Here is a 457,393-nt window from a genome sequence, read left to right as displayed (position 1 = left end):
ATCGACGGTGACCTTGTTGGCGGCGCGGATCGAGGAACAGGCTGGGGCCGGCGGACGAACCGCACTGGTTCCTCGGCAGCGTACGAGCGTCACCTTGCCGACGGGCGAAGCTGTGGTCGCGGCGCCGTTGTCGTCGGCGCAGCAGCGGATGTGGTTCCTCAACCGCTTCGATCAGCAGTCGACGGCGTACAACCTACCGATGGCGATCCGGTTGTCCGGTGATCTGGATGTGAATGCCCTGCGGGCGGCGGTTGCCGATCTGGTGGCGCGGCACGAGGTGCTGCGCACGGTGTATCCGGAGACCGAATCCGGTCCGGTGCAGGTGGTGCTGCCGGCGGGCGACGCCGGTCCGGTTCTGCGGATGCGTTCGGTGCCGGCTGCCGAGGTGATCAGTGCGGTATCGGATCTGGCGTCGGCCGGTTTCGATGTGACGGCCGAGGTGCCGTTGCGGGTGTCGCTGTTCCAACTGGACGGACCGGTCGATGCGGCGCGTGTCGATGTGGATGCGGCCGAAAGTGGTGCGAACACCGCCGGCGTGCCCGGAGAATTCGTGCTGGCAATGGTGGTGCACCATATCGCCAGTGACGGTTCGTCGGTGGGGCCGTTGACGCGGGATCTGATGACTGCCTACGCGGCGCGCGCTGCTGGTGAGGCTCCTGGCTGGGCACCGTTGCCGGTGCAGTACGCCGACTACAGCATCTGGCAGCGTGCCCTGCTCGGCGACGAGACCGATCCGGAATCGCTCGCGGCCAAGCAACTCGGGTACTGGGAATCAGCGCTGGGCGGGATTCCGGACCAACTCGACCTGCCGATGGATCGGCCGCGTCCGGCGGTGCAGTCGTTCGCCGGAGGCCGGGTCGAGATCCGCTTCGCCCCCGAACTCCATGCCGGGCTGCTTCGGGTCGCCCAGCAGCAGGGGGCCACCTTGTTCATGGTGGTGCATTCGGCGCTGGCGGTGTTGCTGTCGCGGCTGTCGGGCACCGATGACATCGCGATCGGTACACCGATCGCGGGTCGGGGAGAGCAGGCACTTGATGATCTGATCGGTATGTTCGTGAACACTCTGGTGTTGCGGACTCAGGTCGATCGCGGCGAAACATTTACCGATCTGCTGGCGAGGCAGCGTGAGATCGATATCGCGGCCTACGCGCATGCGGATGTGCCATTCGAGCGTTTGGTGGAGGTGCTGAACCCGGTTCGTTCGACCGCGCGGCACCCGCTGTTCCAGGTGGGACTGACCTTCCAGAACATGGGGCCGGCCGGTCTGGTCCTGCCGGGCCTGACGGTATCGCCGGTGGACTTCGATTCCGAGATGTCGCAGTTCGACCTGAACCTCATCGTCGGCGATGCCTATGACGAAGCCGGCGAGCCCTTGGGGCTGGACGGATACCTGACCTATGCCAGCGCATTGTTCGATCACGCCACGGCGGAGGGATTCGCCGACCGGCTTACTCGATTGCTGCACGGCATCGCGGCGGATCCTGCCGTGCCGGTCGGTGACCTCGAGATCCTAGCCCCGGCCGAACGTACGCTGATGCTCGAGCAGTGGAACGCCACCGGGTACCCCTTCACGCCACGGCTGCTGCTGGAAGGATTCGAGCAGGCAGCGATCGCTTTCCCGGATCGAGTGGCGGTGTCGTTCGAGGGAACGAGTCTGTCCTACGGCGAGTTCTCGGCTCGGGTGAATCGTTTGGCGCGGTATCTGATCGCGCAAGGGGTCGGCCCGGAGTCGTTGGTCGGTTTGCTTGCGTCTCGATCGGTGGATCTGGTCGTGGGTATGTATGCGGTGGTGGCGGCCGGTGGTGCGTATGTGCCATTGGATCCGGCGCATCCGGGCGAGCGGATCGGCTACATTCTCGATACCGCGGCACCGGTGTGTCTGCTGTCCACTACAGCCGATGTCCAGGCTGTCGGGATCGAACCGGCAGCCGGTGATTCCGCACTGGGCGGTACTGTGGGTGTGCTCGCGGGTGTGCCGGTGCTTGCTCTGGACATACTCGATATCAGTGGTTTCGATGCTGCTCCGGTAACTGATGCAGATCGTCTCGCGCCGATGCGGCCATCGAATACGGCGTATGTGATCTTCACATCGGGTTCGACGGGTCGTCCGAAGGGTGTGGCGGTGCCGCATTCGGCGATCGCGAACCAGGTCGCGTGGATGCTGGCGCACTATCCGATGGGTTCTGCGGATGTCTATTTGCAGAAGACGGCGACTACGTTCGATGTGTCGCTGTGGGGTTACTTCCTGCCGTTGGCTGCCGGTGCGCATTTGGTGGTGGCGACCCCGGATGGTCATCGTGATCCCGAGTATCTGGCGCGGGTGATCGCTGAGCAGCAGGTGACGGTGACGGATTTCGTGCCGTCGATGTTGACGGTGTTCGCCGCGCATACCCCGTCGGGGGCCATCCCGAGTCTGCGGCACATCTTCGTGATCGGTGAGGCATTGCCGCCAGAGACGGTGACGGCCATGCGCGCGGTCTCGGATGCTGCGGTGCACAACCTTTATGGCCCGACCGAGGCCGCGGTCTCGATCACCTACTGGCCGACCACGGGCGATGAGGCCGGGAGTGTGCCGATCGGTGTGCCGCAGTGGAATTCGCAGGTGTATGCGCTCGACAGCCGGTTGCGTCCGGTGCCCGAGGGGGTGATCGGTGAACTATACCTGGCGGGCAACCAGCTGGCTCGCGGTTATGTGACGCGTCCGGATCTGAGCTCCGATCGGTTTGTGGCGAGCCCGTTCGACCCGGGCGGGCGGATGTATCGCACGGGTGACTTGGTGCGCTGGCGGCGTGTCGATGGCGGGCCGGTGTTGGAGTATCTGGGTCGTACCGACTTCCAGGTGAAGTTCCGTGGGCAGCGGATCGAGCTCGGTGAGATCGAGTCGGCGTTCCTGGCGCAGCCGCAGGTCAGCCAGGCTGTGGCGTTGGTGGCGAACTCGACTCTAGGTGAGCAACTGGTCGCCTATGTGGTGGCTGCCCCGGGCGAGCGGACCGTGCCGGTCACTCTGCTGGAAGCGGTCCGTGAGTTGCTGCCGACCTATATGATCCCGTCGGCGGTAGTCGAACTCGCCGAATTTCCACTCAACACCTCTGGGAAGCTGGATCGTAAGGCGTTGCCGGAGCCGGTGTTCGAGTCGCGGGAATTCCGGGCGCCGTCGACTCCGATCGAGGAGATCGTGGCCGGGGTCTTCGCCGACGTTCTCGGTATCGAGCGCATCGGCGCCGATGACGACTTCTTTGCCCTGGGCGGTAACTCGCTGATCGCGACCCAAGTCGCCGCGCGCGTGGGTCAGGCGCTGGGCGCGCAGGTCCCGGTGCGGATGCTGTTCGAGTCCTCGACCGTCACCTCGCTGGCCGCAGCCGCCGAAACCGCCACCGGGCGTGATGATCTGCCAGTGCTGGCGCCGCTGCCGCGGCCGGAGCGGGTGCCGTTGTCGCTGGCACAGCAACGCATGTGGTTCCTCAACCAGTTCGATACCGATTCGATCGCCTACAACATCCCCGTGGCGGTCCGCCTCGCCGGCGACCTCGATGTGGCCGCACTGCGTGCGGCCGTCACCGACGTGGTCTCCCGGCACGAAACCCTACGCACCATCTACCCGGCCCACGATGGACGCCCGTACCAGCTGCTACTACCGGTCGCGCAGGCCGTACCGGATCTCACTGTGGTGCCGGTACCGGTCGACGAAGTGCGGGACCGGATCACCGATGTGGTGGCTGCTGGTTTCGACGTGACGACCGAAGTGCCGTTGCGGGCCGCGCTGTTCCATCCTGCCGATAGCGAATACGTCCTGGTCTTCGTCGTGCATCACATCAGCGCCGACGGCTGGTCGATGGGCCCGCTGACCCGTGACCTGATGACCGCCTACGCCGCCCGCGCCGCGGGTTCGCCGCCCGGCTGGGCGCCGCTACCGGTACAGTACGCCGACTACAGCATCTGGCAGCGGGAAGTCCTCGGCTCCGAGGACGATCCGGACAGTCTGGTCAGCGCGCAGGTGCAGTACTGGCGCCGGACGCTGGCCCAATTGCCCGACGAGCTCAACCTGCCCGGTGATCGCCCGCGGCCCGGAATCCAGTCGTTCGCCGGCGGCACGGTGCCGTTCCAGATCGACGCCCCGCTGCACGAGGGCGTGAAACGGCTGGCCACCGAGCACAACGCCACTGTGTTCATGGTGATCCACGCGGCGCTGGCCCTGCTGCTGGCGCGGCTGTCGGGCACCGACGATGTGGCGGTCGGCACGCCGATCGCCGGTCGTGGCGAAGCCGAACTCGACGATGTGATCGGCATGTTCGTCAACACACTGGTGCTGCGTTCGCATGTGCGCGGTGAGTTCAGTTTCGCCGAATTCCTCGCGGCCACCAGGGAATCCGACCTCCAGGCGTTCGCGCACGCCGATGTGCCGTTCGAACGTTTGGTAGAACTCGTGGAGGTCGAACGTTCCACGGCCCGGCATCCGCTGTTCCAGGTGGCGCTGTCGTTCGAGAATCTGCCCGCCGCCGATTTCCAACTGCCTGGCCTGAGGATCTCCGGTGTCGACTTCGATGTCGACACCGCGAAGTTCGATCTCTCCCTGCGGGTCGTCGAAACCGAGGCCGGGATGGCCGCGGAATTCACTTATGCCCGCGATCTCTTCGACTCCGAAACCATCGCTGTTTTCTCCCGCCGTTTCTTGTACCTGCTGGAGGCGCTGATCCGGACCCCGAACGCGCCGATCGGTGACCTGCCGATCATGGATGATTCCGAATATCGCCTGCTCACCCATATCCACGGTGACGAAGTGATGGCTACCGGCCTGTTGCCGGAACTGCTCCACAACGGCGTTCGGATGAATCCGGACGGTGTGGCCGTCCGTTACCGAGGTCGCTCGGTGACCTATCAGGAGCTCGACGCTGAATCGTCCCGGCTCGCCCGCGCGCTCATCGATCGCGGTGTCGGGCCGGAAAGTGTTGTCGCACTGGCGTTCCCGAGATCCTATGAGATCGTGCTGGCGTTCTGGGCGGTCGCCAAGGCCGGTGGTGCGCACCTGCCGGTGGATACCGGCTATCCGGCCGACCGGATGCGGCATATGCTCTCCGACTCCGGCGCGGTGCTGGGTTTGACCAGTGGCGAGTTCGCCGACCGGTTGCCCGGTGAGACTCCGTGGCTGCGGCTCGACGATCCGGAGTTCCGAGCGGAGCTGGTCACGAAACCGGCGCACCGGGTCACCGATGCCGAGCGGACCACGCCGTTGATGATGTGGCATCCGGCCTATGTCATCTACACCTCTGGTTCGACCGGGCTGCCCAAGGGCGTTGTGGTCACGCACGCGGGTATCGGCGGGTTGGCCGATGTGGCCACTGATCTGTATCACCTCGAGTCGAAGCACCGGTTCCTGCACGTCTGTTCCCCGAGCTTCGACCCGTCGGTCCTGGAATGGGTGTGCACCGGCTATACCGGTGCGACCCTGGTCGTGGCCCCCGGCGAAATCATCGGTGGTCCCGATCTGGCCGAACTGGTGCGCACCGAAGAAGTGACCCATATGGTCATGACTCCTGCGGTGCTTGGCACCATGGATCCGGCTGACCTGGACGCGCTGGAAGTTGTGTCCGCCGGTGGCGATGTGACTACGCCGGAATTGCTCGCCAAATGGGAGCCGGGGCGCCGGTATTTCAACGGCTACGGTCCCACCGAGACCACGATCATCTCCTCGTATGCCCGGTTGTTCCCGGGCGAGCATGTCACCATCGGTGACCCGGTGCACGGAATGTCGGCGCTGGTCCTGGACGCGCGGCTGAATCCGGTGCCGCCGGGGGTGGCGGGTGAGCTGTATCTGTCCGGTGGAGCGCTGGCGCGCGGTTACCACAATCGGGCTGGTCTGACCGCGGATCGGTTCGTCGCCAACCCGTTCAGCTTCCAAGGTTCGCGTATGTATCGCACTGGCGATGTGGTGCGCTGGTATGCTGCCCCCGGTCGGCGGGCCGGCAACGAGGCGTTACCGACGGTGCATTGGGAACTCGACTATGTCGGCCGGACGGACTTCCAGGTCAAGATTCGTGGTTTCCGCGTGGAACTGGGTGAGGTCGATACCGCCCTGGCCAGTCATTCGGATATTGATTACGCGGTGACTCTCGGTAAGGAAACCGCGGCGGGCGCAACGATTCTGGTCTCCTACGTCCTGCCTGCCGCGGCTCGGAGCGTGGATACCGCCGCGGTGACCGAGTTCGTCTCCGACCGGTTGCCCGCGTATATGGTGCCATCGGCAATAGTGGTGCTCGACGAGATCCCGCTTACCCCGGTCGGCAAACTCGACCGCAAAGCACTACCTGAGCCGGTGCTCGAGGCACGCTCCTACCGAGCCCCACAAGGCGAGGTCGAGGTGGCGATCGCCCAGGTGTTCGCCGAAGTGCTCGGAGTCGAGCGGGTCGGCGTGGACGATTCGTTCTTCGCGCTCGGCGGTGACAGCATCCTGTCCATTCAGCTGGTTTCGCGAGCCAGGGTGCGTGGTGTGGTGTTCACCCCGCGCAATGTGTTCGAGCAACGCACCGTGGCAGGACTGGCTGCGGTAGCGGAATCCGTGGACAGCGGGGCAGCTGACGCCTTGGCGCTGGCGGAATTGCCAGGGGGCGGAGTCGGCCGAATGCCGCTCACACCCATCATGCGGTTCATGGTCGAACGGCCCGGCTCCTCAGGTCGGTTCCACCAATCGATTGCGCTGGAGTTGCCGGTCGGAATCAGCCGGGAGTCGATCGCGGCGGTCGCCGGTTCGGTGATAGATCGGCACGATATGTTGCGGGCGCGGTTGTTCCGTTCAGACGAGGACTGGGTGCTGGAAACCACCGCCCCGGGCTCCGTCGACGTGGACGCACTCATCGACCACACCGTGTTCGACAGTGCCGCCACCGATGCCGAGTTCCACGAGATTGCCGCGGCGGCAATTGATACCGCGTTGGATCGGCTCGACCCGGCGGCCGGTGTAGTACTTCGGTTCGTCTGGCTGGAACCCGATGCCGGCGAGCGTACGAGTCGTTTGGTGGTTCTTGCGCATCACCTGGTGGTCGACGGCGTGACCTGGCGGATTCTCATACCTGATTTCGTGCTGTCCGCGGTCGCCCACAAGGCCGGTCAGACCCCCCAGTTGCCCGCGCCGGTCACCTCCATGCGCACCTGGGCGCATGAGCTCGAACGTCAGGCGCACAGCGCCGAGCGCGTGGCCGAACTCGCGTATTGGCGCACCGTCGTCAGTACGCCGGACCCGCTGCTCAGCAGCCGCCCGATAGATCCCGCGGTGGATACCACCGGAGTCTCCGAAACCCATGTGGTCGAACTGCCGGCCGCGGTCACGCAGTCGCTGCTGACGACCGTTCCGGCGCTGTTCCACGGCGGTGTGAACGACGGCCTGCTCACCGCGCTCGCCCTGGCCACTGCCGCCTGGCGCGCCCGGCGAGTGCCGGGAACGGCCCTCGATGATCCGCTACTGCTGCGGCTCGAGGGACACGGGCGTGAAGAAACGGTCGTGCCCGGGGCTGATCTGTCCCGAACGGCCGGCTGGTTCACCACGCTGTTCCCGGTCCGATTCGATCTGTCCGGAATCGATATCCTCGAGGCATTGGACGGCGGACCGGCGCTGGGAACCGCGCTCAAGGCAGTGAAGGAACAGTTGCTGGCAGTGCCGGACAAGGGCATCGGTTACGGTCTGCTGCGGTATCTGAATTCCGCGACCGCGGTCGAGCTTCCGCGGACCGTTCCGGGCCAGGTGAGCTTCAACTATCTGGGCCGTGTCGGCGGCGGGGAGCTTTCCGAAGACGCAGGTGACCTCGGCTGGCTGCCGGCTGGTGACAGTGCCGGGCTGACCGGTGCTCAGGACGCCGATATGCCGGCGATGTCACTGGTCGATATCAACGCGGTCGTGGTCGGTGACACACTGTCCGCGCGGATCGGTTATCCGTCGACGCTGCTGTCTGCCGACGAGGCACGCGAGTTCGGCGACCTATGGGTGCGCGCATTGACGGCCATTGCCCAGCATGTCGCTTCCCCGGGAGCGGGTGGCCACACCCCCTCCGATTTCGCCATGGTCGCGTTGACCCAGGCGGATGTCGATAACTTCGAGCGGCTGTTCCCGACGCCGGTGGCCGATGTGTGGCCGCTCTCGGCTCTGCAGAACGGGATGCTGTTCCATGCCCAGCTGGCGGACGAGTCGGTGGATGTGTACACCGCGCAGTCGGTGCTGACGCTGACCGGCCGGCTGGACGCCGGACGGTTGCGGGCGGCGGCGCAGGCACTGGTGGACCGTTACGAGAACTTGCGCACCGTTTTTGTCACAGACCACGCGGGCAACCCGGTGCAGGTGGTGCTGAGCGAGGTCCGAGTGGACTGGACCGAGCACGATCGCAGCGACACCGGTAATGCCGAGGACCTGATCGAGGCGGACCGAACGAGGCGGTTCGATCTGGCCGAGCCAGGCCTTATTCGGTTCATGCTGATCAAGGTTGCGGCGCAGCGCTGGCGGTTCGTGGTCTCCAATCATCACATTGTGCTCGACGGCTGGTCCATGCCGTTGTTGATGCGCGATTTGCTGGCCCTGTACGCAGTCCGCGCAAATCCCGATGCCCTGCCGCCGGTGCGTTCCTACCGGCACTTCCTGGGCTGGGTGCGGCGGCAAGATCGCGGGGTCGCACTGGCTGCGTGGAGTTCGGCACTGTCCGGTGTGGACGAGCCGACGCTGCTCAGCGGTCCGCTCTCCGGCGGGGCCGACAGTACGCACGAGATCGAAACTCTGTCCGGTGAGTACACTTTCGAGCTGGATCCTGAGGCGACTTCGCGGGTCATTGCGCTGGCCGCCGAACTCGGGGTCACCGTTAACACCGTGCTGCAAGTAGCATGGGCGGTGCTGCTCGGCCGGTTGACCGGTCGTGCCGATGTGGTGTTCGGTACCACCGTGTCCGGTCGCCCGGCACAGCTGGCCGGTGTCGAATCGATGGTCGGTCTATTCATCAACACGGTCCCGGTGCGAGTGCGATTCGAGCATTCCGAATCGGTGCGTGAGCTTCTGACCCGGACCCAGGGCGAGCAGGCCGACCTGCTGGATCACCACCATGTGGGTCTGGCGGATATCCAGGCGCAGACCGGGTTGGCGACCTTGTTCGACACACTGCTGGTATTCGAGTCGTATCCGGTGGATGCCGACGGCATTCAGGCGCAGGCCGTCGATATCGATGGGGTCGCGCTGACCGAGCTGGACATGGAAGACGCGACGCACTATCCGCTGACCTTGGTCGCCACCCTGGGAAGCACCCTCGGTCTCCGCGCAGGCTATCTGCGTGACATTTTCGGCGAAGCCGAAGTACGGCGCATCGCGGATCGGCTCGTGCGAGTACTCACCGGTATCGCCGATGATCCCGACCGGCCGATCGGCACGTTCGATCTTCTCGACGACGTGGAGCGTGAGCTCGTGCTGCGCCGGTGGAACGATACCGCGCACATGGTGGATACCAGCGCCACTCTGGTATCGATGTTCGAGACGCAGGCGGCCCTGGTTCCCGACGCCGCAGCTGTGAGTTTCGACAGCGTAACCCTGACATATGCCGACTTCTCGGCTCGCGTGAATCGACTGGCGCGGCATTTGATTTCGCTCGGAGTGGGTCCGGAAACCTCTGTCGCGCTGCTGATGTCGCGTTCATTGGACCTCGTGGCCGGTATGTATGCGGTCGTCACTGCCGGGGGTGCGTACGTGCCGCTGGATCCCGACCATCCGGTCGAGCGCACCCGGTACGTGGTCGAGACCGCGGCTCCGGTGTGCGTGCTGTCCACCACCGCGGATATGCCAGCGGACGACGGCGCCGGAACACGCGAGATCGCTGGTGTGCCGGTGTTTGCCCTGGATACTGTCGATACCAGTGGTTTCGATGCCGCGCCGGTGACCGATGCGGATCGTCGTGCGCCGGTGCGGCCATCGAATACGGCGTATGTGATCTTCACGTCAGGTTCGACGGGTCGTCCGAAGGGTGTGGCGGTGCCGCATTCGGCGATCGTGAACCAGGTCGCGTGGATGCTGGCGCAGTACCCGATGGGTTCTGCGGATGTCTATTTGCAGAAGACGGCGACTACGTTCGATGTGTCGCTGTGGGGTTACTTCCTGCCGTTGGCTGCCGGTGCGCATTTGGTGGTGGCGACCCCGGATGGTCATCGTGATCCCGAGTATCTGGCGCGGGTGATCGCTGAGCAGCAGGTGACGGTGACGGATTTCGTGCCGTCGATGTTGACGGTGTTCGTCGCCCATACCCCGCTGGGGGCCCTCGCGAGTCTGCGGCATGTATTCGTGATCGGTGAGGCGTTGCCGCCGAAGACGGCACAGCGGTTGCGCGAGCTGACCGGTGCCGCGGTGCACAACCTGTACGGTCCGACCGAGGCTGCGGTTTCTGTGACGTATAAGGAGGTCACGGACGCGGATACGGTCACGGTGCCGATCGGTGCCCCGGAGTTCAACACTCAGGCGTACGTGCTGGACGGCCGGTTGCAGCCGGTGCCGGTGGGTGTCGCGGGTGAGCTCTATCTGGCCGGTACGCAGTTGGCGCGTGGTTACGTGGCGCGGCCCGATCTGAGTGCGGATCGTTTCGTGGCGAGCCCGTTCGGAGCCGGTGAGCGGATGTATCGCACTGGTGACCTGGTGCGGTGGACGGCTGATGGTGAGTTGGACTACCTGGGCCGCATCGATTTCCAGGTGAAGGTACGTGGTCTCCGGATCGAACTCGGCGAAATCGAAACCGCGCTGACCGAGATCAACGAGGTCAGTCAAGCCGTGGTAGTTGTGCGTGGGGATACTCCGGCCGGCGATCAGCTCGTCGGATACGTGGTGCCCGCAGCGGGGGCGACGCCCGATACCGAGGAAGTTCGGTCCGTCCTGAAGGGCCGGTTGCCTGCCTACATGGTGCCGGAGGCCCTGGTGGTACTGGCGGAAATTCCGTTGAATGCCACTGGCAAGCTGGATCGCCGGGCGCTGCCTGCCCCGTCTTTCGGCCCCCGCGAATTCCGTGCTCCCTCGACCGCGGCCGAGAAGGTCGTGGCCGAGGTGTTCGCAGAGGTACTCGGTGCGCCGAGGGTGGGTGTAGACGATTCGTTCTTCGCCCTGGGCGGCGACAGTATTCTGTCGATTCAGCTGGTGTCACGGGCCAAAACCCGCGGTGTCGTATTCACCCCCCGAGACGTGTTCACGCATCGCACAGTCGCCGCGCTCGCCGATATCGCGACCGTCGGGGAGGCTGCCGAACAGCGACTCGCGGAACTTCCCGGCAACGGCGTCGGCGAGATGCCGCCGTTGCCGTTCATGGCGCAGATCCTCGGTGAGAACCGGCCGTATGGGCGGTTCACCCAAAGCATGATGTTGCAGTTGCCTGCCGGGATCGACCACGTGGGCCTCGTCGCGACATTGTCGGCGCTCTTCGAGCACCATGACGCGCTGCGAGCCCTGGTCCGGGACCGGCCCGGGGATCCGGTGTTGGAGGTGCTTGCTCCGGACGCGATCGATATCGGTGCGCTGATCCACCGAGCAGAGCTCGACGATGCGATCGACGCTGCCGAACTTTCCCGAATCGCTTCGGCCGAATTGGATTCGGCACTGGGACGTTTGGACCCCACCGCCGTCATGGCGCAGTTCGTATGGTTCTCGTTTCCGGGCGAGCGACCCGATGTGCTCTTGTTCGTGGCGCATCACTTCGTCATCGACGGTGTTTCCTGGCGCATCATCATCGCGGATCTGGCCCTGGCATGGTCTCAGGTCGCCGGTGGGCAACCGGTGTCACTGCCGCCGGTCGGCACCTCGTTACGGCATTGGGCCCACGGGCTCGCCGAGGCGGCTGTCACGTCCGAACGAGTTGCGGAGCTGCCCTACTGGCAGAAGGTTTCGGCGGCACCAGAACCCGTACTGGGCAACCGCCCGTTCGATCCGGCCATCGATACCAATGCCACGGTCGAACGGTTCGAGGTGACCCTGCCTGCGGCGACCACCGAAGCGGTGCTGACAGATATCGGCACCCGATACCACGGAGGCCCGGACGACGCGTTGCTGTCCGCCCTCGTGCTGGCGCTTGCCCGCTGGCGAGGAGGCAGCCCGTTCGAACCTGCGGTGGTGAAGCTCGAGGGGCACGGTCGAGAGGAGACCGTGGTGCCCGGGGCCGACCTGTCGCGCACTGTCGGTTGGTTCACAGCTGTGTATCCTGTTCGGCTCGAGCTCCCGGAAATCGATATCGACGACGCCTTCGCCGGCGGTTCGGCACTCGGCGCGGTCGTGAAAGCGGTCAAGGAACAATTGCTCGCGGTGCCGGATAAAGGTCTCGGCTACGGGATGCTCCGGTATCTCAACCCCGAGACCGGAAACCGGCTACCCGAACAAATTCCGGGCCAGATCGGTTTCAACTATCTGGGCCGGGCAACCGCGGGAGAGATACCAGCAGAGCTCGCCGAATTCGGTTGGCTGCCCACGGGCGAATTGGGACCGCTGGCTGCGGACGGCGCTCGCGATATGCCCGCTCATGCCGCACTGGATATCAATGCCATCGTCACCTCCGGTGCGGACGGACCAGTGCTGAGCACCACCTTCGCCTATCCCACAGGGTTGTTGAGCGAGGCGAGAGTGCGTGAATTCGCGGACCTTTGGTGCGCGGCGCTCACCGCGCTCGCCGACCATGCGCGCACGACGGAGGCCGGCGGATTCACGCCGTCCGATATGTCGCTGGTGCGGGTCTCCCAAACCGATATCGAACGGTGGGAGCAGGTATACCCGGCGATGTCGGAGGTCTGGCCGCTATCGCCGCTGCAGTCCGGGCTGCTGTTCCACGCCCAGCTCATGCGCGACGGTCACGACGTCTACACCATGCAGACCTCCCTCGCCCTGTCCGGCCGGATCGACCCGGCCCGTTTGCGCCAGGCTGCGGAAACCCTGCTCCTCCGATATCCGAACCTGCGCACGGCGTTCGTCGCGGATGACACCGGCCAGTGGGTACAGGTGGTACTCGGCTCCGTCTCGGTGCCCTGGCGCGATATCGACTTACGCGACCTGCCAGAGCACGAGCGAGACAAGGAACTGGCTCGCCTCCTGACTGCGGACCGAACTCAGCAGTTCGATATGGCTGCCCCACCGCTGGTCCGTTTCCATCTTGCCCGGTTGACCGACGATGGCTGGCAGCTGACCTTCACCACGCATCACATCCTGGTGGATGGTTGGTCGATGCCGCTGCTCATGCGGGATCTGCTGATGCTGTACGCCGTGCGCGGCGACACTGCCGCGCTCGGACGGGCGGTTTCGTACCGAAACTACTTGTCCTGGCTCGGAAACCGCGACCACGCGGTCTCCGCACAGGCGTGGCGCGACGCGCTGGCCGGATTCGACGGACCCACACTGTTGGCACCGGAGCCGTTGGCTTCGGAGAGCTATGAGATGGGCACCTATATCGCGGAGATCGACTCCGACCGCACCCGGTGCTTGACCGAGCGCACCGCCGAACTCGGGGTAACAGTCAACACTCTGGTGCAGGCGGCATGGGGTGTGCTGCTCGGCTGGACCACCGGTCGTGACGATGTCGTATTCGGCGCCACGGTATCCGGCCGGCCGCCGGAACTGCCCGGTATCGAATCCATGGTCGGCTTGTTCATCAACACGTTGCCGGTGCGTGTGCGGATCGATCGGCGCGCCTCATCGAATGAGCTGCTCACCGAGCTGCAGCGGGAACAAGCGGCGCTGATGGAGCATCACCATCTCGGGCTCACCGATATCCAGCGAGCGGCCGGGGTCGCGGTGCAGTTCGACACGCTGCTGGTTTTCGAGTCGTATCCGACCGATGCCGCCGCGGTCGCCGCCACCGGCGATATCGACGGTATGTCGATCACCGGGGTGCAGGCTCGCGACAACAGCCATTACCCGCTGACGCTGGTGGTGACCGCCGACGGCACGGTCAGGATCATGCTGAAGTACCTGACCAGCAGGTTCGACGCCGCCGCTGTCGAAACGCTCGCCGCACGACTGCTGCGGGTGATCGACCACTTGGTCGACGCACCGGACCAGCCGGTGGGGGATGCGCAATTACTCAGCATCGCCGAGCGCGCGGAACTGGGATCGCGGTCAGGCGGTCCAGCCGTACCGGCACAGACCCTGCCGGACTTGCTGACCGCTGCCGTGGCTGTCGACCCGTCGGCGCCGGCGGTGGTGTTCGACGGCCGCCGGTACACCTATGAAGAGTTCGACGAGCGGTCGAACCGCTTGGCGCGGGCGCTGATCGTGCTCGGCCTCGGTGCCGAGGACGTGGTGGCCCTGGCGGTGCCGCGGTCGGCGGATTCGGTGCTGGCCGAATGGGCCGTGACCAAATCCGGTGCGGCGTTCCTGCCGGTCGACCCGACCTATCCGGAAGACCGGATCGCTCATATGCTCACCGATTCCGGTGCGTCCGTGGGTATCACGGTGTCTTCGGTCCGCGCCGATCTGCCGGATTCGGTGGATTGGCTGGTGCTCGACGAGTTCGAAATCTACGGGTACTCCGCAGCTGCGATCACCGATGCGGAACGAGTGCGGCCGTTGACTCCGGCGAACACTGCCTATGTCATCTACACCTCCGGTTCGACGGGTGTGCCCAAGGGTGTTGTGGTCAGTCATGCCGGTTTGGCGAATTTCAGTGCCGAGCAGGTGGAGCGGTACGGGTTGACTCCGGCGTCGCGGGCGTTGGCGTTCGCGTCGCCGTCGTTCGATGCGTCGATCCTGGAATTGTTGCTGGCTGTGGGTTCGGCGGGTGCGCTGGTTGTGGTTCCGACCGGTACCTACGGTGGCGCGGAATTGGGTGAGCTGATCTCCCGTGAGGGTGTGACGGTCGGTTTGATCACGCCGTCGGTGCTGGCGTCGCTGGACCCTGCGGATCTCGCGGGTATGGAAGTGATCATTGCCGGTGGTGAGGCTGTTTCGGCGGATCTTGTGGCCAAGTGGTCCACCGCGCCCGAGGGCGGGATACAGCGTCGGTTCCACAATGCTTACGGCCCGACCGAGGCGACCATTGCGACCAATATCAGTGGCCGGCTGCTGCCGGGTGATCCGGTCACCATCGGTGGTCCGGTGCGGGGTATGCGGGCGCTGGTTCTGGACGACCGGTTGAACCCGGTGCCCGAGGGGGTGGCCGGAGAGCTGTATGTCGGTGGTGTCCAGCTGGCGCGTGGTTATCACGCCCGGGCGGGTCTGACGTCGGAACGGTTTGTCGCCGACCCGCACGGTGAGCCCGGGGCTCGTCTGTACCGCACCGGTGACCTGGTGCGCTGGCGTCGCGATGCCGCGGGTGATCCGGCGGTGGAGTACGTGGGTCGTAACGATTTCCAGGTGAAGGTGCGTGGTTTCCGGATCGAGCTCGGCGAGATCGACGCTGTGCTCACCTCGTCCGGCCAGGTCGACTTCGCGGTCACCCTCGGCCACGAAGGTATGGCCGGCGCGGTGTCTCTCGTCTCGTATGTTGTTGCCGTACCGGGCTATTCGATCGACGTCACCGAATTGCGCGACTACGCCGGGCAGCGGTTGCCCACGCATATGGTGCCGTCGTCGATCATGGTGCTCGACGCGATCCCGCTGACCCCGGCCGGCAAGCTGGACCGCCGGGCCCTGCCCGAACCGGTGTTCGCCGGCGAAGCAGAGTTCCGTGCTCCCCGCAGCCCGCTGGAGCATACGGTTGCCGCGGTCTTCGCCGAGGTCCTGGGCGTGGAACGAGTCGGCGTGGACGATTCGTTCTTCGCGCTCGGCGGTAACTCGCTGCTCGCGACCAAGGTCGCGGCCCGGCTCGGCGCCGAGACCGGTACCGATATCAGCGTGCAGTGGTTGTTCACCGACGCGACCGTCGGCGGTCTCGCCGCCCGGCTCGCCGAACCCGCCGAAGCCGAGGAACTGTCCGAGGCGGCACTGCGGGTGGTCCTGCCCATCCGCGAAACTGGTTCCGCGACACCGATTTTCGCCATCCACGCCAGGGACGGACTGGCCTGGAGCTTCACCGGGCTCGCTCGGCTGTTGCCGGCGGATCAGCCGATCTACGGTCTGCAATCGCCGGCGTACTCCGATGCCGGCTACGACCCGGCCTCGCTGAGCGAGATCGCCGACCGCTACCTGGCCGAGATCCGGCGCATCCAGCCCAGCGGCCCGTACCGCCTCCTGGGCTGGTCGCTGGGCGGCGTCCTGGCCCACGCCGTCGCCACCGCATTGCAGGCGGCCGGGGAACACGTCGAAATGCTGGCGATGCTGGACAGCCACCCCGGCGTCGATCCGGGCGTTTTCGAGACGATCCTGCGCGCCGCGTTGCTGGAGCAGGGCATCCTCACCGAGGACACCGACCGCAATATCGGCGAACTCGGCGACGCGGAACTGGCTCGCCTGCACGAACTGATCCCCCCGGAGCTGCTGCGGCTCCCGGTGGACCGGCTCCGCGCGGTGTACCGGACCGCGGCCCGCTCCGCGGAATTGATCGCCGGCCACGAACCCGGTATCTACCGTGGCGTCGTCGACTTCTTCCGCGCCGATGTACCCACCCCCGGTGCGCAGCAGGCAGGCCCCCGGGCCGGTGACTGGTGGCCGTACGTCTCGGGCGAGGTCGCCGAATACGCGGTCCCGGCGACACACGAGGAGATGACGACCGCCGAAGCTCTCGGCGTCATCGCCCCACACCTGCTGGCCCGGCTCGGTATCACGTCCGGAGAGGACTGAACCATGCGTCCCCGCGCACACGCCCGGCGCGGGGTCGCATAACCGGGCAGGCAGCCGGCTGTGCCGCTTGCCCGGACCGGTCCGGCGGTAAATATCCAGGCATCCGGTCGCGCGATCTCGGCTGCCCCCGCGCCTTCATCCCGTGTCGTGGCGGTCAGCGGAGGCTAGAATTCTGGCAGCGACCGCGGATGTACGCGGTCGGCGAATCGAGCTGGAGGTGGTCCGATGGCTATGCCTGCCCCGAGACTGGACCGGTGGACCTCGGCCGATCTCGATCGGATGCCCGAAGACGGATTGCGATACGAGGTGTTGAATGGCCAGCTCGTCGTGAATGCAGCTCCCAAGCCCCGGCACCAGTGGCTCATCCAGCGGCTGAGCCGGATGCTCGACGATGTTGTACCGGCGGACTGTGTGGTCCTGGAAGGTGTCGGCGCCTTGATCGCGGACGATGAGCCCATCCCGGACCTGATAGTGGCCGAAGGGCCGATTTCCTGGGATGCGCGGGGGATACCTGCGGAACAAGTGCGGCTGGCCGTCGAGGTGGTCTCCGGCTCCACCACACTGGCGGATCGGATGACGAAACCGGTGGTTTATGCCGCCGCCGGAATCCCGCACTACTGGCGTTTCGAGATCAACCCGTTCAAGGGCCGGTTACCGGGGGAGGAGCTACCGGTCCTGTTCGCCCACACGCTCGGGTCCGAACAGGTCTACGAACAGACCCACCGGGTTTGCGCGGGCGATACCGCGACTCTGCACGGCCCGTTCGAGATCACCCTCGCCCCGTTGGACCTACTTCCCTGACTGCACCGGGCGGCGGGTCGTCCGCGACCGTTCAGCGCGGGGCGCGGTCCAGGCGGATCGATGCGGTCAGGGCGCGATGGTCCGCGCCGGGTATATCGAGGGTTTCGACTGCGACCGCATGCCCCCCGGCGATGAGTATGTGGTCGATCCCCACCAGCGGCGGCCACCACTTATCGGTGGGATAGGTGACCAGATGGCCGGCGCCCGCCTGAACGACGGCGTCGTCGAAACGCCCGGACAGCATGGCCCGGAATTGGGCGTGATCGTATGTCGCGTTGAAATCGCCGCCGACGATGGCCGGGCGATCCGCGGGAGCATTCTCCAGAACCGCATGCAAACGGGATAATTCGTCTGCCCAGACATCGATGTCGTAGACCGGGGGAACCGGGTGGAACGCGAATACCGAAACCGGCCCCGCGTCCGGGATCGCGGCGGTCGCCGAGAGCTGGTTCAGCACGTATCCGTCGTATTCGACGGTGTCCGACAGCGGGTAACGGCTCCAGATCCCGGTCCCGGCCGCGGTCCGGGCGGGCGAGAGGTACCGATAGGGCAGCAACCGGTCGAGACCCGCCCCGCCGAGCGCGCCGATCGCCGCCGGAGTGAGTTCGTTGACGGTGAGCAACTCGATATTGCGCTCCCGCACCTGGTCGACCAGGGCCCGCGGGTCCGCTCCGTCGAACAGTAGATTGGCCTGCATCACCCGCACCAGCCGGCCGTCCTCGTCGCCGGCGCGACCGTAATACAACGGAAGCTGGGTCCATAGGGCCACCACCACGACGACGAGCGCGACCCCTGCACCGCTCCAGCGCCGCAACCCCAGAAACACCACCACCCCGGCAATCGACAAGCACATGAGGTACGGCGCAACCGATGCCGCCAGAACCGGTAAACGAGCCGATAACCGGCTGAAATGCAGTATCACCCCGGCAGCCCCGGCAGCGGTCGCGAGCCACGGGATCGAGTCCACGCCCACCCGGACGAATTTCGACACCACGTTCGACAGATAACCACAGTCCTGTGCCCGATATCTTGTGCTGCTCGGTGGCGGACTCCGACTCCGGAGCCGGTCCGGCGGCCGCGCGGGCCATTCAGCGTGCGCCGGGCGTCGATGTTTGCGTGCCAGGTTTCGCCCGACTGTGTGGTGGATCAGGGCTGTGAGATCGAAGTCTTCGGCGAAGTAGCTCTCGGAATGGCGGCACCGGCCGACCCGATGACGCCGGCGATCCGTCGGCACCGGGCGGCGGCCCTCTGATTCGCCTCTCCGCACACAGTGATCGACTGACACGACCGATCTCGCCCGGCCGGGTGACGGGTTGTTTCGGCGTGCCGCCCGGTGAATACGCAGACCGGGCCGATCATGACCGCATGGCATCTCGACGGATCAGCGGCTCGGCGCATCTGTGGCGTAATGCGGGCACCGTGATTTGTGGTCTGCTGTTCTACTACTTCGTTCCGGTGGGGTTCGATTTCGCCGGTTACTGGCCCACACGGGTGCTGACCCTGGTCGCCTTCGTCCTCGGTGTGGCCGGGCTGGCGTGGCTCGCCTACCGGCGGATCGGGCAGTTCCTGGCGGCGAGCCGCGATACCGCCCATCGGGTCGACGGTCTGCTGTATCTGGTCTGTCTGGTGGTGTTGTTCTTCGCGCTCTTCTATTACGTGCTCGAAATGCGCGATCCCGGCCAGTTCACCGAACTCCGCACCCGCAGCGATGCGCTCTACTACACCGTCGCGACCCTGGGAACTGTCGGTTTCGGCGATATCCACGCGGCCGGCCAGGCGGCGCGGATCGCCACCACGGTGCAGATGGCGTTCGACCTGGTGGTGGTCGGCACTCTGATCACGGTGACGAGTACCGGCATCACCCGGCGTTTGGACGCCGCGAATGTCACCGGTGCCCGGTAGCCTGGTCGCGTGCCCGAACTACCGGAGGTGGAGGCGCTGGCGCAGTTCCTGCGGGAACACGCGGTCGGTGCGGTGGTGGGTCGGATCGATGTGGCGGCGTACAGCGCCATCAAAACCTTCGACCCGCCGGTGACGGCGCTGTCCGGGCGCGACGTCACGGGAGCCGCGCGGTGGGGGAAGTTCCTCGGCATGGAGTGCGGTGGATTGTGGCTGATCACCCATCTGTCCCGGGCAGGATGGTTGCGCTGGACCGACAACCCGAGCACGAGCCCGCCGAAGCCCGGCCGCGGGCCGCTGGCGTTGCGGGTGCATTTCTTCACCCCGGAGGGGGCCACACCCGCTTTCGACCTCACCGAGGCCGGTACCAGGAAACGGCTGGCGGTTTATATCGTGCACGATCCGGCGGACGTGCCCGGGATCGCCCGGCTCGGACCGGACGCGCTCGCCGTCACCGAGCCGGAGTTCGCGGCGATCCTCGGGGCGGTGTCGGGCCGGATCAAGAATGTGCTGGTCGATCAGACCGTGCTCGCCGGGATCGGCAACGCCTACTCCGACGAAATACTGCACACCGCCCGGATCTCCCCGTTCGCCACCGCGAAGACCATGCCGGCCGCCAAGCTGTCCGCGCTCTACGACGCCCTGCGCTCGGTGCTCACGGATGCGGTCGCCCGGTCGGTGGGGCAGGACGCGGCGCGGCTCAAGGGGGAGAAACGTTCGGGTATGCGAGTGCACGGCCGCACCGGTATGCCCTGCCCAGTGTGCGGGGATACCGTCCGCGAGGTCGCGTTCACGGACCGGTCGTTCCAGTACTGCCCGACCTGCCAGACCGGTGGGAAGATCCTCGCCGATCGCCGGATGTCGCGGCTGCTGAAGTAGGCCCGGAACCGAGACCGCTACGACTACCGCCGATTCAGGCTTCGACGAATGGTCCGCACCGTACGTCGAAACCTGCGACCGGTTGCAGGAGCAGAATCGGCGACAGTCTTGACCGGTCAGTCGGCGGAGTTCCGGTCCGAAGCGGCCGGCGGAGCTGCTCGCCCGGATTTCGAGACCGGATCCGCGTCACCGTAGGTTCCGCCCTCCGAGGAGGTCCTGCTGGTGGGTTCCCCGTCGCCGTCGGTTCCGGCGGTGCGTCGCCCGGTTTCGCCGGTGGGGTTGTCGGTGCTGTCGGTTCCGGTGCGTCGCTCGGTTTCCCCGGTGGAGTTGTCGCCGGTGTCGGTTCCGGCCCCGGCGTCGCTGGTAGGCGGCTCGACGCTGTCGACCAGCTTCTCCGCAACGGTGGCCGCAACTTCGGTCGGGGCTCCCGCCGCGTTCTCCGAGGTGATCTTCCCGAGCAGCGTGCCGTCGCCACCTGCCTCACTCACCGGCGCATTCTCGCCGGGCGTTGTGGCGCGGCCGCCGGCCGAAGTTGCCGGGGCGGTGCCGCCCGCCGGCACCAGTTGGGGCGCACGCACTCCCGCCCACAGCTTGCGCTGCAAGCTGTCGGGATCGTTCTCCACCCGGCCGGGATCGTCGATGATCAGTGTGCTGCGCTCCGCCTCGGTGTAGCGCGGCCACACCGGCAACGGCTCGCCCGTGCGGGCGAAGTTCAGCCAGTTGTCCTGGATCTGGCGGGTCACCGCCAGCAGGCCGCGCCGGCTGCCGCCGATGGTCAATGCCCGGCTCCACGGTTCGTAGACGGCACCGAAGGTGGGCAGCAGATCGGTCGCATGGGTCGCGCCCAGTTTGTACAGCTGCAGCAGCCTGGGCGCGAAATCGTAGCGGTAGGCGTAGGTGGGGCTGTGCCGGCTGTGTCCCTCCATCGCCTCCAGCGAGGGGCGCCAGAAGAAGTAATCGCCGCCCGCACGGATGGCCGCCGCCTCTCCGGGGAAACCGGGATAGGTATAGAACACCTGGGGATAGTGGTCCGGGCCGGCGACCGAGAGCGCACGCTTCAGCCGCTCGGGCCGGGTGGGCAGGGAATCGGTGAACCGGTTGAACAGGGCACCCTCGTTGCGGCAGGTGCCGATGATCAGCGGAACCCGATGGGAATATCCCTCGGCGAACGCATCGATCGGGGTGCGCGGCAGGAGATCCCCATCGGCCACCGGCGCCGCGGGGAAGAAACCTGGGCATTCGGTCATGGCCGCATTGGATGCCCGGTTGAAGGCGCGCCGGATATCGTGCGGATCCGCTTCGCGCAACAGCCGGTTCGCGTCCGCCGGGGCAATCCGGAGTTCGGCCAGGACCCGGTGGGCGAATTCACTCGCCTCGGCCTTCGTCAAACCCCAATCCGCGGGCGCGCTCTGGGCGATACCGCGGTGGAACAGCCCGGCGGCAGACGGGGTGGCCATCAGACTCAGCACGGCATGGGCGCCCGCCGATTCACCGAAGATCGTCACATTCCCGGGATCACCGCCGAATTCGGCGATATTGGTCTGTACCCAGCGCAGCGCGGCGATCTGGTCGCGCAGGCCGAGGTTCGACTCGTATGGGCTGCCGGACGTGGAGAATTCGGAGAAATCGGCGTACCCGAATGCCCCCAGGCGGTAGTTGATCGACACCACGACCACATCGCCGTCGGCTGCCAGCTGTACCCCGCCGTAGAGGCGCAGCGCGGAGGTGCCGAACAGGTTGCCGCCGCCGTGGATGAATACCATCACCGGCCGCGGCCGCACGGCGGCAGAAACGGGAGCCACGACATTGAGTGTCAGTGAATCCTCGCTCATTTCCTGTAACTTGCGCGGCCCGATCCGGACACCGAAGCTGGGCTGGATTCCCGCCGCCCGGAAGTAGGTGGCGTCGCGGATATCGGTCCACGGCTGTACCGGTTGCGGGGCGCGGAACCGCAGGTCGCCGACGGGTGGCGCGGCGTAGGGCAGCGATCGCCAGTACCGGACGCGGCGGCCCCGTCCACCTCGGACGATACCGTCGGCGGTGGTGACCTGTTCGGTGACGTGCCCGCCGGATATCGGCGAGTGCCCTCCGCCGATACGCTCCGCTGCCGGCTCCGGGAGTGACTCGCTCATGTGGCCGATGGTAACGACGACCGGTCGGTCTCCAACAGCCGTAACCAGAATTCGCTCACCGCGGGGAACGCCGGGACCGCGTGCCACAGCGCCTCCAGCGGAACCCGCCCGGCGACCGCGATCGTGGCGGCATGTAGCTGCTCCCCGATATCGGGACCCACGAAGGTGGCACCGAGCAGGGTATCGGTGGTGTTGTCGACAACGAGCGCGGCGTGGCCCCGGTAGTCGTCGCGGGTCAGCGCCGAACCCGCGACCTCGATATCCACTCCTACCGTGCGGATATCGTGCCCGGCACGGCGGGCGGCATCGGCTGTCAGGCCCACGGCGCCTACTTCGGGATCGGTGAAAACGACCTGGGGGACAGCATGCCTGTCCGCGCTGGCGCGGTATCGGGGATCCGTCAGCGGCCGGCCCTCCGCCCGGGCCGCGATCACATCGCCGCATACGCGTGCCTGGTACTTGCCCATATGGGTGAGTGCGGCCCGGTGGTTGATATCGCCGACGGCATACAGCCAGTCACCGGGTACCCCGGTGACGGTCAGTTGATCATCCACCTCGACATATCCGGGCTTCAGCCCGACGGTTTCGAGGCCGATATCGTCGCCGTTGGGGGTACGGCCGGTGGCCACTACGATTTCGTCGGCGAGCACCGTGGTCTCGCCGCCGGGGCCCTCGGCGTGCACCGTGACGGGTCCGCCGTGGATCCTGCCTTCCCCGTGGTCTGCCGCTGCCGGACGCCGGATCCGCTGCGGGCCGGTCCCGAATTCGATATCCACGCCGCGGGCCGTGAGTGCCTCGGCCACCCGCTCCCCGGCGAACTGTTCGACACCGGTGAGCAGCCGGTTTCCGCGCACCAGGACGGTGACTTCGGCGCCGAGCGCCGACAACCAGGTCGCGGCCTCACAGGCCACCACACCGCCACCGATCACCACGACACGTTTCGGGATCTCGCGCAGGTTGGTCACATCGCGCGAAGTCCAGGGCAGGGCCTCGCGCAGACCGGGGATATCGGGTACGGACGCCCGGCTGCCGGTGGCGAGCACCACGGCCAGGCGGGCGTGCAGTTCGTGTTCGCCGATCCGGATCCTGCGAACGCCGGCGAGCCGGCCGGCGCCGCGGATCACGTCGATACCCTGCTGCGCGGCCCAGTCGAGCTGGCCCGAATCGTCGTGGCCGCCGTCGCGGGCGTGGACGAATTCGTCGCGCCGGCGCAGTACCGCGCCCACATCGGGGCCGCGGGCCTCGATGCCGGGCAGGCCGCGCGCGGAACTCAGTACATGCCCCGGCCGCAACAGAGCCTTACTGGGAATACAGGCCCAGTACGAGCATTCGCCGCCGACCCGTTCGCGTTCCACAATGGCCGCGGTGCGGTCGCTGCCCGCGGTCGCATAGGCGGCGGCATTCTCACCGGCCGGTCCGCCACCCACGACGATGACATCGTATTCCTTTGCCGCGGAATCTATTCCGGTCATCGTGGCCGCCTACTGCAGGTATCCCTCGACCTGTCCCGGCGGTCGTGGCTGCGCCTCGTCGGGGGATTCGTCGCGATCGATACGGGCCCGTCGCTGCCGGAGCAGATCCCAGCACTGATCGAGCATGACTTCCACTTCGGCCAGGCGGCGCCGCTCCACATCGGGATCGAGCTCCCCGCGTGAGGCTCGCGACCGCAGGTCGTGCTCGTGGTCGACCAGTTCCTTGATCCGCCCGAGTATGTCCTGTTCGGTCATGGGAGACCATGCTACGACCCGCAGGCCGATTACCAGCTCATTCAGCGGGGCGCAGCAGGTAGATATCCATGATCCAGCCCTTGCGTGCCCGCAACTCCGCGCGCCGGCGCACGATTTCCGCGCCGATCTCGCCGGCCCTGCCGTGGAACAGCGTTTCGTCCGGCATTCCGAGGTAGGCGCCCCACCAGATGTAGGTATCGCCCGGGACGGAGGTGAACGCACAGTCGGCGTCGAGCATGACCACCGTCGATCCGCCGCCCAGCCCCTCGGCGCGCAACCGCCGCCCGGTGGTGATGTGCACCGGTTCGCCGATCCGGTGCAGGACGATCCGATGCCGGGCCGCGAGGGCGTGCACGCTGGTCACCCCGGGAATCACGGTGTAGTCGAAGGCCAGTGTGCCGCGGGCCAGTACCTGTTCGACCATGCGCAGGGTGCTGTCGTAGAGCGCCGGATCCCCCCACACCAGGATCGCCCCCACACCTTCGGTGCCGGCGAACGCCTCTTCCAGCAACATCGAACGGCGTTCGTGCCAATCGAGCACGGTCGCGTTGTAGTCGGCCGGTGTGCGGTCGCGCGGCGGGTCGGGGATCTCGACGATCCGGTAGGGACGGCCGGCGTGCTCGTCGAGGATCGCGGTGCGCACATCCACGAGCTGCTGTTTCTCGGTGCCCTTGCCCATAACGAAGAAGACGTCGACCTCCCGCAGCGCCTTGACGGCCTGCATCGTCACCTGATCGGGGTCACCGGCGCCGATACCGATCACATACAGCTTCCGCATGGAGGTCAGCTTGGCAGGCCGGAGGCGGCGGCGATTGTGGGGGCGGTATCCGGCCGGGACGGTCGTACTCGTGGCAGCCGGCCGGATCGCTACGGCCGCGCACCGGCCACACGGAACCGTAGGCCGCGGCACCTGTGCCCTTTGAGCGCGCCGGGCAGTTCCGAGTGGCCCGCTCGCGGCCGATGGACCCTGCCCCGCATGCCTCCCTGCACCTCGCAGCGAGGACAGACACTCGCCGTGGAGGCCGCTCAGCCGCCGGTTCGTTCGCCCTGTCGTAGACGTGTGCACTGCACCCGCCGTCCCGATACGTGCGCGCTGACCTGGCAACCGCGGCCGAGTGGGTGCTGCGGACCAATGCGCGGGCGCGCGTGGGCGGGGCTCGGCATGGAGTTAAGCTCGGCCCGTGGCGAGCGCAGCGAACGATCCCGTGGTGAACGCAGCGAGCAACGCCGGCGCGAGCGCAGCGAAGAGTACGGCGGGCGTGGACGGTGGCCCTGGTACGAGCGCGGCGAGCCCCCGGGAGGCGGACCGCGCTCCGGACACCCAATACGAGGACCTCTTACGGAGGGTGCTCGACACCGGTACCGCCAAGGCAGACCGCACCGGCACCGGGACCCGTAGCGTGTTCGGGCATCAGCTCCGATACGACCTCTCCGCCGGCTTCCCGCTGATCACCACCAAAAAGGTCCATCTCAAATCGATCGTGTACGAGCTGCTGTGGTTCCTGCGCGGGGATTCCAATGTGCAGTGGCTGCAGGAGCACGGGGTCAGCATCTGGGACGAATGGGCCGGCGCCGACGGTGAGCTGGGGCCCGTCTACGGCGTGCAGTGGCGCTCCTGGCCCGCGCCCGACGGCCGCCATATCGACCAGATCGCGCAGGTGCTGCACACCCTGCGGACCGACCCGGATTCCCGGCGCATGCTCGTCTCGGCCTGGAATGTGGCCGAGCTCGACCGGATGGCGCTGGCACCCTGCCATGCCCTGTTCCAGTTCTATGTCGCCGACGGCCGGTTGTCCTGCCAGCTGTACCAGCGCAGCGCCGACCTGTTCCTCGGGGTGCCGTTCAATATCGCCAGTTACGCCCTGCTCACGGTGATGGTGGCTCAGCAGAGCGGGCTCGAACCCGGTGATTTCATCTGGACCGGCGGTGACTGCCATATCTACGACAATCACCACGAACAGGTCGCCGAACAGCTGACCCGTAACCCCTACCCGTTCCCGGAACTCGATCTCGCCCGGGCCCCGTCGCTGTTCGACTACCGGTACGAGGACGTGCGGATACTGGACTACCGCCATCACCCGGCGATCAAGGCTCCGGTGGCCGTATGACCGCACCGGGACGCGTCATCGGCATGATCTGGGCGCAGACGCCCGACGGAGTGATCGGGGTGGACAACACCATCCCGTGGCGGGTGCCCGAAGATATGGCGCTCTTCCGGGAGACGACCACCGGTCATCCCGTGGTGATGGGCCGGCGGACCTGGGAATCGCTACCGGAGCGTTTCCGCCCGCTGCCCGGCCGCCGCAATATCGTGGTGACCCGGCAGGCGGATTGGTCGGCCGTGGGTGCCGAAGCCGCCGGTTCCGTCCCGGCCGCGCTCGATCTGGCCGCCCCCGCGAACACCTGGGTGATGGGCGGTGGCGAGGTCTACCGCGCGGCGCTGCCGTATGCCACCGAACTCCTGATCACCGAGGTGGATACCGAGGTGTACGGGGATGCTTACGCCCCCGAAATCGGGCCGGAATGGCATTCCGCCGATGCGCAGGATTGGCTGGAGTCGTCCGGCGGCCTGCGCTATCGCACCCGCCGCTTCACCCGCTGAGCGGCCGCACTGCTCCAGCCGCCGGGTAGCGCAGGCGGATGCCCGGAGCACGTTGCGGGCGGGCGCCGCAGATGTGTCGCCCGGTGGCAAAAGGAGCACAGCTCGGAGAAACGGGGGAATGCCGCGTCCGGGTCGGGCATACTCGGCGATACGACCCCGTGATCACCAGCCCGGTCGCGGGTACGCGGAGGCGAAAGGCGGTTCATGGACAAGAAATCGCTGACAGCGGTGGCCCGGCAGCAGCTCAAGATGGCGGCGACCACCACCAGTGGCCGTAGTTCTCAGACGATCTACGGGGGACATGCCAATTCGTTGCGGCAGACGGTCGTCGGATTGTGCGCCGGCCAGTCGCTGGCCGAACACGACAACCAGGGCGAGGCCACCGTGCTGGTGCTCTCCGGCACGCTCACCCTGAACAGCGGCGACAACGAGTGGAAAGGATCGACCGGCGACCTGCTGGTGGTGCCGAAGGCCCGGCACAGCGTGCTGGCGATCGACGATGTGGCCTTCCTGCTGACTGTGGCCAAGTAGCCACCGGGAATGTGCGGGGCCGGGGCGGCTCGCCGGTAGTGTGATCGCCTATGGGGCAGCCGCAGCCGATACTCGAACCACTCACCCCGGCCGCGCATTTCCTCGTCGCCACCATCGAACCAGGTGGTGAGGCGGTGGCGCGGGATCTGCTGGCCGAGCTACCGGGTTTGCGGCGGGCGATCGGTTTCCGGCTTCCGGGGGCGGGGCTGGGGTGCATCACCGGTATCGGGTCGGCGGCATGGGACCGGCTTTTCGGCGGCCCCCGTCCGGCCGAACTGCACGAATTCCCCGGATACGACGGCCCGTTGCACCATGCCCCCGCGACCCCGGGCGATCTGCTGTTCCATATCCGCGCCCAAGCGCACGACGCCTGTTTCGAGTTGGCGATGGCCATCGGCGACCGGTTGGCCGGGGTGGGCGCGATCGTCGACGAAACCGTCGGGTTCCGGTATTTCGAACAACGCGATCTGCTGGGGTTCGTCGACGGCACCGAGAACCCCGAGGGTGCGTTCCCCGATTCGGCCGCCGGTGTGGCCGCGCTGATCGGGGCCGGCGATCCGGACTTCACCGGCGGCAGCTATGTGATCGTGCAGAAGTATCTGCACGATCTGCCGGCCTGGCGGGCCCTGCCGGTACAGGAGCAGGAGCGGGTCATCGGCCGGACCAAACTCGAGGATTTCGAACTGGACGAGGCGGACAAGCCCGCGGATTCGCATATCGCGGTGAACCAGGTGATCGAGCCCGACGGTACCGAACGGGAGATCCTGCGCGCGAATATGCCTTTCGGCAGTATCCGTGAGGGCGAGTTCGGCACGTATTTCGTCGGCTATTCGGCAACACCCCGGACCACCGAGATCATGCTGGAGCGGATGTTCCTCGGTACCGACGAGGCAACCCATGACCGGATTCTGGATTTTTCCACGGCCGTCACCGGCACCCTGTTCTTTGTTCCGCCGCAGGATTTCTTCGACGATCTGCCCGCGCCGCCGGCGGCGGATACCGCGGTGGAACCGGCCGGGAAAGCGGCGGTACAGCCGGGTCCGGCGCCGAGCGCGGACGGTTCACTCGGTATCGGCACATTGAAAAGGAGCAGCACCGTATGAACAACCTGCATCGTGAGCTCGCGCCGATCACGGACGCGGCCTGGGCCGTTATCGAAGAGGAGTCCGCGCGGACGTTCAAACGGCATAACGCCGGCCGCCGGGTGGTGGATCTTTCCGGACCGCACGGTACCGACTACTCCGCGCGTGGCCTCGGCCACACGACCCCGATCGCCGCCCCGAACGACGGGGTCGTGGCCCGGCAGCGGGTGGTGGCGCCACTGGTGGAGTTGCGGGTGCCGTTCACGCTGTCGCGGGAGGAACTCGACAATGTCGAGCGTGGTGCCCAGGACACCGACCTGGATCCGGTCAAGGACGCCGCCCGCAAGATCGCCTTCGCCGAGGACCGGGCCGTTTTCGAGGGCTACGCCGCCGCCGGGATCACCGGTATCCGGGCGGCCTCGTCGAACCGGGCGATCGCGCTCCCCGACGATGTCTTCGGGGTGCCCGAGGTGATCGCCCTGGCGGTGAGCCAGTTGCGGCTGGCCGGGGTCGACGGGCCGTATTCGGTACTGCTCAGCGCCGACCTGTACACCAAGGTCAGCGAGACCTCCAACCACGGCCATCCGCTGCGCACCCACCTGGAGCGCCTCGTACCCGACGGGGAGATCATCTGGGCGCCCGCTATCGACGGCGCCTTCGTGCTCACCACCCGAGGCGGGGATTTCGACCTCACCCTCGGCCAGGACCTGTCCATCGGCTATCTCGGCCATGATGCCGAAACCGTCCAGCTGTATTTCCAGCAGAGCATGACCTTCCAGGTCTATTCCGCCGAGGCCGCCGTAGCCCTGCACTGAGTGGATGCCGTGACGCCCGCTCCGGGGCGGGCGATCCGGTACCGTGTGGCCGGCAACACGTGTTCGGGTGAGTGGAGTCGGTATGCACAGGGTGCACGCGGGTGTGGTGCCCACCGGGCGGGCGCTGGGTTACGGTATGGCCGGGACGGCGGTCGTGATGGCCGTGACGGTGCCTACGGTGCTGCTGTTCGGGGCCGGTCGCGTCTTCACCGGGCTGGTGCTCGGGGCGCTGCTCGCTGTGGTGGCCCTGTTCGCCCTGTTCAAGCGGGATGTCGTCGTATTGGCCGAAGACGCGATTCACCGGCGTACCCCGTGGTCGGTGACCAGTATCGAATGGGATCGGGTGATCGCCGGGCGGTTCGGACTGGACGAGCGGTCGCGGTGGGCCCTCGCGCTGGATCTGACCGAGGGTGAGGAATTGCACAGCGAACTGATTCTCCTATCCATTCCGCCGGTGTCCGGTCCGGTATCCGGCGCCTATGACCTGCGAAAACGCGAACAAATCACCGAAATTCGGAATATCTTGCGGCACAAGAGAATTCCCGTAACCGTGTTACCTGATATCGCCGGTGCCCTGGAAAAACACTGGCAGATCGCACCACCTGTCCGCTGAACCTGGGACACGCCCGGGTCACCGGCCCGGACACGGTACTGCGTGGGCGGACCGTCCGGATTGCTGCGATCATGTATCTCGACCGCAGTGAGGCAGAGGAGAGGGCTGGTGCACGTCGTCCGGACAATTGTGGGGGTTCTGACATTGGTCACGACGCTGTGCGCCGGACTGCCAGTGGTCGCGCATGCGGATACGTCTTGGTACCCGGGGCTCCTGTTATCCGCGGAACCGATCGGCCGCGAATGGGGCGGACTCGACGATGTCCAGCGCATCGGCTATGTCACCACGGGGCCCGGCGGGAAACTCATTGCCGCGGAAGCTCTGGTTCGGGTTCCGGATGGTCCCGCCCCGGACGGCGGCTACCGGATCGTCGCATGGGATCACGGCACTTCCGGTGTGGGGCAGCAGTGCGGACTGACCGGTTCTCCCCAGCTCGAAGAGGAGACGGGACCGATCGTGCGCCGGCTCAACGATGCCGGTTACGCGGTGGTCGCGCCCGACTACATCGGTTTGAGTCCGGGGTCCCCGGTGCCGCACCCATATCTGCAGACCAGCACAGCCGCCAGCGCTACCATCGACGCGGTACGTGCCACCCGCGCCGCCGTAGGCGGTCTCTCCACCAGTTGGGGTGTCACCGGATTCTCTCAGGGTGGTCACGCCGCGCTCGGCGCCGGCCGGTACGCCCCGGAGTACGCCCCCGAGCTCGATTTCCGCGGGACAGTCGCCCTGGCGCCGGTCAGCAATATGGAGCACATCTTCCTGCGCTCCAGGCCGGACCAGCTCGAGCTGCCGGGCTTCGCCGGTCGGGCCGTCACACTCGTACTGTCCGGTATGGTCGGCGCGGGGCTCGATATCGACGACTATCTCACCCCGGCCGGCCGGGATTTCGTTGGTGAGCTCAGAACCTCCTGTAACTCCGGCACCGGCCGGATGCTGGCCGAAGCGCAGATCGGCAATATGTTGACGCGGCCGCTGAACGATCCAGAGTTTGCGCCGATGATGCGCGACTACATGGGCGTGCCGGTCAGCGGTTACCAGGACCCGATTCTGGTCGTACACGGCGTCTACGACGCTGTCGTCCCCCTACCTCTCACCCTCGCCCTCACCGGCCAGTTCTTGCTGAACGGAACCCAACACCAACTCCGTATCCTCGAGGCCGGCCACAATGTACTCCAGCAGGGCGGGCTGGATCACGCACTCGACTTCTTCGCCCGCGAGCTTCCGCCGGGCTGAGCCCGCACCGTCGTCACGATGTGCCGGTAAGTCTGTGGCTCGACCGGCACCAGGGTCGCGCCGGTGTGCCGGAACATCACATCGTCCACGGGTGCGCCGACAGCTGTGAGCAGGGCGGGATTCCACAGGGCTCGCCGGAGGAGATGGCTAGCCTGAGCTGATGCGCCGACTGAGCGTTATCGACGGTATTTTCCTGCGTACCCATCAGGGGATGGGTACGCCCATCGCGCTTCAGGGGCTGTGGCGGACGGCGGACGCGGTGGATCGCGCCCGGCTCGACCGGTTGCACGACGCCCTGTGCGTGGGCCCGCTCGGCCGCCGGGTCGTTCGGTCCGGAGTTCCCGGCGCCCGGGACCGCTGGCAGACCAGTATTCGCGCCCACCCGCTCGATATGGCGTCGGCACCACTTCGGGTGGACGACATCTTGTCGTGGGCAGACGGACGGGGTGCAGGACTGGATCCACGGCACGGCCCCGGCTGGCGCCTGTCGGCGGCGCCGCTCACCGACGGTGGCACGGTCGTCGCCCTCACCTGTTCACATGTTCTCACCGACGCCCGGGGACTGGTTATCGCCGTCGAACAGGCGCTCGCAGCGTCGGCCGGAAACGGACCGGACCTCGAACCCGGGCCACGCTCCGAACTCGCACCGGGCCGTGGACTTGCGCCGGGTGGTGAACGTGTGCTTGGCCGTGGACCTGCGCCGGGTGGTGAACGTGTGCTTGGCCGTGGACCCGCGCCGGGTGGTGAACATGAGCCTGGTCACGAACCCGCGCCGGATCGCGAACCCGCACCGGGGCGCGACAGCAGCGCCGGCGGCAGTGTGCAGCCGGGCGGCGATCCGGAGTCGGACTGGGTCGATGCCGCCGAAACCTGCGCCACGGTCCTCGTCGGCACCGTCCGTGCCGCGCGAACCGCACTCCAGCGAGCACGGACCGCGGAGCGTTTTCGACTCTGGTGGCGGCATGAAATGCCGGCAGAGATGCGGTTGCGTGAGAGGCCGGCAGGGAGGCCCGGTGGCAGCCGGTCGCCCGAATCAGATTCCAGCCACCCCGTCGGTACCGCCGTCGCGCACGCCGATCTGCCGGTGCCGGCGCTCGTGCTGCGGTGTCCCGCCCAGGAATGGGACCGGGTAGCCGCGGCGAGCGGTGGTACGCCGAACGGTGTGTTCATCTGGTTCGTGGCGAACACACTGTGGGCCGCCGGTTTTCCCGGACGCGAGATCGTGGCGAGTCTGCCGGTGGACACCCGCGACGAACCCCGGATCGACAACGATCTCGCGATGACCGAGATCATCGTTGCACCCGGTGACGATCCCGGCGCGATCCGAGCGAAAAGCCGCGCCGCCTACGAACGCCGGATATCGAGCCCCGCCGGACTGCCGGAGGAAATCCTGCATCTCGTCCCGGATCGGGTGGCGTACCTGCTGTCCCGAGGGGCCGGGGAGCGCGACATCCTGTGTTCGAATATCGGCCCGATACCGGAGCCGCTGCACGCCCTCGGGCCGCACGGCTGCACCGGTGTCGCTGCCCGCGCCATCCACCCGGGTCTGACCCACGCGCGCCGCCCGCGGACCCGGTTGTCCGGTTACCTGTGCCGGTTCCGCGGTGACTATCTCCTGACGCTGGCGAGTCTCGATCCCGTGCGGGTACCGGACGTCGCCGGGTTGCACCGGCTCGCCGCGGATACCGCGGGGCGTATCGGCCTCCCGATGGTGCCGTGGTGAGGGACGATCATGGAATCGTCGGGGAGAGGACGGCGTAGGGGCGTCCACACCCAGCGCGGAGGTCAGCGATTGTCGCGGTACCAGCGAATCAGATGGTCGGTCGAGGAATCCCCCTGCGGCGCGGGATCTTCGGCCGAGGTGAGCAGCGGTGCCAGCTCGAGCGCCTGCTGTTTACCGAGTTCCACGCCCCACTGGTCGAAACTGTCGATACCCCAGACGACCCCTGCCACGAACACCTGGTGTTCGTAGAGTGCGATCAGTTGCCCGAGCACCGCGGGCGTCAACTGCGGCGCCAAGATCGTCGTACTCGGGCGGTTCCCTGGCATCACCTTGTGCGGCACCAATTCCGGGGGTGTGCCCTCCGCAGCGATCTCCTCGGCAGTTTTCCCGAACGCGAGAACCTTGGTCTGTGCAAACAGGTTGCTCATCAGGATGTCGTGCATACTGCCGGTGCCGTCGCGGGTGGGCAGATCGTCGGTGGGCCGGGCGAACCCGATGAAATCGGCGGGAATGAGCCGGGTTCCCTGGTGCAGCAGCTGATAGAACGCGTGCTGGCCGTTGGTGCCCGGTTCGCCCCAGAAGATCTCCCCGGTGGACGTCGTGACCGGGGTGCCGTCGGCGCGTACCGATTTACCGTTCGACTCCATGGTGAGCTGCTGTAGATAGGCCGGGAACCGGGCCAGGTCGTTCGAATACGGGAGTACCGCCCGGGATTGGGCGCCGAAGAAATTCGAGTACCACACGCCCAGCAACGCCAGCAGCATCGGCGCGTTGGTTTCCGGCGGCGCGGTGGCGAAATGGCGGTCCATGGTGTGCATACCGGCCAGGAACTCGGCGAACCGGTCCGGGCCGACCGTGACCATCACCGACAGCCCGATGGCCGAATCCACCGAGTACCGGCCGCCGACCCAATCCCAGAAGCCGAACATGGTGGCCGTGTCGATCCCGAATTCCGCCACCCGTTCGGCATTCGTGGAAACCGCCACGAAGTGTTTCGCCACCGCATCCGCACCCAGCGCGGCGGTCAGCCAGCGGCGGGCAGCCGTCGCGTTGGTCAGGGTCTCCAATGTGGAAAAGGTTTTCGAGGCGACGATGAACAGGGTGGTGGCCGGGTCCAGGCCGGCGAGTTTCGCCACCAGATCGGCCGGATCGACATTGGATACGAAACGGGCGTCGATCCCGGCGTCCACATAGTGCCGCAGCGCCTGATGCACCATGACCGGACCCAGATCCGAACCGCCGATACCGATATTGACCACCGTGTGGATCCGCTGCCCGGTGGCGCCGCGCCACTGCCCGGAACGGACGGCGTCGGCGAAATCGCGCATCCGGCCGAGTACCTCGTGCACCGCGGCACCGGCGTCTTCGCCATCGATCGTCACCGAACTCCCCGGCGGTAGCCGCAACGCCGTGTGCCCGACCGCGCGATCCTCGGAGGTGTTGATATGGCTGCCCTGCAGCATCCGGTCCCGCTGTGCCGCCACCCCGGCCTCGTCCGCCAATTCGACCAGCAGGCGCAATGTTTCCCGGGTGATCCGGTGTTTGCTGTAATCGATCAGCAGATCACCGGCGGTCACTCTCAGGTCACGGCCACGTGCCGGATCGTCGGCGAACAGATCCCTGAGCCGGAGGGCGGCGATCGCCTCGTGATGATCCTGCAATTTCCGCCATGCCGCCGATGCGGTGATGTCGACGCTCACACCAGCCGAGCGTACAAGCTCTGCCTATTTTGCGCCGCCTTCGGTGGCGCGGGTTTCGGCCCCCTTGGAGGGGCCGAAACCTTCGAGGGCCTCGCTGGACTCGGTGCCATGGCTGGGCGCGTCGGAGATGTGTGTCGGGCCCCGGATCCCGCGCAGCCCGAGGATGCGCCATGAATACTGTCCTCGCGAGCCAGGGATATCGCGGGGTTCGCGACCTAGGCTTAGGTGTATGGCCTCAGAAACCGATGTACTCGATTCTGTACCGAAGCAGCTGTGGATCGGGGGACCCGTCGGTGCCGCCGGTGGCGGCACGTTCGCGGTGCACAACCCCGCCAACGGTGATGTGATAGCCGAGGTCGCGGACGCCACCCCTGAGGACGCCGTGCGGGCGCTGGACGCCGCAGCGGCCGTTCAGGCGGACTGGGCGGCGACTCCGGCGCGGGAGCGGGGCGAGATCCTGCGGGCGGTGTTCGACCGGATCACCGCGCGGGCGGAGGACTTCGCATTGCTGATGACTCTGGAGATGGGCAAGGCCCTTCCGGAGAGCCGTAACGAGGTGCGCTACGGCGCCGAGTTCTTCCGCTGGTTCAGCGAGGAGGCGGCGCGGATCAGCGGCCGTTATCTGCATGCCCCGTCCGGTACCGGCCGGATCCTCGTGCACAAACAGCCGGTGGGGCCGTGCCTGGCCATCACGCCGTGGAATTTTCCGCTTGCGATGGGGACCCGCAAGATCGGACCGGCCCTCGCCGCGGGGTGCACCATGATCGTGAAACCGGCGTCGGCCACTCCGCTCACGATGCTGTTGCTGGCGAAACTCTGCGCCGATGCGGGACTGCCCGAGGGCGTGCTGTCGGTGATCACCTCCCGGCGCTCCGGTGCGGTGACCCAGCCGCTGCTGGAGGATCCCCGGCTGCGCAAACTCACCTTCACCGGCTCCACCGAGGTCGGCCGGTCGCTGGTCGAGAAATCCGCGCACGGTCTGCTGCGCACCTCGATGGAGCTCGGCGGTAACGCGCCGTTCGTGGTGTTCGACGATGCCGATATCGATGCCGCTGTCCAGGGAGCCATGCTGGCGAAACTGCGCAACGGCGGGGAGGCGTGTACGGCGGCGAACCGGTTCCACGTGCAGCGTGGGGTGCTGGCCGAGTTCACCGATAAGTTCGCCGCGGCGATGAACGAACAGGTCCGGATGGGGCCCGGTACCGACCCGGACACCACCCTGGGCCCGCTGATCAACTCCGAGCAGCTCTCCACGGTGTCCGAGCTGGTCGACGACGCGGTATCCGGTGGTGCGACCGTTCGGCTGGGCGGTAAGGCTCCGGTCGGGCCGGGCTGGTTCTACCCGGCGACCATCCTCACCGATATCCCCGACGGCGCCCGGATCCTGCGCGAGGAGGTATTCGGGCCGGTCGCCCCGATCATCGCCTTCGATACCGAGGACGAGGGGCTGGCCGCCGCCAACGACACCGAATACGGATTGGTCAGCTATGTCTACACGCGGGATCTCGACCGGGCACTGCGGGTCGCGGAAGGCCTGGAGAGCGGCATGGTGGGAGTGAACCGCGGCGTCATCTCGGATCCCGCCGCCCCCTTCGGTGGTGTCAAGGCCTCCGGATTCGGCCGGGAGGGCGGTACCGAGGGGATCGAGGAATATTTGTCCACGAAGTACATCGCGATGACCTGAGCCGCGACATACGACCGCCCCGGGGCGTCGACACCCGGGGCGGTTCGCGGCAGTGCGGCGGTCTGCGGGCCGCCGCGTGTGGTTTCGGTGGTCTACCGGCCGAGCCGGCCGCGACCGAGCCGCAGCAGCAGCATCGCCAGCGTATGCCCCTCCTGACCCAGCTCACTGAAGCGTTCCAGCACCTTCATCTCCCGGCTGTGCACCAGCCGGGTGCCACCGGAGGCCATCCGGGTGCGGCCGATAACACGGGAGATCTCGGTCCGGCGTTTGATCGCCGCCAGGATCTCCGCGTCGAGCTGGTCGATTTCCTTACGAAGCTTCTCGATCTCGGCTTCGGTCCGAGGGAGCTCCGATTCCGTGCCGGTTGTCGAATCCGACCCGGTCGCCGTGGCGGGTGTGCTCATCATTCATCTCCTCGTGTCAGAACCTGGATCGCCGTCGCACCGCTTCGCGTTACCGGTCCAGAGTTCCTTCACTGTGAAACAGACCCGATGGGTCTGGTAGTCCCGTAACCCCCCTACCTGCCCTCCCGGCCTCAGGTGCCCGGGCTGTGGTCCCGCTGTGCACACAGCCGGAGCGGTTGTTTCACAAAAGGGCAAACCATGCTGCCAGTTTGCCACGCCCCGGAGGGTCTGCAAAGTGAAGGCGGTCCGCTGCCCGCGCGCGCCCCTGGCGGCGCCGAGTTCAGCGAGGCCCTTGGTGGGTTTTGGCCCGTCCCTGCGTTCAGCCCGCGAGACAATGCGCCGCAGGCGCGAGTATCGCGGGCTGAACGCAGGGACCAAGGGGGCCAAAACCCAGCGCGCGCCAGCGCGCAAATAAACACAGCGGTAGCGTGAACAACCGATGGACACCACGGCTGCAACTCGTTCGGATTCGCATTCCCGCCCTCAGCGCCCGGCCGCCGGTCGCTCGGGTTCCGGCGCGGACGAGCACGGTCCGGACGCGCCGAGGCTACCCGGTTTGGAGACGGCGGGCATCGCGCCGCGTCCGCCGGTATCCGGCCCTACGTCGAGCGGCGGGACACAGAGCGGGCTGGCGGCGCTGCAGCGGCGGGTACAGGCCGAGCAGGCCCAGCAGCGTACCGAGGCGGCGCAGCGGCGCTCCGCGGAGCTGCTGGAAGGGCTCAATCCACAGCAGCGGGCGGCCGTACTGCACAGCGGAGGGCCGCTGTTGATCGTGGCCGGGGCGGGGTCGGGTAAGACCGCCGTGCTCACCCGCCGGATCGCGTACCTGCTGGCCGAACGGGGGGTCACCCCGGGGCAGATCCTGGCCATCACGTTCACCAACAAGGCCGCGGCGGAGATGCGGGAGCGCGTCATCGAGTTGGTCGGTCCGCGGGCCGCGAGCATGTGGGTGTCGACCTTCCACTCCAGCTGTGTGCGAATTCTGCGCACCCAGTCGGCGCTGCTGCCGGGGATGAACTCGAATTTCTCGATCTACGATGCCGACGATTCGCGCCGGCTGCTCACCATGATCGGCCGGGACCTGGAGCTGGACCCCAAGAAATTCTCGGCGCGCATGCTGGCCACCGCCATCTCGAACCTGAAGAACGAGCTGATCGGTCCGGAGCAGGCGAGCTCGGACGCCGAATTCGAGGATGCCGAACTGCCGCGCATCGTCGCCCGCGTCTACACCGAGTACCAGCGGCGGCTGCGGGCCGCGAACGCGCTCGATTTCGACGATCTCATCGGTGAGACTGTCGGCCTGCTGCAGAAACATCCGGAGGTCGCCGAGTATTACCGCCGGCGTTTCCGGCATGTGCTGGTCGACGAATACCAGGACACCAACCACGCACAGTATGTGCTGGTCCGGGAACTCGTCGGGCACGGCGCGGCGGACCCGGCGGCGGCGACCGAAGCCGCCGACGCCGAGGCCGGGGCGGCGGCCGCCGTCGACACCGAGGCCCCGTCTGCACCGTCGGTACCGCCCAGTGAACTCTGCGTGGTCGGTGACGCCGACCAGTCCATCTACGCGTTCCGCGGCGCCACCATCCGGAATATCGAGGAATTCGAACGCGATTTCCCCGACGCCGAGACCATCCTGCTGGAGCAGAACTACCGCTCCACCCAGAACATCCTGACCGCCGCCAATGCCGTGATCGCCCGCAACACCAACCGGCGCGACAAGCGGCTGTGGACCGATTCCGGTGAAGGTGAGCTGATCACCGGGTACGTCGCCGACAACGAACACGACGAGGCTGCGTTCGTCGCCCGGGAGATCGACCGGCTGGTGGACGCGGGCGAGGCCGGCTACTCCGATATCGCCGTGTTCTATCGGACCAACAACAACTCCCGCGCGCTGGAGGAGATCTTCATCCGGATGGGCCTGCCGTACAAAGTGGTCGGCGGGGTGCGGTTCTACGAGCGCAAGGAAGTGCGCGACATCGTCGCCTATCTGCGGGTACTCGAGAACCCCGACGATGCGGTGAGCTTGCGCCGGATTCTCAACACCCCACGCCGCGGTATCGGTGACCGCGCCGAAGCCTGTGTCGCCGTACACGCCGAAGCGCGCGGTATCGGTTTCGCGGAGGCACTGCGCGATGCCGCTGCCGGCGAGGTGGCGTTGCTGAATACGCGGGCGCGCAACGCCATCGCCGGTTTCGTCGCGCTGCTCGAACAGATCCGGGCCGCGGGGGAAATGGACGAACTCGATTTCCCGGATGTCGGGGCGGTCGTCGAGGCTGTTCTGGACCGCACCGGCTACCGGGCGGAACTGGAGTCCTCGGATGATCCGCAGGACGGCGCACGCCTGGACAACCTCAACGAACTGGTCAGCGTGGCCCGCGAGTTCAGTTCGGAGGCCCGCAACGCCGTGGAAGCGGCCCGCGCCGAGGGATTCGTACCGGAAGCCGGGGAGGGCGAGCCCGAACCGGGCTCGCTGGCCGCGTTCCTGGAACGGGTCTCACTGGTGGCCGACGCCGACCAGATTCCCGACGAAGGGTCGGGCATGGTGACCATGATGACTTTGCACACCGCCAAGGGCCTGGAGTTCCCGGTGGTTTTCGTCACCGGCTGGGAGGACGGGCAGTTCCCGCATCTGCGGGCCCTCGGCGATCCGGCCGAACTGGCCGAGGAACGGCGGCTGGCCTACGTCGGTATCACCCGCGCACGCCGCCGCCTGTACCTGACCCGCGCAGTGGTCCGTTCGGCCTGGGGGCAACCGGTGTTCAATCCGGAGTCCCGGTTCCTGCAGGAGGTTCCGGACCATCTCATCGACTGGCAGCGGCTCGAGCCGAAACGTTCGTCGGCGCCCACGCAGTACGGCCGCCGCCGAGATACGGAATCCACCGGCGACGACTGGACCGGCGGCTGGCCCCGCGGCCGCGAAACGCGCCCCGGCCCGCGCGAGGGCCGGTCTGCGCGGGTAGCCCGCAACAATGTCGGGCTGGTGCTGGCGGTCGGTGACCGGGTCAGCGACGACAAGTACGGGCTGGGCCGGGTGGTCGCGGCCGACGGAGTCGGGGATATGGCCAGTGTGACGATCGATTTCGGCAGTAGCGGCAAGATCCGGCTGATCCCGAAGTTCAGCCAAACCCTGACCAAGCTCTAGCGGAACCCCGGGTAATGCGCGGTAGGTTTCGGTTATGAAGTCTGTTGCGCAGCATCTGATGTGGTTCCTGCCGATGCTCTGGCTCGGCATGGTGCTCGCGATCTCGTTCCTGGAGACGCCGCTGAAGTTCCGTGCACCCGGGGTGACCACGGCGCTCGGTCTGGGCATCGGCCGTATCGTTTTCCGGGCACTGAACACGGTGGAATCGGTGCTGGCGGTACTGCTGTCGGCGGCCGCGGTGGTACTCGGACCGCCGGGCGCGGTCTGGGTGTGGCTCGGTCTCGCCGTGGGGACCCTGCTGGTTCAGGTAGCGGTGGTGCGCCCACCGCTGTCGCGACGGTCTGACCGGGTGCTCGCGGGTGAGGAGCTGTCGCGCTCCACAGCGCACTATTGGTACATCGGCACCGAAGTGGCCAAGGTGGTTGTCCTGATCGGGCTGGCGATCGTCGCGGCGCCCTGATCGTAGTGCGGGTGAGTACCCGGGGATGTTGCCCGGTACATCCCCGAGGTGGATCACCGCGAGGGAGGCCCGGTCAGTCGCTGTTGTCGGTGAGGCTGATCCCCCGGGTGGCGAGCCAGGGAATCGGGTCGATCTTATCGCTCCCGTTGAGCCACACCTCGAAATGGACGTGGGGACCGGTGGAGAAACCACGGTTGCCCATTGTGGCGATCTGGTCGCCCGCGAGAACGTATTCGCCCACGGACACCGTGGTGGTGTCGACATGGCCGTAGACGGTGATGGTTCCATCGGCGTGCAGCACCCGGACCCACATACCGAAGCCCGCGGCCGGCCCGGCGTCGATGATTTCGCCGTCGGCTACCGCATAGATAGGCGTCCCGATCGGTGCGGCGATATCCACGCCCAGGTGTTGCACACCCCAGCGGGCACCGAAACCGGAAGTGAACGATCCGGCGGCGGTGAAATGTGCGAACAGTGGCCGGTATTTGGCCTCCTCGGCCGCGGCCAGGTCTTTCGCGAATTCCGCACCGTTGGCCAGCATCTCGCCGAAGCGGCTGGTGTCCAGCGGTGCCCCTTCGGTGAGCATCTGCGGTGAATGCGGATCTACAGCCGCCGGTCCCTCGGTGGCCATCGATTGGGCGGCGATTTCGTGCACCGAACCCGCTGCCTCGTAATCGGTGGCCTGCTCCGCCTTCTGCTGCTCGCCGGGCGAGGCGGTGGCGCACTGCCCGGCCGCGACAACGGCGCCGGCCGCGACCGCGACCACCGCGGCCCGGCCCTTGAGCGCCGACGGCGGGGCAGCGACCCGGTGGGCGCCACGGGAGCGGGCCGCCGGTCGTGAGTCGTCGTCGGTATCGGGCTTCGCGGGCCCGTTCGCCAATGCCTCGGCGATCGTGCCTGGCCGGTCGTGCGGCGCGCCGGTGCTACCGGCGGCGGGCTCGTCGGCCCAGGTCTGCGCCTCGCCCCAGCTCTGATGGCTGTTCCAGTTCGGATCGCTGTGCCAGGCAGGTTTATCGCTACGGTTCCAGCCGTCTTCTTCCTGCCAGTCGCGACCCGACCAGGCAGTGGTCTGCGGCTCCGGCCACGGTCCGGTCTGCGGCTCCGACCAGGTGGCCCGGTGGTCCTGACGGGCAGGCTCCGGTTCGGACCAGGTGGTGTTCTGCGGTTCGGACCAGGTAGCGGCCTGCGGCTCGGACCACGCAGTGGGTGGGGGTTCGGACCACACAGTGGTCTGCGGCTCGGACGGGCCCCGGCCGGTGTGGGCGTCGCCGGATTCGGCCCAGCTCTGGTTGGTCGACCAGAAATCGTCGGCGGCGCTGCGCTGGAAATCACCGCGCTGGGAGTCGGCGGCAGCGGAGGCCGCGGCGGTGTTCAGCGGACGCCTGCGCGCCCGGCTGTCGCCGGGGGCGCCGAAAGCGTTGAACGGCTGCGGGGCTTCGGCGGGCGGTGCGCTGGTGCTCCGGGGCCGGTGCCGGTGGCCGTTGTGCTGGGCATCCAGGGTGCCGTGGTGGTTCATCAGCGGATCCGCATCCGATCGGCCATCCGAAGAGTTGTACAGGGGGTACGTCCGGCCGGAGCGGGACGTGATGGGAAGGCTGTCACCGAACGGCTCTGCGACTGCGGAGCGGTGTGCTGCGTCAAGCTGCCGTCCTCTCTTAACCTGCTCACGGGAGCAACATCACGGAGATCTCTACTCGCGCGACAACCGGATGCGCAAGCAACCACGCCTGGCCGACGCTCGTGATCGGGCTGTGACATCGATCGGTTCGACGGTAACGAAACGATTGCGACGCGGCAAGCGGTAGGACGAATCCAAACGTTACTGTGACATTTATCACGTTTCAAGGTGGTGATAGCTCACTGCCGGAGATGTCGTGTGGTGATCCCGGAATCCGGCTGCCGGGAAACCGCCTGCCGCATCCCTGTGCCGCCGGGGTATCCATCGAAAAGCTACTCGCCGGTAGCCATGGCCTGCGGATTTGACCTCCCCGCGGCGGCGCCCGTGACGTGTGCCACTTAGGATGAACGTGCCCGATCGGCCGTCCTTATGAGTGGTTAGAGTCCGAACGACCCGCTACCGACGTCGGGCCGCCAACAAAGACGTTGTCATAGCAACGCAGACGAGACGGTGAATACATGGATCTCTTCGAATATCAGGCGAAGGAGCTCTTCGTAAAGCACGGGGTGCCTTCGTCGGAAGGCCGCGTGACCGACACTGCCGAGGACGCCCGCGCGATCGCCGCGGAAATCGGCAAGCCGGTGATGATCAAATCCCAGGTGAAGGTCGGTGGCCGCGGTAAGGCCGGTGGCGTGAAGTACGCGGCCACCCCCGAGGACGCGCTGACCCACGCGAACAACATCCTCGGCCTGGACATCAAGGGGCATATCACCAAGAAGATCCTGGTGGCCGAGGCGAAGGATATCGCCGAGGAGTACTACATCTCCTTCCTGCTCGATCGCACCAACCGGACCTACCTGGCCATGTGCTCGGTCGAGGGCGGTATGGAGATCGAAGAGGTCGCCGCCACCAAGCCCGACCGGCTGGCCAAGGTGCCGGTCGACGCGGTCAAGGGTGTCGACCTCGCGTTCGCCCGCTCCATCGCCGAGCAGGGCCACTTGCCCGCCGAGGTGCTGGACGCCGCCGCGGTGACCATTCAGAAGCTGTGGGAGGTCTTCGTCGCCGAAGACGCGACCCTGGTGGAGGTCAACCCGCTGGTGCGCACCCCGCAGGACGAGATCCTGGCGCTCGACGGCAAGGTGACACTCGACGAGAACGCCGAATTCCGGCACGCCGACCACGCGGAGTTCGCGGACAAGGACGCCACCGATCCGCTGGAGCTCAAGGCCAAGGAGAACGACCTCAACTACGTCAAGCTCGACGGTGCGGTCGGCATCATCGGCAACGGTGCCGGTCTGGTCATGTCCACCCTGGACGTCGTCGCCTACGCCGGCGAGAAGCACAGCGGTGTGAAACCGGCCAACTTCCTCGATATCGGTGGTGGCGCCTCCGCCGAGGTGATGGCCAACGGCCTGGACGTGATCCTGAACGATTCCCAGGTGAAGAGCGTTTTCGTGAACGTCTTCGGTGGTATCACGGCGTGTGACGCGGTCGCCAACGGCATCGTGAAGGCGCTGGAGATCCTGGGCGACGAAGCGAACAAACCGCTGGTGGTCCGCCTGGACGGTAACCGGGTGGAAGAGGGTCGCAAGATCCTCGCCGAAGCCGCGCACCCGCTGGTGACGCTGGCGCAGACCATGGACGAAGGCGCCGACAAGGCCGCCGAACTCGCGGCCCGCTGAGTCGACCGCCCAGTCAAAGGACACACAGAACTATGTCTATTTTCCTCAACAAGGATTCGAAAGTCATCGTCCAGGGCATCACCGGCGGCGAGGGCACCAAGCACACCGCGCTGATGCTGAAGGCCGGGACCCAGGTCGTCGGCGGTGTGAACGCGCGCAAGGCGGGCACCACCGTTTCGCACACCGACAAGGACGGCAACGCGGTCGAGCTGCCCGTGTTCGCCACCGTGGCCGAGGCCATGGAGAAGACCGGCGCCGATGTGTCCATCGCGTTCGTGCCGCCGAAGTTCTCCAAGGACGCCATCATCGAGGCCATCGATGCGGAGATCCCGCTGCTCGTGGTCATCACCGAGGGCATCCCGGTGCAGGACACCGCCTACGCGTGGGCCTACAACGTCGAGAAGGGCGCCAAGACCCGGATCATCGGCCCGAACTGCCCCGGCATCATCACCCCCGGTGAAGCGCTGGTCGGCATCACCCCGGCCAACATCACCGGCAAGGGCCCGATCGGACTGGTTTCCAAATCCGGCACCCTGACCTACCAGATGATGTACGAGCTGCGCGATTTCGGCTTCTCCACCTCCATCGGTATCGGTGGCGACCCGGTGATCGGCACCACCCATATCGACGCCATCGAGGCGTTCGAGAAGGACCCCGAGACCGAGCTGATCGTGATGATCGGCGAGATCGGTGGCGACGCCGAAGAGCGGGCCGCGGCCTACATCCAGGCCAATGTCACCAAGCCGGTCGTCGGTTACGTCGCCGGGTTCACCGCGCCCGAGGGCAAGACCATGGGGCACGCGGGTGCCATCGTGTCCGGTTCGTCGGGTACCGCCCAGGCGAAGAAGGACGCGCTGGAGGCCGCGGGTGTGAAGGTCGGCAAGACGCCGTCCGAAACCGCCGCACTGGCCCGCGAGATCCTGGAGAAGGCTGCGGTCAGCGCCTGATCCGGTGAGCCGGTGGCACTCGGAAGGCCGTCCGCACACGCGGACGGCCTTCTGCTTTCCGAGCTGCGCTGCGGTAACGCCGCCCATGCGGTCCGGGCTATCCACAGCTGGATTGTTCGGTGATGACCTGTACGCGTGTGTGCAGTAGCGTCAAAGGGAATTCAGCTGTCAAGTACGTATGACTCGACCTAGGAGACGACGACATGTCATACCCGACCGGGGGCTCCGGGTACAACGCACCCGTTCCGCCCTCCGTACCGCCCAATCCCGGCCAGCCGCAGGCGGCCGGTGGTGCGAATGCCGCTGAGGCCGGCGGGAAAGGCCTGCCGTTCCTCCTGACCGTCGGTGCCGCCGCGGTGGGAGTTCTCGCCTTCCTGCTCGGCTTCCTCCCCTATGCGGGCGCCGATACCGGTGGTATGGATGTGCCTTCTGGCGTGGACACCTCCGCCAACCTGTTCGAAGTCGACGCCCCGATTGCCGGCCTGCTGTTGCTTGCGGGGCTGCTTGCGGGGTTGTCGTTGCTGCCGAAGCAGAACTGGGTCGGCGCATCGGCGGCGGTCGCCGCGGCGAGCTTCTTCACCATCTTGTTTCAGATGCTGAGTTTGCCGGACGGCCGCCAGGCCGAGGTCGGCCTGTATCTGGTCCTGTTCCTCGCGTTGGTTCTTACCGGGCTCACAGTCACTGTTGTCCTGTTCGACGCAGGAATTCTTTCCGCTCCGAGTTCCCAGCCGTCCGCGCCGAGCGGTTTTCCAGCCGGTCAGCAGCAGGGGTATGGCCAGCAGCAGTACCAGGGGCAGCAGAGCTACGGTCAGCAGCCGGGATATGGCCAGCAGCAGTACAGCAGCGGCCAGCAGCAGCAGCCGGGCTACGCCCAGCCGGGCCAGCAGCCGGGTTACGGTCAGCAACAGGCCTACGGTCAGCAGCCGCAGCAGAGTCAGCAGCAGTACAGTCAGCAGCAGTCGCCGTACGCCGGTGGCCAGCAGCAGTCGCCCTATGGGCAGCCACAGCAGCCGCAGGCCGGTTACGGTCAGCCCCAGCAGCAGCCGGGCCAGCCGGCCCAGCCGTTCGGTGGTGAACAGGGCTCCGACCCAACCAGTGACGCCACTCGCGCGTTCCGCCAGTCCGACGACCAGAAGTAATCCTCGGCGGCCCCCGGCGCGGCGCGCCTGAAGCGCCCGCGCCGGGGCAACTGCCACTCTGAAATCCATGAGTGCCCCGCGTACCTCGTCGAACCGGCCGTTCCGGGGTGGGCGCCGGGTCTCGGCGTCTTCGGCCGGTGAACCGGGCTCGCTCGCTCTACCACCCGACCGCGCCCGGGTGTTGCTCTACGTCGCCTTTCGGCCCGCTGCCTTCGCCCTGGCGGTCATCGTGGTTGCGATACTCGCGACACTGCTCACCGCCGGTAGCGATCTCACCGGTCTCAGCGGTGCCGTCGCCGCGGGCTGGCTCGCGGTGCATCAAGTACCACTGACCATCGGCGCCACCACATTGGGTCTGCTGCCCGTGCTGGCCACCGCGCTGGTGATGTGGGCCGCTGCCCGGGAAGCCATGGCGGCCACGGGCTCCGATCCCACGCGTGCCGAAATCGGCTGGCTGCTCGGGGCCGGGGCCGGTGGGCCGCTGCTCATCACCGCTGTCTGCCTGGCTGTCACCGAAGACGCGTCGGGATCCATCGCCCTGCAACGTCCCAACCCCCTGGCCGCATTCGCCTGGGTGCTGGTTCTGCATCTGCTCGCCGCGGGCGGCGGGATAGTGTTCCGGTGCCGGGGCCGGATTTTCGACCGCCTGCCATACGACGCGATCGCCGCCGCCTATGTGGCCGGGCGGGCGGTCCTGCGATTACTGGCCGCCTCGGCCGTCATGATCGTGGCCGGACTCCTGCTGAACTGGTCACAGGTCGGCGATACCTACGCCGGCGCCGAGAACTTCGTGGATGTACTCGGCTTGACGTTGCTCTCGCTGGTGTACCTCCCCAACGCGGTGATCGCCGGAGCGGGCGTACTCGTCGGCCCGGGGGTGCAGTTCGGTGCCGCCTCGGCCGGGGTGTTCACGGTGGTCGGCGGTCCGGTGCCGGCAGTCCCCGTGCTCGCGGCCGTGCCGACCGGTCCGGCGGCACTCTGGTGGGCCGTTCTGCTGATCGTGCCGGCGGCGATCGGCGTGTACGCCGGGGTGGAATCGGCCCGGGTGAGCTACGACCGGCCGGCCGCGCCGTGGGCGTTGCTCGCCGCGGCGGGACTGGGAAGCGCCGCACTCACCGCCCTGGGTGCTCTGGCCGGGGGGGAACTGGGGAATTTCGGCCGGCTGGGTGTCGAGTTGCCGATCTTCGCGCTGGCGGTCTTCGCCTGGCTCGCCATCCCCGGGTACGCCGGTTTGCTCTACGCGCGGACCTTTCTGGTCTCGTTCCCGACCCCCCTGCTGCGCCATCCCGACGCGTTGTTCGATCCCGCGGATGCCGACGACGACGATCGCGACGAGTATTTCCCCGGCTATCCGGAGCACGTCGCCGCCTTGCCGGCCGGAAAGCTCCCCGAACTGCCAGCAGATACCGCGGCCTCCACCGACCGCTACGCGGATCTGCTGGAGCAGCCCCGCGGCGAGCCGGTCGGTCCGCAACCACCGCTGGACGTCGAGGTCGTGGACGGGCAGCCGGCCGAGCCCGGATCGCGGCCACTGTCGGATTCCGTGGAGTCGGAGACCGAAATCGTGGACGCCGAAGTGGTCGAACCCGGCCCGGCCGATGACGAAACCATCGACCGGCGCTAGCCGGGGCGCCGCCGCGGACATCGGTCAGCCGACTGCCGCCGGATCGGTCGCGAACCACGTCTACTAGGCTCTATCCGTGCCCGCGGGTCCGGTCACGCCACCGGGTGGCGCCCGCCCACCGCCCCTTCGAACTCCAGGAGTAGAGCCCTGACCGCCCCGGAACCCTCCGATTCCACCCCGGCCGGCCTGGTCGTACTCGCCTCGGGAACCGGCTCGCTACTGCGCGCGCTGATCGAAGCGGCCGCAGACGACGCGTATCCCGCGCGGATCCGGGCCGTGGGCGTGGACCGGGAATGCGCCGCCGCCGAGCATGCCGCGGCCGCGGGTATCCCCGTGGTGCGCATCCCGGCCGGCGACTACCCCGACCGTGCGGCCTGGGACCGCGCACTCGCCGATTCGGTCGCCGGATACCTGCCCGACCTGGTGGTCTGCGCCGGTTTCATGAAGCTGCTCGGCCCCACATTCCTGGACCGGTTCGGTGGCCGCATCATCAACACCCACCCCGCGCTGTTGCCCTCGTTCCCGGGTGCGCACGGTGTGCGCGACGCACTCGCCTACGGGGTCCGGGTGACCGGTAGCACGGTGCATCTGGTGGATTCCGGGGTGGACACCGGACCGATCCTGGCGCAGGAAGCGGTGCCGGTGCATCCCGATGACGACGAGCCCACTCTGCACGAGCGCATCAAAATCGTGGAGCGACGGTTACTGGTGGACGTTGTCGCCGCCGTCGCCACCCGCGGAATTGTCTCCGATGGACGAAAGGCAGTGATCCCAGATGAGCGAGTTCTCCGGTGAGTGAACGCAAGACCATCCGCCGGGCGCTGGTGAGCGTCTACGACAAGACCGGGCTCGTGGAGCTGGCGACCGCGTTGCACGCGGCAGGAGTCGAACTGGTGTCCACCGGCTCGACGGCGGCCCGGATCGCCGATGCCGGTGTGCCGGTGACGAAGGTCGAGGAGCTGACCGGTTTCCCGGAAACCCTGGACGGCCGGGTCAAAACCCTGCACCCGCGCGTACACGCGGGCATCCTCGCCGATACCCGTAAACCCGAGCATCTCGCGCAGCTCGCCGAACTCGGGGTCGAGGCGTTCCAGCTGGTAGTCGTGAACCTCTACCCGTTCAGCGAGACGGTCGCGAGCGGCGCTGCCCCGGACGAATGCGTCGAGCAGATCGATATCGGTGGCCCGTCGATGGTGCGTGCCGCGGCGAAAAATCATCCGTCGGTCGCCGTGGTCGTCGACAGCGGCGACTACGACCAGGTGCGCAAGGCGGTGGCCGAGGGCGGATTCACCCTCGCCGAACGTACTGGGCTGGCAGCCAAGGCCTTCCAGCACACCGCGAGCTACGACGTGGCGGTGGCAACCTGGATGGCGGAGACGCTGACCGGAAGTCCCTCCGGCGAGACCGAGTTCCCGGCGTGGATCGGCGGTAGCTGGCAGCGTTCGGCAGTGCTGCGTTACGGCGAGAACCCGCATCAGGCGGCCGCCCTGTATACCGCAGGCTCCGGAGCGCACGGTCTGGCGCAGGCGCAGCAGTTGCACGGCAAAGAGATGTCGTACAACAACTATGTCGACGCCGACGCCGCCTGGCGCGCTGCGTACGACCACGCCGAGCCCGCGGTCGCGATCATCAAGCACGCCAATCCCTGCGGTATCGCGATGGGGGTCGATATCGCTGCGGCGCATCGTAAGGCGCATGCCTGTGATCCGGTGAGCGCCTACGGTGGTGTGATCGCGGCGAATCGCGAAGTCACCGTCGAGATGGCGCAGCAGGTCGCGGAGATCTTCACGGAGGTGATCGTGGCGCCTTCCTATGCCGACGGTGCGGTGGAGGTATTGCAGCGCAAGAAGAACGTACGCATCCTGATTTCCGAACCCCCGCGGCGTGCGGGTGCCGAACTGCGCCCGATCAGCGGTGGCGCCCTGCTCCAGCAGCGCGACGTCCTCGACGCCGCCGGTGACGACCCCGCCGGGTGGACGCTGGCAGCCGGCGATCCGGCGGACACGGAAACCCTCGCCGATCTGGCATTCGCCTGGCGCGCCTGCCGGGCGGTGAAATCGAATGCGATTCTGCTCGCCCACGACGGTGCCTCGGTCGGGGTGGGGATGGGGCAGGTCAACCGGGTCGACGCGGTCGGTCTCGCGGTGCAGCGGGCCGGTGATCGGGCCAAGGGTTCGGTGGCCGCCTCGGACGCGTACTTCCCGTTCCCGGACGGCCCGGAGACACTGATCCAGGCGGGCGTGCGGGCGATCGTGCAGCCCGGCGGGTCGGTCCGCGACCAGGAGACCGTGGACGTGGCCCGAGCGGCCGGGATCACGATGTATTTCACCGGCGCCCGCCACTTCGCCCACTGAGCTGTGTCTTTTGCGGCGCCTGCGGCGCCGCGGGTTTCGGCCCCCTTGGTCCCCGCTGTCCGCACTCGGCACTCGCGGCTGCGTCGCATCGCATCGAGCGCGGTCAGCAGGGACGGGCCGAAACCTTTCAGGGCCTCGTAAGACTCGGTTGCGTCGTTGATTGCGGTCTGTTCGGGCTGAAGTCCTTTCAGAGCCTCGCTGGACTCTGCCCCGGCGCTGCCTGCGGTGGAGTCGGTGGATCCGCTTCGTGCTGGGCCGAGGGGATTCTGCTCTGGTGGTGGCCTCGTTCGTCGCTGTGTCCGGTCGGGGTGCTGGTCAGACCGAGCACCTGCGCCGGGTCGGTTTCACAGTTCGCGGGCCGGTTGGGGGGCGACTCGGTTTTCCCCGCGTTACAGCGGGAAGCAACCCGGGGCGCAGGGGTCGGCGGATAAGGTGCCGACAAGCATGAAAATGTGGCTGAGAACTTCGGCGGATCCGGTGGAGATAGGGCCGGAGAAGCCGGATCCGCTGGGTTCGTGCATGAAGCCCGAGCCGCTGGGGGTGTCGTTCACCGGCTGGGGAGCGGTTACGGCCGGGGCGGCCGGTTCGAGGGGGAGACCGGGAGCCGCTGCCGCTACGCCGGTGACCGAGCCGAGGGCAGCGCGGCCGCGAATACGCCGGAGACCAGTACACGCTTCATTCTGTTGTTTCCTTGTCGTCGGCCGCTGGGCGGTTCGGATGTCCTATTCACAGCACACTAGGAAATCCGCTCCGGCGCGAAAAGCCGAGACTTGCTGTGCCCCCGGAATTCTGGTCATCGACCGGTGCGGTGGGCCCGCACGGGCATGGACAGCCGGCCGCGGGTTCAGGCCGCGCTGAGTACCCGGCGTTCGCCGAGAGGCGCGTCCAGCTGGATCTCCAGCGTGCCGAAGACCGCCATCATCACGCACATCTTGTCGGTGGCGTCGGCGCGGGTGCCGCTGCGGAGCTCCACGGTGACCGTGGTTTCGGTTTCGGTGACCGAGGCGTCCACGCCGTAGCATGCGGGCACTCCGGACTCGAAATGCACGGCGATCCGGTCCTCGGCGACGCGGGTCCAAGAAGTGAAGGGAATGGGATGGGCGCCGACGATGGACGGGTCGGCGGTGAACAGCTGCCCGGGATCGGCGGTGGGGTCCTCGGTCGGTGTGCTGGGAGGTTTTTCCGAAGTGGGGGTCGCCGACGGCACAGGGGACAGGCCCGGCTCCGCGCCGCTATCGCTGTTGCCGCCACAGGCCGTGACCGACAGCGCGGTGCAGATCGTGAGAATCGCCAGGAACCCGCGCGCTGAGATCATGCCGACGACTCTAGTGGCCGGGGCTCGGCAGCGCGGGCCGGTGGCGGTGGCCGGGCGCGGGCCGATGACCGGAGGGCTACGGTGCCTCGACGGTCGGATGCCCGGTACCGCTGTGCGGTACCGGGCATCCCGGCGTCAGGAATGCGATCAGCGGTTGGTGAAGGGAAGCAGTGCCATTTCGCGGGCGTTCTTCACCGCCACCGCGACCTGCCGCTGCTGCTGCGGGGTCAGGCCGGTGACCCGGCGGCTGCGGATCTTGCCGCGATCGGAGATGAACGTGCGTAGCAGGTTCACGTCCTTGTAGTCGACGGTTTCGATCCCCGCGGCGATGAGCGGATTCTTCTTCGGCCGGCGGGCCTGCTCGGCGCGTGCCTTCTTCGACGGGCCTCGTTTGATTGCCATATGACCGGCTCCTAACTCACGAGATCAGTGGGTTTACCAGCTCGATTTGTGCACACCGGGTAGTTCGCCCCGATGGGCCATCTCGCGTACGCGCACCCGCGAGAGGCCGAACTTCCGGAGATAACCGCGGGGTCGACCGTCGGCGGTGTCCCGATTGCGCAATCGTACCGGACTGGCGTTGCGCGGCAGGCGGCGCAGGGCGGCCTGTGCGGCCAGGCGTTCGTCGTCCGGGGTGGTGGGTTTGCGGATGAGTTCTTTGAGCTCGGCCCGGCGTTCGGCGTACCGCGCCACGACCTCGCGGCGCTGGGCGTTGCGGGCGATCTTGGATTTCTTGGCCATTACCGTTCCTCGCGGAAGTCGACGTGTTTGCGGATCACCGGGTCGTATTTCTTCAGGATCATCCGGTCGGGGTCGTTACGGCGGTTCTTGCGGGTGACGTAGGTGTAGCCGGTGCCGGCGGTCGAGCGCAGTTTGACCAGTGGCCGGAGCTCGTTGGATTTGGATGCCATCGGGGTCTCCTCAGATCCGTTCGCCGCGGGCGCGCAGGCGCGCCACCACGGCTTCGATGCCGTCGCGGTCGATCGTCTTGATGCCTTTGGTCGAGACGGTCAGGGTTATCCGGCGGTCTTCGCTGGGCAGGTAATAGGTCTTGCGCTGGATATTGGGATTCCAGCGGCGGTTGGTGCGTTTGTGTGAATGTGAGACGGATTTGCCGAACCCGGGTTTGCGGCCGGTGACCTGGCAGTGGGCCGACATAACGGCTCCCTTCGACGGAGAACGATGGCGACCGCCGTCGAGGCGATGATGACAATCGTTTTCGACAACGGCGATTCGACACTGTAGCGTGTGTCCGGTCCTAAATGAAAATCATTGCCGAAAGGGTCGTGGTGTCCATGTCCGCACAAGCATCCGCAGGCCACCGCGATCGCCGTACTCCGGTCGTGGTGGTCGCCGGTCTGCACGGCGATCCGGCCGCAACCGCCGGTCTGGTCGCCGATGCCCTCGGCGCGGCCGACGGCACCGTGATCGTCCGGCACGATCTCAGCGAACTCCGCCAGGGGATAGTCCGCCGAACCGTGCGCTCCGCCGGAAAAACCTCCGAATCCGTACACGAGCTCGCCCACGGCTGCGTGTCGTGCACGTTGAAGGCGGATCTGCTGCCGCTGCTGTGCACATTGGCAGTGCGCTCCTCGGTGCACCGCATCGTGCTCGCACTGGATCCCGCCTTCGAGGCCGAGGCGGTCTGCGAAGGGATCGCCGAGATACCGGTCACGGGAATCGTCGGCCGAGTGGACGGGCCCGCGGCACGCGATGTGCGTGTGGCCGCGGTGGTGACAGCGATCGATGTCCGTATGTGGACTGCCGCCGCCACAGGCGACGCGACGCTCGAAGAGCTCGGCTGGGCCTGGGCCGACGACGACCGGACGGTCGCGCAGCTCGCCGTCGGGCAGGTCGACTTCGCCGACGCGCTCGTGGTGGCGGGCGGTGCGGATGTGGACCCGGTGGAGCGCGCGCGGTCGGGCGCCGTACTTTCCCGGCTGGTCCCCTCGGCGCCGGTGCTCTGGCCCGAATCGCCCGCCGCGATCACACCCGCCGCGGTGGACGCACTGCTGAGCCTTGTGCCCCCGGACTCCCGCCGCGGCCGGATCTTCGACGCGCACGCGCCGCTGCTGCGCGGCCGGCCGCCACTCGGGCCGGACCACGGGGTGGAACTGGTGGAGTTCGCCGCGCGCCGGCCTTTCCATCCGGAACGGCTGCACGGTGCCCTGGACATGCTCTTCGACGGTGTGGTGACCGCCCGCGGCCGGATCTGGCTGGCCACCCAACCGGATGAGGTGGTGTGGCTGGAATCGGCCGGTGGTGGTCTCCGGATCGGTGGCGCAGGCCGGTGGCTGGCGGCCATGTCGGCCGATGAGCGTGCCGCCGCCGATCCGGAACGGCTGGCCATAGCCGGGATGCGCTGGGACGAGCGATTCGGCGACCGCGATATCTCGCTGGTCATCCTGGTGCACGACGCCGATCCGGACGAGATCCGGGAGGCGCTGCATTGGGCGCTCGTGGACGACACCGAACTGCTGCAGGTCGAACGGGCCCCGCAGTTGGTGGCGCGATGGCCGGATCCGTTCGGTGAATGGCATACCGACCCCTGTGCACCGGATGAACCCCGCCCCACCGCCGCCGGTGAGGGGCGGGGAACCGAAACGGGCGATCGCGCCCGGAAGGAGAAATGATGAAACCGGGAATCCACCCCGACTATCGGCCGGTCGTCTTCGAGGACGCGAGTACCGGCAAACAGTTCCTCACCCGGTCCACGGCCCGCGCGGAGCGGTCGATCACCTGGTCGGACGGCAACACCTACCCGCTGCTCGTCGTCGATGTCACCGCGGATTCGCATCCCTTCTGGACCGGGGCGAACCGCCTGCTGGATACCCAGGGCCGGGTGGAGAAATTCGAGCGCAAGTACGGCAAGCGCGGCGCACGCGCCCGGAAGGAGAGCTGATATGGCGGTCCCCAAGCGGCGGATGTCACGGTCGAATACGCGCAGCCGGCGGGCGAATTGGAAGGCCACGGCGCCGGATCTGGTTTCGGTGACGGTCGGTGGTGTCGTGTATCGGGTACCGCGCCGGTTGGTTGCGGCGGTACGGCGGGGTGTGGTCGGTCCGGACGAGTGGAAACGCCGCTGATCTGTCATGCCCCCTGGATATGAATCCAACTCCGCGGCAGGCCTATCCGGCGCATTTCGCGAGGGAAAAGTAGGGGTCGGGCAATCGTCCGGCTAGCGTCGAAATGTTCCCGACCTGGCATTTCCGCTTGCTGGGCGATAGCCGACCGAGGGACTGCTGGATACCGCGATTACGGACCCGGACACGGCACACAGCGGAAAAACTTGCCGGAGGTGCTGATTCCGGGACACGTTCCCGCTATCCTCGTGCGTGAGGGCGGGTCTCCCAGAAATGGGAGACCCGCTCATCGCCACTTCAGGGGGTCTTACGCACGGTTTCGGGCAGTTCTCTTCGTGCCGGATCACATTCCGTCGTCAGGGCACGTGCCAGTTCGTCCACCTGCCGGATCAGCGCCAGCGTCAGCGCGGCCGGCAGCAGGAGCAGCGAAACCGGCCACGGCAGTTGTATCCGATCGGGCTCGTCCTTCCCGTCCACGAGATCGGCCACAGTGGCTTCCATTTCGCTGATTTCGACCCGCAGGTCCGACACCTCCGCGCGGAGCGCGCGCACCTGCGCCCACAACTCCCGCAGCAGTGTGTCCTGCTCCCCGGTCACGAGTTCTGTCTCCACCGGGCGGTCAGCGAGCGGGCTCGGGCAGCGGCCGTGCGCGTTGCGCGAGCGCGGCTGCCGCGGACGGCCGGAGTTCGCGTCCGGGCGAGTCGGATCCGGTGCCATCGGCCGAACTACCGCCCGCCGGTCCGTCGCCCGGTGTGGTGTCCGGCGTCCCGGGGGTCTTCCGGGCCGGTGCGGGGTGTTCGTCGCGACGCTCGGGCGCCACCAGAACGGCGGTGATCGGCACAGCCAGCGACAGCAGCCCGATGACCAGCATCGGGAAGGCGTAACCGAACAACTCCATGCCCTGGGCCGGCTGCGCCTCGGGATCCGGCCGGAATTCCAGGCTTGCGATACCGGTGAAGTAGAACACCGCCACTCCGGCAGCGAACATCACGATCGATCCCACCCGGGCGGCCGGGAAACGGAAACGCTGGAACAGCCATACACACAGCGACGAGGCGAGTACCGCAATCACCACCGCGATCACGTACAGCCAGACGGTCACCGATACCGAGCCCTGGATAGCGGCCGAGGACAACTGCAACCACAGCATGATCCCGAAGCCGACGCCGATCGCCCCGGCCGCGCCGCCCATCCGCTTCACATCGAATTCTCGACCTGCGAGCAGCAAACCGGTGAAGACCGCGGCGACGGCGAAGACGAGGGAGAGTGTGAGGTCGGAGACGTCGTAGCGCAGGACCGTACCCGGCACGGATACACCCAGAAGGGATACGGTGCTGGCCAGCCATACCCCGACCCCGCCGATCGAGACGGCGGCGGCGGCGATCCAGATCGGCCGGAACCGCACCGAACGGCGGCCGTTGATCGCGCACGCCAATCCGACGAACATGCCGACGGCGGAGACCAGTGCGGTCAGCAGAGTGAGCCAGTAGCCCATGGTGAACAGCTCGACGGTCGCGACCGTCTCCGCGGCCAGCAGGTCAACCATGCCGGGCGACTCCCTCGTACTCCTGTGCCTTCAGCCGGTTTATCGCGTATTCGGTGACGGCCGCCAGTGCTTGGCGAACCTCCTTGGCGTCGCGGGCATCGATATCGACGATCGGCACCCCCTCGCGGACCGACAATGCCTCCCGCAGTTCGGCCATGGCGAACCGCGGTGCGTTCGGGAAGCGGTTCACCGCAATGAGAAATGGCAGGTTGCGCGCCTCGAAGAAATCGACCGCGGCGAAACTGTCTTCCAGCCGGCGGGTGTCGATCAGGACCACCGCACCGATCGCGCCGCGGATCAGGTCGTCCCACATGAACCAGAACCGGCGCTGGCCCGGCGTACCGAACAGGTACAGCGTCAGATTGCCGGGCAGGATGATCCGCCCGAAGTCCATGGCGACGGTGGTGGTCTGTTTGTCCGGGGTGTCGTCCAGATTGTCGACGCCGTCGGAAAAGCTGGTGACCATGGCCTCGGTGCGCAGCGGCACGATCTCCGACACCGCGCCGACGAAGGTGGTCTTTCCCGCGCCGAAGCCGCCCGCGACCACGATCTTGGTCGACGCGACGCGGGTATCGGATCCCGCCGCGGCACCCCCCTCGGCCTTGTTATAGGGCTCGGAGTCCACGCAATGTCCTCTCCATCAGCGACCGGCGCTCGTCGTAGCTCGCCTGCTCGGTCAAAGTCGAATGCACTCGCAGGTTGCCGTCCACGACGAGATCACCGATGACGACGCGGACCATACCGAGCGGGCGATCGAGATGGGCGGCGATTTCGGCGACCGACAGCTGGTGGGTCCCGAGCCGAAGGATTTCGGCCCGGATATCACCGGACGGCCAATCGAATTGTGCATGATAGGAGATGGTTTCGATAACTGCCTCCATCGGCAGATCGACCGCCGGTTGGGTGCGGCCCGAGGTCAGGGCATAGGGCCGGACCCGTCCGGCTCGGCGCGGGGGACTCGGCGCCGGTTCGGGGCGGAAACGGTAGGCACCGGTGTTGAACTGCGCGGATGCGGGATCGCTGTGCTGGGCTCCCGGCCCGAAATTATGTGCGCCGGGCCCGTAGTCGGGCCCGCCGGTATTGGAGTTGGGGCTTGCTTGGCCGAATTGGGACATGGTGCTCAGACGGTTGATCGGGCGGTCGCGCTGACCACCGATCCGACGCGGTCCACAAGGAGTGCCATTTCGTAGCCGATCCGGCCGATATCGTGCTGCTTGTTGGCCAGTACGGCGATATGGGACCCATTGCCGACACTCATCACCAGTAGGTATCCGCGCTGCATCTCCACAATCGACTGCATCACCTTGCCGCCGTCGAACAACTGGGCGGCACCGGTGGACAGGCTGGCCAGACCGGCGGTGACAGCGGCCAGTTGTTCGGCCCGGTCGGCGGGCAGATGCGGACTGACCGCTTGCAGCAACCCGTCCGCGGAGACCAGGACGGCGTGGGAGACACCCGGAACATCCCGGGTGAATCTGGCGACCAGCCAGTTCAGGTTCTCGTCCGTGTCGGTGCTGCCGTTCGAGGTGGTCATGCAAGCCCTCCGTCATTGTGCTGTGCGTCGGCCCGCCCACTGCGGACGCCGCTCAGATGTCTGGTCAGATTGCTCCGGATCTCCTCCGGATTCCGCGGGGCCTCGTCTTCGACGGGGGCGAGCCCGCCGGGCACGAGCTGCGCGCCCGGCCGGCGGATCGGGAGCCCGTTGGCGGTGGTGGAATCCGAACTGGGGCGCGCCGCATCTTCGGCGGCCAGCCAGCCTGCATCGGCCGGCGACGTCCAGTCCTGGCGCGGCTCGTCCTGTGTGGAGGCCGGCTCCACCAGCCACTCCGACACCATGCGCTGGTAGATCGGGGTGGGCGTGGCGGCGCCGACGGGCTGTAGCCGGCTCGATGTGGCCGGGCCGGTAGCCGCTTCGTCGAGGCGTTGTTCGGCGCGGCCGAATGGATCCTCGCGTTCCATACCCGGCCGGCGGATCGGCAAGCCCGAGCGAGAGGTGATCGATACCGGCGCGTCGTCCGCCGGTCCCGGCCCGGTGTACGCCGATTCCACCGGAGCCGGGAATATCTGGGCCTTATGGGTTTCCGACCACAAGCCGGTCGGTGTCTCGTCCGGTTCGGGCTCCTCGACGGGGTCGAACGCCGAGAACGTATCCCGCGTGCCGTTTGCGCCGGGCCGGCCGTTGCCTGCACCTGTCATCGGCGGGAAATCCGCGGCCGGCCGCCGTTGGGGCAGTCCGGATGCGGTGGTGCCGAGGCCCGAGACGGTGGTTCCGGGCGCGGCGGCGGTGGGCACCGGGTCCGGCTGCGGAGCCGGACCCGGACGGCTCGGCCAGGACTCGCTCTGCGGCAGGCTGGGGACCGGCATCAACTGTCGTGGCTGCGGCTGCGGCTGCGCCGGCAGGGCGGGGGAGGAGTGCAACTGCGGCGGCTGCGGTGGCAGCTGAGGTGGGGAGCCGAGGGAGAAATCCGTGGTGAGGGTGGTGGAGTTGTCCGGGCCGGTGTCGGGCGAGACCAGCAGGCCCGGTAGATGCAGGCTGGCAGTGATCCCCGGCTGCTGGGCCATGGTCGAGGTACGGCGCAGACCGACGGTGATCTGATGGCGTTTGGCCAGTCGGCCGACGACGAACAGGCCCATCCGGCGCGCGGTTTCGACATTGATCTCACCACCGGAGGCCAGCCGGGCGTTGGCCGCGTGCAGGTCTTCGGTGGCCATTCCCAGGCCGCGATCGGTGACCTCGATCAGGTATCCGCCGTCCACCGCGCGCGAAACCGTCACGGCCACAGGTGTATTGGGCGGCGAGTAACGCAGCGCGTTATCGATGACCTCCGCGAGCAGGTGTTCGATATCGACAGCCGGCTCACCGGCCACGACCCCGTCGGGGACATGACCGATCTCGACCCGTTGATAGTCCTCGACCTGAGATACCGCACTCCACAGCATATCCGAGAGCGGGACGGGGTCGAGCTGACCGCGGCGCAACGCGGTGCCGGCCAGCACCAACAGGTTGTCGCCGTTACGCCGCATCCGGGTGGCCAGGTGGTCCAGCCGGAACAGGCTCTGCAGCCGTGCGGGATTCTCTTCGTCGTGTTCCAGTTCCTCGATGATCCCGAGCTGCTGTTCGACCAGTGATTGGCTGCGCCGGGACAGGGTTTCGAACATATTGCCGATCTGCACCCGCAGGCGGGCCTGGTCGGCGGCGAGGTTGAGTGCCTGCTGATGCATTTCGTCGACCGCGCGGGCGAGCTGGCCGATTTCCTCGGTGCCCTGGACGCCGACCGGTTCGATCTCCGGGGTCTCGGCGCCGCCGCGCACTTGTTCGAGTTCCTCGGGCAGCCGGACATGGGCCACTTCCAGGGCGTCGCGGCGCAACCGGCGCACCGGTATGACCAGGGTGCGGGCCACGGCCAGCGCCAGGGTCAGCCCGGCCAGCAGAGCCCCGATCAACAAGGCGGTTTCGCGTAACGCGATGTTCTGTGCGGAGATGGTGGCGTGGTGCAGCGCGCCGGTGATGGTCGCGGACAGCTGTTCGGTCGTGGCGTCGTAGCCCTGCAGGCTGGCGTCCAGTGAGTCGCGCGCGGCCGGATCGTTCAATGCGCCCTGAGTGCCCTGACTGAAGATGGCCAGCCGGGTCTGGACCGCGTCCAGCAGTGGCCGGATGCCGCCGGACGCATCCGGCAGGAACTGGCCGTACTGCTGGATCATGGTCAGCTCCGCGCCACCGGAGGTGAGGACGCGGGCGCGGAGCGCCGGATTGTCCACGGCGCTGGGCGAACTGATCACGAGGCGCTGGGCGGTGAGCGAGCGCCGCGCCGCCTGGACGGCGCTCAACTGCAGGAAGTAGCGCTGGACGGAGAGATTGTCGACAGTGGGCGACTGTGCCAGCGCGTTACCGACCCGTACCGAGATCTCATCGGCCTGGTCGCCCAGCATGGCGGGCGAGCCGTTGCCGATACCGCTGCGCATCGTGGAGCCCAGAGTGAGCGCCGAGGAGAGTTCACGGGAGACCGCCGGTGTGATGGCGTTGCTGTCCATCGCGCGTTCGAGGACCTGGTGGGCCGAATCGAACCGGGAGAGTGCCGCCGTGGTCCGGGACTCGGTATCGGACCCTCGCGCGGTGGCCGTCACCGCCAGGTTTTCGGCCGCGGCGTTGTAATCGACGACCGGCTGGATGACACGGGACTGTTCGGTCGCGGCTTCGAGCTGTTCCAGAGTGCGCAGCTCGTTGTTGATCCGTAGTACGGCGAACAGGGTCGCCAGGACGACCGGCAACACCAGGACGATGCCGACCTTGCGGGTGACCGACCAGTTGGACAGGCTGAATTGCCACGGTCGCGGGGTTTCCATCCGCCTCTGTCGCCTCCGCATCACGATCGACCTCATTTGGTGCGTGGCCGTTTCAGTTTTGGTTGAATGTCACACCGAACCGACCAGAGGTCTAGTTTTTCCCGCTCGGAACATACCGTGCATGTTAGCCCTGGGCAATCGGGACGTTCAGCCGGTTATACCGCGAATAAAGCGGATGATGAACGGGTTTCGCCGCATATCACAGATCGGTAATGGCCGGTCCGCCGATCGATGAATCCCCAGGTCGGCACCGCGGCGCGCGCGCCGGCCGGGGCCTCTCAGTAGCCTCTCAGTCGCTGCGGTCAAACTGGTGCAATGCGCATTCTGGTGGTCGACGACGATCGTGCGGTGCGGGAATCGCTGCGCCGTTCACTGACCTTCAATGGCTACACCGTCGATCTGGCGGTGGACGGTATCGACGCCCTGGAGAAGGCGACCGCCGATCGGCCGGACGCCCTGGTACTCGACGTCATGATGCCCAGACTGGACGGCCTGGAAGTATGCCGCCGACTGCGCAGCACCGGTGACGACCTGCCGATACTGGTACTCACCGCCCGCGATTCGGTATCCGAACGGGTCGCCGGTCTGGACGCCGGCGCCGACGACTATCTGCCCAAACCGTTCGCGCTCGAAGAACTGCTCGCCCGCCTGCGGGCGCTGTTGCGCCGCCGCATGCCCGATCCCGGAGAGATCTCGGAAACCATGCGGTTCGCCGATCTGTCCCTGGACCCGGTCACCCGGGAGGTTGCGCGCGGTGACCGGTCCATTTCGCTGACCCGGACCGAGTTCTCACTGCTGGAAATGCTGATGGCCAATCCGCGCCGGGTACTGACCCGGGGCCGGATCCTCGAGGAGGTATGGGGTTACGACTTCCCGACCTCCGGTAACGCGCTGGAGGTCTATATCGGCTATCTGCGCCGCAAAACCGAGGCCGACGGGGAACCCCGGCTCATCCACACCGTGCGCGGCGTCGGCTACGTGCTGCGCGAAACGCCTCCGTAAGCCCGGGATATGGCACGTACCCCCCGCTCGGCGGCCAAGAAACATACGGTGGCGACGCTCGGCCGGCCCTGGCCCGACGAACCACCGCCCATGCGCCCGCCGACCCCGTTGACACGCACCGTTTCACTGCGCTGGCGGGTCACGTTGCTGGCGGCTTCGCTGGTGGCGATCTTCGTGGCGATCACCTCCATCGCGGCCTACGCGATGGTCGCCCGGGAGCTCTACGGTCAGGTTGACGCTCAGCTGCATGCCCGCGCGGCCACCATGATCAGTGGCGATATCGACGATATGGCGTTCCAGTCTCTCGGCCTGGCCACATTGTTCTCGAACGATATCGGCGTTGCGCTCATCTATCCGATTCCACCGTCGGGGGCGGAGAAACCGGGGACCTTCCCCGTCTACCTGCCGCCGCAGCCCACCACACCACCCATCGGCACCGAAGAGGTCGCGGTGGCACAGGGCACACGGGAATCGTCGCTGCGCACCTACAACAGTCAGCGGGTGCTCGCCGAGCGGATGGACTCCGGGGTCACCCTGGTCATCTCGCAACGGCTCGAACCCACTCGCGAGGTACTGGACCGATTGGCCTGGCTGCTGTTCGCCGTCGGGGCCTGCGGGGTCGTGCTCGCGGCGGGTGCCGGTACCACCGTCGGGCGCACCGGGTTGCGGCCGATCGCGCGTCTCACCGCCGCGACCGAGCGAATCGCCCGTACCGATGATCTGACCCCCATCCCGGTCACCGGTGACGACGAACTCGCGCGGTTGACCGAGAGTTTCAACACCATGTTGCGGGCGCTCGCCGAATCCCGGGACCGGCAGCGGCGGCTGGTCGCCGACGCCGGTCACGAACTGCGGACTCCGCTGACCTCGTTGCGCACCAATACGGAATTGCTGATCGCCTCCAGTCGCCCCGATGCTCCGGCGATACCCGAGGAGGATATGGCCGAACTGCGCTCGGATGTGGTGGCGCAGATCGAGGAACTGTCGAACCTGGTGGGCGATCTGGTGGACCTGGCTCGCGAGGACGCCCCGGAGACGGTGTACGAGCGGGTCGATCTCGGTGAGGTCACCGAACGTGCGCTGGAACGGGTCCGTCGCCGCGGTGCCGTGGCCTTCGACGCCGAACTACGGCCATGGTTCGTCTACGGCCACGAAGCCGCCCTGGAACGGGCGATTCTCAATGTGCTCGACAATGCGGCGAAATGGAGCCCACCCGGTGAACCGGTCCGGGTGCGGATGGCCGAAACGGGGCGCGGGCTGCTGGAACTGTCGGTCGCCGATGCCGGTCCCGGGATACCTCCGGCCGAACGCGAACTGGTCTTCGAGCGCTTCTACCGGACAACGGCGTCTCGTTCCATGCCCGGTTCGGGGCTGGGCCTGGCCATCGTGAAACAGGTGGTCACCAAACACGGCGGTACGATTGCCATCGACACCTCCGATCGCGGCGGTGCGATGATCCGGATCGTATTACCCGGCCAGAGCCAGTGATCTGCCTGCTCTTCGACCGAACCGGATCCCCGGCCCACCCGGGGCGCTCGCCGAACCCCCGACGCAACCACCGGTCGTGCCGAAGGCGCCGCCGAAAACACACACCAATCTCAGATGGTTCTCAGTCGTGTTCGGCACCCTGGACAGGGAATATGAGCAGAATAGAGAGACTATGACCGAGGATTTCACCAATCGGCCGGACCGGCCGGAAGAAGGACCGGTGCCGCCCTCGAACTCGCATCCCCAGCCGGGTGTGGTCCATGACCCCGGCGCCCCCGCGCCGCCGGGGCAGGCCGGCACAGCCCAGTATCCGGGTGAGCAACCGTTTCCGGGTCCGCGACCCGGCGATACGGCCGCGTACCCGGCGATGGGCCATCCGTACGGCGCACCGCCCCCTCCCGGCGGGCCGCCGCCCGGCGATACCGGGCAGTTCTACGCCGGCCCGCCCCCCGCGCCTCGGAAGAGTTCACTGCGTACCGGGCTGGTGGCCGGTGGGATCGCGCTGGCACTGGTCAGCGGTGGCGTAGGTGGTGTGGTCGGTGCCCTGGTCACCGATTCCGGTAGCCGGCCCGCGGCGACCAATGCGCTCGATGCGCCGGTGCCCGAAATCAAGGACGCCGCGAACGCGCCGAGGGGGTCGGTACAGGCTGTCGCGCAGGAAGTCACTCCTTCCGTCGTGATGATCGAGGTGGCCAGTAACCGCGGGCAGGGCGAGGGGTCCGGAGTGGTGCTGTCCTCGGACGGGCTGATCCTGACCAACAACCACGTCGCGGCGGGTGGCGGCGCCGGGGGCGATATGCGGGTGACCTTCGCCGACGGCAGTACCGCCGCGGCGACCCTGGTCGGTGCCGATCCGGTATCGGATCTGGCGGTGATAAAGGCGCGCGGGAAAACGGATCTGAAACCGGTCGAGCTGGGCAGTTCGGCCGGTCTGCAGGTCGGGCAGCCGGTGGTGGCCATCGGCTCGCCGCTCGGTCTGGCCGGCACCGTCACCACCGGGATCGTTTCGGCGCTCAACCGCCCGGTCTCGACCACCGGTGAAGGTGGTGGTGACCCTACTGTGCCGAATCCGGTGATCGACGCCGTCCAGACCGATGCCGCGATCAATCCTGGTAACTCGGGTGGCGCACTGGTCGACAGCGAGGGCCGGCTGATCGGTATCAACACCGCGATCGCCAGCCTGGGTTCCTCGGGTGCGGCCGGTCAGCAGAGCGGTTCGATCGGGCTCGGGTTCGCGATTCCGGTGGATCAGGCGCGGCGGGTCGCCGATGAACTGATCAAGACCGGTCACGCCACGTACGCTCAGATCGGGATGACCGTGCAGCGCGACGAATCCATACATGGAGCGCGGATACTCGAGGTCACCCCGAACGGCCCGGCGGCACAGGCTCGAATTCCGGCGGGCTCGATCGTGACCAGGCTCGACGATCGTACGATCGACTCCGGGGATGCCCTGGTGGCAGCGGTGCGTTCGAAACAGCCCGGGGACAAAGTGCAAGTGACGTACACGGATCGGCAGGGCGGTGGTTCGGAGACGGTCGAGGTGACCCTCGCCGCCGCCGCGGTGGAAGGAGCACGGTGATGCAATTGGTGACCGGGGGCGGCCACGCCGCGACCGATATCGGCGCTACGGTGAGCGGTATGGAAATCGATGCTCCTGTGGCGGGGCGCGCACTGGTGGTGGTCGTCGACGATCGAACGGCACACGGCGGCGAGGATTCGCTGGGGCCGTTGGTCACCGAACTGCTCACCGAGGCGGGGTTCCTGGTGGATGCGTCCGTTTCGGTGGAGGCGGACGAGGTGGCGATCCGGAACGCCTTGAACACCGCGGTGATCGGCGGTGTGGATATCGTGATCTCGGTCGGTGGTACCGGGATGTCGCCGCGTGATGTCACGCCCGAGGCGACGGCCGAGGTTCTCGACCGGGACCTGCCCGGGATCAGCGAGGCGCTGCGCGCATCCGGCCGGGTGGCGGGGTCGCTGGACGCCGGTCTTTCCCGCGGCCTGGCCGGTATCTCGGGTAGCACCCTGGTGGTGAACCTGCCGGGTACGCGGGCCGCTGTCCGCGACGGTATGGCCACCCTGGGGCCGTTGGCGAGTCGTGTCATCGGCGAGCTGTCCGGTCTGCTGGAGTGAGCCGGGGCATGCGGTATGAGTGAAGGGGAGACCCCCGAGGTCCCCCGCCGGGCACGACGCCGGGCGGGGGATATCGCACGTGCGGATCGCGTTTTCGGTCAGGTGCTGCCGAGTACTACGCGCGATGAATGGGACGACGGTTCGTCAATGGACCGCGACGGTGACGATTGGCTGCGCTCGCAGGTTCCGCCGCATCACGGGGATGCGGGCTGAAGCGTAAAAAGCTTGGCGCTCAACACATTCGGTTATATTGCGATACGGGTTCGCTATCTCCGGAGGGTAACGGGGTAGATTTTCGGGCCAATTGTCCAGAACTGGACTCGCAAGAATTTCGACAATGCGTATCCGGGGGGTGCGCGTCTTTTATTTCTTCCATGCGCCGATGGGGCGATCTGTTTACGGACTTTTACCGTTTCTGGGTGGGGGGACGGCATCTCTGCTATGGGAAGTGACCTGCACGTGCGTGCTTCGCTATACGTAGATGTGAAATAGATCACATCAACGTATAGCGAAAAGAAGCTTTGTCCAACCTGTTATCGACCGCTTGATCTCGGTGCGTCGACCGCCGCAAAGGCGGTTCGGCGAGCTTGCAATACGGGGTCAGCCGGTCGCTTTCGTGTGCATTGTCTGTTTTTGGGTGTTGCACCGAAATAACAACGGGTCACCTGTAGGTAACAAACGAGCGAAACACTGGTCTGAGCCGGAGAGCGGTGTGTCCGAGCTCGAAGGTCTGCTGTTTGTCCGAATGATGAGGGGAAATATGAGCGAGAACCGCACCGACGGTGTACGTACTGGCGCCAGGATCGCGGGTATCGGTGCCGCGGCCGCTGTCGCCGTTGGCCTTCTGTCGGTGGGCGCTGCCAGTGCCGATACCTTCGTGCCGCTACCGGACGGCCAGAAAGCCGGCCCGGGTGTCACCATCTCCCGCACCGGTGAGCATGCCGTTATTTCGCCCTCCATGGCCGCCAACGGCGCGGGCCGGGTCGTGTGGGTTTCCGGTAACGCGATCGCCGACGTCACGGCGACGCCCGAAGGTGAACCGGGTCCGAACAACGGACCGACCGGCGCGGACGGCACCAACAATTCATCCACCCACGGAGCCTCACAGCTCAACACCGGTTATATCGTCGGCTGCCAGGTCAGCGTCGGCGACGAGGCGATCGGTCTGGGCGGATCTCTCGGTTTGAGTCTCGACGGCGGAAACGTCGGCGGATCGGTCGGGGTGGAGGTGGGCCCGGGCGAGGTGAAATTCGTCCAGATCGACTACAAGGACATCACCAAACCCGGCAGGTACTCCGTCGAGTATCAGGACGCCGAAATCGAGATCCAGGGTTGTGCGGGTTACGCGCAGGCGCGGTCGTACACGGTGGTCGAGATCATCGGCGACCACTACTCGAAGACGACCCTGTACGGCCAGCCGTTCAGCATCGGCTGAACCGCCCGGTCCGTCCCGTCGTATCGAAACGAACCTCGTCTCGCGTCGATTCGCGAGCTTTCCCCTCGAAGGGTCCAACCATGATCAACCGAAACAAACTGGTGCGCTTGGCCGGTGTCGGCGCCGCTGCCACTCTCGCCCTGGGGCTGTTCTCGACCGGAGCCGCCCATGCCGATACGTTCGTGCCGCTGCCCGGCGGTGAACTGGTCAAAACGCTGTCCGACGGCACGGTGGTGACCGTGCGCATGGTCGGCGAATCGGCCACCATCAGTCCGTCGATGGGCGCTACGCCGGTGCATCGCAACGCGTGGGTCTCCGGTAGCGCGCAGGTCGAGATCGCCGGCGGCGAAGACGTAGGCGGCAAGATCTACCCCGGCTATGTCGTCGGCTGCCAGGTCAATATCGCCGGCGGCGGAGCCGAGGGCGGTGCCAGTGCCGATATGGATACCGAAGGAAATGTCAGCCCCAGCGCAGAAACCGGCGCCAACCTGACCATCGGCCCCGGCCAGGCGAAATCGTTCTACGTCCTCGATATCGAGAAGCCCGACGACTACGGCGACGAGGACCACGCCACCAACAACAGCTTCGGCGGCAACACCGGTTCGGTCACCTGGTCCGACCAGACCATCGGCCTCAACGGCTGCGGCGGCTACGCCCAGGCGCGGTCGTTCATCAGCGTCGAGGTGGAGACCGAAAATGTGATCAGTTACGTGACCCTCTGGGGTCAGCCGTTCAGCCTCGGCTGATAACCGATCGAACGCTCCCGGCACAGAAACAGGCCCGTCGCAGCAGCGGCGGGCCTGTCCCGTGTACGGCAGGCCGGTTATCTGTTGCCGGCAGTTTCCCCAGCGTCGGTCACCTTCTGGTTACCTGCGAATCATCCGTATGCCACACCGAATCGGTGGCGCGGTAGCCGAGTGTTCACCGGCTGTGTGGTTTCGGGTTCATCTAGTGGCTACAGCCGTAACTCAAGCTCTATGGAGCCTGTTCTCGGGCCGCCCCGGCATCGATCGCTGCGAAGTCGGGTGTCGCTGTAAAACCTTGATGAGGGGAAATATGAGCAAGAACCGCACCACCGGTCTGCGCCACGGCGCGCGCGCCCTGGGCGTGGGCGCTGTCGCCGCTGTGGCCATGGGTCTGTTCTCCACCGGTGCCGCCAACGCGGACACCTTCGTTCCGCTGCCGGACGGTGAGAAACTGGGCCCCGGTGTCAAGATCACCCGCACTCACGAGAGCGCGCTCGTCTCGCCGTCGATGGCCGCCAATGGTGCGGGCCGGACCGTGTGGGTCTCGGGCAACGCCACCGCCGACGTCTCGGTCACGCCCGAGGGCGAAGCCGGGCCGAACAACGGCCCGACCAATGCGGACGGCACCAACAACTCCTCCACCCACGGTGCCTCGCAGCTCAACACCGGTTATATCGTCGGTTGCCAGGTGAGCATCGGTGAAGACGCGATCGGCCTGGGCGGGTCCCTCGGCCTCACCCTGGACGGCGGCAGCCTCGGCGGCTCGACCAGCCTCGAACTCGGCCCCGGTGAGGTCAAATTCGTCCAGATCGATTACAAGGACATCGAGAAGCCCGGCGTCTACTCCGTCGAATACCAGGACGTAGAGATGGAGATCCAGGGCTGCGCCGGCTACGCGCAGGCTCGCGCCTACACCGTGGTCGAGATCATCGGCGACCACTACTCCAAGACCACCCTCTACGGGCAGCCGTTCAGCATCGGCTGACGCGCTGACACCGGTCGAATTCACCCCACCAACTCTCGCTGTAGCGAATTCAACCCCAGAGGGGCATATAACACATGTTCACCCGTAAGAATCTGGCGCGCCTCGCCGGTGTCGGCGCGGCCGCCTCGGTCGCGCTGGGCCTGTTCTCCACCGGCGCCGCCAACGCCGACACCTTCATTCCGCTGCCCGGCGGCGAAATCGTCAAAACCCTCTCCGACGGCACCGTGGTGACGGTCCGCATGGTCGGCGAATCCGCCAACATCAGCCCGTCCATGGGTTCCACCCCGGTGCACCGCAACGCTTGGGTGTCCGGTAGTGCCCAGGTCGAGATCTCCGGCGGCGGCGAGGATGTCGGTGGCAAGATCTACCCCGGCTACGTCGTGGGCTGCCAGGTCAACATCGATGGCGGTGGTGCCGAAGGCGGCGCCGACGCCGAGATCGATTCCGAAGGCAGTGTCACCCCCTCGGGCGAGGTCGGCGGCAACCTGACGCTGGGCCCCGGCCAGGCCGATTCCTTCTACGTGCTCGATATCGAGAAGCCGGACGACTACGGCAACGAAGACCACTCGACCAACAACAAGTTCAAGGGCAACAGCGGTTCGGTCACCTGGTCCGATACCACCATCGGCCTGAACGGCTGCGGCGGCTACGCGCAGGCGCGGTCCTTCGTCAAGGTCAAGGTCGAGACCGATAACGTCATGTCCGTCGTGACGCTGTGGGGTCAGCCGTTCAGCCTCGGCTGACAGGCCACGCCTCGTTTCCCGGCCGGGCAAGCCCGCATCGGCCGGATCGGCTACCCGGAGGGCCCCTCGCGCAAATGCGCGGCGGGCCCTTTTCGGGTTTGACTTCCTCCCGGCCGTGAACGGCCGGGATTCCTCCTGAACCACATGGTTCTCCGGTGGGTTCCTGCTTCACCGAGGCGAACCGTCCGCTACGCGGCCGGACTTACCGCCCCTCCACAAGCGTTTCGACTCTCCGCAAGCCCTGCGGCGAGAATATTACGAGCAGCATTCACATCACGATCATGCACAGCACCACACCCGCACGCCCACTCCCGCACATGCAACGGCTTCGCGTCTCCGACCACCCCGCACACCGAACACATCCGGGTCGAGGGAAACCAGCGATCCACCCTGGCAAAGGTACGGCCGTACCGGCGAGCTTTCTCCTCCAGCATCCGGGTGAACATGGCCCACCGGGCATCGTGCACCGATTTCGCCAGCTTCGTACGAGCGAGACCTTTCACGCACAGGCCCTCCACGAATATCGCTCGGTTCTCGCGAATAATCCGCGTGGAATGCTTATGCGCGAAATTCCTGCGCGTATCGGCCACCCGGGCATGCGCTTCGGCGACCTTGATCCGGGCCTTCACCCGATTTTGCGAGCCCTTCTCTTTACGAGACAGACACCGTTGCGCCTTCTTCAACCGGCGCTCGGCCTGCCGCAAAAACCTCGGACTGTTGATCTTGCGCCCGTCCGACATGACCGCGAACGTCGTCAGTCCCAGATCGATACCCACCTCGGTGTCGACCTCCGGCAACGTCTGATCCTCGACCGCGACCACGAACGACGCGAAATACCGGCCCGCCGAATCCTTGACGATCGTGACCGACGACGGCTCCGACGCCAACTCCCGCGACCACGCAACCTTCAGTTCACCGACCTTGGCCACGTACAGCTTCCGATTCGCCCGCACACCGAAACCGTTGCGGGTGAGCCGGATCGCTTGGCGATGGTCTTTCCGGGATCGGAACCGGGGTTTGCCGAGTTTCGGGCCTTTGCGTTTCCCGGACAGCGAGTCGAACCAGTTCCGATACGCGGCACGGGCGTCCTGGCAGGCCTGCACCAGCACCACCGACGACACACCTGCCAGCTACGACCGTTCGGGACTGCGTTTGGCTTCGGTGACCACCCGCCGCTGAACCTCGGTATCCGACAGTTTCACCTCGGCCGCATACGCGTGTTCGCGGGCGCGGAGGTTGTCGTTGTACACAACGCGCGCGCACCCGAACGTTTGAGCCAGCGCGACCTGCTGGTCCGGCGTCGGGTAGACGCGGAAGTTGTACCGAAGCTGCACCCGCACACGGTAACAACCGCCACCGACAGTAATGATGGGAAGCGGTTCTGATCGCCACAAACCTCGGGCCCTGATTGCGAAGCGGTTGATGCGGCATCCCGGCCCTGGAGGACCGGGCTTGCACGCTACGTTTCACGTCAATGGAAGATCACCGTGAGCGCGCTGTTCAGGGAGGCCGCGGCGACTGCGGCCGCGCGCCGCGCTTCGAGGGCCACCAGTACCACCGGCTCGGCCCGGCCCGCGCCCGGCTCGGCAGCGGGTTCGGGAACCAGCACCACCGCGGCGTCCTCGGCCAGTGTCGCGGCCAGCGCCGGGTCCGTGGTGTCGACGGCGACAACGTCCACCCGGTCGCCGGCGCGCAGGATTTCGGTGATGGCGGAATCGGCGAGCCGTATGGGCACGATGCGGGCATTCCGAGATCCGGTCGCCACCTCGGCCAGGCGTGGACCGACGATCCGGACATCGGTGAGTACCTCGCCGGGGCGGAGTGCCGCGGTGAGGACCGCACCGGTCAACGCGGCCGGATCGGTCTCCGCGCCGTCGGGCGCCGCGCCCGGTGGCAGCCGTGCGAGCCGGAGATCCGCGGGCGCCAGCAGATGGCCGGGAGCGAGGTCACGGGCGGCCACCACCACGGAGATACGGGCGCGTTCGGGATCCTCGCGGAGGAAAAGTATGGCAGCCGCGACGGCGCACAGACCGGCGAGGATTCGCCGCACCAGCACCGTATCCGCCCACGGCGGCCGGTTGGCGAACGCGTCACGCCAGGTTTCCCCGGATCCGAGCCGGGCGCGGGTTGAGGAGGGCTGGCGTAGACGACTCATAGGCCGAGCGTATGGGCGGAAATTCCGCCTCGGCTCGGCCGTGGGCTGATTCTGGACAACACGCGGGCTGTGGATGAATCAGCGCGCGGGGCACCGATCCCGGTGCCGGGTATTCGCTCAGCTGGCCGCGGCGGCCGGTGCCGACGAAGTACCGGACGAGCCGGAGGAACTGGAGGAGCTGGACGAACTCGCGGAGCCGGAATCCGAGGAACCGGACGAGCTCGAGCTGTCCGATTTTGCCGGTTCGCTGGCCGACGATGCCCCGCTGCGGCTATCGGTCCGGTAGAAGCCACTGCCCTTGAAGACGATGCCCACCGAGTTGAACAGCTTGCGCAGCGCTCCGGAGCACTCCGAGCACACCGTGAGTGCATCATCGGTGAACGACTGAACGATATCGAAGCGGTTGTCGCACTGGGTGCACGCGTATGAATAGGTTGGCACTGGGTCCTCCGCGGTATTCGAGAATTAGCACTCTACAGGCCACAGTGCCAACAGTGCCAATTGCGGATTGATTCCCGCAGGTACGAGGGTGTGCCGAGGGTCTCGGCAGCGAGGTGATCCGCCCTGGGCCGGGGTCGGGTGAACCTGATCTTCACCCGGTGCGTCATCGGCGCCGGCGCAAATAGTGCGGATGCCCGGATCGGGACGTGGTCAATCGTGGTCCCGGGGTAACTCCTGGTCACCGGGGAGGTCTGGGGGCAGACCATCCGTGACGGGCGTGGCTGTAATTTCGGAGACGCTCCGTGTCTCGAGGGTGGGGCCCTGTTGGGCCGGTTCTTCACTCCTCCGCTTCGCTCGACCGCTCCGTCGCTCCCGAACCGGGCGGGCCCACCCATTGTGGTGATCACAGGCGAGTGTTCAGGCGGGTCGGTCCGGCGGTCGGGGTGAGGGACCAGGGGATGCGGATGTCGTGGGGTTCTTCGGGTAGGTGCTCGACGACTTCGTCGTCGCGCACCACCACCATCAGGCGTGCGGCGGGGTCGGCCAGGCCGAGCGTCCGGTCGTAGTATCCGGCGCCCTGTCCCAGTCGTACACCGCGCCGGTCCACCGCCAGGGCGGGAACCAGGATCAGCCCGGCCGTGGCGACAGCTTCCGGTGGCAGCACTGGGCCTTGCGGTTCGAGGAGGCCGTAGCGTGCGGGGCGCAGAGCGTCCGCACCGGTGTATTCGCCCCAGTACAGCGGGCCGGCTTCACGGGTCACCGGCAGCAGTACCCGGCTCCCTGCCACCCGCAGCGCCTCGGCGATCGCCACCGACCCGGGTTCTCCGCGGACCGGAACGTAGGCGCATACCCAGCCGGTGTCGCCCAGCCGGCCCGCTGCCGCCGCGAGCGCGGCGGACTCTGTGGCGCGCACCGAGTCCAAGACCTGCAGACGCCGGGCACGGATCGTCGCCCGCCAGGCCTGCTTGTCGATCTCCTCGGGCATCCGCACGGCGACCACCCTATGCGCCGGGTTCCGCGCCGTCGGATTACATCCGGCATGGCGTCGGTTCGCCGGGATTCGGCACAGTCGGCCGCGACCGGTCGAGCGTAGATCTGTCCACGCGGGGCCGGACGTATCGGCCGAGCGGCCGAAACCCGGGTGCGGGAGGCGCGCCGATATAGACAGCCGTTTGAACGGGGAGCACCGTGGATAGGGTGTGTATATGACAGCAGAGGCCGCAGTGCAGGGGAACGGGGAAGCACACCCGTCGAAACCGGAATTCCGGACGGCCGTCGTACCTGCGGCCGGGCTGGGGACCCGATTCCTCCCCGCCACCAAAACCGTTCCCAAGGAATTGCTGCCGGTGGTCGACACCCCGGGCATCGAACTGGTGGCCAGTGAGGCGGCCGGATCCGGTGCCGAGCGGCTGGTTATCGTGACCTCGCCCGGCAAAGACGGGGTCACCGCGCATTTCGTGCAGGACCTGGTGCTGGAGAGTACTCTTGCCGAGCGCGGGAAATTCCAGCTGCTGGAGAAGGTGCGTAAGGCGCCGGGGCTACTCGATGTCACCTCCGTCGTGCAGGAGGAACCGCTGGGGCTCGGGCATGCGGTGGCCCAGGCCGAAGCGGTGCTCGACCCCGATGAAGAGACCATCGCGGTGCTGTTGCCCGACGATCTGGTGCTGCCGTGCGGGGTGCTGGATGTGATGAACCGGGTCCGGCGTAAACGCGGTGGATCCGTCCTGTGCGCCATCGATGTCCCGAAGGATCAGGTCAGCGCGTACGGCGTTTTCGATGTGGCGCCGGTGCCCGACGCCGTCAACCCGAACGTGATGCGCGTCAAGGGTATGGTCGAGAAGCCGAGCCTGGACGAGGCGCCGTCGACCTACACCGCTGCCGGTCGTTATCTGCTCGACCGCGCGATCTTCGACGCATTGCGCCGTATCGGCCCGGGTGCCGGTGGGGAACTGCAACTCACCGACGCGATTTCGCTGCTGATCGACGAAGGACATCCGGTACACGTGGTTGTCCACCGTGGGTCGCGCCACGACCTGGGTAACCCGGGCGGCTATCTTCGTGCTGCGGTGGATTTCGCGCTGGAGCGGGACGAATACGGTCCGGCGCTACGCGAGTGGCTCCAGCACCGGCTGAGTCCGGACTGGGATCCGCAACTCACCGTGGACGAATGAGATCGCCTGCGCCGGCGAGGACATCGGGAAGGGCTGGATGCGCTCTGTCGAGGATCAGCAGATCAAAGTGACGGCCGCGGCCGTCGCGCCGCGACCGGTCCGGGTCGCGATATCCGAGGCCCAGGGGCTGCTCTGCGCCGAGGATGTGGTGACCGAACGGCCGCTGCCGGGGTTCGACCAGGCCGCGATCGACGGGTACGCCGTGCGCAGTGTGGATGTGGCATCCGCGGGCGCCGATATTCGCGACGAGGACGGCGAACTGGTCGATCTGACTCTGCCGGTGGTCGGTGAGGTACTCGCCGGCTCGCGCCAGCCCATCCGGCTGCAGCCGCGGCAGACTGTCCGAGTGGCCACCGGGGCGCCGTTGCCCACCCTCGCGGACGCTGTACTGCCGCTGGATTTCACCGACGGTGGCCGGGGACGGCTCAAGGTGTACGAACCGGTCCGGTCCGGCGACTATGTGCGCCGCGCAGGTGACGATGTGCAACCCGGCGATGTGGCCGTGCGGGCGGGCACGATTATCGGGCCGGCCCAGGTCGGGCTACTGGCCGCGGTGGGGCAGGACAAGGTACTGGTGCATCCGCGCCCGCGGCTGTCGGTGATCTCCATCGGGGAAGAACTGGTCGATATCGACCGGATGCCCGCGCCCGGGCAGGTCTACGACGTGAACTCCTATGCCCTGGCCGCCGCCGCACGCGATGCGGGCGCGGATGTGAACCGGGTCGGGATCGTCGACGCCGACCCGCGCCGGCTGCGCGATGTGGTCGAGGGGCAGCTGGTGCGCGCCGAGGTGGTGGTGATCGCGGGTGCGGTCGGCGGCTGGGCCTCGGATCAGGTGTGTGAAGCACTGGAAGGTCTCGGCGAACTGGAGATCGCGCGGGTCGCTATGCACCCGGGATCCGTTCAGGGATTCGGCCGGCTCGGCCGCGACGAGGTGCCGACCTTCCTGCTGCCGTCGAATCCGGTGGGCGCCCTGGTGGTTTTCGAGGTCATGGTGCGGCCGCTGATCCGGATCGCGCTGGGCCGGCGGCAGCCGATGCGCCGGATCGTGCGTGCCCGCACGATCACTCCGATCCAGTCGATGGCCGGCCGCAAAGGCTATCTGCGGGCCCAGCTGATGCGCGACGAGGCCACCGGTGAGTACCTGGTGCAGCCACTGGGCAATATCGCGGGAGGCTCGTCGCATCTGCTGGCTGCGATGTCGGAGGCCAACAGTTTGATCGTGGTCGAGCCCGACGACACCGAGATTCGCACCGGTGACAAGGTTCGAGTCGCGTTCCTGGCACAGCGCGGCTAGAAGTGGAGTCCATGAACGTATTCCGGGCTACGCAGCATCCCGGGTGGCCCGCGCATCTGGGCCCGGTGCGGGTGGGGGCCGGCGCGGTCACCTTGCGGCCGGTGCGGTTGCGGGATGCCGCTGCGTGGAGCCGGATCCGGTTACGAGAGCACGACCATCTGGAACCGTGGGAGCCGACGGGGCGGGGCGCCTGGGAAGCGCGTAACCATCCGTCGAACTGGCCGCCGTTGTGGTCGAGCCTGAAGGCCGAGGCGCGGCGCGGGGCGATGATTCCGCTGGTGATCGAGGTGGACGGCGCGTTCGGCGGCCAGCTCACGGTCGGCAATATCGTGCGCGGCGCACTACGTTCGGCGTGGATCGGGTACTGGGTCACCCGGGACCTGGGTGGGCGGGGGGTGGCGACCGCGGCCCTGGCATTGGGGCTCGATCACTGTTTCGGCCCGGTCGGCTTGCATCGGGTCGAGGCCACTGTGCGCCCGGAGAATCTGGCCAGTCAGGCCGTGCTGCGCAATGTCGGCTTCCGCGAAGAAGGGTTGCTGCGTAGGTATCTCGATGTGGACGGGGCCTGGCGCGATCATCTGCTTGTTGCCATGACGGCGGAGGAACTGTCCGGCAGGGTGGTCGACCGGCTGGCCCGGGAAGGGCGGTTGACGCTGCGCTGAACCGGCTCCCGGAACCGGCCTGCTCGGTGTCGCGCTGGTGGAAATGTGACTCATGTGGCGTATGTGCACGGCGCGCCTGCCGTGCTGTACCCCTACTCGGAATTAACCTACGGACGTCGGTGGTGCGCCTCGCGCCATCGGCGGGAAGCTCGTACCACGATCTGCGAGACGTGCCCGCGGGGAAGAACTCCGGCGTCGGGACGCACCGGTCATGGCGTGGGCTGCGACGTTGACCATGCGGACGGAGGTGCTGACGACGATGGCGAACTCGATCCTGTGGATCGGCCTGGTCGTGGTGTGGGTCTTCGTCCTGTTCCCTATCCTGGCCGACCGGCATCCGCGGATCCGCCGGACAACGGACACCGCGCTGGCTACGCGGGTACTGCATCGTGGAGATTCCAAACGGCGCAAGAGAAGTGGGTATGTCCGCAAAAAGCGGTCCGGCCGGCCCTATCGAAAGCGTCACCACGGCAACGATGCGGAGGATCGCATGACCACAACAGCCGAGGAGACCGTCACCGAGGCCGACGAGAAACTACCGCATACCGACCCCGGCGACGAACCGGCCGATATCTTCGACGATATCGAAACCCCAGAGGTATCCGGGGGTCACCCGGATACCGGAGAAGATGAGGAAACGGAACCGGCCGGCGATACTGCCGCCGAAACCGAACCTCTCGGCGGAGACATGATGGACACCGCGCCGGCCAGGATACCGCCGGTCCGCGCCGGCACTCGGCGTGCGCCCGGGCCGGAAGAGCCCGGCGACGACGAGGGTGATTTCGTGCCCACCCGGCGCGGACGCGGCGGCTACGACCCCGAAGCCGACGCCATCGCCCGCGCCGCCCGTTACACCTTCCGGCAGCGCGCCGTGGTCGCCCTCATTCTCGGCACGGTGCTCTGCGGTGGTCTCGCCGTGGCCATCGGCCCACTCTTCTGGTGGGGATGCGGCGGCGCACTGCTGTCGTTGGTCACCTATCTCGGATACCTGCGCAAGCAGGTGCGGATAGAACAGGAGATCCGGCGCCGGCGCAGCGCTAGGCTGGCCGACCGCGCCCGGGACCTCGACGGTGAGCCCGAGGAGACCGCGGAGTCCGCCCCGGCGGCCGCCCGGCCCGGTATGGACCGCGATACCGCCCGCGCCTTGCGGCGTCGCTCGCAGCTGCTCGAACCGGACGACGAAGACCCCGTCTTCGAGCACCTGGACGCCTATGACGCCAGCATCGCCCGGACGGTGCGCCACCGCGCCAGCGGCGGCGATATCCGCCGCGCCGCGGGGGCGTGAACGGGATCGGATGGTGCTGTCCGGTCAGCCCACGTAGTCGAATAATCGCAGGTCAGAACCTCGATTCGGTGTAATGTCACCTGATTTGCTAGAGTGACACAGCGCGGTTCGCAGAGCCGTATGGGGCTATAGCGCAGTTGGTAGCGCGTCTCGTTCGCATCGAGAAGGTCAGGGGTTCGATTCCCCTTAGCTCCACAAATTGAGAGTTGTCCGAACCGGGCTTCCGGGGCGCCGACCGACGGTTTACCGCTGGTCAGCGCCCCGGAGGCATTTGTGGGGGCGTTGACGGGGTGTCGTGGTCCGTGCCGGGTGTCGCGCGGCCGGCCATGTGGCGAGGGTGTCGGATTTCAGCAGCCGGGCGCCGGTGAGTCCGGCCAGTTCCCGCACCACCGATTGTACTTGCCAGGTCAGGTGTGGCGTGCGGCGCTGGTAGCGTTCCAGGACACCGGCCATCTGTTCGCGAAAGGTGCTGCAGCAGTCAGCCGTCGGACACACCAGTCACCGGACCTGCACGTTCACGGTCACCGGACGCCCGTCGAGCGGCATATCGGTCACCGTTCGCCAGTGATAGCCGTGGACCCGTGTAGACCCGGCACCGCATCCCGGACATTCGCCAAGGCCGTCGGGCGTCCGCGCCCACACCACGACCCGACGACCCCTCGTCGACCACATCCTCCACCACCAGCGGCGACAGCCCTGGAAACGCCATGGTGGCGGGCGCATTCACCTCACACGCCGGAACATCGTGCCGTCGAGATCATCGACATACCACTCAAGTGCGACAGAGCCAATTCCGACACTCAATCCGGCGCCGCCATGTCGGTAGCAGGTCCAGCTACTGCTGCGCTATCCCGGCCCGTCTCGCCTCGCGCGAATGCAGATCTACGCAGTACGCGCACCTGTTGATCTGTGAAACCCGCAGTTGGATGAACTCGGACCGAGAGTCCGCTCAACGACGCCGATTCTCGAATCGCCGATGCGAACGCGTCCGCGGCCTCCCATGCTTCGGACACGACCTTGTCCGAGGATGGACGCGGGTGGCTAAATTTCCGCTCTCCAGTACATCTAACGTGGCGCGATGTGCGTCGGATCCGTGAACATGGGGGTTTCGGTGGTGTGCTCGGCGTTCTCGTCGAGCGGTGTCCACGACTCGTATGTGACCCGCTCGAAAGGCAACGGTTTCCCCATGGCGACGATCGTCCGCGCGGGCCGATCGCCGCCGAGCAGGAAGTCGATCACCGGACGGTCCACCTCCGCGGTGCCGTAGGGGAAGACACCGTGGACGCTCTCGTTGTCGACTGCGATCAGGCTCGTGTTCGGCAGCCCGGTGCCGGCCGCCCGCCCCTGTTCGAACGGCGTCATCGAGTCGAGCTCACTCTGCAGGATGATGGTTTGCGGGAAGCTGTCGTCCGGTGTCGGCATCGTCGAGTCGGTCGGCCAGAACGCGCACGTCGGCGTGACCAGTAGCCCGAGCTGCGCCGACAACGGCGCGAGGGGTGCCGTGCGCTCGTGGAACTTCTCCCAGTAGTCGAGACCTTGTGTCCACTGCCCATCGGTGCAGGCGGTGAACTCGATGACATAGTCGAACGTGCCCCGGATCGGTTTCCCGGGCTGTTCGTGACTTGTCGCCGCCAGCCCGGCGAGCCTATCATGCGCGGCGGCGATCAGGTGGTCGGGCAGGTCCACCTGATCGATGATGCGGGCGGCCGATTCCGCGGGGCCGATCGACTCCGCCGGAGCTTCGGCTTCGGCGATGATGCTTGTCACGAGGCTCCCCGCCGCCGGATACCCGAGGGGGTTCGAGAATGCCACGGGGCCGTTCACCGCGTTCCAGGCATAGCGCGCCGCGAGTGTTCGCTCGGGCGTGCTTGTCGCCGAGAAGTATCGCCGCCAGATCGCTTCCGGATCCGACCCGAGCCCGAAGGTCGCGTTGTTACGCGCGATCCAGTTCATCATGTGGAGGCGGAATTGGCGGTCGCGGCCCTCGTGGGCCGAGTTGTACAGGGCCTGAATGGATTCCTGGGTCGAGTCCGTCGCGGAGTCGAGGACCATCCGCTCGATGTTGTCGGAGAAGAGGCTGCCGTACCAGGTACCCAGCCAGGTGCCGTACGAGTAGCCTATATAGGTCACCGTCTCGAGTCCGAGAAGATGGCGGATGAAATCCATATCATAGGCGGCCTGTTCGGTTGTCATCGTCGCCACCTCGGGATCCTGCGAGCATGCCTCGCCGATCGCCCGCGCGGCAGCCGACGGCCCGTCGGCCGGATCGTATTCGTATTCGCATTCCGCGTGGCTCGACCGGCCGAGGCCACGCTGGTCGAAGCTGACGTAGTTCGTCCTCGGGCGCAGCTGCGGGGTGTACATCTGGACAGCGGTGCTGTAGGACAGCCCGGATGCGTACGGTCCACCCGGATGCGTGATGACCGTGGTGTGATAATCGGGGTCCGAAGAATCGATGTTGCGCGCCTGTGAGATGCGAACATCCCAGGTAACTTCCGGATCCGGATTCAGCCAGTCCCGCGGCACCTTCATCGTCGCGCACTCGACATTGGACACGTCCGCGTCCGGAAGGGGCGGGCCGTCGTCGTTGAAATCACAGCCCTCCCAAACCAGCTCCTGATCGGCGAGCGGGCCCGCCAGTGCTGCGACGTCGGGTGTCACCGTATCGCCGTTTTCCGTCGCCGCTGTGTCATCGCGACCGGTCCAAGCCACGATCGAAACTGTCGCCAAGGCAATGGCGGTCACTACCGCGACCGCGACACCCGCAACCAGTGGCCTCCTTCGACGGCCACGCTCAGCGCTGGACAAGCTTGATTCACCCTGAGACATGTTCTGATCTCCTGGTCGGCTCGAGATAGGTCACGGCAGATAATGGAGCAGAGAGCACGACATCGGTGTGACGGCGCGGATCGCACCGCTACGCGAGTCCATGTGAGGGCTCATAGTGAGCACGTCGGTTCACCTTCGATGCCGACCAGCCCAAGGCCGGCCACTTGCCGCAAATGGACACTGCGTGATCCGATTCCGCGTACACGCGGAATCGGATCACCGGCATGGTGAATCTCAGATGCCGCCTGTGGCGGTCATCGTGTCGTCCCCGCCGTGGCAGTGGGCTGTTCGGCCAGGATCTCGCGGACTCGGGGGATGACCGCCGGAACCGCCTCGGTCACCGCGGCGCGGATCGCCTGGGCGTGCGAAACGATCTCGCCCCTGTCGATGCGGGGCCGGTCGCCGAAGCTGTTGATGCCGAGCTCGATCTGCGAGCATCCATCATGCAACTCCCTCGGACGAACAACCGGGGGTGGGTCGCCGGCGTTACGCAACAGCACCATCAGAGGTGGGTGTCGCCAGTAGTTGCAGCTCCCAGGCGAGCGCTACCCCGCTACCGCCACCATGCTCGGCCATGACCTCCCCGGCCCCGCCGGTCGTCGACTCGCGAGCCCAGTCGCGCTGCCATTCGCCGGCCACCGCCATCCAGGTGATAGGCACCACGCCGGCCTGCACCATACGACGCACCGCCATATCGTGCGCCTCGGCAGTTACCCCGCCGCAGGCATCCGTGACGACGAAGACGTCGTACCCCTCGTCCAGTGCCTGGATGGCTGGCATGGCGACGCAGATCTCCGTCCACAGCCCGGCAATGATCAGCTTCTTGCGTCCCGTCTTCTCCACGACATCGACCACGCGACGGTCTTCCCAGGTGTTGATGAACGTGCGGTTGATCGGCTTCTGGTCCGGAAAGACGTCCTGGAGGCCCTTGATGAGGTAGCCGCCGCGTTCTTCGATCACCGTGGTCAGCACCGTCGGGACGTCGAACACCTTGGCCAGTTTGGCCAGGCCGACGACATTGTTGACGATCAGGGTCGGTTCATGGCTGTGCAGATTGGCGAACTGGTAAGGCTGGTGATCGATGAGCACCAGAACGCTCTCCTCGGGGGTGAGCAGTGCTTCGAGTCCGAACTTTGCGGTGCGCGTCACGCTGTTTCCTTTTGTGCGATGGAGGTCGGCCAGGCGAACGGACACCGGCTCCGACGAGGTTCGACGGGGCAGGCCGGAACGTCTCCGCAGCCCGAAAACGACCGTACGGTGGCCACCGAGTGGGCGTCCAAGACTTGTTCGGGCGCCCATCGGTAGGATTTGTCTATCGATATCAGCCCCCGTGTCCTCCGCTACTTCCTGGCCGTAGCCGAAGAACTCCACTTCGGCCGCGCAGCCATCCGTCTCTACATCGCCCAGCCGTCCCTGAGCCATCAGATCCGCAAACTCGAACAGACCCTCGGCACCCCGCTGTTCATGCGTTCCAGCCGCCAGGTGCAGCTCACCGCCGCAGGCCGGACACTGGTTCGCGAGGCACCGAAAGCACTGGCAGCGCTGGAGCAAGCCGTACAGCTCACCCGGCTGGCCGGGTCAGGGATCGCAACGACCATTCGGCTGGGCTACACCCCGGTTACCGGCTTCGACACGCTCACAACACTTCTGGATGCGCTCCGGGAGGCCCACCCCGATCTCGTCGTCGACCCTCGGGAGATCTTCAGCGCCGAGATGCCCGAACGACTCCGGGCCGGCGACCTGGACATCGGTCTCGCCCTCTCACCACAGCTCGTCGACGGGGTAGCCGGCGAGATCCTCCGCGAAGAGCCTGTTTCCGCACTCCTCAGCACTCGCCACCGCCTCGCCGACACACCGAGGATCCCGGTGACAGCCCTCCGCGACGAAACACTGCTGCTGTTCCCTCGCCACCTCGCGCCTGCCTACTACGACGGCATCGTCGACGCATTCCACGAGGCGGGCTCCGCACCCGAGATCTGCGCATTCGAGAAACCACCGGTGTATGCCATGCTCGCCCGGCTGGCCGGCGGCCGCGAGGTCGGCCTGGCCCCCGCATCATTCGCCGAGCATGCCGCGACAACCGCCGCCGGCATCGTTGTTCGCGACGTTGTCGATCCGCCGATCCTGGCAGAGCTCTCCATGCTGTGGCCCGCGAACGATCCCTCGCCCGCCATTGCAAACGTTCTCGTCACCGCCCGACGATGCGCTGAACACAACAAGTGGCTACGCAACCCCGTCACGTAGTGCGAATGGTGCGACCCGCACTCTCGACCACCGAGCCAAAAAGCTACCGGCTCACCCGAACCGCGCAAACCAGTGCGGCGGTGGTCCCGGGGATCGTTGAGGGCGTGCTGCTCATCGCCTCGTTCGCGCCGTTCGGCGCCGAGGGCCTGGACTACATCGACGGCATGGGCGCACAGAACATCGCACAGTTCGGGGCCCCGGCCACGAACGGGTCCTGGTGGCCCGCGAACAGCAGATCGTGATCGCCGCAAGCACCCATCCGCTCGCGGGCACCGCTCAGATCGACGCCGCCGGACTCGGAATAGCCTGCGTGACCCGCATTTCCGCACAATCCGCGCTGCAAGTCGGCCGGGTGGCCGAGTTGCCGCTGCAACCGACGCCGACAACACGACCGGTTCACCTCATCCACCGACGGGGCCGGGTGATGCGTGAACCTTCTCTCCGCCTTGTTGCCTGCCCGATTGCTGCCACGCCGACCGAGCTCGCCGACACGCCCGTTCCCTGGCCAAGCCCCGGCCCGCGCCACCGTCTTTCGAAACCTTTTCCGCCGTAGCGGCGGCGTGCGCCGCCGCTACGTCCGGGGAACCGGCGATGTCGCGCCCCGTCGACGACCTGAGATGGTCGGACGGCCACGGCGCGGGGTGGTGCGGACCAGACCTGCTCTATAGCTGGCAATCGGCTTCTGTAGCCAACTGCCCGAGCGAAGACCGCAGGTCGTCCCGTTCCCACGTTCGACATGCCCCGCCCAGGGCGCGAACCTGTGACGGCCGATTACACGGGGGGTCGTCCCTGGCTGTCCCTCGTCGGTATCCCGCGTTCGCGGAACTTGTTCAGAACGGTCGTGCCGTCGACGCCGAGATGCTGGCCGACTCGTGCGAGGGACCAGCCCGTGCCGTAGAGGTGGGTTGCCTCGTCCACTTGTTCCGGCGTCAGGCCACGGCGGCGCATCGGTACCTGATGGCAATGCAGGATCCTGCTGACCGCTTTGCGGTCGATCCCGAACCGATCTCCCAGCTCGTACACCGTGGTCCTGGCTTCGTAACCTGTGATCAGCTCCCGAATCTGATCGGCGTCGAGACGATGCTCCGAACCTATCGGTTTGATTCTCAGTTCGGGGCCGTCGGCCGTCGGATGTTTCGGACTAGTTAGCGTTATGAACCGTCCTGGACCTGGTGGAGACCCGGGTTCAGACCACCTCGGCCGAGATGGTCTGTTGATGGTAGATGTGTTCGTATTCGACCGGTGGCCGGTATCCGATCGCGGAATGCAGGCGCGCGGTGTTGTACCAGTGCACCCAGGATGCAGTTTCGCGCTCCAGCTCCGCGCGTCCGGAGAAGACCGGGTTCCGGTCGATCAACTCGGTTTTATAGAGCCCGACCGCCGATTCCATGAGCGCGTTATCGAGCGCATCCCCGACACTGCCTATGGATCCAGCGATACCAGAATCCCGTAATGCCTCGGTGAAGGCCAGTGACGTATATTGCGACCCCGCATCGGAATGATGTATCAATCCTGTTGCGGTGAAACGTAAATCGGTTCTCCGGCGGGTGAACAACGCCTGTTCGAGCACCGAGGTCACCAACGGCGTCGTCTTCGACGACATCACCCGCCAACCCAAGATCCGCCGCGAGTAAACGTCCACGCAGAACGCGGTGTAACAGAACCCGGCCAGAGTCCAGCAGTAGGTGAAATCGGCGACCCACCACCGATCCGGACGCATCGGCACCGACTACGCACGCCCGATCAGATCCGGATGCCGCGGCTCAGCGGCTGGGCCGGGTCCGGTGGTTCTGGTGGTGCGCCGCCCGCGCACGACCCCGTCGATCCCGGTCAGCCACATCAGCCGCGCTACCTGATTGCGGCCGATGTTGTGGCCCGCCCGGCGGGCGGTGTGCCAGAGTTTACGCACCCCATACGGGCCCCGATTCGTGCTCCACAGGTCGAACAACCTGTTTGCGGTAAGGGCATCGGCCCAGGTGGCATCGCTGATGCCGTGCTGTTTCGCGGCGTAGTAGGTAGACGGGGCGATCTTGAGCCCGTGCTCGGTCAGCACGCGGCAGATCGGGCCGACCCCGAACCTGTCCCGGTGCTCGTCGATGTAGTCGACGATCACCGCAGTCGGCGGTCGACCTCCGCCGCCGCGAAAAACGCGCTCGCTGTCCGCAAAATCTCGTTCGCTGCCCGGTGCCGCGGGGTCGGTGGTATTGACCGGTGAGTGGTCGCCCGGCGGCGTATGCGCCGGTGGTGATGTGCCGGGATCAGGGGCGGGCGGTGTGGAGGACCGGGCCGCTGTGGTTGTTCCCGGAGGGGAGAAAGGCTGTGCGAAAACCGAGGCCGCGCCGACGAATCCGCTGGCGAACCCGGTGACCATGGCGGCCTTGAATTCACTCGCCGTCGGCATCCGGCCGGTGGCGATGACCTGCGCGCCGGCGCCGGCCACGCCGCCGCCCAGGCCTCCTACGCCGCCGATCAGCAGAGCTCCCGAGATCCGGGCGCCGTAGCGCACGGCATTGGACGACGACCTCCCCGCAATACGCTGCATGGCTTTGTTGATGCCGGGCGCGAGGCGCAGTGCGGTCAGTACACCGGCGCCGCCGCCGACAGCGCCGATGAAGGTGGAGCGCCCGACATTTCCCCAGTCGATTTCGTCCCGCGTGTCGAGAACTTCTTTCTGCCACCATTGAGCGCCGAAATCGACGAAGGCTCCGGTTCCGGCTCCCAGTCCCACGCCGATCGCCGTTACCTTCGCCAGTGGTATACCGGAACGACGTGCCATTGCCGAGGCTTCCGCGGTTTTGACCCGCCCCGCGACGGCTCTGCTCGCGGCCCGCCACGCGGCTTCGGCCGCCGCTTTCATACTGCCGACGCCCACCAGTGCGATATCTATGGCCAGTTGCGCCAGCAGCGTGATTCCGGTGAAGATCACCAGTAGTTTCGTGTATTCGATATCGCGGGCTGCCGTGTTCAGCTGATCCGACATGAGCCGGCAGCATTGGGCAGAATTGCGCAGGTCTTCGGCGAGCTGTTTGTTGCGGGCTCCCTTCGCTTCGGTGGCCTGCCCGGATATCGCGAGTTTCTCCTGGCCGGCGGTATCGGCGTGCCGGACGGCAATGGCATCGCAGGTGTCGGCGGTATCCGTCCATGCGACCGCGACGCGGCGCATGGCGTCTTCGTCACCTTCCGGGAAATGGCCGGCGCACGCCGACACCAGCCAGTCCGGAAATTCAGGGGGTAGTCGAATGGTCACTGGATGTCACCGTTCGACGCCTCCGCACCGGGCGCTGCGCCGGCTGCCGAAGTCCCGTAGGCAGTGTGGATCCATTACGGTCTCGCCGTTTCCACGAGCAATCGCCGTAGCGCGCGAGCGGGCGCCCCGGCTTCTCCCCGGTTCAGCTGTACTTCCACGAAAGCGTCCGCCAGTGCCGGTCCCGGATCGAACCTGCCGCCCGCGGAGCCATTATCGCCAGGACCGTCCCGCCACTGTTGGTACCCGTGTACGACACTGCCCAGTGTCTCTGTGTACAGCTCGGCTCCGCGCAGCACGAAATATTCGGCGATGAGGGTACGCTGCGCGACCCGGCGTGCGTGCAGGCCACCGAGAGTATCGAGCGCGTGACCGAGTTCTCGGACGATTGCGCAGTACACGGGTCGTTCCTCGGAGCCGGGGCCCGGCCTGCCGGGGGCTGTCCCGGCGCGGACTTTCTCGAAGTAGAGCTCGGGCCTGCACGCGACCTCGTACTGTAGTGTCAGCCGCCGTATCTGGGTCTCCGGCCCGTGCTCGCCCGGCACCTGGGCCCATTCGAGCCTGGTGACGTCTTGCCCGCATTCGCCGATCACGAATTCGCCGAGTGCGAGGTGGGGGTGTTCGGTGAGTACATCATCGATCGCCACCGCTATTTCGTGGCATGTGCCCGGGGCGATTCCCGGAGCGTCGAAGCCGACAACCCGCAGATCGTGCCGGGCTGTCAGTGCCTGTACGAGGAACTGATTCGTTTGGGCAGCGGCGTTCCCGGTATCGCGCGCCGCGGCATCCACGGGGAGGGTTTCACGCTGGTCTCGCTTGTTTTTCCGTTGCGCGGCCGGAGGCGGAGATGCGGACGGTGGTCTTGTCCCGCCGGGCTCGGCGGCGGGCGCCGATACCCTGTTCGGTGGTCCGGCAGGCGATGAGCTGCGGGACCAGGGAGTGCTCGGTCGTTGTCGTTCGAAGGTCCCCGGGGTGTCGTTCCTTCCTGTTGCCTGCGCACGGGGCGATGGGGAGACAGTCGCGGCGTCGGAAGTTCGAGTCGGCGTCGGCGGTATGCCCGGACCGCTCGTTGCGGCGATCGTCGCCGGTGCTGCTCCGGCCGGTGTTGCTGGTTCGCCTCCGGTACTCGTGGCACCATTCCCGGTTTGTTCAGCTGTGGACGGGGGTGGATTACCCGGCGAACTCGGCTGGCTCGCGGTATTTCCGGCGTGGGCGAGACTCTCGGCGGAGGTGTTCGGTATGTTCTGCGCAGTGTCTGCGGGAGTGGTGGGGTGGGCAGTGTCGCGGGTTGGGAATCGGTGGCGACTGCCGTTGCCGTCAGCGGCATCCGATCCGCGGCGGCGGGTGAGGTGTCGATCCCGGTAGGACGGGATACCCTCGAATCCGGCTACGCCCCCGTGCTCCAGCAGGGGGCGGCCGCTTCATCCGGTGCACGAGTGCATCGGTTGTCGTGCAGGCGGCGTCGCGGAACCGAGTGGAGTGAAGGTGTATGGGCGATTCGGATCTGCCCTTGTCCCGGGATATCGTGCTACGGCTCCTGCGGGGCGAGATCGATCCGGTCGAAGATCACATGCTGGTCATGGAGGACATCGTGTTGTTCGCGGTGGCTCGTTTGGACGAGGCGGATACCGGATGGCTTCTGCATCATCTGGCCGATACCGCATGGCCCTACGAGCGCAGGGCGGATGTCGCGGCCATGATGGTCAGGCATCGGGCCGAAGCGTTCGCGGCGCTCGGGGATGATTCCCGATGACGCAGCCGTCGCCGGGCCGGAGCGGGGACGAGGTCGGTCAGCAGCTCCGTATGGAGGTTCATCGCGCGATGGATGCATACGAGGACCAGATCGCGCGATTGGCCGAGATCCGCGGACACTTGGATACGGTTCGTATCCAAGCCCGTTCCGTCGATGGTCAGGTCGAGGTGAGTGTCGACTCCGCGGGGGTGGTGGTGGAGATCGAACTGCAGCAACCCGCGATGCGGGAGAAACCGGATGCGCTCGCGCGGAAGATCGCTGAGGTGGCGCGTGAGGCCGCCCGATACGCGGAGAAGTACCGGGTCGAGGCGCTGGGGCCGATCACCGAGATCGTCGGCGCGATGCCCGACCTTCCGGAATTGGTTCCCGGCGCACCGAGTCTGCGGGATCCGTTTCCGCCGGAAGTGCCGGAAGAATCGAGTCCGTGATCGGATCGGACGATCGAAGGTCCTACCGGCCCGGAACCCGGGTGCCGGCACGCGACCCCCGGCCGATATAGGCCGGGGGTCGCTTCGTTCTGCGTGGCCGCCGACTGACCCTTCGAGTGCGATCTACTCCAAAGGGCGAATGCAATAGTGCGTTTCTCCGGCGCTCAGTGATGTGTATCAACTATTGTCACCGACTGAACAAAACCTATCCGATAGCGGTACGACCGAATCGAGAGCCGATCATGTTTGAACAGAGTGTGATGGTGCCGGGTGACGTTCGAACAGGGCGGCAGGTAGTGCCCCCGAGGGGCGGACTGCCTACGGCGACGCAGCTGTTGTGCAGTTTCCAGGGGACCGAATTCGCCGATCACGATCTACTGAGCTCGGCGCATGCGCTGGCGGCGTTGCATGCGCGCCGGGCCGCCATGCGGGACCTGCGGCTGGTGGCCGAGGTGGACAACCGCCGCCGGGAGCTGGTGGAGGATATCGACGAGTGGATTTGCGAACGCGGATCACTACCGCGCGACGGGATGATCCACACCGAGACACTGGGCGCGGTGATCGACCGCATGGCCTGGGGCTGGGTGTATGCCAACGAGGTGATCGAAACCGACGGGGCGCGCGATCAGCACGCGCGTAAACGCTGGCACCGCCTGGCCGAATTGATCGACGGCTACACCGAATTGATCGGCGATATCGTCGGCGGTCGCCGGCGGTTGCCTGCCCGAGTGTGATCATTCGCGGTGCCCGCCCGCGCGCGCCGGGCACCGCGATACGGAATAGGTGGCGCGCCGAGTCGCTCGACCCCCGGAGGAACCGGCCGGTCAGCGGTCCAGTACCGACAGCATTCCCGATACGGCTGCCGGCCAGGTGAACTGCTCGGCCCGCAGCCGCGCCGCGTCCCGCCGCCGGCCGGCCGGCCGGGCGAGCACATCGGTGACGGCCCGGGCGAAGGCGGCCGGCTCGTCAGCGGCCACGGCGCCGCAATCGGCGGTCACGATATCGGCGAGAGCGGAGGACCGGCTGGCCACCACCGGGGTGCCCGCGGCGAGCGCCTCCAGCGCGGCGAGCCCGAATGTTTCGTGCGGGCCGGGAGCCAGCGAGATATCCGCGGTGGCCAGCAATCTGGCGACCTCGGCGCGGTCGGTGATGAAACCGGTGAAATGGACCGCGGGTAGGCCTCCGGCCGGCACCGGCAGCGACCGGGCCCGTCGTTCCAGTGATTCCCGCCGCGGGCCGTCACCGGCGACCACCAGGCGCGCTTCGACTCCGTGGCGGTGTAATTCGGCCACTGCCTCGATACTGCGGTCCACCCGTTTCTCCACCGACAGCCGCCCGCAATGCACCAGCAGGGGATGACCGGGCACGCCGAGGTCGGCCCGCAGGCCGTGATCGTGGCGATGCGGATTGAACAGCTCCAGATCGACTCCCAGCGGAACCATTTCGACATTGGGTGCGTCGATCCGCCGGAATTCGGCACGGGCGAATTCGGTGGTGCACACCACCATGTCGTACTGGTCGGCCGTATGCCGGTTGGCGATATCGGCGAGGCGGCGGGCATACCGCTGCGGCATGATCTGGCCCAGCAGCCGGTCGAGCCGTTCATGCGAAATCATCACTCCCGCCACACCGTGGCGCCGGGCCCAGCGTCCGAAGCCGCGCAATGTCAGCCGGTCGGAAACTTCCAGCGCGTCAGGGCGCAGGCCGGTGAGGGTATCGGCTACCCGCCGCGGGTCGGCGGCGCGGTAGCCACCGGTCCACAGAATGGGTAGTGCGGGCAGCGTGACGCGCAGGACCCCGCCCGGCAGGATCTCCTCGGCGCGGCGTGGCCCGGGGACGATCAGTATTACCTCGTGTCCGGCGGCTACATACCCTTCGCCCAGGTGGTGCAGTGCGGTACGCAAACCTCCGGAACGTGGTCCGTAGAAGTTGGCCAGTTGCACGATGCGCACGCCGCCGATCGTGGCCGGGCCTGGGTGCCCGCCGGAACCGGGCCGTCGAACAGCCGGTTAACTTCCGGTGTTATTTGGTTCGGGGTTTATTCGGTTCGGGCCGGCTAACGGTCGGGCTGGTCGCGGCCCGCGCGCGGAAGATCGAGGTTGAGGGGGATTCGGCCCACGCTGAGATGTTCACCGACCTCGTCGGCGGGCAGCGGCCGGGCGATGAGGAAGCCCTGGGCCCGGTAGCAGCCCAGGCCGACCAGTGTGCGGGCGGCGACCGGCGTTTCCACACCCTCGCCCACCACGCCGAGCCCGAACGACCCGGCCAGGCCGATAATCGATTTCACGATGGCGAGGTCGTCGGTGCTCGCCCCGAGCCGCTGGACGAATCCGCGGTCGATTTTCACTGCGTCCACCGGCAGCGCTTTCAGATGGGAGAGCGAGGAGTAGCCGGTGCCGAAATCGTCGATGGCGATCTGTACGCCCATTCGTTTGAGCCCGCGCAGCGTCACCTGGGTGCGGGCCAGATCCTGCACCACCACATGCTCGGTGATCTCCAGGCAGATGGAGCTACCGTCGATCCCGAAATGACGCAGGATATCCTCGATACGCTCGACGAAATCCAAGCTCACCAGCTGCACCGGGGATACGTTGATCCGCATGACCATATTGGTCGCCAATCCCTGCCGGCGCCAGCGCGCGAACTGCGCGCAGGCCGTGCGGATAACCCAGCGGCCGAGCTCACCGGCCAGGTTGGTGGCCTCGGCCACGGTGACGAAGGCACCGGGCGGCAGCAGACCGCGGGTGGGATGAAGCCAGCGGACCAAGGCCTCCATCGCGACGATGCGACCGGTGCGCAGGTCTACTTCGGGCTGGTAGTGCAGGATCAGCGATCCGTCGGAGACGGCGCTGCGCAGATTGAGTTCCACATCGTCCTGGAGCTCGAACTGGGCGCGCATCGCGTCGGTGAACAGCGCGACCCCGTTACCGCCGCCGGATTTGGCGGACAGCAGGGCGTGATCGGCGCGCCGCAGGACATCGGCGACGGTGGTCTCGCCGGGGACACCGACGGCCACGCCGACGCTGGCGCCGCGGCTCACCGATTCACCGCCGACGGTCACCCGCCGGCTGATGAGTTCCCGGATCCGGGTCGCCTCGTGTTCGGCGGCGACGGTGTCCATGGGTTTGGCGGGCACGATGACGAACTCGTCGCCGCCGAGGCGGGCGATCATATCGTTGGGGTCGAGATTGTCCTGGAGCCGCTCCGACAGGGTGCGGATGAATTTGTCGCCTGCGGTGTGGCCGAGGAAATCGTTGAGAGCCTTGAGCCGGTCCAGGTCGAGGAAGAAGGCCGCGACGGGCCCGGGACTGCCGGCCCGCAACCGCTGTTCCATATGTTCGAGCAACGCACGCCGGTTCGACAGCCCGGTCAGATCGTCGTGCAGGGCGATGAACCGGAGCTGTTCCTCGGCTTCCACCCGTGCCTGCAACTGGGCGAACAGCGTGGCGATCGCCTTGAGCACATTGAGTTCGCGGTTGTTCCAGTCCCGGTCGCCGACCTTGACGAACCCGAGCAGTCCGGTGGATTTCCCCCGGGAAACCAGCGGGACGGCCGCGGAGCTGATATCGCCGAGCCCGGACGCGGAGTGGATGGTCTGCTGGTAGTCGGCGGCACTGGCCGGGACCAGAAATGGTTCGGTGGCGTGCTCGAGCGACCGGAATACCGAATCGGCCTGGTCGAAATAGACGACCTTGAGTGGATCGGGCTCGGGTACGTCCTGACGCGGCGGCCATTCGGCCACCAGCACCGTCGACCGGGTCTTGGGATCGTTGTGGCGCAGATAGCTGAAGTCCACATCGAAGTAGTCGATCAGCATGGCCAGCACCTGTTCGGTCGCCGACACCATGGTCGCCGAGTCGACGCCCATCAGCTCCGCGGCGACTTCGGTCACCAGCGAGTCGAGTGTCCGCCGAGGCACCTGATCTCCGATCACACTAACCGCGGAGCTCTCCGCCCGGTACCGGGCGACGCTTACTCCGCACGCTGGCAGCTGCCGCATAACTCAGGCGTAGTACCAGCGCCACGCTTTCTTGTTCCGGCACTTCCAGTATTTCCAGGAAACGACCCTGAAGTGTGGACAGTCTATCCGCGTACGCCGGAGAAAGTGCATCCAGTTCGGTACGGGTTTGCGAAAACAGGAACACCGGCGACATCGGCTGCACTGCCAGACCCGAGCGTTGCGCCTGGATCCAGACACGCTGGACTGCCGCTCCGGCGTTGGCGTAATCGGTCAAGCCGCCGCCCCGGACGCCCGGTTCGGGGCGGAAGGTGACCGCGACGACGGCAGAGCTGGAACGTACCCGGTCGCGGGCGTAATCGCCGAGAGCGGCGCCCGCCGACCAGCTGTGCAATTGAGCCATCACATCGGCGCGCCGCCCGATCTGCAGGGCTGCTCGTTCGTCGGCTGCCAGCTCCAGTGATCGGGTATCGATACCGTCGGTGAGGTCGTCCCCGGGCCGGCGCATCTCCGCGAACATTTCGCTGTGCAGCTGCGGGGTCAGGTAGCGGACCCGGTCCGATTCGGCCAGCACCTCGGCCATCGCACGCAGGGCCGCAGAATCGATGACGGCCCGCAGCTGTGCGCCCTCGGCGGCGGCCGCGGCGGCGAGCCCGGACAGGACGGAGTCCGGGATCCGGCCGCCGTGGCCGATCCGGCGGTTGGTCTCCCGGGACAGCGCAGCCGGATAATCCGCGGCCAGTACCGGGTCGGTGCCGGTTCCCGGACGGAGAATCGCGGTGAGTGGGGGATCGGTGGCTTCGATGAGCTCGTAGGGGCCGAGCCGGTCGCAGGCAGCCGCTGCGACGCGAGCGTTGTACAGCGCCGCGCCCACCGCGACGGCGCTGCCGCGATACCCGATGTCCAGGGCAGTGGTGTAGCGCGGGTCCAGCGTGATGTGGATTTCGTAGCCCGTGGTGTGCAGCGTCCACGGCTGGATATTGCCGCCGGACGGTGCCCGCTGCGCGCATTCGAGGATCCGCTCGAGCGGTGTCGCGGGTGCCGGATCCGCTTCGATATCGGCGCTGGGGCCGTCGGTATCGAGGTCCGGATCGGTGAGGGTGTCGAGGGCTTGGTCGATATCGAGCCGGACGCGGCCCGACCGTAGCGGCCTGCCCAGCCCGATCCGGCGCACCGCCGTCGCGACACTGGCCGCGCCGAGTACGACGTCGCCGCCCAGTTGCGGCCAGCTGTTCAAGGTCTCGCCCACCTCGACCAGGCTGCCCGCCATCCGGGCGGACAGGTCATGTGCGCCGAGCAATCCCACGACGTAGGGAGCTTTGTCCCGGGTGGACAGGTCGCGCAGCTGGTCGGCCGCGACATCGCCGAGCAGGCCGTGGAAGGGCGGCCGGTCCGGTTCGAGGTCGAAGCGTTCCACATCGAGCAGGCCGCGGTCGCTGGTCTCCATGATCAGCGGTAGCCGCCGGCGGCGGGCCGCTTCCCGCACGAGCAGTTTGATATCCAGGGAATCGCATTCCTCGACGACGATGTGCAGTTCCTCGAAGAATTCGTCGACGGAGTAGGCGTCCAATCCACCGCCGCGCACATCCACCGGTATGTAGGGATCCAGTTCGGCGATCCGGCGGGCCGTGACGATGGCCTTGTTCACGCCGATATCGAACAGGGTGGCGGGCACCCGGTTGAGGTTGGACAGTTCGAGTTCGTCGTAGTCGGCGAGGCGCAGCGCCCCGCACGCCCCCTCCTGGGCCAGCGTGTAGGCGATGCCATGCCCCACGCTCTGCCCGACGACCCCGACCGTGAGGGTGCGTAGCCGATCCTGTTCGGCCCGGGTGAGTTTGTAGCGATTGCGGTCGAGCCGGACAGCGCGGAATGTCTGCGGCCCCGGCAGGACCAGAACGCTGCGCCGCCACGGGTAGTACACCCAGCGGTCGTCCGCCGGACCCTCGGTGGTCTCCGGGGGGTCGTTGAGTCTGCCGAACTCGGCGGCGAGCAAGCCGCGCAGATCGTTGAATTCGATATGCGGTGTGCTGCGCAATCCGGCGAGTGCCCGTTCGTCGTCGGGGTCGGCCGGGTTCAGGATCAGCGGGCGGTACTCCACCCCGAGATCTGCTTCACCGAGCATGTGACCGGCATTCCTCCCCACCGCGGTGCAGCGCCCGGATGGATCGCGAAGACCTCGGTTCAGCTACTCCCATAGCGCGAAGTTCACCACGCATCATCAAATACTGCAACCTGTCAGCAAACAGGTGGTAGCTACTGGTATCCCACCAGATCGGCACCGTTCGGTAACGCTCGTCCGGGTACGGCACGGGTGGGATTGCCTGCGCGACGACAGCTCCGGTGGCGCGGTGTCGTTCGGTGGTGAAGTCGGCGACGGTCGCGAAGCTGTAGCGGACGCCCAGCAGTCGCGGTGCGTGCGCAATACAGCGGGAGATCGCGGCGGCCAGATCGCTGCGGCGGGCGGCATTGCGGTCGACCCAGGCCGCCCGCGATTCGACTACGCCCCGGGGAATGCGCCGGGCCATCATCAGGCTCAGATCCGCGGCGCCCGGCCGCCCGGCCCATGGGGTGAGCGAGGCGACCTCCGAAACCCAGGTGTAGGGGCCTTGGACCCGTACGCCGCCGACCACCGTGCCGGCGGCGTCGGTAGCGGCGAAGAACAAAGCCGTCGACGCGCCGTCGGCGACGGCGTCGTAATCCAGTACCTGCTCGTTGCCGAAGTGGCGGTAGGTGTTCTGCGCACCGGCCAGGTAGCGGTGCCAGAGTTCGGGGGAGTGCTCGGGGGTGGTGGCGCAGATTCGATAGCCGGAGACGTTGTCGCGAAATCCCGCTGCGCGGCCGTGGCGCGGGTGGTCTTCCTGGCCGACTGCGATCGTTTCGACAGTCATGGCAGTTCCTACTCTTTCGCCGTACACCCGGTGGGGGTACGGGATATGTTGTCCAGCAGCTCGGCCGACGCCCCGGCTCGCCGACGTGCCCAGTGCAGTATCCGTCATCGAAACACAATTGACCAGAAGTCTGGTTAATCTTCCGAAAACTATTGCGAGATTCGGCTGTTATCGCAGGTCAGGCCAGGTGGTTCGAGAATGTTCGGTTACCAGGAGACCGGTTGGTTCGATGTTGGTTAACGCCTGGCAACAAATCTTCCAGCCGCTGTCAGGTGGCGATCGAAATGAACAGCTCCACTGATTCCGAACCGTGCCAGAGTTCGATCTCCTCGCGGTAGGCGCGAGTTATCTCGGCCGAGGCCGTGGCATCGTCGACCTGCGCCCATACGTCCTCGACGGGGTCGTGGTAGTCGCCGTTGGGTACGAAACGCGCGTAGACGCCGCGTGGGACGCGGACGAGAACATCGCCGATGGCGGAATCGCCCGGGTCGGCGTATTCGAAGCACACCAGAGCGTTGTAGGTTCCCGTGGGCGTGCGCACGTACACGGTGTACATCGGGCGCTCCGCCTCGGCCGAGCCGGCGGATTCGGCCGCTCGTTCGCTGAGCCTGTCCTTGAGGAACTCGATGAGTTCGCTGTTGCTGACCTTGAAGCTGGGACGCACCTTCGGTACGACCAGGCCGGCGTACACCGACTCGTCGCGCACCACGATCGTGTAGGTCATCGGGGCTCGACCGCCAGGTACAGATCGATCTTGTATGCGTGCGGATAGAACTCGAAATCGCCGGTGAAGATGCGGTTTATCCGGTTGTGTTCCTCGGCGTAGGCGATCTGGGTCCACAGGCCGGTCATGATCTGCGGGAAGTTGCCCACCGAGGAGAACTTCGCATAGGTACCGCGCGGCAGGCGCGCCACCATATGGCCGCGGGTGACCTCGTCGAAGGAGTGGCACTCGTAGCCGACGATCTGGGTGTTGTAGGTCCCCAGTTCGGGTGAGTAGTCCGTGTACGCGGTGGCCAGTGGCCCGCCGAGTTCGTGATGCAGCACCGACGACCAGGCACCCTCGAGGTCGCGGTCGCGTAGTTCACCGAGCGCGCGCTTGGGGCTGCGTACCGGAAGTCCGGCCACCCACGTCTCGTCCCGCTCGACGATTTCAAACTGCATGGATGGACTCTTTCGAGATGTCTCCTGTGGGCAAGCCGACCGGGTGGTCGGCCGGATTCGCCATGCTATCAACCGGTGGCGGTCCGGGCGGCCCGCCCGGCTGCCGGGGTTCGGTGGATTGCCGGTGTTGTGCGCTGTAAATCCGTCATTGTTATATCGAACTATGCAAACTGGACGGTTGTCCGGAAGTTGGCGGGTAAATCCCCTGGATCTATTCGGTGATTCCCAGTGGTGGCCGGGTTTATTTGCGCATTCTAGTGGTATTCTCAGCGCTGGCTATATTATGCGATATTGTTTCGTAATTCACCGTGGGCGGCACTATCCGCCACTATCAGTTCAGCTGAACTTCATTCCACGTGATTACCAATGCCGACATGACCGGCAGCGCAGATCGGCGGGGGCTACCCGCGAAATTTGGACGCACGACAGCCACGGCGCCCTGACGGCCGGCCGCTGTGCGTATTCTCGGTGGCCGCGGACTCCCGGCATCATGGGCCGGACCGCGCCGGACCCGTCTCTTCCGCAGCCTCGTGCTGGTAGCGATACTCACCGTTTTTCCCGGCGGGCTCGGCGCGGTCGCCATGGCCCAGGACGAGGCGGGTGGGCCGGCGCCGAGCCGGATGGACGGTGTCGCCTGGATGAATATCCGGGATTCCGCCGGTGTGCAGTTGGCCGATTACACCTTCGTCAGCGAGCGAGCCGGTCTCGCCGATCCCGGTGCAACGGTGGTCTGGACTCTTATAGGCCTGGAATTCGTCGGATATATGGTTATCGTGACCACCGCGATCTGGTTCATCGGTTACGCACTCAGTTTCGCTTGGCTCGACTTGTTCGCCGACGCCCTGCAGGGGGCAGTGAACGCGTTCGCCGACCGGCTCACCACCCCCGCGGTTTTGATTACGGCCACGAGTATCGGGGCATTCTTCGTGGCCTGGTTCACGGTGCGCGGCTTCCACAGCAGGGCTGTTGCCCAGACGCTGACAATGCTGATCGTGGCCGTGCTCGGGCCGCTGTACCTGGTCTCCCCGCTTGCCGGCGCCCTGGGGTCGGACGGCCTGCTGACCCGGGGGCGCGACCTGGGAATAGCGGTCGCCGCCGGCCTCAACGGCGCAGACGCGCGGAATCCGGACCTGGTGCTGAGCACCCTGCAAGGGGAGATGGCCGATAATTTCGCGCGGCGTCCGGTTCAGGTATGGAACTTCGGGCATATCGTCGATGACCGGTCGGCCTGCGCCGCAGCGTGGTCGGCGGGGATGACGGCCGGTGATCCCGAGCGGACGCAGCGCGAACTCGGCTCCTGTGACGATACGGTGGCGGTCACCTCCGCCCAACCGCAGGTGGGCCAGATAGGTACCGGGCTGATACTTCTGGTCTCGGCAGCCGTACTGCTGTTGTTCGCGGTGGTGCTCTCCCTTCGGCTGATGCGTGCGGCGCTCGATGCCATCTATCAGGCGTTCATGGCGGTGTTCGGATTCGCCGCCGGAGGTTTCGTCTACGGTCCGACCCAGTCCTTCCTGGTGCGAAACCTGGTGAATTCGGGCATCGCGGCAGCCCGGATGTGCGCATATACCGTGTTCGTCGGTATCTACCTGTTGCTGCTGGGCAATATTTTCCAGCAGGCCCGCGGTCAGGTGGTCGCCGTGATCGTGATTGCCGCGGTCGTGGAAATCGTCGCCCTATTCCAGATGGGTCGTTTGTCGAAGAGCCTCACGCGTGGTTCGGGGTGGGTTGCCAACCGGTTTGCGCTAGCCGTCCAGGGGGCGCCCGCAGGCTCCGGTGGGACCGCGCTCGGGATGGGCGGCGCAGGTGGGGGGAAAGGTTCGAGTGGTGGCTCCGGGGCCGGGGTGATCGCGAACCTGGCGGCGCTGAACACTGTCAATGCCTCGCCGTTGACTGCCTGGCTGCTCGGTCGCACGTTGAATCCGCTGAGCCCGCTGGCCATCGGGACAATGCGCAACGATCGGGTGAATATCGCAACAGCGGCCAGCCGGTGGGAATCGCATCATTGGCGGGCGATGGGCCGGCAGAACTGGCGGCTGCTGGCGCGCCAGGAAGCCGGCGAATGGGGCGGTATCCACACCGAACTCGGCCTGAACCGGGCGCTGAAGTATCTCGAGAACAACCGGGTGCCGGCCGAGATGCTGCCGGCGGTACTACGCGATGCCGGGGCGAGTCACGAGCGGATCCACCACCATATGCGGGCGCGGCAGACCCGTGACGACACCCGCTCCCGCAACCCGTACGGGTTCCCGCCGTTGCAGAAGGCCGTTGCCTCGGGCCATGCGGTGCTCAACCACGTCGGGACGGACGCCGAAATGGCATTCGCCGCTCAGGCCGTCAGCGATGCCGACAGTCTTGCCCGCCATACCCTCGCCCCCGCCCCCGGAGCGCAGCTCGACAGTTCTTTCATCGCCCGTGTCCAGCAGCACTGGGATTCCGACCGGGCTCTGCGGGCGAATATCGATCCTGCCGAATGGAACATGGTCGGCCGGGACACGCGGACTGCCATCGCCCACCGGTTGGCCACCGAACATCTGGCCACGGCTCGCGCCTACTCCGCCGCGCCTACCGCCGCGCATCGTGCCGAACTCGCGGCCTCGCTGAGGCGACTGTCCAATCTGGACCACACGCTGCCCGAATTCGGACTGGACCCGTGGGATCTGTGACCGCGCGGACGGTTTCCGAAACCGGCGATCCGCTGCTCCGCCGTGCCACCCGCGCCCGGTCTCGGTACGCTGCTGCCGACAGCGCAGTCGTAGATCGGGAGTCGGCATGGGGCGGGTCAACCGCAGGAAAACGGTGCAGGGCGCCAAAACGCTGGTCACAGGTGCTGCCAGCGGTATCGGGAAGGCGACCGCGCTGGCGGCAGCGGCCCGTGGCGCGCGGCTGGTACTCACCGATATCGACACCGACGGGTTGGCCGCCACGGCCGGCGAGATCGAACGCGCCGGTGGGACCGTGCTCCTCTCGCGGGCGCTGGACATCTCCGACTACGACGCCGTCGCCGAGTTCGCCGCCGCTGTGCACGAGAGCTTCGGCAGCCTGGATGTGGTGATGAACGTGGCCGGAACCTCGGTCTGGGGAACTGTCGACAGTCTGGAGATCCGGCACTGGCGCCGGATGGTCGATATCAATCTGCTCGGGCCGATCAATGTCATCGAACGTTTCGTTCCACCGATGGTGCGGTCCGGGCAGCCGGGCGCGCTGGTGAATGTCTCCTCGGCGGCGGGGTTGCTGGCCCTGCCGTGGCATGCCGCCTACAGCGCGAGCAAATACGGCCTGCGGGGTTTGTCGGAGGTGCTGCGTTTCGAGCTCGCCGAACACGGGATCACGGTGCATCTGGTGACGCCGGGCGCGGTGGCGACACCACTGGTGCGGACCTTCGACCTGGTCGGTGTGGACAAGGAGAATCCGCGAGTGCAGCGGGTGACCTCGCTGTTCACCCGGCACGCCGTACCGCCGGAGAAGGTCGCCGCGGCGATTCTGAAGGGGATCGAGCGCAACCGCTTCCTGGTGTACAGCTCGTTCGATATCCGCTTCGGTTACTGGTGGAAGCGGAAGTTCGCCTTCCCGTACGAACTGCTGATGCGGCTGGCGAACCGGCAGTTCAGCACGCTGAAACAGTCGGTGAATCGGGATCGGGCGGTAGCGAGCACACCGGATCCGGATTCTCCGGCGACGCACTGAGGGGATCGCCGGGGTCGTCGCACAGGCCCGGCTCCGGGCAGTTGAGGTGAACGTCGAGGACGCGGGCGCCGGGACCTTCGGCGCCGAGCCGGTCGTGTTCGTTGACCAGTTTGCAGCTACCCAGCGACAGGCAGCCGCAACCGATGCATCCGGTGAGATTGTCCCGTAGCCGGACCAGCTGGGTTATCCGCTCGTCCAGATCCGCTTGCCAGGCGGTGGACAGGGTTTCCCAATCCCGCCGGGTGGGCGTGCGACCTTCCGGCAAACGATCCAGCGCGTCGCGGATATCGCTCAGTGGGATTCCGACCCGCTGGGAGATGCGGATGAAGGCGACCCGCCGCAGGGTCTCCCGAGTGTAGCGGCGCTGATTTCCGCTGGTCCTGCGGCTGGAGATAAGGCCCTCGCGTTCGTAGAAGTGCAACGCGGACACTGCGACTCCGCTACGCTCGGAGAGCTGACCCGGGGTCAGCTCTTTGGTTTTCCAATCCGCTGTCGGCATCCGCCCTCCTCTGTCATCCTCAACCATACTTCAGGGTTGCTGGCGTTGTGGGCCGAATTCGAGGCAAATATGCCGCGAACTCGACGGCCCGCACGGATGCCGCCGGCTATCGCGCGCATTACTGTCAGGACATGGGATCAGATGCCGCATCCGATACCCGGCAACGGGACACCGGCCACCCGGCCCCCACCTACGGGGTGACCAGTGAAGTCGGCAACCTGCGCGCGGTACTGCTGCACCGGCCCGGCGACGAGCTGCGCCGGCTCACCCCGCGCAATAACGATCAACTGCTCTTCGACGCCATTCCCTGGGTGGAACGCGCCCAGCAGGAACACGACAACTTCGCCGCGGTCCTGCGCGACCGCGGGATAGAGGTGCTGCTACTCGGCGATCTGCTCGCCGAAACCCTCGCGGTCAGCGGCGCCGCCCGTATCCAGGGCATCTCCGCGGCCGTGCACGCACGCCGCCTCGGCCATTCGCTCGCCGCCGAACTGGCAGCCCAGCTGCGTGGAGTTCCCGCACCCGAACTCGCCCGAATCCTCATGGCGGGGATGACCTTCGACGAACTGCCCTTCGCCGCCGACGACACCTCCCTCGTCCGCCGTATGCACCACGGGGGCGATTTCGTCATCGACCCACTGCCGAATCTCCTGTTCACCCGCGACTCTTCGTTCTGGGTCGGCCCCAAGGTTGCGATCACCGCACTTGCACTGCCCGCCCGTGCGCGCGAAACCTCGCTGACCGATCTGATCTACGCATTCCACCCGAGATTCCTCGGGGTCCGGCGCGCCTACGAATCGCATACCGCGCCCATCGAAGGCGGTGATGTGCTGCTGCTGGCCCCCGGGGTCGTGGCCGTGGGCGTCGGTGAACGCACCACTCCGGCCGGTGCGGAAGCCCTGGCCCGCAGCCTGTTCGACGACGGGCTCGCGCACACCGTGCTGGTGGCGCCGATCGCCCAGAACCGCGCCACCATGCACCTCGACACCGTATGCACCATGGTCGACACGGATGCGGTCGTGATGTATCCGGGTGTGCGCGAAACCCTCACCGCGTACACGATCCTCCGCACCGATACCGACAGCTGTGTGGTCACCGGGCCCGACCCGTTCCTACCCGCCGCCGCGGCCGCGATGGGAATCGGCAAACTCCGGGTGATCGATACCGGAACGGACGGGGTCACCGCCGAACGCGAACAGTGGGACGACGGGAACAACACGCTCGCCTTGGGCCCCGGCGTGGTCGTCGCCTACGAACGTAACGAGATGACCAATGCTCGTCTCGAAGCTTCCGGTATCGAGGTGCTGCGCATCCCCGGCTCGGAGTTGGGCTCGGGCCGCGGCGGCCCACGCTGCCTATCCTGCCCACTTGCCCGGGATAGCGTATGAGAAGTGCCCGGATGCGGTAAGAACGGACGCATGTTCGAGATCACGGTGTCGCACGATTCGGGCGTCCCACCCTACGAACAACTACGTCTTGCCGTTATCGCCCGCGTCCGGGCGGGTGAACTCCTCGCGGGAACCAAAATTCCGACGGTGCGCGCGCTCGCGGCGCAACTGGGCCTGGCCCCCAATACCGTGGCCCGGGCCTACCGGGAACTGGAACAGGACGGGGTCCTGGAAACTCGCGGCCGGCGGGGTACCTTCATCGCCTCCTCCGGCGACCCCACCGTCGATGCCGCCGGCCGAGCCGCCGCCGAATACGTTGCGACGATCCGCCGGCTGGGGCTCGACGCCGCAGCCGCGCTGCACTACGTCGAAACCGCCCTGATCGCTTGATCGGGCACGTTTCTCAGCGCCAGCTGGGTAGCCAGAGGTGATCCTGCCAGTTGCCGGTGGTGATGGGCAGGGCCGTCAGGATCGGCCACAACCAGATGAAATTCGCGATCACCACCGCGAGATACAGGCATACCGCGAGCAGTCCCAGACTGCGTCGTTCGCTGGGTTCGGGCGGCAGGAAGGGGCCGGTGTCGCTGCCCGGACTTCTGGCGGCCGCTCGGCGTGCGGTACCGAGGATATCGCCGAAGACCAAGGCCAGCGCCATCACCAGGAACGGGGCCAGTGCGACCGCATAGAAGTAGTACATCTGCCGGTCCAGTGTGAGGAACCAGGGCAGCAGCGCCGCGCCGTACCCGGTGAGCACGGCGGCGTAGCGCCAGTCGCGGCGCACCACCCAGCGCCACAGGCCCCAGGCCAGCACCGGCAGCGCGACCCACCACAGCGCCGGGGTGCCGATCAGCATGACGGCTTTCACGCATTCGCTCTGCCCGCAGCCGGTGACCCCGTCGTCGGCGTAGTAGTAGAGCATCGGGCGCAAGCCCATCGGCCACGTCCACGGTTTGGATTCCCACGGGTGATGGTTGCCCGCCGAGTTGGTGAGCTCGGAGTGGAAGCCGAGGGTGCGGGAGTGGAAGTACCACAGGGAACGCAGGGCGTCCGGGAACAGGTGCGACCAGAAACCGCCCGTGCCGATACCGTCCTCGGGAGCCGACGGGTTACCGGCCATATAGCGGTAGACCGCGGTTTCTTCGCGGAACCAGGCGGCATAAGAGGCCAGGTAGACGCCCAGCGGTATCACGACCAGCGCGTACAGCGCCGGGCCGATATCTCGGATCGCGGTGCCGAACAGCGGTTTGCGCACACCGTAGGCGCGGCGCGCGGACAGATCGAACAGCACACTCATCAGGCCGAATGCCGCGATGAAATACAGGCCCGACCATTTGGTCCCGCACGCGAGCCCGAGCAGGACCCCCGCACCGAACCGCCACCAGCGCACACCCAGCCGCGGACCCCACGGTGTCTCGGCGATCCGGCCCTCGGCGTCGGCGCGGGCCAGGCGCGCCCGGACCTGGTCGCGGTCGACGATCAGGCAGCCGAAGGCGGCGGTGACGAAGAAGGTGAGGAAGATGTCGAGCATGCCGATGCGCGACGATACGAAGCTCGCCCCGTCGGCGATCAACAGGATTCCGGCGAATGCGCCGAGCAGTGTGGATCGGGTCATCCGGCGGACGATCCGGATCACCAGCAGCACCAGCAGGGTGCCGGCCACCGCCGCGGTGAACCGCCACCCCCAGCCGTTGTAGCCGAACAACGCTTCACCGAGCGCGATCATCTGTTTACCCACCGGTGGATGCACCACCAGGCCGTAACCGGGGTTGTCCTCGATACCGCCGGTCAGGATCTGCCACCCCTGCGGGGCGTAGTGCTTCTCGTCGAAAACCGGCGTGCCCGCGTCGGTGGGGTAGCTGAGCATGGTGAAGCGCGTGACGGCCGCGATCGCCGTCAAGAACAGGCTGACCACCCAGCCGCGTACGGTATCGGTCGGACCGAAATCCGGTGCGGGCCGCAGCGGTGCCGGGCTCGACCGGGTACGCGGCGGCCGCCAGGACGCGCTCGGGCGCGAGTCGGTCAGCTGATTCACGGCCTCGAGTCTATGGGTGTGCCCACCACGCGACGCCACACGCCCGAACCGGTCGCAGCCGGGTACCCGGAGAGGCGGACATATCGGTCGACGGGAGCGAATCCGCCCACCTCGCGCCGCCGAAATGCGCTGGGGTGCCGCCGGTGTCTGCGGTGTGCTGATCCTGCTCGCCCCGCGCCGCGCCGACGGCTGCGCTGCGCTCTGCCGGCCTTCGCCCAGGTCATCGCCGCCCGGGACGTTCCGGGCGGTAGCAGGCGGAACGCGTACCACGTACCTGATACGTTCCAGGTAGTTGCGGACCACCGGAACCAGGGGCCCGCGGTGGCCCCGGAGAGGCACCGGGCTGCCGCACAACCACGGAACAGGGTGTCTGGAGCGGGCTGTGCACACGAGATCGCGGCCGCGGCCACAGCAAGACCGGTTTAACCAGCGGCGGAGCCGAGTTTTACGAGGCCCTGTGGGGACCGAGGGGGCCGAAATCCGTGGCGCCGAAGGCGCCGCCGAAAGATATAGCAATCTTGCGCCGACGGAGTCGGCGCAAGAAGACAAGGAGTGTGGTGACAACGGGCGGACTGGTTCTGGCGGCGACACCGCTGGGGCAGATCGGGGATGCCTCCGCGCGGTTGCGGGAAGCGCTGGGGACCGCCGATATCGTCGCGGCGGAGGACACCAGGCGGACCCGGTCGCTGGCGGACGCGCTGGGTGTCGAGATCCGGGGCCGGGTGGTCAGTTTCTACGACCATGTGGAGTCGGCGAAGGTTCCCGCACTGCTGGAGGAGATCGCCGGCGGCCGGACCGTGCTGCTGGTCACCGATGCAGGGATGCCTTCGGTGAGCGATCCGGGGTATCGGCTGGTGGCGGCTTGTGCCGAACGCGATCTGCCGGTGACCTGTCTTCCGGGCCCCTCGGCGGTGACGACGGCGCTGGCGTTGTCCGCGTTGCCGGTCGACCGGTTCTGTTTCGACGGGTTCGCGCCGCGCAAATCGGGGCGGCGTAAGGAGTGGCTGGGCACTCTGGTCTCCGAACGGCGGGCCTGCGTGTTCTTCGAGGCCCCGCACCGTTTGGCCGAATGCCTGGCCGACGCTGTCGAGATCCTGGACGGTGACCGGCGGGCCGCGGTGTGCCGGGAACTCACCAAGACCTACGAAGAGGTGGTGCGCGGAACGCTGGCCGAGCTCGCGGAGTGGGCCGCCGGTGGTGTGCGCGGGGAGATCACTGTGGTCCTCGAGGGCGCGAGCGCGACCGTCGCCGAACCGGAGGACCTCGTTGCGCAGGTCGAGGCACGCGCCGCCGCGGGGCTGCGACTCAAGGACGCCAGCGCGGAGATCGCCGAGATCGCCGGAGTATCGCGCCGCGAACTCTACGACGCCGTCCTGGCCGCCCGCCGCGCCGCTGTCGAGTGAAGCGGCGCGGTCTCACGCCGCCCGCCGGACGGTCGGATGAATGCAGCATTCGGCCCGTGTACTCGAAGTCCGGCCGCCCCGGCCACCGTAGGGCGGAGGCGGGCGACTGCCCGGCGCCTGACACCATGATCCGGCTCCGGCTCCCCGCTGCGGCTCCAGCTCAGGCGCTGGATCAGTCGGTCGATCTGCGCTGGGCGAGCGGCCGGAGACCTGCCGCGGATTGCGCTCGACCGGGTCGAGACAGCACACGCGGCGTGCAGAACGCGCGTCTCGGCGACCGGCCCCGGACGACCGAATCTCTCGAACGTTCGGCGACGCGCTGTATCGGCCGACTGCGCCGGAGGCACCGCGCCAGTACCCGGCGGGGCACGCCCGCGCGGTGGGACTATTCGCCCACCGCGGACGTGGCACGGGCGTCGCGGGTCGAAGGTGGTCGCGGCGCGGTACCGTCCAGCAGGGTGCTGGGGCGGCCTCGGAGATCACTCGTCGGTTTCGGGCTCCACGTAGCGCGGGAAAACCGGTGCCGGTGCCGGCAGCGGAACTCCCGGGACCAGCGGTGTCGCGATATCGGCGAAATCGCGGCCCGGCTGGGCCAGTAGGTCCAGGATCTTGGCCGATGATCCCGGTATGGCCGGCTGGGCCAGGATCGCCACGATCCGGATCACCTCGAGGGTGACGTAGAGGACCGTCGCCATCCGGGCGAGGTCTTCCTCGGTCCCGGATTTGCGCAGCGTCCAGGGCGCCTGAGCGGTGAAATAGCGGTTGGTTTCGCCGAGGGTGAGCCAGATCTGTTCCAGCGCCAGGTGCATCTGCTGTAGGTCGAACTCGGCCCGGCAGCGTTCCAGCAGGCCGTTCGCGCGGTCGAGCAGGGCGCGGTCGTCGGCGGTGAACTCACCCGGAGTGGGGATTGCCGCGCCGCAGTTCTTGGCGACCATGGTCAGGCTGCGCTGCACCAGGTTGCCGAACTCGTTGGCCAGATCGGCGTTGATCCGGGAGACGATGGCGTCGTGGCTGTAGCTGCCGTCCTGGCCGTAGGAGATTTCGCGCAGCAGGAAGAAACGCACCGCATCGAGGCCGTAGGTGTCGACGAGTTCCAGCGGGTCGACCACATTGCCGACCGATTTCGACATCTTCTCGCCCTTGTTGTACAGGAACCCGTGCACGAATACGCGCTTCGGCAGGTCGATACCGGCCGACATCAGGAACGCGGGCCAGTACACGGTGTGGAAGCGGGTGATGTCCTTGCCGATGATGTGCACATCGGCCGGCCAGAACCTGCCGAACGCGGCGGAATCGGTTTCCGGGAACCCGACACCGGTGAGGTAGTTGGTGAGCGCGTCCACCCATACGTACATGACATGGTCGGGGTGGCCGGGAACCGGAATACCCCAGTCGAAGGTGGTCCGGGAGATCGACAAATCCTTGAGACCGGACTTGACGTAGCTGACGATCTCGTTGCGCCGGGTCGCCGGGGCGATGAATTCCGGATGCTCGTCGTAGAGCGCGAGCAGTTTGTCCTGGTAGGCCGAGAGCCGGAAGAAGAAATTGGATTCCTCGGTCCAGGTCACCGGGGTGTTGGTTTCGGTGGAGATGCGGCTGCCGTCGTCGAGCAGCGTCGTCTCCTCCTCGGTGTAGAACGCCTCGTCGCGCACCGAGTACCAGCCGGAGTAGTTGTCGAGGTAGATATCGCCGTTGTCGAGCATCCGCTGCCAGATCGCGATACTGGCGCGCTGATGGTCGGCGTCGGTGGTGCGGATGAACCGGTCGAAGGAGATATCGAGCGATTTGTCCATCCGCTCGAACACATCGGAGTTACGCGCGGCCAGCTCTTCCACCGCGACGTTCTCCGCGGCGGCGGTCTGCTGCATCTTCTGGCCGTGCTCATCGGTGCCGGTCAGGAAAAACACGTCGTACCCGTCGAGCCGCTTGAACCGGGCGAGCGCATCGGTGGAGATGTACTCGTAGGCATGCCCGATATGCGGCGCACCGTTCGGGTACGCGATGGCCGTGGTGATATAGAAGGCGGGGCGGTCGGCTGCGCTCATGGTGCCTTGATTCCATCATGCGGACCGGTGTGAACCCGACTCGACTGCGTGTTCATGGCATCAGAGGTTACTGGCCCCTGTTCGTGGGCGGGAATCCCATTCGGGCCCCCGGCTCCGCTGCCGGGCGCCGGCGCAGTGGCAGCGCACCGGCGGGTGTCTCGCCCGGTGGTGGCGGACTCTACTGTGAGAACCGTGCCCCTTCGTGAATCCGTGCGAAAGTCTCACTCGGCTGTGAACTCGGTCGCCCGGCAATCGGTGGCCCTCCGGTGAACGCCCGGCGCCCTGCCCCGCCGCCGCCCGAACCGCTGGCGCCGCTGGTGGATGCCCATACCCATCTCGACGCCTGCGGGGCCACCGATGCGGGTTCGGTTGCCGAGATGGTCGATCGGGCGGCCGGAGTGGGGGTCGGCCGAGTGGTGACCGTCGCCGACGATCTGGCCGCCGCCCGCTGGGCCGTGGCGGCCGCGCATTGGGACGACCGCGTGTATGCGGCGGTCGCCCTGCATCCGACGCGGGCGAACGCGCTCGACGACGCGGCGCGGGCGGAGCTGGAGAAGCTGGCGGCCGATCCGCGGGTGGTGGCGGTCGGGGAGACCGGGCTCGATTACTACTGGCCGGGCAAACTCGACGGCTGCGCCGATATCGAAACGCAGATCGAGGGTTTCCGCTGGCATATCGACCTGGCCAAACGGATCGGTAAACCGCTGATGATCCACAATCGGGAAGCCGATCACGATCTGCTGACCGTGCTGCTCGACGAAGGCGCCCCGGAGACGGTGATCTTCCATTGTTTCTCCTCGGACGCGAATATGGCGCTGTCCTGTGTGGCCGAGGGTTACATCTTGAGTTTCTCCGGGACCGCGAGTTTCAAGAACGCGCACGAACTGCGCGAGGCGGTGAAGGTGGTGCCGGACGACCAGTTGCTGGTCGAAACCGATGCGCCGTATCTGACGCCGCATCCGTATCGGGGTGCGCCCAACGAGCCGTATTGCCTGCCGTACACCGTGCGGTCGGTGGCGGAATTGCGGGCGCAGGATCCGGTGGAGCTGGCGGAGATCAGCACGGCGAACGCGCGCCGCGTGTACGGACTCACGGCCTGAAACTGCCGCCGACGGGAAAGTGAGTTACATCACAGTTTTTCCGGCGTTATTTCGTCTAGCAGGGGTTCGGCAGGTGCATGCTGTTGCCGGACCGGCGGGCCGGTTCGTTGCGGTTGTCGGGACCGCTGACCTTCGTTATCGTCCCGTGACCGTGTCACCCTTTGCGAGGATCAACTCCTCACGCTCGCCCATGCTCTACGTGGCGATCGCCGCCGTGCTGCTGATCCTGATGGTCGGCGCCGGTGCGGCCATTGCCACCCACAATTCCCACGGCGACCGGGCGCATTCGGCGCCGGCCGGTCACTCCCACTCCCACCAGCTGCCGGTGCACCAGCCCGCACTCGTCTAGCCGTACGGGCGGCGAGCGCCGCCCGGCCCGCTCTCCGGGCCGCGGTGCACCTCCGAAATTGCAGTCCCCTCCATGGGTGTCCCTTCCGGGGCCGTTCCGATCAGGCTCCGGCCTGCACCGCCGGAGATGGCGCCGAGAACCCGATTGGTAAGTTCTCCCGGTGTCGGATGCCGAGATGATGGCGCGTGGTGAGGTGGCTCTGCTGGGGCCCGCGCAGGTGCGGGAGCTGGCCGAGCGGCTCGGTGTCTGCCCGACCAAACAGCTCGGGCAGAACTTCGTGCACGACGGTAATACGGTCCGCCGGATCGTGACCGCGGCCGGTGTCGGGCGTGCGGATACGGTGCTCGAAGTGGGGCCCGGTCTGGGATCGCTGACGCTGGCCCTGCTGGATGTGGTGGATTCCGTGCTCGCCGTCGAGATCGACCCGGTGCTTGCGGAACAGTTGCCCGATACGGTGCGGGAACGGGCCGCAACACTGGCCGACCGGCTGACCGTGGTGCCCGGTGACGCACTGCGGGTCCGTGCGGGGATGCTTCCGGTCGCGCCGACCGCCCTCGTGGCGAATCTTCCCTACAACGTGGCCGTTCCGGTCCTGCTGCATCTGCTGGCCGAATTCCCCGGTATCACTACGGCATTGGTGATGGTGCAGGCCGAGGTCGCGGATCGGCTGGCCGCGCCGCCGGGGAGCCGGGTATACGGCGTGCCGAGTGTGAAGGCCGGTTTCTACGGCACCGTGTCGAAGGCGGGCGCGGTGGGCCGGCAGGTGTTCTGGCCGGTGCCGCAGGTGGAATCGGGGCTGGTGCGGGTGGATCGCTTCACTGAACCGCCCTGGCCGGTGGACGAATCGCACCGGTTGCGGGTGTTCGAGGTGATCGATCTCGCATTCGCGCAGCGCCGGAAAACGTTGCGGGCCGCGCTCGCGGGCTGGGCGGGTAGCCCGGCGGAGGCGGAACGAAGGCTGCTCGCCGCGGGAATCGCGCCGACCGCGCGCGGGGAAACCCTCGACACCGCGGCCTTCGTTCGCCTCGCCGCGCAGGCCGGCGATCAGCTCGCCAGTTCGTAGCCTGCTTCGTCCACCGCGGCCGCGATATCGGTATCGGCGATTTCGGCGGCGGCATCGACCACGACACGGCCCGAGGCGAGATCGACGTCAACGCTGGTGACGCCGTCAATTTTGCCGATTTCCGTTTTCACCGCCTGGACGCAGTGGCCGCAGGTCATACCGCTGACGGTGTAAGTGCTGGTGGTGGACATGGTGTCTCCTTAGCGCTCGGTCCTCTGTCGGAACCTCACGAATATACCCCCGGGGGGTAATAGTCGCAAGGGTGGTGTGGCCCAGGTCCCTGCCCGGTCTTCGGATGGTCCCCGCCCAACAGCACCTATTAGGCTTGGGCACCGTGCTGTCCGTTGTGCCCAGTCCCGTCACCGTGCGGGCACCCTCGAAGGTCAACCTCCATCTGGGAGTAGGTGACCTGCGCGCCGACGGCTACCACGAGCTCACCACCGTTTTCCAGGCTCTGTCCCTCGCCGACGATCTGGAGATCGCTCCCGCCAATTCGCTCACCCTGCGGGTTACCGGGGAAGGCGCCGCGGAAGTCCCCACCGACCGCACCAACCTCGTCTGGAAGGCAGCGGTCCGGCTCGCCCAGCTGGCCGGCCGGGCACCGCTGGTGGAAATCACCATCGACAAAGGTATCCCGGTAGCCGGCGGAATGGCCGGCGGCAGCGCCGACGCGGCCGCCACACTGGTGGGCCTCAACGAGCTCTGGGAACTCGGTCTGCATCGCGACGAACTCGCCGCGGTGGCGGCCGAACTGGGCAGCGATGTGCCCTTCGCCCTGCACGGCGGGACCGCGCTCGGCACCGGACGCGGGGAACGGTTGCTTCCGGTGCTCGCGCGCAACTCATTCCACTGGGTGCTCGCCCTGGCGAAGGGCGGGTTGTCCACTCCGGAGGTCTTCACCGAGCTCGACCGGCTCCGCGTTCAGGGCAATCCCCCGCGCCTCGGCGAACCCCAGGCCCTCATGCAGGCCCTCGCCTCCGGAGATCCGCACCAGCTCGCCCCGCTGCTCGGCAACGATCTCCAAGCCGCGGCGGTCTCGCTGCGCCCCGATCTGCGCCGCACACTCCGGGCAGGAGTGGAGGCCGGAGCGCTGGCCGGGCTGGTATCGGGTTCGGGCCCGACCTGCGCCTTCCTTTGTGAAACCACCGAATCCGCCGTCGCGGTCGCGGCGGAACTCTCCGGCGCCGGGGTCGCCCGCAGCGTGCGGACGGCGACCGGCCCGGTACCGGGAGCGCGGATAACCAGTCAGGATGAATCGCCTCACCCGTCCCCGGAATCCCCCGCCCCTGGCCCGCGAAGATCATGATTCGTCCGGCTGTCCCGGCGTCGAGCGCACCGACCGCCGCCCGCTTCGAATCCGGGCAGATGCCCGGTCTGCTCGAGGGCGGCACCCCGAACAGACCGTGTAGTCACTCGCTCGGACGTGCCCACCCGGAGGCGACGCCGACCGGCCCGGTGCCGGGCGCCCGGACGATGAACCCGGAAGAAGGCATCACCTGGTGCCGGGCACCTGGAGCCCCACCCCTGGGCCCGTGCCGGGGGTGATCCCTGCGGGGCTCTGGCGTCGAGCAGACACCGCGGCGGCCCATGCCTTCCGGCCGAGGCTGCTGCGCCCGCCTACAGCGAGGTGGGTCTCGCGGCGGGCTCACCGGTGAGCATCGAAACTGTTCGTTCGGACGGTCGGTGCGGGCTGAGTCGCCGTCGTGTCCGGGCACGGTGCGCTTCGACCGGCGGTGGGTCGTTACTGGACCGACCGGTTCCGCCGGCCGGGCGGTGCTCGACCCCCGGCGACGGTCGGCCGGTGCGGGGACCTCGATAGGCTGGTCGGGGTCGCGTATGGGCGTGGCCGGCAGCGGAGGCGGAAGGATTCATGGCCAACCTGATCAATCTCGAACAGGTCAGCAAGAGTTTCGGGATCAAACCACTGCTCGACGGGGTCTCGCTGGGGGTGCATGCGGGCGAGCGGATCGGGGTGGTCGGTCTCAACGGCGGCGGTAAGACCACGCTGCTCGAGGTGCTGACCGGGATCGAGGAGCCCGACGGGGGCCGGGTCAGCCGGCTCGGTGGACTGCGCATGGCCGTGGTCACCCAGCGCGGAGTGCTCCCCGAGGGGGCGACCATCGGCGAGGTCGTGCTCGCCGGTCTGGCCGACGACGCGCCGACGGGGGATATCGCCGAACACGAATGGGCCGCGGATCCGCGGATCCGTTCGGTGCTCGACGGTATCGGGATCGCCGGGCTGGGCCTGGACACCACCGTCACGAATCTGTCCGGCGGGGAACGCCGCCGGGTCGCCCTGGCCGCCGCCCTGGTGCGCGATCTGGACCTGCTGGTGCTCGACGAACCGACCAACCATCTCGACGTCGAGGGCGTGCAGTGGCTGGCCGAACATCTGCTGGCCCGGCGTAGCGCGCTGGTCGTGGTCACTCACGATCGCTGGTTCCTCGACACCGTCGCGACCCGCACCTGGGAAGTGGTGGGGGGCCGGGTGGAAACCTACGAGGGCGGATACGGCGACTGGATCTTCGCGCGCGCCGAACGTGCCCGGCAGGCCGATGCCACCGAGGCCCGGCGGCGGAATCTGGCACGTAAGGAACTGGCCTGGTTGCGGCGGGGCCCGCAGGCCCGTACTTCCAAACCGCGCTACCGGGTGGAGGCCGCGGAGGCGCTGATCGCCGACGTCCCGCCACCACGCGACAGTGTGTCGCTGGCCTCGTTCGCCAAGAAGCGGCTGGGCCGGGTGGTGGTGGAACTCGAGGACACCACGCTCACCACACCCGACGGCCGCGAACTGGTCCGGGACCTGACCTGGCGGTTGGCTCCCGGCGAGCGCGTCGGCCTGGTGGGTGTGAACGGTTCGGGTAAGACCACCCTGCTGCGGGCACTGGCGGGCAATATCGAACCGGTCGCGGGGAAACGGGTGCAGGGACAGACCGTGCGGATCGGCTGGCTGCGGCAGGAACTCGACGACCTTCCCACGGATATGCGAGTGCTCGAGGCGGTCCAGGAGATCGCCATGCGGATCACTCTCGGCGAGGGCAGCAAGGCACTGGAGCTCTCCGCCGGTCAGCTCGCGGAACGACTCGGGTTCACCCCGGCCCGGCAGCGCACTCCGGTGCGGGATCTTTCGGGTGGTGAACGCCGCCGGCTGCAGCTCACCCGCATCCTGATGTCGGAGCCGAATGTGCTGCTGCTCGACGAACCCACGAACGACCTCGATATCGACACCTTGCAGCAGTTGGAGGATCTACTCGACAACTGGGCCGGAACGCTGGTGGTGATCAGTCACGACCGCTACCTGATCGAGCGGATCTGCGATACCACCTGGGCGCTGTTCGGCGACGGCAAGCTCACCAACCTGCCCGGCGGGATCACCCAGTACCTGGCCCGGCGGGCCGAGCTCGAGGCCGGGGATACGGCCCGGCAGGCGGCCTCCGCGTCCGCGCACCGGGCCGAGGCGCCGCAGACCGATTCGGCGGCCTACCGCGCGGCCCGTAAGGAACTCTCCCGCCTGGAACGCGCCATCGACAAACTCGGCGAACGCGAGGCGAAATTGCACACCGCCCTCGCCGCCGCGGCGACGGAGCCCGAGAAACTGGTGGCCCTCGGCGCCGAGCTGAAAGAGGTGCAGGCGGAGAAGGAAACCGCCGAGGAACGCTGGATGGAGCTCGCCGACGAGGTCTGAGCGGTCGCGGCTCACCGGCCGGTCGTGCTCGGTACACCATGCCGCATCGGCTCTGATCGCCCGCGTCCCCGCGTCCCCGCGTCCCTGCGATCCTGGCGTACTCGTGTTCGGTGTCTCGGCGACCTCGCGATCCTGGCGTACTCGTGTTCGGTGTCTCGGCGAACCCGCGACCCGCGCGGGGATCGCTGTCCAGGCTGCGCCGAGCCCCCCGGCGAACCGAGGCGAATGGTGCCGCTCGGCACAGCTCGCGCGGTATCGGTTCGGGCGCGGGGCGGGGACCACGGTGGTGATCGCGCTGTGCCGGTCGGCGGAGTCGCCGAGTGTCTGCGGGGCGGGTATGTTCCGGTTTCGCCCACCACGGCGTGCGAGCCCGGGGACCACGTCGAACCCGACGAGCAGCGCATACCGGGCGGCCGCTGTCGGCGGTCGGCTGATAATGCGCCTGCGCACGCCCGGCGCCGCCCTGACCTGGTGCTGCCGTATCAAGGGGCGTCGGTGACTGGATCTTCCTCGCCGGCGATGGGCAGGCTGGTCTGTACGAATTCGGCGCCGAAGCTGGTGAGTGCGATGCCCCGGTGCTGGAGTTTGCCCCGGCCGCCGGCCTGTTTCAGCAGGTCGGCGACTGCTGTCTGGGCTTCCAGGAGCTGGTAGCGCTCCGGTGTGCCCACCGGTTCGGGCAGTGTCTCGATCAGGCCTACGCGCCGCAGGTTGTTCAGATAGCGCTGGACTCGTTCCGGATGCCGGAGCCCGGCGTGTTCACCGATCATGCTCACCCCGAGATCGTTCGTCCCGGATCGTGCTTCCCCGGATCGGCGGGCGCGCCGCGATGAACGGCCGCCGCGGACGGTCAAGGTCGGCTGTGGTCCTTCGAGGCGCAGCAGTCGCAGGATGCGGGCTTCGTCGGAGGTGAGTTCGGCCAGGATCCGGGCGAACGCCGGATGTCCCTCGTCGGGTGGGCGCGTGCTGGCGGCCAGGCGCAGCAGCGCCGCGCCCTGTTCCCGCAGCGAGCGTTCGGTCGGGGAGGAGGTGGCCGACGATTCCGTGGCGGTGACCCCGAGCGCCAGGCGCAGCGCCTCCCGGATCCGGCGGGTGGCGTCGGTGCGGATCTCGGCGGGCGGCTGCCCGGCCATACTGCCGCGTACCACGGTCTCGGTGACATCCAGTGCGGTGTGCACCCCCCACCGCGCGGTACCGGACACTACCGACGCCGCGACCCGGGCGACCCCGCTCACGGCGCGCACCGCCGCGACAGGACCGATCGGCCCCGCCGGATCGCGGCGTTCGCCGGGGCCGGGTCCGCCCGGCTCACCGGTGTCGCGGGATTCATCGTTCACAGCCATGTGGTCGCCACCCCCGTTCCGAACACCAGGATATGCGCGTATCCCGCGAACAGCCCGAGGACACCGCCGTGTACGAACAGCAGCCATTCGTCCTGTTTGATGGCCGAACGCAACATATCGACGAAATCGTTCGGTGAGAGCTCCGACATCTGCTTGGCGATATAGGCGCCGATCTGTTTGCCCTGGCGTTCGTTGAAGTCGGCGTCGGCGAACGCGAGTGGCGCGATGGCCATCGCCTCGGAGGTCAGGGTCTGGGTCAGTGTCTCGTAGTCGCGGTTGCCGAGTACCAGTTTCACCGCGCCGCGCGCCGGGCCGAGGGCACGATCGGCGGCCGGTCGCAGGGTGTCCTCCAGCATCTGCAGCGTGCGATCCGATTTGGGTCCGTTGAGCAGTTCGTCACCGATATTGGCGACCGTCATCACCTGGGTGGAGACGAGTTCGGCGTAACCGTCGGTGATTTCGTTCTGCCGTTTGATCAACAGTCCCTGCCGCCACGGGCACCACCATTTCGGCTCGGCGGGCGCGAAGATCATATTCAGGCCCACCCAGTTGACCACCCAGCCGATGATCACCCCGCCGATCGGCAGGACCGCCAAGGTCGGCCATCCGGTCGTGTGCAGGATCGCCACCAGCACCACGCCCATGGGAGCGCCGAAATAGAGACCGAAATTCTGCATGAACCGTAATTCTTTGGCGCCCAGCACCTGGAACAGCTGGTTGAGCAGCTGCGGCCGCGCCTGGAAATACCGGATCACCATTTGTTTGACGTCGAGCAGCTGATCGATGTTCGCGCCGAGTTCGTCGGTGAGTTCGCGCAGAATATCCGGTAGTTGCTGGCGGACCCGGGCGTGCACCATCTCCCGGAGCTGGGACGGCAGGTTGTACCAGAGTTGCGGATGGTCGCGGCGCAGGATGTTCTCGACGATATCGCGGATCTGGGTTTCGGCGGTGAGCGCGAGATGCTCGGCGAGCGCGTCCGGTTCCAGCTCGCGATAGAAATCGGCGACGCTGCCGAGTTTCGAAAGTCCTTTGTCCACCGCGATACTGGCCATCTTGTCGGCCCGTGACGGCACGATGCCCTGCCAGCCGAAGCGGCCGTCGTGGCTGAGCAGCGGGAGTATCTGGATCCGCTTGGGCAGATACGGGTACAGATACCGCAGGCCCGGGATCCGGACACCGTGAAAGGCGATCGGCTGGAACAGCATCAGCACGCCGGTCCAGTTGGTGATGTAACCGATGACGCCGGTGAACAGTGGAATGGTCAGTAATTCCAGGAGGATCGTCGGGTGCACCCCGAACACACTCTCCAACACGACACCCTCCTGCTCCCGGTGATCGCCGCCTCACCGGGACTTCAAATTAGCACCACAACCGGACCGTAACCGCGCTGCGGCGGCCATCCCACCGGCAGCGCGACCGGCCGCGACACATTAGTGTCTCAGACGTGAGCCGGATCCATGGTCCGGCGCGGGGCTATCACCGTCGATGGGCAATAATCGGTGGGCGGGATTCGTTCATCTGGCGATATCGGAGTAGACGTGGCAGACGACAGGACCGGACAGGAGTTCACCCGGACCGGTTCCCGGCCCGTGCAATGGAGTCCACCGGCCGGAAACGGCCCGGGGCCGGCGCCGAAGACGAATTCCGACCCGGCCGATGTCGTCCGTCGGCCGCCGTCGAGTGTCGAACGCAGCGCCGATGTCGAGCAGCGGCAGATCAGCAACGAGGCCCGGCTCATCCGCGGCGTTTTCCGTGCGGCCGGGGTCGCGGCCGGCAGTGTGGTGCGCGGTGGGCAGTGGGCGGCGAACACGTCCTTCGAGGTCACCCGGGAGATCACCCAGGCGGCCTTGGACGGGGAGTCCTCGGCCGAGATCGCGGAGCGCACCGGTAACGCGCTGCGGTCCATCGCGCGCAGCGCGCTCGGTGTCACCGAGGGTTCTGTGCGCGAAATCGTCAGCTATGTGCCGACCGGGCAGGCCTCCGGCCCGCAGACGGTGGCGGTGGGTTCGTACATGCGTTCGGCCACCGTCGCCGAACTCCGTAAACGCGGGGATGCGCTGCTGGCCCGTTCGGCCGATGTCTACTTCACCGAAGAGGTGCATCCCGCCTACGACCGGATTCTCGACGAACTCGCCCCCGACGAGGCCCGCATCCTGCGCTATATGGCCCTCAACGGCCCGCAGCCGACGGTGGACGTCCGCACCAACCGCCCACTGGGTATCGGATCCGAGCTGATCTCCGGCGGGCTGACCTCGGTACCGGAACAGGCCGGTGTGCGCTACATCGACCGGGCCCGGTCGTATCTGATCAACCTGAGCCGGCTGGGCTTGACCCATAATTCCGACGATCCCGTGGTGTTGAGCCGCTATATGGTGCTCGAGGTCCAGCCGATAGTGGAGGACGCTTTGAAAAAGGCGGGCCGGGCCCCGAAAATCGTGCGCAAAAGTCTGCGCCTGACGGAGTTCGGCGAGGATTTCTGCCGTACCTGTTTCACCATAGGCAACGGTCAGCGGCCCTGATAACCGCCCGCCACGGGCACGGACCGCCGCGCGCACCCGGCCGGAAACCCTCGCTGACCGGCCCGGACCCGACTCCCGTAATAACGCCGACGCTGGATAGCAATCCGATACAGATCTGAATAGCCTCCCAATTTGTCCATTTCAGGTGGGATGGTGGAGTTATGGACCAGGGCGAGGAGCGCAACGATCCGGGGCCGCACCCGGGTGGTTTTTCCCGGCGGCCGGGTCAGAGCAGTGAAACGATGGCCTTCTCCGGTGCCGCGCTCGCGGCGGCGCTGGGCGCCGGACTCGATATATCGCTCCCGCCGCGGCTCGAACCCGAAACGGATGTGCCGCTGACCATGGGACCCGTACGACCGAACCCGTCACGCCCGACGGCATCCGCCGCATCGGCGGATGTCCTGGAGATCCATCGCCTCAAGTTCCGCTATGTCCGGACCCTGGACAGCAAACTCTGGGAAGATTTCGCCGAGACGATGATCCCGGAAGCGACGGCCACCTACAGCGAATACCTGCAGTTCGAGTCCCGGGAAGCGTATTTGACCTTCCTGCGCAACACCCTGGGCCCGCACGTCATCACCGAGCACCGCTGCGATCATCCCGAGATCGATGTGGACGGCGACCGGGCCACCGGAATCTGGTATCTCTCCGATACGGTGTTGATTCCCGAGAACAATATGCTGTTGCGCGGCGCCGCCTTCTACACCGACGAATACGTCCGCTGCGACGACGGCCGCTGGCGCATCGCGCATACGGGCTACGAACGCACCTACGAGGTGGTGCTCTCGCTCAGCGATCTGCCCAGTCTGCGGCTGACGGCCAACCGGTGGGGGCTGACCCAGCATTCGGATGGCATCGAATCCGTAGAACGCGATCCGCGGGAGACCGTGAGGCGCGACGAGACGCCCGAGGAGTCCATCGGCGGCAGCGACCAGGAGCATCCGGGTTCCGAGCACCGGGCCGCCGGCTGAGTGATCAAATGGCGGGCCGGCACCGATCCGGACGCGCAGGCACGGCGGCCACCAGGCCCGCGAGCTCGCGCCATTCGGGCATCGGCAGCTCGGCGGGGGGCAGTCAGCACCTATGGTCGGCGCCGGCCGCGAGGTTCTCGCGTATCCGCTGCGCGATAGCGTCGACATCACCATAGGCGACGCTATCGGAGCGGTCGGATCTGCTCCCCGGCCCCCGGAGGCCGGGTGGTGGGGCCGGGCGGTTTGTGCCGGGGGCCGCGCAAGTCTCAGTCGGCGGCGGCGACCAGCGGTTCCAGGGTGAGTTCCGGCATTTCCTTCTGGATGTATTGCAGCCGCCATTTATCGCTGAACACCGCGAGGATCGCGCCGTCGCTGCGCGTGAACACCTCCACCCCGCGCTGGCGGTCCAGTTCGGGTGCCGAAGCGGCATCGGTGCGGCGGGCTATGGTGTAGGCGAGATGGTCGAGCTGGGTTTCCACCCCGAATTCGCCCTGCATCCGGGCGGTGACCACCTCGAACTGCATCGGGCCCACCGCGGCGAGCACCGGGGAGGCGTCGCCGCGGGAATCGTTGCGCAACACCTGCACCACGCCCTCGGAGTCGAGCTGGTCGATCGCCTTACGGAACTGCTTGTACTTACCGGCGCTGCGCGCCCGCAGCGCGGCGAAATGTTCCGGGGCGAACGACGGAATCGGCGGGAACTCGACTTTCTTGTCGACGAACAGGGTGTGCCCGGGCGCAAGTGCGGTCGCATTGACCAGGCCCACCACATCGCCGGGGTAGGCGGTATCGACGGTTTCGCGTTCCCGGCCGAAGATCGTCAACGCGTATTTGGTCGCGAACGGCCGGCCGGTCTGCGCGTGGGTGACCACCATGCCGCGTTCGAACTCGCCCGATACGATGCGCATGAACGCGAGCCGGTCACGGTGGGCGGTGTCCATGCCCGCCTGTACCTTGAACACGACCGCGCTGAACGGGTCCTGCGGGTTACGCGGGCTACCGCCGATATCAGCGCGCGAACCCGGCGCGGGCGCCAGTTCGACCAGTGTTTCCAGCAACTGCCGGACGCCGAAGTTCAGCATGGCCGAGGCATAGATCACCGGTGAGGTCTGCCCGGCCAGGAACATCTCCTGGTCGTGATCCTGCCCGGTGGCCGACAGCAGTTCGCTCTCCTCCGCCGCGGTGGTCCACGCCGCGCCCTCCCGGGCCTCGGCGGATTCGGGTGTCAGTGATTCCTCGGGGGCGATGGTGGCGCCGCCGGCGGTCCGGGTGAAATGGATGTATTCGGCGGCCGCGCCCTCGGGGCCGCGGCGCAGCAGGCCACGGAAATCACCCGCGATACCGACCGGCAGGAACAGCGGGGTGGGGGTGAGGCCGATCCGTTCCTCGATTTCGTCGAGCAGTTCCAGCGGGGCCCGCCCGGGACGGTCCCATTTGTTGATGACGGTGATCACCGGGATCCCCCGGTGGCGGCATACCTGGAACAGTTTCAAGGTCTGCGGTTCGAGACCTTTGGCGGCATCGATCAGCATTACCGCGGCGTCCACCGCCGTGAGCACCCGGTAGGTGTCCTCGGAGAAATCGGAGTGGCCCGGAGTGTCGACGAGATTGATCACATTGTCGATATCGGAGCCCGCGGCCCGATAGTTGAACTGCAGCGCGGTGGAGCTCACCGAGATACCGCGCGCCTTCTCCATCTCCATCCAGTCCGAGACGGTCGATTTGCGGCCCGCCTTGCCGTGGATGGCACCGGCCTCGGAGATCTTGCGGGCATGCAGCGCGAGCGCTTCGGTGAGCGTCGATTTACCTGCGTCGGGATGCGAGATCACGGCGAAGGTGCGGCGCCGCGACACCTCGCCGGCCAATCCGCGCGCGGCGGGCGCGGTGCCCTCGGTGGAGGCGGTCAACGGAGGAAACCTTTCGGCGGTGAGATCGGGAACAACCGTTCAGGCTACGTGACTGCCGTACCGGGACCGGCGCCCGGCCGTGCTCCGGCGCCGCCCCGCCTGCTGCTGTACCGGACCGCGAGGGTTCGATACCGCCCCCAGCACAAGCCGGCGAACGTGCACCCGCCGCCGGCTCGCTATCACCCTCCGGGGTTCGATTCGAAGCGCACAGCCACCGAGATCGCCGCCGCAGACGCCGCCGGTTTCGACCTGTCCGCGCCGCCGCTGATCCGGTTCACCCCGCACGTAAGCACGGCGCTGCCGAGTCCAGCGAGGCCCTGAGAGGTTTCGGCCCGCGTGGTCGTTCAGCCCTCGATGCGATGCGGCGTAGCCGCGAGTGTCGAGGGCTGAACGACCACGCCAAGGAGGGTCGAAACCCGCGCGCCGAAGGCGCGCCAGAAGATACCGAAACCCGCGCGCCGAAGGCGCGCCAATAGATACAGCCCCTCCCGATTCCGGACTTTCAGGGCCGCTGGGTTACAGTATTCGGGTTGTCTCGGCGAGGGTTCGCAAATTTGCGGCACCGTGATCGACGCGGCGCGGCTTCCGGCCGCTGGCGTTCGGTCTTCGCCTGACGAGCAGACCACCTGACCAGGGGCGCGATTTCCCTGGCAACCGCCCATAAGCCCGGTAGAGCCGTAGGAGTTATCCAGTCATGTCCGACGTCAACCTTCTCGAAGCGAAGATCCGCACCGAGTTCGGAAAGGGTGCCGCGCGCCGCACCCGCCGCGCGGGCAACGTTCCGGCGGTCCTGTACGGGCACCAGTCCGATCCGCAGCATCTTTCGCTGGATGCGCTGTCGTTCGCCGCCATTCTGCGCCAGCACGGCACCAATGCGGTGCTCAACCTGGATATCGAGGGTAAGAAGCAGCTGGCGCTGACGAAGTCGGTCGTCGTGCACCCTATCCACCGTTACATCGAACACGCCGACCTGCTGATCGTGCAGCGCGGTGAAGCGGTCACCGCCGATGTGCCGATCAACCTGACGGGTGACGCCGCCGCGGGCACCCTGGTGACCCAGGAGGCCACCACGGTTTCCGTTTCCGCCGATGCCCTGAACATCCCCGAGTCGATCGACGTCTCGATCTTCAATGCCGAGGCGGGCACCCAGATCACTGCCGGTGCGATCGAGCTGCCGAAGGGGGTCAGCCTGGTCGGCGATCCCGAGACTCTGCTGGTCAACATTGTCGAGGCCCGCACCGCCGCCGAGCCGGCCGCCGAGGGCGAGGCCGCCGAGGGCGCAACCGCCGAATAGGACGGGTCACCTTCCGCGATGGCCGATACCGCACCGGCGCTCGTCGTCGGTCTGGGCAATCCGGGTCCCGAGTACGAACGCACCCGGCACAACGTGGGCTTTCTGGTCGCCGATTCGCTCGCCGAGCGGATCGGCGACCGTTTCACCGTCCACAAGAAGTCGGGTACCGATCTGTTGCAGGCCCGGCTGGACGGCCGGCAGGTGCTGATCGCGAAACCGCGGTCGTATATGAACCTGTCCGGGCGGCCGGTGGCGGCGCTGGCCCGCTTCTTCTCCGTGCCGCCCACCGAGGTGATCGTCGTTCACGACGAACTGGATCTGCCGTTCGGCGCGGTCCGGTTGAAGCGCGGTGGCGGTGAGGGCGGACACAACGGGTTGCGCTCGATTTCCGGCGCCTTGACCACCAAGGACTACCTGCGCACCCGGATCGGGATCGGCCGCCCGCCCGGCCGCCAGGATCCGGCCGATTTCGTTCTCAAACCATTCGCGTCGGCCGAGCGGAAAGAGCTGCCGGTGGTGGTCGAGCAGGCGGCCGACGCAGTGGAGTTGCTGCTGCGGGTGGGTTTGGAAACCGCGCAGAACCAGCTGCACTGACGCCGGCATTCCGTTGCGGTCAGATGCGGGCGGCGAGGGTCAGGGCGAAACGATTGTCGGGGTCGGTCCAGGTGTGCTCCGATACGAAGCCCGCGGCGCGGAGTTCGGCGTCCAGGCCCGTGGGGCGGAATTTCGCGGAGATCTCGGTGCGTAGCTGTTCGCCGCGGGCGAAGCGCACGGTGAGGCCCAGGTCGGCGACGGTGACTTCCATATCCGCGGTGGCGGCCAACCGCATTTCGATCCATTCGTTGTCCGTGTCCCAGTGCGCGATATGGTCGAATGCTTCCGGGGCGAAATCGGCTCCCAGCCGGGTGTTCAGGACGCGCAGGACATTCCGGTTGAATTCCGCGGTGATACCGGCGGCGTCGTCGTAGGCGGGGATCAAGATCGACGGGTCCACCACCGATCCCGTCCCGAGCAGCAGTTGTTCGCCGGGTTCGAGCACATCGTGGATACCGCCGAGGAATTCGGCGCGTTCCGTGGGCACCATATTGCCGAGCGTGCCGCCGAGGAATGCGATCATCCGCCGCCCGCCGCGCGGCAGGGTTGCCAGGGTATCGGTGAAATCGCTGACCACCCCGTGTACGGCGAGCCCGGGAAACTCGAGCGCTACCTCGGCCGCGGAGGCCCGCAGCGCCGACTCCGAAACATCCTGCGGTACATAGTTTTTCAATGGTCCCTCGATGGTGAGGGCAGTGAGCAGCAGGCGGGTCTTACTGGCCGAACCCGACCCCAGTTCGACCAGCACCTCTGCCTGCGCCGTCCGGGCGATCGCCCCCGCGACGGTCTCCAGCAGTGCCCTCTCGGTGCGGGTGGGGTAGTACTCGGGCAGGGCGGTGATCTGCTCGAACAGCTCACTTCCGCGGGCATCGTAGAACCATTTGGGCGGCAGCCATTTCGGGCTGTCCGTGAGACCGCGACGGGCATCGGCGCGTAGGGCCGCCGTCAGGTCGGCGTCGGTGAGGTGGACTTCGATCGTGGGCTCGTTCACCGGGTGACTCCTGCCGGGATGCCCCGTCGTTCACGGGGAACGGACACCGTGTGCGCCGTAGGCGCAGTGTTGTTACGCATCTCGACCTCCTGTGGTGGATTCGGCGGGTTCCAGTGGCTCGACGTGCAGCCGGCCGGGTTCGGCGTGGACGACCACGCGGTCGGGTAGTGATTGCCACCGCGGATCGTCGTCGTACGGTTCGGAGGACAGGATCGCGAGATCGTCGGTGACCAGCGCGGACAGGGAGTGGTAGCAGGTGCTCGCCCACAGTGCGCGACCGTCGCCGATCAGCAGGTTCAGCCGGGCGTCGGGAGTATGGTGCAGCACCGTGGTCACCAGCAGGCGCAGTGCGGTGCCGGGGTCTTCGGCAAGACCGGCAGGAGTATCGGGGTCGAGCAGTCGGCGCAGCAGTACCCACAGGGCGGCGGAATCGGTGAGCGCTTCGGCTTCGAGCAGGTGGCTGGTCTCGTAGCGGCGCGTCATGCCCGCGCGGGTGGCGGCGACATCGAGATCGGACAGGACGGCGGTGAGCGCCGTCCGCCACTGCGGAATCACCCCGTTGTGGCTGAACGCCCAGCGATCCCACAGGAACGGCGCGCACGACGAACGCTGCACCGGCATCCCGACGGTGGCCGAACGGACACTACCGAGGACCGCGCGGGAGGTGAGTCGCGGCAGCACTTCCTCCACCGCGGGGTCGGTCCAGATCGGGTCGGGGTTGCGGTAGCGGGTCACCGCCGCCGGTTCCGGGCCCCACCAGGCGACCCCGAACCCGTCGGCATTGACGGTGCCGCCGCCGCGCATATCCCGCGGCGCCCACGACTGGGTGCGCAGCGAATGCGGCCCGCGCAACAGGAGTTCGCCCACCGACGCCGGTGGGCCCACATAGCCCAGATGACGGCACATCATGCCTCCCGCGGGTCGAGGGTGCGGGCCAATCGGAATCCGGAGAAGATCTGGCGGCGGATCGGATGATCCCAGTTGCGGAAGGTGCCGCGGCAGGCGACGGGGTCGGTGCCGAACGAACCACCTCGCAGCACCCGGTAGTCGCCGCCGAAGAAGACCTCCGAGTACTCGCGGTAGGGGAATGCCCGGAATCCGGGATACGGGTGGAATCCCGAGGAGGTCCATTCCCACACATCGCCGATGAGCTGATGTACGCCCGCCGCCGACGCACCCGCCGGATAGGCGCCGATATCGGCCGGTTCCAGATGACGCTGCCCCAGGTTGGCGATGGCCGGCCCCGGCTCGGTATCACCCCACGGGTAGGCGCGGCTGCGGCCGGTGGAGGGGTCGTAGCGGGCGGCCTTCTCCCATTCCGCTTCGGTCGGCAGGCGTTTGCCCGCCCAGGTGGCGTAGGCCTGCGCTTCGAACCAGCACACGTGCACGACCGGCTGTTGCGGCCGCAGTGGGCGGCGTACCCCGAATACGCGCCGCCACCATTGCCCCGCCGAATCCCGTTCCCAGAATCGGGGCGCCGTGAGCCCGGCCTCCTGCCGGTGCTCCCAGCCGCGTTCGGACCACAGTTCCCGCCGGTCGTATCCACCGTCGGCAACGAATTCGAGGTACTGCCCGTTGCTGATCGGGGCGGCATCGATCGCGTACGCGGGGACGTGTACGGGATGGGCCGGGCGCTCGTTGTCCAGGGCCCACGGGTCGGTGGAGGTACCCATGGTGAATTCGCCCGCCGGTATCACGACCTCCCCGCGGACCGCGGTATCGCCGGCCGGTGGCGCGGGGGCCGACAGTACCGGGGGACCGGCGCGCAGCTGATGGGTGGCCAGCATGGTTTCGTCGTGCTGCTGTTCGTGCTGGGCGATCATGCCGAACGCGAACCCGCCGTCGACCAGCTCACCGCCCCGCAAGGGGCTGCGCTCGAGCACATCCCAGACCTTTTCCCGCACAGTGCCGACATACCCGCGGGCCTCGCCGGGATTCAGCAGCGGCAGTTGCGGACGGTCGGGCCGGGCATGTTCGAATGCGTCGTACAGCTCGTCGATATCGGCACGCACCGGTTCACGGCCGCCGACATCACGGACCAGCCACAGCTCCTCCTGATTGCCGATATGGGCCAGATCCCACACCAATGGGCTCATCAACCGGGAATGCTGGGCGACGAGTTCGGCCTCGTCCATACAGTCGGTGAGCGCGGCGGTCCGCTGCCGGGCTCGCTGCAATGTCGACGCGATATGTTCGCGTAACTGTTCGGTACCGGATCGGTCGGTGTAGTGCTGGAAACTCACTTGGTCACTCCGCTCGACGGCATGGATCGGCGCCCTGCAGGGATATCCGTAGGCGCTCTGCTCGACAGCCGCAGCTGCGGCAACGGTTGGGCGGTACCGCCCCAGGAGGCCGTGGTGTGGGTCAGGGGAATCGGATCGCTGACCCACACACCGCGGGCGTACCCGGCCGGGGTACCGGTGCGGTGATGAAAAGCCCTGGTCGCGGGCTGGAAAGTGCCTTTCGGATCGCTGGGCCGGATCACAGTGATCGCCAGGCGGGCGCCGGGGACGAGTAGCGGCGCTGTGAACGCTGGTGGCTCGGCGACGGGCGCCCGGCCGGTCGCTGGCGCAGCGGCCCGGCGCGCTGTTCTCGGTCGCAGACCGGCTGAACCGTCGCCGACCGTGACCGATATGCGGCCCGCTCCGGCGGCGGCCGGGGCGACGGTAACCGGGCGGCGGCAATCCGCGGAGTCGCTGTCGGAATTCGACGACCGCGGCAGTGAGACCGCCTGGATCGGTGCACCGCGGTTCACGAGATTCCCGCCGGCTGTGCACCGGCCGAACAGCGGCGTAGCGCCTCGTGCAGCTCCGGGGCCGGTGCCCGGCTGTGTGCTATCGCTGCTTCCAGTAGCGCGACCGCGGCCGCACGGAGTTGCGGATCGGCGAGACCGTGGCGCGCGGCATCCAGCCAGCGGTCCGCGGTATCCGCTGCGGCGGCGGTGGCATCGGCGACGGCGGCCGGGGTGGACAGCAGGGCGTGCAGCACGGCGATCGGTACCTTCCAGCTCTCGCCGGGTTGGGCGTCGAGGTAGCGGACCTCGAAGTACCCGGCCGGGCGGACCGGCGGGAACAGGGTGGTGAGGTGGTATCGCAGATCGTCGATATCGGGCCGGCGACCGATTTCACTGTCCAGATCGCCCGAGAGCCAATCATCGAACGTGGCCTGGTCGGGCGCGCGCCAAGCCACCCCGGGCCGGGCCGGTCCTTCCTCGGAGCGGCGCACGCACAGCAGCGGCGCGTCCAGTGCCCAGCCGGCGTAGCCGGTGACGGGATCGGCCCATTCGGCGACCGGGGGACAGGCGCGGGTGGGGTCCAGATGCAACCAGGTGCGCATACGTTGCGAAGCCCAGTCGCCGGATGGAGCACCGCGCAGCACGGGGGAGCACGCGAAAGCGGCCACCAGGGCCGGACCCACGGTGTGCAGTGCGGTCCAGCGGGCGGCGAGCTCGGCGCGGTCGGCCCCGATATCCACGCTGATCTGCGCGGCGGCGGTATTGCTCATCATCAGCCGGCCGAACGGGCCGATCCGGCCGAAATAGTCCTCCATGGCCTGATAGCGCGGTTGCCGTAGCTGGCAGCGGGGTGCGCGGGCGGGGTCGGCGGCGGCGGCGACCATCCCGATCGACCGGGCGGAGAGGAGTTCGCGCAGCCGCCGGTAGTCGGCGCTGAGGCGCGCGCACAGGTCGGCAGGGTCTGCGACGGCGATGCTGGAGAGTTCGATCTGCCCGCCGGGTTCGACGGTGACCCGGCTGCCACCGGGCAGCGGTTCGGCGGGGGAATCGGGGGCGATGGAGTGGGGGGCGTGCGGGCCGAGGGCCTGCGCGAGGAGAGCGGTGGTGGGGCGGCGGCCGGTGAACGAACCTCGCGCGGTGCCGTGGCCCGTCTCGGCGCCGGATCGGTGGACGGTGAACCATTCGAGTTCGGCGCCGATGAGCAGCGGCGGGCCCAGCTTGAAGCACACGCCGCCCAGATACGCTTCGGCTGCCGCGCGGCTGCTGAGGGCCGGGTGTGGGGATGAGTCGCTGGTCGATTCCGGATGTTCGAGGGTGACCGCCATACCAACCTCCATGCGGCTTCTCGGTGGTGCGTCTCTCGCGTATTCGGTCGCCGGTACTGTCCGTGCTCGTATTCGGTTGTCGAAGCCGGCCGTGGGTTACCCGGCCGGAGCCGCCGGCGCGGCTGGTGCGTGGAATCCAGCGTAGCGACGGGTACAGACACGTTTTCGGCGCGAAATTGTCACGGTGTCGGCACTAGTGTCGGAGATATGGTCGATGAGCAGCGCGTACGCGCGGATACGCCCGGCGTCGGAAGCGGCGCGGTTTTCCTGGACAGTGCGGGATCCTCGCTTCCGCCGCGGGTGGTCACCGAAACCGTCATCGGTCATCTGCGCCGGGAGGCGGAGATCGGAGGCTATCGGGCGGCCAACGAACGGCTCGACGACCTGGCGGGGGTCAAGGCGGCAATCGCCGAACTGATCAACGCGACTCCCGGCACCATCGCCCTGAGCGACAGCGCCACCCGGGCCTGGACCGATTTCTTCTACGCCGTGCCGTTGCGGCCCGGCGACCGGATCCTCATCTCGGGCGCCGACTACGCCAGTAACGCCATTGCCGCGTTGCAACGGGCCCGCGCGACCGGCGCCCGGGTGGAACAGATCCCCGACGACGCCGAAGGCCGCATCGATGTCGAGGCTCTCGACGCGATGATGGACGAACGGGTGCGGCTGGTCTCGCTGCTGCATGTCCCCACCAACGGTGGCCTGGTGAATCCGGTGGCCGCGGCCGCGCGGATCGCGCGAGCCGGTGGCGCACTGGTCGTCCTCGACGCCTGCCAGTCCGCTGGGCAGCTGCCGCTGGATGTCGCCGAACTGGGCGTCGACGCTCTTTCCGCTACCGGCCGGAAATGGTTACGTGGCCCGCGCGGCACCGGATTCCTCTATCTGCGACCGGAATTGGCGGCCTCGCTGGAACCCGGCCGCCTCGACCTGCACAGCGCCGCATGGATCGGCTCGGACGAATTCCGGATGGCGCCCGACGCTTCCCGGTTCGAGTTCTGGGAGCACGATGTGGCGGCCCGGCTCGGGCTGGGCGCGGCCGTGCGCTACCTTCTCGATCTCGGACCCGATCAGGTCTATGCCGCGATCGCCGAGCGCGCCGATTATCTGCGGGGCGCGCTCGGCGAATTGCCGGGGGTGACGGTGCGCGATCTGGGTGTCGAGCACAGTGGCATCGTGTCGTTCACGGTCGCCGGTGTGGAGCCGGTGCAGGTCCGGGACCTGCTGCTGGACTCCGATATCACTGTGACGGTCAGTCATGCGAGTTCGACACTGCTCGATATGTCGTCGCGCGGTCTGGGTTCGGTGGTTCGTGCCTCGCCGCACTGCTTCGTCGACCGTCCGGAACTGGACCGGTTCCTCGCCGCCGTCGCCGCGTTGTAACGGATGCCGGAGAGGGCAGCGCTCAGCTGAGTGAGGGCCGGGTAGCGGCGCCCCACGTCCGCCGGCTGCGCTGATCCCTGCCGGTGAGTAGCCGGGTGTTGGTGGCGCGAGTTACGTTGTCCGATTGGGTTTTTGCTGGTGGCGCGCGGTAACGTGCCAGTTATGAGCGAGCAGCGGGGTGGCCCGCATGACGCGTTCTTCCGGGGGATCATGGCAAACCGCGACAATGCCGCCAGTGAGATCCGCGCGAAGACAGATCTAGCGGCGGTCGTCGCGCGGATCGATCCCCGAGCCGAGGAGGCGTTTGTGACCACAGCGGAAGCCATCGAGGCCCGTGGTGAGGCTCGTGGTGAGGCTCGTGGTGAGGCGCGGGGGCGTACCGAGATGCTGATCGAGCAGATGACGATCAAGTTCGGTCCGCTGTCGCCGGCCGACATCCGGCGTATCCGGTCGGCCGACGCCGGCCGGGTCCATGTGTGGGCGACGCGGGTGTTGACGGCGGACTCCGTTGAGGAGACGCTCGCCTGAGCCTTTCCTCGGGACCGGTGTCTCAGCGTTGTCGCCGATCTCGGCGGAGAAGAGAACGCAGCCGAATAGATCGTCTCGGCGGCTCAGGCGGAGCAATGGTGTCTACGATCACCGACGTCATGGCCCGTAAGGCCGGTAGTTGCCCATTGGGTAGGTGTGTCGGTGCCGCGACGATCACTGCGTCGGCGCCGGTCCGCTCCAGCGTGGCGTGGAGTGTGGTGAGGTGGTCCGGGCTGGGGTCGGCCGGGAGTTCGACCAGCCAACGCAGCCGGTAGCCGTGGGCGATGGCGGTCAACCGCAGATGTGCAGTGACGAATCCGCGGTGCCCGCACAGATCAGTACGCAGGTAGCCGATTGCTGTCGGTTGTGCGCCCAGTATCTGCGGGGAAATCCTTGTGTCGCCGCCGGTTTCGTGAACGGTCACCGGTAGACCTCGGGGGTCGCCGGGATCCACGTGTCTACGTCACCGTGGCGGTACCACCCGCAAGGGTGGACGATCATCAGTCCACATCGCTCGAGCACCACCGGTGCGCGGAAGCCGATATGTTCCACGGTCGGTGTCACAATTGCGTCGCCGCCGAGTAATTCGGATTTTCGTAATGTCCACGGCAGTACATCTACACCGGATTCCAGTACCACTCGGGCGATGGCGAATCCGTGCGCGCGGGCGAAATCGCGGCATTCGGTTTCGAGATGCTGTTGTATTGCGCCACAAAGGCTTTTGTTCAGGTATACGATTGCGACGGGCATGGCTCCGCCTTTCCTGAAGAGGCGATGGGATGCAGCCCGGCGCAGGGTCCGATGGGGAGTAGCGGCCGCGATCGGACCACCGGTTTCACAACACTCCAGGTAGTGGAACCGGTGTCACCCAATGGATTTCGGGGGATTTCCTGCGCCGGGCGCGAAATCAGTAGACCGGAACAGTGCGCTATGTGGAACCGCCTCGGTGGAGATTCTTGCCCAGATGAGCCCGGCACCCGTGCCGGGCCGCCTCCGGCATTGTGTTCCGGGCCGGAGGGTTCCACAGGGGAATTCGATAATTAGGAAAGGTAATAAGATGGCGGGTGGATCCACACTCCCGAAACGAGCACTCGGCCGCGAACTGCGCCGGCTACGAGAACGCAGCGGAACCAACCAGGCGGCCGCGGCCCGCGCGATCGAGGTGAGTCCGCAGACGATCGGTCGCCTGGAGGACGGGCATGCCTCCCGGCCCACAACGTTGCAGATCAACGGACTGTGCGATCGGTACGGAGCCTCGGACGAAGAACGCCGATTCGTGCTGGACCTGTTACAGGACTCACGGACTGCGAAGCAGAGTGGGGGCGGGTGGTGGCGGGCTTACGCCGACCAGATCCCAGCGGATTTCAACCACTATCTCGGACTGGAGGAGGTCGCCACACGGGTGACCACCTGGCAGGAGACTCTGCTTCCCGGACTGATGCAGATCCCGGAGTACCGGCGAGAGATGATCTGGACAGAAAGCCCGCAACTTGCTCCCGACGATGTCGAACGTCGCATAGCTGTATCGGAACAGCGGCTGAAGAATCTGCGTGACAGCAAATTTCGGTTGAACGCACTTCTGTCCGAGGCGGTACTGAGGCATGGGGTCGGTGGCTCGGCTGTTATGCCGCGCCAGCTGAATCACCTACTGGCATTGGGTGAAGCGGCGAACGTCAGTATTCGGGTCGTACCGTTCCGGGCGCGCAGCCTAGTGGGCCTGCTTGTGCGTTCGTTCGTGCTCCTCGAATTCGAGGTACTTCCGAACGTTCGGTTGACGGAGCCACCGGTGGTTTATGTGGAGGGCTTCACCGGCAGTCTCTATCTCGAACGGCGGGAGGAGGTCACGCAGTACAGGGCGGCCGCCGACGAGATCGAGCGTGTAGCGTTGGATGAGCAGGAAACCAGAGCGTTGATCGCGAAGGTTGCGAAGGAGTTCAAGACGTGAAGACCGACCCGAGCGATGCGCGTTGGTTCAAGAGCCGTCACAGCGGCCCCTCTCGGGATTGCGTTGAAGTCGCGGGACTCGGCTCTGGGGAGATCGGAGTCCGGGACAGCAAGAACCCGACTGGTCCTGTGCTTGTATTCCCTCGATCCGCATGGCAGAAGTTCCTGAGTTCCGCGCGTAGAGGTGCGTTCGACCATTCATGACCTGGGTAGTCCCGGCTGCTGGGCAGCGGCCGGGGCTACGGTTGTCGAAATCTACGGGAACCACGAAGCCTGGGCGCGCGTCCTATAGTGATGGCGGGGTGTCCGCCGCACCGACACAGGGGAGATCTATGCGAACCGCTGACTTCGTCCACGCCACGCTTGTCGCGGCGGCCGCAGCGGCTTTGGCCACCGGGTGCACATCGAGTACTGGGGGGAACGCCACCGGATCTACCGCGCTGACGTCCACCGAGGTCGTTGAAGTTTTCAATCCGTGCACTGCCCTGCCGGATCAGCTGTTGACCGAAATCGGATTGGATGCATCGACGGAGCGGGTGGTCACCGATGCGCCGGAGGGGGCAACCAGCTGGCGCGTCTGTGCCTGGGAGCAACCCGACGCACTGGTCCGGGTCACCGTCATGTCCACATCGCACACCCTCGACGATGCGCGCGCCAACGACAACTTGATCGACAAGGTCGAAACCACGGTTGGTCCCCGGGCCGCCCTTCAGTCCAAGGACCGGACCGAAACCCCCGGCAAGGCCTGCTACACATCTTTCGAAGCCGAGCAGGGCATGTTCGAGATCAACGCGTCATGGTTCGACGCAGACGACTGGACTCGTGATATCTGCGAGATCTCCGCTGATTACGCCGCGGCCTTCGAACCGCATCTCCCGAAGTAACACCCGGCGGACCTGGAAGACTCAGTAGATGAGTGACCAACTGGCACAGTGGCAGAACCTGAAACAACAGGCGATCGAGGGTGCGGTGAGTATCGAATACGACCTCGGATCGGACTTGCGCGGCGAATGCGAAACTCTCCTGACGGACTTGCGGCGGTATCGCGATGACGCTATGCGCCTCGGGCACTTGTCCGGCTACGGAGGGCTGCCTTCCGCGTTGGATATACAGAAGAAATTCGAGCTCAAGGCAACCGGTGGTGAGAACAACGATTCAGCGGTCGCCCGGCTCGAGGGGCTCATCGCGATCGCCGAAACTATGCGTGACACCTACGCCGCCATGATCGGAGAACTCACGGAAACCGATCAGCAGAACTCCTCCCAGACCGCCGCCGCCGGGGAAGGGCTCCGCTGATGTCGCTAGGTTTTTTGACCGATGTCAACGATGCACTGAGCGCAATTGCCAACGGTATCCCCGAAATACTGAACAACTACAGCGAGTCCACCGATAACCGGAACCGTGCCACCGATGCTGCGGGCGCGGCCGAGCGGGAGTGGAGTGGTGACCGGGCCCATATCAACGGCGAACTGGCCCGGGTCGGCCAAGGTTTCGACGGCGAGTACGCCCCGGCCACGGCAACCAAGGAGGCCTTCAAAACCTGGACCCATCAGCAGATCTGGGAGGCGCTGAACGGTGCCGCCGAGCGCTCGGCTGTCGATTCCGCCGGTATCAATGCCGGTGCCGACGGCTGGCGGCGGCTCACCGAGGATCTGTTCAGCTCACTGGAGACCTTCGGTAAGAACGTCGACGCCTCCGTCACCGAGAAATGGGGCGGCCAGTCCGCTACCGCCGCAATAGACGGTACCCGGGCATATACGGCGGAAGCCCAAAAGCTCGTGAAGACCTTCGAAATGGTCGCCAACGGTATCGACCTCATGCAGGGCTACCTTGCCCAGACCAAGATGTCGATCGTCCCGCCGGTCGAGGTGTCCGGGTTCGATGAATTCGTGGGCCATATTCCGGGCAACGGTGTCGTCAAGGCCGCCAAGCATCGCGCGAACGAAGCACAGGCGCAGGCCCAGGATCTGATGATCGAGTTCTATCAGCCCGGCGTCACGGCCGTCGACACCAAAACCCCTGTGCTGCCTGTGACGAAAAGCCCGGTCGGTGGGGATCCTGGAACGCAGCAGCCGGTCGGGCCCGCGGGAACGCAGAACCCCGCCGGTACCAACCCGAATGGCACCAACCCGGCCGGGACGAATCCGCCCGGGACGAACCCGCAGGAATCGGCTGCTCCCGGCCAGGAGACACCGGAGGGGACCAACCCCGCCGGCACCGAAACTCCGGCGTCGACCACCCCGTCGACCACCACGACTCCGGCGAACACTGTGCCGCTCGAAGATCCGGTGGGCCGGCCGAGCACCACTACGCCCGGATCACCGAGTACCACCTCCGGCGCACCGATGGTCGCCACCCCGGGTGGGCAACAGCCCCCGGGGGCCCCGGGACGCACCGTCGGCGGAACACCCGGCAACCCGAATCAGGCCGGAGGGCCTGCGGCCCGTACCGGTGGCCCGGCCGCGGCTACACGTGGAATGTCCGGGATGCCCGGCATGATGGGTGCCGGTGGGCAACGTGGTCGCGGGGCAGACGACGACGATCACAAGATCCCCGACTATCTCGTCCAGGATCGCTCCACCGAACTGCTCGGCGATCAGCCCCGGGTGCTTCCGCCGGGCGGGGTCATCGGCGGATGAACGAGTCACGGCAGTGGGCCCGATCGCAGCGCGACCATTGGACGCCTTCATGCGCAATGGACGCGGCATGAGCGAATCAAGCTGGCAGCTGGGTGGTTACGAATTCACGATTGCCCTCGAGGCGATGGGTCGCGACCGGTTGCCGTATCCGCTGGAATACCAGCCGCCCAGGATGGAGCACGAGGACGATTTCCAGCGGTTCCGGCAGAGGTGTGCACAGCGATTGCAACCGGTATTCGGCGAACCGCTCTACCAGGCGCTCACCGTGCTCCTGGAACCGGAGATCCGGGTGGAAATCTACGGAGTGCACGGCCGGCAGAACACCGCGATACGGATGCACGCCGGTGTCGTCGGCCGAACCGCCGTGCTGGCCATGCAGTTACCCGGACCGGAACCGAAATCCGGCGGTGACATCGTCCTCACCCGGCTCCGCAGCAACGAGTTGGCCCCTCGCCTGGTGGCGGGCCTGCCGCGGGCCGCTACCGGCCGCCACCAACCCATCCGGGCCCGCCGAGCCGACCTGAACGCCCCCGTCTACTCCCGTCACCCGACGCAGCTCTCACCCGTCGAGGATCTGCAGCGCTTCTTCCGCCGCCCCCGCGCCGGCACCGGCGAGATCACGATCTACCCGGGCTACACCATCGACACCCGGCCCACCGGCGACGGCTACGCCTTCCTCTGGCTCGACTACCCGGACGACGGTCGCTACCTACTCCACAACCACAGCACCGACGATTTCACCGTCACTCCGGGCCCCGCGGACGAAATCCTGCGCCAACTCCGCAGCCGCATGGAAACCGCCCACCGAGTCCGTACCCGCACCTATCGGTGAAGCACCGGGATCACCCAGACGTCGAGGGTCGTTGCGCAAGCCCGGTCACCGCACAGCGAGCGGGGTACCCGGCGCGTGGGTGAGAGACTGCCCGGCGAACCCGACGAGATCGGTCTTTTGTCCGGCACCGACCAGGACGAGCGGCCACGGCCGAGAGAAAGAGGGGGCTCGACGACCGGCGAGTGCCCGCCGTATTCCGCGGCGTTGTCCACGACGGCCGGGCGGGGTTCCAGCGTGGATCGTGGTCCGGAGACCGGGCCACCCCGTCGCGCCCGGACACCTTGTGGGCGCGGGGGCGACGGGGAGCCGGGTGTCCGGACCATGTCAGCCGATGATGTCGGAGCAGGCGAAGGTGATATCGAATTTCGCGGTCGCGGGGCCGGCCATCGGGTTGCTCATATCGGGCGCGCCGATTCCCTCGCCGGTGACGGTGTAGGTGTCGCCGTCCTTGCTGACCTGCGCGGAACCGCCCGGCTGACCGTTGCCGTAGCCGACGGCGTACGGCATCCCGTCGGATCCGCCCTGGCTTCCGGCGATCGCCACCGCCTGCACCGTGTTGTCGTCGACGATGCTGGCGCTGACACTCAACTGGCCGTACTGCTCGTTGGCGGTATCGGTGAGCGCCAGCGCCAGCGTGTTGCCCTGCTTCGCGCAGGTGGTGTCGAAATCGGCGGTGAGTTCTTTCCCGTCGACCAGGGCCTTCGAATCCCCGCCGGCTTCGCCTGCCGGGGCAGCCGCCTCCGTGGCCGGGGCCTCGGCGGCCGGGGTGGCCGTGCTGCTCGCGGCATCGTCACCGCAGGCCGAGGTCAGCGCGATGGTGGAGGCGGCGAGGACGGCGGCGCCGATACGGAAGAGCGTGGTGTTCATGGTGGATCCTGTTCTCTCGGTGTCGCGGCTCGATCGGCCGTTGAGAGAAAAGTAGGAACTCGCGTTCGCCTACCGATCCCAACTTTCGCCGCCGCGAACCGTCCTGAACTCCGATAACCTGGGCTCATGCGACGACCGCGGGCCATGGTGCTCGATGAGGTGTGGCGCGGTCTCGAGGGTGTGCAGGCGTTGAGCGGGCCCCAGGGCGGGCCGCTGCGCCGGACCGTGAAACTGATCCTCGACCCGCTCGTCATCCGGCCGGTCCAGTATCCGAGCTGCGCGGGCGCGATCCTTTCCGCCGACGGGGCGGCCCTGCTGGCGGGCCGGATCAACGCCCACGCCGAGGCACTACGGGCGACTGCCGACTGGTTCACGCTTCTCAAACGGGTCCGGCGTGAGCTGCGGATCACCGAGGGCAACGCCCAGGACCTGTACTTCCAGCGCTGTTTCGAACTCGCCGCCACCAGCGGCCGTCCCGACGCGCAGCGCGACCGGTTACGCGCCGAGGCCGTGCTGCGTGAGGTCCACGGATTCGCCGCCGGCCGGACCACGCAGGCTTTGAAGGACCATCTCACCGATCCCGCACGGGCGGCCGAACTGGAACGGCTGCTGGAAGCGGCCTGGGCGGGCAGGCCGTCGCCGCCGGTCGCGCCCGAATGCACCGGCGAACTACGGCAACTTCTGGAGCTCGCGGTCGCGACCCGGTCGGAGGCGGATACCGCACCAGGCCGGCTGCTGCTACGGCGGTTGATCGACGCGGGAATCGGGTTCCATACGGGGATCGCGTTATGGGTGGGCCCCGGTGACCGTCCGGCCGCTGTTGCGGCCGCAACCTGCGAAAACATTCGGACCGGGCCTGTAGCCGAGCCGACCGCTGCACCCGTGCAGCGCGTCGGCGTGCGTGAGTCGGGCGTGCGTGAGTCGGGCGTGCGTGAGTCGGGCGTGCGTGAGTCGGGCGTGCGTGAGTCGGGCGTGCGTGAGTCGGGCGTGCGTGAGTCGGGCGTGCGTGAGTCGGGCGTGCGTGAGTCGGGCGTGCGTGAGTCGGGCGTGCGTGAGTCGGGCGTGCGTGAGTCGGGCGTGCGTGAGTCGGGCCGGGTGGTGCGGGGGCGCCGGGCTGCGCTCCGGTCCTGTGCGCGGTACGACGCGAATCTGCTCGGTCTCACCGAAGAACCGGTTCCGCGTCGCCCTGCGCTGGGCGCCTCGGCGTCGACCGCGGCTCTGGGCCTGCCGTTCGACCGCACCGTTTACGAACGGGTTTTCACCGTCCTCCAGGTGTCGACCGAACGTGCCGACCTGCCACCGATTCCGGAATTGGTGACCACCGAGATCACCCGTAGCTGCTCCCCCTGGGCATTACTCGACGAATCGCTGCGGGTCGCCGCCGCGGCGGGCGTGGAGCTGGCGCTGGGGTTGACCCCGATCACGCCATCGGCCGGCGCGGACACTTCGGTGGGCGGCATACCGGAAACGGCTGCCCACCGCCTGGTCAACAGCAGGTGGCAGCGGGAGGCCTATGTTCTGCAGGCGCGGCGGCTGGCGATCCATCCCGTCTCCGGCGACGGTAATCCGCTCGCCGCGATCGCGGCCGAACTGCGTACCCCGTGGCGGCCGTATCTGCGCAGGTTGTGGGTTCGGTTGCACGGTCGCGATGTGCGGGAACTGCCGGTCGCCGAACCGGACGAGCTCTGGGATCTGCTCGACGGAATCGCCCGGTCGGTGGTCCTCGATCACCGCACCCGCGTCCGCAAGGTTTTGAGCATTCAGGTCTGCGGGCCCGGCTCGGCGATGGCCGAATCGAGGGCGGTCTGATGGCTGATACGGTGCGTATCCGGCGATTACGACCGGATCTGTGGCTGATCGCCCCACCCGGCGCTCCGACCGCGGCCGATCCCGGACCGAGCGTGGATACGGCGGTGCTCGAAGTCGCGGGCGGCCATCTCACCTGGAGTCTGACGGCCGGGCAGCGAGTCGCGGCGGCAGCCCTGCACGATCTCGATACCGCGCAGGAATGGCTGTGGGCGCTCTACGGCGCCGAAATCGCCCTCGCCGCCGACGCGTACACCGGGCCGGTGGATCTCCCCGTCCGCCCCGGCAACCCCGAGCTCGCGGCGGCGGTCCGTCGTCTCGCCTACGCCCACTGGGCGGCGCGCTGGTGGCCGGCCTCGACCGTCGACGATATCGCCGCGCTGGATCCGGCACTGCTGGACAGCGAAATCGCCGAGCTGACGGAGTTCTGCGAAAGCGTGGTCGACGGAGCGGACTCTCCGACGGTTACCGGTGCCGAGGAGGTTGCGGATCTCGGCGATCGAGACACCGGCCGGGACACGAGAGCACCCGAGCGCACTGCACCGTCTGCCGGCGATTACGCACTCGCCGCCGGATCGAGCCCCTCCACGCGGGGCGCAGACCTCCTCCTCGCTCGCGGTACCGCCGGCTGGGATTGGCGGTACTGTCCCGCCGGCGTGGTCGATGCCTCCGAGCGCGCCGTGTCATGGGAGGTGTTGCGGGCAGCGGGCAGAACAGTCGCCCGGGTATCCGCGGTCGCCGCCCCCGGAGTCCCCACGGATCTGCCCGTCTACCTGCGACCCCACGCCCTGCTTCGCACTCGGGACGGATTTCTCGACGTCGCCTTGGAACTGAACGGTGACGCCTGGACGGGCGAAACTGCGGAGCCGGCGGGCGCGGTGCTGGGTGTGGAGATCTATGTGCCGGGTGTGGGACGCAGCGCACCGGCGGGGACAGGTACGCCGCCGGGCCACTCCCGGGCATCCGTTCACCCACACGGTTCGGTGCCCAGGGTGTCGGCGGTCGACGACCGTCATGGTCTCGCCGATCCGGGCGCGCATGCGGACTCGCAGGTCGCCCGGAATGCGGCTGATCCCGGCGCGCCGCCGGAGCCGGTGCAGCGCCCGCGCAGTGTTGATCCGGTCGAGACGTCGCACCCCTCGTCGGCTGTCGAGCGACGGACCTCTGATGCGAGCGAGCAGCCCGATAACGTTGTTGCACAGGGAAATAAAGGAACATCCGCCGATGCCGAACGGCGGCGGACGGTGCGAGAACTGGCGCGGACCAGGCTCCGGCGGGCCGCGGCATGGTCTGATGAGGTCATCCCCGAAACTTTCGGAACCGGCGAATTCGCGGACTCCGCCGGTGACTTGCTTGCCGATATCGCACCACTTCGGGCGGAGGTAACTGCGGCGATGGAGGACCCGGATTTCTGAGATGAACCGAACCGAGAATCCACCGCCCGGTCTGGAACTCCTGTACGAGGGTGCCGCCGCGCACAACCGTGGCGATCTCACCGAGGCGCTGCGCATTTTCGAGCACGCCGCGGACACCACCACCGACGGTGTCCGGACCAGTGCGCTCGTCAACGCCGCCAGTGTGTACGACGAGCTCGGCGATCACGAGGGCGCCGCGACCCGGTACCGGGCCGTACTCGGCGAGATCCCCGGCGATGCCGTCGAAAAACGGGCTTCGGCCCTGATCAACTATTCACAGGCCCTGCAGCACCTCGGTGCGCTGGACGAGGCGCAGGATGCGCTGGAACAGGCCCGCGCACTGCTCGCCGACGCCGACGAGCTCGGTGTTCTGCGCGTATCGTGCCTACTCTCGCTGACCGCCGTCGCGAGCTACCGCGCCCGGTGGAGCCGCGCGATCGATATCGCCACCGAATCCTTGAACACCGCACTGCGGTTAGCGCCGGAGCTGGCCGGCTATTCGTTGATGAACCTGGCCGTCGCCTACTTCGAAACCGGCCGCCATGAGCTCGGCGTGGATTTCGCGCGGCAGGCGCTGACAGCGTTCACCGAGGCCGGAAACCACAACGCCCTCGCCGACACCCAGCAGAACCTCGCCCAGATATTCATGCGTCTGGACCGGCTCGACGAGGCCGAGGAACTCGTCGAGGCTGCCCAGCTGTATTTCGAGCGGACCGGGCTCGGCCACCGAATCGGAATCGGCTGGAAGATCCGCGGTTTCCTCGCCGAACGCCGCGGTGACATCGACCGTGCGCAGGAATGGTATCGGCGCAGCCTCGACCATTTCCAGGCTTCCGGTGCGCTGCTCGACGTAGCGGCGCTGCAATGCCGGCTGGCGACCATCGAATTCGCGCACGGCAGAGTCGGGGCGGGGCAACAGCTCCTGGACGGCTCGTTCGTCATCTATGCGGAGCGCGGACTCGGTTCCGAGTGCGCCAAACTCGACTACTGGCATGCGGTGCTGCTGGAGATGGTCATCGATGATTTGGCAGAGCCCGCCCCGGAACTGGTGGTTCTCGGGCGGGCACTGTCGGTGACGGCCGCGATCGCCATCGACGCCGTCCGCTACACCCTGCCGAGCGGGAGCCGGCGCGAACAATGGCACCGGGAAATAGCCGAACCCGCGATGCGTCTGGCGTTCCGTTTCGCCCACCTCTGCCAGGACGGCGCGTTGCTCGCCGACCTGATCGAAACCCGGTGCGCGGGAACCACTCTGGATATCGACCGCGCGCAACCGGCCGAACGTCCGCAGTTCCCGCTGGACACCCCGGATCCACCCGCCCTCACCGAACTGCCCGGACCCCTGCAGCTGGGTGCCGCACTGGCCCAGGTCGCCGCATCGGCGGGGCTACCCGTCGCGCCGCCGCCGCGCCTCGCGGTCGAACCCGGCGGCCGGATCGCGCTCGCCGATTACATCGAGGCCGCCGAACACCGCTACGGCGGAAAATTCCGGGAGGATCGGGTGATCCCGGCATGAAACGAGGACACGGCGTCGATTGCCGAGCGCAGCACAGCGATCGCGGTGATGTACCGCGGCCGAGATTGCGGTGGAGGAGCTGATGGGTGACCGGCCGACCGTAGTGGTCCGGATGGCGGATGCGGGTGATCTCTACATGTCCTGGCAGTGGGCCGATGGGTCCGCGCTGCCGGGTGTGACCGTGCTGCCCGGTGACGATATCGACGAGGCCGTCGGCAACCTGTCCGCGGCGCTGCCTGCCCCCGAGGTGGCCGGTGGCCTCGAGAAAGCGCTCACGAACGGGGCATTCGCCGCCCCCGACGCCGAATACGAGCTCGCCCGCGATCTGTCCCGCGCGCTACTGCCCTACGATCTGGCCGGCCAGTTGTACGAGCTGTATCAGCGTGGTGTGCGCCCGCATATCCGTTTGCAGCCCTCGCCGCGCGTCGCGCAGGTGCCGTGGGAGATCATCGCCCCGGCCCCCGACGTCCGGCTGATCGATATCGCCGATATCAGCCTGCTGGTCCCGGCCGGGATCGTGCACGCCCCGGTGCGGGTTCCGCGGTCGTGGCCGGCCTCGCGTGACCTGCCGGTGGTCGCGGTCCTCGACCCCCGGGTGCCCGGATTCCGCGCCGATTCCGCGCTCGGTTCGGTCCTGGGCCGGATGGACCGGCCGACACCGCTCACCGCGCGCATCGCCGACCACCTCGCCGCCGGTCGGCTGCGCCCCGCCGTCGCCGAGCCGGCGGCCGTTTTCCGCCGCACCGATCTCGACCGCCACTGGCTGTCCGAAACCCTGCGCGCCGGCGCGTCCCGGTTGATCTATGTCGGGCATGTCACCGCGGCGTCCCCGGAATCGGGGCAGAGCGAGAACACCGAACTGCATCTGGCCTGCACCGCGGGCACCGTGGGTTTCGCCGAACCGCAACGCGACCATCGCCCGCTTTCCGCGAAAGACCTCCTGCTCGGCACCTACACGCTGGAGCCGGAACCGGTTGCCGGCAACGATCTCTGGCCGATTCCCGCCCGGGTCGCGCTGATCGCCTGCGAAAGTGGTGGCGATCTGCGATTCACCGAAGCGCTCGGTTTGATCGCCGCCATGGTCACCGGCGGTGCGGAACTGATCACCGCCACCCGCTGGCCCCTGCCGACCGACCTCGCCTTCCAGCGTTTCGGCGCCGCCCCCGATGCCGCCCCGCTCCAGGACACGGTCTGTGCCGTGGACTCCGCCCACGACACGGATGACCCTATCCCCACGCTCACCGCCTGGCAGCGCAAGCGGTTACATCTCTGGCGCTCGACCGCTGCTCTCGAATACTCGCCCCTGCTGTGGTCGTCCTTCGCAACCTTCACCACCTGAGGACGAGTCGAGCGAGCGGTCGATCCGGGGACCGGAGAGAGGGCCCCGCAGCCGCCCGGCGGGATCTCTGTTGCCCGCCGGGCGGCTCTACCTCCCAGGAACCGGTAGACATCTCGGCACCGACCTGCCGTTGCAGGTCGACACCGCTTGCGTCCTCAGGGCCGCACCGGGTCGCGGTGCAGTCATTCGAGGCAGTGCGAGGAATAGGCAGTCCGGTTGCGCCGGTTCAGGGCCGCAGGACATACCTTCCGCGGATACCGCCCTGCGCGACCGCCCGGTGGGCGTCGGCGACTCCGTCCAATGGAACGACGGTATGGACACGTGCCGGGAGCCGGCCGGTCACCGTATCCTTCAGCAACCCGGCCAGCCGGGTGCCGTCGGGGTGTACCGAGACCGCGCGCACGGTGATCCCGCGTTCGGCCGGTGGTTCACCGCCCGGCCGGACACCGACCAGCACACCGCCGTCGCGTACCAAAGGCAGGGCTTTCTCCTGGAAAACAGCGGTATCGGCCACCGCGTCCCAGCCCGGCACGGCCGTAGTCGTGAAATCCGCTCCGAGACCGCGGACGAACTCCTCATCCCGTGTCCGGGCCAATCCGGTGACCTGCCAGCCATGGTCCTGGGCCAGCGTGACCACATACCCGCCGACCGCACCCGCCGCCCCGGTCACCAGCAGGTTCCGCCCGCCGCCCTCGCCGAGCAGGTCCACCAGCTGAGCCGCGGTCAAGCCGTTGAGCGGAACCGTGGCCGCCGCGGTCAATTCGAGCTCGTCGGGGACCACCGCGATATCGGCCGCCGGCACGACCAGTTGTTCGGCGTAGGTGCCGAAATCGCGATCGAATCCGTCGACGGTACCCGCGACCCGGCTGCCGACCGCGATATCCACATCCGGGCCGACGGCCTCCACGATGCCCGCGAAATCGGTGCCCAGGCCCGTGTGGTCGGGCTGGGTGATGATCCCCATCTGATGGAAGACACCGGCGGTGAGGGCCAGGTCGACGGGGTTGACAGAGGTTCCGGCGATCGCCACCCGGACCTGGCCGGGGCCCGGGTCCGCGACCGGGACGTCGATGAACTCGATCGAATCGGGACCACCCGGGGTGCGGACGACTGCGGTACGGAACGTGGTGGACATTGCGCCTCCTCTGGAGTAATCGGTGTTGTTACTCCAGAATGGAGAGGTAACTCTCCAACGGGAAGTAGGCACTCAGAAGTGCGTAACTCACCCGCAAGTAGGAAGGTGAGGTCATGGCGACGATGACGGCGGCGCAGCAGCGGGCCCAGCAGAAGGCCGAGTACGACGCGTTCTTCGCGGACTGCCCCAGCCGGCAGCTGCTCGACCGGATCTCCGGCAAATGGGTGGCGCTGGTGCTCGCGGCGCTCGGTAGCGACGGCCCAAACCCGGCGGGACAGTGCGCCGGTGAACCCCGGGCCATGCGCTACTCCGAACTGTCCCGGCGGCTGGCCGGTGTCAGCCAGAAGATGCTCACCCAGACACTGCGTTCCCTGGAACGCGACGGCCTGGTCACCCGCACGGTGACCCCCACCGTTCCGGTCACGGTCACCTATGAGCTGACCGATCTGGGCCTGTCCCTGCACCAGGTGATCCGCGGTATCAAGGTCTGGGCCGAAGCCCATATGGACGCGGTCCAGGACCACCGCGCGCGGTTCGACCGCGAAACCCCCGAGCTCGCAGACGCAACTGCGTAGATACGGCGTGGACCGCACCCCACGGGCCAGGTTCGCCATACCCGATGCCGGGCATCGGGTATCGCCATTGCACCGACTCGACGATCACCTCTCATGCTGCCGGGACGCGTGCGGGTCACGACTGCACCGTGCGGCGATACGTTCGACCTCGCACAACATGTGGTCGACTCCGCGGTACCCGTTCACTGCGGCGGCTTCAACTCACGCAGGGCCTGACAGATGGTTGCGTGGACCGTCGACTCCTCGCCCGTCGATTCGGGATCCCATACCGGCTCGGGCGCACCTGCTATCGCGGGCCCGAACAGCCACCACACATTGCTCCACGGATCGATGAACCGCGCCAGCGACGATGCACCGTAAAACGGTGTCGTCTGGGTGATCACTTGTGCCCCGAGCGCCTTCGCGCGCCGCAATACCTCGTCGCAATCGGTGACATTCACCTGTAGTAGCGCCGGCGTGAACACCCAGTCCGGTTTGGAATCCGCAATCATCAGGCACGAATCCCCGATTCGCACCTCGGCGTGGATCACCAGCCCGTCGGTATCGTCGGCGTGCGCTTCCGGCGTCTCCCGCCCGCCGAAGACATCGCCGAGGAATTCGACGAACCCTCGCGCCCCGCCCGGCCCCTTGACGACCGCAAAGGCGTTGACGCTGCCGTACCCATTGCCGAGTTCGGAACCGGACATGATCAGAGGTGATGTGGTCATGCCGACAGCATCGCACCGCTTCCGGCCGATTCCTGTCCGCTATAGGTCCGAGTCCACGTCGAGTGGTGACCACTCGGCTCGGCCGGGTCGGTCAGCGGCGAGGTGGCAGTGGGATGCGGGCGAGGTCGGTGGCAATCACGATCTCCCCGGCGAATTCCCGCTGCGCTTCGGCGAGGTGGTCGTCCAGCGTGCGGTAACGCTGGGAGAAGTGGGTCAGCACCAGGGTTCGTACCCCGGCGTCGGCCGCGATGCGGGCCGCCTGGCCGGCGGTGAGATGGCCGTGTTCGGCGGCGAGGTGCGCGTCGGCGTCGCGAAAGGTCGCCTCGATGACCAGCATGTCGACATCGGCAGCGAGTTCGCGGGCGGCCGGGCAGAGACGGGTGTCCATAACGAAAGCGAAGCTCTGACCACGCCGGATCGTGCTGACATCCGCCAGCCGGACCGTGCGACCCTGCCAGCTGATCGCTCCCTCTCGCTGCAGTCGCCCGACGAGCGGACCGGACAGGCCGAGGCCGGCGAGCCGGTCGGGAAGGATGGCGTGGTAATCGGGTTCGGTGATCCGGTAGCCGAATGCCTCCACCGGATGGTCGAGCCGAGCGGCTGTGAGTCGGAAAGGCGCACCGGGAGCCGGTAGCGGGCCCGGTTCGGTGATCGGGTGCGACCGGAGTTCGACGGTGCGATGGTAGGCGGTGGCATCGCACAGGTTGTCGAAATACCGCTGACCCGAGGCCGGATAATAGGCGTCGATCGGGTGCGGGACACGGTCCAGATTGATTCGCTGCATCACCCCGGCCAGTCCGAGACTGTGGTCGCCGTGGAAGTGTGTGATCGCTATCCGGGTCAGGTCGGTCGCCGAAATCCCGGCGTGGATCATCTGCCGCTGCGTGCCCTCCCCGGGGTCGAACAGGACCGCTTCGCCACCCCACCGCAGCACATACCCGTTGTGGTTACGATGCGCTGTCGGCACCTGGCTGGCGGTGCCCAGAACCACCAGCTCCCGCTGCGACATCTACGCGCTCCGCTTCACGGTCGCCGGCCGGTTGTGGTCCTCGATTGGCATAGCTGGACCTTATCCGGCCCACAGCTCAGGCGCCGATACCTTTACGGCACACACGAGACCAGCGTGTGCCTACCGGCGGAGCTGCTGATCCGACGGGATCACTAGGCCGCCGCGGCCACAGGAGTGAGTAGGACCGAACTCGTTCGACGCGGCGTCCCGATAGTGCTCGGCAAACGCCCGGAGAGGCATCCACCTGCCCCGGGGAGCCCCGTCCAGCATGGGCTCTAACTCGCGGACTCGATGGGGACCATATCCATTCCGGAGAGCGCCAAGGCCAGGATCACTCCGATGATCAGGCATACGCCGGCCGCGATGGCTGCCCACTTTCCGAGGGATTCGCCGCGGATATGCCCGATGACACCGAGCGCGATACCGGCGATACCGAACAGCAGAGGACAGAACAGCAGTGAGACTGCGGCGCAGACGAAACCGATGATCGACAGGACCTGTGGTCCGGAGCGTTCCGGTTCCTGGGTGGCGCCATAGGGTTGGTACTGCTGCTGCGGGTAGGCGGGATAGCCGCCGGGTTGTCGACCGCCGCCCCAGCCTTGTTGCCCGGGCTGGGCGCCGCTCCACCCCTGTTGTCCGCCCCAACCGGGCTGTCCGGTTTGTTCGTGGCCCCAGCCTTGTTGACCGGTTTGCTCGTGGCCCCAGCCTTGTTGACCGGTTTGCTCGTGACCCCAACCCTCCTGCCCGTGGCGATCGGCTCCCCCTCCGGGGTGTCCGCTCCAGCTCTGCTGTCCGGTCTGGTGTCCGCTCCAGCCCTGCTGTCCGGTCTGGTCGGCGGCCCAGCCGGGTTGCTCTCCGGGCTGTTCCGGTCGACTGCCGTATGCGCCGGGCGGCGGAGTACCGCCGGGTCGGGAGTAGCCGGGCCGACCGGGTGATTGGGGCTGCCAGGCCTGCCCCGGTTCCTGCTCCTCCGGCCGCGCGGACCACGCTTGCGGCGGGACCTCGCCCATCGGCTGCCGGCCCGGCTGTTCTTCGGACGAACCCGGCTGCCACCCCTGCGTGTAGGCCGCGGTCCCCTTGTCCATTCGCGGTGCCCCGGCGCCCGGTCCACCCGGCTGCTCGGACTGTTTGGGCAACATTTGGGTCGGGTGGTCGTCCGCGGGGCTGCTCACTCCGGGCTCGGGGCTCTCCGGTCCGCTCCCGGCGCCGGCCCGGCTCGAACCGGACGGCTCGCGGTGCAGGATCTTCGGGAGGTATTCGGTGGGCGGGTCCTCGGAAGACCTCGGCATCTCCCCACCGGCCGGCCGATCCTCTCCGGCGCGGTCCGGATCGGTACCTGATCCAGGCTCGACGCCGGATTGCGACGGGGGCTGCGGGGCTCCAGCCGCGGCGGCAGGCTCGTCCGGCGGTTGCGGGGCGGCGGGCATGACGAACGGTTCGTCCGGAGTTCCGGAGGTCCGGCCGCCCGACGCTTGCTCGCCGGGACGGTGACCGCCGGTCGCGGAGTCCCTGTCCACCGGCGGCTCGCCGTGATGTTGTGCCGGCCCGCCCTCGGAATGCGGTGGCCGGTTGTGCTGTCGCGGCGTCTCGCCGGAGTCTCGCGGCGACTCGCCGTGGTTTCGCGGGTCCTGCGGTGTGCTCATCACGTCTCCTCGGTCGGATCGTCGAGGGCTCGTAGTCGGTACCGCGGCGGGGAGCGTCAGCTTTCGGGTTCGTCCTCGATATGGATGGCGGCGGCCTCGGCGGGGCGGTTGTCTTCGCCGGAACGGTCGCGGCGGTCCGATTCCTCGGCCAGCTCTTCGGTTGTGCCCAGCCGGTCGTCGTCGCTTTCCCGGTTGCGGATTCGCAGGTCGTCCGGCGGGTCTTCGATATTGCGTTCATAGGCGCGGACCTCGTCCAACTGGTCGTCGTCGCCCATATCGGGCTCTCGTGGTTCGCGATCCATACCACCCAGTATGCGCTGCTTCGGGGTTACGTCCAGAGACCGCGACCAGTCATGGCGAGCCATCCTGTAGTGCCCGGGGCGAGTCGATCCGTAGCCACGCGAGCGTGGCGCCGCCGCGAAGGACCGGGGCGGTGTGAAGGAGATATGAAGCAACTGTTCCGGGGCACGGGCGCCCGCCCGGCTCTGGATGGGGCCGCGCCCGGCCACAGCGACCGTCCTGATCCGCCGCGGCCCACGGAAACGCATCGGCCCCGGACCGATTGTCCGGGGCCGATGCGACAGCTAGCAGGATCTACCGCCGAGATGTGTTCAGGCGTTGCCGTTGAACAGCCCGGTCACCGAACCGTTCTCGAACACCTCACGGATCGTGCGGGCGAGCAGCGGCGCGATGGACAGCACCGTGAGCTGCGGGAACTTCTTGTCCTCGGTGATCGGCAGCGTATTGGTCACCACGACCTCCCTGGCGCCGCAGGAGGCCAGCCGCTCGGCCGCGGGAGCGCTCAGCACGCCGTGCGTCGCGGCGATCACCACATCACCGGCACCGGCTTCCTTCAGCACGTTCACCGCGCCGGCGATGGTGCCACCGGTGTCGATCATATCGTCGATCAGAATGCAGGTGCGGCCCTCGACCTCACCGACCACACGGTTGGACTTCACCTGGTTCGGAACCAGCGGGTCACGGGTCTTGTGGATGAACGCCAGCGGCGACCCGCCCAGCGAATCCGCCCATTTCTCCGCCACCCGGACACGGCCGGAATCGGGGGATACGACGGTGATGTTGTCCAGGCTGTAGTTGTTGCGGATGTACTCCGCGAGCTGCAGCTGGGCGTGCATATGGTCGACCGGGCCGTCGAAGAAGCCCTGGATCTGATCGGTGTGCAGATCGACCGTCACGATGCGGTCGGCGCCGGCGGTCTTGAGCAGATCGGCCACGAGCCGGGCGGAGATCGGTTCGCGGCCGCGGTGCTTCTTGTCCTGGCGGGCGTAGGGGTAGAACGGCAGGATGGCGGTGATCCGCTTGGCCGAACCGCGCTTGAGCGCGTCGATCATGATGAGCTGTTCCATCAGCCACTGGTTGAGCGGGGCCGGGAAGCTCTGCAATACGAAGGCGTCGGAACCGCGTACCGACTCTTCGAAACGGACGAAGATTTCCCCGTTCGCAAAATCACGCGCGGTCTGCGGGGTGACCTCCACGTCCAATTCCTTGGCCACCTGCTCGGCCAGTTCTGGGTGCGACCGTCCGGCGAAGAGCATCAGGTTCTTCTGGTTGTCGATCCATGACGCGGTCACTACTGGTTGCCATCCTTAAGCTCTGTTGCCCGATCCGGTAATTCATCGGCCGCGAGTGCCTTCGCCGCCGCATTTGCTGCAGCGGTACCTGGACGTTTCCGCTGCACCCAGTTTTCGATATTGCGCTGCGTCCCCCCGGACACGGCGAGCGCGCCCGGCGGGACGTCTTCCCGCAGCACAGTACCCGCTCCGGTATATGCACCGTCACCCACGGTCACCGGTGCGACGAACATCGTATCGCTGCCCGTACGCACATGGGAGCCGACGACCGTTCGGTGCTTGTCCACCCCGTCGTAGTTCACGAAAACGCTGGATGCTCCGATATTGCTGTGCTCGCCGACTGTGGCGTCCCCGATATAGGTGAGATGCGGAACCTTGGTATGCCTGCCGATATCCACATTCTTGGTCTCGACGAATGCGCCGATTTTGCCCGATTCGCCCAGAACGGTGCCCGGCCGCAGATAACTGAACGGACCGACTGTCGCATATGCGTCGACTTTCGCGCCATCGCCGTGCGTGCGGATCACCCGGGCGCCGTCGCCGATGTCCGAATTGGTGAGTGTGGTGTCCGGACCGATTTCCGCGTCCTCGCCGATCACCGTCGTACCCAGCAATTGGACTCCGGGGCGGACGACGGTATCGCGGCCGATCCGGACATCGGTATCGATCCAGGTGGTTGCCGGGTCGACGATCGTCACACCCGCGCGCATATGGCGTTCCACGATGTAGCGGTTGAGGGTGCGGGCCGCGGCGGCCAGCTGAACCCGGTCGTTGACACCGGTGACCTTGGCCGAATCGACCAGCCGGGCGCCCTGCACGGGGTAGCCCGCTTCGCGGGCGAGTTTCAGGACATCGGTCAGATACAGCTCGTGCTGCGCATTGGCGGTGGACAACCGGCCGAGCATGGTGCGCAGGACGGCGACATCGAAGGCGTACACACCGGAGTTCACCTCGGTGATGGCGGCCTGTTCGGGCGTCGCGTCGGCGTGCTCGACGATCTCGGCGACCTCACCGTCAGCATCGCGGACGATCCGCCCGTAACCGTTCGGGTCGTCCGGGACGAAGGTGAGGACGGTGACCGCGGGCCGGTCGGGATAGCTGCGATGCTCGTCGAGCAGGGCGGAGAGGGTGTGGCCGTCCAACAGCGGAACGTCGCCGGAGGTGACGATCACGTCACCGCTGAACTCGGCGGGCAGCCCGGTGAGACCCACCTGCACCGCATGCCCGGTGCCGAGCTGCTGTTCCTGGACGACCGGAACGATGGCGCGGCCGAGTTCGGACGCCACCCCGGCGGCCTCGGCGCCGACCTGTTCCCGGTCGTGCCCCACAACGGTGACCAGATGGTGCGGGTCGATGGTGTGCGCTGCGTACAGCGCGTGCGCCAGCATGCTGCGCCCGGCGAGCGGATGCAGCACCTTGGGCTTCTTCGACCGCATTCTCGTACCGGCACCTGCGGCTAGCACGATGACGGCGGTCTGCTCCTGCATGAATCTCCCTCGGGCCGACGATGGTCGTCGTGCACGCGAGCTGCTCCGTCGCCAGGACCCGAACCTGCCCAGATCGGATCGGGACCGAGCGAAGGATTCCCGGGCATACGAAGAGGCCGCCATGGGTAAGGACTACCCACTCGAGGACGGCCCCTTGTCGCGCTGCACGGGTGCTGAGCGTATCAGCCTCGCCGGGGGCCGGGGTGCCACGATCACGACGCCGAAAGGTTCGCGCGCACGCGTGCGGTCACGACAGAGAAAACCCCGGTGGCAGGCTGGAGTACTGGATGTTCGAACTGGTGATCCCGACCAGGTTTGCGGTGCCGTCGCTGTTCGGCCGGTACACCGGTCCGCCGGAATCGCCCACTCGAATCCCCGTGTATCCGTCACAGCGTGTCCCGCTGCGCTGTCCCCACCTGCACAGGGCTCCGCCGGGTGCGCCGAGGCCGGTCAGCCGCTCACCACTCGGGAGGGTGTTGTGGGTCGGGGTGCCGGGAGACAGGGGGATCATGGCCCAGTCGACGTCGGGTAGTCGGATCACGCCGAAAAGCCCGAGTGTGCAGTGCCCGGCGGTGAGTGCGACGGGCTGTCTGTCCGCGTACCCGGTCGCGGTGATCGAACACAGGCCGAGTGTCGAGCCCGGCCCCACGGCCGACAACGACGAGCCCGACCCTGCAGAGCCCGGCCCCGCGGAGCCCGACCCCGCAGAGCCCGGCTCCACAGCGGACTGTGCCGAGGCCTGTCCGGTGGTGAGGGCGGCAGTGGTGAGGGCGGCAGTGGTGAGGGCGGCGGCGATCAAGGGTAGTGCCTTCGGTGTCTTGGACATCGCATTCCTAGGCGCAAGATGGTGCAGTTGCGGCAAATCCGATAGACCCGGCCGACGACAACGGATTGCGCGGACATGAATACGAACCTCACGCCGACGGAGACCACTCGACCGGCCGACGTCGCCGACCGGCTTCTGTGGGTGCGATCCGAGCTGTGTGAAGAGATATTCGACCGAGGGACTTCCGGGCGCCGTTCCGGCGGTTCAGGCCTCGCATAGTACCAGGTAGATAAGTATTTACTGCTCCGCCGCCAGGACTCGAACCTGAACTATCTGAACCAAAATCAGAGGTGCTGCCATTACACCACGGCGGACTGTCACATCGGTGGGTTGTCTCCGACCCGCCGCTGTGCCCAGGCACGGCAACGATAATCGCATGCCACCCCGGTTCTCGTCGAACCGTGGCCGCCGGTGTCCCGCCGGCCGGGCCATCCGGACCGCTCCGTGCGTGCCGGGCGGGCGCACAGCATGCCCGCGTGACCCCGGTCGCGGCAGGTCTGAGACAGTTGATCTCGATGGTTTTGGTCGCTGGTCGGAGATCCGGCCGAATCGGCGACCCCGGTAACCAGGGAGGCGGGCACGTGTCGTCGGGAGAACCGCGAACGGTCGGGGAATCACCGGCCGGTGGGGGTGCGAAGGAGATCGCCGAGCAGGTCCCACCGGCCCGGCAGCGGATGACCGGTACCCAGCGGCGCCGGCAGTTGATCGAGATCGGGCGCGCGCTGTTCGCCGAACGGGGATACGACGCCGCCTCCATCGAGGAGATAGCGCTGCGCGCCCAGGTCTCCAAACCCGTCGTCTACGAACATTTCGGCGGTAAAGAAGGCCTGTACGCGGTGGTGGTCGACCGCGAGATGTCGATGTTGCTCGACATGATCACGTCCTCGCTCACCAACAACAGATCCCGGGTCCGTCTCGAACAGGTGGCGCTCGCGCTGCTCACCTATATAGAGCAGCGCACCGACGGCTTCCGCATCCTGGTACGCGATCAGCCCGTTTCCTCGACCGACGGCCGGTACTCGAGCCTGCTCAACGAAGCGGTCAGTCAGGTCGCGCATCTGCTGGCGGGCGATTTCGATCGTCGCGGTTTCGACACCAGCCTGGCCGGTCTGTACGCCCAGGCGCTGGTCGGGATGGTGGCCACCACCGCCACCTGGTGGCTGGACGTGCGCAGCCCGTCCAAGGAAGTGGTGGCCGCGCACCTGGTCAATCTGTGCTGGAACGGTCTCAGTCACCTCGAGGCCGATCCGCAGCTGAGCTCGGAATGGCCCGCCGCCCCGGGAGCGGGCCCGGCGAACTCGCCCGGCGGGCAGGGCAGTTCGGATAACCGTGCGTGAACTGCCCGCGAACTCCGGCGGGCCGTCGAATCGAGAACCGTACCCGGGACGGATGGTGCGGTTCACCCATCCTTTGGGTGCTGTTCGGGCGGTAAGTCGGTCTACTTCGACAATGTCGGTCTACTTCAGGATGGCTGGTTATTGGGATGACAGGCGGAGCTGATGGCTAGGCAAGCGCGCGCGGAGATAACCCGCGATTCCGTCCTGGCGGGCGCTGCCGATGTCTTTCTGCGCTTGGGCTACGCCAATGCGAGCCTCAGCGAGATCATCGCGCAGTCCAATGTGACCAAGGGCGCCTTGTATTTCCACTTCGGGTCCAAGGAAGAACTGGCCCGCGCCGTGGTCGATCAGGGCCAGGAGCGGCTCACCGCCTCCTGCAAAGGCTTCTTCGATTCCCGGGTTCCGGCCCTGGAAGCGGCGATCGGTATCACCTACGTGGTGGCGGATCTGTCGATGAACGATCCGATGGTCGGCGCGATGCTCAAACTGACCCATCAGATCGGTGACTACCGCGGCGCCAACGGCGACAATATCGCCAAAATGTGGGGCGAAACGTACCGGACGCTCACCGAGAAGGCGATCACGCAGGGCGATCTGCTCCCCGATCTCGACCCGGAAACCATCGGCCTGCTGCTCTACGGGCTCACCACCGGTATGCATATCGTCGCGGTCGGCACCGAATCGATGGACCAGATGGCGTCGCGAATGGAACGGGCCTGGTACTTCCTGATCCCGTCGATCGTGCCGGAAGACAAGGTCTCCTACTTCCGCGAGTTCGCCGCCCGCCGCCTCCGCCGCTACGTACCGTAATTTTGGCGCGCTGGCGCGCGCGGGGTTTTGGCCCCCCTTGGTCCATGCGTTCAGCACGCGATACTCGCGCCTGCGGCGCATTGTCTCGCGTGCTGAACGCATGGACGGGCCAAAACCTCTGAGGGCCTCGCTGAACTCGGCGCCGCCGCTGGTCACGTCCACCGCGGTCCGATCCCGATAACACCGGTTCGGACGCCGTTTCAGGCATCCGTATGGCCCACATCAAGCCGCGGAGCGGCTCCAAAATTACAGCCCGCCCCTTCACGGATTGTCTATCCGTAAACAGGAGCCCACAACGCGCGCCGATAAGGTTTCCTGAGACTGCGCTGATTGCATGACCCGGGGGCGGTGCTGATCGCGTGCGCCCAGCGGGGCCGATCACGCCGAGTAAGCGAAGTGGACGAGTGAAGACCCGGACATACCGGTTCCAGGCCCCGCGACGCCGGACGCAGCGCCACGTCACGACCCCTATAGACTCGGCTGGCCCGGTGGAATCGCCTTCGTTCGCGGTCAGGAGAGAAGAATGTCTGCCCCTCGTCCACCACTGGCGGGACTGGCTTCGGCGGCCGGTGCCGATGCCGCGTTGCGGACTGTTTCCGGGATGCTCGGCCGGTCGCCGGTCGAGTTGGTGGCGCCGAGCGCGGCGCGGTCCTTCGTCGCGGCCACCGTTGCCGCCGACCGGCCGGTTGTCGTGGTCACCGCGACCGGTCGCGAGGCCGACGATCTGACCCTCGAGCTCACCGAAATGCTGGGCCCCGCGGTGGCGCAGTTCCCGTCCTGGGAGACCCTGCCGCACGAGCGGCTGTCGCCGGGCGCCGATACCGTCGGGCGCCGGCTCGAGGTGTTGCGCCGGCTGGCCCATCCCGATGATCCGGTGTATCAGGAGCCGTTGCGTGTCGTGGTGACCACGGTGCGTTCGCTGATGCAGCCGATGGCGGCCGGTTTGGGCGATATCGAGCCGATCGTGCTGCGGATCGGCGCCGAGGCCGATTTCGACGAATTGGTGGCGCGCCTGGTCGAATTCGCCTACACCCGGGTGGATATGGTCGGTAAGCGCGGGGAGTTCGCGGTGCGCGGCGGCATCCTCGATCTTTTCCCGCCCACCGCCGACCATCCGGTGCGCGTGGAGTTCTGGGGCGACGAGATCACCGAGCTGCGTGCGTTCTCGGTGGCCGATCAGCGGTCGCTCGGGGAGGATTCGCTGTCCACCGTGGTGGCGTCGCCCTGCCGGGAACTGCTGCTCACTGCCGAGGTGCGGGAGCGGGCGGCGGCGGTGGCGGCGGCCAATACCGCGGATGCCGCGCTCGTGGAGATGCTGGACAAACTGGGCGAGGGCATCCCCGTCGAGGGGATGGAGGCGCTGCTGCCGGTATTGCAACCCGGTGAGCTGCGGCTGCTCACCGAACAGTTGCCCGGCGGCACCCATCTGCTGGTGTGCGATCCGGAGAAGGTCCGCACCCGCGCCGCCGATCTGATGCGCACCGGTGAGGAGTTCCTGGAGGCGTCGTGGACGGCGGCCTCGTTCGGGGCGGATGCCCCGATGGGCGCGCACGGCCTGGACCTGGCGGCATCGGCGTATCGCCCGCTCACCCAGATCCGGGACAGCGCCGAAGGCCGGGGACTGCCCTGGTGGACGTTGAGCCCGCTGGCGACCGGGGATCCGGCCGAGATCGAGCTGCCGGTACAGAGCGGGCCTACGGCCCGCGGCTCCGACGAACTGGTGGCGACCATCTTCGCGTCGCTGCGCGCCCATGTCACGACCGGTGGGCGGGCGGTGGTGGTGCTCGCCGGTCACGGCACGGCCCAGCGCACACTCGAGCGCCTCGGTGAAGCGGAGGTACCCGCCGCGCAGCTGGAGGCCGGTGCGGAACCGGCGCCCGGTGTGGTGGGTGTGCTGTGCGGTTCACTGCACGACGGCGTGATCTTCGGCGACGCCGGGCTGGTGGTGGTCGCGGAATCCGATCTCACCGGTAACCGGGTGACCGCGCCGGGTGACGGGAAGCGGCTACCCGCCAAACGCCGCAACCAGGTGGACCCGCTGGCGTTGAACGCCGGTGACATGGTCGTGCACGACCAGCACGGTATCGGCCGGTTCGTCGAAATGATCGAACGCACCGTCGGTGGCGCCCGCCGCGAATACCTGGTGATCGAGTACGCGCCGAGTAAACGCGGGCAGCCGGGGGACCGGCTGTTCGTGCCGATGGAATCGCTGGACCAGCTGTCCCGGTATGTCGGCGGGGAGCTGCCCAGCCTGTCGAAACTGGGCGGGGCGGACTGGGCGAACACCAAACGCAAGGCCCGTAAGGCGGTCCGCGAGATCGCGGGCGAACTGGTGCAGCTGTATGCCGCCCGCCAGGCCGCGCCCGGCCACGCCTTCGGTCCGGACACCCCGTGGCAGCGCGAGATGGAGGACGCGTTCGTCTTCACCGAAACCGTCGACCAGCTCACGGCCATCTCCGATGTGAAGGCGGATATGGAGAAGGCGGTGCCGATGGACCGGGTGGTCTGTGGCGACGTCGGGTACGGCAAAACCGAGATCGCGGTGCGCGCGGCGTTCAAGGCGGTGCAGGACGGTAAACAGGTGGTCGTCCTGGTGCCGACCACCCTGCTCGCCCAGCAGCATCTGCAGACCTTCACCGAGCGGCTCGCCGGGTTCCCGGTCACCGTGAAGGGCCTGTCCCGGTTCACCGATCCCGCGGAATCGCGCGAAGTGCTCACCGGGATGGCCGAGGGCGAGGTCGATATCGTGGTCGGCACCCACCGGCTGTTGCAGACCGGGGTGCGCTGGAAGAACCTCGGCCTGGTGATCGTCGACGAGGAGCAGCGCTTCGGTGTGGAACACAAGGAGCACATCAAAGCCCTGCGCACCCATGTGGACGTACTCACCATGTCGGCCACCCCGATCCCGCGCACGCTGGAGATGAGCCTGGCCGGTATCCGGGAGATGTCGACCATCCTCACCCCGCCCGAGGAACGGCATCCGGTGCTCACCTATGTCGGCGGCTACAACGACAAACAGGTCACCGCCGCGATCCGGCGCGAACTGCTGCGCGACGGCCAGGTGTTCTATGTGCACAACCGGGTGTCGTCGATCGAGAAGGCCGCCCGCCGGATCCGGGAACTGGTTCCGGAGGCCCGCGTGGTGGTGGCGCACGGGCAGATGAACGAGGACACGCTGGAACGCACCGTCCAGGGGTTCTGGCAGCGCGAGTACGACGTGCTGGTGTGCACCACGATCATCGAGACCGGCCTCGACATCTCCAACGCCAATACGCTGATCGTGGAACGCGCCGACACCCTCGGTCTTTCGCAGCTGCACCAGTTGCGGGGCCGCGTGGGTCGCAGCCGGGAACGCGGATACGCCTACTTCCTGTATCCGGCGGAGAAACCGCTCACCGAAACCGCCTACGACCGGCTCGCCACCATCGCGCAGAACTCCGACCTCGGCGCCGGAATGGCGGTCGCCATGAAAGACCTCGAGATCCGCGGCGCCGGTAACGTACTCGGCGCCGAACAGTCCGGGCATGTGGCAGGTGTCGGCTTCGACCTGTATGTGCGGCTGGTCGGGGAGGCTGTGGAGGCCTATCGGGCGGCCGCCGACGGGAAACCGATCACCACCGAGGAAACCAAAGAGGTCCGCATCGACCTGCCGGTGGACGCGCATATCCCGCCCGACTACATCGCCAGCGACCGCCTGCGCCTGGAGGCGTATCGGAAACTGGCCGCCGCTCACGACGATCCGGCACTGGCCGCGGTGGTCGAGGAACTCGTCGACCGCTACGGTCCGCTGCCGGTGGAAGTCGGCCGCCTGGTTTCGGTGGCCAAACTGCGGCTGCTCGCCCGCGAATACGGGATCGCAGAAATCGCGGTCACCGGTACGACGGTCAAGATTTCCCCGCTCTCGCTGCCCGATTCGAAACAGATGCGGCTCAAGCGGATCTACCCCAGCGCCTCCTACCGCGCCGCCAGCGGGGTGGTGCAACTTCCGCTACCGCGCGTCCAGGACAGCGTCGGCGCCGACCGGCTGCGCGATGTCGCCCTGCTGCAGTACCTCGCGGACCTGCTGCTCGCCCTCGACGGTAAAGCCGCGGGCGCAGTGGATCTCACCGTCGCCACCGAAGTGTCACCGGCCCGATGACTTCCGATTCCGAGCCGGGCCGGTCTACCCCCGCCTCCGGGGCACCCGCCGACCGGCAGCAGTCGGCGGGTGCCGAGCAGGAGATACGGCCGGGAAGGTCCGCCGCGACGCAGCCCGCTGCCGGGCGCCCGGCCGCCCGGTCGCAGCAGTCCGCCCCGGTGCAGCGGGAGCCGGAGGAGCCGGTTGTTGCGCGAGGTGCGGCGGAGCGGTCTGCCACTTCGCAGCGGCGCTCCGGGCCGGGACAGTCCGACACTGCTGCACCGGACCAGGCGGAGCCCGGTGCTGCCTCGACCCAGTCGGGGGATCCGGTTGTCGCGGATCCGCAACCAGGGACACAGTCGGCACGGCCGGCGCCGGATGTTCTCGAGGCGGAAACAGCGAGTGTGGCGGCGGGGTTGTCCGAAGCGGTCGAGGTGATGGACCGGCTGTGGCGGTTCGGCGGATGGGAGGTCACCCAGACCCACGATTCGCTGCGCCCGTATCTCCTGGAGGAGACCTACGAACTCCTCGACGCCATCCAGGAAGACGACCCCGGCACCATCCGCGAAGAACTCGGTGATCTGCTGCTCCAGGTGCTGTTCCACTCCCGGATCGCCGAAGCGGCCGGCGAATTCACCATCGACGATGTCGCCGCGGCCTTGGTCGCCAAACTGGTCAACCGCAGCCCCCACCTCGCCGACCCGGCCGCGGCCGGCTTCGACCCGCACGCCTCGGTGACCGAAAAGGTGGCGGCCCAGGAAAAGGCCTGGGAAGAGCGTAAATCCGCGGAGAAGGCACGCCGCTCCTGCCTGGACGGTATCGCGATGGCGCAACCCGCGCTGGCCTTGGCGGAGAAGGTCCGTTCCCGCAGTGCCCAGGCCGGGCTACCGGACGATCTGATCCCCGACGAGCTGCGCGTCATCCGGCTGGGCGGCCCGGAAAGCGCAGAAGAGCAGCTGCGCAAAGCCACCTTGGGGTTTGCTGCGAGCATACGCCGGGCCGAAGACTCCGCCGAAGCGGCCCGCGGCGCCCGCTTGTCCTTGAACGCCGACGACTGGCACCGGTTTTGGCCTGCCGGAAACTGATGCCGTCAGCGTTGCCGGGGTGTACTGGAACGTCCATTCCGCTGAAGCTCCGGTTCGGCGCCGGGGGTGTGGCAGGTCCGGGTGCGCGGCTGCGAAACCTGCGGGTGCGCGTCGAGCGAAACCGTGAACGGCTCGGTTTCGCCGGCTGACCGACCGTCCCCGGCCTCACCCGATGCCTCGGCTCAACCGGAGGAGAGCTGCACCGGGCGCTCGGCCACACGTAGAACGTCGAGGCCCGGTCAGCGTCTCACGCTGAAGCTCTCATCCAGCGGCAGCTAGATGTTCACACCGTAATCGCGGGCGATCCCCGCGAGACCCGACGCGTATCCTTGGCCGATTGCCCGGAACTTCCATTCACCCGCACGGCGGTACAGCTCACCGAACACCATGGCGGTTTCGGAGGAGGCATCCTCGGACAGGTCGTAGCGGGCCAGTTCCGAGCCGGTGTTCAGGTCGACGACCCGGATATAGGCGTTGCGGATCTGGCCGAAGGATTGCCCGCGCTGGTCGGCCTCGTGGATGGAGACCGGGAAGAAGATATTGGTGATCGTCTCCGGGGTATTGGCCAGGTCGACATTGATCACCTCGTCGTCGCCGTCGCCCTCACCGGTGAGGTTGTCGCCGGTGTGTTCGATGGTGCCCTCCGGGGAGCGGAGGTTGTTGTAGAAGACGAAATGCTGGTCCGAGAGGACCTTCATATTCGGGCCGGTGGCCAGGGCGCTGGCATCGAGGTCGTAATCGGCGCCCATGGTGGTGCGCACGTCCCAGCCGAGTCCGATAGCGATTTTGGTCAGGTTGGGGGCCTGTTTGGACAGCGAGACATTGCCGCCTTTGGCCAGAGTGACGCTCATGATCTCCTTCCCCGCGACGCCGCGGCGCCGGATGTTGACTGTCCCGGGCCTGCCGGATCGGTGAACCCTGCGGCCGGCCCTAGACCTGTTGTTGTTCGTTCTCCGCCCACGATTTCAGCGTCGCCACCCGGTGTTCCAGGGCATGTAGCTCGCTGTCGTCCAGAACGGTGCGCTGAATACCCTGCGCGACCGCGAAAGCCGACTGCCGGTGATCGTCGATGACGTCCACGTCGAGGCGGACCGCCACATAGTCGTCCGCGCCGGGCATCTCCTCGGCGATGACCTTGGCCGAACCGCGGGCGCACAGTGCCACGTTGTTCCCGCCGAGGATCAGCAGCGCCACCTGGGGCCGCTCGCGCAGCCGGGCCAGCGAACCGCGATCGAACTTGAGACTCAGCAGAATCCGCCGGTCACCGGCGCGGACCGGCCAGGACACCGGGATCGCATGCGGCGCCGGGTCGGTGGTGACCAGGACGGCGATCGTTTCCTGCGGCCATTCCGGCAGTGCTTCCAGTTCGGGATGGTCGGTTGCTGGGTTTTCGGCGGAGCTGACTCCGGCGGCCATATCGTCCCCTCCTGGATCGACGTGCTGCGGCGGAGGATGCGCCGCACCGCCCACCAGTCTAGAGGCCGCCGCCGACACGCGCCGGAGAAGTCCCGGCCCCGACCTGCGGCGGAACCCTGTGCACCCGGCCGGTTTACACCCACCGGGGCATAGGGCAGCCTCAGAGAACGAGGTCAGCAAGGCTCTTCGGCGATCCGGTGTGCCGGAGCGTGCGCTCGGGCGCCCCGCGCCGTGGGTTATGCCCCGTGGCCGGGCTGCTCTCGTGCTGTTGCCCGGCGGGCGCAGTGTGGTGTGGGACAACCGGAGCAGTGGCGGCGGTGTCGTCGAGCAGCGCTGACCCTCATAGCAGACGAACGACGCGAAGCCTCCGGTTCGGTTGTGATGCTCGGCGTTACCCCGCACTCAAGCTCAACCGGCGTGTATCGAGCGGTAGCGCGCGCACCCATTCGCGGCCCATTGCCGTGGGTTCGATCTCGGTGGAGGCGTCGTGGCGCGCGTGGTCGCCGACCTGGATGCCGCCGAGTGCGGTGAGTTTCTCGGCGGCGATCTCCCCGCCCCGGTTGAACGTGTTGTCGTAGACCGAATCGCCGAGTCCGAAGACGGCGAAACGGAGGCCGGTGAGGTCCGGTTGCTGTGCGTCCAGGGCGTCGAAGAAGGGTTCGGCACCGGTCGGCAGGTCGCCGTCGCCGTAGGTGGAGCACACGATGACGTGGAAGGCCTCCGAATCGAGGTCGGCGAGGTCGAATTCGGACATATCGAAAACCACGGTCTCGTATCCGGTCAGTTCCTCGGCCATTGCCTCGGCCACCTTTTCCGCCGTGCCCATTTCCGAACCGAACAGGACGACAATACGCACCCCGCCACTCCTTTCCCGTGAACTTTGGAAAGGCAATCCTAACTTACGGTTTCCCGATGGTGCGGAGCCACCAGGGCATCGTGCTCGTCGAGCAGGGCGAAGTATTTGCGCAGCATCAGCGCGGCGGTGGCGGCGAGGCCCGCGGTCAGTCCCCACCACACTCCCGCGGCGCCCAGTCCGGCGGGGAAGGCCAGAACAACTGCCGTGGGCAGGCCGACGAACCAGTAACCGACCACCGACAACCGGAACCCCGCGTTCGTCGCCTGCAGTCCCCGCAACAGCCCGGTGCCGATGTTCTGGGCCGCATCGAAGAACTGCAGGACGATACCGATCAGCAGCAGCGACCGGGCCACATCGAGAGTTGCCGAATCGTCCAGATCGAGAAACGGGCGCAGCACCAGTTGCGGAACGAAGACATAGGCCAGGCCGGTGACCACCGCGACCACCCCGGCACACCGCAGCGCGAGCCAGGCAAGGCCGCGGGCGTGTGCGGTTTCGTCGCGCGCCACACTGTGGCTGACCAGGATCGAGGCGCCGTGCGAAATACCGATGGCGACCTGGAAGACGATATAGATCACCTGGTAGACGACGTTGTGCGCGGCCAGTGCGGCCGGGCCCAGGGAACCCATGACCAAGGCGAGCACCGAGAACATCCCGGCTTCGGAACCATAGGTCAGCGCGATGGGCGTACCGAGCCGCAGTTCGGCGCGAACGGTTGCCGGGCGCACCGGCCACGGCCGAAGCGGCAGGGTACGGCCCAGCTGTGGGTCGCGGCGCACCATGGCCCAGAAAGCCACGAACATGAGCAGGAAGACCAGCGAACTCGCGACACCCACACCGGTCAGGCCCAGGGCGGGGAGCCCGGCCCAGCCGTGGATCAAACTCAGTGCCAGTACCAGGTTGACCGCAATCGAACCGAGGGTCACGAACAACAGGGCCTGTGGGCGCTGCATGCCGACCGTGTACTGGCGTAGCACCTGGAACCACAGGCACGGCAGCAGCCCGGGAGCCAAGGCGACCATCAACGGCCGGGCCTGTTCGAGCACGCCGGCATCCTGGCCGAGCCATTGCAACGACCAGCCCAGGCCGATGAGAATCGCGCCGCCCAGTAATCCGGCGGCTGTCGCGATCAGGAAACTCGACCGCACCACATCGCGGATCTCCGGATCGGGATCGGTGCCCCGTTTCCCGGCGGCGCCCACGGCCGCGGCGATCTGGTTACCGCTGCCGGTGATCAACCCGACGCACATGGTGCGGATCTGGTTGAACAGCACCAGCGCCAGCCCACCCGCCGCCACGGCCTGCACACCGAGACTGCCCATCAGGGCGATATTGGTGGTGGAAACCGCGACCTGAGCGAGCTGGGTCAGGGCGATCGGGGTGGCCAGGGCGGCGAGCCGCCGGAAATCCGGGGCGGCGAACCGCCGGGGGGCGGGGCCGGCCGGCCGGCGGCCGTCGGGACGATATCGCGAGAGTGGTGTGCTGATCACCGGGCCCGCACCATGGTGTCCGAATCCTCCGTATCGTCGTGCTCGTCGTGGGTGTGCTCGTCCGGCCGTGCGGTAGCGGAATCGACGGTGGCGGCATCGCCGAGCACGGTCGCGTCCACCGGCTGTGTACCACGGCCCGCGGGAGCATAACGGGTCAACAGCGCGTGCACCTCGCGTTCGGCGGCGGTGTCGAGCAGATCGTGCTCGGCCATCCAGTCGTCGTCGAATACCGTGTCGAGGTATTTCTCGCCGCCGTCGCACACGATGGTGACCACGGTTGAACCGGCCGGAAACTCGTCGAGCCCGGTCAGTCCCGCATATACGGAGCCGCCCGCCGAACCACCCAGCATCAGGCCGAGATGGCGGGATACCGCGCGGCAGGTGGCGAAGGCGTCCCGATCCGACACCTTGACTCCCTCGTCGAGCAGGTCGTAGTCGACGGCGGTGCCGATTGTCGCCCCGGGCGGGGTGCCGGTGCCCGACTGCCAGTAGGGTCCGCCGGGGCCGCCGAACGCGATCGAACCGACCGGTTCCACCCCGATGACGCGCGGTACACATCCCAGCTGCCGTAATCGGGTCGCCGTACCGAATAGGGAGCCGCCGGTGCCGACCGCGGAGAGCAGGATATCCACCCGGTCCACTTCGGTCAGTAATTCCTCGGCCACCGCGTAATAGCCCACCGCGTTGGCATCGTTGTTGTGCTGTTCGGTGAAATACGCATCGGGTAGCCCGGCCGCCATGGCCTCGGCGTGGTCTTCGCGGGCGGAGGTGGCCAGTGTGTCGTCCCCGTCGTCGGCGACGAAGACCAGTTCGGCACCCATTGCCCGCATGGCCCGCAATTTGTCCCTGCTCGCGTGATGGTCGACCACCGCAGTGAACCGGTAGCCGCGTTCGGCGGCCACCACCGCCAGGCCGAGCCCGGTATTTCCGGACGTGGATTCGATGATATGCCCGCCCGTGCCCAGAAATCCCCGGCGTTCCGCGTCCAGAACCATTTCCCGCGCCATCCGTATCTTGGCGGCACCCGTCGGGTTGAATTGTTCGAGTTTGAGCAGCAGGCGGCTACCGGAGGGGGTGGTCGCCAACTCGAAGAGGGGGGTGCGGCCGATCAGGTCCGTCACGCGGGTGACGAGGGGCATGGCAGAACTCCTGGGCGTCGATAGCGGTCGGTGCGAAGCGGCCTGGGCCGGCGGCCTTACCGCCAGGATGGAAAGGGCTGTCAGGGTCGATCGAGAGCCCAGCGGAACCGGCCGCCCGCCGCCTGCGAAAGCACCACCTTCGGCGGAATGGGCAATTCGTGGAAGGGCGATTCGTTGGAATCCATCTGGTATCCGGCGGTATTCGGATAGACCAGCAGATCACCGGTTTCCGCGGCACGTGGCAGCGGAATCCGCCGCCAGCTGAGCATGTCCGATTCCAGGCAGGTGGCGGCGCCGACGACCGTGGGGGTGGGCGTTCCGGCGGCGGTGGGCCAGAGCACCGGGTCGGGCAGATATTCGCTGTCGAACCATTGTTCGGACAGACTCAGGCTGGAACCGTCCACCGTCAGCACCCGATACGGCTGCCCGTGCTCGTGGCGTGTCTTGTAACCCTGGACGCGGAACACGGTGCTGCCGGCCCGGTCGAGCAATGCGCGGCCCGGTTCGACCGCCAGGGTGGTGCCGGTCTGCCGGAGCCGCCGGGCCAGGTCGTCGCGTTCCAGAATCGCGGCCAGCATGGCCGGGCCGGCTTCGGGAAAGGAATACGGGTAGTACGAATCGAAGGCTTTCCCGGAATGGAACCATCGGCGGTTGGCTTCGTCCCGGAAGGCGGCCCAGTGGTCGGCGGGTACGTAATCCACCCCGAATCCGCCGCCGACGGAAATCATGGACGCCGGATGGCCCTGTGTCCGGGCCGCCTGGATACGATCGAGTAGCTGGACCGCCAATTCGGCACGGGGCACCGGGTCGTATCCGGACAAATGGAAACTGAAGCCCTGGAGCGTGATCGACGAATATTCGGTGGCCATGGTGACCGCCCGGCCGAGTTCGTCCGCCGACATTCCGAACCGGCTGGCCGAAGCTGCCGGCAGTATCCGCAGCAGTATCCGTACCGGGACGCCCAGGTCGGCAAGCCGGTTCAGCTCACCCACGCTGTCCACGGCGATCAGGCAGCCGTGCCGGGCGGCGAGCCAATGCAATTCATCGGCCTTCTCGGGCCCGGTCACCAGTAGATCCGGCCCGCGGACGCCTTGCGCCAGTGCGGCCACGAGTTCGCCGGTACTGGATACGTCGACCCCTGCTCCCGCGGTCGCGCAGGCGCGGGCGACGCACGCCGCCTTGTTCGCCTTCTTCCCGTAGAATACCGATCCGGAAACTCCGGCAGCAGCGAAAACCCGCTGAAATCCGTGAATGTTCTCGACCACTCGGGCCGGATACATCATATGGAACGGCCCGCCGACCGCGAACGCGATATCCGCCAGCAGGTGCGGATCCGCGAGCACCTGCTCTTCCCAGAGAGCACGGTGCGCGGGTAACGGTGCAGCCACCGTGCCCGCGTGCTCACCGCGGGAACCGGCGCCGGCTCCCGCGGGGGCGTCGGCTCCGGTCAATCCCATAGCGCGACCTCCGTGCCCCGCCCCTCCGCGATGGCGCGTTCGGCCAGTGCGTGGGCCACCGCGATATCGGTGAGGACCAGGCCGCTGTTGTAGACGAAGATTCGTTCGTCGGCGCGGCGGCGGGCGACCGCACGCCGGCTCAGGATCTGCGGTAGTTCGGCATCCACCGGGCGCAGCACGCCGTCCTCGTCGGCCATATCGGTGCCGGTCAAGGCCATCTGCTCGGCGCTGGTGGCGATCACCCGGTCGGCGTCGCTCAGCGTGGACGGGGCGAGACCGTAGCCCACCAGGACCACCACCGCCCCCGGTTTCAGATGCTCGGATTCGATCGCGACCTCGGTACCCGGCCCGGCCGTGGCCAGTACGACATCCGCTGTCCGCGCCGCCGCGTAGGGGTCGTCCACCGTTTCCAGCAGCGCATGCGGCGCATACTCGGCGAGCTGGCGGTGAACCGCGTCGATGCCTTCGGGATGCGTGCCGAACAGCTTCAGTTTGCGCAGCTGCGGATTGGCGGCCAGCAGATGCGGCAGCGCGTTGCGGCCCTGGGTCCCGGTGCCGATCAGCAGCACCGAATCCGCGTCCCGGCTCAGCGTTTCCCGCACGAGCAGCGCGGATACCGCCGGGGTGCGCAGGGCACCCACGCGCGCACAGTCCATCATGGCGATGGGGGCACCCGTGGTGTCGTCGTAGAGCGTGATCGTCGTGAAGTAGCGCTTGGTGGTGCGGTCGTGGCCGGGATCGAATTTGTACGACGATTTCATCGCGACCACCCGGCGCCGGCCGTCGCGGCCCAGCATGGCGTAGGCCACCGACCAGCCGTCGGGGTTGGCGACGCTGAGTTTGCGTGGGTTGTCCGAATCTCCCGCGGCCAGGGCGATATAGGCCTCTTCCACGGCGCGTACCACCTCGGCCGGAGCCACCGGCACATCGGCCAGGTCGCTGCGGCTCAGGACGCGCAGTGGAGTTGCTCGGTCACGTGTGCCCAATGGATCCTCGATCATCTACTGCACCGTTCCGCTCTTCCCGCGCCTCCCGCACCGATACCGCCGGTCGCGGCGGCATCGGTGCGAAGGGCGCGACGATCTGCTGACCGTATCCATTCTCCCTGGATTCGGCTGCGCGGCGCGGGCGTTCGGGTAGCCGGATGTTCACTCGTTTGAGCCAGCGATCGGTGCCGTCGTAGCGGGGAGTGAACGGCACCCGGCCGTGGACGGCGACATCGTTGTCGAGTAGGAGCAGCTCACCGCGGCGTAGCGCTGGTACTGCGCAGACTCGTTCGAGTTCGCGTTCCAGCTGCGCATAGGCCTCCCGGAACTCCGGGCCGGCGTCGCCCAGAGGGGTGTAGGCCGGGTCGAAACGCAGTGTGAGTGAACCGGGGTCGTCCTCGTGACCCGGTTCGCTCCACAGGGTCGGCACCGGGACGGCCTCGGCTCGTTCGAACGCGGATCCGTAGGAGACATCCGGCAGGATCGGCAGAGTGGGCGTGCGCAGGATGTCCTGCTGTGGGCGGGGCAGCCGGACGCGCCGTACCGACGACACCGTGGTGCCGACCGAGTCGAGGTTGCGCAGGCAGGCCAGCATGAGCATATTGGCGCGCAGGGGGTGGAACGCGTCCTCGGTATGCGGGCTGAGCAGGACCGTGCTGCTGGCGCCGGACTGTTCGAATTCGTGTCCCGCCGCGGGGATGATGTTGTTCACCAGCCGCCCGTCCTGTTGACCGGCCCAGCCGAACGGTTCTCCGGCAGCCGCCGCCAGCAGCAGCATGGCGATATCCAATTCGAACGAGCCGCGTGTCCGGCCGGGATCGGCACTCCACCGTGCCGCGGACTGCCAATCCGGTGGCGTGGGCCCGATTTCGCTGTCGGACAGTGGTAATCCGCGCACGATGCAGGCACCGGCGGCAGTGGCCGGTGGGCGGACGGCGGTGTGGACCGCCGCCGGTAGGTCACCGGCGCGGGCGCCGATCTGTGCCAGCAGGGCCGGGTCGGCCAGGAATTCGGCGGCGTCGGCCGAGGAGCGAGCCACTGTGCGGGCGATCTCAGCGGCCAGGTCGCGCAGGGCCTGTGCGGCGGTGCCGGGTAACTCACGGTGCTCGATATCGTCGATGCTGGGTGGGTGAAGCGCTTTACGTTCTGAGAGAACGCTTTTCACCAAAGTTCCCCTTCTCGGAATCGTGGATCGCGGTACCGGTGCGGACGAGTCGATGTGCGAAGTTAGTGCGTGGCCGCGGCACTGGCAAGGCTTACCTAACTATGGCGTGTGATAGCGATTGGGTATAGCACGCTCGACGTACAGGTGGGCGGGTGTATGGTCATCGGGTGTTGCGGCTGCGGTGAGACGCAGAACACGGTAAGGCTAGCCTGCCCTTGCGGCAAAATTCCGGAAGACTCGCCGATGGTGAGAAGGGCCGGGCGGCAACGTTTTCCGCCCGGTCACACCAGGCCGGGGTGGTATCAGAAACTATTTGCCAACAGTGCGTATTGGGCCGCGGTCTTCTGCCGGATCTCGGTCTCGTCGTCGCTGGACACCACACCGACATACCGCTTGTACGGGACGAAACACCGGTACCGGTACTGACGTTCCGGATCTCCGGAGCTATTGAGCTCGAGGCATTTCACGCCGGGAACCGCCTTTGGCGCCGGCATCGGATCGTAGGCCGGACCCGCCGATTCGATGAAGCCGTTCACCAGTATCGGCGCTCCGGCCGGATCCCGCACCCGCGCCACGGAACTGCCGGCGGCGTAAGCGGTGCGTTCGAACCCGGATTCATCGAGCAACCGGGCCCGCGCGGGCTGATCGTCGGCCGAATTGATCAGGTAATTGCGGCCGTAGACAGCGAACTGGTCCGGATCCGGCTCGTGACCCTCCCGGTCGGCGACCACCACCCGCGCCAGCAGATTCTCCGGATCGACCGCCAGATCGGCGATATCGGCCGTCGGCGTCGGTTCGAACCGGGCGAGCTGATCGAGCTGGGCGGTCAGAGTTCTGTCCACCCACGACACCAGATCGGCGCTGTCGGCCACCGGGCGCTGGACGAACAGCGACAACACGAACTCTTCATGGGCGAGGAACGCGCCGATACTCGCGACACCGGGCCGCCAGTGCAGCAGAGCCCGTGGGTGCTTCGCCGATTCCAGCTTCCGGTTATCCGGCGAAACGCCGATATCGGCCGCCTCCAGTTCCTCGGCCGCCGTTGCGGCGCTGTCGGTATCGGGGAACCGCAGCGCCACCACCTGGATCGCGGTGGCATCCGAAGTGGGACGGGGCTGCCCCTCCGGATCTTCCTGATCGGCACCCCCGGCCGCATAACCGACCACCATTCTGCGATTCTCCAGAATCGGCTCGGACACGTTGGCCAGGAAATCGACCGCTGTCGCCGGGTCCGGCAGCACCTTCGAGCCCCGGCCGAACCGCAGCGACGGATCGACCTGACTGCTCGTCACGACGGCCTCCGACATCCGGATGCCTTCCAGCACCACGCCGTGTTCACCGGCTCCCTGTGGATAACTGAACCGGTCGACCGGGAAAGCGCCGACATCGAGGGTACGGACATCGATCTCGCCGGGCACAGCCGTCCCGGCCACCGAACCACATCCGGACAGCCCGGCCACCAGAACCGCAATCAGCGCGGTGACGGCGCCGCGACGTGTTATCCGAACCATGGGCCGCCTCTCGTTCCGATCGAAGCTGCAGTGTCGAAGTTACCCGACGTCCCGTGATCTCGGGGAGGGCCCGTCGCGGCCGTGCCATACCCTGATGTGATGGCAGATAATCCGCGGCAGTACCCGGGCGGAGATTGATCCGTATGCAGGACCAGCAGGTCGAGGTGGTGCCCGGGCCGCATGCCGTGGCCCGGGTCGCGGGCGCGGTGGTGCTGGTCGCCCACCGCGGCGCCGGTCGCCCCACCCCGGATTCGCCCGCGGTGCGGGCGCTGGTGGCCCTGGCCGAACTGGTCTACGAGGCCGGCGCCCGGCAACCCGAGGGGCCCGGCGCCACGATCGCCCGGCACGTCACCAGATGGCTCACGGCATACACGGCGCAGGCCGGCCCCGGCGGTCCGGCCGATTTCGGGATCCTGTCCGCCGCGGGGCCGGGCCGGGTGGCGATCTTCCTGCACGGCGCCGTCACCGCAGTCGTGGCCGGCGAGACCACCGAATACTTCCACGGCCGCGACGGGGCGTTCACCGTCGACCGGACCACCTCCGTCCCCTCCCGCGCGGTGGCGCTGTTCGTCGACGATCCGCTCACGGATCCGGACGACGAGGCTGCCCGGCCGGAGCTTCCCGCCGCCCGCGGGATCGGCCGGCTGGTCGAGGGCATCGCCGAAGCAGGCGGGGCGATCGCGTGGACGCCGGCGGCCCGTCGAGTTGCCGAGCCGGTGGAACCGGGCCGGGGCAGCGGGGTGGTACTCGATAAAAGAGGCGTGCGCGGCGGCCGGGAGCAGTCCGCGGAACCCCTGGTGAGGCCGGATATTGCGGATATCCCGGCGGCGGGATCGGGAACTGCGGACATGTCGGCGAGAGGTTTCGGGGGTACGTCCGGAGATCCGGAGGTCGACGGCGTAGCGGGACCGGCAGTGGAAAACACCGTGGGTCCCACGCCGGCTCCGGCGGACCGGAGCACCTCGGGCACGACAGTGGAAAGCTCCGGGACGAAGCGGCGAGGTCCCGAGACCGAGGGCCGAGCAGGGGGTTCCGGGAACGACGTGCAAGGTCCCGGGACAAGGGATACTCCGGATGCGAGGGAAGGCTCTGCGGCTACGGCGAGTGGTCCAGGAGCTGGGGACTCCCCGGCGGGGGCGACGCGGGATGGCCCGCAAGCCGGGGGCCCCGAGGCAGGGCCGACGCACGAGGACCCGGTGGCGGAGCCCGGGGCAGCCGACCGCGATGCAGAGGACGAGACCGGCACTCCGCGCCCCGGCGAGGGCGAATCGCCGGTCGTGTGGCGCGACTCGGGTGGCCGGATCGCGTCGGTACCGAATCCGCCGGTGGACAGTGTGCAACTGTCCGAGCGAGCGACGGTCGCCTCCGCAGGCGATCGCGGACCGGTCAGCGACCGGCCGGCTCCCACCGATCCTCATCACGCACAGACCGAGATCAGCAGTCGGCAACCGCCGCGGCCGAGCGTGCCCCGGGAGGGTCTCGACGAGACCGCCGATTCACTCCCGGACCGGTCCGGCTCGCCGCACGGGCCGCCGCCCGCGCATCCCACCCCACATATGGATATCCCGGTACCGCAGCCGGGCTCGGGCGAGCGGGTACGGCAGGGCCCGCCGGGGGCCCCGCCCCTTGATGCGGAACTGCGCCGGCGCACCGAAGCCACCGCGAAAGGTGCCGCGCTGACGGTGAAGGTCAGGGGGTTCAAATGTGCGCGCGCCCACCCCACCGACCCGCGCTCGGCGTTCTGCAGTGTGTGCGGGATGCCGGTGGATCAAACCCAGCCGCTCATCGAGGTGATGCGACCTCCGCTGGGCATTCTGGTCCTGGACGACGGCTCGACCTATCTGCTGGAGACCGATTCCGTCCTCGGCCGCGATCCGGAGAAATCCGAGCCGGCCCGCCGCGGGCTCACTCCGCTGCAGGTCACCGACAACTCGGGAGGCATGTCGCGCGCACACGCGGAACTCCTGCTGGTCGAATGGGATGTGACGCTGGTGGACCGGGGATCCACGAACGGCACCCGGACCCGCGCACCCGGATTCCGGGAATGGGTGCGGGTACCGCCGCATCAGCCGCTGGTGCTGGTGCCGGGAACGGAGATCCTGATCGGTAACCGCATGCTGCGCTTCGAATCCGCCGCGCCGCCACCTTTCGGATCCTGACACGGGCTACCGGTCTCGCTACTACTCGTACCTGGCGGCGCAGGTTTCCTCTCCGCCCAGCACACCGGCGCGGAAGGCATCGACCCGGGAGAACCCGCTCGGCACCGTCTTGCCTTCCACATCACTGGCGGCGAGACCATCGGTGAGCAGGCCGGATACCGCTTCGTCCAGATCGCCCGCGGCCAGCGTGATGTCGCCCTCGGCGCGGCCGGTCTCGGCCAGTTTGCCGGTGGCCACACCGGATAGGCATGCCGCACGCAATCCGGTTTTCGCGCCCACCAGTTCCTGGTCGCGGCTGCGCTGCACCGAGAGGGTGTAGCGGGAGATGAACACGACGTAGCCGTTGTAGTCACCGGTCACCTTCACCGGCAGCGGAACATCGGAATCGTCGGTCGCCGCCCCGCGTTCGGAGAGCCCGTCGACATTGGTCGCGATCGTATTGTTCGCTGGGCAGTAGGTGACGGGCTCGGTGGACACCCCGTCACGGCAGTCGATTTCGGCGCCTTCGAAGCTGTAGGCCGGCTCGTCGGGCACCGGCAGGATCACCGAAAGCGCCTTGCTCAGTTCGACCAGGCTCTCCTCGGTGATATCGAATTCGCCGGAGGCGCCGTCGAACCTCTGTGGCAGATCGCCACGACGCTGTTCGATCTCGTCCATATCGATGCCCTTGCAGCCCTTGGCGCCGTCGGTGAAACCGACCTGCACGGCGGTGACTCGCTCGAAGGCCGAACCGTGCACGCTTTCCGGGTCGTCGGGATCGGAATCGCGGATCGCGACCGTCGCGGCGAGTACCGAATTCAAGCCGTCGGAGGTGTTGATGGTGAAGTAGTCCGATTCGCCCTCCGCGACCCAGCGCATGTAGGCGCCGGCGAAACAGTCGGCCTGCTGTTCCTTGACGATGACCGGATCGTCGCGGTCGACGATATCGGCGTTGTTCTGGATCGCGTGACCGTATTCGTGGGCGATCACCATCACCACCGCCATCTGCCCGAATGTCTCCGACATCGTCGGCAGCAGCAGCTCCCGGTCCCAGCCGATGGAGTTGTCCAGCCGGCAGTAGGCGGCATTGACCATCCGGTAGGTCGATTCGGTGCAGAATTCCACCGATTCGCGGCGGGAATCGCGGGCACTCCAGGAGATCAGCTTCGCCACCGGGTCGAATTCGCCCTCGAACTCGGTGCCGTAGTGCTTCTCCCAGTACGCCTGGACGTCGGTGACCGCGTTCAACGCCAACGTGTCGATCTCGCCGCCGTCACCGTTTTCGGCACTCAAATCGGTGGGCGGGACGTTCGCGCGCGGCCCGTTGGGGCCGCTCGTCGTGGGCAGCCCGGCCACCTGGAAAGGATTGTCGTAGATCGAGACCGCCCGGCCGTCCACGGCGCGGGTACACCCGGTGACCAGCAGCACTGCGCACAGCGCCGCCACAGCGAATGCGGCGACCCGGAGTTTCGGCATGGATCCTCCCCCATTTTTCGGCCGGTTCGGGTGCTGGCATCTCCCGCTGAGCGGGGTGATCACCCCCCAAGCGGGGGCATCTCCGATGCCCGGGTAATGGAATAGTATCCGCTGCATGTCTGCACCGGGGGTGCGCACTATCACGGTGCGCCACGATGGAACCGAACGTGTCTTCGATTCGAATCAACAGATCACTTTGGGCCGTGCGCCCGAGGTGACGCTGTTCGTCGACAGTCCGCTGGTTTCGCGGGTCCACGCGATTCTGGCCTGGCAGTCGGGAGCCTGGGTGCTCACCGACAACGGCAGTACCAACGGGGTGTTCGTCGACGCACGCCGGCTCGGTGGGCCCGTCCCGATCGACCGGCCCACGCAGGTCCGGCTCGGTGACGCGATCACCGGGCCGCTGCTGTGGCTGGTTCCGTCCGGAGTTCCGCAGCAGCAGGCGCAGCGGCCTGCGCAGCAGCAGTTTCCGTCCGGGCAGCAGCCGTACCCATCGGGTCAGCAGCAGTTCTCCGGTGGGCAGCAGCATTTCCCCGGCGGTGGGCAGCAATTTCCCGGTGGGCAGCAGCATCAACCGGCACAGCCGCCGCACCGACCGCAACCCGCTGCGCAACCGCAGGTCGCGCAGCGGGCCCCCGCCCCGCTGAATCCGCCGCTCGCGCAACACCCGCCGCATCAGCAGCCGCAGCCGTGGGCGCCGAGTCCGGGGCATCCGTCACAACCCCCGCATTCCGGTCCGCTCTCGCATTCGGCCGCGACCCCGCATTCCCCACCCGCCCCGCAGTCCGGCCCGGCCCCGCAGCAACCGGCCAACGTGAACATGACCGCCAAAGCAAGTATTGCCGCGGTACCGCCGGTGCGGCACCGCGCCAGCGAGGGCCCGATAGCCCGGGCCGACCGGATTCCGCCGGGCGGGCTGGCCATCGGACGTACTTCCGACAACCAGATCGTGGTCAACGATCCGCTGGCGTCGCGTAAGCATGCCCGGCTGGTCGCGGGCTCCGAAGGCCTGGTCATCGAGGATCTGGGTTCGGCCAACGGCACGTTCGTCAACGGCGTCCGCCAGCAGCGCACGGTGCTGCGCGAACGCGACATCATCACCATCGGCAATATCGACTTCGAGGTCTCCCAGGGCACGCTGGCGCACCGGCAGCGCCCGGTCGCCGAACAGGGATTGACCGTGCACGGGGTCGGGTTCACCGTCGAAGGCAACAAGCAGTTGCTGGTGGACGTGAACATGCAGGCCGGACGCGGCACGCTCACTGCCTTGATCGGACCGTCCGGTGCCGGCAAATCCACCCTGTCCCGGCTGATCGCGGGCAGCACCCAGCCCTCGGGCGGGCAGGTGGTCTTCGAAGGCCGTGACCTGCATGCCGAATACGAGGCGCTGCGATCGCGTATCGGCATGGTCCCCCAGGACGATGTGCTGCACCGTCAGCTCACGGTGCGGCAGGCACTCGGTTTCGCGGCCGAACTGCGGCTGCCGCCCGACTCCTCCAAGGCCGACCGGCAGCAGGTGATCGACGGCGTACTGCGCGAACTCTCGCTCACCGAGCACGCCGACACCCGGGTGGACCGGCTCTCCGGCGGGCAGCGCAAACGCGCCTCGGTGGCGCTGGAACTGCTCACCGGCCCCTCGCTGCTGATCCTGGACGAGCCCACCTCCGGTCTCGACCCGGCACTGGACCGGCAGGTCATGATGATGTTGCGCGAACTGGCCGATGCCGGGCGGGTGGTCATCGTGGTCACGCACTCCGTGGCCTGCCTGGATATGTGCGATCAAGTGGTGCTGCTGGCCCCCGGCGGGAAAACCGCCTACGCGGGTAACCCGGCGGGCGTCGAATCCGCGCTCGGCACCAGCGACTGGGCCAAGATCTTCGCCGATGTCGCCGCCAACCCCGATGCGGCCTTCGCCCACTATCGATCCCGGCAGGCGGCGCTACCGCCCCCGCCGCCACCCGCGGCGCGACAGAGCGGAGGTGGTTCGCCGCCACAGTCGGGCGCCTGGAAACAGTTCTCCACCCTGGCCCGGCGGCAGCTGCGGTTGATCCTGGCCGACCGCGGCTATATGGCGTTCCTGGTGCTGCTGCCGTTCGTGCTCGGCGGTCTGTCGCTGCTGGTGCCCGGTAGCAACGGGTTCGGCCGGCCGCCGCTGATCCAGCAGGACGACGGCACCTTCGTGCCCAACGGTGATTCGGAGCCGCAGATGCTGCTGGTGGTGCTGATCCTCGGCGCCTGCTTCATGGGGATGACCCTCACCGTGCGTGATCTGGTGGGGGAGCGCACGATCTACGTGCGCGAACGCGCGGTCGGGTTGCGGTCGGGAGCCTACCTGTGGGCCAAGGTCACGATCTTCGGTCTCGCCGCGCTGGTGCAGTCGGCGGTGCTGGTCGGTTTCGTACTGCTCGGGAAGAAGCGCCCGCAGGAGGGGGCGGTGCTGGCGATGGGCGGTGCCGAGCTGTACATCGATATCGCGGTGACGGCGGTGTCCTGTGTGGTGCTCGGGTTGCTGTTGTCGAGCCTGGCCAGGTCCAGTGAACAGGTGATGCCGCTGCTGGCGGTGGCGATCATGGGCCTTCTGGTGATGGCCGGCGGGATGATCCCGGTCACCGACCGGGTGGTGCTGGAGCAGGTCACCTGGCTGTTCCCGTCGCGGTGGGGATATGCCTCGGCGGCGTCGACGGTGAATATTCGGGAGCTGTTCATCGCGGCGCAACCGGACGGGCTCTGGGAACACACCCGCGGTGCGTGGTTCCTGGATATCGGCATGGTGGTGGCCCTCGCGGTGGTGCTCGCATTGCTCACCTGGAGCCGGTTGCGGCTCAAGAAGTCGGCGCGGTGAGATCGATGACCGGCTGCTTCCACTGTTCGCACCGCTGGTGGGTGGGGGCGGCGAGCGCGACGGCCACACACCAGGCACACTGATGCCTGTGATGGTGCGAGTTGGTGCGGTACACCTCGGGTGGGATGTGGTGTCCGTGGCCGCGGGCGGATCCGGCGTGCCCATCCGCCCTGTCCAGGTCGAGGGAAGCTACAACCCACCCGCCTATCTGCTGGCCGATGCCTCCGGCAAGCTCTATACCGCCGCGGCGGGCCGGCAGCGGCCCGACCTGGGTATGGCTATTCCGGACGTACGGGAGATCCTCGGGCATCCGCAGATCGTGATCGCGGGCGCCACGTGGCCCGCCGAGCTGGTCTTCCGGGCCCGCCTCTACAACCCGCTGGCCTCCGTCGGAACGCATCTGCGCGGTAAACCCGATGTGATCGCGCTGCCGTATCCGGACGACTGGCCGGACCCGAAGATCGACGCCTACGCGCGACTGGTCGAGCAGCTCGATGTCGAGGTGGAGCCGATTCCGGAGTCCATCGCGCTGTCCGGGTATGTGCGGGCGCTCGGCCTGGTCCGGGCACCCGATCACCGGCTGCCCGACGGCCTCGGCGCGACGGCGGTCCATTTCGACGGCCAAGTGGTCGACGGCCGCGCCAATGTGCTCGTGGTCGCAGTCCACGGCGACGAGGAACGGCCCACCGAATCGGTGTACGTCCCGATCGACCCCGAATCCACGCGCGACCCGCGGGTCGCCGACGACACCGTGATCGAGGTGATGGCCGCGGCCCGGGCAATCGGCGCGGACAATTCGACGGTCCTGCTGGCGGGCCAGGTCGTCTTCAACGAAACCCTGCGCTTCGCCTTCCGTAATCATCTCGGGCAGCGGCTGAAGAAGGCTGAACACCCCATGCACGCCCTTGTTCTCGGCGCCACGCATCTGCTGGTGAGCGAGAACGAGGACGACGACGAGGAGGGGGACTCAGCGGGCTACTCGCAGACAGCGCCGCCCGACGGTCCGAATATGCCGGTTCCGCAGTACGGAGCGCCCGGGAGACCGGAGGGGGTGGCTGGTTCGCCGATGCGGAATCCCGCCGCCGGACCGCATTCGCACCCGCCCGCCGAGGGTTCCGGTCCGCGTACTTCCCCGCCGGGTCCGACTGGGGCGTCGGGCACAGGACCGCACCTGGCCCACACCGGCCCGAACGCCTCGGGTTCCGGCCCGTCGCGGCCCGGCGGGCCCGGTTCGGCGCCTCCCGGAGCGCCCATTCCAGGAGGCGGTGGTCGCGCACCGGGTACCGATCCGTCGGCCGATCCCTATTCGGGACCGCAGCATCAGTACGGCACCTCGCCGGGGCCGGCGAGCGACGACGCCACCGTCCAGGTCGGCCGCGGTGACGTACCACCCCCCGGCTCCGGACCGGCAGGACGGTTCACCCGCGCCCCGGACCCCGAAACCGGCAGCCAGGCCGCAGTGCCGCGCCGGCCCGGCCCGGGACAGCAGGGTGGGGCGCCCGCCGGTGACACCGAGGGGGACGACGACCAGGGCAAGGGCAAGCTCTGGAACAAGATGAAGGACAACATGTTCGGTGCGCACACCGTGCTGGGTGTGGCGGCTCTCGCCGCAGCCGGGGTCGTCGGCGGGTCGGCTACCGCGCAGGCGCATATCGCGCCGACCGGCGCCATCGGTCCGGCCGGGCACACGGTCGATACCCTGATCGCGCATCGCGCCGCCGGCTGTGTGCCCATGCCGCGCGTGCTGGTGGAACCGCCCGACCGGGCCGGGGTGGTACCGCTGCAGCGTCCGCTCTACGCGCAGGCACCGGCCCCCGCCCCGGGCGAACCCGCACCCGGCCGGGAAGCTCCGGCCGGCGACGGCGTCGAATGCGGCCGATCCGGTATCGACACCCTGCGCTATCTGGTGCCCGGCCGGCCGGGCGTCACCGACCCCGGTCCTCCGTTCGACATCTGAGCCGGTAGCGGCCGATTTCGGGGGGCACTGCCCGGCTGGTATCGTGGTCCGCTGGTGTGCGGAACACCGAGGCCCGGGTCTCAACCGGCCGCCGGGAACTTCTCGTCCGCGCATTTTGGCCGGCAGCATCGACGACAGACAGGGAAGCACTGTGCCTACGTACAGCCCGAAGGCGGGTGACGTGACCCGGCAGTGGTACGTCATCGACGCCACTGACGTAGTGCTCGGCCGTCTTGCCGTTCAGGCAGCGAATCTGCTGCGTGGCAAGCACAAGCCGACCTACGCTCCGCATATGGATGGTGGCGATTTCGTCGTCATCATCAACGCCGACAAGGTTGCCATCAGCGGCAACAAGCGCGACGGTAAGCGCATCTACCACCACTCCGGGCATCCCGGCGGCCTCAAGTCCCGCACTATCGGTGAGGTGCTGGATACCCGCCCCGACCGCCTGGTGGAGAAGGCCGTGAAGGGCATGATCCCCAAGAACAAGCTCGGCAACGCCATCGCCGGCAAGCTGAAGGTGTACGCGGGCCCGAACCATCCGCACGCCGCCCAGCAGCCCGTTCCGTTCGAGATCAAGCAGGTGGCCCAGTGACCGCTCCCGAGGAATACACCGAATACGACGAAGCGGTCGTCGAAGACGCCGCCGCCGAGGTCCTGGACGAGGGTGTCGTCTACGAAGACGATGCCGAGTTCGTCGAGTTCGCGGCTCCGCTGGACCGTCCCGTCCAGACCGTCGGCCGCCGTAAGGAAGCCGTGGTCCGGGTGCGCCTGGTGCCGGGTACCGGTAACTTCGTGCTCAACGGCCGCTCGATCGAGGACTACTTCCCGAACAAGGTGCACCAGCAGCTGGTGAAGTCCCCGCTGGTCACCGTCGAGCGCCTGGAATCGTTCGATGTGTTCGCGCGCCTGCACGGCGGCGGCCCCTCCGGGCAGGCGGGTGCGCTGCGCCTGGCCATCGCCCGTGCGCTGACCGTGGCCAACGCCGATGATCGTCCCGCGCTCAAGCGCGCCGGGTTCCTCACTCGTGACCCACGTGCCACCGAGCGTAAGAAGTACGGCCTCAAGAAGGCCCGTAAGGCGCCGCAGTACTCGAAGCGCTGATATCACCGGTGCCGGCCTGTCCGCTCACGGTATGTGGGTGGGCAGGCCGGTGTCGGTTCCGAGAGCAGGCGACCAGCCGGAGTCTGGTCGCCTGCTCTCGTGCTATATCTACCGCGGTGCTCGTCGGCCGGCCGTCTCGACGGCGTTACGGCAGGAGCGTCGCGCGCTGTGGACTCACTGACAGGGGCAAGGTATGGGACGTTTGTTCGGCACCGACGGCGTACGCGGGCTGGCCAATGATTCGTTGAGCCCGGAACTCGCGCTGCGCCTCGCGGGCGCGGCGGCGCAGGTTCTGGGTACCGAGGTGCGGTCCGGTCGCCGCAAGGTCGCGGTGGTGGGCCGGGATCCGCGCGCGAGCGGGGAGATGCTGGAGGCCGCCGTCACCGCGGGGCTGACCGCCGCCGGAATGGACGTGTTACCCGTCGGTGTGCTGCCGACTCCCGCCGTCGCCTACCTGACCGCCCTGCACGGTGCGAGCCTCGGAGTGATGATCTCGGCCTCGCACAATCCCATGCCCGACAACGGGATCAAGATCTTCGCGGCGGGCGGGCACAAGCTCGACGACGGCGTCGAGGACCGTATCGAGGCCGTCGCGGGCGCCGGTGATTTCGTCCGGCCGACCGGCGCGGGTATCGGGCGGGTGCTCGCCGCGCCGGGGTCGCGGCATCCCGGATTCGATATGCCCGAATTCAGTCTCGAAGGCACCCATGAGCGTTATATCGAGCACCTCGTCGAGGTCACCGGCCGCGACCTGAACGGCCTGACAGTTGTCGTGGACTGCGCGCACGGCGCCGCGTCGGAGGTCGGTCCGGCCGCCTACCGGGAAGCCGGCGCGCAGGTCATCGCGATCAACGCCGAACCCGACGGCCTCAACATCAACGACGGTGTGGGTTCGACCCATATGGAACAGGTGCAGCGCGCGGTCCGCGAACACGGCGCCGATCTGGGTCTGGCCCACGACGGCGACGCCGACCGCTGCCTGGCCGTGGACACCGCCGGCGAACTGGTCGACGGCGACGCCATCATGGCCATCCTCGCTCTCGGTATGCACGAAGCCGGAACCCTGGCCGAGAACACTCTGGTCGCCACCGTGATGAGCAATCTGGGTCTGCATATCGCGATGCGTGACGCCGGAATCACCGTGCGCACTACCGGTGTCGGCGACCGCTATGTGCTCGAAGAACTACGCAGCGGCGGGTTCACCCTCGGCGGTGAACAATCCGGGCATGTGGTCTTTCCGCGTTTCGGTACCACCGGTGACGGTGTCCTCACAGGCCTGCAGTTGATGGCGCGGATGGCCGCGACCGGAAAACCGCTGGCGGAGTTGGCGAATGTGGTGCAGAAGGTGCCGCAGGTGCTGGTGAACGTGCCCGTCACCGATAAGGCGGCGGCTACCGAGGCCGCGGAGGTGCGTGCCGCGGTGCAGGAGGCCGAACGCGTGCTCGGGGAGTCGGGACGTGTTCTGCTGCGCCCGAGCGGTACCGAGGAACTGGTCCGGGTGATGGTGGAGGCCACCGATCCGGCGCAGGCCGAGGAAATCGCCGACGATATCGCCAAACGGGTAGCGGCCGTATAGGTCACGACGTCGTCAGCGCAGGCTCCAGAGGAAGCCGCTGAACAACACCAGGAATCCGCCGATCTCGCCCACCACGAGCGCGATCATGGTGACCCTGAGCTCCACACCGATCTCGCCGCGGAACTGGTTGGTGGTGTCGCGGCGAAATCCGTGCCACGCGTAAGTCGCGATGGCGCCGGCGAAGAACGCGAGGACGATCGCGGCGGCCACCAGGTTCACCGCGGTCGGCCACGCGCTGAGCTCGGTGAACACGGCCAGCAGTAGTCCCGCGAACGCATACATCAGGGCGGCGCGGTGCGCGATATCGACGTATACGTGCGCCGCGCCCTCCGGTGAGGTGCGGATGCCGTGATATTTCCACGTACCCAATACCAGGGCAGACAGGAAGATGAGGCCGGTCGCGACCAGGGCGAACAGAGTATCCGCGCCGAGCTGCGCCGAGAGCGTGTCCGATGCGGCGAATCGTTCGACGATGTTCTGCATACCACTCCTGACCTGCACATGAACCGATCCTGTACCCCGTCATCTTGCCTGCGTACCGGCCCGAGGCCTCGAGGCCCCCAGCGACGAGGGCCAACTGCTGGGTGTCCGTGCGGGTGGCCACCGGCGGCCTCGAGGAAGCGGGCCGCAATTGTTTCGACCGGAGGATGAACCCGAGCCGGTGTTCTGGACAGGTATTCGTGGGCTTTCTTGCGGTGGGTTCGGGCTGGGCCGGCGTCTGTCCTACGAGAAAGCGGCGTGTGCGGTCGAGCTCTCGACGCGCGCGAGCCGGACGACGGCAGGGGCGACACCGGGGGCCGCCGGTGGCGGTCGCGGTGAAAACAGCGAGGCGCCCCCAGGCCGGGCGGCTGGGCAGACCGGAGATTCGGGGTCGACCCTGAGTCCGGATACGCCGGATATCAGGGTGAGTATCGGTATCGCTACCGATGCGCGCCCACGCCACGGCGCGGACAGTGGAGTGTGTAGTCCCCGTTATCGAAAGGACCGCCATGACCGCCCCCACACGCCGCTTCACACGCTCCACCACCGACAAGTGGGTCGGCGGTGTCTGCGGCGGTATCGCCGAATACTTCGGCTGGAGCTCCGGAATCGTCCGCCTGCTCTTCGTCGTATCCTGCGTGCTCCCCGGCCCGCAGTTCCTGGTCTACCTGGTGCTGTGGTTGCTGATGCCCAAACGCTGATCGCGCGCCGGAACCCTCGGCTCACCATCAGCCGCAGGCCAAGCCCCGTTCCCGTATGGGAGCGGGGCTGTGCTGTATTCCGCATGGTTGCGCTGCCCATTCGGGCGCTGCGGCGCCGACCGTGCTGCCCTCGGGCACACGAGGGCTCGCTTTACCGACGGAGTCGCCTCGGTCCCCGACCGGTTGAGCTGTGCCAACCGGCGATGCGCTCGACCGGCCGCGCTGCGGCGGGGATCCGGGGGCTGCGTTCCGGTGCCCGAGATGGAAAGATAGGCCGAAACCCGTAGCGCCGATAGATGGAACTCAGGAGGACCCATGCCCGTATCCGGTGAGTTCCCAGGTCTCGGAATGCCGAGCTTCGACGCCACCTCATCGCTGGACAGCCTGGGTCCGGTCGAGATGGAAAGCCCCACCCAAGATCTCGACGGCGACGGCATCCTCGACACCTTCACCACCACCAACTCGGACTCGATGAGCGTCTGGACCGACTCCGACCTCGACGGCTACGCCGACCAGCTGAGCGTGGTGGAGAACGACGGCGACTACGCTGCCTGGGAGTACCACCGCAACCCGGACGGGACCGGCGAATGGCGGCAGACAGACCAGGGGACAGTGGGGGAGTAGGAACGTTTCGAACGTCCGGGGCCGGAAGGGAACCGAACCTCGGGCGGGCGCGTCGAATCAAGTAGCAGCAGAGCGCCGCAGGGCCGATCGGGGAGTTCCCGGGAGGGGCGGGCAGGACGGAGGGGAGATCCATGAGTACGGGTGAGGTCGGGGTTCAGGGCGATGGCCTGGTGAGTCTGGGAACCAAAATGCGTGACAGCGCAGGCGTCGTGAACGGGCAGGTGCAGCAGGTGGCTATGGTGGCTCCCACCGACACCGGTTTCGGATACAAGACGCAAGGCGACGCAATTCATAACGGCCTTCTGGCGGTGCAGCAATGGCTGAAGGACTGGTCCGAAGCCACGCAGTTGACTGGTGATGCGATGGGGCAGACCGTCGTCGAAGTATCGACCGTGGACAAGGAAAACTCGGACAACACTCAGCAGGCTGCGAGCTGACCATGGAGAATCGTAAATGCTCCGAACTTATCGATACGGGATCGAGAGCGCTACGGTATTTCGAAATATTGGAGGTTCGCTACCTGCGATGGGTCGGTGACGCAACGTCTCCGAACTTTCGGCCTTACGTGGATCTGCACAAACTTTTCTATCAGCATAATGGATTGAATGAAGATGCGTTCAGGCGGTCTGCCGATGCATTGAGGATCGTGATTGATCGAGTTGCCGCCGAGCGAAACCAGCAGGCGGTTTATGCACAAACGATCCCTACGGTTTGGTGGGGCGAGGCGGCAACTGCGGCCTCGAATATGATGGCGACGCAACTCGAACTTTCTGCGGCTGATCTTGATATCGTGCGCAAGGTTCACGAGGAAATGGACGCAGCTCCGCAGGCTCTCCGAAAGGCGCTTGCGATAGAGGCGGATGCGGCTGCGGGTATTTCGGTTGGCGACGATATCAAGGTCGACAATAAGACGCCCGAAGATATCGACAGTATCATCACTTTTGCTCACGGATACGGATGGAGTTCGAGTCTCGGCAGCGATACTCTGGTGGACAAGATGAATCGGATATTCCCCGAATGCGCTCAGTCGGGCCATACTCTGATGATCGTTCAGCCCGGCGGTGACGACCCTGAGCATACTTACAATGGAAAAATGAAGGCCCGTTGTATCAGTTGGCTGAATGATACCTTCAAAAGGGAGTACGAGGAAAACCTCGGCGAGTTTATTGGCGCTTGCGACCGAACGAACCAAGACCTGGCGAACGCCTACAACGAGCTGGCCAATGCATTCGCGAAATTGAACGGGACGAAGTATCCGTGCCCGAAGGTTTCGCAATCGCCACAAACTACGAACCCGGCCGGGACCACGACCGGCCAGCCGACGGGTACCGGAACGCCGACGACAACGGGGACGCCGTCGACCACAACAGCACCGTCCACGACCACGCCCTCGACGACTACGGCCAATACCGACAACCCACTGTCGACCATTGCGGCGTTGGGAACCCAACTCGCTTCCTCGGGTATCGGGACCCAGGTGACCGAGGGTCTGAACAGTTTGGTGAGTTCGGCAACGCAGCAGATCACGAGCACACTCGAGCAGCTGCGGGAGCAAGCCGAGGACGTACTCGATCCGGGGGATGACGAAGAGCCCGACAAGGATCTCGATGGTGACGGCAATCCGGATAAAGATGCCGACGGCGACGGTAAACCGGATACTGAGGACGATAAGGGTGTCGAGTTCAACGGTCAGAGCTATAAACTGGAAGTTGGATCCGATGGCCAGTTGAAACTTGTGGTGGATAGCTCGACCGGTGACCCGGTCACATACAAAATCGAAGTCGGACCGGACGGTAAGCCGGCGATCGTCAGCGAGGACTCACCTGGCGAAACAGTTCCGCCGGAGACGGAGAATCAACAGCCCACTAATCCACCTGCGGGTGTGCCAGGAGCTCCGAGCGGAAAACAACAGGAAGATGGGGAGCATCAGCCTCAGAGTTATCCGCCACCACAGCAACCGGAGGAGGAAGCGACTGAACCAGAGCTGTCGGCTCCGCCCCCCGCTCCCCCAGTCGATACCGGTGCCCAATTGGCAGAAGCAGGTCCGCTGTAGACAGGCGGGATTCCCGGTGATGGTTTTCGGTTGTAGTCGGTGAGGTAGATATGGCGAGCGAAGTTGAACGGATCGGTGAGGAATCCCGCCGGTACGCCGAACATATGGTGGCGCGGATGGCGGAGGCGAAGGCCCGGCGCGAAGCTGAGAATCGCCAGGTGGCCGAACAGTGGGCGGCCGAGATGAACCAGTTCTGGCAGGAAATGGCCGAGTATGCAGCCGGTCAGGAGGGCAACGGGCGTGATCAGCCGGTTGACGCGGGCGATCGACCTCATGAGCATCAGGCACCTCCGGCCGAGCGGCAGTCTGGAGCGGAGCCATTTCGACTGCGCGAAATCGAGACGCACCAGTCGCGGGATCAGGAGCTGCGCAGACAACAGGAGACTTTCGCTCCGCACGTCACAGGTGGCGGGTCCTTGTACCGAAGCTATGAAACCGGATCCCTGTCGCAACCGGTGCAGGGTGGCGAGCTGGACGCGCGTGAGGCAATCGCGCGCTCCGCTGCGGCGCGCCGCAGAAACAACATCGTTGCTCCGGTAGACGACGATGGTGACGACGAGGCGAAGTATTACCAGCGAGGTAGCTGGCTGGTCTGACGGCGTTCCTGGATCTCTCGAGTGGGCCGTCGGAGGCAAGGACCTGTGCGGTGGTTATGACTGTCCGCACCGAGCTCGGACAGTCGGTGTCGGTGAGCATCGCGTAGACGACTTCGAGTCGATACCGGCGTGTCAGGTGCTGGATCTTGCGACCGGGTGTATCCGGTCGGCTCCAGGCGGATTTCGATGTTCTAGGTGACCGGTGCCGACGCGTTATCGCGCTGTTCCTGCAGTAGTTGTGGGCGGTGTTTGCCGTCCTTGAGCCAGCGGTGGGAGCCCGGCTTGTGCGCTTCGGTCGCCAAGTGTTTGATACCTGCCTCGCAGGCGAATTCCTTGAGTTTCTTTCCCGCGAACCCGCTGAGGTACAGCCGCATCCCGGTTTCGTCCTTGTGGCCGAGCTGGTAGATCCCGGCTTCGCGACCGAAGCTGAGGCACATGGCGGGGAAGGCGAGGTCTATCGGGGCCGGCTGTTCGCCCGCGATGCGGTGCAGGATGGTGTCGGCGGCGTGGGCGCCAAGGCAGTAGGCGGTGTAGGCGCTCATGCGGAACGGGAGGTTCGAGGGGGCCGCCGAGTCACCTGCCGCGATGATGCGGTCGTCGTCGACGCTCGTCAGTGTTTCGTCGGTGAGCAGGCGCCCGGTGGTATCGGTGCGCAGTCCGCTGCGCTTGGCCAGGTCGGGTACGTCGAAACCTGCGGTCCAGATGGTGAGTTCACTCGCGAGTGTCCGGCCGTCGCCGAGTTCGACGGCGCCCTGCGTGACCGCCGTGACCGTCGCGTCGGAGCCTTCGATCACGGTCGCCCCCAGCCGGGCGAAGTACTTGCGGGCAGTGCGCCGGGCCTTCGGGTGCAGATAGGCGCCGAGAACACTGCCGCAGATCAAGGTGACCGCACGTCCCCGCTCGGCCAGTTCCGCGGCGGTTTCGATACCGGTCGGGCCGCCGCCGATCACCGTCACCGGCGCGGTCATGGGGATATCGAACAACGCCGACCTGAGCCGCTGCGCCGCCTCCAATGTCGCCACCGGGTACGCGAATTCGGCCGCGCCGGGGACTCGCGACACGGCGCCGGAGCTGCCCACCGCATAGATCAGGTAGTCGTAACCGATCGTTGTGCCGTCGGCCAGTGCCAGGCTCCGTTCGGCGGGATCGATTCGTGTCACGCTGTCGACGACCAGTCGGACACCCTCGGCCAGGACGTCCTGATAGTCGACGACCGCATCGTGCGTGCCTCCCACCAGTTGGTGTAACCGTAGCCGTGGGACGAAGATCTCTCGCGGATTGATCACGGTCACCGTCACGTCGTCGCGTTTGGTCAGGCGATTGGCCGCCATCACTCCGGCATATCCGCCGCCGACCACCACCACATCGATGTTGTTGCTCACGGTGTCTCCTTCGTTTCGAGGGTTCGAAAACAAGACAACGCAGCATTGGAAAACCTGACAGCCTGTGATATGGATCACCATAGGTTCGTTAGTGCTCCAGTGCCCGGGACAGCTACGCGCTCGACTCTTCGCGTAGACCGCGGTCGGTCAGAATTCGAGTTCGTCCCAGGGGATGTGAATGGTCAGCGGGCGGACGCCTTCGTGGATCTGTCCCGGCAAGCGATGTCCTACTCGCCGGACCGGCAGTGCCCGGCGTGGCGAGTCATATCGTCGCGGGCATTCCGACGCAGTGCCGACCAGAACGTTCCTGTGTACTGCTGATGCTCGAACGGCCCCCGGTCCGCCCAGACCACGCGGCCGTCCCAGAGTTCGATCTGGGCAGCGAGCTCCTCGGGAAGATTGTCGAGTTGCTCCCAGGTGAGGTATTCGGGCAGGTCTGGGTGCTCGACCTCCGTCGTGGACATCCCGTCATGTTATTCGGCATGCAGGGACGACCGGTGCGAAGTGGTGCTCCGGTCGCGGTGGTTATTTGCGCAGTGTGCGGACCAGCTTGCCTACCGTTGCCGGATCAGGCGTCGCGGCGGCTCGGCGGGTTTCCTCTTGGTCCAGAAGCGCGGCCGCCGGGTCGATGACGTGGGTGTGGCGGATCGACGTCTCCGGGTCCGAGAAGGCGGCGTAGGTCTTGTCGCCGAGGAGGGTGTGCAGGAGGTAGCCCGTGAGGAGGGCGCGGGTGGCGCGGGCCGTTTTCGGTTCGTGTTTGCCGCCGCCGAGAGCGGAAAGCAGGCGGCGGCCCTCGGCGAGGCCGGTGGGGCCGGCACCTTCGAGGGTGCGCAGGATCGCCGGACCCGACCAGGCCGCCGCAAGGGGCACCGCGTTGGAGTTGAGGGAGTCGATATCGGAGACGCCGGCCAGGATCAGAGCGGGCGTATCGATATCGGGGGCCACCGTTTCGGCCGGCGGTGTGGTGGGAGCTGGGAACAAAGGCGTGACCGCGGCCACCCGGCGCTGGGCGGCGGCGAGCACGGCGGCGCCGGCACCCATGCCGTGGCCTGCGAGGGCCAGACGTTGGGGATGGACGGTGATGGTGCCGTCACCGAGGCGGACACCGGTGCAGATATCGAGGGTGGTGAGCAGGTCGGTGGCCAGGTTCAGATGGGAGGCCAGCGGACCGCGTTCGGTATCCGGCGCGGCGGCGACAATGCCCCAGGATGCGAGGTGTTCCAGCAGCGTGGAGTAGTTACCGGCGCGGTTGAGCCAGCCGTGGCCGAAGGCCACAGCCGGTAGGTCGCGGCCGCTCTCGGGCGTGTACACCACCCCGGGCTGGCCCGCGATGGCCAGATTCCCGCGGAGCACCCGGTGCGGGCCGCGGCTGGTCAGAGTGCTCAGAAGTGATTTCACAGACGCCGACACGACGAGAAGGCTAGCCGATAAGTAGTCTGGGGAGCCATGTGCGGAATCGTGGGGTACGTCGGGTACCGGGACGCGTTGGGCGTCGTCGTCGCTGCTTTGCGCCGCATGGAGTACCGAGGTTACGACTCCGCGGGCGTGGCGATTCTCGACGGCACCGGGCATGCCGCGATCGAGCGGCGCGCCGGGCGGCTGAGCAATCTGGAAGAGGCGCTGGACGCCGCGGGGCCGGGCGTGTTCGCCGGGTCCACCGGAATGGGACATACCCGGTGGGCCACACACGGCGCGCCGACCGATCGCAACGCCCATCCGCATCAGGATGCGAGCGGCAAGGTCGCGGTTGTGCACAACGGCATCATCGAGAACTTCGTCGAACTGCGTCGCGAACTCGAGGACGCCGGGGTCGAGTTGCGCAGCGAAACCGATACCGAGGTCGCCGTGCACATGGTGTCGCGGGCCTACGCCGAAGGGGCGACCGCGGGCGATTTCGAGGCCAGCGTGCTGGCTGTGCTGCGGCGGCTCGAGGGCGCGTTCACGGTGGTCTTCACCCACGCCGACCATCCGGGCACGGTCGTGGCGGCCCGGCATTCGACCCCGCTCGTGGTGGGTGTCGGCGAGAACGAGATGTTCATCGCCTCCGATGTCACCGCGTTCATCGAGCACACCCGAGAAGCCGTCGAGCTCGGTGAAGGCCAGGCAGTGGTGATCACCGCCGACGGCTACCGCGTCACCGATTTCCACGGCTCCACCGAGGGCGTGCACTCCCGGCCGTTCACCATCGACTGGGATCTGGCCGCCGCCGAGAAGGGCGGCCACGACTACTTCATGCTCAAGGAGATCGAGGAGCAGCCCGGCGCGGTCGCCGATACGCTCATCGGTCATTTCGACCAGACCCCCGGCCTGGACGGCCGGATCGTGCTGGACGAGCAGCGCCTTTCCGACCAGGAACTCCGCGATGTGGAGAAGGTGTTCGTGGTGGCCTGCGGCAGCGCCTATCACTCCGGTCTGGTCGCGAAGTACGCCATCGAGCACTGGACCCGGCTGCCCGTCGAAGTGGAGCTGGCCAGCGAATTCCGTTACCGCGACCCGGTGCTGGACCGCTCGACCCTGGTGGTCGCGGTATCGCAGTCGGGTGAGACCGCCGATACGCTGGAAGCCGTCCGGCATGCCAAGAGCCAGAAGGCGCGGGTGCTGGCGGTCTGCAATACCAACGGCGCGCAGATTCCCCGCGAATCCGATGCGGTGCTCTACACCCGCGCCGGGCCGGAGATCGGGGTCGCCTCGACCAAGGCGTTTCTCGCCCAGGTGACGGCGAACCTGCTGGTCGGGTTGGCGTTGGCGCAGGCGCGCGGCACCAAGTATCCCGACGAGGTGGCTCGCGAGTTCGCCGAGCTGGAGGCCATGCCGAAGCTGGTGGACCGGGTGCTGGAGACGGCGCCGCAGGTGCGGGCGATCGCCCGGGAACTGGCGCGGGAGCGGACCATCCTGTTCCTCGGCCGCCATGTCGGCTACCCGGTGGCGCTCGAAGGTGCGCTCAAGCTGAAGGAACTCGCGTATATGCACGCGGAGGGTTTCGCGGCGGGTGAGCTCAAGCACGGTCCGATCGCGTTGATCGAGGACGGGCTGCCGGTGATCGTGGTGATGCCGTCGCCGAAGGGGCGCGGGGTGCTGCACGCCAAACTGCTCAGCAATATCCGCGAGATCCAGGCCCGGGGTGCGCGCACGATCGTGATCGCCGAGGAGGGGGACGATCTGGTCCGGCCGTTCGCCGACGATCTGATCGAGATCCCGTCCGCGCCGACGCTGTACCAGCCGCTGCTGTCGACGGTTCCGCTGCAGATCTTCGCCGCCGAGGTGGCGCAGGCCCGCGGCTACGACGTGGACAAACCGCGTAACCTCGCCAAATCGGTGACCGTCGAGTAGGAGCCGCTGCCTCCGCTTCCGTTGTACGCGATGATATGTGGTGCTCTGGCCGCCCCGGAGTCAGGGCCCACGGCGTCGACTGACCGGCGAGTGCCCGGCCGGGGACACCGCGACACCGGTGGGGCGTGTCTCCGATTGCCTCGACCGGCCCGTCCGTGCGTGCGCTGCTGTTCTATACGCGAGTATCGAGCGCGTCGCCGGCCTCGCACGTGGCCTGCGGATGCGCCCTGACGCGTCCGTAGCGAGTACCCACGTGATAGCCGGCGCGCGGCACCCTCGAGCTCTCGCGGCGGACCGGCTCGCTGAATTCGGCCCGTTCCGGAAAGGTCCGCTCTCAGCAGTGTTCCGGTCAGGCTTCCTCGACGGTGATCGTTCCCCGCATATCCGGGTGGATCGGGCACAGGTAGCGGTACTCGCCCGGTGAGGTGAAGGTGTAGCTCCAATTGCCGACCTCGAACAGCGGGCTGTTCAGGCCCATCGCCTTGTCGCCGATGCCCTGGACACCGTGCGGGATATCGCCGTCGAAATGCCAGGACACGGTATCGCCCGCGGTGATGGTGATCTCGGCCGGTGAGAACGCGTCCTCCTCGACGAACACGGTGACCGTCGCCTCCGCGTTTTCGGTGTTCTCCGCCGCCCCGGTGACCGACGTGTCGGAGCGGGAAGGCGCGGACTCGTCGGATCCGCAACCGGCCAGCAGGGCCGCCACGAGCGAGAGTCCGGCGACGGCGGCCGATACGGCACGGTGAGGTCGGGGCATGACGGCCAAGCGTAGTCTGCTGGCGTCGTTGGCTGTCGACTGCGGAGGTGTGTTCGGTGGGCGAACTGGCCGGTTATTACACCGCTGATGAGGTGCGTGCGGCGGAGGCCGAATTGTTCCCCCGGGTCCCTGCGGGGATGCCGATGCGGCGCGCCGCCTACGGGCTGGCCGCGGTGGTGACGGCCGAACTGCGCTCCCGCAGTGGTGGAGTCGCCGGCCGGAGGGTCGGGCTGCTGGTGGGCTCCGGGGACAACGGCGGGGATGCCTTGTGGGCGGGATCGATGCTGCGCCGGCGTGGTGTGGCGGTTACCGCGGTGCTGTTGAAACCGGAACGTGCCCATGCTGCCGGACTTGCCGCATTGCGCCGGGCCGGGGGCAGGGTATGTGCTGAACCGGATGCGGCCCTTGGAGAATTGGCCGGCGCGGATGTGGTGGTGGACGGGATCGTCGGAATTTCCGGACGTGGGTCGTTGCGTCCTGATGCGGCGAGAATCGTCGCGGAGCTGACCGTTCCGATCATCGCCGCCGATCTGCCCAGCGGTGTCGATCCGGATACCGGGGCGGCCGACGGGCCCGCGGTGCAGGCGGCGGTCACTGTGGCGTTCGGTGCCCGAAAACCGGTGCACGCGTTGGCGGCGTCGCGTTGTGGCCGGATCATACTGGTGCCCATCGGTTTACGACTGCCGGAGCCGAAGCTCGCCGCGCTGGAACCGGCGGAAGTGGGCGCGGGCTGGCCCGTGCCAGGGGCGGAGGACGACAAGTACACGCAGGGAGTTGTCGGGGTGCATGCCGGCAGCGAGACCTATCCGGGCGCGGCGGTGCTCTGTACCGGGGCGGCGGTCGCCGCGACCTCGGGAATGGTCCGTTATGTCGGAACCGGGGGCCCGGCCGTCCTCGCGCAGTACCCGGAAGTGATCGTGACCGCCGAGCCGGCCGCGACCGGCCGGGTCCAGTCCTGGGTATTCGGCCCCGGCTCCGGAATCGACCGCGGCGCCCGCGATCGCCTCGCCGAGATCCTGGCCACCGATCTACCGGTGGTAGTCGATGCCGATGGTCTCACTCTGCTGGCGCAGGAACCCGAGCTGGTCCGTCGTCGCCGGGCAGCTACCGTGCTCACCCCGCATGCCGGCGAGTTCACCAGGCTCACCGGCCGTGAACCCGGTCCGGATCGCGTCGCGGCGGTGCGAGAACTCGCCGAAGCATGGCAGGTCACGGTGCTGTTGAAAGGACGGGCGACCTTGATTGCCGAACCCGGGAGGCCGGTGCTGGTCAACGAGGCCGGTGGATCCTGGTCGGCCACGGCCGGGGCCGGCGATGTGCTGTCGGGTGTGATCGGTGCCCTGCTCGCCGCGGGCCGGGAACCGGGATGGGCCGCGGCCGCGGCGGCGCGGGCGCACGCAATCGCCGCCGATATCGCCGCGCACTCCGTGGACTCCGGCACCGCCCCGATCTCGGCAGGTCTTCTCCTACGCCATCTCAGGCAGGCCATCGCGCATTTGCGGGCTCTATCGCCCGGTCGATGAGGCGACAGCTCGTAGGATGCCGGCGGGCGGGGCGGGTTCACGACGTCGAAAGGCGGTACTGCCGCCCGGCAACCCGAGACGTTGCACGACTGCAGGAGTCCGGTCTTTTCCGGGCCGGGTGAACTCCGGTGCCACCGGATGGGCCGATGCTGGTCGGTGAGGCATATGCAGGTGGGCATCGAACTCGACCATTCGGGGAGATGGCAGTATCGGCAGATGTGAATGGGCAAGTGGAGACGATCGTCGATCTGGATGCCATCGCGCACAATGTGGGCGTTCTGCGGGCACACGCCGGCGACGCCGCGGTGATGGTGGTGGTCAAGGCCGACGGTTACAACCACGGGGCCGTCGAGGTCGCGCGGGCGGCGCTGGCCGCGGGGGCGGCCGAACTCGGGGTCACCACGATCGAGGAGGCGGTGGCGCTACGGGGCGCCGGGATCGAGGCACCGATCCTGTGCTGGCTCAATGTCTGTGACGCCGATTACGCCGCCGCCGTCGCCGCCGATATCGAGATCGGTATCTCCTCGCCGGAACAGCTGGCAGCGGTGGCCGCGGCCGCCCGGGAGCTGGGCCGCCGCGCGATCGTCACGCTGAAGGTCGATACCGGGCTCAACCGCAACGGTGTCGACCCGCTCGTCTATCCGAGAGTGCTCGCCGACCTGCGCAAACTGGTCGACGAGGACACCGTCCGGTTCCGGGCGATCTTCTCCCATCTCGCCCATGCCGACGAGCCGTACCACCCGGTGATCGATCGGCAGCGTGACCGGTTCCTGGAAGCCATCGCCACGGCCAAGGAGTACGGGCTGGAACCCGAACTAGTCCACCTGGCCAATTCCGCGGCCACCCTGACCAGGCCGGATCTGGCTTTCGACATGGTCCGCCCGGGGATCGCCGTCTACGGCCTGACGCCCGTCCCGGATATCGGCGAATTCGATCTGCGGCCCGCGATGACCTTCCAGGCCGAAGTGGCGCTGGTCAAGGAGGTGGCCGCGGGGGAGGGTGTTTCCTACGGCCACGAGTGGATCGCACCTGCCGCCACCACGGTCGCGTTGATCCCGGCCGGGTACGCCGACGGAGTGTTCCGGACGCTCGGCAACCGGATGGAGGTGTGGGTCGGTGGCCGCCGGCGGCCGAACCGGGGGCGGGTCTGTATGGACCAGCTCGTGGTCGACCTCGGTGACAACAGCGACGGGGTCGCGGAGGGCGATACCGCCATCATGTTCGGCCCCGGCACCCGCGGGGAACCGCGCGCCCAGGACTGGGCGGACCTCCTCGGCACCATCCACTACGAAGTGGTGTGTGCGCCACGCGGCCGGGTACACCGTTGTCATAGGGGAGGAGCACGGTGAAACCAAGGGCGACGTTGTTGCGGGGTGGGCTGGCCACGGCCGGTGTAGTGGGCGTCATGGCCGGTGTGCATGCGCTACGCCGGGCGGGTGCGAAAGTGCTGTGGCCGCCGGTGCGCGACGAATACCGGGACGAGAACTTCGCGCTGATCGATCTCGACCGCGCCGGCGAGGTGATCGCCGACGACGGTGTCTGCCTGGCCACCCGCGAATGGGGCACCGGCGATGCGGAGGCGACCGTGGTTTTCATCCACGGGTTCTGTAACAGCATGGAGTCCTTCCATTTCCAACGCCGGCATCTGGCGCAACGCTGGGGCTCGCGGCTGCGGCTTGTGCTGTTCGATCTGCGCGGGCACGGCCGGTCGGGTACCCCGGAAACCGACAGCTGCACGGTGAACCAGCTCGGCCGCGACCTGCTCACGGTGATCGATGCCAAGGCACCGCGTGGACCGCTGATCCTGGTCGGGCATTCTCTCGGCGGGATGGCGGTGCTGGCCGCTGCCGCGCATGCGGGTGATCTGTTCACGCAGCGCGTGCGGGCTGTGGCCCTGCTGTCCACCGCCGCCGCGGAGGTGACCTCCGCCGGGATCGGCCAGCTGCTGCGCAATCCGGCGATCGACGGGTTCCGGCTGGCCGTGCACACCGCGCCGGCGCTGGTGCAGGCCGGACGGGTCACCGCCCGGCATATCATCACGCCGATCCTGCATGCATGTTCGTTCCACGGCCCGGTGAGCCCGACCCTGTCGCGGTTTACCACCATGATGATCGACCGGACACCGGTGGAAACCGTGGTGAAGTTCCTGAAGGCCATCGAATTACACGACGAGGCCGCGGCACTGCCGGTGCTGCGCGATCTTCCGGTTCTGGTACTCGGCGGTATCCGCGATCTGGTGATCCCGTTCCGCAATTCCCGTGCGCTGGCGCGGGAATTGGCCGATTGCGAACTCGTCCGGCTGCCGGAGTGCGCGCATATGCCGCAGCTGCAGTATCCGGACGAGACGAATGCCGCCCTGGATCGGCTGCTGCTTCGCGCCGGGGTGGTCGGCAAGGACGATCTGAGCGAGGCCGCCGGTGGCTGATCACAGCGCGGGGCAGCCCACCACCCCCGAGCAGCGGTTCGAGCGCGAACTGCCGACCGTCGCCGATACCGAGGCGCTCGGCCGCGAACTCGCGAGCGGCCTGCGCGCGGGTGACCTGGTGGTACTCGACGGCCCGCTAGGGGCCGGCAAGACTGCGCTCACCCGCGGTATCGCCGCAGGTCTGGGGGTCGGTGGCCGGGTCAGTTCACCGACCTTCGTCATTGCCCGCCGCCATGCCGCGGGCCCGCGCGCGGACGGTCCGCCGGTGCCGCTGGTGCATGTCGATGCCTACCGGCTCGGCGGCAGTCCGGACGAACTCGACGCCCTCGATCTCGATACCGAGCTCGACGACGCGGTCGTCGTGGTGGAGTGGGGTAGCGGTGTAGTGGAACGGCTGACGGGCCGCCATCTACTCGTGCGGATGGCCCGCGAACCGGAATCCGAAGTGCGGACGGCTACTTGGGAGTGGGTGGCCACCGGCCCCGGCGAGTAGCCGTGCGCCACCATCGTGTGCGGTCGGTCACCCGGTATCGTGGACCAAATCATGCTTGCACTTGCTGTCGACACCGCGACGCCTGCCGTCACGGCGGGACTGGTCGAGCTGGAGCAGGCGGCGGCCGGTGCGAACAGCCCGGGCACCGCCCGCCCGCGGACCCTCGCCGTCCGGACGCTCGTCGATGCCCGCGCCCACGCCGAAGCGCTCACCCCGCAGATTCTGGAATGTATTTCCGAAGCGGGGATCGCCCGCACGGATATCGCGGCAGTGGTGGCCGGGATCGGTCCGGGACCGTTCACCGGGCTGCGTGTCGGAATGGCCACCGCCGCCGCGTTCGGTGATGCGCTGGGCATTCCGGTGCACGGTGTGTGCAGTCTGGATGCCCTCGCCGCCGACTGTGCCGATGAACTCGGCCCCGACGACGAACTGCTGGTCGTCACCGACGCCCGCCGGCGCGAGGTGTATTCCGCGCGGTATCGCGGCCACGGTATCCGCCGCATCGCCGGACCCGAGGTCGGCAAACCCGCCGACCTGGATATCGCCGGCGCCACCAAGATCGCCGGATCCGCGGCGCATACCGCAATGTTCGATCTGCCCGTGCTGCCCGCGCAGACTCCGTCGCCTGCCGGTCTGGCGCAGGTGGCGGTGCCCGCGTTGCTGTCGAGCGCGACCCCGGAGCCCCTGGTTCCGATGTATCTGCGGCGACCCGACGCGGTCGAGAAAAGCTACCGCACCCTCGACCGGATGGGAGCGTGACGATGGGGATCCGGATAGCACCCATGGCACCGGCCGATATCGCAGGCTGTGTGGAATTGGAGCAACTGCTGTTCCCGGAGGACGACCCGTGGCAGGCCGTATCGTTCCATTCGGAGCTTTCGGCCCGCTACAACCGCTACATCACCGCGCGCGACGAGTCCGGGCGGATGGTCGGCTACGCGGGGATCGCGTTGCTCGGCGATGCCGAGCATCCGGAAGCCGAGGTGCACACCATCGGGGTCGATCCGGCCTGCCATCGGGCCGGCATCGGCACCGTTCTGCTGGAAGCGCTGCTGGCCGAGGCCGGGCGCCGTGGCGGCCCGGTGTTCCTGGAGGTGCGCACCGATAACGCGCCGGCGATCGCGCTGTACGCCAAACACGGTTTCCACATCATCGGCCTGCGCAAGAACTACTACCACCCCAGTGGGGCCGACGCGTACACGATGCGCCGGCCCGCGCTGGAAGATGTTCCGGCGGGTGTGGTCCCGCGTACTCCGGACGGGGTGCTGTCGTGATCGTCATGGGGATCGAGAGTTCCTGTGACGAAACCGGCGTCGGAATCGTACGGCGCCATCCGGACGGCAGCTGTGAACTTCTCGCCGACGAGGTGGCCTCGAGCGTCGCCGAACATGCCCGCTTCGGTGGGGTGGTTCCCGAGATCGCGTCGCGTGCCCATCTCGAGGCGATCGTGCCGGCCATGCGCCGCGCCCTGTCCACCGCCGGGATCGTCGCCCCCGACGCCCTCGCGGTGACCATCGGGCCCGGGCTCGCGGGCGCCCTGCTGGTGGGTGTTGCGGCCGCCAAAGCCTATGCGGCGGCCTGGGATATTCCATTCTATGCGTTGAACCATCTCGGCGGTCACGTCGCCGTGGACACGCTCGAGCACGGCCCGATGCCGCCGTGTGTGGCGCTGCTGGTGTCCGGTGGGCATACGCATCTGCTGCACGTCGAGGATCTGTCGCGGCCACTGATCGAATTGGGCAGCACCGTGGACGACGCTGCCGGTGAAGCCTTCGACAAGGTAGCCCGCCTGCTCGGCCTCGGATACCCCGGAGGTCCCGCACTCGACGCGGCCGCAGTCACCGGCGATCCGGCGGCGATCGCCTTCCCCCGCGGAATGACCGGCCCGCGCGACGCCCGCCACGATTTCTCCTTCTCCGGCCTGAAAACCGCAGTGGCCCGGTATGTGGAGGCGCAGCACAGGCAGGGGGTCGAGGAGTTGCCGATACCCGATATCGCGGCCTCGTTCCAGGAAGCGGTCGCGGATGTGCTGACCATGAAAGCGATCCGGGCGGCCCAGGATGTGGGCGTGGACACGCTGGTGCTCGGCGGTGGCGCCACCGCGAACACCCGAATCCGCTCCATGGCCGAAGAGCGATGTGCCGCCGCGGGATTGACGCTGCGGATACCGAAACCGCGGCTGTGCACCGATAACGGGGTGATGATCGCCGCGCTGGGCGCTCATGTGATCGGTGGCGGCGCCGAACCCTCGCCTCTGTCCGTGGCCAGCGATCCGGGGCTGCCGGTATCGGTCAGCCAGGTGAGCTGAGCGGTCCATAGGTTTCGGCGTTTCGGCCTCCGGTTCGCCCCGGCCACCGTGTCCACGGCCGGCCGCGATGCCGGGTGTGCAGGAACCGGCCTGTCCCGTATCGACCGCGGACCGGGTAGGTGGTTATCGAAAGGTGTTGCCGGGGCCGTCGAGGCGGAGGGCACCGGTATGACTCGCCTGCACGTGGTGCGGGTTTGTCGCGCCTCTGCGCCCGCGGTGAACGTGCGCGGCACCGATATCGCCATCCGCTGCCGAACGGCCGTACCGTCCGGCGTGGCGCGATCCGAACACGCCGATGCGGCAGCGATGCAGTCCGGATTTACCGGCTCGACGGCGACTACCCCTGCGACCAGCGGGGATCGGTCGATATCGCGGCGCGAACGCCGTGGCACGCGGCTACCCCGCCGGGGAATGCCCAAGATCCGGTGAGTCGGCGTGGACACTGTGCGCGCGACCCCGAACTCTGGACCGCGGCTGCGTCGACGCTTCCGAACGCGACTTCCGCGGCCCGGCCGGACCGGATCGTGACGGTCGGCTCATCACGTGGCACAGTCGAAAACACGCGCTGTACGGGGAACAGAGGGTGCTACCCCGCGGATCCCGTCCCGGGACGACGGGGTGCCGGCGCGGGTGGCGGGGGCGTGGCCTGGAAGGTGGTTTCGGTGCTCTGGGTGCCTTCCTCGGAGGGCCTGTCCGAGGTGGACGGTGCATCGTCCGGGGCGGGTTGATCTTCGAGGGGCAGCGGCGGTGCGAGGACACCCGGGCCGAGCCCTTCCGGGAACGGGATGGGTGGCAGGTTCGGGTCCGGGCGCAAGGTCGGCTGCGAGGACGGCGGGGTGGTGGTGCCGGTGATCGTCGTCGGTTCGGTGGGTGAGGTCGGTTCGCCGCTGGTGGAGGGTGCCGTGCCGGTGTGGGGCTCGGTGGTCACCGGCGGTTCGTAGGTGGGCTCGTAGGTCGGTACGTAGGGTGCACCGGTATCGGCGGGTTCTTCGATCGGCTGCGGTGCCGCCTCGGTGGTGGTGGGAGCAACAGAGGTGGTCGGGGCGGCCGTGGTGGTGGGCGGTCCCTGCGCGCTGCTGGTCGTTCCGGCGGGGGAGACCTCGTCGTCGGAATTCGGTGTGCCGGTGTTCACTCCGTACCCGACGATCAGCCCGACCACCACGATGGCGCCGGCGACCGTACCGAACGCCTTGAGCAGAGTGTTCCCGGACTTGTCGGGGGTGAGTGCGCCGATCGGCGTGGTGGCGCTGGCGGTATCGGCGAGCAGCGCGGCGCCCTTGGCGATCACGGCGTCCGGATCCGGCACTGTCAGGACGGGCAGATCGAGTTCACTGCGCAGGGTTTCCAGTACCGCCGGGATATTCGCTCCGCCACCGATCACCACGACCGCTTCGGGCGAGCGGTCGGCCAGGCCGAAGGTCATCGAGGTGAACCGCGCCAGTTCGCGCAGTAGACGGGCGGCGAGGAGTTCGAAATCGGTACGGGTGAGTTTGAGTGGCCGGCCGGCGATATGGTCGATCGTGACGGCCTGGGTGACCGAGAGATGTTCTTTGGCGGTACGCGCTCGATTGATCAGCACGCTCCGGTTGGGCCGGGTGCCGCGCCGGGCGTAGTGCTGATCGACCAGATGCCGGTACAGCAGATCGTCGATCGCGCGCCCGCTGACCGTTGTGGTACGGGCGGTGTGCAGGACCGTGCCGTCGGCCGGATCGGCTACCGACACCGTGCAGCCGGAGGCGCCGAGGTCGATCACCGCGACCGTGCCGTATCGGTCCAGCAGGCCGGTATCGCGCAGGAAGGTGAGTGCCGCGGTGGTCTCCGGGACCAATTGCGGTTCGCGATGTTTGCCGGTGGCCATCCGGATGGCCTGGGCCTGTTCCTTACCGCGGTAGGCCACGGCGACGCCGGTGGGCGGGCGTTCGGCGACGACGTCGAGGCCGGAGGTCCGGGGGGCGGGAACATGCGGTCCGAAAACGGCTTCGTGCTGATGGCTCCCGGGCAGTTGGGTCGTCATCAGCTCGATCGAGGACGCGACGAGATCGCCGAGGTCGGAATGTTCCTCCGCCGAGACGACCCGGTAGTCGAACTTCCGCGCGCCATTGGCCGCGGTGGTGACCAGTGCGGAGCACACCACCTCGTTCCCGGCGGAGATGCCGAGCGACGTACGCATATTCTCTTCACCTCCTTTCGAGCGGAACCTCGTCGTTCGCGCCGGCCTGTCCGGACATGGGGCGAGGCTGTTCGCGAGACCATCGCCGTCTGCGGGAAGCGGTGGGCTCGCGAACAACCATCACCCATGGTGCCACGATCTGTTATCCGAACGTTACAGAGTCGGAGAATCATTGGGAAGCCCTGTTTCTCTGGGGTTACCCGCCGTGGTCCGCCCCAACCCGGCGACCAGCGGCCACGTTCGCCGGCGTGTTGGTGACAGCGAGATCGTTTCGCTGTGACCGGGCCCATCGGCGGGTTGGCACCGCCTGCCCTTGAGCGCTGGCACTCTCATGTATAGAGTGCTAGCTGGCACCGATTGTTGCCCGGTGCCAGGCTTGACTACTGAGCAGGCGGTCCCGGCACCCGCGACGACGGGGCTATGCGCAGGGTCAGCATCGTGACCGAATCGATGGTCCGGGACAACAGTTCCGGACGACCGTTATCCCCTGAAAGTGGAGGGCTCAACGTGGCGAGCGTGAACATCAAGCCGCTCGAGGACAAGATCCTCGTCCAGGCCAACGAGGCCGAGACGACGACCGCCTCCGGCCTGGTCATCCCTGATACGGCCAAGGAGAAGCCGCAGGAAGGCACTGTTGTCGCCGTCGGCCCCGGCCGGTGGGACGACGAAGGTGAAAAGCGCATCCCGCTGGATGTCGCAGAGGGCGACACCGTCATCTACAGCAAGTACGGCGGTACCGAGATCAAGTACCAGGGTGAGGAATACCTGATCCTGTCCGCGCGCGACGTGCTGGCTGTCGTCGGCAAGTAATCCGACTGCCGCGCATGCATTCCGCCCCGGTGTCGAACGCTGACCCGGGGCGGAGTGCGTTGTGCCACACAACTCGAAGCGCACCAGATACAGGAGCGAAGACATATGGCAAAGCAGATCCAGTTCGACGAGCAGGCTCGCCGGGCACTGGAGCGCGGTGTCGACAAGCTCGCCGACGCGGTCAAGGTCACACTCGGCCCGCGTGGCCGGCATGTGGTGCTGGCCAAATCGTTCGGCGGCCCCACCGTCACCAACGACGGTGTCACCATCGCGCGTGATATCGATCTCGAGGATCCGTTCGAGAATCTCGGCGCCCAGCTGGTCAAGAGCGTCGCCACCAAGACCAACGACGTGGCCGGTGACGGCACCACCACCGCCACCGTGCTCGCCCAGGCGATGGTGCGCGGCGGTCTGAAGAACATCGCGGCCGGTGCCAACCCGATCGCCATCGGCGCGGGCCTGGCCCAGGCCGCCGACGCGGTTTCCGAAGCATTGCTGGCCGCGGCCACCCCGGTCAGCGGCGAACAGGCCATCGCCCAGGTCGCCACCGTCTCCTCGCGGGATCCGGAGATCGGCGAGATGGTCGGCAAGGCGCTGACCACGGTCGGCAAGGACGGTGTGGTCACCGTCGAGGAATCCTCCACCCTGCAGACCGAACTGGTGGTCACCGAGGGTGTCCAGTTCGACAAGGGCTACCTGTCGCCGTACTTCATCACCGACAGCGACAGCCAGGAAGCCGTACTGGAGGATGCGCAGATCCTCCTGCACCGCGAGAAGATCAGCTCCCTGCCGGACCTGCTGCCGCTGCTGGAGAAGATCGCCGAATCCGGTAAGCCGGTCCTGATCATCGCCGAGGACGTCGAGGGCGAGGCGCTGTCCACCCTGGTGGTCAACTCCATCCGCAAGACCTTGAAGGCCGTGGCAGTCAAGGCGCCGTTCTTCGGTGATCGCCGCAAGGCGTTCCTCGACGATCTGGCCGTCGTCACCGCCGGTACCGTGGTCAACCCCGATCTGGGGATCAACCTGCGTGAGTCGGGCCTCGAGGTACTCGGTTCGGCCCGCCGCGTCGTGGTCACCAAGGACACCACCACGATCGTCGACGGCGCCGGCACCCAGGACGATATCGCCGCCCGCAGCGCGCAGCTGCGCCGCGAGATCGAGGCCACCGACTCCGATTGGGACCGGGAGAAGCTCGAAGAGCGGCTGGCCAAACTGGCCGGCGGTGTCGCGGTGATCCGGGTCGGTGCGGCCACCGAGACCGCGCTCAAGGAGCGCAAGTACCGGGTCGAGGATGCGGTCAGCGCGGCCAAGGCAGCCGTCGAGGAGGGCATTGTGCCCGGCGGCGGTACCGCGCTCGTACAGGCCGGTACCAAGCTCGACGGTCTGATCGCCGGCCTGTCCGGTGACGAGGCCGTCGGTGCCGAGGTGCTGCGCGACGCGCTGCGGTCGCCGCTGTACTGGATCGCCAGCAACGCCGGCCTCGACGGTGCCGTAGTGGTGAGCAAGGTCGGCGAGGGCAAGGAAGGCTTCAACGCCGCCACCCTGACCTACGGTGATCTGCTCACCGACGGTGTCGTGGACCCGGTCAAGGTGACCCGCTCGGCCGTCATCAACGCCGCCTCGGTGGCGCGGATGGTGCTCACCACCGAAAGTGCCGTGGTGGACAAGCCCGCCGAAGAAGAAGACGACCACGGGCACGCTCACGCCCACTGATCCGATCCCCCGGCCGGCTACCGGCCGGGGGCGGTAGGGACACAGAGAACGGGCCGTTCACACTCTGCGCGGAATGTGAACGGCCCGTTCTCGTATCGGCCGCCGCTCGCCGATGGGCGGGGCGGCCGCCATACTCTTCTTCAATCTGAGCAGTCCGTCTCTGATCCGGGATTTGACGGTCGGCAGGCCGATATCGAGCTGCCGCGCGACCTCCGCGTACGTCCGGCCGTCGTAATAGGCCAGCGAAATCGCCTCGCGCTGGTTGTCGGTGAGGCTACGCAGGCCGACCACCACGGCCTGATGGTCGAGTTTGCGTTCGACCTCCTCGATGACCTCGTCGTAGTCGTGGCCGATTACCCGGGCGCCGTAGGCAATCTCCCGCTGAGTATGTGCCTGTTCGGCGCGTACGCGGTCGACCGCACGGCGATGCGCCAGTGTCATCAGCCAGGTCACCGCCGAACCGCGGGTCGGGTCGAAACTCGCGGCGGTACGCCAGGTCTGCAGGTAGACCTCCTGCGTCGTTTCCTCGGCGAACCCCGAATCCTGTAGGACACGTAACACCAGACCGAAGACCCGCGTACGGGTCCGATCGTAGAGTTCGGCGAAAGCTTCGGCGTCCGAATGGCCACAGCGCTGCAGCAGCGCTGAGAGCTCGATACTCTCGTGTGTCATCGGTCATAACAATAACCCGACGCTATGACCGAGACCGTATGTGGCCCCGCGGAAGAGGCGGTGTCGCACCCGGTATGGCAGCCACCGCAGCGTGCCGGGCGCCGCGGAAACAGGCCCTGCCACGGCAGATGCCGACCGGAAGGGCTATACCGCCATACGGCGCCGGTTGCGGCGCGCGTGCATTTCGCGTTCGGTTTCCGACATCCCGCCCCAGATTCCGTAGGGCTCACTGACCTTCAGTGCATGTGACCGGCACTGCATGAGGACCGGGCAGGTCCGGCAGATTTCCTTGGCGCGCAGCTCGCGAGCTGCCCGGGCCCGGCCGCGCTCCCCGTCGGGATGGAAGAACACCGCCGAGTCCACACCCCGGCAGGAACCGCGCATCTGCCAGTCCCAGACATCGGCGTTCGGTCCGGGAAGGTGGGTGGGCATGGGCATGGGTTGAACTCCTCGTAGACGCGAGCTCGTCGGCATTGTCGAGCGAGTGATGGGTCAACTTCTCGGGTGGCGCCCGGCGTTCGTGTGAACGCGCGGACCGTAGGCATCCCGGGCGGTTTTTCGCCCGGCGCCGTTCGTGGCGATGAGCTACGTTAGGGGTAACGGGGAAATTCCGTCAACAGTTCGGCGCGCTTATTTGTCGAATATTTTGCGGCATGAATTTAACCCACCTGGCTGTTTACTTCCGCTAATCTTCCGGCGATACTGTGTGGTTACCCGGCGCCTGTTCCTCGATCCGTCGGCGCTGGTCGACGTTTTCGCAGGTCGTGACCATGGGCTGGACCGCAGGAACGGTCCGGACCTGAATGCGTACACGATCCACGCCCGGATCGTGGCCGGAATCGCTGATCTCGGTACGATTACAGATGGCGGCGGGGCGGCTTCTGGGTTAATTAAGCGAAACGTTGCTGAATTCGATGCGTATCTGCTCATGGATTGATGGGCGGAGTTTAACCTGATCGAAACACGGTCGATTCGATTAATGCTGAAAGATTGCTGAAACGTCCACCTCGGTTCGGTCGGGCCGAATCGCCGGCCGCCCGCCCGGCCCGGCCTGGGTACAGTGCACCCGTGTCCGTCCCGGTTCTTCCCGCCGAAACCCGCTCTCGCCGGCTCGCCGACTTCGCTTTCGGTCCGCTCCCACACCGGTCCGCTGCCGAGTTGCCGGCCGCGGGTAACAGCCTCGAAATGTGGTGGCGAGCCGTGGCGTTGGGCGGTACGGGCCATTATGCGGCCGCCCGAATCGCACTGCGCCGTCTGCGGGCGAGCACCGGCGATCCGGTGCTGCTCTCGCTCGCGGCCTCCACCGAGGGGTCGTTACGGCGTCAACTGGGCCTGCATGGGCGGGCCGCGCACGACGACGGTCACGCCGCCGCGCTGGTACTGCCGCGATTGCCCGGCGCCTCTGCTTCCGGGCAGCGGAGCCCGGAGCTCATCGATACGAACAGTCCGGGGCGCTATCGGTCGAGCCTGCTCGAGGGTGCGGGCGGTGCGGATGCGGGCGGTGCGATAGGCGTGGACGCTGGGGCCGACGAGGCCGCCGGCACGGGCGCTGCGGTCGCCGTGGGGGTCGCCGGCGACGAGGCCGGTATGGACTCTGTGCGTGCCGTGGGTGGCGCAAACGATGCAATCGCCGTCGGCGCCGCGGGCAATGTGGTCGGTGCGGGGGTTGTGCGAGACGTGGACCAAGGAGGTGGTGCAAGCCGTCCGGTCGGCGTGGAGGTCGTGGCCGCAGGGGGCGTTGCGGGCGGCACCGAACATCTGCGATCGGCCGATTCGTACGCGGCCGGTTTCCACCGCGTCCCCGACCTGGTCGACGCCGCAGCCGATGCACTGACCGGTCTCGCCGCCGATGCGCTGGGTACCGGCCGGCTCGCGCTCGCCACCAGGTTGCTGGACCGCTGCGATGCGCTACTGGATGCCGAGCTCTCTGCCGGCTCGACGGGCTCCGGGGCCGTGTGGGGGCGGGATGGTGACGCGGTAGTCGATCGGTCCCGCGCGCTCGTTCGGCTGCACTGGGTACGTGCCGAAACCGCACTGGCCGGCGGCCGGGCCGATGAGGCCCTGGCGGCGGCGGAGAGTGCGCTGGGCCGGGCCGAGCGCGGTCCCTCGATTCGCCACGCGGTGAAATCGCGACTGCTGGTCGCGGCGGCCGCCGGGGTCACCGGCGATACCGCGCGGGCCGCCGAACTCGCTGCCCTGGTCGAAGAGCAGTGCCGGGAGGCGGGCCTGCTACCGCTGCGCTGGGCGTGCGCAATGTTGCGAACCGGTCTACCGGTGTCCGGCGTGGAACCGGCCGCCGGACACGCCTCCGCGACGGCCGACGCGGAAGCGTGTCGTGCGCTCATCTCCAGGCGTGGCGGGCGATTTCGCGATAGCGGACGGTAACCCTGGTTCTACCGTCTCGACCCGCGCGGGCGGCCGTGTCCTATTGTTGATCCCGTTCCGCTGGACCGGCGGAAGCACAGGTCGTCACCGGCCGTGCCACTTTGTAACGCCAGGAAATCCGCTGACGATGACGCACACGGGCGAAGAGTTGGACCGCGCCGTCGCCGCTGCTGCGCAGGGCGACAGGTCCGCTCTAGCTCAGGTACTGAAATTGGTCCGTCCGCTGGTGATGCGATATTGCCGCGCGCGGATCGGTGCCGCGGAGCGTGGACAACTCTCCGCGGACGACGTCGCGCAGGAGGTCTGTCTAGCGGTCATGACCGCCCTACCCAGGTATCAGGACCAGGGTCGGCCGTTCATGGCCTTCGTATACGGAATCGCTTCGCACAAGGTCGCCGACGCCCATCGCAACGCCTCCCGTAACAAGGCGGAGGCGATGGCCGAAGTACCAGATGTCATATCCACCGACCACGGACCGGAGCAGCGAGCTCTCGAATCGGAAACGAGCCGGCAGATGAACACTCTGCTGGCCACGTTGCCGGAGAAACATCGGGAGATCCTGATCCTGCGACTGGTGATGGGTTTGTCAGCGGAGGAAACCGCGACCGCCGTGGGCAGTACGGCGGGAGCGATACGGGTCGCCCAGCACAGGGCGCTCGCAAAACTGAAGGCACAAGTGGCGAGGGCAGGTGAAATATATGGCTAGGGATGGCGGGCGCGGTCGGGGCGACAAGTGGGCGCGTCGCGGATCGCGGAGCACCGATCCCTACGCCGAGGGCTCCGGTGCCGGGTCCGAACCGGTCGATATCAGCGCGGTTCGTCGCGATGACGAACTGATCGACGCTATCGCCCGGGGCGGGCCCATACCCACCGAGAGCACCGAGGAGCTCCAGCTGGCGACATTGCTGGCTGATTGGCGGGCCGAGATCGTGGCTCCGCCGCTACCGGACGCGCCCGATCTCGATACCGTCGTCGCGGCGGTCAATCAGGAGATCGGTGCCCGGCAGGCGCGGATCAGTGCGCAATCCGGCGGGCGGCTCCGGCTGCTTCGCCCGATAGCCACCACGGCGGCCGCGCTGGCTCTGGTGTTCGGCGGGCTGTCGGTGTTCTCGTATCAGGCCGAACCCGGTGATGCGCTGTGGCGCGTCAAAGAGGTGGTGTTCAGCGAACAGGCACAGAGCACCGTCGTGCAGTACGCCGACGACAATCTGGCCGCCGCGCAGGAGCTGCTCGACGAAGGTAAGCCGGAACAGGCCAAGGCCCGGCTGGAGCAGGCCTCGGCCAATGCCACGCAGGTGGATGATCCGGTGAAACGCAACGAGCTCGCTGCTCGCTGGCGTGAACTGGTCGGCCTGGTCGGTCAGGTCGCACCGGATATAGCCGCACAGCTGGAGCAGAAGGCTCCCGCTCCGGACCCGGCGGCACCGGTGAAACCGGCCACACCCGGGGATACGTCCGAGCGTCCCGGTCCTACGGTGACCACCACGTCCCGGCCGGGTCAGCAGCTTCCGCTGGAGGCCCCCGCACCGGGCGGCGATCGGCCGACCGCGCCGGATGTCACCGCACCGGTCCTGCCGTCACCGGAGCGGCCGGCGCCCGATACGGATAATCCGGATACTTCGGCGCCGGATACCCAGGCGCCGGATGACACCACCCCGGATATCCCTGACCCGACCACTTCGGACGGGCCGGGGATCGATTCGGTGGATCCGACCTCTCAGCTGCCACCGTCCACGATCAGCTCACCCGGCCCGGCCGTACCGTCGGTACCGCAGGTTCCGGAGACCGGAGCGCCGTCTGTTCCGACAACGAGCGTTCCCGGCGGGCCCACCAACTGAAACGCGGCACGGAGTCCCGGTCGTCGCGTTCGCGAATATCTGTCATCATGTGACCGCTCACCCCCGGTGGGCGGTCACATCGTGTGTACGGGTATTACGAATGGTGCGTTATGAACCTGGTGCGGATATGCCAAAACGATCGGCCGTCGAATGGCGGTCGATCATGCCGGTCGCCCCGGCGGCTCCGACTCGACTGTCGAAGGACTCAGCTGTCGAAAGCGTCGAACCCGTCGCCGTGGAACGCCTCGTTCATCGAGGCATCGGCGTAGCCGCGACAGTAATCCCAGGTGACGTAGGCTTCCGGAGTCGGGTCGTAGGCGGGCTCGTGCGGCCGGACCGTGCCGTCGACCAGGAGCTGTAACAAATTGGCGCGCAGCATATCCCAGTCGTGATAGTGATCCTGCCGACAATCCTCGCAGCTCACCACCAACCCGCGGATACCGCGGTGGGCCAGTAGCGCCTCGTAGACTGCGAGATCGGCGAGATCCTCTTCGACCGCAAGGCGCTCATGAGGATCCAGCGGTTCCCCCGGCTCGATGGCATCGAGCGCGGCGGACGGGTCGGCGGGGTCTCCGGCGAACGGATCCGGCGGCAAGCCAGGTGGTAGGTGGTCACGCACATCCCCACGGTACGCAGAACAGGGCGGTCTGCGCCAGCCGTCCGCGCCGCCAGTTTTCGCCGTTGCCGCTCGATCGATCGCAGCGGCCCTCAGTTGATCCGTGGTCCAACCGGACCGATACCATGGTGTCAAGCGCTGACGAGCATTGGTTCTCCCGGCACCGCCGCCGGAATAAACGATCCGGCGCGGCACGTTTGTTCCCAGTTACAGTTTGCTATCGGGCCGCCGTATCCCGATAACTCAGCCGACGTCCAGGAGGGGTCGATCCGAATGAGTAATCCCGTACCGGGCGAGCGCACGATTGTCCGCCCTCCTACGGGTGGTGACGATCCGAACAAGATCGCCATGCTCGGCCTCACCTTCGACGATGTGCTGCTGCTGCCCGCCGCGTCGGATCTCATCCCCAGTTCGGTCGAAACATCCAGCCGGCTGACCAGAGAGGTCCGGTTGCGGACGCCGCTGGTCAGTTCCGCGATGGATACCGTCACCGAAGCCCGGATGGCGATTGCCATGGCTCGGGCCGGCGGCATGGGTGTACTGCACCGCAATCTCTCTGTTGCCGATCAGGCGAGCCAGGTGGAGACCGTCAAACGATCCGAGGCCGGGATGGTCACCGATCCGGTGACCTGCCGCCCCACCGATACGCTGGCCGAGGTCGACGCCATGTGCGCCCGGTTCCGGATCTCCGGCCTGCCGGTGGTCGACGAAACGGGTGCGCTGGTCGGCATCATCACCAATCGCGATATGCGGTTCGAGGTCGATCAGAACCGCCGCGTGGCCGATGTGATGACCCCGGCGCCGCTGATCACCGCCCAGGAGGGTGTCACCGCGGAGGCCGCGCTCGGACTGCTGCGCCGCCACAAAGTGGAAAAGCTTCCCATCGTCGACGGTGAAGGCCGGCTGCGCGGTCTGATCACTGTCAAAGACTTCGTGAAAACCGATCAGTACCCCGACGCGACCAAGGACCGCGACGGCCGGCTGCTGGTAGGGGCCGCCGTGGGCGTCGGCGACGACGCCTGGTCGCGGGCCATGACTCTCGCCGATGCCGGCGCCGACATCCTCGTCGTCGATACCGCGCACGGGCATCAGCGGCAGGTACTCAGCATGGTCAGCAAGGTCAAGGCCGAGGTCGGTGACCGGATCCAGGTCATCGGCGGCAATATCGCCACCCGGGCCGGGGCCAGGGCGCTGGTCGAGGCCGGTGCCGACGCGGTGAAGGTGGGTGTCGGACCCGGCTCCATCTGCACCACTCGCGTGGTCGCCGGTGTCGGCGCGCCGCAGATCACTGCGATCCTGGAGGCGGTCGCCGTCTGCGCGCCCGCCGGGGTGCCGGTGATCGCCGACGGTGGAATCCAGTTCTCCGGTGATATCGCCAAGGCCATCGCCGCCGGCGCGTCCACCGTGATGCTGGGCTCGGTGCTGGCCGGTACCGCGGAATCACCCGGTGAGCTGATCCTGGTGGGCGGTAAGCAGTTCAAGAGCTACCGCGGGATGGGATCGCTGGGCGCCATGCAGGGCCGTGGCCAGGTGAAATCCTTCTCCAAGGACCGCTACTTCCAGGACGATGTGCTGGCCGAGGACAAGCTCGTCCCCGAGGGCATCGAGGGCCGGGTGCCGTTCCGGGGCCCGGTGAACCAGGTGATCCACCAACTCGTCGGTGGACTCCGTGCCGCGATGGGCTACACCGGTGCACAGGACATCACCGGCTTGCAGGAAGCCCAGTTCGTCCAGATCACCGCGGCGGGTCTCAAGGAGAGCCATCCCCACGACATCACGATGACCGTCGAAGCACCGAACTACACCGGACGGTAGCCTTCGTGCGCGTTTCGGCGCGCGGGTTTCGGCCCCCTCGGCCCCTGTTTTTCGCACTCGACACCGCGGTCGCCGAGTATCGCATCAGCACGGAAAATCAGCGGCGGGCCGAAACCTTTCAGGGCCTCGCTGAACTCGGCACCACGGCCGAGCTCGTTCAGCAGTGAACCGGGTCGCTGGGGGCTCAGAACACCAACCGCCGGAGTCGCGGTAGACCGGGGGTGTGTAAGGTTTAGTCGCAATATGCGAGTTCACCAGGTGAAACGCAGAGACATCGGTGCCGAGTCCCACGAGGCCCGCAGAGGGTAACGGTCGTTTGCCCTTCGCGGGTATGCGCCGGCGGGCGCCGGTCTCGAGGGCCGACAGGTGACGCGGAGGGTCGCGACCCCTGCGCCGTCGGAAACGGCGCCTCAACACAGGAGCTATTTGTGCGCGATATGGTCGAGATCGGGATGGGTAGGACGGCTCGCCGGACCTACGAACTGGACGATGTCGATATCGTTCCCTCGCGCCGGACCCGTTCGGCCAGCCAGGTATCGCTGGCGTGGCAACTGGACGCCTACCGGTTCGATATCCCCTTCCTCACCCATCCGACCGATGCACTGGCCTCCCCGGAATTCGCCATCGAGATCGGGCGCCGCGGCGGGCTGGGCGTGATCAACGGTGAGGGATTGTGGGCCCGCCACGCGGATGTCTCCGCCAAGATCGATCAGCTGCTCGAACTGGCCGACAAGGGCAGCTATCAGCGAGCCGTCGCCTTCCTGCAGGAGTTGCACGCCGCGCCCATGCAACCCGATCTGCTGGCCGCGGCGGTCGGCCAGGTACGGGCCGGTGGGGTCACCGTCGCGGTGCGGGTGAGCCCGCAGAACGCGCGAGCGCTCACCCCGGCCCTGGTACAGGCCGGAATCGATCTGCTGGTGGTGCAGGGCACCATCATTTCGGCCGAGCATGTGAGCGACGGCGAACCGTTGAACCTCAAAACGTTCATCGCGGAACTGGACGTGCCGGTCGTCGCCGGCGGTGTCAGTGATCACCGCACCGCACTGCATCTGATGCGGACCGGTGCCGCCGGGGTGATCGTGGGCTATGGTTCGCAACCGGGTGCGACCACTACCGGCGAAGTTCTCGGTATCGGTGTACCGATGGCGACCGCGATCGCCGACGCCGCCGCGGCCCGCCGCGACTACCTCGACGAAACGGGCGGCCGGTACGTGCACGTGATCGCCGACGGCGATATCAACACCGCCGGCCAGCTCGCCAAGGCCATCGCCTGCGGTGCGGACGCGGCCATGCTGGGCGCGCCGCTCGCGATCGCCGCCGAAGCGCCCGGCCGCGGCTGGTACTGGCCTTCGGCCGCCGCCCATCCTTCGGTACCGCGCGGTTCGCTGCTTTCGCTGGACGAGCCGTGGGACCTCGCCGAAGAAATCCTCGGGCAGGCCCCGCCGGCCCCGGTGCGCCCCAGCCTGGAACAGCTGCTGACCGGGCCCTCCGACGATCCGTTCGGATCCTTGAACCTCGTCGGCGGCCTGCGCCGCTCGATGGCCAAGGCCGGATACTCCGACCTCAAGGAATTCCAGAAAGTCGGTCTCAGCGTCCGCGCCTGAGCCCGCGGGTATGGGCGTGCGAGTCGCGCAACGGCGCTCATTAGACTCATGCGGGTGACACATTCGCAGAGGCCCGTTCTTGTTGTCGACTTCGGTGCGCAGTACGCGCAGTTGATTGCCCGCCGGGTCCGGGAGGCGAGTGTCTACTCGGAGGTGGTCTCGCATACGGCCACTGTGGCGGAGATCGCCGAGAAACAGCCGCTGGCGGTGATTCTGTCCGGTGGCCCGGCCAGCGTGTACACCGAAGGCGCGCCGGCTCTCGATCCGCGCCTGTTCGACCTGGATATCCCGGTTTTCGGTATCTGCTACGGCTTCCAGGCGATGGCGCAGGCGCTGGGTGGCACCGTGACGAATACGGGTACCCGCGAATACGGCCGCACCGAACTCGATATCGACGGTGGGTTGCTGCACGAGGGGCTGCCGGAGCCGCAGCCGGTGTGGATGAGCCACGGGGATGCGGTCACCGACGCTCCGGAAGGCTTCGAGGTGACCGGGACGACGGTGGGCGCGCCGGTCGCGGCCTTCGAGAACCGGGCCCGCCGGCTGGCCGGTGTGCAGTATCACCCCGAGGTGCTGCACTCGCCGCACGGGCAGCAGGTGCTGAGCCGGTTCCTGCACGAGATGGCGGGGATCAAACCGGACTGGACGCCGGCCAATATCGCCGACGCGATGATCGAGCGGGTGCGCGAGCAGATCGGAGACGCGCATGCGATCTGCGCGCTGTCCGGCGGCGTCGACAGTGCGGTGGCGGGCGCCCTGGTGCAGCGAGCCATCGGTGACAGGCTGACCTGCGTTTTCGTCGATCACGGACTGCTGCGCGCGGGGGAGCGTGAACAGGTGCAGCGGGATTTCGTGGCCGCTACCGGCGCCCGGCTGGTCACCGTGGACGCGGTCGAGAAGTTCCTCGGCGAACTGAAGGGTGTCACCGACCCCGAGGAGAAGCGCAAGATCATCGGGCGTGAGTTCATCCGGTCCTTCGAGGACGCCGTCGGCGAGGTCGTCGGCGAGCAGATCGCGGGCCAGGATGTACCGGCGGTCGAATACCTGGTGCAGGGCACGCTGTATCCGGATGTGGTGGAATCCGGCGGCGGCAGCGGAACTGCGAATATCAAATCGCATCACAACGTGGGCGGACTGCCCGACGATCTGGAATTCGAACTGGTCGAACCGTTGCGGCTGCTGTTCAAGGACGAGGTCCGGGCGGTCGGCCGGGAGCTCGGATTGCCCGAGGAGATCGTGGCCCGGCAGCCGTTCCCGGGGCCCGGCCTGGCGATCCGGATCATCGGTGAGGTCACCGAGGACCGGTTGCGGACACTGCGGCAGGCCGACGCCGTCGCCCGCGAGGAACTCACCGCGGCCGGGCTCGACGGACAGATCTGGCAGTGCCCGGTGGTCTTGCTCGCGGATGTGCGCAGTGTCGGAGTCCAGGGCGACGGGCGTACCTACGGGCATCCGATCGTGCTGCGCCCGGTGTCGAGTGAGGACGCGATGACCGCGGACTGGACGCGGTTGCCGTATGAGGTGCTGGAACGGATCTCGACCCGGATCACCAACGAGGTGAGCGAGGTCAACCGCGTGGTGCTGGATGTGACGAGCAAACCGCCGGGCACCATCGAGTGGGAGTGAGCAGACAGGAGAACGCCCGGACCCCGCGATGCGGGTCCGGGCGTTCTGCCCGGTACGGCGCCGTTCGACGAGAACCGGCGTCGGCGGCCGGGGCTACCGGCGCTTTCTCGGTGAGATGACCAGTGCCACGCCGATCACTATGGCGGCCGCGACGACGATCCAGCCGACCGGGATCATGGAGGTGATATTCCATCGGTCCGGGCCGGCCAGGGCCCAGACACTCACCAGCAGCGCGAGCAGACCGGTGACGAACAAACCGGCGGAGAAGCCTCCGCGGTGCGCACGCCCCGCCGTTCCGGTGTCGCCCGACGCTTCCACGTGCGGTTTCGTTCCCTGATCAGCCACGACGCACCTCCGCTTCACCCATCCGGACCTGCACGTTCAGATTCAGCACCGGTGCATCCCCGCCGGGCCCGGTGAGCCCGTCCGGGCAGTTCGCCTCGCCCATCCGGACGGTGCAATCGGAGCGCACGTTCATATTCTGCGGTACGAGGACCACCGCCTCCCCCATCTGTACGGAAAGGTCGACGGTCCGATCCGCGGTCAATTCGATTCCGCGTAGGTCCAGCGTGCCGGACCCCATGGTTACCGCGTACTCCGGCCGGATATCGGCGGCCGAGGCGGGAGCCCAGGTGCGCTCACCCATGGTGGCGCCCTGGAAATCCACCGGCCCGACGGCGCCGGCCAGGAGGACGAACGCCGCCAGCGGCGCAGTGACCAGCAATAGGCCGTGGCCGCGTCGGCGGAAAGCACCGAGTATCAACCCGAGGCCGATCACCGCGAGCGCGATCGCGGCGATCCGGCCGGGTGTCATCCATTCGGCGCCCGCCGCTGCCACCGCGCCGGCACCCGCCGCGGCGAGGATGGCCAAGCCGAGCACGACCGCGGTGAAACGCGAACGGGGATGCTTCTCGGTGGTCACCGCCACCGGCTGTGCCGGGGTGGGGTCGGGCAGGTCCCAGGCGAGTGGCGCGACGCCCAGCGGATCCCAGGCAGGTGGGGTGCGATCGGTGAGGCCGGTGGATTTGCTCATTCCGATGGTGGGGCGTGGAGGAGTGGGCCGGTCCGAGCCGGTGTCTCGGGGTGGATCCGATTCGGCAGGGGTGGCCGCGACCGGGTCTGCGGTAGCGGTGGAATCGGGCGTGCCCGAACTCGGATCAGGTGCCGGTACGGCTGCGGTATCGGCTGCCGGGCCGGTCGCAGCCCCGGAGGAGGTGGCCTTGCTGAGACTCGGACCATCGGTATCCGGCGTGTCGGGGTCAGCGGTACCGGGAGCGCTCTGCGCGCGGTTCACGGCCGGATCGTCCGGGACATACTGATCCGGCAGTGTTGTATAGGGGGTATATATCCCGGTGTACTGGGACGTGTAAGGATCCGCGCCGCCCTGCGGAAATGTGGCGCCGGGATATCCGGTCGTCCCCGGACCCGCAAGCGACTCCGGAACCGCTGCCCCCGCGGGCAGCGGCGGCGGTTGCGGGGCCCGCAGATACAGCATCCACCAACCGGCCAGCATGAGCGTCAGCGAGATCACCCCCGACCCGCCGAGCCCCACACCTACCGGGCCCATGGTGCTCACCGCGATCGCCAGCGCCACGATCAGTACGATCGTCTTGGTCTGGCTCTGCGAATCCTGCCGTTTACGGGTCAGCGATTCCGCCATCGACGCGCCTTCACCCGCTTCGGGGAACATCAGCCACCCGAACAGGTAGAGCACGATCCCGGCCCCGCCGAAGAGAGTGGACACCACGAACGCCACCCGCACGAGCACCGGGTCGACCCCGTAGCGGTGCCCGACCCCGGCCGCGACCCCGGCGATCGGCCCGTGCCGGGGCAGGCGGGTCGGCCGGCTCTGCCACATCTGCTGAAGCTGATCACCGAAGCTGGTTCTCGTCATGAAACCCATGCTCCGCTTCCTGCGGGCACTCTCACATCGGGGGGAACCCTGAAGTTGTTCCCGAAATACTTCTGACCACCACCTGCCCGGCCCGTCGACCGTCGACGTATCGCCGGCGGTGTCTGCCAAAACTCCTGCCTCCCTGGCCCGGGCCCGTCTTGATCTGGAGCCACAGAGCGGTGCAGCGTTGCGGAGGAGCGGTGGAGTGAAGAACGAGACCCATAGGGACGACCCGGACCACGCCGCGCCGGAGGCGCCGCCATAGACACAGATCAGGGTGTTTCCCCATGGCCGGGTCGGTTGCGGACGTGCCAGTATCGAAGGTATGTGCCCGTTCAGACCTGCCTTCTACGCCCCGGGTGGCGACCGTCCCGTGGTCGACCCGGATACCGCGGGCGGGCGGTTGGTGCGCCGATCCGGCGGCCGGATCGTGGGCGGTGTCGCCGGCGGCGTCGCCGACCATCTCGGGGTCGACGTACTCAAAGTGCGGATGGCGTTCGTTCTGCTGTCGGCGCTGGCGGGGGCCGGGATCATCGCCTACGGGCTGTTGTGGATCTTCACGCCCGGCGGTGGCGACGACGCCCGGCCTTCCGGTACGGAGCGCCGCCAGGCGATAGGGCTGGCGCTGCTCGGGCTCGGGCTGTCGGTGGTCGTGTCGTGGGCATTCAGCGGAACAGTGGCCCGGGTGATCGCTCCCCTGCTGGTGATCGCGGTGGGCGCGGCGCTGGTGTGGCGGGAATACGATGCCGACGGCCCGCGGTCACTTATCGGAATACCGGCCAAGCCGTCGGTGGTCACCTGGTCGCGGATCATCGCCGGGGTCACCCTTGTTTTCGTAGGGCTGGGGGTGGTGGTGCTGTCGCAGGTCGACTGGGGTTCGCTCGGTTCGGCGCTGCTGGCGGTGGCAGCGACCCTGATCGGGGTCGGGCTGCTGACCGTCCCGCTCGGTTTGCGGATGATGCATTCGCTCAATGCCGAACGCGCGGCCCGGATCCGAAACGAGGAACGCGAGGAGATCGCCTCCCACCTCCACGATTCGGTGCTGCAGACGCTGGCGTTGATCCAGCGGCAGGCGGGCGATCAGCAGGAAGTGCTGCGCCTGGCGCGCAGCCAGGAACGCGAGCTGCGGCGCTGGCTGTTCGCCGACACCGGCCCCGCCGACTCCAGTCTCGCCGTCGCCCTGCGCACCATCGCCGGTGAGGTGGAGGATCAGCACGGTGTGAAGGTCACCCCGGTGACCGTCGGAGATGTCGCAATGGACGGCGAGGACAGTGGGTCCGGCCTGCCGAAGGAACATTTCACCGCCGTCCTGGGCGCCACCCGGGAAGCGCTGGTGAACGCCGCCAAACACGCCGGCGTAACCGATATCGACCTGTTCGCCGAGACCGAACCACACCAGGTCAGTGTGTTCGTTCGCGACCGCGGTAACGGTTTCGATCCCGATTCGATTCCCGAGGACCGGCACGGTCTCGCGCGATCCATTCGCGCCCGTGTGGAGCGGCGCGGGGGGACGGTGGAGATCGTTTCGGAACCGGGGCGCGGCACCGAGGTACGGATCTTCCTGCCGCGCACCGATTCCGGTTCCGAGGACGAAGGCATAGCCCGCGACCGGCCGCGGACTCCGGAGACTGCTCCTACCGAAGGCACGTCCGAACCGCCGCGGCCCGGGCGCTCCGAACCTGTGCACGCGCCCGGGCTCGCTCAGGCCACCGCCGGGCAGGCCCGCGGCGCGGGTACCCGCCGCGAGGAGGTTCGTTGACCGCCGGTATCGCTGCCCCGGTGGAGGCGTATCGGAATGGATGGGCACACCGCGAAGCCGGGATCGAGACCATCGGCGATATGGCCTACGCGTTCTTCTCTTTTCACCTCGAGGGGGAAACGGCCGTGGCGCCCGAATCGTTCGTCGTCGCCGGCCGCAACACGCTGATCGCGCGTCGAAGCGGTGACGAGTGGAAAGGGATCCACTACCACGAATCGCTGCGGGGTCCGTGTGCCGAACATTCGTGAGGTGGCACGGAACCGGGCGTGGTGTCGTACCGAGGGTTTCGGGCCGGCCGCAGCCCCGGCTCGCCGTACATGGGTAGTCTTCGGGGGAGGCCCGAGGCGGCGCCATGAATGAAGAGAGGCTGGTTGTGCGGGTTTTTCTCGTCGACGATCACGCGGTGTTCCGGTCCGGGGTGCGGGCCGAGTTGAGCCGGGAAACCGATATGGAGGTGGTCGGGGAAGCCGGGGGTGTGGCCGAGGCGGTGGCCGGTATCAATGCCGCCAAACCCGATGTGGTGCTGCTCGATGTGCATATGCCCGCCGGGGGCGGGGTCGCGGTGCTGAACGGGATCGACAGCGGTCCGGTATGTCTGGCGCTCAGTGTTTCCGATGCCGCCGAGGATGTGATCGCGGTGATCCGTGCCGGTGCCCGCGGTTATGTGACGAAGACGATTTCGGGTGCCGAACTGGCCGACGGAATCCGCCGGGTGGCCGGCGGAGACGCCGTATTCAGTCCGCGGCTGGCCGGTTTCGTCCTGGATTCGTTCACCGGGAAATCACCGGTACCCGAGCCACCCCTGGATCCCGAACTCGATTCGCTGACCCCCCGTGAGCTGGAGGTGCTGCGCCTGCTGGCCCGTGGTTATACCTATCGCGAGATCGCCGAAAAGCTGTTCATCTCGGTGAAAACCGTGGAAACCCACGCCTCGAATGTGCTCCGGAAAACCCAGCAGTCCAACCGCAACGCGCTCACCCGCTGGGCCCACCGCCGCCGAATCGACTGAGCACCCCCTGCCCCCTCATCCAACCTTCCCGGACCGTTCACTTTCCCGGGTGGTGCCCGCCCGGTTCTGGAGCGACGGAGCCGGGGGAGCGCAGGAGTGGAGAACCGGGCTCCACAGGGCCCCGCCCTCGGGACGCGGAGCGTCTCCGAAATCACAGCCCGCCCCTTCGCGGATGGGCCGCCCCGAGAGCAGAGATGACAGCGCTCCGCCGCCAGGTAATCCGCCCTTATCTCCCCGGGCGGTGCCCGCCCGGCTCTGGAGCGGGGAAAGAACCGGGTCGACAGGGGCCCGCTCGCGAGCCGCCGAGCGGATCCAAAATTACAGCCCCGCCCGTCGCGGATGGTCTACTCCGCGATCTGAGATAACAGCGCTGGGCCAGGTAATCCGTTCCGTCGCACACTTCACTCCCGGGCTGGAACAGCCCCGGTCCGGAGCGATGGAGTGAGAGAGCGAAGATACATCGCAATCAAACCCCGACCCCGGTCGCGACCGCATCGAACCCGTGCAACCCCCGCACCGAACGCGTGACCGTGAACTTCCGGTTGCGCCCCACCACCTCGGTGCGGCCCACCATGCGTTCGACCACCGTGCGGTGGTTGAGGTGATTGTTGTAGACCGTCCACAGCTCGCCTCCCGGCCGTAGCACCTTGCCGGTCCGGGCGAACATCTTGATCGCCGACCCGGTGTGCACGGCGGCACCCACATGAAACGGCGGATTGCACACCACGAGGTCGGCGCTGTTGTCGGCGGCGGCCGACATGGCGTCGTCCCGCACCACGGTGACCTGCCCGGTGACCGCGTTGGCCGCGGCGGTTGCGGTCGCCGAGGCCACGGCTGCGGCGGATTGGTCGGTGCCCACCACCGCGATTCCCGGGCGGGATCGGGCCAGCGCGACGGCCAGTATTCCGGTGCCGCAGCCGAGATCGATGGCGTCGCGGGCATCGGGTTTCATGGCGCGCAGATGTTCCAGCAGGAACCGGGTGCCGATATCGAGGCGCGGCCCGGAGAAGGCGGCCCCGTGCGCGACCACATCGATACCGAATTCGCCGATGTGCTCACGTAGCGGAAACCGTGGTTCGCCCACCGGCTTCGGTCCGCGCACCAGCAGAGTGCGGGACTTCTGGCGGCCGCGGCTGGCCCGTACTTCGGTGAAGGATTCCGCCAGTATGTCGTTCATCGCCCTGGTGAGGTACTTGTCCCGGCCGCCGGCGAACACCTGGACCTCGGGATGGGCGTAACGGGCGATGGCGTCGGCGATCTCGGCGAGCCCGGCCAGTACCCGCGGTAGTCGCAGCAGGACCACGGTGGCGCCGCGCAACAGGTTCTCGTCGAGGGAGTGCGCGGTGTAGCGGTCGCCGAGTCCGAGCGCACGGGCATTGGCGGCGAGCGCGAGCTCACCGGTCAGCAGGTCCTGGTGGACGCGGATCCGGTGCAGGTCGTGGGTGGCGGCGGCGCCCAGGGTGAGGGCGCCGTAGTTGTCGCCGATCACCACCACTCTCCCGGGCTCGGTGGTGGTGAGTGCCTCCGCGGCCACGTCGAGGACGAGGCGGTCCGCGGCGTCGACGGCGTACAGGTTGGCGGCCTCCACATCCGGATAGCGGCGCAACCGTCCCAATAGGTCCTCCACGTCTCGCACGTGACAAGTGTGCTAGATCGTTGCCGTGCGCTGCCGCGCGCCCCGGTGGATACGTTTCGCGGGGCCATGGTCGCGGAGGTCGTGCGCGGCCGGCGGCCGGTACCCGGGCCACACCGTGAGAGCAGGCGTTACCGCAGGACAGTGGCCGCTGCGGTTAGCATCGGCCATATGCGTACCGGGCGTTTACTGGTGGTGGCGGCGATACTGGCGGCTCTCGCCGGGTGTGCCGATTCGGGGTCGACACCGCCGGTTAGCTCTTCGCCGATGAGCCCGGCGGTCCCCAGTTCGGAAGTGGGCACCCCGGGTCTGCCCGCACCGCCGATACCGCTGCCCGGCGAGCCGGTGCCCGCGCCCGACGATACGGTGCCGAAGCAGGCGGAGGCCTCCCCGGACGCCATGCTCACCGTGACCGATATCCGGTTGAGTCGCCACGCGGGTTTCGACCGGGTCGAGTACTACCTGGGCGGTCCGGGAACCCCGGGGTGGAGTGTGTGGTACACGGGCCGGGCCGTACAGGACGGCAGCGGCCGGGAGCTCGGGGTGGCGGGCGATTCGGTGCTCGAGGTCCGGATCACCGGTTCGGCCTATCCGTTCGACAGCGGGGTGTCGCCCTATGCCGGACCGGACCCGGCCATCGACCCGGCGGTGCCCGGTATCGCCGGGGTGTACCGGACGACGGTGTTCGAGGGGATCACCCAGTCGTTCATCGGAGTCTCCGGTGATGAGCGGGGCTTCACCGTTTCGACGGCCACCATGCCGAACCGCCTGGTCGTCGACATCGCCACGGGCCGGTGATTCCGGGCACGGGTATCGGTTGATCGACAATGCGGGCCTGGGCAGCCGAGAATCGTCTCGACACAGTACGGTTGTCAGCACCGGTGGCTCAGATGTCCGGCGCGCCGGGGCGAGAATACGGGGTCGTGGGCATCCGAGGGGAGTTTCAGATCGATGCGACGATTCGAACGAGCCGGCCTCGCCGCTGCACTGACCGCGCTGGTCGCCGGTGGATTCCTCGCCGCCTGCTCCACCACGGTGACCGGTACCGCCGAGGTGAATCAGAGCGAGTTGCAGCTGTACACATCGGAGATCAAATCTTCCTCGGCCGCGGCGTCGTCGTCACGGGCGGCCGCCGCCGAGGCAGCCGCGACCGATGTATGTGAGTCGCTGCGCGATAACAACAATCCGGCGGTCGACGCCTTCAACGCCTATATCGATGCCAGCGACAACAAGGCGCCGGATGAGGGACCCAAGAAGGATGCCGCGGTCATTGCGTTGCGCGATACGGCCGGCAAGATCGACGAGGAACTCAGTCCCGATGTTCCCAACGACGTCTCGGCACCGATGCGCACCTACCGCGACAATCTGAAAACCCTGGCCGACCTTCTGGAGCGCAATGCTTCGGTGGACGAGATCAACGGTCAGATCGATTCGTTCAACGGGGACAAGGACGCCGCCTTCGACGCCTGCAAACCGTACTGAGCCGCGCCCGGTCAGTCGTAGAGACCTTCGACGTACCAGTGATCGTCCCGGGCGAGCAGTAGCAGGCTGTGCGGTCCAGGTAGTTCCACCTGGGCGCGGGCGGTCGCAGCCGCGCCGGGCGCCCACCAGAGCTCATCGAGCAGCCAGGGCCCGGCCCACGCGGTGAGCCGCCAGCTCGACCGGCCCCAGCGCAACCGTGCGGGCGGGCCGCTGAACAGTCCGCGCGCGGTGATCCGGACGGGAGTTCCATCGGCTGCCTCGAGCGCGATACGCGGACGGTCGCGCATGATGACGGCGGGGGCAGGTTCCGGTATCCGGCCAGGCCAGGGCGGTGCCGGATCGGTATCCGGTGCCGGTTCGTCGCCGAACGTGACCATGGTGACCCGTTCCGCGGGCCCGCGGCCGCCGCTGAGCACCCCCACCCGCACCGCGTCCCCGCCGAGCAGGCTTTGGACGCGGACCAGTGCGCGCAGGGCACGTTCGTCCCCGGACCCCGTATCGCCCCACAGTCCGAGCTGCAGGGCGGCGGCCGGTGTCACCTCCACCGGTATCAGGTGCAGCACGGTGATCGCGGCGGTGGGCCGATCGCCGGGCGGCCGGGTGAGCCAGCCGTCCAATTGCCAGCGCACGCGGTCGGCCACGCCGTCGGCGGTCAGTGGTTCGGCGCAGCGCCAGACCCGCGAGAGTTCTTCTCCGGACTCGGTTTCCGCACGGATCTCGAGCCGGGTGCAGGCCACCGAGGCCGCCGACAGGTTCGCGGTGAGCCGGGTGGCGAGTAGCCGGCCGGCGAAGGCCGCGGCGTCGACCCGGTCGATCGGTGGCTCGCACGGCAGCCGGACCGCCACCTCCGGGGGCAGGACCCTGGGTGCCGGTGGACGATCCGGTAGTGCCCGGGCGAGCCGGTGGGCCACGATCGCGTCCGCGCCGAACCGTGAGGTGACCTGTGCGGTCGACAGGGCGGCGAAATCCCCGATGCGGCGCAGCCCCAGCCGGTGCAGCAGATCCAGCAGCGTGGCGCGTTCCCGTTCCGCAGGGCCGGGTTCGGCCGCCAGTTCGGTGATCGGCAGCGGCGCCAGGAACCGGGCATCCCGGCCGGGCGGTACAAGGGTGCTGTGCCGGGCGGCGACGATCGCGGTCGGGAGTTCGTCGGCGATCCCGATCCGGGCCTCCACCCCGGCGGTCGCCGCCGCGGCGAGTAATTGCCGCACGGCCGTCTCGGCCGATCCGAAATACCGGATCACGCCGCGCGCGGGCAGCACGAGCACACCGGGGCGCAGTACCTCGACCCCGGAGGCGAGGCTGTCGACGGCCGCGGCGACCGGTTCGAACAAGCGCGCGTCACGGTCCGGATCGGGTGGTGCGATATGGAGTTCCGGGCAGCGGCTCTGTGCCTCGCGTTTACGCATACCGCGGCGCACTCCCGCCTCGCGGGCGGTGGCCGAACAGGTGATCACCCGGTTCGCATGCACAATCGCCACCGGCTGTTCCGCGGACAGCCCGGCCCCGGCCGCCGCCGCGGCCGCGGGCCAGTCGGGGCACCAGACCGCCAGCACCCGTGTCGCGGGGCGCGGGCTCATCGGCCCACCGTTCCGCGCCGGAATGTGGCTGATCTGCGAGCGTGCCCAGGAGATCCCGAAGAGTGCCGGCACACCGCGCCGCCGGTCGGGCTGTGGCGCCGCATGGATTCGATGCGGGTGCGCCGCGGGGAGTGGGTGCGGGGGCGTCGCGTGAACTCGGTGCAGGCCGCCCGGAGCGTTCGGGCGAGCTCGTCGCTGCTCGGCCGGAGTGCCCGATGGAATTCTCCGGCCCGCCGAGCAGTTCGGGGAAGTTCACCGCTGCTGTCGGGTCCGGGTGCCCGGGCGGATTCGTCGCAGGGAGACCGGGACAGCTGGGCGGGTTCGCCGGCGTCCGGGCCGGCTGTCCGAGCCGAGTGGCCACCAGACCGGGACACCGGAGCGAATATGTTGCCGATCGGTGGAGCCGGCCGAGCGGACTCGTCGCCTTCCCGGCACGAGCAGACGATACGGGGCGGGATCAGGTCAGGAAGCAACCGAGTCCTCCTGGCTGGATGTTTCCGGCCGGCCCGAGGTGTGCGCGGTGGCGATCTCGTCGAGAGCGATCCATTCCACACGACCGCCGAGCGGGCGCGCGGTGAGCCGGCCCCGGCGCGGGTTTCCGGCCCTGGCGCGGGCTTCGATATCGAGGCTTATGGAACGGATCCGCCCGCTGCCCGTACCGAGCCCGGTGTAGCCGGCCACGCGGCTTTCCAGGCTCAGGTCCGGCGTGGGCCAGTTACCACCGGTGACGAGCAAGGTGGCCCCTTTTCCGCGGGCTTTCGCGGCGAGCACCCGGGCGCGGGCGGGTGGGATCACGGCCGTGCCGAGGCCGAGTACCACCAGATCCATCCCGTCCAGCAGAACTGCCGCCACCTCCATCGGGTCCTGGCCCGCATCGGGGATCACCGCGAGCCGGTCCAGCCGGGCGCCCATTTCCGCGGCGGCGAGCAGGCCGAGCCTGGGCAGGCCGACCGCGGCCGCGTGCCCCCCCGGCCCGGTGACCGCGGCGAGCAAACCTGCCAGCAGTGTTCCGGCGCCGCTGTAGGACACCACCGATCCCTTGACGAGTCCGCGGTCGGGCAGCAGCGGAGCGAGAGCGGGTGGTACGGGAAGTATCTCGCGACCGACTGTGGAGGCCGGGGCGACCGGCGCCCGGGTACCGGCAGTGCTGCGGGGTGCGGCAGCGGATCCGCGGGCGCATCCGCTGCTCGCCCGCGCCCGGCGCAGTTCGGCCAGTTCACGCAGCCGTGCGCCGCTTGCCTTCGGTGGCCGTGCCGTCATTACTCATCACCCACTTTCCGTGCCGATGCCGGAGGGCCGGGTGGCGTCACCGAGGTGGTCGGCGCCGCCCCGGCTACTTCCTGGTTCGAACATACATTCGATAGCCTAGCGCTGGAAGGTCTGCGCCCGGAAGCCTCCCCGGACAACTACGACCCGCTGTAGTGAATGCCGTCACGTGTCACCGGCAGCCGTCTCCGAAACCGGCCAGCTACCACCGAATTCGACTAGTCTCACAGCATGATCGATCGCCCCCGTCCCATCGTCGGCCCCGATTATCTGGTGGCCGGCCGGTACCGCCTGCAGTCGAAACTGGGCGGCGGCGGTATGGGCGCGGTATGGCTGGCGCACGATCGGCTGCTGGACCGGGATGTCGCCATCAAACAGGTGCTGTCGACGGCGGGCCTGGACGAGGCGGAAGCCCGCACGATCCGCGATCGGATCGTGCACGAGGGGCGCGTCGCGGCCAAGCTCTCCCATGAGCACGCCATCGCCGTCTACGACGTGGTGCTCGAGGCCGGCGAACCCTGGCTGGTGATGGAGCATCTACCCTCGCGCAGTGTCGCTCGTGCGCTCGGGCTGGTGAATGCGCTGCCGGTGATCGAGGTCGCCCAGATCGGTGCGCAGGTCGCCGACGCGCTCGCCGCCGCGCATACGGTCGGGATCGTGCACCGCGATATCAAGCCGGGCAATATCCTTGTCGCCGACCGGGGTCCGGGGGTCGGGATGGCGAAGCTCAGCGATTTCGGTATCTCCCGCAATGTCACCGAGGCCTCCGACGAACCCGACGGCATGATCACCGGAACCCCCGCGTACCTGCCGCCGGAGGTGGCCCGCGGCGCCCAGCCCACCGCCGCCAGCGATGTGTTCTCCCTCGGCGCCACCCTCTACACCGCCATCGAAGGTCAGCCGCCGTTCGGAATGGACGACGACAGCGACGCCATCGTGGAACGTGCCGCCATGGCACAGATCAACCCGCCGACGCGTAGTGGCGCACTTACTCGCGTGCTGCTGCACATGATGGAACCGGCACCGCAGCGCCGCCCCAGCATGGCGCAGGCGCGGGAGGAGATCCTGGCCGCCGTGTTCGGCCCCGGCGCCGCCGGCAACATCCTCGGCGCCCCGGTGCGTACCGAAGACGGCACCATCCCCGCCTGGGCGGCCCGTAACTCCGCCGCCGGGCTGCGCAGCCCCCGTTCCGGCCCGCTGCCCCGCCGCGCCCGGTCACAGCCTCCGAACCCGGCCCCGGCGCCCGCTCAGCAGATCGGCCGCGGGGGTTCGGGGCAGTCGCCCAGCCCCACCGTGGCTGTCACCATCGGCCTGCTCATCGGATTGGTCATCATCATCGTGATCCTCATGATGGTGATGTGACGGAGCAGCCGTTGCCGCGGTGATAGGCAATGGCCTCGCATTATCGGATTCGCCACTGTGCGCGCAGCCGATAATCCGGGTCCGCCCCAGGTCGGGCGCGGGCGATCGGATCCATTTCGTGGGCCGGTCCGTGACCCACGGCGGGCCGGTCGGCGGTAAGGTCCGGTTTGTCTGTCTTTTCGGTGCGCCCCGGGAACTCCGCCCGAGGGGTGATCGTTGAATGGACAGTTGGATATCGAGTAACAGCTCGAGCCGACGGTCGTGCTCCGGTATGGCCAACGAACTCCGAGAAAGGGATTTGCGGTGCGCGCCACAAGCAATCCGGTATTCAAGAATCTGCCGAAGCAGGAAACCGGCTACGCGAGCTTCGGCTCGGCTGCTGCCGGCGCGGGACAGCTGGGTTACCAGTACGGCAACCAGCAGTATCCCCCGCAGTATCAGCAGCAGCCCTACCCGCCGCAGGCGCCGACCCGGTCGCTGACCATCGACGATGTGGTCACCAAAACCGGGATCACGCTGGGTGTGCTCGCGCTGTCCGCGCTGGTCACCTACATTCTGACCAGCGCCAACACCGCGCTCGCCCCGATGTTCGTCATCGGCGGCGGCATCATCGGCCTGGTCCTGGTCCTGGTCGCCACCTTCGGCCGCAAGATGGACAACCCCGCTATCGTGCTCGCCTACGCGGTCGCCGAAGGTGTGTTCGTCGGCGCCCTCTCGTTCATGTTCACCGATATCACCTTCGGTGGCGCGGGTGGCGCAGGCATGATCGGGCAGGCCGTCCTGGGCACCTTCGGTGTGTTCGCCGGTATGCTCGTCGTCTACAAGACCGGCGCCATCCGGGTCACCCCGCGCTTCACCCGCATGCTCATCGGCGCCATGATCGGCATCCTGGTACTGATCGTCGGCAACCTGATCGCGAGCTTCTTCATGGACGGCGGGTTCGGCCTGCGCGACGGTGGCCCGATCGCGATCATCTTCAGCCTGGTGGTCATCGCCATCGCCGCGTTCAGCTTCCTGCTCGACTTCGACGCCGCCGACCAGCTCATCCGCGCCCAGGCGCCGCCCAAGGCGGCTTGGGGTGTGGCGCTCGGCCTCACGGTCACCCTGGTCTGGCTCTACGTCGAGATCCTGCGCCTGCTGAGCTACTTCCAGAGCGACTAGTAAACCCGACCGCTTCGGTGCGGTCAGGGCATCACAGAAGGCGGTCCCTCGCGGGGCCGCCTTCTTTTGTGGCGTCTCGCTGTCTGTGAAATGGTCGCCCTCGAACTGCGCTACGGTCCGCAACCAGCGTCTACCTGTGCCTCGGTACCGCCCTGGAAGCCTCCAAGGACCTGGCGGCCGGTGCCGGATTCGGGGTACCGGCAGCCAGGGTGGGGAGCCGCTCGTCTTGGTCAGGAACCTGGACGGGAGCGGCTGTCCGAGTCGGTTCAGGGAAGAACCTGGGGAACGACGTCGGGATTCACCGCACCGACCAGCGCGCCGATCAGCCCACCGAGAATCGGCCCACCGGAACCGGTGGCCGATCCGACCGCCGAGCCGACCCCGGCTCCCAGCGCAGCGCCGTTCAACACTGGATCGGGGTACTGGGCGCCCGGGTTGGTAGTGACGTCCTGCGGTTCCTCCAGCGGAAGACCGGCGACCGGCGTAGCCCGCGTTTCGGCCGTCGAGCCGGCGTCAGCGGAGGCGCCTCCGGCGACGACGGTGGTGGCGATCAGCGGCAGCGCCGAGACGACGACGGTTCTGACGATTTTCTTCGAGATCATTGTTCGCCTTTCGAGCGAGTTGCGAAGCAGCCGAAGAGTATCCGTCAACACAAACAATCGCCACCGCTGGCAAGGCTCGGGCGCGGTACCGCGTGTACGGATCAAGCCTTTCAGTGGATCGGTGAAGACCGGGCGCTCACCGTGGGAATGCGAGATCGTCTCGAAGCGCAGGTGCGCGACTTGGTCGATTGGGTGATTACGACCACGACTTCGACCTCATCGGCGATATCACCGGCCGGCCGATCGCCGCGTACCGGAGGCCGCGGAAAAACAGTTGTCCACGCCTGGCGAAATGCCCAGGGTGTACGCCATGGATCTGGACTGGAACGCCGAAATACGAGGCCAGCTGGAAACGCATTGGACGAGACAACTGCGCAGCCGGCTCGATGGACTCACCGACGAGGAATACTTCTGGGAGCCGGTGCCCGGTATGTGGGCGGTTCGCCCGGCGGACGGCGGGTTCGTCTGCGACTTCGCGATACCGCCGCCCGAGCCGGCTCCCGTGACAACCATCGCGTGGCGGCTCGGGCATGTAATCGTCCTGCTGGAGGCGGGCCTGGAACGGTTCGGCCATCCGCCCGTCGATTTCGCCTCGTTCCGCTACGCCGGGACAGCGGCGGCGGCGCTGGAGCAGCTCGACACTGCTTATCATGCGTGGGTCGGCGGTGTCGCCGGTCTCGGTGTCGCCGGGCTGGCGGAACCGGCGGGACCGCCGGGCAGCATGCTCGCCGACTGGTCGACCGCGGGGATCGTGCTGCACACGCAGCGGGAGCTGCTGCACCACAGTGCGGAGATTGCGCTGCTCCGGGATCTCTATCGAGCCGGTCTCCGCTGACAATCGGCTACCGGGTTCCCTTGTGCCGCAGACCAACGGCGACAACTCTTCACTGCTGGAGCGTCGGCTCTGTTGGGTGCACAAGTAGAGCCCGGCACGAAATCAGGTTCCGTACCGGGCCCTACTCATGGATACATAGCTCGGTGCAACCGACGGGAACGCGACACCTGGGGCTTCCCGCTACGTACCGGCCGGCTCATCTCCGTGCCCCGGTCTGGACCGACGACGGAAGCGCGGCAGGGGTGGGAAGAGCGGGGTCGCTCCGGCCCCGGCCCGCGCCGCCGGAAGCGGTGCAATCAGCTCAGGCGTTCGATGATCATCGCCATACCCTGACCACCACCGACGCACATCGTCTCCAGACCGAACTGCTTATCGTGGGTCTGCAGGTTGTTGATCAGCGTGGCGGTGATGCGGGCACCGGTCATACCGAACGGGTGGCCGAGGGCGATGGCGCCGCCGGAGACGTTCAGTTTGTCCTCGTCCATGCCCAGTTCCCGGGCCGAACCCAGGACCTGCACGGCGAACGCCTCGTTGATCTCGTAGAGGTCGATATCGCCGATGGTCTTACCGGCCAGCTTCAGCGCCTTGCGCACCGCTTCGATCGGGCCGAGGCCCATGATCTCGGGCGACAGGCCCGAGACACCGGTGGAGACGATGCGGGCCAGCGGGGTCAGGCCCAGTTCCTTGGCCTTGGTATCGCTCATGACCACCAGCGCTGCGGCGCCGTCGTTGAGCGGGCAGGCGTTACCGGCGGTCACCGTGCCGTCGGGGCGGAACACCGGCTTGAGCTGCGAGATCTTCTCGTAGGAGGTGCCGGGGCGGGGGCCGTCGTCGGTGGAGACGACGGTGCCGTCGGGCAGGGTCACCGGGGTGATCTCGCGTTCGAAGAAACCTGATTTGATGGCTTCCTCGGCCCGGTTCTGCGACCGCACGCCCCAGTGGTCCTGGTCCTCACGGGAGATACCGGTGAACGAGGCGACATTCTCCGCGGTCTGGCCCATGGCGATGTAGATATCGGGCAGGTCGCCGTTCTCCCGCGGATCCTGCCATCCGGCGCCGCCCTGCGCCCGGGTGGCGGTGCGCTCCTCGGCGGTCGCGTACAACGGGTTGTGAGTATCGGGCCAGCCGTCGGCGGTGCCCTTCGGGAAACGCGATACGGTTTCCACGCCCGCGGAGATGAACGCGTGCCCCTCACCGGCCTTGATCGCGTGGAACGCCATCCGGGTGGTCTGTAGCGACGAGGAACAGTACCGGTTCACGGTGGTGCCGGGCATGTAGTCGTAACCCAGCTGGGTGGCGACGGTCTTGGCGATATTGAAGCCCGCTTCACCGGCAGGCTGCCCGCAGCCGAGCATCAGATCGTCGATATCGGCGGGTGACAGGGCGGGAACCTTGTCCAGTGCGGCGCGCACCATCTGTGCGGCGAGGTCGTCGGGCCGCATGCTCACCAGCGACCCCTTGTTGGCGCGTCCGATGGGAGAGCGAGCAACGGAAACGATGACGGCCTCTGGCATGAGGACTCCTTAGTCGAGGAGTGTGCGTGATCCGAAACTGCCCGATCACGCACACTCGCGGGGTACGATCCCTTCGAATCTACGTCGCGGGGGCCCGTGGGGAAATATCCGCCGTGGCCATATCCCGCTGACCGAGCGCGACCAGCAGTTCCGGCAGTAGATGGGCAGCGGCCAACGCGTAGCCCTCGGCCGAGGGATGGAAGCCGTCGGCCGAGAACAATTGTTCGGGCGCGGCCCGGAAATCCTTGCTCAGCAGATCGCCCATCGCCACGATGCGCCCGCCGGCCGCCCGGGTGGCGGCGGCCTGTGCCCGGGCAAGTTGCACGCTCCACCGCTGCACCACGGTGCGCAGCGGTTCCGGGATGGCGGTGACGCTGCCCAGGTCCGGGCAGGTACCGACCACCACGATGCTGCCCGCGCCGTGTAGCCGGCTCACCGCCGCGCCGAGCCGTTGCGCGGAGCGGCCGACGGAATGTTTTTTGGTGACATCGTTGGCGCCGACCAGGATCACCGCGGCGTCCGGCGGCGGCCCGGCCACGAACATCGCGTCCACCTGTCCTGCGAGCCCCTTGGAGGTGGCGCCGGATATCGCCTTGGTGCTCAACCGAATCCGCTGCCCGGTCGCCTCGGCCAGGTCGTGTGCCAGGCGGACCCCGGGGACTTCGGCGGCGGTCCGGCAGCCCAGACCGGCCGCGGTCGAGTCGCCGAAGATCATCAGGTGCAGGTCGGCGTACTTGCCGGTGCGCCAGGGTTCGTGCCCGTCCGGTGCGTAGATCCCGTCGGCTTCGGGCGGCTTGGACGTATCGCGGCCGATCATGCCCCGGGCAGCGCCTGCCTGCGTGGTGAGCAGCCGGTAGGCCGCCCATGAGGCTGTCCCTGCCCCCGAACCAAGCGCAACGGTGGCGGCCCCGGCCACTGCGGCCGTCCGCCATCCGATCCGAGTCTCACCCATGTGCAGCGATTTTACGAGGACAGCGGAACTCGTGCGAGCGTGCGCTCGGCCGGGTCGGCGGCATAGTTACCGGCAGGGCGAACTGCCCGGACGAACCGAGATCACCCGGCAATGCGATGGAATCCGGGACTTCGGAGCGACGGGGGCCGGCGCTACGCGGGTACTACGAAGCTGCCGTGGGCGGGGATGCTCGCGTGGTTGGTAGTCACCGTGACCTCGACCCGGCCCGGCTCGGTGTCCTGGAACAGGGAGTACTGGATGCTGCCGTAGATACCGGTCACCACATTGTTGACGTAGCTGCCGGTGGCGCCGGTGTCGAGATTGCGCCAGGACACCGTGGTCACCACCTCGCACAGTGGGGCGAAGGGGTGGACGCCGGAGCCCACACCGATGACCGGGTTGGCGCGGACGTTGATCACCGCCCGGCCCGGCCATTGCGGGCCGGTGTCGGCCCAGGTGCGGATGCTGGTTCCGCACAGCCCGCCGTAGGCCAGGGTGGGGACATCGGGGAACGAGTGGGTCGCGGCGCCGGCCGGTGCTGCGGCCGCGATCAGCGCTATCGCCGATCCGGCCAGAAACACGGTGGCGCGCGCGAGCTTCGGCAGCCTCATAGGTACCGGATCCTAGATGCTCGGGCGCGGCGCCGCCGGATTTGCGGGCGGTGACGCGGTAGGAGTGGCGGACCACGCCGAGGCCACCGGCAACGCCTCTGCAACGATGGGGGTATGCGCATCGCGGATCATGTCGTGGACCTCATCGGCAACACCCCGCTGGTCCGATTGAACTCGGTGGCTCCCACTGGGGCCGGGCTGGTGGCGGCCAAGATCGAGTATCTGAACCCCGGCGGTAGCTCCAAGGACCGTATCGCGGTGAAGATGATCGAGGCGGCCGAGAAATCCGGCGACCTGCAGCCCGGCGGGACCATCGTCGAACCCACCTCGGGTAACACCGGTGTCGGGCTGGCGCTGGTGGCGCAGCAGCGCGGATACCACTGTGTCTTCGTCTGCCCGGACAAGGTCAGCGAGGACAAGCGCAACGTGCTGCGGGCCTACGGCGCCGAAGTGGTGGTGTGCCCGACGGCGGTGCCGCCGGAGCACCCGGACAGCTACTACAGCGTGTCCGACCGGTTGACGCGTGAGATCGAGGGCGCCTGGAAACCGGATCAGTACTCCAACCCGAACGGCCCGGACAGCCACTACGAGACCACCGGTCCGGAGATCTGGCGCGATACCGAGGGCACGGTGACCCATTTCGTCGCCGGTGTCGGTACCGGCGGCACCATCACCGGCGCCGGGCGCTACCTCAAGGAGGTGTCGGGCGGGAAGGTGAAGGTCATCGGTGCCGACCCGGAGGGTTCGGTGTATTCCGGCGGTACCGGCCGGCCGTATCTGGTGGAGGGTGTCGGCGAGGATTTCTGGCCGTCGGCCTACGATCCGGCGATCCCGGACGAGATCATCGCGGTCTCCGACGCGGACTCGTTCGATATGACCCGTCGCCTGGCGCGTGAAGAGGGGCTGCTCGTCGGCGGTTCGTGCGGGATGGCCGTGGTGGCAGCGCTCGAGGTCGCCCGGCGTGATCCCGACGCCGTGGTGGTGGTCCTGTTGCCCGACGGCGGGCGCGGTTATATGTCGAAGATCTTCAACGACCGGTGGATGAGCTCCTACGGGTTCCTGCGTACCCCACTGGACGGGTCCACCGCCGAAACCCTGGTCGGCGATGTCCTACGCGGTAAGTCCGGGGCATTGCCCGATCTGGTGCACACCCATCCGTCGGAGACGCTGCGCGACGCCATCGAGATCCTGCGCGAGTACGGGGTATCGCAGATGCCGGTCGTCGGCGCCGAACCGCCGGTGATGGCCGGTGAGGTGGCCGGCAGCGTATCCGAGCGGGATCTGCTCTCGGCCGTGTTCTCCGGTCGCGCGCAGCTGACCGATTCGGTGGCGCAGCATATGAGCCCGTCGTTCCCGTTGATCGGGTCGGGTGAGCCGATTTCGGCGGCCACCAAGGCTCTGTCGGATACCGATGCGCTCATGGTCGTCGAGGATGGTAAACCGGTCGGTGTGATCACTCGCCACGATCTGCTGGGCTTTGTCAGCACCGGACGGACCGTGCACTAGCAATTATTCCGCAATCCTAGGTTCGAGCAGCTCTCCCGGGGTATAACCAGTCCGGTACCGATCGTGGCAAACGCTACGTTCGTTCGGAGAGCGAAGGGAAGGGCTTGTGCGAACCTCGAGTTTGGCAATCGATTTCCAGCAGGGTTTCTCTGACGCATGGAGTTCGATCGCGACTTTCGTGCCCAAGCTCGCCGGCTTCCTGGTCATCCTGCTGATCGGCTGGATCATCGCCAAAGTTGTCGCGACGATCGTCGACAAGGTGCTGGAGCGGGTTGGTTTCGATCGTCTGGTCGAGCGCGGTGGGATCGAGCGGATGCTCTCGCGCAGCAAATACGATGCTTCGGATCTGCTGGCGAAAGTGGCGTATTACGCGATCCTGCTGATCGCCTTGCAACTGGGTTTCGGTGTTTTCGGGCCGAACCCGGTGAGCGATGTGATCGACGGAATCGTCGGCTGGCTGCCGAAGCTGGCGGTCGCGATCCTGATCATCTGCATCGCGGGCGCGATCGCGCATGCGGTGAGCGATCTGGTGAGCAACGCACTGGGCGGTCTCAGCTACGGTCCGATGATCGGGCGGATCGCCTCGGTGTTCATCTGGGGTATCGGCATCATCGCCGCGCTGAACCAGATCGGGGTTGCCACCGCGGTCACCACCCCCATCCTGATCGCGGTCCTGGCGACGCTGGGCGGAATCCTGGTGGTGGGTGTCGGCGGCGGTCTGGTGCGGCCGATGCAGCAGCGCTGGGAGAACTGGCTGGGCGGGCTGGAAGAGGAGATGCCCGCAGTGCGTGGTCACGCCGAGGCGTATCAGCGTGGCCGCGAGGACGCGTCCCGGCAGCGTGCCGGTGCTCAGCAGGCTCCCCGTAACCCGGAGCAGTGGGATCAGCCGCAGCCCGCACAGGGTGGGTACCGCAGTGACCCCGGTGAGTTCGGGCAGCAGATGCCGGGGAGCGACTACCGGCAGCAGTACGGCAATCCGTACGGCGGTCAACCGCCGTACGGTGGTCAGCCGCCGTACGGTGGTCAGCCGCCGTACGGTGGTGGTGGGGAACCGCGCCACCTGCGGTAGCCGCGTCGCCACAGTAATTCCTCCGCCGTGTGCCGTTCCGGCACGCGGCGGAGGACTGTCTCGGTGAGCGACGATTGTGCTCCACACTCCGACCGGGTGTAGGTGGGTTCCCGGACCCGGTTCCGGAAAACGCGGCGTGGTCACGGGCTCACGTGTCGGCCGCCGAGACCTCGGCGAGTTCACCGGGACAGCGCGCCACGGCCGGTGTCGCGGACCTTCCGGGGCACGATGCGAGTGAAGATCAGGGGTCAGGATGCCTTCGGTGCCGCGGGGGCGACGCAATAGCTGCCGTTCAGGCAAGCGCCGGCCAGGCGCATATGCAGCCATTGCGCGGTGGCCCAGTCGGTGGGCTCGGTGAGGGGCTCGGTCAGCTCGGACAGCAGTCCGCGGATATATCCGGCCAGCAGGACGGTGGCCGGGATCTGCTCGGCCGAGTCGACGCCCAGATCGAGGATGTCGCGCACCGCGGCGGCGTGCTGGTCCAGCTCCGCGGACACTCCCGGCAGCGCCGCCGCGGCGGCGAGTGCCGGGGCCCCGTGAGTTCGGTGGATACCCTCCAGGAAACGTCGGGCGGAGATTTCGAACAAATGGGGACCCAGGGCGAACATTGCTAGATCGTAACAACACGCCGCGATTTATCGAATTGTGATATCCAGCGCAATTCCGCAGGTGGCGTGCGGTGGAAGATCAGCTGCGGCGGCGCACCGGTTCGGCTCCCGTAACCAGATCGGTCCATTCGTCGGCGAGCAGGGCCAGCCGGTACCACGCCGCGTGCACCCGATCGTCGGATACGCGTTCGCAGTGGTGCAGCAGATGGTTCGCGTGTACATGCGCCGCAGCCATCCGGTCGATCGTCGTCCCCAGTGAATCGGCGCGCAGCCGGTGGGGCCGGGCCGCGGTGGCGGCAGCACCGATCCAGCGGTCGATCAATTCGACCACCTCGGCCCGGCGGCAATCTATCCCGGCCGTCGACAGCGGATCGCCGTGCCGGCTCCGGTGCAGATGTGCCAAGGCGTTCGCCCATACGAGCAACGGTTGTCCGGCCGGTTCGTATTCGGCGGCGGTGAACGCGGCGACGAGCTCGCGCTGATCCGGTAATCGCAGGGCGGCCGGGCGTGCGCGCGAATTCCGCGCCGCTGTCGAATTCGGAGCGGCTGTGGCTGTGTTGGCCGGCCGCCGATTGCCCGGTCCGGGCGACTGCGAATCCATAACGCACCTCCGTGTACTTCACCCGGGGCGTTCCCGACCCGCCTCGGGTGCGGTATCAGCGTGCGCTGCCTGCCCGGCAAATGGGTGACACGAAGATGGCCCGAGAGTGACGGTTGGTGACAATGTGCTCATCTCGGGCGGGACATGTTGTGAGGCAGTGTATTCGCCACGAACTGCGGGTGGAGCGTACCGAAATGGCAAGTGGTGCGGGCTCGCTCGCTGCGGGCGTTCTATCGAAGGACCGGCGGTAGGAATTCGCGCCGGATCCCGGATTCCGGGCTCGCCGAGGCCATGGCTGCGCAGGGCGGCCGCAGCACCCGCCCTGCGCGGCCGAGCTGCGGCTTCCGCCCCCGGCACGCGCGCGGGACACAAGACCCGACCGGCGTGCAACAACCCGGAACCCGACGTTTATGGTGGGGTCATGAGCGAACTGGGATTCACCACCAGGGCTGTACACGCCGGTTACGATCCCGATCCGCGCACCGGCGCGGTGAATGTGCCCGTGTACGCCAGCTCCACCTTCGCCCAGGACGGAGTGGGCGGGCTACGTGAGGGGTACGAATACGCCCGCACCGGCAACCCCACCCGCACGGTGCTGGAGGCCAACCTGGCCGCCCTCGAATCGGGCCGGTACGGCCGGGCGTATGCCTCCGGTATGGCCGCCACCGACTGTGCACTGCGGGCGATGCTGCGGCCCGGCGACCATATCGTCATCCCGGACGACGCCTACGGCGGCACCTTCCGGTTGATCGACAAGGTCTTCACCGGCTGGGGGATCAGCTATACGGCTGCCGCCGTCGCCGATATCGACGCGATGCGCGCCGCCATCCGGCCGGAAACGAAGCTGATCTGGGTGGAAACGCCCACCAACCCGCTGCTCAATATCGGTGATATCCCGGCGCTGGCCGATATCGCGCACACCTCCGGCGCCGAACTGGTGGTCGACAACACGTTCGCGACCCCGTATCTGCAGCAGCCGCTGCTGCTCGGCGCCGATGTGGTGGTGCATTCGACCACCAAGTACCTCGGCGGCCATTCCGATGTGATCGGTGGCGCGCTGATCACCGACGACGCCGAACTCGACGCCGCCTTCGCCTTCCTACAGAACGGCGCGGGCGCGGTCCCCAGCCCGTTCGACGCCTTCCTCACGCTGCGCGGCACCAAAACGTTGTCGCTGCGGATGGACCGGCACTGCGACAACGCCGAAACCCTCGCCGAGTTCCTGTCCCGGAATCCCGCCATCAGCAAGGTCATCTACCCCGGTATGCCGGAACATCCCGGCCATGCCGTCGCCGATAAGCAGATGCGGCGGTTCGGCGGGATGATCTCGGTGCGGCTGGCCGGTGGACTCGAGGCGGCCCGGAAGCTGTGTTCCCGAACCGAGGTGTTCACCCTCGCCGAATCGCTCGGCGGGGTGGAATCGCTGATCGAACATCCCGCCGCCATGACCCACGCCTCCACGGAAGGCTCGGATCTGGAGGTTCCGGCCGATCTGGTACGCCTCTCGGTGGGTATCGAGGACATCAGCGATCTGCTGTCCGATCTCGAGCAGGCGCTGAGCCGATAGGGCCGCAGGGGAGAGACGAATATGAACGAGCGGCCGCATCCGGGAAGTCGGATGCGGCCGCTCGTGTCGTTGCCCGGCTTCGCGGCGTGCTACGCCGCGGCCGTCACATCAGCTGTGGTAGGGCTCGGCGCTGACCAGCGTCACCTTCATGGTGTTGCCGTTCGGCAGGGTGTATTCGCGGGTTTCGCCGACCTTCGCGTCGATCAACGCGCCACCCAGCGGGGAGCTGGGGGAGTAGGTCTCCAGGTCGCCGTCGCCCAGGCCTTCCTCTCGGGTCGCGATGAGGAAGGTCTCGGTATCGTCTTCGTCACCGTCGTAGTAGACCTTCACGACAGACCCCGGCAGCGCGACACCGGACTTGGTGGGCGCTACGCCGACCTTGGCATTGTTCAGCAGTTCCTGCAGCTGCCGGATCCGGGCTTCCTGCTGGCCCTGTTCCTCGCGCGCCGCATGGTAGCCGCCGTTCTCCTTGAGATCGCCCTCTTCACGGCGCTCGTTGATCTCGGCGGCGATGACCGGACGGTTGGCGATGAGCGCGTCGAGTTCGCTCTTGAGCCTGTCGTGCGACTCCGGGGTAAGCCAGGTCACTTGGGTCTCAGTCATCTCGATCACTCCCTAGTAGTTGTCCCCGGCAGGCCGGGATTCCTGATCACTGCCGCACGACCCACCCGCAGGCAGGCATGCTTCAGCCGACGGCTATCGCGATCTGCGGGAAGTTCGAATACCCCGACAGCCTGATGCCGGACCCTTTCGCCTACCCGGCATCGACCGCGTCGGCCGCCAATGCAGCAAACACGGCTCCGTGCCCCGGAACCGTGTGTGAAGCCATTTTAGCATGAATCACAAAGATGCAGGTCGGAGAGTTTTTACCGGTGGGTCTGCAGTGTGATAGCCGAAATCACTCGGTTTCGAGATACCCGGGCACGCTGTCGGTGCAGGTGTAGATCGCGGCAGAGGCGGGCGGTTCGCTCGTCTCGATAACGGTGCTCACCTGAACTGTCTGCTCCGCACCCGAGGGCGCGATCACGACCTCGCGGCGACCGATCTCGGTGAGGTCGCGGGACATTGCCCGGACCACGCACACCACCGGCACCGACGGGTCGGACCGGGTCAGCCGGATCCGCAGTTCCACCGAGGACTCGTCGAGAACCGAATAGCCGAGCTGTTCGGACTCGATATCCTTCGGGCCGAATTTCGTCCAGCCCACATAGGCGATACCGGTGCCGGCCAGGACGACTACGCCGGTGAGCAGCGCGCCCATCCGGCGCCATCGTCTCGGGCGCGGGGCGCGGCCGTAGCGGTCGGTGTAGTGGTCGTCGCTGCCCGCGCCGGTCTCCCCGCGGGAGGCGCCGGCGGGATCCGCCGCGTCGGTGCGCCCGGGGTCGGACGTGGGCTCGGTCATATCAGGTGCTCCCGGGGGGTAGGTCGGAACAGAATGGGTCCGGATGGAACTATAGGTAATGAAGTCCGAACACCCGCGACCGAGAGCGACGGTGAACGAGAAGTGAGTGGCCTTCGCCTCATGGCGGTGCACGCCCACCCCGACGACGAATCCAGCAAAGGCGGTGCCACCACCGCCCGCTATGCCGACGAGGGCAATGACGTCCTCGTCGTCACGCTGACCGGCGGTGAACGCGGCAGCATCCTCAACCCTGCCATGGACACCCCCGGGGTGCTGGAACGGATGAACGAGATCCGGCGCGAGGAGATGGCGGCCGCGGCCGCCGCCCTGGGCGTGCAGCAGACCTGGTTGGGTTTCATCGACTCCGGACTGCCCGAGGGCGATCCCCTGCCGCCGCTGCCCGAGGATTCTTTCGCCCTGGTGCCGCTCGAGGTGGCCACCGAGGCTTTGGTCCGGGTGGTCCGCGAATTCAAACCCCATGTGATCACCACCTACGACGAGATGGGTGGCTACCCGCACCCCGATCACATCCGCTGCCACGAGGTATCGGTGGCGGCGTACGAGGCCGCCGGTGACCCGGAGAAGTTCCCGGACGCCGGAGAACCGTGGACGCCGTTGAAGCTGTACTACGACCACGGGTTCTCGATCCGGCGGATGGAAGTCTTCGCCGAGGAGTACGCCCGGATGGGTGAACCGTTCCCGATGCAGGAGTGGCTGGACCGCTCGCGCAAGTACGCGGTCGAACGGGGCGACATCATGGCCAGGGTGACGACCCAGGTGGAATGCGGTAAATACTTCCCGCGCCGCGACGACGCCCTGCGCGCGCACGCCACCCAGATCGATCCCAACGGTGCCTTCTTCGCCATCCCGATCGAGATGCAGCAGCGGTTGTGGCCGACCGAGGAGTTCGAATTGGCCCGCACCCGGGTGCGCACCGATATCCCGGAGACCGACCTGTTCGCCGGCATCACCGATGAGTACCGCTGATGATCGTGACGCAACTCACCGTATTCGCCTCCGGGGTGCTGGCGCAGACACCGGGGACGCCGACCGGGCCGGAGTTCGGTAAGGCCTCCCCGCTCGGCCTGGCGGTGGTGCTGATCCTGCTCGCCGGGACATTCCTGCTGGTCCGTTCGATGAACAAACATCTGAAGAATCTGCCGGAAACCTTCGAACCCGAACATCCCGAACCGGATCAGGCCGCCGACGAGGGTACTGAACCCGGCGCAGCCCGCCGGACCGAGGATTCCTCGAACGGCGCCGCAAGCGATTCCGAACGGTTTTCCTAGCTACCTCGGCCCCGAGCCGGCGAGTTCACGCCGGCTCGGGGCCGGCTACCAATCGAGCAGTCCGAGCCGGTGCAGGTGCCGGAACACCATCAGTGACCCCGGCGCGACCTCGGGCATGGCCGCGTACTCGGCACCGGTGAAATACCGGAATTCCGCGATCTCCCCGGTGGGTTTCGGCTCGCCGGTGACCTCGGCGAGGAAACAGGTCATATGCAACCGGGTTCCGCTCGCGTGGCCGTACGCCTCTGCCCGGAAAACCCCCAGTTCGCTGACCTCGGCGACCCCGACACCCAGCTCCTCCCGGATCTCCCGGTGCAGCGCCTGTAGCGCTGTCTCTCCGGTGTCGATTTTCCCGCCTGCCATGTAGAAGACGGATTTTCCGACCGAACGGGTCTGGATCAGTCGACGGTCACGAATATGGGCCAGTGCGGCGGTTCTGATCACCCGACCACGGTAAAAGGTCGCGGTCGTGCCGGGTCGTGCGACGTCGGCGTCGGTAGGGCAGATGACCACATGGGCTGATCCACCGTCACAGCACGGCAATCACACTGTCGGTCGGGTAGTTGACCGCGCAATCCTTAGGCCGCGTCTTTCTTGGCGAGGAGGTCGGCATGGGTCTGCGGCATGTACCCATTGAGCACCCAGTCGACGAGCTGTTCGTCGTTGAAACGGTAGGCGGGAATACCTTCCCGCGATTCGGCGCCGAAGTCGTCGAGGTGTCGGATAAATGCGTAGACGATCAAGTCGCCCTTGCGGCCGATGGCGTTGACCGTATAGCTGGTGTCCGGCGGCCGCGTAGTAGAAGCTCTGGTCCCAGTCGCCATCGAACTCACCCCGCTGCGGATCCGTGTAGTCGAGTCCGCCGGTCTCGATCGAGTGCATCCAGCTGGTCGACACGGCTCTGGAAAATTCTCGATAGCTTCTTCATCGGAGTCCCACGGCACACCGCCCGGGGTGATGGTCGCGCCCTCCGGGGGAGTTCTTTTCCGATACTGGTGACGTATCCGGGCAGGGTCGCCGAGGCTGCGCAGGTGCAGGCCTCGCCGTCGAGACCTGCACCGATGTGGCTAGTAATCAGCCCACTGCCGCCCAGGCCGTTGACGCACATGAAGTCTTGGATGGGCCGGATGTTGTCGAGTGCTTCGCAACCTCTACCTCTGTTCGTTTATGTTGTCGAACAGCTCGCAGTACTCGGCGCGGAGGTCGATGGTGCCGTGCTAGAGGTTCGTGCGGAGCCAGGGGTGGCATGAGCGCAAGGTGCAGATCGTTTTGTGCACGGCCTGGAGCCGTCTTTTGCGGGCTATTGACGTCGATGTCGGGGCTCGGCCGGTCCGGGCAGATTACGCCTCTCCTGGCCAAGCGTGTTCTTTGTTACTCGACGCTGCGCTCGGAAGGGCACTGGCAGCTCGGGCGAAGATCGTTCGAGTCTCTTCCGGCGTGAGCTCCTTGATGACCTTCACATCGGTGGGCAGAGCCCGGAATGTTCGCTCCGAACCCAAAATTGCCTTGGCCCAGGGCGGTCCGACCACCAGGGTCCGGAATCCCTCGAAACGCGGTACGTCCCGGGGATTCCCTTCGCCCCACACGTAATACTCGTTTACGACCTTCATCGGCTCGGCCACATCGCAGGAGGCTGCCCGAAAGTCGTACATTGTGAACGATCCGATGATGTGATTGCGTGGGCACTGGTCCACTCTGCCGCGCAGGTAGTCGAAGAGCTCAGGAGGGTTGGCTGCCGTCGGTATGCCGAATCGGCCCAGCGCATCGGCCAGCAGGACATGCAGAGTGAAGTTGTCGGCAATGCCGTCGACCTCGACCCAGAAAGCACGGCCCTCCATCGGGCACAGGACCATCCACGTTTGGCCGAGCTCCACGCCGAGCAGCACATCCAGCCAGTATGCGTCGGCTTCGGCGACGGCACGGGTGGCAGCGACGAGCTCCTGATCAGCGATCGCCCGCTGGAGCGAGGTTCGATCGCGGGTCAATGCCGCCACGGTGGGGAGTACCCACTTGCGCAGAAAGTAGAGACTTGTTGCGCCCGGCCGATCATCCGCCCGCCCAGCCCGGAAGAGATCACGAGGAATGGGTCGGCCGTCTATGTGTAGCGCGGCGTCGGCCATTGCTATCTCGATATCTTCCTCGTTCTTCTCGCTGCTGTCGGTGCTGGGCGGCAGCTGCCCCAGGCACCAATCGGCGTAACGGCGAGCCGCGTGCAGCACAGGTACCAGCTTCGGCAGGAGTACATCGCCGAGCCGACGAGCGGAGGCACCGGCTTCGACGAGTGCTCCTGCGGTGATCGCCACATAGGCAACACCGTCGCCGTCGTCGACACAGGATCGGGACAGGCGATCGAGCAAGATTGTGAATGCCTCATCCATATCGCCGTCAGCGGCGTCGAGAGCGGCATACAGGGTGTCCTGGGCATCACGAACTCGGGTCAGCTCCCAATCGGCTCCATCGACGACTCGAGTCAGTTCACGCGCCGCCGTAACGATGTCGGTCATGCCGTTCTCCTGTTGCCTGCCATATCGCATGGCAGCGGGTGCTGTGCCTTGTGGTTGCCCGTCTGCTACCTTGCCGAACTTGCTTCAGCCGGCGAGCGGTCCACGGTCGACATCGGTGACGTGCAGGGGAAGATAGCCGGCGAGGTGGTCGAGGACCGCGGAACAGTTTCCGCCGAGCGCTGCTCGGTACTCCTCATCGGTGAGCCCGACGATCTGGAGGAATTGCAGATCACCGTGGGGCGTGGCGATTCGACCGAGTTCGGAGTCGATGGTGAAGGCCATGGCGCGAATCGCGCTGTCCGGGCGGTCGGTAGCCAGCGCTGCACCGGCTCTCATGGTGTGGCCGGGTTTGAACCGTTTCCCGGAGTCGAACACGTAGCGCCCGAGTTGTTGCAGAAGTGCGGCGGGCCACATCGGCGGCTGTGACACGTTCGGCCGGCGAACCAGTCGGAAGGTGAATTCGAATCCCCAGCCGGAGGTTTCGGGATCCGGTGAACTTTTCTCATACAGTTCGGACATACCGTAACTGATGTAATGCCAGTGGGGCAGTGGGCCACCATGCTGGTAGATGCTGATTCCGTCGAGCGGGTCCGGTCCGCCCAGCGCCCACGGGTGCTTCGTCCCGAGATGAAACGGCTCGGCACTTCCGTACAGTTTTCGAAGGCTGGTATCCATCGCAGCCCAGCCCGGTGCATCACTCACTCGACAACAGTAGGTGCGATCCGAGATGGAATGTCAGCAGTAGCGGCTCAAACTATTGTAAGGTCTCGTTCGCCGTCATGATCGTGGCTGGACAACGAACTCATGTCGGCCGTTCAGCATTCGTTCGGTGCGGCTTCGCCATGCAGCCGCGCGTCGATCCAGCCACTGAGTTCGGGATAACCACTCACGTATCCGAGCAGATGCTCGCCGCCCACGACGCGGAAGACGCCGGGAACACCACGGTCGCATTGTTGGCGATACATGCGCTGGGCGTCGTCGAGCGGAATCCACGGATCGTGCAAGCCGTGGTAGATGAACAGCGGTACGGTCGATGTCCGGTCTGTCAGGTCCAGCTGCTCGAATACCTTCACGGCGAACGGGGTGTCGAGTGCATTCGCGGTATTCGCCGCGACATCGATCGGAATGCCGACCACACCGAGCGGTCCGGAGGTGTCACCGCAGATATCACGCAGCGGTGAGGAGGCGACCCATTGCCCGAGATGGTTCATGTGCTGCAGGATTTCGGGACGTTCCCGCGAGACGGCCAGCGCCACTGTCAAGAGGATCCCGGACGAGATATTGCCGTTGAACTGGTGGGCGACGTTCGCATTATCGGTGACCAGGCCACCTGCCGCCGCACCCACCAGCGAATCCGCCAGGTCCGGCGCGTACTCGTCGAGCAGCATCGCCGTCGCGTAGGCGGCGATCGCGCCGCCGGAATAGCCGACGGCCACGTAGCGGCTGTCCCCGAATTCGGCCGGTTCGTGGGCGCGGACCGCGCGAATCGAATCGAGCATCACGTGCCCGGCGATATTGGGCTCGGCGTAGGCCATCAACGGACCCTCGTGGTCGGGCATGAGGACCGCGTACCCCTTGCTCAGTGCCAACCACACCGACGGGAGGAAGACCGGAAAATCGCCGTTGGGCCGATCCAGCAGGTCGTGCGACAACTGGAAGCCGGGGGTGCAGTGCGTGCCGAGTGAATTGATCGGCATCGCGTTCACCTCCACCGGGCGCGGTCCGGGGCCGGCCCATTCGGCCGCCGGCACGATCAATGTCGCGGTACCGAAAGAAGGACCACCCGTGGCGGAGGTGGAGCGGAACTTCAACAATGTTGCCCGCGCGATGGGGGTCGCCATGCGCAGGGCGGCAGTTGCCGTGATGTCACGCGTTTCGATGATCTGGCCGGGAGCCAGTTCAGCGAGGTCGGCGGGCCAGGTGTCGAAGATCGGGTCGTCGACCGCCGACGGCAGAACCCCGCGCCACAGCGCTTCGTCGGGTTCGTCACCCGTGAATTGTGGTGGAGCCGGGATCGTGTTGTCGATCCACTCCTGCATGGGTGACGGATTCGGCCCTACCGGCTCTGTCGGTGGATCCGCGTGGGCGTGCCCGCCCAGCGACGCACACCCGACAAGCACCGTAACCATGATCGCCAGCAGCGATTTCACGCGTACCTCACCCTCTGTTCACCACACTCGCACCAGTATCGGCAGCCGCGTCCGGCGGCCCGCAATCCGGGGCACGAGATCGGTGCAATCTCACAGTGAATCATCCGTGCGGCCTGTGGTTTTCGCCACGGTGCCGACCGGACCAAGATCAGTAGAATAGCTGCGCTGCTCGAAACGCACATGCGTCACAGCGTTCGGCGACGAGTCGGCATCGATCAACAAGGCTGCCCGAAAGGCCTGTTGTCGCGGACCTGTTCACCGATCGCAGAAGGATGTGCAATGAACAATCGACATGCGCGGCTCTCTCGCGGACGGTCGTTACGCATGCTGATGATCACGAGCACGATCGGTTGCCTGCTGCTGACCGGACAGCATTATGCCGCTGCCGAGCCGGCGGCACCGTCGGAGCTGCAGGAACAGATCGATGAGGTGATACCCGCACCGCCCATACCGCCGGCCGCCGCGCCGCCGCACGCCGATATGTCCCCCGAACTCGCAGCGCTGTGGCGCGCGGTGCAGTCCTCGCCGACCGGTGATTCGCTCTTCGATACATGGCCGGAGGGGTTGGGTGATTCGCGACCCGGCGCTATCCTCGAGCAGCGCGATGTGACCGCCACGGCAGGCGAGGTGATCGGCGCGCCCGTCGGCCGCGCACAGTTGCTGAAATACCGTTCGACCTCCGCGAACGGCGAACCCTCCTATGGCACGGCAACACTGGTGACCCCGCCCACCGCATGGACGGGCCCCGGCACCCGGCCTGTCCTGGTCGACGCCCGGCCGATCAACTCTCTGGGCAAGCGTTGTACACCCGGTTACGTGCTGGCACACGGCCTGCTCAGCGGCGGTAACGTGAGTGGAAGCAGCGCCACCGACGCGTTCCCGCCCACCGCCGCCACGGCCCTGAGCCGCGGCTACGCGGTCCTGATCCCCGATCACGAGGGACCCTGGATGGCCTATGCGGAACCCAATGTCGCCGGACAGGTCATCCTCGACGGGATCCGCGCCGTCCGGTCGCTACCGGGTGCCGAATTCGCCGACAGCCGTGTCGCCGTCGGCGGATACTCCGGCGGCGGGATCGCCTCCTACGCCACGGCCATGCTGCTCGACGACTACGCGCCTGACCTGACCGATGTCGTCGTCGGTGTGAGCACCGGCGGGCTCGTCACCGACAACCGCGATATCGCCGACCGATTCAACGGCAATTTCGCGTCCGGGGTTCTGCTGGTCGTCGTGCTCGCGATGGCCCGTGAACATCCCGAAATTCTCGGGCATCTGAACAACCTGGCGCAGTGGGCGGCGACCTCTCCCATCAAGAACGCCTGCGGGGAAGTCGCGGGCCCGATGGGCGTTGTCGGCATTCCCATCGATGTGGCCGCGAACATCGCCAACCCGCTCGACAGCGAGACCGCCGAAGAGATCTTCGCGCGCACCGACCTGAGCGACCACAAGTCCGGGGCGCCGCTGTACATCTATCACGCGGCGCACGACCTGTGGATCCCCATCGAAGGAGCTCGGGAACTCTACCGGCAGCAATGCGCGCTCGGCGTTCCCTCGGTGTTCCGCAGCGAACCCGGTGAGCATGTGACCGGCCTCGGCACCGGCTTCCCCGGTTCCTTCGCCTGGCTCGATGCCCGGCTACGCGGCGAACCGGCCCCCGACGAATGCGGGTAACGACCGGTTCTCAACGTCCGAGGACGGCCTCGACCGCTTCGACGATGGCAGTGGGTTGTTCGATCGGAATCCGGTGACCGGCGTGCTCGGCGACCGATATTTGCCCGTACGGTGATTGCCCGGCCAGGGCCCGGTGATCGGCGTCGAGGTGTGCCAGCTGTGCCGCCGGCATCCTGGGGCGTTTACCGGCGGTGACGACGCGTAGCGGGACCGCGGGAAAGTTCCCGTGCCGACGTGCTTGCGCTACTTCGTGTACGGCGTTCTGCATACCGTCCAGTGTCGTCGCCAAGTTGCGCAGTGACCGCGCATTCTTCCCGGTGAACGGTGCGCTGAGCCGCAACAGCAGCGGTGCGAGCGCGAAAGATGCCTTTCGGGCGAGGGGCGAGCCCGGTGGCTCCCGGGTCGCGGTTGGGTCCACGAAGACCAGGCCCGCAACGTTCCCTGGATGACGCAGGGCATACATTTGCGTGACGAGCCCGCCGTAGGACCACCCCACGAATACCGCGGGTAGTTCGGCATCGAGGCCGACAGCGAGCCGGTGCAGATCTTCGGCCATCTCCGTGACCGTGCGTGCCTGCGTTCCGGTCGATCCGCCGACCCCGGCGCGGTCGTAGGTGACGACGGTCGCCCGTGCGGCCAGCGCGACCTCGAGTTCCTCGCCCCAGCCCTCGACGCCTTCGCCGGCGCCGCCGCATTCCAGGATCACCGTCGGGCCGCTGCCGCGGATCCTCGCGCGCAACAGGTGATGTCCCGTATCGATCATTCTCGGTGTTGCGATTTTCGTGGGTTCCCTATCCGCCATGAAGTCAACTTAAGTTGACGACAGCGGATTGTCAATCTGAATTGACCACCGCTGGCCGGCGCCGGAGGTCGGCGGCCGTGGGCGAGTTGCCGGGCTGCGAGGAATCGCGTCGGCCGGTAGGTCATCGGCTGCGCGCGTGATCCAGGCTGCCCTGGTCTCCGGCTGCCCGGCATTCGGTGAGAGGTTCAACCCCGCGTCCGGCGGCCTCTGTCTCCGTCGCGCGCATCGTCATTCTTCGCCCTCGTGCAAGGTGTGCGGCCGGTGTGGTTGCGGACTCTGAATCGCGACCCCATGTCGTCGGCCGTGGGTTCAGTGGCGGCAGGGGGTTGGCCGCGGAACGAGGGCTGCCGTATCCCTGCTCCTGTCCAGATGGACAGGAGCAGGGAGGCGCCCTAGTGTTCCTGTCCATGCGGACAGGAACAGTGCCGGTGCCCGAGGTCGGCGCACCCCCGGAACGGCTGCACTACCTCGACTCGATCCGGATCGCCCTATCGGTGCTGGTCATCCTGCATCACGCGGCCCAGCCCTACGGTCCGGCGGACTGGTGGTATGTCGAGAGCCTGCCGAAAGCGCAGTGGATCGAGGATTGCGCCGTGCTCAATGCGCCGTTCAAGATGAGCCTCTTCTTCCTCATCGCCGCCTATGTCCTGCCGTCCGCGGTGGACCGGCGCAGACACCGCCCATTTCTCCGGACGAGGCTTACGAAACTCGGTGGACCGATCGTGATCGGCTTCTTCCTGGTGATCCCGGTGCTCATGTACGCCTACTACCTCGAGTTCCGGCCCTACGGGCATATCGGATTCGGCGACTACTACTGGAACGTCTACCTCGGAAACGGCGAGGAGCCCAGGAACTGGAGCGGGCCGATATGGCCGGACCGGCAGTTCGGGCACCTCTGGTTCATCCAGCACCTGCTGGTGTATTCGCTCGCCTACCTCGTTTGGCGGATGGCAGCCGAAGCGGTCCGGTCACGACGCAACCTCCCCCGGGTGCCGGAGTCTCGCGCGGTGCCCGAGCACGCGGGCGGGCTCGCCGTATTCGCTTTCGCGGCCGTGGTGGCCATCGGTACGGCGCTGCTGCGAATCCGCTATCCCGTCGATCAGTGGGTGCCGGTCGCCGAGATCATCCAGACGGAACCGGCGGATCTCGCTCAGCACATCCCCTTTGTGATAGCCGGAGTTCTGGCCTACCGGCGCGGTTGGCTGACAACGCTGTCCGCCCGCGTGGCCTACTCCTGGTTCGCGGCGGCCGTAGCGCTCACGGTCCTGTATCTCGTATTCCGCGACGAACTCACGGGTTATTTCGCGTGGGGCGGTACGGATATGGGCCAGTTCGCATGGTCCGGCTACGAGACCGTGCTCTGCGTGGGCTACGCACTCGGCCTGCTCGTCTTCTTCCGTGATCGGGTCCGTGGAACCAGTGATCTGCGGCGCTCCGCCGCACAGGCCACATTCGCGATCTACCTCCTGCATCTGCCGATCGTCGTCGGCCTGCAATATCTGGTGCGGGACTGGCCACTCGAGGCAACCGGGCGGTTCCTGGTCGTGGGCACGCTGGGCTGCGTCCTCAGCGTGGCCACCGCGCTCGTGCTGCGTAGGACGCCGATGGTGCGTGCCGTCCTCTGATCGCTAGTCTCGGCCTCGTGACCGGGACCGAACCCAGACCGAATCGCGGCGAGGCGCGCGCGGCGCTCCTGGCTGCAGGTCGTCGGCTCTTCGCCGAACAGGGGTATGCCGCGACCACGACCCGGCAGATCGCGGCCGAGGCGAATGTCTCGCACGCACTGTTGCGCTATCACTTCGGGTCCAAAACAGGTTTGCGCGACGCCGTGGACGCGGAACTCCTCGGCTCGTTCGGACGTGCGCTCGCCGATGCCCGGGAGGAAGGTGCCGAGCGCGGCAGTCTGGCAGAGGCCGGCCGTGCGGCAGCCCTGGTATTCGGCGCCGACAAGGAACGACGCCGCTACCTCAGGCGTGTTCTGCTCGACGGTGACCAGCGCGCGGCCGAACTGCTGAGACGGCTGGCCGACGGCGCCGAACGGGAAGTGGAACGGCTCCTCGCGCATCCCGGTGATATATCTCCCGACGATCGGCGCTGGGCCGCCTTGCAGACGCTGTTCCTGATCCTCGGCCCATTACTGCTGGAACCGGCCCTTGCACAGATATGGGGCGAGGATCTGTTCGCGCCCGCGGTACTGGCCGAACGCAGCGCCGCGAATCAGCGCCTACTCCGGCGCGGGCTGCTGGACGGCCACTGACGGGAGCGTCGTGCTCGCCGTGCCCGGTGCGGATCCACGCTATCGGGTCGTGCTTCGGCATACCCGGGGCGGCGGGAACCTGCCGGCTGCGTAGGCGCCGGGTGGGACACCCATCACGCGCCGGAACTCGGTGGTCATATGAGCTTGGTCGTAGTATCCGGCTGCCCCGGCCAGTCGCGCCAGGCCACCGTCCCGGACCAGATCGGCGACCCGGCGTACCCGTAGCAGGCGGGCGAACAGCTTGGGCGGTACACCGATCTCGGTGGTGAATACGGTGCGCAGATGTCGTTCACTGATACCGAGGCCCCGGGAAAGTACCGCCATGTTCGCGTGGCCACCGGCTTGCGCGAGCGCATGGTGGGCGTGGTCGAGCAGTTCCCGATGCCGGGCGAAGTCGCCGTCGAGTCCATCGGCCAGCGCATCGTGCAGACGCAGAGTCACGGCCGGCGGATCTGCCTGCATCGCGCCGAGCTCTCGGGCGAGTTCGGCGCCCCGTGTTCCCCACAGCTCTGTCAGCGGCACCACGCGATCCACCAGATCGGCCGCCGACCGCCCGCCCAGCAGTGGCCGGAGGCCGCCCGGGCGAATACGGGCCACCGCGCACGGCGGCACGTCCGGCTCGGTGCGATCGTAGACAGCGGCTGTTCGTGGACCGAGCACGACGATATCGGCGCGGCCCCCGGCGATCCGGCGGACCATGACAGTCGCGGCCACCTCCGGCGGGTGGATATGGATCCCACTCCCGTCGGCCCGCAGAGTCGCGACATCGATATACCGGGCGCTGCTCACATGACCACGGTAATTGTCTTTTTTGCCGCCGGCACCGCCGAAACTTCCAATACACGGAGTGGGTCGGCACAGCACAGTGGCGTCATGATTCTTGTCACCGGAGCCACGGGAACCGTCGGCCGCCCTTTGCTCGAACTGCTCAGTGCTCGTGGTGAGCCGGTCCGGGCCATGGTCCGCAACCCGGCGGTGGCGGTTGTTCCACCGCCCGTGGAGGTGGTGCGCGGCGATTTCGACGCGTCCGCTTCCCTGCCCGGCGCCTTGGCCGGGGTCTCGGCGGCCTTTCTGCTGACGGCACCATCCACACCCAACGGCGACCACGATGCCGCCTTCGTCGCCGCGGCGCGCCAGGCCGGTGTCGAGCGGATCGTGAAGTTGTCGGCCATCGGAACCGGTGCGGTAACCCCGGAAGGAGAAGTGATCGGAAGTCAGCATGCCGACGGCGAACGCGTGCTACGCGAAGGTGGCGTGGAATGGACCATATTGCGCCCCAGCGTATTCGCGTCCAATACGCTGTCGTGGGCGGACGCGATCCGGCACGGCCGGCCCGTCGCCAACCTCACCGGAGCGGGCAGACAGGGCGTGATTCATCCACGCGATATCGCGTCGGTGGCCGCGACGGCCCTGACCGCCGACGGTCATACCGGCCGGGTCTACACATTGACCGGTCCCGAGTCGTTGTCGGTACCGGAGCAGGTGACGATTCTCGGCGAGGTACTCGGCCGCCCCGTGACCTACACCGATATCGATCCCCGCACGATCCGTGCGCAACTCGCCGGTTCCGGTATGACGGACGCTGCCGTCCGAATCATGGTGAACGGACTGTCCTATGCCCGGTCGGGACGCAACGACACGGTCACCTCCGATGTGTACGCGGTCACCGGCCGGTCACCGATGACCTACCGGTCCTGGGCGGAAGAACACCGGACCTGGTTCGGGACGCAGGCCCGCGGCTCGGATGCGGTTCGCTGGTAGATCTTCGACAACCGAGTATCGGTCGCAGCCGGTGCCGATTGTGAGCTCGGGTGTGAAATCACTACGGCCGCTGTCGATTCGGTCGGTACGAATCCGAACGCCGGCTGTGGACCCGGTTCAGCCGAGCAGAATAGCAGAGTAGTGCGGCTCGATTCCGACGGCCTCCGGCGACAGCCATACCAGCTCATCCGGCAGTTCCCATCGCCGAAACAGCCGCGGCTTCGCCCCCAGCGTCTCCAGCGCCGCAGCGGGATCGAGCCCCCGAATCACGTGCACACTGTGATGCGGATCCTCGTTCGCCAGCCCGCTGATCCACAGCGGCGTTCCTTCATCATCCAAGGAATCCGGCGAAACCCCGGCAAGGCCATGCCGACCTCGTCTCTGAACCACGAGCAGAACATTTCACTCTCTCCGAATGCCGGGGCCGCCGATGCTGTCGAAGCTTCAGTGCCGCACGGTCGGTCGTAAAATATCCATCCCCGTCCCGTCGAACGGGAGAGTGGCTGGGTTGGCGGCTGGGGCGATTCGGCCGGCCGGGTGTGGCAGGCTGGGATGTATGAACCGATTAGGTGGTGCCACGTCGCCCTACCTGCGCCAGCACGCGGACAACCCCGTGCACTGGCAGGAGTGGGGAGAGGAGGCGATGGCAGAAGCAACCAGGCGGGACGTACCCATTCTTCTTTCAGTGGGATACGCATCCTGCCATTGGTAGCTTCGGCCAACCGATCACTGGTGCCATGTGATGGCGCACGAATCGTTCGAGGACGAGGCGACGGCGGCGCAGATGAACGACGAATTCGTCTGCATCAAGGTCGATCGGGAGGAACGCCCGGATATCGACGCCGTGTACATGAACGCCACCGTCGCCATGACCGGCCAGGGTGGCTGGCCGATGACCTGTTTCCTCACCCCGGCGGGCGAACCGTTCTACTGCGGGACGTACTACCCGAAGGTGCCGCGCGGCGGGATGCCGTCGTTCACGCAACTGCTCACCGCGATCACCGATACCTGGCGGAACCGGCGCGCCGATGTGGATACCGCGGCCGATCAGGTTGCCGATGCGCTGCGCGCGCAGGCCGGTGGGCTGCCCGAGAGCGAACTCCGGATAACTCCGCAGCTGCTGGACCATGCCGTGTCGGCGGTGGTCCGCGATTTCGACGAGGTCCACGGTGGTTTCGGGGGCGCCCCGAAATTCCCGCCCGCCGCGCTTCTCGAGGGTTTGCTGCGCAGTTGGGAGCGCACCGGCAATCCCGAGGTACGCGCGGTGGTGGACCGTACCGCCGAGGCGATGGCCCGCGGCGGTATCTACGACCAGTTACGCGGCGGTTTCGCCCGCTATTCGGTGGACGCCGCGTGGGTGGTCCCGCATTTCGAGAAAATGCTCTACGACAATGCGCAACTGCTGCGGTTCTACGCGCATCTGGCCCGGCGTACACCGGACGATCCCTTGCCTCACCGGATCACCGAGGAACTGGTCGGGTTCCTTCTCGACGATCTGGCCACCGCGAACGGTTTCGCCTCCGCGCTGGACGCCGATACGCAGGTGGAACCGGGTGCGCCCGGGATGGAGGGCGCCACCTATGTATGGAATCCCGCCGAACTGGTCGGCGAACTCGGCCCGATCGACGGGGCCTGGGCGGGCGAGATCTTCGGGGTCACCACGGGCGGCAACTTCGAACAGGGCAGTTCCGTGCTCACCCGTGTCCGCGACCCCGAAGACATCGAGCGATTCGAACGTATCCGCACCGCTCTGCGCGCCGCCCGCGGCCGTCGCCCGCAACCCGAGCGGGACGACAAGATGGTCACCGCCTGGAACTGTATGGCGATCACCGCGTTGTGCGAGGCCGCCCGCGCACTGGACCGGCGCGACTGGTTCGATGCCGCCGACGAGCTGTCCCGGGTGATCCTCGACATCCACGTGGCCGGCGACCGGGTGCTGCGGGCCTCGCTGGACGGAGTCGCCGGGAGTTCGGCGGGCGTACTCGAGGACTACGCCTGGCTGGCGACCGCACTGCTGGCGCTGCACCAATACTCCGGGTCGGCCGGGTGGCTGCCCGATATCCAGCGGATCCTGGATTCGGCGATCACCCATTTCGCCGACCCGGACGAACCCGGCAGCTGGTTCGATACCGCCGACGACGCGGAAACGCTTATCGCCCGCCCCCGCGACCCCATCGACGGCGCCACCCCGGCGGGGGCGTCCGTGCTCGCCGAAGCTCTGCTGACAGCGTCCGCTGTGGTGGAACCCGAGCACGCCGGCCGCTACCGCGAACTGGCCGAGCAGACGTTGACACGTGGCGCGGTGGTACTCGCCAAGGCGCCGCGTTCGGCCGGACAGTGGCTGACGGTGGCCGAGGCCGCGCTCCAGGGCCCGCTGCAGATCGCGATATCCACGACCGGCTATGTGCCGGCGGGTGATGTGGAACTGCTGGAGGTCGCCCGTGCGCACGCCCCCGGCGGTGCGATCATCGTGCGGGCGCCCGCGGATACCGTCCCGCTGCTCGCCGGCCGCCCCGCCATCGAGGGCACCGCCGCGGCGTATGTGTGCCGCGGTACGGTCTGCGATCTGCCGGTGACGACACCGGATGATCTGCGTGCCGCTCTTACCGGGGAAGCAGGTCGAACTGTGCCCGAGTAGCCGGTGACCCCGCTCCACGGCGCCGTACCGGTCTGCGCCGTGAAGGCTTGGCGGCCGCGTTCCGTACGCCCACGCGCACCGGTGCGTTCGTCATCGCCGGTGACTGCGCGGTTGTCGGCCGGGCGCCGAGGGGCGGGCCCGTACTCGCTCCGCATTAGGCCGGCGAGACCTTTCTGCGGAACCGCCGGGCGCCTCCGGTCGACGGCTCCGAATAGGTGGGGCGGCCCGCCGAGAAATCCCTGCGTACGGGGCCGTCGGGTGCGCGGTGCAATGAGTTCTGCCGGGCACGCTGGGCGCCGCCGGGCCGCTGCTTCAGCGCTCAGATCATGCCGTTAACGGTTGTTTCACTCCGGTACAGGCCGGCGCGCCTACCACCCGAGGGCTCCGATTGTGGGCATCGCCGAATTCCTGGCTGCCCGGCGGGCTGTGCTCGATGCGGCTCTCGCGGCTGGATGGGCGAGCCAGGGCCGTCACGCTTCGGGCACCTCGGCAGCCGGATTTGTGCGGATGTACGCCGGAGCGAGGGCGGTGGAGGACGAGAAGCCGCCGCGACTGCCGATTCTTACGGTGTCGGCCCGGGTTCGCGGTCGGTCCACGCGGAGGTGGGTTCGGTGATGCCGCGAAGTGCCACGGCACCGTGTTTCACCCACTTCTCCCGCTCGTCCGCCGTGGCGGCGTCGACAACGCTCTGCGATACCAGGATGCGCCGCGGCACCTCCTTGGCGCGGGTGGTGAGCCGGGCGGCCGCGTTCACCGCGTCGCCGATCACGGTGTATTCGCGCCGGGTGTCGGTGCCGAGGTCGCCGGCGAACACCCGGCCCCGGGCGACCCCGATACCGATATCCAGCTCCCCGGCCGCCGCGATCTCGTCCCGGATCCGGCGGGCCGCGCGCAGCGCAGGGGTCGCGTTGTCCGCCAGGGCGATCGGTGCGCCGAATATGCACAGCGCCGCATCGCCTTCGAACTTGTTGACCAGTCCGTCGTTCTCCTCGGTGGCTGCGACCACGGTCGCCATCAACCGGTTGAGTTTGGCGACGAATTCCTGCGGCGGCAGTCCGGTGGAAATCGCCACCGATCCGGTGACGTCCACGAACAGCGCCGTCACTTCCCGCACATCGCCGGTCAGGTCGACCCCGCCGGCCAGTGCGCGTTCGGCGACCTCTTCGCCGACATGCCGGTCGAACACATCGCGCAGTCGCAGCCGTTCCCGCAGATTCGCCGACATCTCGTTGACCGAATGTTCCAGCCGCCCGATCTCGCTGGCACTGCCCACCGCCACCCGCACGTCCAGGTCACCCCGGGTGATGCGGTCCACCGCGATTCGCAGGGCGCGGAGCGGGGTGGCGACGGCCCGGGCCAGCGCCCAGGTGGCGCCCACGCCGACCGCCAGGCTGATCGCCGCGAGATAGATACCGGTGCGGATCCGGTGGTCCTGAGTGGAGGACGGATCCGCCAGCACGACGATCAATGCGCTCAGCGGCATCGCGCCGGATACCGCCCAGGCCAGCGCGACACGGACGAAAACCGAGGAACTCCAGTGCATGGTCGCGCCGAGGACACCCGCGACGATGGGCACCACCGGTCGGATGACCCGGTCGACGACGAGGTAGGTCAGACCGGCCGATTCGAGCCCACCGATGGTGAACATGGCGAGCAGGACGACGAAATCGTTCTCCTCGGTGAGCCGGGCCAGCAGCGCCGCCGAGATCACCACTCCGGGTGTCCACATGGCGATCGCCCGCAGCGATACCGCGATGGGGAGGCGGAGGAGGCGCCGCGCCTCGTTCGGTGTGGGTTTGCGCGATTGGTCGAGCCAGCCGAAATAGGCCATCCGGTCGCGGATGGCCAAACCGATCCCCGCCAGGATCGCCAAGGCCGGGTAGACGGTGACGGCGGCCAGCCCGCCCAACTGGCCGGTATCCACGCGGCTCGGGAATCCGATGAGCCATAGCTGGGTGACGATCACGGCGAGACCGGCGAAATGTGCGGCGATGACCATCAGCGACAGACCCCCGCGGGCGCGGACGCTCCACAGCATCAGCCGGGAGATCGTGCCGGGCCGGCGCCGGACCGTACTGCCGTCGCTCATCGCCGGACTACCCGCGGCGGCCGCGGTCGGCGGAGCGGCCGGTATCGAAGGACACGAATCAGCAGCCTAATCGACACTGCCGGGCATATTCCCACTATCGGCCTGCGATCACGCGCAGGGCCGTGGCCGGTCAATCCAGCAACACCAGCCATATCGCTATGTAGTGGCACAGCGCAGCGAACACGGTGGCAGCGTGGAAGAACTCATGGTGGCCGAAGGTGGTGGGCCACGGATTCGGCCATTTGGTCGCGTAGAGCACCGCGCCGATGCTGTAGGCGAGCCCGCCGGCAACCAGCAGCAGCACCGCCGCCGGCCCGACGGACCGGTAGAGTTCCCCGCCCACCGGTACAACGGCCCAGCCGAGCAGTAGATACAGGGGTACTCCGACCCAGGGCGGGGCGTGTGGCCAGAGCATCTTCAGTGCGACCCCGGCCAGCGCCCCCGACCACACCACCGCCAGCAATATCCGGCCCGTGGAGGTGGGCAGGCCGAGCAGAGCGAACGGGGTATAGGTGCCCGCGATGAAAAGGAAGATCATCGAATGATCGGCGCGTTTCATCCGGACCCGGGCCCGCACGGTGGTCCAGGTGATCCGGTGGTAGGTGGCACTTATTCCGAACAGTGCGCAGATGGTGAGTCCGTAGACGGCGGTCGCGACGACGGCAGTAGTCGAAACGGTCGTGGCGGCGGCGACCAGCCCGATCACCGCGATGGCGGCGATTCCGGTGGCCCAGGTGTGGATCCAGCCGCGCATCCGGGGTTTGACAAGCGCGACCAGGGATTCGGCGGGGTTGGGCACCGGATCGTCGTCGGGGTTTCGTGTGTTGTCGAAGCTGTCGATGTCGTGGGAGTGCCGCAGCGTGTTGTCGGGGTCTTCCGGCGGCTCGCCGGTGCCGGATCTCGGGTCTGCCGGGTCGGACACGGAACCTCCTGGATCGGCGGGGACGGTCACGGCGTCGGTCCCGGCTGTTGTGGCGGCCCTGAGGGTTCCTCGTCGAACCGCCGGACAGCCCTTGACTTGCCGGTAACCTACGGCAGCGTAGGTTGCTTCGTTTGTCACTGTACCGGCTTCGCCGGGAACACGGGCGACTGTGGCCCACCCCACGTTCGGCGGCGAATGCGGATGAAACCCGGAAAAGGCGTACTGTAGGTCGTCGTGGAATTTCCGAGTCGGCTGCGGGGCTTTCCCTATCGCATCTACGAGGCCCGTCTGGCCAAGAAGCTTGCAGATAAACAGCATCCGCGCCACGTCGCCGTGGTGTGTGACGGCAATCGCCGCTGGGCCCGGGAGAACGGGTTCACCGATATCACCCATGGGCACCGGGTCGGTGCACTCAAGGTCGCCGAACTGGTCAGCTGGTGCCAAGCCGAGGGAATCGAGCTGGTCACCGTCTATCTGCTGTCCACCGAAAACCTGCACCGCGGTCAGGAAGAACTGGAAACCCTGTTCGAAGTCATCACCGACGTGGTCGAGGAACTCGCCGCCCCCGAGCAGAACTGGCGAGTGCGGATCGTCGGTACCCTCGACGGGCTCCCCGATCTGGTCGCCAAGCGAATGCGCACCGCGACCGAACGTACCCGCGAACGCACCGGCACCCACGTCAACGTCGCCATCGGCTACGGCGGCCGCCAGGAAATCGCCGACGCGGTCCGCCAGCTGGTCCGGCAGGAGATCGCTGCAGGGGAGACCGGTGAAGACCTGGTCCAGTCGATCACGGTCAACGCCATCGGCCAGCACCTCTACACTTCCGGCCAGCCCGACCCGGACCTGGTGATCCGCACTTCGGGCGAACAGCGGCTCTCCGGCTTCCTGCTCTGGCAGAGCGCCTACTCCGAAATCTGGTTCACCGAGGTCTATTGGCCCGAATTCCGGCGCGTCGACTTCCTGCGCGCCCTCCGCGACTACGCGGCTCGCCACCGCCGCTACGGAACCTGAAGGACGCGCTAGAGCTTTCGTAGGCGGAGGCGGTTGATGCTGTGGTCGGAATCCTTACGCAGGACCAGGGTTGCGCGGGGACGGGTGGGCAGGATGTTGTCCACCAGGTTCGGGCGGTTGGTGGAATTCCAGATATCCGTGGCGGCTGCGGTCGCCTCGGAATCGGTGAGTCTCGCGTAATGGTGGAAATGGGCCCGAGGATCGGCGAATCCGGTGGCGCGCAGGCTCAGGAATCGGCGCACATACCAGTTCTCGATATCTTCGATCCGGGCGTCCACGTAGATCGAGAAATCGAACAGATCCGAAACCATGAGGCGTGGACCGGTTTGCAGGACGTTCAGGCCCTCGACGATCAGGATGTCGGGCTGGCGGACACAATGGAATTCGCCGGGAACGATATCGTAGGAAATATGTGAATACACCGGTGCGCATACCTCTTCGGCGCCCGATTTCACCTCGGTGACGAAACGCAGCAGTTTGCGCCGGTCGTAACTTTCCGGGAAGCCCTTGCGGTGCATGATGCCACGGCGGGTGAGTTCGGCCGTGGGATAGAGGAATCCGTCGGTGGTCACGAGATCGACCCGCGGATGGTGGTCCCAGCGGGCCAGCAGTGCCTGCAGAACACGAGCGGTGGTGGATTTACCGACGGCGACACTGCCGGCGACTCCGATCACGAACGGCACCTGTTTATCGGGATGCTTTTCGCCGAGGAAGGTCGCAGTCGCGGCGAACAGCCGTTGTTTCGCGGCAACCTGCAGGTGGATGAGTCGCGCGAGCGGCAGATAGACCTCCGCGACCTCTTCGAGGTCGATTTGCTCGCCCAGGCCGCGCAGCCCGATCAATTCTTCTTCGGTGAGTACCAGCGGAGTCGATTTGCGCAGTTCGCGCCACTGCTTCCGGTCGAATTCGACATAGGGACTGGGCTCGCTCGCCTTGGCCATCTACTCAGCGCTCCACTCTGCCGGACACTCGTTGTCCCGGTGCCGTACCTGTGAGATGCCGTGCTCTCGGTGACCTCTGGTGCGGTCGGTCCGGTGCTCTGGCTGTGCCCTCATGGCTGAATTCTGCCCCTCGGGTACGAGTGGGCCGACGAGGGGGTCCATTACGAGTCGGTATAACCACAGCCCAGAGGGGTCATCCGGGCGGGGGCGCAGGTAGGCGCCGGGCCGGACCGCGCGAGACCGCGTTCGCGGCTATCGTCGGATGGATGCACGCCCACCCTGTGGTTACGGAATACCTGCGGCTCGGATTGGCATTCGACCGGCTCGAAGAGGGATTCGTCGACGCCTACACCGGCGATGCGCAGTTACGGCGCGAGATCGAGAACGGGCCCCGGCCCGAACCTCGTGAGCTGGCCCGTACCGCCACGCGGTTGCGCGCCGAATTACCGGCCGCCGGGCTGAGGCCGCAGCGCACCGCGTTCCTCGACGCGCATCTGCGGGCGCTGGAGTGTTCCGCGCGCAAGTTCGCGGGCGAGGAGATCGGCTTCGTGGACGAGGTCGGCCGGTACTTCGATGTGGATATCGCTGCCGGCGACCCGGCCGAATACCGGGAGGCGCACCAGAAGATCGACGAGGTGCTGGGCGGCGAGGGGCCGCTCGCCGAACGGATGGCCGCGCATCGCAAGGCCGACGAGATTCCACCGGACCGGCTCGAAGACTGTGTGCACGCGTTCTCCGGAGCATTGCGCGAGCTCGTCCGTGCGCGGTACCCGCTGCCCGACCACGAACATGTCACCTACGAGGTGGTCGGTGACAAGCCGTGGTCCGGTTTCAACTACTACCTGGGCAACTACCGCTCGACGGTCGCGATCAACTCCGATCTGCGCCAGCACATGGCGGTACTGCCCAAGCTGATCGCGCACGAGGCGTACCCGGGCCATCACACCGAACACTGCCGCAAGGAGGCCGGGCTGGTGGCCGCCGGACACGGCGAACAGACCATCTTCCTGGTGAACACGCCACAGTGCCTGATGGCCGAGGGTCTCGCGGACCTGGCACTGAGTTCGATCATCGGCCCCGGCTGGGGTAAGTGGGCGCAGGAGATCTACGCGGATCTGGGCCTGCGGTTCGACGGTGAACGCGCCGAACGCCTGTCCGAGGCCTCGGCGCAGCTGCTCGGTGTCCGCCAGGATGCGGCACTCATGCTGCACGATCAGGGCAAGGACGCCGACGAAGTGGCCGGCTTCCTGGAACGCTGGTCGTTGACGACCCCCGACCGCGCCCGCCAATCCCTGCGCTTCCTGTCGTCCCCACTGTGGCGTGCCTACATCAGCACGTACGTGGAGGGCTACAAACTGCTCGGCGGCTGGCTGGACCGCGCCGCCGATGCGGACGACCGCGCCGACCGGTTCCGCCGCCTCCTGGACGACCCCCTCATCCCGTCGTCCTTGCGCTGATCCGGCCGGTCGAGCCGGCTCCGGAGCCCGGCTCGCCTCCGCCAACCTTTCCCGACTGTTCACCTTTCCCGGGTGGGGTCCGCCTGGTTCGGGAGCGGGGAAGCGGAGGAGTGAAGAACCGGACCCGACAGGGCCCCACCTCTCGAGAAATTGCAGCCCGCCCCTTCGTGGGCGGTCCGCGGTAGCAAGCAGATCGACCAGCTCCCGGCACGCCGCGGAGCGCGTTCTGAATGGCAACCACCCGTTCACAGACGGTCTGACGCGAGTCCGACGTCAATCTGCGAGAGCTGGGTCGACCTGCGAGCGCGGCTGTCGACCTCGAGGCCGGTGTCAACGTGCGGGCCCAGGGGCAACAGGCCCCTGACCCCGCGCCGCCGGAGGAGTCGCCGTGAACATAGACTGGCGCCGTGACGCAGACGACCGCCTCTGTCAATACCCAGTCTCTCGGTGAGCTCGATCCGGAGCTCGCCGCCGCGATGGCGGGTGAGCTCGCCCGTGAGCGCGACACCCTGGAGATGATCGCGTCGGAGAATTTCGTGCCGCGCGCGGTGCTGCAGGCGCAGGGCAGTGTGCTCACCAACAAGTACGCCGAGGGTTACCCCGGCCGCCGCTACTACGGCGGTTGTGAGCATGTCGACGTGGTGGAGAACATGGCCCGCGAGCGTGCGAAGGCGCTGTTCGGTGCGGATTTCGCGAATGTGCAGCCGCATTCGGGTGCGCAGGCCAATGCCGCGGTGCTGATGTCGCTGATGGATCCGGGCGACCGGCTGCTCGGCCTGGACCTCGCCCACGGCGGCCATCTCACCCACGGTATGCGACTGAACTTCTCCGGCAAGCTGTACGAGGTCCACTCCTACGGGGTGTCCAAAGAAGACCATCGCGTGGATATGGACAACGTCCGGGCGATCGCCCGGGAATCGCGGCCGAAGGTCATCGTGGCCGGTTGGTCGGCGTATCCGCGGCATCAGGATTTCGCGGCGTTCCGGGAGATCGCCGACGAGGTCGGCGCCTACCTGTGGGTGGATATGGCGCATTTCGCCGGGCTGGTCGCGGCCGGGCTGCACCCGTCGCCGGTGCCCTACGCCGATGTCGTCTCCTCGACCGTGCACAAAACGCTCGGTGGCCCGCGGTCCGGTCTGATCCTGGCCAAGCAGGACTACGCCAAGAAGCTGAACAGCTCGGTGTTCCCCGGCCAGCAGGGCGGCCCGCTCATGCATGTCATAGCGGCCAAGGCCGTAGCCTTCAAGATCGCGGGCACGCCGGAGTTCGCGGAGCGGCAGCAGCGCACGATCTCGGGCGCCGAAATCCTCGCCGAACGCCTCACCGCGGCCGATGTCGCGAAGAACGGGGTCAGCGTGCTCACCGGCGGTACGGATGTGCATCTGGTCCTGGTGGACCTGCGCAACTCCGATATCGACGGCCAGCAGGGTGAGGATCTGCTCCACGAAATCGGCATCACGGTGAACCGGAACGCGGTCCCGTTCGACCCGCGCCCCCCGATGGTGACCTCCGGTCTGCGTATCGGCACCGCCGCCCTGGCGACCCGCGGTTTCGGCGATACCGAGTTCACCGAGGTCGCCGATATCATCGGCACTGCCCTCGCCGGTGGCGCCGATCTGGACGCACTGCGCGGCCGGGTGTCGAAACTGGCCCAGGACTTCCCGCTGTACCAGGACCTGGAGGACTGGAACCTCCTGGGCTGACAGCCCACGCGCCGGAACCGGCTCGGGCGCAACACGTCCGATCCGGTCGTCCGGGCCCCGTTGCCGCTTATACGCAGCCGCTCCCCGGGAACGACGTGCGGTTGCCCGAGTCGGTGACGGGTCGAACGGAACCCGTTCGCGCGGCGGGCGTGACGGCTACAGTGCCGGTGTGGGGACTACCGAATACGCACCGGGCGACGTCGTCTACTTTCCCGGCGGACCGTTCTGGGATGTCTGTGGCGTCGTGCGGGAGGTCGATCCCCATCGCGGCGAACTACGGATCGACTTCGACGAGGGGCTGGTCCACCGTGAGGGTGGTGTACTCCGGGCCCGGCGGCACAGTATGACCGTCCGGTTCGACGAGGTCGAGCTGCTCTAGCTCCCTGAGTCCGGCCCGGTCTTCGGCGCCGAGCACCGGCGCGCGGCGTGGCCCTGCTCTAGGCTCGTGAGATGGAAACCGAGTTGAACCAGGACGCGGTCACCACCGTCCGCGAATTCTTCACCGCGATGGAAATCGGCGCGATCGGCGAAGCGCTGGAACTGGTGCATCCCGATATCGTCTGGAAGAACACCTCGCTACCGGATGTGCGCGGTGCGCGCCGGGTCGGCAAACTGCTGCGCGGGCTGGACCGGGAACAGTTCGGGTTCTCCGCGCGAATGCACCATATCGCCGCCGACGGCGCGGTCGTGCTCACCGATCGCACCGATATCCTGCGCTTCGGACCCGTCCGTATCGAATTCTGGGTGATGGGCACTTTCGAACTGGTGGACGGCCGGATCATCCTCTGGCACGACCACTTCAGCTGGGAGAACTTCCTCCGCGGTACCGCGGTGGGTCTCGTCAAGGCTGTTCTCGGCCGCTGAGCACCACATCGTCCTGGCGTGCGCGGGACCGATCCATCGTCCGGCTCGTTGAATACGGCCGTTCGAGGGCGCCGTGGCGGCCCTCGAACGGCCTCGCCGGTTGGTTCGATGTGCGGCCGGCGCCGAATATCGCGGACCTGTGCGGTCCAGGGATGCGGCGCCGACCGGCTATGCGCGCATCAGGCGCTCGGCGCGTACTCCTCCAGCATCTCGGTGACCAGTGCGGCGATGGGCGACCGCTCGCTGCGGGTGAGGGTGATATGCGCGAACAAGGGGTGGCCCTTGAGCTTTTCGATCACGGCCGCGACACCGTCGTGCCGGCCCACCCGCAGGTTGTCGCGCTGCGCCACATCGTGGGTGAGTACCACGCGAGACCCGCTGCCCAACCGGCTCAGAACGGTGAGCAGCACATTACGTTCCAGCGATTGTGCTTCGTCCACGATCACGAACGAATCGTGCAGTGACCTACCGCGAATATGGGTCAGCGGAAGTACTTCGAGCATATCCCGGCTGAGCACCTCCTCCATCACCTCACGGCTGGCCAGCCCGTCGAGCGTATCGAAAACGGCCTGTGCCCACGGGCCCATTTTCTCGCTCTCGCTACCGGGGAGATAGCCGAGTTCCTGTCCGCCCACCGCGTACAACGGCCGGAACACCACGACCTTGCGCTGAGTGCGCCGCTCCAGCACCGCTTCCAGGCCCGCGGTGAGTGCCAGCGCCGATTTACCGGTACCGGCCCGGCCGCCCAGCGAGACGATCCCGACGCTTTCGTCCAGCAGCAGATCGAGCGCGACCCGCTGTTCCGCGGATCGGCCGTGCAGCCCGAAGGCCTCCCGTTCCCGCACCAGCTGTACGCGTTTGTCCGCGGTGACCCGGCCGAGTGCGCTGGAATTGTTGCCCAGCAGCCGGATCCCGGTGTGGCAGGGCAGTTCGCGGGCCTCGTCGAGGTCGACGACCGATTCGCTGTAGAGCTGGTCGACGATTTCGGACGCGGTGTCGATTTCGGCCATACCCGTCCAACCGGAGGTCACCACGTCCTGAGCGTGATATCCCTCCGCGCGCAGACCTACCGCGCTGGCCTTCACCCGCATCGGGATGTCCTTGGACACCAGCACCACCTGGTGGCCGTCCGCGGCGAGATTCAACGCGCAGGCCAGGATGCGGGAATCATTGCTTTCGGTGCGGAAACCGACCGGTAGCACCGTGGGATCGGTGTGGTTCAGTTCCACCTGCAATGTGCCGCCGTCGGTGCCGATCGGCAACGGCTCGTCCAGCCGATCGTGGGTCACCCGCAGATCGTCGAGCATGCGCAGGGCTTCCCGGGCGAACCAGCCGAGTTCGTGGTGGTGCCGTTTACCTTCGAGTTCACTGATCACGACCAGCGGTAACACCACCTGATGTTCACCGAACCGGGTCACCGCCCAGGGGTCGGACAGCAGCACGGAGGTGTCGATGACGAAGGTCTTCAAACCTTTCTCAATGAAGCGAGAATTCGCCGAGGGGGCGGATACGGAGCGATTATCAGTCACGGTAGGCTCCTAGGTCTGCGCGGCACCCACACAGACAGTCTCGCTGGGCCGGTCGGTCCGGATGGCTGCGGACGGGGTGCGTCAGCAGCCACGAGGGCCGGGTGCCGGCCCCCTCGTACTGAGTTGCTCAGTCACGGTCAGGACCTCCCGAGCGAGCCACAACGCGTGACCCGCCACATCGAAGCTACCCCGTACCAGCCCCTGTGCGCTCTAAGAAATGCGGGAGGGTTGGATGAATTCGGTGTGAACGCGGCCCGGAATCGGATTATTCGGGCAGTTCAGAGTGGATTTTCGCGAGTTCGTTCGGATGCCGCCAGGGTCTCGTCGCCGGTGGGAGCCCGAGGGCAGGGTTCGCTCCGGGTTCGCCTCGGCCGATACGTTTCGCGTCTCCGGCACATGCGGCCGCCGATGTGCCGGCCGCATATCGCGAATGGCCGGCGGCGTCTGCGCCGCAGCAACACCGGCGTGGGACCGGAGCTCGCAGGGGCGCATGGCGACCGGTCCGTTCCCGCCGTGATCCGGCTATTCGCCCAGGGACTGGAGTAGTACGGGAATGTGGCTGCTACCTGGATCTTTGACCGCGGTGATCAGGGTGACCGGCGGGTTGGTCCGCGCCAGGCCGCGTAACCGGACGAGTATCTCCCGCGCCGTCCGGCCCGCGAGTTCTTCGCGATACCGGTCCGCGAAATCGTCGCGGCGGCTCTGCGGATCTTCGTGGAACCAGCGGCGCAGCTCGGTCGAGGGCGTGAGGTCCTTGGCCCATTCGTCGATCCGGGCCGCGGATTTGGTCACCCCGCGTGGCCAGAGCCGATCGACGAGCACCCGGTAACCGTCATCCGGTTCGGGTGCCTCGTAGGCCCGTTTGACCTGGAAGCCGCTGGGGACGGGGTCGATGTCGTCGGTCATCACGCCATCGCATCACGCGCGCCGCCCGGTCCGCCGAACGCCACGCGGGACGAAGCTCCCGGCCGGAAACACGACCGGACACCACGGGCGGGATTAGAGTCGGCGTATGGGCACGAACGAGGAGTTGGAAGGCCTGTCGTCGAAGGAACTGCACGATCGGGCGGTCAAGCTCGCGGTGCGGCACGGCGATATCCGTTTCCTCTGGCAGCTGCTCACTCGCATACCCGCCGCGGAGGCCACGGCGGGGCGGGCCGGGGAGAGCGAGGCCGATATCAAATGGGTGGTCCCGATGCTCGACGATTACGTCCATGCCGGTGACGGCGATCTCGCCGAGGCGCTGCGCGGGTTCTACCTGGAGTACCTGCGCGAGCATTCCTGACCGCGGAATCGGTACCCGGACCTGCCCTCGTAGGCGTCCCGCATCGCGCGTACGTCGGTTTTCTTCACGAGTACATCGCCTTCAGCCCCCGCTCGAGCGTGGCCCGGTCACTTCCGCTGAGCAGGGGCTCCCACCGCCGGACGCTCATCGCAGCCGGTCGGTGTCCCGGACCGTCCGGACCCGGACTGTCGCCGGACCCGGACGGTCATGGGCGCGACCCAGCTAATCGGGGATATCTGCGCCCGTCCTCGGTGGTGGCGCGGACTCCAGTTGGAGGAATTCGTCGTCGGTGAGCAGCCGCGAACGGATCAGGAAGCGCACACCCTCCGGCGCCTCCAGCGAGAACCCGCTACCGCGGCCGGGCACCACGTCCACCGTCAGATGGGTGTGTTTCCAGTATTCGTACTGGTCGGCGCTCATCCAGAACGGCGTATCCGTATCGACCTCCCCGAGCAGCACGTCCTGCCCGCCGACCCGGAACTCGCCGCGCGGGTAACACATGGGCGCGCTGCCGTCGCAGCAGCCGCCGGACTGGTGGAACATCACTGGGCCGTGCCGCTCGATCAAGTCGTGCAGCAGGCGGGCCGCGGCCGCGGTGAGTTCCACCCGGTTCGGCTCCGGCATCAGAAGAATCCGAGCTTCTGCGGGGCGTAGCTCACCAGCAGGTTCTTGGTCTGCTGGTAGTGGTCCAGCATCTGGGCGTGGTTCTCCCGGCCGATACCCGACTTCTTGTAACCGCCGAACGCCGCGTGCGCCGGATAGGCGTGGTAGCAGTTCGTCCACACCCGGCCCGCCTTGATACCGCGGCCGAGGCGGTAGGCGGTGTTGGCGTCGCGGGTCCACACGCCGGCACCCAGGCCGTACAGGGTGTCGTTGGCCAGTTTCAGGGCTTCCTCGGTGGAATCGAAGGTGGTGACCGAGACGACCGGCCCGAAGATCTCCTCCTGGAAGATCCGCATATCGTTACTGCCCTTGAAAATGGTCGGCTCCACGTAGAAACCGTTCGGGTAGCCGTCGACCGTGCGCGCATTGCCGCCGGTCAACACCTCGGCGCCTTCCTTCCTGCCGATATCGATATAGGACATGATCTTCTCGAACTGATCGTTGCTGGCCTGCGCGCCGATCATGGTGGCGTCGTCGAGCGGATCGCCGCCCACGATGGCCTTCGTCCGTTCCACACACCGGGCCATGAATTCGTCGTAGATCGACGAATGGATGAGCGCACGCGACGGGCAGGTGCACACCTCACCCTGGTTCAGCGCGAACATCACGAACCCCTCGACCGCCTTGTCCAGGAAATCGTCGTCCGCGGCCATCACATCCGGCAGGAAGATATTCGGGCTCTTACCGCCGAGCTCCAGCGTCACCGGGATGATGTTCTCGCTGGCGTACTGCATGATCAACCGCCCGGTGGTGGTCTCCCCGGTGAACGCCACCTTCGCCACCCGCGGGCTCGACGCCAGCGGCTTACCGGTCTCCACCCCGAACCCGTTCACCACGTTCAGTACACCCGGTGGCAGCAGATCGGCGATCAGTTCGACAACCTTCAGGATCGACGCCGGCGTCTGCTCCGCCGGCTTCAGTACCACCGCATTCCCTGCCGCCAACGCGGGGGCCAGCTTCCAGGTGGCCATCAGAATAGGGAAATTCCACGGAATGATCTGCCCGACCACCCCGAGCGGCTCATGGAAGTGATACGCCACCGTATCGGCATCGATCTCGCTGATCCCGCCCTCCTGGGCCCGGATCGCGCCGGCGAAATAGCGGAAATGATCGACCGCCAGCGGCAGATCGGCCGCCTTGGTCTCACGGACCGGTTTCCCGTTCTCCCAGGTCTCCGCGACGGCGAGGGCCTCGAGATTCTCCTCGATCCGATCGGCGATCTTGTTCAGGATATTCGCGCGCTCGGTCGTGGAAGTCGCACCCCAGCCGTCGGCGGCGGCATGCGCGGCATCCAGCGCCAGCTCGACATCGGGCGCGGTGGAACGCGCTACCTCACAAAAGGTTTCACCGTCGACCGGCGACGGATTGTCGAAATATTTCCCTTCGACAGGCGCGGTCCATTCACCACCGATGAAATTGTCGTATCGATTCGCATAGCTGACGATGCTGCCGTCGGCACCGGGCTTGGCGTAGGTCATGAGGAACTCCTCGTTCGACTCGGACGCAGTGATACGCGCCGGGTTGATGTGGTGATGTAACTCACTATGCCGCGATTGAGGGCGCGGTGCACGGGGTTCTTGCGGAATGGGAGGTCGGGGGTTCGGGAGCGCGAGTGGTCGCCGGTGGGTAGTCGGAATACGGACTTCCCGGCGACCCGAATGCCGCCTCGTCGTCGCCCCCGCTCGTCTGCCGCGCCGTTCGTGGCTACCGACTGTGGAGTGCAGGACTCGGCTGCCTCAACGGCTCACTGAGCGGTCCCGAAGTACGGAGCATGGCCGGATTTGCCGGGTACGAGCGAGTCCAGCGGGGCAGACGAGGGAACCCTGGCGGGGCGGAGTGCGTCCAGTAGGGTGAGTGAAGTTTTACGAAGGGTGGGCTGAGCGCTATGGATGTGGGGCAGGGGACCGCGAACGGGCTGTATCAGCAGGCTGTGTCGGGGACTTTCCGGATGGAGCGAGGAGCTGCGGAGCGCTGCGCGGCTGTCTACACGCGCTTGGTGGACACCTGCCTCGATCAGCAAATAACGAACTCCAAAAGTTTGTACCGGTTATCCGGATTCGGCGGGTTCGTGTCGGCGCAGGAACTGCAGGCAGGGTTCGTCGACAAAGGAACGGCGGTGACCGATGCGCTTCTAGGTTTGAAGGAGGCTGCATTGCGGATGGCCGCAGCCTACCTCCACGCTGGCGGCGCGTTCGAGGAGGCAGATGCGATGAATAGTCGGGCACTGAATGTTGCTGGAGAGGCTGTGGAATGAACCCTCGGAACTTGTTGACTGTTATTGCCGCTGTGGGGGCGCTTGGGGGCTTGGTTGCTTGCTCGACCTCCGGTGACACAAGTGAAACGGCTTCGGCTGCGTCCGCATCGTCCGAAGTCTCGCAAACCGGCTCGACGCGGCCGACATTGACCGAGTCGCGTTTGCAGCCGCCGCCTTTGGAGAACGAATATACGACGCAGGGTCGGCCCGAAGTTGTGTTCGATCCGTGTACATGGATCAGTGACGAGGCTGTTAGCGAGGCGGGTCTTGATCCGGCCACACGGCGCCGGGGTCAGGATGTAGTAGCGGAATACACATTTTTGACCTGTGACTTCGATGGCGAGCTTCGCGACCTCTCGGTCGAATCCGGCAATGTCGCCTGGGAAGAGGATTTGCAGAGGTACAGCGGATCGAGTGAGCCGTTGACGGTAAATGGCCGGGAAGCTCTGCTGGTGCAAGACCCGGAGCAGCCGGGGGTTTGTGGCATTCATGTGCGGACCAAGGCTGGCTTTGTCATGTTCAGCGCGTCCCGAACTTTCGAAGGCGCCGAGGCCGGACTTCAGCGCTGCGACGGCGTTCTGGAGATCGTGACAGCTCTCGAACCTGAAATCGGGACGGAGAACTGAACGATGACGAATGAGAATCCCGGCCTCCTCGGACAGTTCGGCCCGTCGATGGGTATGGCGCCGGAATCCGTGGAGGACCGCATTTCGGGACAGCAGAGTCTGGCCGGTGCACAATATTTCGGTTCCCAGGTTTCGCATGGTGGGCAGGATCCTGCCTACATCACTCGGATGGAGCTTTTCGAAGGGCTTTCGCACGAGGAAATCCACGCGAAGGTCGAGGAAATGTTGCCCGGGGTCATGCATTCTGTGGCGGACATCTACCAGGAGATTGCCAACTCGCTGGGTGGTGCGCTGTTCGGTTCCCTCGTGTCCATCCAGCGTGAGCTCTCCGATGGTATGGCCGGCGAATTCGCGGATGCGGCGAACCAGGCTTCGCGGACTTTCTTCGACCAGGCGACCGATGTGCAAGAGGTCATAAACGCCGTCGGTATGCGGATTCACTCGGCCGCCTACGGTGCGGAGGTGGTGAAGAAGTCCGTACCGCCACCGCCCACCCAAGGGGCGACGCCGGGCGGTACCGCCGTGACTACCTCTGTGAACGACCCCTTCAAGGTTGCGCAGACCGTGGTCGGCGCGGCCGATCCGGCGGCGCAGGCCGCATTCGACGCATACAAGGAAGATCAGCGGCTGGCCGCCGTCGAAGTGATGAACACGGCTTACAAACCCACCTACCAGCCCGCGGGTGAGGGTGTGCCGACCTTCGTCCCTGTTCAGATCCCTGGCGACCAGCCCGGTCCGGCAGGACCGAACGGGACGACCACCAGCGGCCCGGGTGGCACCACCTCCGGACCTGGTTCGCAGGCGCCGAACGGTGAGAATCCGGGGCAGAACGAAACCGGCGAGCAGCCGCAGGAGACCCCCGGTTCGGCGGAAGAGCCCCAGACGACTACGGCGAGCAGCACCGAGAATCCCACTACGCAACAGTCGGGTACCACTACCGGCACCCCGACCGGTGATCCGCAGCGGACTACCTCCTCGACCACCACGCCCGGTTCGCCCGGCGTGCCTACCGGGACTCCCGGTTCGCCCGGGATGCCCGGCGGTGCGCCGCCGCAGAATCAGGCGCCGGGTAAAACCGTCCCGGGAGCTCCCGGCGGTGCGCCGAACGGCCCGGCCGGTGGGCCCGCTGCCGCGGCGGCCGCGGCGGGTACCAATAGGGGGATGTCGGGTATGCCCGGGATGATGGGTGGCGGCGCGGGGGCCAAGCGGGGCGAGGGCGATGAGGAGCACAAGGTGCCCGACTACCTCGTTCATGAACGCGAGGAAGAGTTGTTCGGTGCCCGGCCCCAGCTGTTGGACGGCGTGCTGGGCGGCGATGCTCCCGCCGCGCAACCGGCCGATGATCGTGGAGACCGTCGGTGAAATGGGAGTTCACGCCGGACGAGTTCATGCACGTCTGGAAGGAGACGGGTAAGGATCGCTATCCGTATCCGCTGGAGTTGCGTTCGTCGGTGCGCTGGGAGGACGAATACCAGCGGCTGGCGGCGCGGATCGAAACCGCATACCCGCGCGGCGCCGACCCTGATCTCACATCCGCGTTGCGGGCGGCGGCCGATCCCGAAGCCACACTCACACTGTCGGGTAGCCGGCGCCGCCGAATCCGCGCCTACGGCGCCTTTGCCGGCACCGCCGGGGTCACGGTGGTGCAGTTCCCGGGCACCGAAACCGATTTCGACGGAAAATTCGTGGTGCAGATCGGGACCACGGCGATTGTCCCGCGAATCTTCCTGCAGATCCTCGGTGAAGTCCCCAAGGGCACGCGCCCGCCACTGGTGGAGAGTATCGATCGGCTGCGTGACACCTACGAGATCTGGAACGGCGGAAAACCGCAGCCTGCGGACCATATGCGCCGGATGCTGAAAGCCCCCCGGGCGGGATCGGGTTTCCTGCAGGTACGCCATCGGCTCCGCGATCCCGAGCCGCCGGAACCGCGCTACCTCAGCTGGTTCGATATCGCCGACGACGGCCGCTACGTCTACCGGCACCGCTACCAGGACTTCCATATCGACCCGGTATCGCACGACGAATTGAAACGTGCACTCACGCAACTGATCGCCCCGTTCTGAACCGGATCCGTCCGGCTACCGCTGTTCCCACGGCAGCGGGCACCGGCGGACATAGCCCGCCGCCGGCTTCGATCGGTGGCGCAGAAGTGCAATCATCCACCATCTTTCACTCCTCGGGTTAGTCTTGGCCTACGCCCGGCGCAGGATCCGGCGGGGGCACATGGACAGTGCCGGACCCTTCCACACCAGATCTCCGGCTGCGGGGGATGTTCCGCGAAGGTGAGTCACGGAACATCGCGCAGGGGCGCATCTCCAGTAGATAGGAAGCACGCGCGATTGTGCGGTCTCTTCACTGGGGAAATGCCGTGGTAAAGCTGAACTTCCACCACGGCGCCTTCCATATCGAGACAATCCAGTTAGCGAGGGTAACTATCGTGGGTAGTGGGTCCATGCTTCCCCGCCGTGCATTGGGACGCCAGCTGCGCAAAATGCGCCTGCGGGAGGGGATAACGCAGGCCAGTGCCGCGCGTGCGGCCGAGGTATCGCCGCAGTCCTATGGTCGTCTGGAGGACGGCCTCAAGACCAAGATCACCGATCTTGCGATGAACGCTTTGTGCAACGCTTTCTCGAGTTCGGACGTGGAGCGGAGGACGATTCTCGATCTCGCTCAGGAGGTACGACAATCCCAGGGCGCCGATGGCGGATGGTGGCAGGCGTACGCCGAGGTGGTGCCCGAGACCTTCAATCACTTCATCGGATTGGAAGAGTCCGCAATGCATATTGCGTCCTGGGAAGTCGCGTTGTTCCCAGGGCTGTTGCAGACCCGAGAGTACCGGCGAGCTCTGATATGGGCCGAGTATCCGGATATGCCGCCGGAAAACGTCGAACTGACTCTCGACATCGTCATGCGGCGCCAAGAAATCCTCGAGAGGAGCGATTTTCACTTCGAGGCGATGATTGCCGAGCCAATTCTGCACACTCCGGTCGGCGGGCCTGCTGTATCCGCGGATCAGCTCTCACACCTGCTTGCCGTTTCACGGTTACCGAGTGTCACTATGCGCATCGTGAAGCGGGATGCCAGAGACCTTCTTGGATTGATCACTGGGTCATTCGTAGTTTTCGACCTGCCGCCGTTGCCGGTTTCGCGGATGCGTCAACCGTCGGTGGCCTACGCCGAGGGCTATTTCGGCAGGGTCTATATCGAGGGAGACGCCAAGGTTGCTTTGTATCGACGGGCCGTGGAAAGGCTGCGGCGAGTAGCGTGTTCGCCAGACGAGTCCAGGGACCTGGTGCTCGAGGCGCGCAAGGAGTGGGAACAATGATCGACCTGTCCAACGCTCGGTGGTTCAAGAGCAGCTGGAGTTCCGGTCAGCAGAATTGCGTGGAGGTTGCTTTCGTGAGCGATGAGCTGGTCGGTGTGCGAGATTCCAAGAACCCCAGCGGCCCGCCTCTGCTCTTCGGTGCGGCGGAGTGGGCCGGTTTCCTCACCGGCCTGGCGAGCGCTGGGTTCGGTGCAGCACCTGATACCGGCGTGGTGTGATAGTCGTTCGCAGGCGGACTCCGCTGTAGCACCGCCCACATATCGGCGGCGGGACGGTACCCGCGATGTCTGGCGTCCCGGGGGTGGCGAGCCCGGGACGCCTTACGAGTGGAAGGTTGTTTCAGCGATCCGATCCGCCGATGCGGGATCGCACCGGCGAGTGCGGTGGCTCCTGGTTATCACGCCCCACATTGGGTAACTCGGTCGACAATGATCGTCGCCCCATGTCCACTGGTCAGTGTGGTCATGGTACGAAGGGGTGGACCTGATTACGGTTCTGGACATGTACGCGCGAAGGGGGACACATGTCTATCGAGGTGGACGAGGACAGTCTGCGGCAGGCTGCGGCGGCGTTGGCTCTGCTGCCCAGCGATATCGACGCAGTGCCGAAACTCGATGCCGAACGAGCCGGAAATACCTTGAAGGGCTCGGCTGTCGGTGCCGCGCTGATGGGTTCCAATGCGGCCAGTACGCGGGCGAAAAACCTGCTCAACGCGCGATTCAACCAGCTGTCCGGGCTGTTGGCGATGTCGGCGAACAGCTTCACCGGAACCGATGTCGATGCAGCCGGTCGGCTCGCTGCCGCTGTTGATCTCAACTCCGGCGATCCGCATGCGGTGAAGTAGTTCGAGATGGCTACACCGACAGAGGTTCTCAGCTGGGACGTTTCGAACCTGCCCACAGTGGCGACCAATGCGACGGGCATTGCGGACGGGATTATCAAAGCCGCAGCCACCATGTACGACACGCTGCACAACGGCCTCATGTGGAAAGGTGAGGCCAAGGTCGCGGCGGAAGGCAAAGCCGACCGCGAACAGACGCAGATGCGGGCAATTGCCACCGCCTACGACGACCTTGCCGCGGCAGCCACCGGCGCCTACCAGGCGATGGAACATACCCTCACCGAAATCAAGGTGCTCTTCCGTAACTACGCGCACGCTCCCGTCATGGTCGGCGAGGACTGGAGTGTGACCGGGGTCGAGGACTGGAACTCCGAGGCCGGGATCCAACTCGCTCGCCTACCAGGTCTGGCGGAAGCTCTGATGACCGCCGACGCTCAGTGGGGGGCACGGCTCGCCGACGCCAACGCCGAACTCGAACGCATGGCTTCCGATGAAACTCTCACCGCCGTCGTGAACGCCGTCAAGCAGATCAAAACCGACGATCCCAGAGCGCTGCCGGACGAGATCGCGGAATCCCCTTGGGCCCACTGGAAACCGGACGTGCCGGCAATGACTGCCGCCGCAATCTCCGGTGCGATGACCGACGGTGTGAAGATGGGGTTGGAGGGGGCGGCAAAGACCGCCGACGACGCAGCAGTTCTGAAATGGGTGCAGGACTGGGGAAAATACGCGCCTGGAATCACCAGGCTGGGAATCATCGGTAATGCGATCGGCACAGTACCGGCAATTGTGAACGATATCGAAGGAGGGATGGCGCCCGCGGAGGCAATCGTGAGCGAATCCGCCGGTACTGCGACTGGCATGGTCACCGGAACCGTTTTGGGTTCCGTGATCGGCAGCGCCGCTACGGGAGCTCTCGCTGGATCGGCGGTACCCGGTGTCGGTACGGCTATAGGGTTCGTTTCCGGTATTGTTATCGGCGGGGCTACTGCTTACGGAACCTCCAAAGGGATTCAAAAGCTATGGTAGCGATGGATGAAGATAATGTTCGATTCCCCGACGTGGAATGGCGCGAGCACTGGCCGGTAGACCGCTCTGTAAGCGCTCTTGTAGTATCGCTGATCTTCGCGCTGCTATTTCTTGTGCTGGCGGCGCTTCTCTTCGGCATGGTCCCATTCGATGCCGGGTGGATACCGGTGATCGGTGCATGCGGCGGAGCGCTGCTGATGCTCGGCGCGGCATCCGCATTCATCGGCAAGCTGTCATGGTTGGTCCGGCGCCGTGATTCGGGCGTCCGGGGCCATGTCGACACCTCGCACGGCCCCGGAATCCGACTGGTCATCGGGCATTCCAATCAGATCATCGGTTTGTGTGCTCTGGCGGGGTGTGCGCTGTACGGGCTGTGTGCGTGGCTCGATTGGAAAACTGGCGGTAGCTATTTGTTGCCCTTGTCCAAGTCTGATCGAGCCGGTGCCACGTGGATTCTGGTGCTCGCGTCGGCGGCGGCAGTCATCGGTGTATTGCTGGCTATCGCATTCAGATGGATGATTACGGTGGAAATATATCCTGACGGAGTGGCCAGAAAAACTGCGCTGCCGTTCGGGCGGAGCCGTGAGGAATTTATTCCATGGGATGATATTCGCGCACTCAGGTCGGCATCTTTTTCTGCGTACAACTCGTCTCCTCCGATGGTAGAGGTCGAGTATTCGGGTACCGGTGTGGAACCCCGGAACAAGGTTTTTGACAGGCCGGGTGTACTGGGACTGCCGGTTCATCTGGTCCGATGTGACATCAATTCATTTTTATCGATTATGCAGTATCTGAAAGACCATAGTCGGGCGCGTTCACTCTTGGCTCATCCTGATGCTCCGCAGTGGTTTCTTCGAGTAGAGCGAAGTGGCCGGAAGGCCGGCCGAAAGGCTGGCCAGATACGCGACATAGAAGGTGATGAAGAGTGAGTGTAACGTCGAGTCGTCCAGAGGGCTATGTCAGCATCGCCGAATACCTCGCCGAAAACGAGGTGCGCTCAACGCCCGTCCATCCGGATACTGTAGCGGCACCCCGGATATCCCTCCAGGCTCCACAGGAGTGGCGCGAAATCCCTCGGGAGATCCTGCCCGGCGCGTATTGCGCCTGGGCGAAGGCTTCAGAGGGTGCTACGAACTGGTCGGACAACGTCCTCATCATGGTCGGCCGTTTGGACCGGCCGGTCGATTCCGCCACCCTGCTGCGCTGCGGATACACCGATTCGCGGCGCATGCCGGAATGGCAGGAAATTCAGTCCGATGCCAGCAGTTGTGCCGGATTCCCCGCGGTAGCGGCCTTGGGCAAGTATCGCGTCGAAGCCCATGAGTACGTTGCGTACACGCGGTATGTCTTGACAGATAAGGCGCCCGCTCAGTACCTGATCCAGGTCACTGCGACGGTCCGTGCCGACTCACCTACCGCGGTAGCCGATATCGGTATGATCATGAGTGGCCTGAGTGTGGCAGTGTCCGAGGCTCGAGAGGTACCCAGCGAAGGTGTCCAAGCGAATGCGCCGGTGAAACCTCAGGGGGGACCGAAGGCTGTCACGACGGCTGATGTCCGGGGTATCGGTATCGCGCTGGAGCCGTCGGGTTTTCTCCACAGCTTGACCATCGATGTTCATGCGTTCGCCAAGGGCCCTGATGCGCTGGCGGCGAGCATTGTCGCTGCTTACCAGCAGGCGGCGGCCGCCCTTCCAGCCACCCAAACAACCCGGCCGGATACCGCTGCCCCGAATCCGTCGGCATGGCGTGCACCGGCAGCCGGCGATGACTGGCCGCCCGACAACCGACCCGACCGCCCGGCGAATTACGCCCCGGCAGTTGAGCAGCCGTATCCGTGGCAGCAACCTCTTCATCGGTCAGCGCCGAACGGCCCCGCGCAGTCACCGCACCATCTGCGGCCTCCACCCTCATATGGTTGGCGCTGACGGCTGACGCATTTGAGCCGGAAACCGCTGTCGCTCATCACTTGTCGGTGTCACGCGCTAGCGTTCGGGTCATGCCTTCGACCCCGCATGAAGTGGTGATCGATATGTTCACGGAGCGGCCACGTCTGGTCGCTTCGTTACTATCCGGGCTCGGCTACGAGCTACCCGACTACGAGACCGTGGAACCCCACTCGGAGCGCGCCGCCGTGGTGGCGCCTACCGAGTACTACGCCGACGCCGTGCTGGCCTTCCGCCGTGGCGGTGCCGTTGTCCTGGCGGTTGTGGTGGAGATCCAGCTCCGGCCGGACTCGGATAAACCCTGGTCATGGCCGGTATACACCACATCCCTGCGGGCTCGGTTGAAATGCCCGGTTTTGCTTATGGTCGTCTGCCCGAACCGGCGTACCGCGAAATGGGCGGCCAAACCGCTGGTAATCGGCTTCGGTAACCCACCCACCACCGTGACGCCGCTGGTACTGGACCCGTCGGCGGTACCGGTGGTCACCGATCCGGAACTGGCGACCGAGCTGCCTGAGCTGGCCGTATTATCCGCGGTTGCCCACCCGCACCATCGCGACCATGCTCAGATCTGGGTGGCCCTGGCCACTGGTCTTCGAACGCTCGGGGCCGACCCCGCCCTGCGATATCATGATTTCGTTCTGACGATGCTGCCGCGTGCTGTTCGTCCTGATTGGGAGGCTTTCATGTCCACCGGTCTGCGTAACTACAACTTCACCAGCGACTTCGCCCGCAAGTACATCGCCGAGGGCGAGGCAAAGGGCGAGGCGAATTCGATCCTGACTGTCCTCGACGCCCGTGGGATCACAGTGTCGGACCAGGTTCGCGAGACCATCACCTCATGTGATGACCTCGACCAGCTGCAGAAGTGGTTGCGGAGATCGTTGGAGGTGGTCGAGGCCGAGGAACTGCTCGGCTGACAGGCCTCCTCGAAGCGTGCCGGTGATCCAGACCGCACGCGTGGCACGCCAACTTCGCGCGGGCCCGGCATAGGGTCGGGTTATGAGCGAGGAAACGCAGTATCGCATCGAGCACGACACCATGGGCGAGGTCCGGGTTCCGGTGGATGCGCTGTGGCGGGCGCAGACGCAGCGGGCGGTGGAGAATTTCCCGATCAGCGGGCGCGGGCTGGAGCGGGCGCAGATCCGGGCGCTCGGGCTGCTGAAGGGTGCCTGTGCTGTCGTCAACCGGGATCTCGGTCTGCTCGACGCGGAGAAGGCCGATGCCGTGATCGCGGCCGCCGCGGAGATCGCCGAGGGGCGCCACGACGACCAGTTCCCGATCGATGTGTTCCAGACCGGGTCGGGGACCAGTTCCAATATGAACGCCAACGAGGTGATCGCTTCGATCGCGGCGAACAACGGGGTCACGGTGCATCCGAACGATCACGTGAACATGTCGCAGTCGTCGAACGACACCTTCCCGACCGCCACCCATCTGGCGGCCACCGAAGCCGTGATCAAGGATCTGCTGCCGGCGTTGGAGCATCTGCGGCTCGCGCTGCTGGACAAATCCGATGAGTGGCGGACAGTGGTGAAATCGGGTCGTACGCATCTGATGGACGCCGTGCCGGTGACGCTGGGGCAGGAGTTCGGGGGATACACACGGCAGGTCGCGGCGGGGATGGAACGGTTGCTGGCGACGTTGCCGCGGCTGGGGGAACTGCCGATCGGCGGGACGGCGGTCGGCACCGGTTTGAACGCGCCCGCCGATTTCGGCACGAAGGTGGTGGCGGAGCTGGTGCGCACCACCGGGATCGACGCGTTGAGCGAAGCCGAGGACCATTTCGAGGCGCAGGCCGCACGGGACGGTCTGGTGGAGGTTTCCGGGGCGCTGCGCACGGTCGCGGTGAGCCTGACGAAGATCGCCAACGATATCCGCTGGATGGGATCCGGGCCGCTGACCGGGCTGGGGGAGCTGCAGTTGCCGGATCTGCAGCCGGGGAGTTCCATCATGCCCGGCAAGGTCAATCCTGTGCTGCCCGAGGCGGTTACGCAGGTGGCGGCGCAGGTTGTCGGTAACGATGCCGCGGTGGCGTTCGCCGGGGCCGGCGGGCATTTCGAACTGAATGTCTACATTCCGGTGATGGCGCGCAACGTGCTCGAATCGATTCGCCTGCTGGCGGCGGTGTCCCGGTTGTTCGCCGACCGGTGTATCCACGGGCTCACCGCGAATGCCGAACGGCTGCGCACACTGGCCGAATCCTCTCCTTCGATTGTGACGCCGCTGAATTCGGCGATCGGATACGAGGAGGCCGCGGCGGTCGCCAAACAGGCACTGCGGGAGGAGAAAACGATCCGGCAGACGGTGATCGACCGGGGGCTGGTCGGCGACAAGCTCAGCGAGGAAGAACTGGACCGGCGCCTGGATGTGCTGTCCATGACGAATGTCGACCAGGACTGAAACCGTCGGTCGGCGCTCGCGGAAGTAGAGGGTGTTCCGGGTGAAAGCAAGGCGCCGACGCCCGGAACCCGATGCTCGGGATCCTGGGGCGCGGCGCTTCTCCGAACCGGCCCTGGGTATGGCCTCGCCGGTCCGCGGCTGCTGCGCCCCGAGACTCTCCCATGGCCCTGCCCCCGGATTGCCCGGCACATCGGTCGAGCCTGCCCGTCGGGTGTTATCGGGGCGCAACGGCAGCCGTCATACCCCGCGCCGCCGGTACCCGGCCTGTCGAGCAGGCCGGGCGGTGGCGGTCAGGAGCGGAAGCGGTCGAGCTCGGCCCGTGCCGCCTCGCCGGCTTCGCCGAGATCGGTGCGACCGAAGACATTCCAGCGCTTCAGCAGCGGGGCGAAAACCAGTTCGTCCTGTTTCGCCGGATCGTAGATTCCGGCTTCGGCCAGCACCTCGTCGCTGCTGCGGCCGTCGGGCAAGGTGAGGGAAGGCACCCGGAACGCGGCGATCTGGTCGGCGACAGCGCGCACGGCCTGGTCCGGTGCCTGCTCGAAGCCTGCCGCCAGCAGATCGGCGAAAACCTCCGCTTGGGTTTCGTCGTCCTGCGCGATCCGCTCGCTGATGGCGGTGACCAGTTCGTTCTCCCCGAGCGCCGCGGTGTTGCGGTGCCGGATGGCAGAGGCCTTCTCCTCGAACGCGCAGGCGGCCAGCACATCGAGCAGGTGCATCGGTTCACGGCGGAAACCGGTGGTCATATGACCCATGCGCAGCCGTTCCAGTTCCACCGGATCGCAGGCGCGGGTGGTCATCAGGTAGTTGCGGATCAGGACGGAATGCCGGGCTTCCTCGGCGGTCCACCGGCCGACCCAGCGCCACCACGCGCCGGTCCGCAGATATTTGCCGACCTCCCGATGATAGGAGGGCAGATTATCGGCGATGAGCACGCTCACGGTGAGTGCCGTGCGTGCGGTATCGCTCAGTGTGGACTGGGTGGGGCCCCAGTCCTCGCCACCGAGGAAGGCGAAGTTGCGTCCGGCGTCCCACGGGACGTAGTCGTGCGGCTGCCATTCATCGGCGGTTTCGATATGGCGCCGTATGGTCAGTTCCACCTCCACCGCGAGGGATTCCAGCAGGTCGCGGTCGGTCAACAGATTCTGCACGCACACACGGTAGCCGGTCGCGGGAGAGATCGGGTGAGCGCCGGGTCGGGTTGGGAACAATCGGTCCCAGGTCCAGTTTCGGTGGTGATCGTGCACGGTTTCCGGAGCGCTCGAAAAGTGATCGCGGATTCTGGCCGGGGTACGGCGCGGTAGCGGTTCGGCCGGACTCCCGCGGACAGCAGAAGGGGCGCCCGCCGCGGCGAGCGCCCCTGTGCCGGAAATCAATTCTGGGTGACGGTGGTGGAGCGGTCGGAGGAGTTCCAGGTGATGGTGCCGCCCTCGAACTCGCTCATCTTGCCCTCCGGGGCATCCTGTTCGTCCGAGACCGGGAAACCCAGTTCGCCCTCGGCGCCGCCGTTGGCTTCCCACGCCTCCCGGATATCACCCCACACTATGTGGGCCCCGGTGTCCTCACTGAAGAAGATGGTGCCGCCGACGAAGTTCTGGTAGCGGCCACCGTCACCGGCGACCTGTTCCTCGCCTTCGGGCATGCCGAGAGTGCCGGCCGGCCCGCCCGCCTCGTTGTATTTCTGATAGATGCTGCCGGACACCGTGACCTCGGTGCCGTCCGGTGTCTGCACCGTGGTCTCACCGGCATCGGCATTGGGATCCTGGTCCGGAGTGGGCGAACCCTCGGCGCCGGTGGTCGGGCCCTCGGCCCCCGGTGAACCGGTCGGGGTGTTCCCCTCTCCGGTGTTTTCGCCGGGCATCACCTGCGAGGTGAGTGAACCGACAGTGTCCGAGACCGAGGTGTCGTCGTCGCCGCAGCCCGCAACCAGCAGGCCTGCGGCCGCGAGCGCAATGGTGAATCCTGCTGAACGTCGAGCGAAGTGGTGCATGTCCATCCTCTCGCGACAGGCCGGCGTGATTCGCGGCCGCGGCCGCGTGGCTCATCACTCCGGCTCGTTGAGATGGCAACGCAACGGCTACCCAGCGCGAAATCCGTGGCGCCGCCACCTTCTGTGGTCACGGGGATAGTACCTGCAATCGGCGGGCACAGGATCGTATGCCCGATATTTGCTGTGGTGGGTGCGCCGACGCGCTGATCACGCGCCGGCGGCCACTGTCACGGCAACGGGGGATTGGCGTGTTCGTCGCCGTGGAAATCGACCGAGGAATACTCGCGGAGCTTGGTGAGCCGGTGGTAGGCATCGACCATCCGGACAGTGCCCGATTTCGACCGCATGACGATCGACTGGGTGGAGGCACCGCCCCCGTAGTACCGGACGCCGCGCAGCAGGTCGCCGTCGGTGACGCCGGTGGCGCAGAAGAAGACATTGTCACCGGCCACCAGATCCTCGGTGACCAGCACGCGGTCCAGATCGAGTCCGGCGTCGATGGCCTTCTGGCGTTCGTCGTCGTCCTTCGGGGCGAGCTTGCCCTGCAGCACCCCACCCATGCAGCGCATGGCGGCGGCGGCGATGATGCCTTCGGGCGTGCCGCCGATGCCGACGAGGATATCGGTGCCGGAATCGGGACGGGCGGCGGCGATCGCCCCGGCGACGTCACCGTCGGAGATCAGCCGGATCCGGGCGCCCGCGTCGCGGACCTCCTGGATCAGATCGGCGTGCCGGGGACGATCCAGGATGCAGACGGTGATATCGGACACCGACGCGCTCTTGGCCTTGGCGACCTTGCGGATGTTCTCCGCCATCGGCGCCGAGATATCGATCACATCGGCCGCATCGGGCCCCACGGCGATCTTGTGCATATAGAACACGGCCGAGGGATCGAACATGGCGCCGCGTTCGGCGACCGCGAGTACCGAGATGGCGCCCGGCGAACCCTTCGACATCAGGGTGGTGCCGTCGATCGGGTCCACCGCGAAGTCCACTTCGGGCCCGGTGCCGTCGCCGACGTTCTCCCCGTTGTAGAGCATGGGCGCCTCGTCCTTCTCGCCCTCACCGATCACCACGACACCGCTCATCGACACCGAACTGACCAGCTGCCGCATCGCATCGACGGCCGCTCCGTCGCCGCCTTCCTTGTCACCGCGGCCGACCCAGCGGCCCGCCGCCATCGCACCGGCCTCGGTGACACGGACGAGTTCGAGCGCGAGGTTGCGGTCGGGCGCCTCGCGGCGGCTGGAAGGGGTCGCGGATGCCGTCATAGCGGGTGCCTCCTTGGCGTCGGAACTTCGGGGTAATTGTCGCATTGACCCGTTCCGCGGAAATGATCAGCTGGTACGGCTGTACCGGGGGCGGGGCGGGGCGGTGCCTCTACCACGGTGGATACTGGGAGCGTGCCGAACAAGAAGCCACGCATCATGAACGACTACCGGGATCTCGTCTGGTCGCTGATCCCGTTGGTACTGATCGCCGTGGTGTTCGCCGGGCTCACCAGCCAATGCAGTTTCGCGGCGAACGGTCCGACACAGGGCACGATCCCGAGTTTCGACGCCGCCTCGGCCCTGCGCTCCGACGCGCAGAACCTCCGGTTCCCGGTGCGGGAACCGGCGCTGCCGGAGAACTGGAAACCGAATTCGGGCAGCCGCGACACCATCCCTGCCGCCGGGGGCGGCACGGTGAGCACGATCGGCTACATCACCGGCGCCGGCACCTACATGGAACTCAACCAGAGCGACGCCACCGAAGAAGTGCTGGTGGACCATGTGGTGGGCACCCGGTACGCCACCGGTACACGGGAAACGGGCGGCCAGAAATGGGTGATGTACGACGAGCCGGACGCCGAACCCGCCTGGGTCGCCGACTTCGGGGACAGCCGGGCGCTGATCCGCGGCGCCGGCGATACCGCGGCCTTCGAGACGCTGGCCGCGGCAGTGACGGCCGCGCGGCCGCTGCCGGCCCGGTAACCGGCTATTCCCGATCGGAGTCCGCGAGCGCCTTCTCTATCCGCTGCCGGGCACCGGCCAAATGCTCCTCACAACGATTCGCCAGGGCCTCGCCGCGTTCCCAGAGGGCCAGGGCATCGTCGAGGTCCATACCGCCCTGCTCCAGCATCTTCACCACATTGACCAGTTCGTCACGGGCGCGTTCGTAGCCGAAGCCGGAGATCTCGCCCAGCTCGTCGGTGGCGCTGATATCGGACACGGTCAGGTCCTCTCGGTGTTGTGCGGTTCAGCGGTATCGGTCGCACCAGGCTCGGCGGCGCGCCGCGTCGCCGAGCGGCCCGCGCCGAGCGGGATCGTGCCCAGGCCGGCGGCCGAGATCGCGCCGTCACCGACCCGGATCCGTAGCTGACTGCCCGCGGGCGCGTCCTCGATACCGCGCACCACATGGCGTTCGGGGCCGGCCACTCGTTGCACGACAGCGTAGCCGCGGGCCAGTGTCGCGGCCGGTCCCACGGCAGTGAGCTGGCGCCGCAGATGCCCGGCGGTGGTGGATTCGGTGCGGAGCAGATCCGTGACGGTGCGGCGGGCGGCGGCGCGCAGGCGTTCGACCTCGTCGTGGCGGTGGCCGAGTTCGCGCAGCGGGTCGGCCAGGACCGGCCGCGAACGCAGCTGTGCCAGCGCCGCGGCCTCCCGCTGTACCCAGCCACGCAGTGCGGCGGCGGAGCGGGAACGCAACTCACGGACCAGCGCGGTTTCGGCGGCCGCATCGGGGACCACGCGTTTGGCGGCATCGGTCGGGGTGGCAGCGCGCAGATCGGCGACCAGGTCCGACAGCGGGGAATCGGGTTCGTGACCGATCGCGCTGACGATCGGCGTGGTCGCGGCGACGATCGCGCGGCACAGGGTCTCGTCGGAGAAGGGCAGCAGATCCTCGACACTGCCGCCGCCGCGCGCCAGCACGATCACCTCGACAGCGGGATCACGGTCGAGGTCGGCGAGCGCGTCCAGAATCTGCGAGACCGCGGACGGGCCCTGGACGGCGGTATTGCGCACCTCGAACCGCACCGCGGGCCAGCGGCCGCGGGCCACGGTCAGCACATCGTGTTCGGCCGCGCTACCGCGGCCGGTGATCACGCCGACGGTCGCGGGCAGGAACGGGAGGGGGCGTTTGATGCGCTCGTCGAACAACCCTTCCGCGGCCAGCAGTGCCTTGAGCCGTTCTATCCGGGCCAGCAGTTCACCGACACCCACCGGGCGGATCTCGGTGACCCGTAGCGACAGGGTGCCGCGACCGGTGAAGAACGACAGTTTGCCGTACACCACTACTCGGCTGCCCTCCTGCAGCGGAACCGGGGCATCGCGCAGCAGCGCCGGATCGCAGGTAACCGATATGGACATATCGGCGGCGGGATCGCGCAAGATGAGGAACGCGGTGCGGGTACCGGGCCGCAGATTGATCTGGGTCAACTGGCCCTCGACCCAGATACTGCCGAGCCGGTCGATCCACTGGGCGACCTTCATCGACACCGAACGCACCGGCCACGGCTGTTCGGCGGAATTGGCGGGGGCGGGCGGCTGCCCGGACCGGCCGGAACCGGCCCGGCCGGCCGCGGACACCGGATCGGCTCCCGTCACTGGGCTCGCACGGTGGCGATCCGATTGGTCAGCATGGTGACGAAGGCCGCGCGGTCCCGGGTGCGCTGCTCGTAGTCCAGCAGCGCGACCAGGTCGGCAACGGTCAACGTGCGCAGGCGGCCGCGCAGCTGGGCGAGGGTCATATTCGGGTAGTCGTAGCGGGCGCCGACCTCCGGAAGCCCGGGCTCGGCGGTGTCTGCCGGCTCCGGGTCGGTCGTCGCCTCGGCTTCGCCGGTATCGCCTGCCTCCGGCGTTGCGGCACTCGTGGCTTCCGGGGCAGGTGCAGTCGTTGCGGGCTCCGGGTCCGGGACAGAGGTGCCGGTTTCCGGGGCGGGCTCCGTCGCGACCCGCTTCTCCCACTCTTCGGTCTCGAAGGTGGTGGCCTCGGGCACCGCGCTGCCGTTCTGCATCGCGCGCAGCCCGGCCAGAGTCTCCTGCAACGCCAGCTCCACCTCGGCCGGATCGGAATCGAACCGGTCGAACCCGCTGTCCCGCGCCGGTGCGGCCCCACCGGGCCGGCGTACCGGCAGTTCGTCGTCCTCGTCGAAGGTGGCCCATTCCGGCCGCTCCTCCGGACGGTTGACGATCCGGTCGAAAACCGAATCACCTTTGATCGCGAGACTGGTGACGAACTGCTGGGCGTGCATACCCGCCTGCAGCAGCTGGCTCACCGCGGTTACGGGGAACTTGACCGCCGCGGAAGGCAGCCGTCGCGTCTCCTCCAGGACGTAGACGGCGGCTCCGGCGGCGACACGGGCCAGGAACGGTGGTCGAAACATGGTACTAGCCTGCCCGATATCGCATGGTCCGCAAAAGAGGGCGAGCACACTCGGCCCGGCGTGGGGCGCCACGGGCACCGGCCGAATCGGTCCGCGGCCCGCCCGGACACCGCACCGGCTGCCGGGGCGTATCTCCCGCCGCAGGTCAGCGTCGTGCGATGGCTGCCCGGCGACGCGGCGACAGCGGGGCGGGTGTGCTGCTGCGCACGGCCGCAGCAGGGGCTCGGGTGCGCACGTATCCTGTCGGCATGTCCTCGGCCATACCGTTGAATGTCGGAATCACTCGCTCGGCAGGCGCCGCCACCGTCACCGCCGAGGGGAAACGAGTGCTGCTCGCCGAACCGCGCGGCTACTGCGCGGGCGTGGACCGCGCGGTGGAAACCGTGGAGAAAGCCCTGGAGAAACACGGCGCGCCCATCTACGTCCGCAAGGAGATCGTGCACAACCGCCATGTGGTGGAAACCCTCCGCGAACAGGGCGTGATCTTCGTCGACACCACCGACGAGGTGCCCGAGGGTGAACTCGTGGTGTTCTCCGCCCACGGCGTCTCCCCGGCCGTCCATACCACCGCCGCCGAACGCAACCTGCGCACCATCGACGCGACCTGCCCCCTGGTGACCAAGGTGCATCAGGAAGCCAAACGATTCGCCCGTGACGACTACGACATCCTGCTGATCGGCCACGAAGGCCACGAGGAAGTGGAAGGCACCGCCGGCGAGGCGCCCGACCACGTACAACTGGTCGACGGTCCCGACGCGGTCGCCGGGGTGCGGGTGCGCGACGAATCCAAGGTGATCTGGCTGTCGCAGACCACGCTCAGCGTGGACGAGACCATGGAGACCGTTTCCCGGCTGCGCGAGAAGTTCCCGGCGTTGCAGGATCCGCCCAGCGACGATATCTGCTACGCCACCCAGAACCGGCAGGTCGCGGTGAAGGCGATGGCACCGGAATGCGATCTGGTGATCGTCGTCGGCTCCCGGAACTCGTCCAACTCGGTGCGCCTGGTGGAGGTGGCGCTGGGCGCCGGTGCGAAGGCGTCATATCTGGTGGACTACGCACGCGAGGTCGATCCGGCCTGGCTGGAAGGCGTGCAGACGGTCGGAATCACCTCCGGAGCCTCGGTCCCGGAGATCCTCGTGCGCGGGGTACTGGACATGCTGGCCGAACACGGCTTCGGTGAGGTGCAGCCGGTGACCACCGCCAACGAGACCCTCGTCTTCGCGCTGCCGCGAGAGTTGCGCGCCGCCCGGCGCTGACCCACCGAACCGCATCGGCCTGCCCGGTCATTCGGGCCGGGCTGATTCGCGACCATCGGCGGCTGCCCGCCGATGGTCGGCAGGGCCGGCGGTTTCGGTTACGCCCGAACCGGCATTCGGGTCGCTTACGCCGATATGCGGCCGCGCGAGAAACAGCAGTTCTATTTGTCTTGCGCCGCCCGGCACCGAGGAGCGTGTCCGGGTGCCCGGTCGAACGGCTCGGAAGTCGCCGGACCCGCGGAGCGCAAGTGTGTGACACCCGGCCGGCGCCGCGCGCGAGGGCCCTGCAACTGGTGCCGGGCGGTACGTCCGGGAACTGTATTCGGCCGGGCCCGGCCTGGCCGCGGCCACAACCGGCGGTCCCCCGATGCCGCGGCCGGCTTCGTCGCCGATCCCCACGCCCTCCGGCGACGATGCCGGATCACAGCAGGTGATCAGGTCCCGAAGTTGTCTGCGACCGAAGCGGTATCTGTGGCCCTCGGACCACGGTGAGTGTGGGCACGCGTTGTGCGATGGCTCTGCTTGGACCTGCACCGGGCCGGGGGCTGCGGCGGTTGTGGACCGCGGGGCGGGCCGGGTCGGCAGCCCGTCGCCCGCTATCGCTGCTGAACGTCAACCGTCAGCTGAGTACGGCCGCAGGGCGGGGCCGCGGGATCGACGTATCGGGGTTTACATCCGTTCCGGGCGCCGGCGTTCCGGGATGGGCTCCCGATCGCGGAACCGGGCGACCTGCGGCTGGCGCGGTGGTTCGCCTCCACCGCGCCGGGGGTGCGCTCGGGCAGGGTCTTCCGGCATCGGAGCGCCGGCGCGCGGTGGACGGTGTGGATGCACCTCCCGGCCCCGCGGCTGGGCCTCCCGGGCCCGCGGGGCGGCCGAGCGCGCCGGTTGTTCGGCCGCCGGCCTGCCCCGACCACCGCGCCGTGGGGGTTCGGGGGCGGATTCGCGGGTGTAATCCGGCTCGGGGTTCTCCGGACGCTTCGGGCGGGGTTTGGCCTTGGTCTTCGTACTTGCCTTCGACCGTGCGGCCAGCGTTTCGGCGCGTGTCGGTTTGCCCCCCCGTGCCGGCTTTCCCTCGCCGCCCACCGGACGCTTGGACTGTCCACGCCCGGGTCGTTCGGCGGTACTGCGGCGCGGCCGGTCCTCCGGGCGGCTACGCGGCTCCGAGCGGCTCGGACGCCGTTCGCGCCGTGCCCAGCTGGTGCCGCGCCGTGCCTCGACGGTCTCCCGGGCCGTTTTCTCCGACCGGTACTGCGCGATCCGGATCGCGGCCACCAGCAGCACCAGCACGGTGGCCAGCATCATCGGTGGAAAGCGGTGAACGAGCGGGATGGCCAGATTCAGCAGGATGTCCTTGATCGAGGAGGTACTGCTTCCGGTGAGCTGGCGGTAGGCGATGGGGACCGCGACGAACAGCAGTAGCGGCGGTAACACCATCGTCGTGAACAAACCGCGGAACCGCACGACCGCCACGGCCGCCAGACAGCCGACGATATAGAAGGCACTGAAGGTGCCGGTGAGGTCCGTGACATCGCCGAGGGCGTCGATGAGGAAGCCCACGAATGTGCACGCCGCCGCGATGAGCACCGCGGCATACGCCGGTACGCCCGGCACCGTCGGCAGTAACGAACGTTGCGGCGCGGGCACCCGGGAATTCACTCGTTGGGAAGCAGCCACGTAATGAACACTATCGCCCGGAAGGGTCGGCCGCGTTACGGCACGGCGGGTCCGGCGCCACGATTGTGCGGAAACCGTGCTCGGCGGGCGTATTCATGACTGTCCAGTCCCGTAGGTGGCGCCCACCACGATGGCTCATTCGAGACACCGGACCGGACTGAGACACCGTCACCGGCGCGCGCTACGGCCGGATCGGCGGGCGGAGAACGACGTCGGCGTGTTGCCGGTGTGGCGCCACCGGGAATCGGATTCGCATTGAAAGGTGTCGGTGGGTTGCCCTAAGTTCGCGGTCATGCGAATCCTGCATACGTCGGACTGGCATATCGGGCGCACCTTCCACGGCGTGGACCTGCTGGCCGACCAGGAGCGGGTCCTGGAGGCGATAGCGGGACTCGTCGCCGCGGAAGGCGTGGACACCGTTGTGCTCCCGGGCGACGTCTACGACCGGTCGATCCCCAGCGCCGACGCTATCGCGGTGTGCAACAGGGGTTTCGAGGCGATACGTGCTGCCGGGGCGCGGATCGTGGCCACCTCGGGTAACCACGATTCCCCCACCCGGCTCGGAGCCGGGGCCAGTTTCGCCGCCGCCGGTGGGTTGTATCTGCGCACCACCGTGGCCGATTCGCACCGGCCGATCCTGCTGTCCGATTCGCACGGGGAAGTCGCGTTCTACGGAATCCCCTACCTGGAGCCGGAGATATGCCGGGCCGAGCTCGGGGTGCCGCAGGCCCGTTCCCATGCCGAGGTGCTGGCCGCGGTGCTGACCCGTATCCGCGCCGATATCGCGGAGCGCCCGGGAGTCCGGGCGGTACTGCTGGCGCACGCCTTCGTGACCGGTGGGACGGCCGGTGGTTCGGAACGTTCCATCTCGGTGGGCGGGGTGGAGACGGTTCCGCTACAGCTGTTCACCGAGCTGGCGGCCGACTATGTGGCCCTGGGACACCTGCATTCCCCGCAGACACCGGCGGAAACGGTGCGCTACTCGGGCTCGCCGCTACCGTACTCGTTCGGCGAGAGCTCGCATCGGAAGAAGGTGTGGCTGGTCGATCTCGAGGCCGCCGGCCCGGCCCGGGTGCGGGGACACGAACTGCCGCAGGTGCGCGGTCTGAGCAAACTCACCGGAACCCTGGAGGAGCTACTCGGCGATTCCGCCTGGGCACCGGCCGAACAGGACTACGTCTCGGTGACCCTCACCGATTACGCCCGGCCGGTGGACGCGATGCGGAAACTACGGGAGCGGTTTCCGCATGCGGTGCATGTGGAATGGGAGCGCCCACAGGCGAGCACAGCACTGAAATACCGGGAGCGGGTGCGCGGCCGCGACGATACGGCGATCGCCCGCAGCTTTCTCGGTGATGTCCGCGGTGAGCCCAGCGAAACCGAGATGCAATGGCTGGCCCGGGCAATGGCCGCCGGGGTACGTGAACCCGAATCCGGCGGCGGCGCCACCACGGAGCCGGCGGTCGCCGGAACGGAACTCACGGCATGAGATTGCATCGGCTGGAGATGACGGCGTTCGGCCCGTTCGCCGACATCACGACGATCGATTTCGACGAACTCGGCGCGGACGGGCTGTTCCTGCTACACGGCCGTACCGGAGCGGGAAAAACCACGATCCTCGACGCCATCGCCTACGCGCTCTATGGCCGGGTTCCGGGGGCCCGCGGAGACAAACGCCTGCATTCCGATCACGCGCCCGCGCAACTCCGGCCGGAAGTGAAGCTCGAGGCGACCCTGGGCGGCCGCCGGGTCCGGATCGTCCGCAACCCGGAATTCGTGCGGCCCAAACTGCGCGGCAGCGGAACCCGGGTGGAGAACGCCAAGGCCACTCTTGCCTGGCTGGACGGCCGCGGTACGAATCTGTCGCGGATCAACGAGATCGGCGACGAGATCATCCGCCTGCTCGGTATGAGCGCCGATCAGTTCTTCCAGGTCGTCCTGCTACCGCAGGGGGATTTCGCCCGCTTCCTGCGCGCCGAGAACGAGGACCGGGAACGGCTGCTGGAGAAGTTGTTCGACACCGGCCGCTTCGGCGCGGCCGAACAGTGGCTCGCTGCACAGCGCAAGAACTCCGGTGAACAGATCGGGGCTCAGCAACGTAATGTCGAGGACCTGATCACCCGGGTCGCGGTAACCGCCGGTATCGACCGCACCGAACGAATCGACATCCTCGACGCGGTCGAATGGTCACAGGATCTGCTCACCACCGCCCGCGGCGACCTGGAGCGGGCGCAACGTGAATTGGCGCTGCGCCGGGAGGAATCGGCGGACGCCGACGAACAGGCGGAAAACGAACGACGTGCGGCCGAACGCCGCCGCCGGCTCGCGCTCGCCCGGCGGCAACTCGACGACTACGCGGCCGGTGCCCGGCAGCGCGAAGCCGACCGGTCCGAATTGGAACGAGCCCGGCGCGCCGAGCCGGTGGCCGCCGCGCTGGCCGAGGCCGAGGCGGCGGCGGAATCCGCGCGGGATCGCGATGCGGTAGCCGAAGAGGCGGCTCGGCGATTGGCGCGACTTGCCGAGGAACCCGAAAGCCTGGATGTTCCGGGTATTCACCTGGTGCGGCCGGGGGCGCATATCGATCGGTCCGCCGGGAACCGACCGGAGGAAAACACTCTGGAGACGCCCGTAGCCGACGAACTCTCCGGTGGGATGGCGCCGAGTCGCGAGGAAGACTGCGACCACTTCGCTCTTTTCGCCCTGGAACCGCAGGCCACGCCAGGTGTATCGCCGCCCGAAGCCGAAGCCGAAGCCGAAGCCGAAGCCGAAGCCGAAGCCGAAGCCGAAGCCGAAGCCGAAGCCGAAGCCGAAGCCGAAGCCGATCCGGCAGCGGGGCACCCTGCGGCAGGTGGTTTCCGTGAGGGCACCGTGGCCGGCGCTGTCACGCGGCCCGTTGCGGCGACTCCGGACGAGGATCTCGTGCTGGATACCGCGATCCGCGGGTGGAGCGCGCACCTGGGCAAACTCGAGGAAATCCGGTCTGCCGCCCGGGATGCCGCGATGCTGCGGAACGATCTCGGTGAACTGCACGAATCCGAGGCGCGGCTGCGCGAACGGGCGGCCGAACTCACCGACCGCCGGGCACAGCTACCGGAGGTTCTGGCGGCCGCCCAGGCCCGGGCGCGGGAGGCCGACGACGCGAAGGCGGCGCTTCCCGGGCTGCGGTCCGAACACCAGCGGTTGCAGCAGGCGGCCACCGCCGCGGTCGAACTCGCCGGGGCGCGAACCAGGCTCGATCGGGCGCGTGTCGATTCGGATGCGGCGCGGGCGGGTCATCTGGAGGCGCGCGAGCGGGTGCTGGACCTGCGTGCGCAGCGTCTGGCCGGGATGGCGGCGGAACTGGCCGGGCATCTGGTCGACGGGCAGGCCTGCGCCGTCTGCGGATCGGCCGACCATCCACAGCCCGCGCGCCCCGGAACCCTCTCGGTTTCCGAAGAGGACGAAGCGGCGGCCGTTGCTGCCGAACAGGCCGCCCACCTCACCTCGGAACGCGCTCAGAGCGCGATGGCGGAGGTGGAACGCGAGATCGAAGCGTTCATCGCCCGCGGCGGGGATACCGATCGCGTGGAACTCGCCGCCGCATTGGACCGGGCGACCGACCGCTGCGGTGACGCGGAAGAACTGGCTGCCACTGCCGATGAATGCGCCGCCGAGATCACGCGCCTGCGTGCGGAGGAGAATCGCCTGCACGACGCCCTCCGCGAGACCGAAACACAGCTCGGTGCGGTGGCCGAGCAGGTTCGGGCCGGACAGAACCGGCTCGCCGAAACAGAGCGCAGGCTGCGCGCAGCGGCCGGCCGCGACGAGACGATCGGCCGCCGTCGCGAACGCCTGTACGCGCTGATCGCCGCTGCCGGGGACCGGCGCGAAACCCTGGCGGCCGCGCGGGCCGCGTGGGAAAGAGTTGCAGGTGGCGTGGCGCGCCTTCGAAAGCTCGCGGCCGCAGCAGGGTTCGACTTGGGTACGGACGCGATCGAGAACGCGGACCGGCCGGGCATCGCCGCCGATGATCGTGTGGCACAGGTGCGCGCGGTAAGCCGATCAGGGCCGGCCTGCGCATCGGGCGAAGCCGGAGTTCCAGAGGCCGCCGGCGTACCGGGCGGGTCCGGTGTCGCTGGACCGGCCGAGCCGTCAGAGGGCAGCCTCGGTGCGGCGGGTGCCGGCTACGGACCGGCCGCTGCCGGAGCCTCGGCAGCATCGGTCGATGCGGGGACAGCCGATGCCATGGGGTCCGTCGGTGGATCGGACGCGACGGGTGTCGTGGAGGCTGTCGGTGAAACGGAGGGGGCCGGTAGCGCAGTTGCGGCGGGCGAACCGGATGCGGTGGGCGTCGCAGGGGCAACTGGTGGTCCAGGGGCGTCCGGTGGTCCGGGGGCGACCGGTCGTCGAGGGACGGTCGGGAAAACGGGAGCGGCCGCTGCTCCCGCGGCACTACTGGCCGCATTGCGCTGGTACGCGCCCCTGGTCGCCGCCGCGACCCGAAGCCGGGAACGGAGGGAAACCCTCCATGCCGCCCTTACCGCCGCAGAAGAGTTGCGGGCGGGCGCGCAGGCCGTGGTCGATGAGCCGGAGATCCAGGCGGCGGCTGCTACCGAGCCCCGTGACCAGGAGGGGCTCGCGGAGGCGGTGCACAAGGCCCGGCAGGCGCTGGACGAGGCGGTGGCTGTCCACGGGGCCGCCGTGCAACGGGTGACCCGGCTGGAAACGCTGTGCGGACAGTTGTGGGCCGCGGTGGATCTGATCACCCCGGCTCAGCGGGCACACCGGGAATTGGCGGAGCTGGCCGAGGTGGTCGCCGGCCGTGGCGAGAACAACCGCCGGATGTCGCTGCGGTCCTATGTGCTCGCGGCCCGGTTGGAGGAGGTCGCGGTGGCGGGGTCGGTGCGGTTGCGCCGGATGTCGGGCGGGCGCTACGAATTCGTGCACACCGACCGCGCCGGTACGCACGGCCGGCGCGGTGGCCTGGGGCTGGATATCCACGACGACTACACCGGTGCCGTCCGCCCTGCCCGCACACTCTCCGGCGGGGAGACATTCATGGCGTCGCTGTCGCTGGCGCTGGGGTTGGCCGATACCGTCGCGGCCGAGGCGGGCGGGATCATCCTGGACACCCTGTTCATCGATGAAGGTTTCGGCAGCCTGGACGCCGATACTCTGGACGCGGTGATGGGCGTGCTCGACGAGTTGCGCGACGGCGGCCGGGTCGTGGGTCTGGTGAGCCATGTCGACGAGATGCGCCAGCGCATCCCCAGCCGCCTCCACGTGATCCGCGGAGCCCATGGTTCCCGGGTGCAGACCACCATCGTCTGACCGGCTACGGGCCCAGAACCGGATTGTGCCCGCAATTCGGTGGATTGCCATCGGCCACCCGGCCGATCCTCGAGCCGGACGGTTCTCGAGAACCCCCGGCCGCGTGGCGTCGCTTCGACAGGCTGACGGCGGTGGTCGTCGACGCCGAATCCCCGGCCACCACCCGGCAGGTGGTGCTCGAAGCCGAGAGTTCCGATCCGGAGGGCGCAGGCCGTGGACCCCCGCCGTCCACGCATCTCGAACAGGCCCCATGTTCCCCGGTCGAACCATGATCTCGGAATCCGCGGTATCGAGACCGTGGCCTCGGCTACAGAATTCGTCGCTCTCTGGGAGTCGACCCGATACCGCAGACGAGCGGGCTTCCGGGTAACGCCGGAATCCGTCAGCCGGCGGACTCGTGGTCGAGCAGCCAGCGTTTGGCCGGCAGCCCCCACCGGAAGCCGCCCAGGGTGCCGTCGGTGCGCAGGATCCGGTGGCACGGTACGAACAGTGCGGCGGCATTGCGGGCGCAGGCGCCGGCGGCGGCCCGGGTGGCGGCCGGCCGGCCGGCCCGGGCGGCGAACGCTGTGTAGGAGATCGGGTTTCCGGCGGGCACCGTGCGCAGCACATCCCAGGCGTGTGCGAGGAATTCGCCCGACTGCTGCCGTACCGGCACGGTATCGATGGCGGTGAGTTCGCCGTGGTGATAGGCGGTGACGGCGGTGGTCACCGAGCCGAGTTCGGTGCGGGGGCGCACATCGTCCGGCCGCAAGGTGGGGTGGATGAGTATGCGCAGATCCTCCGGTGTCGCGGTCCAGCCGGCCGCCAGTACCGCCCCGTCCGTTGCGACGATGGTGGTGAACGGGCCGAGCGGGGTGTCGACAGTCGCGAAATCGGCTGTGCCGGTAACAGTGGGGGAGATGGTGGGGGCGGACATCAGGAGATACTCACTTTCGCGTCGGAATCGGCGGGTTTCGCGGTAGCGGTGCGGGCACGCAGCTCGGATCGCCACAATTGCATGGAAAGGTAGGAGCGCCAGGGGGACCAGCGCGTGGTGTCGGACAGATCGATCCCGTGCCGGGCAGCGCCGCGGCGGACCACGAGATCGGTGGTGAGCAGGATGTCGGGATCGGCGAGCAACCGCATGGTCACGTAATCGGCGGTCCATGGGCCGACGCCCGGAAGCGCCAGCAGATCGCGGCGTAGGTCGGCGGCCGTCCGGCCCTGGTGCAGGACCAGTTCGCCGCTCGCCAGCGCGGCCGCGGCGGCCGTGATCGACCGGATGCGCTGGGCGGGTCCGGCCAGTACTTCCGCGCCGTGCTCGGCGATTGCGGCGGAGGTGGGGAACAGACGAGGTATCGGCCCGTCGGTGGGTTCGCCGAGCGCGGCGACCAGGCGGGCGGTATGGGTGTTTGCAGCCGCCACCGAGATCTGCTGCCCGATCATCGTGCGCAACAACAACTCTGCGGGATCCGCGCAGCCGGGGACCCGGATGCCCGGGGTGAACGGCGCGGCTGCGCCGGGTAGTTGTCCCGAGTGCAGGAGTGCTTCGTCGACGGCGACCGGATCGGCGTCCAGATCCAGCAGATGTCTGATCCGCGCCACCGTGGGCGCGAGATCACGCATATCGCGCAACGCCAGTTCCGCGCGGACATGGCCGGGCAGCACGCTGAGCCGTATCCCCGCGTAGCCGTGCGGGGTGCGGAGATTGCGCAGGTAGGTGCCTTCGCCGATCGGCCCGGTCTGCCATATTTCGAGGCCGGGGGTCGTATGGGCCGACAGGAACCATTCGAGCCAGCCACGGTCGAGCGGTTCGCGGTAGGGCAGGCGCAGGGTGAGAGTCCCGCAGGCAGTAGTCCCCGCCAGGGCGTCGGCCCCTTGCCCCGCCTCGCGGTCCTGCCGTTGTGCTCCGGCGCGACCCTGCCGCGGCGAATCCGTGCGACTCCGCCGCTGGGCCTCCGTACGCATCGTGCTGGGGCTCACCGCGAACACCTCGCGCACGGTGTCGTTGAACTGGCGGATACTCGCGAAACCGGCGGCGAAGGCGATATCGGACATCGGCATATCCGTGGTCTGGATGAGCAACCGAGCCGTATGCGCCCGGTGGGCCCGGGCCAGCGCGAGCGGACCGGCGCCGAGTTCGCTGGTGAGGACCCGGGTGAGCTGGCGTTGCGAATAGCCCAGCGTCGCCGCCAGCGCCGAGACTCCGCCGCGTTCCACCACGCCGTCCCCGATGAGTCGCATGGCCCGGGCCGCGAGATCCGCGCGAGTGTTCCACAGTGGCGACCCCGGCGCGGCATCGGGCAGGCAACGCCGGCACGCCCGGTAACCGGCCTGCTGCGCGGCGGCAGCCGTCGGCAGGAAGGTCACGTTGGCGGGTTTGGGGGTGATCGCCGGGCAGGACGGGCGGCAGTAGATTCCGGTGGTGCGGACGGCGGTGTAGAACTGCCCGTCGAACCGGGAGTCGCGCGCGGTGACGGCGCGGTAGCAGCGCTCGAAATCCAGGACGGTGATGCTCACCCGATTCACGATGTCAGGTCGGGCGGGCCATGGCTAGCGGAAAACGGACATGGCGGCCGGTGAGTTTCCGAGCTGTCGCGCCGGCCCGTCAGCAGCAGCGTGCGCCCGGGTTTCGTTCGGCATCGGCATACCGTTCACGCCAGTACGTGCCCTTGTCGGCGATCGGCTCGCCCGGGTGGACACGGCGCATATGGGCGACGTATCGCTGGTAATCCTGTCCGCCGACGACGGAGTCCAGGTACCAGCCGACCGTCCGCAACGCCCGGACCACCGCGGCGGCCCCGGCACGCCACGGTGTGTGGCGTGCCGGGGCCGCCGGGGCGGAGCGGCGAATCAACTGCGGACCTCCGCGTGGGCCGAACCCGGCACCGCGACCTCACCCTTGGCGATCAGCTCGTCCCACTCCTGCTGCACCTTCTTCTCGGCGGAGGTCGGGAGGAAACCGCTGGGCGCGAAGATCTTCGACGGTTCCTCCGGCGATTCCGTGGTGGACGTGCCACCGGACTTCCAGGCCCGGTAGCACACCCACGCCCCGGCCAGCACCACGATGAGCACCAGCACCGCGAAGATGATCGACAGTGCGCCCTGAATGAACGTATTGCGGATGACCGCGTCCACATCACCGGGGGTTTTGGCCGTCAGGCAGAGTTCGCCCGCGTCGCGAGCGGCGCGGCAGATGCTGTTCTGCTTCCAGTAACCCACCTTCGGATCGGCGGAGAAGATCTTCTGCCCGGAGGCGGTCATGGTGACGATGAGGTCCCAGGCCAGCGCGATACCGGGGATCCACGCCCACTTCGTCAGCCCCTTCTTCACCAGGATCGTCAGCACCACCACCAGGGCGATCGCCGCCAGCAGCTGGTTGGCGATACCGAACAGCGGGAACAGGGCGTTGATCCCGCCCAGCGGGTCGGTGACGCCCATGAGCAGGATCGAACCCCAGGCGGCCACCACGATCGCCGAGCACAGCCAGGCGCCGACCCGCCAGGACGGGTCGGAGAACTTACGGGCCGGGCCGCGCAGATTACCGAGCGAATCCGAGAGCATGAACCGGGCCACGCGGGTGCCCGCGTCGACCGTGGTGAGGATGAACAGCGCCTCGAACATGATCGCGAAGTGATACCAGAAGGACTTCATGGCGGCGCCACCGAGGAAACCGGAGAACACTTCGGAGATGCCGATCGCGAGGGTGGGTGCACCACCGGTACGCGAGATCACCGATTCCTCGCCGACGTCCACTGCCGCCTGGTCCAGCGCGGCGCCGGTCGTGGGCGGCCCCGAGAGACCGAGGCCGTTCGTGTACGCCGCGGCGGTTTCGGCCGTTCCGCCGGTCGCGCCCGCCGGGGCGTTCATGGCGAAGTACAGGTGCTGGTCGATGATCGAGGCCGTAATGAGCGCCATCACCGCCACGAACGACTCCATCAGCATGCCGCCGTAGCCGATCATCTTGGCGTGCGATTCCTTCTCCACCAGCTTCGGCGTGGTCCCCGACGACACCAGCGCGTGGAATCCGGACAGCGCACCGCAGGCGATGGTGATGAACAGGAACGGGAACAAGCTGCCGGCGAACGCCGGCCCGGTGCCCGAGGTCGCGAAATCCGAGACGGCGGGCGCCTTCAGAACGGGCATCGTGACCAGGATGCCGATCGCGAGCAGGAAGATCGTGCCGATCTTCATGAATGTGGACAGGTAATCGCGCGGGGCCAGCAGTAGCCACACCGGCAGCACCGAGGCCACGAAACCGTAGGCGATCAGCATCCAGGAAAGAGTGACCGGCGAGAAGGTGAACCAGCCGGCCCAGGTCTCGTTCTCGTTGACCCAGCCGCCCGCGACGATCGCCAGGATCAGCAGCACGAAGCCGATCGCGGAGACCTCGCCGACCGCGCCCGGCCGCAGATACCTCAGGTAGACACCCATGAAAAGGGCGATGGGGATGGTCATCGCCACGGAGAAAACACCCCACGGGCTCTCCGCGAGCGCATTGACCACAACCAGCGCGAGTACTGCCAGCAGGATCATCATGATCGCCAGCACGCCGATGATCGCGGCGGCGCCGCCGATCACTCCGAGCTCGTCGCGCGCCATCTGGCCGAGGCTGCGGCCGCGCCGCTTCATCGACACCCACAGCACCAGGTAGTCCTGGACGGCGCCGGCGAATACGACGCCGACGATGATCCAGATCGTCCCCGGCAGATATCCCATCTGCGCCGCCAGCACCGGACCGACCAGCGGGCCCGCGCCCGCGATGGCCGCGAAATGGTGGCCGAACAGCACCCGCCGGTCCATCGGCATGAAGTCTTTGCCGTTGTCCATGATCTCGGCGGGCGTCGCGATATCGTCGCGAGGTTTGACCACCTTGTATTCGATCAGCCGGGCGTAGAACCGGTAGGCGATGATGTAGGTACAGACCGCGGCGATCACGATCCATACGGCATTGACCGACTCGCCGCGCGCGATCGCGAGGATCGTCCAGGCCACCGCACCGAGCACCCCGATGGCCGCGAAGATCGCCTTCTTCGCGGGGGTGATCGGGGAGCGGTCGACCACACCGACCGGTGGCCTATCGGGGTCGGTCTTGAGGTATTCGATTGTCCCCATCGGGCAACTCCTGTACAGCGAGCGGACATGCCAGTCACATGAAGTTAACCGATGGGTACCGGACGGTCGGACGATTGCGCCGAACGGTCGCTGTGGCGCGCCGAGCGGACGACGCCCGCTCCTGCACCGATGCCGAAGTGAGCAATTTCGGTCAACCGTGGCGGGCCCGGAGGCGCTTACGGTGGGGCAATGCGCGAAATTCCGGAAGAACTGGCCGAACTGCAGGTCCTGCTCGACACGTCGCTCGCGGGCTCCACGAACCACCTGCGCTCGATCATCGCCGCCGACCGCACCTTGACCGCGGAGCAGCTCACCGCGGTCCTCACCGGTATGCGCACGCTGGCGCTGTCCACCGTGACCGCCACAGGAGAACCGCGGATCAGCGGCGTCGACGGGCACTTCCTACACGGCCGCTGGTACTTCGGCACCGCGCGTAACGCCGCCAAAGCCCGCCATCTCACCGCGCGTCCGGGTGCCAGCGTCGCGCATCTGGACGGGGAGGACCTGGGCGTGTTCACACATGGCACCGCGGAGACCCTGAATCCGGTGAGCGGTGAGCCGGACCCCGAATGGCCGGAACTGCGTGCCTACCTCGAGGACCACTACGGCGACGAGGCCTTCGACTGGGACCACGACGTCGTCTACTTCCGGTTGCGCCCGCACTGGATGACCGTCTACGCCCCCGACTTCGCGAAGCTCACCGCCCCCGGACAGTGACCATGGTCGAACTGTCCTTCGTGGACATAGCACCAGGTGGTGCCCGGATCTAGTATGGCACCGCCGTATCCGTCGCGAGAGAAGGTGGCCATGGCAGTCGATCCCGGTAGAGCCGACCTACAACGCCTGATCAGCGAGGATCCCGGTGGTCCGGTGGTGATGCTCAACCTGCTCCGCTTCGCGCCGGACGGCGCGCAGACATACCAGGAATACGCCCGCGCCGCGGCTCCTTTCCTGAAGAAATACGGCGCCGAATTGATCTATTCGGGTCAGGGCTCCACCGCGTTGGTCGCGGAGGACGGCCAGGCATGGGACGCCGTTCTGCTCGTTCGCTACCCCAGCCGGGATACGTTCCTGCAGATGGTTCGCGACCCCGGATACCAGGAGGTGACGGCCCTGCGGACCAGCGCGCTGTCGGAGGCGGTGCTACAGGCGACCGTTCCGGGATTCGCCGGGTAGTGGAGGAGCAGAGCTGTGCGCGAGGCACCCGGCGCCGAGCAGCGTTCCGAGCGCCCGAGCGCTCGAGATGCGGGGCGCGCCCACTACCCGCGGGGTAGCAACCAGTTACAGCGCCTGGGCAGGCGAGCAGTACGGCACGTTCCGCCGCGCGTTCGTCGGTACTCCACTCGGCCTGCCAGGAGTGCCGGAGTATCCGCACGGCAGAACGGTTCGGGCGACGTGGATTCCGGGCCACTGATCCTCGGTATCAGCGCCTCGGCCACGGTCGTCGCGCTCGGCGCCGCCCGCGTGCACGGCGATCGGTTGCGCCACTCGATTCCCGGAGGCGCCGCTCCGGATATGTCGCGGACAGCGAGGCGCGGGCAGTGGCCGTTCCCGAGGTTGTCCCGGCCGGCGTGCTCACCGCAAACTTCGGCGTCTGTGCAGACGTGTGGAAACGGCGCCTTCGCCCCGAAGCTTTCGAGAGCAAGGAGTTTCAGGACCCCGGCCCCGGAGCACTCGGGCGGCGTTCGGTGGATCGCTGGGTGATCGCCACCGCGACTTCGTCCAGTGCTGTGCGGATGATGTCTCCGTAGGCGTCGTCCGGGAGAGCGTTCGTATGCTGCCGGGCCGCGGTGATCTGTTCGGTGGCCGCATCCCACGACCCCAGCCGCCGGTAGTTGTCGGCCAAGTTGAGATGCAGTGACGGATAGAAGCCCGCCACCTGCAGGCTCGCGTGGTACTGCTGGGCTCGATCGTCGCTGAGAGTGTCGGCGGCATCGAGCGCGCGGATATCCCACGCCAGGGCCTGAGCGGGATCGTCGTACAGGTCGGCCAGGTAGTGCGCGAGAGTGCAGCGATGCAGGGGGTCGCCGGCGGTGCCGATCCCGGTCCAGATCTCGAGCAGCCGGGTGCGGGCGGTTTCGGTATCACCGGCGCGGCCGAGTGTGACGGCCTCGGTGATGGCGTTCATGGTGATGTCGGGGGATCGCTGTTCGGTGGTCAATTCGGGGATCCGTTCTCTGTGTCGACAACTGTGGGGTCGGCCGGCATGGCCAGGGTGGTGAGGTCGCCGTTGTCCGCGGACCGGACGACCATCGGGTCCCGCGGGCCGCCGATATCGAGCCGCACATCGGGTCCGATGGCGGTCGCGACGGCCGGGTGCAGGATGGTGAAACCGAAGACGAGATCGCGCGGTGGCCCGGTGACCAGCGCGGACAATTCGGTCCCGGGTTCGTCTGCCGTACCGGAGAGCGCGAGCGAGCCCGGCGCGACGACGAGCCGGAGGTAGCGCGCCCGCTGCTGTTCCAGCGCACGCATCAGTTCGTGTTTCGACACCACCACGTGGGTTCGTGCCGCGGGTAGCGCAGCCAGCAAGGCGCGATGATCGGGGAAGGGTTCGGTCAGCGTCCGGCAGGTGCGTACGACCCCGTCGGCCGAACGGAACCGGATACTGTGCTCCCCGGCCTCGAGATCCACCAGGTGGGTCCGGCGGATCTCCTGCAACGCCGCGCTGAGATCACCGCCGGCCACGGTCGCCGCCCATTCGGCCGATCCGGCCTGTTCGGGGACGACCGTGCGGGTCGACAACCGATATCGATCAGTGGCGGTGAGGGTCAGCGATTCGGCGGTGGCCTCCAGCCGGACACCGGCCAATACCGGCAGGTCGGGGTCGGTGCCGGTCGCGGCGAGTATCTGCTCGACCGCCGCCGCGAGCACCGGCCCGCGTACCGTCCCCACCGGCCATCCGGCGGATTCGCCGAGGGCGGTCTTCACGATCTCCGCGGTCTGCCGCGCCTGCTGGGTGCGCTCGACCAGCCGCGCCATATGGTCGTCGATCAGCCGGGCCGCGTCGTGCGCCCCGGCCGCGAGCACCCGGGCGATACCCTCCAGCGGCATATCGATATCCCGCAACCTGCGGATGGTCACGGCACGAGCCACCTGCTCAGGGGCGTAGTAGCGGTAGCTGGTGGTCTCGTCGACCCCGGCCGGCGCGAGCAGGCCGGAGTCGTCGTAGAACCGCAGCGCGCTGGCGGTGATACCGCAGGAGCGGGCGAACGCACCGATGGTGATCAGGTCGGATTCGGGCACCCGCCCATCATCGGGCTTCGAGCAGGTTGAAGGTCAAGACACGAGCGCGACGGTCAACCCAAGGCGTCCAGTTGCTGCATCAGGGACAGATCGGCACCGTGCGGCCAGTATTCGGCGAGCCGGTCGCCCGCGACGCGGAACAGGTCCATACCGGGGTAGCGGACCCGGGTGCCGGCCGCGGCCCCGATACCGGCCACCCCGCCGAGATATCTACCGGCGAACTCCCACCGCGCCGCGATCCAGTCGCCGTCCACGATCGGCCCGGCGAGCAGCGTGACCGAGACGTCGTCGAACATGGTGAAGGTCTCCTGGACCATTGCCGCGATCGCCTTCGGACCCAGCTGATCCCGGCCGTCACCCCAGTGACCCACCGCGTCCGGGGTGAAGATCTCCTCGGCGAGTGCGGGCATCTCCTCGGGCTCCGAACTCCACAGTCCGGGCAACCACTTGCGGTAGAGGGTGCGCATTGCGTCGTTGTCCATCGGCATCTCCGTTCGTAATCATCTGGACGGGTCCGTGACCGTCACTGACCCCGGTAGGTGCCGAAACTCCAGTAGTTGCCCTCCGGGTCGGCGACGGTGAACCCGCGCGACCCGTAGTCCTCGTCCTTCAGCCCCCTGATCGTCTCCGCGCCCGCGGCGGTGGCGCGTTCGTAGAGGGCGTCCGGGTCGGTGCAGACCACGTACACGGATTCGGTGCCCGGCGTGCGCCGCTCCGGCAGGCCCTCGCCGCTGTCCGCGGTGCCGAACATGATTCCGCCGCCCTCGGACCGGCGCAGTTCGGCATGTTCGATCACCGACGGGTCGTCGTCGCGGGCATATATCGCGGTCAGTTCGAACCCGAAGGCCCGGACGAGGAAGTCCGCGGTGCCGCGGGCGTCCCGGAATGCCAGGCACGGCCAGACGGTCGGTGCGGGTGTGGTGGTGGTTTTCGCTGTTGTGGTCATGGTTTCAGCCTGGCTCGCGGGCGGGCTCCGGGGCTTGGACGGATGGAATCTCCTCGGCCAGCCACTGGGTCGGGCTGCACCCGGCCAGTCGCGCGAACTCCCGATTGAGATGCGGCTGGTCGTAGTACCCGCAGGCGGCGGCCACCTGCGCCATCGAAACGAACGACGGCGTATTCAGCAGCATCTGCTTGGCCCGCTCGAACCGTGCGATCCGCGCCGCCACCTTCGGGCTCAACCCGAACTCACCGCTGAATCGCTTGGTGAGGTACTGCCGGCTCCAGCCGATCCGTTCGGCGAGTGGTTCGACGCCCAGCGTCCCGTGCGACCGCGCCACCGCACGCCACGCCCAGGACAGCTCCGGGCCGACGGTCCGTTCCGGGACGAGCAGCCGGGTGAGCACCCGATCGCAGGCCGCGAACCGCTCTGGCCAGGCGGAATGCTCCTGGAGCTCCTCCCACAGTCGCCTCCCGGGGGCACCGATCAGATCGGCGAACTCGAGCGATGTACTCCACAACTCCGCCGCGGGCAGTCCGAACAGCGCCCGGCAGCCCATCGGGGTGAGTTTCACGGCGACACCCTCCTGGGTGCCGTCGTGCGCGATCATCGCCGGAGTGTCCTGCAGACCGCCGAGCACGCAGCGGTAGTTGTCCGGGGATTGGCGGGCGTCGGTCTGGCTGATCACATCGATGGCGGGTCCGATGGCCACGATGAAGGTCATATGCCGCGACGGCAGCCCGCGATGCAGGCCCGCTTCGAACCCGGTCATCCGGTAGCCGATATATCCGTCGATGAACGCGGCCAGCGCCGGGGCCGGGTGGGCCGTCACCACCTCAGAGGTCGGCTCCATGGCTGTCACGCTACGCCGGTCTGAAACGCCGCGCCGCTGGTCCGGGCGAGGAGATGGGCTGGCGTCCTCTCGTCACCGCCATCGACACCTATGTCCGCCCCCTCACCCCGGAATCCCGGGAACGCCTCTACCAGGAGTGCTGCGACTGGTGCCGCATCTATCGCATCTCCACCCGTCCGCTGCCCAGCACCTGGCCAGATTTCGCCGAGTACTACGCCGAAGCTCTCGCCACCGAACTTCGCTACACCGAAGCCGCCGCCCGCCTCGCCGAACAATCCCTGAACCCGCCGTGGTGGGCTCTCGGCTACGTACCCGGGTTCGCCGCCCGCGCCGTCCAGCACGAACGCGTCAGAGAACTCCTCGGCGTCACAGAACAGCCGGGTGACCGCCTGAAGTTCGCCGCCTTCTCTGCGTGCCTGCGCGCCGGCGCCCGCGCCCACCGACGGCCGACCGCCGCCCCAGCTGTCCTCCCGCGTAGACTCCAGTCCTCGTGAGTCTCACCCTCGGAATCGTCGGCCTGCCCAACGTCGGAAAATCGACGCTGTTCAACGCGCTGACCCGCAACGACGTGCTCGCCGCGAACTACCCCTTCGCGACCATCGAGCCCAACGTCGGCGTGGTTCCGCTGCCCGACCCACGCCTCGACAAGCTCGCCGAGATCTTCGGCTCGGCCCGCATCGTTCCCGCCACGGTCTCGTTCGTCGATATCGCCGGCATCGTCAAGGGCGCCTCCGAGGGGGCCGGCCTCGGCAACAAATTCCTCGCCAATATCCGCGAAGCCGACGCCATCTGCCAGGTGGTCCGCGTCTTCGCCGACGACGATGTGGTGCACGTGGACGGCGAGGTGAACCCGGCCTCCGATATCGAGGTCATCGAAACCGAATTGATCCTCGCCGACCTGCAAACCCTCGAGAAGGCGGTCGTCCGTCTGGAGAAGGAAGCCAAGGTCAAGAAGGACCGCAAGCCCTATGCGGATGCGGCCAAGCAGGCGCAGGAAATCCTCAATGGCGGGCGGACCTTGTTCCACGCCGCGAAGGAGATCGACGGTGAACTCCTGCGGGAACTGTCGCTGCTCACCACCAAGCCTTTCCTGTACGTCTTCAACGCCGACGAATCGGTGCTCAGCGACGAAACCAAGGTCGCCGAACTGAAAGCATCGGTGGCTCCTGCGGATTCGGTGTTCCTGGACGCCAAGGTCGAATCCGAACTCCTCGAACTCGACGACGAATCCGCCGCCGAACTCCTGGAATCCATCGGCCAGACCGAACCCGGGTTGCATGCCCTGGCCCGCGCCGGCTTCCACACCCTCGGCCTCCAGACCTACCTCACCGCGGGCCCGAAAGAGGCCCGCGCGTGGACGATCCACCAGGGCGATACTGCGCCGAAAGCCGCCGGTGTCATCCACACGGACTTCGAGCGTGGGTTTATCAAGGCCGAAGTTGTCGCGTTCGACGACCTGGTCGAGGCCGGGTCGATGGCGGCGGCGAAGGCGGCCGGCAAGGTCCGGATGGAAGGCAAGGACTACGTCATGACCGACGGTGACGTAGTCGAGTTCCGTAGCGGAGTAGCGTCACCGTCGAAGAACAAGTAGCCCGCGGCCAAGCCGATCGCGCGCAGACTCATTGAGCCCCATCCCGTGATTCGAGCGGGGCTCAGCTGTGTCTTGACTGTCTTCGATTTCCGGCCCAGCTCGGCCTTGATGCTGAATGCGCATGGCGGGGCATTCGCGGCACGCCCCTGCCACGTTTGACCGAGCCTGAGTTTGATCGCAATGGCCAATGAACTCCAGCAACCGAGGGGGCAATCGGTGTATGATTCGAATATATGTTCGATAGGCGACATGCCGGTGTGGTATGTTTCCGCCCCGAAAAAGGGGAGTTTTGACGACTTGTCTAGCTGCGGTTCTTCCGGTTTTCGACACGATCATGAGAGGATGTTCGCCGTCGGAACCGACCTTGTAGGAGCGATGCGAGCATGACCCAGCCAGCAGCAAATGAACCGGTTCTTCGTTCTCTCACCCCAGCCATCGACGCACCACTCGCAATCGCGAATCTCGGACTAACCCTAGACATCGTGCATGCGGCATTGGACAGCGGCGAGCAAGCGGCTGCGAGCGTGACTTCGTATCATCCCCTCCTTACCGCCGGCATGAATCGGTGGACCGCGACGGTGGCCGGCCTGCGAAGCAGGACCGTCGAAGAGCTCGAATGGACGGTGGAGGATCCCAAAGGTTCGCCGCGGGTGATCCGACCGGACGGCAAGATCGAGATCATGGTGGTCGGGGGAACGGTCGGCACGGGTCAGGAGGATGGTCCGGAGCCAACAAACAAGAACGGACGAGGCAAGGCCACTCAGGAATCTGTAGACAGCAACCAGCTTGCGCTGCCGTTGGACATCTCCATCCCGATCGTCGGAACCAGCGACGATGAAATCCTCACTTGGGTGCTGCTCTACCATCGCGCCGAGGAGCCGAACGAGACACGGGCTGAACTTTCTCTTCCGCTACAGGTTGTCGGGAAACAAATCGTCGGGTGGAAGTACCGGATTATCGTTCCGCCGATCGCCCATAACCTGCCGCTTCCGCCTGACACCTTCGGCGACGGTGACCTCGACTTCCCCATTGTGAAACGTGGATAACAGTCGACCGGAACCTTCACGCGTGACCCTGGCTCGTTATCGAGCTGGGCTGACGAAGACCGCCCTCGCTGAGGCGATGGCGGTCTCGGCGCGCACAATCAACGACTACGAACGCAAAGGGCCGCCAGCATCCGCTGTCGCGGCTCTTGCGGCCGTACTCGGATGCACGCCAGAGTTTTTCGAACTGCCTCCGTCTGCGCGGTTGCAAGAAGATCAGGTCTTCTTCCGGGCGCGTCGTCGAGCGACATCCACACAGCGGCACGCCGCGATCGCCGCAGGGCAGATCGGTATCGAGCTCTACGCATGGATAGACAGGCACTTTCAACTACCCGAGGTCAATCTGCCGGAAGTTGACAACACCGATCCGGTTGAGACCGCGGCCTCGGTTCGAGCGCTTTGGGGATTGGGTGAGCGTCCTTTGCCGAACCTGATTCAATTGGCAGAGTCGAAGGGGATACGCGTTCTATCCCTCCCTCACGGCACCGATCTTGTGGACGCGTTCAGTGTCTGGAGCGACGGCAAACCCTATGTCTTCCTGTCCATGTCGAAGACACCGGAGCGGTCTCGCTTCGACCTCGCTCACGAGATCGGTCATCTCGTTCTGCATCCAGGGCTGCCTGAAGGGGGCAATGCGATCGAACGAGAGGCGGATAGGTTCGCGTCTGCTCTGCTGATGCCTCTAAGCGTGCTCCGAAGCAGTCTCCCTCGGGAACCCTCGACTGCGGCCATCCTGGAGTACAAACAGTATTTTAAGGTCTCTGCGATGGCGTTGAACTATGCTCTGCGCGACGCCGGACGACTCACCGAATGGGGTCATCGGCAGAACTGCGTGCGGCTGTCTGAGCTGGGCTATCGCTCAGGGGAGCCTGCTGGCATGCCTCAACATGAAACCTCGCGAGTGTTCAGTGCCATCTTTCGCAGCAAGGAAGGCCGCGCTCGGATCGCCGATGTCGCCGTCGAACTTGGGCTGCCGGTTTCTGAGCTTCATGCGATGACCTTCGGGTCGACACTGCACACAGTCGTAACGAGCCGTGAGGTAACTGCGGAGCCCAAGCCCTCGCCCGCAAAGCCTTCGCTGAAGCTCGTCCGCTCTCCGTAGGAGTTGGCTCGGGCCCTGGAAGCGGTGCAGAGGTTGTTCGGCTCCGGAACGTGAGTCGAGCGGTGAACAGCGCGTTTGACGTGCACGTATCTAGGCAGGGGAGCTACGCAACTCCCCCTCCACCCACCTCACCGCCAGATTTTTTCAGCAATCCATCCACGCCGGTGCAGCGGCTGGGTCGATGAGGGCTTGGACGACGGTTTCCAGACCAGGGGAAGAGGGCCGTAGGCTCCACCCGATCGGGAGACACGGTCGTGTTGGTCACCGAGCAGCGGCGTTGTCAGGGTGGGTGCTTAGGCTCGGCGGCATGACGCAGAGGACGACAGTTACGGAATTGGTCGCGTTGGACGACGAAACCCGAGAGCGCTTGGAGGCTCTAATTCTCAAAATCGAGGAGCTGGCGAACTTCTACTGCGATGCGGGCCCACCCATGCCCGGCAGCGCACTGGAGTCCGATTTCAAGGTGCTGACCACGCAGACGACCGTGGCAACCATCCCCGTGATCGGGTTGAACGCGCTCGACCACCTGCAAATGGCTGCCAGGGGTGTGCTGCGCGCACGTCAGATCTCGGCGTTCTCGACCTTCACCCTCGTTCGGTCGGCGATCACTGCTGCTGGACTCGGCGGGTGGATTCTCGCCGCCGAGACGGAGAAGGAACGGCAGTCCCGAACGCTCTGCGTGGCGTACCACGAGGCGAAGAACAACCGAACCGCCGCCCGTGAACTCGTCAACAACCACGCCGAGCGGGATGCCACGCCAGAGAACGAACACTACAACGCGCGCCGAGCCTCCGCGCTGAGCAAGATCGAACAGTTGAACGCCCAACTCGACATGATCGTGGCAGACGCCGTCCGTATCGGGGTGGGCGACAGCCCGACCGCAGAGACGATCAAGAAGCACATCAAAGAGAAGCCAACCGATACCGAGATCATCGGCGTTGCCGCTGCCCTCGTCGCACCGCACGCGTACTACGCCGACTTCGGCGCCAAGAGCGAGATCGTGCTCCGATGGCGGACTATGAGCGCCCACGCCCACGGGTTGAGCTGGGCCGCGCGCATGTCGGTGGTCGAGGCGACGACCGACGAGGGTCGTCAGTTGTCTATCTGGAACCCACAAGGTGAGGATCTGCTCCAGGGGATACAGGTCGCGTGGGATCTCCTGTACGGCATGACCGATAGGTACATCGAACTAATGGGAAGGCGTCCGGCGGCGCAGGACGACGTCAGCTGAGTTCGGACCTTGGGGTGGGGACCACGGCTAGGCTGATCGCTGGTGTCGGCGTCGGTGTCGCGATCCAACCTCAGCTGACACGGCCCGACGCTGAGCTGTGGTCCAGCGCCGGATCGGTGAACTGGTTGTGTAATGACCAGTCCCCGATAACGCGACCACCCGGTTTCAGAGCCGGTGTCGTGTGATCGGTGTTCAGTTGATGGTGCAGCCCACCGGGTGGTGGGTGTGGATGCAGGCCGCAGCGTACTCGGCCGGGGTGCGGTAGCCCAGCGCCGAATGCCGGTGCCGGTGGTTGTGCTCGTGTTCGAAGTCCCCGATCACCACCCGCGCTTCGAGCAGGCTGGTCCAGCGGTTACGGTTCAAGCATTCGACCCGCAGGCGGCGGTTGAACGATTCCACGAATCCGTTGTTCCAGAGCGTGCCGGGGGGAATGTAGGAGATACCCACCCGGTCGCCGCAAAATGATTGCAGCGCAGCGGATATCATTTCCGGGCCGTTGTCGATCCGCAGCACTTTCGGCGTCCCACGCACGGCGAAGACCCGCTCGAGCTCGGCTACCAGACTCTGGCCGGTGATTGAGCGTTCGACCAGGTGCAACAGTGATTCGCGGGTGTGCTCGTCGACCATCGACGCAATCTTCACCACCCGCCCGTCAGTGGTGGAGTCGAACTGGAAATCCAGCGCCCACACCACCGCCGGCGTGTCCGCGGCCACCGCCGGAATCGAGGAGACACCGGCCCGTTTGCGCGGGTGATGCGCCCGGACCTGCAGGCCCTCTGAGCGCCACAGCCGGTGCACCCGCTTGACGTTGATCCGATGCCCTCGTCGAACCGCAGCGCCGACCACGCCCTGCGGAACCCGTGACACGGATGTTTGGCCGCATAACGGCGCAGCCACGCCCGCATCCCGGCATCGGGATCAGCCGGTGTCTGCGCGGCCGGCAACCGACGATAGGTGGATCGTGCCAGCCCAACGACCCTGCACGCGAACCGCGCCGAGACGCCCAGGACTTCCTGGAGCATGTCGGCGGCTCGCCGCTTGGTCGCTGGGCTCAGGCTGCACATGGCATTGACGACAGTGAGCGAGCAGGTGTGAGCCGCAGAGCGGTAGAGGGGGCGCAGGTCCTTTTTCTCGGTAGCCATATGCTCACCAACGAAGCATGGACCGTTAGATGTCGACCGCAAATCCCAAATCGACATCGCACGCAGCCCGGCCGCCGCGAATCCCCCAGTTCTCCTTCGGAATATCCCGAACAGTGATCGAGACGTGGTCCCGCGGGATACCGATTGCGGCGAGACGCTCGACGATCTCGGCGTAGAGCCTTCGCTTGGCGTCGACCGAGCGGCCCTCGAAGCAATCGATGTGGACCAAGGTGAGGAAGTCCGGCTGGGCCGGCGTCGAGGCAAATTGACCGCCAGGCTGCATGCGAAGGATGGATGCGGCGGCAGGCTTGCGGGTTGTGCTGGGTCACACCGGTCCGCTCGGCGGGCCGGCTCGGCTGTGGTCCCTCGTGAACCTGGACAGTCGTCGGGTAGAGCCCAGGAACAAACAAGTGAAGGCCGGGCCGAGGCTTGTGGTGGTGAGCAGTTGGTGGGCGCGGGTACCACGTGCGATATCGTTTTGTTGAGATTATTGATATCGTAGACGGGTGGCTGAGCTGAGGAGGGATGACCGATGGCCAGGACTGTGATCGATCTGGACGACGAGATCGTCGAACAGGCGATGCGGGTATACGGGGTGACGACCAAGGCGGCGGCGGTGCGGGCGGCGATGGAGGAGGGGGTCAAGCTCCGCCTACGCCGTGAGTTGTTCGACGCGATCGATGAGGGTGAGTTCGAGGACGCGTTCGCGGAGATCCGGTCACAGACGGGGCCTCGGAAACCGGACGGCTCGCTCGAACATGGAAACGGAGCCTCGGTGGCGTGAAGGGTCGCTACCTGATCGACAAGTCCGCACTGGCTCGCCGGAAAACACCCGCGGTGCGGCAGCGACTGGATGCGCTGGACTACGCCGGGCTTCTTGCGGTGTGTGCCCCGACCGAGTACGAGGTGCTCTACTGCGCGCGCGGCAAACCCGAGGCGTTACGCCTGCGTACTCTGCTTCGCGGTTTCGACTACCTGCCCTGCAACGACGAGGAATTCGAGCGTGCGCTGGAAATCCAGGAGCTGGCACTGAACGCCGGTTTTCACCGGGCGCTGTCGCTGGCCGGCGTCCTCATCGCGGCAACGGCCGAGCGGTACCGGGCCACAGTTCTGCACTACGACGGCGACTTCGACATGATCTCCTCGGTGAGCGAGTTGCAAGCCGAGTGGGTCGTCGAACCCGGTACCGCGAACTGAACACAGGTCGGTGGGTGGCTCGGCACGCATCGCCGAGCTGACCGGCACCGGGATGCGCTCCAGGGCTGATCGACATTTCCGAGGTGTGAAGGTCCAGGATTGACGGATATTCGACGCGTAGGCTCGGGCCATGGTGGCGGTCGCCCAGATCAAATCATCGTCGCGGATCTCGAACGGAGCCGCGCCTTCTACGAACTGCTGGGATTCGAGTTCCGCAGCCGGAATCGGCGTGGTGCGGGTCCGGCCGAGGCATGGGTGTCGACGAACCCGGGCAGGACGGTGGTGTTGCATTCGACCTCGTTTGCCTCATGGTGGGACGGAACTGCACCGCAGCCGTCTCCGGGCGGTCCGCAACTGGACCTCGAACTCGAATCCGTGCGGCAGCTCGAGGACATGATCGCCGAGATCAGGGCTTGCGGAGTGACCACGGTCAAGCCGCCCACCGATATGCCCTGGGGGCAGCGGTTCGCGATCGTTCACGACCCCGACGGTCACCGCGTCGGGCTGAAAGCGCCGCTCGGCGAGCGCACCACCACTGACTCGTAGGGGAATTCGCGGTCGTTCGGTCTTCCGATGTCAGGTCGCCATCCGGGACGGTCGGTATCGCCGCGCGGCTGCGTCGTATCGAGCGTGCGCCGATCGATTTCGAATCCGCAGCGCTTCCTCGCGGTTGGGCGGGACAGTTCGGGCCAGGCCGGCCGGGGCCGGTCGTCAACAGCGTCCCGGCCGGCCGGCGGCATCACGCAAGCTGCGCGAATGTCTTCTTCACGCCGCGGTACCACCCCATCGCCTTCATCGGATGCTTCCAGCGGCCCTTCATTTCTTCATGTGCCGGCTCGTGGGCTTTGTCGCCATGACGAGCCGCCTCTCGTAGGTGCCGATCCTGTGCCTTGATGATCTCGTCGGCTGTCTCCGCGCTGAGTTCCAGGTCACACGGGCCGCCCAGTTGCCGGCAGGTCATGGTCTTCATCGCTTTTCCTTGTCGTTGTCGCTGCTGTGCAACGTGGTGTCGGATTCGTCGCCGGCGGAATGAGCTGGAGTTCGTCCGCTGCCGGCCGCTCGGCGCAGGGTTCGTTGCCGGTTATTATCGGCACTATCCGTGCCGATAAAGGATTGTTGCCTCTTGTGCGACGGTTGTCAACGGCACGGGGCGTGCCGGTAAGGTCGAGCTATGAGCGGAACGACCCCACGGCGTCGTGGCGCCGAGCGCACCAGGGAACTGCTCGACACGGCCCTCGACCTGGCGACCGAAGTCGGCTACGGGGGGTTGAGTATCGAAGCGGTTGCCCGGCGAGCCGGGGTCGGCAAGCACACCATTTATCGGCGCTGGCCGTCCATCGCGGAGCTGCTGCTCGACGCGCTCAGTGTCGTCTGGGTCGGTGACCTCGACTACCGCTCCGCGGGAAGTGTACGAGCGGATCTGCGCGAGCAGTTCCTGCGTTCGAGCCGCGCTCTCACCACCGCGCCCATCGGCCCGGTCTATCGCGCAGTGATTGCCGAAGCCCAGTCGGACCCCGCGCTCAGGGCCACCCTGCACGAACGCTTCCTGGCGACGGTCGAACAGCGGACACTCGAGCGGATCCGGCGAGCCCAGAGCAGGGGAGAGCTGGTCGCCGGCGTCGATCTGGAGTACGCCGCAGAGGTGCTGTGTGGAACGCTCTACTACCGATGGCTGCTCACTCCCCGCCCTGTCGGAGAGGAAGCTGTCGACGGACTGCTCGATATGTTCATGTCCGCGTACGGGGTCGATTCGAGTGCTGGACCGGAGACACCTGCCGCAGTGGATGATTCGGTCATCCGGCCGACCGGCGGACAACGCCGCAACCGATCCCGGACAATGGCGGACTCGACCCGATCGGGCAAAGAGCCGAACTGAAGATCGGTGTGCCGGTGTCGATCTCGTCGCCACCGCGGCGGCGATGGCGGAGGGTGATTTGCCCGGCTGTGTACGTTGCTCGACGCGGAACTCGGTCGAGTTCCGGTTCGGCGTCCGATGGTCGGCGTGGTAGCGCAGCGGTGCACCGCTGAGCTACCCGAGGCCGTTACCGGCCTCGGCCGGGTCGCCGCGCTGATCTGCGGATCGACCGGGTCCTACGCTTGGATGACCTCGACCCGCACCAGTGCGCCCGGTGCGTCGCAGCTGGCCCAGGACTGGTTCTGTCCGTACTGCACCGGCCCGTACTTCCAGTAGGTGAACGGGACGGGCCATGCGACGCAGGTGAGTTTCACCTGGTGCCAGGTGGGCAGCTCGCAATTGGCCATACCGCCCGTATTGAAGACGTTGTAGGTGTGGCAGTTGGCCTGCCACACCGGGACGTCGGCCTGGGCCATACCCGCCCCGGCGAGCACGGTGGCCGCGGTGGCGGTGGCGACGACGGCGCCGGCGGCAAGTCGCTTCGCAGCAAACATTCGGGACCTCCTGAAACGATGGTGTCTGAAACACATCGCTCAGCAAGCCGGTTTGTTACGAAACCGCTCGTGATATGCACTGTGCGGACTGGATAACCGTCGGTTGCGGGCGTGGACTGTCGAGCGGGTGAGGGCCAACGAGCATATCGATAGCTATCCGGTGATTCTTACGGCCGATACCCGCGCCGCCGGAAGTGGAATACCCTCTCTTGGCGAGCCGGTCGATTCGACCCTGCTATCGGCAGGCACCTGTGCCGGGCTGTCCGAGAACACCTGGCGGCGGTGCTCGGCTTCGCCACCCGCGCACCGCCGAGCGCGGCTTCCGGGACTCCGGCGCACCGAACGGCCGGGGCGAGCGCGGTCGAGCTGCAGGCCGACTGCGCCGGGTTTCCGGACCATGGGCGTAGTCAGCTTCGTAATCGCTTGTGGTTACCTATGTCTCATATGTTGGATTGGTGTCGCGTAGGCGGCGCGACGCGCGTAAGGCTGCGTGCAGGAGTTGCTTCGTTATCGGGTGCTGGGGGTTGTGCAACACCTGCGCGGTCGGCCCCTGTTCCACGATCGCGCCGTCGGCCATCACGAGGACGCGGTCGCAGGTGTGGGCGGCGAGGGCGAGGTCGTGGGTGATGTGCAGGATCGCGGTGCCGTGGTCGCGGGCGAGGTCGCCCATGAGCTGGGATACCTCGGCGCGGAGGGTGGCGTCGAGCATGCCGGTCGGTTCGTCGGCGAGGATCACCGCGGGCCGGGTCACGATCGCGCGGGAGAAGGCGACGCGCTGGCGTTCGCCGCCGGACAATTGGTGCGGGAACCGGCGGGCGTAGTGCGCGGGGTCGAGGCCGACCGCGTGCAGTGCCGACCGGGCGGCTTCCGTTCGGTCCGCCGTATCGCCGATGCGGTGGATGAGGAGGGGTTCGGCCACGATATCGAGGATCCGGCGATGCGGCGGCAGGGACGCGTAGGGGTCCTGCATCACGAGGTGCACGGCACGGCGGGCCGCGCGGCGGACGGAGGCGGAGGCACCGAGCAGGTCGACGCGGTCGTATCGGTCGCCACTGTTGGCCGAGATATCGAGCAGAGCGGACCCTGTCGACGGGACGACCAGCCCGGCAATCGCTTTCGCGATGGTGGATTTGCCCGCTCCGGAGCCACCGACAAGGGCTACGGTCTCGCCGGCCTGGAGTTCGAGGTGTACATCGCGGACCGTGACGGTCTTGCCGTACCGCACCGTCAGGTCGGCCACGCGGAGAACCGGGTCCTGCCGGTCCGCCGGGTGGTTGTCGGCCATTCCCGGGCACAGCAACACCCTGATGTACTACGACGCGGGTACCTTCGCGGCGGAAGTCGTCGTCAGCACCATGGACGCCTCCTACCACCACGGCTCGGGCTTCATGCCGGGCGCCACGCAGTTGATGTACCGGATGATGCACTGGCTGCGCGGTGCACACGCTGTCCCTCGCGCAGTGGCGGAAGCTCGCTGAAGCATCGCCGTTTGCGTCACACCGTGGACAGGGCGAGGTGGTGCTCGAGGATGCCGGCGAGGCGTGGCCGTTCTGGGTTCACCTCGTAGTAGTTCCGGGCCGTGTCGCATCGTCCGCGCCGGCATGTCCGGCGGGGTGCCTCCGCGCCGTCCTCGGGCTGTTCCACACCGCGTGCACGCCGCTGGGGCCCTTGCCGCGATCTGTGGCGATGATCAGTACCGCGCACCCGAGGCCGGACAAGACCAGGCTCGACCCGAACAGGGCAGGGTAACCGAGAAGTTCGCCGACAGTACCCGCCGCGAATCCCGCGACCCCCTGCACCGTGACGACCGCGCAGGCCAGCAGGGTGTAGTCGCTGCCGGCGTGGTCGCGGTCCGAGGCGTCCATCATGAGGGTGAACACCGCGACGGTCGCGGCGCCGCCGAGGATGTGCTCGGCGAGGCTCGCGGTGACGATCAGGCCGAAACCGCCGGTTCCGAATGCGGCGATCAGGTAGAGGGCCAGGCTCGCGGTCTGGGTGACACCGCCGATCAGCAGGGCGCGACGGCGGCCGTACCGGAAGCACAGCCAGCCGCCCAGCGCCGCCCCCGCGAGCGCGCCCGCCGACGACAGGGCGCCCTTCACGAGGGCTATCTGGCCGAGCGTGAGTCCGGCGTCGGACATGAACGGGCCGACCATTGCCGAGCCCATCGAATCCCCGAATTTGAAACCGCCGATGAGCAGGATGAACGTGAGCATTCCCGGTTGTCGCAGCCGTTTCCACCACCCGGTAGTCAAAGCGGCCGGACGGGGCGGTGTCTTGTGTTCAGTGCGTTCGCGGTCCCGCGGTAACCACCACACCGGGATGGTGGTCAGCAGGAGCAGGATCGCCATCGCGGCGAACAGGCTCCGCCAGCCCGCCAGCGCGAACAACCAGAGCAGCGCGCCGCCGCCGACGATCATGCCGATCCGGTAGGCGCCGACCTGGATTCCGTTCCCCAGACCCCGTTCCTGCGGACCCAGCAGTTGAACTGCGAGTCCGTCGGTGGCGACATCCTGGGTCGCGGATACGGCGTTCACCACGGCGATCCCGATGAGGAGCCAGCGCAGCGACGAGGAGAGGTCCAGGCAGGCCAGCCCGAAGGCGATCGCCGAACTGGCGAGCTGCAGCGTCAGCAGCCATTGCCGCCGGGTGCCGTAGCTGTCGACATACGGCGCCCACAGGAACTTCAGTGCCCACGGCGCGAAAAGAACACCGGTGGCACTGATCTCGATCAGTGAAAACCCGGATTCGCGGAGCACCACCGGCAGCGCTTGGGTGAAGAATCCATAAGGCAGGCCCTGCGCGAAGTAGAGGGCGGTCAGCAGAACCAGCGTCCCGGCGGAGATCGTGCCGGGTCGGGCCATGGTTCTCATGCGGTCATCCTGGCAGACCCCCGGCCCGAGGTAGGCGGCAGTGCATCACCGGCGCAAAGTGTCGAACGGCTGCTGGCTCCGGGGACCGAATGCCGCATTCATCGGTGCAGTATCTACTCACGAGTACATAGAGCCAGATGTAGGCGCTACTGTCCCAAGCCTCGATTGGGTAGGACGGCGCACGTAGCCGGTGGGGTGGATGCCCCGCCCCGGAGTAGGCATCGGTATCCGAGAAAGACGGCGCGGTGCCGGATATCCTGGCAGGCCGGTGGCGACGGAAGGTCGGGATGAGGTCGAACGACGGAGAGCGGCTGCCGGGTTCGTCGCTGGTCGGTGGTGTCGCGGCGAGTATGTGGATTGCCTTCGCGGCCCTGGCCTGCGTCACCAGCGTGCATCTGGTTGCGCAGATCGCGGCGCCGGAGGGGGTTGTGGCCGTTGATCGGACACCGGCCGAATAGGGAGGTCTCCACCGATCCCGAACTGTCCCGCCGCTTCGAATGCGAAGCCGATGTCGTTGCCCGGCAGGAACATCCGGCAATCGACGCGGTCCTCGAACGCGGAATGGCCGAACAGCGTGACGAGCGGTTCGTGAGCTGCGCCGGGTTCGCCACGGCGGCCCGGCATACGCTGGAAGGCCGGCATATCGCGGCGTCTGTTTCCCGGGCCGTGCCGACTGTGGTGAACCGGCCACCGCACATGCCGGGGATCCCGCCTGCGGCTGAACCCGTGGTTATTGCGTCGCCGACGAACGTGTCACCGTCGGCTGCCGGTCGAGGGGGCCGGCCTCATGGTCGGCGCCGGTTCGCCGGCTCGCGCTCGGCCGGGCAAGCATGAACAGGCCGCTGCCGAGAAGTACGGCGAGCGGTGCCAGTGGGAGGTAGGACACCCACATCGGTCCTTGCAACGCCAAGGTGACGGTCGTGACGACAATGCTCATCACGAAGAAAGCGGCCGCCCAGCGGTGCGGCGCCCGCACTCCGGTCGAACGAACTCGAGGACGGCGAGGCCCGGACTCTGCGGCCGGCCCGCCGACGTACGGCCGCACGTACAGGTACAGGCCGGAGAACAGGAGCAGGGCGAGTGGGGGCAGTGGGAGATAGGAGACCCAGACGGGTCCTTGCACTGCCATGACCGCGACCGTGATGACGACAGTCGCGACGAACACGATTGCCACCACCCGGTGCGTCTGCCGGGTTCGTTTGTTCCAGTTCATCTCGTCCTCCTCGGGCCTGATCGCGTCCGGCGTAGTGCCCGCGATCTCGATGAGGACGACGCTAACGACAGAGCGGTGACCAGTGCTTCTCGATTCCTGACCACTCTCGCGGGCGGAGCTAGTGGGTGCGCAGCCCCCTGATCAACAGGCCGACCATGCGGCGCGCGTGGTAGCGGGGATCGCCTTCGGCGCCGACGCAGAGGTTGCCCACGCCGCGCATCAGTTCGTAGGGCTCGATATCGGATACCACTTCGCCGGCGTCGACGGCCGCGTCGAGTAGTTCGGTGCAGACCGGAAGCAGCCGGTCGATGAAGTAGGTGTGCAGGGATTCGAAGGCGGCATTGTCGGACTGGAGTGCTTCGGCGAGACCGTGTTTGGTGACCAGGAAGTCGACGAAGAGATCGATCCAGCGGGTCAGGGCAGCGTGCGGGGTGGGACCTTCTGCCAGTAGTGCGGGGCCCGCTTCGGCGCAGGCTTCCACCTGGTGACGGTAGACCGCGACGATGAGGTCGGCGCGGGTGGGGAAGTGGCGGTAGATGGTGCCGACCCCGACGCCGGCGCGGGCGGCGATATCGCGGACGGGGACGCCGACTCCCGATTCGACGAATGCGGCGGCGGCCGCGTCGAGCAGGGTTTGCTCGTTGCGGCGGGCATCGGCCCGTTTTCGCGGGGCCGGTTCGGGGGTGTCTTTTTCGGTCACTGCGCAGCGACCTCCGTCCTTCCGGTTGGCAAACGGAACAATGTTCCGTATGTTGGTTATCGGAACATTGTTCCGCTTTCAGGATGTCAGAGTCGCACCGCCGGAGTCGAGCGGGTCGCGCTCCCGCTCTCATGGAGGACAGTTATGCAGTACCGCAGTTTGGGCCGGACCGGCGTGCAGGTGAGCACCCTCGTACTCGGTGCCATGAATTTCGGGAGTATCGGCAAAACAACCCAGGACCAGGTCACGGCGATGATCGACGTCGCGCTGGACGGCGGTATCAACCTCATCGACACCGCGGATATGTACAGCCAGGGCGAATCGGAGCGGATGGTCGGCAAAGCCGTCGCCGGGCGCCGCGACGATATCGTGCTGGCCACGAAGGCGACCATGCCGATGGGCGACGAGCGCAACCATCGAGGCAGTTCACGGCGCTGGCTGGTGACGGCCGTGGACGACAGCCTGCGCCGGTTGAACGTCGACCATATCGACCTCTACCAGATGCACCGGTGGGACCCGGACACCGGCGACGGCGAGACCTTGTCGGCGCTGACCGACCTGCAACGGGCAGGAAAGATCCGCTACTTCGGTTCCTCCACCTTCCCGGCCTACCGGATCGTCCAGGCGCAGTGGGCGGCGCGGGAGAACCGGCTGAGCCGCTACGTCACCGAACAACCCGCCTACTCGATCCTGCAGCGCGGGATCGAAGCCCACGTACTGCCCGCCGCCGAGGAGTACGGGCTCGGGGTGCTGGCCTGGAGCCCGCTGGCCTCGGGCTGGCTGTCGGGCGCCATCCGGGCGAACCGGGAAATCTCGACCAGCCGGTCGGTGATGCTTCCGGACCGTTTCGACACCACGATTCCCGCCAACCGCGCGAAACTGGATGCCGTCGAGAAACTGGCCGTTCTCGCCGACGAAGCCGGACTGTCCATGATCCAGCTGGCGCTCGGTTTCGTGACTGCGCACCCAGGCGTGACCAGTGCGATCATCGGCCCGCGGACCCCGGACCATCTGCATGCCCAGCTGGCGGCGGCGGACACCGTGCTCTCCGCCGATCTCCTCGACGCGATCGACACCATCGTCGCCCCCGGTATCGATCTCGCCCCCGGCGAGAAATTCGATACACCACCCGCATTGCTCGATCCGGCGCTGCGCCGCCGGTGAGCGCCGAGCCTCGGCCAGTGTCCGAATTCTGCCGGAAGGATTGATCACCCCATGCCGCAATCAACGCCGAGCTTCGGCATCATGACCGCACCTATGCAGGTCGGCTACCAGGACATCGTGCGCGTCTGGCAGGAAGCCGACGGTATCCCGGAAATCCGGCACGCCTGGTTGTTCGACCATCTCTTCCCGATCGCCGGCGATACGACGGGACCGATCTTCGAAGGCTGGACCCTGCTGTCCGCCCTTGCCGCGCAGACCCGCCGCCTGCGCCTCGGGCTGCTCGTCACCAGTAACCGTTTCCGGCCCCCGGCGATGCTGGCCAAGATCGCCACCACCGTCGATATCGTCTCGGGTGGCCGGCTCGATTTCGGGATCGGCGCGGGCTCACGGCCCGGCCTGCCGATGGCCCGTCGCGAATACGATGCGCACGGCCTGCCTTATCACGGTTTCGGAAGCTCGGTGGAAAGCCTCGACGAGGCCTGCACGGTGATCCGCCGGCTGTGGACCGAACCGGAGCCGTTCGATTTCCAGGGCGAACACCTCCGGCTTTCCGGCGCGTTCGGCAACCCCAAACCGGTTCAGCGGCCGTATCCGCCGATCATGATCGGCGGTCGCTCGGACGCTTTGTTGCGGGTGATCGCCGAACATGCCGACCTGTGGAACATCCCCGGCGCCGATACCGCCGATATCGCCGAGCGCACCGCGTTGCTCGACCGCTACTGCGCCGCCATCGACCGCGACCCGGATTCGATCGTCCGGTCGACTTTCCTTCCGGTCTCCTACGACCGGCCCGGCGCCGTCCGTGCGGCGATCGCCCAAGCCTTAGAGGCCGGTATCCGGCATTTCGTCCTCGGCCTCGAATCGCCGTATCCGGCCGGTGTAGCACAGTGGGTCGCCGACGAACTCATTGCGCCGTTGTCGTAATTGCCGCCCCGCGTGTGCTTTCCGGCGCGGCGGTCACGGCCTAGGGTTCTTGCGATGTCCGAGTACATCCGCTTCCAGTCTGCGGTTCCCAACCGGCACGGGCGATACCCGGGCATTTTCGCCATGGCGAACGGCCTCGCCCGCAACGGTCTGCTCAATTGTGGGGTGGATACGTCGGGCCCGCCGAAACCGCGGTCGCGGAATCCGGTGTGGCCTGGACTCGGCTCGAACCCCAGGAATTCGTGTCGAATGCGCTGACCTGGCGGGAATCGATCCGGGCGGAGGGGGTGGTGCGGGAGCCGTTCGATCTGCCGAGTGCGGTGGTGCACGAAGGCGATCTCGGCGCGGTGGCCGCGCTCGCCCTGACCGAAGACGGGCATGCAGGCCGCGCCTACAACCTGAACGGGCCGGAGGCCCTGACCACGAGCGCGCGGGTGGCTATCCTTTCCGCCGCACTGGGCCGGGAGATCGCATTCGAGCAGATCGGCGGCAAAGCGGCCATCGAAAGAATGCTGCGCGAAGGCGTTTCCCGTGCCGACGCCGAATATGTCGTCGGATGGCATGCGGATCCGCCGGCGGAGGCGCGGATTCCGGAGGGCACCGTCGAACGGCTCCTGAGGCGGCCGGCCCGGACCTTTGCCGACTGGGTAACCGAGCACCAGGATCGTTACTGAGCCGCAGCCTCCGTGGCGCGCCGCCGGCGGCCCCGGCCCGGACGGCGGTGGCGCGGTAGCGGGCAGGTCATCGCCTGTGGGCGCCCTTCACCCTTTGCGACGAGACTGGGTAACGTCGGTGCCGACTCAGTTCAGGGAGGTGGAGCGTGTTCGATCTCGCGGACCTGGCCGTTCCGATCATCGCGGCGCCGATGGCGGGCGGACCGTCCACGCCGGACCTGGTGGTGAGTGTCGGCGAAGCCGGTGGTCTCGGCTTTCTGGCGGGCGGCTACAAGACACCGGATGCGCTGGAAGAACAGATCCGGGAAGTGCGGGCACGCACGGATATGGCGTTCGGGGTGAATCTGTTCGTTCCACAGCAGCCTGCCTACGATGCGGCCGCCGTCCATGAATACCGCGACCGGTTACGGGTGGCCGCTCAGCGGTACGGGATCGAACTGCCGCCGATCCGGGAGCGGGACGACGACTGGTTCGCGGCGAAGGTCGAGCTGCTGATCGAACAGCGGGTCCCCGTGGTTTCGCTGACTTTCGGCCTGCCGCCCGTGGATGCCGTCGGGCGGCTGCGCGCAGCCGGAGCATTGGTGATCGCGACGGTCACCACGGTCGCGGAGGCGCGCGCCGCAACGGACTCGGGAGCCGGGGCGCTGTGCGTGCAAGGACCGGACGGCGGCGGGCATCGTGGAACGTTCCGGGTCGAGGACGAACCGGAGTCGACGCCGCTGCCGGCCCTGCTCGATGAGATAACCGCGTGGTGCCCGCTGCCGGTGGTGGCGGCCGGTGGGATCGGTGACGGGGCTCGGATCGCGGAACTGCTCGCCCGCGGCTCGGCGGCTGTACAACTCGGTACCGCGTTCCTCCGGAGCCCTGAATCGGGCGCGAAAACAGCGTACAAAGAGGCACTGAGCGATCCGCGGTTCACCCGCACGGTCGTGACGCGCGCGTTCTCCGGACGGGCGGCCCGCGGCCTGGCCAACGAGTTCATCGCCACCTACGGCCCGGCCGCCCCGGCGGCCTATCCCCAGGTCCATCACCTCACCAGTCCGGTTCGTGCGGCCGCGGCCGAGCGGAACGCGCCGGACGATATGGCGCTGTGGGCCGGCACCGAATACCGGTCGACGTCCGCGGACCCGGCCGCGACGATCCTGCGGCGGCTCTGGAGCGAGGCAGTTGCACACGGGGCGGGTGGCGGTGACGGCGCCGATCAGGTGAAGCGCTGACCCGAGGAATGCTCGGACCGCCCGAATCACCGGAATCGGCCGGTCACCGTGCTCTGCCCGCAATCATCTGCCGCTCGGGCGGCAGCAATCACGGCCCGCCCCGCGGATGCCCGCACCGAATCGCCGATACGCTGCGCAAACGGGAGCGAACCCCTATCGCGGTATGGACAACCACTGCTCTGACGGGCGGTCTCGGTGGCGGTCGTGATCGCCGAACTGTCGACCGATGGCGGAAATCGTCGTAGCGTCGGTGTGGTGACCATGCCAACAGACCTGCCCGCCACCGCGGGCGCGTTGCGGGCGGCCGGGTATGTGCCGCGGAGTGTGAAGGCCGAGATCCGGCAGAACCTGCTGGCGCGGCTGGGGTCGGGAGAGGACCCCTGGCCGGGGATCGTGGGATTCGAGCGGACCGTGCTGCCGCAGCTGGAGCGGGCGTTGCTGGCCGGTCACGACGTGGTGCTGCTGGGGGAGCGCGGGCAGGGCAAGACCCGCCTGCTGCGGACGCTGCTCGGGTTGCTCGACGAATGGACCCCGGTGATCGAGGGCCTGGAACTGGGCGAACATCCACTCGAACCGATCAGTCCGCAGGGGCTGCGGCTGGCGGCCGAACTCGGCGACGATCTGCCGGTCACCTGGCGGCATCGATCGCAACGATATGCGGAGAAACTCGCCACCCCGGATACGTCCGTAGGTGACCTGATCGGCGATGTGGACCCGGTGAAGGTGGCGGAAGGGCGCAGCCTCGGCGATCCGGAGACCATCCATTTCGGGCTGGTGCCGCGGGCGCATCGTGGCGTCGTCGCCGTGAACGAACTGCCCGATCTGGCCGAACGGATCCAGGTCGCGCTGTTGAATGTCATGGAGGAGCGCGATATCCAGGTCCGCGGTTATACGCTGCGGTTGCCGCTGGATGTGCTGCTGGTGGCCACGGCCAACCCCGAGGACTACACGAACCGCGGCCGGATCATCACCCCGTTGAAAGACCGTTTCGGTGCGGAGATCCGGACCCACTACCCGCTGACCGTGCCCGCCGAGATGGCGCTGGTGCGGCAGGAAGCCGACCTCGTCGCCGAGCTGGGCGATCCCCTGATCGAGGTGCTGGCCCGGTTCGTGCGGCGGTTGCGCGAATCGCCGGCCATCGATCAACGTTCGGGTGTCTCGGCGCGTTTCGCGGTGGCGGCGGCCGAAACGGTGGCCGCGGCGGCATTGCGCCGGGCAGCGCTCACAGGCGAGGATCCCGCCGTCGCCCGGCCGGTCGATCTGGAATCGGTACCGGCCGTCCTGCGCGGCAAACTGGAATTCGAATCCGGCGAGGAGGGGCGGGAGCAGGAGCATCTCACCCATATGCTGCGCCGCGCGTTCGCCGAGACCGCACGGGAACGGCTCGGTGGGCTGGATCTGCTGCCGCTGGCGGAAGCCGTCGAGCAGGGACATCTGGTGACCACCGGCGAGCGGGTGCCCGGGGCGCAGGTACTTGCGGGTCTGCCGGAGCTGCCGGTGCTGCACGAGGTGGCAGCCCGGCTCGGCGTGGGCGCCGGGGAAGCGCCACAGCGGATCGCGGCGGCGGTCGAATTCGCCCTGGAGTCCTTGTATCTGGCGCGCCGGGTGGCCAAGGATTCCGATGACGAGGGCACAGCGGTGTACGGCGCGTGAACGCTGTACCGGCCGGAGAAGAGGCGGCATGACAGCGGCGGACAGCTATTCCTACGGGCCCTATCACGACGGACCGGATCCGCTCGCGCCTCCGCTCGACCTGCGTGAAGCGCTGGCCGATATCGGTCGCGAGGTGATGGAGGGTTCCTCCCCGCGGTCGGCCCTCGAGGAACTGTTGCGGCGCGGAACGACCGGACTGCCGGGTCTCGAAGAGCTGACCCGGCGGTTGTGGGAACGGCGGGCCGAGATATCCCGCAACCACCGGCTGGACGGGACGTTGCAAGAGGTCAGAGAACTCCTGGACAAGGCTCTGGAAGCCGAACGCCGGGCACTGTTCCCCGATCCCTCCGACGATGCCCGGTTCGCCGAAATGCAACTGGATGCCCTGCCGTCGAGTACCGCCGGTGCGGTCCGTGAACTCGGTGAGTACCAGTGGCGTTCGGAAACCGGACGCGAGAACTACGGGCAGATCCGCGATCTACTCGGCCGGGAATTACTGGAATCCCGTTTCCAAGGTATGAAACAGGCGCTGCAGAGCACGACTCCACAGGACGTGGAGCGGGTCCGGCAGATGATGTCGGATCTCAACGACCTGCTGGCAGCGCACGGCCGGGGCGAGGACACCGCCGCACAGTTCGCCGAGTTCATGGCCGAACACGGCGAGTTCTTCCCCGAGAACCCGCGCAACACCGAGGAATTGATCGACACCCTGGCCGCTCGCGCCGCCGCCGCGCAGCGGATGCTGAATTCGATGTCGGATCAGCAGCGGTCGGAGTTGAACGAACTGCTCGGGCAGGCGTTCGGCGATCCCGCGCTGGCGCAGCAGATTGCCGCATTGGACGCCAACCTGCGCGATCTGCGCCCGGGCGAGGACTGGGAATCGGGCCGGCGGTTCCGCGGCCAGGATCCACTGGGTATGGGGGACGCGGTCGAGGCAATGCAGGACCTCGGTGAACTCGACGAGCTCGCCGCGCAGCTCGCGCAGTCGTATCCGGGTGCGCGGCTCGAGGATATCGACCTGGAAATGCTGGAACGCCAGCTCGGCGCCGACGCCCGGGTCGACGCCGCCCGCCTGGCCGAACTGGAACGGGAACTGCGCCGCCAGGGGTTGTTCGAACGGGCACCCGACGGCTCGCTGCGATTGACGCCCAAGGCATTACGGCAGCTCGGCGAGGTGGCACTGCGGGATGTCGTCGGACAGCTGCGCAGCCGGAAGGGGGAGCGCGAAACCGCCCGTGCCGGGGCCTCCGGGGAATTGACCGGCGCGAGCCGGCCCTGGCAGTTCGGCGATACCGAACCCTGGGACGTCTCGCGGACGGTGCGCAACGCGGTGCTGCGGACGGCGTCCACCGGCAGCCCCACGGTGACCCTGGATGTCGCGGATGTGGAGATCGCCGAGACCGAACAGCGGTCCCGTGCGGCAGTCGCGTTGTGTGTGGACACCTCGTGGTCGATGGTGCAGGACGGGCGCTGGGTTCCCATGAAACGCACCGCGCTGGCGCTGCAACACCTGATCAGCACCCGGTTCCGTACCGACGCACTCGAACTGATCACCTTCGGCCGCCATGCCACCACGGTCGAGATCGGGGAACTGACCGCGCTCGAACCGGTCTGGGAACAGGGCACCAATCTGCACCACGCACTACTGCTGGCCGGCCGGCATCTGCGCCGCCACCCCGACGCCGTGCCCGTGGTGCTGGTGGTGACCGACGGTGAACCCACCGCCCACCTGGAATCCGACGGGACTTCGTTCTTCAACTGGCCGCCGGACCGGCGCACCCTGGCCACCACCATGATCCAGGTCGATTCGCTGGCGAAACTGGGCGCGTCCATTTCGGTGTTCATGCTCGGTGAACAGCCGCGGCTGGCTGCCTTCGTGGATATGGTGGCCCGGCGCAGCGGCGGCCGGGTGGTGGCACCGGACCTGGACGGTCTCGGTGCGGCCGTCGTCAGCGACTACCTGCGGGGCCGGCGCCGCTGACCCGCCGGTGTGGACGTGAGGAGGGCGGATGCGGTTGGACGAACGGCAGGCTCGGGAGCGGTTCGCCGCCGCCCGGGTCGCCCGGCTCGCCACGGTGACACCCGAGGGCAGCCCGCATATCGTTCCCATCGTTTTCGCGGTCGCCGGCGACACCATCTATACGGCCGTGGACGCGAAACCGAAATCCACCACCGCCTTGCGCCGGCTCGCGAATATCGCCGCGAACCCGCAGGTCGCGGTGCTCGCGGACTTCTACGACGAAGACTGGACGCGCCTGTGGTGGGTACGCGCCGACGCTGCCGCAGCCACGGTCATGGGAATGCAGGCGCGCATCGGTATCGACCGACTGACCGCGCGGTATCCGGTATACCGGGACCAATCGCCGCCCGGCCCGGTGCTCGCGCTCGAGGTCGCCCGCTGGTCCGGCTGGTCCGCCGGGCCGACCTGATGCTGGATCCATACTGCGGGGGTCACCATCGGTAACGCGCCGGACACTGTGCAGCGCACCGCGGACGCCGATCCGGCGCGACCCATGGATTCGCCCAGGCGACGGCCGGTTCCGATCCGCCCGGGGCCGGGCTCGGTTGCTCGGGCCCGGTGTTCCCGGCAACCGCCCGTGTTCGTGCCGAAACGGCAGGCAACGCCGGCGGGAGAGCCGGCGGATACCCGCTCAGGTCTTGCTCACTGACCGCCCATGGCGAACCGCAGCAGGGCCTGCTTATCCCCCTGCTTGATCTTGCCCTTGCGGTTCAGCACCTCCAGCTGCCAGGCATTGCCGTTGCGGAACGCGCGGGCGACAGCGTTCGCGTTGTCGGCGCCCAGTAGCGACGGCCAGATATCGGCCACCTGCTGGCTGCTGCCGCCGGAGGCGTCGTACACCTTGAAGGAGATGTTGTTCGCCTTCTCGAAGGAGGTTCCCTTCTTGAATGCGGCCGCGACGAAGATAACCGCGTCGATACCGTCGGGAACATCGGCGAAAGTGACGTGCACGGTTTCGTCGTCCCCGGCGGCCGCGCCGGTCTGCTCGTCGCCGGAATGCAGTACCGAGCCGTTGCCCAGCGGGTCCAGCGAGTCCAGGCCGGCGAAGCGCACCGGTTCACTGCCCTGCATGAGGATTGCGATGAGATCCAGGTCCACCCCTTTTTTGCGGCGTGCCCAGCCGAGCGCGCCACCGCTGGCGCCCGCGGAGGGATCCCAGCTGACACCGACACTCAGCTTGGTCATCCCCGCGAGATCCGCAGCGCCGTCTTCCTTCTTGAGCGTGATCATGGCTCAACGGTACCGGCTGCCGGAGAACACCGGGTGACCGGCGAGTTCTGTATCTATGGAGACACTCCGCGTCTCGCGGGAACTGTCGTATCGGCCGGCCGGGGGGCTCGCGGCCACGGGTGGCGGACCAGGCCTTCGACGCCTTCGTTGAATCGCTCCAGGAGGCGGACCAATTGGGCGACGTCCTCGTCGGGCCATCCCGCGAGGACGTTGTTCATACCTGATTGCTGTACCTCGAAGTCGGCCTCGAACAGCCGGAGCCCCTTCTTGCTCGGCTGGATCTTGCGGGCGACCCCGCCGTCCGGATCCGCGACCCGTTCCACGAGATCCTGGTCCAGCATCGCGGCGACCTGCCGGTTGATGGTGGAGACGTCCAGACCGAACGCTTCGGCCAGTTCGCGCAGTGACAGCGGTGCTCCGAGTTGCAGCCGGGTCATGATCAGATACGCCGATCTGTCCAGTTGGAACCCGGTTCGGCGGCGGGCCGCCGGATGGTGGCGGGACAGCAGCGTCACTTCCAGGACGAGCCGCTCCAGGAGGGCGGGGTCGTGGTGAACCGCCGCACCGGCGGGCAGAGCCGAATCGGACATTCGGCCACTATGGCGTCTGATTCGTCCGATTGCAAAATTGTGCACCATACACAGGCTATGTAACGTGCACAGATGTGACCGCCATTGCCGACGACCCGTCCAGATCCGACGAACGGGGTCGTCCGGGCGTATCGCCGACCATCCTGATCGCGACCCTGAGCACCATCGGCATCGTCGTCTCGCTCATGCAGACACTGGTCGTCCCGCTCATCCCGAGCCTGCCGGCCCTCCTGAACACCACGCCCACCAACGCATCCTGGGTGATCACGGTAACCCTGCTGGCTTCGGCGGTGTGCACGCCGATCAGCGGCCGGCTCGGCGATATGTTCGGCAAACGCCGGATCCTGCTGTTCGACCTGCTCGCGATGGTCATCGGCTCGGTGCTGTGCGCGATGTCGTCGTCACTGATCCCGTCGGTCGCCGGGCGCGCGCTCCAGGGGGTGGCGATCGGCGCCATTCCACTGGGTATCAGCATCCTGCGCGACGAATTACCGCCGGAGCGTGTCGGTTCGGCCATGGCGGTGATGAGTTCCACGCTGGGCGTGGGCGGGGCGATCGGACTACCGCTGGCCGCCGTCATCGCCGAGCACGCCGATTGGCATGTGCTGTTCTGGGCCGCGGCCGCCATGGGCACGGTCGGAGCGGGGCTGATCTTCCGGTTCGTCCCCGAATCACCGGTACGTACACCCGCCCCGTTCGACTTCGGCGGTGCCGCGGGATTGGCGACCGCGCTGCTGGCGCTGCTCATCGCGATCACTCAGGGCGCGCAATGGGGTTGGACCAGTTCCTCGATCCTCACCCTGTTCGCGATATCGATCCTGGTCTTCCTCGGCTGGGGCCGATACGAGATCAGCCGCCGGCACCCGCTGGTGGATCTGCGGGTGTCCGCGCAACCCCGTGTGCTGTTCACCAATATCGCCTCGATCGCCGTCGGATTCTCCCTCTACGGCATGTCGCTGACCTTCCCGCAGCTGTTGATGGCCCCGGCCGAAACGGGTTACGGATTCGGCTTGTCCATGGTTGCGGCCGGATTGGCGCTGGCACCCAGCGGCTGCGTGATGATGCTGCTCTCTCCGGTATCGGCGCGGATCTCGGCCCGCTTCGGCCCGAAACCGACCCTCGGAATCGGCTCGGGCGTGGTCGGTCTCGGCTATCTGTGCGCTTCGGCGATGATGAACAGTGTCTGGCAGATCATGCTGGCATCGGTCCTGGTCGCGGGCGGTGTCGGACTGGCCTACGCCGCGATGCCCGCGCTGATCATGGGTGCGGTCCCGGTCACCGAAACCGCGGCCGCGAACGGGTTGAACGCGTTGATGCGTTCGGTCGGCACGTCCACCTCGGCCGCGGTGATGAGTGCGGTGCTGGCCAATATGACCATCACCCTCGGCAGTCAGGTCCTGCCGTCCCGGGACGCATTCCACACCGCCTTCCTGATCTCCGTCGCCGCCGCCTGCGCGGCCATCGCGCTCACTGCCCTCATCCCGAAACGGGCCGACGTGGCCGATACCGCATGACGAGTACGGTGCGACCCGAAGCTACCGCGGCGTCCGGTGCGTACGCCGCGGGCCGTGTGTTCACGAACAAGGCACCGGATCCGAACCAGCAAAGGTGAACACGGATAACCGATAAGCCCTCCTGCGGAGCCGGCCGGCGCGACGCGCGACAATCGCCTGGTGTGCCCTGGTAGCCGTGCTGGCTGCCGTGCTCGGCGGTTGTGCGCTACCCGGATCCGGCGACGGCATCGTCGGCGATCGGCTCACCGAATTCCCGGCCGTCGACCGGTCCGCGCTGACATCGGCACAGGCCAGGATCGTCGACGCCGCTGCGGCGGAGTTCGCCGCGCCCCGCTCCGGACCCGGATACTCCGAAGGTGCCACCGAACCCTGGTGCGCGAACTTCGTGAGCTGGGTGTTTCGCGCCGCCGGGAGGCCGCTGGTCAACCCGAATTCCGGCTCTTGGCGGATCCCCGGTGTATACACCCTGCAGGAGTACTTCCAGAGCCAGGGCCGGTTCGTCCCGTTCCGGCCGGACTACCGGCCGGCCACCGGGGAGGTGATCCTGTACGGCCCGGACAGCCGGTTCGGACAGCACACGAACATCGTGCTCGTTTCGGAAAACGGCATCCTGACAACGATCGGCGGTAACGAAGACGACGAGGTACATATCGAACGGTGGAATCCGGCCGCCACCGCCGATATCGCGATCGTCGGATACGGCCGGTTGTAGCCGGCGGGGACAGCTCCACCGGGCCGGACCCTCGATCGCGTAGCGTGAGCTTCAGCGGTGGAGGTGAAGGTGTCGGAACGGCTCATGGAACCGGTCGAAGCAGTCGAGATGGAATGGATCGACTACGCCGAATTCGGCGAACGATTCGTCACCCACGCGGTGACCGAACACCGGATCGAGGCGGCGGTCGCCGGGATCACCGGACGCGGGCTCAGCATCGGCCCGTTCAATCTCGGCCCCGCCGGGCTCGCCGGTTTCCTGGCCGAAGGCCGGATCGGCCGCCCCGAGGTGGTGCGCCGCGGTTCGCGGGTCAGCTTCGATGTCCGGATACCGGTCTCGCTCGCCGCGAAAATCCTGCTCGGTGGCCGGCGGCTCGGGCTGGAAACGGTGGTCTCGATCGACCTCACGTTCCACGCCCGCACCGCTGACCCGCTGCTCATCGTGATCGATATCCCCGAGGTCCGGCGGTCGGACGTCCGGGTGCTGCTGCGTCTGGCCGCGGCGGATTCGGTGGCCGAATGGATGCTCGACCCGATCTCCGGGCTACTGCAGAACGAGGTAGCGAACCGAGTGAATGCGATGCTTCGTGATCCCGGTGTCATGCGCAGCCGGATCTATGATGTCGAGGCCATCGTCGACGGCCGGCGCTCCCCGTATCGCGGTCGCACCGCATTCGAGTGGATCGACTACGCCGAGTTCGGCCGCCGTTTCTTTCCGTGGATGGTCACCCGGGAACGTCTTGCCGGGTTCGTCGCGTATCTGGCCGGCCGGCCGATCGAGATCGGCCCCTTCCGTACCGGTCCCCGCGCGGCTGCCGAGGTCACGGTGCGCGGTGAGGTCGGGCAGCCGCTGCTCACCGACCTACCGGCAGTGCCCGCGGTAGACGGCGATATCGCCCTTGTACGTTTCGATCTCATGGTGCCGGTATCGCTCGACCTCACCGTCAACGTCCTCAAGGACAACCGTTACCGGGCCGACCTGGAGATCCCTCTGGTCCTCACCGCCCGCGCCGCCGACCCCCTTCTGATAGTGGTCGAGGTGGTTCCACCTGCCCGCGAAGACGTCCGCCTCGAATACGCGGCCCAGGGGATGCGCGCCGCCGCCCTGGGAGTCCTGGGCGGAATCAAGAAACAGATCATCGCGCAGGTGGTGCGAGTCGTCCGCGCCGAATTGGCCGACCCGGCCACCCGCACCCTGGACGTGGCTGCCCGAATCGACCGACTGCTGTAGCGCCGCCGCCGCGAAAGTCGATGCTCTGAGCCGGGTATGGATGCACTCGGCCGCGGAGATGCGGCGTAGGGCCGCCTCCGTGCCGAGTCGATCGGTGTGCGCCGCGACTTGCTCGCTGTCGACTTTCTCCGGGGAGTACTGGCGATCGCCGCCGGAACCGGTACACGTGCTCGGCATCGGGGCCCGTCTGCGGATTGCCGGTGCAGTCGCCGGCAGTTCGGCCGCGTTCCTGCGGGGTCGGCGACCCGATCTTTTCCGGCGGTGATGGCGACTCGGCAGCGTACTCCACGAGACCGCCCCGGCGCCCAGTACCGCCGGGTCCCGCGCGTCAGCGTGGTGGAACACACCGCACGTGTTGCAATGGTTCCCGCGTTCGAGGCTGTCGAGGCGCACTGTGGCGGGACGGCACTCGAACGGACTCTGGTGGTTTCCAGCGGGTGTGAAGGAGTCTTCGATGGTTTCTCTCTCACGACGTGCGCTGCTCGGATACACCGCCGCCGGTGTCGCGGCCGGAGCGGTGGGCTCGGTATTCGGGGCCAGCTCCGCTGCGGCCGCGCCCCGGGGGACGTTGCTCGACTATGCGGCGGGTGTCCCGTCGGCGGCGGCCATCAAGGCGGCAGGGCACGCGGGTGTTATCCGGTATGTATCGGATCGCCGCCCGGGAGCGGAGTGGATGGAAGGTAAACCGCTGCTGGCCGAGGAGGTCTCGGCGTTACGCGAAGCCGGGCTCGCGATCGTGTCCTGTTACCAGTTCGGCAAGGGACCCACCGCGGACTGGCGCGGCGGGCTGGAGGCCGGTAAACGGCATGCCGAACGTGGGCTGGAATTGCACCGCGACGCGGGCGGTCCGGAAAATCGGCCCATCTACGCATCCATCGACGACAATCCCACGTCGGTCGATTTCGCGACCATGATCCTGCCCTACCTGCACGGCTGGCAATCGGTGGTGGGTCGGGAGAACACCGGCGTCTACGCCAATGCCCCCACCATCGAACTGGCCCGGATCGCGGGGGTGGGGGCGTGGTTCTGGCAGCACGATTGGGGCACCCCGGAGGGATTCGTCCACCCGGCGGCGAATCTGCACCAGTTCGAGATCGACGATCGCACGGTGGACGGGGTGGGAGTGGATGTGAACAATATCCTCACCGCGGAATACGGCGCCTGGTGAAGGACGGTTACTTCTTCGTCGCCGGCTCGGGCCGGTTCGCCGCCACATACATGTAGACCAGCGGGACCACCGCCCCGCTCAGGAACAGCAGCAGCGTCGGCAGATCACTGCGCAGCGGGTAGTCGCCACCCGGACCCCGACTGGCGGCGATCAGGAACGCGGCCAGCCAGGCGCCGACCGGCAGGAACAGTATCGACAGCCGGGTGCTCACCGTCGCGACTGCCCACACCAGCGCCAGATTCACCGGTCCGGCCAGGATCGCGGTGATCGGTACCGGGACCGTGCCGATATAGAGGGGGAGATAGAGCACCTCGAGGACCAGTGCGATCACCGCGTCGATGACGAGCACGGCGATGATCAGCGGGCCGGGTATACCGTTCACGGCAGCGGTGGCCCAGCCGCCGATCCGCGACCGCAGGCTCCGGGCCGGGGGCGCCGAATCGTCCACGGTGGCGGTCACCGGCGCGGCCGAGTCGCCGGTGATGCACCTGCTGTCACCCGCGCCGCGCGGGCCGGACCACCCTCGAATTCCCTGTACTGCATGCGGACGAGTGTATTCGGCGCCGCGGTGCGCGGCGGCTACGCCAGTCCGGCGAACAGATCGCCTTCGCGGCCGTCGGCGGCGCGCGGCCCGATCCGGCCGCGGGCCAGTATGTAGTGCTCCTCGGGGAGAACCGGCTGGGCGACCATATTGGTGAGCGCGAACTCGCGCCCCGACGGCGCGACGGCGAGCTGAGTGGCATGGGCCCGCAGCGCGGCACGTTTACCGGTCAGCACCTCGGCCACATCGATCGTCGTTGTCACCGAAGCACTCGGTACACAAGCCAGTTCGTTCTCCGCCGCGAGCCGCCAGCCGGGTGGCAGGGCACCGGGCAGGCCGTCGACGGTGCGCCGGGCCAGTGCCCGCAGATGATCGCGCAGGATATCGGCATCGGTCACGGTCCAGTAGAGCTTGGGTGTGTCCCAGCCCTCGGCGGCCGCGGCCGTCACCGCGGCGGCGGTGACCTGGTGTGCCCGGATATGGTCGGGATGCCCGTAGCCCCCGTCGGGGTCGTAGGTCACGACCACGCGGGGCCGCAACCGCAGGATCACCTCGACCAGCGCCGCGACGGCGGCGTCACCGGACCGGACGAAGGCCCGTGGATGCTCGGCGGCCGGGGTACCGGCCATACCGGAATCGCGCCAGCGGCCGGCGCCGCCGAGGAAGCAGGGTGCTCCGGCGTCGAGTTCGGCGAGAGCCCGGGTCAATTCGCCGATGCGGTAGCCGCCGAGCTGGTCGGCGTGATCGGCGGCCAATCCGGCCCATTCGTCGCCGATGATCTCGCCCTCTTCACCGAGCGTGCAGGTGACCACGGTGACCGGGTACCCGAGCCGGCGGTAGTGCGCGATGGTGCCGCCTGTGGTGATGCTTTCGTCGTCCGGGTGGGCGTGCACCAGCAACAGCCCGCCTTCTCGGCCGGGCGTGCGCCCGGCGCCGGACCGGTCGGCGGAGGTCACGGTATCCGCCGCCACATCGCCGCGTCACCGAAGATGCCGGCCTGGATGGCTCCGCTGAGCGAGGCTCCGTCCACCGAGGGACCGGCCGCGGCGACCACGTTGTCCTGCACGATAGGCAATACGATCGATTCGCCCCACAGCCGTGGTTCGGCGTCGGCCAGTGTGCGCGGCACCTCGGCCCCGTGCAGGGCGCCGTCGATCGCCGGTTGGAATTCCGGATTGCAGACACCGGACAGGTTGCTGGGCGCCTGGCGCGCCGCTTCCACGGCGGCGGGCACCTCGGTTTCGGTTTCACCGTCCTCGCGCGCTCCGGCGGGCGCCGCGGGCGGACAACCGTAGCGGGAGGCCAATGCCGTCGCGGGGTCGCCGCCGGTCGCCTCCCAGCCGACCACGGCGTCGACGGTGTTCTCGACCAGTTCCTTCCCGTACAGCTCGTCGGCCGGCAGACTGCGCACCGAGGCGTCGATACCGGCGCTGCGCAGCTGGTCGGCGGCGGTATTGGCGACGGCGAGGGCGGTATCGTCGCCGGTCACCGCGCCGATGCGCAGGACGAGTGGTTCACCGTTGCGGGCAAGCGAACGCGGTCGCGGCGCGGGGGAGGTCGCCGAAACCGGGGGTGGTTCCGGCGCCCGGCCGAACCCGGCCTCGGCCAGCAGCCCGAAGGCCTGGTCGGCATCGAGCGGCGGCGGCTGGGTGGGGGTGTAACCGGGGTCGGAGGGGGAAAGCACCTGCGCGCGAACCGGTTCCACCCAGTTCCCGGTCTGGGCACCGACGGTGGCCAATAGGGCCGGATCGAGCAGGGCCAGTACCGCCGTGCGCACCCGGTGATCGGCGAGGACACCGTTGCGTCCGTTGAGAGTCAGCCGCAGCTGCCGGGATTGCGGCATGATCGCGGTTCGCACCGAGGGGATCGCGGCGAGCTGGGCTTGGGTGGCGACACCGCCGTGTACCAGCGCCATCTGGGTATCGCCGTTGCGCAGCGAATCGGCGAGCTGGGCGGTGGTGCCGCCGCGGCGCAGCAGGATCTGGTCGGGCCGGGCGGGTGTGCCCCAGAATCGGTCGTTGCGTTCCAGCAGGATTTCGTCGCGGCCGGCGTCGGCGGATTCGATGGTGAAATTGCCGCCCGATACCGGTATCTGCTCGACCAGTGTGCGCTGGAAACCGCCCGGCGAATCCTTCATCAGATGTGCGGGCAGCAGGTTCGTGAACAGCTGCGGCCACGCCGGATACGGCTCGTTCAGGACCACGGTGACGGTTTTCCCACCGCCCGACGAGCGGACCTCGGAGATGAGCCGGTAACCGGCAGGGTCGATCACTCCGGGCTGGGTGATCATCTGCTGCCACAGGTACCAGAAATCCTCGGCCGCGATCGGCGCGCCGTCGGACCAGTTGGCCTGGTCCTTCAACCGGTAGGTGAGGGTGAACGGCGCCTGCGAGGTGACCGTCGCCGATTCGAGCAGGGCGGTATCCGGCACCCACAGCGTCGCGCCGGGCGTGGCCGGATCCGGGGTCGGCCGGAACGGGCTCGGCAGCACCATGGCCGCGACCGCCGACGTCGCCGGGGACTGGTTCGACCGCAGATGCGGATTGAACCCGATCCCGATATCGTCGACGGCCACCACCACCGTGTTCTTGGTCGGTTGCGCCGGTTCGGTTTTCGGGCTGTCGGTACTGGCGATCGGCGGCGGTGGGTGGGCGGTGCATCCGGCCAGTACCGGAACGAGCACCGCCAACAGCACCAGCAGCCCGCGCCACACCGCGTGCCTCCCCGAAATCATCTTCGGCACTCTACCCAACGCCCGGCAGTCACGTCCGGCGGCGAAACCGGTTACAGCGCGGCCCGGTCGCGGGCCTTGCGGCGGGACAGTTCCCGGGCCCGCTCATTGGCGCCCAGCGTCACCTTGCGCACCCGTACGATCTCCGGGGTCACCTCGACGCATTCGTCGGCCGCACAGAACTCCATGGCCGCTTCCAGATCCAGCTGCAGCGGTTTGGCGAGCGTCTCCATCACATCGGCGGTGGAGGAACGCATATTGGTGAGCTTCTTCTCCTTGGTCACATTGATATCGAGGTCCTCGGCGCGCGGGTTGATCCCGACGACCATGCCCTCATACGTTTCCGCACCGGGTTCGACGAAGAACTGCCCGCGGTCGGCGAGCTGGATCATGGCGAACGGGGTCACGCTGCCGGCCCGGTCGGATACCAGCGATCCGGTGTGCCGGGCCCGGATCTCGCCCGCCCACGGCGCGTAGCCGTGGAAGACGGCATTGGCGATACCGGTGCCGCGGGTCTCGGTGAGGAAATCGGTACGGAACCCGATCAGCCCGCGCGAAGGCACGATGAACTCCATCCGCACCCAGCCCGCGGCATGGTTGTTCATCTGCACCATCTTGCCCTTACGGGCGGCCAGCAACTGGGTGATGGCGCCCAGGTATTCGTCCGGGCAGTCGATGGTGAGCTCTTCGAACGGCTCGTGCACCTTGCCGTCGACCTGCCGCGTCACCACCTGAGGTTTGCCGACGGTCAGTTCGAAACCTTCGCGCCGCATCTGCTCGACCAGGATCGCGAGGGCGAGTTCACCACGGCCCTGCACCTCCCAGGCGTCCGGGCGGCCGATATCGAGAACCCGCAGCGAGACGTTGCCGACCAGTTCCTGGTCGAGCCGCGATTTCACCATGCGAGCGGTGAGCTTGTGTCCCTGGACCCGGCCGACCAGCGGCGAGGTGTTGGTGCCGATGACCACCGAGATGGCGGGCTGGTCCACCGTGATGCGGGGCAGCGCGACGGGCTCGTCGGGATCGGCGAGGGTATCGCCGATCATGATGTCGGCGATTCCGGCGACGGCGACGATATCGCCGGCCACCGCGACCTCACCCGGCTGTCGTTCGACCCCGACGGTCTGCAGCAGTTCGGTGATCTTGACGTTCTTCACTCCGTCCGCGTGCATCCACGCGACGTTCTGCCCTTTGCGGAGTTCGCCGTTGTGGATCCGCACCAGCGCGAGCCGGCCCAGGAAGGCCGACGCGTCGAGGTTGGTGACATGGGCCTGCAGCGGCGCGGCCGGGTTGCCCTTGGGGGCGGGGATGTTCTGGAGCAGCACATCGAACAGTGCGTCCAGATTGTCCGCGTTCGGCACCTCGCCGTTCTGCGGCTGTTCCTTGGACGCCTTGCCCGCGCGGCCCGAGGCGTAGAGCACCGGCAGATCCAGGGCGAGTTCGGCGGCCTCGGCGGCATCGTCGTCGAGATCGGAGGCGAGGTCCAGCAGCAGATCGTGGCTTTCCTCGACGACCTCGGCGATGCGGGCATCGGGGCGGTCGGTTTTGTTCACCACCAGGATCACCGGCAGGCAGGCCGCGAGAGCCTTGCGCAGGACGAACCGGGTCTGCGGCAGCGGCCCCTCGGAGGCGTCCACGAGCAGCACCACGCCGTCGACCATGGACAGGCCGCGTTCGACCTCACCGCCGAAATCGGCGTGGCCGGGGGTGTCGATGACATTGATGACGGTAACGCTGCCGTCCGGATGGTGCCGGTGGACGGCGGTGTTCTTGGCGAGAATGGTGATGCCCTTCTCGCGCTCCAGATCGCCGGAATCCATCACTCGATCGACGAGTTCGGCGCGTTCGGCGAAAGCGCCGGACTGCCGCAGCATGGCATCGACGAGTGTCGTCTTGCCGTGGTCGACGTGTGCCACGATGGCGACGTTGCGAAAATCGCGTGCAGACGACACGCCGGTTCCTCCTGCTGTTGGCTGTTGCTTCTCGGTCGGACCCTGGAATAGGGAGATAAGGACTCACCGGGCATCTGGGCCGGGTACACCCTACCGGGGCCTGTGGTCGCTTGTTCGCGCCGCCCAAGGTAAGGGTATGCTAACCCGCATGGGCAAGGTCAAGGCGAAAGAGGTGTCGAGCCTCAAGCCGAAGAAGAAGTGCTGTCGAAGAAAGACGCGCTGCGTGAAATGCCCGGTCGTGATCATGCGGATGAAGCGTCTGGAAGCCACGGGCGCCACCGGCAAGGAATTGAAAAAGGGCCTGAAGAAGGCGCGCGCCGCCTGAGCCGATCCGGGACGGCCGGCGAATCGCCTGCGGCCACTGTTGTGAGAATGCGAATTCGCGGGGTACCACGGGCGTATGACCACACCACTGCTCACCGAAACCGAGATCACCGACGCGCTCGATTCGCTGCCGGAATGGTCGCGTGCCGGCGATACGATCAACCGCACCGTCGAAGCATCGTCCTTTCCGGCCGGTATCGAACTCGTGCGCCGCGTCGCGGAGGCCGCCGAGGCGGCGAATCACCATCCGGATATCGATATCCGCTGGCGCAAGGTGACCTTCGTGCTGTCCACGCATTCCGCGGGCGGGCTCACGGCACAGGACGTGGCGCTGGCCCGGGAGATAGATCGGCTGGCGGGGCGTTGACCCGGGAAACCGTCCGGCCCGCCCAGAGCGTCCAGGCGTAGAGCGCGAGCACACCGATCACGTCGACGGCGCCCAGCCACGACCACACTCCCCACCGCGAGATCGTCCAGATCGAATCCTGCAGGAACGACAGCACCCACGGTGCGCCGACCAGGGTGGTGAGCAACCAGTACCCGGCCAGGATCTTCGCCCCGGCCACCTCCCGGAAGGGGCCGTAGAGCAGCCAGAGGACTGTCGGTACCAGCCAGCCCCAGTGATGCGACCAGGAGATCGGCGAGATCAGCAACCCGAACAACTGCACGATCAGCGCGGTACCCAGCAGATCGTCGCGGCGCAGCGCCCGCCAGGCGAACCAGCCCAGTGCCGCCATCACCAGGACGCCGCCGATCCACCACGGCCCGGTGCCGACATCGGTACCCAGCAGCCGGCTCAGTGCCCCGCGCAGTGACTGGTTCCACACCGACCCCACCGGGCCGATCCGGTCGGCATCACCGAGCAGGGTGCCGAAGTAGCGCCGGGTCTCCTGGGGATTGATCAGGAAACTGGCCCCGACCGTCAAGCCGAAGACCACCGCCGACCAGGCCGCCGCGAGCCAGCGGCGCCGCGCCAGGAAATACAGCCCGCTGATAGCCGGCGTCAGCTTGATCCCCGCGACCACCCCGACCAGCGTCCCCGAGAGCCACCACCGCGTACTGCGGACGGCGAGCATCACCCCGAGCATAAGGAAGACGTTCACCTGCCCGTAGTCGATCGTCGTGCGTACGGGTTCGAACCACAGGCCCACCGCTGTCCACGCCACCGCGGCGGTCCGCCACCGCGGCTCGGTCACTGCCTCCGGGCCCAGCATCAACTCGAACGCGATCCGCACCACCCAGTAGAGGGCGGCGACGATCGCGAACAACCACAGCACCGCGACCGCGGTGAAGGGCAGGAAGTGCAGCGGGAAGAAGACGACGGCGGCGAACGGTGGATAGGTGAATGGGAGCGGGAAATCGGGGGTCTTCTCCGCGTAGGTGAAATCGTAGAGACGGTCGGTGAGCAGCGACGCCGAACCGTCCACGTAGACGTGGAGATCCACCAGGTTCATACCGTTGGGCGTCAGCAGCATCCACAGCAGGCGTACCGCCACGCTGATTCCCAGCGCCGCCAGGGCCAGGCGAAACGGTGTGAACCCCCGAAGGTCGGTCCGGGCGCTGGGCTGATTCAAGACATGGGCTTTCGAGTCGGTCCGGGTCGGTGGCCGGACCCGGCGCGGCGGCAGGAGTTTCCGGCGCGGAATACATTAACCCGACCGTGTGGGGGTGCTGTGCGACCGGTTGGCCGGATCTTCGGCGGGGTGTCGCCGAGCGGAAACCGGCGATGCCCGGAAACATCGGGCTACCGACGCGACACACATAGGCATTCGACTCAAATTTCACACATGTCACAATGGTTACCCGTTACTGTCTGGTATCACAGCGAAATAGGGGTCGCAATCGCTACCCCGGTGCTGTACAACGCGCGCCAGTGTCCTTAGAGTGACCCCGAAACGACGGCTTTTCAGCGTCGCCCAGATGTACCCGAGGTAAGGACGGCTAGACCAGTGCTTCGCACCCGAGGATCGCGGATCGCAATGTCCGCGCTCGCCATTGCGGCGGGCGCCTCCCTCGTGGCGCCCGCGACGGCCGTCGCGGCCCCGGCCACCGAAACATCGGTGAACAGCGTCCCGATGGTCCCCGAAGGGGTCCCGGTCGACGTTCTCGCCGCCCTGGCCCCGGTTATCGTCAATCCACCGGCGGCGCCCATCGCCCAGGATATCGCCGCGCCGGGTAGCCCCCAGGCCGCGATCCTGGCGCAGGCCCGCGCTCTGCTGGATACGGTAAATCTGCCCCCGCAGATCAAATCGACTCTGGAACGGGTCATCACCTTCCTGGACGGGAGCGGTGGCGGCGGCCCCGATATCCCGGAATCCGGGCCGGTGATCGCCCAGTTCCTCTACCCGACGATCGGTAAGGGGTGTATCGCCCCGTCCGGCGATTCCGTCGGCACTGCCCTCGCGGTCCCCGGCCCGGCGCAGCTGCCGCCGCCCGGCCCGGCCGCCGGCCAGACGGGTTTCGTGTTCACCGCACTCGGCACCGAACGTCCCACGGCCGAACAGCCGCAGCCGATGACGGTGCAGTGGCGCAATATCGATACCGGCGCGGTCGGCACCGAGGTGCTCACCGACGAAGCGAAGATCAATCCCGACGGTCCCGCGACGCTTTCGGCGATCGCGAACACGGGCACCGGGCGCGTTGTCGCCGTCATCGGCGGCGGGCTCACCACCCAGGCCACCGAAACCGAGGCGCGCACCTGCTCGTTCGCCCCGACCCTGGGCTTCTTCACCGTCGGCTAGTCGAACCCCGCGGTATTTCCGGTGCATACGTGCGCCGGAAAACAGGCCCGGTTGTGGTAAACCGGGGATATGGCGACTGTCGAGCATTCGCACAGGTCGATCCGGAGTCGGCGCGCGTCGCGGTCGATTCTTTCCATCAGGTCCGAGAGGTCGATCCTGTCCATCGGATCGGCGTATTCCATCCTGTCCATCGGCAGTGCCGGATCGGTGCTGTCGATCGGTTCGGTCGGATCCTTCGGATCGCTCATCTCCAGCGGCTCGTTCCTCAGCCTCGGTTCGGCGCTGTCCGGGCTGTCGCGCTGGTCGCTGCTGTCGTGGATGGGTAACCATTCGAGTCCGGACGAACGCCCCGGGCTGCGCGTAGTCGCGGACGAACCCGATCTCCGGGTCGCCCCGACCCGCCACTGTCAAACCTGAACGGTGTCTTGTGGCGCCGACTCCGTCGGCGCGGGTTTCGGCCCCCGAGGTCCCTGCTGTCCGCACTCACTCGCGGCTTCGCCGCATCGCATCGAGCACGGACAGCAGGGACGGGCCGAAACCTTCCAGGGCCTCGTAAGACTCGGCACCACCGCTGGTCGCGTCGGGGTCGGGGTGCCCTTGGTGGGTCAGAGGTCCGGGGTGACCTTTTCGATCAGGGGGCGGACCTGGTCCAGCGGGATATCCGGGATCGAATAGACCTTCTTGCCGGCGGCGGTCGCCGCCGAGAGCGTGGCCAGGCCGGCACGGCGCTGCCAGAAGGACTGCCGGACCGTCCAGCCGATGATGCCGGGTGCTTCCAGACAGGAACGCTCCCGGTCGAGGGAGCCGGATCGGACCACCAGCCAGGTCGGCGCGCCGGCTTCCGCGGGCAGGACCGCGTGGCCGAGCCCGCGGTAACGGTCCTCGGCGAGCAGTGCGCAGATCGGGACGAGTGCGATCGGGATCAGCCACCACCACGCCGCGACCTGCCATCCGGCGGCCGTGGGAATTGCCAACGCTGCCAGAACCAGTGGCACCGGCCAGCCTGCCCGGATATAGCGGCGGCGCCGGGCCGCCGGTCCGTGCGGGGTGAGCGGGATCCGGGCGGGCGCCCGAAGATGCGGTAGCGCCTCGGGGTCCGGGGCGGGCCGACCACGCCGGGGCCGTAGCAGATCGGCAAGGGTGCGTTCGATGGCTGCTCGGGGCGACTGCGGTAGAACTTTCTGCCTCGGGTTCTCGCCGGTCATGATCGCTTCGAGCTGAGCGGCGCCGGCCGAGCGCAACAGCAGAGGCTCGATGATCGTGGCCCCGCGTAACCGGGCCGTGTCGAGGGTGATCTGGCGCAGGGTGAACAGGCCGCGCCGGACCTGCAGGGTGCTGCCGTAATCGGTGACCCGCAGCCCGAAGTATGTGATCAGATAGTGCGCACAGGCCGCCACGCTGACCACCACCACGAGGGTGGCCAGGAGCAGTACGCCGAGGATGATCAGCGCCGCGACGCCGACGCCGCGCACCGTATCCACGGCCTCCCGGTCGACCCGGATCTCGGCGGAGCCCAAACCGAACTGGGCGGCGATACCGAGGGCGGAAGCGGCGAGAGCAAACCCGGTCAGCGACAGCGGCGCATAGCGCACCCACTCCGCCCGCCAATGCCCGATCTCCCGACCCGCTGCGGCCCCGGTTTCGGGTTCCGTCGTGGAATCGGTGTCCTCACCCACCATCGCGCCCGTGTGGCCAGCATCCGCACCGGCGGGTACGGCGGTGTCGTCCGGATCGAGTTCGGATGCGCCGGGGGCGTCGGCGGAGATATGGGGCCGCCGGGTGTGAGCGAGCAACTCGGTACGCAGCGGGCTTACTTGATCGGCGGCCAGCGCGTCGAGAGTGAACCGATCGTCGGCCCCGGCTTCCTGCCCGGTACCGATCACCACCGCGGCCAGCCCCAGGACCCGGTGCAGCGGGTCGGCCTCGATATCCACCGACCGGATCCGGGCCCGCGGCACCGACAATCGTTTCCGCTGGATCACGCCGGTGCGGAGTTCGACGTGGGTGGGGCTCATCCGATAGGTGGTGGTGAACCAGAGGGCGAGTCCGTACGGGACGACGATGACCGGGCCCAGCAGGGCCCACAGTGGATTCCCGGAACTGACCCCGAGGACCGCGCCGCCGATCACCGCCGGCAGGAACTTCATGACCGCCTGCACCGGATGCACCAGGAGCATGCGGCGGTTCAGGCGCTGCCATGGTCCTTCGCCGGTGGTGTCCCGTGTCGGCGCGCCGGTATCCGGGCGGGCTGCCGGCCGCTCGCCGGGTGCGCCGCTCATGTCGCGTCCCCACGGTGCCGGGCCGCGATCTCGGTCAACTGCGCCACCGTCTCGTCGGCGAGCGATTTGTCGAGCAACCCGATGCGGACGGCGCCCGCCGAGGAAGCCGTGGTGACGGTGATCGTCGACAGGCCGAGCAGCCGCTCCAGTAAGCCGCGTTCGGTATCCACGGTCTGCACCCGGGAAATGGGTGCGACCCGGCTCTTCAGGGACAACCAGCCCACCCGCGTGTACACCGCCTCGTCGGTCACCTCCCAGCGGTGCACCCGATAACGCCAGCGGGGCACTACGATCGTCGCCAGCACGGCAACGGGAACGACGACCACCGCCACAACCACCTGCCAGGGGCGGCGGCCGGGATCGGCAACCGCCCAGGCCACCAGTGCGGCGATGAGGACCAACCAGGTCAGGGCGATTTCCACTGTCCACAAGGTCTTCGCGCGTGGACTGGGCCGCCGAGCGGGATCGAGCAGCGGATCGGTGGACCGAGGCGGGCTGGCCGGCGACATGTATTCATGGTCGCACGCTTGTTCGGCATTTCGGCCCGGACAAGATCGAATGGTGACCGGCGGTCCCCGCGCACAGCCCCGACCTGCACGGAATAGCCCGCGATACAGCGGGGTTGTGAACGCTCGACGACCTGGGAGGAGACAGTTCCGGATGTGTACCGCATGATCGAGGGCGTGACCGAACTACCCGAACCGACCGTCCCGACCCCCGTGCCCACGCCATCCGCGATGCGACGGGCGTTGCGCCGGGCGCGCGACGGGGTCACGTTGAACGCCGACGAAGCCACCGTGCTGCTGCACGCCCGCGACGATGATCTGGCGGATCTGTGCCGCAGCGCCGCCCGGGTGCGCGATGCGGGCCTCGAGTCGGCCGGGCGACCGGCCACCATCACCTACTCGCGCAATGTCTTCATCCCGCTCACGCATTTGTGCCGGGACACCTGCCACTACTGCACGTTCGTCACCGTGCCCGGCAAGTTGCGGGCGCAGGGTCGTGGGATGTTCCTCGAACCCGACGAGGTGCTCGAGATCGCTCGGCGGGGCGCCGAACTGGGCTGTAAAGAAGCGCTGTTCACCCTGGGTGACCGCCCCGAGGCGCGCTGGCCGGAAGCCGCACAGTGGCTCGACGAACGCGGCTACGATTCCACGCTGGACTATCTGCGCGCGGTCTCCATCCTGGTGCTCGAGGAAACCGGTCTGCTGCCGCATCTGAACCCCGGGGTGATGTCCTGGGAGGAGATCTCCCGGTTGAAACCGGTCGCCCAGTCGATGGGGATGATGCTGGAGACCACCTCGACCCGGCTGTTCACCGAGAAGGGCAACTGCCATTACGGCAGCCCCGACAAGGATCCCGCGGTGCGGTTGCGCGCGATCACCGACGCCGGCCGGCTCTCGGTTCCCTACACCACCGGAATCCTGGTGGGTATCGGGGAAACCATGGCCGAGCGGGCGGATACGATCCTGGCGATCCGCAAACAGCACAAGGCTTTCGGACATATCCAGGAAGTCATCGTGCAGAACTTCCGCGCCAAGGACGATACCGCCATGCGGCACGCGCCCGACGCCGATATGTCCGAATTCCTGGCCACCATCGCGGTGACGCGGCTGCTGCTGGGCCCGGATATCGCGGTGCAGGCGCCGCCCAACCTGGTGTCCGGTGCCGAGTGCCGGGCGCTGCTCGAGGCCGGAATCGATGACTGGGGCGGCGTCTCGCCGGTCACCCCCGATCATGTCAATCCGGAACGGCCGTGGCCCAACCTCGATACGCTCGCCGAACTCACTGCGGGCGCCGGATTCGAACTGGTGGAACGCACTTCCACACACCCGAAGTACGTGCGGGCCGGCAGCCCGTGGATCGACCCGCGGATCGGCGTCCACGTCGCCGCGCTCACCGATCCGGAAACGGGGTTGGCGAAACCCGGCGCGCTGCCGACCGGCCTGCCCTGGCAGGAACCCGACGAGTCCTGGGAATCCGTGGGTCGCACGGATCTCAACACCGCCATCGACACCGCCGGGCGCAATACCGATACCCGCAGCGATATCGACAATGCGTTCGGCGACTGGGACACCATTCGCGAACAGGTCCGTGATCTCGCCGCCGCGCCGCAGCGGCTGGACGCCGATGTACTGGCCGCGCTGCGAGCCGCCGAGAAAGATCCGGCCGGCCTCACCGACGCCCAGTACCTGGCGCTGGCGACCGCGGACGGGCCCGACCTCGAGGCCGTGGCGGGTCTCGCGGATCAGTTGCGCCACGATGTCTGCGGCGACGATGTGACCTACGTGGTGAACCGGAACATCAACTTCACCAATATCTGCTACACCGGCTGCCGGTTCTGTGCGTTCGCGCAGCGTAAAGGCGATGCCGACGCGTTCACCCTCAGTACCGGCGAGGTCGCCGACCGCGCCTGGGAGGCGTACGTCGACGGCGCCACCGAGGTCTGCATGCAGGGCGGTATCGACCCCGACCTGCCGGTTACCGGTTATGCGGATCTGGTGCGGGCAGTGAAGGCCCGCGTGCCGTCGATACATGTGCATGCGTTCAGTCCGATGGAAATCGTCAACGGTGCCTCCCGCGGCGGCGAAAGTGTCCGCGACTGGCTGACGGCGCTGCGGGAAGCCGGGCTGGGCACCATCCCCGGTACGGCCGCCGAAATCCTCGACGACGAGGTCCGCTGGGTGCTCACCAAGGGCAAACTGCCGGCGTCGGCCTGGATCGACGTCGTCACCACCGCGCATCAGGTAGGGATCCGGTCGAGTTCGACGATGATGTACGGGCACGTCGACAATCCGAGCCATTGGGTGGGCCATCTGCGCGTACTGCGCGGTATCCAGGACGAGACCGGCGGTTTCACCGAATTCGTGCTGCTGCCGTTCGTGCACCAGAGCGCCCCGCTCTACCTCGCCGGCGCCTCCCGGCCGGGCCCCACCAATCGGGACAACCGTGCCGCGCATGCCCTGGCCCGGATCATGCTGCACGGCCGGATCGACAACATCCAGACCAGCTGGGTGAAACTGGGCACCACCGGAACCCAGGTGATGCTCAGTAGTGGCGCCAACGATCTCGGCGGCACCCTGATGGAGGAAACGATCTCCCGGATGGCCGGCTCCCAGCACGGGTCGGCGAAAACGGTGGCCGAACTCACAGAAATTGCCGAAGGGATCGGCCGCCCGGTCCGCGAACGCACCACTACCTACGGAATCCCTCCGAGTCGCGGCCCGGTCCCCGGACTGGAACTGGTCTGAGGGAGGCAACCAGCGCGGGAGACCCGGTCTACTGCGCTGGTCCTTCCGGCCCTTTTCCACTCTTCCGGACCGTTCACCACGCCGGGGTGGGGCCCGCCCGGCTCTGGGGCGACGGAGCGGAGGAGCGCAGGAGTGAAGAGCCAGGGGCCCATCAGGGCCCACCCTCGAGACGCGGAGCGTCGCCGAATTGCAGCCCACCCCTTCGCGGATGGTCGACCTCGTGAAGGGATCAACCGGCCCGGGCCGCGCCGGCGTAGGTGGCGCAAAATATTAGGACAGGCTCACCGGGGGTAGCGTTCGGTGTACCAGGAATACTTGTGCGCGGGCGCAGTTACCCGGAGAAGAAGGAAGACTAGGAGAGCGGGAGTGACCTACATCATCGCCGAACCGTGCGTTGACGTGTTGGACAAGGCGTGCATCGAAGAATGCCCCGTGGATTGCATCTACGAGGGTGGCCGCATGCTCTACATCCATCCCGACGAATGCGTCGACTGTGGCGCGTGTGAGCCGGTCTGCCCGGTGGAGGCGATCTTCTACGAGGACGACACCCCCGATCAGTGGAGCGGCTACGTGAACGCGAACGTCGATTTCTTCGACGAGCTGGGTTCGCCCGGTGGCGCGACCAAACTGGGCAAGGTCGATTACGATCCCCCGTTCATCAAGGAACTGCCGCCGATGGCCGAGGAATAAGAGCGTTCGGTAGATGAGCACTGAGGTAACGCATCGCCGGCGGGTGAGCGCGGCGCTGCCCGATTTCCCGTGGGACACCCTCGCCGAGGTGAAGGCGAAGGCGGCGGCGTATCCTGGCGGGCTGGTGGATCTGTCGGTCGGGACCCCGGTGGAGCCGGTGGATCCGCTGATCCGGGCGGCTTTGAGTTCGGTCGCCGAGGTGCCGGGTTATCCGACCACCCACGGCACGCCCGAACTGCGTGCGAATGCCGTGGCTGCCTTGGCCCGGCGGTTCGGTATCACGGGTGTGGCCGAGGCGGCCGTGCTGCCGGTGATCGGCACCAAAGAGTTGATCGCCGGCCTGCCGCGGCTGCTGGGGCTGGGGGCCGCGGATCTGGTGGTGATACCCGAGGTCGCGTATCCGACCTATGAGGTCGGTGGCCTGCTCGCCGGCACCCGGATTCTGCGTGCCGACGGGCTCACCCGGCTGGGCCCGGAGAAACCCGCGCTGATCTACCTCAATTCCCCGTCCAACCCGACCGGCAAAGTGCTGGGTGTGGAGCACCTGCGCAAGGTGGTGTCGTTCGCCCGGGCACGTGGCGTGATCGTCGCCTCCGACGAGTGCTATCTGGGCCTGGCCTGGGACGAACCGGCTGTGTCGATTCTCGACCCCCGGGTGTGCGATGGCGACCACACGGGCCTGCTGGCGGTGCATTCGCTGTCGAAGACATCGAATCTGGCCAGTTACCGGGCCGGTTTCGTCACCGGCGACCCGGATCTGGTGGCCGAACTGCTGGAGGTGCGTAAACACTCCGGCATGATGGTGCCGTTCCCGATCCAGGCGGCCATGTCGGCGGCGCTGGCCGATGACGAGCACGAATCCGTTCAACGGGAGCGCTATCGCGCGCGCCGCGAAACCCTGCGTTCCGCCTTGCTGGGCGCGGGTTTCCGGATCGACCATTCCGAAGCCGGCCTGTACCTGTGGTCCACTCGCGACGAACCCTGCCGCGACACCCTGGATTGGCTGGCCGGCCGCGGCATCCTCGCCGCACCCGGCGATTTCTACGGTCCGTCCGGCTCCCGGCACGTCCGTATCGCCCTCACCGCCACCGACGAACGTATCGGCGCCGCCGCCGATCGTTTGTAGGTCCGGTCCCCGGTCCCGCGGTCCGGTAGAACAGCGCAGCAGCAAAACCCGCGTCGCCGCGGGCGTTGCGAAAAAACAGGGCTAGCCTTGGGGTATGGACGCTGTCACAGTTGTCCCGACCCCCGTGAACGAACCGGTGCACACCTACGCACCGGGTAGCCCCGAGCGGGAGCGCCTGCTCGGGAAGCTGGCCGATATCTCGGGCGCCACCTTCGACATTCCGCTGGTCATCGACGGTAAGCACCGTCCCGGGATCGGCGAGCGCCGCGAGATCGTCGCACCGCATCGGCATCGGCAGGTGCTCGGGACCTATACGAATACCACTCACGACGAAGCTGCCGCCGCCATCGAGGCGGCGACCGCTGCCGCGCCTGCCTGGCGTTCCCTACCGTTCGACGAACGCGCCGCGGTGCTGCTGCGGGCCGCCGATCTGCTGTCCGGTCCGTGGCGGGAGACCGTGGCCGCGGCGACCATGCTGGGGCAGTCGAAATCGGCGGCGCAGGCCGAAATCGACGCGCCGTGCGAGTTGGTCGATTTCTGGCGTTTCAATGTGTCGTTCGCGCGCGGCATCCTGGCCCAGCAGCCGCAGTCGAGTCCGGGGGTCTGGAACCGCCTCGATTACCGGCCGCTGGAGGGTTTCGTCTACGCGATCACCCCGTTCAATTTCTCGGCCATCGCCGGGAATCTGCCCACCGCGCCGGCGCTGATGGGTAATACCGTCGTATGGAAGCCGTCGCCCACCCAGACCCTCGCCGCCTATTACACGATGACATTGCTGGAGGCCGCGGGGTTGCCGCCGGGGGTGATCAATATGGTCACCGGGGACGGGAAAGAGCTTTCGGAAGTGGCGCTCACCGATCCGCGGTTGGGTGGTATCCATTTCACCGGCTCGGCCCCCACGTTCCAGTACCTGTGGAGTCAGGTCGGTGCCAACCTCGGCCGCTATCGCGGGTATCCGCGCCTGGTCGGGGAGACCGGCGGAAAGGATTTCATCGTCGCGCACCCCTCCGCGGACCCGGCCGGCCTGTGTACGGCGCTGGTCCGGGGCGCGTACGAGTATCAGGGCCAGAAATGTTCGGCCGCGTCGCGCGCCTATCTGCCCCGTTCGCTGTGGCGGGATATGGGTGAGGATTTTCTGGGGATCGCCGATTCGCTGAGCTACGGCGATGTGGCGGACCTGTCGAATTTCGGCGGCGCTCTGATCGACCGGCGCGCCTACGACAAAAGTGTCCAGGCGATCGAACGGGCCCGTTCGGCGAATGTGCCGATCCCGGTGGGCGGCAGCTATGACGACAGCGAGGGCTGGTTCGTCCGGCCCACCGTGCTCCTTGCCGAGAATCCCCGCGACGAATCGTTCGCCACCGAATACTTCGGTCCGATCCTTTCGGTGTATGTGTACGACGACAGCGCACCCGGCGCTTGGGAAACCGTTCTTGCGGAAGTGGAGAGCGCGGCCCCGTACGCGTTGACCGGTGCCGTTTTCGCGCAGGACCGGCATGCGGTGGAGGAGGCTTCCACGCGGTTGCGATTCGCGGCCGGCAATTTCTATGTCAACGACAAACCCACCGGTGCCGTCGTGGGCCAGCAGCCGTTCGGCGGTGCCCGTGCCTCGGGAACCGATGACAAAGCCGGCTCCCCACTGAACCTGCTGCGCTGGGTGGCGCCGCGAGCCATCAAGGAAACTTTCGTCCCGCATACCGATCACCGTTATCCACATATGGAGCGGGAATGAGCAGGCGTGCTTCCGCCGCCGGTGCGGTCCGGTGCGGGCGGGAGATCCGATGAATCCGCTGCGCCCGGCGATCCTCGCGGTAGCCGGGTCGGACCGGCTGAAGAGAACGCTGACCACCAGTCCGATGACCGCGGGTCTGGTACGGCGCTTCGTGCCGGGAGAGACGCGGTCCGAATTGGTCGCCGCGGCCCGGGAACTGCTGGCGGGCGGCCGGGCGGTGAGCGTGGATTTCCTCGGTGAGTACACCACCGATCGTGCGCAGGCCGATGCCGCGGTCGCCGAGTATCTGGGGCTGATCAACGATCTCGCGGCGCTGGATACCGCCGCGGTCCCGGCCGGGGCGGCACCGCTCGAGGTCTCGGTGAAATTGTCGGCGCTCGGCCAATGGCTGGGGCCGGACGGACCGGCGATCGCCACCGAGAACCTGCGTGTGCTCTGCACCAAGGCCGCGGAGGCGGGGGTATGGGTCACGGTGGACGCCGAGGACCATACGACCACGGCGTCCACTCTCGCCGCGATCCGGCAGGTCCGTCCGGAATTCCCCTGGTTGGGTACGGTGATCCAGGCCTATCTGTACCGCAGTGTGGACGACTGCCGTGACCTCGCGGACGCGGGCGCGCGAGTGCGCTTGTGCAAGGGTGCCTACCGGGAGCCCGAGACCGTGGCCCACCAGCACCGTGCCGAGGTGGACAGCGCATATCTGCGCTGCCTGCGGGTGCTCGTTCAGGGTGCGGCCCGGCCGCTGGTGGCAACCCATGACCCCGCGCTGATCGCCGCCGCGACCGATTTCGCCGCCCGGACCGGCCGTGGTCCCGGCGAACTGGAGTACCAGATGCTGTACGGCATCCGCACCGACGAGCAAGAGCGTCTGGTCGGCCGGGGCAATTTCGTTCGCGTCTACATCCCATACGGCAACCAGTGGTACGGCTACCTGATGCGCCGCCTCGCCGAACGCCCGGCCAACCTCGGGTTCTTCCTGAGGGCCGTGGCAACGCCCGCGCGGACTTGACATCCCACCCGGCCTGCCACAAGACCGGCCCGGTCTCGGCCTGACGTAACCAACGGTGGTGCCGAGTTCGGCGAGGCCGAAACCCGCGCCGACGGAGTCGGCGCCAAAAGACACAGCTCAGACCAGCGGTTTGCCCTTGCGCATGCGGCGGCGCATATCCCACAGGTAGTAGTTCATGGGGAACTGGCGTAGGAAGCGGGGCTGGAGTTTCAGGCCGAGGCCGATGATCTTCATCGTCCGGTCGAACCAGCGCTGATTACCCTCGGTCCAGTCCATGTACATCGCCTGCCGGATCTGCGGTGGCAGGCAGCCGGCGACGACGAACCGGTGGAACTTGGCCGATACCCATCGCACCGGTAGTGGCAGCATCTTCAGATCGATGAGGTCGTTGAAGTAGGCGCGGGTGGTGTCGTCGATTTCGAGGTTGTCCAGGTTGTCTTCCCAGAACTCCCAGAACGCGGCCCGGTTCGGCGGCCACATTTCCGGGCGCACCTGCAGAGTGGTGCCGAGCCGGATGCTGTGCGCGTAGAAGGTGTCGGCGGTGGCTTCGTCCATGGGGCCTTGGACTTTTTCCAGGAGGTCGACGAAGCCGAAGTACAGGCAGGCCGCGACCCAGAGCTGGAGTTTGGGATCGAAGGCGTTGTATTTGACCGGGCTGGTGGGTTTGGTGCGGATATGGCGGTGGGAGGTGTTGACCGCGAGCCGGTAGGCGTTGCGTTCCTCTTCGGTGCCCAGCATGGCGACCGACAGGTAGGTGAGGGTGGTGCGGAGCCGTTTGAAGGGATGCACCATCACGTTGCCGCTTTTGACGTCGCTCTCCATGACGCCGTAGGCGACCGGCCGCAAACCCAGCTGCATGATCACGTTCGCGGTTCCGCCGAGGAAGGCGGTGATCCCGACGATATGGTCTTCGACGTCGAAATCGGGGGCGTAGAGCGGGCGGGGTTCGGGTTCGCTCTGTGACATGGGCTGGGGAGCGGTCATCGGTGACCTCTTTCCTATGAGAAGATTATATGATAACCATCTCATTCACTCGATGTTGCGTCAACCGCCATCGTAGTTGTGCGATCCTTACTGTGTCATTGCATCACCGAGCGCGAGAGGTGCCGAGATGGGTGCGCTGGCTCAATTGTTGCCACTGGTGCGATCGCCGCGCCGCGATCAAGATCAATCGGTCCTGGCTGCCGCACTGCAGGCGTTTCTCGATTTCGGGATCAAACGCACCAGCATGGTGGAGGTCGCCCGCCGTGGCGGGCTTTCGCTGGCCACGCTGTACCGCCGGTTCTCCAGTAAATCCGACCTGATCCAGGCTGTGGGATTGCAGCAGACCCGTGAGTTCATCGAGGGTGTCGATGCCGCGGTGCAACGGCAGATCGACCGTGATGCGGGTGCCGAAGACCAGATCGTCGAACTGTTCGTAGCCTTCCTCGACGGCCTGCGCAGCAATCGGCTGCTGGACCGCCTGCTCAATACCGAACCCGAGATCGTTCTGCCCTACCTGACCGTCAAGGGCGCCCCGGTGATCGAACTCGGTCGCGACTACCTCGCCGAGTTCGTCACCCGTCTACAGGCCGAAGGGAAATTGCCGGCCTACGATCCGCTGCCGGTGGCCGAAATGGTCGCGCGTACCGCATTGTCGCTGGCGCTGACTCCGCAGACGGTGATTCCGCTGGACGACGATATCGCCGTCCGGAAATACGCGCGAGATCATGTCGCGGTTTCGTTCCGGGTACCGGGCGCGGATTCCTGAATTCGGATCGAGCTGTTTCGACCTTCGTGCTCAGGCGGTCACCGGCACACCGCGCGACGGGGTAGGCCCGCGAAGCCGCCGTAGAGCCGGGCACTAGGTTGGGGCGCATGTCCCTCGCGCCGCGTCTGCTCCGATCGCTGGACCCACTGGCCGTCGCCGCGGGAGCCGATATCCCCGACGCCGTCACAATCGACGGAATCACCCTCTCGCGCAGTGATCTGCTCGGTGCGGCCACATCGGTGGCGGAACGGATCGCGCGCGCGGAACGGGTCGCGGTACTGGCCCGCCCCACGGCATCCACCGTGCTCGCCGTCCTCGGCTGCCTGATCGCCGGAGTCACCGTTGTCCCGGTACCGCCCGATTCCGGTACTGCCGAACTCGACCATATGCTCACCGATTCCGGGGCGCAGGCATGGCTGGGCGAGGCCCCGGAAGGGACCGCGCTACCGGTGGTCCCGGTCCGGCAGCACGCCCGGTCCTGGCATACCTACCCCGAGCCCGACCCCGCCGCAGCGGCTTTCGTGCTCTACACCTCCGGAACCACCGGCCTGCCGAAGGGGGTGGTGCTGAGCCGTCGGGCGATCGCCGCCGGCCTGGACGCGCTCGCCGAGGCCTGGTCGTGGACCGCGGCCGATGTACTGGTACACGGGCTACCGCTGTTCCATGTACACGGACTGATCCTGGGTCTGCTCGGCCCGTTACGCGTCGGTAGCCCGCTCGTACACACCGGAAAACCGACGCCCGCGAACTACGCCGCGGCCGCGGGGACCATGTATTTCGGTGTGCCCACCGTCTGGACCCGGATCGTCGAGGATCCCGATACCGCGAAACAGTTGAGTGCCGCCCGGCTGCTGATTTCCGGTAGCGCACCGTTGCCGGCACCGGTATTCGAGCGGCTCGCCGAACTCACCGGCCAGGAGCCGATCGAACGCTATGGGATGAGCGAAACGATGATCACGCTCTCCGCCCGGGCCGACGGTGAACGCCGGCCGGGCTGGGTCGGGGTGCCCGTGCAGGGGGTGCAGACAAGATTGCGCGACGAAGCGGGACAACCGGTACCGCACGACGGTTCGAGCATCGGCGGACTGCAGGTACGCGGCCCGATGTTGTTCGACGGATACTTCGGCCGCCCGGAGGCCACCGCCGACTGCTGGACGGGCGACGGCTGGTTCCGCACCGGTGATGTCGCGGCGATCGATGCGGACGGGTTCCACCGGATAGTGGGCCGCGAATCGGTGGATCTGATCAAATCCGGCGGGTACCGGATCGGTGCGGGCGAGGTCGAAACCACGCTGCTGGGCCATCCCGGTGTCGCCGAGGTCGCGGTGGTCGGCCTGCCGGACGCCGATCTCGGTCAGCGGATCGTCGCGTTCGTCGTAGTGCGCGATACCGCTCCCACCGAGCGGGAACTGATCGACCATGTGGCGGGCGAACTCTCGGCCCACAAGCGTCCGCGGGAGATCCGTTTCGTAACATGCCTGCCACGAAACGCCATGGGTAAGGTGCAGAAGAAGCAGCTCGGTTAGGTGGCCCGGCACACCCAGCGGCTACGGAATCCCCAGTGCTACAGCGAGTGCGCGATTCACTGACACGATCGAACTCGGCGACAACGTGCCGAGGTAGTCGCCGAGCTCATCTTTTCCAAGCGTCTCGATATTGTCGGTGTTGACATAACCGCCGAGCGGATCGTCGGCCCCGAGGGGAACCCAGGTTGGCAATTCCCGGGCGATCGTAGTCAATCGCACCGCGAGCACATCAGCCGTTACGCGGTTGCGCTGGTTGTTCGAGACGATCAGCCACGGCTTGGCGCCATAGCCCAGATCAGCTCGATATACCTGACCGCGAACTGGTGCCGCCGTCACGCGTTCGCCTGCTGCCGCGCGTTACGGCGCGTCCGCAGGGTCGCACGCTCCTGTTCATTCTCGTACGGATAGCTCGGTGATTCTGCCACTGCGGCCTGATAGGCCTGGAGCAGCTTCTCTTCCTGTAACCGCTCCCACGCCGTACGGATTGCTTCGACAACCGCCGCCGAACGCGACGGAGCGGACTTCTCCAACTCCTCGAGCCGCTCGAACGTCTCGTCGTCCAAGCGGACTGTCATCGCATGTGTCATACAAATATGATACCGAGAACCGAACCGGATGGCGAATACGCTATTGAGCGCTCCTAGTTGTGGGCGTGGAGAGCCTCATTGAGTTCGATACCGGTACCCGAGCGCGGAACGACCTCCACCGCGCCGGTCTGCGAATTACGGCGGAACAGCAGGTTGTTCGTGCCGCTGAGTTCCGCGGCCTTGATCACCTTGCCGTCGGGCGTGGTGACCTTGGTGCCGGCGGTGAGGTAGAGCCCGGCCTCCAGTACGCAGTCGTCGCCGAGCGGTATACCCAGGCCCGAGTTCGCGCCCAGCAGCGAGCGTTCGCCGATCGAGATGACGGTGGTTCCGCCGCCGGACAGGGTGCCCATGGTGGACGCGCCGCCGCCGATATCGGAACCGTCACCCACGACGACGCCCGCCGAGATACGGCCCTCCACCATGGAGGTGCCGAGGGTGCCGGCGTTGAAGTTCACGAAACCCTCGTGCATAACCGTCGTTCCGGCCGCCAGATGCGCACCCAGCCGCACCCGGTCCGCGTCGCCGATGCGAACACCGGCGGGGACCACGTAGTCGACCATGCGCGGGAACTTGTCGACGCTGTACACGGTGACCGGACCGCGGGCGCGCAGTTTGGCCCGCGTGGTCTCGAACCCTTCCACCGCAGCCGGCCCGTGGTTGGTCCAGACGACATTGGCGAGCAGGGCGAACTGCCCCTCCAGGCTCACCGAATGCGGGCGGACCAGGCGATGGGACAGCAGGTGCAGGCGCAGGTACACATCGTGCGCGTCGACCGGGGCGGCGGACAGATCGCCGATAGTGGTGCGGACGGCGATCACCTCGACACCGCGTGCAGGGTCGGGGCCCACCAGTTCGGCCAGTTCGGCGGGTGCCTCGGCAAGCCGCTCGGTACCGGTCTCGGTGAACTCACCCAGCTGCGGGGCGGGGAACCAGGTATCCAGAACGGTTCCGTCGGTGGTCACGTTGGCGATGCCGATAGCGGTTGCTCCCTGAGTGCTCACGACACCGCAGCCTACCCACCAGCGTCTCCGCAATGGTGCGGCACCTCTACGCTCGTATCCCGTGACACTCGACTTGCACGCCGATCCCGTCGCGCTGACCGCGGCACTTGTCGATATTCCGAGCGTATCGCGGGAGGAGGCCGCGATCACCACCGCCGTCGAAACGGCGCTGCGCACCCAGACCAGCGGTTTCGAGGTGGTGCGCCGCGGCAATGTGGTGCTCGCGCGGACCGACCGGGGCCTGCCCACCCGGGTGGTGCTGGCGGGCCATCTCGACACGGTGCCGATCGCGGACAACGTACCGGGCCGGTTCACCGTCGAGAACGGGGCCGAGGTGTTCTACGGCTGCGGTTCGGTCGATATGAAATCCGGGGACGCGGTATTCCTGCACCTGGCCGCCACCATCGCCGAACCCGCACACGACCTGACCTTGATCTTCTACGACTGCGAGGAGATCGCCGCCGAATTCAACGGCCTGAACACCATCGAACGCGAACTGCCGGAATGGCTGGACGCCGATCTGGCGATTCTGGGTGAACCCTCCGGCGGCTGGATCGAGGCCGGCTGCCAGGGCACGCTGCGGGCCCGGTTGAGCACGACCGGGGTACGGGCGCATTCGGCGCGTTCCTGGCTGGGAGACAATGCGATCCACCGGCTGGCCCCCGTTCTGACCCGGCTGTCGGAGTACCGGGCGCGCGAAATCGATATCGACGGCTGCCTCTACCGGGAAGGCCTGTCGGCCGTGCGCATCGAGGGCGGGGTCGCCGGCAATGTGGTGCCGGATGCGGGCGCGGTGGAGGTGAATTTCCGGTTCGCGCCGGACCGCACGGTCGAACAGGCCACCGAACACGTCCGGGAAATCTTCGCCGGCCTGGAACTGGAGTTCACGGTGACCGATGCGGCGCCCGGTGCGCTGCCCGGGCTCACCGCCCCCGCCGCGCAGGGACTCGCCGAGGTGGTCCGGGCGCACGGTTCGGCCGGCATCCGCGCCAAATACGGCTGGACCGATGTCTCCCGGTTCGCCGCCCGCGGTATACCGGCGGTGAACTTCGGCCCCGGCGACCCCAACCTCGCGCATAAACGCGACGAACATGTTCCGCTGGCCCAGATCACCGCCGTCACCGAGATGCTGCGCGCCTACCTGGAGGGAAACCGGTGAATCCACGACCGTTCGCGCTCTGCGTGTACTGCTCCGCGAGTACCACCGATTCCGGCAGTCTGACGCTCGCGGCCCGGGTGGGTACCGAAATAGCCCGGCGCGGCTGGCAGTTGGTCTCCGGCGGCGGGCATGTGTCGATGATGGGGGCGGTGGCCACTGCGGCCCGCGCCGGTGGCGCCAACACCATCGGTGTCATACCGAAACATCTGGTACATCGCGAAGTCGCCGATGTCGACTCCGACGAGCTGGTCGTCACCGACACCATGCGCCAGCGCAAACAGGTGATGGAAGACCGCGCCGATGCGTTCCTCACTCTGCCCGGCGGGATCGGCACACTCGAGGAGTTCTTCGAGGCCTGGACCGGCGGTCACCTCGGCCAGCACACCAAACCCATGGCGATTCTCGACCCCGGCGGGCATTACACCGGCCTGTTCACCTGGCTTGCCGGACTTCGCGACCGTGGTTTCGTACCGCAGGCAGCCCTCGATCGCATCACCGTCACCCCCGACCTGACCGAGGCCTTCGCCGCGCTGACACCGGAACCACCCCAGGACGCGGTGCTACGGGCGATCTGACGACACCCCCGGCAGACAGACGGCCGATCGATATCTCGGCCCCATCCGGGCGGAAGCATCCTGCGCCGCCGCTCGCGGCGAGTGCCTCCGGCAGTGGTGCCGGCCGACCCACGACTGTGTCAGCGAACGCCGTGGGTACCGGTTCAGAATCGCTCACGGCGGTTGCCAGTTCCGAAATTCGTGTCCGGGCTTTTGCGGCGACCGGAAGTATTCGGGGCGCGGAGATCAGCAGCAGAATCCGACCGTCTCACCCCGTGCGGAGCCGGGCGACCCCCGCGGCGGCGCCGGATTCAGCGAGGTCCTCGCAGCGAGGCCCGCGAAGGTTTCGGCCAGCGTTGTCGTTGCGTTCCCTGGGCGATGCGGCGCAGCTGCGAGCGCCGGGGAACGCAACGACAACGCCGAGGGGGGTCGAAACCCGCGCACTGTGGGCGCGCAAATAAGCTCGGATCATGTTCGATCCAGTCCGTCCGGCGCCGACATTGTGCGGCCGGGCGGTGGCGACGGACCGTGCGCTGGTCATGGCCATTGTGAACCGGACCCCGGATTCGTTCTACGACCGGGGCGCCACCTTCGGTGACAGTGCTGCGCTGGCAGCGGTGGACCGGGCCGTGGGGGAAGGCGCCGATCTCGTCGATATCGGTGGTGTGAAGGCGGGGCCCGGGGAGACGGTGGACGCCGCGGAGGAATCGCGGCGTGTGGTGCCGTTCGTCGCTGCGATCCGTGCGAAATATCCCGACCTGCTGATCAGTGTCGATACCTGGCGTTCGGAGGTTGCGCGGGCCGCGGTCGCCGAAGGTGCCGACCTGATCAACGACACCTGGGCGGGGGCCGATCCGGAACTGGTGCCGGTGGCCGCGGCGACCGGAGCCGGGATCGTCTGCAGTCATACCGGCGGCGCGGTCCCGCGCACCCGCCCGCATCGGGTTCGTTACCCCGATGTGGTGGCGGAAGTGACCGATATCGTCGTGCGGGCCGCGGAGGAGGCGGTGGCCGCGGGCGTACGCAGGGATTCTGTGCTCATCGACCCGACCCACGACTTCGGCAAGAACACCTACCACGGGCTCGCTCTGTTGCGCGCAGCGGACGTTCTTGTAAAAACCGGGTGGCCCGTCTTGATGGCGTTGAGCAACAAGGATTTCATCGGAGAGACATTAGGAGTCGGACTTTCCGAACGGCTGGAGGGCACATTGGCAGCAACGGCGTGGGCCGCAGCGGCCGGTGCCCGCGTTTTCCGGGTGCACGAGGTCGCCGCGACCCGGCATGTGGTCGACATGATTGCCGCGATCCAGGGTATCCGGCCCCCGGTACGAACTCTGCGAGGTCTCGTATGAAACTCTCACACCACGAGCCCGGCTGGGCCACCACGAATACTTGGGACACACCCGAGTGGGCGGTGGCCGATCTGGTCGCCGCCAAGGCCGGACGTACCGTTTCGGTGGTGCTGCCGGCGTTGAACGAGCAGGACACGGTCGCCGACGTGGTGGCCAGTATCCGGCCGCTGCTGGGCACTCTCGTGGACGAGCTGGTTGTCCTCGATTCGGGGTCGACGGACGCGACCGCCGAACGCGCCCGTGCGGCCGGCGCCGAAGTGGTCAGCCGGGAGCAGGCCGTACCCGAACTCGAACCCGTACCGGGCAAGGGGGAGGTGCTGTGGCGTTCGCTGGCGGTGACCAGCGGCGATCTGGTGGCCTTCGTCGACTCCGACCTGATCGACCCGGATCCGGCCTTCGTGCCCAAATTACTTGGGCCCCTGCTGACCACCCCGGACCTGCATCTGGTCAAGGCCTACTACCGCCGCCCGCTCCGCCACGGCGGTGAAGTGGACGCGCACGGCGGCGGGCGCGTCACCGAACTCGTGGCGCGGCCGCTGCTCGCCGCGCTGCGACCGGGGCTGACACCGGTTCTGCAACCGCTCGGCGGGGAATACGCGGGCACCCGGGAGCTGCTCACCGCGGTACCGTTCGCGCCCGGATACGGAGTCGAGATCGGGCTGCTGCTCGATACCTACGACCGGTGGGGTCTGCAAGCCATCGGCCAGGTCAACCTGGGGGTGCGGACCCACCGCAACCGCCCACTGGCGGATCTGGGGGTGATGAGCCGGCAGATCCTGGGCACCGTACTGGCCCGCAGCGGGGTGCCGGATTCGGGCGCGGCGCTCACCCAGTTCCCATTGGTCGGCAACGAGTTCACCGCGCACAGCACCGCCGTGGACCTGGTCGACCGGCCACCCATGAACACGATCCGCCCGGACGTCGCCGCTGCCTGAGCCGGGGCCGGAGTGCCGCCGGCTACGGCGACGGCGTTGCAGACGGTCGTGAGCTACGGCGAGCCACGCCCCGGGGATGTTGCCGGCGGGCGAACCGGTGGCTGATCGGCGACTGCCCAGCCGGCCTCGAGAGCTCTCCGCACGATGGGTGCCGAGGTCACCGGGAGGGCTCGGGATCGGAAGGCCTGGACCGCTGGTAGGCCTGAGTGGGAGGCCGGGCGCGGCGGCCGAGGTGTCGCTTCGGATGGCGCGCCTACGAAGTCCGATCGTCCGTGGACTTCTTCGTTCCCGGGTCCGGGGCGTCGGGGGCGGGCTTCGCTACGTCCTTGTCGGGTGCGGGCTCATGCTGATCTGCCTTACCTGATTGCCCGCCTGCGGTTGTGGTTTCGGCGCTGGTCTCCGTGGTGTCGCCTGTGGTGTTGTCACCAGGAGACCCGGTTTTCGGGGTCGTCGCGGATTCGGAGCCCGCCGCGGGCGCTGTCTCTTGCCCGGGCCGGACCGCACGATCGGGGGCGGTAATTTCGGGAGGCTCGCTGCCGGTGGTCGACGCGGTCTCGGGCGCTGTGCCGGATTCGGTCGGCGGCGATACTCCGGACGTGTCCTCACCGGCCGGCGTTGCAGTGGCGGCGGACGGGGGCGGGGTTTCGGCCGCGGTGCCGGACTCCGATGCGGTAGCGGCCGGTGCTGTGGTGGCCGGTTCGGTATCGCCGTCCGTGCGGTCGGGGGATTCCGCGGATTCATCCGGTTCGTCGTGTTCGTGTTCCAAGCGGGCCTGGAGTTCGGCGACCGTCACGTATTCGGTATCCGCCGAACCCGGATTACGCAACCACAGGATCACCGAGACCAGCAGCCCGGCAACGACCAGAACCACCGCCACGATGATCAACGCGTCCACCTGCGCCTCCACGAATTACCTTGCCGGAGCCGGACAACACCGGGGGACGCTGCGCACCTTTCGGCGCGTGGCTGTTCACCGTCGGCCGAACATTGCGCCAAATTCGGCAGAATGCGGGCGGTGAGCCGTGTGACCCCAGTGTCAGCGCCAGCGTAGCAATAGCTTTGACAAGCTGATATTCGTTGTCGCTATCGACTATTCCGGGCGTGTCGGGAATAGTCGTCCGGGCATGAATTCACTGCGTCCGGCGAAACCGGCGGGGCGCGGTGTTCGATGGCGCCGGAATACCGCGGTGCGCGGGCACCGCCGATACCTGGTTCAGCGGCGCTGGCGCACCGGCCGCAACCGCGAATCGACCGGGTCGTGCAGGTAGACCGGTGTCAGCAGATCCGCATCGACCGGCTCCCCGGTCCCGCGTTCGTAACGAACCCCGATCAGCACCGAGAACCGGCGATTGGCCGCCCGCTCGTGCAGGGTGGCCAACCGGGTGGCCAGCAACCGCACCGCGCCGAGCGACCCGGGCGGGTGCAGGCCGTCGACCACCAGGACCGTGCCCCGGCCGTCGGGCCGTGGCAGGCGGGCCAGGTAGGCGATATCGTGCGGGTCCGGGCTGGCCGGCCGATAGATACGGCGGGCGGCTCGATCTTCGATACCGCGCCGCCCGTCGCCGGGCCGGGCCACCGCCCGCCGCAGCCGCGGATCGCCGGCGATGAGCTGGCGCAGGCTGGGCGAGAGTTCAGGGCCGCTGAGCACGATGAGACCGTCGCGCAGGAGGTCCACCGGGCGTCCGGGCGCGAACGGTTCGATGGTCACCCCGAAACCCAGCTCTTTGAGCTGTTCGGCGAGCCGCGGCGCGGCTGCCGGGTCCGGTGCGCCCATCAGCCTGCCCGCACGGGTATCCGGGACCAGTAGTGTGAGCGGGCCGTGGCCGAAGAACAATCCCTCCGGCGCCGGGCCCTGGGTACTCACCTGATGGATCCGGGCGCGGGAAAGACCCGCGGCGGCACCTATTCTGGCGAAAGTCCACCCTTCGGCGTGCAACTCCCGGATTACCGCACGCCGAATTCGAGTGAGCTCGTTGATGGTTTGCTGAGCCGCTGCGACACCCTCCGTTGCGGCCTTGAGTCGCTCGACTTTGTCCTCGATCGCGAATATTCGCGCCACGTCATCGGCCGACATGTGCGAAGTGTAGACATCAGGCCCCTGAACGGCGTCTAGAGCAGTTGACGATCAGGTCGCGTCGGTATCGATCGGCGGACGCTCATTGTGTCCGAGTGGTTTATCCTGTTGCGTCCGCGGGTAATCTGGCATGCCGCTCGCGGCGCCGAGGACATTCTTGCTGTCCGGCAGGGAACCGTCGAGATCTTTGAAAAGGGAATCGTCGCCGTTCAGAAGATGTTTGGTCACCACCGAACGCGGAGACATCCCACGTAATTCCTGGAGATCGGCAATCGGCTTTCGCAGTTCGTCGAATTCCGGGCCGAGTTCGGAGCGCAATTGCGACGTCGCACCGGTCGCGTAATCGCGGACTTGGCGCAATGTGCGCGCAGTCCACCGCGCGGCGCCGGGTAACCGTTCCGGGCCGAGGATTACGAGGGCGGCGACGAGTAGGACGAGCATCTCGCCCCACCCGATACTGCTGAACACCCCATCAGGTTACCCGGCGCTGCTGGTGGCTGGTCAGTCGGAGGCGAGCGTCACGGGAATGTCCACCTGCCGGCCTTCCCGGATGAGCTGGACGTTCACCGACTGGCCGATCTCGTTGCTCTGCACCGCCACGACCAGTTCGTCGGGATTGGTGACCTCCCGGTCGCCCACCCGCACGATCACATCGCCCTCGACGATCCCCGCATTCGCTGCCGGGCTCCCCGGCTGTACATCGGCGACCTCCGCGCCGCTCATGACCTCGTTGGCGACGGTTTTCTGGCGGGCGCTCACGCCGATCATCGGGTGGTGGATCGAGCCGTCGCGGATGAGGGTCTGCGCGACCTCGGTCATCTGGTCGACGGGAATCGCGAAGCCGAGCCCGACCGAACCACCGCTCTCGCTGCGGATTGCGGTGTTGATGCCGATGACCCGGCCGTCCGCATCCACCAGCGCGCCACCGGAGTTACCGGGATTGATGGAGGCATCGGTCTGCACCGCGTCGATCACGGCCTTGGTATCGCTGCCCTCGCCCTCCAATTTCACGGGGCGGTGCAGGGCGCTGACGATGCCGGAAGTGACGGTCTTGCTGAGGCCGAGGGGTGAACCGACGGCCAGGACCGCGTCACCGACTCGGACGTCGCCGGATTTGCCCAACTCCGCAACAGTGAGATTTTTCACATCTACCTTGAGGACCGCGAGGTCGCTCTTCGGGTCCCGGCCGACGATATTGGCCGGTGTGCGGGTGCCGTCGGAGAACGTGATCTGAATCCGTGCCCGGCCGGACGTATCCTGTGCCGCCATCGAGACCACATGGTTGTTGGTGACGATATAGCCGTTGCCGTCGATGACGACACCGGACCCGGTGGCGCCGTTCTCGCCGACGGTCGTGCGGATAGAGACCACCGAGGGCAGGACCGCGTCGGCGACCTGCGCGATCGGTCCGTGCGGCTGCTCGCTGTCGCTCTGTTCCAGGCTGACTTTGCGTGAGGTGAGCGTGGACGCGGTTTCTGCCGTCAGCCGGCCCACGAGGCCGCCGACCAAACCTATCGCCAACGCGATCGCGGTCAGTATCAGCAGGGCGCGCGGTGCCACCCGGGAGCCGAACAGGACCTGCCGGGCCGAAAGCTTCTCTGCCTGCGGCATTTCCTGGGCGGTCGGTGCCGGGAAGGCGGGCGCGCCCAGCCGGGCCTGCGCGTCGGGATCGCGCCAAGGGTCCGCCGGACCCGCTATCGGGGGTTTTTCCGTACCGGCGTCCGGATCGCGCTGCAGCAGTTCGGTGGAGCCGGGCGGGCGGCCGAATGCTTCTGCCAGCACCGCAGCCGGCGGGCCCTTGGGCGCGGTCGTGGCAGGCTCGGTGCCACTGCGGTCGCTGCGCGGGGCGAATGATCCCGACTGTCCGGCCGGGCGGCGGAAGGCATGCGCGGTATGTGAGTCCACATGGGGCCGGTAGACCGGGCGCGGCGCCAGTACCGGCGCCCCGGGCGGGCGCAGCGTGCCGTTGTCGGCCGTCGTGCCGTTTTCGTCCGCCGAATCAGGAGTATCGGCAGGGGAATTGTGCGTCGATTCGGAACTCACGCGGCAAACTCTACTTGCGCCACCACGTCGACCACCGGAAGCTGTCGAAGGTCGCAGAAAAGGACTGACCAGTAAATCCGAATACCGCCTCGTTACGTGGATTTCCGGGAGAATTCGGCCCGGCGGCCGGTTCGGCGAGCGGAATACGCGACAGACTGTCGTGCAGGCCGGTGGGTATCGACACCTGAGTGGCCCGCTGCAGCGCGATCCGGGCCTGTTGTTGCGCCTCCACCTCGGCAGCGCATTCGGGGCACACCGAAAGATGCTGCGCTGCACGCAGGTACGGATTCATCCGCAGTTCACCATCGACATAGGCGGCGACCGCCTCGCTCGCCAGATGTTCGGTGGAGTGGAACTGTGCGGGACGACGACCGGGCGTACTGGAGTCGCCACTCATTCGCTGTCCATCCTTCCCAACCGACCTCGCTGACCGCCGGGATCCGGCATCACGGTCGCCGGACCACCCGAAGCTCGCCTCGGTGCCATGACCGAGGCTTGCCCCTGTGTTCTATGCGAGGCTCGCCTCGGCGGCGAAACGCTCCTGCACTCCATTATGCGCAAGATACTCCCGCAGTGCCTGCCGGCCGCGATGGATACGACTGCGGACGGTACCCAGCTTCACCCCGAGGGTAGCGCCGATCTCCTCATAGGAAAGACCTTCGATATCGCAGAGTACGACCGCGGCCCGGAATTCCGGGGCGAGCGAATCCAGCGCGGATTGGAGGTCGGGATCGAGCCGGGCGTCGTGGAAGACCTGCTCCGGGCCGGGGCCCTCGGCGGGCACCCGGTCGTAGTCCTCGGGCAGGGCTTCCATCCGGATGCGGCTGCGCCGGCGGACCATATCCAGGAAGAGGTTGGTGGTGATGCGGTGCAGCCAGCCTTCGAACGTGCCGGGCTGGTAGTTGGACAGGGAACGGAACACCCGGATGAACGTCTCCTGGGTGAGGTCTTCGGCGTCCTGTGCGTCACCGGAGAGGCGGTAGGCCAGCCGGTACACCCGGTCGGCATGTTCGCGGACCAGTTCGTCCCAGGTGGGCATCACCGTCCGATCGCCGGTGGCGTCGAAGGCGGCAGTGCCGGTGAGGGGGAGTTCGTCGAGTTCGCCGGTCTCCGCGGATACGGCGTCGTAGTCCTCGGCTCTGTCGTCGATAGTGGACATATCGGGCACCTCCATCAGGGCGTCCGGCGAAGCGGGGTGGTCTGTCACCAGGTCTCGGTGTGCGGCTACCTCACGATCGGACCCGGGAAACGGGGCCGGGCCGAATTCGTCCCCGGCGGGCAGTGTGTACCCGGCAGCTGCTGCGGGGGTGCCGGCCGGGGAAAGCTCGGGCAAGGTGGCGGACTCGCGCGCCGCATCGACCATGTGGATGGTGACGACCTCCTTGATCGGGACCGAGGCGTAGGCTCGGAAGAGTGGCCCGGTTCACGGGCCACCTTCACCGGTTACAACAGCTGGGTCGTACTCCGTTGTTCCCGGCCGCCGCATTCGGTCGGCTGGTCTTGCGTGGGGCCTACTCTTCCCTGTTCCCGTGTGGGACGGGTGTGGGTATCCTGAGGGACACCTGAGAATGTTGCGACCAGCTTCGCCACGTTTGGCATAGCCTCGAGTGCGTGGCATCGAACCTGGAGCGAAATCTCGCCTACGTCGAAGAATCCGTCGTGGAGGACGAGGTACTCATCAGCGCCCGCGAGCGGGCCACCGAACTCGGTGCGGCCCCGGTGCCGCCGTCGGTCGGCGCACTCCTCAGTATGTACGCGCAGTTGCTGGACGCGCGGGCGGTGGTAGAGGTCGGGACCGGTGCCGGGGTCAGTGGGCTATGGCTGCTCGACGGTATGCGCGAGGACGGCACCTTGACCACCATCGATCCCGAGCCCGAACATCAGCGGGCCGCCAAGGAATCGTTCCGTGCGGCGGAAATCCCCCTCGCGCGAACCCGCCTGATCAACGGTCGCGCGCTCGACGTGCTGCCCCGGCTCGCCGACGGTGCCTACGACCTGGTCTTCGTGGACGGCGCGCCCATCGAGCATCCGCAGTACATCGCCGAGGCCGTCCGGTTGTTGCGGCCCGGAGGTGCGGTCCTGCTGCACAATGCGCTACTCGGCGGGCGGGTCCCGGATGTGGCGCATCGGGACGCCGCCACGCAGGCGGTGCGTTCGGCGACCCGGTTCATCGCCGAGGATCCGGGATTGACCAGTGTGCTCATTCCGCTGGGCGACGGGTTGCTCTGCGCATCGAAGGGGTAAGCGTCTCCCGGGCTCGCGCCCCCGCTGCGAACACCGCAATATGGTCCGCCGGCCGGATCACAGGGGGCGGCCGGCGTACGCGGTTTCGCTCTCGCTTCCGGTTCTGCTTCGGCGCTGTTGCGCAACGCGCCGCGATACTCGCCGGCCCGCGGTGTCGGGCCTGCTCGAGCCGCAGGTCCGAGTGTTCGGATTCTCCGCCGGTGCCGTGTTCATCTCGGCCTGCGGCCGATATCCCCTGGTCGTGGTCCGCGGCACGAGACGGTGGCGGACAGGTGATCGCGGGTGGCGCAACGGGCAGTCGGTTGGGACGGGCACGGCGCCTGCGGTTCGCCGCCGTCGGCGGTTGTGTTTCGGGCTGTTGACGGCGTGGTGTGCCGACCGGACGTGCGCGTCTGCTCTCGGGGTGCCCGGCGGCTGGCTGTAGTTGCAGGTAGTGCGGTTTTCGGTGTTCTCGTGGTGGGTTCGCGGAGTTGTGCCGTGCGTGAACCGATTCTTGACGAAATTTCTACGGGCAGACCCCTTGCACCCTGATTGAACAAGTGTTTAATGTATTGAACATGCGTTCAAGCGATGATCTGACCACCCGGGCACGTATCCGGGACGCAGCCCTCGCCCTGTTCGGAGAACAGGGCTTCGGCATCGGTGTGCGGGCTATCGCGAAGGCCGCAGGAATATCGCCCGGGCTGGTCAACCACCATTTCGGGTCCAAGGACGGATTGCGTCGCGAATGCGACGACTATGTACGGGGAGTGGTCCGTGACGCGAAGATGAACTTCATGAACCAGCCATCGGCCGGGAACATGCTGCAGCAGCTGGCCGAGATCGAAGAGTTCGCCCCGTTCATGGCCTATATGATGCGCAGCTTCCAGGCCGGCGGGGATCTGGCCGGCGCGTTGTTCGAGCACATGGTCGCCGACGTCGAGCAGTACCTGGAGGCGGGGATCGCTTCCGGTGTGGTGCGCAAACCGCAGGATCTGAAGGCGATGGCGCGTTATCTGGCCACGGTCAACGGCGGCGGCCTGCTGCTGTTCCTGCAAACGCATACTCCGCCGGACGGGGCGATCGACTACCGCCGGGCGCTTCGCGATTACGCCGACCAGATGATGCTGCCCGCCCTCGAGATCTACACCGAAGGCCTGCTGACCGATCCCTCGATGGTGGATGCACTTCGTGCGGCAGGGGCAGAGTCCGCAGCAGAACCGGCCACCGGATCGGCGGAAGACGCGGTCCGCGCTCCGCTGGGAAATCCGGGTGGCGCCGCGGACGATTCGGCTGCTGCACCGGGGGAGAAACCAGCCGATACCTTGCGGGACTAGCTGCGGCCGGAGCCCGGTGCCGTAGGCGATCCGGGCCCCGTGCGGCGGCGGGAACCGGCCGGTCGGCTGCCGATTGCGATATATCGCACAGCGGCCGAACGAGCCATGTGCACACACCTTCTCGCCTCTTTCTATTCGTATGTCTACAAGGAGATTCGATGATTTCGACAATTGAGATCCGGGATCTGCACAAACATTTCGGGCCGGTCCGCGCACTCGACGGACTGAATCTGGAGGTGTCCGAAGGCGAGATCCACGGTTTCCTCGGCCCCAACGGCGCCGGGAAATCCACGACCATCCGGATCCTGCTCGGACTGCTGGCACGTACCAGCGGCGAAGTACGGATGCTGGATCGCGACCCCTGGACGGACGCGGTATCGCTGCACCGCGAAATCGCCTACGTTCCCGGTGATGTGACCCTGTGGCCGTCGCTGAGCGGTGGCGAGACGATCGACCTCCTCGCATCGATGCGCGGCGGCCTCGATACCTCGCGGCGGGCCGAGCTGATCGAACGGTTCGAGCTCGACCCCCGTAAGAAGGCACGCACGTACTCGAAAGGCAACCGGCAGAAGGTCGCGCTCGTCTCCGCGTTCTCCTCACATGCCCGGTTGCTCCTGCTGGACGAGCCGACCTCCGGCCTGGATCCGCTGATGGAGCAGGTATTCCGCGAATGCGTCGCCGAGGCGGCCGCACGCGGTGCCACCGTACTGCTGTCCAGCCACATCCTGTCCGAGGTGGAAGCTCTGTGCGAGCGGGTCACCATCATCCGGTCCGGGCGCACGGTGGAAAGCGGCACCCTGGACTCCATGCGGCATCTGAGCCGCACCTCCATCACCGCGGAACTGACCGGAGATCCCGGCGATATCGCGGCGCTACCAGGGGTGGCGGATGTGAGCCTGGACGATCACATCCTGCGTTGCCAGGTGGATGGCGACAACCTCGCCGAACTGATCCGCATACTCGGCGATACCGGTGTGCGCAGCCTGATCAGCCGGCCGCCGACGCTCGAGGAGCTGTTCATGCGGCACTACTCGGTCAACGGCCGGGAATCCGGTGAATTGCAGGAGGTACGGAAATGACCACGGTGGTAGCCGGCGCCCGGCCGAGAATCTTCGATACGACCTCCGCGGGCACCGAATTCACCGGCACGCTCCGGTTGCTTCGGCTCTACCTGCGGCGCGACCGGATCGTCGCACCGCTGTGGATTCTGCTGTTGTCGGTGCCCTTGGGGTCGGTATATGTGGCCAGTATCGAATCGGTGTATCCGACTGCGGCCGATCGCGCCTCATTCGCGGCCACGATCCTGGCCAGCCCGGCGCAGCTGGCGATGTACGGGCCCGTCTACGACACCTCCACCGGTGCTGTCGGGATCTGGAAAGCCGGGATGTTCCACACTCTGATCGCCGTGGCCACCATCCTCACGGTGATCCGGCACACCAGGGCCGAAGAGGAATCCGGTCGCACCGAAGTGCTGGCCTCCACCTCCGTCGGCCGGTACGCGAGCCTGACGGCCGCACTACTGCTGGCACTCGGTGGTGCGCTGCTGGCCGGTCTCATCGGGGCGGCGAGCCTCACAGCGACAGGAGTCCCGGCCGCAGGCTCGCTGGCCTTCGGGCTCGCGCTCGCCGGGTCCGGCATGGTGTTCGCGGCAGTTGCCGCGGTGACCGCGCAGGTCTGTTCGGGTGCCCGGCTCGCTCGCGGGCTGGCGTTCGCGACGCTCGCGGTGACCTTCACCCTGCGTGCCGTGGGTGACGCGCAGGCCGGCGCGGGGCCGGTCAACCCGCTGACGTGGTTGTCGCCGCAGGGCTGGTCGCTGCAGGTCCGGCCGTATGCGGGCGACCGCTGGTGGGTGCTGCTGCTGCACCTGGCATTGCTGACGGTGACGGTCGCGGTGGCCTTCGCCCTGTTGCGGCGTCGCGATATCGGCGCGGGCCTGCTCACCGAACGGCTCGGGCCGGCCGCCGCAGGCCCCGCCCTGACCGGACCTTTCGGCCTGGCGGTCCGGTTGCAGCGCGGTGCGCTCCTCGGCTGGGGGATCGGGGTCGGGCTCTACGGCCTGGTGATCGGGAGTGTCGTCAACGGTATCGGCGACAGTTTCGGCAGCAACGAAACGCTGCGCGATCTGATCACCCGGATGGGGGGTACCGATTCGCTGGAGGATTCGTTCGTGAGCTACGCGTTCACCATGCTGGGGATCGCCGGCGCGGCCTACGCGATCTCGGCGGCGCTGCGGATGTTCGCCGAGGAAAACGGCCATCATGCCGAATCGGTGCTCAGTGGCGCCGTCGGCCGGATCCGCTGGGTGGCCTCGCATCTGGTGTTCGCCCTCGGCGGCCCGGTGGTGATCATGCTGACCGCCGGCCTGCTGGGCGGGCTGGCCTACGGGATCGCGGCCGGGGATATCGGCGCGACACTGCCCGCAATGCTGGCGGCCGCGCTGGTCCAGCTGCCCGCGATCTGGTTCTTCGCGGCGGTGACGGTCGCGCTGTTCGGGCTGGTGCCGCGCTGGACGCCGGTGGCGTGGGGGTTGCTGACCGCCGCGATCGCGGTCTTCCTGCTCGGTTCCATCTCCGGTGCCCCGCAATGGTTGCGGAATCTCGAGCCGTTCAGTCACGCACCGAAAGTGCCGGGCGTGGAGTACAGCGTCACTCCCACGCTTCTCGTCACGGCGTTCGCCGCGCTGCTACTGGTCGTCGGACTGACCGGGCTGCGCGGACGGGACGTGCGCTGACATTTGTGAAGGCTGCGGCCGTGTGTCCGGTTATCGCGACCGGAGGCACGGCCGCCGCTGCGCGTCCGGTACCCGGCGCGCCGAGCGCATCCGGGCGGCCGGAACCGAATACCACCCGCCCGCCGACGATCCCCGTGTGCTGCGGACCCCGGCCGGCCCGGGCCTCGGCGGGACGTCGCCGGTCGGTGCGGAGCCTGGATGCCGCGCCCGGTTTTCCGGGGCGCGTACATCGTCCCGTACACGCCGCTGTCGCCGGTGGCGGTGGCTATCGGGCGCGCGGTCGCCCAGCCCGTTGCCGCTTCGATTCCGTGTCCGGGCGGTGCGGTGCGGTGCGGGGGCCGGATCAGACCCAGGTGCCCTTGCCGACGGTGACCACACCGCCGTGGCTGATGGCGAACCTGCTGCGGTCGCGTTCCTGGTCCACTCCGATGATCTCGCCCTCGGACACCATCACGTTCTTGTCCAGGATGGCGCGCCGGACCACCGCGCCGCGCCCGATCCGCACGCCGGGCATCAGCACACTGCCCTCGACCGTGGCCCCCTCGTCCACCTGCACGTTCGCGCTGAGCACCGAATTGCGGACCGTAGCCGCCGACAGGATGCTGCCGGCCCCGACAATGGATTCCTGGGCCAATCCGCCGCGGGCGAACTTCGCGGGCGGCAGGTTCTCGGCGGCGCCGCGGATGGGCCAGTGCCGGTTGTAGAGGTTGAAAACCGGGTTCACCGACACCAGATCCATATGGGCCTCGTAGAAGGCGTCGATGGTGCCCACATCACGCCAGTAGCCGCGATCGCGGTCGGTGGCGCCCGGAACATCGTTATCGGCGAAATCGTAGACGGCGGCCTGTCCCGCGGCGACCAGGCCCGGAATTATATCGCCGCCCATATCGTGATCGGAATCGGAATTCTCCGCATCCGCCTTGATCGAATCCACCAGCACCTTGGTGGTGAACACATAGTTGCCCATGGAGGCGAAGGTCGCATTCGGGTCGTCGGGGATTCCCGGCGGATGGGCCGGTTTTTCCAGGAAGCCGGCGATACGCCCGGACTCGTCGGAATCTATACAGCCGAAAGCGCTCGCTTCGCTGCGCGGTACCCGGATACCGGCGACCGTGACTCCGGCGCCCGAATCGATATGGCTGGTGACCATCTGCTCGGGATCCATCCGATAGACGTGATCGGCGCCGAACACGACGATGTAATCGGGATCCTCGTCGTAGATGAGATTCAGCGACTGCATGATCGCATCGGCGCTACCGGTGTACCAGCGTGGCCCCAGCCGTTGCTGGGCGGGCACCGGGGTGATGTATTCACCGGCGAAACCGGACAGCCGCCAGGTCTGCGAAATATGACGGTCCAGGGAATGGGATTTGTATTGGGTGAGTACGCACAACCGGAGGAAACCGGCATTGACCAGATTGCTCAGTACGAAGTCGATGAGGCGGTAGGCCCCGCCGAACGGGACGGCCGGTTTGGCGCGGTCGGCAGTCAGGGGAAAGAGTCGCTTGCCCTCGCCACCGGCGAGCACGATTCCGAGTACGTGCGGCTGGCTCCTCACAATGCCAAACCTACCGAACCAGGTGGTCGGGGTATATCGGCCGCTCGGCGGCTACCGTGAATCCGTGAGTTTCGGTTCCAGCGGTGCGGACGCCGCGCCCGGGTCGTCGGCGGGTGATCCACTACGGGTGGCCGTGCTGACCCGGGAATATCCGCCCGAGGTATACGGCGGGGCGGGCGTGCATGTCACCGAACTGGTGGCCCGGTTGCGCCGGATGAGCACGGTGACCGTGCACTGTATGGGTGTGCCGCGGGCGGCGGCCCGGGTGCACGATTCGGATCCGGCGCTGGCGGGGGCCAATCCGGCTCTGCAGATGATGTCGGCGCAGCTGCGGATGGCCGACGCCGTGGGCGCGGTGGACCTGGTTCATTCGCACACCTGGTACGCCGGGCTGGCCGGGCATCTCGCGGCAACGCTGTACGGGATCCCGCATGTGGTCACCACGCATTCGCTGGAACCGCGCCGGCCGTGGAAGGCCGAACAGCTCGGTGGTGGATACCGGCTGTCGTCGTGGTCGGAGCGTAACGCGCTGGAGCACGCCGATGCGGTGATCGCGGTGAGCGACTGGATGCGCCGCGATGTCCTCGACGCCTACCCTGCCCTGGACCCGGCCCGTGTGCACGTGGTGCGTAACGGGATCGACGCGGATGTCTGGTACCCCGGTCCGCCCGCGCCCGGCAGCCGCCGGATCCTGGACGAACTGGGGGTCCGTGCGGACCGCCCGCTGGCGGTGTTCGTCGGCCGGATCACCCGCCAGAAAGGCGTCGGTCATCTGCTGGCCGCGGCGCGGGAGATCGACCCGGAGATCCAGCTGGTCCTGTGCGCCGGCGCCCCGGACACCCCGCAACTGGAGGCCGAGGTCGCGAGCGCCGTGGCCGGTTTGCACCGGCAGCGCGACAACCTTTTCTGGGTGCGCGAGATGCTGCCCACCGAACAGATCCGCCAGCTGCTGGCCGCGGCCACGGTGTTCGTCTGCCCGTCGGTCTACGAACCACTCGGGATCGTCAATCTCGAGGCGATGGCCTGCGCTACGGCGGTGGTCGCCTCCGACGTGGGCGGTATCCCCGAGGTGGTCGCCGACGGCGGCACCGGGCGGCTGGTGCATTTCGACGCGGGTGAAACCGCGGCCTATGAGCACGCGCTGGCCGCCGCGATCAACGAGCTCGCCGGCGACCCGGTACGCGCCGCCGAACTCGGGTCCGCCGGCCGCGACCGTGCGCGGGCGGAGTTCGACTGGTGCCGGATCGCCGAACAGACCTTGAATGTCTACCGCACGGTGGCGAAACCTTGAGCCGAGCCCGCGGTCGGTGCCATTCGACGTTCTGCGGCTACCGGTACGCGCCGGGGCCCAGCCGGATCAGGTCGAAGCACCTCCGGAGGTGATGTCATCGGCAAGCGGTGCCACCGCCCCGATGATCTCGCCCACCGTCTCCTCGTCCACTCCGGCGGCCGTGAGCGCGTCGGTCAGATGCCCGGCCACCGAGTCGAAATGTTGCCGGGTGATACCCCGGCCCTGATGTACCTGCTTCATCGGTGCACCGGTGTAGGGATCCGGGCCGCCGAGTGCCGCGGCGAAGAATTCGACCTGCTTGCCGCGCAGCCGGGACATATTCGTCCCGGTGAAGAAACCGGCGAGTTCGTCGTCGGCGAGGACCCGGGTGTAGAAATCGGCGACGACGGCTTCCAAGGCCTCGTATCCGCCGATCCGGTCGAAGATGGTGGTGGGGGTGGCTGTCTTCTTGCCGAATGTCGGTATCCGCATGCACCAAGCACATCAGGCCGGCGTTACCCGGCGGTCAGGCCGATGTCGCAACTGGATTGCCCTGTGTAGCAGCGCGATTGCCCGGTTCTCACAGTCGATTATGCGTCGCGGTGAGAACCGGTACCGGCCGCCGCAGGTATCGCGGTATAGGTGCTCACCGTGACCGATGCCGTCACCTCGAAAGGTTCCGGTAGCTGGGCGCCGGTGGCCGCCGTGTGGTGGGCGGAGGGCCCCATCGCCACGAGGTGGGCGATATCGGCGCGGGTCAGTGTCATCGAATACTCGACCGCGCGACTGTCCACCCGGGTGAACAGGCCGGCCATCCCGTCGGCGAGACGCCGCTCTTTATCGGGGTCGACGGTGACCATTCCGATCGGGCCTATCAATTCCGCCAGATGCCGGACGGTAGGGGTCACCACGAAATACCGGCCACCGGGCGCGAGGCAACGGGCGACGGCTGCCGGGTTCCGCGGTGCGAACACCGAGAGCGCCGCCGTCAGGGTGTGGTCCTGCATCGGAAGGCCACGCCAGGCATCGGCCACCAGTGCCGCGGCGCGGGAATGCGCGCGGGCGCAGCGGCGGCCGGCGGGTTTGGCGATATCCAGCGCGATACCACGGGCAGTGGGCAGCGCATCGAGGACATGCGCCAGGTAATAACCGGTGCCTGCGCCGATATCCGCGATCACCTCGGTACCGGGAGGCGGTGCGGTGGCATCCCGCACGGCCATCGCTGCTTCGGCCACCGCCGCGGCGATCGGCTCGAAGAATCCGGTGCCCTGGAAAGCGGCGCGTGCTTCGAGCATCTCGGCGGTGTCACCGGTGAGTTTGGTCGCGGCGCCGGCGAGCAGGCTGACATAACCCTGCCGGGCGATATCGAAACTGTGGCCGAGTTCGCAGCGCAGCACCCGGCCGCCGAAATCCAGACCGCGGCCGCATACGGGGCAGCTCAGTACCTCGGCGACCGCGGCCAGCGCCGATTCCTCGGCGGTATCGCTAGCCGGTGACACTCTTCAATTCGTCACCCAATGCCGCGGCTTCGTCGGGCGTGAGTTCAACGACCAGACGCCCGCCACCCTCGAGCGGAACCCGCATAACGATCCCACGACCTTCCTTGGTTGCCTCGAGGGGACCGTCCCCGGTACGGGGCTTCATGGCCGCCATCCTCTGCTCCCTCCAGATCTGCGCGGTATGCTGCGCACTTGCTCGGATCTCCGGTTGTCACCAACCGGGCGGTCCGCCGGTTGAGGCGACGGACCGCACCCGATCCATTCTTCCCTATCGCAGGAGATGGCGGATACTCGACGTCCAAATGTGACCGGTCAGCCGAGGCCGGTGTGCCGGGTATCGACCCAGCATTCGGACAGATGATCGTCCACCATTCCGGTCGCCTGCATCAGCGCGTACGCGGTGGTCGGCCCGACGAAGCGGAAACCACGCCGCTTCAATTCTTTTGCCAGTGCGGTGGATTCGGGCGTCACCGCAGGAATATCGCCTATTTCGCGGGGGCGCGGCCGGGGTGGCGGAGCGAACGACCAGAGCAGTTCGTCCAGGCCGGTATCGAGGTCGCGGGCGACTTTCGCATTCGCGATACAAGCATCGATTTTGGCGCGATTGCGCACAATCGCGGGATCGGCCAGCAGTCGCTCGCGGTCGGCATCACCGAATTCGGCGACCCGGTCGATCACGAATCCGGCGAACGCCGACCGGAACGCGGGGCGTTTGCGAAGAATAGTGATCCAGGACAACCCCGACTGGAAGGCCTCCAGGCACAGCCGCTCGAACAGGGCGTCGTCGCCGTGTAGCGGGCGGCCCCACTCCTGATCGTGGTAGTCGCGGTAGATCTGGGAATCGACCGACCACGGGCAGCGAACCAGGGTATCGGTGGCGGTCACGAGCGGTCCTGGCCTGTTGCCGCACCGGTGCTCGCGGACTGTGCTTCGGCGAGCTGGGCCTGTAGTTCATCGATCCGCGCGGCCAGCCGGGCCAGTGCCCAATCGACCTCGCCGGCCTTGTACCCGCGCACGACCTGCTGGAACCGCAGGGCCCGCACATCGGCGCCGGAGATATTCTCCACCGGCAGAATCGTCGCGGTGGTGCCCTCCGGTAGTGGCCCCAGCTCCTCCGACCGGCCGAAGAGCGCACCGGCCAGCAGGAACAACACCGTGGCCACCAAACCCACGATCGAGACGTACAGCAGCAGGGTGAGCATGGGCCGAGTCTAGGTGTGCCCGCCGACAAGGTTCGCGGGTCGCCCTGCCCGCCGAGTTTGCCCTCGATCGTGGCCGGCCGGGTGAACTCGCGGCAGGCCCAGCGCATGGCAGTGACAACGAGGCGGCTCAGCCTTCCGGCCGGGCTGCCGCGACGTCCGGGTAACTCGCCGATCGGTGCCGGAAGCCGAGTGTTTCAGAGGTGACGAGTCGTATCGATGCCGAGCGACATACCGGCCAGGCCCCGGCGGCGGACCGCGAGCTTGTCGGCGACCGCGCGCAGGGCGACAGAGGCGGGGCTGTCCGGATCGCGCAGCACGATGGGCGTACCCTCGTCGCCGGCCTCACGCACCGCCTGTTCGATCGGGATCTGGCCGAGCAGCGGCACCTCGGCGCCGACGGCGCGGGTGAGCCGGTCGGCGACCGCCTGCCCACCGCCGGAGCCGTACAGTTCCATCCGGCTGCCGTCGGGCAGATCCAGCCAGGACATGTTCTCCACCACCCCGGCGATCCGCTGCCGCGTCTGCAAGGCGATGGCGCCTGCGCGTTCGGCGACCTCGGCGGCGGCGATCTGCGGGGTGGTGACCACCAGGATCTCCGCGTTCGGGATCAGCTGAGCGATGGAGATCGCCACATCGCCGGTACCGGGCGGCAGATCCAGCAGCAGAACGTCCAGATCGCCCCAGAACACATCTGCCAGGAACTGCTGCAACGCGCGGTGCAGCATCGGGCCGCGCCACACCACGGGGGTGTTGCCCTTGGTGAACTGCGCGATCGAGATCATCTTCACGTCGTGCGCGACCGGCGGCATGATCATCCGCTCGACCTGGGTGGGCCGGGCATCGGTGCCGAGCATCCGCGGGATGGAGTGGCCGTAGATATCGGCATCCAGTACCCCGACCGACAGGCCGCGGTCGGCGAGCGCGGCGGCGAGGTTCACCGTGACGCTCGACTTACCGACCCCGCCCTTTCCGGACGCGACCGCGTACACGCGGGTGAGCGAACCGGGCTGGGCGAACGGGATCACCGGTTCGGCGGAATCGCCGCGCAGCTGCTTGCGTAGTTCGGTGCGCTGTTCGTCGCTCATCACATCGAGCTCGACCGATACCGCACCGACTCCGGGCACATCGGCGACCGCGGTACTCACCCGCTGGGTGATCTCGGTGCGCAACGGGCATCCGGCGGTGGTCAGGAAGACCTCGATATGAACATTGCTGTCCGGATCGATCCCGATGCTTTTCACCATGCCCAGTTCGGTGATCGGTTTGCGGATCTCCGGGTCGTCGACCTTTGCGAGGGCGCCCCGCACCTCCGCTTCCGTTACCACTGGCATGCTGCCGATGGTAGTGCCTTGACTTCCTCCCGGCCGTGGACGGTCGGGTTTCCTCCCGAACCTCGCGGCCCTGAGGTTCCTGCTTCACCGGGTGTGCCGTCCGCTATGCGGCCGGACTTACCGCCCCTCCACAAGCGTTTCGACTCTCCGCAAGCCCTGCGGCGAGAATATTGCGAGCAGCATTCAAGTCACGATCGTGGACAACACCACACGTGCACGTCCATTCCCGCACATGCAACGGCTTGGCGTCTCCGACCAGCCCACATACCGAACACAACCGGGTCGAGGGAAACCAGCGATCCACCCTGCCGAAGGTACGGCCGTACCGGACGGCTTTCTCCTCCAACAGCCGGGTGAACATCCCCCACCCGGCATCGTGCACCGACTTCGCCGGGCGGGTCCGTGCGAGACCCTTCACGTTCAAGTCCTCCACGAACCGCGAACGTCGCCAGACCGAGGTCGATACCGACCTCTGAGTCGACCTCGGGCAAGGCCCGATCGTCGATCATGACCACGAACGACGCGAAATACCGGCCCGCCGAATCCTTGACAACGGTGACCGACGACAACTCCCGCGACCACGCCACCTTCAACTCGCCGACCTTCGCCACGTACAGCTTCCGATTCGCCCGCAGAGTGAATCCGTTGCGGGTAAGCCGAATCGCCTGGCGATTATCCTTCCGGGACCGGAACCGCGGTTTGCCGAGTCTTTGGCCCTTCCGTTTCCCCGACAATGAGTCGAACCAGTTCCGATATGCCGCCCGCGCGTCCTGGCAGGCTTGTACCAGAACCACCGACGACACCCCGGCCGGCCACGACCGCTCCGAAGTATGTTCGGCGTCCGTGACTACCCGCCGCTGAACCTCGGTATCCGACAACTTCAGCCCGGCCGCGTGCGCATGTTCGCGGGCACGGAGATTGCCGTTGTACACCACTCGCGCACACCCGAACGCCTGCGCCGGCGCGACCCGCTGACCCGGCGTCGGGTAGACGCGGAAGTTGTACCGAAGCTGCACCCGCGCACGGTGACAACCAACACCGACACAAACCCCTCGAGCCCTGATCGCGAAGCTGTTGATGCGCTGTCTCGGCTCTGAAGAACTGGGCTCACACGCTACGTTTCACGGTCAGATCTTGGGGAGTTCCGCGGGCTGGGGTGCGATCCCGGTCTTGTACGACTGGGCCCAGGCCATGACGTTCGCGACATAGGCCATCGAGTTGTTGTAGCGCAGGATGGCCCTGGTCTGCTGGGCGGGATCGTTCATATCCAGATCGCCGGAGCACAGGTATTTACCGGCGGTCAGGGTCGCGTCGTAGTAGTTCTGCGGATCGGAGATCCCGTCGCGGTTGCCGTCGGCCGCGTAATGTGTCCAGGTTTCCGGCAGGAACTGCATCGGGCCCACCGCGCGGTCATAGCCGCCGTAGCCGTCGAGCGCACCACCGTCGGAATCGTGGATGACATTGTTGCCCGCCAGGCTGCCGTCCAGCGCCGGACCGAACACCGGGGACAGCGCGTTACCGTCGGCGTCCGCCTTGCCGTTGTACATATGGGTGGATTCGACGCGGCCGATACCGGCCAGCGTCGTCCAGGACATATTGCAGCCGGGGTTCTCGTCGGCCAGGATCTGCTCGGCCTGGAGATAGGCGTCCTGGGCGATCCCCGGGATACCCGATGCGGCCACCGGGAGGTCGTTACGGGCCCGATTGGGATCCAGCGCAACCGTTTTCACCTCGACCGGCGCCTCCGGGGACTGTTTGGCCATGGCGTGCATCACCGTGTCGTCGAACGAGGCGGGCGCCATGGCCCGACCGGGGGCGGCGCCCACGGCGGACATATGCATCTCGACCGAGGCCGCGGTGGGATCGGTGGCCATCGCCGCTGCGGCATTGGTGGCCACTACACCCGCCGGTACCAAACCGGTGAGTGCGATAACCGAACCTCGGGTAACAGTGGCAGGTTGTTGTTTACGGTGACGCCCCACGTGCTCAAAGCCCTTCATCTCAACCACAAGCCTGCGGCCCCGGCCGGACTCGTTGCCCGGCCGTGACCTTCGCCGTCGAGACTACCGCATCCGAGACCAGTTCGTTACTACCTCGTGACCATCAATTCGGCGTGAATGCGACGTCGGGTGGGGAGGGAAACGGCGGCGTCGCATACGGACCCGGCGCCGGCCACAACGGAGCCGGGCTGCGGTGGATGCTGTCCGGCCGGCGGGCGACACCGCCGGCCGGGAGTTGTCAGGCAGGCGGGGCGGGTTCGGCCGGAGACGGCGCGGGAGCGGTCTCGATGGGCGGTGGTGGCGGTACCGCGTCCGCGGGGGTGGGGGCCGCCGGGCCGGGAACCAGCGCGATCGGCAGCGGGATGACCAGCCCGCCCGGCAGGGTGATGGAGGGTGGTGCGGGCGCCGGAGCCGCCTGTACCTCCGGATTGTGCGCCGGCGGGGGTGGTGCCGCCTGGTTCTGCGGGGCCTCTTGTGGTGCAGGTGCTCCCGGTGCGGGTGCTTCGGGTGCCGCGGGAGCCGGGGCTCCGGGCGCAGCCTGGGTGCCCGGGCCCGCGGGTGCGCCCGGGGTCGCGGGATCACCGGGGGCGGCAGGTGCGCCGGGGCCGGGTGCGGGGAGCGCTTGGCCGACCTTCGGCGACCCCGGCGCGGGCGGGCAGAGCAAACCGCAGGGGATGGGCGGCAATCCGGGGATACGGATCATGGGTTCGGGCCGCGGGGTCTGCACCGCCAGTTCGGGTGGGGGCGGCGGCACCGGTGTATCCGTCTGTGCCGCCAGTAGGTCCGGCGATCCGGGCGGCAACTCGCTGGGGGCGCTGCCGGGCGGGACGAGCCCCGGGGAGGGGATAACCGGCGCAGCCCGGCCGCCGGTGCGGTAGGCCGCCGACCAGCTCAGCACCTCGGCCGCATACGACATCGAGTTGTTGTAGCGCAGGACGGCGCGCAGTTCCTGTTGCGGGTCGCGCAGATTCAGCCCGCCCGAGCAGAGATACTTGCCGGCGCCCAGGGCGGCGTCGAAGACGTTGTGCGGATCGGCGTGGCCGTCGGCGTTGCCGTCGGCGGCGTAGCGCGACCAGGTGCCGGGCAGGAACTGCATGGGACCCAGCGCGCGGACGTAGCCACCGTCGGTGGCTCGGATGATCTCGTTCCCCGGCAGCGTGCCGTCCAGTGCCGGGCCGAAGATGGGCGGGTTGGTGGTTCCCGCGGCGTCGGTGCGCCCGTTGCTCGCATGCCCCGATTCGATACGGCCGATACCGGCGAGCAGGTTCCAGGTGAGTCCGCAGCCGGGGGTCGAGGACTGCAGGGCCAGTTCGGCGTTGCGATAGGCGGCCAGCACGATCTCCGGGATGCCGAACGCGCCACTGCCGCTGGGCAGGGCGATACTCTGTAACGGAACGGTACCGGCGAAGGGTGGGATTCCGTCGGCCGGTACCGGGCTCAGGGCCCGGAGTTTCCGGGGCGTGGTGGGTTCGACCGGCAGCATTCCGAGTGTCTGGGTCAATGGGGCTTCGGTATCTTCGGCGGCGTCTCCGGCCTGATCGGCATTCGTCGCGAGTCTGGCTCCGGGAGCTTCCGGCGGGGTCGACGACATGGTGGTGTGGACGGCGGAACCACTCGCTACCAGGCCCGCCATGACCAGAGCCGACATTGCCACAGGGGTAGGTATCCGCATTCGGCTCCACCGTTCCTCTATGTCACAGGTGAGCGACCGTCTCGGACATTCCCGTACGGCGCGCTCGGGACAACGTGATCCAGGTTACCTACCGGTCAGGAGCATATTGCGGATTTCCGGTCATTCATCGGCGACAGGCGGTGAAATCGGGCCCGTAACCGCCTTGTGACCGGAGGTTTTCTTGCGTTTCGGCTTGGTTGCTTTGTCCGGGCCGCGCGTCGGCCCGACTCCCGTCGTGTACTCGATCCGCTCCAGTGCATCGCGGATCTCGTCGAGTTCGCGGCGCAGATAATCACGGGTCGCGACCTCGCCCACCGCCAGGCGCAACGCCGCGAGTTCCCGGGCCAGGAACTCGGTGTCGGCCTTGGTCTGCGCGGCTCGCAGCCGGTCCTCCTCGAGGGAGACCCGGTCGCGGTTGTCCTGCCGGTTCTGCGCCAGCAGGATCAGCGGCGCGGCATAGGCTGCCTGGGTGGAGAACGCCAGGTTCAACAGGATGAACGGGTAGGGATCCCAGCGCAGCGTGATCACGAAAACGTTCAGCACGATCCAGACGATCACCACCACCGTCTGAATCGCGAGATAACGTCCGGTGCCCAGGAATCGGGCGATCCGTTCGCTGCCGCGTGCCAGTGCTTCGGCATCCCAATCGAAGCGGAACCTGGTTCCGACGGGGGTCTCCAGTCGCTGCCGCGCACTGGAGACCGCCCGCCCGGCCGTGCTCTTGTCGGTCACGGACGCACACCTTCGTACAGTTGTTCGTCCTCACGCCAGTCGGGTGGCAGCAGATGGTCGAGGACATCGTCCACGCTTACCGCACCGAGCAGATGGTTCTGTTCGTCGACCACCGGACCGCACACCAGGTTGTAGGTGGCGAAATATCGGGTCACCGCCGCGAGCGGCAGTTCCGGCCGCAGAGTCGCCAGATCGGCGTCCAGGATTCCGCCGACCAGATGCGCCGGCGGTTCGCGTAACAACTGCTGCAGGTGGACACACCCCAGATAGCGGCCGGTCGGGGTGGCCGTCGGTGGACGCACGACGAACACCACCGACGCCAGCGCGGGTGTCAGATCGGGGTTGCGGACCCGGGCCAGCGCCTCGGCCACCGTGGTCGACGGCGAGAGGACCACCGGTTCCGGCGTCATGAGCCCGCCCGCGGTATCCGGTGAATGTTCGAGCAGCCGGCGCACCGGCTCGGATTCCTGCGGATCCATCAGAGTCAGCAGAGATTCGGCCTCGTTCTCCGGCAGGCCACCCAGCAGATCGGCGGCGTCGTCGGGGTCCATCGCCTCGAGGACATCGGCCGCGCGGGTCATCTCCAGCTGGCCGAGCAGGTCCAGCTGGTCGTCACCGGAGAGTTCCTGGACGACATCGGCGAGCCGCTCGTCGTCGAGGGCGAGCGCCACCTCCAGGCGTCGTTTGGCGGGCAGTTCCCGCAACATATGCGCGACATCGGCGGCGCGCCGGCCTTCGAACTGCTCCAGCAATGTGCTGACGTCCTGGCCCGGGCGGTCGATCTCGTACGGTGTCAGGCCCTCGACCCGGGCCCAATCAACCACATGCACCGTGCGCCGCCGCCCCAGCCGGCGATGCCCGCGCACCGCGACCCGGGCGACCCGCCAGTCCCGGGTGCGGGTCAGCGTGATTCCGAGATCGACCACGAACACATCGACCCCCGCCAGATCCGGCAGGTCGGGATCGTCGACCTGCACGGTGGAATCCACGATCTGCGCCATGGCCAGCAGCTCTCCGGGGCGCTGCGCGAAACGCCGCAGGCTGACATTACCGGTGTTCAGTGTGACCGAACCGGGTTCGATATTGGTGACCCGCAGCATCGGGACGAAGATCCTCCGCCGTGTCGGCAATTCCACCACCAGACCGTGCACACGCGGTTCCTGCCGGTCGTACCGGACGGCCACCACGACGTCGCGTACGCGGCCGATAGACTCGCCGTCCGGCCCCAGCACCGCCAGGCCGGTCAGCCTGGCGATGTACACCCTGGTAGCTGCCATGAGTGCCAGGCTAGATGTTCCGGGGCCGGACCGGGCCGACCACAGGAGTGTTGATGAAGCCGCGCCGTTCCGTCCTTGCCGTGCCGGGCAGCAACCCGAAAATGATCGCCAAGGCCAAAGGCCTGCCGGTCGACGAGGTGTTCCTGGATCTCGAGGATGCCGTCGCCCCGGGGGCGAAAGCCGCCGCCCGCGCCAATATCGTGGCCGCCCTCAACGATTCCGGCTGGGGGGAGCAGTTGCGGGTGGTCCGGGTGAACGACTGGACCACCCAGTGGACCTACGCCGATGTGATTTCCGTGGTCGACGGCGCCGGTACTGCGCTCGACGCGATCCTGCTGCCCAAGGTCACCGACGCGGGTCAGGTGCGGGCCCTGGATCTGCTGCTGAGCCAGTTGGAACGCGCCAACGGGATCCGACCCGGCCGGATCGGCATCGAACCACAGATCGAGAATGCGCTGGGGCTGCGCAATATCGACGAGATCGCCACCGCAAGCCCCCGGGTGCAGACGCTGGTCTTCGGTCCCGCGGACTTCATGGCGAGTATCAATATGCGCACCCTCGTGGTCGGCGAGCAGCCCGAGGGCTACGACACCGGCGACGCCTACCACCACATCCTGATGACCATCCTGCTCACCGCGCGCGCCCACGGCCTGCAGGCCATCGACGGTCCCTATCTGCAGATCCGCGATATCGACGGTTTCCGGCGCGCGGCCGGACGCACCGCCGCCCTGGGCTTCGACGGGAAATGGGTGCTGCACCCGAGCCAGGTCGACGCCGCCAACGAAATCTTCAGTCCCCGGCAGGCCGATTACGACCACGCCGAAATGATCCTCGACGCCTACGCCTATCACACATCTGCCGAGGGCGGCGCGCGCGGAGCCGCGATGCTGGGCGACGAAATGATCGATGAGGCCAGCGCGAAAATGGCGGTCGTCATCGCGGAAAAAGGCCGCGCCGCCGGGATGAAGAGAACAACAACGTTTACCGCCCCCGAATAGCCGGACGAGCTCGAGACGGCACAATGGAATCATGACGAATCCCCTGGGGAGCTCGAATCGCGGCAGACAGGGTCTGCCCACGCCGCCTTCGGGATGGCCGGTCGGTTCGTACCCGACCTATGCCGAAGCGCAGCGTGCCGTGGATTATCTGGCGGACAACCAGTTCCCGGTGCAGAACGTGACGATTGTCGGCGTCGATCTCATGCAGGTCGAGCGGGTGTTGTACCGGCTGAACTGGGGCAAGGTCATCGGCGGAGGTGTGGTGTCCGGCGCCTGGCTCGGCTTGTTCCTCGGTTTGCTGCTGAGCTTGTTCACCACCAACGGGATGGCGGGTCCGCTGCTGGTGGGCCTGGTCGGCGGCATTATTTTCGGGGTCATCTCCACCACGATCCCGTACGCCGCGACCCGCGGTCAGCGTGATTTCGCGTCGACCATGCAATTGGTGGCGGGCCGCTACGACGTGCTGTGCGATCCGAAAACCGCCGAACAGGCGCGGGATATGCTCGCCCGGCTGGCCATCTAGCGGATGGATGTGATCGAGCGGGTACGCGCCGCTGTGACGCGCCATTTCGAGGTGGATACGGCCGCTGTGGACACTGCGTCGGTGACGTTCCTGGGGCTCGAACCCATCGAGATCCTGCGGATCCCCGGTGACGGCGTGGTGCATTACGCGACCGTCGGCGGCTCCCGGCATCCGATGGGTGATCCGTCCGACGTCCTGGCCGACCCGGTCCGCGGGCCGCGGGCCGAACTGCTGCTCACCCTGCGGGCCGGATCGGGTGGCGGCGCCGGGGTGGCCCGGTCGCTGGGGGTGCTCGCCGCGTCACCCGCGGTGGAAGGTGTTGTCCTGCAGGCGGACGCTCTACTGGATGTGGGTGAGCCGCTGTGGCGTGATGCCCCGTTCACCGCAGTACTGCTCGGTGCCGGGGAGATACCCGACGTGGAGTTACCCGAACCTGCCGATCCCGTTCACTACTTCGCGGTGACGCCGGTGACGGCCACCGAAGCCGCATGGGTGCGCCTGCGTGGCGCGCAGGCGCTGCGCGAGGCCTGGGCCGAAGCCGGGATCGATGTGCTGGACCCGGCCCGCGGTGCGGCCTCGTTGTGATTCAGAGCCAGTTGTTGCGGTGGAACAGTGCCGGCAGGGTGCCGCAGACGGCGAAGATGAACAGGAGCACCACCGGATAACCCCAGGTGGTTTTCAGTTCCGGCATATGTTCGAAATTCATTCCGTAGATTCCGGCAATCATGGTGGGTACGGCAGCCACCGCAACCCACGCCGATATCTTGCGCATATCCGTATTCTGCTGAACGGTGATCTTGGCGAGTGCCGCGTTGATGAGTGAGCTCAGCGCATCGTCGAAATCGGTGATCCGTTCCGCGACCGCGGTGTGATGGTCGGCGACGTCACGCAGGTAGCGGCGGATCTCCGCATCCAACGGCAGGTCCGTGTTGTGGACCAGAGTGTGCAGCGGCAGGGCCAGTGGATTCACTGCCCGGCGTAGTTCCACTACTTCCCGTTTGAGCTGATAGATCGATTCGACGGTGACCGAGGAGTGAAGTTTTCTTCTTCCATGGCGTCGATATCGATTCCACCGATTGCACGACCTCGATATAGGAGTCGACCACATGGTCGGCTATCGTGTGCAGGACCGAGCCGGGGCCCAGGCGTAACCGCTCGGGATCCGCCTCCAGCCCGCGCCGCACGACCGAAAGCGGTGAATGTTCGCCGTGCCGGACGGCGATCACGAAATCGGGCGCGATGAATATCAGCAGCTCGCCGGTTTCCACGATCTCGCTGACGCTGTGCAGTTCGTGATCCCGGTGGGCGACGGTACGCATGACCATCACCAGCGTTGTGTCGTAGCGTTCCGGTTTCGGTCGCTGGTGGGCCTGTACCGCGTCCTCGACGGCCAGGGCGTGCAAGCCGAACGTTTCGGCGATCTCGGCCATCTGGGCATCATCGGGATCGTGCAGGCCGAGCCGGACGAATCCGCCGTGCTCACGCGCGGCGGCGAGTGCACTTCTTCGGGTGTGCCGTCCGGGGAGCCGCTCACCGTCCACATTGACAGCGCAATCGACGACCGCGCGGGCAGTGGGCACCCGGATATACGAGACCGAACGAGAAGACCGCGACCGTCCCGGACTGTGGAACGGCAGCGGCAGGGAGGGCACGAGGCGATGCCAGCCCGCCACCGCGACCGGCCCCGGGAGCCCGCACTGACAGACTGGACGGCGTGCGCATCGACCTGCATACCCACACCACCGCCTCCGACGGCACCGATACTCCGGCCGATCTGGTGCGGAACGCGGCTGCTGCCGGTCTGGACGTGGTCGCGATCACCGATCATGACACCACCGCCGGCTGGGCCGAGGCCGAGGCGGCGTGCCCGGCCGGTTTATCGCTGGTCCGGGGGATGGAAATGTCGTGTATCGGCCGCGGGATCGACGGCTGGCCGGTATCGGTGCATCTATTGGCCTACCTGTTCGACCCGGCCGACACGGGTTTCGCGGCCGAACGTGAACGGCTACGTGGCGAACGGGTCCAGCGCCTACGCGCCATGGCCGAGCAGATGGCCGCCGACGGGCTACCCGTGGACCCGGACGCCGTGCTCGCTTCGGCCGGCCCCGCCGCAGGACGCCCGCATCTGGCCCGCGCATTGGTGGAGGCGGGGGTCGTGCCCAGCGTGGAAGCCGCTTTCGCGCAGTTGCTGTCCGCGAACGGCCCTTACTACGTGGAGAAGGCCGATACACCGCTGCACCGGGCGGTGGAGATGATCGCCGACGCAGGTGGGGTGAGCGTGCTCGCGCACGGCCGGGCCCGTTCGCGCGGCCGGCTGCTCGACCTCGCGGAGATCCCGGATCTCGCCGCACTGGGGCTGGGTGGGCTGGAAATCGACCACCCCGACCACAATGCCCGGGATCGGACCGCGCTCCGGGAACTGGCCGGTGAATACGGCCTGCTCACGACCGGGTCCTCGGACTATCACGGTGCGAACAAAACCATCGCGCTGGGCGCGTGCACCACCGATCCGGCACAGTTCGAGAAGCTCGCCGGCCGAGCCACCGGTGTGCCGGTGCTGGCGTCATGAAAGTCCTGCGCGGGCTCAGCGGGTCCATTGCGGCGGGGTTGGTCGTCCTGGCGTGCGTCGTGGTGGGCGCGGCGATGATCGGCGCGCGCCGCGGGTTCCCGGGACCGGGGGCGGAATCGGTCGGCTGGCATATTGCAATCGCTGCGATAGCCGTTGCGGCGCAGGTTTATTCGGATCGCAACCGTGGTGCCGCGATATTCGTTGTCGCCGTGTTCGTTCTGGGCGCCGCAACACTGCTGCTGTGGACGCAGTGGTGGATCTAGCCGGACGGACAGATTTCACGGCGCGTACCGCCGGCGCCACCCGGGTTCTCACCCCGGGCTTCCCGGAGCCGGGAGTTTCCCCTTACGGGAAGGTAATGCCCGCGACTTAGGCTGAGCCGGTGGTGTTCGATACACGATCCGCGGTGCCGGTTTGGCGTTCCGCACCGGACCTGGCACAATGTTGCGGATTCCCGATCGTTGCCACCGCCGGGTCGGGGATATCGGGCGCCCACCGCCACGCGACGCACCATCGCAGCCGGAGCCGGGCGCCGGTCGAGTTCTGCCGGACCAACCCGTCCGAAATCCGCCCGGAGGGCAGCTGCCCGAAGTCAGTGCTGCCACCTTTCGTCTCGCCCCGGACTCTGCGGGCCTCCGGGTTACGGCACCACCGGGAAACATCCTGGTCGCGCCACCGATGAACGATATGACGCAGATAACACCAAATACCCGGCGGTAACCGTCCACCGGTTACGACCGCAACCAGCAGGAGTGAAAACGTGTCCTCTGTGACTGACGCACCGAACGCCACCGCCAGCAAAAATGAGGCTGCAGACCTCGCGGCGATCACTCACGAGGAGATCTTCGCCGGTCACCTCGGGGGCAAGCTCTCGGTTGAGCTCAGCTCGCCCCTGGAGACCCAGCGCGACCTATCGATCGCCTATACCCCGGGGGTGGCGCAGGTGAGTCGCGCTATCGCCGAGGACGAAAAACTGGCGAAGCGCTACACCTGGACCGACCGCCTGGTGGTCGTCGTGAGCGACGGCTCCGCGGTGCTCGGCCTCGGCGATATCGGCCCGCGTGCCTCCCTGCCGGTGATGGAGGGTAAATCGGCGCTGTTCAAGAAGTTCGCCGGGCTCGATTCCATCCCGATCGTGCTCGACACCAAGGATGTCGACGAAATCGTCGAAACTCTGGTGCGCCTGCGGCCCAGCTTCGGTGCCGTGAACCTCGAAGACATCTCCGCGCCGCGCTGCTTCGAAATCGAGAAGCGGGTCGTCGAAGCGCTCGACTGCCCCGTGATGCACGACGACCAGCACGGCACCGCCATCGTGGTGCTGGCGGCGCTGAACGGCGCCGCCAAGGTGCAGGGCCGGCCGACCTCGGACCTGAAGGTCGTCGTCTCCGGCGCCGGCGCCGCGGGTGTCGCGTGCACCAATATCCTGCTCGCCGCCGGTATCCCCGATGTGACCGTGCTCGATTCCAAGGGCATCGTCGGCCGCGACCGCACCGACCTCAACGCGGTGAAGGCCGATCTCGCCGAGCGCACCAACCCGCGCGGCCTCACCGGCTCCGCGGCGGATGCTCTCACCGGCGCCGATGTGTTCCTGGGCCTGTCCGCGGGCACCATCGCCGAAGACCTCATCTCCTCGATGGCACCGGAATCGATCGTGTTCGCCATGTCCAACCCGGACCCGGAGATCCACCCGGACGTCGCCCGCAAGTACGCCGGGATCGTCGCCACCGGCCGCAGTGATTTCCCGAACCAGATCAACAATGTGCTGGCCTTCCCCGGTGTGTTCAAGGGCGCGCTCGACGCGGGTGCCCGCCGGATCACCGAGGGAATGAAGATCGCCGCCGCCGACGCGATCCTCGGCGTGGTCGCCGACGAGCTCGCGGTCGACAAGATCGTGCCCAGCCCGCTCGACCCCCGGGTCGCCCCGGCTGTCGCCGACGCGGTCGCCGCCGCCGCCCGCGCGGAAGGCGTTGCCTGATAGATCGTTCCGCCTTACCCGGGCGGTAACCCAGCTGCAGCACCCGGTCGTCACCAATGACCGGGTGCTGTAGTTTTTGGCGCTGTAGTTTCGGCCCCTACTCCGTCGGCGCGGGGCTTCGGCCCCCTTGCCCCCGCTTCCGCATTCGACACTCGCGGCTGCGCCGAATCGCTTCGAGCACGGAAAGCAGGGACGGGCCAAAACCTCACAGGGCCTCGCTGAACTCGGCACCATCGTTGGCTGTGCGAGGGCGGGAGGCCGAGCCGAATGGTGCTGCCGCCTGGAACGGGCGCAGCGCCGAGGGGGCCGTGCCAGGTTTCGGTCGCCGCTGCAGGGCCCGTCGGCTTCCTTGCTCGGCGATGAGTTCGGTGCAGCGGCCGGCTTGCGGCACCCGCAAGCGAGTACCGGGGTAAGGGCCGGATCATGGGCGTGGACACGCGTATCGCATCGCGGACGCGGGTGGAGGCTGTGGGGTGCGGATCGTTGGAAGCGTGCGCGCCGGTAGATTCGGGGGCTGTCGAGGCGCCCGGGACCGGGTGCGGCAGGCTGGTTACGGGAAGTGGGTGTCGCGCGCGATGGTGCTGACCGCGTCGGTGCGTGTGGTGGGGCGGATGCTGGTACCGGCACTTGCGGTGCTGGCTGTTTCCTGCGGATCCGGGGAGGCCGCCGATCCGCTGGTGGTGGGGGCGCAGCAGTCGGCGCAATCCCGGGTGCTGGCCGAGATCTATGCGCAGGCGCTGGCACGGACGGGGGCGGCGGTCCGGGTCGAGCCCGGCCTCGGGGATCGCGCCGAGATGCTGACCGCATTGGCGGCGGGGAACGTCGCGGTGGCGGCCGATCACAACGGTGCGTTGCTGGCCGAGCTGAATATCGGTGCGGATGCCGAGACGGTCGAGGCCGTGACCGGGGAACTGAACGGTTCGCTGCCCCAGGACACCGTTACCGCCGATCCCGCCGACGGCGCCGATTTCGAACCACGGGTGCTGGTCACCACTGCCACTGCCGGACAACACGGAATCGGGTCGGTCGAAGATCTGGCGAATCGGTGTTCGGGGCTGACCGCGGGTATCGCGGCGGTGCCGGGCCTGCTGGACCTTCCCGCGGCCGCAACGCGGATCTCGGGATGCGAATTCGCCGCGACTCACCAGTTCACCGACCCCGCCGAACTGCGGCGCGCCCTGGTCGACGGCCGGATCCAGGTGGCCGTGCTGGGGGGTCCGGCCGAATTCCTGCCCGGTGGCACCGACGGCCTGACCGTGCTGGCCGATTCCGGGGAGGCGATCCGCGCCCAGAACCCGGTTGCTGTTCTCCGCAAGGGGGTGCTGGACGAGGTGCAGGCCGAGAAGCTGAACTATGTGGCCGGTGAACTGACCACCGGCGAACTCGCCGCACTGGTGCTGCGTGTGCGCGACGAGGGTGCCGAGCCGGCGGAGCTGGCACGAACCTGGCTGGACGCGCACAGTCTGTAGCACAGGTTACGATCGGTCCGAAATGCCCGGAATGTTGGCGCGGCCCGCGATGTCGTACCTGTAGTCCGGAGTGAGACGGCATGAACCGTTGCCGCGTGCCACTGGCCGGTGGCCGATGGCGGGCCGGGTGACGCGGCGCACCGCGACAGATCCATGGGCCGGCGCATCCCGCGCCGCCGGGACAGGAATGGAACCTATGCCCACTCAACGTAATCCGTGGCTTGCCTTGGGCGCCCTGGTCGTCGGGTTCTTCATGATCCTGCTCGATGTGACCATCGTGGCAGTCGCGAACCCGGCGATCATGGCCGATCTGCACGCCGATATCTCCAGCGTCATCTGGGTGACCAGCGCCTATCTGCTCACCTACGCGGTACCGCTGCTCATCACGGGACGGCTCGGCGACAGGTTCGGCCCCAAGAACATCTATCTGGTCGGCCTGACGGTGTTCACGCTGGCCTCGCTGTGGTGCGGGCTGTCCGGCGATATCGAAACCCTGATCGCGGCACGTGCGGTGCAGGGGCTGGGTGCCGCGCTCATGACACCGCAGACCATCGCGGTGATCACCCGGACCTTCCCGCCGGACGGCCGCGGCGCCGCGATGGGTCTGTGGGGTGCCGTCGCCGGACTGGCGACCCTGATCGGCCCGATTATGGGCGGGGTGCTGGTCGACGGTCTCGGCTGGGAATGGATCTTCATCGTCAACGTGCCGGTCGGGATCGTCGCGTTCGTGCTCGCGGTCTGGCTGGTGCCGTCCCTGCCGACCCATGAGCACAAATTCGACCTGCTGGGGGTCGCGCTGAGTGCGACCGGCATGTTCTTGCTGGTGTTCGGTATCCAGGAGGGCAACGCCAACGATTGGTCGGTCATCATCTGGTCGATGATCGGCGCCGGGCTGGCGGTGCTGGCCGTTTTCCTGGTGACCCAGGCACGTGGGTCCGGGGAACCGCTGCTCCCGCTGAGCCTTTTCCGCGATCGCAACTTCTCGATGTCGAATGTGGCCATCGCGAGTATGGGCGCGGCGACCACCGCGGTGATGGTGCCGATCTACTTCTATCTGCAGGCCGTGCACGGTATGACGCCCACCCGATCCGCACTGGTCCTCGCCCCGATGGCGATCATCTCGGGTGTGGCGGCACCGGTGGTGGGCAAGTTCTCGGGCCGGTGGCATCCCCGGCTCATCCCGACCGTGGGGTTCGGGTTGTTCGCGATAGCGGTTGCCTGGCTGGCACTGGTGATGCGGAGCCCGCACGCGAATATCACCTGGATGGTGCTCGCGGGTGCGGTCGCGGGCCTGTCCAACGCGTTCATCTGGGCGCCACTGGCCACCACCGCGACCCACAATCTGCCGATACCTCAGGCCGGGGCCGGTGCGGGGGTCTACAACACGACCCGGCAGGTGGGTTCGGTGCTCGGGAGCGCGGCCATCAGTGCCTTGATCGCGGCCCGGATGACTGCCGAGGGCCTGGGCGGTGCCCCGGCCGGTGAAGCGATGGGAACTGCCCAGGTCCCAGAAGGGGCGCGGCAGGCGTTCAGTTCGGCGCTGAGTGCCGCAACGTTCCTACCAGCCGCGCTGCTGTTGATCGGTGTCGTGGCATCCGCGCTGTTCATTCGTAATCCCGTAGTCCGCCCGGCGGATCCGGCGGACGCGCCCCCGGCGGACTCGGTGAACCGATAGCCCGACCGTGGTCTTCTTGTGTGAGCAGGGCGCGGACGGTGAATATGCTCGCCATCAGTGCGCGCCGGTGGAACCGGTGCCGGGCCGACGATCCAGCGTGTCGAGGTAGCGCCGGTGGAGGGACGCGACCTCGTTGTCCAGTGTCTCCACCGTCCACGAAGACGTATCTATCGGGTCGAGGATCGTGACGTCGATCGTTCCCGGCCGGACGACAAGCGCATTCCGCCACAACGCCCTGCCCGCGTTGTGGATCACCACCGGCACGATCGGCACTCCCGCCTGAATTGCGAGGTGGAAGGCGCCCTTTTCGAAGGTCTGCAATCGAGGGGTCGACGAGACGTCCCTCCGGTGCGACGGCGACCGAGTTGCCCGCCTGGAGTTCGCTGACCAGCGTGTTCAACGCCTGCTGGGTGCCCCCGGGGCGTGGAACGATCGATGAAGAGAGAACCGGCCATTTTCAAGAGTCGGCCGAAGACCGGATATTTCAGCGCTTTCCGGGTGACCACGGGGGTGGAGGAGTTACCCACGATATAGGGATGATCAACGCGTCGCTCTTGCTCTGGTGGTTGAAGACGAAAATCGCGGGCCTGACGGTGCGGGCGGTTTCCGGGCCGCTCACCCGGATGCGCAGGCCGACGCAGCGCAGCGCTGTCGTCGGCACCCACCGGAGTACCCGGTTGCGCAGCGTGCGACGATCGCGGCCCATCGAACACAACATAGCTGCGCCGGACGCGCCGATCACCGCGAGTAATCCGAGGAGCGTGCGGGCCAGGTGGTAGAGATTGCCGCCGCGACGCTCGAATCGAAGTCTGGCCCAGCCGTTATCGGCCGAGGCCGCGGCGAGATCGCGGTCCGGATTCACCGCGACCGGATGTCCGAGCAGTTCGAGCATGGAGCGGTCCGCGCCGCCATTGGAGTAGCCGAAACTGTTTTCGAGGTCGATATCTTTGGTGATGGCGAATTTCTCCACCAGGTCGGCCTTGTTCTGGCCCCAGACGATTTCGCCGTCGATCTCGCCGGTGAGTACGCCGTCGGAAATCACCGTTCGGTGCACAGCACATGATCTATTCCCAGATCCCGCGCGATGAGCCGCGTCTGGAACCGGGGCGCCGCAGTCGCCGGCACCACCGTATGACCCGCGCGGTGGGGCTCTGGAAAAGTCCGGACGGTCACTGGCCGGTACTCGATGCGATACAGCGATCCTGCGCCTTCGCTCTCGGAGTCGTGCGCAGCTGCGGGCATCGAGTGCCGACCACAGGGACCCGCGGCCGAATCCTGGGCGAACGGAGTCGGCGCCGATCAATACAACTCAGCTGTAGATCTTCTCGACTTCCTCGGCATACTGCTTCATCACCACGCCACGTTTCAGCGACATCTTCGGGGTGAGTTCACCGGTTTCCTGAGTCCAGTCCACGGTGAGGATATTGATCTTCTTGATCTGCTCGGCCTTGGAGACCTTCTTGTTGGTGTCGGCGACCGCGGTCTCCACCTCGGTGATCAGCATCGGGTTGTTGACCAGCTGTGCGATATCGACGTCGGCGGCGACGTTGTTGCGTTCCTTCCAGCCCGGCAGTGCTTCCGGATCGAGGGTGATCAGCGCGCCGATGAACGGTTTTCCGTCGCCGACCACCATCACCTGGCTGATCAGTGGATGGGCGCGCAGCGAATCCTCGAGGACGGCGGGGGAGACGTTCTTACCGCCGGCAGTGACGATGATTTCCTTCTTGCGGCCGGTGATGGTGACGAAACCGTCCGCGTCGATGGCACCGAGATCGCCGGTTTTGAACCAGCCGTCCTCGAACGCGTCGGCGGTGGCTTCGTCGTTGCCCCAGTAACCGTCGAACACCACGGAACCGCGCAGCAGCAGCTCGCCGTCCTCGGCGATTTTGGCGGCATGGCCCTCGATCGGGCGGCCGACCGATCCCACGCGGATATGTTCCGGGGTGTTGACCGTGATGGCGGCGGTCGTCTCGGTGAGGCCGTAGCCCTCGAAGATGGTGACGCCGATACCGCGGAAGAAATGGCCCAGCCGGGCGCCGAGGGGCCCGCCGCCGGAAACCGCCGCCTGGCAGTTACCGCCGAGCGCGGCGCGCAGTTTCCCGTAGACCAGTTTGTCGAACAGGGCGCGCTGGAGTCGCAGCCGCAGACCCGGTTTGCCCTTTTCCAAGGCTTCGCTGTAGGCGATCGCGGTGGCCGCGGCGGCATCGAAGATCGCGCCCTTGCCCTCGTCGTGCGCCTTCTGCTTGGCCGCGTTGTACACCTTCTCGAAAACGCGCGGTACCGACAGCACGAAATCGGGCCGGTGCTCGGCGAACTGCGCGACCAGTGTGCTCCAGTCGGAGGTGTGCGCGACGGTGACCTTGGCGTCGAAGGCGGCCAGCCCTACGGCGCGGGCGAAAACATGCGCCAGCGGCAGGAACATCAGCGTCTTCTTCCCGGGGGAGAGGAAGGAGGCCAGCGCGATCCGGTCGGAGCGGGATTCGGCCCACAGGTTGGCGTGGGTCAGCATGACGCCCTTGGGCCTGCCGGTGGTGCCCGAGGTGTAGATCAGCGTCGCCGGGGAGGCGGCGGTGACCTGGGCGCGGCGGTCGTGCACGGCCTGGTCGTCGAGTTCGGCGCCGCGCCCGATGAGGGTGTCCAGCGCGCCGGAGTCGATCTGCAGGGTTTCGCGCAGTTGCGGCAGTTCGCCGGGGTCGATCTCGGCGATCACGTCGCGGTGCTTGTCGTTCTCCACGATCAGCAGCGTGGTGGCCGAATCCTGCAGGATCCAGCGGGCCTGCTCGGCCGACGAGCTGTCGTAGATGGCCACGGTGCAGCCGCCGGCCGCCCAGATGGCGAAGTCGAGCAGCGCCCATTCGTAGCGGGTGGCGGCCATGATGGCGACCCGGTCGCCCAGTTCGATACCGGAGGCGATCAGCCCCTTCGCCACATCGGTGACCGATTGTGCGAACTCCTCCGCCCGCACATCGCGCCACCCGCCCCGGCCGTCGGGGATGTTGAACATGACCGCGGCGGGGGATTCCTTCGCGTGCCGGAACACGGCATCGGAATTGTTCGCGTCCTCCGGGATGGTGTAGGAAGCCGGGGCTTCGAACTCGCGCATCGTTGCCTTTCCCTGTGTGCTTACTGGTCGGTAATTTACGCCACCGGCACCGTCCGGTGGCGGGCCACCCGTGAATGCGCAGAGTTCACGTCATGGCCGGGGTTCACGAGTCCTGATCAGTTCATCCTATGTCGCTCGCCGGTTGCCCATCTACGGCGTGCCGCAGAAAGCCGGCCATTTCGCCCAGGACAGTGGCCGCCGGACCGACCAAGCCGGCCTGTAGCTGGGCGACATGCCAGAGCCCGCGGCTCTCGGTGAACTCCACCGCGACCCCGGCTGCCCGCAGCGCGGATGTGAGGTCGACACACTGCGGGTGCAACAGTTCGTCGATATCGGCCTGGACATACACCGGGGGCAGTCCGGCGAGGACGCCGTGCAGCGGGGCGTAGCCCGGATCGGTGCAGTCACCGCCGCCCAGATAGGCCGCGGCGCACGCCCGCGACCAGGGGCCGTTGACCACGAGGTCGCGCGGGCGTTCGGAGAGTTGGTTCGGATCCACCCAGGGGGCGATCAGCCCGAGCGCGGCGGGGGTATGCCCGTGCCGGGCGATGAGCCGCTGGGCCAGCGCCAGGGAGAGACCGCCGCCCGCCGAATCGCCGGCGATCGCGATCCGGTCCGGCCGATAGCCGTATTCGGTGACCAGTTCGAGGTAGGCGGCCTCGGCGTCGTCGAGCGCCGCCGGATAGGGGTGCTCGGGAGCCAGCCGGTAGTCGATCGCATAGACCGGCAGCCCGGTCGCGGCGGCCAGGCGGCCGTTGAGCGATCGATGAGTGGCCAGCGACCCGACGGTGTAACCGCCGCCGTGCAGGTAGAGCACGGCGGCGGGGTCGGTGTCCGCGGGGGTACGCGGGGCGAGCCGTTCGGCCGGGCGTCCGCCCAGCCGCAACTTCTCCACCCGCACACTCGCGGGCACCGGCTGCAGGACCGAGGCGGCGTCGATCAGCGAGCGCTGCACCCGGAACGGCAGCCGGTGGTCGAACGACAGCCGGTACAGCGGGCCCATGAACGCCCGGATCAACGGCAGTGGCAGGGCGATATCGCGCATATCGGACATTCTCCCGGTCAGGGTAGGAATCGACGTTCGACGGCGACCGCGATGCGCTGGTAACCGGAGGCGGCGGTGCGGACGAACAGATCCAGCAGTTTCGCTTCCCACCCGATCAGTACCCGGCCGCGGCCCTTGCGCACACCGTCGACAATGGCTTCCGCCGCCATCTCCGGGCTGTGGATGGCGAGGTACTTGTCGAATTTCGAGCTGGCGTCCGCGCCGTCGATATCCTCGTTGTAGGTGGCGTTGCGGGCGACCGCGGTCTTGATCCCACCGGGATGTACGCACGTGACCTGGACCGGCGCCTTGTCCACCAGCATTTCCTGGCGCAGCGCCTCGGTGAATCCGCGGACCGCGAATTTGGCCGAGTTGTAGGCCGCTTGGCCCGGGACGGCGATCAGGCCGAACAGGCTGGAAATGTTCACCACGTGCCCGTCGCCGGATTCCAGGAGGTAGGGCAGGAACGCCTTGGTTCCGTTCACCACACCCCAGAAATCGACGTCCATGATGCGTTCGATGTCTTTGAAATCGGTTTTCACGATATCGCCGTGATGTGCGATACCGGCGTTGTTGTAGATCTGGTGCACGACACCGAAATGCTGTTTCACCGCATCGGCGTACAGCAGTACCGCCTCGCGCTCGGCGACGTCGAGCCGGTCCGATTTCACCTCGGCGCCCAGCTGTTCGCAGCGGCGCACGGTTTCGGCCAGGCCTTCGGTATCGATATCGGAGAGCGCCAGCTTCGCACCGCGGCGCGCCAGGTTCACGGCCAGTGCGCGGCCGATACCGGACCCGGCGCCGGTGATGACGCAGACCTTGTTGCGGAAATAAGCCTCGTTGCTCACTGTGCAGTCACTACTTTCAGATCGGGGCGGTCGGAGGCGGCGGGCGCCGTGGTCGTATCGTAAGCATCGATATCGAAACGCTTTGTGATACGGCGGAATTCGAAGGTGAAGTCCGGCCACAACGTGGTGTTGTTACCGTGTTTGTCCAGGTACCAGCTGGCGCAGCCGCCGGTGCTCCAGACGCTCTTGGCGAGTTTGCGCTGCAGGCCTGCGTTGAAGGAATCCTGGGCGTCGCGGCGGACCTCGACGGTGCGCAGGTTCCGGTTCTCGAAGGTCGCCAGCGCATCGGCGATGTAGTTGATCTGCGATTCGATCATGTACACCATCGAGGTGTGGCCGAGCCCGACGTTCGGGCCGAGCAGGAAAAACATATTCGGGTAGTTGGCGATCGCCGATCCCTTGTAGCCCTGCTGGCCGATCTCGTCGAACACCTCGGTGAGGCTACGGCCGTCGCGACCGAAGATGGTCTGGTACGTGGGGGAATCGGTGACGTGGAAGCCGGTGGCGACCACGATCGCGTCCACCTCACGTTCCGTACCGTCCTCGGTCACGATCGAGTTCGTGCGGATCTCGGCGATCGGGTCGGTGACCACATCGACATTGTCGCGATCCAGCGCCGGGTAGTACTCGTTGGAGATCAGCATGCGTTTGCAGCCGATCCGATAGTCCGGGGTGACCTTCTTGCGCAATTCGGGATCACGGATCTCGAATTGCAATTTGGCCTTGGACAGTGCCTCGAACCCGCGCATCAGTGCCGGTACTTTCGCCAGGCCCACCACCTGGGTTTCGCGGATGGCGTAGATGGCGGCCCGGGACAGCCGCTGGGCGCCGGGAATGTGTTTGAAGGCGAGCCGCTCCGGCAGGGTGTAGGGCCGGTCCAGCCGGGGGAGCAGCCACGGCGCGGTGCGCTGGTAGACGTCGAGGTGGGATACCTTGCCGGCAATGGCCGGGACGATCTGGATGGCCGAGGCCCCGGTGCCGATGACCGCCACCCGTTTGCCGGTGAGGTCGGAATCGTGGTTCCAGCGCGCCGAGTGGAAGATCTCGCCCTCGAAGCTGTTGATGCCCTTGATATCGGGCAGATTGGGTTCGCACAGCGCGCCGACCGCGGAGACGATCGTATCGGCGGTGAAATCGCCCTTGCTGGAAGAGATCTCCCAGCGGGCGGTGTCGTTGTTCCAGCGGGCGCTGGTGACATCGCAGTCGAAGACGTGCTTATCGCGCACGTTGTACTTCTCGGCGACGGCCTGGATATAGGACTGGATCTCGCCCTGCCGGGAGAACGATCGCGACCAGTCCGGGTTCAGTGCGAAGGAGTAGGAGTACAGGTGCGACGGCACGTCGCAGGCGGCACCCGGGTAGGTGTTGTCCCGCCAGGTGCCGCCGACATCGCTGCCGCGCTCCAGCACCAGGAAATCATCCCGGCCCTGCTGGGTCAGCCGGATGGCGAGGCCGAGGCCGGCGAAACCGCTGCCGATGATGATCGTCCGCAGGTGGCGGACTGTCTGGTTGGCGACAGCTTTGTCTGTAACCTTGCGACTCATATACTCAGACTAGAGCTCTATTGAGCCGGAGTCAACAGTATTGAGCAGCGTTCAGTAGGATGGACGAAGTGAGTATCAGCCAGGGAGAAACCGCCAAGCGCGTCCGCCTGAGCCCCGACGAGCGGCGGGCACAGCTGATCACCCTCGGCGTGAAAATGCTCGGCGAACGGGCCATCGAGGATATTCCGGTCAGTGAAATCGCAGCTCAGGCGGGTATTTCCCGCGGGCTGCTGTTCCACTACTTTCCGACGAAGCAAGACTTTCAACTGGCCGTAGTGCAGCAGGCGAATGCGGAACTGCTGGTACGCGTCGTACCGGATCCCAGCCTCGGGCTCGCCGATATGCTGCGCGATTCGGTGAGCCGCTATATCGACTACGTCAGCGAAAACCGCACCTCGTATCTGGCATTGTTGCGTGGCCCCACCAGTTCCGATCCCGCCCTGGCGGAAATGGTGTCGCAAACCCGGCGAGCGATCGTCGACATCATTCTCTCCGAGGTGCCACTGTCCGATCAGGAGCGCGAAGATCCCCGCCTGCTGCTCTCGGTGCGGGGGTGGGTCGCGTTCACCGAGGAGACCACGCTGTCCTGGCTCAGCGAAGAAACCATTACGCGAGCCGACCTGATCGACCTCCTGGTGGAATCGTTGCTGGCGTTGTCGACGGCGGTGAACCCGGCCCTTGCCGCCGCCCTCCGGTCCTGAACTTGGCCGGCCGGGGCGACGCCCGCACCGCCGCTGAGAGGTCGCTACCCCAGCAAACGCACCCGCGCATGCGAGGACGCCGGACCGATCCGATGGGCGGTTGAATCGCCCAGGTGCCCAGGCGGGGAGGTCACCGGGTCGACCGGTGACCTCCCCGTTCCGATCCGTCAACCTGCAGCCGGTGTCATCGCGAGAGCCCAGAAATCCGCGTACCGGCCACCCCGGCGCAGCAGTTCGTCGTGGGTGCCGTCCTGCACGATGTGGCCGCGATCGAGAAAGACGACACGGTCGGCGCGCTGAACCATGGGCAACCGGTGCGCGACCAGCACCACCGTCCGGCCCGCCATCAGTCGTTCGATTCCCTCGTGGACCGCTGTCTCGTTCACCGGGTCCAGCGCCGAGCTCACCTCGTCGAGCAGCACGATCGGCGCGTCCTTCAGCAGAGCACGGGCGATCGAGACCCGCTGGCGTTCGCCGCCGGACAGCAGAGCGCCGCCCTCGCCGACATTTGTGTGCCGGCCGTCGGGGAGCCGGTCGATCACCTCGTCGAGCTGGGCCGCGGACGCCGCCGCCCGGACTTGCGCTTCCGTGGCATCGGGCCGGCCGAGGCGGATGTTCTCCTCGATCGTGCCGTCGAAGAGGTACACGTGCTGGAAGACGAAAGAGATCTGTGACATCAGGTATTCGGTGTCGATGGTGCGGATATCCACACCGCCCACCCGCACCGCGCCTGTATCGACATCGTAGAATCGCGCGATCAGTTGCAGCAGCGTGCTCTTACCGGCGCCGGAGGGGCCCACGATCGCAAGCCGCTGCCCCTGCGGTACCGATAGCGAGAAATCGTCGACAACCCGGCGGTCGCCGTGCGCGAAGGTCACGGATTCGAACGCCAGGTCGTGGCGTTCCGGCCGGACCGGTGCGGCCGGTTCCGGCAGTGGTGGGGTGCGCAGCAGTTCGTCGAGCCGGGCCAGCTCGGCCCGTGCCGCACGCAACTGGCCGCCGAGTTCGGCCAGCGACAGCAGCGGTTCGGTGCAGCGCGCCGCCAGTACCAGCACGGCGAGCAGTTCCGCCGCGCCGATATCGCCGCCCAGCGCGAAATACGCCCCCAGGGCCAGCAGTGCGGTGAAGGTGGTCTGCACGACCAGTGTCAGGCCCACCACGCCGGTCAGCGCGGACAGGGTGCTGCGCCGGGCCGCACGTTCCACCCCGCGCAGTGCGTCGTCGAGCATCCCGAAACGTTCGGCGGTCCGGCCACCGGCGCGCAGTACCGGCTGGGCCTGGAGATATTCGACGACCCGTCCGGCCGCCTCCTGATCGCGGGCGTGACGTTCGGCGTCACCGGCGGCCATTGCCCGGCCGGACCGAATCTGGATCAGCACCACCAGCGGCACCGCGGCCAGAGCGGCCAGGCCCAGCCGCCAATCGAAGACGAGCATGACGCCGATGACGGTCAGCGGGGTGACGGTGGCCGAGACGAGTGGTGACAGCTGATGGGCGATCACGCTCATCGCCTGCAACACTCCGCGGCCCGCGAGCACCGAGATTTCGCCGATCCGATCAGCGGTGTACCAGCCGATGGGCAACCGGGCCAGATGGTCGCCGAGGCGGTGATACACGCCGCGCAACAGCGTGGTTCCGGCCCGGAAGCCGGACAAATCGCTGAGATAGCGCAACACCGCGTATCCCGCGACCGCTACTCCGAACACGACAAGTGGTGTGCGTGCGGCATCGGGTTCCGCGCCGAACAGCGCGCGCAGGACCGGAACCAGCAGCGCGTAGGACAGTCCTTCCGCGATCGCGGTGATGGTCATCAGGACAATGGTGCGACGCACCGGCCGGGCGTAGGAATGGCCCAGTACCCGTAACAGCATGCGGATCATGTGATTTCGTGGCGCGGCACCCGGCCCGTCAAGGGCGGGCGGAGCGCGTCGAGTCCGAGCTCGCCGCTGCCGCGCCGTCCTCCTCTCGAATGTCTACGTCCAGTGGTGTGCCGGCCGGGCGGGACCGCCAGAACGCGGCGAACTCGCGGTTCGCGGCCAGCAGTTCGGCGGGTCGGCCGGATGCGGCGATCCGCCCGTCGCGCAGCAGCACGACCGTGTCGGCGCCGGCGACCGTCTCCCAGCGGTGGGCGATGACGACGGTGGTCCGGGCACCGGCCGTCGCGGCCAACGCGGTGCGGACGGCCCGCTCGGTCTGCGGGTCGGCAAAGGAGGTGGCCTCGTCGAGAACGAGCACGGGGGTATCGGCGAGCAGGGCGCGGGCGATCGAGACCCGCTGTGCCTCACCGCCGGACAATCCCGCGTCCACACCGATCACCGAGTCGTAGCCGCGCGGCAGTTCCAGGATCCGCTCGTGGATATTCGCCAGCCGCGCCGCCCGGATCACCGCCGCGCGGTCGGCCCGGGGGACCGCGAGTGCGATGTTCTCGGCGACCGAGGCGCGCAGCAGCCGCACATCCTGGAAGACGAAGGACACCGTGCGGTAGAGGTCGCGGCCGGCGATCTCGCGCAGATCCGCACCGCCCACCCGGATCGATCCGGCCGCCGGGTCGAAGAACCGGGGCAGCAACTGCACCAGCGTCGATTTTCCGCTGCCGGACGGGCCGACGATCGCGGTGACGGTGCCCGGTTCGAGTATGAGATCGATACCGCGCAACACTTCGTGCCCGCTGTCGTAACCGAATCGGACGTCGCGTAGTTCGACCCGATGCCCGCGGGGCTCTACCGGGCGGGCCGGTTGCGGGAGCGGTGGTTCGGCGAGCACGTCCCCGATGCGCTCCACCGCGCGCCGTGCCGTCTGCATATCGTCGAACCCGTGTCCCAAGGCTGCCACCGGGGCCGTCAACCCCAGTCCGAGCAGCAGGAACGGCAGGAGATCGGCCGGGGCCATACCGCCGCTCCCGATCAGCGCCGCCCCGCCGATCAACACCATCAGCAGCACGAACGGCGGCGACAGCGCCACCTGCATCGCGGCTCCGAGCGGCGCGAGACCCTGCACCATTCGCAGGAAGATATCGGCGAACTCGTCGGCGGCGGTGCGGAAACGGCGGTGCGCGCGCCCGGACTCGCCGAACGCCTTCACCACCGCGATACCCTGCACGAACTCCACCACCGAATCCCCGATGCGCCCCATGGCCGCATCGAATGCCCGCTGTTCGCGGAGCCGGGCCGGGGTCATCATGAGCGGTACCACCGCCAGTGCGAGCGCCACCGGGATCAGGGTGATCAGAGTGAGCCGCCAGTCGACGGTGAACAGGTAGATCAGCGAGACCAGCGGCACGACGAACGCGGAGACGAGTTCGCCCGGAGTATGCGCGATGAAAGGGTGTACCGCGCTCACGTCCTCGCCGACAACTTTGGCCAGTTCACCGGTCCGGCGGCGGGAGAACCAGCCGAGCGGCACCCGGCCCAGCCGCTCGGCGAGCAGGCGGCGGAGCGCCAATTGCACTCGCGTGTCGACCAGATGCCCGATTCCGGTCGCCGCGCCGGTGAACAGCAATTGCGCGAACAGTCCGAGCGCACCCGCGAGGACCACGAGCCAGATACGCCCCTCGTCGACCGGGCCGGGCGACAACAGTGTGCGCCCCAGTTCGACGATCGCCAGCAGCGGCGCGAGACCCGCGATCGCCCCGGCGATCTGCAAGACGACCACCGCGGCGAAACTCCACAGGTGAACACGCAGAACACCGGCGATTCCGGGGCGCGCCGCGGTATCGCGCGCCGTGGGCAAGGAATGCCGGGCCCGCTCGGTGAGTTCGGTGGTCGTCATCGCCGTATCCGCCTTTCCGGCGCCGGCGCGGTGGCGCGGCGCGCACCGGCCAGCCGCCGGTGGAGATGATCGAGAATGTCGGCGCGGGCCTGCCGGGCGGCCGGGACAGCGCCCGGCAGGCTCAGAAAGGCATGCGTCGCCTCGGGATACCGGGTGAGCGTCACCTCGACCCCGGCACCGCGCAGGCGGTCGGCGTACGCCGCGGATTGGTCCTCGAGCGGGTCCAGACCCGCGGCGACGATATGCGCCGGTGCGACGCCCTGCAGTCCTTCGCTGTACATCGGGGAAATCGTCCGGCGATCGAAGGATTCGGGGACCGCCAGGCGCGGAACCGCTCGGCATTCGTCCGGCGACGCGGTGGGACTGTTCGCATTCTCCGTGAACGAGGGGTATTCGAACGCGCGATCGGTCCAATCGAGCTGCGGATTGATCAGGACCTGGGCGCGCAGGCCGGGGCCGCGCTCGGCGGACCGGATCGCGGTGAGGGCGGCGAGCGTGGCACCCGCGCTGGAACCGAGCAGCGCGATCCGGTCCGGATCCGCACCCCGTACGGGGGCGAGTTCGGCCAGCCGGGGTACGGCGGCATAGGCGTCGAGCACCGGTGCGGGCACCGGATGTTCGGGTGCCAGCCGGTAGTCGAGCGAGATCACCACGGCCGGACAGTGCACGGCCAGATGGGCGAGCAGCCAATCGTCCTGATCCGGGAAACCGCTGATGAGACCGCCGCCGTGAAAGGCGATCACCAGCGGCAGTGGCGGGCCTTCCCGCTCGGGCCGGTACACCCGAATGTTCAACCGCCGCCCGGGGAGATCGAAGGGTTCGTCGGTGATCCGTGCCGCGCGGTCGGGCCGGCCGGTGAGGGGCCGCAGCAGCCTCGACCCGCGCAAGCGGTTCTGCGCCGCGCGGAATTCGACGAACTGTTCCGGGGTGACCGAAGGCCAGTCCGGGGTCGGCCGCAGCGTGGTCAGGATACGCATTCGGAGGGGGACTCTGCCTCGCATGGTTATGCCTTTCGTGCCGACCCGCGTTCGGTACCCGGCGGGTTCGATCGCGGATCACCTCGATGCACATGCCGGTCCGCAAGCGAGGGAACGGAGGTCGCGGATCCGGCAGCTGTGCCTTCATGGTCGATACTCCCGCTCGGCGGGCGTGATCCGCGTCCGGCAGTGATCGGCAGTGAATACGTGCAAGCGTGTACCGCAGTAGCTTTCGGCTACGTCGACGGTCGTAGTCGCAGGGGGCTGCGCGCCGCCGGGACACGGGCCGGGTGCGACGAGCCGACCGACGCGGAAGAGGATAGGGGCCCGGCGTGGTCAGGCCGGGTTGTCGTAGCCGGGGCCGGCCCGCTCATCCGGTCGCCCGGTTTCACCACCGCACGGTTGCCCTGGGCGGTCGCCGATAGGCCCCAGTTCGGCCGGGCCATCGGATGCAGCGGGTCCGAAGGCCGGGGGTCTGCCTTCGAGGCGCCGATGCCGCCGCGGCCGGGCGCGCCGCGGTTCGACGTTGCGGCGGTGCGGTGCCGGACCTCGTGGGTGCCCCGATTTCCGTGCGGCTGCCTCCCTGCCGGGAGTATCCGGGTGCCGGGTGTTCCGGGACATCGGACTCGAGGTGATCGCAGGCGTGCTGGAAGAGCCGGCCGACCCAGCGGCGAATCCGGTCTCGCGGGAGCTACTGCCACGGTCGCCTATGGGGCCGAATCACACAACCCGGTCCGATACGCGATCACAACCAGCTGTGCGCGGTCCCGGGCCCCCAATTTCACCATGGCGCGGCTGACATGGGTGCGGGCGGTGGCCGGGCTGAGGAACAGGGTGGCGCCGATCTCGTCGTTGCTCATCCCCTGCCCGACCAGCGCGAGAACCTCGCGTTCCCGGTCGGTGAGCACGCTCAGCCGGTCCTGCGCGGACTGCGCTGCCCGGCGCTGTGCGGTGAACTGGCCGATGAGCCGACGGGTGATTCGGGGCGCGAGCAGCGCGTCACCGGCGGCGATAACGCGGATGGCGTGCAGGAGTTCGGCGGGACCCGCGTCCTTGAGCAGGAATCCGCTCGCACCCGCCTGTAGTGCTTCGAAGACGTTGTCATCGGTGTCGTAGGTGGTGAGGATCAGCACTTTGACCTGTTCCAGCCCAGCCGTTTCGGCGATCCGGCCGGTGGCGCGTATCCCGTCCAGCGTCGGCATCCGGATATCCATGAGCACGACATCGGGCCGGGTGCTGCGGGCCATGTCGACCGCTTCCGCACCGTTGGTGGCTTCCCCGACCACCGTGATGTCATCCTCCAGATCCAGCAGGACTTTGAAACCCGAACGAACCAGCCGCTCGTCGTCGGCCAGCAGAACCTTGATCGGCGGTGTGTTCACAGGCGTGACCCCACCGGGGCGAGCGGCAAGCTGGCGGCGACCTCGAATCCGCCACCGGGGCGTGGTTGCGCGTGGAGTTCACCGCCGAGCAGCCGGCAGCGTTCGCGCATACCGGCGATGCCGCGCCCCGAACCGGTGTGGCCGGGGCCAGGTGTGCGGCGTCCATCGTCGATCACTCGGATGCGCAGGGCATCGACCCCGTGTTCCAGTGTCACCGTCACTCGGGTCGGTCCGGCGTGGCGGATCACGTTGGTGAGGGATTCCTGCACGATGCGGTACGCCGCGCTGCCCACCGCGCTCGGCAGCGCCGGCACCGGTTCGGGCTGTCGGACGGCGATATCTAGCCCGGCCTCGCGGGCCTTACCGGTGAGCTCGCGGATCCGGTCGAGACCGGGAGAGGGTTCGCGGTCGTCGCCGTCGCGGAGTACGCCGAGAATGGCGCGCATCTCCTGCAGGGCACGGGAACTGGTCTGTTCGATGGTATACAGCGCATCGCGAGCCTGTTCCGGTCGTTTGCCGAGCACATGCGCGGTGACCCCGGCCTGGACGTTGATGATGGCGATGGCATGGGCGACGGTGTCGTGTACCTCGCGGGCGATCCGCAGTCGTTCGGCGTCGACCCGGGCACGGGCCTCCTCGTCCCGCGAGCGTTCCGCCAGCTCCGCCCGCTGCTGCGCATCGGCGGCCATCACCTGCCGGGACCGCGCGGATTCGCCCAGCATGGTGGCGATCACCGCCCCGCCGATCCGGAAGAACACCCAGCCGATCGCCGATACCGGCTCCACATCGGCGCCTGCGATCAACCAGCCCACCGACAGCACCGCGATCCCCGCGCCCGCGATTCGCAGTGACCGATGGCCGTCGCCGTAGGCGGCAACGGTGTACAGAGCGATGAAAAGCCCGAGGTAGGAGGCTCGGTCGGGAAAGTCGAAGGCGAAATAGATCAGGCTGGCCACACCGGTGATCGCGAAAACCGCGACAGGCCGCTGCCGGCGCGCGACCACGGCCACACCGCTCACGACCAGGAGGACGTACCCGGCCCCCGATACCGGCGTCGACGCCGGCTCGACCGGGACCGGAACCATCGCGCCGAGCACCTGGATCACCGTGACGAACAACCCCAGCGCGATATCCGCGAACCACGCGGGCCGCCGCGTGAAACGCGCAGACAGCTCTCGTGACACCGTCCGCAGATCCATATCGTGACAGTACGTGACCCCGGCCGCCTGGGGCTCCCCTCGGGAGGCGTCACCGGCTACGGCCGGCGACGTACCCGGGCGTGCCCGAGCTACGCGCATCGACGTAGGCAGCGGCCGGTTCGACCGGCGTCGCGCCCGGTGCCGGCGGTCGTCGGCAGGGGAAGGTGCCTCGTGGCACCGCGGATACCGGAGCGCCGGACGCGTGGACTGGTTTCACCCGCCTCGGGCGCGGGGCGCGCCTGTGTACGGCAGGATCACCGGTATGTCTACGCAGAAGCAGTGCATGCTGGGCGGGGAGCTCTACCGGGACAGTGATACGGAACTGGTCGCGGAACGGCGGGCCTGTCAGAAACTGCTCGATCGCTTCAACGAGACGAAATCCGGCGACGAGATGCAGCAGCGCGTGTCGATCGGCCCACGCGCCCAACTGCTGACCGCCCTGCATCCCATGGACGACCACGAACTCCGGCGGCAGCGCTGGGAGACCGCCGCGGCGATCACCATCGGCGACAATGTGTGGCTGGGGGTGTGATCGTATGTCCCGGTGTCACGATCGGGGCGAACGCCGTTGTCGGCGCCGGCAGTGTCGTGACCAGGGATGTGCCGCCGCTGGTATTCGCTGCGGGCAATCCGTGCCGGGTCGTCCGGCAGCTCGCCCCGGCATAGCGGCGTCATCGCCTACAGCCCGTGCGTCCGATTCGATGCGCGGCGGCGTGCCGACAGGGTGGTCCCGTGCTACCCGCAGGCCGGATGGCAGGTTCGGATCGGCTGCTGCCGCGACCACGATGAGGCGGCCTGCGACTCCTCGGTCGTAGAACCCCGGCGATTGCCGGCCGGACTCCGATCCGGCAGCTCAGGCGATGCACGAGGCCCGCGAACGGCGGGCGATCAGGGCACTGTACAGATACCACCAGGTCCGGGAATCCGTGGGATCCAGGCCGGTGAGGTTGCCGATTCGCTGCATGCGGTAGTCGACGGTGTTCGGGTGCACGTGCAGCTGCCGGGCCGCGCGGGTGCGGTTGCGATCGGTGGCAAGGTAGGTCTGCAGCGTCTGCAACAGTTCGGGGTGGTCGTCGAGCGGTTCGAGTAGCCGGTCGAGTCGGGTGTGGCCTGCTCCCGGGCGGGTCAGCTGGTATTCCAGTGCCAATTCGGTGAGGCGGTGGACCCGGGGTTCGAGCCCGAGCTGTTCGACGATATCGAGCAGTTCGTGTGCGTGCCGGGTCGCGGCGGGTATCTCGCCGGCCGCCGCGGCGACAACTGTCGCGGTGATATCGACGGAGGTCGCTGCGGAAAGTTGTTGTACGAGTTCATCGATTCCGGTCTCGGTACACGCGTCGGTGGGGACGAGGATCGTTCCGCCGTCGACCGAGAGCAGGGTCAGTGCCCCATGTCCGAGCTGCGTGGCCAATGCCGATTGGAGCCGGCGCAGTTTGCGGCGGGCGACGACCTGGCGGTCCAGACGCGGATCGTTCTCGTCGGGATGCGCAGGGACGGCGAGCGCGAGCACGAAATAACGTTCGGCGATCGGTATGCCGGACTCGCCGGCGGTGGCGGTATGCCCGGCGAGCAGCGCGGAGGTCACCGTGTGCACGCTGGTGTGGTGCTCGTCGGCCACGCTCTTGAGCTCTCGGACATAGGTTTTGCTGACCGTGGACGTGATCAGGCCCAGCAATTCGATCGAGGCGGTGATCGCGGTGGTGATATCGATTCCCGACGTCCGGCCGCCCCGCGGTATCAGCAGCTCCAGACCGGCTTTCAAGCCTTCGTGAGCGGCATGCAGCACGGTCTCGATCGGGACTTCATCGCGTGCCCACCCGGCGGCCGCGGCCTCGAGCCGGTCGAGGCGCCGGGCGGGGGGCTCGCCGCTCAGCCGCTGAATCATCCAGCCCAGGCAGATCCGCGTCACCGCGGTCAGCTCGGCGCGTACTGTATTGCCCGGCGTGACCGTGCACAGCGTCCCGGACCGCGCGAGGTGTGTCACCACCTCGTGTGCGATCCGATGCACATCGGGTGTTGGTGGGACAGTGAGTCGTTTGTCCGCAGCATGTTCGGGACGAACGGCGCTTTCGATAATCACCCGGGACCTCCTCGTCACCGCACGATCGAGATTCCCGGCGCGACGGCCGGGACCGAACCTGCTCCGCGGCGTAACGGGTATCGCGGTGCGTTGGTTCAGAGCACACGGTAATCTGAGTTCGGACTCACCTTCTACTCCGCTTTCAGCGACGTGCGGTAACAGTAATAATAATGCTCTGACCTGGGGAAACGATCGACCGGGAACATGTACTTCGGACAAATATGGGGCGAATTCGCACCAGGGCTCACTTTTTGATCCAGGGCGCGGTCAGGGACGCGGTCGCCGCTCGATCTCGGATTCCATCCATCGGCCGATCATCCGCGCAGTCATATTGATGGCCTCCGCACGCTGACCGTCGTCCACATCGAGGGCGGACGCCCGCAGCACGGCCGCGAAGCCGGTATTGATGAGGACGAAGCTCATCACATCGTATTCGCGATCGTCCCCCGGTCCCAGCATCTGGATCAGCATCACTTTGATGAGGATGCGCAGCCGGGGTTCGAACTCCGGTATTCCGCTGCTGTAGAACTGCACACCCGCCACCAGGGCGCGCACCAGCGGTGCATTGGCGACCAATACATCGGTGGTGATCTCCAGGACTCGGGCCATCATTTTTTCGGGCACGTCCACCGACGCGCCGGCCAGGTGGTGGGTGATCTGCTGTTCGACGGTTTCGAGCAGACGTTCGAGCAGCTCGTCGACCATGACGGCACGGTCGGTGAAGTAGCGGTAGACGGTCCCGACGCTGACACCGGCCGCAGTGGCGATCCGGTTCGTCGAGGTGTCGGCGATACCGCGCTCCCCGAAGAGCCGGGCGGCGGTGTCGAGAATATGCTCCCGGGTGGCCCGTGCGCGTTCCTGGGTCGGACGCTTACGCTGACCTGGCTTCGCGGGCACCGGCTTCCTCCTGTTCCCACAACGAAACGAGCGTTGCCGAGCTTAATGCGGGGAGGGTGTGCCGTATCGCGGAACAGAAGGGGCCGGGCCCACCGGGCGGTGTATGCCGGACACCACCCGGTGGGCTTCGTGCCGCCGTTCTCCGGACGAGGGCGCGGGATCAGCGGTCGGCTGTGGCCCCGGTCCGCGGCGGTCGTATGCGCTCCGGGCCGGCCGCTGGAATCGGCTCCGGCGGCCCGAAGCAGACAGTCCGGGGGCGGGTCACAACTTCCCGCCGCCGCCTATCAGCCACGGATTGAACGTGCACTGCAACGCGGGGAACTGCACCGGATCCAACGCCTGCAACGTAATCGAGAGCGCCCGCGGTGAATACAGCATCGTCAGATGGTCCGACAGATCCTGTTCACAACCGTCCTGCAACGTGACGTTGCGGACCGGCGCATCCGGCCCGGGCCGCAGGAAGGTCGAATCGAACGGTGTGGTGATCTCGTCGTACCGGGTACCGATCACCGTGTAGTCCACGCCCGGGACCGTATCCCCATTCGCATTCAACTGATTCACGAAATCCGAGCCGACCGTCTGCTGGATCCCGGCGTGGCCTACGAGCAACTCCACGAACCCCAGCACGTCGATACCGAAATTGTTGATCGCCCGGCCCAGCGCGCCGATACCCACCAGCGTGGTTCCGTGATGAGTCGCGCCCAGCGTGATCAGCTTCGCGACCTTGTCGGCCCCGCCCTCGAACTTCGTATACCAGTTCGCCATCGAGCCACCCTGGGAATGCCCGATCAGATCGACCTCCGACGCCCCCGTCGCCGCCAGCACCCGATCCACGAACACTGCCAGCTGCTTCGCCGAATCCTGGATGTAGCCGGTGCCCATGACCCCCGGCAGGACCGCACCGACACCGCCGCCCTGGATCAGGTTCGATCGACCGTAATTGAAGGTGAAGGTGCAGAAACCCGCGTCTTTGATCGGCTGGCCCATGAACGCGAAACCGTTGTACGCATTCATCCACGTACCGTGCACGAGCACCACCGGTCGCGGATGCTCCGCCGTCGGTGTGCAATTCCAATCATTGGCGCCGGGTGGGGCCACATCGGGGTTCAGCAACCCGTGCCCGAACGCCGCCAGAAACGACGACTGCGCCGGCCCGTGCCCTACCGTATCGGAGGCATAGCCCCCCGACAGCCCCGAGCTGCTGCCCGAACCGCCGTAACAATCACCGGAACCGTTACCCGAACCGGCGCCGCTGCCTGAATTGCACGCTGAACCACTCGCGCTACCGGAATCGGCCACCGGCTCCGCTGTACGGCCGGCCGCGATGTATTCCGCGAGGTCTTGCTCCGTCGGGGCCGCCGCCGGTTGCGCCTGCGCGCCCGCACCGGTCAAACCGAGCACAAGGGCGGCGGCTGCCCCTAGAACGGCCGACCGCAACTTGGCGGAAGTTGGTCTTTTCATCGGGAGCCTTCCTGCAAACATCACTGTTCGAACTGCCGGCCGCCGTGTCTGTTCACGTCGGTCGAGCTGCGCTGACAGTAGGTGCGCCACACCGCTTTACGGCTGTGCGCAAACGGAAAGCTGGACAGCTCACGAATATCCGATACGGGATTTGGCAAGTTCCACGCTCGTCGCGGAAACGGGTGAATCGGACACCGCCCGGAATATCGGCGGTCGCGCGCCCGCGCCTCGCGGCGAGACCGCGCCGGCGGTAATGTGACCGCCATTACAGTTGTGTGGTCCACGGAGGTGCGGATGGCAACGGGACGAGTTCCCCGTGGGCGGTTTGTCCGAGGAAGCGCCCTGGGCCGGCTGGCCGCGGGGCAGGCCATCCGGGACGCCGGAACCAAGGTCGCGATGCTGGGCAAACCCGAACAGGCCCGGCGTGCCCTCGCCGAAAGGTCGACCCTGCAGGCGGCGCAGCAGCTGGTCACGGTTCTGGGCGGTATGAAGGGCGCGGCCATGAAACTGGGACAGATGCTGTCGGTCCTCGATATCGACCTCGTACCGGAAACACACCGCGAGATGTTCCGGCACAAACTCGCCGAATTGCGCGATAGCGCACCGCAGTTTCCCTTTTCGGCGATGCGCACCGTGATCGAGGACGATCTCGGGCGCCTCTCCGGCGTATTCGCCGATATCGACGAGACTCCGATCGCCGCCGCATCGATCGGGCAGGTGTATCGGGCGCAGCTGCGCGACGGGCACACCGTGGCGGTCAAGGTCAAGTATCCCGGTGTCGACGAAGCCGTGCACGCCGATATGCGCAATCTGAGAATGTTCAGCAAACTCTGGAAATCTATGCTGCCCAGCGCGGCCGATGCGGGCGTACTCGACGAGATCGCCCGGAATATCGGCGGTGAACTCGACTATCCACGCGAAGTGCGTAATCAGCGACGGGTAGCGCAGCGCTATCGCGGGCATCCGTTCATCACCGTTCCCGACTGCGTCGAGCGATATTGCGGCCCCAACGTTCTCGTCACGGATTTCGTGGACGGGCAGCCTTTCGCCGCGCTGCGTGCGCTACCCGACGACGACCGCTCCCATATCGGGGAACTGATCTACCGCTTCTACATCAACTCCCTGTTCACCGACTACGAATTCTGTGGGGACCCGCACCCCGGCAACATGATGCTCGGTGCGGACGGGCGGCTGGCTTTCGTGGACTTCGGGCTCTACCACCGGATGGATCCCGTGCATGCCGATTTCGAACGCGAATGTCTGCGCGCCGCCGGGCAACTTCGCGGCCAGGACCTCTACGACGCCTGGGTGGGGCGGGGGATCATCGATCCCCAGGCCGGGGTCACGGTGGACGAATGCCTGAACTATGTCTGGGCGGCGGCAGGGTGGCATCTGCTCGACGAAGAGGTCACCATCACTCCCGAACTCGCCACCGGAGCGGTCGTACTGGCCATGGACCCCAGAGCCACCGAGTTCCGCGGTATGCATCAGCAGTCCCTGCCACCCGAACATGTGTTCTCCCGCCGCGCGGATCTGTTCACCTTCGCGGTGCTCGGCCAGTTGGTCACCACGAACAACTGGCATCTGATCGCGCGGGAATGGCTGGACGGCGAGGCCCCCACCACCGAGATCGGACGAGCTGTCGCCCAGTGGCAGGCCGGCCGCGCCACCCGGTGAGCCGAGGCCTGCCCGGTCAGCGGAGTGCGGTGCGGCCGCTTCGACCGGGGTCCGCGGGCTGCTCGCGTTCTACGCGTCGACACCGGCGTACCGGCTCGACTCGACATCGAGGGCGTGATCTCCAGCCGGACTCGAGGCACTGTCCGAGTCCGGTGACATCATGACCATGTTCGGCCGGATTTCGGCCCCGGTGGTCGACGCGATGGCGGACAGGCGCGACAGGCGCTGGACCGACGCGTCTTCCGGGCAGTTGCGCCCTTGACATGCCATAAGGGGTTTCGAGTGCTGCCGGATGATTACTGGTCCGAACGGTCGGCCCTCCGTGGTGACGGGGCGGCTCAGAACTCTTCGCCATCGGTAGACCTGCAACCCGGAAATGCGCGACGCCGGGCGCGACCCTTCACGAAGGGGGCGCGCCCGGCGTCGGATGAGTCGACGATCAGCTGGTGGGCTCGAACGCCTCGTCGATGATCTCGGCCTGCTCCACCGCGTGCACCTTGCTCGAACCCGAGGACGGGGCCGACATGGCGCGGCGCGAGATACGGCGCAGGCGGCCCAGCCGCTGCGGCAGCAGTTCCGGCAGGTTCAGGCCGTAGAACGGCCACGCACCCTGGTTCGCCGGTTCCTCCTGCACCCACGCGATATCGGTGGCGTTCGAGTAGCGCTCCAGAGCTTCGTTCAACCGGAACTTCGGCATCGGGTAGAGCTGCTCGACGCGGACGATGGCGACATCGTCACGCTTACGCTTGGCCTTCGCGGCGGCCAGCTCGTAGTAGAGCTTGCCGCTGGTCAGCAGGATCCGTTTGACCGCACCGCGATCGCCGACACCCTGTTCGTAAGTGGGCTCGTCGAACACCGAGCGGAACTTGGACTCGGTGAAATCCTTCAGATCGCTGACCACGGCCTTGTTGCGCAGCATCGACTTCGGGGTGAAGACGATCAGCGGGCGGCGGATACCGTCCAGCGAATGCCGGCGCAGCAGGTGGAAGTAGTTCGCCGGGGTGGACGGCATCGCGACCGTCATCGAACCCTCCGCGCACAGCTGCAGGAAACGTTCGATCCGGCCGGAGGTGTGGTCGGGGCCCTGGCCTTCGTGTCCGTGCGGCAGCAGCAGCACGACCTCCGACAGCTGACCCCATTTCGCCTCACCGGAGGAGATGAACTCGTCGATGATGGACTGGGCGCCGTTGACGAAATCGCCGAACTGCGCCTCCCACAGCACCAGCGCCTCCGGGTTGCCCAGCGAATAGCCGTATTCGAAGCCGACGGCGGCGAATTCGCTCAGCGCCGAATCGTGCACGGCGAACCAGCCCGGGTTGGCGCTGTTGATGTTGTGCAACGGGGTGTACTCGGCGGCGGTCTTGCGGTCGATGATCACCGAATGCCGCTGCGTGAACGTGCCGCGCCGGGAGTCCTGTCCGGTCAACCGGACAGCACGACCCTCGTCGATGAGCGTGCCGAAGGCGAGCAACTCGGCGAACGCCCAGTCGACCTTGCCCTCGTAGGCCATTTCGCGGCGCTTCTCCAGCACCGGCTGCACGCGCGGATGCACGCTGAAACCGTCGGGCACGTTCAGGAACGCGTCACCGATGCGCTGCAGCACCGATTTGTCGACGGCGGTGAGCACGGTCGACGGAACCTGCTGGGCGTCCTCCACCGATTCACTCGGCTCCGGCGGATACTTCTCCAGCTCACGAACCTCGTTGAAGACCCGCTCCAACTGTCCCTGGTAATCGCGCAGCGCGTCCTCGGCCTCCTTCATCGAGATATCACCGCGGCCGATCAGGCTTTCGGTGTAGCTCTTGCGGACACTGCGCTTGGTGTCGATGACGTCGTACATGTACGGCTGGGTCATCGACGGGTCGTCGCCCTCGTTGTGGCCGCGGCGGCGGTAGCAGATGAGGTCGATGACGACGTCCTTGCGGAACTTCTGCCGGAAATCGACCGCCAGGCGGGCCACCCAGTCGCAGGCTTCCGGATCGTCGCCGTTGACATGGAAGATGGGGGCGCCGATGAACTTGGCGATATCGGTGGAGTATTCGGTGGAGCGGCTGTTCTCCGGCGCGGTGGTGAAGCCGATCTGGTTGTTCACCACGATATGGATCGTGCCGCCCACGCGGTAACCGCGCAGACCCGACAGGTTCAGGGTTTCGGCGACCACACCCTGACCGGCGAACGCGGCGTCGCCGTGCAGCATCAGCGGGACGACCGAGAAACCTTCTTCGCCGTCGCCCTTGTCCAGCAGATCCTGCTTGGCGCGCACCAGACCCTCGAGTACCGGGTCGACCGCTTCCAGATGTGACGGGTTCGCGGTCAGCGAGACCTCGATCTCGTTGTCGCCGAACATCTGCAGGTAGGTGCCGCGGGCACCGAGGTGATACTTCACATCGCCCGAACCGTGCGTGGCGGCCGGGTTCATATTGCCCTCGAACTCGGTGAAGATCTTCGAGTAGGGCTTGCCGACGATATTGGCCAGCACATTGAGCCGGCCACGGTGCGGCATACCGATCACGACCTCGTCGAGCGAATGCTCGGCGCACTGGTCGATCACGGCGTCCATCATCGGGATGACGGATTCGGCGCCTTCGAGGGAGAACCGCTTCTGGCCGACGTACTTGGTCTGCAGGAAGGTTTCGAACGCCTCGGCCGCGTTGAGCCGGTTCAGGATGTACTTCTGCTGGGCGACCGTCGGCTTCACATGCTTCTGCTCGACCCGGTCCTGGATCCAGCTCAGCTGTTCGGGTTCCAGGATGTGGGTGTATTCCACACCCACGTGCCGGCAGTAGGCCTCGCGCAGTACCGACAGCACATCGCGCAGCTTCATCCGTTCCTGGCCGTGGAAACCACCGACGTTGAACTCGCGGTCCAGGTCCCACAGGGTCAGGCCGTGCTGGATGACGTCCAGGTCCGGGTGGCTCTGGAACTTCTCCTTGACCAGGCGTAGGGGATCGGTATCGGCCATGAGGTGCCCGCGGTTGCGGTAGGCCGCGATCAGCTCCAAGACGCGGGTGCTCTTGTCGACCCCTCGCTCCTGGATATCCTTACGCCAGCGGATCGGTTCGTACGGCACGCCCAGGCCGTGGAAGATCTCGTCGTAGAACTCGTCGGCGATGAGCAGCTTGTGGATGGTGCGCAGGAAATCACCGGATTCCGCGCCCTGGATGATGCGGTGATCGTAGGTCGAGGTGAGCGTCATCAGCTTGCCGATGCCGACCTCGGCGATCCGTTCGTCGCTCATGCCCTGGAACTCGGCCGGGTACTCCATGGCGCCCGCGCCGATGATCGCGCCCTGCCCCTGCATGAGCCGCGGTACGGAATGCACGGTGCCGATGGTGCCCGGATTGGTCAGCGAGATGGTGACACCGCTGAAATCCTCGGCGGTCAGTTTGCCGTCGCGGGCGCGGCGGACGATGTCCTCGTAGGCGGTGTGGAACTGCGCGAAGTTCATCTCTTCGCAGCCCTTGATGGCCGCGACGACAAGGGACCGGCTGCCGTCCTTACCCGGTAGGTCGATGGCCAGGCCCAGGTTGGTGTGGGCGGGGGTGACCGCGTTGGGCTTCCCCTCGATCTCGGCGAAATGCCGGTTCATGTTCGGGAAGGCCTTCACGGCCTGCACGATCGCGTAACCGAGCAGATGGGTGAACGAAATCTTCCCGCCGCGGGTGCGGGCGAGGTGGTTGTTGATGACGATCCGGTTGTCGATCATCAATTTGGCCGGTACGGCCCGCACGCTCGTGGCGGTCGGGATGGCCAGCGACGCCGACATGTTCTTCGCGACCGCCGCGGCGGCACCGCGCAGCACCTTCTTCTCCTCGGTGGCCGACGGTTTCGGCGCGCCCGAGGTGGGGGCGGCGTTGGAGGTCGGCGCCGGAGTGGTCTTCGGCGCGCGCTGCTGCTGCGCGGTCGCGGAGTTCTTCGCCGCGGTGGCAGCGGGCGTGGCCGGCTTGGCGGCGGCAGCCGGTGCGGGAGCGGCGGCGCGGGTCTGGACGGAGGCCGCCTCCGCCGGGACGGGGGCAGAATTCACCGTGCGGGCCGCCGGTGCCGGGGCGGACTGGGTGGTGCTGCCGGTATCACCGGAGGTCTCGGGGGTGTAGTCGGCGAGGAACTCGTGCCAGCTGGCGTCGACCGAGGATGGATCCTGTTTGAACTTCTGATACATCTCGTCGACCAGCCACTGGTTCTGACCGAACTGGGATTTTGAGCTGCTCACAGCAGGTGTTCGCCTCATTTCGTTCTTCGCGCTGCGACGTTTGTGACGTGCCCGGCACCGGGGATCGGTGGATGGGTACCGATACGCCCTCTGACGAGGATAGGCCCCCGTGCCCATCGGCAACGTCACCGACCACCGGTCTACCCCGACCTCATAGTTGACGACTCATGTCCTATCGAGAATATTCCTTCCCTGTTACCCGCGGCTGTCCACAGGCGGGCATACTCCCCGCCGGCCGCCAGCAGCTCGGTGTGTGTCCCGAGTTCCACGATCCGGCCGTGCGCGACAACGGCGATGCGGTCGGTGCGGGCGGCGGTCGCCAAACGGTGCGCGACGACGACCGTTGTCCGGTTGCGCGCCAGCGAACCGGTCGCTGCCAGCACCTTCTCTTCCGTATCGGGGTCGAGGGTGGCGGTGGCTTCGTCGAGGAGCAGCACATCGGGGTCGACGAGCTGGGCTCGCGCCAGGGCGATGAGCTGGCGCTGACCGGCCGACAGGCCGCGCCCGCGTTCCCCGACGGCCCGGCGCATTCCGCCGGGCAGGCCGGCGATCATCTCCGCGGCGCCCACCGCCCGGGCGGCCGCGGCGATCTCGGTTTCGGTCGCGGAGGGTTTCCCGAAGGCGATGTTGCTCGCGATATCGCCGGTGAACAGGTGAGCTTCCTGCGGGACCATGCCCAGCCGGGAGCGGTACCGGTCCAGCCGGTAGTCGCGGATGTCCACCCCGTCGGCCCGGACCGCGCCGGAATCGGTTTCGGCGAGATCGTAGAGCCGGGCCAGCAGTTTGACGATGGTGGATTTCCCCGCGCCGGTGGCGCCGACCAGTGCCAGTGACCGGCCCGGCGCCACGGCCAGCGATACGTCGTCGAGCGCGGGGCGGTCGGTGCCCGGGTAGCGGAACCGGACGGTGTCGAGCTCCAGCTCCCCGCGCAGGCCGGTAATGAGCGGGTCGGCGCCGGGCGGGTCGGCCCGGATCGACGACGGTGTACGCAACAGTTCGCCGATCCGCCGGAGGCCGACTCGTGCCTGCTGATAACCGTCGAAGACCTGCGACAACTGCTGTATCGGGCCGAACAGCAGTTCCAGGTACAGCACGAAAGCGATGAGGGTGCCGGCGCTGGTCTGGCCGGCAGCGACCGCATGCGCTCCGGTGAGCACCACCAGCGCCAGCGCCAGGTCGGTCCACGACGCCATGAACGCGAAGTACAGTGCGATGGCCCGTTGCGCCCGCATCCGGCTGCGACGGTACCCGGAGGAGTATTCGGCGAACCGGTGCGCCGAACGCCGTTCGTGCCGGTAGGCCTGGACGGCGCGCAGGCCGGCGATGTTCTCCTGGAAGTCGGCGTTCACTGTCGACACCCGTTCCCGGGAGATGCTGTAGGCGACCGAGGAGACCCGGCGGAAGATGACCGTGGCGATGATCAGTGGCGGGAGTACGCCCAGCAGCACCACGAGGGCGAGCTGCGTATCGATCACCAGGAGGGCAACGGCGATCCCGGCCAGCGAGAGCGCGCTCACCAGCGCCGTCGAGACACCGGTTTGCAAGAAGGTGGAGAGTGCGTCGACGTCGGTGGTCATCCGCGTCATGATCCGGCCGGACAGTTCCCGCTCGTAGTAGTCCAGCCCGAGCCGCTGCAGATGGGCATAACTGCGGATCCGTAATCCGTAGAGCACTCGCTCGCCGGTGCGGGAGGTGAGCAGGGTGGTCGCCGCGGCCACCACCCAGCCGGCCAGGACCAGTCCCGTACCCACCACGGCGGTGAGGGCGAGCGCGCCCGGGTCGGATCCGGCGACACCGGTATCGATGGCATGCCGCACCAGCGGCGGGAAACCGATTCCGATGAGGGCGTCGAGAGCGAGGAGCAGCACCGAGGCCAGGACCAGGAGGCGTACCGGCCGCAGCAGGCGCGCCAGCCGGAAACCGGGATCGGGCCGGCGCAGCCGGTCGGGATCCAGCCGGGGCTGTTCGTCGGCCGCGGGCAGGCGGGCGATCTCCCGGCGCAGCTCGGGTGTTTCGCTGAGATTCGCCGCGGCGGCCATCCGGTCCCTGGATGGCGTGACCGGCAGGCGCTCGGAGACGACGGCGGGGCCACTCACCACGGCTGTTGCCGGTTCCGGCAGGCGGATCACCCGGTCGGCGTGGGCCAGCGTGGATTCGCGATGCGCGAGGATGATCGTGGTGCGCGTCCCCTGATCGGGCAGGGCGCCGAAAATGGCCGCCTCGGTCACCGCGTCCACCGCGGAGGTGGCGTCGTCGAGGACGAGAATCCGCGGTCGGGCCAGCAGGGCCCGGGCCAGCGCGATCCGTTGCCGCTGACCGCCGGAGAGGGTGAGCCCGCGTTCCCCGACCACCGTGTCGTAGCCGTCGGGCAGCGCTTCGATGAACTCGTCGGCGGCGGCCTGCCGGGCGGCCTCCCGGATCTCGGCGCCGGTGGCGTCCGGCCGGCCCAGTGCGATATTGGCGGCGACGCTGGAGCTGAACAGGAACGGGTCGTCGAAAACCACACCGACGGCCGCGCGTAGCTGCACCGCGGCGACGTCGGCGATATCGACGGGCTCGACGGCGCCCGTGCCGAGCAGCCGGATCCGGCCGGAATCGGGGGCGTAGAACCTGGGTAGCAACAGTGACAGGGTGGTCTTTCCGGATCCGGCCGGACCGATGACCGCGACGGTTTCGCCGGGGCGTACCTGCAGGTCGAGATCACGCAGAATCGGTTCCCCGGGATCGAAACCGAAGGTCACCGATTCGAGTTCGATTCCCAGCGGGCCGTCGGGAACCGGCACCGGCTGGGGTGGGTCGGCCACCGCCGGACCGGCGTCGATCACCTGGTACACACGTTCGGCCGCGGCGCGGGTGAGCTGGGCCAGGATGATCACCGACGCCATCGTGCGTGCGGTGGTGGTCATCGTCGTGACATAGGCGCTGAAGGCGAGGAAGGTGCCGAGGCCGATGCTGCCCTGCAGGGCGAGCCAGCCGCCGAGGGCGATCACCACCACCAGCCCTGCCTGGGGTATCGCGGCCAACGTGGGGGAGAAGCGGGCGTTGATACCGGCGGCGCGCATCCGTTCGGCGAACAACCGGCGCCCGTGGCCCTCGAGAACGTCGACCATACGGGCTTCCTGGCCGAACCCCTTGACCACCCGGACCCCGGTGACGGTTTCCTCCACGTGCTGGGCCAGCTCCGCCGCCCGCTGCTGGGCCGACCAGGTGGCGGCGTGCAGCCGGGGCCGCATCCGGTAGACCACGGCGATCACCAGGGGCACCATCAGCAACGCGGCCGCTGCCAGCGGCGGGGACAGCCACAGCATCACCACGGCCGCGAGCAGGAACTGCAGCAGCGACATCCCCGACAGGGGCGCCATGGCCAGCAGCGATTGCACCAGTTGGAGGTCGGTGATGGAGCGCGACACCACCTGACCGGTGCGCAGGGCGTCCTGGCCCGCACCGTCGAGCCGTTGCAGTGAGCCCAGCAGTTGCAATCGCAGACCGTGCTGGACGTCGAGGGAGAGTTTCCCGGCGAGCATCCGTCGTCCGAACGAAGCGGCGAACCGCCCGGCGGCGAGCAGTGCCAGCAGCCCGGCGACGATACCGATGACCCGGGTGGCGCCGGTGGTCGCCGAATCGACGGCCCATTTCGTGAGCAGCGGGGCCACGATCTCGGCCGCCGCGCCGGCTACCAGCGCCAATGCGATACCCGTCAGGGTGCCGCGATATTGCCGGCATTCCGACCACAGCCTGCGAATCCACCCGGCTCGTGCACTGTTCCTACCGGCTCGTTTCGCCGCCGGTTCGTTCACACCTCGTCGGCCGGGCGGGCGCGCATTCTCTACGTGGTCATCTTTCGCTGCGGGATTCGGGATCGCTGCCGGATGCGAGATCGAGTCACTCATACCGTGTCCATCGGCACGCCGTGCTTCGCCGTCGTGCAATCGCCGCCGGGCTCGATCCGCTCATCCGCCCCTCCCGTGTACCCCCGATTTCACCTGCCATCGACCATAACGACGCCTACCGACAGGGTCTTGTTCCCGAGAGCGGGTCCGGGCGGGTCAGAGCTCCGTGCGACGTAGCGACCACCAGCTCCAGCCGCCGATTCCCACGGTCCACAGCAGCAGCACGACGATCGCCGCGGGCGCCGGGGCCAGGAGGTCGGCATCGGCGAAGGATCCGGAGAACAGGGTGCTCAGCGTGGCGGATCCGGGCAGCAGGGTGACGACCCCCGGGATGCCGATACCTGCGGTGACCACCCACAGCAGGGGTTCGACGAGCAGTAACCACCCGAGGACGGTGCCGACCGCGAGCAGCGGCGCCCGCACCAGCAGCCCGATCCCGGTGCCGATCAGCGCCCAGCAGACGGCAGCGACCAGGCCGCCGCCGAGGACGGCGAACAGCGAGCCGGTGAACTCGAAGTCGTCCCGCCCGAACAGCAGCAGGCAGAGTACGGCGACGATCTCGACCGCTAGCGCCGCGGCGAGTGCCGCGAGCCCGGTGACCAGGAATTTCGCGGCGGCCAGCTTATCGCGGTCCACGGTGAACAGAGCGGTGATCACGAGAGTGTCGTGCTGATGCTCCCCGGCCGCACCCGCGGCGCCGAACGCCGCGGATCCCAGCACGACGGCGAACAGCGCCAGATAGAGCCCGATGGTCGCGGCGCCCGTCACCGGCTGGCCCTCCGGGTCCTGCGGGCCGGCCAGGATGGCACTCATGGCGGGCGCCGCGATCGCCACCGCCATCACCAGCCCGGCGAGGACCCGGGTGTAGCGCAGCGTGACGGCCTTGCGGTATTCGGACAGTACGGGCGGAATCAGTTCCGCGGGTACGACGTCGATCATCGGGAAACCCCGTACGGCAGTGAGGTGGACGGCGGCATACCGGGACCGGCCGGCCGCGCGGCGGCGTGGGTCAGTGAGGCGAGAACGCGGTCGGGGTGGATCCGGTCGGCCACGATCGCATCCAGCCGGACCTCGGCGGCCCGGGCGGCCTCGACGATATCGTCCTCGGTCGCGCCGGCGACGGCGAGTTGATCGTCCGGCCGGATCACCGCGTCGGTGAAGCCGCGGGCGGCCAAGGCCGTGGCGATTGCGATCGACGACGAGGACGCGACCACCAGGCGATCCGGGTTGCGCCGCCGCAACCGCGCCGGGCTGCCCTGGTAGGCGACCGTTGCGTTGGCGCCGAGGACCACCAGATGATCGGCGATCGGCAACGCCGTGACCAAGCTCTGCGCGGTGAACAACACGGTTCCGCCGCGGCGGGTGTGCTGCCGGAGGAATCCTTGCAACCAGGAGATCTCGGTGAGCTGCATACCGGCGGTGGGATCGTCGAGGATCAGCAACGGGGGGTCGCCGAGCAGCGCGGTCGCCAGGGCGGCGCGGGCTTCTTCCCCGGGCGTCAGCTCGTCCGGGACGGTCCCGGCGCGCTCGGTGAGGCCGGTGATCTCCAGAACCACCGGCACCCGGCGATCGGCGTGCCCGCCGGCGGCCGCGTACACCCGCAGATGATCACGGACGGTGCGCCGGGGATGCAGCCCGCGGGGCGCGAGGACGGCGCCCACCGCCGAACTGCCGCGTCCACCGCTCAGTGTTACCGACCCCGTGGTGGGTGGCAGCAGTCCCAGCAGGGCGGCAACGATCGTCGATTTGCCGGAGCCCGGAGGACCGACCAGCCCGGCGCAGGTACCCGGGGCGATATCGAAGGACACATCCTGCGCGCCGATCTCGAAGCCCGGGAAGCGTTTGGTCAGGCCCCGGACCGCGATCGCGGGCCTCATCGGGGGTCGGCCGGCGGGTGCCGGGGGTCGGTCGGGAGCGGTGCCGGTGCCTCCTGCGGCGGCTGCCGCCGGGGGTCCTCCGGTGGGGCGAGGGGCGATTGCGCCGCCGGCGGTAATGGCTGTGCCACAGGCTTGTCCGACTGCTCGGTACCGGGCGTGAGTTCGGCGTCGAGCACCATCTCGTCGGCGAAATAGTGCGGCGCCGGACCGAATGCCTTGCGGGCGTTGTTGATGGTGGCCTTGCCGAGCGCCCGGTTACCGACACCGCCGATCACGGCGCCGATCCCGGCGGGTACCACCTTGCCGGCCATCAGCGCGGCGCGTTTGGTGAGGAACCGCACGATGAACCGTTTGAGCAGCGAATCGTTCATACCGGACAGGCCGGGAACCTTGTCCGCGAATACGGTGCCCCAGTTCTTGGCCGAGGAGCCGACACTTTTCTGCACGATCTCCATACCGCTGTCACCCAGGACCACGGCCAGCACCATGGCACGGCGCTGCGGGGCGTCCTCCGGCCGGACTCCGTGTACGGCGGCTACCGCGAGCGTGAACAGTGCCGAGGCCTCCATGAAGAAGGTGGTCTCGGCGCTCACCGCGGCGAGCGCGGCGATCGTGCCGACCCCGGGAACCGCGGCCGAGGCACCGACCGCGCTACCGCTGCCCGTGACCGCCAGCAGATACTGGCGTTCCAGGCGTTCGACGAGCTGGGCGGGCGTTTCGTCCGGATGGGCCCGCCGCAATCGCGCAACGTACTTGGCGACGGCGGGTGCTTGTAGCCGGGAACCGTGGTCGAGCGCCTCGATCACGGCTTTTTCCACTGCCCCGTTACGCACGGCGTCATCCTCCTTTGCGAGCCCTATGCACTGTATGGCACCGGGCCGAGCTTCGTCCGTTCCGACAACGGATTACCCGGGTTCCGGGTTCCGATGCGCGGGTAGCGGTGCGTCCGATCGGCTCCCCGGAACACCGGGTGCCGACCGGGCGGTCACCTCCCGGGCCCGCTGTTCCGGTGCACTGGCTTCTGCATACGCCGTCGACCGGGTCGGCCGATGAAATCGCCATGGCGAATGGGGTAAGGACAGGTGTGCTGTTCGGCCCGTCCCCGGAATTCGGCGCCACCACCGAACGCGTCCGGTCGACGGTGGTCTGCCGAGAGATGACGGTGGTCTGCCGAGAGATATTGCCGAGCCGAGGTGCCGGGCGGGTGCAACCGGTGTCCTTTTGTGCACTGTCGGGCTCTGCGGTGCCGGCGCTCCGTCGCTACGGCGGACTGCCGAACTCGTGCATGCGGCAACAGCGGCGTGCGTGCCCGGTCGGATCTACCGGGCGCCGTCTTCCGGGGGGACCTTCTCGCCGGGAACGGGTGGCTCGGGTGGGGTGCCGTTGCCGAAGGGGCGTCCGCCGAGGGCTTCGCGGCCGTGCGGGGACAGCCAACTGGACAGCTCCGGCCCCTTGGGCACGACCTGCGTCGGGTTGATATCGGTATGGACCTTGTAATAGTGGTCCTTGATCTGCGTGAAGTCGATCGTGTCGCCGAATCCGGGCGTCTGGAACAGGTCCCGGGCATAGGCCCACAGGACCGGCATCTCGGTGAGTTTGCTCCGGTTGCATTTGAAGTGGCCGTGATAGACGGGGTCGAAGCGGACCAGCGTGGTGAACAGCCGGATATCGGCTTCGGTGATCGTGTCGCCCACCAGATACCGCTGCCCGGCCAGGCGCTCGCTCAGCCAGTCCAGTGCCGTGAACAGGCGGTCGTAGGCGGCGTCGTATGCGTCCTGGGCGCCGGCGAACCCACAGCGGTACACCCCGTTGTTCACCTCGCGGAAGACCCGGGCATTCACCTCGTCGATCTCGGCACGCAACGGTTCGGGGTACAGCTGTGGTGCCCCGGCGCGATGGTGAGCGGTCCATTCCAACGAGAAATCGAGAGTCATCTGCGCGTAGTCGTTGGTGACGACCTGTCCGGTGGGGACATCCACGACCGCCGGCACGGTGATCCCGCGCGGATAGCCCGGGAACCGGGCCAGGTAGGCGTCGCGCAGCCGGGGAATCCGCAGGACGGGGTCGAGCCCTTCGGGGTCCAGGTCGAAGGTCCAGCTCAGTTTGTCGTGGGTGGGGCCGCACAGGCCCAGTGAGATCGCGGATTCCAGGCCGAGCAGGCGGCGCACGATCAGGGTCCGGTTCGCCCATGGGCAGGCCCGGGCGGCGACGAGCCGGTAGCGGCCCGGTTCCACCGGGTACCCGTCGCGACCGTCGGCGGTGATCCTGGTGGTGATGTAGTTGGTATCGCGCTTGAACTCACCCGGCTCGACGTAGCTGCCCTGTTCCGTTTCGGTCATGTTCCCAGTCTGGCAGGACCGCGCCATAAGCTGGCGAGATGAGCACCGAACCCACTCGTCTGCAGCGATCGGTCACTACGGGCGGCGCCGAGGTCGCGACGCTGACGTTGGCTGCGCCGCCGCTCAACCTCTTCGACCAGGCCATGTTCGATGCGCTGGCAGCCGATATCGCCGAGCTCACCGCGCGGCCGCCCCGGGCTCTGCTGATCCGCGCCGACGGGAAGGTGGTCTCCGGCGGTGTGGACGTGCACAGTTTCGACGGGCTGACCGCCGACCAGGGCGCGCAACTGTGGCAGGACCTGTTCGACCGGATCAGTCATCCGATCGAGGCACTGCCCTGCCCGGTGGTGTTCGCGGCGCATGCGCTCACGCTCACCGCCGCATTCGAGATCGCGCTGGCATGTGATCTGATCCTGGCCGCACCGAAAGCGAAGTTCGGCCTGGTGGAGATCGTGGTCGGGCTGACCCCGTCGATGGGTGGCCCGCAACGGCTGGCCGAACGCGCGGGGTCGGGACGGGCGCGTGAACTGGTGATGACCGGCGATCTGTACGACGCGGCCACTATGCGGGAGTGGGGTGTGGTCAACCAGATCCACGACGATGTGGAGTCCGCCGCGGTGGCGCTCACCCATCGGCTGGCCGAAGGGCCGACACGTGCGCACGCGGCCACCAAACGGATCGTGGAGGCGTGGCGTTCGGGCGGGGTCGGGCACGCGGATTCGGTGACACCCGGGGTCTCCGGTGAGTTGTTCGATACCGAGGATCTGCCGCGCGCGGTACGCAGCTTCCTCGAGGCCGGCCCGGGTAAGGCCACCTACAGCGGTCGGTGAGTTGCGGGACCGTTGCCGGAAAACGACTCCCGGATCTCGATTCGATCGGATTCGCCGACTCCGTACCCATTTTTGTGATCTCGGTCATATAGTCACAGGTGCCCGACTGTTCGACTGTGCGGAGGTTCGATGCAAGCCGGTACCATCACGACCATCGGGCCTGCTGCCGGTCCACCACTCCGCACCGCTGCCGGGCCATCGGCCGCGGCCGAATCGGCGACGGCTGCGGCCACCGAGGCCGAGTACGGTGACCGGGCGGCGGATTCGGCACCTCGGAATCTCGAAGGACCGTGCCGCCGGGCCGATTCCCCCGCGATCTCGCTGGTGGAGTTCCCGCTCGCCGATACGGCCTCGGCGGCGCTGCTCTCCCGTGGTGCGGACGGCATCCTGCGATACGGCAATCTGAGTCCGGCCCTGACCGAACTGCTCGATCTGCAGGTCCACGCGTTCGCCGATCGGGAGGCCGTGGTGGAGGTCGGCGGCGGCCGGCTCACCTACCGGGAACTCTGGCATTCGGCTTCACGGGTGGCCGGCGGTTTGCAGGAGCACGGGATCGGTTACGGCGACCGCGTCGCGGTGCATATGCCGCCGGGGGTGCGCTGGGTGCAGGCCTTCCTGGGCGCGCTGCTCAGCGGTGCAGTGCCGGTACTGGTGCATCACGGCATGCCGGACGGGGCGGCCGAAAAGGTCATCGCCGACAGCGATGCCGATTTCGTCCTGGGCTCGGCGCAGCGTGGCTGCGGTGCCACCCGCAGTGACGGGCCGCGGTCCGCCGACCTACCCGACGGCGCGGCATTCATCGACGACGGGGCGGCGCTCAACGATCTCGCGCTGCTCTGCTACACCGACGGGGCCGACGTGAACGAGCTGCCGACCGGTGTCGAACTGACCAACGAGAATCTGCTCTCGGCGATCAGGTCGATGGTGGCGGCGCTCGACCTGCCCACCGACGGGATGCGCAATCTGGTACTTCAGCCACTGGCGCACGCCGGTGGCTGTGTCGACCAGTTGCTGCCGACCTTCGCGGTGGGCGGCACGGTGGTGCTGGCGCAGGGGGGTGCCGGAGTCGCCAGGGCCATTGCCGGCGAAGGTGTCGATACGGTGGCCGCGAATACCCGCATTCTCGCCGGGCTGCTCCCCGAACTCGCGGTGGGCCGGGCCGGTGGGCTACCGACCGATCGGGTGGTCCGGATCAGCAGATCCGATCAGTGCCTCCCGGTGCCCGGTGGCGCCGCCGCCGATACCGCCGGCCAGGACTTTCTGGCGGAGTTGTGCCAGGTATTTCCGTCGGCCCGGCAGTGGTCGGTATGGGGTGCCACCGAGACCAGCGGTATCGGTCTCGCGCTCGGCCCCACCGCAGGGCCCGTCGGGGACGTGGACGATACGGTGCTGGGCTTTCCGTTCGGCGGCACCGAGCTGGCGCTGTGCGGGCCGCGGGCCGCATCCGGCCATGGTGAGCTGCTGTGCCGCGGGCCGAATGTGTCCCGGCGGTATTGGAAGGATCCGCAACGCACCGCCGACCGGTTCACCGGCACCTGGTTCCATACGGGTGATCAGGTGAGCATCGGCCGGGACGGGCTGGTTCGGCGCAGCGCCTGAGTTCGGCGTCAGACCACCAGCCGGTCGCGCAGCCGGTCCCGCAGGTCCGCGGTGATCCCCACCGCCCGCAGGTAGGAGTCGAAATCCCCGTGCAGTTCCGTGCCGGCCTCCAGGCCGGCGCGCAGATATTCCTCGCGTACCTCGAGCACCGCCTGCGGCAGGTCGGTCCCGAACTCGTCCTTCAGCGCGGAGCGCAGCTCGGCGACGGCGTGGTTGCTCAGCAGGTAATCGGTGAGAATCTCGCTTTCCGGAACCCCCACCGCCCGCAGCATGGTGGCCACCGACCATCCGGTGCGATCTTTACCGGCCGCGCAGTGCACCAGAACGCCGCCACGGTCGGCAACGATCGCCTCGGCGAGGGCCAAGAGCGCGGCATGTGCCTCCGGACTGGCCGGAAAACCCCGGTACACGTCCATCATGTAGGCCAGCGCGGCGCCGGGGGCGTCCTCCCGGCCGGCGGCCGCTTCGTGCGGTGGGGCGGTCGCGGTCTCGGCGTGGAACGGGGTGATCCGGAGCTGGATATCCGGCGGGAGGTGATCGGCGCCCGCGCGCTCGATCTCCCGGTATCCGCGCAGATCGTGGACCGCACCGACACCCAGTTCACGCAGGGTCGTATGGCCGGGGTCGCCGAGGCGGCTGAGCTGGGCAGACCGTAGTAGGACGCCGGGGCGGATGGTCCCGCCGCCGTGAACGGGCAGGCCGCCGAGGTCTCGGAAATTGAAGGTGCCGCTGATCCGTAGATGGCCGGCGAGGGGAGAGCTGGTCACCGAATCAGGCTAACCGGCCGGACGGGAATGGGAGAGGTGTGTGATGTGGCACAGCGACCGGGCTTCCTGGTGGCCTCGTCGTAGACTGGCCGATGGCCTGTGCCCGGATGGCGGCAGGCCCGCTCCGGTGCCGAGAGCCCCAGGTCCCGGTTGTGAAAAGCCGCGGTTGCGGAGGGGTCACAAAACAGGCTTCGGGTACGGGTTTCCCCGTGTAGCTGTTCTCAAACCCCGAAAACGTTTCTAATATTGAGTTGACGGATTGGTTGGGCGGTACTTCCCGACCTTGCGCCTGCCGATCCGACCGGCCTCTCCGGTGCCGGGTTTCGGTGCCGAAGTGTGCTATGTGTTTTGCGAGGGAGCTTGCGTTGGGCGTACGTGGAGAAATAGCGGAGGGTCGTATGCGATCGGCCGTGCGTGAAGCGGTCGAAAACGCCGACGCGGTGCTGGATATCACCGGCTTACGGGCGCTGCGAGTGTTGCTGCATGCGGGTTTCAGCGCCTATTGGCCGCTGGTGAAGTCCCGGCCGGTCCAGCAGATCCATGCTTACGAGAAGACCGTGCAGACGCTGTGCCGGCACTGGGATTCGCGTGCGGATTACGTCCCTGACCCGGTGGTATCGGAGCGGCAGCGGACGCAGCAGCAGCATGTCGCGGAATGGCTCGAACTGTGTGCCGAGCGGTCCGGCACCCGTTGGATCGAGCCGGTCGATTCGGTGGCCGGGTACGTGATCACCGTGGTGCAGGGCTCGGTGCTGCGCTGGCTGGCCGATTGTGACGACGAGGCAATTCTGGTGGCGTTCGACGATCTGGTGTCGAATCTGCTCACCCGCGCTGTCGACGCCTGATCGTGAAAAGCTGGACGTATGACCAGTCCGGTGGTTGAGTGGGCCAGGTGAGCACGACCTCGCCGATCGCCCATCTGCACGCGGCCACGGCCGACCTCGATCCGCCCCTTGCTGCGGTCGACCTGACCGTATTACGTGCGAATGCCGCCGATCTGGTGCGCCGTGCGGGCGGCAGGCCGCTGCGCGTCGCCAGCAAATCGGTCCGCTGCCGGGCTGTGCTCGCGGAGGTACTGGGCCCGGAGCTGACTGCCGCGGGCGGTTTCGCCGGGATCATGTCGTACTCGCTCGCCGAGGCGCTCTGGCTGGTCCGGTGCGGTGCCCGCGACGTGCTGCTCGGCTATCCCACCGCCGATCGCGCGGCGCTCGCCGAGCTCGCCGGTGACAAGACCGCGCTCGAGGCGATCACTCTGATGGTCGACGACACCACTCAGCTCGACCTGATCCGGACCGCGATGAGCAACGACCGCGTGGCACCGCGTATCTGCCTGGATGTCGACGCCTCGCTGCGGATCGGTCCGCTGCACCTCGGGGTGCGCCGATCGCCGGTGCGCACCCCCGACCAGGCCGCGGCCCTCGCCACGCAGGCCGGTGCGGCCGGGTTCCGGGTGGTCGGGGTGATGACCTACGAGGCGCAGATCGCCGGGCTGCCGGATTCCTCGCTCGCCGTGCGACTGGTGAAGAAGGCCTCCGCTCGCGAGATCGAACGCCGCCGGGCCGCCGTGCTGGCGGCCGTGGTCTCGGTGACCGGTGAGCTGGAGATCGTCAACAGTGGCGGCACCGGTTCCGTCGAGCTCAGTGCGGAGGCTGCGGGGGTCACCGAGATCACTGCCGGCTCAGGGCTTTACGTGCCGACACTGTTCGACAACTATCGTTCGTTCCGGCCGCGGCCCGCACTGTATTTCGCGCTGCCGGTACTGCGCCGGCCGGCATCCGATATCGCCACGGTTTTCGCCGGCGGGTATATAGCCTCCGGCCCGCCCGGGGCGAGCCGTGTGCCTGAACCGGTGTGGCCCAAGGGTTTGCGGATGTCGGGTGCCGAGGGGGCGGGAGAGGTGCAGACACCGCTGGCGGGATCGGCGGCACCGGAAATCGGGGACCGGGTGTGGTTCCGTCATGCCAAGGCCGGTGAGCTGTGTGAACGGTTCGATCGGTTGTATCTGATCGACGGCGACGGGGCCAGGACCGAGGTGCCGACCTACCGCGGGGAAGGTAAATGCTTCGGGTGATTCCGGAAGAAATTCGATCGATCGAGAATATCGGTGATCCGGAGTTTCCCGACGATATTCGGCCGGTCCGGCGAATATGTTCCGCCGTGCTCACAACCGGACGAAATCGGCGAGTGCAGATAATTCGCGGAGGGTTTCCGGAAGGAATTCCGTCAGTAGCGGGGAACGGACGATAATCGCGCGGCGCCGGGCGCGGCACAACGCATCGTGCACCAGGGCGGCCGATAGCAGTGCGCCGACCGGGCCGGGGGCATCCTCGGGAGTGGACGTCGCCGGTGACACCAGCACCACCGCCGCCTCCCGGCCGCGGAACAGCTCGGGGGTTCCGACCAGTACCTCTTCGATCCGGGCCCGGGACAACAGGCTTCGGATCAGGCTCACCTGTGCCCGGTGCGGCGAGACCACGACGATATCGTGCGGCTGCAACTGCCGGTTACCGGTGCCGTCGTTCCAGGTGTAGCCCAGCAGGTCACGGATCTGCTGGACGACCTCCCGGGCCTCGATATCGGAGGACGTGGTGTTGCCGTGATGCTCCACGAGGACGGTGGCGATACCGGGTTCGAGGGTCGCTCCGGGATCCGCGGGCACCGGTACGGCACGTAGCCGGTTGTCGAAGAACAGGTGCGAGACCGGATCGCTCACCTGCGGATGCATTCGGTGGGTCCGGCCCAGGAAGTAGCCGTGCGTCGGTGGCAGTGTTCGCCGGCCGCCCGTCAGCCACGTCAGGGCCGGGGTGTCCACCGGCTCCGGATGCGGACCGGGGCCCGGCCGGTGGCGTTCGGCGGGGTCGCCGGTGAGCAGCAGATTGCGGGCGCTCACCGAAACCGCGGCGATCGCCGCCAAGGGGAAGCTGTTCGCGTCGGCGACGACGAGCAGATCCAACGTATCCCGGGGTACTCGGTGCGGATCGGTGAAATCGTCCGGTGCGCCCCCCAATACGCAACCGCGGATCGCATTCGACAGGAACCGGGAGTAGCGGGCGGAGTCCAGCACCAGCCATTCGGGTGCTACGGCCGCAGCATCGCTTTTCGCGACCAGTTCAGGGAGTACCCCGGCTCCTACGATGGCGTCCAGCAGATTCTCCACCGGGACGGCGGTGGGCGCGACGATCCCGATCCGCCAGTTGTCGCGGGTGACCAGTGTGGCGATCGCCTCGGCCAGGATGTCGGTGCGTCCCGTCCCGGTGGGGGCTTGTACGGCCAGATACGAGCGGTCCAATGCGCGCAGCGTCGCAGTGATCGCGGTCGCGTAGTCGCCGGGCACCGCGGACGGATCCGTCTCCGCCGATGCGCTACCGCCTGGCGTCTCGTCCGTGCCGGATTCCGGGAGTTCGCCGCCGGAGTGGGTGGAATGGGGCTGCCCGGCTATCCGCGTGGTCGCGGTGGCTCCACCCGGCGGCGCGAGCCGTCCCGGTTCGGCAGCCGAGGCAGAACCGGGTTGCCCGACCGGAAAATCTGAACCGAGGGGAACGGACTCGGTGATATGTGTTGTCGGTGCGCCGGTGCCGACAACAGGGGCTTCGCCGTCCGGCCCGGAACCGGATGCCGCCGCGCGATTCACGGGCGGGCGGGTCTTGATCGGTTGCCTCGACGGCGAATCGGTTTCGGGCGCGGGTGCGGCGGGTGAACCGGCCTCCGTCGCGAATGTTGTAGGCGCTCCGCGATCGTGGGACGAACCGGCGCCGGCCGGAGAAGGCTCGCGCGATCCGGCGCCGGTTGTGGGCGCAGGTGAGCCGGCGGCAGGTGCGGAGGCCGGGGGTGAGCCGGCGCCGCGTGTCTGCGCCGAGAGCGAGGCCGGTTGCCTGCCGAGCGGCCGGGAACCTGATGTACTCGTGTTCGTCTCGGCACCGGGGCGCGTGATCACCGCGGGCGGATCCGGCTCGACCGGGGCGGGCTCCGCCCACGACCCGGGTGCGTCGTGGGCGGTGCGTAACCGGGGTGCCCGGCGAGCCAGGAGATCGAATACGGGGGAGTCCGGTAACCCGGGCAGGGTTACGAGCAGTTGCTCGCCGATTTCCTCGAGTGCCTCCGAATCGGCAGCGTGCGCACCGGGGAGCGCCGGTGCGAGTGCGATCGGCAGTTCGTCGTGTGCTGCGGTGCCGGGCAGGAGGGTTTCTTCGAGGCGAACGGTATCGGTCAGATCGGGTTCCATCGCACAGCCCAGGACCGTGGCCGGACCGGCGGTGCGGATGGCCCGGGGTGCGCGGCCTTGCGGCTCGTAGACGACGTAGACCCGAGTGCCGGGCGCCGGCCCCGGGCCGGCGAGCCGGCCGCGCAGGCGCAGGAAACGGCGCACCGTATCGCCCGGGCCGATATGCCATTTCGTATCCACCGTGCACGAATCGGCCACCATCACCCCGTCGTCCGGACCCCACTCGGACAGGGGATGGGTGAGCCGGTCGATATGGGCCCACCAGGACCTCTGTTGTTCGCGGCGGTGATAGCCGAGCAAGGCCGCCGTCAGTGCCGCGACCCGGTGCGGATCGGCGCCGGGAGTGCCGGGCGTCCGGTCGGCGGCGGTCTCGGTGCGGCCCGCATATTCGGCGAGTGCCGCCTCGGTGGACGACGGGCATACGGCCGGGGTGTCGCGCAGCAGCCGGTCCAGGTCGCCCGTGTGGGCACCGGGCAGCCGGAGAGCGGTGGCGCCCGCCTCTGTGCGTAACCGGTCGGCCAGCCACAGCACGGTGCGGCCGTCAGGATCTCCGGGACGACCGAGCGTGGTCGCGACCCGGCGCAGGGTATAGGAGGGGGTGCCGAGGACGAAGGCGCCGCGCACTATCGGATACAGGTCCACCAGAACGCCTGCCCGCAGCAGTGCGTCCACGGTTTCCTCCCCGGCGCCGAGACGGCCGGCGGTGTGCAGCAACAGCGAGCGGGCGGCGGCCGTGTAATGGAAGATATGCAGGCCGGGGTCGGTCGGCAACGGTTCGGTGAGCGCGGCCAGCAGATCGGAGAATGCGCGGCGGGCGCCGTCACGCAGAGCCGTACGGCGTTGCGGGGAAAGCTCGTCCGCGGGTGGTTCGACCGGTAGTTCGCAGGAGAACCGGATGGATTCCCGGGAGGCCACCGTTACCCGTAGGCGATCCGGAGCCACCGGGTGGGCGTGCAGGGCGAGATCGCCCGGTGTGGCCGGCGGCAGCATATCCAGGGCCGCCGGATCGGCCGGCAGCAGTTCACCGCGACCGGAATGTTCCTGCCGCAGCTGAACGACGGCCTGGGCACGCAGCCGCGCGAGGGTGGCTGCGGGTACCTCGGGCGGGGCCGCGAGCCGGGTGGTGAGCCTGTCGATGGTCGTGATACCGGCCGCGCGCAACGCCGTCCGGGTGGCCGGATCCATCCCGGCGACCAGCAGCAGATCGCGGGCCTCGGCGCGGGCGGCGGTGCATACCGCGCAGCGGCCGCAGGCCCGGAAGCGGGGATCACCCCATTGCACCGGCAGGAGTTCGGTCGAATGTTCGTCCAGGATCCGGTGCATGCGGCGGCGGCACGCCAGGTATACCGGTGCCACATCGGCGACCTCGGCGGTATGCACGTCACCGCCGGCGTGGATGTGCAGCTGCGGATCGACCGGTACCGACAGCGATTCCAGGGACTCCGCGGCCGCGGCGAGCCGCAGCGCGGTGGGCACCGGCCGAGCCCGGGTGGTGCCGTGCAACCGTAGCCCGCGCGGGGTCTGCGTGGCCACGTCCACGTGGGTGAAGAAGTCTCCGTCGAAGAACACCGCACCCAGCACCGCCGGTGCGCCGGCGCGGACCGCGGCGACGGTGGCACTGTGTGCGGCGGCGAGGGCGCCCAGCGGATCGGCCGGGTCGGCGGGCGGGGGAAGTTCGACCACATCGCCACCGTGGCGGTGCCGCACGGCGGTCCGCAGCGCGGCGAATTGCGCGTAACCGGAAGCGGTTTCCGGCGGTACCCCGCATTCGCCGTAACCACCTGCCCCGGCCGGTGGTGCGCTGGCGGTTCCGGGAGCCGTGCCCAGTTCGGCGTCGAGTCCGCGCAGCAGCGCGAACTCACAGCGCGCCCCACGCTCCAGATCTGTGGCGCCGCACACCACCCGATCACCGACAACGAACACCCACGGCCCTCCTGCGCCCCAGCGATTCACCCGGCGAGCGGGTACGCGCACACCGGACGCGGCCCACTGTAATCACCGGCTCCGGCCTGGTGGGAGGGACCGTGGAATCTACGAACGCGGTTTACGCCGCTCGTGCCGTTTCGGCCCGTCGCGCCGCGGCCCGCGGCCGATCGAGCGATGTCCGGGCGGCCCCTGGTCGAGCTGCAATTGGATCAGCACACCGCTGATCCGGGTGCTCCGCAAGGCATCCAGGGTTTCCGGCGGCAACTGGGCCGGCAGTTCCACGAGGCTGTGATCGGGCCGGATGCTGATATGCCCGAAATCGCTGCGCCGCAGGCCACCCTCGTTGGCGATCGCGCCCACGATCGCGCCCGGCACCACTCGGTGCCGCTTACCGACGGCGATGCGGTAGGTGGCGAGTTCGGCACCGGTTCCGCGATGCCGGCTCGGACCGCGGCGATCGTCGAAACCGCCGTCGTCGAAGTTGCGGGGCGGTCGTTCCCGGCGCGGCCGCTCCACCGGCTCCGGCTCGGGTTCGAGGAAGAAACTCTCGCCGTCTTGCGCGGCGACCGCCAGGGCCGCGGCGATATCGGCCAGCGGGGTGTTGTGCTCCTGCTCGTAGTCCTCGATGAGTTTGCGGAACAGCGACAGATTGTCCGAGCTCAGGTTCTCGGTGATGGCATCGCCGAATTTCGCGACCCGCTGCGCGTTCACATCGTCGACACTGGGCAGCTGCATCTCGGTGAGTGGATGCCGGGTCGCGCGTTCGATGGATTTCAGCAGATGCCGTTCCCGGGGGGCGACGAACAGCAGGGCCTCGCCGCTGCGGCCCGCACGTCCGGTACGGCCGATCCGGTGCACGTAGGACTCGGTGTCGTGCGGGATGTCGTAGTTCACCACATGCGAGATGCGGTCCACATCGAGACCCCGGGCCGCGACGTCGGTGGCGACCAGGATATCGAGGGTTCCCGCCTTCAACTGCCCGATAGTGCGTTCACGCTGCGCCTGGGCGATATCGCCGTTGATCGCCGCGGCCGAGAATCCGCGGGCACGCAGCTTCTCGGCCAGTTCCTCGGTGGCCTGTTTGGTGCGCACGAAGATGATCATGGCCTCGAAGGCCTCGACCTCGAGGATCCGGGTGAGGGCGTCGAGTTTGCGCTGATGCGAAACCAGCACCCAGCGCTGGGTGATATTGGTGGCGGTGCTGGTCTTGGACTTGACCGTGATCTCGACCGGCTCACGCAGATACTGCTTGGAAATTTTGCGGATCGCGGCCGGCATCGTGGCGGAGAACAGTGCCACCTGCTTCTGCGCGGGGGTATCGGCGAGGATGCGTTCCACATCCTCCTGGAACCCCATCTTCAGCATCTCGTCGGCCTCGTCGAGCACCAGGTAGCGCAGCTGGGACAGGTCCAGCGTGCCTTTATCGAGATGATCGATCACCCGGCCGGGAGTACCGACCACGACCTGCGCGCCGCGGCGCAGACCCGACAACTGCACGCCGTAGCTCTGCCCGCCGTAGATCGGCAGCACATGTGTGTTCGGCATGTGCGTGGCGTAGCGGCCGAACGCTTCGGCGACCTGGATCGCGAGCTCCCGGGTCGGGGCGAGGACCAGGGCAGCCGGCTGTTTGCCGGTCGGCCGGTCCTGCAGCAAACCCATCAGAATCGGGATGGCGAACGCCGCCGTCTTACCGGTGCCGGTCTGTGCGAGACCCACCACATCCGCCCCCTCGAGCAGCGGGGGGATGGTCGCGGCCTGGATGGGGGAGGGGGATTCGTAGCCGACATCGGCAATGGCCGAGAGGATTCGGTCATCGATCCCGAGATCGGCGAATGACGGTCCGGCGGATTCGGCGTTCTCGGCTTGTGCGTCGCCAGGGTCTCCGTCGAGGCTGCCGTCGCCCTGATTGGTGCTCATTGACCAGGAGTTTACTGGTACGGCCTGGTCGTCCGGGCCACCGGGCCATACGGTGTCAGCATGGATGCCGACCCCGCCGATCAGCCGCGCGCGGACGCGCAGGCTCTGGCTGTGGTGCAGTTCGCACCCCATACCGATATCGACGCCAACCTGGCGGCCCTCACCGAGCGAGTGCGCGCCGCCGCCGACCAGGGCGCCCGCATCGTGGTCGCCCCCGAGTATTCGATGTTCGCCCTGGGCCGCCTCGACGAACGGGTACATGCCGCGGCCCAGCCGATCGACGGCCCGTTCGTCACCGCCCTTGCGCGCCTCGCGGCCGACACCGGAGTACATCTGGTGGCCGGGGTCGTCGAGACCACCACGCCGGACGACGGCCGGATCCACAACACTCTGGTGGTGCTGGGACCCGACGGTGCGCTCGTCACGCACTACCGCAAGGTGCACCTCTACGACGCATTCGGTCAGCGCGAATCGGATATCGTCCGCCCGGGCCCGCTCACCGAGCCCCCCGTGTTCACCGCCGCCGGGCTCACCTTCGGCCTGCAGACCTGTTTCGACCTGCGCTTCCCGGAGGGATTCCGGCGGCTGGCCGCCGCGGGCGCGCAGGTCCTGCTGTTGCCCGCTCAGTGGATTCCGGGCCCGGGAAAGGTCGATCAGTGGGCCACCCTGTTGCGGGCCCGGGCCATCGAGAACACCGTCTACCTGGCCGCGGCCGACCACTGTGGGCCACGTGGCGCGGGCCACTCGATGATCGTCGACCCGGCAGGGCGGATCGTGAGCGAATTGGCCGACGAACCCGGCATCGCGCTCGCCCCGCTGGAGCCGGAATTGCTGGACAAGGTGCGCCGGACCAACCCGAGCCTGTCCCTGCGTAGATTCACCGTCTCGGCCCCGTAGCCGAACCGCGGGCCGGTCCGGCGGGCCGCTGCCTGGCAGTACCGGCGGGGCAATGGGCGAACGGTGTCGGTGGAGATCTACGACGGTGGCACCGGAAGCGAGTAGCGTCGACGGTGATGCTCTACGCCGATCGGGTAGTTGCCGGACGCGCGCTGGGAAACGAACTCAGGCACCTGCGTGCGGGGGATTCGCTGGCGCCGGGTCCGCTGGTACTGGGGTTGCCGCGTGGAGGTGTGCCGGTGGCGGCGGCGGTTCGGGATGTGATCGGCGGGGACCTCGATATTCTGCTCGTCCGCAAACTGGGTGTGCCGTGGCAGCCCGAGCTGGCGGCGGGGGCGATCGGGGAACAGGGCGTGCGGGTGTTCAACTCCGATGTGGTCCGGCAGACCGGCCTCGACAGCGCGCGGCTTGATGCGATCGAAGCGGAGGAACGCGACGAACTGGAGCGACGCAGCCGGCTGTGGCGGGGGGACCGTCCGCCGATCCCGTTGCGCGACCGCACGGTGGTGATCGTCGACGACGGTATCGCCACCGGAGCGTCGGTCGTCGTGGCCTGCCGGGTGGCGCGCGCCCAAGACCCGCGACACCTTGTCGTGGCGGTTCCGGTCGCGGCGCCGGAGGCGCTGCCGCGGATCCGTGCGGAAGCCGACGAGGTGGTGTGTCCGCACGCACCGTCGGCGCTCGCCGGGGTGGGTGGCGCGTACCGGGATTTCCATCAGCTCGCCGATTCCGAGGTCAGTGAGTTGCTCCGGTGAGCGAACCGAGTTGTTCGGGGGCTGTAGAGCTGCCCGGGTGATGTACTGATTTACCGGATCAACCGGTGAGCCTTCGTGGTCCGGATGGGCCGGATCCAGGTCGCCCCGGAGGCCCGGACGGCACACTGGATTCGCCGGGCACGACTGTGGTGGTCTCCACTTCCCTCGGTGCGGTCGATGTCTTGTTCCGCCGGGATACGAGCCGCTCAGGGGGAGTGAGTTGCTCCGGCCGGACCTCGGGACGGCAGGTCCGGCCGGAGCGGGTGATCACAGCTCCGGCTGTGCGTACTCACCCACGCGGTCGCTCAGGATCCGCAGATGTTCCAGGCTGCTGCCGAGTGTGCGCTCGATGGCGGTCAGCCGGGCCACATAGTGACTCACCGGGTATTCGGAGGTGACCCCGATACCGCCGTGCATCTGGATCGCCTCCTGCCCGACATGCCGCGCCGAGCGGCCGACCTGCAACCGGGCCCGCGATGCGATCACCGGGTCCGCGGAATCGACCAGGGCCGCGGTGAGGTAGTAACTCATGCTGCGGGCCAGCTCCAGCGAGACGTACATATTCGCGGCGCGCTGGGTGAGTGTCTGGAACTTCGACAGCGTCACCCCGAACTGCTTCCGGGTCTTCAAGTAGTCGGTGGTCAACCGCAGCGATTCCTCCATCGCCCCGATCGACTCGGCACACAACCCGGCCTGGGCTGCGACGTGCACCGATTCCAGGGTGGCGGTGGCATCGCCGGTACCCAGCAGTTCCGCGGGCGCAGCGGCGAATTCCACCTGGGCGCCCCGAAGACTGTCGACCGTCTTGTACGGGGTCCGGGTGACTCCGTCGGCGTCCGCGGCGACCAGGAACAGGCCGAGGCCGCCGCCGGGCAGTGTTGCGCTGACCACCAGTTCGTCGGCGCAGTCGCCGTGCGGTACCGGGTTCTTCACACCGGTCAGCGTGTAGGCGTCGCCGGCGGCGGTAGCGGTCGTCTCCACGGCGTGATCGGGCCAGCGGGTGCCCGGTTCACCGTGTGCGAAAGCGAGCAGTTTCGACCCGGCCGCGACCTCGGGCAGGATCCGCTGCCGCTGATCGGCGCTACCGGCCGCACTGATCAATCCGCCCGGTACCAGCACCGCGTCCAGGAGCGGTTCCGGTGCGAGCCGGCGCCCGAACTCCTCGAGCACCAGCATGGTCTCCACCGGGCCGGCGTCCATGCCGCCGTCTTTCTCGGCGAAGCTCAGTCCCAGAACACCCAGCTCGGCGAGCTGCCCCCAGACCTCGCGGCTCCAGCCCAGGTCGGTTTCGGTGACAGCCAGCCGCGATTCCGGGTTGTAGTGGCGATTGAGCAGGTCACGAACGGTATCGCGGAGCATGACCTGTTCGTCGGTGAGATCGAAATCCATAACCTGACCTCACAATCCGAGGATCGAGGAGGCGATGATGGTGCGCTGCACCTCGCTGGAACCTCCGTAGATGGTTGTCTTGCGGTAGTTGAGGTAGCCCGGGCCGCTGCGCTGCGCCCATTCGGGCGAGGCGATATCTCCGGCGCCGACCGGCAGGGCATCCGGGCCGGCGATATCGAGCAGGAGTTCGGTGGCTGCCTGTTGCAGTTCGGAACCGCGCAGCTTCAGTACCGAGGAGGCCGGATTCGGTTTGCCCTCGGTCGAATTCGAGACCACACGCAGCTGGGTGAGTTCCAGGGCGAGTAGTTCGTTCTCCAGTTCGGCGATGCGCGCCGCGAACAGCGGGTCGTCGAGCAGGGTGCCCGAACCGGATTTGGTGGCCGCGGCGTATTCCTTGGCCACCCCGATCTTCACCTTGGTGCGGCCGACGGCGGTGATACCGGTGCGTTCGTTGCCGAGCAGGAATTTGGCGTAGGTCCAGCCCATGTTCTCCTCGCCGACCAGCTGATCGGCGGGGATCCGCACGTTCTCGAAGAAGACCTCGTTCACCTCGTAGCCGCCGTCGATGAGTTTGATCGGGCGGACGGTGACGCCGGGGGATTTCACATCGAAGAGCAGCATGGAGATCCCGGCCTGCTTCTTCGGGGCGTTGGGGTCGGTGCGGACCAGGCAGAAGATCCAGTCGGCCCACTGTCCCAGGGTGGTCCAGATCTTCTGGCCGTTGACGATATAGGAGTCACCGTCGCGGACGGCGGTGGTGCGCAACGAGGCCAGGTCGGAGCCGGCGTCGGGTTCGGAGAAGCCCTGGCACCACCAGATGTCGAGGTTGGCGGTGGCCGGCAGGAAGCGCTTCTTCAGTTCTTCGGAGCCGAACTGAGCGATGACCGGGCCGATCATGGTCGCGTTGAAGGTCAGCGGGTCGGGCACGCTGGCCAGTTGCAGCTCGTCCTGCCAGATATGGCGCTGCATAGGGGTCCAGTCCTTGCCGCCCCATTCCACCGGCCAGTTCGGCACGGCCAGGCCGTGCTCGTTGAGGATCCGGTGGGCCGTCACGACGTCCTCGCGGGACAGCTCGTGACCGTACTTCACGCGTTCCCGGATCTCGGCGGGGATCGCGGTGGTGTAGATCTTCCGCAGCTCGTCGCGGAAGGCGACCTCGTCGGGAGACAGAGTTAATTTCATACACATCTCCAAATATGTCTCGATTGTCCCGCATCGAATTTACACCCCTGCTCAATCCTGCCGCGTCGAGTGCATCACATACACCCGTCGCTTGCCGCCGATAACGCGGGCCGAGAGCGGAGTGTGACCCGGCGGTGTTCCACCGGTGCTGGTAACTTGCAGCGGTGGGCGGGGGATTGCCGGTGGATCCGGCCTGCCATCGCCGCGAGCGGATATAGGGAGTTCAGCAGTGCACAACAGAATCGTCGCCCGAACCGCGGCCGCAGCGGCCGTCCTCGGTATCGGTGCCGCGCTCACCTTCACCACCCCGGCGGCCGCCGCTCCCGAGCCCGAACCGACACCCGGCGAAACCGCGCTGACCGCGCTCACCGAACAGACCGCTGCCGACCCGGCCGCCCGCCCCGGCGTGGACGCGCTGCGCAGTTACCACGACATCGTGGCCGCCAGCGAGATCAGCAATATCAGCGCCTACGCCCCCTTCGTCTACGCCGCCCCGACCTTCGGCTGCGGCAGCAACGGCGTGATCACCACAACCTTCGCGGCCGCCACCGCCAACGGCCCCAGTCTCAACCTGAGCGGTACCCCCGGCACGCTGACCTTCCACGCCACCCCGCGGCACTCCGGCATCGCGCAGGCCTCGGGCCTGGTGGTCGCCTGGATCAATATCAACAACGGCCGCAGCGGGCTGGATACGCTCAGCGATGTCACCGAGTTCGGTACCGCCTCGTTGTCGCGGACCGTCGACAGCGGGCCCGGGACCGTCCTCGCCTCCATGTGGGGAACCGTGAACTACCCGGGTGCGCTCTGCGTGATGACGCCCACGGTCGGCTTGTTCTCCGTGCCGGACCTGCCGCCCGCCCCGGCCGTTCCCGCGCCGGATGCGGCCGCACCGCAGGCCCCGGCGGCCCCCGCACAGTCCGGCGCCCCGGCGCCGGACGCTCAGCCCGCTCCGGCGTAACCGACTTGCCGGACCGGCGTCACCCGCGGTGACAGCTCGGATGTCCGGACCCGGCCTCTGCCGCAATTTGTCGGGGGCGCGGTGCACAACACACGCCACACCGGCGACTCGTTCGACGATGTCCGGATACCGCTGCGTGGGCGCACCACCGTACGGTCGATTCGCCGCGCCGGTCATCCCTCCGGCGTCCGGCGGTGAGGAAGGTGATGGTGCGAGCGATGTCTTCCGGTTCTGCCCGGGCGAGCGGCAGACGGCCGTCTCCCGTCGACACGGCGACACGGCGACACGTCGACACGTCGACACGGCGACACGGCGACAGTAGCCGATCGTCGCCGCTCGCGGGCTATGTCGACCGGGGATACGACGTCGCGGTAGTTGGGCCCTTGCCGGCGGGAAATCGGCATCCCGGACCGTAGTTGCGGCGGCGCCGTCGGACGGTGAGTTCGTCGACCGGTGCGCGGGTCGGCCCACGGGCACCGACGGCTCCCGCGTGCATGCGATCTGGCCGGCCCGTGTGTGCACGCGATTTGGCCGGTGTATCCGGACACTGTCACGCCGCGTCGGCGCCACCTTCGATCGAAGGCTCGAGAGAGGCGGTGCCGGTCGCGCGGGCTGTTCCGGCTGTGAACTCGGGGCCCTCCCTGCGCAGCCGCGCCCTCGTGGCCCATGAGATCCTGCCGGGCTCCGCCCGCGCATCGGTACTTGCCAGAATTCGATCATGGGGTTTTTCGAGGGCGCGCGTGGCCGGTTGCACTATCGGGAACGGCCGGTCGACGGGGCTGTTGCCGCGCTGGCACTGTTACCCGGCTCGGGGCAGCACAGCGGGCATTATCACGAGTTCGCGCGTCGGCTGAACATCGGCGGAATCGCGATGTGGACGCTGGATACCGCCGGGCAGGGGCTCAGCGAAGGCGATCCCGAACGCCCTTTGGACATGGCCGATCTGGTGGATGACGCGGTGCGCTTCACCGAGGTCGTGCGCGACCTCGTCCCGGATTTGCCACTGGCGCTCATGGGACATTCGCTGGGGGCGATCACGGCGCTGGCCGCGCTCGGCGCCGCCCGGCCGCAGGCCCCGGCTCCCGGGCACAACGCGGCACCGAAAGCCGCGGAATACTCCGCCGATCCGCTGTTGGACGCCCGCGAGCTGGCCGGACTGGTGTTGTGCGGTACCCCGCAGCGGGCGTTCGGCGGTACACCTGCGCAGATCGCGCGGCTGCCGCGGGTGCTGGCGGTGCACGGGGTCGACGACCGGCGGGCGCCGATCGAGGCGGTGCGGGACTGGGCGCGGCGACATGATTCGGTGCAGCTGCGCGAGTACCCGGATGCGGGGCACGATCTGCTGCACGAGCGCGTGCGCGGCCGGGTCGCGGCGGATATCGTGCAATGGACGCAGGAGATCGTCGCGGGGCCGGAGCGGCGATGACGAGAGCCGCTGGGCGCCGGCGGCAGAGGAAGGGGGTCCGGTGATGCAGCCGAATACGATTGCCGCGCTCGGCTCGGCCGTCGACGACGGAGAGCTGTGGATCGATGGAGTTCTGGTCGCCGAGGGCGCGCCGGAGCGGTGTGCACTGCGCTACGAGCAGCTGGCCGATCAGGTGGACGCGCAGATCGAAACACTCGGCGGCGCGGTTTCGCTGCCGGGGTTCGGTGGATTCGATTCCGGTGCGGCGCTGCGCGGTGGTTTCGAAGGTAAGGCCGGCGATGCGATTGCGGCGCTGCGCAATTACGCGAATGCGGCGCGGCAGATGGCGCAAACCTTCCGGAGCGCTGCGGTGGCCTACCAGCACGCCGATTCCGAGGTCGCGGCCGCGCTCGGCGCCACGCCGGTCGAGGTTACGGGGGTGTCCGGTGCGTGAGCTACCGCGGACAGGGCTCCGGGGTGCCCACAATCGCGTGGACCCGGATTACGCACCTACGGTCGAGGTTTTCGACAATCTCACCCACGAGCAAATCCACGCCGGCGTATCGCTGCTGGATCCGTCCGCTCTGCAGACCGGCGGCCAACTGTGGCAGGGTGCGGCGTCCGGCCTGAACGACGCTGTAACACAGGCACATACCGAAATCCGCGGCACCATATCCGATGGCTGGCGGGGCGCCGCCGCGGGTCTCGCAGGCGCGGCGGTCCGGGATTTCGAGGCGGCGGGCCGGCAGCTCGCCGACGTGCTGACCACGGTGGGACAACGGCTGGGGCAGGCGGGTGATGCCGCGGAAACGCTCCGTACCGGTATCGGCGAACCGTCCGGAGTCCGGCCGGACCTGCCGGCGGCCCTCCTGGATCCCCATGCGGCGACGGGCAATATCGCCGGCCAGCAGGCAGCCGAGAACGCACGCGCGGACGCCGTGCGGGTGATGGAAAGCGTCTACCTCGGCGCCTTCATCCCGACCGGCTCTCAGGTCCCCGCCTTTCCCGATCTGCCCGATCCGGGGCCGGGGGAGCCGGACACACCGGCCTCGGCCACCGCGCCCGCCGCAACAGCAACCGGCGTGAGTTCGCCGGCGGGGAAGGTTGTTTCGTACGCACCGGATACTGCCTCGGCGCCGACGGCCACATCGGCTCCCCAGGAAGCATCCGCAAGCGATCCGGCTTCCGCCGGCACGAATGCACCTCCCGCTGCCGCCGCCCTTCCGGTAGCCGCAGCAGCGCCCGCCCCGGCGGATCAACCCCAGGCCACCACCACCGCCGGAACACAGCTACCTGGACCCGCGCCCACCGCCCCGGCCGTATCCGGCGGGAGTGCGCCGGCGGCGCCGGCAAGCACACCGAGTGCGCCGGTATTCGCCGTGCCGGTCCGTCCGGCCGGGGCCGGAACCGGGTCCGGCAGCGAACGCGATCATGAAGAACAGCAACGTAATTCGAGTGGGGATGCGATCACCGGGATGGGTGCGGGCGCGATCGGCGGCATGATGGGCGGTGCGATGGCGGCCGATAGTGTGCGCTCGAGTTCCCCGGTGGCGCCCGCGCGCACCGAACGGCCCGGCGACGAGGACGACGACCTGCATTTCGGCGACGAGGAGCTCACCTTCCTGGAAGAAGCCGAACCCGGCGGGCAGCTGATCGGCACCCTCGAACCCACCACCCCGCCGGTTCTGGGCGAGTGGACCGAAGCGGAGTGAATTGGATCCTCACCCCGGACCAGTTGGCGCTGGCCTGGGAACAGACGGTGGGTGATCGCCTTCCCTACCCCCTGGCGGTGCGGTTGTCCGCCCGGGATTCCGCCGAGCGGGCGGCCCAGCTGCCCGCGCTACAGCATTGGTGCGAGACCGGTCTCGATGCCGATTTGGAAGCAGCCCTGCGGGTTCTGTCCGCTCCGGAGGTGAGTGTGTCGGTCTTCGGGCAGGACGGCGCGGGGGCGCCCATCACCCGTGTGCTCGGTGCATCGGCGGGACATATCGGGGTCGTGGCGACGCAGCGACCGGGCGGCGGTCCGGATCGAGGTGGCGATATCCGGATCGCGGCCGGGGCCGCCACCTCCCTGCCCGTGCGTGTCGTTGCCGCGCTACCGGCCGCCCCGGTCGGTCGCGGGGCGCGGTTGCGTGCGCCGCGGGCGGAGGTCGTCCGTGACGGCCGGGACCGGGTCACCGTGCCGGTCGCGGGCCCCACTGTGGCGACCCGGATCCGGCAGCGGCTCAAACAGCCGCGCGACGGTATCGGCCAGCTCGTGGTCTCCGTGCACCGGCCGGCCAGGACGGACCCGTTCGGTGTGCTGTGCTGGGTCGATATCGCCGGGGACGGCCGCTATGCGATCCATACCGGCACGATGGTCGATATCGCCGCTGTCGATGCCGAGCGTTTCACGAATTCGCTGCGGCCCATGGTGATCGGTGCGCAACGGGCGATCGCCTACGCCGAGCTCTGACGGCGCCGGGTTCGCGGCTTCGAACGGAGGCTGTCAGCCACCGAACCGAGGAGGGATGGCCGGTGCGATCGTGATCGTCGGGACGAGTGCGCCGGATTCCGGCGCACCGGTCTCGGTGGTGTCGGCCGGTAGCCCGAAGGGCATGGATTGCTGGGATTCCGGTGCCACCGGAGTCGAGGTGGTACGTGCGGCTTCGGTGCCCGGAACGGTCTCGCTGCCCACGGGCTCGGTGGTCGCCGGCGACTCGGGGGTGACCGGTGTTTCGGAGTCGCCGGGTTCCTCGATCGTCGTGGTGGGGCCCGGGACGACAGAGGTCGGCGGGGCGGCCTCTGTGCCGGTCGGAGCCGGTAGTGGAATCGGTGATTCACTGTGGGCCGGCTCGATTTCCGTGGCGGGTGACGAGGTCGCGGCCGAATCCTGTTCCGGGATGGGCAACTCACCGGGTGTGGCGGACAGCGTGGCGCGCCTGGTGGTCTCGTCGCTGTCGGTTGTCTCGCCGGGCCCGGTCGACGCGGCGGCCGATGAGGTGACCGAAATCTGGTATTCCGGCGGCAGCGTGCGCCGTGGCGGCGGTTCGGGTGCCATCCGCCAGGTGGGGGACGGCGGGATCAGTACCTGGGCGACCGTGGTGGCCGTCGGGTCCGCGTAGCGTGCCTGTTCGACCGCCTGAGATCCCGAGTGGATCGGTGGCGGTGGTACGTAGGTGTCTTCCTGACCGACCCCGCAGGCGCCGATGAACACCAGCCCGAGGGATACCGCACCGGCGGCGGCCAGGGGGCCGGCGACCTTCGTTTTGCTGTCCATCGGTGACGCTCCTGTGATAAGTCAGTGGCCTCACCTTAATCGAGGGTGTCCGGTGTAACTACCCCCCGCCCTGCCGATTCCGCTGGTTACCGTGTGTAAGGTCCGCTCACGGCGGGTATATCAGGTATCGAATTGATATCGTCCGCGTGTCGTGTGCTTGTGTTGCGTAACAATCGGCGGGTTGTGGCCTTAGCGTATGTTGCGGAAGTGACGCATGGGACACCGGAGTCCGCGGTGCCGATGCACCGCAGTGGTAGGCGCTACATGATTTCCGGATCGGCGCCATCGAGGAGTAGATGATGGGAGACCAGACCACCACCGATCTGCCCGGCGCGGCAGAGGTGCCCGAGACGCGGAAGGCGGACGCGGAGCCGGTGGTGACCGGTTCGTCCGGTTCCGGGGCAACGGTGAGCAGAGTTCTCGGCTGGCTGGTTTTCGCCGGAGGGCTCGGGGCGGCGGTCTACGGAATCGCCACTTTGCATGTCGTGATCAGTGTTATCGGTCTCATCCTCGCCTGTACCGCGGGGTTGACACTGCTCAAGTTGCGGGCGGACGGGCCGGGCCCCGAACCCGAGGTGCGGGTCGCCGGCTGATCGGTCCACGCCGGTGGCCGGTTCCGCCGATCGCTCGTCGAACGGCCGGTGGAGCCCGCATCCGCGATCCTTTCGCGCACTCGTGTGCGTGGTGTGCGCACTGAGTGGGACAGGTGTCCGGTCAATCTTCTGGACACATGGGCGTCGAATTTCCGGTCGACATCTGCTGCGTCCGAGCCCTCGAGCCGGGTAATCGGACGTTTGCCCGGCTGGGCCACCGTGGGTATTTTGGGCTCCGGTCGGGACGGATCAGGAGGAAAGTAGCAGATGATCGAAACCGGGTCCGCGGCCCTGAATCTGGCGAATCTCGTCACGAACATTGCCGCCAATGTGACCTATATCCTGCAGGCCTGGGGAGTTCTCTGAGGGTTTGCCGGTAATGCGGCGGGGCGTCCGGTGGGCGTCCCGCCGTACTGTGCCCGGTGCCCCGCGACCTCCGGTAGGTGCCCATTCGGATACCCCGGACCCGCGCGGTGGGACGGTGCGGCGGATAACGTATGCGGCATCGTGCATCACCGCATGACCGCCCCGAGAGGAGACACAGTGCCCCAGCAGGTTCGAGGTGTTATCGCCCGCAGTCCCGGTGCCCCGGTCGAACTGGTCCCGATTGTCCTGCCCGACCCCGGGCCGCGCGATGTGGTGGTGAAAGTCCAGGCCTGCGGCGTATGCCATACCGACTTGACCTATCGCGAAGGCGGGATCAACGACGAATTCCCGTTCCTGCTCGGCCACGAGGCCGCCGGTGTGGTGGAGACCGTGGGCTCGGCGGTAACCCATGTCGAGCCGGGCGATTTCGTGATCCTGAACTGGCGTGCGGTCTGCGGACAGTGCCGGGCCTGTAAACGCGGGCGGCCCTGGTACTGCTTCGACACCTTCAACGCCAGTGTGCCGATGACGCTCGAGGACGGTACCGAACTCACCCCCGCACTCGGTATCGGTGCGTTCGCGGACAAGACGCTGGTACACGAGGGCCAGTGCACCAAGGTGGATCCGGAGACCGATCCCGCGGTCGCCGGGTTGCTGGGTTGTGGTGTGATGGCCGGGCTCGGTGCCGCCGTGAACACCGGCAACGTCGGCCGGGGTGACTCTGTCGCGGTATTGGGCTGCGGTGGCGTCGGTGATGCCGCGATCGCCGGCGCGCGGCTGGCGGGCGCCGCAACCATCATCGCCGTGGACACCGACGCCCGGAAGTTCGACTGGGCCCGGGAACTCGGCGCCACGCATACCGTCGACGCCTCCGCCACGGATGCGGTCGAGGCGATCCAGGAGCTGACCGATGGTTTCGGGGCCGATGTCGTGATCGATGCCGTCGGCCGGCCCGAAACCTGGAAGCAGGCCTTCTACGCCCGGGACCTGGCCGGCACCGTAGTGCTGGTCGGCGTCCCGACTCCCGATATGAAGCTCGAGATGCCGCTGATCGATTTCTTCAGCCGCGGTGGATCGCTGAAATCGTCCTGGTACGGCGACTGCCTGCCCGAACGCGATTTCCCCATGCTGATCGACCTGTATCGACAGGGCCGGCTCCCGCTGGAGAAGTTCGTCACCGAGCGGATCGGCCTGGACGCCGTCGACCAGGCCTTCACCACCATGCACGGCGGTGCCGTGCTGCGTTCGGTGGTGGTCCTGTGACGGCCCGGGTCGAGCGGATCGTCACCGAAGGCCAATTCTGCCTGGACGGCGGATGCTGGGATGTGGCGAACAATATCTGGCTGGTCGGTGGCGACACCGAGGTGGTGATCATCGATGCGGCGCACGACGCCCAGCCGATCCTCGACGCGGTGGCCGGTCGCCGGGTCACCGCCATCATCTGCACCCACGCCCACAACGATCACGTGACGGTAGCGCCCACCCTGTCGGCAGCCACCGGCGCCCCGATCCATCTGCACCCCGCCGACGATGTGCTGTGGCAGCAGACGCATCCCGGTGTCGAATACCGCGGGCTGGCGGACGGCGAGGTCTTCGAGATCGCCGGTGCGCAACTGCGGGTACTGAACACACCGGGGCATTCCCCGGGCTCGTGCTGCCTGTACCTGCCGGACAACGGCGTGGTTTTCAGCGGGGACACGTTGTTCGAGGGGGGTCCGGGGGCGACCGGGCGGTCGTATTCGGACTACCCGACCATCCTCTCGTCCATCAACGACGTTCTGTTCGCACTACCGGACGAAACGGTCGTGCACACCGGGCACGGGCCGGACACCACACTCGGCGCCGAGCGCGCCAACGTACCGGCGGCTCCGTAGTCGTCATGTGCAGGTTGCAGCGGTTCCTGTCGGCCGTCGGCAGGAACCCGGGCCGCCTGCATCCGGGCGCGCGGCGCAGCGCGTCAGGCGCGGGGTTCGAGGACGAAGACCGGGATCTTGCGTTCTGTCCAGGACTGGTAGCTGGCGAAATCCGCGTACAACTCGAGCAGTTGCGGCCACAGCCGGTCGCGTTCGCTGTCATCGGCGAGGCGGGCGCGGACCGGGATCCGCTCCTTGCCGATCTGGATCGCGGTATCCGGCTGTGCGACCAGGTTGTAGTACCACTGCGGATTCTTCGGCAGGCCGCCCTGTGAGGCGACGATGACGGTATTCGCGCCGTCGCGCAGGTACAGCAGCGGAATCGTGAACTGCTTACCGGATTTGCGGCCGATATGGTCGAGCAGCAGCGTGGGCACCGGTTTACGGAACCCCGCCCCCACGCGCCAGGTCCCGCCGATGCGGCCGCCGGTGCGTTTGTAGGTCCAGGTGTTGACCTTGGACATGTACTTGATGAAGGTGGGTACCAGGGACGAATCGAGTTGCTTGGGGCGGTCCATCAGTTTCTACCGAAGCTTTCTTTCGCTGCTCAGCGCAGGATCAACAGGGCCGATTTCTCGATGAGGTCGGCAATATCGGCGTAGGACGCGTAACCCATACCGGCCCGCACGAGCGCGCCTGCGTAGACGAGCTCGAGGGAGACCACGATTTCCGGATCGGCGCCGGGGCCGAGGGCACGTTCGATCCGGGCGCGGATCTCCAGGCCGATCCGGGCCCGCAGATGCGCCACATCGGGGTCGCGGCCCAGCAGTGCGCTGGTGACCGCACCTGCGACCTCCTGATCGTCGGCGACGAGAAGGGCGATGGAACGCAGTTCGGCCACCACCCGCACGGTGGGGTCGGGATCGTCGCTGACCGGGGAATCCGCTGCCACCAGCCGCCGCCAGAAGATTTCGGCGACGAGGTGTTCCTTCGACGAGAAATAGGTGTACGCGGTGGCGGTACCCACACCGGCCGCGGCGGCGACCATACGAATGGTCATCCCCGCGAAACCTTCGCGCGTGAGCACCTCCACCGCTGCCTTCGTCAGTTTGTCGACCGTATCGGCCTGTTTCGCGGACAGGCGGCGACGGGTCGCTTCGACGACGAGAGGTTCACCTTCGGACATGTGTCTGAATGTACCGTTTCACGCTTTCGCGACCGCAATCCCGGCCCGGCGGCCATAGAAGCTGCCGTCGCCCAGCGACGTTCCGCTGGCATAGCCGCCCGCGCAGACACCCGAAGTGCAACGCCCCGCCGCGAACAGTCCGGCGATCGGCCGGCCGTCGACATGCAGGACCCGCGAATCCAGGTCGGTGCGCAATCCGCCCAGCGTGAACCCCGCCGTGAAACCGCGCATATCGAACGCCGCGAACGGGCCTTCGAGAGGTTTGGTCCACTCCGGTTTCTTGCCGAGCAGGGGGTCCTGGCCGTTCGCTGCGTATGTGTTGTAGAGCTCGACGGTGCTCTGCAGGGCGAGCTCGGGCAGACCCATATCGGATTCGAGTTCGGCGATGGTTTCCGCCGCCCAGGTGGGCGGCTGCCGGAAGAACGGCGTGGAGGTCTCGGTGGTCAGTGATTCCTCGTAAGCGGCCTCGCCGATGATCAGGTACGCCTGGTTCTCCTGGTGGAACAGCGTCATCTGCCCGATCCGGCCGGGATAGGTGTCCTCCGGGACGTACCGCTGCCCACGGCCGTTGACCAGGATGCCGCGCGCCATCATCTGCGGGTCACCGAAGAACGCGACCTCGGTGGCGTCCATATGCGCCAGATCGGCGCCGAGAGCCTGGGCCAGCCGGATGGCAATTCCGTCGTGTTCTTCGATGGCGGCGCCCGGGCGGCCGATGAGCCGCGGGGCGAAACCTTCGATCATCTGCTCGTGGTAGGCGAAACTGCCTGTGGCCAGTACGACTCCGCGTTCGGCCCGGATGGTCAGCTCCTTGCCGTACTGCTTGGCCACCACGCCGACCACCCGGTCGCCGTCCACGATCAGCCGCTGGATCCGGGTGTCGTATTCGGCGGTGACGCCGAGCTTTTCGGCGGCTTCGGCGAGCGGTTTCATCAGCATGTAGCCGCCACCCTTCGAACCGGTCCGCTTGTTCGACATCTGCGGAACGTGGCCGCGGGGTGCCGGATCGGCGACGGTGTTGAACGGTGCAGCGTTTTCGCCACCGGTGTACATGAGGCCTTCGTCGTGCGGGGGTTCCCAGCCGGGCTCGCCCCAGAATTCCTCTTTGAAGGGCACGCCGTTGGCGACCAGCCATTCGTAGTGTTCGACACTGCCGCGGCAGTAGTCGGCGATCTTTTCCCGGTCGACCCCCGGACCCAGCGCGGCGACCATGAATTTCTCCATGTTCTCCGGACTGTCCTCGAAACCCAGCGCGCGTTGCAGCGGTGTACCGCCACCGAGATAGATGAACCCGCCGGCCAGCGCCGCCGCCCCGCCCCAGCCGCTGGTGCGTTCCAGGATGAGAACCTGCGCCCCGGCCCGCGCGGCCTCGATCGAGGCGCAGACGCCGGCGATCCCGTAGCCGGCGACCACCACATCGGTGGTGCGGTCCCATTCGGTGACCTCGGCCGCGGACAGCGGTCGGAGGGTGGTGGCGTCGGCCATTATTCGGATTCCTTACTGTCGTTCTGCGCCGGGGAGCCGCTATTGCGCTGGTCGGCAGCGGCGACCTCCTGCCCGGCGATGCTGCCACGGGACGCCGCGGCGGTGGCCGGCCTGTCCCGCTGAGCGGAGCCGGCGGAGTCCCATGCGGCCGAGATCGCGCCCTGCCCGACGCCGAGCCCGTCGCCGAAACGCGACAGCGCGAGGGTCGCCAACGGGAGTTCGGTGCCCATCCGGCCGCCCAGTTCGAGCGCCAGGGACAGGTCTTTTTCGCCGAGTTCACGGACATGGGTGAGGATGGGCAGCCAGAAATCGCCCTCCTCGAGGGGCGCGGTGGTATCGCGCAGCATGATCGAACCGGCCCCGCCGGTCACCGCATCCGAGTGACGGACCACCTTGCCGAGCGCGGCGATATCGAGGCCCGCGGCCTCGGCCAGCCGCTGCGCCTCGGTGGCGGCGGTGAACGAGATGAAATGCAGCAGGTTGCGGGCCAATTTCATCCGGGTGCCCGCCCCGACTTCACCGGCGTGCACCACCAGATCGGCGAAGCAGCCGAAGGGTTCCCGTACCGCGGCCACGGCGTTGTCGCTGCCGCCGACCATCACCGCGAGTCGTCCGCTGTTCGCGCCCGCGGCGCCACCGCTGATCGGGGCGTCGACCAGTTCGACGCCGCGTTCGGCGCACAGCCGGGCGAATTCCACGGCCGATTCGTCGCCGATAGTGGAGTGCACCGCCACCACGGTTCCCGGCGCGGCAGTGCTCAGCACGCCTTTCTCGCCGGTCAGCACGGTGCGGACCTGTTGGTCGTTCACCACCGCGACACAAACGACACCGCATTTCGCGGCGAGTTCGGCCGGGCTGCCGGCGGCCTCGGCGCCCGCGTCGGTGAACGGTTGCACGGCCTCGGGCCGGGTATCGCAGACGGTGAGCCCACCGGACCAGTGCAGCAGCTTCTTCGCCATCGGCGCGCCCATATCGCCCAGGCCGATGAAACCGACCCGGGTGCCGCCGCCCCCGTCGCCGCTCATCAGCGGATCACCTGACCGCCGTCGACGCAGAAGATCTGCCCGGTGACCCATTTCGCGTCGTCGGACAGCAGGTACAGCAGGGCACCCGCCATATCCTCCGGGGTGCCCATCCGCTTGAGCGGCAAGCGGCTGACCATATCCTTGACGATGCTTTCGGGTGTGGTGGTCTTCGTGGCTTCGGTATCCGTGGGGCCGGGGGCAATGGCGTTGATCCGGATATTCGAGCCGCCGAGTTCGGTGGCCAGCTGCTGGGTGAGCCCGTTGATACCGACCTTGGCCAGACCGTAGAAACCGCTGTATACGTAGGCGGCCGTCGATGATTGGTTCACGATCGAGCCGCCCCCGTTGGCTGCCATGTTCTCCCATACCGCGCGGGTCATCACCAGCGCGCCGTCCAGGTTCACCGACATGAACTTCTGGTAGTAGTCCCACGGCACGGTGAGCAGTAGATCCAGTTTCATTCCGCCGTAGATGGCGGCGTTGTTGACCAGATGGTCGATCTTGCCGTATTTCTCGACGGTGAAATCGGCCAGCGTCTTGGCGGATTCCGGGTCGGAGACGTCGACCGGATGGAACGATGCGGTGCCGCCGTCGGCCACGATCTTCTCGGCGACCGCCGTCCCGCCCTCGGCGTTCAGATCCGCGACGACGACGGATGCGCCCTCGGCGGCCAGTGCCTGCGCGTAGACCTCGCCGATACCGCGGGCGGCGCCGGTGACGATGGCGGTGCGACCGGTGAAACGAGCCATGGGATCGAGCTCCTCGCTGCTGTGGAAAGCCTGGTGGGGAAGAAGTTACGGATTACGGCGGCCATCGTGCTGTCGCTGTGCCGCGGTTACTGTGCCTGTCGGTGGACCGGAGCTACTGTGCGGTCGCGACGAGCTTGGTCTCGAGGTACTCCTCGAATCCGGCGGCCCCCATCTCGCGTCCGATACCGGACTGTTTGTAGCCGCCGAACGGGGCGTCGGCGCTGTACCACATACCGCCGTTGACACCGAGGGTTCCGGTGCGCACCCCGTCGGTGACCCGCCGGATCCGCTCGGGATCCTTGCCCCAGACGGCGCCGGACAGGCCGTATGGGGAATCGTTGGCGATCCGGACGGCGTCGTCGTCGCCGTCGTAGGGCAGCACTACGAGGACGGGACCGAAGATCTCCTCCTGGGCGGCCTTCGCGCTGTTGTCGAGGTCGGCGATCACGGTGGGTTCGACGAAGAATCCGCGCTCGTGTTCGGCCGGGCGCCCGCCGCCGGTGACGATGCGGCCGCCGTCGGCGCGCGCGCTGTCGATATACCCGAGCACCCGGGAACGCTGCCGGTCGGAGATCACCGGGCCGCAGACGGTGCCGGGGGAGGTGGGTTCGCCGGGGCGGATTCCGCTCATGGTGGCTGCCACGGCCTCCACCGCCTCGTCGTACCGGGCGCGCGGCACCAGCAGCCGGGTGGTGAGGGCGCAGCCTTGGCCGGCGTGGACGCACAGCGAGAAACCGGCGTAGCTCACGGCGGTGGCCAGATCGGCGTCGTCGAGCACGATGAAGGCCGATTTACCGCCCAGCTCGAGGAAGGTTTTCTTGAGATTCGCCGCGGCCGAGGCCATAACAGCGCGTCCGGTGCCGGTGGAGCCGGTGAAACTGATCAGATCGACCCGGGGGTCGCCGGACAGCTGGGCGCCCAGGCCGTGATCGGAGGAGGTGACGATATTGACCACACCGGGCGGGATATCGGTTTCCTCGGTGATGATCGAACCGAGTGCCGCCGCGCACCACGGAGTGTCGGGGGCCGGTTTCAGGACGATGGTGTTGCCCGCCGCCAGGGCCGGGCCCAGTTTCGCGAAGTTGATCTGATGCGGGAAGTTCCACGGCGTAATCGCTCCGACCACGCCGACCGCTTCGCGCCGGATCACCCGGTGGGTGCTGATTCCCATCGGTGCCGAGACGCCGAGTTCGGTTTCCCATTCGTAGTTCGCGGCCAGCTGGGTGGCGAAGCTCAGATCCTCGATAGGGCCGTCCAGTTGCGGGCCGCTGGTGAACATCAGCGGCGCGCCCACCTCGGCGATCGTGATCTCACGCAGTTCTTCCGCATGTGCTTTCAGCGCTGCCTGCAGCTGTTCCAGGCAGCGCACCCGGAAGGAGTGGTCGCGGGACCAGTCGGTCTCGTCGAAGGCGGTGCGGGCGGCGGCGATGGCGGCGTTCATATCGGCCGCGTCTGCGTCGGCCGCGGTGCCGATGACCTCTTCGGTCGCCGGGTTCACATTGTCGAACACGCCGTTGCCGCCGGCGACGAGGCTACCGCCGATCAGCAGTCGGGAGCTGTCGCCGGGCAGAAGACTGTTCATTAAAGACCCCAATACTGTCTGGACAGGTGTATGGAATATAGTCCGGACTCTTCTGGTAGTGCAAGAACCGGTTCTATCCGCGACCGCCTTCCATTGATCGTGCGCGATCCTGTCCGATCCTGTGGGTATGGAGCGGAAGGCGGCGTCGACCGCCGCGTATCGACCTGTTTCACCGTCCGATTCTCGTGCGATCATTGTCGCGGCGGCGTGCCGCTGGTACCGTCCAGACACATGTCCAGCTATGTGTCTCCCCCTGCCGGGTGCACGGCCCCGTCCGGCGAGAACTCGTTATCGAAACAGAGGTGGATCCGATGACGGCAGCATCGTTGGAGCCGGTGACATTCGACCCGTACGACTACGTCTTCCACGAAGACCCGTACCCGACCTACGCCCGGCTGCGCGCGGAGGCACCGCTCTACTACAACGCGGAACTCGATTTCTACGCGCTGTCTCGGCATGCCGATGTGACGAACGGTTTCCGCAACGCCACGCAACTGTCCAACGCCAACGGCGTCTCCCTCGACCCGGCCGCCTGGGGCCCCGACGCCCACCGCACCATGTCGTTCCTGGCGATGGATGATCCCCGGCATATGCGGATGCGGCGCCTGGTGTTCAAGGGCTTCACGCCGAAACGGGTCGCCGATATGGAAGCCCGTATCCACGAGCTCACCCTCGAATACCTGGTGCCGGCCCTCGAACGTGGCGAATTCGACTGGATCGAGGAAGTCGCCGGCAAACTGCCGATGGACGTCATCTCCGAGATGATGGGCGTACCGGCCGCCGACCGCGCCGAAATCCGCCGGATGGCCGATATGGTCATGCACCGCGAGGACGGCGTCACCGATGTTCCGGATTCGGCGATCGAGGCCTCGCTGAACCTGGTCGTCTACTACGCGAACATGGTTGCCGAACGTCGCGAGAATCCCACCGACGATCTCACCTCCGCACTGCTGGACGCCGAGATCGACGGCGATTCGCTCACCGACGACGAAATCATCGGCTTCATGTTCCTGATGGTCGTCGCCGGTAACGAGACCACCACCAAACTGCTCGGTAACGCCCTGTACTGGGCCTCTCACAACCCGGAGCAGTACGCCAAGGTCGCCGACGATACGGAACGCGTCTCGGACTGGGTCGAGGAAACCCTGCGCTACGACACGTCCAGCCAGATGGTCGCGCGGACCGCTACCGAGGATCTCGAGTACCACGGCAAGGTGATCCCGGCCGGGGCCAAAGTTCTGCTGCTGATCGGTTCGGCCAACCGGGACGCGGACGTGTTCGACGACGGCGACAGCTTCGATCTCGACCGCGCCGAAAAGGGCAACCTCGCCAGCTTCGGCGCCGGTGTGCATTTCTGCCTCGGCGCCCATCTGGCGCGGCTGGAGGCCACCGTCGCCCTGCGTGAATTCGTTTCGCGCGTCAAGTCCTACCAGGTGCGCGAGGACGGTATCGAACGCGTGCACTCGAGCAATGTGCGGGGCTTCGCCAAGCTCCCGATCACCGTGGAGGTGCGGTAATGCCCCGGTTCGAACCCCATCCCGAGAAGCGGCCGGCCATCGTCGCCGGTGCCTCGTCCGGTATCGGCGCGGCCACCGCGGTGGAACTGGCAGCGCAGGGGCATCCGGTGGCGCTCGGCGCGCGCCGGGTGGAAATCCTCGAAGACCTGGCCGGCAAGATCCGCGCCGACGGCGGGACTGCGTTCGCGCACCGCCTCGATGTCACCGACCAGTCCTCCGTGGACGATTTCGTGGCCGCGGCCGAGGAAGCAATCGGCCCCACCGAGATCTTGGTTTCCGGGGCCGGTGATATCGAGTTCGGCCTCATCCAGGACATGGCCCCAGCGGATTTCGCGCATCAGGTGCAGATCCATCTGATCGGTGCGCACCGGATGGCGCATGCGGTGCTGCCCGGTATGATCGAACGCCGCCGCGGCGATGTCGTGCTGATCAGTTCCGACTGCGCGCCGCATCCGCGGCCGTGGAACGGGGCGTACAGCGCGGCCAAGGCCGGGGTCGAGGCCATGGTGGCGCAGCTGCGGATGGAACTCGAGGGCACCGGTATCCGTGCCTCGCTGGTGCGGCCGGGGCCGACGGTGACCGGTATGGGAATGAACGCAAAACCGGAGGTCGTGGGCCCGCTACTGGAGTCCTGGCAGTCGTGGGGGCTGGCCCGGCATCCGTACATGCTGCGCGCGAGCGATCTGGCGCGCGCGGTCTCGGCCGTCGTGGGCACCCCACGCGGCGCGCATCTGGTGCTGGTCGAGGTGCAACCGGAGGCGCCGCTGCGGCCGCTGCCGGAAGAAGGAAAGGAATCCTGATGACAACCGCACTGCCTCCGGGTTTCGATTTCACCGACCCCGGCCTCTGGGAACAACGCAGTCCGGTCGAGGAATTCGCGATGTTGCGGCGTACCGCCCCGGTGTGGTGGAACTCCCAGACCGACGAAGCCTCGGGTGGTTTCAACGACGGCGGATACTGGGTGGTCAGCACCCTCGAGGACGTCAAGGAACTGTCCCGTAACCCGGAGCTGTACTCGTCGCAGCAGAAGGGGTCCATCGTCCGGTTGCCCGGCGATATCACCCCGGATCAGATGGCGTTGACCGGCGCGCTGCTGGTGAACATGGATCCGCCCAAACATTCCAAGGTGCGCCGGATCGTCGCCAAGGGCTTCACTCCCCGTGCGGTGGAGGGTCTGCGCGATGCGCTCACCGAGCGGGCGCACAAGATCGTGCACGAGGCGAAGAAGACCGGCGGCGGTGATTTCGTCACTCAGGTCGCCTGTGAACTGCCCCTGCAGGCGATCGCCGAACTGCTCGGGGTGCCGCAGGAAGACCGGCGCAAGGTTTTCGACTGGTCCAACCAGATGCTCAACTACGACGATCCCGAATACGGCGACCCCACCGTCGCGTCCGCGGAGATCCTGGGCTACGCCTGGAATATGGCCGAGCAGCGGCGGGGCTGTCCGGCCGACGATATCGTCACCCAGTTGGTCAACGCCGATGTCGACGGTGAGGGGCTGGCCTCCGACGAGTTCGGATTCTTCGTCATCCTGCTCGCCGTCGCCGGTAACGAGACCACCCGCAATGCCATCACACACGGTATGAAGGCGTTCGTGGACAATCCGGAACAGTGGCAGCTGTACCGGGAGCAGCGCCCGCGCACCGCGCCGGACGAGATCGTGCGCTGGGCCACCCCGGTGACCGCGTTCCAGCGCACCGCCACCGAAGATCATGTGCTGGGCGGGCAGGAGATCGAGAAGGGGCAACGCCTCGGATTGTTCTACAGCTCCGCCAATTTCGACGAAGCCGGCTTCGAGAGTCCCTTCTCCTTCGATATCCTGCGCGACCCCAATCCGCACGTCGGATTCGGCGGGACCGGTACCCACTACTGCGTCGGCGCCAACCTCGCCCGGCTGGAAATCGACCTGATGTTCAACGCGATCGCCGACGCCATGCCCGACCTGAAATCGGTATCCGATCCGGTACGGTTGCGTTCGGGGTGGATCAACGGGATCAAGAGTTGGCAGGTGCGCTACGAATGAACGTCCGAGATATTCCGGTGAATACGCTGTCCGGTTCGGCGACCACGCTCGGCGAGCTGGTGGGTGACCGGGCGGTACTGCTGGTCAATGTCGCGTCGAAATGCGGCCTGACCCCGCAGTACAGCGGTCTGGTCGAATTGCAGAAAACTTACGGCGACCGTGGTTTCAGCGTTGTCGGCTTCCCGTGTAACCAGTTCATGGGCCAGGAGCCGGGCACCGCCGAGGAGATCGAACAGTTCTGCTCGACCACCTACGGGGTCGATTTCCCGCTGCTCGAGAAGGCCGATGTGAACGGTGACGGCCGGCATCCGCTGTACCGCGAGATCGTCGAGACCCCTGACGCCGAGGGTGCCGCCGGCGATGTGCAGTGGAACTTCGAAAAGTTCCTGATCAGCCGTGACGGGACTGTGGCGGGCCGATTCCGGCCGACCACCGCACCGGATGCGGACACGCTGATCGCGGCGATCGAGAAAACGCTGTAACCGATGCCGTAACGGCTTATGATCGAGGCCCGCTCACCCAGTGGTGAGCGGGCCTTTTTCACTTTCTAACTGCGAAGATGTCGGATCGCGGCGGATTCCGGACGCAATCGGTGAAAACCGTACCGGCCGGGTTGAATCACCCATAACATGGACAACTGTCTGGACATAAATCCGGTTCAGTTCGGCACAACGGGGTGCCGAACATCGCAAGGCAGGTGAGTGGTGGTACCCGTACACACCCAGTCCGATCGGCACACGACGACACGGCGCAAGATCTGGAACGCCGTGCAGTACAAGCTCGCGGCGCTGGCCATGATGCTGGTGCTGGTCCTTATCGTGGTGGTCTCGCTGACGATGTTCCTCGGGGGATTCACTCCGGAAAAACACGTGGCCGTGGTGGTCCCGCGCAGCGGTCTCGTCATGGACCCCGACGCCAAGGTGAAATTCCGCGGCGCGGAAGTGGGCCGGGTGGGCACAGTCGACAACGAGAACGGGGAGGTTCGCCTCGAACTCGATATGAACCCCGATCTCATGGGCCTGGTCCCGGCCAATGCACTCGTGGATATCCGCTCCACCACCGTGTTCGGCGCCAAATACGTGAACTTCGTCGAACCCGCCGAGCCCGCGGGCCGGCTTCGCCCGGGGCAGGTGCTGCGCGGTGAATCGGTGACGGTGGAATTCAACACCCTGTTCGAACGGCTCACCGAAGTGCTGGAGATGGTCGAACCGGCAAAACTCAACGCCACCCTCACCGCGCTCGGTACCGCCCTGCAGGGCCGGGGCGAGCGACTCGGTGACCTCCTGGTGAACGCCGACCGGCTGCTCCGTGAGCTCAATCCGAGCCTGCCCGCGCTCCGGCACGACTTCCAGGCCGGCGCCCACGTGACCAACCTCTACGCGGATACCGCCCCCGACCTGCTCCGCACCGTCGACAACGCCACCACCCTCAGCAACACCCTCACCGAGAACGAACAGAACTTCGACACCCTGCTACTGGAAACGATCGGCCTGGCCGACACCACGGGCGCGGTTCTGGCCGAGAACGAACAGAATCTGGGCACCGCACTGGAGCTGCTCCGGCCTACGACCGAACTACTGAACTACTACAGTCCCGCGCTGGACTGCACGATTCGCGGGCTGGCCACGGCCATGCCGCTGGCCGAGGACCTGGTCGGCGGCCGGGTTCCCGGCGCGTCCTTCAACGCCGGCTTCATGTACGGTGCCGAGGCCTACAAGTATCCCGAAGACCTGCCCAAGGTGAACGCGACCGGCGGACCACGCTGCGCCGGTGTGCTGGACCGGGTACCGGGCAGCCACGCCGACTATGTGGTCACCGATACCGCGGAGGTGCATCCGTTCATCCCGTCCACCCGGATCTACCAGAACCACCCGACGGTGTTCCAGGTGCTCTTCGGGGGTCTGCCCGGCGTGCGGTGACCGGACGAATCCACCGGTAAGGTCCCAGCGTCCGTGGTACGGAAGTATTCGGAGGTCAGGACTGCTCATCCGGTCGGCCGGGGCCGGGGCGGACACACATCACGCCACCACACGGCTTCTCGGTGAGCCCCGCGGGGTTGGGATGTACGGTCGGCCGGCGATGCGCCGGAGCCCGGAGTTCGTCGCGCCGGCGGCCCCGTGGACCGCGGGCGGTGCGATGCCGCCTCACCAGGCGCCTCCGGCCCGGTGGCCCGGCCGTCCGGGCGCAGTCGCCGCCCGGCGACAGGTAGCGGGGCTGAGGGAGGAGCCGGAACGGGCCACCGGATCGAACGGTGTCTCGACGGGCCTATCGGTCGGTGGCCGGTAATGCATAAGACACAGTGTCGCTCATCGGGCGCCCGGCAGGTGCGACCGGGCATGCCCGGAAGGACGCAGATCACGCCGTGCCGACCCCGTCGTCGGCGCCGAGTCCGGCTGGGCGCCGCGGGGCCGGACCCGCCACTGGGCGGGGTCGATCGACACGGTGTTGCGCACCGCCCGCCGGCTCCCTGCCTGCTCGGCCATCGATACCTGCGCAGTGGAACACGGACCGAGGACCCGAGAGGCGCCGGTGGTCGGCAACCGCGTGGAGGGAGATTCTGCTACAAAACGTGGGCCGGGCACGCCGCCTTCCGGGCGGTGGTGAAGCCCACGCGGAGGGCCTCCGCGGGAAACCGTGAGTGGTGCGTCCGGCCGCATAAGCGGAATGCACGCCCCGGTGAAGCGGGAACCACCGAGAGCGCCCGGGCGGGGTACTGGCGGGCAGGACGTCAACCGATGTGTTCGCGGAGGTAGGCGAGATCTTCGGCCATACCTTCGGCGGGGGTTTCCAGTACCACGGGTGCGTCGGCGGTGCGGCACACCTCCGCGAGCAGTTCCGGATCGATGGTGCCGGAGGCGAAATTGGCATGCCGGTCGGCGCCGGAATCGAAGGCGTCGCGCGAGGAGTTCAGATGCACCAGATCGATCCGGCCGGTGATCGCACGGATCCGTTCCACCACGCCCACCAGGTCTTCACCGCCCGCCCAGGCGTGGCAGGTGTCCAGGCAGAATCCGGCGCCGTACTCACCGACCGCGTCCCACAGGCGGGCAATCGTATCGAAATGCCGGGCCATGGCATGGTTTCCGCCGGCCGTGTTCTCGATCAGGATCGGCACCGCGAAACCGCCCTTGTCCTGTTGGCGTTCGAAGAGTTTGCGCCAGTTGACGAACCCGGCCTCCATCTCCTCGTCGGACCGCACATGACCCCCGTGTACGACGAGGCCGAATGCGCCGATATCGGCGGCGGCCCGAGCCTGTAGGGCCACCGCATTGCGGGACGGCATCCGCAGCCGGTTGTTGGTGCTGGCCACATTGATCTGATACGAGGAGTGCACCACCACATCGATCGGGCTGGCGAGGATCTGTTCGGTGGCGGGATGGGGTACGGGTTTGTCCCAGCTCTGCGGATCGACCACGAACAGTTGTACGACATCGGCGCCGAGTTGCTCGCCGTACCCGATCGGGTCGCTGTCCATCCGGACGTGTGCTCCAATGCGCATACCGTCAGACTATCGGCCGGTACCGACACCGGGCCTCGCCTTGCGCCGGGGCGGTGCGGGAAGATACACCGGTAGAATCGTGCACGACCCGACGAGGGGGAATTCGGCGATGCTCCAGCCTGGTGAGGATTTCTCGGGCTATCTCATCCGACGGCGCCTGGGTGTCGGCGGAATGGGCATGGTCTTCCTCGCCAGACATCCACGGCTGCCCCGGCTGGTGGCCCTCAAACTGCTCAACCCGGACCTGTACTCCGACAGGGAGATCCGGCTGCGGTTCGAGCGCGAATCCGAACTCGCCGGCCGGCTCGAGCATCCCAATATCGTCACCGTCTACGACCGCGGTGCCGAGGGTAAACAGCTGTGGATCTCCATGCAGTATGTGCCCGGATCCGATGCCTCGCTGGTGGACCTCCAGGTCCTGGATCCCCGCCGGGCGGTCCAGATCATCGGCGATACCGGCGTCGCCCTGGACTTCGCGCACGCGAACGGGGTGCTGCACCGGGATGTCAAACCGGGCAATATCCTGCTCGCGAAACCGCCCATCGGGCAGCCGGAGCGCGTGCTGCTCACCGATTTCGGTATCGCCGGGGTCCGGGACGCCGAAACCACCCTCGCCGCGGCCGATACCATCACCGCGACCCTGACCTACGCGGCGCCCGAACAGCTCACGGGTGCGAAACTGGATCATCGCGGTGACCAGTACTCGCTGGCCTGCACACTGTTCTGGTTGCTCACCGGATCCGGTCCATACCGGGGCACCAACCCGGCCGAACTCATCCAGGCACATCTCACCGCGCCGGTCCCGCGGCTGAGCCGGATCCGGCCCGGGCTGCCGCCGGCGCTGGACGAGGTCTTGGCCCGCGCGCTCGCCAAGAATCCGGCCGAACGATTCCTGAGCTGTACCGAGTTCGCGGCCGCCGCTCGGTCGGCGCTGCGCCCG

The 457,393-nt window shown here is 67.3% G+C and carries 405 protein-coding genes, 2 tRNA genes, 13 pseudogenes and 1 other annotated feature; of the genes and pseudogenes, 219 read left to right on the top strand and 201 right to left on the bottom strand.

Annotated features, from left to right (window positions below; all coding sequences use genetic code 11):
* Window positions 1-94 precede the first annotated feature (94 nt).
* Together NFL01S_RS10190 and NFL01S_RS10185 are read left to right on the top strand one after the other, a co-directional pair.
* Window positions 95-16,690, top strand: a pseudogene (locus tag NFL01S_RS10190) (amino acid adenylation domain-containing protein); the annotation flags it as partial.
* A 225-nt stretch (window positions 16,691-16,915) separates the two neighbouring features.
* Window positions 16,916-17,491 carry a Uma2 family endonuclease gene (locus tag NFL01S_RS10185; RefSeq protein WP_062973713.1) on the top strand — a complete coding sequence of 192 codons (576 nt, stop codon included), beginning with the start codon at window positions 16,916-16,918 and terminating at the stop codon, window positions 17,489-17,491.
* Between the two features lie 31 nt (window positions 17,492-17,522).
* On the opposite strand, the gene NFL01S_RS10180 is transcribed toward NFL01S_RS10185, so the two are convergent.
* Complete coding sequence (locus tag NFL01S_RS10180; protein WP_063915898.1) at window positions 17,523-18,485, bottom strand: endonuclease/exonuclease/phosphatase family protein; 963 nt, start codon at window positions 18,483-18,485, stop codon at window positions 17,523-17,525.
* Window positions 18,486-18,856: 371 nt separating this feature from the next.
* Between NFL01S_RS10180 and NFL01S_RS10175 the strand changes: the two genes are divergently transcribed.
* Together NFL01S_RS10175 and NFL01S_RS10170 are read left to right on the top strand one after the other, a co-directional pair.
* On the top strand, window positions 18,857-19,393 hold the full coding sequence (locus NFL01S_RS10175; protein ID WP_062973847.1) for a potassium channel family protein: 537 nt from the start codon (window positions 18,857-18,859) through the stop codon (window positions 19,391-19,393).
* A gap of 9 nt (window positions 19,394-19,402) precedes the next feature.
* Window positions 19,403-20,269, top strand: coding sequence for an Fpg/Nei family DNA glycosylase (locus NFL01S_RS10170; protein ID WP_062973712.1), 867 nt, complete (start codon window positions 19,403-19,405; stop codon window positions 20,267-20,269).
* A gap of 116 nt (window positions 20,270-20,385) precedes the next feature.
* Here the strand turns inward: NFL01S_RS10170 and NFL01S_RS10165 are convergent, their stop codons facing one another.
* Genes NFL01S_RS10165 through cobF form a run of 4 tightly spaced genes read right to left on the bottom strand, consistent with a single transcriptional unit; the run spans window position 20,386 to window position 24,906 of the window.
* Window positions 20,386-22,401 (bottom strand): carboxylesterase family protein, encoded by a 2,016-nt coding sequence (locus NFL01S_RS10165; RefSeq protein ID WP_063915897.1) that lies wholly within the window; start codon window positions 22,399-22,401, stop codon window positions 20,386-20,388.
* Window positions 22,398-23,873 carry a dihydrolipoyl dehydrogenase family protein gene (locus NFL01S_RS10160; RefSeq protein ID WP_062973710.1) on the bottom strand — a complete coding sequence of 492 codons (1,476 nt, stop codon included), beginning with the start codon at window positions 23,871-23,873 and terminating at the stop codon, window positions 22,398-22,400. Before NFL01S_RS10160 ends, NFL01S_RS10165 begins: the two co-directional genes overlap by 4 nt.
* Before the next feature lie 9 nt (window positions 23,874-23,882).
* On the bottom strand, window positions 23,883-24,128 hold the full coding sequence (locus tag NFL01S_RS10155) for a DUF2630 family protein (RefSeq protein ID WP_062973709.1): 246 nt from the start codon (window positions 24,126-24,128) through the stop codon (window positions 23,883-23,885).
* Window positions 24,129-24,165: 37 nt separating this feature from the next.
* Window positions 24,166-24,906 (bottom strand): precorrin-6A synthase (deacetylating), encoded by a 741-nt coding sequence (gene cobF, locus NFL01S_RS10150; protein WP_062973708.1) that lies wholly within the window; start codon window positions 24,904-24,906, stop codon window positions 24,166-24,168.
* Between the two features lie 481 nt (window positions 24,907-25,387).
* Here cobF and NFL01S_RS10145 point away from each other — a divergent pair, with 481 nt between their 5' ends.
* From NFL01S_RS10145 to NFL01S_RS10110, 8 genes are all read left to right on the top strand, one after another.
* Complete coding sequence (locus tag NFL01S_RS10145) at window positions 25,388-26,236, top strand: thymidylate synthase (protein WP_062973845.1); 849 nt, start codon at window positions 25,388-25,390, stop codon at window positions 26,234-26,236.
* Window positions 26,233-26,730: a dihydrofolate reductase gene (locus NFL01S_RS10140; protein WP_062973707.1), complete on the top strand. Its 498-nt coding sequence runs from the start codon at window positions 26,233-26,235 to the stop codon at window positions 26,728-26,730. The genes NFL01S_RS10145 and NFL01S_RS10140 overlap by 4 nt, the downstream gene beginning before the upstream one ends.
* Window positions 26,731-26,934: 204 nt before the next feature.
* Window positions 26,935-27,261, top strand: a complete 327-nt coding sequence (locus NFL01S_RS10135; protein ID WP_062973705.1) for a cupin domain-containing protein — start codon at window positions 26,935-26,937, stop codon at window positions 27,259-27,261.
* A gap of 50 nt (window positions 27,262-27,311) precedes the next feature.
* The gene (locus tag NFL01S_RS10130) at window positions 27,312-28,364 is read left to right on the top strand and encodes a Dyp-type peroxidase (RefSeq protein WP_062973703.1); all 1,053 of its coding nucleotides are present in this window, start codon (window positions 27,312-27,314) and stop codon (window positions 28,362-28,364) included.
* On the top strand, window positions 28,361-29,158 hold the full coding sequence (locus NFL01S_RS10125) for a family 1 encapsulin nanocompartment shell protein (RefSeq protein ID WP_062973701.1): 798 nt from the start codon (window positions 28,361-28,363) through the stop codon (window positions 29,156-29,158). The genes NFL01S_RS10130 and NFL01S_RS10125 overlap by 4 nt, the downstream gene beginning before the upstream one ends.
* An 82-nt stretch (window positions 29,159-29,240) precedes the next feature.
* Entirely contained in the window at window positions 29,241-29,771 is a 531-nt protein-coding gene (locus NFL01S_RS10120) for a hypothetical protein (RefSeq protein ID WP_062973699.1), read from the top strand.
* 108 nt (window positions 29,772-29,879) lie between these two features.
* Complete coding sequence (locus NFL01S_RS10115; protein ID WP_245670589.1) at window positions 29,880-31,004, top strand: alpha/beta fold hydrolase; 1,125 nt, start codon at window positions 29,880-29,882, stop codon at window positions 31,002-31,004.
* 160 nt (window positions 31,005-31,164) lie between these two features.
* Window positions 31,165-32,727 (top strand): hypothetical protein, encoded by a 1,563-nt coding sequence (locus NFL01S_RS10110; RefSeq protein ID WP_062973695.1) that lies wholly within the window; start codon window positions 31,165-31,167, stop codon window positions 32,725-32,727.
* A gap of 62 nt (window positions 32,728-32,789) precedes the next feature.
* Here the strand turns inward: NFL01S_RS10110 and pgi are convergent, their stop codons facing one another.
* Window positions 32,790-34,427, bottom strand: a complete 1,638-nt coding sequence (gene pgi / locus NFL01S_RS10105) for a glucose-6-phosphate isomerase (protein ID WP_062973693.1) — start codon at window positions 34,425-34,427, stop codon at window positions 32,790-32,792.
* Between the two features lie 229 nt (window positions 34,428-34,656).
* On the opposite strand from pgi, the gene NFL01S_RS10100 reads away from it, so the two are divergent.
* On the top strand, window positions 34,657-36,111 hold the full coding sequence (locus NFL01S_RS10100) for an NAD-dependent succinate-semialdehyde dehydrogenase (RefSeq protein WP_062973690.1): 1,455 nt from the start codon (window positions 34,657-34,659) through the stop codon (window positions 36,109-36,111).
* Between the two features lie 92 nt (window positions 36,112-36,203).
* Here the strand turns inward: NFL01S_RS10100 and NFL01S_RS10095 are convergent, their stop codons facing one another.
* Window positions 36,204-36,515: a chorismate mutase gene (locus NFL01S_RS10095; protein WP_062973841.1), complete on the bottom strand. Its 312-nt coding sequence runs from the start codon at window positions 36,513-36,515 to the stop codon at window positions 36,204-36,206.
* Between the two features lie 439 nt (window positions 36,516-36,954).
* Here NFL01S_RS10095 and pcrA point away from each other — a divergent pair, with 439 nt between their 5' ends.
* Window positions 36,955-39,660, top strand: a complete 2,706-nt coding sequence (gene pcrA / locus NFL01S_RS10090) for a DNA helicase PcrA (protein ID WP_245670588.1) — start codon at window positions 36,955-36,957, stop codon at window positions 39,658-39,660.
* 34 nt (window positions 39,661-39,694) lie between these two features.
* Window positions 39,695-40,120 carry a hypothetical protein gene (locus NFL01S_RS10085; RefSeq protein WP_062973688.1) on the top strand — a complete coding sequence of 142 codons (426 nt, stop codon included), beginning with the start codon at window positions 39,695-39,697 and terminating at the stop codon, window positions 40,118-40,120.
* Between the two features lie 73 nt (window positions 40,121-40,193).
* On the opposite strand, the pseudogene NFL01S_RS36830 reads toward NFL01S_RS10085, so the two are convergent.
* Window positions 40,194-40,964 (bottom strand): annotated as a pseudogene (locus tag NFL01S_RS36830) (M23 family metallopeptidase); the annotation flags it as partial.
* A 1,292-nt stretch (window positions 40,965-42,256) separates the two neighbouring features.
* On the opposite strand from NFL01S_RS36830, the gene sucC reads away from it, so the two are divergent.
* The 6 genes from sucC to purH all read left to right on the top strand — a co-directional run bounded on the left by sucC (window position 42,257) and on the right by purH (window position 49,484).
* Window positions 42,257-43,420 carry an ADP-forming succinate--CoA ligase subunit beta gene (gene sucC / locus NFL01S_RS10075; protein WP_033243526.1) on the top strand — a complete coding sequence of 388 codons (1,164 nt, stop codon included), beginning with the start codon at window positions 42,257-42,259 and terminating at the stop codon, window positions 43,418-43,420.
* 32 nt (window positions 43,421-43,452) lie between these two features.
* Window positions 43,453-44,367: a succinate--CoA ligase subunit alpha gene (sucD, locus tag NFL01S_RS10070; protein WP_062973685.1), complete on the top strand. Its 915-nt coding sequence runs from the start codon at window positions 43,453-43,455 to the stop codon at window positions 44,365-44,367.
* A 203-nt stretch (window positions 44,368-44,570) separates the two neighbouring features.
* Window positions 44,571-45,506 carry a DUF5336 domain-containing protein gene (locus NFL01S_RS34305; protein WP_084492557.1) on the top strand — a complete coding sequence of 312 codons (936 nt, stop codon included), beginning with the start codon at window positions 44,571-44,573 and terminating at the stop codon, window positions 45,504-45,506.
* A 67-nt stretch (window positions 45,507-45,573) separates the two neighbouring features.
* Complete coding sequence (locus NFL01S_RS10060) at window positions 45,574-47,130, top strand: cell division protein PerM (RefSeq protein WP_062973681.1); 1,557 nt, start codon at window positions 45,574-45,576, stop codon at window positions 47,128-47,130.
* 147 nt (window positions 47,131-47,277) lie between these two features.
* Window positions 47,278-47,925, top strand: coding sequence for a phosphoribosylglycinamide formyltransferase (gene purN / locus NFL01S_RS10055; protein WP_062973679.1), 648 nt, complete (start codon window positions 47,278-47,280; stop codon window positions 47,923-47,925).
* Entirely contained in the window at window positions 47,922-49,484 is a 1,563-nt protein-coding gene (gene purH / locus NFL01S_RS10050; protein WP_062973677.1) for a bifunctional phosphoribosylaminoimidazolecarboxamide formyltransferase/IMP cyclohydrolase, read from the top strand. The genes purN and purH overlap by 4 nt, the downstream gene beginning before the upstream one ends.
* Before the next feature lie 844 nt (window positions 49,485-50,328).
* On the opposite strand, the gene NFL01S_RS10045 is transcribed toward purH, so the two are convergent.
* The 5 genes from NFL01S_RS10045 to rpmB form a co-directional block, all read right to left on the bottom strand.
* Window positions 50,329-50,799 carry a hypothetical protein gene (locus tag NFL01S_RS10045; protein ID WP_062973675.1) on the bottom strand — a complete coding sequence of 157 codons (471 nt, stop codon included), beginning with the start codon at window positions 50,797-50,799 and terminating at the stop codon, window positions 50,329-50,331.
* Window positions 50,800-50,946: 147 nt separating this feature from the next.
* Entirely contained in the window at window positions 50,947-51,201 is a 255-nt protein-coding gene (gene rpsR / locus NFL01S_RS10040) for a 30S ribosomal protein S18 (RefSeq protein ID WP_062973672.1), read from the bottom strand.
* Window positions 51,202-51,234: 33 nt separating this feature from the next.
* Window positions 51,235-51,540, bottom strand: coding sequence for a 30S ribosomal protein S14 (gene rpsN, locus NFL01S_RS10035; RefSeq protein ID WP_062973670.1), 306 nt, complete (start codon window positions 51,538-51,540; stop codon window positions 51,235-51,237).
* A complete protein-coding gene (gene rpmG, locus NFL01S_RS10030) occupies window positions 51,540-51,710 on the bottom strand; it encodes a 50S ribosomal protein L33 (protein ID WP_033243517.1) in 171 nt (56 codons plus the stop codon). The genes rpsN and rpmG overlap by 1 nt, the downstream gene beginning before the upstream one ends.
* 10 nt (window positions 51,711-51,720) lie before the next feature.
* Window positions 51,721-51,957 (bottom strand): 50S ribosomal protein L28, encoded by a 237-nt coding sequence (gene rpmB / locus NFL01S_RS10025; protein ID WP_062973669.1) that lies wholly within the window; start codon window positions 51,955-51,957, stop codon window positions 51,721-51,723.
* A gap of 137 nt (window positions 51,958-52,094) precedes the next feature.
* Between rpmB and mrf the strand changes: the two genes are divergently transcribed.
* From mrf to rpmF, 3 genes are read left to right on the top strand one after another with little or no spacing between them, the layout of a single operon-like run.
* Window positions 52,095-53,432 carry a ribosome hibernation factor-recruiting GTPase MRF gene (gene mrf / locus NFL01S_RS10020; protein WP_062973836.1) on the top strand — a complete coding sequence of 446 codons (1,338 nt, stop codon included), beginning with the start codon at window positions 52,095-52,097 and terminating at the stop codon, window positions 53,430-53,432.
* The gene (locus NFL01S_RS10015; protein WP_062973663.1) at window positions 53,432-53,701 is read left to right on the top strand and encodes a type B 50S ribosomal protein L31; all 270 of its coding nucleotides are present in this window, start codon (window positions 53,432-53,434) and stop codon (window positions 53,699-53,701) included. The genes mrf and NFL01S_RS10015 overlap by 1 nt, the downstream gene beginning before the upstream one ends.
* Window position 53,702: 1 nt before the next feature.
* Window positions 53,703-53,885 (top strand): 50S ribosomal protein L32, encoded by a 183-nt coding sequence (gene rpmF, locus NFL01S_RS10010; RefSeq protein ID WP_062973661.1) that lies wholly within the window; start codon window positions 53,703-53,705, stop codon window positions 53,883-53,885.
* Window positions 53,886-54,179: 294 nt separating this feature from the next.
* On the opposite strand, the gene NFL01S_RS10005 is transcribed toward rpmF, so the two are convergent.
* From NFL01S_RS10005 to NFL01S_RS09980, 6 genes are all read right to left on the bottom strand, one after another.
* Window positions 54,180-54,479, bottom strand: a complete 300-nt coding sequence (locus NFL01S_RS10005) for a hypothetical protein (protein WP_157116399.1) — start codon at window positions 54,477-54,479, stop codon at window positions 54,180-54,182.
* A gap of 22 nt (window positions 54,480-54,501) precedes the next feature.
* Entirely contained in the window at window positions 54,502-55,428 is a 927-nt protein-coding gene (locus tag NFL01S_RS10000) for an MHYT domain-containing protein (RefSeq protein WP_063915896.1), read from the bottom strand.
* Window positions 55,421-56,053 carry a GTP-binding protein gene (locus NFL01S_RS09995; RefSeq protein ID WP_051157944.1) on the bottom strand — a complete coding sequence of 211 codons (633 nt, stop codon included), beginning with the start codon at window positions 56,051-56,053 and terminating at the stop codon, window positions 55,421-55,423. Before NFL01S_RS09995 ends, NFL01S_RS10000 begins: the two co-directional genes overlap by 8 nt.
* Entirely contained in the window at window positions 56,034-56,348 is a 315-nt protein-coding gene (locus NFL01S_RS09990) for a DUF742 domain-containing protein (protein ID WP_051157956.1), read from the bottom strand. Before NFL01S_RS09990 ends, NFL01S_RS09995 begins: the two co-directional genes overlap by 20 nt.
* Window positions 56,349-56,548: 200 nt before the next feature.
* A complete protein-coding gene (locus NFL01S_RS09985) occupies window positions 56,549-56,962 on the bottom strand; it encodes a roadblock/LC7 domain-containing protein (protein ID WP_033243512.1) in 414 nt (137 codons plus the stop codon).
* The gene (locus NFL01S_RS09980; RefSeq protein ID WP_062973657.1) at window positions 56,959-59,772 is read right to left on the bottom strand and encodes an ATP-binding protein; all 2,814 of its coding nucleotides are present in this window, start codon (window positions 59,770-59,772) and stop codon (window positions 56,959-56,961) included. Before NFL01S_RS09980 ends, NFL01S_RS09985 begins: the two co-directional genes overlap by 4 nt.
* 315 nt (window positions 59,773-60,087) lie before the next feature.
* Here NFL01S_RS09980 and NFL01S_RS09975 point away from each other — a divergent pair, with 315 nt between their 5' ends.
* From NFL01S_RS09975 to NFL01S_RS09935, 9 genes are all read left to right on the top strand, one after another.
* Window positions 60,088-60,774, top strand: a complete 687-nt coding sequence (locus tag NFL01S_RS09975) for a response regulator transcription factor (RefSeq protein WP_062973655.1) — start codon at window positions 60,088-60,090, stop codon at window positions 60,772-60,774.
* Between the two features lie 9 nt (window positions 60,775-60,783).
* Window positions 60,784-62,262 carry a HAMP domain-containing sensor histidine kinase gene (locus NFL01S_RS09970; protein WP_062973653.1) on the top strand — a complete coding sequence of 493 codons (1,479 nt, stop codon included), beginning with the start codon at window positions 60,784-60,786 and terminating at the stop codon, window positions 62,260-62,262.
* Between the two features lie 172 nt (window positions 62,263-62,434).
* Entirely contained in the window at window positions 62,435-63,844 is a 1,410-nt protein-coding gene (locus NFL01S_RS09965) for a S1C family serine protease (protein WP_084492567.1), read from the top strand.
* Window positions 63,844-64,398, top strand: coding sequence for a MogA/MoaB family molybdenum cofactor biosynthesis protein (locus NFL01S_RS09960; protein ID WP_062973648.1), 555 nt, complete (start codon window positions 63,844-63,846; stop codon window positions 64,396-64,398). Before NFL01S_RS09965 ends, NFL01S_RS09960 begins: the two co-directional genes overlap by 1 nt.
* Window positions 64,399-64,413: 15 nt before the next feature.
* Window positions 64,414-64,611 (top strand): hypothetical protein, encoded by a 198-nt coding sequence (locus tag NFL01S_RS09955; RefSeq protein WP_062973646.1) that lies wholly within the window; start codon window positions 64,414-64,416, stop codon window positions 64,609-64,611.
* A gap of 547 nt (window positions 64,612-65,158) precedes the next feature.
* Window positions 65,159-65,833 carry an MspA family porin gene (locus tag NFL01S_RS09950; protein ID WP_062973644.1) on the top strand — a complete coding sequence of 225 codons (675 nt, stop codon included), beginning with the start codon at window positions 65,159-65,161 and terminating at the stop codon, window positions 65,831-65,833.
* Window positions 65,834-65,913: 80 nt separating this feature from the next.
* Complete coding sequence (locus NFL01S_RS09945; RefSeq protein WP_062973642.1) at window positions 65,914-66,579, top strand: MspA family porin; 666 nt, start codon at window positions 65,914-65,916, stop codon at window positions 66,577-66,579.
* 310 nt (window positions 66,580-66,889) lie between these two features.
* Entirely contained in the window at window positions 66,890-67,564 is a 675-nt protein-coding gene (locus tag NFL01S_RS09940) for an MspA family porin (protein WP_062973832.1), read from the top strand.
* A 74-nt stretch (window positions 67,565-67,638) separates the two neighbouring features.
* Window positions 67,639-68,307 (top strand): MspA family porin, encoded by a 669-nt coding sequence (locus NFL01S_RS09935; protein WP_062973640.1) that lies wholly within the window; start codon window positions 67,639-67,641, stop codon window positions 68,305-68,307.
* A gap of 188 nt (window positions 68,308-68,495) precedes the next feature.
* On the opposite strand, the gene NFL01S_RS09930 is transcribed toward NFL01S_RS09935, so the two are convergent.
* The 5 genes from NFL01S_RS09930 to NFL01S_RS09915 form a co-directional block, all read right to left on the bottom strand.
* Window positions 68,496-69,428, bottom strand: a complete 933-nt coding sequence (locus NFL01S_RS09930; RefSeq protein WP_305781585.1) for an RNA-guided endonuclease InsQ/TnpB family protein — start codon at window positions 69,426-69,428, stop codon at window positions 68,496-68,498.
* A 9-nt stretch (window positions 69,429-69,437) separates the two neighbouring features.
* On the bottom strand, window positions 69,438-69,641 hold the full coding sequence (locus NFL01S_RS36825) for a helix-turn-helix domain-containing protein (protein WP_245670585.1): 204 nt from the start codon (window positions 69,639-69,641) through the stop codon (window positions 69,438-69,440).
* Window positions 69,642-69,778: 137 nt separating this feature from the next.
* A complete protein-coding gene (locus NFL01S_RS09925) occupies window positions 69,779-70,462 on the bottom strand; it encodes an SAF domain-containing protein (protein ID WP_062973638.1) in 684 nt (227 codons plus the stop codon).
* A gap of 117 nt (window positions 70,463-70,579) precedes the next feature.
* Window positions 70,580-70,903: an FmdB family zinc ribbon protein gene (locus tag NFL01S_RS34300; protein ID WP_084492555.1), complete on the bottom strand. Its 324-nt coding sequence runs from the start codon at window positions 70,901-70,903 to the stop codon at window positions 70,580-70,582.
* Between the two features lie 403 nt (window positions 70,904-71,306).
* Window positions 71,307-71,888 (bottom strand): 5-formyltetrahydrofolate cyclo-ligase, encoded by a 582-nt coding sequence (locus NFL01S_RS09915; protein ID WP_062973831.1) that lies wholly within the window; start codon window positions 71,886-71,888, stop codon window positions 71,307-71,309.
* Between the two features lie 220 nt (window positions 71,889-72,108).
* Between NFL01S_RS09915 and NFL01S_RS09910 the strand changes: the two genes are divergently transcribed.
* The 5 genes from NFL01S_RS09910 to NFL01S_RS09890 all read left to right on the top strand — a co-directional run bounded on the left by NFL01S_RS09910 (window position 72,109) and on the right by NFL01S_RS09890 (window position 76,513).
* Window positions 72,109-73,074: a UTP--glucose-1-phosphate uridylyltransferase gene (locus NFL01S_RS09910; protein ID WP_062973634.1), complete on the top strand. Its 966-nt coding sequence runs from the start codon at window positions 72,109-72,111 to the stop codon at window positions 73,072-73,074.
* A 37-nt stretch (window positions 73,075-73,111) separates the two neighbouring features.
* Window positions 73,112-74,371: a molybdotransferase-like divisome protein Glp gene (gene glp / locus NFL01S_RS09905; protein ID WP_062973632.1), complete on the top strand. Its 1,260-nt coding sequence runs from the start codon at window positions 73,112-73,114 to the stop codon at window positions 74,369-74,371.
* Window positions 74,372-74,382: 11 nt separating this feature from the next.
* A complete protein-coding gene (locus NFL01S_RS09900) occupies window positions 74,383-75,033 on the top strand; it encodes a GNAT family N-acetyltransferase (RefSeq protein ID WP_062973829.1) in 651 nt (216 codons plus the stop codon).
* Between the two features lie 259 nt (window positions 75,034-75,292).
* Window positions 75,293-76,318, top strand: a complete 1,026-nt coding sequence (gene sepX, locus NFL01S_RS09895; RefSeq protein WP_063915907.1) for a divisome protein SepX/GlpR — start codon at window positions 75,293-75,295, stop codon at window positions 76,316-76,318.
* Window positions 76,319-76,440: 122 nt separating this feature from the next.
* Window positions 76,441-76,513 (top strand) — tRNA-Ala (locus NFL01S_RS09890).
* Between the two features lie 90 nt (window positions 76,514-76,603).
* Here the strand turns inward: NFL01S_RS09890 and NFL01S_RS36820 are convergent.
* The 5 genes and pseudogenes from NFL01S_RS36820 to NFL01S_RS09870 all read right to left on the bottom strand — a co-directional run.
* Window positions 76,604-77,027 (bottom strand): annotated as a pseudogene (locus NFL01S_RS36820) (transposase family protein); the annotation flags it as partial.
* A 126-nt stretch (window positions 77,028-77,153) separates the two neighbouring features.
* Entirely contained in the window at window positions 77,154-77,240 is an 87-nt protein-coding gene (locus NFL01S_RS37580) for a carboxymuconolactone decarboxylase family protein (RefSeq protein ID WP_210744520.1), read from the bottom strand.
* Window positions 77,241-77,383: 143 nt separating this feature from the next.
* Window positions 77,384-79,030 carry an alpha/beta fold hydrolase gene (locus NFL01S_RS09880; RefSeq protein WP_062973626.1) on the bottom strand — a complete coding sequence of 549 codons (1,647 nt, stop codon included), beginning with the start codon at window positions 79,028-79,030 and terminating at the stop codon, window positions 77,384-77,386.
* Window positions 79,031-79,401: 371 nt separating this feature from the next.
* Window positions 79,402-79,650, bottom strand: a complete 249-nt coding sequence (locus NFL01S_RS36435) for a hypothetical protein (RefSeq protein WP_218019602.1) — start codon at window positions 79,648-79,650, stop codon at window positions 79,402-79,404.
* Complete coding sequence (locus NFL01S_RS09870) at window positions 79,634-80,296, bottom strand: hydrolase (protein ID WP_062973827.1); 663 nt, start codon at window positions 80,294-80,296, stop codon at window positions 79,634-79,636. The genes NFL01S_RS36435 and NFL01S_RS09870 overlap by 17 nt, the downstream gene beginning before the upstream one ends.
* 159 nt (window positions 80,297-80,455) lie before the next feature.
* On the opposite strand from NFL01S_RS09870, the gene NFL01S_RS09865 reads away from it, so the two are divergent.
* Genes NFL01S_RS09865 through NFL01S_RS34285 form a run of 3 tightly spaced genes read left to right on the top strand, consistent with a single transcriptional unit; the run spans window position 80,456 to window position 81,944 of the window.
* Entirely contained in the window at window positions 80,456-81,391 is a 936-nt protein-coding gene (locus NFL01S_RS09865; RefSeq protein WP_062973621.1) for a LysR family transcriptional regulator, read from the top strand.
* Between the two features lie 5 nt (window positions 81,392-81,396).
* Window positions 81,397-81,633, top strand: coding sequence for a hypothetical protein (locus NFL01S_RS09860; RefSeq protein ID WP_062973619.1), 237 nt, complete (start codon window positions 81,397-81,399; stop codon window positions 81,631-81,633).
* Window positions 81,609-81,944 carry a LysR substrate-binding domain-containing protein gene (locus NFL01S_RS34285; RefSeq protein WP_168433868.1) on the top strand — a complete coding sequence of 112 codons (336 nt, stop codon included), beginning with the start codon at window positions 81,609-81,611 and terminating at the stop codon, window positions 81,942-81,944. Before NFL01S_RS09860 ends, NFL01S_RS34285 begins: the two co-directional genes overlap by 25 nt.
* Window positions 81,945-82,162: 218 nt before the next feature.
* Here the strand turns inward: NFL01S_RS34285 and NFL01S_RS09855 are convergent, their stop codons facing one another.
* From NFL01S_RS09855 to NFL01S_RS09845, 4 genes and pseudogenes are all read right to left on the bottom strand, one after another.
* Complete coding sequence (locus NFL01S_RS09855) at window positions 82,163-82,414, bottom strand: helix-turn-helix domain-containing protein (RefSeq protein WP_062973617.1); 252 nt, start codon at window positions 82,412-82,414, stop codon at window positions 82,163-82,165.
* Window positions 82,415-82,577: 163 nt separating this feature from the next.
* Window positions 82,578-83,575 (bottom strand): annotated as a pseudogene (locus tag NFL01S_RS09850) (IS3 family transposase); the annotation flags it as partial.
* Window positions 83,412-83,543, bottom strand: a sequence feature (AL1L pseudoknot). Its footprint overlaps the pseudogene before it by 132 nt.
* Window positions 83,576-84,200: 625 nt before the next feature.
* Window positions 84,201-84,599, bottom strand: a pseudogene (locus tag NFL01S_RS37760) (WXG100-like domain-containing protein); the annotation flags it as partial.
* A 113-nt stretch (window positions 84,600-84,712) separates the two neighbouring features.
* Window positions 84,713-85,426: a hypothetical protein gene (locus NFL01S_RS09845; RefSeq protein WP_062973615.1), complete on the bottom strand. Its 714-nt coding sequence runs from the start codon at window positions 85,424-85,426 to the stop codon at window positions 84,713-84,715.
* A gap of 698 nt (window positions 85,427-86,124) precedes the next feature.
* Between NFL01S_RS09845 and NFL01S_RS09840 the strand changes: the two genes are divergently transcribed.
* The 3 genes from NFL01S_RS09840 (at window position 86,125) to NFL01S_RS09830 (ending at window position 87,550) form a co-directional block, all read left to right on the top strand.
* The gene (locus tag NFL01S_RS09840) at window positions 86,125-86,388 is read left to right on the top strand and encodes a hypothetical protein (RefSeq protein WP_062973613.1); all 264 of its coding nucleotides are present in this window, start codon (window positions 86,125-86,127) and stop codon (window positions 86,386-86,388) included.
* Window positions 86,385-86,816, top strand: coding sequence for a YbaB/EbfC family nucleoid-associated protein (locus NFL01S_RS09835; protein WP_062973611.1), 432 nt, complete (start codon window positions 86,385-86,387; stop codon window positions 86,814-86,816). The genes NFL01S_RS09840 and NFL01S_RS09835 overlap by 4 nt, the downstream gene beginning before the upstream one ends.
* 296 nt (window positions 86,817-87,112) lie before the next feature.
* Entirely contained in the window at window positions 87,113-87,550 is a 438-nt protein-coding gene (locus NFL01S_RS09830) for a DUF4254 domain-containing protein (protein WP_245670584.1), read from the top strand.
* Window positions 87,551-87,640: 90 nt separating this feature from the next.
* Here the strand turns inward: NFL01S_RS09830 and NFL01S_RS09825 are convergent, their stop codons facing one another.
* The 6 genes from NFL01S_RS09825 to NFL01S_RS09800 form a co-directional block, all read right to left on the bottom strand.
* On the bottom strand, window positions 87,641-88,768 hold the full coding sequence (locus tag NFL01S_RS09825; protein WP_062973609.1) for a glycosyltransferase: 1,128 nt from the start codon (window positions 88,766-88,768) through the stop codon (window positions 87,641-87,643).
* 104 nt (window positions 88,769-88,872) lie between these two features.
* Window positions 88,873-90,735, bottom strand: a complete 1,863-nt coding sequence (locus NFL01S_RS09820; RefSeq protein WP_280507559.1) for a bifunctional diguanylate cyclase/phosphodiesterase — start codon at window positions 90,733-90,735, stop codon at window positions 88,873-88,875.
* 16 nt (window positions 90,736-90,751) lie between these two features.
* Entirely contained in the window at window positions 90,752-92,896 is a 2,145-nt protein-coding gene (locus NFL01S_RS09815) for an Rv1355c family protein (protein ID WP_062973607.1), read from the bottom strand.
* The gene (locus NFL01S_RS09810) at window positions 92,886-93,662 is read right to left on the bottom strand and encodes a hypothetical protein (RefSeq protein WP_063915895.1); all 777 of its coding nucleotides are present in this window, start codon (window positions 93,660-93,662) and stop codon (window positions 92,886-92,888) included. The genes NFL01S_RS09815 and NFL01S_RS09810 overlap by 11 nt, the downstream gene beginning before the upstream one ends.
* Window positions 93,663-93,930: 268 nt before the next feature.
* A complete protein-coding gene (locus NFL01S_RS09805) occupies window positions 93,931-94,386 on the bottom strand; it encodes an effector binding domain-containing protein (RefSeq protein ID WP_062973605.1) in 456 nt (151 codons plus the stop codon).
* Window positions 94,383-94,826, bottom strand: a complete 444-nt coding sequence (locus tag NFL01S_RS09800; protein ID WP_062973603.1) for a GyrI-like domain-containing protein — start codon at window positions 94,824-94,826, stop codon at window positions 94,383-94,385. The genes NFL01S_RS09805 and NFL01S_RS09800 overlap by 4 nt, the downstream gene beginning before the upstream one ends.
* 530 nt (window positions 94,827-95,356) lie before the next feature.
* Between NFL01S_RS09800 and NFL01S_RS09795 the strand changes: the two genes are divergently transcribed.
* Entirely contained in the window at window positions 95,357-97,492 is a 2,136-nt protein-coding gene (locus tag NFL01S_RS09795) for a hypothetical protein (protein ID WP_062973601.1), read from the top strand.
* A gap of 106 nt (window positions 97,493-97,598) precedes the next feature.
* Complete coding sequence (locus NFL01S_RS09790) at window positions 97,599-98,513, top strand: SDR family oxidoreductase (RefSeq protein WP_062973599.1); 915 nt, start codon at window positions 97,599-97,601, stop codon at window positions 98,511-98,513.
* Here NFL01S_RS09790 and soxR read toward each other — a convergent pair.
* Window positions 98,434-99,012, bottom strand: coding sequence for a redox-sensitive transcriptional activator SoxR (soxR, locus tag NFL01S_RS09785; protein ID WP_084492549.1), 579 nt, complete (start codon window positions 99,010-99,012; stop codon window positions 98,434-98,436). The two genes, NFL01S_RS09790 and soxR, sit on opposite strands and share 80 nt — an antisense overlap.
* A 131-nt stretch (window positions 99,013-99,143) precedes the next feature.
* Between soxR and arcA the strand changes: the two genes are divergently transcribed.
* Window positions 99,144-100,400 (top strand): arginine deiminase, encoded by a 1,257-nt coding sequence (gene arcA, locus NFL01S_RS09780; protein WP_062973594.1) that lies wholly within the window; start codon window positions 99,144-99,146, stop codon window positions 100,398-100,400.
* 30 nt (window positions 100,401-100,430) lie between these two features.
* The gene (locus NFL01S_RS09775) at window positions 100,431-100,790 is read left to right on the top strand and encodes a GntR family transcriptional regulator (protein WP_062973591.1); all 360 of its coding nucleotides are present in this window, start codon (window positions 100,431-100,433) and stop codon (window positions 100,788-100,790) included.
* Window positions 100,791-100,803: 13 nt separating this feature from the next.
* Here NFL01S_RS09775 and NFL01S_RS09770 read toward each other — a convergent pair whose 3' ends face one another.
* A complete protein-coding gene (locus tag NFL01S_RS09770; protein WP_084492548.1) occupies window positions 100,804-102,432 on the bottom strand; it encodes a dolichyl-phosphate-mannose--protein mannosyltransferase in 1,629 nt (542 codons plus the stop codon).
* Window positions 102,433-102,989: 557 nt separating this feature from the next.
* On the opposite strand from NFL01S_RS09770, the gene rsmI reads away from it, so the two are divergent.
* Window positions 102,990-103,835 (top strand): 16S rRNA (cytidine(1402)-2'-O)-methyltransferase, encoded by an 846-nt coding sequence (gene rsmI, locus NFL01S_RS09765; protein WP_245670583.1) that lies wholly within the window; start codon window positions 102,990-102,992, stop codon window positions 103,833-103,835.
* Between the two features lie 479 nt (window positions 103,836-104,314).
* Here the strand turns inward: rsmI and metG are convergent, their stop codons facing one another.
* Window positions 104,315-105,880: a methionine--tRNA ligase gene (gene metG / locus NFL01S_RS09760; protein WP_062973586.1), complete on the bottom strand. Its 1,566-nt coding sequence runs from the start codon at window positions 105,878-105,880 to the stop codon at window positions 104,315-104,317.
* Window positions 105,881-106,146: 266 nt separating this feature from the next.
* Here metG and NFL01S_RS09755 point away from each other — a divergent pair, with 266 nt between their 5' ends.
* The 3 genes from NFL01S_RS09755 (at window position 106,147) to rsmA (ending at window position 108,392) form a co-directional block, all read left to right on the top strand.
* Window positions 106,147-106,980, top strand: a complete 834-nt coding sequence (locus NFL01S_RS09755; RefSeq protein WP_062973584.1) for a TatD family hydrolase — start codon at window positions 106,147-106,149, stop codon at window positions 106,978-106,980.
* Window positions 106,981-107,125: 145 nt separating this feature from the next.
* Window positions 107,126-107,329, top strand: coding sequence for a hypothetical protein (locus NFL01S_RS34275; protein WP_084492547.1), 204 nt, complete (start codon window positions 107,126-107,128; stop codon window positions 107,327-107,329).
* A gap of 175 nt (window positions 107,330-107,504) precedes the next feature.
* Window positions 107,505-108,392, top strand: a complete 888-nt coding sequence (gene rsmA / locus NFL01S_RS09750; protein ID WP_210744517.1) for a 16S rRNA (adenine(1518)-N(6)/adenine(1519)-N(6))-dimethyltransferase RsmA — start codon at window positions 107,505-107,507, stop codon at window positions 108,390-108,392.
* On the opposite strand, the gene NFL01S_RS09745 is transcribed toward rsmA, so the two are convergent.
* Window positions 108,374-108,583 (bottom strand): heavy-metal-associated domain-containing protein, encoded by a 210-nt coding sequence (locus NFL01S_RS09745; protein ID WP_062973580.1) that lies wholly within the window; start codon window positions 108,581-108,583, stop codon window positions 108,374-108,376. The genes rsmA and NFL01S_RS09745 overlap by 19 nt on opposite strands.
* Window positions 108,584-108,726: 143 nt before the next feature.
* Here NFL01S_RS09745 and NFL01S_RS09740 point away from each other — a divergent pair, with 143 nt between their 5' ends.
* Window positions 108,727-109,698: a 4-(cytidine 5'-diphospho)-2-C-methyl-D-erythritol kinase gene (locus NFL01S_RS09740; protein WP_062973819.1), complete on the top strand. Its 972-nt coding sequence runs from the start codon at window positions 108,727-108,729 to the stop codon at window positions 109,696-109,698.
* A gap of 564 nt (window positions 109,699-110,262) precedes the next feature.
* On the top strand, window positions 110,263-112,077 hold the full coding sequence (locus NFL01S_RS09735; RefSeq protein ID WP_062973578.1) for an ABC-F family ATP-binding cassette domain-containing protein: 1,815 nt from the start codon (window positions 110,263-110,265) through the stop codon (window positions 112,075-112,077).
* A 482-nt stretch (window positions 112,078-112,559) separates the two neighbouring features.
* Here the strand turns inward: NFL01S_RS09735 and NFL01S_RS09730 are convergent, their stop codons facing one another.
* Both NFL01S_RS09730 and NFL01S_RS09725 read right to left on the bottom strand, forming a co-directional pair.
* On the bottom strand, window positions 112,560-113,417 hold the full coding sequence (locus NFL01S_RS09730; protein WP_062973576.1) for an Abi-alpha family protein: 858 nt from the start codon (window positions 113,415-113,417) through the stop codon (window positions 112,560-112,562).
* Window positions 113,408-114,730: a DUF445 domain-containing protein gene (locus NFL01S_RS09725; protein WP_084492546.1), complete on the bottom strand. Its 1,323-nt coding sequence runs from the start codon at window positions 114,728-114,730 to the stop codon at window positions 113,408-113,410. Before NFL01S_RS09725 ends, NFL01S_RS09730 begins: the two co-directional genes overlap by 10 nt.
* A 225-nt stretch (window positions 114,731-114,955) precedes the next feature.
* On the opposite strand from NFL01S_RS09725, the gene NFL01S_RS36280 reads away from it, so the two are divergent.
* Window positions 114,956-115,936, top strand: coding sequence for an Abi-alpha family protein (locus tag NFL01S_RS36280; RefSeq protein ID WP_245670582.1), 981 nt, complete (start codon window positions 114,956-114,958; stop codon window positions 115,934-115,936).
* 341 nt (window positions 115,937-116,277) lie between these two features.
* Complete coding sequence (locus NFL01S_RS09715) at window positions 116,278-116,907, top strand: nuclear transport factor 2 family protein (protein WP_084492564.1); 630 nt, start codon at window positions 116,278-116,280, stop codon at window positions 116,905-116,907.
* Window positions 116,908-117,173: 266 nt separating this feature from the next.
* Here NFL01S_RS09715 and NFL01S_RS09710 read toward each other — a convergent pair whose 3' ends face one another.
* Window positions 117,174-118,814: a peptide chain release factor 3 gene (locus NFL01S_RS09710; RefSeq protein ID WP_062973574.1), complete on the bottom strand. Its 1,641-nt coding sequence runs from the start codon at window positions 118,812-118,814 to the stop codon at window positions 117,174-117,176.
* A gap of 694 nt (window positions 118,815-119,508) precedes the next feature.
* Here NFL01S_RS09710 and NFL01S_RS09705 point away from each other — a divergent pair.
* Both NFL01S_RS09705 and pth read left to right on the top strand, forming a co-directional pair.
* Complete coding sequence (locus NFL01S_RS09705) at window positions 119,509-120,108, top strand: 50S ribosomal protein L25/general stress protein Ctc (protein ID WP_062973572.1); 600 nt, start codon at window positions 119,509-119,511, stop codon at window positions 120,106-120,108.
* An 18-nt stretch (window positions 120,109-120,126) separates the two neighbouring features.
* Window positions 120,127-120,702, top strand: a complete 576-nt coding sequence (gene pth / locus NFL01S_RS09700) for an aminoacyl-tRNA hydrolase (RefSeq protein WP_062973570.1) — start codon at window positions 120,127-120,129, stop codon at window positions 120,700-120,702.
* A gap of 19 nt (window positions 120,703-120,721) precedes the next feature.
* Here the strand turns inward: pth and egtD are convergent, their stop codons facing one another.
* The 4 genes from egtD to egtA form a co-directional block, all read right to left on the bottom strand.
* A complete protein-coding gene (gene egtD / locus NFL01S_RS09695; protein ID WP_062973569.1) occupies window positions 120,722-121,693 on the bottom strand; it encodes an L-histidine N(alpha)-methyltransferase in 972 nt (323 codons plus the stop codon).
* A gap of 72 nt (window positions 121,694-121,765) precedes the next feature.
* Window positions 121,766-122,599 carry an ergothioneine biosynthesis protein EgtC gene (egtC, locus tag NFL01S_RS09690; RefSeq protein WP_062973567.1) on the bottom strand — a complete coding sequence of 278 codons (834 nt, stop codon included), beginning with the start codon at window positions 122,597-122,599 and terminating at the stop codon, window positions 121,766-121,768.
* Window positions 122,599-123,882 (bottom strand): ergothioneine biosynthesis protein EgtB, encoded by a 1,284-nt coding sequence (gene egtB / locus NFL01S_RS09685; protein WP_371851805.1) that lies wholly within the window; start codon window positions 123,880-123,882, stop codon window positions 122,599-122,601. Before egtB ends, egtC begins: the two co-directional genes overlap by 1 nt.
* 562 nt (window positions 123,883-124,444) lie before the next feature.
* Complete coding sequence (gene egtA / locus NFL01S_RS09675) at window positions 124,445-125,752, bottom strand: ergothioneine biosynthesis glutamate--cysteine ligase EgtA (protein ID WP_062973815.1); 1,308 nt, start codon at window positions 125,750-125,752, stop codon at window positions 124,445-124,447.
* A 207-nt stretch (window positions 125,753-125,959) separates the two neighbouring features.
* Here egtA and NFL01S_RS09670 point away from each other — a divergent pair, with 207 nt between their 5' ends.
* Entirely contained in the window at window positions 125,960-127,132 is a 1,173-nt protein-coding gene (locus NFL01S_RS09670; protein ID WP_062973561.1) for an aminotransferase class V-fold PLP-dependent enzyme, read from the top strand.
* Window positions 127,133-127,294: 162 nt separating this feature from the next.
* A complete protein-coding gene (locus NFL01S_RS09665) occupies window positions 127,295-127,660 on the top strand; it encodes a hypothetical protein (protein ID WP_157116394.1) in 366 nt (121 codons plus the stop codon).
* A gap of 22 nt (window positions 127,661-127,682) precedes the next feature.
* Here NFL01S_RS09665 and NFL01S_RS35320 read toward each other — a convergent pair whose 3' ends face one another.
* A complete protein-coding gene (locus NFL01S_RS35320; protein WP_157116392.1) occupies window positions 127,683-128,084 on the bottom strand; it encodes a hypothetical protein in 402 nt (133 codons plus the stop codon).
* Window positions 128,081-128,410 carry a hypothetical protein gene (locus NFL01S_RS09660; RefSeq protein ID WP_062973557.1) on the bottom strand — a complete coding sequence of 110 codons (330 nt, stop codon included), beginning with the start codon at window positions 128,408-128,410 and terminating at the stop codon, window positions 128,081-128,083. Before NFL01S_RS09660 ends, NFL01S_RS35320 begins: the two co-directional genes overlap by 4 nt.
* A 307-nt stretch (window positions 128,411-128,717) precedes the next feature.
* On the opposite strand from NFL01S_RS09660, the gene NFL01S_RS09655 reads away from it, so the two are divergent.
* The 6 genes from NFL01S_RS09655 (at window position 128,718) to NFL01S_RS09635 (ending at window position 133,075) form a co-directional block, all read left to right on the top strand.
* Window positions 128,718-129,605 (top strand): helix-turn-helix domain-containing protein, encoded by an 888-nt coding sequence (locus NFL01S_RS09655; protein WP_062973555.1) that lies wholly within the window; start codon window positions 128,718-128,720, stop codon window positions 129,603-129,605.
* Window positions 129,602-129,808, top strand: a complete 207-nt coding sequence (locus NFL01S_RS34265) for a DUF397 domain-containing protein (protein ID WP_084492545.1) — start codon at window positions 129,602-129,604, stop codon at window positions 129,806-129,808. The genes NFL01S_RS09655 and NFL01S_RS34265 overlap by 4 nt, the downstream gene beginning before the upstream one ends.
* 128 nt (window positions 129,809-129,936) lie before the next feature.
* The gene (locus NFL01S_RS09650; protein WP_062973553.1) at window positions 129,937-130,488 is read left to right on the top strand and encodes a DUF3558 domain-containing protein; all 552 of its coding nucleotides are present in this window, start codon (window positions 129,937-129,939) and stop codon (window positions 130,486-130,488) included.
* A 28-nt stretch (window positions 130,489-130,516) separates the two neighbouring features.
* Window positions 130,517-130,900: a hypothetical protein gene (locus tag NFL01S_RS09645; RefSeq protein WP_062973551.1), complete on the top strand. Its 384-nt coding sequence runs from the start codon at window positions 130,517-130,519 to the stop codon at window positions 130,898-130,900.
* Entirely contained in the window at window positions 130,900-132,243 is a 1,344-nt protein-coding gene (locus NFL01S_RS09640; RefSeq protein ID WP_062973549.1) for a hypothetical protein, read from the top strand. Before NFL01S_RS09645 ends, NFL01S_RS09640 begins: the two co-directional genes overlap by 1 nt.
* 67 nt (window positions 132,244-132,310) lie before the next feature.
* Entirely contained in the window at window positions 132,311-133,075 is a 765-nt protein-coding gene (locus tag NFL01S_RS09635; protein WP_062973813.1) for an ESX secretion-associated protein EspG, read from the top strand.
* Between the two features lie 324 nt (window positions 133,076-133,399).
* Here NFL01S_RS09635 and NFL01S_RS09630 read toward each other — a convergent pair whose 3' ends face one another.
* Together NFL01S_RS09630 and NFL01S_RS37575 are read right to left on the bottom strand one after the other, a co-directional pair.
* Entirely contained in the window at window positions 133,400-133,942 is a 543-nt protein-coding gene (locus NFL01S_RS09630; RefSeq protein WP_062973547.1) for a lipoprotein LpqH, read from the bottom strand.
* A 786-nt stretch (window positions 133,943-134,728) separates the two neighbouring features.
* Window positions 134,729-135,091 (bottom strand): pentapeptide repeat-containing protein, encoded by a 363-nt coding sequence (locus tag NFL01S_RS37575; RefSeq protein WP_084492563.1) that lies wholly within the window; start codon window positions 135,089-135,091, stop codon window positions 134,729-134,731.
* On the opposite strand from NFL01S_RS37575, the pseudogene NFL01S_RS37570 reads away from it, so the two are divergent.
* The 4 genes and pseudogenes from NFL01S_RS37570 to NFL01S_RS09605 form a co-directional block, all read left to right on the top strand.
* Window positions 135,086-135,751 (top strand): annotated as a pseudogene (locus NFL01S_RS37570) (hypothetical protein); the annotation flags it as partial. The gene NFL01S_RS37575 and the pseudogene NFL01S_RS37570 sit on opposite strands and share 6 nt — an antisense overlap.
* On the top strand, window positions 135,751-137,163 hold the full coding sequence (locus NFL01S_RS09615) for a hypothetical protein (RefSeq protein WP_062973545.1): 1,413 nt from the start codon (window positions 135,751-135,753) through the stop codon (window positions 137,161-137,163). The pseudogene NFL01S_RS37570 and the gene NFL01S_RS09615, both read left to right, overlap by 1 nt.
* 1 nt (window position 137,164) lies before the next feature.
* Window positions 137,165-138,679, top strand: a complete 1,515-nt coding sequence (locus NFL01S_RS09610) for a tetratricopeptide repeat protein (RefSeq protein ID WP_062973543.1) — start codon at window positions 137,165-137,167, stop codon at window positions 138,677-138,679.
* Between the two features lie 82 nt (window positions 138,680-138,761).
* Complete coding sequence (locus NFL01S_RS09605) at window positions 138,762-140,018, top strand: CHAT domain-containing protein (RefSeq protein WP_062973811.1); 1,257 nt, start codon at window positions 138,762-138,764, stop codon at window positions 140,016-140,018.
* Between the two features lie 226 nt (window positions 140,019-140,244).
* Here the strand turns inward: NFL01S_RS09605 and NFL01S_RS09600 are convergent, their stop codons facing one another.
* Window positions 140,245-141,153: an NADP-dependent oxidoreductase gene (locus NFL01S_RS09600; protein ID WP_062973541.1), complete on the bottom strand. Its 909-nt coding sequence runs from the start codon at window positions 141,151-141,153 to the stop codon at window positions 140,245-140,247.
* 113 nt (window positions 141,154-141,266) lie between these two features.
* Between NFL01S_RS09600 and NFL01S_RS09595 the strand changes: the two genes are divergently transcribed.
* Window positions 141,267-141,728: a winged helix-turn-helix transcriptional regulator gene (locus tag NFL01S_RS09595; protein WP_062973539.1), complete on the top strand. Its 462-nt coding sequence runs from the start codon at window positions 141,267-141,269 to the stop codon at window positions 141,726-141,728.
* A 182-nt stretch (window positions 141,729-141,910) separates the two neighbouring features.
* Here the strand turns inward: NFL01S_RS09595 and NFL01S_RS09590 are convergent, their stop codons facing one another.
* From NFL01S_RS09590 to NFL01S_RS09555, 8 genes are all read right to left on the bottom strand, one after another.
* Window positions 141,911-142,435, bottom strand: a complete 525-nt coding sequence (locus NFL01S_RS09590; protein WP_157116390.1) for a VOC family protein — start codon at window positions 142,433-142,435, stop codon at window positions 141,911-141,913.
* Between the two features lie 91 nt (window positions 142,436-142,526).
* On the bottom strand, window positions 142,527-143,444 hold the full coding sequence (locus NFL01S_RS09585; protein ID WP_062973537.1) for a ribonuclease Z: 918 nt from the start codon (window positions 143,442-143,444) through the stop codon (window positions 142,527-142,529).
* A gap of 275 nt (window positions 143,445-143,719) precedes the next feature.
* A complete protein-coding gene (locus tag NFL01S_RS35315) occupies window positions 143,720-145,087 on the bottom strand; it encodes a phage holin family protein (protein WP_062973535.1) in 1,368 nt (455 codons plus the stop codon).
* A gap of 56 nt (window positions 145,088-145,143) precedes the next feature.
* Entirely contained in the window at window positions 145,144-145,389 is a 246-nt protein-coding gene (locus tag NFL01S_RS09575; RefSeq protein ID WP_062973533.1) for a hypothetical protein, read from the bottom strand.
* 309 nt (window positions 145,390-145,698) lie between these two features.
* The gene (locus tag NFL01S_RS09570; protein ID WP_062973531.1) at window positions 145,699-146,679 is read right to left on the bottom strand and encodes a ribose-phosphate diphosphokinase; all 981 of its coding nucleotides are present in this window, start codon (window positions 146,677-146,679) and stop codon (window positions 145,699-145,701) included.
* Window positions 146,679-148,166, bottom strand: coding sequence for a bifunctional UDP-N-acetylglucosamine diphosphorylase/glucosamine-1-phosphate N-acetyltransferase GlmU (gene glmU / locus NFL01S_RS09565; protein ID WP_062973529.1), 1,488 nt, complete (start codon window positions 148,164-148,166; stop codon window positions 146,679-146,681). The genes NFL01S_RS09570 and glmU overlap by 1 nt, the downstream gene beginning before the upstream one ends.
* Window positions 148,167-148,413: 247 nt before the next feature.
* Window positions 148,414-148,992 (bottom strand): chymotrypsin family serine protease, encoded by a 579-nt coding sequence (locus NFL01S_RS09560; protein WP_157116388.1) that lies wholly within the window; start codon window positions 148,990-148,992, stop codon window positions 148,414-148,416.
* Window positions 148,993-149,235: 243 nt separating this feature from the next.
* A tRNA-Gln gene (locus NFL01S_RS09555) sits at window positions 149,236-149,306 on the bottom strand.
* Between the two features lie 360 nt (window positions 149,307-149,666).
* Between NFL01S_RS09555 and NFL01S_RS09550 the strand changes: the two genes are divergently transcribed.
* The 4 genes from NFL01S_RS09550 (at window position 149,667) to NFL01S_RS09535 (ending at window position 156,341) form a co-directional block, all read left to right on the top strand.
* Window positions 149,667-150,329, top strand: coding sequence for a TetR/AcrR family transcriptional regulator (locus NFL01S_RS09550; protein ID WP_168433873.1), 663 nt, complete (start codon window positions 149,667-149,669; stop codon window positions 150,327-150,329).
* Between the two features lie 162 nt (window positions 150,330-150,491).
* On the top strand, window positions 150,492-151,139 hold the full coding sequence (locus tag NFL01S_RS09545; protein ID WP_062973525.1) for a TetR family transcriptional regulator: 648 nt from the start codon (window positions 150,492-150,494) through the stop codon (window positions 151,137-151,139).
* 523 nt (window positions 151,140-151,662) lie between these two features.
* A complete protein-coding gene (gene mfd, locus NFL01S_RS09540; protein WP_062973523.1) occupies window positions 151,663-155,277 on the top strand; it encodes a transcription-repair coupling factor in 3,615 nt (1,204 codons plus the stop codon).
* A 416-nt stretch (window positions 155,278-155,693) separates the two neighbouring features.
* Window positions 155,694-156,341 (top strand): nucleoside triphosphate pyrophosphohydrolase, encoded by a 648-nt coding sequence (locus tag NFL01S_RS09535; RefSeq protein ID WP_084492562.1) that lies wholly within the window; start codon window positions 155,694-155,696, stop codon window positions 156,339-156,341.
* Window positions 156,342-156,616: 275 nt separating this feature from the next.
* Here NFL01S_RS09535 and NFL01S_RS09530 read toward each other — a convergent pair whose 3' ends face one another.
* The 9 genes from NFL01S_RS09530 to NFL01S_RS09490 form a co-directional block, all read right to left on the bottom strand.
* Entirely contained in the window at window positions 156,617-157,192 is a 576-nt protein-coding gene (locus NFL01S_RS09530) for a TerD family protein (RefSeq protein WP_062973521.1), read from the bottom strand.
* Between the two features lie 79 nt (window positions 157,193-157,271).
* Window positions 157,272-157,757 carry a pyridoxamine 5'-phosphate oxidase family protein gene (locus tag NFL01S_RS09525; RefSeq protein WP_062973519.1) on the bottom strand — a complete coding sequence of 162 codons (486 nt, stop codon included), beginning with the start codon at window positions 157,755-157,757 and terminating at the stop codon, window positions 157,272-157,274.
* A gap of 391 nt (window positions 157,758-158,148) precedes the next feature.
* Window positions 158,149-158,613: a flavodoxin domain-containing protein gene (locus NFL01S_RS09520; RefSeq protein WP_062973517.1), complete on the bottom strand. Its 465-nt coding sequence runs from the start codon at window positions 158,611-158,613 to the stop codon at window positions 158,149-158,151.
* Between the two features lie 38 nt (window positions 158,614-158,651).
* On the bottom strand, window positions 158,652-160,001 hold the full coding sequence (locus NFL01S_RS09515; protein ID WP_062973803.1) for an MATE family efflux transporter: 1,350 nt from the start codon (window positions 159,999-160,001) through the stop codon (window positions 158,652-158,654).
* A 98-nt stretch (window positions 160,002-160,099) separates the two neighbouring features.
* Window positions 160,100-161,242, bottom strand: a complete 1,143-nt coding sequence (locus NFL01S_RS09510) for a PLP-dependent cysteine synthase family protein (protein WP_084492540.1) — start codon at window positions 161,240-161,242, stop codon at window positions 160,100-160,102.
* A gap of 80 nt (window positions 161,243-161,322) precedes the next feature.
* Window positions 161,323-162,699 carry an alanine racemase gene (locus tag NFL01S_RS09505; RefSeq protein WP_084492539.1) on the bottom strand — a complete coding sequence of 459 codons (1,377 nt, stop codon included), beginning with the start codon at window positions 162,697-162,699 and terminating at the stop codon, window positions 161,323-161,325.
* A complete protein-coding gene (locus NFL01S_RS09500; protein ID WP_062973516.1) occupies window positions 162,690-163,700 on the bottom strand; it encodes an ornithine cyclodeaminase in 1,011 nt (336 codons plus the stop codon). The genes NFL01S_RS09505 and NFL01S_RS09500 overlap by 10 nt, the downstream gene beginning before the upstream one ends.
* Complete coding sequence (locus NFL01S_RS09495; protein ID WP_062973514.1) at window positions 163,672-164,850, bottom strand: TauD/TfdA family dioxygenase; 1,179 nt, start codon at window positions 164,848-164,850, stop codon at window positions 163,672-163,674. Before NFL01S_RS09495 ends, NFL01S_RS09500 begins: the two co-directional genes overlap by 29 nt.
* 302 nt (window positions 164,851-165,152) lie before the next feature.
* Window positions 165,153-166,361 (bottom strand): DUF7373 family lipoprotein, encoded by a 1,209-nt coding sequence (locus tag NFL01S_RS09490; protein ID WP_062973512.1) that lies wholly within the window; start codon window positions 166,359-166,361, stop codon window positions 165,153-165,155.
* 143 nt (window positions 166,362-166,504) lie between these two features.
* Between NFL01S_RS09490 and NFL01S_RS36810 the strand changes: the two genes are divergently transcribed.
* Window positions 166,505-168,520: an FHA domain-containing protein gene (locus tag NFL01S_RS36810; protein WP_245670580.1), complete on the top strand. Its 2,016-nt coding sequence runs from the start codon at window positions 166,505-166,507 to the stop codon at window positions 168,518-168,520.
* A gap of 21 nt (window positions 168,521-168,541) precedes the next feature.
* Here NFL01S_RS36810 and NFL01S_RS09480 read toward each other — a convergent pair whose 3' ends face one another.
* A complete protein-coding gene (locus tag NFL01S_RS09480) occupies window positions 168,542-169,975 on the bottom strand; it encodes a neutral zinc metallopeptidase (protein ID WP_062973510.1) in 1,434 nt (477 codons plus the stop codon).
* A 115-nt stretch (window positions 169,976-170,090) separates the two neighbouring features.
* Here NFL01S_RS09480 and NFL01S_RS09475 point away from each other — a divergent pair, with 115 nt between their 5' ends.
* The 5 genes from NFL01S_RS09475 to glmM all read left to right on the top strand — a co-directional run bounded on the left by NFL01S_RS09475 (window position 170,091) and on the right by glmM (window position 177,454).
* Window positions 170,091-172,817, top strand: coding sequence for an FHA domain-containing protein (locus tag NFL01S_RS09475; RefSeq protein WP_062973508.1), 2,727 nt, complete (start codon window positions 170,091-170,093; stop codon window positions 172,815-172,817).
* A 91-nt stretch (window positions 172,818-172,908) separates the two neighbouring features.
* The gene (locus NFL01S_RS36805; RefSeq protein ID WP_371851804.1) at window positions 172,909-174,774 is read left to right on the top strand and encodes a hypothetical protein; all 1,866 of its coding nucleotides are present in this window, start codon (window positions 172,909-172,911) and stop codon (window positions 174,772-174,774) included.
* A gap of 151 nt (window positions 174,775-174,925) precedes the next feature.
* Complete coding sequence (gene rplM / locus NFL01S_RS09465; RefSeq protein WP_062973506.1) at window positions 174,926-175,369, top strand: 50S ribosomal protein L13; 444 nt, start codon at window positions 174,926-174,928, stop codon at window positions 175,367-175,369.
* Complete coding sequence (gene rpsI / locus NFL01S_RS09460; RefSeq protein ID WP_084492538.1) at window positions 175,366-175,878, top strand: 30S ribosomal protein S9; 513 nt, start codon at window positions 175,366-175,368, stop codon at window positions 175,876-175,878. The genes rplM and rpsI overlap by 4 nt, the downstream gene beginning before the upstream one ends.
* 193 nt (window positions 175,879-176,071) lie before the next feature.
* The gene (gene glmM / locus NFL01S_RS09455; protein ID WP_062973504.1) at window positions 176,072-177,454 is read left to right on the top strand and encodes a phosphoglucosamine mutase; all 1,383 of its coding nucleotides are present in this window, start codon (window positions 176,072-176,074) and stop codon (window positions 177,452-177,454) included.
* 12 nt (window positions 177,455-177,466) lie between these two features.
* Here glmM and NFL01S_RS09450 read toward each other — a convergent pair whose 3' ends face one another.
* Window positions 177,467-177,937 carry a hypothetical protein gene (locus NFL01S_RS09450; protein ID WP_062973502.1) on the bottom strand — a complete coding sequence of 157 codons (471 nt, stop codon included), beginning with the start codon at window positions 177,935-177,937 and terminating at the stop codon, window positions 177,467-177,469.
* A gap of 506 nt (window positions 177,938-178,443) precedes the next feature.
* Between NFL01S_RS09450 and NFL01S_RS09445 the strand changes: the two genes are divergently transcribed.
* The 5 genes from NFL01S_RS09445 (at window position 178,444) to NFL01S_RS09425 (ending at window position 181,908) form a co-directional block, all read left to right on the top strand.
* Window positions 178,444-178,635, top strand: coding sequence for a PspC domain-containing protein (locus tag NFL01S_RS09445; RefSeq protein WP_062973500.1), 192 nt, complete (start codon window positions 178,444-178,446; stop codon window positions 178,633-178,635).
* A gap of 315 nt (window positions 178,636-178,950) precedes the next feature.
* Entirely contained in the window at window positions 178,951-179,259 is a 309-nt protein-coding gene (locus NFL01S_RS09440) for a DUF6802 family protein (protein ID WP_033243442.1), read from the top strand.
* A 131-nt stretch (window positions 179,260-179,390) separates the two neighbouring features.
* Window positions 179,391-179,696, top strand: a complete 306-nt coding sequence (locus tag NFL01S_RS09435; RefSeq protein ID WP_062973499.1) for a hypothetical protein — start codon at window positions 179,391-179,393, stop codon at window positions 179,694-179,696.
* Window positions 179,697-179,824: 128 nt separating this feature from the next.
* A complete protein-coding gene (locus NFL01S_RS09430) occupies window positions 179,825-181,312 on the top strand; it encodes a mucin-associated surface protein (RefSeq protein WP_157116386.1) in 1,488 nt (495 codons plus the stop codon).
* A 50-nt stretch (window positions 181,313-181,362) separates the two neighbouring features.
* Window positions 181,363-181,908 (top strand): hypothetical protein, encoded by a 546-nt coding sequence (locus NFL01S_RS09425; protein WP_062973495.1) that lies wholly within the window; start codon window positions 181,363-181,365, stop codon window positions 181,906-181,908.
* A 191-nt stretch (window positions 181,909-182,099) separates the two neighbouring features.
* On the opposite strand, the gene NFL01S_RS09420 is transcribed toward NFL01S_RS09425, so the two are convergent.
* The 3 genes from NFL01S_RS09420 to NFL01S_RS09410 all read right to left on the bottom strand — a co-directional run bounded on the left by NFL01S_RS09420 (window position 182,100) and on the right by NFL01S_RS09410 (window position 184,700).
* Window positions 182,100-183,290, bottom strand: a complete 1,191-nt coding sequence (locus tag NFL01S_RS09420; RefSeq protein ID WP_062973493.1) for an NAD(P)/FAD-dependent oxidoreductase — start codon at window positions 183,288-183,290, stop codon at window positions 182,100-182,102.
* Window positions 183,291-183,517: 227 nt separating this feature from the next.
* Window positions 183,518-183,754, bottom strand: a complete 237-nt coding sequence (locus NFL01S_RS36275) for a hypothetical protein (RefSeq protein ID WP_062973491.1) — start codon at window positions 183,752-183,754, stop codon at window positions 183,518-183,520.
* A gap of 61 nt (window positions 183,755-183,815) precedes the next feature.
* Window positions 183,816-184,700: a poly(ethylene terephthalate) hydrolase family protein gene (locus NFL01S_RS09410; protein ID WP_062973489.1), complete on the bottom strand. Its 885-nt coding sequence runs from the start codon at window positions 184,698-184,700 to the stop codon at window positions 183,816-183,818.
* Between the two features lie 36 nt (window positions 184,701-184,736).
* Here NFL01S_RS09410 and glmS point away from each other — a divergent pair, with 36 nt between their 5' ends.
* A complete protein-coding gene (glmS, locus tag NFL01S_RS09405; protein ID WP_062973487.1) occupies window positions 184,737-186,620 on the top strand; it encodes a glutamine--fructose-6-phosphate transaminase (isomerizing) in 1,884 nt (627 codons plus the stop codon).
* 349 nt (window positions 186,621-186,969) lie between these two features.
* Here glmS and NFL01S_RS09400 read toward each other — a convergent pair whose 3' ends face one another.
* Window positions 186,970-187,380 (bottom strand): cupredoxin domain-containing protein, encoded by a 411-nt coding sequence (locus NFL01S_RS09400; RefSeq protein ID WP_062973485.1) that lies wholly within the window; start codon window positions 187,378-187,380, stop codon window positions 186,970-186,972.
* 65 nt (window positions 187,381-187,445) lie between these two features.
* On the opposite strand from NFL01S_RS09400, the gene NFL01S_RS09395 reads away from it, so the two are divergent.
* From NFL01S_RS09395 to tsaD, 7 genes are all read left to right on the top strand, one after another.
* Window positions 187,446-188,903 (top strand): NAD(P)H-hydrate dehydratase, encoded by a 1,458-nt coding sequence (locus tag NFL01S_RS09395; RefSeq protein WP_062973797.1) that lies wholly within the window; start codon window positions 187,446-187,448, stop codon window positions 188,901-188,903.
* 200 nt (window positions 188,904-189,103) lie between these two features.
* Entirely contained in the window at window positions 189,104-190,252 is a 1,149-nt protein-coding gene (gene alr / locus NFL01S_RS09390; RefSeq protein ID WP_062973483.1) for an alanine racemase, read from the top strand.
* 56 nt (window positions 190,253-190,308) lie between these two features.
* Window positions 190,309-191,328 (top strand): alpha/beta fold hydrolase, encoded by a 1,020-nt coding sequence (locus tag NFL01S_RS09385; RefSeq protein ID WP_084492536.1) that lies wholly within the window; start codon window positions 190,309-190,311, stop codon window positions 191,326-191,328.
* Window positions 191,321-191,821 carry a tRNA (adenosine(37)-N6)-threonylcarbamoyltransferase complex ATPase subunit type 1 TsaE gene (gene tsaE / locus NFL01S_RS09380; protein ID WP_062973478.1) on the top strand — a complete coding sequence of 167 codons (501 nt, stop codon included), beginning with the start codon at window positions 191,321-191,323 and terminating at the stop codon, window positions 191,819-191,821. The genes NFL01S_RS09385 and tsaE overlap by 8 nt, the downstream gene beginning before the upstream one ends.
* 51 nt (window positions 191,822-191,872) lie before the next feature.
* Entirely contained in the window at window positions 191,873-192,580 is a 708-nt protein-coding gene (gene tsaB / locus NFL01S_RS09375; RefSeq protein WP_062973477.1) for a tRNA (adenosine(37)-N6)-threonylcarbamoyltransferase complex dimerization subunit type 1 TsaB, read from the top strand.
* Window positions 192,581-192,582: 2 nt separating this feature from the next.
* Entirely contained in the window at window positions 192,583-193,095 is a 513-nt protein-coding gene (gene rimI / locus NFL01S_RS09370; protein WP_062973474.1) for a ribosomal protein S18-alanine N-acetyltransferase, read from the top strand.
* On the top strand, window positions 193,092-194,129 hold the full coding sequence (tsaD, locus tag NFL01S_RS09365) for a tRNA (adenosine(37)-N6)-threonylcarbamoyltransferase complex transferase subunit TsaD (RefSeq protein ID WP_062973472.1): 1,038 nt from the start codon (window positions 193,092-193,094) through the stop codon (window positions 194,127-194,129). Before rimI ends, tsaD begins: the two co-directional genes overlap by 4 nt.
* Window positions 194,130-194,715: 586 nt before the next feature.
* Here tsaD and NFL01S_RS09355 read toward each other — a convergent pair.
* Window positions 194,716-196,299 carry a DUF7159 family protein gene (locus tag NFL01S_RS09355; RefSeq protein WP_062973468.1) on the bottom strand — a complete coding sequence of 528 codons (1,584 nt, stop codon included), beginning with the start codon at window positions 196,297-196,299 and terminating at the stop codon, window positions 194,716-194,718.
* A 507-nt stretch (window positions 196,300-196,806) separates the two neighbouring features.
* Here NFL01S_RS09355 and groES point away from each other — a divergent pair.
* Together groES and groL are read left to right on the top strand one after the other, a co-directional pair.
* Window positions 196,807-197,109 (top strand): co-chaperone GroES, encoded by a 303-nt coding sequence (gene groES / locus NFL01S_RS09350; RefSeq protein ID WP_033243423.1) that lies wholly within the window; start codon window positions 196,807-196,809, stop codon window positions 197,107-197,109.
* Between the two features lie 105 nt (window positions 197,110-197,214).
* Window positions 197,215-198,822 (top strand): chaperonin GroEL, encoded by a 1,608-nt coding sequence (gene groL, locus NFL01S_RS09345; protein ID WP_062973466.1) that lies wholly within the window; start codon window positions 197,215-197,217, stop codon window positions 198,820-198,822.
* 57 nt (window positions 198,823-198,879) lie between these two features.
* Here groL and sigK read toward each other — a convergent pair whose 3' ends face one another.
* Window positions 198,880-199,494: an ECF RNA polymerase sigma factor SigK gene (gene sigK / locus NFL01S_RS09340; RefSeq protein ID WP_084492535.1), complete on the bottom strand. Its 615-nt coding sequence runs from the start codon at window positions 199,492-199,494 to the stop codon at window positions 198,880-198,882.
* A gap of 144 nt (window positions 199,495-199,638) precedes the next feature.
* Entirely contained in the window at window positions 199,639-199,932 is a 294-nt protein-coding gene (locus NFL01S_RS09335; protein ID WP_062973464.1) for a WhiB family transcriptional regulator, read from the bottom strand.
* A 268-nt stretch (window positions 199,933-200,200) separates the two neighbouring features.
* Here NFL01S_RS09335 and NFL01S_RS09330 point away from each other — a divergent pair, with 268 nt between their 5' ends.
* The 4 genes from NFL01S_RS09330 to NFL01S_RS09315 all read left to right on the top strand — a co-directional run bounded on the left by NFL01S_RS09330 (window position 200,201) and on the right by NFL01S_RS09315 (window position 203,717).
* A complete protein-coding gene (locus tag NFL01S_RS09330; protein WP_062973463.1) occupies window positions 200,201-200,431 on the top strand; it encodes a hypothetical protein in 231 nt (76 codons plus the stop codon).
* A gap of 131 nt (window positions 200,432-200,562) precedes the next feature.
* Window positions 200,563-201,879 carry a hypothetical protein gene (locus tag NFL01S_RS09325; RefSeq protein ID WP_157116384.1) on the top strand — a complete coding sequence of 439 codons (1,317 nt, stop codon included), beginning with the start codon at window positions 200,563-200,565 and terminating at the stop codon, window positions 201,877-201,879.
* A 127-nt stretch (window positions 201,880-202,006) separates the two neighbouring features.
* A complete protein-coding gene (locus tag NFL01S_RS09320) occupies window positions 202,007-202,585 on the top strand; it encodes a sigma-70 family RNA polymerase sigma factor (protein WP_033243420.1) in 579 nt (192 codons plus the stop codon).
* Window positions 202,578-203,717 carry an anti-sigma-D factor RsdA gene (locus NFL01S_RS09315; RefSeq protein ID WP_062973459.1) on the top strand — a complete coding sequence of 380 codons (1,140 nt, stop codon included), beginning with the start codon at window positions 202,578-202,580 and terminating at the stop codon, window positions 203,715-203,717. Before NFL01S_RS09320 ends, NFL01S_RS09315 begins: the two co-directional genes overlap by 8 nt.
* Before the next feature lie 205 nt (window positions 203,718-203,922).
* Here NFL01S_RS09315 and NFL01S_RS09310 read toward each other — a convergent pair whose 3' ends face one another.
* Window positions 203,923-204,336: a DUF5319 domain-containing protein gene (locus NFL01S_RS09310; RefSeq protein WP_030522220.1), complete on the bottom strand. Its 414-nt coding sequence runs from the start codon at window positions 204,334-204,336 to the stop codon at window positions 203,923-203,925.
* 270 nt (window positions 204,337-204,606) lie between these two features.
* Here NFL01S_RS09310 and guaB point away from each other — a divergent pair, with 270 nt between their 5' ends.
* The 3 genes from guaB (at window position 204,607) to guaA (ending at window position 209,378) form a co-directional block, all read left to right on the top strand.
* Window positions 204,607-206,148, top strand: coding sequence for an IMP dehydrogenase (guaB, locus tag NFL01S_RS09305; RefSeq protein ID WP_084492534.1), 1,542 nt, complete (start codon window positions 204,607-204,609; stop codon window positions 206,146-206,148).
* Between the two features lie 428 nt (window positions 206,149-206,576).
* Window positions 206,577-207,752 carry a GuaB3 family IMP dehydrogenase-related protein gene (locus NFL01S_RS09300; protein ID WP_062973455.1) on the top strand — a complete coding sequence of 392 codons (1,176 nt, stop codon included), beginning with the start codon at window positions 206,577-206,579 and terminating at the stop codon, window positions 207,750-207,752.
* A 48-nt stretch (window positions 207,753-207,800) separates the two neighbouring features.
* Complete coding sequence (guaA, locus tag NFL01S_RS09295) at window positions 207,801-209,378, top strand: glutamine-hydrolyzing GMP synthase (protein ID WP_062973453.1); 1,578 nt, start codon at window positions 207,801-207,803, stop codon at window positions 209,376-209,378.
* A gap of 93 nt (window positions 209,379-209,471) precedes the next feature.
* Here guaA and NFL01S_RS09290 read toward each other — a convergent pair whose 3' ends face one another.
* Together NFL01S_RS09290 and NFL01S_RS09285 are read right to left on the bottom strand one after the other, a co-directional pair.
* Complete coding sequence (locus NFL01S_RS09290; RefSeq protein WP_210744525.1) at window positions 209,472-209,723, bottom strand: hypothetical protein; 252 nt, start codon at window positions 209,721-209,723, stop codon at window positions 209,472-209,474.
* Window positions 209,716-211,272 carry a PspC domain-containing protein gene (locus NFL01S_RS09285; protein ID WP_063915903.1) on the bottom strand — a complete coding sequence of 519 codons (1,557 nt, stop codon included), beginning with the start codon at window positions 211,270-211,272 and terminating at the stop codon, window positions 209,716-209,718. The genes NFL01S_RS09290 and NFL01S_RS09285 overlap by 8 nt, the downstream gene beginning before the upstream one ends.
* Before the next feature lie 325 nt (window positions 211,273-211,597).
* Here NFL01S_RS09285 and NFL01S_RS09280 point away from each other — a divergent pair, with 325 nt between their 5' ends.
* From NFL01S_RS09280 to NFL01S_RS09270, 3 genes are all read left to right on the top strand, one after another.
* Window positions 211,598-213,031 (top strand): ATP-binding protein, encoded by a 1,434-nt coding sequence (locus tag NFL01S_RS09280; protein ID WP_084492533.1) that lies wholly within the window; start codon window positions 211,598-211,600, stop codon window positions 213,029-213,031.
* Complete coding sequence (locus tag NFL01S_RS09275; protein ID WP_062973449.1) at window positions 213,028-213,279, top strand: nuclear transport factor 2 family protein; 252 nt, start codon at window positions 213,028-213,030, stop codon at window positions 213,277-213,279. Before NFL01S_RS09280 ends, NFL01S_RS09275 begins: the two co-directional genes overlap by 4 nt.
* Before the next feature lie 104 nt (window positions 213,280-213,383).
* On the top strand, window positions 213,384-214,040 hold the full coding sequence (locus NFL01S_RS09270) for a response regulator (RefSeq protein ID WP_062973447.1): 657 nt from the start codon (window positions 213,384-213,386) through the stop codon (window positions 214,038-214,040).
* 466 nt (window positions 214,041-214,506) lie between these two features.
* Here NFL01S_RS09270 and NFL01S_RS09265 read toward each other — a convergent pair whose 3' ends face one another.
* Window positions 214,507-215,676: a class I SAM-dependent methyltransferase gene (locus NFL01S_RS09265; RefSeq protein ID WP_062973445.1), complete on the bottom strand. Its 1,170-nt coding sequence runs from the start codon at window positions 215,674-215,676 to the stop codon at window positions 214,507-214,509.
* 168 nt (window positions 215,677-215,844) lie between these two features.
* Here NFL01S_RS09265 and NFL01S_RS09260 point away from each other — a divergent pair, with 168 nt between their 5' ends.
* Both NFL01S_RS09260 and NFL01S_RS09255 read left to right on the top strand, forming a co-directional pair.
* Window positions 215,845-216,471 (top strand): AMIN-like domain-containing (lipo)protein, encoded by a 627-nt coding sequence (locus NFL01S_RS09260; protein ID WP_062973443.1) that lies wholly within the window; start codon window positions 215,845-215,847, stop codon window positions 216,469-216,471.
* A 153-nt stretch (window positions 216,472-216,624) separates the two neighbouring features.
* Window positions 216,625-217,155, top strand: coding sequence for an Rv2240c family protein (locus tag NFL01S_RS09255; protein ID WP_062973441.1), 531 nt, complete (start codon window positions 216,625-216,627; stop codon window positions 217,153-217,155).
* 11 nt (window positions 217,156-217,166) lie between these two features.
* Here NFL01S_RS09255 and NFL01S_RS09250 read toward each other — a convergent pair whose 3' ends face one another.
* Together NFL01S_RS09250 and imuA' are read right to left on the bottom strand one after the other, a co-directional pair.
* A complete protein-coding gene (locus NFL01S_RS09250; RefSeq protein WP_062973793.1) occupies window positions 217,167-218,732 on the bottom strand; it encodes a DNA polymerase Y family protein in 1,566 nt (521 codons plus the stop codon).
* Window positions 218,733-219,194: 462 nt separating this feature from the next.
* On the bottom strand, window positions 219,195-219,992 hold the full coding sequence (gene imuA', locus NFL01S_RS09245) for a DnaE2-dependent mutagenesis accessory factor ImuA' (protein WP_062973440.1): 798 nt from the start codon (window positions 219,990-219,992) through the stop codon (window positions 219,195-219,197).
* Between the two features lie 237 nt (window positions 219,993-220,229).
* Here imuA' and NFL01S_RS09240 point away from each other — a divergent pair, with 237 nt between their 5' ends.
* Together NFL01S_RS09240 and NFL01S_RS09235 are read left to right on the top strand one after the other, a co-directional pair.
* On the top strand, window positions 220,230-221,360 hold the full coding sequence (locus tag NFL01S_RS09240) for a serine/threonine-protein kinase (RefSeq protein WP_062973439.1): 1,131 nt from the start codon (window positions 220,230-220,232) through the stop codon (window positions 221,358-221,360).
* A 303-nt stretch (window positions 221,361-221,663) separates the two neighbouring features.
* A complete protein-coding gene (locus NFL01S_RS09235) occupies window positions 221,664-222,521 on the top strand; it encodes a Bax inhibitor-1/YccA family protein (RefSeq protein WP_062973437.1) in 858 nt (285 codons plus the stop codon).
* Window positions 222,522-222,787: 266 nt separating this feature from the next.
* Here the strand turns inward: NFL01S_RS09235 and NFL01S_RS09230 are convergent, their stop codons facing one another.
* Entirely contained in the window at window positions 222,788-223,123 is a 336-nt protein-coding gene (locus NFL01S_RS09230) for a hypothetical protein (protein ID WP_062973435.1), read from the bottom strand.
* 316 nt (window positions 223,124-223,439) lie between these two features.
* Between NFL01S_RS09230 and NFL01S_RS09225 the strand changes: the two genes are divergently transcribed.
* On the top strand, window positions 223,440-223,958 hold the full coding sequence (locus NFL01S_RS09225; protein WP_062973791.1) for a DinB family protein: 519 nt from the start codon (window positions 223,440-223,442) through the stop codon (window positions 223,956-223,958).
* Window positions 223,959-224,254: 296 nt separating this feature from the next.
* On the opposite strand, the gene NFL01S_RS09220 is transcribed toward NFL01S_RS09225, so the two are convergent.
* The 3 genes from NFL01S_RS09220 to NFL01S_RS09210 all read right to left on the bottom strand — a co-directional run bounded on the left by NFL01S_RS09220 (window position 224,255) and on the right by NFL01S_RS09210 (window position 227,035).
* Window positions 224,255-225,472 (bottom strand): acetyl-CoA C-acetyltransferase, encoded by a 1,218-nt coding sequence (locus NFL01S_RS09220; protein WP_062973432.1) that lies wholly within the window; start codon window positions 225,470-225,472, stop codon window positions 224,255-224,257.
* Window positions 225,473-225,551: 79 nt separating this feature from the next.
* Complete coding sequence (locus NFL01S_RS09215) at window positions 225,552-226,424, bottom strand: SGNH/GDSL hydrolase family protein (RefSeq protein ID WP_062973429.1); 873 nt, start codon at window positions 226,422-226,424, stop codon at window positions 225,552-225,554.
* A gap of 152 nt (window positions 226,425-226,576) precedes the next feature.
* On the bottom strand, window positions 226,577-227,035 hold the full coding sequence (locus tag NFL01S_RS09210; protein WP_062973427.1) for a hypothetical protein: 459 nt from the start codon (window positions 227,033-227,035) through the stop codon (window positions 226,577-226,579).
* A gap of 114 nt (window positions 227,036-227,149) precedes the next feature.
* Between NFL01S_RS09210 and NFL01S_RS09205 the strand changes: the two genes are divergently transcribed.
* On the top strand, window positions 227,150-228,541 hold the full coding sequence (locus NFL01S_RS09205; RefSeq protein WP_033243405.1) for a cystathionine beta-synthase: 1,392 nt from the start codon (window positions 227,150-227,152) through the stop codon (window positions 228,539-228,541).
* A gap of 106 nt (window positions 228,542-228,647) precedes the next feature.
* Window positions 228,648-229,610, top strand: a complete 963-nt coding sequence (locus NFL01S_RS09200) for a mechanosensitive ion channel family protein (RefSeq protein ID WP_062973425.1) — start codon at window positions 228,648-228,650, stop codon at window positions 229,608-229,610.
* 248 nt (window positions 229,611-229,858) lie between these two features.
* Here NFL01S_RS09200 and NFL01S_RS09195 read toward each other — a convergent pair whose 3' ends face one another.
* Together NFL01S_RS09195 and NFL01S_RS09190 are read right to left on the bottom strand one after the other, a co-directional pair.
* A complete protein-coding gene (locus tag NFL01S_RS09195; RefSeq protein ID WP_062973423.1) occupies window positions 229,859-230,218 on the bottom strand; it encodes a DUF6401 family natural product biosynthesis protein in 360 nt (119 codons plus the stop codon).
* 79 nt (window positions 230,219-230,297) lie between these two features.
* The gene (locus NFL01S_RS09190) at window positions 230,298-230,819 is read right to left on the bottom strand and encodes a DUF4254 domain-containing protein (RefSeq protein WP_062973422.1); all 522 of its coding nucleotides are present in this window, start codon (window positions 230,817-230,819) and stop codon (window positions 230,298-230,300) included.
* A 421-nt stretch (window positions 230,820-231,240) separates the two neighbouring features.
* Between NFL01S_RS09190 and NFL01S_RS09185 the strand changes: the two genes are divergently transcribed.
* Complete coding sequence (locus NFL01S_RS09185) at window positions 231,241-232,386, top strand: cystathionine gamma-synthase (RefSeq protein ID WP_062973420.1); 1,146 nt, start codon at window positions 231,241-231,243, stop codon at window positions 232,384-232,386.
* A 108-nt stretch (window positions 232,387-232,494) separates the two neighbouring features.
* On the opposite strand, the gene greA is transcribed toward NFL01S_RS09185, so the two are convergent.
* The gene (greA, locus tag NFL01S_RS09180) at window positions 232,495-232,989 is read right to left on the bottom strand and encodes a transcription elongation factor GreA (RefSeq protein WP_062973789.1); all 495 of its coding nucleotides are present in this window, start codon (window positions 232,987-232,989) and stop codon (window positions 232,495-232,497) included.
* A 295-nt stretch (window positions 232,990-233,284) separates the two neighbouring features.
* Complete coding sequence (locus tag NFL01S_RS09175) at window positions 233,285-233,788, bottom strand: DUF4307 domain-containing protein (RefSeq protein WP_063915894.1); 504 nt, start codon at window positions 233,786-233,788, stop codon at window positions 233,285-233,287.
* A 120-nt stretch (window positions 233,789-233,908) separates the two neighbouring features.
* On the opposite strand from NFL01S_RS09175, the gene mca reads away from it, so the two are divergent.
* Window positions 233,909-234,775: a mycothiol conjugate amidase Mca gene (mca, locus tag NFL01S_RS09170; RefSeq protein ID WP_062973419.1), complete on the top strand. Its 867-nt coding sequence runs from the start codon at window positions 233,909-233,911 to the stop codon at window positions 234,773-234,775.
* Complete coding sequence (locus tag NFL01S_RS09165) at window positions 234,775-235,077, top strand: hypothetical protein (RefSeq protein ID WP_062973418.1); 303 nt, start codon at window positions 234,775-234,777, stop codon at window positions 235,075-235,077. Before mca ends, NFL01S_RS09165 begins: the two co-directional genes overlap by 1 nt.
* A gap of 45 nt (window positions 235,078-235,122) precedes the next feature.
* Here the strand turns inward: NFL01S_RS09165 and NFL01S_RS09160 are convergent, their stop codons facing one another.
* From NFL01S_RS09160 to NFL01S_RS09145, 5 genes are all read right to left on the bottom strand, one after another.
* Window positions 235,123-235,521 carry an NUDIX hydrolase gene (locus NFL01S_RS09160; protein WP_062973787.1) on the bottom strand — a complete coding sequence of 133 codons (399 nt, stop codon included), beginning with the start codon at window positions 235,519-235,521 and terminating at the stop codon, window positions 235,123-235,125.
* A gap of 134 nt (window positions 235,522-235,655) precedes the next feature.
* Window positions 235,656-235,901, bottom strand: coding sequence for a hypothetical protein (locus NFL01S_RS35305; protein ID WP_157116382.1), 246 nt, complete (start codon window positions 235,899-235,901; stop codon window positions 235,656-235,658).
* A gap of 516 nt (window positions 235,902-236,417) precedes the next feature.
* Window positions 236,418-237,581, bottom strand: coding sequence for a hypothetical protein (locus NFL01S_RS09155; protein ID WP_062973417.1), 1,164 nt, complete (start codon window positions 237,579-237,581; stop codon window positions 236,418-236,420).
* An 84-nt stretch (window positions 237,582-237,665) separates the two neighbouring features.
* A complete protein-coding gene (locus NFL01S_RS09150; protein ID WP_084492531.1) occupies window positions 237,666-238,283 on the bottom strand; it encodes a suppressor of fused domain protein in 618 nt (205 codons plus the stop codon).
* Between the two features lie 113 nt (window positions 238,284-238,396).
* Entirely contained in the window at window positions 238,397-239,731 is a 1,335-nt protein-coding gene (locus tag NFL01S_RS09145) for a lipase family protein (RefSeq protein ID WP_245670579.1), read from the bottom strand.
* Window positions 239,732-240,010: 279 nt separating this feature from the next.
* Between NFL01S_RS09145 and NFL01S_RS09140 the strand changes: the two genes are divergently transcribed.
* The gene (locus NFL01S_RS09140; protein ID WP_063915893.1) at window positions 240,011-241,402 is read left to right on the top strand and encodes a lipase family protein; all 1,392 of its coding nucleotides are present in this window, start codon (window positions 240,011-240,013) and stop codon (window positions 241,400-241,402) included.
* Between the two features lie 10 nt (window positions 241,403-241,412).
* Here NFL01S_RS09140 and NFL01S_RS09135 read toward each other — a convergent pair whose 3' ends face one another.
* Window positions 241,413-242,165, bottom strand: a complete 753-nt coding sequence (locus NFL01S_RS09135; RefSeq protein WP_062973410.1) for an alpha/beta fold hydrolase — start codon at window positions 242,163-242,165, stop codon at window positions 241,413-241,415.
* A gap of 446 nt (window positions 242,166-242,611) precedes the next feature.
* On the opposite strand from NFL01S_RS09135, the gene NFL01S_RS09130 reads away from it, so the two are divergent.
* Window positions 242,612-243,829: an acyltransferase family protein gene (locus tag NFL01S_RS09130; protein WP_063915901.1), complete on the top strand. Its 1,218-nt coding sequence runs from the start codon at window positions 242,612-242,614 to the stop codon at window positions 243,827-243,829.
* A gap of 17 nt (window positions 243,830-243,846) precedes the next feature.
* On the top strand, window positions 243,847-244,461 hold the full coding sequence (locus NFL01S_RS09125; RefSeq protein WP_062973405.1) for a TetR/AcrR family transcriptional regulator: 615 nt from the start codon (window positions 243,847-243,849) through the stop codon (window positions 244,459-244,461).
* Window positions 244,462-244,500: 39 nt separating this feature from the next.
* On the opposite strand, the gene NFL01S_RS09120 is transcribed toward NFL01S_RS09125, so the two are convergent.
* Entirely contained in the window at window positions 244,501-245,250 is a 750-nt protein-coding gene (locus tag NFL01S_RS09120) for a helix-turn-helix domain-containing protein (protein WP_062973403.1), read from the bottom strand.
* A gap of 84 nt (window positions 245,251-245,334) precedes the next feature.
* Between NFL01S_RS09120 and NFL01S_RS09115 the strand changes: the two genes are divergently transcribed.
* A complete protein-coding gene (locus tag NFL01S_RS09115; protein ID WP_062973783.1) occupies window positions 245,335-246,222 on the top strand; it encodes an NAD(P)H-binding protein in 888 nt (295 codons plus the stop codon).
* 117 nt (window positions 246,223-246,339) lie between these two features.
* On the opposite strand, the gene NFL01S_RS09110 is transcribed toward NFL01S_RS09115, so the two are convergent.
* Complete coding sequence (locus NFL01S_RS09110; RefSeq protein ID WP_062973402.1) at window positions 246,340-246,561, bottom strand: hypothetical protein; 222 nt, start codon at window positions 246,559-246,561, stop codon at window positions 246,340-246,342.
* 217 nt (window positions 246,562-246,778) lie between these two features.
* Here NFL01S_RS09110 and NFL01S_RS09105 point away from each other — a divergent pair.
* Window positions 246,779-248,860, top strand: a pseudogene (locus NFL01S_RS09105) (thioredoxin domain-containing protein).
* 562 nt (window positions 248,861-249,422) lie between these two features.
* Here the strand turns inward: NFL01S_RS09105 and NFL01S_RS09100 are convergent.
* Together NFL01S_RS09100 and trhA are read right to left on the bottom strand one after the other, a co-directional pair.
* Window positions 249,423-250,949: an adenylate/guanylate cyclase domain-containing protein gene (locus NFL01S_RS09100; RefSeq protein ID WP_062973399.1), complete on the bottom strand. Its 1,527-nt coding sequence runs from the start codon at window positions 250,947-250,949 to the stop codon at window positions 249,423-249,425.
* A gap of 130 nt (window positions 250,950-251,079) precedes the next feature.
* The gene (trhA, locus tag NFL01S_RS09095; protein ID WP_342217331.1) at window positions 251,080-251,748 is read right to left on the bottom strand and encodes a PAQR family membrane homeostasis protein TrhA; all 669 of its coding nucleotides are present in this window, start codon (window positions 251,746-251,748) and stop codon (window positions 251,080-251,082) included.
* A 357-nt stretch (window positions 251,749-252,105) separates the two neighbouring features.
* On the opposite strand from trhA, the gene NFL01S_RS09090 reads away from it, so the two are divergent.
* Window positions 252,106-252,885: an isoprenyl transferase gene (locus tag NFL01S_RS09090; RefSeq protein ID WP_033243396.1), complete on the top strand. Its 780-nt coding sequence runs from the start codon at window positions 252,106-252,108 to the stop codon at window positions 252,883-252,885.
* A gap of 8 nt (window positions 252,886-252,893) precedes the next feature.
* On the opposite strand, the gene coaA is transcribed toward NFL01S_RS09090, so the two are convergent.
* Entirely contained in the window at window positions 252,894-253,826 is a 933-nt protein-coding gene (gene coaA / locus NFL01S_RS09085; RefSeq protein ID WP_062973397.1) for a type I pantothenate kinase, read from the bottom strand.
* 266 nt (window positions 253,827-254,092) lie between these two features.
* On the opposite strand from coaA, the gene NFL01S_RS09080 reads away from it, so the two are divergent.
* The 4 genes from NFL01S_RS09080 to NFL01S_RS09065 all read left to right on the top strand — a co-directional run bounded on the left by NFL01S_RS09080 (window position 254,093) and on the right by NFL01S_RS09065 (window position 257,850).
* The gene (locus tag NFL01S_RS09080) at window positions 254,093-255,283 is read left to right on the top strand and encodes a hypothetical protein (RefSeq protein WP_062973396.1); all 1,191 of its coding nucleotides are present in this window, start codon (window positions 254,093-254,095) and stop codon (window positions 255,281-255,283) included.
* Window positions 255,284-255,690: 407 nt separating this feature from the next.
* Complete coding sequence (gene glyA, locus NFL01S_RS09075) at window positions 255,691-256,986, top strand: serine hydroxymethyltransferase (RefSeq protein ID WP_062973395.1); 1,296 nt, start codon at window positions 255,691-255,693, stop codon at window positions 256,984-256,986.
* A gap of 169 nt (window positions 256,987-257,155) precedes the next feature.
* Window positions 257,156-257,365 carry a hypothetical protein gene (locus tag NFL01S_RS09070; protein ID WP_062973393.1) on the top strand — a complete coding sequence of 70 codons (210 nt, stop codon included), beginning with the start codon at window positions 257,156-257,158 and terminating at the stop codon, window positions 257,363-257,365.
* A 71-nt stretch (window positions 257,366-257,436) separates the two neighbouring features.
* Window positions 257,437-257,850, top strand: coding sequence for a limonene-1,2-epoxide hydrolase family protein (locus NFL01S_RS09065; protein WP_062973391.1), 414 nt, complete (start codon window positions 257,437-257,439; stop codon window positions 257,848-257,850).
* 179 nt (window positions 257,851-258,029) lie between these two features.
* On the opposite strand, the gene phoH2 is transcribed toward NFL01S_RS09065, so the two are convergent.
* Window positions 258,030-259,379, bottom strand: coding sequence for an RNA 5'-3' helicase PhoH2 (phoH2, locus tag NFL01S_RS09060; protein ID WP_084492528.1), 1,350 nt, complete (start codon window positions 259,377-259,379; stop codon window positions 258,030-258,032).
* Window positions 259,380-259,901: 522 nt separating this feature from the next.
* Window positions 259,902-260,285, bottom strand: coding sequence for a DUF488 domain-containing protein (locus tag NFL01S_RS09055; protein ID WP_062973388.1), 384 nt, complete (start codon window positions 260,283-260,285; stop codon window positions 259,902-259,904).
* 106 nt (window positions 260,286-260,391) lie between these two features.
* Here NFL01S_RS09055 and NFL01S_RS09050 point away from each other — a divergent pair, with 106 nt between their 5' ends.
* Entirely contained in the window at window positions 260,392-260,664 is a 273-nt protein-coding gene (locus NFL01S_RS09050) for a hypothetical protein (RefSeq protein ID WP_062973386.1), read from the top strand.
* Between the two features lie 222 nt (window positions 260,665-260,886).
* On the opposite strand, the gene NFL01S_RS09045 is transcribed toward NFL01S_RS09050, so the two are convergent.
* Both NFL01S_RS09045 and adh read right to left on the bottom strand, forming a co-directional pair.
* Window positions 260,887-261,288 carry a DUF779 domain-containing protein gene (locus NFL01S_RS09045; RefSeq protein ID WP_062973384.1) on the bottom strand — a complete coding sequence of 134 codons (402 nt, stop codon included), beginning with the start codon at window positions 261,286-261,288 and terminating at the stop codon, window positions 260,887-260,889.
* On the bottom strand, window positions 261,288-262,805 hold the full coding sequence (adh, locus tag NFL01S_RS09040) for an aldehyde dehydrogenase (RefSeq protein WP_062973382.1): 1,518 nt from the start codon (window positions 262,803-262,805) through the stop codon (window positions 261,288-261,290). Before adh ends, NFL01S_RS09045 begins: the two co-directional genes overlap by 1 nt.
* A 407-nt stretch (window positions 262,806-263,212) precedes the next feature.
* On the opposite strand from adh, the gene NFL01S_RS09035 reads away from it, so the two are divergent.
* The 12 genes from NFL01S_RS09035 (at window position 263,213) to NFL01S_RS08980 (ending at window position 273,753) form a co-directional block, all read left to right on the top strand.
* Window positions 263,213-263,581 carry a hypothetical protein gene (locus NFL01S_RS09035; protein ID WP_062973380.1) on the top strand — a complete coding sequence of 123 codons (369 nt, stop codon included), beginning with the start codon at window positions 263,213-263,215 and terminating at the stop codon, window positions 263,579-263,581.
* The gene (locus NFL01S_RS09030) at window positions 263,578-264,207 is read left to right on the top strand and encodes a DUF3558 domain-containing protein (RefSeq protein WP_084492527.1); all 630 of its coding nucleotides are present in this window, start codon (window positions 263,578-263,580) and stop codon (window positions 264,205-264,207) included. The genes NFL01S_RS09035 and NFL01S_RS09030 overlap by 4 nt, the downstream gene beginning before the upstream one ends.
* A 3-nt stretch (window positions 264,208-264,210) precedes the next feature.
* On the top strand, window positions 264,211-265,569 hold the full coding sequence (locus NFL01S_RS09025; RefSeq protein WP_062973376.1) for a hypothetical protein: 1,359 nt from the start codon (window positions 264,211-264,213) through the stop codon (window positions 265,567-265,569).
* Window positions 265,566-266,273 carry an ESX secretion-associated protein EspG gene (locus tag NFL01S_RS09020; protein ID WP_062973374.1) on the top strand — a complete coding sequence of 236 codons (708 nt, stop codon included), beginning with the start codon at window positions 265,566-265,568 and terminating at the stop codon, window positions 266,271-266,273. Before NFL01S_RS09025 ends, NFL01S_RS09020 begins: the two co-directional genes overlap by 4 nt.
* Before the next feature lie 305 nt (window positions 266,274-266,578).
* Window positions 266,579-267,535, top strand: coding sequence for a helix-turn-helix domain-containing protein (locus tag NFL01S_RS09015; protein WP_062973373.1), 957 nt, complete (start codon window positions 266,579-266,581; stop codon window positions 267,533-267,535).
* Window positions 267,532-267,753, top strand: a complete 222-nt coding sequence (locus NFL01S_RS09010) for a DUF397 domain-containing protein (RefSeq protein WP_062973369.1) — start codon at window positions 267,532-267,534, stop codon at window positions 267,751-267,753. The genes NFL01S_RS09015 and NFL01S_RS09010 overlap by 4 nt, the downstream gene beginning before the upstream one ends.
* 305 nt (window positions 267,754-268,058) lie before the next feature.
* Window positions 268,059-268,379: a hypothetical protein gene (locus NFL01S_RS09005; protein WP_062973367.1), complete on the top strand. Its 321-nt coding sequence runs from the start codon at window positions 268,059-268,061 to the stop codon at window positions 268,377-268,379.
* Window positions 268,380-268,436: 57 nt separating this feature from the next.
* Window positions 268,437-269,405 (top strand): hypothetical protein, encoded by a 969-nt coding sequence (locus tag NFL01S_RS09000; RefSeq protein WP_062973365.1) that lies wholly within the window; start codon window positions 268,437-268,439, stop codon window positions 269,403-269,405.
* Window positions 269,399-270,334 carry a hypothetical protein gene (locus tag NFL01S_RS08995; RefSeq protein ID WP_157116380.1) on the top strand — a complete coding sequence of 312 codons (936 nt, stop codon included), beginning with the start codon at window positions 269,399-269,401 and terminating at the stop codon, window positions 270,332-270,334. Before NFL01S_RS09000 ends, NFL01S_RS08995 begins: the two co-directional genes overlap by 7 nt.
* Entirely contained in the window at window positions 270,331-271,332 is a 1,002-nt protein-coding gene (locus NFL01S_RS08990) for an LpqN/LpqT family lipoprotein (protein WP_084492526.1), read from the top strand. Before NFL01S_RS08995 ends, NFL01S_RS08990 begins: the two co-directional genes overlap by 4 nt.
* A 71-nt stretch (window positions 271,333-271,403) precedes the next feature.
* Window positions 271,404-272,270 (top strand): hypothetical protein, encoded by an 867-nt coding sequence (locus tag NFL01S_RS08985; protein WP_062973360.1) that lies wholly within the window; start codon window positions 271,404-271,406, stop codon window positions 272,268-272,270.
* A gap of 82 nt (window positions 272,271-272,352) precedes the next feature.
* Window positions 272,353-273,753 (top strand): class II fumarate hydratase, encoded by a 1,401-nt coding sequence (locus NFL01S_RS08980; RefSeq protein WP_062973359.1) that lies wholly within the window; start codon window positions 272,353-272,355, stop codon window positions 273,751-273,753.
* Between the two features lie 290 nt (window positions 273,754-274,043).
* Here the strand turns inward: NFL01S_RS08980 and NFL01S_RS08975 are convergent, their stop codons facing one another.
* The 3 genes from NFL01S_RS08975 to glpX form a co-directional block, all read right to left on the bottom strand.
* Window positions 274,044-274,901 (bottom strand): acyl-ACP desaturase, encoded by an 858-nt coding sequence (locus tag NFL01S_RS08975; protein WP_062973778.1) that lies wholly within the window; start codon window positions 274,899-274,901, stop codon window positions 274,044-274,046.
* 221 nt (window positions 274,902-275,122) lie between these two features.
* Window positions 275,123-275,740, bottom strand: coding sequence for an LGFP repeat-containing protein (locus NFL01S_RS08970; RefSeq protein WP_062973776.1), 618 nt, complete (start codon window positions 275,738-275,740; stop codon window positions 275,123-275,125).
* 227 nt (window positions 275,741-275,967) lie between these two features.
* Window positions 275,968-277,011 (bottom strand): class II fructose-bisphosphatase, encoded by a 1,044-nt coding sequence (gene glpX / locus NFL01S_RS08965; protein WP_062973358.1) that lies wholly within the window; start codon window positions 277,009-277,011, stop codon window positions 275,968-275,970.
* 132 nt (window positions 277,012-277,143) lie between these two features.
* Here glpX and NFL01S_RS08960 point away from each other — a divergent pair, with 132 nt between their 5' ends.
* The gene (locus NFL01S_RS08960; protein WP_062973356.1) at window positions 277,144-277,713 is read left to right on the top strand and encodes a DUF4245 domain-containing protein; all 570 of its coding nucleotides are present in this window, start codon (window positions 277,144-277,146) and stop codon (window positions 277,711-277,713) included.
* Window positions 277,714-277,717: 4 nt separating this feature from the next.
* Here the strand turns inward: NFL01S_RS08960 and NFL01S_RS08955 are convergent, their stop codons facing one another.
* The 3 genes from NFL01S_RS08955 to NFL01S_RS08945 are packed head-to-tail and all read right to left on the bottom strand — an operon-like array spanning window position 277,718 to window position 280,106.
* On the bottom strand, window positions 277,718-277,951 hold the full coding sequence (locus tag NFL01S_RS08955; RefSeq protein WP_062973352.1) for an exodeoxyribonuclease VII small subunit: 234 nt from the start codon (window positions 277,949-277,951) through the stop codon (window positions 277,718-277,720).
* 2 nt (window positions 277,952-277,953) lie between these two features.
* Window positions 277,954-279,309, bottom strand: a complete 1,356-nt coding sequence (gene xseA, locus NFL01S_RS08950) for an exodeoxyribonuclease VII large subunit (RefSeq protein ID WP_062973774.1) — start codon at window positions 279,307-279,309, stop codon at window positions 277,954-277,956.
* 14 nt (window positions 279,310-279,323) lie between these two features.
* Window positions 279,324-280,106: a lipid droplet-associated protein gene (locus NFL01S_RS08945; RefSeq protein WP_062973350.1), complete on the bottom strand. Its 783-nt coding sequence runs from the start codon at window positions 280,104-280,106 to the stop codon at window positions 279,324-279,326.
* 248 nt (window positions 280,107-280,354) lie between these two features.
* Between NFL01S_RS08945 and NFL01S_RS08940 the strand changes: the two genes are divergently transcribed.
* Window positions 280,355-281,362, top strand: a complete 1,008-nt coding sequence (locus tag NFL01S_RS08940) for a 4-hydroxy-3-methylbut-2-enyl diphosphate reductase (protein ID WP_062973348.1) — start codon at window positions 280,355-280,357, stop codon at window positions 281,360-281,362.
* Window positions 281,363-282,031: 669 nt separating this feature from the next.
* On the opposite strand, the gene NFL01S_RS08930 is transcribed toward NFL01S_RS08940, so the two are convergent.
* Window positions 282,032-283,036, bottom strand: a complete 1,005-nt coding sequence (locus NFL01S_RS08930; RefSeq protein ID WP_210744437.1) for a DUF6542 domain-containing protein — start codon at window positions 283,034-283,036, stop codon at window positions 282,032-282,034.
* A 292-nt stretch (window positions 283,037-283,328) separates the two neighbouring features.
* Between NFL01S_RS08930 and NFL01S_RS08925 the strand changes: the two genes are divergently transcribed.
* Together NFL01S_RS08925 and NFL01S_RS08920 are read left to right on the top strand one after the other, a co-directional pair.
* A complete protein-coding gene (locus NFL01S_RS08925; RefSeq protein WP_062973343.1) occupies window positions 283,329-284,525 on the top strand; it encodes an exonuclease SbcCD subunit D in 1,197 nt (398 codons plus the stop codon).
* Window positions 284,522-288,346: an AAA family ATPase gene (locus tag NFL01S_RS08920; protein WP_062973341.1), complete on the top strand. Its 3,825-nt coding sequence runs from the start codon at window positions 284,522-284,524 to the stop codon at window positions 288,344-288,346. Before NFL01S_RS08925 ends, NFL01S_RS08920 begins: the two co-directional genes overlap by 4 nt.
* A gap of 382 nt (window positions 288,347-288,728) precedes the next feature.
* On the opposite strand, the gene NFL01S_RS08910 is transcribed toward NFL01S_RS08920, so the two are convergent.
* The 4 genes from NFL01S_RS08910 to NFL01S_RS08895 form a co-directional block, all read right to left on the bottom strand.
* On the bottom strand, window positions 288,729-289,262 hold the full coding sequence (locus NFL01S_RS08910; RefSeq protein ID WP_062973337.1) for a methylated-DNA--[protein]-cysteine S-methyltransferase: 534 nt from the start codon (window positions 289,260-289,262) through the stop codon (window positions 288,729-288,731).
* A complete protein-coding gene (locus NFL01S_RS08905) occupies window positions 289,262-290,854 on the bottom strand; it encodes an Ada metal-binding domain-containing protein (protein WP_157116379.1) in 1,593 nt (530 codons plus the stop codon). Before NFL01S_RS08905 ends, NFL01S_RS08910 begins: the two co-directional genes overlap by 1 nt.
* Window positions 290,855-290,933: 79 nt before the next feature.
* Window positions 290,934-291,182, bottom strand: a complete 249-nt coding sequence (locus tag NFL01S_RS08900) for a YbdD/YjiX family protein (protein WP_307614939.1) — start codon at window positions 291,180-291,182, stop codon at window positions 290,934-290,936.
* Window positions 291,179-293,440: a carbon starvation CstA family protein gene (locus NFL01S_RS08895; protein ID WP_062973334.1), complete on the bottom strand. Its 2,262-nt coding sequence runs from the start codon at window positions 293,438-293,440 to the stop codon at window positions 291,179-291,181. Before NFL01S_RS08895 ends, NFL01S_RS08900 begins: the two co-directional genes overlap by 4 nt.
* 189 nt (window positions 293,441-293,629) lie before the next feature.
* Between NFL01S_RS08895 and NFL01S_RS08890 the strand changes: the two genes are divergently transcribed.
* The gene (locus tag NFL01S_RS08890) at window positions 293,630-294,157 is read left to right on the top strand and encodes a pyridoxamine 5'-phosphate oxidase family protein (protein ID WP_062973332.1); all 528 of its coding nucleotides are present in this window, start codon (window positions 293,630-293,632) and stop codon (window positions 294,155-294,157) included.
* A 90-nt stretch (window positions 294,158-294,247) separates the two neighbouring features.
* Complete coding sequence (locus NFL01S_RS08885) at window positions 294,248-294,616, top strand: DUF1330 domain-containing protein (RefSeq protein WP_062973770.1); 369 nt, start codon at window positions 294,248-294,250, stop codon at window positions 294,614-294,616.
* Window positions 294,617-295,091: 475 nt separating this feature from the next.
* Here the strand turns inward: NFL01S_RS08885 and NFL01S_RS08880 are convergent, their stop codons facing one another.
* Genes NFL01S_RS08880 through NFL01S_RS08860 form a run of 5 tightly spaced genes read right to left on the bottom strand, consistent with a single transcriptional unit; the run spans window position 295,092 to window position 298,479 of the window.
* Window positions 295,092-295,568 carry a hypothetical protein gene (locus NFL01S_RS08880; protein ID WP_062973768.1) on the bottom strand — a complete coding sequence of 159 codons (477 nt, stop codon included), beginning with the start codon at window positions 295,566-295,568 and terminating at the stop codon, window positions 295,092-295,094.
* Window positions 295,569-295,597: 29 nt separating this feature from the next.
* Window positions 295,598-296,686 (bottom strand): DNA polymerase III subunit beta family protein, encoded by a 1,089-nt coding sequence (locus NFL01S_RS08875; protein WP_062973331.1) that lies wholly within the window; start codon window positions 296,684-296,686, stop codon window positions 295,598-295,600.
* A gap of 53 nt (window positions 296,687-296,739) precedes the next feature.
* A complete protein-coding gene (locus tag NFL01S_RS08870) occupies window positions 296,740-297,168 on the bottom strand; it encodes an ester cyclase (RefSeq protein ID WP_062973766.1) in 429 nt (142 codons plus the stop codon).
* A gap of 41 nt (window positions 297,169-297,209) precedes the next feature.
* On the bottom strand, window positions 297,210-297,632 hold the full coding sequence (locus NFL01S_RS08865) for a VOC family protein (RefSeq protein WP_062973330.1): 423 nt from the start codon (window positions 297,630-297,632) through the stop codon (window positions 297,210-297,212).
* A gap of 4 nt (window positions 297,633-297,636) precedes the next feature.
* Window positions 297,637-298,479, bottom strand: a complete 843-nt coding sequence (locus NFL01S_RS08860) for an AraC family transcriptional regulator (protein ID WP_062973328.1) — start codon at window positions 298,477-298,479, stop codon at window positions 297,637-297,639.
* A 53-nt stretch (window positions 298,480-298,532) separates the two neighbouring features.
* Between NFL01S_RS08860 and NFL01S_RS08855 the strand changes: the two genes are divergently transcribed.
* The 5 genes from NFL01S_RS08855 to NFL01S_RS08835 all read left to right on the top strand — a co-directional run bounded on the left by NFL01S_RS08855 (window position 298,533) and on the right by NFL01S_RS08835 (window position 303,446).
* Window positions 298,533-298,973: an oxygenase MpaB family protein gene (locus tag NFL01S_RS08855; protein ID WP_062973325.1), complete on the top strand. Its 441-nt coding sequence runs from the start codon at window positions 298,533-298,535 to the stop codon at window positions 298,971-298,973.
* Window positions 298,970-300,070, top strand: a complete 1,101-nt coding sequence (gene ychF, locus NFL01S_RS08850; protein ID WP_062973321.1) for a redox-regulated ATPase YchF — start codon at window positions 298,970-298,972, stop codon at window positions 300,068-300,070. Before NFL01S_RS08855 ends, ychF begins: the two co-directional genes overlap by 4 nt.
* Before the next feature lie 383 nt (window positions 300,071-300,453).
* On the top strand, window positions 300,454-301,116 hold the full coding sequence (locus NFL01S_RS08845) for a hypothetical protein (RefSeq protein WP_157116378.1): 663 nt from the start codon (window positions 300,454-300,456) through the stop codon (window positions 301,114-301,116).
* A 22-nt stretch (window positions 301,117-301,138) separates the two neighbouring features.
* On the top strand, window positions 301,139-302,215 hold the full coding sequence (locus NFL01S_RS08840; RefSeq protein ID WP_084492525.1) for an ImmA/IrrE family metallo-endopeptidase: 1,077 nt from the start codon (window positions 301,139-301,141) through the stop codon (window positions 302,213-302,215).
* A gap of 307 nt (window positions 302,216-302,522) precedes the next feature.
* Window positions 302,523-303,446: a hypothetical protein gene (locus tag NFL01S_RS08835; RefSeq protein WP_157116376.1), complete on the top strand. Its 924-nt coding sequence runs from the start codon at window positions 302,523-302,525 to the stop codon at window positions 303,444-303,446.
* Between the two features lie 192 nt (window positions 303,447-303,638).
* Here NFL01S_RS08835 and NFL01S_RS08830 read toward each other — a convergent pair whose 3' ends face one another.
* Together NFL01S_RS08830 and NFL01S_RS08825 are read right to left on the bottom strand one after the other, a co-directional pair.
* Window positions 303,639-304,244: an integrase core domain-containing protein gene (locus NFL01S_RS08830; RefSeq protein WP_218019601.1), complete on the bottom strand. Its 606-nt coding sequence runs from the start codon at window positions 304,242-304,244 to the stop codon at window positions 303,639-303,641.
* Between the two features lie 369 nt (window positions 304,245-304,613).
* Window positions 304,614-304,835: pseudogene (locus NFL01S_RS08825) on the bottom strand (tautomerase family protein); the annotation flags it as partial.
* A gap of 285 nt (window positions 304,836-305,120) precedes the next feature.
* Here NFL01S_RS08825 and NFL01S_RS08820 point away from each other — a divergent pair.
* The 3 genes from NFL01S_RS08820 to NFL01S_RS08810 all read left to right on the top strand — a co-directional run bounded on the left by NFL01S_RS08820 (window position 305,121) and on the right by NFL01S_RS08810 (window position 306,331).
* Window positions 305,121-305,372 carry a type II toxin-antitoxin system VapB family antitoxin gene (locus NFL01S_RS08820; RefSeq protein ID WP_062973311.1) on the top strand — a complete coding sequence of 84 codons (252 nt, stop codon included), beginning with the start codon at window positions 305,121-305,123 and terminating at the stop codon, window positions 305,370-305,372.
* Window positions 305,369-305,785, top strand: a complete 417-nt coding sequence (locus tag NFL01S_RS08815; RefSeq protein ID WP_062973309.1) for a PIN domain nuclease — start codon at window positions 305,369-305,371, stop codon at window positions 305,783-305,785. The genes NFL01S_RS08820 and NFL01S_RS08815 overlap by 4 nt, the downstream gene beginning before the upstream one ends.
* 99 nt (window positions 305,786-305,884) lie before the next feature.
* Window positions 305,885-306,331: a VOC family protein gene (locus NFL01S_RS08810; RefSeq protein ID WP_062973307.1), complete on the top strand. Its 447-nt coding sequence runs from the start codon at window positions 305,885-305,887 to the stop codon at window positions 306,329-306,331.
* 193 nt (window positions 306,332-306,524) lie between these two features.
* Here NFL01S_RS08810 and NFL01S_RS08805 read toward each other — a convergent pair whose 3' ends face one another.
* Complete coding sequence (locus NFL01S_RS08805) at window positions 306,525-306,755, bottom strand: DUF1059 domain-containing protein (protein WP_062973305.1); 231 nt, start codon at window positions 306,753-306,755, stop codon at window positions 306,525-306,527.
* Window positions 306,756-306,956: 201 nt separating this feature from the next.
* Between NFL01S_RS08805 and NFL01S_RS08800 the strand changes: the two genes are divergently transcribed.
* A complete protein-coding gene (locus NFL01S_RS08800) occupies window positions 306,957-307,661 on the top strand; it encodes a TetR/AcrR family transcriptional regulator (protein WP_084492522.1) in 705 nt (234 codons plus the stop codon).
* A 215-nt stretch (window positions 307,662-307,876) separates the two neighbouring features.
* Here the strand turns inward: NFL01S_RS08800 and NFL01S_RS08795 are convergent, their stop codons facing one another.
* Together NFL01S_RS08795 and NFL01S_RS08790 are read right to left on the bottom strand one after the other, a co-directional pair.
* A complete protein-coding gene (locus tag NFL01S_RS08795; RefSeq protein ID WP_062973303.1) occupies window positions 307,877-308,194 on the bottom strand; it encodes a hypothetical protein in 318 nt (105 codons plus the stop codon).
* A gap of 433 nt (window positions 308,195-308,627) precedes the next feature.
* Window positions 308,628-309,479 (bottom strand): ABC transporter ATP-binding protein, encoded by an 852-nt coding sequence (locus NFL01S_RS08790; protein ID WP_062973301.1) that lies wholly within the window; start codon window positions 309,477-309,479, stop codon window positions 308,628-308,630.
* Between NFL01S_RS08790 and NFL01S_RS35300 the strand changes: the two genes are divergently transcribed.
* Complete coding sequence (locus NFL01S_RS35300) at window positions 309,469-309,672, top strand: hypothetical protein (protein ID WP_157116375.1); 204 nt, start codon at window positions 309,469-309,471, stop codon at window positions 309,670-309,672. The two genes, NFL01S_RS08790 and NFL01S_RS35300, sit on opposite strands and share 11 nt — an antisense overlap.
* A gap of 78 nt (window positions 309,673-309,750) precedes the next feature.
* Here NFL01S_RS35300 and NFL01S_RS08785 read toward each other — a convergent pair whose 3' ends face one another.
* On the bottom strand, window positions 309,751-311,067 hold the full coding sequence (locus NFL01S_RS08785; protein ID WP_062973299.1) for an MFS transporter: 1,317 nt from the start codon (window positions 311,065-311,067) through the stop codon (window positions 309,751-309,753).
* 287 nt (window positions 311,068-311,354) lie between these two features.
* On the opposite strand from NFL01S_RS08785, the gene NFL01S_RS08780 reads away from it, so the two are divergent.
* On the top strand, window positions 311,355-311,525 hold the full coding sequence (locus NFL01S_RS08780) for a hypothetical protein (RefSeq protein WP_157116374.1): 171 nt from the start codon (window positions 311,355-311,357) through the stop codon (window positions 311,523-311,525).
* A 272-nt stretch (window positions 311,526-311,797) separates the two neighbouring features.
* Here NFL01S_RS08780 and NFL01S_RS36430 read toward each other — a convergent pair whose 3' ends face one another.
* Together NFL01S_RS36430 and NFL01S_RS08770 are read right to left on the bottom strand one after the other, a co-directional pair.
* Window positions 311,798-312,280, bottom strand: a complete 483-nt coding sequence (locus tag NFL01S_RS36430) for a hypothetical protein (RefSeq protein WP_063915891.1) — start codon at window positions 312,278-312,280, stop codon at window positions 311,798-311,800.
* 118 nt (window positions 312,281-312,398) lie between these two features.
* Window positions 312,399-312,980: a TetR/AcrR family transcriptional regulator gene (locus NFL01S_RS08770; protein ID WP_062973295.1), complete on the bottom strand. Its 582-nt coding sequence runs from the start codon at window positions 312,978-312,980 to the stop codon at window positions 312,399-312,401.
* Window positions 312,981-313,124: 144 nt separating this feature from the next.
* On the opposite strand from NFL01S_RS08770, the gene NFL01S_RS08765 reads away from it, so the two are divergent.
* From NFL01S_RS08765 to NFL01S_RS08735, 7 genes are all read left to right on the top strand, one after another.
* Window positions 313,125-314,144, top strand: a complete 1,020-nt coding sequence (locus tag NFL01S_RS08765) for an aldo/keto reductase (RefSeq protein WP_062973293.1) — start codon at window positions 313,125-313,127, stop codon at window positions 314,142-314,144.
* 51 nt (window positions 314,145-314,195) lie between these two features.
* A complete protein-coding gene (locus NFL01S_RS08760) occupies window positions 314,196-315,068 on the top strand; it encodes an LLM class flavin-dependent oxidoreductase (RefSeq protein WP_062973291.1) in 873 nt (290 codons plus the stop codon).
* Between the two features lie 209 nt (window positions 315,069-315,277).
* Window positions 315,278-315,742: a Rossmann-fold NAD(P)-binding domain-containing protein gene (locus NFL01S_RS08755; RefSeq protein WP_210744436.1), complete on the top strand. Its 465-nt coding sequence runs from the start codon at window positions 315,278-315,280 to the stop codon at window positions 315,740-315,742.
* Between the two features lie 146 nt (window positions 315,743-315,888).
* On the top strand, window positions 315,889-316,959 hold the full coding sequence (locus NFL01S_RS08750) for a nitronate monooxygenase (RefSeq protein ID WP_062973289.1): 1,071 nt from the start codon (window positions 315,889-315,891) through the stop codon (window positions 316,957-316,959).
* A 255-nt stretch (window positions 316,960-317,214) separates the two neighbouring features.
* Entirely contained in the window at window positions 317,215-318,612 is a 1,398-nt protein-coding gene (locus NFL01S_RS08745; RefSeq protein ID WP_218019600.1) for an ATP-binding protein, read from the top strand.
* Window positions 318,613-318,640: 28 nt separating this feature from the next.
* Complete coding sequence (locus NFL01S_RS08740) at window positions 318,641-320,593, top strand: vWA domain-containing protein (protein ID WP_062973287.1); 1,953 nt, start codon at window positions 318,641-318,643, stop codon at window positions 320,591-320,593.
* A 34-nt stretch (window positions 320,594-320,627) separates the two neighbouring features.
* Complete coding sequence (locus tag NFL01S_RS08735; protein WP_062973762.1) at window positions 320,628-321,041, top strand: TIGR03668 family PPOX class F420-dependent oxidoreductase; 414 nt, start codon at window positions 320,628-320,630, stop codon at window positions 321,039-321,041.
* Between the two features lie 233 nt (window positions 321,042-321,274).
* Here NFL01S_RS08735 and NFL01S_RS08730 read toward each other — a convergent pair whose 3' ends face one another.
* Window positions 321,275-321,862 (bottom strand): TerD family protein, encoded by a 588-nt coding sequence (locus tag NFL01S_RS08730; RefSeq protein WP_062973285.1) that lies wholly within the window; start codon window positions 321,860-321,862, stop codon window positions 321,275-321,277.
* 53 nt (window positions 321,863-321,915) lie between these two features.
* Window positions 321,916-322,452, bottom strand: coding sequence for a MarR family winged helix-turn-helix transcriptional regulator (locus tag NFL01S_RS08725; RefSeq protein WP_084492521.1), 537 nt, complete (start codon window positions 322,450-322,452; stop codon window positions 321,916-321,918).
* An 83-nt stretch (window positions 322,453-322,535) separates the two neighbouring features.
* On the opposite strand from NFL01S_RS08725, the gene NFL01S_RS08720 reads away from it, so the two are divergent.
* The 4 genes from NFL01S_RS08720 to NFL01S_RS08700 all read left to right on the top strand — a co-directional run bounded on the left by NFL01S_RS08720 (window position 322,536) and on the right by NFL01S_RS08700 (window position 327,076).
* On the top strand, window positions 322,536-323,966 hold the full coding sequence (locus tag NFL01S_RS08720; protein ID WP_443093697.1) for an MFS transporter: 1,431 nt from the start codon (window positions 322,536-322,538) through the stop codon (window positions 323,964-323,966).
* Window positions 323,967-324,141: 175 nt separating this feature from the next.
* Complete coding sequence (locus NFL01S_RS08715; protein ID WP_245670578.1) at window positions 324,142-324,678, top strand: CHAP domain-containing protein; 537 nt, start codon at window positions 324,142-324,144, stop codon at window positions 324,676-324,678.
* Window positions 324,679-324,747: 69 nt separating this feature from the next.
* Window positions 324,748-325,908: a hypothetical protein gene (locus NFL01S_RS08710; RefSeq protein WP_245670577.1), complete on the top strand. Its 1,161-nt coding sequence runs from the start codon at window positions 324,748-324,750 to the stop codon at window positions 325,906-325,908.
* Between the two features lie 454 nt (window positions 325,909-326,362).
* On the top strand, window positions 326,363-327,076 hold the full coding sequence (locus NFL01S_RS08700) for a DUF1906 domain-containing protein (RefSeq protein WP_062973756.1): 714 nt from the start codon (window positions 326,363-326,365) through the stop codon (window positions 327,074-327,076).
* Window positions 327,077-327,083: 7 nt separating this feature from the next.
* Here the strand turns inward: NFL01S_RS08700 and NFL01S_RS08695 are convergent, their stop codons facing one another.
* From NFL01S_RS08695 to typA, 4 genes are all read right to left on the bottom strand, one after another.
* Window positions 327,084-327,536 (bottom strand): hypothetical protein, encoded by a 453-nt coding sequence (locus NFL01S_RS08695; protein ID WP_062973278.1) that lies wholly within the window; start codon window positions 327,534-327,536, stop codon window positions 327,084-327,086.
* A gap of 119 nt (window positions 327,537-327,655) precedes the next feature.
* Window positions 327,656-328,573: an N-acetyl-1-D-myo-inositol-2-amino-2-deoxy-alpha-D-glucopyranoside deacetylase gene (gene mshB / locus NFL01S_RS08690; RefSeq protein ID WP_371851803.1), complete on the bottom strand. Its 918-nt coding sequence runs from the start codon at window positions 328,571-328,573 to the stop codon at window positions 327,656-327,658.
* Window positions 328,570-330,351 (bottom strand): ABC transporter family substrate-binding protein, encoded by a 1,782-nt coding sequence (locus NFL01S_RS08685; RefSeq protein ID WP_062973276.1) that lies wholly within the window; start codon window positions 330,349-330,351, stop codon window positions 328,570-328,572. Before NFL01S_RS08685 ends, mshB begins: the two co-directional genes overlap by 4 nt.
* Window positions 330,352-330,401: 50 nt before the next feature.
* Window positions 330,402-332,300 (bottom strand): translational GTPase TypA, encoded by a 1,899-nt coding sequence (gene typA / locus NFL01S_RS08680; RefSeq protein ID WP_062973274.1) that lies wholly within the window; start codon window positions 332,298-332,300, stop codon window positions 330,402-330,404.
* A 148-nt stretch (window positions 332,301-332,448) separates the two neighbouring features.
* On the opposite strand from typA, the gene NFL01S_RS36060 reads away from it, so the two are divergent.
* Together NFL01S_RS36060 and NFL01S_RS08670 are read left to right on the top strand one after the other, a co-directional pair.
* Window positions 332,449-332,625: a hypothetical protein gene (locus NFL01S_RS36060; RefSeq protein WP_168433864.1), complete on the top strand. Its 177-nt coding sequence runs from the start codon at window positions 332,449-332,451 to the stop codon at window positions 332,623-332,625.
* 75 nt (window positions 332,626-332,700) lie between these two features.
* Window positions 332,701-332,991, top strand: coding sequence for a 4a-hydroxytetrahydrobiopterin dehydratase (locus tag NFL01S_RS08670; RefSeq protein WP_062973270.1), 291 nt, complete (start codon window positions 332,701-332,703; stop codon window positions 332,989-332,991).
* On the opposite strand, the gene NFL01S_RS08665 is transcribed toward NFL01S_RS08670, so the two are convergent.
* A complete protein-coding gene (locus tag NFL01S_RS08665) occupies window positions 332,936-334,198 on the bottom strand; it encodes a mannosyltransferase (protein ID WP_084492520.1) in 1,263 nt (420 codons plus the stop codon). The two genes, NFL01S_RS08670 and NFL01S_RS08665, sit on opposite strands and share 56 nt — an antisense overlap.
* Before the next feature lie 405 nt (window positions 334,199-334,603).
* Between NFL01S_RS08665 and NFL01S_RS08660 the strand changes: the two genes are divergently transcribed.
* Entirely contained in the window at window positions 334,604-335,365 is a 762-nt protein-coding gene (locus NFL01S_RS08660; protein WP_062973268.1) for an Rv1157c family protein, read from the top strand.
* 69 nt (window positions 335,366-335,434) lie between these two features.
* On the top strand, window positions 335,435-335,782 hold the full coding sequence (locus NFL01S_RS08655; RefSeq protein ID WP_062973266.1) for a hypothetical protein: 348 nt from the start codon (window positions 335,435-335,437) through the stop codon (window positions 335,780-335,782).
* Window positions 335,783-335,970: 188 nt separating this feature from the next.
* Here the strand turns inward: NFL01S_RS08655 and NFL01S_RS08650 are convergent, their stop codons facing one another.
* Both NFL01S_RS08650 and NFL01S_RS08645 read right to left on the bottom strand, forming a co-directional pair.
* Window positions 335,971-337,644, bottom strand: a complete 1,674-nt coding sequence (locus NFL01S_RS08650; protein WP_062973265.1) for a PH domain-containing protein — start codon at window positions 337,642-337,644, stop codon at window positions 335,971-335,973.
* The gene (locus NFL01S_RS08645) at window positions 337,641-338,153 is read right to left on the bottom strand and encodes a PH domain-containing protein (RefSeq protein WP_062973264.1); all 513 of its coding nucleotides are present in this window, start codon (window positions 338,151-338,153) and stop codon (window positions 337,641-337,643) included. Before NFL01S_RS08645 ends, NFL01S_RS08650 begins: the two co-directional genes overlap by 4 nt.
* A gap of 162 nt (window positions 338,154-338,315) precedes the next feature.
* Between NFL01S_RS08645 and NFL01S_RS08640 the strand changes: the two genes are divergently transcribed.
* The 5 genes from NFL01S_RS08640 to NFL01S_RS08620 all read left to right on the top strand — a co-directional run bounded on the left by NFL01S_RS08640 (window position 338,316) and on the right by NFL01S_RS08620 (window position 345,452).
* Window positions 338,316-340,895, top strand: coding sequence for a bifunctional FO biosynthesis protein CofGH (locus tag NFL01S_RS08640; RefSeq protein WP_062973260.1), 2,580 nt, complete (start codon window positions 338,316-338,318; stop codon window positions 340,893-340,895).
* A 366-nt stretch (window positions 340,896-341,261) separates the two neighbouring features.
* On the top strand, window positions 341,262-341,585 hold the full coding sequence (gene fdxA, locus NFL01S_RS08635; RefSeq protein WP_033243332.1) for a ferredoxin: 324 nt from the start codon (window positions 341,262-341,264) through the stop codon (window positions 341,583-341,585).
* Window positions 341,586-341,598: 13 nt separating this feature from the next.
* Window positions 341,599-342,711, top strand: a complete 1,113-nt coding sequence (gene dapC, locus NFL01S_RS08630; protein ID WP_062973258.1) for a succinyldiaminopimelate transaminase — start codon at window positions 341,599-341,601, stop codon at window positions 342,709-342,711.
* A 94-nt stretch (window positions 342,712-342,805) separates the two neighbouring features.
* Entirely contained in the window at window positions 342,806-344,443 is a 1,638-nt protein-coding gene (gene pruA / locus NFL01S_RS08625; RefSeq protein WP_062973256.1) for an L-glutamate gamma-semialdehyde dehydrogenase, read from the top strand.
* A gap of 49 nt (window positions 344,444-344,492) precedes the next feature.
* Complete coding sequence (locus NFL01S_RS08620; RefSeq protein ID WP_062973254.1) at window positions 344,493-345,452, top strand: proline dehydrogenase family protein; 960 nt, start codon at window positions 344,493-344,495, stop codon at window positions 345,450-345,452.
* A 117-nt stretch (window positions 345,453-345,569) separates the two neighbouring features.
* On the opposite strand, the gene NFL01S_RS08615 is transcribed toward NFL01S_RS08620, so the two are convergent.
* A complete protein-coding gene (locus tag NFL01S_RS08615) occupies window positions 345,570-346,436 on the bottom strand; it encodes an oxygenase MpaB family protein (protein WP_062973252.1) in 867 nt (288 codons plus the stop codon).
* Between the two features lie 127 nt (window positions 346,437-346,563).
* On the opposite strand from NFL01S_RS08615, the gene NFL01S_RS08610 reads away from it, so the two are divergent.
* Both NFL01S_RS08610 and NFL01S_RS08605 read left to right on the top strand, forming a co-directional pair.
* Window positions 346,564-347,202, top strand: coding sequence for a TetR/AcrR family transcriptional regulator (locus NFL01S_RS08610; RefSeq protein ID WP_062973250.1), 639 nt, complete (start codon window positions 346,564-346,566; stop codon window positions 347,200-347,202).
* A 107-nt stretch (window positions 347,203-347,309) separates the two neighbouring features.
* Window positions 347,310-348,728, top strand: a complete 1,419-nt coding sequence (locus tag NFL01S_RS08605) for an acyl-CoA synthetase (protein WP_062973247.1) — start codon at window positions 347,310-347,312, stop codon at window positions 348,726-348,728.
* A 21-nt stretch (window positions 348,729-348,749) separates the two neighbouring features.
* Here NFL01S_RS08605 and NFL01S_RS08600 read toward each other — a convergent pair whose 3' ends face one another.
* Genes NFL01S_RS08600 through dapD form a run of 3 tightly spaced genes read right to left on the bottom strand, consistent with a single transcriptional unit; the run spans window position 348,750 to window position 350,316 of the window.
* Window positions 348,750-349,064, bottom strand: coding sequence for a type II toxin-antitoxin system PemK/MazF family toxin (locus tag NFL01S_RS08600; protein ID WP_062973245.1), 315 nt, complete (start codon window positions 349,062-349,064; stop codon window positions 348,750-348,752).
* Window positions 349,061-349,315: a ribbon-helix-helix domain-containing protein gene (locus NFL01S_RS08595; RefSeq protein WP_062973244.1), complete on the bottom strand. Its 255-nt coding sequence runs from the start codon at window positions 349,313-349,315 to the stop codon at window positions 349,061-349,063. Before NFL01S_RS08595 ends, NFL01S_RS08600 begins: the two co-directional genes overlap by 4 nt.
* A 53-nt stretch (window positions 349,316-349,368) precedes the next feature.
* On the bottom strand, window positions 349,369-350,316 hold the full coding sequence (gene dapD / locus NFL01S_RS08590) for a 2,3,4,5-tetrahydropyridine-2,6-dicarboxylate N-succinyltransferase (protein ID WP_062973243.1): 948 nt from the start codon (window positions 350,314-350,316) through the stop codon (window positions 349,369-349,371).
* A gap of 61 nt (window positions 350,317-350,377) precedes the next feature.
* On the opposite strand from dapD, the gene dapE reads away from it, so the two are divergent.
* The 4 genes from dapE (at window position 350,378) to NFL01S_RS08570 (ending at window position 354,316) form a co-directional block, all read left to right on the top strand.
* A complete protein-coding gene (gene dapE, locus NFL01S_RS08585) occupies window positions 350,378-351,475 on the top strand; it encodes a succinyl-diaminopimelate desuccinylase (RefSeq protein WP_062973242.1) in 1,098 nt (365 codons plus the stop codon).
* Entirely contained in the window at window positions 351,472-352,050 is a 579-nt protein-coding gene (locus NFL01S_RS08580) for an LOG family protein (RefSeq protein ID WP_062973240.1), read from the top strand. Before dapE ends, NFL01S_RS08580 begins: the two co-directional genes overlap by 4 nt.
* Window positions 352,051-352,499: 449 nt before the next feature.
* Window positions 352,500-353,381 (top strand): dihydropteroate synthase, encoded by an 882-nt coding sequence (gene folP, locus NFL01S_RS08575; protein WP_062973238.1) that lies wholly within the window; start codon window positions 352,500-352,502, stop codon window positions 353,379-353,381.
* On the top strand, window positions 353,378-354,316 hold the full coding sequence (locus NFL01S_RS08570) for a glucosyl-3-phosphoglycerate synthase (protein ID WP_062973235.1): 939 nt from the start codon (window positions 353,378-353,380) through the stop codon (window positions 354,314-354,316). Before folP ends, NFL01S_RS08570 begins: the two co-directional genes overlap by 4 nt.
* Before the next feature lie 253 nt (window positions 354,317-354,569).
* On the opposite strand, the gene NFL01S_RS08565 is transcribed toward NFL01S_RS08570, so the two are convergent.
* From NFL01S_RS08565 to sigE, 6 genes are all read right to left on the bottom strand, one after another.
* Entirely contained in the window at window positions 354,570-355,223 is a 654-nt protein-coding gene (locus tag NFL01S_RS08565) for a hypothetical protein (protein WP_062973233.1), read from the bottom strand.
* A 306-nt stretch (window positions 355,224-355,529) separates the two neighbouring features.
* The gene (locus NFL01S_RS08560) at window positions 355,530-356,390 is read right to left on the bottom strand and encodes a hypothetical protein (protein WP_062973230.1); all 861 of its coding nucleotides are present in this window, start codon (window positions 356,388-356,390) and stop codon (window positions 355,530-355,532) included.
* A gap of 51 nt (window positions 356,391-356,441) precedes the next feature.
* Window positions 356,442-356,858 carry a Sec-independent protein translocase protein TatB gene (gene tatB, locus NFL01S_RS08555; protein ID WP_062973228.1) on the bottom strand — a complete coding sequence of 139 codons (417 nt, stop codon included), beginning with the start codon at window positions 356,856-356,858 and terminating at the stop codon, window positions 356,442-356,444.
* Between the two features lie 33 nt (window positions 356,859-356,891).
* A complete protein-coding gene (locus NFL01S_RS08550) occupies window positions 356,892-358,433 on the bottom strand; it encodes a S1C family serine protease (protein WP_062973225.1) in 1,542 nt (513 codons plus the stop codon).
* 10 nt (window positions 358,434-358,443) lie between these two features.
* Window positions 358,444-358,830 (bottom strand): zf-HC2 domain-containing protein, encoded by a 387-nt coding sequence (locus tag NFL01S_RS08545; RefSeq protein WP_062973223.1) that lies wholly within the window; start codon window positions 358,828-358,830, stop codon window positions 358,444-358,446.
* Window positions 358,831-358,941: 111 nt separating this feature from the next.
* The gene (gene sigE, locus NFL01S_RS08540; RefSeq protein ID WP_062973751.1) at window positions 358,942-359,592 is read right to left on the bottom strand and encodes an RNA polymerase sigma factor SigE; all 651 of its coding nucleotides are present in this window, start codon (window positions 359,590-359,592) and stop codon (window positions 358,942-358,944) included.
* 452 nt (window positions 359,593-360,044) lie between these two features.
* Here sigE and NFL01S_RS08535 point away from each other — a divergent pair, with 452 nt between their 5' ends.
* From NFL01S_RS08535 to NFL01S_RS08520, 4 genes are all read left to right on the top strand, one after another.
* Entirely contained in the window at window positions 360,045-360,677 is a 633-nt protein-coding gene (locus NFL01S_RS08535) for an O-methyltransferase (RefSeq protein WP_062973218.1), read from the top strand.
* A gap of 557 nt (window positions 360,678-361,234) precedes the next feature.
* Window positions 361,235-361,993 (top strand): TetR/AcrR family transcriptional regulator, encoded by a 759-nt coding sequence (locus NFL01S_RS08530; protein ID WP_063915890.1) that lies wholly within the window; start codon window positions 361,235-361,237, stop codon window positions 361,991-361,993.
* 158 nt (window positions 361,994-362,151) lie between these two features.
* A complete protein-coding gene (locus NFL01S_RS08525; RefSeq protein ID WP_062973216.1) occupies window positions 362,152-363,072 on the top strand; it encodes an ABC transporter ATP-binding protein in 921 nt (306 codons plus the stop codon).
* On the top strand, window positions 363,069-364,724 hold the full coding sequence (locus NFL01S_RS08520) for an ABC transporter permease (protein ID WP_157116373.1): 1,656 nt from the start codon (window positions 363,069-363,071) through the stop codon (window positions 364,722-364,724). Before NFL01S_RS08525 ends, NFL01S_RS08520 begins: the two co-directional genes overlap by 4 nt.
* A 343-nt stretch (window positions 364,725-365,067) precedes the next feature.
* Here the strand turns inward: NFL01S_RS08520 and glgC are convergent, their stop codons facing one another.
* A complete protein-coding gene (glgC, locus tag NFL01S_RS08515) occupies window positions 365,068-366,282 on the bottom strand; it encodes a glucose-1-phosphate adenylyltransferase (protein WP_062973215.1) in 1,215 nt (404 codons plus the stop codon).
* A gap of 64 nt (window positions 366,283-366,346) precedes the next feature.
* Here glgC and glgA point away from each other — a divergent pair, with 64 nt between their 5' ends.
* Window positions 366,347-367,573 carry a glycogen synthase gene (glgA, locus tag NFL01S_RS08510; RefSeq protein ID WP_062973747.1) on the top strand — a complete coding sequence of 409 codons (1,227 nt, stop codon included), beginning with the start codon at window positions 366,347-366,349 and terminating at the stop codon, window positions 367,571-367,573.
* A 66-nt stretch (window positions 367,574-367,639) separates the two neighbouring features.
* Here glgA and NFL01S_RS08505 read toward each other — a convergent pair whose 3' ends face one another.
* The 12 genes and pseudogenes from NFL01S_RS08505 to NFL01S_RS08460 form a co-directional block, all read right to left on the bottom strand.
* Window positions 367,640-368,044, bottom strand: coding sequence for a group I truncated hemoglobin (locus tag NFL01S_RS08505; protein WP_062973213.1), 405 nt, complete (start codon window positions 368,042-368,044; stop codon window positions 367,640-367,642).
* Between the two features lie 98 nt (window positions 368,045-368,142).
* On the bottom strand, window positions 368,143-369,051 hold the full coding sequence (locus NFL01S_RS08500) for a putative RNA methyltransferase (protein ID WP_084492517.1): 909 nt from the start codon (window positions 369,049-369,051) through the stop codon (window positions 368,143-368,145).
* Window positions 369,038-369,205: a DUF3117 domain-containing protein gene (locus tag NFL01S_RS34235; RefSeq protein WP_064484472.1), complete on the bottom strand. Its 168-nt coding sequence runs from the start codon at window positions 369,203-369,205 to the stop codon at window positions 369,038-369,040. The genes NFL01S_RS08500 and NFL01S_RS34235 overlap by 14 nt, the downstream gene beginning before the upstream one ends.
* A gap of 158 nt (window positions 369,206-369,363) precedes the next feature.
* Window positions 369,364-369,936: a DNA-3-methyladenine glycosylase I gene (locus NFL01S_RS08495; protein WP_062973211.1), complete on the bottom strand. Its 573-nt coding sequence runs from the start codon at window positions 369,934-369,936 to the stop codon at window positions 369,364-369,366.
* Window positions 369,933-370,253 carry a DivIVA domain-containing protein gene (locus NFL01S_RS08490; protein WP_062973209.1) on the bottom strand — a complete coding sequence of 107 codons (321 nt, stop codon included), beginning with the start codon at window positions 370,251-370,253 and terminating at the stop codon, window positions 369,933-369,935. The genes NFL01S_RS08495 and NFL01S_RS08490 overlap by 4 nt, the downstream gene beginning before the upstream one ends.
* Window positions 370,254-370,447: 194 nt before the next feature.
* A complete protein-coding gene (locus NFL01S_RS08485; protein ID WP_062973207.1) occupies window positions 370,448-371,584 on the bottom strand; it encodes an Mrp/NBP35 family ATP-binding protein in 1,137 nt (378 codons plus the stop codon).
* Window positions 371,585-371,687: 103 nt separating this feature from the next.
* Window positions 371,688-371,966, bottom strand: coding sequence for an RNA-guided endonuclease InsQ/TnpB family protein (locus NFL01S_RS36800; RefSeq protein ID WP_245670576.1), 279 nt, complete (start codon window positions 371,964-371,966; stop codon window positions 371,688-371,690).
* A 559-nt stretch (window positions 371,967-372,525) separates the two neighbouring features.
* Window positions 372,526-372,600: pseudogene (locus tag NFL01S_RS36795) on the bottom strand (helix-turn-helix domain-containing protein); the annotation flags it as partial.
* Window positions 372,601-372,711: 111 nt separating this feature from the next.
* Window positions 372,712-373,566 (bottom strand): lytic transglycosylase domain-containing protein, encoded by an 855-nt coding sequence (locus NFL01S_RS08475; protein ID WP_062973743.1) that lies wholly within the window; start codon window positions 373,564-373,566, stop codon window positions 372,712-372,714.
* A 256-nt stretch (window positions 373,567-373,822) separates the two neighbouring features.
* Entirely contained in the window at window positions 373,823-375,232 is a 1,410-nt protein-coding gene (locus NFL01S_RS08470; protein WP_245670575.1) for a lytic transglycosylase domain-containing protein, read from the bottom strand.
* A 144-nt stretch (window positions 375,233-375,376) separates the two neighbouring features.
* Window positions 375,377-375,988: a DUF1003 domain-containing protein gene (locus NFL01S_RS08465; RefSeq protein ID WP_062973202.1), complete on the bottom strand. Its 612-nt coding sequence runs from the start codon at window positions 375,986-375,988 to the stop codon at window positions 375,377-375,379.
* Window positions 375,985-377,265, bottom strand: coding sequence for a magnesium transporter MgtE N-terminal domain-containing protein (locus NFL01S_RS08460; RefSeq protein WP_062973200.1), 1,281 nt, complete (start codon window positions 377,263-377,265; stop codon window positions 375,985-375,987). Before NFL01S_RS08460 ends, NFL01S_RS08465 begins: the two co-directional genes overlap by 4 nt.
* A 53-nt stretch (window positions 377,266-377,318) precedes the next feature.
* On the opposite strand from NFL01S_RS08460, the gene NFL01S_RS08455 reads away from it, so the two are divergent.
* The 3 genes from NFL01S_RS08455 to NFL01S_RS08445 are packed head-to-tail and all read left to right on the top strand — an operon-like array spanning window position 377,319 to window position 379,371.
* Window positions 377,319-378,263 carry an HpcH/HpaI aldolase/citrate lyase family protein gene (locus NFL01S_RS08455; RefSeq protein WP_062973198.1) on the top strand — a complete coding sequence of 315 codons (945 nt, stop codon included), beginning with the start codon at window positions 377,319-377,321 and terminating at the stop codon, window positions 378,261-378,263.
* A gap of 31 nt (window positions 378,264-378,294) precedes the next feature.
* Window positions 378,295-378,786: a YflT domain-containing protein gene (locus tag NFL01S_RS08450; RefSeq protein WP_033243303.1), complete on the top strand. Its 492-nt coding sequence runs from the start codon at window positions 378,295-378,297 to the stop codon at window positions 378,784-378,786.
* Between the two features lie 3 nt (window positions 378,787-378,789).
* Complete coding sequence (locus NFL01S_RS08445) at window positions 378,790-379,371, top strand: suppressor of fused domain protein (RefSeq protein WP_084492515.1); 582 nt, start codon at window positions 378,790-378,792, stop codon at window positions 379,369-379,371.
* A 1-nt stretch (window position 379,372) separates the two neighbouring features.
* Here the strand turns inward: NFL01S_RS08445 and NFL01S_RS08440 are convergent.
* Window positions 379,373-380,438: pseudogene (locus NFL01S_RS08440) on the bottom strand (magnesium and cobalt transport protein CorA).
* 62 nt (window positions 380,439-380,500) lie between these two features.
* Here NFL01S_RS08440 and NFL01S_RS08435 point away from each other — a divergent pair.
* The 5 genes from NFL01S_RS08435 to NFL01S_RS08410 all read left to right on the top strand — a co-directional run bounded on the left by NFL01S_RS08435 (window position 380,501) and on the right by NFL01S_RS08410 (window position 386,474).
* Window positions 380,501-381,355 (top strand): PHP domain-containing protein, encoded by an 855-nt coding sequence (locus tag NFL01S_RS08435; protein WP_062973196.1) that lies wholly within the window; start codon window positions 380,501-380,503, stop codon window positions 381,353-381,355.
* A complete protein-coding gene (locus NFL01S_RS08430; protein WP_062973194.1) occupies window positions 381,352-381,618 on the top strand; it encodes a hypothetical protein in 267 nt (88 codons plus the stop codon). Before NFL01S_RS08435 ends, NFL01S_RS08430 begins: the two co-directional genes overlap by 4 nt.
* A gap of 506 nt (window positions 381,619-382,124) precedes the next feature.
* A complete protein-coding gene (locus NFL01S_RS08420) occupies window positions 382,125-383,330 on the top strand; it encodes an NAD(P)-dependent malic enzyme (protein ID WP_062973193.1) in 1,206 nt (401 codons plus the stop codon).
* Between the two features lie 563 nt (window positions 383,331-383,893).
* Window positions 383,894-384,799 (top strand): glycine betaine ABC transporter substrate-binding protein, encoded by a 906-nt coding sequence (locus tag NFL01S_RS08415; protein WP_245670574.1) that lies wholly within the window; start codon window positions 383,894-383,896, stop codon window positions 384,797-384,799.
* A 196-nt stretch (window positions 384,800-384,995) separates the two neighbouring features.
* Window positions 384,996-386,474, top strand: a complete 1,479-nt coding sequence (locus NFL01S_RS08410) for a DHA2 family efflux MFS transporter permease subunit (protein WP_062973191.1) — start codon at window positions 384,996-384,998, stop codon at window positions 386,472-386,474.
* 54 nt (window positions 386,475-386,528) lie between these two features.
* On the opposite strand, the gene NFL01S_RS08405 is transcribed toward NFL01S_RS08410, so the two are convergent.
* The 7 genes from NFL01S_RS08405 to NFL01S_RS08380 all read right to left on the bottom strand — a co-directional run bounded on the left by NFL01S_RS08405 (window position 386,529) and on the right by NFL01S_RS08380 (window position 393,014).
* Window positions 386,529-386,795, bottom strand: coding sequence for a lysophospholipid acyltransferase family protein (locus NFL01S_RS08405; protein WP_062973189.1), 267 nt, complete (start codon window positions 386,793-386,795; stop codon window positions 386,529-386,531).
* A gap of 163 nt (window positions 386,796-386,958) precedes the next feature.
* Window positions 386,959-387,528 (bottom strand): 1-acyl-sn-glycerol-3-phosphate acyltransferase, encoded by a 570-nt coding sequence (locus tag NFL01S_RS08400; protein WP_157116371.1) that lies wholly within the window; start codon window positions 387,526-387,528, stop codon window positions 386,959-386,961.
* Window positions 387,513-387,716, bottom strand: coding sequence for a haloacid dehalogenase-like hydrolase (locus NFL01S_RS37825; protein ID WP_503826394.1), 204 nt, complete (start codon window positions 387,714-387,716; stop codon window positions 387,513-387,515). Before NFL01S_RS37825 ends, NFL01S_RS08400 begins: the two co-directional genes overlap by 16 nt.
* 67 nt (window positions 387,717-387,783) lie before the next feature.
* Window positions 387,784-389,577 (bottom strand): AMP-dependent synthetase/ligase, encoded by a 1,794-nt coding sequence (locus NFL01S_RS08395; protein ID WP_062973185.1) that lies wholly within the window; start codon window positions 389,575-389,577, stop codon window positions 387,784-387,786.
* 121 nt (window positions 389,578-389,698) lie between these two features.
* Window positions 389,699-390,622, bottom strand: a complete 924-nt coding sequence (locus NFL01S_RS08390) for an alpha/beta hydrolase (RefSeq protein WP_062973738.1) — start codon at window positions 390,620-390,622, stop codon at window positions 389,699-389,701.
* Between the two features lie 17 nt (window positions 390,623-390,639).
* Window positions 390,640-391,470, bottom strand: coding sequence for an SDR family NAD(P)-dependent oxidoreductase (locus NFL01S_RS08385; protein WP_062973183.1), 831 nt, complete (start codon window positions 391,468-391,470; stop codon window positions 390,640-390,642).
* Window positions 391,467-393,014: a flavin-containing monooxygenase gene (locus tag NFL01S_RS08380; RefSeq protein ID WP_062973181.1), complete on the bottom strand. Its 1,548-nt coding sequence runs from the start codon at window positions 393,012-393,014 to the stop codon at window positions 391,467-391,469. Before NFL01S_RS08380 ends, NFL01S_RS08385 begins: the two co-directional genes overlap by 4 nt.
* 59 nt (window positions 393,015-393,073) lie before the next feature.
* Here NFL01S_RS08380 and NFL01S_RS08375 point away from each other — a divergent pair, with 59 nt between their 5' ends.
* Window positions 393,074-393,715 carry a TetR/AcrR family transcriptional regulator gene (locus NFL01S_RS08375; RefSeq protein ID WP_062973179.1) on the top strand — a complete coding sequence of 214 codons (642 nt, stop codon included), beginning with the start codon at window positions 393,074-393,076 and terminating at the stop codon, window positions 393,713-393,715.
* A 167-nt stretch (window positions 393,716-393,882) separates the two neighbouring features.
* Here the strand turns inward: NFL01S_RS08375 and NFL01S_RS08370 are convergent, their stop codons facing one another.
* The 5 genes from NFL01S_RS08370 to NFL01S_RS08350 form a co-directional block, all read right to left on the bottom strand.
* Window positions 393,883-395,595: an ABC transporter ATP-binding protein gene (locus tag NFL01S_RS08370; RefSeq protein ID WP_062973177.1), complete on the bottom strand. Its 1,713-nt coding sequence runs from the start codon at window positions 395,593-395,595 to the stop codon at window positions 393,883-393,885.
* A gap of 28 nt (window positions 395,596-395,623) precedes the next feature.
* Window positions 395,624-397,483 (bottom strand): ABC transporter ATP-binding protein, encoded by a 1,860-nt coding sequence (locus NFL01S_RS08365; protein ID WP_062973175.1) that lies wholly within the window; start codon window positions 397,481-397,483, stop codon window positions 395,624-395,626.
* Window positions 397,480-398,460, bottom strand: coding sequence for an alpha/beta hydrolase (locus NFL01S_RS08360; protein WP_063915888.1), 981 nt, complete (start codon window positions 398,458-398,460; stop codon window positions 397,480-397,482). Before NFL01S_RS08360 ends, NFL01S_RS08365 begins: the two co-directional genes overlap by 4 nt.
* A gap of 707 nt (window positions 398,461-399,167) precedes the next feature.
* Complete coding sequence (locus tag NFL01S_RS08355; RefSeq protein ID WP_062973170.1) at window positions 399,168-399,842, bottom strand: response regulator transcription factor; 675 nt, start codon at window positions 399,840-399,842, stop codon at window positions 399,168-399,170.
* Complete coding sequence (locus NFL01S_RS08350; RefSeq protein ID WP_062973168.1) at window positions 399,839-401,041, bottom strand: sensor histidine kinase; 1,203 nt, start codon at window positions 401,039-401,041, stop codon at window positions 399,839-399,841. Before NFL01S_RS08350 ends, NFL01S_RS08355 begins: the two co-directional genes overlap by 4 nt.
* A gap of 262 nt (window positions 401,042-401,303) precedes the next feature.
* On the opposite strand from NFL01S_RS08350, the pseudogene NFL01S_RS37565 reads away from it, so the two are divergent.
* A pseudogene (locus NFL01S_RS37565) lies at window positions 401,304-401,384 on the top strand (maltose acetyltransferase domain-containing protein); the annotation flags it as partial.
* A 60-nt stretch (window positions 401,385-401,444) separates the two neighbouring features.
* Window positions 401,445-401,707: pseudogene (locus tag NFL01S_RS37560) on the top strand (LbetaH domain-containing protein); the annotation flags it as partial.
* 187 nt (window positions 401,708-401,894) lie between these two features.
* Here the strand turns inward: NFL01S_RS37560 and NFL01S_RS08340 are convergent.
* The 3 genes from NFL01S_RS08340 to NFL01S_RS08330 form a co-directional block, all read right to left on the bottom strand.
* A complete protein-coding gene (locus tag NFL01S_RS08340) occupies window positions 401,895-403,118 on the bottom strand; it encodes a PucR family transcriptional regulator (protein ID WP_063915887.1) in 1,224 nt (407 codons plus the stop codon).
* Between the two features lie 267 nt (window positions 403,119-403,385).
* Window positions 403,386-404,015, bottom strand: a complete 630-nt coding sequence (locus NFL01S_RS08335; protein WP_062973166.1) for a TetR/AcrR family transcriptional regulator — start codon at window positions 404,013-404,015, stop codon at window positions 403,386-403,388.
* Between the two features lie 261 nt (window positions 404,016-404,276).
* Window positions 404,277-405,476 carry an esterase/lipase family protein gene (locus NFL01S_RS08330; RefSeq protein WP_062973164.1) on the bottom strand — a complete coding sequence of 400 codons (1,200 nt, stop codon included), beginning with the start codon at window positions 405,474-405,476 and terminating at the stop codon, window positions 404,277-404,279.
* Window positions 405,477-405,770: 294 nt separating this feature from the next.
* Here NFL01S_RS08330 and NFL01S_RS08325 point away from each other — a divergent pair, with 294 nt between their 5' ends.
* The gene (locus NFL01S_RS08325; protein ID WP_062973735.1) at window positions 405,771-407,153 is read left to right on the top strand and encodes an ABC1 kinase family protein; all 1,383 of its coding nucleotides are present in this window, start codon (window positions 405,771-405,773) and stop codon (window positions 407,151-407,153) included.
* 439 nt (window positions 407,154-407,592) lie between these two features.
* Here the strand turns inward: NFL01S_RS08325 and NFL01S_RS08315 are convergent, their stop codons facing one another.
* The 6 genes and pseudogenes from NFL01S_RS08315 to NFL01S_RS08290 form a co-directional block, all read right to left on the bottom strand.
* Window positions 407,593-411,381 (bottom strand): multifunctional oxoglutarate decarboxylase/oxoglutarate dehydrogenase thiamine pyrophosphate-binding subunit/dihydrolipoyllysine-residue succinyltransferase subunit, encoded by a 3,789-nt coding sequence (locus tag NFL01S_RS08315; protein ID WP_062973161.1) that lies wholly within the window; start codon window positions 411,379-411,381, stop codon window positions 407,593-407,595.
* A gap of 122 nt (window positions 411,382-411,503) precedes the next feature.
* The gene (locus tag NFL01S_RS08310; protein ID WP_062973733.1) at window positions 411,504-415,160 is read right to left on the bottom strand and encodes an ABC transporter ATP-binding protein; all 3,657 of its coding nucleotides are present in this window, start codon (window positions 415,158-415,160) and stop codon (window positions 411,504-411,506) included.
* A gap of 249 nt (window positions 415,161-415,409) precedes the next feature.
* Window positions 415,410-416,192: an ABC transporter permease gene (locus NFL01S_RS08305; protein WP_062973159.1), complete on the bottom strand. Its 783-nt coding sequence runs from the start codon at window positions 416,190-416,192 to the stop codon at window positions 415,410-415,412.
* Window positions 416,189-417,130: an ATP-binding cassette domain-containing protein gene (locus tag NFL01S_RS08300; RefSeq protein WP_062973157.1), complete on the bottom strand. Its 942-nt coding sequence runs from the start codon at window positions 417,128-417,130 to the stop codon at window positions 416,189-416,191. Before NFL01S_RS08300 ends, NFL01S_RS08305 begins: the two co-directional genes overlap by 4 nt.
* A gap of 176 nt (window positions 417,131-417,306) precedes the next feature.
* A pseudogene (locus NFL01S_RS08295) lies at window positions 417,307-417,948 on the bottom strand (YbdD/YjiX family protein); the annotation flags it as partial.
* Between the two features lie 501 nt (window positions 417,949-418,449).
* Window positions 418,450-419,469, bottom strand: a complete 1,020-nt coding sequence (locus NFL01S_RS08290; RefSeq protein WP_062973731.1) for a glutathione S-transferase family protein — start codon at window positions 419,467-419,469, stop codon at window positions 418,450-418,452.
* Window positions 419,470-419,507: 38 nt separating this feature from the next.
* On the opposite strand from NFL01S_RS08290, the gene NFL01S_RS08285 reads away from it, so the two are divergent.
* Both NFL01S_RS08285 and NFL01S_RS08280 read left to right on the top strand, forming a co-directional pair.
* Window positions 419,508-420,299 (top strand): enoyl-CoA hydratase/isomerase family protein, encoded by a 792-nt coding sequence (locus tag NFL01S_RS08285; protein ID WP_062973155.1) that lies wholly within the window; start codon window positions 419,508-419,510, stop codon window positions 420,297-420,299.
* Between the two features lie 129 nt (window positions 420,300-420,428).
* Complete coding sequence (locus NFL01S_RS08280; protein WP_157116369.1) at window positions 420,429-421,898, top strand: class I adenylate-forming enzyme family protein; 1,470 nt, start codon at window positions 420,429-420,431, stop codon at window positions 421,896-421,898.
* An 8-nt stretch (window positions 421,899-421,906) separates the two neighbouring features.
* Here the strand turns inward: NFL01S_RS08280 and NFL01S_RS08275 are convergent, their stop codons facing one another.
* Window positions 421,907-422,665, bottom strand: a complete 759-nt coding sequence (locus NFL01S_RS08275) for a tyrosine-protein phosphatase (protein WP_062973153.1) — start codon at window positions 422,663-422,665, stop codon at window positions 421,907-421,909.
* 398 nt (window positions 422,666-423,063) lie between these two features.
* Between NFL01S_RS08275 and NFL01S_RS08270 the strand changes: the two genes are divergently transcribed.
* Both NFL01S_RS08270 and NFL01S_RS08265 read left to right on the top strand, forming a co-directional pair.
* On the top strand, window positions 423,064-423,510 hold the full coding sequence (locus NFL01S_RS08270) for a hypothetical protein (RefSeq protein WP_062973151.1): 447 nt from the start codon (window positions 423,064-423,066) through the stop codon (window positions 423,508-423,510).
* A 38-nt stretch (window positions 423,511-423,548) separates the two neighbouring features.
* Window positions 423,549-424,736, top strand: a complete 1,188-nt coding sequence (locus tag NFL01S_RS08265) for an alanine racemase (RefSeq protein ID WP_157116367.1) — start codon at window positions 423,549-423,551, stop codon at window positions 424,734-424,736.
* Between the two features lie 90 nt (window positions 424,737-424,826).
* Here the strand turns inward: NFL01S_RS08265 and NFL01S_RS08260 are convergent, their stop codons facing one another.
* Together NFL01S_RS08260 and NFL01S_RS08255 are read right to left on the bottom strand one after the other, a co-directional pair.
* Complete coding sequence (locus NFL01S_RS08260) at window positions 424,827-428,810, bottom strand: AAA domain-containing protein (protein WP_062973149.1); 3,984 nt, start codon at window positions 428,808-428,810, stop codon at window positions 424,827-424,829.
* A gap of 108 nt (window positions 428,811-428,918) precedes the next feature.
* On the bottom strand, window positions 428,919-430,730 hold the full coding sequence (locus NFL01S_RS08255; protein ID WP_174555667.1) for a DEAD/DEAH box helicase: 1,812 nt from the start codon (window positions 430,728-430,730) through the stop codon (window positions 428,919-428,921).
* 60 nt (window positions 430,731-430,790) lie between these two features.
* Here NFL01S_RS08255 and NFL01S_RS08250 point away from each other — a divergent pair, with 60 nt between their 5' ends.
* Together NFL01S_RS08250 and NFL01S_RS08245 are read left to right on the top strand one after the other, a co-directional pair.
* Window positions 430,791-431,627, top strand: a complete 837-nt coding sequence (locus NFL01S_RS08250; RefSeq protein ID WP_062973148.1) for a carbon-nitrogen hydrolase family protein — start codon at window positions 430,791-430,793, stop codon at window positions 431,625-431,627.
* A gap of 116 nt (window positions 431,628-431,743) precedes the next feature.
* Window positions 431,744-432,382 carry a phosphoribosyltransferase gene (locus NFL01S_RS08245; protein WP_062973146.1) on the top strand — a complete coding sequence of 213 codons (639 nt, stop codon included), beginning with the start codon at window positions 431,744-431,746 and terminating at the stop codon, window positions 432,380-432,382.
* A gap of 267 nt (window positions 432,383-432,649) precedes the next feature.
* On the opposite strand, the gene NFL01S_RS08240 is transcribed toward NFL01S_RS08245, so the two are convergent.
* Together NFL01S_RS08240 and NFL01S_RS08235 are read right to left on the bottom strand one after the other, a co-directional pair.
* Window positions 432,650-433,771 (bottom strand): acyl-CoA dehydrogenase family protein, encoded by a 1,122-nt coding sequence (locus tag NFL01S_RS08240; RefSeq protein ID WP_062973144.1) that lies wholly within the window; start codon window positions 433,769-433,771, stop codon window positions 432,650-432,652.
* Window positions 433,772-433,780: 9 nt separating this feature from the next.
* Window positions 433,781-434,953, bottom strand: a complete 1,173-nt coding sequence (locus NFL01S_RS08235) for an acyl-CoA dehydrogenase family protein (protein ID WP_062973723.1) — start codon at window positions 434,951-434,953, stop codon at window positions 433,781-433,783.
* A gap of 229 nt (window positions 434,954-435,182) precedes the next feature.
* On the opposite strand from NFL01S_RS08235, the gene NFL01S_RS08230 reads away from it, so the two are divergent.
* From NFL01S_RS08230 to NFL01S_RS08210, 5 genes are all read left to right on the top strand, one after another.
* Entirely contained in the window at window positions 435,183-435,911 is a 729-nt protein-coding gene (locus tag NFL01S_RS08230) for a hypothetical protein (protein WP_062973142.1), read from the top strand.
* Between the two features lie 718 nt (window positions 435,912-436,629).
* The gene (locus NFL01S_RS08225) at window positions 436,630-437,337 is read left to right on the top strand and encodes an alpha/beta hydrolase (protein WP_062973140.1); all 708 of its coding nucleotides are present in this window, start codon (window positions 436,630-436,632) and stop codon (window positions 437,335-437,337) included.
* Between the two features lie 43 nt (window positions 437,338-437,380).
* Window positions 437,381-437,770, top strand: coding sequence for a hypothetical protein (locus NFL01S_RS08220; protein WP_062973138.1), 390 nt, complete (start codon window positions 437,381-437,383; stop codon window positions 437,768-437,770).
* A 37-nt stretch (window positions 437,771-437,807) separates the two neighbouring features.
* Complete coding sequence (locus tag NFL01S_RS08215; RefSeq protein WP_062973136.1) at window positions 437,808-439,028, top strand: WXG100 family type VII secretion target; 1,221 nt, start codon at window positions 437,808-437,810, stop codon at window positions 439,026-439,028.
* Window positions 439,010-439,771, top strand: coding sequence for an ESX secretion-associated protein EspG (locus tag NFL01S_RS08210; protein ID WP_245670571.1), 762 nt, complete (start codon window positions 439,010-439,012; stop codon window positions 439,769-439,771). Before NFL01S_RS08215 ends, NFL01S_RS08210 begins: the two co-directional genes overlap by 19 nt.
* 33 nt (window positions 439,772-439,804) lie before the next feature.
* Here NFL01S_RS08210 and NFL01S_RS08205 read toward each other — a convergent pair whose 3' ends face one another.
* Entirely contained in the window at window positions 439,805-440,575 is a 771-nt protein-coding gene (locus tag NFL01S_RS08205) for a hypothetical protein (protein ID WP_062973132.1), read from the bottom strand.
* A gap of 299 nt (window positions 440,576-440,874) precedes the next feature.
* Here NFL01S_RS08205 and NFL01S_RS36790 point away from each other — a divergent pair, with 299 nt between their 5' ends.
* The 3 genes from NFL01S_RS36790 to NFL01S_RS08190 all read left to right on the top strand — a co-directional run bounded on the left by NFL01S_RS36790 (window position 440,875) and on the right by NFL01S_RS08190 (window position 443,408).
* A complete protein-coding gene (locus NFL01S_RS36790) occupies window positions 440,875-441,168 on the top strand; it encodes a hypothetical protein (RefSeq protein ID WP_245670570.1) in 294 nt (97 codons plus the stop codon).
* 543 nt (window positions 441,169-441,711) lie between these two features.
* Window positions 441,712-442,797, top strand: a complete 1,086-nt coding sequence (locus NFL01S_RS08195; protein WP_062973130.1) for an S-(hydroxymethyl)mycothiol dehydrogenase — start codon at window positions 441,712-441,714, stop codon at window positions 442,795-442,797.
* On the top strand, window positions 442,794-443,408 hold the full coding sequence (locus NFL01S_RS08190) for an MBL fold metallo-hydrolase (RefSeq protein ID WP_062973128.1): 615 nt from the start codon (window positions 442,794-442,796) through the stop codon (window positions 443,406-443,408). The genes NFL01S_RS08195 and NFL01S_RS08190 overlap by 4 nt, the downstream gene beginning before the upstream one ends.
* 83 nt (window positions 443,409-443,491) lie before the next feature.
* Here the strand turns inward: NFL01S_RS08190 and NFL01S_RS08185 are convergent, their stop codons facing one another.
* From NFL01S_RS08185 to NFL01S_RS08160, 6 genes are all read right to left on the bottom strand, one after another.
* Complete coding sequence (locus NFL01S_RS08185) at window positions 443,492-443,965, bottom strand: nitroreductase family deazaflavin-dependent oxidoreductase (protein WP_062973126.1); 474 nt, start codon at window positions 443,963-443,965, stop codon at window positions 443,492-443,494.
* Window positions 443,966-443,994: 29 nt separating this feature from the next.
* Window positions 443,995-444,573 (bottom strand): TetR/AcrR family transcriptional regulator, encoded by a 579-nt coding sequence (locus tag NFL01S_RS08180; RefSeq protein ID WP_062973125.1) that lies wholly within the window; start codon window positions 444,571-444,573, stop codon window positions 443,995-443,997.
* An 18-nt stretch (window positions 444,574-444,591) separates the two neighbouring features.
* Window positions 444,592-446,058: an FAD-dependent oxidoreductase gene (locus NFL01S_RS08175; protein WP_062973123.1), complete on the bottom strand. Its 1,467-nt coding sequence runs from the start codon at window positions 446,056-446,058 to the stop codon at window positions 444,592-444,594.
* Window positions 446,058-447,083, bottom strand: coding sequence for an NAD(P)-dependent oxidoreductase (locus NFL01S_RS08170; RefSeq protein ID WP_084492513.1), 1,026 nt, complete (start codon window positions 447,081-447,083; stop codon window positions 446,058-446,060). Before NFL01S_RS08170 ends, NFL01S_RS08175 begins: the two co-directional genes overlap by 1 nt.
* Window positions 447,083-447,832 (bottom strand): SDR family oxidoreductase, encoded by a 750-nt coding sequence (locus NFL01S_RS08165; protein WP_062973122.1) that lies wholly within the window; start codon window positions 447,830-447,832, stop codon window positions 447,083-447,085. Before NFL01S_RS08165 ends, NFL01S_RS08170 begins: the two co-directional genes overlap by 1 nt.
* Before the next feature lie 112 nt (window positions 447,833-447,944).
* Window positions 447,945-449,414, bottom strand: a complete 1,470-nt coding sequence (locus NFL01S_RS08160; protein WP_062973120.1) for an aldehyde dehydrogenase — start codon at window positions 449,412-449,414, stop codon at window positions 447,945-447,947.
* Window positions 449,415-449,725: 311 nt separating this feature from the next.
* Here NFL01S_RS08160 and NFL01S_RS08155 point away from each other — a divergent pair, with 311 nt between their 5' ends.
* The 5 genes from NFL01S_RS08155 (at window position 449,726) to NFL01S_RS08135 (ending at window position 454,873) form a co-directional block, all read left to right on the top strand.
* The gene (locus NFL01S_RS08155) at window positions 449,726-450,931 is read left to right on the top strand and encodes a cytochrome P450 (RefSeq protein WP_062973719.1); all 1,206 of its coding nucleotides are present in this window, start codon (window positions 449,726-449,728) and stop codon (window positions 450,929-450,931) included.
* Complete coding sequence (locus NFL01S_RS08150; protein ID WP_062973118.1) at window positions 450,931-451,731, top strand: SDR family oxidoreductase; 801 nt, start codon at window positions 450,931-450,933, stop codon at window positions 451,729-451,731. Before NFL01S_RS08155 ends, NFL01S_RS08150 begins: the two co-directional genes overlap by 1 nt.
* A complete protein-coding gene (locus NFL01S_RS08145; RefSeq protein WP_062973115.1) occupies window positions 451,731-452,954 on the top strand; it encodes a cytochrome P450 in 1,224 nt (407 codons plus the stop codon). The genes NFL01S_RS08150 and NFL01S_RS08145 overlap by 1 nt, the downstream gene beginning before the upstream one ends.
* Window positions 452,951-453,436 carry a glutathione peroxidase gene (locus tag NFL01S_RS08140; protein WP_062973113.1) on the top strand — a complete coding sequence of 162 codons (486 nt, stop codon included), beginning with the start codon at window positions 452,951-452,953 and terminating at the stop codon, window positions 453,434-453,436. The genes NFL01S_RS08145 and NFL01S_RS08140 overlap by 4 nt, the downstream gene beginning before the upstream one ends.
* Before the next feature lie 312 nt (window positions 453,437-453,748).
* Entirely contained in the window at window positions 453,749-454,873 is a 1,125-nt protein-coding gene (locus NFL01S_RS08135; protein WP_062973717.1) for an MCE family protein, read from the top strand.
* Between the two features lie 809 nt (window positions 454,874-455,682).
* Here NFL01S_RS08135 and NFL01S_RS08125 read toward each other — a convergent pair.
* Complete coding sequence (locus NFL01S_RS08125; protein WP_062973109.1) at window positions 455,683-456,453, bottom strand: deoxyribonuclease IV; 771 nt, start codon at window positions 456,451-456,453, stop codon at window positions 455,683-455,685.
* A gap of 109 nt (window positions 456,454-456,562) precedes the next feature.
* Between NFL01S_RS08125 and NFL01S_RS08120 the strand changes: the two genes are divergently transcribed.
* A partial coding sequence (locus NFL01S_RS08120) for a serine/threonine-protein kinase (protein ID WP_157116365.1) occupies window positions 456,563-457,393 on the top strand: 831 nt, incomplete at its 3' end.

It is taken from the genome of Nocardia flavorosea NBRC 108225, from assembly GCF_001613385.1.
Lineage (GTDB): Bacteria > Actinomycetota > Actinomycetes > Mycobacteriales > Mycobacteriaceae > Nocardia > Nocardia flavorosea.
The sequence above is the reverse complement of the archived record's forward strand: the minus strand, read 5'-3'. Positions and strand labels throughout refer to the sequence as shown.

Coding starts and splice junctions, on each gene's coding strand:
- NFL01S_RS36435 (WP_218019602.1), bottom strand. CDS start 79,650: ATGGTGCTGTTGCGTAACGCCGGCGACCCACCCCCGGTTGTTCGTCCG.
- NFL01S_RS08910 (WP_062973337.1), bottom strand. CDS start 289,262: ATGTCCGCCCCCACCATCTCCCCCACTGTTACCGGCACAGCCGATTTC.
- NFL01S_RS36790 (WP_245670570.1), top strand. CDS start 440,875: ATGGGAGACCAGACCACCACCGATCTGCCCGGCGCGGCAGAGGTGCCC.
- NFL01S_RS08670 (WP_062973270.1), top strand. CDS start 332,701: ATGACCACACCACTGCTCACCGAAACCGAGATCACCGACGCGCTCGAT.
- NFL01S_RS08325 (WP_062973735.1), top strand. CDS start 405,771: ATGGCAACGGGACGAGTTCCCCGTGGGCGGTTTGTCCGAGGAAGCGCC.
- NFL01S_RS09775 (WP_062973591.1), top strand. CDS start 100,431: ATGTTCGAGATCACGGTGTCGCACGATTCGGGCGTCCCACCCTACGAA.
- egtC (WP_062973567.1), bottom strand. CDS start 122,599: ATGTGCCGTCATCTGGGCTATGTGGGCCCACCGGCGTCGGTGGGCGAA.
- NFL01S_RS09790 (WP_062973599.1), top strand. CDS start 97,599: ATGGGGCGGGTCAACCGCAGGAAAACGGTGCAGGGCGCCAAAACGCTG.
- tsaB (WP_062973477.1), top strand. CDS start 191,873: ATGCTTGCACTTGCTGTCGACACCGCGACGCCTGCCGTCACGGCGGGA.
- NFL01S_RS08640 (WP_062973260.1), top strand. CDS start 338,316: ATGATCGAGGGCGTGACCGAACTACCCGAACCGACCGTCCCGACCCCC.
- NFL01S_RS08895 (WP_062973334.1), bottom strand. CDS start 293,440: ATGGGGACAATCGAATACCTCAAGACCGACCCCGATAGGCCACCGGTC.
- NFL01S_RS08395 (WP_062973185.1), bottom strand. CDS start 389,577: ATGCGCGAGTTCGAAGCCCCGGCTTCCTACACCATCCCGGAGGACGCG.
- NFL01S_RS08145 (WP_062973115.1), top strand. CDS start 451,731: ATGACAACCGCACTGCCTCCGGGTTTCGATTTCACCGACCCCGGCCTC.
- NFL01S_RS08375 (WP_062973179.1), top strand. CDS start 393,074: ATGGACGAAGTGAGTATCAGCCAGGGAGAAACCGCCAAGCGCGTCCGC.
- NFL01S_RS08485 (WP_062973207.1), bottom strand. CDS start 371,584: ATGCCAGTGGTAACGGAAGCGGAGGTGCGGGGCGCCCTCGCAAAGGTC.
- NFL01S_RS09805 (WP_062973605.1), bottom strand. CDS start 94,386: ATGACCTACACGATCGTGGTGCGCGACGAGTCGGTGTACGCCGGCCTG.
- NFL01S_RS09900 (WP_062973829.1), top strand. CDS start 74,383: ATGAACGTATTCCGGGCTACGCAGCATCCCGGGTGGCCCGCGCATCTG.
- NFL01S_RS09560 (WP_157116388.1), bottom strand. CDS start 148,992: ATGTCCAAGACACCGAAGGCACTACCCTTGATCGCCGCCGCCCTCACC.
- NFL01S_RS09585 (WP_062973537.1), bottom strand. CDS start 143,444: ATGTCGCAGCGGGAGCTGGTGGTTCTGGGCACCGCCAGCCAGGTGCCG.
- NFL01S_RS36060 (WP_168433864.1), top strand. CDS start 332,449: ATGGGCAAGGTCAAGGCGAAAGAGGTGTCGAGCCTCAAGCCGAAGAAG.
- NFL01S_RS09115 (WP_062973783.1), top strand. CDS start 245,335: ATGATTCTTGTCACCGGAGCCACGGGAACCGTCGGCCGCCCTTTGCTC.
- rpsR (WP_062973672.1), bottom strand. CDS start 51,201: ATGGCAATCAAACGAGGCCCGTCGAAGAAGGCACGCGCCGAGCAGGCC.
- NFL01S_RS08235 (WP_062973723.1), bottom strand. CDS start 434,953: ATGAAATTAACTCTGTCTCCCGACGAGGTCGCCTTCCGCGACGAGCTG.
- NFL01S_RS09045 (WP_062973384.1), bottom strand. CDS start 261,288: ATGCCGGAGCCGAACCGGGTGGAACTCACCGCGGCCGCGGCCCGCCTG.
- NFL01S_RS08505 (WP_062973213.1), bottom strand. CDS start 368,044: ATGCGGATACCGACATTCGGCAAGAAGACAGCCACCCCCACCACCATC.
- rpsN (WP_062973670.1), bottom strand. CDS start 51,540: ATGGCCAAGAAATCCAAGATCGCCCGCAACGCCCAGCGCCGCGAGGTC.
- sucD (WP_062973685.1), top strand. CDS start 43,453: ATGTCTATTTTCCTCAACAAGGATTCGAAAGTCATCGTCCAGGGCATC.
- sigE (WP_062973751.1), bottom strand. CDS start 359,592: ATGTCCACTATCGACGACAGAGCCGAGGACTACGACGCCGTATCCGCG.
- NFL01S_RS08410 (WP_062973191.1), top strand. CDS start 384,996: ATGCCCACTCAACGTAATCCGTGGCTTGCCTTGGGCGCCCTGGTCGTC.
- NFL01S_RS09215 (WP_062973429.1), bottom strand. CDS start 226,424: ATGGGTGAGACTCGGATCGGATGGCGGACGGCCGCAGTGGCCGGGGCC.
- NFL01S_RS09835 (WP_062973611.1), top strand. CDS start 86,385: ATGACGCAGCCGTCGCCGGGCCGGAGCGGGGACGAGGTCGGTCAGCAG.
- NFL01S_RS09670 (WP_062973561.1), top strand. CDS start 125,960: ATGGTCGATGAGCAGCGCGTACGCGCGGATACGCCCGGCGTCGGAAGC.
- NFL01S_RS09630 (WP_062973547.1), bottom strand. CDS start 133,942: ATGAACACCACGCTCTTCCGTATCGGCGCCGCCGTCCTCGCCGCCTCC.
- NFL01S_RS09050 (WP_062973386.1), top strand. CDS start 260,392: ATGGGCACGAACGAGGAGTTGGAAGGCCTGTCGTCGAAGGAACTGCAC.
- NFL01S_RS09735 (WP_062973578.1), top strand. CDS start 110,263: ATGGCCAACCTGATCAATCTCGAACAGGTCAGCAAGAGTTTCGGGATC.
- NFL01S_RS10100 (WP_062973690.1), top strand. CDS start 34,657: ATGGCCTCAGAAACCGATGTACTCGATTCTGTACCGAAGCAGCTGTGG.
- NFL01S_RS08245 (WP_062973146.1), top strand. CDS start 431,744: ATGCTCTACGCCGATCGGGTAGTTGCCGGACGCGCGCTGGGAAACGAA.
- NFL01S_RS35315 (WP_062973535.1), bottom strand. CDS start 145,087: ATGAGCACACCGCAGGACCCGCGAAACCACGGCGAGTCGCCGCGAGAC.
- NFL01S_RS09490 (WP_062973512.1), bottom strand. CDS start 166,361: ATGGTTCGGATAACACGTCGCGGCGCCGTCACCGCGCTGATTGCGGTT.
- NFL01S_RS09475 (WP_062973508.1), top strand. CDS start 170,091: ATGTCTGCACCGGGGGTGCGCACTATCACGGTGCGCCACGATGGAACC.
- NFL01S_RS08460 (WP_062973200.1), bottom strand. CDS start 377,265: ATGGCAGCTACCAGGGTGTACATCGCCAGGCTGACCGGCCTGGCGGTG.
- NFL01S_RS08445 (WP_084492515.1), top strand. CDS start 378,790: ATGGATGTGATCGAGCGGGTACGCGCCGCTGTGACGCGCCATTTCGAG.
- NFL01S_RS09615 (WP_062973545.1), top strand. CDS start 135,751: ATGGCTGATACGGTGCGTATCCGGCGATTACGACCGGATCTGTGGCTG.
- NFL01S_RS10045 (WP_062973675.1), bottom strand. CDS start 50,799: ATGATCTCAGCGCGCGGGTTCCTGGCGATTCTCACGATCTGCACCGCG.
- NFL01S_RS10000 (WP_063915896.1), bottom strand. CDS start 55,428: ATGGTTGACCTGCTGGCCGCGGAGACGGTCGCGACCGTCGAGCTGTTC.
- NFL01S_RS09980 (WP_062973657.1), bottom strand. CDS start 59,772: ATGGAAACCCCGCGACCGTGGCAATTCAGCCTGTCCAACTGGTCGGTC.
- NFL01S_RS08980 (WP_062973359.1), top strand. CDS start 272,353: ATGAGCGAGGAAACGCAGTATCGCATCGAGCACGACACCATGGGCGAG.
- NFL01S_RS08240 (WP_062973144.1), bottom strand. CDS start 433,771: ATGGATTTCGATCTCACCGACGAACAGGTCATGCTCCGCGATACCGTT.
- NFL01S_RS08880 (WP_062973768.1), bottom strand. CDS start 295,568: ATGAACGCCATCACCGAGGCCGTCACACTCGGCCGCGCCGGTGATACC.
- NFL01S_RS09505 (WP_084492539.1), bottom strand. CDS start 162,699: ATGGGATTGACCGGAGCCGACGCCCCCGCGGGAGCCGGCGCCGGTTCC.
- egtA (WP_062973815.1), bottom strand. CDS start 125,752: ATGGCGGTCACCCTCGAACATCCGGAATCGACCAGCGACTCATCCCCA.
- NFL01S_RS08280 (WP_157116369.1), top strand. CDS start 420,429: ATGCAAGCCGGTACCATCACGACCATCGGGCCTGCTGCCGGTCCACCA.
- NFL01S_RS08855 (WP_062973325.1), top strand. CDS start 298,533: ATGGGCTGGCGTCCTCTCGTCACCGCCATCGACACCTATGTCCGCCCC.
- NFL01S_RS08520 (WP_157116373.1), top strand. CDS start 363,069: ATGACCACGGTGGTAGCCGGCGCCCGGCCGAGAATCTTCGATACGACC.
- NFL01S_RS08740 (WP_062973287.1), top strand. CDS start 318,641: ATGACAGCGGCGGACAGCTATTCCTACGGGCCCTATCACGACGGACCG.
- NFL01S_RS10140 (WP_062973707.1), top strand. CDS start 26,233: ATGACCGCACCGGGACGCGTCATCGGCATGATCTGGGCGCAGACGCCC.
- NFL01S_RS09970 (WP_062973653.1), top strand. CDS start 60,784: ATGGCACGTACCCCCCGCTCGGCGGCCAAGAAACATACGGTGGCGACG.
- NFL01S_RS08970 (WP_062973776.1), bottom strand. CDS start 275,740: ATGCACCACTTCGCTCGACGTTCAGCAGGATTCACCATTGCGCTCGCG.
- NFL01S_RS08650 (WP_062973265.1), bottom strand. CDS start 337,644: ATGAGCGGCGCACCCGGCGAGCGGCCGGCAGCCCGCCCGGATACCGGC.
- NFL01S_RS08140 (WP_062973113.1), top strand. CDS start 452,951: ATGAACGTCCGAGATATTCCGGTGAATACGCTGTCCGGTTCGGCGACC.
- NFL01S_RS09500 (WP_062973516.1), bottom strand. CDS start 163,700: ATGATCGAGGATCCATTGGGCACACGTGACCGAGCAACTCCACTGCGC.
- soxR (WP_084492549.1), bottom strand. CDS start 99,012: ATGCCGACAGCGGATTGGAAAACCAAAGAGCTGACCCCGGGTCAGCTC.
- NFL01S_RS10175 (WP_062973847.1), top strand. CDS start 18,857: ATGGCATCTCGACGGATCAGCGGCTCGGCGCATCTGTGGCGTAATGCG.
- NFL01S_RS09435 (WP_062973499.1), top strand. CDS start 179,391: ATGAGTACGGGTGAGGTCGGGGTTCAGGGCGATGGCCTGGTGAGTCTG.
- NFL01S_RS08160 (WP_062973120.1), bottom strand. CDS start 449,414: ATGAACAGTCTTCTGCCCGGCGACAGCTCCCGACTGCTGATCGGCGGT.
- NFL01S_RS09315 (WP_062973459.1), top strand. CDS start 202,578: ATGGCTAGGGATGGCGGGCGCGGTCGGGGCGACAAGTGGGCGCGTCGC.
- NFL01S_RS08150 (WP_062973118.1), top strand. CDS start 450,931: ATGCCCCGGTTCGAACCCCATCCCGAGAAGCGGCCGGCCATCGTCGCC.
- NFL01S_RS08285 (WP_062973155.1), top strand. CDS start 419,508: ATGAGCACCGAACCCACTCGTCTGCAGCGATCGGTCACTACGGGCGGC.
- NFL01S_RS08450 (WP_033243303.1), top strand. CDS start 378,295: ATGACGAATCCCCTGGGGAGCTCGAATCGCGGCAGACAGGGTCTGCCC.
- NFL01S_RS09610 (WP_062973543.1), top strand. CDS start 137,165: ATGAACCGAACCGAGAATCCACCGCCCGGTCTGGAACTCCTGTACGAG.
- glmS (WP_062973487.1), top strand. CDS start 184,737: ATGTGCGGAATCGTGGGGTACGTCGGGTACCGGGACGCGTTGGGCGTC.
- NFL01S_RS09665 (WP_157116394.1), top strand. CDS start 127,295: ATGAGCGAGCAGCGGGGTGGCCCGCATGACGCGTTCTTCCGGGGGATC.
- NFL01S_RS08870 (WP_062973766.1), bottom strand. CDS start 297,168: ATGGACAACGACGCAATGCGCACCCTCTACCGCAAGTGGTTGCCCGGA.
- NFL01S_RS10155 (WP_062973709.1), bottom strand. CDS start 24,128: ATGACCGAACAGGACATACTCGGGCGGATCAAGGAACTGGTCGACCAC.
- NFL01S_RS09705 (WP_062973572.1), top strand. CDS start 119,509: ATGTCCGACGTCAACCTTCTCGAAGCGAAGATCCGCACCGAGTTCGGA.
- NFL01S_RS09240 (WP_062973439.1), top strand. CDS start 220,230: ATGATCGATCGCCCCCGTCCCATCGTCGGCCCCGATTATCTGGTGGCC.
- NFL01S_RS08800 (WP_084492522.1), top strand. CDS start 306,957: ATGAGCGGAACGACCCCACGGCGTCGTGGCGCCGAGCGCACCAGGGAA.
- NFL01S_RS09730 (WP_062973576.1), bottom strand. CDS start 113,417: ATGGCTGTGAACGATGAATCCCGCGACACCGGTGAGCCGGGCGGACCC.
- NFL01S_RS08595 (WP_062973244.1), bottom strand. CDS start 349,315: ATGACACATGCGATGACAGTCCGCTTGGACGACGAGACGTTCGAGCGG.
- NFL01S_RS09055 (WP_062973388.1), bottom strand. CDS start 260,285: ATGACCGACGACATCGACCCCGTCCCCAGCGGCTTCCAGGTCAAACGG.
- arcA (WP_062973594.1), top strand. CDS start 99,144: ATGGGATCAGATGCCGCATCCGATACCCGGCAACGGGACACCGGCCAC.
- NFL01S_RS10135 (WP_062973705.1), top strand. CDS start 26,935: ATGGACAAGAAATCGCTGACAGCGGTGGCCCGGCAGCAGCTCAAGATG.
- NFL01S_RS08170 (WP_084492513.1), bottom strand. CDS start 447,083: ATGAGCGGCGACGGGGGCGGCGGCACCCGGGTCGGTTTCATCGGCCTG.
- groL (WP_062973466.1), top strand. CDS start 197,215: ATGGCAAAGCAGATCCAGTTCGACGAGCAGGCTCGCCGGGCACTGGAG.
- NFL01S_RS09860 (WP_062973619.1), top strand. CDS start 81,397: ATGGTGCGACCCGCACTCTCGACCACCGAGCCAAAAAGCTACCGGCTC.
- alr (WP_062973483.1), top strand. CDS start 189,104: ATGGCAGTATCGGCAGATGTGAATGGGCAAGTGGAGACGATCGTCGAT.
- NFL01S_RS08890 (WP_062973332.1), top strand. CDS start 293,630: ATGCGCGAAATTCCGGAAGAACTGGCCGAACTGCAGGTCCTGCTCGAC.
- NFL01S_RS09745 (WP_062973580.1), bottom strand. CDS start 108,583: ATGTCCACCACCAGCACTTACACCGTCAGCGGTATGACCTGCGGCCAC.
- NFL01S_RS08380 (WP_062973181.1), bottom strand. CDS start 393,014: ATGAGTCGCAAGGTTACAGACAAAGCTGTCGCCAACCAGACAGTCCGC.
- glmU (WP_062973529.1), bottom strand. CDS start 148,166: ATGCAGGAGCAGACCGCCGTCATCGTGCTAGCCGCAGGTGCCGGTACG.
- NFL01S_RS08805 (WP_062973305.1), bottom strand. CDS start 306,755: ATGAAGACCATGACCTGCCGGCAACTGGGCGGCCCGTGTGACCTGGAA.
- pruA (WP_062973256.1), top strand. CDS start 342,806: ATGGACGCTGTCACAGTTGTCCCGACCCCCGTGAACGAACCGGTGCAC.
- NFL01S_RS08300 (WP_062973157.1), bottom strand. CDS start 417,130: ATGAGGCCCGCGATCGCGGTCCGGGGCCTGACCAAACGCTTCCCGGGC.
- NFL01S_RS34305 (WP_084492557.1), top strand. CDS start 44,571: ATGTCATACCCGACCGGGGGCTCCGGGTACAACGCACCCGTTCCGCCC.
- NFL01S_RS08795 (WP_062973303.1), bottom strand. CDS start 308,194: ATGTTTGCTGCGAAGCGACTTGCCGCCGGCGCCGTCGTCGCCACCGCC.
- NFL01S_RS09205 (WP_033243405.1), top strand. CDS start 227,150: ATGCGCATCGCGGATCATGTCGTGGACCTCATCGGCAACACCCCGCTG.
- NFL01S_RS08470 (WP_245670575.1), bottom strand. CDS start 375,232: ATGTCGGCTCTGGTCATGGCGGGCCTGGTAGCGAGTGGTTCCGCCGTC.
- NFL01S_RS08605 (WP_062973247.1), top strand. CDS start 347,310: ATGTCCCTCGCGCCGCGTCTGCTCCGATCGCTGGACCCACTGGCCGTC.
- NFL01S_RS09535 (WP_084492562.1), top strand. CDS start 155,694: ATGGACCGGCTGTGGCGGTTCGGCGGATGGGAGGTCACCCAGACCCAC.
- NFL01S_RS09605 (WP_062973811.1), top strand. CDS start 138,762: ATGGGTGACCGGCCGACCGTAGTGGTCCGGATGGCGGATGCGGGTGAT.
- NFL01S_RS10185 (WP_062973713.1), top strand. CDS start 16,916: ATGGCTATGCCTGCCCCGAGACTGGACCGGTGGACCTCGGCCGATCTC.
- NFL01S_RS09660 (WP_062973557.1), bottom strand. CDS start 128,410: ATGCCCGTCGCAATCGTATACCTGAACAAAAGCCTTTGTGGCGCAATA.
- NFL01S_RS09595 (WP_062973539.1), top strand. CDS start 141,267: ATGGCGACGATGACGGCGGCGCAGCAGCGGGCCCAGCAGAAGGCCGAG.
- NFL01S_RS09645 (WP_062973551.1), top strand. CDS start 130,517: ATGAGTGACCAACTGGCACAGTGGCAGAACCTGAAACAACAGGCGATC.
- NFL01S_RS08760 (WP_062973291.1), top strand. CDS start 314,196: ATGCCGCAATCAACGCCGAGCTTCGGCATCATGACCGCACCTATGCAG.
- NFL01S_RS09210 (WP_062973427.1), bottom strand. CDS start 227,035: ATGAGGCTGCCGAAGCTCGCGCGCGCCACCGTGTTTCTGGCCGGATCG.
- NFL01S_RS09195 (WP_062973423.1), bottom strand. CDS start 230,218: ATGTTCGCCCTGGGTCCCCATTTGTTCGAAATCTCCGCCCGACGTTTC.
- NFL01S_RS08255 (WP_174555667.1), bottom strand. CDS start 430,730: ATGAGCACCAATCAGGGCGACGGCAGCCTCGACGGAGACCCTGGCGAC.
- NFL01S_RS09985 (WP_033243512.1), bottom strand. CDS start 56,962: ATGACCACCTCGAACGGCAGCACCGACACGGACGAGAACCTGAACTGG.
- NFL01S_RS08985 (WP_062973360.1), top strand. CDS start 271,404: ATGCCTTCGACCCCGCATGAAGTGGTGATCGATATGTTCACGGAGCGG.
- NFL01S_RS09600 (WP_062973541.1), bottom strand. CDS start 141,153: ATGTCCACCACGTTCCGTACCGCAGTCGTCCGCACCCCGGGTGGTCCC.
- NFL01S_RS08940 (WP_062973348.1), top strand. CDS start 280,355: ATGTCCTCGGCCATACCGTTGAATGTCGGAATCACTCGCTCGGCAGGC.
- NFL01S_RS08455 (WP_062973198.1), top strand. CDS start 377,319: ATGAAGCCGCGCCGTTCCGTCCTTGCCGTGCCGGGCAGCAACCCGAAA.
- NFL01S_RS09285 (WP_063915903.1), bottom strand. CDS start 211,272: ATGACGAGAACCAGCTTCGGTGATCAGCTTCAGCAGATGTGGCAGAGC.
- NFL01S_RS09965 (WP_084492567.1), top strand. CDS start 62,435: ATGACCGAGGATTTCACCAATCGGCCGGACCGGCCGGAAGAAGGACCG.
- NFL01S_RS09510 (WP_084492540.1), bottom strand. CDS start 161,242: ATGCCCCTCGTCACCCGCGTGACGGACCTGATCGGCCGCACCCCCCTC.
- NFL01S_RS09800 (WP_062973603.1), bottom strand. CDS start 94,826: ATGCAGTTTGAAATCGTCGAGCGGGACGAGACGTGGGTGGCCGGACTT.
- NFL01S_RS08560 (WP_062973230.1), bottom strand. CDS start 356,390: ATGTCGGCCGATGACGTGGCGCGAATATTCGCGATCGAGGACAAAGTC.
- NFL01S_RS08820 (WP_062973311.1), top strand. CDS start 305,121: ATGGCCAGGACTGTGATCGATCTGGACGACGAGATCGTCGAACAGGCG.
- NFL01S_RS09480 (WP_062973510.1), bottom strand. CDS start 169,975: ATGCCGAAACTCCGGGTCGCCGCATTCGCTGTGGCGGCGCTGTGCGCA.
- metG (WP_062973586.1), bottom strand. CDS start 105,880: ATGAGCGCAGCCGACCGCCCCGCCTTCTATATCACCACGGCCATCGCG.
- NFL01S_RS09955 (WP_062973646.1), top strand. CDS start 64,414: ATGAGTGAAGGGGAGACCCCCGAGGTCCCCCGCCGGGCACGACGCCGG.
- NFL01S_RS09815 (WP_062973607.1), bottom strand. CDS start 92,896: ATGCTCGGTGAAGCAGATCTCGGGGTGGAGTACCGCCCGCTGATCCTG.
- NFL01S_RS09100 (WP_062973399.1), bottom strand. CDS start 250,949: ATGAGCGACGGCAGTACGGTCCGGCGCCGGCCCGGCACGATCTCCCGG.
- NFL01S_RS08725 (WP_084492521.1), bottom strand. CDS start 322,452: ATGTCCGATTCGGCTCTGCCCGCCGGTGCGGCGGTTCACCACGACCCC.
- NFL01S_RS09935 (WP_062973640.1), top strand. CDS start 67,639: ATGTTCACCCGTAAGAATCTGGCGCGCCTCGCCGGTGTCGGCGCGGCC.
- NFL01S_RS09810 (WP_063915895.1), bottom strand. CDS start 93,662: ATGACTGTCGAAACGATCGCAGTCGGCCAGGAAGACCACCCGCGCCAC.
- cobF (WP_062973708.1), bottom strand. CDS start 24,906: ATGCGGAAGCTGTATGTGATCGGTATCGGCGCCGGTGACCCCGATCAG.
- mfd (WP_062973523.1), top strand. CDS start 151,663: ATGTCTGCCCCTCGTCCACCACTGGCGGGACTGGCTTCGGCGGCCGGT.
- NFL01S_RS36805 (WP_371851804.1), top strand. CDS start 172,909: ATGGTGCGAGTTGGTGCGGTACACCTCGGGTGGGATGTGGTGTCCGTG.
- folP (WP_062973238.1), top strand. CDS start 352,500: ATGTTCGATCCAGTCCGTCCGGCGCCGACATTGTGCGGCCGGGCGGTG.
- NFL01S_RS09425 (WP_062973495.1), top strand. CDS start 181,363: ATGGCGAGCGAAGTTGAACGGATCGGTGAGGAATCCCGCCGGTACGCC.
- NFL01S_RS08685 (WP_062973276.1), bottom strand. CDS start 330,351: ATGATTTCGGGGAGGCACGCGGTGTGGCGCGGGCTGCTGGTGCTGTTG.
- NFL01S_RS08860 (WP_062973328.1), bottom strand. CDS start 298,479: ATGGAGCCGACCTCTGAGGTGGTGACGGCCCACCCGGCCCCGGCGCTG.
- NFL01S_RS09260 (WP_062973443.1), top strand. CDS start 215,845: ATGCGTACCGGGCGTTTACTGGTGGTGGCGGCGATACTGGCGGCTCTC.
- NFL01S_RS09220 (WP_062973432.1), bottom strand. CDS start 225,472: ATGCCAGAGGCCGTCATCGTTTCCGTTGCTCGCTCTCCCATCGGACGC.
- NFL01S_RS08545 (WP_062973223.1), bottom strand. CDS start 358,830: ATGAGTGGCGACTCCAGTACGCCCGGTCGTCGTCCCGCACAGTTCCAC.
- NFL01S_RS36810 (WP_245670580.1), top strand. CDS start 166,505: ATGCAGGACCAGCAGGTCGAGGTGGTGCCCGGGCCGCATGCCGTGGCC.
- NFL01S_RS08780 (WP_157116374.1), top strand. CDS start 311,355: ATGAGGTCGAACGACGGAGAGCGGCTGCCGGGTTCGTCGCTGGTCGGT.
- NFL01S_RS08250 (WP_062973148.1), top strand. CDS start 430,791: ATGGATGCCGACCCCGCCGATCAGCCGCGCGCGGACGCGCAGGCTCTG.
- guaA (WP_062973453.1), top strand. CDS start 207,801: ATGCGGGTGACACATTCGCAGAGGCCCGTTCTTGTTGTCGACTTCGGT.
- NFL01S_RS09320 (WP_033243420.1), top strand. CDS start 202,007: ATGACGCACACGGGCGAAGAGTTGGACCGCGCCGTCGCCGCTGCTGCG.
- NFL01S_RS09385 (WP_084492536.1), top strand. CDS start 190,309: ATGGCCGGTGTGCATGCGCTACGCCGGGCGGGTGCGAAAGTGCTGTGG.
- NFL01S_RS09335 (WP_062973464.1), bottom strand. CDS start 199,932: ATGCCCATGCCCACCCACCTTCCCGGACCGAACGCCGATGTCTGGGAC.
- NFL01S_RS08220 (WP_062973138.1), top strand. CDS start 437,381: ATGCAGCCGAATACGATTGCCGCGCTCGGCTCGGCCGTCGACGACGGA.
- NFL01S_RS09130 (WP_063915901.1), top strand. CDS start 242,612: ATGCGGACAGGAACAGTGCCGGTGCCCGAGGTCGGCGCACCCCCGGAA.
- NFL01S_RS08525 (WP_062973216.1), top strand. CDS start 362,152: ATGATTTCGACAATTGAGATCCGGGATCTGCACAAACATTTCGGGCCG.
- NFL01S_RS09135 (WP_062973410.1), bottom strand. CDS start 242,165: ATGATCGATACGGGACATCACCTGTTGCGCGCGAGGATCCGCGGCAGC.
- NFL01S_RS09440 (WP_033243442.1), top strand. CDS start 178,951: ATGCCCGTATCCGGTGAGTTCCCAGGTCTCGGAATGCCGAGCTTCGAC.
- NFL01S_RS10060 (WP_062973681.1), top strand. CDS start 45,574: ATGAGTGCCCCGCGTACCTCGTCGAACCGGCCGTTCCGGGGTGGGCGC.
- rpmB (WP_062973669.1), bottom strand. CDS start 51,957: ATGTCGGCCCACTGCCAGGTCACCGGCCGCAAACCCGGGTTCGGCAAA.
- NFL01S_RS09915 (WP_062973831.1), bottom strand. CDS start 71,888: ATGCCCGAGGAGATCGACAAGCAGGCCTGGCGGGCGACGATCCGTGCC.
- NFL01S_RS08785 (WP_062973299.1), bottom strand. CDS start 311,067: ATGAGAACCATGGCCCGACCCGGCACGATCTCCGCCGGGACGCTGGTT.
- NFL01S_RS36275 (WP_062973491.1), bottom strand. CDS start 183,754: ATGTCCACGACGGAGGTCGAGCACCCAGACCTGCCCGAATACCTCACC.
- pth (WP_062973570.1), top strand. CDS start 120,127: ATGGCCGATACCGCACCGGCGCTCGTCGTCGGTCTGGGCAATCCGGGT.
- sigK (WP_084492535.1), bottom strand. CDS start 199,494: ATGACACACGAGAGTATCGAGCTCTCAGCGCTGCTGCAGCGCTGTGGC.
- NFL01S_RS10160 (WP_062973710.1), bottom strand. CDS start 23,873: ATGACCGGAATAGATTCCGCGGCAAAGGAATACGATGTCATCGTCGTG.
- sepX (WP_063915907.1), top strand. CDS start 75,293: ATGGCGAACTCGATCCTGTGGATCGGCCTGGTCGTGGTGTGGGTCTTC.
- NFL01S_RS09590 (WP_157116390.1), bottom strand. CDS start 142,435: ATGACCACATCACCTCTGATCATGTCCGGTTCCGAACTCGGCAATGGG.
- glpX (WP_062973358.1), bottom strand. CDS start 277,011: ATGACGGCATCCGCGACCCCTTCCAGCCGCCGCGAGGCGCCCGACCGC.
- NFL01S_RS09550 (WP_168433873.1), top strand. CDS start 149,667: ATGACCGGTACCCAGCGGCGCCGGCAGTTGATCGAGATCGGGCGCGCG.
- NFL01S_RS08185 (WP_062973126.1), bottom strand. CDS start 443,965: ATGGACCGCCCCAAGCAACTCGATTCGTCCCTGGTACCCACCTTCATC.
- NFL01S_RS37825 (WP_503826394.1), bottom strand. CDS start 387,716: ATGCCCGCAGCTGCGCACGACTCCGAGAGCGAAGGCGCAGGATCGCTG.
- NFL01S_RS34235 (WP_064484472.1), bottom strand. CDS start 369,205: ATGGCGGCCATGAAGCCCCGTACCGGGGACGGTCCCCTCGAGGCAACC.
- NFL01S_RS09255 (WP_062973441.1), top strand. CDS start 216,625: ATGCGACGATTCGAACGAGCCGGCCTCGCCGCTGCACTGACCGCGCTG.
- NFL01S_RS10165 (WP_063915897.1), bottom strand. CDS start 22,401: ATGAGCGAGTCACTCCCGGAGCCGGCAGCGGAGCGTATCGGCGGAGGG.
- NFL01S_RS08645 (WP_062973264.1), bottom strand. CDS start 338,153: ATGTCGCCGGCCAGCCCGCCTCGGTCCACCGATCCGCTGCTCGATCCC.
- NFL01S_RS09655 (WP_062973555.1), top strand. CDS start 128,718: ATGGCGGGTGGATCCACACTCCCGAAACGAGCACTCGGCCGCGAACTG.
- NFL01S_RS08270 (WP_062973151.1), top strand. CDS start 423,064: ATGCGATCGGCCGTGCGTGAAGCGGTCGAAAACGCCGACGCGGTGCTG.
- NFL01S_RS08610 (WP_062973250.1), top strand. CDS start 346,564: ATGGGTGCGCTGGCTCAATTGTTGCCACTGGTGCGATCGCCGCGCCGC.
- NFL01S_RS08660 (WP_062973268.1), top strand. CDS start 334,604: ATGTCCGCGCTCGCCATTGCGGCGGGCGCCTCCCTCGTGGCGCCCGCG.
- NFL01S_RS09450 (WP_062973502.1), bottom strand. CDS start 177,937: ATGCAGAACATCGTCGAACGATTCGCCGCATCGGACACGCTCTCGGCG.
- guaB (WP_084492534.1), top strand. CDS start 204,607: ATGAGTAATCCCGTACCGGGCGAGCGCACGATTGTCCGCCCTCCTACG.
- NFL01S_RS08765 (WP_062973293.1), top strand. CDS start 313,125: ATGCAGTACCGCAGTTTGGGCCGGACCGGCGTGCAGGTGAGCACCCTC.
- NFL01S_RS09230 (WP_062973435.1), bottom strand. CDS start 223,123: ATGATCTCGAAGAAAATCGTCAGAACCGTCGTCGTCTCGGCGCTGCCG.
- NFL01S_RS08225 (WP_062973140.1), top strand. CDS start 436,630: ATGGGGTTTTTCGAGGGCGCGCGTGGCCGGTTGCACTATCGGGAACGG.
- glmM (WP_062973504.1), top strand. CDS start 176,072: ATGGGACGTTTGTTCGGCACCGACGGCGTACGCGGGCTGGCCAATGAT.
- NFL01S_RS08370 (WP_062973177.1), bottom strand. CDS start 395,595: ATGATCCGCATGCTGTTACGGGTACTGGGCCATTCCTACGCCCGGCCG.
- dapC (WP_062973258.1), top strand. CDS start 341,599: ATGAGCACTGAGGTAACGCATCGCCGGCGGGTGAGCGCGGCGCTGCCC.
- NFL01S_RS08135 (WP_062973717.1), top strand. CDS start 453,749: ATGATGCTGGTGCTGGTCCTTATCGTGGTGGTCTCGCTGACGATGTTC.
- NFL01S_RS08790 (WP_062973301.1), bottom strand. CDS start 309,479: ATGGCCGACAACCACCCGGCGGACCGGCAGGACCCGGTTCTCCGCGTG.
- NFL01S_RS09080 (WP_062973396.1), top strand. CDS start 254,093: ATGCACGCCCACCCTGTGGTTACGGAATACCTGCGGCTCGGATTGGCA.
- mrf (WP_062973836.1), top strand. CDS start 52,095: ATGTCCGCACAAGCATCCGCAGGCCACCGCGATCGCCGTACTCCGGTC.
- NFL01S_RS08390 (WP_062973738.1), bottom strand. CDS start 390,622: ATGCGCGATATCGCCCTGCCACTGCCGTTGATCCGGGCGTTCATGGGC.
- rpmF (WP_062973661.1), top strand. CDS start 53,703: ATGGCGGTCCCCAAGCGGCGGATGTCACGGTCGAATACGCGCAGCCGG.
- NFL01S_RS09140 (WP_063915893.1), top strand. CDS start 240,011: ATGAACAATCGACATGCGCGGCTCTCTCGCGGACGGTCGTTACGCATG.
- NFL01S_RS08205 (WP_062973132.1), bottom strand. CDS start 440,575: ATGGACAGCAAAACGAAGGTCGCCGGCCCCCTGGCCGCCGCCGGTGCG.
- NFL01S_RS08615 (WP_062973252.1), bottom strand. CDS start 346,436: ATGACCGCTCCCCAGCCCATGTCACAGAGCGAACCCGAACCCCGCCCG.
- NFL01S_RS08700 (WP_062973756.1), top strand. CDS start 326,363: ATGGTTTCTCTCTCACGACGTGCGCTGCTCGGATACACCGCCGCCGGT.
- NFL01S_RS08570 (WP_062973235.1), top strand. CDS start 353,378: ATGAAACTCTCACACCACGAGCCCGGCTGGGCCACCACGAATACTTGG.
- NFL01S_RS08290 (WP_062973731.1), bottom strand. CDS start 419,469: ATGACCGAAACGGAACAGGGCAGCTACGTCGAGCCGGGTGAGTTCAAG.
- NFL01S_RS09640 (WP_062973549.1), top strand. CDS start 130,900: ATGTCGCTAGGTTTTTTGACCGATGTCAACGATGCACTGAGCGCAATT.
- rpmG (WP_033243517.1), bottom strand. CDS start 51,710: ATGGCATCCAAATCCAACGAGCTCCGGCCACTGGTCAAACTGCGCTCG.
- NFL01S_RS08360 (WP_063915888.1), bottom strand. CDS start 398,460: ATGCGTATCCTGACCACGCTGCGGCCGACCCCGGACTGGCCTTCGGTC.
- NFL01S_RS08490 (WP_062973209.1), bottom strand. CDS start 370,253: ATGCTCACCCTGCTGCTGTACGTCTCGATCGTGGGTTTGGTGGCCACG.
- NFL01S_RS08885 (WP_062973770.1), top strand. CDS start 294,248: ATGGCAGTCGATCCCGGTAGAGCCGACCTACAACGCCTGATCAGCGAG.
- NFL01S_RS09355 (WP_062973468.1), bottom strand. CDS start 196,299: ATGCGTACGTCGCTCGGCATCTCCGCCGGGAACGAGGTGGTGTGCTCC.
- rimI (WP_062973474.1), top strand. CDS start 192,583: ATGGGGATCCGGATAGCACCCATGGCACCGGCCGATATCGCAGGCTGT.
- NFL01S_RS08125 (WP_062973109.1), bottom strand. CDS start 456,453: ATGCGCATTGGAGCACACGTCCGGATGGACAGCGACCCGATCGGGTAC.
- greA (WP_062973789.1), bottom strand. CDS start 232,989: ATGACTGAGACCCAAGTGACCTGGCTTACCCCGGAGTCGCACGACAGG.
- NFL01S_RS08865 (WP_062973330.1), bottom strand. CDS start 297,632: ATGACCACAACAGCGAAAACCACCACCACACCCGCACCGACCGTCTGG.
- NFL01S_RS08995 (WP_157116380.1), top strand. CDS start 269,399: ATGGTAGCGATGGATGAAGATAATGTTCGATTCCCCGACGTGGAATGG.
- NFL01S_RS08835 (WP_157116376.1), top strand. CDS start 302,523: ATGACGCAGAGGACGACAGTTACGGAATTGGTCGCGTTGGACGACGAA.
- NFL01S_RS09945 (WP_062973642.1), top strand. CDS start 65,914: ATGATCAACCGAAACAAACTGGTGCGCTTGGCCGGTGTCGGCGCCGCT.
- NFL01S_RS10125 (WP_062973701.1), top strand. CDS start 28,361: ATGAACAACCTGCATCGTGAGCTCGCGCCGATCACGGACGCGGCCTGG.
- NFL01S_RS10120 (WP_062973699.1), top strand. CDS start 29,241: ATGCACAGGGTGCACGCGGGTGTGGTGCCCACCGGGCGGGCGCTGGGT.
- NFL01S_RS09030 (WP_084492527.1), top strand. CDS start 263,578: ATGAACCCTCGGAACTTGTTGACTGTTATTGCCGCTGTGGGGGCGCTT.
- NFL01S_RS09840 (WP_062973613.1), top strand. CDS start 86,125: ATGGGCGATTCGGATCTGCCCTTGTCCCGGGATATCGTGCTACGGCTC.
- NFL01S_RS10110 (WP_062973695.1), top strand. CDS start 31,165: ATGCGCCGACTGAGCGTTATCGACGGTATTTTCCTGCGTACCCATCAG.
- NFL01S_RS09530 (WP_062973521.1), bottom strand. CDS start 157,192: ATGAGCGTCACTCTGGCCAAAGGCGGCAATGTCTCGCTGTCCAAACAG.
- NFL01S_RS09650 (WP_062973553.1), top strand. CDS start 129,937: ATGCGAACCGCTGACTTCGTCCACGCCACGCTTGTCGCGGCGGCCGCA.
- NFL01S_RS08620 (WP_062973254.1), top strand. CDS start 344,493: ATGAATCCGCTGCGCCCGGCGATCCTCGCGGTAGCCGGGTCGGACCGG.
- NFL01S_RS08315 (WP_062973161.1), bottom strand. CDS start 411,381: ATGAGGCGAACACCTGCTGTGAGCAGCTCAAAATCCCAGTTCGGTCAG.
- NFL01S_RS09575 (WP_062973533.1), bottom strand. CDS start 145,389: ATGGATCGCGAACCACGAGAGCCCGATATGGGCGACGACGACCAGTTG.
- NFL01S_RS08365 (WP_062973175.1), bottom strand. CDS start 397,483: ATGACGACCACCGAACTCACCGAGCGGGCCCGGCATTCCTTGCCCACG.
- NFL01S_RS08920 (WP_062973341.1), top strand. CDS start 284,522: ATGAGATTGCATCGGCTGGAGATGACGGCGTTCGGCCCGTTCGCCGAC.
- NFL01S_RS09035 (WP_062973380.1), top strand. CDS start 263,213: ATGGATGTGGGGCAGGGGACCGCGAACGGGCTGTATCAGCAGGCTGTG.
- NFL01S_RS09025 (WP_062973376.1), top strand. CDS start 264,211: ATGACGAATGAGAATCCCGGCCTCCTCGGACAGTTCGGCCCGTCGATG.
- sucC (WP_033243526.1), top strand. CDS start 42,257: ATGGATCTCTTCGAATATCAGGCGAAGGAGCTCTTCGTAAAGCACGGG.
- NFL01S_RS10015 (WP_062973663.1), top strand. CDS start 53,432: ATGAAACCGGGAATCCACCCCGACTATCGGCCGGTCGTCTTCGAGGAC.
- NFL01S_RS08925 (WP_062973343.1), top strand. CDS start 283,329: ATGCGAATCCTGCATACGTCGGACTGGCATATCGGGCGCACCTTCCAC.
- glp (WP_062973632.1), top strand. CDS start 73,112: ATGCGCTCTGTCGAGGATCAGCAGATCAAAGTGACGGCCGCGGCCGTC.
- NFL01S_RS09065 (WP_062973391.1), top strand. CDS start 257,437: ATGGAAACCGAGTTGAACCAGGACGCGGTCACCACCGTCCGCGAATTC.
- NFL01S_RS09910 (WP_062973634.1), top strand. CDS start 72,109: ATGACAGCAGAGGCCGCAGTGCAGGGGAACGGGGAAGCACACCCGTCG.
- NFL01S_RS10085 (WP_062973688.1), top strand. CDS start 39,695: ATGAAGTCTGTTGCGCAGCATCTGATGTGGTTCCTGCCGATGCTCTGG.
- NFL01S_RS09545 (WP_062973525.1), top strand. CDS start 150,492: ATGGCTAGGCAAGCGCGCGCGGAGATAACCCGCGATTCCGTCCTGGCG.
- rsmA (WP_210744517.1), top strand. CDS start 107,505: ATGATGGCGCGTGGTGAGGTGGCTCTGCTGGGGCCCGCGCAGGTGCGG.
- NFL01S_RS35305 (WP_157116382.1), bottom strand. CDS start 235,901: ATGGCGACTGGGACCAGAGCTTCTACTACGCGGCCGCCGGACACCAGC.
- NFL01S_RS09715 (WP_084492564.1), top strand. CDS start 116,278: ATGGGACCCGTACGACCGAACCCGTCACGCCCGACGGCATCCGCCGCA.
- NFL01S_RS09250 (WP_062973793.1), bottom strand. CDS start 218,732: ATGAGCCCGCGCCCCGCGACACGGGTGCTGGCGGTCTGGTGCCCCGAC.
- NFL01S_RS09635 (WP_062973813.1), top strand. CDS start 132,311: ATGAGCGAATCAAGCTGGCAGCTGGGTGGTTACGAATTCACGATTGCC.
- NFL01S_RS09270 (WP_062973447.1), top strand. CDS start 213,384: ATGAATGAAGAGAGGCTGGTTGTGCGGGTTTTTCTCGTCGACGATCAC.
- NFL01S_RS08945 (WP_062973350.1), bottom strand. CDS start 280,106: ATGTTTCGACCACCGTTCCTGGCCCGTGTCGCCGCCGGAGCCGCCGTC.
- NFL01S_RS09525 (WP_062973519.1), bottom strand. CDS start 157,757: ATGGCCGCCGGAGTCAGCTCCGCCGAAAACCCAGCAACCGACCATCCC.
- NFL01S_RS08430 (WP_062973194.1), top strand. CDS start 381,352: ATGAAAGTCCTGCGCGGGCTCAGCGGGTCCATTGCGGCGGGGTTGGTC.
- NFL01S_RS08350 (WP_062973168.1), bottom strand. CDS start 401,041: ATGGATCTGCGGACGGTGTCACGAGAGCTGTCTGCGCGTTTCACGCGG.
- NFL01S_RS09175 (WP_063915894.1), bottom strand. CDS start 233,788: ATGACCGAGCCCACGTCCGACCCCGGGCGCACCGACGCGGCGGATCCC.
- NFL01S_RS09445 (WP_062973500.1), top strand. CDS start 178,444: ATGACCGCCCCCACACGCCGCTTCACACGCTCCACCACCGACAAGTGG.
- NFL01S_RS09155 (WP_062973417.1), bottom strand. CDS start 237,581: ATGACCGACATCGTTACGGCGGCGCGTGAACTGACTCGAGTCGTCGAT.
- adh (WP_062973382.1), bottom strand. CDS start 262,805: ATGACCTACGCCAAGCCCGGTGCCGACGGCAGCATCGTCAGCTATGCG.
- NFL01S_RS08180 (WP_062973125.1), bottom strand. CDS start 444,573: ATGTCCGAAGGTGAACCTCTCGTCGTCGAAGCGACCCGTCGCCGCCTG.
- NFL01S_RS08655 (WP_062973266.1), top strand. CDS start 335,435: ATGGCGACTGTCGAGCATTCGCACAGGTCGATCCGGAGTCGGCGCGCG.
- NFL01S_RS08155 (WP_062973719.1), top strand. CDS start 449,726: ATGACGGCAGCATCGTTGGAGCCGGTGACATTCGACCCGTACGACTAC.
- NFL01S_RS09190 (WP_062973422.1), bottom strand. CDS start 230,819: ATGGATTCGCAGTCGCCCGGACCGGGCAATCGGCGGCCGGCCAACACA.
- NFL01S_RS09925 (WP_062973638.1), bottom strand. CDS start 70,462: ATGAGTCGTCTACGCCAGCCCTCCTCAACCCGCGCCCGGCTCGGATCC.
- NFL01S_RS08730 (WP_062973285.1), bottom strand. CDS start 321,862: ATGATCACGCTCAAGAAGGAAGACGGCGCTGCGGATCTCGCGGGGATG.
- mca (WP_062973419.1), top strand. CDS start 233,909: ATGGCGGTGCACGCCCACCCCGACGACGAATCCAGCAAAGGCGGTGCC.
- NFL01S_RS09005 (WP_062973367.1), top strand. CDS start 268,059: ATGTCTATCGAGGTGGACGAGGACAGTCTGCGGCAGGCTGCGGCGGCG.
- NFL01S_RS08330 (WP_062973164.1), bottom strand. CDS start 405,476: ATGAAAAGACCAACTTCCGCCAAGTTGCGGTCGGCCGTTCTAGGGGCA.
- NFL01S_RS09165 (WP_062973418.1), top strand. CDS start 234,775: ATGATCGTGACGCAACTCACCGTATTCGCCTCCGGGGTGCTGGCGCAG.
- NFL01S_RS09940 (WP_062973832.1), top strand. CDS start 66,890: ATGAGCAAGAACCGCACCACCGGTCTGCGCCACGGCGCGCGCGCCCTG.
- pcrA (WP_245670588.1), top strand. CDS start 36,955: ATGGACACCACGGCTGCAACTCGTTCGGATTCGCATTCCCGCCCTCAG.
- NFL01S_RS10095 (WP_062973841.1), bottom strand. CDS start 36,515: ATGAGCACACCCGCCACGGCGACCGGGTCGGATTCGACAACCGGCACG.
- NFL01S_RS08845 (WP_157116378.1), top strand. CDS start 300,454: ATGACCCAGCCAGCAGCAAATGAACCGGTTCTTCGTTCTCTCACCCCA.
- imuA' (WP_062973440.1), bottom strand. CDS start 219,992: ATGACGGCACGGCCACCGAAGGCAAGCGGCGCACGGCTGCGTGAACTG.
- NFL01S_RS09400 (WP_062973485.1), bottom strand. CDS start 187,380: ATGCCCCGACCTCACCGTGCCGTATCGGCCGCCGTCGCCGGACTCTCG.
- NFL01S_RS09960 (WP_062973648.1), top strand. CDS start 63,844: ATGCAATTGGTGACCGGGGGCGGCCACGCCGCGACCGATATCGGCGCT.
- NFL01S_RS09950 (WP_062973644.1), top strand. CDS start 65,159: ATGAGCGAGAACCGCACCGACGGTGTACGTACTGGCGCCAGGATCGCG.
- NFL01S_RS09280 (WP_084492533.1), top strand. CDS start 211,598: ATGTGCCCGTTCAGACCTGCCTTCTACGCCCCGGGTGGCGACCGTCCC.
- NFL01S_RS08165 (WP_062973122.1), bottom strand. CDS start 447,832: ATGGCTCGTTTCACCGGTCGCACCGCCATCGTCACCGGCGCCGCCCGC.
- NFL01S_RS09975 (WP_062973655.1), top strand. CDS start 60,088: ATGCGCATTCTGGTGGTCGACGACGATCGTGCGGTGCGGGAATCGCTG.
- NFL01S_RS08530 (WP_063915890.1), top strand. CDS start 361,235: ATGCGTTCAAGCGATGATCTGACCACCCGGGCACGTATCCGGGACGCA.
- NFL01S_RS08175 (WP_062973123.1), bottom strand. CDS start 446,058: ATGGCCGACGCCACCACCCTCCGACCGCTGTCCGCGGCCGAGGTCACC.
- coaA (WP_062973397.1), bottom strand. CDS start 253,826: ATGGCCAAGGCGAGCGAGCCCAGTCCCTATGTCGAATTCGACCGGAAG.
- NFL01S_RS10130 (WP_062973703.1), top strand. CDS start 27,312: ATGGGGCAGCCGCAGCCGATACTCGAACCACTCACCCCGGCCGCGCAT.
- NFL01S_RS36430 (WP_063915891.1), bottom strand. CDS start 312,280: ATGAACTGGAACAAACGAACCCGGCAGACGCACCGGGTGGTGGCAATC.
- NFL01S_RS09185 (WP_062973420.1), top strand. CDS start 231,241: ATGAGCGAACTGGGATTCACCACCAGGGCTGTACACGCCGGTTACGAT.
- NFL01S_RS08305 (WP_062973159.1), bottom strand. CDS start 416,192: ATGATCGACGTCGTACCCGCGGAACTGATTCCGCCCGTACTGTCCGAA.
- NFL01S_RS09010 (WP_062973369.1), top strand. CDS start 267,532: ATGATCGACCTGTCCAACGCTCGGTGGTTCAAGAGCAGCTGGAGTTCC.